The sequence below is a fragment of the Patescibacteria group bacterium genome, from assembly GCA_038065315.1.
Taxonomy (GTDB): domain Bacteria; phylum Patescibacteriota; class Minisyncoccia; order Phycocordibacterales; family JBBTRF01; genus JBBTRF01.
Genome location: JBBTRF010000001.1, coordinates 1 through 453,613, shown reverse-complemented (window position 1 = coordinate 453,613; position 453,613 = coordinate 1). Strand labels below are relative to the sequence as shown.

General features: G+C 51.3%; 462 protein-coding genes, 28 tRNA genes, 1 other RNA gene and 3 pseudogenes (1 of these 494 cut by a window edge). 314 read left to right on the top strand and 180 right to left on the bottom strand.

What is annotated here, in order from left to right:
* The 5 genes from AAB391_02470 to AAB391_02450 form a co-directional block, all read left to right on the top strand.
* A protein-coding gene (locus AAB391_02470; GenBank protein MEK7645156.1) for a hypothetical protein crosses the window boundary here: on the top strand, positions 1–126 show its end. Its footprint begins 2,634 nt before the window's first position; 126 of the gene's 2,760 nt are visible here — the last part of the coding sequence; the start codon falls outside the window, past its left edge; the stop codon is at positions 124–126.
* A gap of 38 nt (positions 127–164) precedes the next feature.
* Positions 165–788, top strand: a complete 624-nt coding sequence (locus AAB391_02465; protein ID MEK7645155.1) for a nucleoside-diphosphate kinase — start codon at positions 165–167, stop codon at positions 786–788.
* 768 nt (positions 789–1,556) lie between these two features.
* Positions 1,557–2,003, top strand: coding sequence for a class F sortase (locus AAB391_02460; GenBank protein MEK7645154.1), 447 nt, complete (start codon positions 1,557–1,559; stop codon positions 2,001–2,003).
* An 85-nt stretch (positions 2,004–2,088) separates the two neighbouring features.
* A complete protein-coding gene (locus tag AAB391_02455; GenBank protein ID MEK7645153.1) occupies positions 2,089–2,589 on the top strand; it encodes an NYN domain-containing protein in 501 nt (166 codons plus the stop codon).
* 133 nt (positions 2,590–2,722) lie between these two features.
* Positions 2,723–4,141: an MBL fold metallo-hydrolase gene (locus AAB391_02450; protein MEK7645152.1), complete on the top strand. Its 1,419-nt coding sequence runs from the start codon at positions 2,723–2,725 to the stop codon at positions 4,139–4,141.
* A gap of 50 nt (positions 4,142–4,191) precedes the next feature.
* On the opposite strand, the gene rplT is transcribed toward AAB391_02450, so the two are convergent.
* The 4 genes from rplT to AAB391_02430 all read right to left on the bottom strand — a co-directional run bounded on the left by rplT (position 4,192) and on the right by AAB391_02430 (position 6,481).
* Positions 4,192–4,536 (bottom strand): 50S ribosomal protein L20, encoded by a 345-nt coding sequence (gene rplT / locus AAB391_02445; protein MEK7645151.1) that lies wholly within the window; start codon positions 4,534–4,536, stop codon positions 4,192–4,194.
* 66 nt (positions 4,537–4,602) lie between these two features.
* Positions 4,603–4,803 carry a hypothetical protein gene (locus AAB391_02440; protein ID MEK7645150.1) on the bottom strand — a complete coding sequence of 67 codons (201 nt, stop codon included), beginning with the start codon at positions 4,801–4,803 and terminating at the stop codon, positions 4,603–4,605.
* A gap of 58 nt (positions 4,804–4,861) precedes the next feature.
* Positions 4,862–5,374 (bottom strand): translation initiation factor IF-3, encoded by a 513-nt coding sequence (gene infC / locus AAB391_02435; protein MEK7645149.1) that lies wholly within the window; start codon positions 5,372–5,374, stop codon positions 4,862–4,864.
* Positions 5,375–5,440: 66 nt separating this feature from the next.
* Positions 5,441–6,481, bottom strand: a complete 1,041-nt coding sequence (locus AAB391_02430) for a hypothetical protein (GenBank protein MEK7645148.1) — start codon at positions 6,479–6,481, stop codon at positions 5,441–5,443.
* A gap of 140 nt (positions 6,482–6,621) precedes the next feature.
* On the opposite strand from AAB391_02430, the gene AAB391_02425 reads away from it, so the two are divergent.
* From AAB391_02425 to AAB391_02410, 4 genes are read left to right on the top strand one after another with little or no spacing between them, the layout of a single operon-like run.
* Positions 6,622–8,112, top strand: coding sequence for a hypothetical protein (locus tag AAB391_02425; protein MEK7645147.1), 1,491 nt, complete (start codon positions 6,622–6,624; stop codon positions 8,110–8,112).
* Positions 8,109–8,783: a Mov34/MPN/PAD-1 family protein gene (locus AAB391_02420; protein ID MEK7645146.1), complete on the top strand. Its 675-nt coding sequence runs from the start codon at positions 8,109–8,111 to the stop codon at positions 8,781–8,783. The genes AAB391_02425 and AAB391_02420 overlap by 4 nt, the downstream gene beginning before the upstream one ends.
* 2 nt (positions 8,784–8,785) lie before the next feature.
* Positions 8,786–9,490: a ThiF family adenylyltransferase gene (locus AAB391_02415; protein MEK7645145.1), complete on the top strand. Its 705-nt coding sequence runs from the start codon at positions 8,786–8,788 to the stop codon at positions 9,488–9,490.
* Positions 9,487–9,765 (top strand): hypothetical protein, encoded by a 279-nt coding sequence (locus AAB391_02410; protein MEK7645144.1) that lies wholly within the window; start codon positions 9,487–9,489, stop codon positions 9,763–9,765. Before AAB391_02415 ends, AAB391_02410 begins: the two co-directional genes overlap by 4 nt.
* Before the next feature lie 159 nt (positions 9,766–9,924).
* Here AAB391_02410 and AAB391_02405 read toward each other — a convergent pair whose 3' ends face one another.
* The 3 genes from AAB391_02405 to AAB391_02395 form a co-directional block, all read right to left on the bottom strand.
* A complete protein-coding gene (locus AAB391_02405) occupies positions 9,925–10,071 on the bottom strand; it encodes a hypothetical protein (protein ID MEK7645143.1) in 147 nt (48 codons plus the stop codon).
* A 78-nt stretch (positions 10,072–10,149) separates the two neighbouring features.
* A complete protein-coding gene (locus AAB391_02400) occupies positions 10,150–10,596 on the bottom strand; it encodes a GNAT family N-acetyltransferase (protein ID MEK7645142.1) in 447 nt (148 codons plus the stop codon).
* Between the two features lie 152 nt (positions 10,597–10,748).
* Complete coding sequence (locus AAB391_02395; protein ID MEK7645141.1) at positions 10,749–11,123, bottom strand: hypothetical protein; 375 nt, start codon at positions 11,121–11,123, stop codon at positions 10,749–10,751.
* Between the two features lie 77 nt (positions 11,124–11,200).
* On the opposite strand from AAB391_02395, the gene AAB391_02390 reads away from it, so the two are divergent.
* The 3 genes from AAB391_02390 to AAB391_02380 all read left to right on the top strand — a co-directional run bounded on the left by AAB391_02390 (position 11,201) and on the right by AAB391_02380 (position 13,725).
* On the top strand, positions 11,201–11,338 hold the full coding sequence (locus AAB391_02390) for a hypothetical protein (GenBank protein MEK7645140.1): 138 nt from the start codon (positions 11,201–11,203) through the stop codon (positions 11,336–11,338).
* Between the two features lie 342 nt (positions 11,339–11,680).
* Entirely contained in the window at positions 11,681–13,057 is a 1,377-nt protein-coding gene (locus AAB391_02385; GenBank protein ID MEK7645139.1) for an AAA family ATPase, read from the top strand.
* Positions 13,054–13,725 (top strand): hypothetical protein, encoded by a 672-nt coding sequence (locus tag AAB391_02380; GenBank protein ID MEK7645138.1) that lies wholly within the window; start codon positions 13,054–13,056, stop codon positions 13,723–13,725. Before AAB391_02385 ends, AAB391_02380 begins: the two co-directional genes overlap by 4 nt.
* Here the strand turns inward: AAB391_02380 and AAB391_02375 are convergent.
* Positions 13,719–14,492 carry a hypothetical protein gene (locus tag AAB391_02375; GenBank protein MEK7645137.1) on the bottom strand — a complete coding sequence of 258 codons (774 nt, stop codon included), beginning with the start codon at positions 14,490–14,492 and terminating at the stop codon, positions 13,719–13,721. The genes AAB391_02380 and AAB391_02375 overlap by 7 nt on opposite strands.
* A gap of 152 nt (positions 14,493–14,644) precedes the next feature.
* On the opposite strand from AAB391_02375, the gene AAB391_02370 reads away from it, so the two are divergent.
* Entirely contained in the window at positions 14,645–15,034 is a 390-nt protein-coding gene (locus tag AAB391_02370) for a hypothetical protein (GenBank protein ID MEK7645136.1), read from the top strand.
* Between the two features lie 7 nt (positions 15,035–15,041).
* Here AAB391_02370 and AAB391_02365 read toward each other — a convergent pair.
* A tRNA-Arg gene (locus AAB391_02365) sits at positions 15,042–15,112 on the bottom strand.
* Positions 15,103–15,888, bottom strand: coding sequence for a hypothetical protein (locus AAB391_02360; GenBank protein ID MEK7645135.1), 786 nt, complete (start codon positions 15,886–15,888; stop codon positions 15,103–15,105). The genes AAB391_02365 and AAB391_02360 overlap by 10 nt, the downstream gene beginning before the upstream one ends.
* A gap of 570 nt (positions 15,889–16,458) precedes the next feature.
* On the opposite strand from AAB391_02360, the gene AAB391_02355 reads away from it, so the two are divergent.
* Positions 16,459–17,196 carry a hypothetical protein gene (locus AAB391_02355; protein MEK7645134.1) on the top strand — a complete coding sequence of 246 codons (738 nt, stop codon included), beginning with the start codon at positions 16,459–16,461 and terminating at the stop codon, positions 17,194–17,196.
* A 232-nt stretch (positions 17,197–17,428) separates the two neighbouring features.
* Complete coding sequence (locus AAB391_02350; GenBank protein ID MEK7645133.1) at positions 17,429–19,021, top strand: recombinase family protein; 1,593 nt, start codon at positions 17,429–17,431, stop codon at positions 19,019–19,021.
* On the opposite strand, the gene ssrA is transcribed toward AAB391_02350, so the two are convergent.
* Both ssrA and smpB read right to left on the bottom strand, forming a co-directional pair.
* Positions 18,978–19,367, bottom strand: a transfer-messenger RNA (tmRNA) gene (ssrA, locus tag AAB391_02345). The genes AAB391_02350 and ssrA overlap by 44 nt on opposite strands.
* Before the next feature lie 27 nt (positions 19,368–19,394).
* On the bottom strand, positions 19,395–19,838 hold the full coding sequence (gene smpB, locus AAB391_02340) for an SsrA-binding protein SmpB (GenBank protein MEK7645132.1): 444 nt from the start codon (positions 19,836–19,838) through the stop codon (positions 19,395–19,397).
* Between the two features lie 129 nt (positions 19,839–19,967).
* Between smpB and AAB391_02335 the strand changes: the two genes are divergently transcribed.
* From AAB391_02335 to AAB391_02310, 6 genes are all read left to right on the top strand, one after another.
* Positions 19,968–20,531, top strand: coding sequence for a hypothetical protein (locus AAB391_02335; GenBank protein ID MEK7645131.1), 564 nt, complete (start codon positions 19,968–19,970; stop codon positions 20,529–20,531).
* Between the two features lie 108 nt (positions 20,532–20,639).
* Positions 20,640–22,637 carry an ATP-dependent zinc metalloprotease FtsH gene (ftsH, locus tag AAB391_02330; GenBank protein MEK7645130.1) on the top strand — a complete coding sequence of 666 codons (1,998 nt, stop codon included), beginning with the start codon at positions 20,640–20,642 and terminating at the stop codon, positions 22,635–22,637.
* A gap of 55 nt (positions 22,638–22,692) precedes the next feature.
* On the top strand, positions 22,693–23,010 hold the full coding sequence (locus AAB391_02325; GenBank protein ID MEK7645129.1) for a type II toxin-antitoxin system Phd/YefM family antitoxin: 318 nt from the start codon (positions 22,693–22,695) through the stop codon (positions 23,008–23,010).
* Positions 22,961–23,227, top strand: coding sequence for a type II toxin-antitoxin system RelE/ParE family toxin (locus AAB391_02320; protein MEK7645128.1), 267 nt, complete (start codon positions 22,961–22,963; stop codon positions 23,225–23,227). The genes AAB391_02325 and AAB391_02320 overlap by 50 nt, the downstream gene beginning before the upstream one ends.
* Positions 23,228–23,580: 353 nt before the next feature.
* Positions 23,581–23,790, top strand: coding sequence for a hypothetical protein (locus AAB391_02315; GenBank protein ID MEK7645127.1), 210 nt, complete (start codon positions 23,581–23,583; stop codon positions 23,788–23,790).
* 216 nt (positions 23,791–24,006) lie between these two features.
* A tRNA-Ile gene (locus AAB391_02310) sits at positions 24,007–24,079 on the top strand.
* A 13-nt stretch (positions 24,080–24,092) separates the two neighbouring features.
* On the opposite strand, the gene AAB391_02305 is transcribed toward AAB391_02310, so the two are convergent.
* From AAB391_02305 to AAB391_02295, 3 genes are all read right to left on the bottom strand, one after another.
* Positions 24,093–25,049, bottom strand: coding sequence for a membrane dipeptidase (locus tag AAB391_02305; GenBank protein ID MEK7645126.1), 957 nt, complete (start codon positions 25,047–25,049; stop codon positions 24,093–24,095).
* 101 nt (positions 25,050–25,150) lie between these two features.
* Entirely contained in the window at positions 25,151–26,398 is a 1,248-nt protein-coding gene (locus AAB391_02300) for a hypothetical protein (protein ID MEK7645125.1), read from the bottom strand.
* A gap of 231 nt (positions 26,399–26,629) precedes the next feature.
* The gene (locus AAB391_02295) at positions 26,630–28,912 is read right to left on the bottom strand and encodes an ATP-dependent DNA helicase RecG (GenBank protein ID MEK7645124.1); all 2,283 of its coding nucleotides are present in this window, start codon (positions 28,910–28,912) and stop codon (positions 26,630–26,632) included.
* 123 nt (positions 28,913–29,035) lie between these two features.
* Between AAB391_02295 and AAB391_02290 the strand changes: the two genes are divergently transcribed.
* On the top strand, positions 29,036–29,629 hold the full coding sequence (locus AAB391_02290; GenBank protein ID MEK7645123.1) for a hypothetical protein: 594 nt from the start codon (positions 29,036–29,038) through the stop codon (positions 29,627–29,629).
* A gap of 86 nt (positions 29,630–29,715) precedes the next feature.
* On the top strand, positions 29,716–30,408 hold the full coding sequence (ung, locus tag AAB391_02285) for a uracil-DNA glycosylase (protein MEK7645122.1): 693 nt from the start codon (positions 29,716–29,718) through the stop codon (positions 30,406–30,408).
* A gap of 122 nt (positions 30,409–30,530) precedes the next feature.
* On the opposite strand, the gene AAB391_02280 is transcribed toward ung, so the two are convergent.
* Complete coding sequence (locus AAB391_02280) at positions 30,531–30,998, bottom strand: cupredoxin domain-containing protein (GenBank protein MEK7645121.1); 468 nt, start codon at positions 30,996–30,998, stop codon at positions 30,531–30,533.
* An 80-nt stretch (positions 30,999–31,078) separates the two neighbouring features.
* Here AAB391_02280 and AAB391_02275 point away from each other — a divergent pair, with 80 nt between their 5' ends.
* The 3 genes from AAB391_02275 to AAB391_02265 all read left to right on the top strand — a co-directional run bounded on the left by AAB391_02275 (position 31,079) and on the right by AAB391_02265 (position 33,054).
* Positions 31,079–31,567: a CPBP family glutamic-type intramembrane protease gene (locus AAB391_02275; GenBank protein MEK7645120.1), complete on the top strand. Its 489-nt coding sequence runs from the start codon at positions 31,079–31,081 to the stop codon at positions 31,565–31,567.
* Position 31,568: 1 nt separating this feature from the next.
* Entirely contained in the window at positions 31,569–32,147 is a 579-nt protein-coding gene (locus AAB391_02270; GenBank protein MEK7645119.1) for a VTT domain-containing protein, read from the top strand.
* A gap of 70 nt (positions 32,148–32,217) precedes the next feature.
* A complete protein-coding gene (locus AAB391_02265; protein ID MEK7645118.1) occupies positions 32,218–33,054 on the top strand; it encodes a Bro-N domain-containing protein in 837 nt (278 codons plus the stop codon).
* A gap of 119 nt (positions 33,055–33,173) precedes the next feature.
* On the opposite strand, the gene AAB391_02260 is transcribed toward AAB391_02265, so the two are convergent.
* The 4 genes from AAB391_02260 to AAB391_02245 form a co-directional block, all read right to left on the bottom strand.
* The gene (locus AAB391_02260) at positions 33,174–33,632 is read right to left on the bottom strand and encodes a hypothetical protein (GenBank protein MEK7645117.1); all 459 of its coding nucleotides are present in this window, start codon (positions 33,630–33,632) and stop codon (positions 33,174–33,176) included.
* A 65-nt stretch (positions 33,633–33,697) separates the two neighbouring features.
* Positions 33,698–33,784 (bottom strand) — tRNA-Ser (locus AAB391_02255).
* Between the two features lie 181 nt (positions 33,785–33,965).
* Positions 33,966–34,053, bottom strand: a tRNA-Ser gene (locus tag AAB391_02250).
* A 71-nt stretch (positions 34,054–34,124) separates the two neighbouring features.
* Positions 34,125–34,808, bottom strand: coding sequence for a phosphoribosyltransferase family protein (locus AAB391_02245; protein MEK7645116.1), 684 nt, complete (start codon positions 34,806–34,808; stop codon positions 34,125–34,127).
* Between the two features lie 21 nt (positions 34,809–34,829).
* Here AAB391_02245 and pilM point away from each other — a divergent pair, with 21 nt between their 5' ends.
* The 18 genes from pilM to ligA all read left to right on the top strand — a co-directional run bounded on the left by pilM (position 34,830) and on the right by ligA (position 50,740).
* Positions 34,830–35,918, top strand: coding sequence for a type IV pilus assembly protein PilM (gene pilM, locus AAB391_02240; GenBank protein ID MEK7645115.1), 1,089 nt, complete (start codon positions 34,830–34,832; stop codon positions 35,916–35,918).
* 66 nt (positions 35,919–35,984) lie between these two features.
* The gene (locus AAB391_02235; protein MEK7645114.1) at positions 35,985–36,590 is read left to right on the top strand and encodes a hypothetical protein; all 606 of its coding nucleotides are present in this window, start codon (positions 35,985–35,987) and stop codon (positions 36,588–36,590) included.
* Position 36,591: 1 nt separating this feature from the next.
* Positions 36,592–37,383 carry a type 4a pilus biogenesis protein PilO gene (gene pilO / locus AAB391_02230; GenBank protein ID MEK7645113.1) on the top strand — a complete coding sequence of 264 codons (792 nt, stop codon included), beginning with the start codon at positions 36,592–36,594 and terminating at the stop codon, positions 37,381–37,383.
* A gap of 3 nt (positions 37,384–37,386) precedes the next feature.
* The gene (locus AAB391_02225) at positions 37,387–39,114 is read left to right on the top strand and encodes a GspE/PulE family protein (GenBank protein MEK7645112.1); all 1,728 of its coding nucleotides are present in this window, start codon (positions 37,387–37,389) and stop codon (positions 39,112–39,114) included.
* Between the two features lie 33 nt (positions 39,115–39,147).
* Positions 39,148–39,543 (top strand): response regulator, encoded by a 396-nt coding sequence (locus tag AAB391_02220; protein ID MEK7645111.1) that lies wholly within the window; start codon positions 39,148–39,150, stop codon positions 39,541–39,543.
* Position 39,544: 1 nt separating this feature from the next.
* The gene (locus tag AAB391_02215; protein ID MEK7645110.1) at positions 39,545–40,612 is read left to right on the top strand and encodes a PilT/PilU family type 4a pilus ATPase; all 1,068 of its coding nucleotides are present in this window, start codon (positions 39,545–39,547) and stop codon (positions 40,610–40,612) included.
* A 12-nt stretch (positions 40,613–40,624) separates the two neighbouring features.
* Positions 40,625–41,827 (top strand): type II secretion system F family protein, encoded by a 1,203-nt coding sequence (locus tag AAB391_02210; GenBank protein ID MEK7645109.1) that lies wholly within the window; start codon positions 40,625–40,627, stop codon positions 41,825–41,827.
* A gap of 103 nt (positions 41,828–41,930) precedes the next feature.
* Positions 41,931–43,067 carry an ATP-binding protein gene (locus AAB391_02205; GenBank protein MEK7645108.1) on the top strand — a complete coding sequence of 379 codons (1,137 nt, stop codon included), beginning with the start codon at positions 41,931–41,933 and terminating at the stop codon, positions 43,065–43,067.
* Positions 43,068–43,269: 202 nt separating this feature from the next.
* Positions 43,270–43,698 (top strand): type II secretion system protein, encoded by a 429-nt coding sequence (locus AAB391_02200; GenBank protein MEK7645107.1) that lies wholly within the window; start codon positions 43,270–43,272, stop codon positions 43,696–43,698.
* A gap of 107 nt (positions 43,699–43,805) precedes the next feature.
* A complete protein-coding gene (locus tag AAB391_02195) occupies positions 43,806–44,276 on the top strand; it encodes a prepilin-type N-terminal cleavage/methylation domain-containing protein (GenBank protein MEK7645106.1) in 471 nt (156 codons plus the stop codon).
* 3 nt (positions 44,277–44,279) lie between these two features.
* Positions 44,280–44,747: a type II secretion system protein gene (locus AAB391_02190; protein ID MEK7645105.1), complete on the top strand. Its 468-nt coding sequence runs from the start codon at positions 44,280–44,282 to the stop codon at positions 44,745–44,747.
* A gap of 2 nt (positions 44,748–44,749) precedes the next feature.
* Positions 44,750–45,283 (top strand): type II secretion system protein, encoded by a 534-nt coding sequence (locus tag AAB391_02185; GenBank protein MEK7645104.1) that lies wholly within the window; start codon positions 44,750–44,752, stop codon positions 45,281–45,283.
* A gap of 1 nt (position 45,284) precedes the next feature.
* On the top strand, positions 45,285–46,178 hold the full coding sequence (locus AAB391_02180) for a prepilin peptidase (protein MEK7645103.1): 894 nt from the start codon (positions 45,285–45,287) through the stop codon (positions 46,176–46,178).
* A gap of 14 nt (positions 46,179–46,192) precedes the next feature.
* Entirely contained in the window at positions 46,193–46,900 is a 708-nt protein-coding gene (locus AAB391_02175) for a prepilin-type N-terminal cleavage/methylation domain-containing protein (GenBank protein MEK7645102.1), read from the top strand.
* Positions 46,901–46,912: 12 nt separating this feature from the next.
* On the top strand, positions 46,913–47,479 hold the full coding sequence (locus AAB391_02170; GenBank protein MEK7645101.1) for a type II secretion system protein: 567 nt from the start codon (positions 46,913–46,915) through the stop codon (positions 47,477–47,479).
* Positions 47,480–47,481: 2 nt separating this feature from the next.
* Positions 47,482–48,078 carry a hypothetical protein gene (locus AAB391_02165; protein MEK7645100.1) on the top strand — a complete coding sequence of 199 codons (597 nt, stop codon included), beginning with the start codon at positions 47,482–47,484 and terminating at the stop codon, positions 48,076–48,078.
* Entirely contained in the window at positions 48,065–48,625 is a 561-nt protein-coding gene (locus tag AAB391_02160; GenBank protein ID MEK7645099.1) for a hypothetical protein, read from the top strand. The genes AAB391_02165 and AAB391_02160 overlap by 14 nt, the downstream gene beginning before the upstream one ends.
* A 36-nt stretch (positions 48,626–48,661) precedes the next feature.
* Complete coding sequence (gene ligA, locus AAB391_02155; protein ID MEK7645098.1) at positions 48,662–50,740, top strand: NAD-dependent DNA ligase LigA; 2,079 nt, start codon at positions 48,662–48,664, stop codon at positions 50,738–50,740.
* A gap of 71 nt (positions 50,741–50,811) precedes the next feature.
* Here ligA and AAB391_02150 read toward each other — a convergent pair whose 3' ends face one another.
* Complete coding sequence (locus tag AAB391_02150; GenBank protein MEK7645097.1) at positions 50,812–51,720, bottom strand: hypothetical protein; 909 nt, start codon at positions 51,718–51,720, stop codon at positions 50,812–50,814.
* A 219-nt stretch (positions 51,721–51,939) separates the two neighbouring features.
* On the bottom strand, positions 51,940–52,176 hold the full coding sequence (locus tag AAB391_02145) for a hypothetical protein (protein ID MEK7645096.1): 237 nt from the start codon (positions 52,174–52,176) through the stop codon (positions 51,940–51,942).
* A gap of 172 nt (positions 52,177–52,348) precedes the next feature.
* Between AAB391_02145 and gatC the strand changes: the two genes are divergently transcribed.
* The 7 genes from gatC (at position 52,349) to AAB391_02110 (ending at position 57,622) form a co-directional block, all read left to right on the top strand.
* A complete protein-coding gene (gatC, locus tag AAB391_02140; protein ID MEK7645095.1) occupies positions 52,349–52,654 on the top strand; it encodes an Asp-tRNA(Asn)/Glu-tRNA(Gln) amidotransferase subunit GatC in 306 nt (101 codons plus the stop codon).
* 6 nt (positions 52,655–52,660) lie between these two features.
* Positions 52,661–54,094 (top strand): Asp-tRNA(Asn)/Glu-tRNA(Gln) amidotransferase subunit GatA, encoded by a 1,434-nt coding sequence (gatA, locus tag AAB391_02135; protein MEK7645094.1) that lies wholly within the window; start codon positions 52,661–52,663, stop codon positions 54,092–54,094.
* Between the two features lie 21 nt (positions 54,095–54,115).
* Complete coding sequence (locus AAB391_02130; GenBank protein ID MEK7645093.1) at positions 54,116–54,862, top strand: hypothetical protein; 747 nt, start codon at positions 54,116–54,118, stop codon at positions 54,860–54,862.
* Positions 54,863–55,763: 901 nt separating this feature from the next.
* Positions 55,764–55,837: transfer RNA gene (locus AAB391_02125), tRNA-Met, on the top strand.
* 205 nt (positions 55,838–56,042) lie between these two features.
* A complete protein-coding gene (locus AAB391_02120) occupies positions 56,043–56,618 on the top strand; it encodes a hypothetical protein (protein ID MEK7645092.1) in 576 nt (191 codons plus the stop codon).
* A 117-nt stretch (positions 56,619–56,735) separates the two neighbouring features.
* Positions 56,736–56,809, top strand: a tRNA-Asp gene (locus AAB391_02115).
* A 51-nt stretch (positions 56,810–56,860) separates the two neighbouring features.
* Complete coding sequence (locus tag AAB391_02110) at positions 56,861–57,622, top strand: class I SAM-dependent methyltransferase (GenBank protein ID MEK7645091.1); 762 nt, start codon at positions 56,861–56,863, stop codon at positions 57,620–57,622.
* 425 nt (positions 57,623–58,047) lie between these two features.
* On the opposite strand, the gene AAB391_02105 is transcribed toward AAB391_02110, so the two are convergent.
* Entirely contained in the window at positions 58,048–58,962 is a 915-nt protein-coding gene (locus tag AAB391_02105) for a hypothetical protein (protein MEK7645090.1), read from the bottom strand.
* A gap of 180 nt (positions 58,963–59,142) precedes the next feature.
* Here AAB391_02105 and AAB391_02100 point away from each other — a divergent pair.
* The 16 genes and pseudogenes from AAB391_02100 (at position 59,143) to AAB391_02025 (ending at position 71,047) form a co-directional block, all read left to right on the top strand.
* Positions 59,143–59,218 (top strand) — tRNA-Thr (locus tag AAB391_02100).
* 456 nt (positions 59,219–59,674) lie between these two features.
* Complete coding sequence (locus AAB391_02095; protein ID MEK7645089.1) at positions 59,675–60,625, top strand: PCRF domain-containing protein; 951 nt, start codon at positions 59,675–59,677, stop codon at positions 60,623–60,625.
* 9 nt (positions 60,626–60,634) lie between these two features.
* Positions 60,635–61,315, top strand: coding sequence for a cell division ATP-binding protein FtsE (gene ftsE / locus AAB391_02090; GenBank protein MEK7645088.1), 681 nt, complete (start codon positions 60,635–60,637; stop codon positions 61,313–61,315).
* A gap of 24 nt (positions 61,316–61,339) precedes the next feature.
* The gene (locus AAB391_02085; protein ID MEK7645087.1) at positions 61,340–62,263 is read left to right on the top strand and encodes a permease-like cell division protein FtsX; all 924 of its coding nucleotides are present in this window, start codon (positions 61,340–61,342) and stop codon (positions 62,261–62,263) included.
* 53 nt (positions 62,264–62,316) lie between these two features.
* Positions 62,317–64,068 carry a CTP synthase gene (locus AAB391_02080; protein MEK7645086.1) on the top strand — a complete coding sequence of 584 codons (1,752 nt, stop codon included), beginning with the start codon at positions 62,317–62,319 and terminating at the stop codon, positions 64,066–64,068.
* Between the two features lie 98 nt (positions 64,069–64,166).
* A complete protein-coding gene (locus tag AAB391_02075) occupies positions 64,167–64,691 on the top strand; it encodes a hypothetical protein (protein ID MEK7645085.1) in 525 nt (174 codons plus the stop codon).
* A 233-nt stretch (positions 64,692–64,924) separates the two neighbouring features.
* Positions 64,925–65,533: a CYTH domain-containing protein gene (locus AAB391_02070; protein ID MEK7645084.1), complete on the top strand. Its 609-nt coding sequence runs from the start codon at positions 64,925–64,927 to the stop codon at positions 65,531–65,533.
* Between the two features lie 114 nt (positions 65,534–65,647).
* A tRNA-Gln gene (locus tag AAB391_02065) sits at positions 65,648–65,718 on the top strand.
* A gap of 39 nt (positions 65,719–65,757) precedes the next feature.
* A complete protein-coding gene (locus AAB391_02060; protein MEK7645083.1) occupies positions 65,758–66,033 on the top strand; it encodes a YdeI/OmpD-associated family protein in 276 nt (91 codons plus the stop codon).
* A gap of 20 nt (positions 66,034–66,053) precedes the next feature.
* Positions 66,054–66,821, top strand: coding sequence for an inositol monophosphatase (locus tag AAB391_02055; GenBank protein ID MEK7645082.1), 768 nt, complete (start codon positions 66,054–66,056; stop codon positions 66,819–66,821).
* Between the two features lie 26 nt (positions 66,822–66,847).
* Positions 66,848–67,153, top strand: a complete 306-nt coding sequence (locus AAB391_02050) for a hypothetical protein (GenBank protein MEK7645081.1) — start codon at positions 66,848–66,850, stop codon at positions 67,151–67,153.
* A 30-nt stretch (positions 67,154–67,183) separates the two neighbouring features.
* A complete protein-coding gene (locus AAB391_02045; protein ID MEK7645080.1) occupies positions 67,184–67,798 on the top strand; it encodes a dihydrofolate reductase family protein in 615 nt (204 codons plus the stop codon).
* 19 nt (positions 67,799–67,817) lie between these two features.
* Positions 67,818–68,168 carry a DUF2200 domain-containing protein gene (locus tag AAB391_02040; protein MEK7645079.1) on the top strand — a complete coding sequence of 117 codons (351 nt, stop codon included), beginning with the start codon at positions 67,818–67,820 and terminating at the stop codon, positions 68,166–68,168.
* Between the two features lie 10 nt (positions 68,169–68,178).
* On the top strand, positions 68,179–69,312 hold the full coding sequence (locus AAB391_02035; GenBank protein ID MEK7645078.1) for a glycoside hydrolase family 3 N-terminal domain-containing protein: 1,134 nt from the start codon (positions 68,179–68,181) through the stop codon (positions 69,310–69,312).
* 61 nt (positions 69,313–69,373) lie between these two features.
* The gene (locus AAB391_02030) at positions 69,374–70,294 is read left to right on the top strand and encodes an META domain-containing protein (GenBank protein ID MEK7645077.1); all 921 of its coding nucleotides are present in this window, start codon (positions 69,374–69,376) and stop codon (positions 70,292–70,294) included.
* Between the two features lie 9 nt (positions 70,295–70,303).
* Positions 70,304–71,047 (top strand): annotated as a pseudogene (locus tag AAB391_02025) (endonuclease/exonuclease/phosphatase family protein).
* On the opposite strand, the gene AAB391_02020 reads toward AAB391_02025, so the two are convergent.
* A complete protein-coding gene (locus AAB391_02020) occupies positions 71,017–72,201 on the bottom strand; it encodes an NAD(P)/FAD-dependent oxidoreductase (GenBank protein ID MEK7645076.1) in 1,185 nt (394 codons plus the stop codon). The pseudogene AAB391_02025 and the gene AAB391_02020 sit on opposite strands and share 31 nt — an antisense overlap.
* A 190-nt stretch (positions 72,202–72,391) precedes the next feature.
* Here AAB391_02020 and AAB391_02015 point away from each other — a divergent pair, with 190 nt between their 5' ends.
* Genes AAB391_02015 through msrB (AAB391_01975) form a run of 9 tightly spaced genes read left to right on the top strand, consistent with a single transcriptional unit; the run spans position 72,392 to position 78,249 of the window.
* Positions 72,392–72,766, top strand: coding sequence for a Bro-N domain-containing protein (locus tag AAB391_02015; GenBank protein ID MEK7645075.1), 375 nt, complete (start codon positions 72,392–72,394; stop codon positions 72,764–72,766).
* A gap of 32 nt (positions 72,767–72,798) precedes the next feature.
* The gene (locus AAB391_02010) at positions 72,799–73,407 is read left to right on the top strand and encodes an HD domain-containing protein (GenBank protein MEK7645074.1); all 609 of its coding nucleotides are present in this window, start codon (positions 72,799–72,801) and stop codon (positions 73,405–73,407) included.
* Positions 73,408–73,409: 2 nt separating this feature from the next.
* Positions 73,410–74,876: an ATP-binding cassette domain-containing protein gene (locus tag AAB391_02005; GenBank protein ID MEK7645073.1), complete on the top strand. Its 1,467-nt coding sequence runs from the start codon at positions 73,410–73,412 to the stop codon at positions 74,874–74,876.
* A gap of 55 nt (positions 74,877–74,931) precedes the next feature.
* Positions 74,932–75,762, top strand: coding sequence for a hypothetical protein (locus tag AAB391_02000; protein MEK7645072.1), 831 nt, complete (start codon positions 74,932–74,934; stop codon positions 75,760–75,762).
* Positions 75,763–75,802: 40 nt separating this feature from the next.
* A complete protein-coding gene (locus AAB391_01995; protein MEK7645071.1) occupies positions 75,803–76,345 on the top strand; it encodes a phosphatase PAP2 family protein in 543 nt (180 codons plus the stop codon).
* Positions 76,346–76,402: 57 nt separating this feature from the next.
* On the top strand, positions 76,403–76,840 hold the full coding sequence (locus AAB391_01990; GenBank protein MEK7645070.1) for a DUF1761 domain-containing protein: 438 nt from the start codon (positions 76,403–76,405) through the stop codon (positions 76,838–76,840).
* Positions 76,841–76,853: 13 nt separating this feature from the next.
* Positions 76,854–77,243, top strand: coding sequence for a DUF2177 family protein (locus AAB391_01985; GenBank protein MEK7645069.1), 390 nt, complete (start codon positions 76,854–76,856; stop codon positions 77,241–77,243).
* On the top strand, positions 77,240–77,821 hold the full coding sequence (msrA, locus tag AAB391_01980) for a peptide-methionine (S)-S-oxide reductase MsrA (protein ID MEK7645068.1): 582 nt from the start codon (positions 77,240–77,242) through the stop codon (positions 77,819–77,821). Before AAB391_01985 ends, msrA begins: the two co-directional genes overlap by 4 nt.
* A gap of 26 nt (positions 77,822–77,847) precedes the next feature.
* On the top strand, positions 77,848–78,249 hold the full coding sequence (gene msrB, locus AAB391_01975; protein ID MEK7645067.1) for a peptide-methionine (R)-S-oxide reductase MsrB: 402 nt from the start codon (positions 77,848–77,850) through the stop codon (positions 78,247–78,249).
* A 109-nt stretch (positions 78,250–78,358) separates the two neighbouring features.
* Here msrB (AAB391_01975) and AAB391_01970 read toward each other — a convergent pair whose 3' ends face one another.
* Entirely contained in the window at positions 78,359–78,727 is a 369-nt protein-coding gene (locus AAB391_01970; protein MEK7645066.1) for a hypothetical protein, read from the bottom strand.
* A 170-nt stretch (positions 78,728–78,897) separates the two neighbouring features.
* Complete coding sequence (locus tag AAB391_01965; protein ID MEK7645065.1) at positions 78,898–79,578, bottom strand: AAA family ATPase; 681 nt, start codon at positions 79,576–79,578, stop codon at positions 78,898–78,900.
* A gap of 142 nt (positions 79,579–79,720) precedes the next feature.
* On the opposite strand from AAB391_01965, the gene AAB391_01960 reads away from it, so the two are divergent.
* The 3 genes from AAB391_01960 to AAB391_01950 are packed head-to-tail and all read left to right on the top strand — an operon-like array spanning position 79,721 to position 81,604.
* Entirely contained in the window at positions 79,721–80,149 is a 429-nt protein-coding gene (locus AAB391_01960; GenBank protein MEK7645064.1) for a transcriptional repressor, read from the top strand.
* Positions 80,133–81,338, top strand: coding sequence for a YibE/F family protein (locus AAB391_01955; GenBank protein MEK7645063.1), 1,206 nt, complete (start codon positions 80,133–80,135; stop codon positions 81,336–81,338). Before AAB391_01960 ends, AAB391_01955 begins: the two co-directional genes overlap by 17 nt.
* A gap of 32 nt (positions 81,339–81,370) precedes the next feature.
* On the top strand, positions 81,371–81,604 hold the full coding sequence (locus tag AAB391_01950) for a glutaredoxin family protein (protein MEK7645062.1): 234 nt from the start codon (positions 81,371–81,373) through the stop codon (positions 81,602–81,604).
* A 13-nt stretch (positions 81,605–81,617) separates the two neighbouring features.
* Here the strand turns inward: AAB391_01950 and AAB391_01945 are convergent, their stop codons facing one another.
* The 4 genes from AAB391_01945 to secG form a co-directional block, all read right to left on the bottom strand.
* The gene (locus AAB391_01945) at positions 81,618–82,802 is read right to left on the bottom strand and encodes an MFS transporter (protein ID MEK7645061.1); all 1,185 of its coding nucleotides are present in this window, start codon (positions 82,800–82,802) and stop codon (positions 81,618–81,620) included.
* Positions 82,803–82,974: 172 nt separating this feature from the next.
* Positions 82,975–84,963, bottom strand: a complete 1,989-nt coding sequence (locus AAB391_01940) for a ribonuclease J (protein ID MEK7645060.1) — start codon at positions 84,961–84,963, stop codon at positions 82,975–82,977.
* 52 nt (positions 84,964–85,015) lie between these two features.
* A complete protein-coding gene (locus tag AAB391_01935) occupies positions 85,016–86,752 on the bottom strand; it encodes a peptide ABC transporter substrate-binding protein (protein ID MEK7645059.1) in 1,737 nt (578 codons plus the stop codon).
* Positions 86,753–86,850: 98 nt separating this feature from the next.
* Positions 86,851–87,081: a preprotein translocase subunit SecG gene (secG, locus tag AAB391_01930; protein ID MEK7645058.1), complete on the bottom strand. Its 231-nt coding sequence runs from the start codon at positions 87,079–87,081 to the stop codon at positions 86,851–86,853.
* A gap of 100 nt (positions 87,082–87,181) precedes the next feature.
* Between secG and AAB391_01925 the strand changes: the two genes are divergently transcribed.
* The 21 genes from AAB391_01925 (at position 87,182) to AAB391_01825 (ending at position 107,649) form a co-directional block, all read left to right on the top strand.
* Complete coding sequence (locus AAB391_01925; GenBank protein ID MEK7645057.1) at positions 87,182–87,868, top strand: hypothetical protein; 687 nt, start codon at positions 87,182–87,184, stop codon at positions 87,866–87,868.
* A gap of 18 nt (positions 87,869–87,886) precedes the next feature.
* Complete coding sequence (locus tag AAB391_01920) at positions 87,887–88,441, top strand: LemA family protein (protein MEK7645056.1); 555 nt, start codon at positions 87,887–87,889, stop codon at positions 88,439–88,441.
* A gap of 7 nt (positions 88,442–88,448) precedes the next feature.
* Positions 88,449–89,357, top strand: coding sequence for a TPM domain-containing protein (locus AAB391_01915; protein MEK7645055.1), 909 nt, complete (start codon positions 88,449–88,451; stop codon positions 89,355–89,357).
* Positions 89,358–89,675: 318 nt separating this feature from the next.
* Positions 89,676–89,879, top strand: coding sequence for a DUF2283 domain-containing protein (locus AAB391_01910; GenBank protein ID MEK7645054.1), 204 nt, complete (start codon positions 89,676–89,678; stop codon positions 89,877–89,879).
* A gap of 11 nt (positions 89,880–89,890) precedes the next feature.
* Positions 89,891–89,977: transfer RNA gene (locus AAB391_01905), tRNA-Ser, on the top strand.
* A gap of 214 nt (positions 89,978–90,191) precedes the next feature.
* Positions 90,192–92,663 (top strand): hypothetical protein, encoded by a 2,472-nt coding sequence (locus AAB391_01900; protein ID MEK7645053.1) that lies wholly within the window; start codon positions 90,192–90,194, stop codon positions 92,661–92,663.
* 110 nt (positions 92,664–92,773) lie between these two features.
* Positions 92,774–93,946, top strand: a complete 1,173-nt coding sequence (locus AAB391_01895; GenBank protein ID MEK7645052.1) for a S53 family peptidase — start codon at positions 92,774–92,776, stop codon at positions 93,944–93,946.
* A gap of 284 nt (positions 93,947–94,230) precedes the next feature.
* The gene (locus AAB391_01890; GenBank protein ID MEK7645051.1) at positions 94,231–96,567 is read left to right on the top strand and encodes an ATP cone domain-containing protein; all 2,337 of its coding nucleotides are present in this window, start codon (positions 94,231–94,233) and stop codon (positions 96,565–96,567) included.
* A gap of 841 nt (positions 96,568–97,408) precedes the next feature.
* Positions 97,409–99,817 carry a tetratricopeptide repeat protein gene (locus tag AAB391_01885; protein MEK7645050.1) on the top strand — a complete coding sequence of 803 codons (2,409 nt, stop codon included), beginning with the start codon at positions 97,409–97,411 and terminating at the stop codon, positions 99,815–99,817.
* Positions 99,818–99,833: 16 nt separating this feature from the next.
* A complete protein-coding gene (locus tag AAB391_01880; protein ID MEK7645049.1) occupies positions 99,834–101,513 on the top strand; it encodes a lipid II flippase MurJ in 1,680 nt (559 codons plus the stop codon).
* 7 nt (positions 101,514–101,520) lie between these two features.
* Positions 101,521–102,117 (top strand): 3'-5' exonuclease, encoded by a 597-nt coding sequence (locus AAB391_01875; GenBank protein MEK7645048.1) that lies wholly within the window; start codon positions 101,521–101,523, stop codon positions 102,115–102,117.
* 79 nt (positions 102,118–102,196) lie between these two features.
* Positions 102,197–102,724, top strand: a complete 528-nt coding sequence (locus AAB391_01870; GenBank protein ID MEK7645047.1) for an ORF6N domain-containing protein — start codon at positions 102,197–102,199, stop codon at positions 102,722–102,724.
* 158 nt (positions 102,725–102,882) lie between these two features.
* Positions 102,883–104,802: a translation elongation factor 4 gene (lepA, locus tag AAB391_01865; GenBank protein MEK7645046.1), complete on the top strand. Its 1,920-nt coding sequence runs from the start codon at positions 102,883–102,885 to the stop codon at positions 104,800–104,802.
* A 102-nt stretch (positions 104,803–104,904) separates the two neighbouring features.
* Complete coding sequence (locus tag AAB391_01860) at positions 104,905–105,072, top strand: hypothetical protein (GenBank protein ID MEK7645045.1); 168 nt, start codon at positions 104,905–104,907, stop codon at positions 105,070–105,072.
* 232 nt (positions 105,073–105,304) lie between these two features.
* Entirely contained in the window at positions 105,305–105,691 is a 387-nt protein-coding gene (locus AAB391_01855; GenBank protein MEK7645044.1) for a septum formation initiator family protein, read from the top strand.
* 27 nt (positions 105,692–105,718) lie between these two features.
* Positions 105,719–105,792: transfer RNA gene (locus AAB391_01850), tRNA-Gly, on the top strand.
* A 201-nt stretch (positions 105,793–105,993) separates the two neighbouring features.
* Positions 105,994–106,584 (top strand): hypothetical protein, encoded by a 591-nt coding sequence (locus AAB391_01845; GenBank protein ID MEK7645043.1) that lies wholly within the window; start codon positions 105,994–105,996, stop codon positions 106,582–106,584.
* Between the two features lie 76 nt (positions 106,585–106,660).
* Positions 106,661–106,897 carry a glutaredoxin domain-containing protein gene (locus AAB391_01840; GenBank protein ID MEK7645042.1) on the top strand — a complete coding sequence of 79 codons (237 nt, stop codon included), beginning with the start codon at positions 106,661–106,663 and terminating at the stop codon, positions 106,895–106,897.
* 23 nt (positions 106,898–106,920) lie between these two features.
* Positions 106,921–106,996: transfer RNA gene (locus AAB391_01835), tRNA-Arg, on the top strand.
* 285 nt (positions 106,997–107,281) lie between these two features.
* On the top strand, positions 107,282–107,551 hold the full coding sequence (locus AAB391_01830; GenBank protein MEK7645041.1) for a hypothetical protein: 270 nt from the start codon (positions 107,282–107,284) through the stop codon (positions 107,549–107,551).
* Between the two features lie 25 nt (positions 107,552–107,576).
* Positions 107,577–107,649: transfer RNA gene (locus tag AAB391_01825), tRNA-Phe, on the top strand.
* A gap of 59 nt (positions 107,650–107,708) precedes the next feature.
* Here AAB391_01825 and AAB391_01820 read toward each other — a convergent pair.
* The 5 genes from AAB391_01820 to AAB391_01800 form a co-directional block, all read right to left on the bottom strand.
* Complete coding sequence (locus AAB391_01820) at positions 107,709–108,194, bottom strand: Hsp20/alpha crystallin family protein (GenBank protein ID MEK7645040.1); 486 nt, start codon at positions 108,192–108,194, stop codon at positions 107,709–107,711.
* Between the two features lie 27 nt (positions 108,195–108,221).
* Positions 108,222–108,911 (bottom strand): PrsW family glutamic-type intramembrane protease, encoded by a 690-nt coding sequence (locus AAB391_01815; GenBank protein ID MEK7645039.1) that lies wholly within the window; start codon positions 108,909–108,911, stop codon positions 108,222–108,224.
* 51 nt (positions 108,912–108,962) lie between these two features.
* Complete coding sequence (locus tag AAB391_01810; GenBank protein ID MEK7645038.1) at positions 108,963–111,194, bottom strand: valine--tRNA ligase; 2,232 nt, start codon at positions 111,192–111,194, stop codon at positions 108,963–108,965.
* A gap of 25 nt (positions 111,195–111,219) precedes the next feature.
* The gene (tsaD, locus tag AAB391_01805) at positions 111,220–112,869 is read right to left on the bottom strand and encodes a tRNA (adenosine(37)-N6)-threonylcarbamoyltransferase complex transferase subunit TsaD (GenBank protein MEK7645037.1); all 1,650 of its coding nucleotides are present in this window, start codon (positions 112,867–112,869) and stop codon (positions 111,220–111,222) included.
* 3 nt (positions 112,870–112,872) lie between these two features.
* A tRNA-Val gene (locus AAB391_01800) sits at positions 112,873–112,945 on the bottom strand.
* An 803-nt stretch (positions 112,946–113,748) separates the two neighbouring features.
* On the opposite strand from AAB391_01800, the gene AAB391_01795 reads away from it, so the two are divergent.
* A complete protein-coding gene (locus AAB391_01795) occupies positions 113,749–115,131 on the top strand; it encodes an FAD-binding oxidoreductase (GenBank protein ID MEK7645036.1) in 1,383 nt (460 codons plus the stop codon).
* 6 nt (positions 115,132–115,137) lie between these two features.
* Here the strand turns inward: AAB391_01795 and AAB391_01790 are convergent, their stop codons facing one another.
* The 3 genes from AAB391_01790 to AAB391_01780 form a co-directional block, all read right to left on the bottom strand.
* Positions 115,138–115,743, bottom strand: a complete 606-nt coding sequence (locus AAB391_01790) for a Type 1 glutamine amidotransferase-like domain-containing protein (GenBank protein ID MEK7645035.1) — start codon at positions 115,741–115,743, stop codon at positions 115,138–115,140.
* Between the two features lie 62 nt (positions 115,744–115,805).
* The gene (locus AAB391_01785; protein MEK7645034.1) at positions 115,806–116,306 is read right to left on the bottom strand and encodes a pyridoxamine 5'-phosphate oxidase family protein; all 501 of its coding nucleotides are present in this window, start codon (positions 116,304–116,306) and stop codon (positions 115,806–115,808) included.
* 5 nt (positions 116,307–116,311) lie between these two features.
* A tRNA-Ser gene (locus AAB391_01780) sits at positions 116,312–116,401 on the bottom strand.
* A 135-nt stretch (positions 116,402–116,536) separates the two neighbouring features.
* On the opposite strand from AAB391_01780, the gene AAB391_01775 reads away from it, so the two are divergent.
* Together AAB391_01775 and AAB391_01770 are read left to right on the top strand one after the other, a co-directional pair.
* Positions 116,537–116,608 (top strand) — tRNA-Glu (locus AAB391_01775).
* A 186-nt stretch (positions 116,609–116,794) separates the two neighbouring features.
* Positions 116,795–117,100, top strand: a complete 306-nt coding sequence (locus AAB391_01770; GenBank protein ID MEK7645033.1) for a DUF1653 domain-containing protein — start codon at positions 116,795–116,797, stop codon at positions 117,098–117,100.
* A gap of 212 nt (positions 117,101–117,312) precedes the next feature.
* Here the strand turns inward: AAB391_01770 and AAB391_01765 are convergent, their stop codons facing one another.
* The 7 genes from AAB391_01765 to lepB all read right to left on the bottom strand — a co-directional run bounded on the left by AAB391_01765 (position 117,313) and on the right by lepB (position 123,460).
* A complete protein-coding gene (locus tag AAB391_01765) occupies positions 117,313–118,239 on the bottom strand; it encodes an FAD-dependent oxidoreductase (GenBank protein ID MEK7645032.1) in 927 nt (308 codons plus the stop codon).
* A gap of 180 nt (positions 118,240–118,419) precedes the next feature.
* Positions 118,420–119,637, bottom strand: coding sequence for a cell division protein FtsZ (ftsZ, locus tag AAB391_01760; GenBank protein ID MEK7645031.1), 1,218 nt, complete (start codon positions 119,635–119,637; stop codon positions 118,420–118,422).
* 95 nt (positions 119,638–119,732) lie between these two features.
* Positions 119,733–120,905 (bottom strand): cell division protein FtsA, encoded by a 1,173-nt coding sequence (gene ftsA / locus AAB391_01755; protein ID MEK7645030.1) that lies wholly within the window; start codon positions 120,903–120,905, stop codon positions 119,733–119,735.
* Positions 120,851–121,294, bottom strand: a complete 444-nt coding sequence (gene ybeY, locus AAB391_01750) for an rRNA maturation RNase YbeY (protein ID MEK7645029.1) — start codon at positions 121,292–121,294, stop codon at positions 120,851–120,853. The genes ftsA and ybeY overlap by 55 nt, the downstream gene beginning before the upstream one ends.
* Positions 121,295–121,331: 37 nt before the next feature.
* Positions 121,332–121,589, bottom strand: a complete 258-nt coding sequence (locus AAB391_01745) for a hypothetical protein (GenBank protein MEK7645028.1) — start codon at positions 121,587–121,589, stop codon at positions 121,332–121,334.
* 20 nt (positions 121,590–121,609) lie between these two features.
* Entirely contained in the window at positions 121,610–122,854 is a 1,245-nt protein-coding gene (locus tag AAB391_01740) for a His/Gly/Thr/Pro-type tRNA ligase C-terminal domain-containing protein (protein MEK7645027.1), read from the bottom strand.
* A gap of 12 nt (positions 122,855–122,866) precedes the next feature.
* Positions 122,867–123,460, bottom strand: a complete 594-nt coding sequence (lepB, locus tag AAB391_01735; protein ID MEK7645026.1) for a signal peptidase I — start codon at positions 123,458–123,460, stop codon at positions 122,867–122,869.
* A gap of 144 nt (positions 123,461–123,604) precedes the next feature.
* Here lepB and pth point away from each other — a divergent pair, with 144 nt between their 5' ends.
* The 3 genes from pth (at position 123,605) to AAB391_01720 (ending at position 125,293) form a co-directional block, all read left to right on the top strand.
* Entirely contained in the window at positions 123,605–124,237 is a 633-nt protein-coding gene (pth, locus tag AAB391_01730) for an aminoacyl-tRNA hydrolase (protein MEK7645025.1), read from the top strand.
* On the top strand, positions 124,237–124,551 hold the full coding sequence (locus AAB391_01725) for a hypothetical protein (protein ID MEK7645024.1): 315 nt from the start codon (positions 124,237–124,239) through the stop codon (positions 124,549–124,551). Before pth ends, AAB391_01725 begins: the two co-directional genes overlap by 1 nt.
* A gap of 148 nt (positions 124,552–124,699) precedes the next feature.
* Complete coding sequence (locus AAB391_01720) at positions 124,700–125,293, top strand: hypothetical protein (GenBank protein ID MEK7645023.1); 594 nt, start codon at positions 124,700–124,702, stop codon at positions 125,291–125,293.
* Positions 125,294–125,342: 49 nt separating this feature from the next.
* Here the strand turns inward: AAB391_01720 and AAB391_01715 are convergent, their stop codons facing one another.
* The gene (locus AAB391_01715) at positions 125,343–126,089 is read right to left on the bottom strand and encodes a slipin family protein (GenBank protein ID MEK7645022.1); all 747 of its coding nucleotides are present in this window, start codon (positions 126,087–126,089) and stop codon (positions 125,343–125,345) included.
* 146 nt (positions 126,090–126,235) lie between these two features.
* Here AAB391_01715 and AAB391_01710 point away from each other — a divergent pair, with 146 nt between their 5' ends.
* Positions 126,236–127,015 (top strand): Bro-N domain-containing protein, encoded by a 780-nt coding sequence (locus tag AAB391_01710; protein ID MEK7645021.1) that lies wholly within the window; start codon positions 126,236–126,238, stop codon positions 127,013–127,015.
* A gap of 133 nt (positions 127,016–127,148) precedes the next feature.
* Here AAB391_01710 and AAB391_01705 read toward each other — a convergent pair whose 3' ends face one another.
* A complete protein-coding gene (locus AAB391_01705; protein MEK7645020.1) occupies positions 127,149–128,399 on the bottom strand; it encodes a S1 RNA-binding domain-containing protein in 1,251 nt (416 codons plus the stop codon).
* 255 nt (positions 128,400–128,654) lie between these two features.
* Between AAB391_01705 and AAB391_01700 the strand changes: the two genes are divergently transcribed.
* From AAB391_01700 to AAB391_01685, 4 genes and pseudogenes are all read left to right on the top strand, one after another.
* Positions 128,655–129,290, top strand: coding sequence for an MBL fold metallo-hydrolase (locus AAB391_01700; protein ID MEK7645019.1), 636 nt, complete (start codon positions 128,655–128,657; stop codon positions 129,288–129,290).
* Positions 129,291–129,340: 50 nt separating this feature from the next.
* The gene (locus tag AAB391_01695) at positions 129,341–129,655 is read left to right on the top strand and encodes a hypothetical protein (protein ID MEK7645018.1); all 315 of its coding nucleotides are present in this window, start codon (positions 129,341–129,343) and stop codon (positions 129,653–129,655) included.
* A gap of 180 nt (positions 129,656–129,835) precedes the next feature.
* A pseudogene (locus AAB391_01690) lies at positions 129,836–130,123 on the top strand (DNA gyrase subunit A).
* Positions 130,097–133,444 (top strand): DNA gyrase subunit A, encoded by a 3,348-nt coding sequence (locus AAB391_01685; GenBank protein ID MEK7645017.1) that lies wholly within the window; start codon positions 130,097–130,099, stop codon positions 133,442–133,444. The pseudogene AAB391_01690 and the gene AAB391_01685 overlap by 27 nt, the downstream one beginning before the upstream one ends.
* Positions 133,445–133,559: 115 nt before the next feature.
* On the opposite strand, the gene AAB391_01680 is transcribed toward AAB391_01685, so the two are convergent.
* On the bottom strand, positions 133,560–134,711 hold the full coding sequence (locus AAB391_01680) for a hypothetical protein (GenBank protein MEK7645016.1): 1,152 nt from the start codon (positions 134,709–134,711) through the stop codon (positions 133,560–133,562).
* 221 nt (positions 134,712–134,932) lie between these two features.
* Here AAB391_01680 and AAB391_01675 point away from each other — a divergent pair, with 221 nt between their 5' ends.
* The 8 genes from AAB391_01675 (at position 134,933) to AAB391_01640 (ending at position 140,934) form a co-directional block, all read left to right on the top strand.
* Entirely contained in the window at positions 134,933–137,128 is a 2,196-nt protein-coding gene (locus AAB391_01675) for a hypothetical protein (protein MEK7645015.1), read from the top strand.
* A 24-nt stretch (positions 137,129–137,152) separates the two neighbouring features.
* Positions 137,153–137,680 (top strand): methyltransferase domain-containing protein, encoded by a 528-nt coding sequence (locus AAB391_01670; protein MEK7645014.1) that lies wholly within the window; start codon positions 137,153–137,155, stop codon positions 137,678–137,680.
* Positions 137,677–138,975, top strand: coding sequence for an extracellular solute-binding protein (locus tag AAB391_01665; protein MEK7645013.1), 1,299 nt, complete (start codon positions 137,677–137,679; stop codon positions 138,973–138,975). Before AAB391_01670 ends, AAB391_01665 begins: the two co-directional genes overlap by 4 nt.
* 4 nt (positions 138,976–138,979) lie before the next feature.
* Positions 138,980–139,465, top strand: a complete 486-nt coding sequence (locus tag AAB391_01660; GenBank protein MEK7645012.1) for a pilin — start codon at positions 138,980–138,982, stop codon at positions 139,463–139,465.
* A gap of 4 nt (positions 139,466–139,469) precedes the next feature.
* Positions 139,470–139,868: a pilin gene (locus AAB391_01655; GenBank protein MEK7645011.1), complete on the top strand. Its 399-nt coding sequence runs from the start codon at positions 139,470–139,472 to the stop codon at positions 139,866–139,868.
* A 5-nt stretch (positions 139,869–139,873) separates the two neighbouring features.
* A complete protein-coding gene (locus AAB391_01650; protein ID MEK7645010.1) occupies positions 139,874–140,137 on the top strand; it encodes a hypothetical protein in 264 nt (87 codons plus the stop codon).
* Positions 140,138–140,274: 137 nt separating this feature from the next.
* Positions 140,275–140,655: a hypothetical protein gene (locus tag AAB391_01645; GenBank protein ID MEK7645009.1), complete on the top strand. Its 381-nt coding sequence runs from the start codon at positions 140,275–140,277 to the stop codon at positions 140,653–140,655.
* A 21-nt stretch (positions 140,656–140,676) separates the two neighbouring features.
* Positions 140,677–140,934 carry a hypothetical protein gene (locus AAB391_01640; GenBank protein MEK7645008.1) on the top strand — a complete coding sequence of 86 codons (258 nt, stop codon included), beginning with the start codon at positions 140,677–140,679 and terminating at the stop codon, positions 140,932–140,934.
* 110 nt (positions 140,935–141,044) lie between these two features.
* On the opposite strand, the gene AAB391_01635 is transcribed toward AAB391_01640, so the two are convergent.
* The 12 genes from AAB391_01635 to AAB391_01580 form a co-directional block, all read right to left on the bottom strand.
* Positions 141,045–141,752, bottom strand: coding sequence for a hypothetical protein (locus AAB391_01635; GenBank protein MEK7645007.1), 708 nt, complete (start codon positions 141,750–141,752; stop codon positions 141,045–141,047).
* A gap of 23 nt (positions 141,753–141,775) precedes the next feature.
* Positions 141,776–143,185, bottom strand: coding sequence for a hypothetical protein (locus AAB391_01630; protein MEK7645006.1), 1,410 nt, complete (start codon positions 143,183–143,185; stop codon positions 141,776–141,778).
* Between the two features lie 268 nt (positions 143,186–143,453).
* On the bottom strand, positions 143,454–143,831 hold the full coding sequence (locus AAB391_01625; GenBank protein ID MEK7645005.1) for a response regulator: 378 nt from the start codon (positions 143,829–143,831) through the stop codon (positions 143,454–143,456).
* Between the two features lie 226 nt (positions 143,832–144,057).
* Positions 144,058–144,141, bottom strand: a tRNA-Leu gene (locus AAB391_01620).
* A 163-nt stretch (positions 144,142–144,304) separates the two neighbouring features.
* Positions 144,305–144,377: transfer RNA gene (locus tag AAB391_01615), tRNA-Lys, on the bottom strand.
* 246 nt (positions 144,378–144,623) lie between these two features.
* Positions 144,624–145,415: a hypothetical protein gene (locus AAB391_01610; protein ID MEK7645004.1), complete on the bottom strand. Its 792-nt coding sequence runs from the start codon at positions 145,413–145,415 to the stop codon at positions 144,624–144,626.
* 51 nt (positions 145,416–145,466) lie between these two features.
* Positions 145,467–145,883 (bottom strand): VOC family protein, encoded by a 417-nt coding sequence (locus AAB391_01605; GenBank protein MEK7645003.1) that lies wholly within the window; start codon positions 145,881–145,883, stop codon positions 145,467–145,469.
* Between the two features lies 1 nt (position 145,884).
* A tRNA-Leu gene (locus AAB391_01600) sits at positions 145,885–145,967 on the bottom strand.
* Between the two features lie 206 nt (positions 145,968–146,173).
* A tRNA-Cys gene (locus tag AAB391_01595) sits at positions 146,174–146,247 on the bottom strand.
* Between the two features lie 17 nt (positions 146,248–146,264).
* Positions 146,265–146,582 (bottom strand): ribosome-binding factor A, encoded by a 318-nt coding sequence (locus AAB391_01590; protein ID MEK7645002.1) that lies wholly within the window; start codon positions 146,580–146,582, stop codon positions 146,265–146,267.
* A 25-nt stretch (positions 146,583–146,607) separates the two neighbouring features.
* On the bottom strand, positions 146,608–148,155 hold the full coding sequence (infB, locus tag AAB391_01585) for a translation initiation factor IF-2 (GenBank protein ID MEK7645001.1): 1,548 nt from the start codon (positions 148,153–148,155) through the stop codon (positions 146,608–146,610).
* A gap of 46 nt (positions 148,156–148,201) precedes the next feature.
* Entirely contained in the window at positions 148,202–148,690 is a 489-nt protein-coding gene (locus AAB391_01580) for a DUF4446 family protein (protein ID MEK7645000.1), read from the bottom strand.
* 64 nt (positions 148,691–148,754) lie between these two features.
* Between AAB391_01580 and AAB391_01575 the strand changes: the two genes are divergently transcribed.
* The 7 genes from AAB391_01575 (at position 148,755) to AAB391_01545 (ending at position 156,393) form a co-directional block, all read left to right on the top strand.
* A complete protein-coding gene (locus AAB391_01575; protein MEK7644999.1) occupies positions 148,755–150,104 on the top strand; it encodes a cysteine desulfurase family protein in 1,350 nt (449 codons plus the stop codon).
* Between the two features lie 13 nt (positions 150,105–150,117).
* Positions 150,118–150,903 carry a trypsin-like peptidase domain-containing protein gene (locus AAB391_01570; protein MEK7644998.1) on the top strand — a complete coding sequence of 262 codons (786 nt, stop codon included), beginning with the start codon at positions 150,118–150,120 and terminating at the stop codon, positions 150,901–150,903.
* A 32-nt stretch (positions 150,904–150,935) separates the two neighbouring features.
* Positions 150,936–153,662 carry an AAA family ATPase gene (locus AAB391_01565; protein MEK7644997.1) on the top strand — a complete coding sequence of 909 codons (2,727 nt, stop codon included), beginning with the start codon at positions 150,936–150,938 and terminating at the stop codon, positions 153,660–153,662.
* 62 nt (positions 153,663–153,724) lie between these two features.
* Complete coding sequence (locus AAB391_01560; protein ID MEK7644996.1) at positions 153,725–154,567, top strand: LAGLIDADG family homing endonuclease; 843 nt, start codon at positions 153,725–153,727, stop codon at positions 154,565–154,567.
* A tRNA-Tyr gene (locus AAB391_01555) sits at positions 154,530–154,614 on the top strand. Before AAB391_01560 ends, AAB391_01555 begins: the two co-directional genes overlap by 38 nt.
* 198 nt (positions 154,615–154,812) lie before the next feature.
* Entirely contained in the window at positions 154,813–155,169 is a 357-nt protein-coding gene (locus tag AAB391_01550; GenBank protein ID MEK7644995.1) for a hypothetical protein, read from the top strand.
* 51 nt (positions 155,170–155,220) lie between these two features.
* Complete coding sequence (locus AAB391_01545) at positions 155,221–156,393, top strand: hypothetical protein (protein MEK7644994.1); 1,173 nt, start codon at positions 155,221–155,223, stop codon at positions 156,391–156,393.
* Positions 156,394–156,477: 84 nt separating this feature from the next.
* On the opposite strand, the gene alr is transcribed toward AAB391_01545, so the two are convergent.
* Positions 156,478–157,686 carry an alanine racemase gene (gene alr / locus AAB391_01540; GenBank protein ID MEK7644993.1) on the bottom strand — a complete coding sequence of 403 codons (1,209 nt, stop codon included), beginning with the start codon at positions 157,684–157,686 and terminating at the stop codon, positions 156,478–156,480.
* Between the two features lie 133 nt (positions 157,687–157,819).
* On the opposite strand from alr, the gene rpmG reads away from it, so the two are divergent.
* The 7 genes from rpmG to AAB391_01505 all read left to right on the top strand — a co-directional run bounded on the left by rpmG (position 157,820) and on the right by AAB391_01505 (position 161,643).
* The gene (gene rpmG / locus AAB391_01535; GenBank protein ID MEK7644992.1) at positions 157,820–157,975 is read left to right on the top strand and encodes a 50S ribosomal protein L33; all 156 of its coding nucleotides are present in this window, start codon (positions 157,820–157,822) and stop codon (positions 157,973–157,975) included.
* 64 nt (positions 157,976–158,039) lie between these two features.
* Complete coding sequence (locus AAB391_01530) at positions 158,040–158,702, top strand: hypothetical protein (protein MEK7644991.1); 663 nt, start codon at positions 158,040–158,042, stop codon at positions 158,700–158,702.
* Between the two features lie 8 nt (positions 158,703–158,710).
* Positions 158,711–158,781: transfer RNA gene (locus tag AAB391_01525), tRNA-Trp, on the top strand.
* A gap of 4 nt (positions 158,782–158,785) precedes the next feature.
* Positions 158,786–159,217 (top strand): hypothetical protein, encoded by a 432-nt coding sequence (locus tag AAB391_01520; protein ID MEK7644990.1) that lies wholly within the window; start codon positions 158,786–158,788, stop codon positions 159,215–159,217.
* A gap of 14 nt (positions 159,218–159,231) precedes the next feature.
* Positions 159,232–159,849: a class I SAM-dependent methyltransferase gene (locus AAB391_01515; protein MEK7644989.1), complete on the top strand. Its 618-nt coding sequence runs from the start codon at positions 159,232–159,234 to the stop codon at positions 159,847–159,849.
* An 82-nt stretch (positions 159,850–159,931) separates the two neighbouring features.
* Complete coding sequence (gene pyrF / locus AAB391_01510) at positions 159,932–160,807, top strand: orotidine-5'-phosphate decarboxylase (GenBank protein ID MEK7644988.1); 876 nt, start codon at positions 159,932–159,934, stop codon at positions 160,805–160,807.
* Between the two features lie 29 nt (positions 160,808–160,836).
* Complete coding sequence (locus AAB391_01505; GenBank protein ID MEK7644987.1) at positions 160,837–161,643, top strand: hypothetical protein; 807 nt, start codon at positions 160,837–160,839, stop codon at positions 161,641–161,643.
* A gap of 59 nt (positions 161,644–161,702) precedes the next feature.
* Here the strand turns inward: AAB391_01505 and miaA are convergent, their stop codons facing one another.
* Positions 161,703–162,656: a tRNA (adenosine(37)-N6)-dimethylallyltransferase MiaA gene (gene miaA, locus AAB391_01500; protein ID MEK7644986.1), complete on the bottom strand. Its 954-nt coding sequence runs from the start codon at positions 162,654–162,656 to the stop codon at positions 161,703–161,705.
* Between the two features lie 83 nt (positions 162,657–162,739).
* Here miaA and AAB391_01495 point away from each other — a divergent pair, with 83 nt between their 5' ends.
* The gene (locus AAB391_01495; GenBank protein ID MEK7644985.1) at positions 162,740–163,138 is read left to right on the top strand and encodes a type II toxin-antitoxin system PemK/MazF family toxin; all 399 of its coding nucleotides are present in this window, start codon (positions 162,740–162,742) and stop codon (positions 163,136–163,138) included.
* Positions 163,139–163,252: 114 nt separating this feature from the next.
* Here AAB391_01495 and AAB391_01490 read toward each other — a convergent pair.
* A tRNA-Leu gene (locus AAB391_01490) sits at positions 163,253–163,336 on the bottom strand.
* Between the two features lie 153 nt (positions 163,337–163,489).
* Between AAB391_01490 and AAB391_01485 the strand changes: the two genes are divergently transcribed.
* Complete coding sequence (locus AAB391_01485) at positions 163,490–164,506, top strand: ParB/RepB/Spo0J family partition protein (protein ID MEK7644984.1); 1,017 nt, start codon at positions 163,490–163,492, stop codon at positions 164,504–164,506.
* A 55-nt stretch (positions 164,507–164,561) separates the two neighbouring features.
* Here the strand turns inward: AAB391_01485 and AAB391_01480 are convergent, their stop codons facing one another.
* Together AAB391_01480 and topA are read right to left on the bottom strand one after the other, a co-directional pair.
* Complete coding sequence (locus AAB391_01480) at positions 164,562–165,125, bottom strand: hypothetical protein (protein ID MEK7644983.1); 564 nt, start codon at positions 165,123–165,125, stop codon at positions 164,562–164,564.
* A gap of 246 nt (positions 165,126–165,371) precedes the next feature.
* On the bottom strand, positions 165,372–167,720 hold the full coding sequence (gene topA / locus AAB391_01475; protein ID MEK7644982.1) for a type I DNA topoisomerase: 2,349 nt from the start codon (positions 167,718–167,720) through the stop codon (positions 165,372–165,374).
* 80 nt (positions 167,721–167,800) lie between these two features.
* On the opposite strand from topA, the gene AAB391_01470 reads away from it, so the two are divergent.
* The 9 genes from AAB391_01470 to AAB391_01430 all read left to right on the top strand — a co-directional run bounded on the left by AAB391_01470 (position 167,801) and on the right by AAB391_01430 (position 174,944).
* The gene (locus AAB391_01470) at positions 167,801–168,271 is read left to right on the top strand and encodes a TspO/MBR family protein (protein ID MEK7644981.1); all 471 of its coding nucleotides are present in this window, start codon (positions 167,801–167,803) and stop codon (positions 168,269–168,271) included.
* Positions 168,272–168,369: 98 nt separating this feature from the next.
* Positions 168,370–169,407 carry a virulence RhuM family protein gene (locus AAB391_01465; GenBank protein ID MEK7644980.1) on the top strand — a complete coding sequence of 346 codons (1,038 nt, stop codon included), beginning with the start codon at positions 168,370–168,372 and terminating at the stop codon, positions 169,405–169,407.
* Positions 169,408–169,411: 4 nt separating this feature from the next.
* Positions 169,412–169,759 carry a nucleotide pyrophosphohydrolase gene (locus tag AAB391_01460; protein MEK7644979.1) on the top strand — a complete coding sequence of 116 codons (348 nt, stop codon included), beginning with the start codon at positions 169,412–169,414 and terminating at the stop codon, positions 169,757–169,759.
* Between the two features lie 3 nt (positions 169,760–169,762).
* A complete protein-coding gene (locus AAB391_01455) occupies positions 169,763–171,769 on the top strand; it encodes a DNA/RNA helicase domain-containing protein (protein ID MEK7644978.1) in 2,007 nt (668 codons plus the stop codon).
* A gap of 104 nt (positions 171,770–171,873) precedes the next feature.
* Positions 171,874–172,575 (top strand): helix-turn-helix domain-containing protein, encoded by a 702-nt coding sequence (locus AAB391_01450; protein ID MEK7644977.1) that lies wholly within the window; start codon positions 171,874–171,876, stop codon positions 172,573–172,575.
* Between the two features lie 7 nt (positions 172,576–172,582).
* On the top strand, positions 172,583–172,975 hold the full coding sequence (locus AAB391_01445; protein MEK7644976.1) for a hypothetical protein: 393 nt from the start codon (positions 172,583–172,585) through the stop codon (positions 172,973–172,975).
* A gap of 1 nt (position 172,976) precedes the next feature.
* A complete protein-coding gene (locus tag AAB391_01440) occupies positions 172,977–174,482 on the top strand; it encodes a DUF2779 domain-containing protein (protein MEK7644975.1) in 1,506 nt (501 codons plus the stop codon).
* Positions 174,483–174,574: 92 nt separating this feature from the next.
* Positions 174,575–174,646, top strand: a tRNA-Arg gene (locus AAB391_01435).
* Positions 174,647–174,662: 16 nt separating this feature from the next.
* On the top strand, positions 174,663–174,944 hold the full coding sequence (locus AAB391_01430; protein MEK7644974.1) for a hypothetical protein: 282 nt from the start codon (positions 174,663–174,665) through the stop codon (positions 174,942–174,944).
* Positions 174,945–175,068: 124 nt separating this feature from the next.
* Here AAB391_01430 and dprA read toward each other — a convergent pair whose 3' ends face one another.
* Positions 175,069–176,034: a DNA-processing protein DprA gene (gene dprA / locus AAB391_01425; protein MEK7644973.1), complete on the bottom strand. Its 966-nt coding sequence runs from the start codon at positions 176,032–176,034 to the stop codon at positions 175,069–175,071.
* Positions 176,035–176,096: 62 nt separating this feature from the next.
* Between dprA and serS the strand changes: the two genes are divergently transcribed.
* The 5 genes from serS to AAB391_01400 are packed head-to-tail and all read left to right on the top strand — an operon-like array spanning position 176,097 to position 182,363.
* A complete protein-coding gene (gene serS / locus AAB391_01420; protein MEK7644972.1) occupies positions 176,097–177,434 on the top strand; it encodes a serine--tRNA ligase in 1,338 nt (445 codons plus the stop codon).
* Entirely contained in the window at positions 177,434–178,309 is an 876-nt protein-coding gene (locus AAB391_01415; GenBank protein ID MEK7644971.1) for a hypothetical protein, read from the top strand. The genes serS and AAB391_01415 overlap by 1 nt, the downstream gene beginning before the upstream one ends.
* Before the next feature lie 15 nt (positions 178,310–178,324).
* Positions 178,325–178,717: a hypothetical protein gene (locus AAB391_01410; protein ID MEK7644970.1), complete on the top strand. Its 393-nt coding sequence runs from the start codon at positions 178,325–178,327 to the stop codon at positions 178,715–178,717.
* A gap of 16 nt (positions 178,718–178,733) precedes the next feature.
* A complete protein-coding gene (locus AAB391_01405) occupies positions 178,734–181,169 on the top strand; it encodes an AAA family ATPase (GenBank protein ID MEK7644969.1) in 2,436 nt (811 codons plus the stop codon).
* A gap of 15 nt (positions 181,170–181,184) precedes the next feature.
* On the top strand, positions 181,185–182,363 hold the full coding sequence (locus tag AAB391_01400; protein MEK7644968.1) for a tRNA-dihydrouridine synthase: 1,179 nt from the start codon (positions 181,185–181,187) through the stop codon (positions 182,361–182,363).
* 685 nt (positions 182,364–183,048) lie between these two features.
* Here the strand turns inward: AAB391_01400 and AAB391_01395 are convergent.
* Entirely contained in the window at positions 183,049–184,884 is a 1,836-nt protein-coding gene (locus AAB391_01395; protein MEK7644967.1) for a hypothetical protein, read from the bottom strand.
* 174 nt (positions 184,885–185,058) lie between these two features.
* Between AAB391_01395 and dnaX the strand changes: the two genes are divergently transcribed.
* The 7 genes from dnaX to AAB391_01360 all read left to right on the top strand — a co-directional run bounded on the left by dnaX (position 185,059) and on the right by AAB391_01360 (position 190,023).
* Positions 185,059–186,222 carry a DNA polymerase III subunit gamma/tau gene (dnaX, locus tag AAB391_01390; GenBank protein MEK7644966.1) on the top strand — a complete coding sequence of 388 codons (1,164 nt, stop codon included), beginning with the start codon at positions 185,059–185,061 and terminating at the stop codon, positions 186,220–186,222.
* 86 nt (positions 186,223–186,308) lie between these two features.
* The gene (locus tag AAB391_01385; protein ID MEK7644965.1) at positions 186,309–186,674 is read left to right on the top strand and encodes a hypothetical protein; all 366 of its coding nucleotides are present in this window, start codon (positions 186,309–186,311) and stop codon (positions 186,672–186,674) included.
* Between the two features lie 285 nt (positions 186,675–186,959).
* Positions 186,960–187,033: transfer RNA gene (locus AAB391_01380), tRNA-Gln, on the top strand.
* A gap of 46 nt (positions 187,034–187,079) precedes the next feature.
* Positions 187,080–187,460, top strand: a complete 381-nt coding sequence (locus AAB391_01375) for a hypothetical protein (protein ID MEK7644964.1) — start codon at positions 187,080–187,082, stop codon at positions 187,458–187,460.
* A 52-nt stretch (positions 187,461–187,512) separates the two neighbouring features.
* The gene (locus tag AAB391_01370; protein MEK7644963.1) at positions 187,513–188,022 is read left to right on the top strand and encodes an NUDIX domain-containing protein; all 510 of its coding nucleotides are present in this window, start codon (positions 187,513–187,515) and stop codon (positions 188,020–188,022) included.
* Positions 188,023–188,070: 48 nt separating this feature from the next.
* Positions 188,071–188,712: an MBL fold metallo-hydrolase gene (locus AAB391_01365; GenBank protein MEK7644962.1), complete on the top strand. Its 642-nt coding sequence runs from the start codon at positions 188,071–188,073 to the stop codon at positions 188,710–188,712.
* A gap of 60 nt (positions 188,713–188,772) precedes the next feature.
* Positions 188,773–190,023: a DNA polymerase IV gene (locus AAB391_01360; GenBank protein MEK7644961.1), complete on the top strand. Its 1,251-nt coding sequence runs from the start codon at positions 188,773–188,775 to the stop codon at positions 190,021–190,023.
* Positions 190,024–190,062: 39 nt separating this feature from the next.
* Here AAB391_01360 and AAB391_01355 read toward each other — a convergent pair whose 3' ends face one another.
* Positions 190,063–190,191 carry a hypothetical protein gene (locus AAB391_01355; protein MEK7644960.1) on the bottom strand — a complete coding sequence of 43 codons (129 nt, stop codon included), beginning with the start codon at positions 190,189–190,191 and terminating at the stop codon, positions 190,063–190,065.
* A 97-nt stretch (positions 190,192–190,288) separates the two neighbouring features.
* Here AAB391_01355 and AAB391_01350 point away from each other — a divergent pair, with 97 nt between their 5' ends.
* The 8 genes from AAB391_01350 to AAB391_01315 all read left to right on the top strand — a co-directional run bounded on the left by AAB391_01350 (position 190,289) and on the right by AAB391_01315 (position 197,315).
* Entirely contained in the window at positions 190,289–190,561 is a 273-nt protein-coding gene (locus AAB391_01350) for a metal-sensing transcriptional repressor (GenBank protein MEK7644959.1), read from the top strand.
* Position 190,562: 1 nt separating this feature from the next.
* The gene (locus tag AAB391_01345; GenBank protein MEK7644958.1) at positions 190,563–192,518 is read left to right on the top strand and encodes a copper-translocating P-type ATPase; all 1,956 of its coding nucleotides are present in this window, start codon (positions 190,563–190,565) and stop codon (positions 192,516–192,518) included.
* Positions 192,519–192,520: 2 nt separating this feature from the next.
* Entirely contained in the window at positions 192,521–194,074 is a 1,554-nt protein-coding gene (locus tag AAB391_01340; GenBank protein ID MEK7644957.1) for a multicopper oxidase family protein, read from the top strand.
* A gap of 65 nt (positions 194,075–194,139) precedes the next feature.
* On the top strand, positions 194,140–194,589 hold the full coding sequence (locus tag AAB391_01335; GenBank protein MEK7644956.1) for a DUF1761 family protein: 450 nt from the start codon (positions 194,140–194,142) through the stop codon (positions 194,587–194,589).
* Between the two features lie 121 nt (positions 194,590–194,710).
* Positions 194,711–195,577, top strand: a complete 867-nt coding sequence (locus AAB391_01330) for an alpha/beta fold hydrolase (GenBank protein MEK7644955.1) — start codon at positions 194,711–194,713, stop codon at positions 195,575–195,577.
* Between the two features lie 21 nt (positions 195,578–195,598).
* A complete protein-coding gene (locus tag AAB391_01325) occupies positions 195,599–196,384 on the top strand; it encodes a DUF817 domain-containing protein (protein MEK7644954.1) in 786 nt (261 codons plus the stop codon).
* 23 nt (positions 196,385–196,407) lie between these two features.
* Positions 196,408–196,782 carry a hypothetical protein gene (locus AAB391_01320; protein ID MEK7644953.1) on the top strand — a complete coding sequence of 125 codons (375 nt, stop codon included), beginning with the start codon at positions 196,408–196,410 and terminating at the stop codon, positions 196,780–196,782.
* A 335-nt stretch (positions 196,783–197,117) separates the two neighbouring features.
* Positions 197,118–197,315: a cold shock domain-containing protein gene (locus AAB391_01315; protein ID MEK7644952.1), complete on the top strand. Its 198-nt coding sequence runs from the start codon at positions 197,118–197,120 to the stop codon at positions 197,313–197,315.
* A gap of 156 nt (positions 197,316–197,471) precedes the next feature.
* Here the strand turns inward: AAB391_01315 and AAB391_01310 are convergent, their stop codons facing one another.
* Both AAB391_01310 and msrB (AAB391_01305) read right to left on the bottom strand, forming a co-directional pair.
* Positions 197,472–198,500 carry a TIM barrel protein gene (locus AAB391_01310; GenBank protein ID MEK7644951.1) on the bottom strand — a complete coding sequence of 343 codons (1,029 nt, stop codon included), beginning with the start codon at positions 198,498–198,500 and terminating at the stop codon, positions 197,472–197,474.
* Positions 198,501–198,712: 212 nt separating this feature from the next.
* Positions 198,713–199,906: a peptide-methionine (R)-S-oxide reductase MsrB gene (gene msrB / locus AAB391_01305; protein MEK7644950.1), complete on the bottom strand. Its 1,194-nt coding sequence runs from the start codon at positions 199,904–199,906 to the stop codon at positions 198,713–198,715.
* A gap of 32 nt (positions 199,907–199,938) precedes the next feature.
* Here msrB (AAB391_01305) and AAB391_01300 point away from each other — a divergent pair, with 32 nt between their 5' ends.
* From AAB391_01300 to AAB391_01250, 11 genes are all read left to right on the top strand, one after another.
* The gene (locus AAB391_01300; GenBank protein MEK7644949.1) at positions 199,939–200,307 is read left to right on the top strand and encodes a mercuric transporter MerT family protein; all 369 of its coding nucleotides are present in this window, start codon (positions 199,939–199,941) and stop codon (positions 200,305–200,307) included.
* 138 nt (positions 200,308–200,445) lie between these two features.
* On the top strand, positions 200,446–202,284 hold the full coding sequence (locus AAB391_01295) for a ParB N-terminal domain-containing protein (protein MEK7644948.1): 1,839 nt from the start codon (positions 200,446–200,448) through the stop codon (positions 202,282–202,284).
* A 180-nt stretch (positions 202,285–202,464) separates the two neighbouring features.
* Positions 202,465–205,251 carry an Ig-like domain-containing protein gene (locus AAB391_01290; GenBank protein ID MEK7644947.1) on the top strand — a complete coding sequence of 929 codons (2,787 nt, stop codon included), beginning with the start codon at positions 202,465–202,467 and terminating at the stop codon, positions 205,249–205,251.
* Between the two features lie 45 nt (positions 205,252–205,296).
* Positions 205,297–205,575 (top strand): SWIB/MDM2 domain-containing protein, encoded by a 279-nt coding sequence (locus AAB391_01285; protein MEK7644946.1) that lies wholly within the window; start codon positions 205,297–205,299, stop codon positions 205,573–205,575.
* A 108-nt stretch (positions 205,576–205,683) separates the two neighbouring features.
* Positions 205,684–206,538: a PD-(D/E)XK nuclease family protein gene (locus AAB391_01280; GenBank protein MEK7644945.1), complete on the top strand. Its 855-nt coding sequence runs from the start codon at positions 205,684–205,686 to the stop codon at positions 206,536–206,538.
* A 241-nt stretch (positions 206,539–206,779) separates the two neighbouring features.
* Positions 206,780–207,301: a hypothetical protein gene (locus tag AAB391_01275; protein MEK7644944.1), complete on the top strand. Its 522-nt coding sequence runs from the start codon at positions 206,780–206,782 to the stop codon at positions 207,299–207,301.
* A 110-nt stretch (positions 207,302–207,411) separates the two neighbouring features.
* A complete protein-coding gene (locus tag AAB391_01270; protein MEK7644943.1) occupies positions 207,412–208,155 on the top strand; it encodes a DNA alkylation repair protein in 744 nt (247 codons plus the stop codon).
* 47 nt (positions 208,156–208,202) lie between these two features.
* Positions 208,203–209,129 (top strand): hypothetical protein, encoded by a 927-nt coding sequence (locus tag AAB391_01265; GenBank protein MEK7644942.1) that lies wholly within the window; start codon positions 208,203–208,205, stop codon positions 209,127–209,129.
* A gap of 167 nt (positions 209,130–209,296) precedes the next feature.
* Entirely contained in the window at positions 209,297–210,160 is an 864-nt protein-coding gene (locus AAB391_01260; protein MEK7644941.1) for a hypothetical protein, read from the top strand.
* Entirely contained in the window at positions 210,157–210,645 is a 489-nt protein-coding gene (locus tag AAB391_01255) for a DUF456 domain-containing protein (GenBank protein ID MEK7644940.1), read from the top strand. Before AAB391_01260 ends, AAB391_01255 begins: the two co-directional genes overlap by 4 nt.
* A 112-nt stretch (positions 210,646–210,757) precedes the next feature.
* On the top strand, positions 210,758–211,609 hold the full coding sequence (locus AAB391_01250; GenBank protein ID MEK7644939.1) for a nucleoside monophosphate kinase: 852 nt from the start codon (positions 210,758–210,760) through the stop codon (positions 211,607–211,609).
* A 126-nt stretch (positions 211,610–211,735) separates the two neighbouring features.
* Here the strand turns inward: AAB391_01250 and AAB391_01245 are convergent, their stop codons facing one another.
* Both AAB391_01245 and AAB391_01240 read right to left on the bottom strand, forming a co-directional pair.
* Positions 211,736–212,458, bottom strand: coding sequence for a TIGR00730 family Rossman fold protein (locus AAB391_01245; protein MEK7644938.1), 723 nt, complete (start codon positions 212,456–212,458; stop codon positions 211,736–211,738).
* Between the two features lie 51 nt (positions 212,459–212,509).
* On the bottom strand, positions 212,510–213,328 hold the full coding sequence (locus tag AAB391_01240; GenBank protein MEK7644937.1) for a pseudouridine synthase: 819 nt from the start codon (positions 213,326–213,328) through the stop codon (positions 212,510–212,512).
* A 75-nt stretch (positions 213,329–213,403) separates the two neighbouring features.
* Between AAB391_01240 and tgt the strand changes: the two genes are divergently transcribed.
* The 19 genes from tgt to uvrA all read left to right on the top strand — a co-directional run bounded on the left by tgt (position 213,404) and on the right by uvrA (position 232,093).
* Positions 213,404–214,744 carry a tRNA guanosine(34) transglycosylase Tgt gene (tgt, locus tag AAB391_01235; protein ID MEK7644936.1) on the top strand — a complete coding sequence of 447 codons (1,341 nt, stop codon included), beginning with the start codon at positions 213,404–213,406 and terminating at the stop codon, positions 214,742–214,744.
* A gap of 355 nt (positions 214,745–215,099) precedes the next feature.
* Positions 215,100–215,276 (top strand): hypothetical protein, encoded by a 177-nt coding sequence (locus tag AAB391_01230; protein ID MEK7644935.1) that lies wholly within the window; start codon positions 215,100–215,102, stop codon positions 215,274–215,276.
* A gap of 200 nt (positions 215,277–215,476) precedes the next feature.
* The gene (locus AAB391_01225) at positions 215,477–215,968 is read left to right on the top strand and encodes a hypothetical protein (protein ID MEK7644934.1); all 492 of its coding nucleotides are present in this window, start codon (positions 215,477–215,479) and stop codon (positions 215,966–215,968) included.
* Between the two features lie 6 nt (positions 215,969–215,974).
* Positions 215,975–216,412 carry a hypothetical protein gene (locus AAB391_01220; GenBank protein MEK7644933.1) on the top strand — a complete coding sequence of 146 codons (438 nt, stop codon included), beginning with the start codon at positions 215,975–215,977 and terminating at the stop codon, positions 216,410–216,412.
* A gap of 275 nt (positions 216,413–216,687) precedes the next feature.
* Positions 216,688–218,943 carry an excinuclease ABC subunit UvrB gene (gene uvrB, locus AAB391_01215; GenBank protein ID MEK7644932.1) on the top strand — a complete coding sequence of 752 codons (2,256 nt, stop codon included), beginning with the start codon at positions 216,688–216,690 and terminating at the stop codon, positions 218,941–218,943.
* Positions 218,944–218,947: 4 nt separating this feature from the next.
* Positions 218,948–219,610 (top strand): HEPN domain-containing protein, encoded by a 663-nt coding sequence (locus AAB391_01210; protein ID MEK7644931.1) that lies wholly within the window; start codon positions 218,948–218,950, stop codon positions 219,608–219,610.
* A 4-nt stretch (positions 219,611–219,614) separates the two neighbouring features.
* Positions 219,615–219,842, top strand: coding sequence for a hypothetical protein (locus AAB391_01205; GenBank protein ID MEK7644930.1), 228 nt, complete (start codon positions 219,615–219,617; stop codon positions 219,840–219,842).
* A 305-nt stretch (positions 219,843–220,147) separates the two neighbouring features.
* On the top strand, positions 220,148–220,813 hold the full coding sequence (gene radC / locus AAB391_01200) for a DNA repair protein RadC (GenBank protein MEK7644929.1): 666 nt from the start codon (positions 220,148–220,150) through the stop codon (positions 220,811–220,813).
* Entirely contained in the window at positions 220,806–222,209 is a 1,404-nt protein-coding gene (locus AAB391_01195; GenBank protein MEK7644928.1) for a Sau3AI family type II restriction endonuclease, read from the top strand. The genes radC and AAB391_01195 overlap by 8 nt, the downstream gene beginning before the upstream one ends.
* A gap of 49 nt (positions 222,210–222,258) precedes the next feature.
* Positions 222,259–223,530, top strand: coding sequence for a DNA (cytosine-5-)-methyltransferase (gene dcm, locus AAB391_01190; GenBank protein ID MEK7644927.1), 1,272 nt, complete (start codon positions 222,259–222,261; stop codon positions 223,528–223,530).
* A 9-nt stretch (positions 223,531–223,539) separates the two neighbouring features.
* Entirely contained in the window at positions 223,540–224,283 is a 744-nt protein-coding gene (locus AAB391_01185; GenBank protein MEK7644926.1) for a hypothetical protein, read from the top strand.
* Positions 224,284–224,432: 149 nt separating this feature from the next.
* The gene (locus AAB391_01180) at positions 224,433–224,804 is read left to right on the top strand and encodes a hypothetical protein (protein ID MEK7644925.1); all 372 of its coding nucleotides are present in this window, start codon (positions 224,433–224,435) and stop codon (positions 224,802–224,804) included.
* A 165-nt stretch (positions 224,805–224,969) separates the two neighbouring features.
* Entirely contained in the window at positions 224,970–225,512 is a 543-nt protein-coding gene (locus AAB391_01175) for an NYN domain-containing protein (protein ID MEK7644924.1), read from the top strand.
* A gap of 503 nt (positions 225,513–226,015) precedes the next feature.
* The gene (locus tag AAB391_01170) at positions 226,016–226,243 is read left to right on the top strand and encodes a DUF5678 domain-containing protein (GenBank protein MEK7644923.1); all 228 of its coding nucleotides are present in this window, start codon (positions 226,016–226,018) and stop codon (positions 226,241–226,243) included.
* Entirely contained in the window at positions 226,227–226,640 is a 414-nt protein-coding gene (locus AAB391_01165; GenBank protein ID MEK7644922.1) for a retropepsin-like aspartic protease, read from the top strand. Before AAB391_01170 ends, AAB391_01165 begins: the two co-directional genes overlap by 17 nt.
* Positions 226,637–227,143 (top strand): M48 family metallopeptidase, encoded by a 507-nt coding sequence (locus tag AAB391_01160; GenBank protein ID MEK7644921.1) that lies wholly within the window; start codon positions 226,637–226,639, stop codon positions 227,141–227,143. The genes AAB391_01165 and AAB391_01160 overlap by 4 nt, the downstream gene beginning before the upstream one ends.
* Positions 227,144–227,580: 437 nt before the next feature.
* Complete coding sequence (locus AAB391_01155; protein MEK7644920.1) at positions 227,581–228,726, top strand: PH domain-containing protein; 1,146 nt, start codon at positions 227,581–227,583, stop codon at positions 228,724–228,726.
* The gene (locus AAB391_01150; GenBank protein MEK7644919.1) at positions 228,716–229,027 is read left to right on the top strand and encodes an MGMT family protein; all 312 of its coding nucleotides are present in this window, start codon (positions 228,716–228,718) and stop codon (positions 229,025–229,027) included. Before AAB391_01155 ends, AAB391_01150 begins: the two co-directional genes overlap by 11 nt.
* Before the next feature lie 288 nt (positions 229,028–229,315).
* Positions 229,316–232,093: an excinuclease ABC subunit UvrA gene (uvrA, locus tag AAB391_01145; protein MEK7644918.1), complete on the top strand. Its 2,778-nt coding sequence runs from the start codon at positions 229,316–229,318 to the stop codon at positions 232,091–232,093.
* 105 nt (positions 232,094–232,198) lie between these two features.
* Here the strand turns inward: uvrA and AAB391_01140 are convergent, their stop codons facing one another.
* Positions 232,199–232,510 (bottom strand): hypothetical protein, encoded by a 312-nt coding sequence (locus AAB391_01140; GenBank protein MEK7644917.1) that lies wholly within the window; start codon positions 232,508–232,510, stop codon positions 232,199–232,201.
* A gap of 107 nt (positions 232,511–232,617) precedes the next feature.
* Between AAB391_01140 and AAB391_01135 the strand changes: the two genes are divergently transcribed.
* Positions 232,618–233,562, top strand: coding sequence for an acyl-CoA desaturase (locus AAB391_01135; GenBank protein MEK7644916.1), 945 nt, complete (start codon positions 232,618–232,620; stop codon positions 233,560–233,562).
* A gap of 139 nt (positions 233,563–233,701) precedes the next feature.
* Here the strand turns inward: AAB391_01135 and AAB391_01130 are convergent, their stop codons facing one another.
* Positions 233,702–233,932 carry a hypothetical protein gene (locus AAB391_01130; protein MEK7644915.1) on the bottom strand — a complete coding sequence of 77 codons (231 nt, stop codon included), beginning with the start codon at positions 233,930–233,932 and terminating at the stop codon, positions 233,702–233,704.
* A gap of 64 nt (positions 233,933–233,996) precedes the next feature.
* Between AAB391_01130 and AAB391_01125 the strand changes: the two genes are divergently transcribed.
* The 27 genes from AAB391_01125 to ychF all read left to right on the top strand — a co-directional run bounded on the left by AAB391_01125 (position 233,997) and on the right by ychF (position 254,323).
* The gene (locus AAB391_01125) at positions 233,997–235,379 is read left to right on the top strand and encodes a hypothetical protein (GenBank protein ID MEK7644914.1); all 1,383 of its coding nucleotides are present in this window, start codon (positions 233,997–233,999) and stop codon (positions 235,377–235,379) included.
* A 15-nt stretch (positions 235,380–235,394) separates the two neighbouring features.
* Positions 235,395–236,417, top strand: a complete 1,023-nt coding sequence (locus AAB391_01120) for a D-alanine--D-alanine ligase family protein (protein ID MEK7644913.1) — start codon at positions 235,395–235,397, stop codon at positions 236,415–236,417.
* A gap of 1,079 nt (positions 236,418–237,496) precedes the next feature.
* A tRNA-Ala gene (locus AAB391_01115) sits at positions 237,497–237,572 on the top strand.
* A gap of 13 nt (positions 237,573–237,585) precedes the next feature.
* Entirely contained in the window at positions 237,586–237,798 is a 213-nt protein-coding gene (locus AAB391_01110; GenBank protein ID MEK7644912.1) for a hypothetical protein, read from the top strand.
* A gap of 1 nt (position 237,799) precedes the next feature.
* Positions 237,800–238,393, top strand: a complete 594-nt coding sequence (locus AAB391_01105; protein ID MEK7644911.1) for a hypothetical protein — start codon at positions 237,800–237,802, stop codon at positions 238,391–238,393.
* 77 nt (positions 238,394–238,470) lie between these two features.
* Positions 238,471–238,797 carry a hypothetical protein gene (locus tag AAB391_01100; GenBank protein MEK7644910.1) on the top strand — a complete coding sequence of 109 codons (327 nt, stop codon included), beginning with the start codon at positions 238,471–238,473 and terminating at the stop codon, positions 238,795–238,797.
* A gap of 173 nt (positions 238,798–238,970) precedes the next feature.
* Positions 238,971–240,161 (top strand): AAA family ATPase, encoded by a 1,191-nt coding sequence (locus AAB391_01095; GenBank protein MEK7644909.1) that lies wholly within the window; start codon positions 238,971–238,973, stop codon positions 240,159–240,161.
* 4 nt (positions 240,162–240,165) lie between these two features.
* Positions 240,166–240,684, top strand: coding sequence for a hypothetical protein (locus AAB391_01090; protein MEK7644908.1), 519 nt, complete (start codon positions 240,166–240,168; stop codon positions 240,682–240,684).
* Between the two features lie 182 nt (positions 240,685–240,866).
* Positions 240,867–241,175: a DUF6804 family protein gene (locus tag AAB391_01085; protein MEK7644907.1), complete on the top strand. Its 309-nt coding sequence runs from the start codon at positions 240,867–240,869 to the stop codon at positions 241,173–241,175.
* 1 nt (position 241,176) lies between these two features.
* On the top strand, positions 241,177–241,677 hold the full coding sequence (locus tag AAB391_01080; GenBank protein ID MEK7644906.1) for a hypothetical protein: 501 nt from the start codon (positions 241,177–241,179) through the stop codon (positions 241,675–241,677).
* Positions 241,678–241,805: 128 nt separating this feature from the next.
* Entirely contained in the window at positions 241,806–242,141 is a 336-nt protein-coding gene (locus tag AAB391_01075; protein ID MEK7644905.1) for a hypothetical protein, read from the top strand.
* 282 nt (positions 242,142–242,423) lie between these two features.
* The gene (locus tag AAB391_01070) at positions 242,424–243,023 is read left to right on the top strand and encodes a DUF2238 domain-containing protein (GenBank protein MEK7644904.1); all 600 of its coding nucleotides are present in this window, start codon (positions 242,424–242,426) and stop codon (positions 243,021–243,023) included.
* 56 nt (positions 243,024–243,079) lie between these two features.
* Positions 243,080–243,646, top strand: coding sequence for an RNA polymerase sigma factor (locus AAB391_01065; GenBank protein ID MEK7644903.1), 567 nt, complete (start codon positions 243,080–243,082; stop codon positions 243,644–243,646).
* Positions 243,630–244,388: a hypothetical protein gene (locus tag AAB391_01060; GenBank protein MEK7644902.1), complete on the top strand. Its 759-nt coding sequence runs from the start codon at positions 243,630–243,632 to the stop codon at positions 244,386–244,388. The genes AAB391_01065 and AAB391_01060 overlap by 17 nt, the downstream gene beginning before the upstream one ends.
* A 94-nt stretch (positions 244,389–244,482) precedes the next feature.
* Entirely contained in the window at positions 244,483–244,959 is a 477-nt protein-coding gene (locus AAB391_01055; protein ID MEK7644901.1) for a hypothetical protein, read from the top strand.
* Positions 244,960–245,041: 82 nt separating this feature from the next.
* A complete protein-coding gene (locus tag AAB391_01050) occupies positions 245,042–245,557 on the top strand; it encodes an 8-oxo-dGTP diphosphatase (GenBank protein MEK7644900.1) in 516 nt (171 codons plus the stop codon).
* Positions 245,554–246,225, top strand: a complete 672-nt coding sequence (locus AAB391_01045) for an HD domain-containing protein (GenBank protein MEK7644899.1) — start codon at positions 245,554–245,556, stop codon at positions 246,223–246,225. The genes AAB391_01050 and AAB391_01045 overlap by 4 nt, the downstream gene beginning before the upstream one ends.
* 111 nt (positions 246,226–246,336) lie before the next feature.
* Positions 246,337–247,041 (top strand): guanylate kinase, encoded by a 705-nt coding sequence (locus AAB391_01040; GenBank protein MEK7644898.1) that lies wholly within the window; start codon positions 246,337–246,339, stop codon positions 247,039–247,041.
* A 113-nt stretch (positions 247,042–247,154) separates the two neighbouring features.
* Positions 247,155–248,048 carry a rhodanese-related sulfurtransferase gene (locus AAB391_01035; protein MEK7644897.1) on the top strand — a complete coding sequence of 298 codons (894 nt, stop codon included), beginning with the start codon at positions 247,155–247,157 and terminating at the stop codon, positions 248,046–248,048.
* An 8-nt stretch (positions 248,049–248,056) separates the two neighbouring features.
* Positions 248,057–249,310 carry a HAMP domain-containing sensor histidine kinase gene (locus tag AAB391_01030; GenBank protein MEK7644896.1) on the top strand — a complete coding sequence of 418 codons (1,254 nt, stop codon included), beginning with the start codon at positions 248,057–248,059 and terminating at the stop codon, positions 249,308–249,310.
* 12 nt (positions 249,311–249,322) lie between these two features.
* Complete coding sequence (locus tag AAB391_01025; GenBank protein MEK7644895.1) at positions 249,323–249,715, top strand: response regulator; 393 nt, start codon at positions 249,323–249,325, stop codon at positions 249,713–249,715.
* A 9-nt stretch (positions 249,716–249,724) separates the two neighbouring features.
* Positions 249,725–250,225, top strand: coding sequence for a hypothetical protein (locus AAB391_01020; GenBank protein MEK7644894.1), 501 nt, complete (start codon positions 249,725–249,727; stop codon positions 250,223–250,225).
* Positions 250,225–250,707: a hypothetical protein gene (locus AAB391_01015; GenBank protein MEK7644893.1), complete on the top strand. Its 483-nt coding sequence runs from the start codon at positions 250,225–250,227 to the stop codon at positions 250,705–250,707. The genes AAB391_01020 and AAB391_01015 overlap by 1 nt, the downstream gene beginning before the upstream one ends.
* Before the next feature lie 8 nt (positions 250,708–250,715).
* Positions 250,716–252,098 carry a glucose-6-phosphate dehydrogenase gene (locus AAB391_01010; GenBank protein MEK7644892.1) on the top strand — a complete coding sequence of 461 codons (1,383 nt, stop codon included), beginning with the start codon at positions 250,716–250,718 and terminating at the stop codon, positions 252,096–252,098.
* Positions 252,099–252,140: 42 nt separating this feature from the next.
* Positions 252,141–252,371 (top strand): hypothetical protein, encoded by a 231-nt coding sequence (locus tag AAB391_01005; GenBank protein MEK7644891.1) that lies wholly within the window; start codon positions 252,141–252,143, stop codon positions 252,369–252,371.
* A 77-nt stretch (positions 252,372–252,448) separates the two neighbouring features.
* A complete protein-coding gene (locus AAB391_01000) occupies positions 252,449–253,027 on the top strand; it encodes an NYN domain-containing protein (protein MEK7644890.1) in 579 nt (192 codons plus the stop codon).
* Positions 253,028–253,210: 183 nt separating this feature from the next.
* Positions 253,211–254,323, top strand: a complete 1,113-nt coding sequence (ychF, locus tag AAB391_00995) for a redox-regulated ATPase YchF (protein ID MEK7644889.1) — start codon at positions 253,211–253,213, stop codon at positions 254,321–254,323.
* A 91-nt stretch (positions 254,324–254,414) separates the two neighbouring features.
* On the opposite strand, the gene AAB391_00990 is transcribed toward ychF, so the two are convergent.
* A complete protein-coding gene (locus tag AAB391_00990; protein MEK7644888.1) occupies positions 254,415–255,323 on the bottom strand; it encodes a hypothetical protein in 909 nt (302 codons plus the stop codon).
* 183 nt (positions 255,324–255,506) lie between these two features.
* Between AAB391_00990 and AAB391_00985 the strand changes: the two genes are divergently transcribed.
* The 9 genes from AAB391_00985 to AAB391_00945 all read left to right on the top strand — a co-directional run bounded on the left by AAB391_00985 (position 255,507) and on the right by AAB391_00945 (position 266,831).
* Positions 255,507–255,782, top strand: a complete 276-nt coding sequence (locus tag AAB391_00985; GenBank protein ID MEK7644887.1) for a hypothetical protein — start codon at positions 255,507–255,509, stop codon at positions 255,780–255,782.
* Positions 255,783–255,873: 91 nt separating this feature from the next.
* Positions 255,874–258,882 carry a leucine--tRNA ligase gene (gene leuS / locus AAB391_00980; GenBank protein ID MEK7644886.1) on the top strand — a complete coding sequence of 1,003 codons (3,009 nt, stop codon included), beginning with the start codon at positions 255,874–255,876 and terminating at the stop codon, positions 258,880–258,882.
* Positions 258,883–259,026: 144 nt separating this feature from the next.
* A complete protein-coding gene (locus AAB391_00975; GenBank protein ID MEK7644885.1) occupies positions 259,027–260,082 on the top strand; it encodes a sigma factor-like helix-turn-helix DNA-binding protein in 1,056 nt (351 codons plus the stop codon).
* Between the two features lie 81 nt (positions 260,083–260,163).
* The gene (locus tag AAB391_00970) at positions 260,164–261,426 is read left to right on the top strand and encodes a hypothetical protein (protein ID MEK7644884.1); all 1,263 of its coding nucleotides are present in this window, start codon (positions 260,164–260,166) and stop codon (positions 261,424–261,426) included.
* Between the two features lie 22 nt (positions 261,427–261,448).
* Positions 261,449–262,459, top strand: coding sequence for an endolytic transglycosylase MltG (gene mltG / locus AAB391_00965; GenBank protein ID MEK7644883.1), 1,011 nt, complete (start codon positions 261,449–261,451; stop codon positions 262,457–262,459).
* Complete coding sequence (gene mnmA / locus AAB391_00960; GenBank protein ID MEK7644882.1) at positions 262,456–263,586, top strand: tRNA 2-thiouridine(34) synthase MnmA; 1,131 nt, start codon at positions 262,456–262,458, stop codon at positions 263,584–263,586. The genes mltG and mnmA overlap by 4 nt, the downstream gene beginning before the upstream one ends.
* 42 nt (positions 263,587–263,628) lie before the next feature.
* Entirely contained in the window at positions 263,629–264,102 is a 474-nt protein-coding gene (locus AAB391_00955) for a hypothetical protein (GenBank protein ID MEK7644881.1), read from the top strand.
* 12 nt (positions 264,103–264,114) lie between these two features.
* Positions 264,115–264,978: an ATP cone domain-containing protein gene (locus tag AAB391_00950; protein MEK7644880.1), complete on the top strand. Its 864-nt coding sequence runs from the start codon at positions 264,115–264,117 to the stop codon at positions 264,976–264,978.
* A 41-nt stretch (positions 264,979–265,019) separates the two neighbouring features.
* Complete coding sequence (locus AAB391_00945) at positions 265,020–266,831, top strand: M3 family oligoendopeptidase (protein ID MEK7644879.1); 1,812 nt, start codon at positions 265,020–265,022, stop codon at positions 266,829–266,831.
* Between the two features lie 86 nt (positions 266,832–266,917).
* On the opposite strand, the gene AAB391_00940 is transcribed toward AAB391_00945, so the two are convergent.
* A complete protein-coding gene (locus AAB391_00940; GenBank protein MEK7644878.1) occupies positions 266,918–267,361 on the bottom strand; it encodes a hypothetical protein in 444 nt (147 codons plus the stop codon).
* Positions 267,362–267,525: 164 nt separating this feature from the next.
* Here AAB391_00940 and AAB391_00935 point away from each other — a divergent pair, with 164 nt between their 5' ends.
* From AAB391_00935 to dnaK, 17 genes are all read left to right on the top strand, one after another.
* Positions 267,526–267,711: a hypothetical protein gene (locus AAB391_00935; GenBank protein MEK7644877.1), complete on the top strand. Its 186-nt coding sequence runs from the start codon at positions 267,526–267,528 to the stop codon at positions 267,709–267,711.
* A 17-nt stretch (positions 267,712–267,728) separates the two neighbouring features.
* On the top strand, positions 267,729–269,699 hold the full coding sequence (locus tag AAB391_00930; protein ID MEK7644876.1) for an alanine--tRNA ligase-related protein: 1,971 nt from the start codon (positions 267,729–267,731) through the stop codon (positions 269,697–269,699).
* 38 nt (positions 269,700–269,737) lie between these two features.
* Positions 269,738–270,985 carry a hypothetical protein gene (locus tag AAB391_00925; protein ID MEK7644875.1) on the top strand — a complete coding sequence of 416 codons (1,248 nt, stop codon included), beginning with the start codon at positions 269,738–269,740 and terminating at the stop codon, positions 270,983–270,985.
* A gap of 76 nt (positions 270,986–271,061) precedes the next feature.
* A complete protein-coding gene (locus tag AAB391_00920) occupies positions 271,062–272,318 on the top strand; it encodes a hypothetical protein (protein MEK7644874.1) in 1,257 nt (418 codons plus the stop codon).
* A gap of 80 nt (positions 272,319–272,398) precedes the next feature.
* Positions 272,399–272,614: a translation initiation factor IF-1 gene (gene infA, locus AAB391_00915; protein ID MEK7644873.1), complete on the top strand. Its 216-nt coding sequence runs from the start codon at positions 272,399–272,401 to the stop codon at positions 272,612–272,614.
* Between the two features lie 6 nt (positions 272,615–272,620).
* Positions 272,621–272,737, top strand: a complete 117-nt coding sequence (gene rpmJ / locus AAB391_00910; protein ID MEK7644872.1) for a 50S ribosomal protein L36 — start codon at positions 272,621–272,623, stop codon at positions 272,735–272,737.
* A gap of 27 nt (positions 272,738–272,764) precedes the next feature.
* On the top strand, positions 272,765–273,145 hold the full coding sequence (rpsM, locus tag AAB391_00905) for a 30S ribosomal protein S13 (protein MEK7644871.1): 381 nt from the start codon (positions 272,765–272,767) through the stop codon (positions 273,143–273,145).
* 29 nt (positions 273,146–273,174) lie between these two features.
* Entirely contained in the window at positions 273,175–273,621 is a 447-nt protein-coding gene (gene rpsK, locus AAB391_00900) for a 30S ribosomal protein S11 (protein ID MEK7644870.1), read from the top strand.
* 21 nt (positions 273,622–273,642) lie between these two features.
* Complete coding sequence (rpsD, locus tag AAB391_00895) at positions 273,643–274,260, top strand: 30S ribosomal protein S4 (protein MEK7644869.1); 618 nt, start codon at positions 273,643–273,645, stop codon at positions 274,258–274,260.
* Positions 274,261–274,290: 30 nt separating this feature from the next.
* Positions 274,291–275,268 (top strand): DNA-directed RNA polymerase subunit alpha, encoded by a 978-nt coding sequence (locus AAB391_00890; GenBank protein MEK7644868.1) that lies wholly within the window; start codon positions 274,291–274,293, stop codon positions 275,266–275,268.
* Between the two features lie 51 nt (positions 275,269–275,319).
* Positions 275,320–275,673 carry a 50S ribosomal protein L17 gene (gene rplQ / locus AAB391_00885; GenBank protein MEK7644867.1) on the top strand — a complete coding sequence of 118 codons (354 nt, stop codon included), beginning with the start codon at positions 275,320–275,322 and terminating at the stop codon, positions 275,671–275,673.
* A gap of 21 nt (positions 275,674–275,694) precedes the next feature.
* A complete protein-coding gene (locus tag AAB391_00880; protein ID MEK7644866.1) occupies positions 275,695–276,042 on the top strand; it encodes an uL13 family ribosomal protein in 348 nt (115 codons plus the stop codon).
* A 19-nt stretch (positions 276,043–276,061) separates the two neighbouring features.
* Positions 276,062–276,472 (top strand): 30S ribosomal protein S9, encoded by a 411-nt coding sequence (gene rpsI, locus AAB391_00875; protein MEK7644865.1) that lies wholly within the window; start codon positions 276,062–276,064, stop codon positions 276,470–276,472.
* Between the two features lie 324 nt (positions 276,473–276,796).
* Complete coding sequence (locus AAB391_00870; protein MEK7644864.1) at positions 276,797–277,054, top strand: GIY-YIG nuclease family protein; 258 nt, start codon at positions 276,797–276,799, stop codon at positions 277,052–277,054.
* Positions 277,055–277,058: 4 nt separating this feature from the next.
* On the top strand, positions 277,059–277,664 hold the full coding sequence (locus AAB391_00865; protein ID MEK7644863.1) for a nucleotide exchange factor GrpE: 606 nt from the start codon (positions 277,059–277,061) through the stop codon (positions 277,662–277,664).
* 194 nt (positions 277,665–277,858) lie between these two features.
* On the top strand, positions 277,859–278,200 hold the full coding sequence (locus AAB391_00860) for a hypothetical protein (protein MEK7644862.1): 342 nt from the start codon (positions 277,859–277,861) through the stop codon (positions 278,198–278,200).
* A gap of 74 nt (positions 278,201–278,274) precedes the next feature.
* Positions 278,275–280,212: a molecular chaperone DnaK gene (gene dnaK / locus AAB391_00855; protein MEK7644861.1), complete on the top strand. Its 1,938-nt coding sequence runs from the start codon at positions 278,275–278,277 to the stop codon at positions 280,210–280,212.
* Positions 280,213–280,443: 231 nt separating this feature from the next.
* Here the strand turns inward: dnaK and AAB391_00850 are convergent, their stop codons facing one another.
* Positions 280,444–280,737, bottom strand: a complete 294-nt coding sequence (locus AAB391_00850; protein ID MEK7644860.1) for a hypothetical protein — start codon at positions 280,735–280,737, stop codon at positions 280,444–280,446.
* Positions 280,738–280,866: 129 nt separating this feature from the next.
* On the opposite strand from AAB391_00850, the gene dnaJ reads away from it, so the two are divergent.
* The 4 genes from dnaJ (at position 280,867) to AAB391_00830 (ending at position 288,375) form a co-directional block, all read left to right on the top strand.
* The gene (dnaJ, locus tag AAB391_00845) at positions 280,867–282,024 is read left to right on the top strand and encodes a molecular chaperone DnaJ (GenBank protein ID MEK7644859.1); all 1,158 of its coding nucleotides are present in this window, start codon (positions 280,867–280,869) and stop codon (positions 282,022–282,024) included.
* Between the two features lie 166 nt (positions 282,025–282,190).
* Positions 282,191–286,369, top strand: coding sequence for a hypothetical protein (locus AAB391_00840; GenBank protein ID MEK7644858.1), 4,179 nt, complete (start codon positions 282,191–282,193; stop codon positions 286,367–286,369).
* Positions 286,370–286,428: 59 nt separating this feature from the next.
* Positions 286,429–287,172 (top strand): lysophospholipid acyltransferase family protein, encoded by a 744-nt coding sequence (locus AAB391_00835; GenBank protein MEK7644857.1) that lies wholly within the window; start codon positions 286,429–286,431, stop codon positions 287,170–287,172.
* A gap of 159 nt (positions 287,173–287,331) precedes the next feature.
* Entirely contained in the window at positions 287,332–288,375 is a 1,044-nt protein-coding gene (locus tag AAB391_00830) for a phosphotransferase (GenBank protein ID MEK7644856.1), read from the top strand.
* Positions 288,376–288,419: 44 nt separating this feature from the next.
* Here AAB391_00830 and AAB391_00825 read toward each other — a convergent pair whose 3' ends face one another.
* From AAB391_00825 to AAB391_00815, 3 genes are read right to left on the bottom strand one after another with little or no spacing between them, the layout of a single operon-like run.
* The gene (locus AAB391_00825) at positions 288,420–289,196 is read right to left on the bottom strand and encodes a hypothetical protein (protein MEK7644855.1); all 777 of its coding nucleotides are present in this window, start codon (positions 289,194–289,196) and stop codon (positions 288,420–288,422) included.
* Positions 289,193–289,975, bottom strand: coding sequence for an HAD family hydrolase (locus AAB391_00820; GenBank protein MEK7644854.1), 783 nt, complete (start codon positions 289,973–289,975; stop codon positions 289,193–289,195). The genes AAB391_00825 and AAB391_00820 overlap by 4 nt, the downstream gene beginning before the upstream one ends.
* Positions 289,972–291,237, bottom strand: a complete 1,266-nt coding sequence (locus AAB391_00815) for a pyridoxal phosphate-dependent aminotransferase (protein MEK7644853.1) — start codon at positions 291,235–291,237, stop codon at positions 289,972–289,974. Before AAB391_00815 ends, AAB391_00820 begins: the two co-directional genes overlap by 4 nt.
* A 252-nt stretch (positions 291,238–291,489) precedes the next feature.
* On the opposite strand from AAB391_00815, the gene AAB391_00810 reads away from it, so the two are divergent.
* From AAB391_00810 to murG, 17 genes are all read left to right on the top strand, one after another.
* Positions 291,490–292,170 (top strand): lysophospholipid acyltransferase family protein, encoded by a 681-nt coding sequence (locus AAB391_00810; protein ID MEK7644852.1) that lies wholly within the window; start codon positions 291,490–291,492, stop codon positions 292,168–292,170.
* Positions 292,163–292,834, top strand: a complete 672-nt coding sequence (locus tag AAB391_00805; GenBank protein MEK7644851.1) for an HAD-IB family hydrolase — start codon at positions 292,163–292,165, stop codon at positions 292,832–292,834. The genes AAB391_00810 and AAB391_00805 overlap by 8 nt, the downstream gene beginning before the upstream one ends.
* Positions 292,835–292,845: 11 nt before the next feature.
* Positions 292,846–294,435 (top strand): ATP-binding protein, encoded by a 1,590-nt coding sequence (locus tag AAB391_00800; GenBank protein MEK7644850.1) that lies wholly within the window; start codon positions 292,846–292,848, stop codon positions 294,433–294,435.
* A gap of 37 nt (positions 294,436–294,472) precedes the next feature.
* Positions 294,473–295,492, top strand: coding sequence for an AAA family ATPase (locus tag AAB391_00795; GenBank protein ID MEK7644849.1), 1,020 nt, complete (start codon positions 294,473–294,475; stop codon positions 295,490–295,492).
* 24 nt (positions 295,493–295,516) lie between these two features.
* Positions 295,517–296,497 (top strand): tryptophan--tRNA ligase, encoded by a 981-nt coding sequence (gene trpS, locus AAB391_00790; protein ID MEK7644848.1) that lies wholly within the window; start codon positions 295,517–295,519, stop codon positions 296,495–296,497.
* Positions 296,498–296,573: 76 nt separating this feature from the next.
* Positions 296,574–296,825, top strand: coding sequence for a hypothetical protein (locus AAB391_00785; protein ID MEK7644847.1), 252 nt, complete (start codon positions 296,574–296,576; stop codon positions 296,823–296,825).
* Complete coding sequence (locus AAB391_00780) at positions 296,797–296,937, top strand: hypothetical protein (GenBank protein MEK7644846.1); 141 nt, start codon at positions 296,797–296,799, stop codon at positions 296,935–296,937. Before AAB391_00785 ends, AAB391_00780 begins: the two co-directional genes overlap by 29 nt.
* Positions 296,938–297,083: 146 nt before the next feature.
* Complete coding sequence (locus AAB391_00775) at positions 297,084–298,829, top strand: ABC transporter ATP-binding protein (GenBank protein MEK7644845.1); 1,746 nt, start codon at positions 297,084–297,086, stop codon at positions 298,827–298,829.
* Positions 298,830–298,857: 28 nt separating this feature from the next.
* Positions 298,858–300,279 carry an aspartate--tRNA ligase gene (gene aspS, locus AAB391_00770; GenBank protein MEK7644844.1) on the top strand — a complete coding sequence of 474 codons (1,422 nt, stop codon included), beginning with the start codon at positions 298,858–298,860 and terminating at the stop codon, positions 300,277–300,279.
* 24 nt (positions 300,280–300,303) lie between these two features.
* Entirely contained in the window at positions 300,304–301,326 is a 1,023-nt protein-coding gene (locus AAB391_00765; protein MEK7644843.1) for a DNA cytosine methyltransferase, read from the top strand.
* Positions 301,310–302,371, top strand: a complete 1,062-nt coding sequence (locus tag AAB391_00760) for a HaeII family restriction endonuclease (protein ID MEK7644842.1) — start codon at positions 301,310–301,312, stop codon at positions 302,369–302,371. The genes AAB391_00765 and AAB391_00760 overlap by 17 nt, the downstream gene beginning before the upstream one ends.
* On the top strand, positions 302,334–303,134 hold the full coding sequence (locus tag AAB391_00755) for a ScpA family protein (protein ID MEK7644841.1): 801 nt from the start codon (positions 302,334–302,336) through the stop codon (positions 303,132–303,134). The genes AAB391_00760 and AAB391_00755 overlap by 38 nt, the downstream gene beginning before the upstream one ends.
* 42 nt (positions 303,135–303,176) lie before the next feature.
* A complete protein-coding gene (locus AAB391_00750; protein ID MEK7644840.1) occupies positions 303,177–303,746 on the top strand; it encodes an SMC-Scp complex subunit ScpB in 570 nt (189 codons plus the stop codon).
* A 25-nt stretch (positions 303,747–303,771) separates the two neighbouring features.
* The gene (locus tag AAB391_00745) at positions 303,772–304,737 is read left to right on the top strand and encodes a hypothetical protein (GenBank protein ID MEK7644839.1); all 966 of its coding nucleotides are present in this window, start codon (positions 303,772–303,774) and stop codon (positions 304,735–304,737) included.
* Between the two features lie 109 nt (positions 304,738–304,846).
* Positions 304,847–305,305, top strand: a complete 459-nt coding sequence (locus AAB391_00740) for a hypothetical protein (protein ID MEK7644838.1) — start codon at positions 304,847–304,849, stop codon at positions 305,303–305,305.
* 170 nt (positions 305,306–305,475) lie between these two features.
* Entirely contained in the window at positions 305,476–306,570 is a 1,095-nt protein-coding gene (locus AAB391_00735; protein ID MEK7644837.1) for a putative peptidoglycan glycosyltransferase FtsW, read from the top strand.
* 52 nt (positions 306,571–306,622) lie between these two features.
* Positions 306,623–307,750, top strand: coding sequence for an undecaprenyldiphospho-muramoylpentapeptide beta-N-acetylglucosaminyltransferase (gene murG, locus AAB391_00730; GenBank protein ID MEK7644836.1), 1,128 nt, complete (start codon positions 306,623–306,625; stop codon positions 307,748–307,750).
* A gap of 91 nt (positions 307,751–307,841) precedes the next feature.
* Here the strand turns inward: murG and AAB391_00725 are convergent, their stop codons facing one another.
* A complete protein-coding gene (locus AAB391_00725; GenBank protein ID MEK7644835.1) occupies positions 307,842–308,546 on the bottom strand; it encodes a hypothetical protein in 705 nt (234 codons plus the stop codon).
* A gap of 170 nt (positions 308,547–308,716) precedes the next feature.
* Here AAB391_00725 and AAB391_00720 point away from each other — a divergent pair, with 170 nt between their 5' ends.
* From AAB391_00720 to AAB391_00710, 3 genes are read left to right on the top strand one after another with little or no spacing between them, the layout of a single operon-like run.
* On the top strand, positions 308,717–310,156 hold the full coding sequence (locus AAB391_00720) for a glutamate--tRNA ligase family protein (protein ID MEK7644834.1): 1,440 nt from the start codon (positions 308,717–308,719) through the stop codon (positions 310,154–310,156).
* Positions 310,128–311,459: a peptidoglycan DD-metalloendopeptidase family protein gene (locus AAB391_00715; protein MEK7644833.1), complete on the top strand. Its 1,332-nt coding sequence runs from the start codon at positions 310,128–310,130 to the stop codon at positions 311,457–311,459. Before AAB391_00720 ends, AAB391_00715 begins: the two co-directional genes overlap by 29 nt.
* A 21-nt stretch (positions 311,460–311,480) precedes the next feature.
* Complete coding sequence (locus AAB391_00710; GenBank protein ID MEK7644832.1) at positions 311,481–311,756, top strand: hypothetical protein; 276 nt, start codon at positions 311,481–311,483, stop codon at positions 311,754–311,756.
* 81 nt (positions 311,757–311,837) lie between these two features.
* On the opposite strand, the gene AAB391_00705 is transcribed toward AAB391_00710, so the two are convergent.
* A complete protein-coding gene (locus tag AAB391_00705; GenBank protein MEK7644831.1) occupies positions 311,838–312,287 on the bottom strand; it encodes a hypothetical protein in 450 nt (149 codons plus the stop codon).
* A gap of 167 nt (positions 312,288–312,454) precedes the next feature.
* Here AAB391_00705 and AAB391_00700 point away from each other — a divergent pair, with 167 nt between their 5' ends.
* The gene (locus tag AAB391_00700; protein ID MEK7644830.1) at positions 312,455–313,075 is read left to right on the top strand and encodes a hypothetical protein; all 621 of its coding nucleotides are present in this window, start codon (positions 312,455–312,457) and stop codon (positions 313,073–313,075) included.
* Between the two features lie 435 nt (positions 313,076–313,510).
* Here AAB391_00700 and AAB391_00695 read toward each other — a convergent pair whose 3' ends face one another.
* Entirely contained in the window at positions 313,511–314,020 is a 510-nt protein-coding gene (locus AAB391_00695; GenBank protein ID MEK7644829.1) for a hypothetical protein, read from the bottom strand.
* A 344-nt stretch (positions 314,021–314,364) separates the two neighbouring features.
* Between AAB391_00695 and AAB391_00690 the strand changes: the two genes are divergently transcribed.
* The 5 genes from AAB391_00690 (at position 314,365) to AAB391_00670 (ending at position 317,187) form a co-directional block, all read left to right on the top strand.
* A complete protein-coding gene (locus tag AAB391_00690) occupies positions 314,365–314,613 on the top strand; it encodes a DUF378 domain-containing protein (protein ID MEK7644828.1) in 249 nt (82 codons plus the stop codon).
* Positions 314,614–314,695: 82 nt separating this feature from the next.
* Positions 314,696–315,277 (top strand): hypothetical protein, encoded by a 582-nt coding sequence (locus AAB391_00685; protein MEK7644827.1) that lies wholly within the window; start codon positions 314,696–314,698, stop codon positions 315,275–315,277.
* A gap of 23 nt (positions 315,278–315,300) precedes the next feature.
* Positions 315,301–316,308, top strand: a complete 1,008-nt coding sequence (locus AAB391_00680; GenBank protein ID MEK7644826.1) for a DUF2157 domain-containing protein — start codon at positions 315,301–315,303, stop codon at positions 316,306–316,308.
* Between the two features lie 41 nt (positions 316,309–316,349).
* Positions 316,350–316,805 carry an EVE domain-containing protein gene (locus AAB391_00675; protein ID MEK7644825.1) on the top strand — a complete coding sequence of 152 codons (456 nt, stop codon included), beginning with the start codon at positions 316,350–316,352 and terminating at the stop codon, positions 316,803–316,805.
* 109 nt (positions 316,806–316,914) lie between these two features.
* Positions 316,915–317,187 (top strand): 50S ribosomal protein L27, encoded by a 273-nt coding sequence (locus AAB391_00670; GenBank protein ID MEK7644824.1) that lies wholly within the window; start codon positions 316,915–316,917, stop codon positions 317,185–317,187.
* Between the two features lie 171 nt (positions 317,188–317,358).
* Here the strand turns inward: AAB391_00670 and rplI are convergent, their stop codons facing one another.
* Complete coding sequence (gene rplI, locus AAB391_00665) at positions 317,359–317,799, bottom strand: 50S ribosomal protein L9 (GenBank protein MEK7644823.1); 441 nt, start codon at positions 317,797–317,799, stop codon at positions 317,359–317,361.
* 40 nt (positions 317,800–317,839) lie between these two features.
* On the bottom strand, positions 317,840–319,105 hold the full coding sequence (locus AAB391_00660) for a S41 family peptidase (GenBank protein MEK7644822.1): 1,266 nt from the start codon (positions 319,103–319,105) through the stop codon (positions 317,840–317,842).
* 66 nt (positions 319,106–319,171) lie between these two features.
* Here AAB391_00660 and AAB391_00655 point away from each other — a divergent pair, with 66 nt between their 5' ends.
* Positions 319,172–320,101: a CorA family divalent cation transporter gene (locus tag AAB391_00655; protein ID MEK7644821.1), complete on the top strand. Its 930-nt coding sequence runs from the start codon at positions 319,172–319,174 to the stop codon at positions 320,099–320,101.
* 23 nt (positions 320,102–320,124) lie between these two features.
* Positions 320,125–321,573: a cysteine--tRNA ligase gene (gene cysS, locus AAB391_00650; GenBank protein MEK7644820.1), complete on the top strand. Its 1,449-nt coding sequence runs from the start codon at positions 320,125–320,127 to the stop codon at positions 321,571–321,573.
* A gap of 179 nt (positions 321,574–321,752) precedes the next feature.
* Here the strand turns inward: cysS and AAB391_00645 are convergent, their stop codons facing one another.
* On the bottom strand, positions 321,753–322,511 hold the full coding sequence (locus tag AAB391_00645; protein MEK7644819.1) for an NYN domain-containing protein: 759 nt from the start codon (positions 322,509–322,511) through the stop codon (positions 321,753–321,755).
* 145 nt (positions 322,512–322,656) lie between these two features.
* On the opposite strand from AAB391_00645, the gene AAB391_00640 reads away from it, so the two are divergent.
* The gene (locus tag AAB391_00640; GenBank protein MEK7644818.1) at positions 322,657–325,356 is read left to right on the top strand and encodes a replicative DNA helicase; all 2,700 of its coding nucleotides are present in this window, start codon (positions 322,657–322,659) and stop codon (positions 325,354–325,356) included.
* A gap of 60 nt (positions 325,357–325,416) precedes the next feature.
* Entirely contained in the window at positions 325,417–326,100 is a 684-nt protein-coding gene (locus AAB391_00635; protein ID MEK7644817.1) for a toprim domain-containing protein, read from the top strand.
* Between the two features lie 27 nt (positions 326,101–326,127).
* Here the strand turns inward: AAB391_00635 and AAB391_00630 are convergent, their stop codons facing one another.
* A complete protein-coding gene (locus AAB391_00630; GenBank protein MEK7644816.1) occupies positions 326,128–326,661 on the bottom strand; it encodes an ORF6N domain-containing protein in 534 nt (177 codons plus the stop codon).
* Positions 326,662–326,863: 202 nt separating this feature from the next.
* On the opposite strand from AAB391_00630, the gene AAB391_00625 reads away from it, so the two are divergent.
* Entirely contained in the window at positions 326,864–327,538 is a 675-nt protein-coding gene (locus AAB391_00625; protein MEK7644815.1) for a formyltransferase family protein, read from the top strand.
* Positions 327,539–327,749: 211 nt separating this feature from the next.
* Here the strand turns inward: AAB391_00625 and rplU are convergent, their stop codons facing one another.
* Complete coding sequence (rplU, locus tag AAB391_00620) at positions 327,750–328,067, bottom strand: 50S ribosomal protein L21 (protein MEK7644814.1); 318 nt, start codon at positions 328,065–328,067, stop codon at positions 327,750–327,752.
* A 276-nt stretch (positions 328,068–328,343) separates the two neighbouring features.
* Complete coding sequence (locus AAB391_00615; GenBank protein ID MEK7644813.1) at positions 328,344–329,480, bottom strand: DNA recombination protein RmuC; 1,137 nt, start codon at positions 329,478–329,480, stop codon at positions 328,344–328,346.
* 59 nt (positions 329,481–329,539) lie between these two features.
* On the opposite strand from AAB391_00615, the gene AAB391_00610 reads away from it, so the two are divergent.
* Both AAB391_00610 and AAB391_00605 read left to right on the top strand, forming a co-directional pair.
* Positions 329,540–329,992: a GatB/YqeY domain-containing protein gene (locus AAB391_00610; protein ID MEK7644812.1), complete on the top strand. Its 453-nt coding sequence runs from the start codon at positions 329,540–329,542 to the stop codon at positions 329,990–329,992.
* 29 nt (positions 329,993–330,021) lie between these two features.
* A complete protein-coding gene (locus tag AAB391_00605; GenBank protein MEK7644811.1) occupies positions 330,022–330,366 on the top strand; it encodes a hypothetical protein in 345 nt (114 codons plus the stop codon).
* Between the two features lie 164 nt (positions 330,367–330,530).
* Here the strand turns inward: AAB391_00605 and AAB391_00600 are convergent, their stop codons facing one another.
* From AAB391_00600 to AAB391_00585, 4 genes are read right to left on the bottom strand one after another with little or no spacing between them, the layout of a single operon-like run.
* Entirely contained in the window at positions 330,531–332,828 is a 2,298-nt protein-coding gene (locus AAB391_00600; GenBank protein ID MEK7644810.1) for a hypothetical protein, read from the bottom strand.
* A gap of 23 nt (positions 332,829–332,851) precedes the next feature.
* Positions 332,852–333,394, bottom strand: a complete 543-nt coding sequence (locus AAB391_00595; protein MEK7644809.1) for a hypothetical protein — start codon at positions 333,392–333,394, stop codon at positions 332,852–332,854.
* Positions 333,384–333,887 (bottom strand): type II secretion system protein, encoded by a 504-nt coding sequence (locus AAB391_00590; protein ID MEK7644808.1) that lies wholly within the window; start codon positions 333,885–333,887, stop codon positions 333,384–333,386. Before AAB391_00590 ends, AAB391_00595 begins: the two co-directional genes overlap by 11 nt.
* 7 nt (positions 333,888–333,894) lie before the next feature.
* Positions 333,895–334,353 (bottom strand): prepilin-type N-terminal cleavage/methylation domain-containing protein, encoded by a 459-nt coding sequence (locus AAB391_00585; GenBank protein MEK7644807.1) that lies wholly within the window; start codon positions 334,351–334,353, stop codon positions 333,895–333,897.
* A gap of 179 nt (positions 334,354–334,532) precedes the next feature.
* Between AAB391_00585 and AAB391_00580 the strand changes: the two genes are divergently transcribed.
* Positions 334,533–335,159 (top strand): hypothetical protein, encoded by a 627-nt coding sequence (locus AAB391_00580; protein MEK7644806.1) that lies wholly within the window; start codon positions 334,533–334,535, stop codon positions 335,157–335,159.
* Positions 335,160–335,288: 129 nt separating this feature from the next.
* On the opposite strand, the gene AAB391_00575 is transcribed toward AAB391_00580, so the two are convergent.
* The 13 genes from AAB391_00575 to AAB391_00515 form a co-directional block, all read right to left on the bottom strand.
* The gene (locus AAB391_00575; protein ID MEK7644805.1) at positions 335,289–335,816 is read right to left on the bottom strand and encodes a hypothetical protein; all 528 of its coding nucleotides are present in this window, start codon (positions 335,814–335,816) and stop codon (positions 335,289–335,291) included.
* 123 nt (positions 335,817–335,939) lie between these two features.
* On the bottom strand, positions 335,940–336,272 hold the full coding sequence (locus tag AAB391_00570) for a DUF305 domain-containing protein (protein ID MEK7644804.1): 333 nt from the start codon (positions 336,270–336,272) through the stop codon (positions 335,940–335,942).
* 68 nt (positions 336,273–336,340) lie between these two features.
* Positions 336,341–336,979, bottom strand: coding sequence for a LysE family transporter (locus AAB391_00565; GenBank protein MEK7644803.1), 639 nt, complete (start codon positions 336,977–336,979; stop codon positions 336,341–336,343).
* Positions 336,980–337,231: 252 nt separating this feature from the next.
* Positions 337,232–337,552, bottom strand: a complete 321-nt coding sequence (locus AAB391_00560) for a hypothetical protein (GenBank protein ID MEK7644802.1) — start codon at positions 337,550–337,552, stop codon at positions 337,232–337,234.
* Positions 337,553–337,616: 64 nt separating this feature from the next.
* Positions 337,617–337,844 carry a type II toxin-antitoxin system HicA family toxin gene (locus AAB391_00555; GenBank protein ID MEK7644801.1) on the bottom strand — a complete coding sequence of 76 codons (228 nt, stop codon included), beginning with the start codon at positions 337,842–337,844 and terminating at the stop codon, positions 337,617–337,619.
* Positions 337,845–338,138, bottom strand: a complete 294-nt coding sequence (locus AAB391_00550) for a hypothetical protein (GenBank protein MEK7644800.1) — start codon at positions 338,136–338,138, stop codon at positions 337,845–337,847.
* A gap of 244 nt (positions 338,139–338,382) precedes the next feature.
* A tRNA-Glu gene (locus AAB391_00545) sits at positions 338,383–338,454 on the bottom strand.
* A 48-nt stretch (positions 338,455–338,502) separates the two neighbouring features.
* Complete coding sequence (gene murF, locus AAB391_00540) at positions 338,503–339,813, bottom strand: UDP-N-acetylmuramoyl-tripeptide--D-alanyl-D-alanine ligase (GenBank protein ID MEK7644799.1); 1,311 nt, start codon at positions 339,811–339,813, stop codon at positions 338,503–338,505.
* Positions 339,814–339,839: 26 nt separating this feature from the next.
* Positions 339,840–341,546, bottom strand: coding sequence for a penicillin-binding protein 2 (locus AAB391_00535; GenBank protein MEK7644798.1), 1,707 nt, complete (start codon positions 341,544–341,546; stop codon positions 339,840–339,842).
* A 33-nt stretch (positions 341,547–341,579) separates the two neighbouring features.
* Complete coding sequence (locus AAB391_00530; protein MEK7644797.1) at positions 341,580–341,915, bottom strand: hypothetical protein; 336 nt, start codon at positions 341,913–341,915, stop codon at positions 341,580–341,582.
* Between the two features lie 51 nt (positions 341,916–341,966).
* Positions 341,967–342,899, bottom strand: coding sequence for a 16S rRNA (cytosine(1402)-N(4))-methyltransferase RsmH (gene rsmH / locus AAB391_00525; GenBank protein MEK7644796.1), 933 nt, complete (start codon positions 342,897–342,899; stop codon positions 341,967–341,969).
* Positions 342,900–342,904: 5 nt separating this feature from the next.
* Positions 342,905–343,339 (bottom strand): division/cell wall cluster transcriptional repressor MraZ, encoded by a 435-nt coding sequence (gene mraZ, locus AAB391_00520; protein ID MEK7644795.1) that lies wholly within the window; start codon positions 343,337–343,339, stop codon positions 342,905–342,907.
* A 15-nt stretch (positions 343,340–343,354) separates the two neighbouring features.
* Positions 343,355–343,516 carry a hypothetical protein gene (locus AAB391_00515; protein MEK7644794.1) on the bottom strand — a complete coding sequence of 54 codons (162 nt, stop codon included), beginning with the start codon at positions 343,514–343,516 and terminating at the stop codon, positions 343,355–343,357.
* Between the two features lie 140 nt (positions 343,517–343,656).
* Here AAB391_00515 and AAB391_00510 point away from each other — a divergent pair, with 140 nt between their 5' ends.
* Both AAB391_00510 and AAB391_00505 read left to right on the top strand, forming a co-directional pair.
* Positions 343,657–344,178, top strand: coding sequence for a DUF192 domain-containing protein (locus AAB391_00510; protein ID MEK7644793.1), 522 nt, complete (start codon positions 343,657–343,659; stop codon positions 344,176–344,178).
* A 13-nt stretch (positions 344,179–344,191) separates the two neighbouring features.
* Positions 344,192–344,770: a septation protein IspZ gene (locus AAB391_00505; protein MEK7644792.1), complete on the top strand. Its 579-nt coding sequence runs from the start codon at positions 344,192–344,194 to the stop codon at positions 344,768–344,770.
* A gap of 92 nt (positions 344,771–344,862) precedes the next feature.
* On the opposite strand, the gene AAB391_00500 is transcribed toward AAB391_00505, so the two are convergent.
* The 8 genes from AAB391_00500 to AAB391_00465 all read right to left on the bottom strand — a co-directional run bounded on the left by AAB391_00500 (position 344,863) and on the right by AAB391_00465 (position 352,852).
* Positions 344,863–345,519 (bottom strand): hypothetical protein, encoded by a 657-nt coding sequence (locus AAB391_00500; GenBank protein ID MEK7644791.1) that lies wholly within the window; start codon positions 345,517–345,519, stop codon positions 344,863–344,865.
* 117 nt (positions 345,520–345,636) lie between these two features.
* Positions 345,637–347,127 (bottom strand): lysine--tRNA ligase, encoded by a 1,491-nt coding sequence (gene lysS, locus AAB391_00495; protein ID MEK7644790.1) that lies wholly within the window; start codon positions 347,125–347,127, stop codon positions 345,637–345,639.
* Positions 347,128–347,179: 52 nt separating this feature from the next.
* Positions 347,180–347,647, bottom strand: a complete 468-nt coding sequence (gene greA, locus AAB391_00490; GenBank protein MEK7644789.1) for a transcription elongation factor GreA — start codon at positions 347,645–347,647, stop codon at positions 347,180–347,182.
* 41 nt (positions 347,648–347,688) lie between these two features.
* Complete coding sequence (locus tag AAB391_00485) at positions 347,689–349,410, bottom strand: penicillin-binding transpeptidase domain-containing protein (protein ID MEK7644788.1); 1,722 nt, start codon at positions 349,408–349,410, stop codon at positions 347,689–347,691.
* A gap of 16 nt (positions 349,411–349,426) precedes the next feature.
* Complete coding sequence (locus AAB391_00480) at positions 349,427–349,702, bottom strand: hypothetical protein (protein ID MEK7644787.1); 276 nt, start codon at positions 349,700–349,702, stop codon at positions 349,427–349,429.
* The gene (mreC, locus tag AAB391_00475) at positions 349,683–350,495 is read right to left on the bottom strand and encodes a rod shape-determining protein MreC (GenBank protein MEK7644786.1); all 813 of its coding nucleotides are present in this window, start codon (positions 350,493–350,495) and stop codon (positions 349,683–349,685) included. Before mreC ends, AAB391_00480 begins: the two co-directional genes overlap by 20 nt.
* On the bottom strand, positions 350,473–351,534 hold the full coding sequence (locus tag AAB391_00470) for a rod shape-determining protein (protein MEK7644785.1): 1,062 nt from the start codon (positions 351,532–351,534) through the stop codon (positions 350,473–350,475). Before AAB391_00470 ends, mreC begins: the two co-directional genes overlap by 23 nt.
* Before the next feature lie 49 nt (positions 351,535–351,583).
* A complete protein-coding gene (locus AAB391_00465; GenBank protein MEK7644784.1) occupies positions 351,584–352,852 on the bottom strand; it encodes an aminoacyl--tRNA ligase-related protein in 1,269 nt (422 codons plus the stop codon).
* A gap of 172 nt (positions 352,853–353,024) precedes the next feature.
* On the opposite strand from AAB391_00465, the gene AAB391_00460 reads away from it, so the two are divergent.
* A complete protein-coding gene (locus AAB391_00460; protein MEK7644783.1) occupies positions 353,025–354,539 on the top strand; it encodes a hypothetical protein in 1,515 nt (504 codons plus the stop codon).
* Between the two features lie 61 nt (positions 354,540–354,600).
* Here the strand turns inward: AAB391_00460 and AAB391_00455 are convergent, their stop codons facing one another.
* The 7 genes from AAB391_00455 to murA all read right to left on the bottom strand — a co-directional run bounded on the left by AAB391_00455 (position 354,601) and on the right by murA (position 361,093).
* Positions 354,601–355,773 (bottom strand): site-2 protease family protein, encoded by a 1,173-nt coding sequence (locus AAB391_00455; protein MEK7644782.1) that lies wholly within the window; start codon positions 355,771–355,773, stop codon positions 354,601–354,603.
* Entirely contained in the window at positions 355,774–356,325 is a 552-nt protein-coding gene (gene frr, locus AAB391_00450) for a ribosome recycling factor (protein ID MEK7644781.1), read from the bottom strand.
* A 108-nt stretch (positions 356,326–356,433) separates the two neighbouring features.
* Positions 356,434–357,000: a hypothetical protein gene (locus AAB391_00445; GenBank protein ID MEK7644780.1), complete on the bottom strand. Its 567-nt coding sequence runs from the start codon at positions 356,998–357,000 to the stop codon at positions 356,434–356,436.
* A 299-nt stretch (positions 357,001–357,299) separates the two neighbouring features.
* The gene (locus tag AAB391_00440; GenBank protein MEK7644779.1) at positions 357,300–357,998 is read right to left on the bottom strand and encodes a hypothetical protein; all 699 of its coding nucleotides are present in this window, start codon (positions 357,996–357,998) and stop codon (positions 357,300–357,302) included.
* A 23-nt stretch (positions 357,999–358,021) separates the two neighbouring features.
* On the bottom strand, positions 358,022–359,035 hold the full coding sequence (locus tag AAB391_00435) for a rod shape-determining protein (protein MEK7644778.1): 1,014 nt from the start codon (positions 359,033–359,035) through the stop codon (positions 358,022–358,024).
* Between the two features lie 193 nt (positions 359,036–359,228).
* A complete protein-coding gene (locus tag AAB391_00430; GenBank protein MEK7644777.1) occupies positions 359,229–359,648 on the bottom strand; it encodes a type II toxin-antitoxin system PemK/MazF family toxin in 420 nt (139 codons plus the stop codon).
* Between the two features lie 92 nt (positions 359,649–359,740).
* Positions 359,741–361,093 (bottom strand): UDP-N-acetylglucosamine 1-carboxyvinyltransferase, encoded by a 1,353-nt coding sequence (gene murA / locus AAB391_00425; protein ID MEK7644776.1) that lies wholly within the window; start codon positions 361,091–361,093, stop codon positions 359,741–359,743.
* A 56-nt stretch (positions 361,094–361,149) separates the two neighbouring features.
* On the opposite strand from murA, the gene AAB391_00420 reads away from it, so the two are divergent.
* The 3 genes from AAB391_00420 to fmt all read left to right on the top strand — a co-directional run bounded on the left by AAB391_00420 (position 361,150) and on the right by fmt (position 364,825).
* Positions 361,150–363,051, top strand: coding sequence for a hypothetical protein (locus AAB391_00420; protein MEK7644775.1), 1,902 nt, complete (start codon positions 361,150–361,152; stop codon positions 363,049–363,051).
* 369 nt (positions 363,052–363,420) lie between these two features.
* Entirely contained in the window at positions 363,421–363,972 is a 552-nt protein-coding gene (gene def, locus AAB391_00415) for a peptide deformylase (protein ID MEK7644774.1), read from the top strand.
* Positions 363,962–364,825, top strand: coding sequence for a methionyl-tRNA formyltransferase (fmt, locus tag AAB391_00410; protein MEK7644773.1), 864 nt, complete (start codon positions 363,962–363,964; stop codon positions 364,823–364,825). The genes def and fmt overlap by 11 nt, the downstream gene beginning before the upstream one ends.
* A 3-nt stretch (positions 364,826–364,828) precedes the next feature.
* Here the strand turns inward: fmt and raiA are convergent, their stop codons facing one another.
* The 3 genes from raiA to AAB391_00395 form a co-directional block, all read right to left on the bottom strand.
* On the bottom strand, positions 364,829–365,206 hold the full coding sequence (gene raiA, locus AAB391_00405; GenBank protein ID MEK7644772.1) for a ribosome-associated translation inhibitor RaiA: 378 nt from the start codon (positions 365,204–365,206) through the stop codon (positions 364,829–364,831).
* A gap of 92 nt (positions 365,207–365,298) precedes the next feature.
* Positions 365,299–365,526 (bottom strand): DUF167 family protein, encoded by a 228-nt coding sequence (locus AAB391_00400; protein ID MEK7644771.1) that lies wholly within the window; start codon positions 365,524–365,526, stop codon positions 365,299–365,301.
* A 151-nt stretch (positions 365,527–365,677) separates the two neighbouring features.
* Complete coding sequence (locus AAB391_00395) at positions 365,678–366,151, bottom strand: hypothetical protein (protein MEK7644770.1); 474 nt, start codon at positions 366,149–366,151, stop codon at positions 365,678–365,680.
* 155 nt (positions 366,152–366,306) lie between these two features.
* On the opposite strand from AAB391_00395, the gene AAB391_00390 reads away from it, so the two are divergent.
* The 3 genes from AAB391_00390 (at position 366,307) to cyaB (ending at position 368,086) form a co-directional block, all read left to right on the top strand.
* A tRNA-Asn gene (locus tag AAB391_00390) sits at positions 366,307–366,378 on the top strand.
* A gap of 110 nt (positions 366,379–366,488) precedes the next feature.
* Entirely contained in the window at positions 366,489–367,331 is an 843-nt protein-coding gene (locus tag AAB391_00385) for a UbiA family prenyltransferase (protein ID MEK7644769.1), read from the top strand.
* A 164-nt stretch (positions 367,332–367,495) separates the two neighbouring features.
* The gene (cyaB, locus tag AAB391_00380) at positions 367,496–368,086 is read left to right on the top strand and encodes a class IV adenylate cyclase (protein ID MEK7644768.1); all 591 of its coding nucleotides are present in this window, start codon (positions 367,496–367,498) and stop codon (positions 368,084–368,086) included.
* 76 nt (positions 368,087–368,162) lie between these two features.
* Here the strand turns inward: cyaB and AAB391_00375 are convergent, their stop codons facing one another.
* On the bottom strand, positions 368,163–368,690 hold the full coding sequence (locus AAB391_00375; protein ID MEK7644767.1) for a hypothetical protein: 528 nt from the start codon (positions 368,688–368,690) through the stop codon (positions 368,163–368,165).
* A 205-nt stretch (positions 368,691–368,895) separates the two neighbouring features.
* On the opposite strand from AAB391_00375, the gene AAB391_00370 reads away from it, so the two are divergent.
* Both AAB391_00370 and AAB391_00365 read left to right on the top strand, forming a co-directional pair.
* Positions 368,896–369,741, top strand: a complete 846-nt coding sequence (locus AAB391_00370; GenBank protein ID MEK7644766.1) for an MOSC N-terminal beta barrel domain-containing protein — start codon at positions 368,896–368,898, stop codon at positions 369,739–369,741.
* Between the two features lie 86 nt (positions 369,742–369,827).
* A complete protein-coding gene (locus tag AAB391_00365; GenBank protein ID MEK7644765.1) occupies positions 369,828–370,691 on the top strand; it encodes a hypothetical protein in 864 nt (287 codons plus the stop codon).
* A gap of 33 nt (positions 370,692–370,724) precedes the next feature.
* Here AAB391_00365 and AAB391_00360 read toward each other — a convergent pair whose 3' ends face one another.
* Genes AAB391_00360 through AAB391_00350 form a run of 3 tightly spaced genes read right to left on the bottom strand, consistent with a single transcriptional unit; the run spans position 370,725 to position 372,187 of the window.
* The gene (locus AAB391_00360; protein MEK7644764.1) at positions 370,725–371,333 is read right to left on the bottom strand and encodes a hypothetical protein; all 609 of its coding nucleotides are present in this window, start codon (positions 371,331–371,333) and stop codon (positions 370,725–370,727) included.
* 41 nt (positions 371,334–371,374) lie between these two features.
* The gene (locus AAB391_00355) at positions 371,375–371,893 is read right to left on the bottom strand and encodes a hypothetical protein (protein ID MEK7644763.1); all 519 of its coding nucleotides are present in this window, start codon (positions 371,891–371,893) and stop codon (positions 371,375–371,377) included.
* Positions 371,894–371,923: 30 nt separating this feature from the next.
* Positions 371,924–372,187, bottom strand: coding sequence for a hypothetical protein (locus AAB391_00350; GenBank protein ID MEK7644762.1), 264 nt, complete (start codon positions 372,185–372,187; stop codon positions 371,924–371,926).
* Positions 372,188–372,463: 276 nt separating this feature from the next.
* Between AAB391_00350 and AAB391_00345 the strand changes: the two genes are divergently transcribed.
* Entirely contained in the window at positions 372,464–373,192 is a 729-nt protein-coding gene (locus AAB391_00345; GenBank protein ID MEK7644761.1) for a hypothetical protein, read from the top strand.
* A gap of 120 nt (positions 373,193–373,312) precedes the next feature.
* Here AAB391_00345 and AAB391_00340 read toward each other — a convergent pair whose 3' ends face one another.
* On the bottom strand, positions 373,313–374,416 hold the full coding sequence (locus AAB391_00340; protein ID MEK7644760.1) for a hypothetical protein: 1,104 nt from the start codon (positions 374,414–374,416) through the stop codon (positions 373,313–373,315).
* On the opposite strand from AAB391_00340, the gene AAB391_00335 reads away from it, so the two are divergent.
* Entirely contained in the window at positions 374,300–374,848 is a 549-nt protein-coding gene (locus AAB391_00335; protein ID MEK7644759.1) for a sigma-70 family RNA polymerase sigma factor, read from the top strand. The two genes, AAB391_00340 and AAB391_00335, sit on opposite strands and share 117 nt — an antisense overlap.
* Here the strand turns inward: AAB391_00335 and AAB391_00330 are convergent.
* The 4 genes from AAB391_00330 to AAB391_00315 all read right to left on the bottom strand — a co-directional run bounded on the left by AAB391_00330 (position 374,845) and on the right by AAB391_00315 (position 376,620).
* Positions 374,845–375,342 carry a class F sortase gene (locus AAB391_00330; GenBank protein MEK7644758.1) on the bottom strand — a complete coding sequence of 166 codons (498 nt, stop codon included), beginning with the start codon at positions 375,340–375,342 and terminating at the stop codon, positions 374,845–374,847. The two genes, AAB391_00335 and AAB391_00330, sit on opposite strands and share 4 nt — an antisense overlap.
* Positions 375,343–375,487: 145 nt before the next feature.
* Positions 375,488–375,736 carry a hypothetical protein gene (locus AAB391_00325; protein ID MEK7644757.1) on the bottom strand — a complete coding sequence of 83 codons (249 nt, stop codon included), beginning with the start codon at positions 375,734–375,736 and terminating at the stop codon, positions 375,488–375,490.
* A 71-nt stretch (positions 375,737–375,807) separates the two neighbouring features.
* Entirely contained in the window at positions 375,808–376,371 is a 564-nt protein-coding gene (lexA, locus tag AAB391_00320) for a transcriptional repressor LexA (GenBank protein MEK7644756.1), read from the bottom strand.
* A 24-nt stretch (positions 376,372–376,395) separates the two neighbouring features.
* Positions 376,396–376,620: a hypothetical protein gene (locus tag AAB391_00315; protein ID MEK7644755.1), complete on the bottom strand. Its 225-nt coding sequence runs from the start codon at positions 376,618–376,620 to the stop codon at positions 376,396–376,398.
* Between the two features lie 201 nt (positions 376,621–376,821).
* Here AAB391_00315 and AAB391_00310 point away from each other — a divergent pair, with 201 nt between their 5' ends.
* On the top strand, positions 376,822–377,079 hold the full coding sequence (locus tag AAB391_00310) for a hypothetical protein (protein ID MEK7644754.1): 258 nt from the start codon (positions 376,822–376,824) through the stop codon (positions 377,077–377,079).
* Positions 377,080–377,157: 78 nt separating this feature from the next.
* On the opposite strand, the gene AAB391_00305 is transcribed toward AAB391_00310, so the two are convergent.
* Positions 377,158–378,315 (bottom strand): glycosyltransferase family 4 protein, encoded by a 1,158-nt coding sequence (locus AAB391_00305; protein MEK7644753.1) that lies wholly within the window; start codon positions 378,313–378,315, stop codon positions 377,158–377,160.
* Positions 378,316–378,557: 242 nt separating this feature from the next.
* Here AAB391_00305 and AAB391_00300 point away from each other — a divergent pair, with 242 nt between their 5' ends.
* The gene (locus AAB391_00300) at positions 378,558–378,995 is read left to right on the top strand and encodes a hypothetical protein (GenBank protein ID MEK7644752.1); all 438 of its coding nucleotides are present in this window, start codon (positions 378,558–378,560) and stop codon (positions 378,993–378,995) included.
* On the opposite strand, the gene truB is transcribed toward AAB391_00300, so the two are convergent.
* Positions 378,992–379,687 carry a tRNA pseudouridine(55) synthase TruB gene (truB, locus tag AAB391_00295; GenBank protein MEK7644751.1) on the bottom strand — a complete coding sequence of 232 codons (696 nt, stop codon included), beginning with the start codon at positions 379,685–379,687 and terminating at the stop codon, positions 378,992–378,994. The genes AAB391_00300 and truB overlap by 4 nt on opposite strands.
* Positions 379,688–379,768: 81 nt before the next feature.
* Here truB and AAB391_00290 point away from each other — a divergent pair, with 81 nt between their 5' ends.
* Both AAB391_00290 and typA read left to right on the top strand, forming a co-directional pair.
* Entirely contained in the window at positions 379,769–380,095 is a 327-nt protein-coding gene (locus AAB391_00290) for a hypothetical protein (protein MEK7644750.1), read from the top strand.
* A 121-nt stretch (positions 380,096–380,216) separates the two neighbouring features.
* The gene (typA, locus tag AAB391_00285; GenBank protein ID MEK7644749.1) at positions 380,217–382,025 is read left to right on the top strand and encodes a translational GTPase TypA; all 1,809 of its coding nucleotides are present in this window, start codon (positions 380,217–380,219) and stop codon (positions 382,023–382,025) included.
* A 6-nt stretch (positions 382,026–382,031) separates the two neighbouring features.
* Here typA and AAB391_00280 read toward each other — a convergent pair whose 3' ends face one another.
* The 4 genes from AAB391_00280 to AAB391_00265 form a co-directional block, all read right to left on the bottom strand.
* Positions 382,032–382,262: a hypothetical protein gene (locus tag AAB391_00280; GenBank protein ID MEK7644748.1), complete on the bottom strand. Its 231-nt coding sequence runs from the start codon at positions 382,260–382,262 to the stop codon at positions 382,032–382,034.
* Positions 382,263–382,703: 441 nt separating this feature from the next.
* Positions 382,704–383,177 carry a DoxX family protein gene (locus AAB391_00275; protein MEK7644747.1) on the bottom strand — a complete coding sequence of 158 codons (474 nt, stop codon included), beginning with the start codon at positions 383,175–383,177 and terminating at the stop codon, positions 382,704–382,706.
* Between the two features lie 98 nt (positions 383,178–383,275).
* Positions 383,276–383,581, bottom strand: coding sequence for an RNA-binding protein (locus tag AAB391_00270; GenBank protein MEK7644746.1), 306 nt, complete (start codon positions 383,579–383,581; stop codon positions 383,276–383,278).
* A gap of 186 nt (positions 383,582–383,767) precedes the next feature.
* Positions 383,768–384,559, bottom strand: coding sequence for a hypothetical protein (locus AAB391_00265; protein ID MEK7644745.1), 792 nt, complete (start codon positions 384,557–384,559; stop codon positions 383,768–383,770).
* A 103-nt stretch (positions 384,560–384,662) separates the two neighbouring features.
* On the opposite strand from AAB391_00265, the gene AAB391_00260 reads away from it, so the two are divergent.
* Positions 384,663–385,115 carry a hypothetical protein gene (locus tag AAB391_00260; protein MEK7644744.1) on the top strand — a complete coding sequence of 151 codons (453 nt, stop codon included), beginning with the start codon at positions 384,663–384,665 and terminating at the stop codon, positions 385,113–385,115.
* A 267-nt stretch (positions 385,116–385,382) separates the two neighbouring features.
* On the opposite strand, the gene AAB391_00255 is transcribed toward AAB391_00260, so the two are convergent.
* From AAB391_00255 to AAB391_00240, 4 genes are all read right to left on the bottom strand, one after another.
* Positions 385,383–386,315, bottom strand: coding sequence for a reverse transcriptase domain-containing protein (locus AAB391_00255; GenBank protein ID MEK7644743.1), 933 nt, complete (start codon positions 386,313–386,315; stop codon positions 385,383–385,385).
* 233 nt (positions 386,316–386,548) lie between these two features.
* A complete protein-coding gene (locus AAB391_00250) occupies positions 386,549–386,719 on the bottom strand; it encodes a hypothetical protein (GenBank protein MEK7644742.1) in 171 nt (56 codons plus the stop codon).
* A gap of 38 nt (positions 386,720–386,757) precedes the next feature.
* A complete protein-coding gene (locus AAB391_00245; protein MEK7644741.1) occupies positions 386,758–387,003 on the bottom strand; it encodes a hypothetical protein in 246 nt (81 codons plus the stop codon).
* Positions 387,004–387,276: 273 nt separating this feature from the next.
* Entirely contained in the window at positions 387,277–388,104 is an 828-nt protein-coding gene (locus tag AAB391_00240; protein MEK7644740.1) for a hypothetical protein, read from the bottom strand.
* A 157-nt stretch (positions 388,105–388,261) separates the two neighbouring features.
* On the opposite strand from AAB391_00240, the gene hisS reads away from it, so the two are divergent.
* Positions 388,262–389,605 (top strand): histidine--tRNA ligase, encoded by a 1,344-nt coding sequence (gene hisS, locus AAB391_00235; GenBank protein MEK7644739.1) that lies wholly within the window; start codon positions 388,262–388,264, stop codon positions 389,603–389,605.
* 435 nt (positions 389,606–390,040) lie between these two features.
* Here the strand turns inward: hisS and AAB391_00230 are convergent, their stop codons facing one another.
* Positions 390,041–390,610 (bottom strand): hypothetical protein, encoded by a 570-nt coding sequence (locus AAB391_00230; protein MEK7644738.1) that lies wholly within the window; start codon positions 390,608–390,610, stop codon positions 390,041–390,043.
* Positions 390,611–390,793: 183 nt separating this feature from the next.
* A complete protein-coding gene (locus AAB391_00225) occupies positions 390,794–391,408 on the bottom strand; it encodes a hypothetical protein (protein MEK7644737.1) in 615 nt (204 codons plus the stop codon).
* A gap of 147 nt (positions 391,409–391,555) precedes the next feature.
* Between AAB391_00225 and AAB391_00220 the strand changes: the two genes are divergently transcribed.
* On the top strand, positions 391,556–392,131 hold the full coding sequence (locus tag AAB391_00220; protein ID MEK7644736.1) for a ribonuclease H-like domain-containing protein: 576 nt from the start codon (positions 391,556–391,558) through the stop codon (positions 392,129–392,131).
* Here AAB391_00220 and AAB391_00215 read toward each other — a convergent pair.
* Complete coding sequence (locus AAB391_00215; GenBank protein MEK7644735.1) at positions 392,128–392,871, bottom strand: ZIP family metal transporter; 744 nt, start codon at positions 392,869–392,871, stop codon at positions 392,128–392,130. The two genes, AAB391_00220 and AAB391_00215, sit on opposite strands and share 4 nt — an antisense overlap.
* 38 nt (positions 392,872–392,909) lie before the next feature.
* On the opposite strand from AAB391_00215, the gene AAB391_00210 reads away from it, so the two are divergent.
* A complete protein-coding gene (locus AAB391_00210; GenBank protein MEK7644734.1) occupies positions 392,910–393,737 on the top strand; it encodes a thioredoxin domain-containing protein in 828 nt (275 codons plus the stop codon).
* Here AAB391_00210 and AAB391_00205 read toward each other — a convergent pair.
* The 13 genes from AAB391_00205 to AAB391_00145 form a co-directional block, all read right to left on the bottom strand.
* Positions 393,730–396,753 (bottom strand): ATP-dependent DNA helicase, encoded by a 3,024-nt coding sequence (locus tag AAB391_00205; GenBank protein ID MEK7644733.1) that lies wholly within the window; start codon positions 396,751–396,753, stop codon positions 393,730–393,732. The genes AAB391_00210 and AAB391_00205 overlap by 8 nt on opposite strands.
* A gap of 19 nt (positions 396,754–396,772) precedes the next feature.
* Positions 396,773–397,810 carry a virulence RhuM family protein gene (locus AAB391_00200; GenBank protein ID MEK7644732.1) on the bottom strand — a complete coding sequence of 346 codons (1,038 nt, stop codon included), beginning with the start codon at positions 397,808–397,810 and terminating at the stop codon, positions 396,773–396,775.
* Positions 397,811–397,972: 162 nt separating this feature from the next.
* On the bottom strand, positions 397,973–399,190 hold the full coding sequence (locus tag AAB391_00195) for a sigma-70 family RNA polymerase sigma factor (GenBank protein ID MEK7644731.1): 1,218 nt from the start codon (positions 399,188–399,190) through the stop codon (positions 397,973–397,975).
* A 12-nt stretch (positions 399,191–399,202) separates the two neighbouring features.
* Positions 399,203–401,044 carry a DNA primase gene (dnaG, locus tag AAB391_00190; protein ID MEK7644730.1) on the bottom strand — a complete coding sequence of 614 codons (1,842 nt, stop codon included), beginning with the start codon at positions 401,042–401,044 and terminating at the stop codon, positions 399,203–399,205.
* 222 nt (positions 401,045–401,266) lie between these two features.
* Positions 401,267–405,019, bottom strand: coding sequence for a DNA-directed RNA polymerase subunit beta' (gene rpoC / locus AAB391_00185; GenBank protein MEK7644729.1), 3,753 nt, complete (start codon positions 405,017–405,019; stop codon positions 401,267–401,269).
* A gap of 11 nt (positions 405,020–405,030) precedes the next feature.
* The gene (locus AAB391_00180) at positions 405,031–408,264 is read right to left on the bottom strand and encodes a DNA-directed RNA polymerase subunit beta (protein MEK7644728.1); all 3,234 of its coding nucleotides are present in this window, start codon (positions 408,262–408,264) and stop codon (positions 405,031–405,033) included.
* A 404-nt stretch (positions 408,265–408,668) separates the two neighbouring features.
* Entirely contained in the window at positions 408,669–410,240 is a 1,572-nt protein-coding gene (locus tag AAB391_00175; protein MEK7644727.1) for an RNA-binding domain-containing protein, read from the bottom strand.
* Between the two features lie 182 nt (positions 410,241–410,422).
* Complete coding sequence (locus tag AAB391_00170) at positions 410,423–411,370, bottom strand: aminoglycoside phosphotransferase family protein (GenBank protein MEK7644726.1); 948 nt, start codon at positions 411,368–411,370, stop codon at positions 410,423–410,425.
* A gap of 5 nt (positions 411,371–411,375) precedes the next feature.
* The gene (locus tag AAB391_00165) at positions 411,376–412,029 is read right to left on the bottom strand and encodes a peptidylprolyl isomerase (GenBank protein MEK7644725.1); all 654 of its coding nucleotides are present in this window, start codon (positions 412,027–412,029) and stop codon (positions 411,376–411,378) included.
* A gap of 18 nt (positions 412,030–412,047) precedes the next feature.
* Positions 412,048–412,755, bottom strand: coding sequence for a tRNA (guanosine(37)-N1)-methyltransferase TrmD (locus AAB391_00160; GenBank protein MEK7644724.1), 708 nt, complete (start codon positions 412,753–412,755; stop codon positions 412,048–412,050).
* A gap of 272 nt (positions 412,756–413,027) precedes the next feature.
* The gene (locus AAB391_00155) at positions 413,028–413,342 is read right to left on the bottom strand and encodes a KH domain-containing protein (protein ID MEK7644723.1); all 315 of its coding nucleotides are present in this window, start codon (positions 413,340–413,342) and stop codon (positions 413,028–413,030) included.
* 87 nt (positions 413,343–413,429) lie between these two features.
* The gene (gene rpsP / locus AAB391_00150; GenBank protein MEK7644722.1) at positions 413,430–413,828 is read right to left on the bottom strand and encodes a 30S ribosomal protein S16; all 399 of its coding nucleotides are present in this window, start codon (positions 413,826–413,828) and stop codon (positions 413,430–413,432) included.
* Between the two features lie 104 nt (positions 413,829–413,932).
* A complete protein-coding gene (locus tag AAB391_00145; protein ID MEK7644721.1) occupies positions 413,933–415,489 on the bottom strand; it encodes a hypothetical protein in 1,557 nt (518 codons plus the stop codon).
* Between the two features lie 161 nt (positions 415,490–415,650).
* Here AAB391_00145 and rnr point away from each other — a divergent pair, with 161 nt between their 5' ends.
* A complete protein-coding gene (gene rnr / locus AAB391_00140; GenBank protein MEK7644720.1) occupies positions 415,651–417,648 on the top strand; it encodes a ribonuclease R in 1,998 nt (665 codons plus the stop codon).
* Positions 417,649–417,664: 16 nt separating this feature from the next.
* Here the strand turns inward: rnr and AAB391_00135 are convergent, their stop codons facing one another.
* The 8 genes and pseudogenes from AAB391_00135 to AAB391_00100 all read right to left on the bottom strand — a co-directional run bounded on the left by AAB391_00135 (position 417,665) and on the right by AAB391_00100 (position 424,723).
* Positions 417,665–419,953, bottom strand: a complete 2,289-nt coding sequence (locus tag AAB391_00135) for an AAA family ATPase (protein ID MEK7644719.1) — start codon at positions 419,951–419,953, stop codon at positions 417,665–417,667.
* Positions 419,954–420,049: 96 nt separating this feature from the next.
* On the bottom strand, positions 420,050–420,724 hold the full coding sequence (locus AAB391_00130) for a hypothetical protein (GenBank protein MEK7644718.1): 675 nt from the start codon (positions 420,722–420,724) through the stop codon (positions 420,050–420,052).
* Between the two features lie 85 nt (positions 420,725–420,809).
* A complete protein-coding gene (gene rnc / locus AAB391_00125; protein MEK7644717.1) occupies positions 420,810–421,496 on the bottom strand; it encodes a ribonuclease III in 687 nt (228 codons plus the stop codon).
* 39 nt (positions 421,497–421,535) lie between these two features.
* Positions 421,536–422,459: a transcription antitermination factor NusB gene (gene nusB / locus AAB391_00120; GenBank protein MEK7644716.1), complete on the bottom strand. Its 924-nt coding sequence runs from the start codon at positions 422,457–422,459 to the stop codon at positions 421,536–421,538.
* 121 nt (positions 422,460–422,580) lie between these two features.
* Positions 422,581–422,742, bottom strand: a pseudogene (gene rpmF, locus AAB391_00115) (50S ribosomal protein L32).
* A gap of 59 nt (positions 422,743–422,801) precedes the next feature.
* On the bottom strand, positions 422,802–423,440 hold the full coding sequence (locus tag AAB391_00110) for a hypothetical protein (GenBank protein MEK7644715.1): 639 nt from the start codon (positions 423,438–423,440) through the stop codon (positions 422,802–422,804).
* Positions 423,441–423,525: 85 nt separating this feature from the next.
* Positions 423,526–424,023 (bottom strand): hypothetical protein, encoded by a 498-nt coding sequence (locus tag AAB391_00105; protein ID MEK7644714.1) that lies wholly within the window; start codon positions 424,021–424,023, stop codon positions 423,526–423,528.
* A gap of 79 nt (positions 424,024–424,102) precedes the next feature.
* A complete protein-coding gene (locus AAB391_00100; GenBank protein ID MEK7644713.1) occupies positions 424,103–424,723 on the bottom strand; it encodes a ribonuclease HII in 621 nt (206 codons plus the stop codon).
* Between the two features lie 127 nt (positions 424,724–424,850).
* Between AAB391_00100 and AAB391_00095 the strand changes: the two genes are divergently transcribed.
* Both AAB391_00095 and dnaE read left to right on the top strand, forming a co-directional pair.
* Positions 424,851–425,087, top strand: coding sequence for a hypothetical protein (locus AAB391_00095; GenBank protein ID MEK7644712.1), 237 nt, complete (start codon positions 424,851–424,853; stop codon positions 425,085–425,087).
* Between the two features lie 66 nt (positions 425,088–425,153).
* Entirely contained in the window at positions 425,154–429,692 is a 4,539-nt protein-coding gene (dnaE, locus tag AAB391_00090) for a DNA polymerase III subunit alpha (protein ID MEK7644711.1), read from the top strand.
* 87 nt (positions 429,693–429,779) lie between these two features.
* On the opposite strand, the gene AAB391_00085 is transcribed toward dnaE, so the two are convergent.
* The gene (locus AAB391_00085) at positions 429,780–431,777 is read right to left on the bottom strand and encodes a DEAD/DEAH box helicase family protein (protein ID MEK7644710.1); all 1,998 of its coding nucleotides are present in this window, start codon (positions 431,775–431,777) and stop codon (positions 429,780–429,782) included.
* Between the two features lie 146 nt (positions 431,778–431,923).
* Positions 431,924–434,005, bottom strand: coding sequence for a zinc-ribbon domain-containing protein (locus tag AAB391_00080; GenBank protein MEK7644709.1), 2,082 nt, complete (start codon positions 434,003–434,005; stop codon positions 431,924–431,926).
* 165 nt (positions 434,006–434,170) lie between these two features.
* Between AAB391_00080 and AAB391_00075 the strand changes: the two genes are divergently transcribed.
* The 3 genes from AAB391_00075 (at position 434,171) to AAB391_00065 (ending at position 439,443) form a co-directional block, all read left to right on the top strand.
* Positions 434,171–436,105: a sigma-70 family RNA polymerase sigma factor gene (locus AAB391_00075; protein MEK7644708.1), complete on the top strand. Its 1,935-nt coding sequence runs from the start codon at positions 434,171–434,173 to the stop codon at positions 436,103–436,105.
* 610 nt (positions 436,106–436,715) lie between these two features.
* Positions 436,716–438,578 carry a threonine--tRNA ligase gene (gene thrS / locus AAB391_00070; protein MEK7644707.1) on the top strand — a complete coding sequence of 621 codons (1,863 nt, stop codon included), beginning with the start codon at positions 436,716–436,718 and terminating at the stop codon, positions 438,576–438,578.
* A gap of 13 nt (positions 438,579–438,591) precedes the next feature.
* The gene (locus tag AAB391_00065) at positions 438,592–439,443 is read left to right on the top strand and encodes a hypothetical protein (protein MEK7644706.1); all 852 of its coding nucleotides are present in this window, start codon (positions 438,592–438,594) and stop codon (positions 439,441–439,443) included.
* A gap of 23 nt (positions 439,444–439,466) precedes the next feature.
* Here the strand turns inward: AAB391_00065 and AAB391_00060 are convergent, their stop codons facing one another.
* Together AAB391_00060 and AAB391_00055 are read right to left on the bottom strand one after the other, a co-directional pair.
* Positions 439,467–440,753, bottom strand: a complete 1,287-nt coding sequence (locus AAB391_00060) for a hypothetical protein (GenBank protein ID MEK7644705.1) — start codon at positions 440,751–440,753, stop codon at positions 439,467–439,469.
* Between the two features lie 71 nt (positions 440,754–440,824).
* Positions 440,825–441,550 (bottom strand): class E sortase, encoded by a 726-nt coding sequence (locus AAB391_00055; protein ID MEK7644704.1) that lies wholly within the window; start codon positions 441,548–441,550, stop codon positions 440,825–440,827.
* A gap of 69 nt (positions 441,551–441,619) precedes the next feature.
* On the opposite strand from AAB391_00055, the gene AAB391_00050 reads away from it, so the two are divergent.
* The gene (locus AAB391_00050) at positions 441,620–442,696 is read left to right on the top strand and encodes a hypothetical protein (GenBank protein MEK7644703.1); all 1,077 of its coding nucleotides are present in this window, start codon (positions 441,620–441,622) and stop codon (positions 442,694–442,696) included.
* A 259-nt stretch (positions 442,697–442,955) separates the two neighbouring features.
* Here the strand turns inward: AAB391_00050 and AAB391_00045 are convergent, their stop codons facing one another.
* The 9 genes from AAB391_00045 to AAB391_00005 all read right to left on the bottom strand — a co-directional run bounded on the left by AAB391_00045 (position 442,956) and on the right by AAB391_00005 (position 453,610).
* The gene (locus AAB391_00045) at positions 442,956–443,714 is read right to left on the bottom strand and encodes a hypothetical protein (protein MEK7644702.1); all 759 of its coding nucleotides are present in this window, start codon (positions 443,712–443,714) and stop codon (positions 442,956–442,958) included.
* 300 nt (positions 443,715–444,014) lie between these two features.
* Complete coding sequence (locus tag AAB391_00040) at positions 444,015–446,195, bottom strand: DNA gyrase subunit B (GenBank protein MEK7644701.1); 2,181 nt, start codon at positions 446,193–446,195, stop codon at positions 444,015–444,017.
* Positions 446,196–446,290: 95 nt separating this feature from the next.
* The gene (locus AAB391_00035) at positions 446,291–446,617 is read right to left on the bottom strand and encodes a hypothetical protein (protein ID MEK7644700.1); all 327 of its coding nucleotides are present in this window, start codon (positions 446,615–446,617) and stop codon (positions 446,291–446,293) included.
* A 397-nt stretch (positions 446,618–447,014) separates the two neighbouring features.
* Positions 447,015–448,991: a phenylalanine--tRNA ligase subunit beta gene (locus tag AAB391_00030; GenBank protein MEK7644699.1), complete on the bottom strand. Its 1,977-nt coding sequence runs from the start codon at positions 448,989–448,991 to the stop codon at positions 447,015–447,017.
* A 7-nt stretch (positions 448,992–448,998) separates the two neighbouring features.
* Positions 448,999–449,448 carry a DUF5069 domain-containing protein gene (locus AAB391_00025; protein MEK7644698.1) on the bottom strand — a complete coding sequence of 150 codons (450 nt, stop codon included), beginning with the start codon at positions 449,446–449,448 and terminating at the stop codon, positions 448,999–449,001.
* A gap of 6 nt (positions 449,449–449,454) precedes the next feature.
* On the bottom strand, positions 449,455–450,456 hold the full coding sequence (locus tag AAB391_00020; GenBank protein ID MEK7644697.1) for a reverse transcriptase/maturase family protein: 1,002 nt from the start codon (positions 450,454–450,456) through the stop codon (positions 449,455–449,457).
* A gap of 762 nt (positions 450,457–451,218) precedes the next feature.
* Positions 451,219–451,953: a hypothetical protein gene (locus AAB391_00015; GenBank protein MEK7644696.1), complete on the bottom strand. Its 735-nt coding sequence runs from the start codon at positions 451,951–451,953 to the stop codon at positions 451,219–451,221.
* Between the two features lie 306 nt (positions 451,954–452,259).
* Complete coding sequence (pheS, locus tag AAB391_00010; protein MEK7644695.1) at positions 452,260–452,985, bottom strand: phenylalanine--tRNA ligase subunit alpha; 726 nt, start codon at positions 452,983–452,985, stop codon at positions 452,260–452,262.
* Positions 452,986–453,534: 549 nt separating this feature from the next.
* Positions 453,535–453,610: transfer RNA gene (locus AAB391_00005), tRNA-Thr, on the bottom strand.
* Positions 453,611–453,613: the final 3 nt, after the last annotated feature.

The window sequence follows — 453,613 nt, the reverse complement described above, 5'->3', positions numbered from 1 at the left end:
CCGCCGGAACCCGGCCGGCCGGACCAGATCGAAAACCTCAAGCAGCTTTCATACATGAAATTCGGCCGCAACAAGGCCGACGTCGAGGCGGAGATTTTGCTCAAGTATCAGAAAAAGAACGCATAGTACACAAAATTTATCCAGATAATCAGAAGTCTCAACCTATGCCACACACCAACATTCAGAAATACAAATACGAACGCACGCTCGTGGTCATCAAGCCAGACGGTATCCAGCGTGCCCTCATTGGTGAGATTATTCAGCGCTACGAGCGCACCGGTTTGAAAATGATCGGCCTCAAGATGCTCGTGCCGAAGCCAGATTTTATCGAGAAACATTACACCCTCGACCCTGAGTGGCGCCGTGTGACAGGAGAGAAGAATATTAAAGGATACGAGGCGAAAGGGTTAGTGCATCCGCACAAGGATGATCCGTTGAAAGTGACGGAAATTATTCTCCAGAAGCTCAAGAAGTACTTGTCGAGTGGGCCGGTGATTGCAATGGTGTGGCAGGGTGCGCACGCCGTGCAGGTGGTGCGCAAGCTCACGGGTAGCACTGAGCCGCTCATGTCGGATGTCGGTACGATCCGCGGCGACTTCGTGCTCGATTCGTATAAAATTTCCGACGACGACACGCGTGCGGTACGCAACCTCGTCCATTCGTCCGGCTCGGTGAAAGAGGCGGAAGACGAGATCGCTCATTGGTTCTCTCCGGAAGAGATCATTCGCTACAACACGGTGCAAGAAAAAATCCTCTACAACGTCGATCTGGACGGCATCTTCGACTAGTTCACAGCTTACGCACAGGTTGCACACACCTTGTGCACAGCTTGTACCCGTTTCAGGCACTTTTGTTGTTGACGCTTCTGTGTATAGGTCTACTATGGTAGATAGGATTGTGTTTATAGCTCGCATTGCTAATCAAAACAAGGAGCTCGATGTGCGAAGACTCCGGTTGAGTGCGTTCACACGCGTTCCGACGAGTCTCTCCCTCGGGCACCGATCATTATTTTTGCAAATCGTGAGCGATCATAATCCTCCGTCTAGAAGAGAACCCTGTTATGAGTGGGGTTTTCTTCCGGAAAATTTTCATACTGTGTCGTAATGTTTTTCCACAATTGCGCTCAAAAATAGGAAGCATATAATTACAGTAGGGTTATTTCCAGTATTAACTCTATAACACATATTAAGGGAGATTTAATTGTTGGACCTCGATGAGCGCTTCGGCGTTCTGACCGCTCCATCTGCGATCACCCACCTGGCTTAGGCTGGGTAAATACTGACTAATAACCCTATGAAGGACCCGTCCTTGGCACGATGCCGAGAGACGGATTTTTCATGTCCAGAATGGCGCCGGATGGCTATTTGGGATAGGATAGCGGGGTGAAAACGCCGGTCCAAAACAGCCTATTGTGTGTCCTGATTCCATTGGCGATTGGCCTCAGTTTGTTTGTGGTAAACCCATTTTTGCCCCTAGAGGCCCCGCAAAATAGCCCAGATGATGTTTCAGCGCTAGTTACCCAAAACCCCGGTACGTTGCCTGTAGACTACTCAGGGATGCCTTTACAGCTCCGAATCCCGAGGATCGAGGTGGATGCGCCCTTTGAGCCAGTAGGAGTATTGGCCGACGGTAGCATGGGTGTGCCTAAACAAGCCGAGCGAGTGGGATGGTATGCCTTTGGTCCACGGCCAGGTGAGCGCGGGCGTGCCGTGGTGGCGGGACATCGTGGGTGGAAAAATGGCATGGCCGTGTTTGATCGGTTGAGCGAGCTCCGCGTTGGCGACACGATTTTAGTGGCCGATGCGGACAATATTTGGCGCACGTTCATTGTGCGTGGCAGCAAGGTGTTTGGGCCAACAGACAATACGGAAGAAGTGTTCGGACGCGGTGCTGTGTCACGAAAAAATGGCGTCTTTCTCAACCTCATCACCTGCGAGGGTGAGTGGGATCGTTCGGCTGGACAATTCACGAAGCGGCTCGTGGTGTTTGCGGAGGGGGTGTAAAATTCATCGTAAGTTTATCGTTTCTTCACGAATTCTTTAGGGTTTCTTTGCGGTTTCTCTATCAGTGGTTTGCTAGAGTGGTTAGGTGCCACCACAAAGAGAAAATAACTACGCTTTTATAGATACCCAGAACCTCATTTGTGGCGTAGAGAGGCTTGGCTGGCTAGTGGATTTTGAAAAGTTGCACCGCTACCTTGCCGATAAATATCGAGTAACGAAGGCATTTTTGTTCATTGGCTACGTTGAAAAGTTTTCAAACTCTTACGCATTCCTAGAGAAGATAGGCTACGATGTTTGCTTCAAACCAGTCGTTATTGATGAATTTGGGAAACCGAAAGCAAATATTGATGCTGACCTAGTCCTGAAGACTGTCCTAGAGAAGGGAAATTATACAAAAGCAGTCATTGTGACTGGTGATGGAGATTTCTACTCACTCGTTGAACACTTATTGCAGGAAGAGAAGTTGGAGGTCGTCCTTTGTCCAAATATGCAGATATGCTCGAGCTTGCTGAAACGGTCGGTACCCGGCCGCATTACCGACCTCTCTAGTGCGAGGACTCAAATATCGCAAGTTCCCCGTAAATGAAAAAGCACCGCGTGGACACGCAGTACTCACGAAGGGCTTTTTCCTAGTTTCTGACATTTACAATCATATCAGCGCTGGGAAAAAGGTCAATACTGACCACAGTCCTCTGTAAAAGTTTGCTATACTTATCTCCATGAACGACCAAGCGAACAAGCCGCGCCTCACATTTTACGGCGGGGTGGGGGTGGTGACGGGTGCGAATTTTTTGCTCGAAACGTTGGAAAGTAAGCGCATTCTCGTGGATTGCGGCCTCGAGCAGGGCTCGCCGGAGTCGTCGCGCCGCAATCGCAAGGCTTTTGAATATGACCCGGCTGGCATCGACTACCTCTTTATCACGCACGCACATCTCGATCATGTTGGTCGTATTGGTAAGTTGGTGAAAGACGGTTTCCAGGGCGTCATTTATTCGACGCCGGAGACTAAGGCACTGGCAGAATTGATCATGGAAGACGCGGTTGGACTGCTCGCTCGAGAAGCGCAGCGTGATGGCGTGTTGCCGCTGTATGAAGCGAAAGATGTCGGCGCTGCGATCGGCTTGTGGAAGACAGTCGAATACCACACACAATTTCAAGTCTGCGAGGGTGTGTCCGTGTACCTGCGCGATGCCGGGCATATTTTGGGGTCGGCAATGATTGAGTTTACGATCAAAAGTGCAAGCACCGGAAAGGGTGTGGCGGGCGAGCCACGAAAAATCCTCTTCACCGGCGACCTTGGCAATTCGCCGACGCCGTTGCTGAAGGATACTGAATCGATCGCGGGTTCTGACGCCGACTACATGGTGATGGAAAGCGTGTATGGCGACCGCAACCACGAGCCGACGAGCGAGCGAAAAGAGAAGTTGAAGCGTGTGATCAACGAAACCGTCGCACGCCGCGGCGTGGTAGTGATTCCGGCGTTTTCTGTGGAGCGTACGCAGGTGATCTTGTATGAGCTCAACAACATGGTGGATTGTGGGCAGATCCCGCAGGTGCCAGTGTATGTCGATTCGCCCCTTGCGATAAAAGTCACCGATATTTACAAAAAGTCGACGCGCTTTTTCAACCAAGCCGCACAGTCCGATGCGGGGGAGGGGGATCATCAGCTCTTCAATTTTCCGCGCCTCAAATATGTGCCGACCAATGAAGGGTCACGCGCCATCGAAAATATGCCGGGTCCGAAGATCATCATTGCCGGTTCAGGGATGTCGGCTGGCGGGCGCGTGATCCATCATGAGGCGGAATATTTGCCGGACGAGAAGAACACGATTTTGCTGGTCGGATATCAGAGTATCGGCACGCTCGGACGTCAGCTCCTCGATGGTCATAAGACGGTGCGGATCAACGAACGCGATATTCGCGTGAAGGCGCACATCGAAACCATCTACGGCTATTCGTCACACAAGGATTCGGATCATTTGGTGGAATTTGTCGGTGAAGCTGCGCCGTCGCTAAAGAAGGTGTTTGTGGCAATGGGGGAGCCGAAGGCGTCACTCTTTTTGGTGCAGAAGTTGCGGGATAATGTGGGGGTTGATGCGGAGATGCCGGAGAGGGCGGTGGCGTACGAGATTAAATAGGTAAACAAAAAAACCGCCATCAGGCGGTTTTTTTGTTTCTTTCGTCTTCCTTATTTAACCTGCGCCACTACTCGCTTGAAAGTCTCCGGATGGAACTCCGCGAGGTGCGCCATGATCTTTCGGTCGACTTCGATGTTCTGCTTCTTCATTGCGCCGATGAACTTGCTGTATGAAAGGCCCATAGGGTCGAGTGCGGCGTTCATCTTCACGATCCACAAGCGTCGCATTACACCCTTTTTGTCGCGTCGGTGAGCGAAGGCGTAGGCACCAGCGTGAGAGATGGCCTCGTATGCCATGCGCTCCTTGGTGCTTCGGCCAAATCGATAACCCTTGACCTGCTTGAGGACATTTTTGCGGGTCTTGAGGGCATTTGTTGCTTTCTTTACGCGTACCATTGGGGTGTTGTTATGCTTGTGGGGATTTTAATAAAAGTTGATCGTTTCTTTATCTCGCTTTGCTCGCTATCGTCCGAGAGCGGCGTTACCTCCGAGGAAGCGCGCGCGGGTCTTGTTGGTCATGATGACGGCGCCCATGCGATTCTTCTTCATCTGGGAGCGGCGTCGCTCCTTGGCGTTGAAGTGGTTGTGGCCTTTGCCTCGAGCGAGCACTTTGCCCGACTTGGTGACTTTGAGGCGCTTGGTGTATGACTTGTTGGGTCGCATGGGATTGATATTAAAATTCGATGTTATTGTTTACGTTGTTTTTATTTCGGCGTGTCTGCTATTTCTTCTCGATGATAACGGTGAGGCCCTTCAGAGCCTTCTTCGGCGCTTCGGCGATCGTGTACTCCTCGGTGATGAGCTTGAGGATGCGTTCGAGTCGCTCTTTCAGGAAGTTGAACTCCATGTACTTCGAGCGGCCGGTGAGGAAGAGGTCGATTTTGATTCGATGTCCCTCCTTCAGCCATTCCGATGCCTTTTTCGCTTTCAATGCAAGATCGTGTTCGCCGGTGCCGATCTTCACTTGGACATTCTTCACTTCGATGACGTGGGCTTTCGCCTTGGCCGCCTTGAGCTTTTTGTTCTGATCGTACTGAAACTTTCCGTAGTCCATGATCTTCGCGATCGGCGGGACGGCGTTCGGAGAGATTTCGATGAGATCAAGACCCGCTGCCAGGGCTTTGTCGAGGGCGTCCTTGAGGGAAATGACCCCGAAGTTCTCCCCGACAGGACCGATGACGCGAAGCTCCGCGACTCGAATTTGATGATTTATCCTGTGATTTACGGTGCTCACGATGTATGAAGTAACCCAGCATTTATAGCACAATAGGCCTTTTTGTGCAATGTTTGGGCCGTTTCGTTACTTTGTGGCCAATTCAAGCCATTTCATGAGGATGCCGAAGTCCTTCTCGCGATTGTCGGAGCCGAGGAGGATAAAGACGACGCTGCGGGAGCTTTTTTGGATAGGGAGTTGGAACAGTGAAATGAGCGTTTCGCCTGCCGCAGGGGTGAAGCCGGTCTTGCCGCCGAGGAAGCGTGGGTCATTGGCGAAGAGGTTGATGTTTTGGAGGTCGCGGTAGGTGGGGGCATCTATCGCGGTATAGACGGAGGCGGCTTGGTTGCGGTATGGGTCGCTTCGTTCGCTATCCAACATCACAGTCTTCTCGTGCGTTTTGGTGATGGCGAGAATGTCTGGCGCGAGGTCTTTGATGCTTTTGGCGAGGAGCAGGAGGTCGTATGCGGTGGATTGATTTTCTGCGGATAGGCCGGAAGGGTCGGCGAAGTACGTGTGGGTCATGTCGAGGAGGGCGGCCTGGCGATTCATTTGCGAGACAAAGTAGCCAACATTGCCGAGGCCGTCGTAGACGCCAGCGATTTGGTCGGCTGCGACGTTGCTCGACTCCATGAGGAGTGGATAGAAGAGCTCTTGCACGGGTGATGGTGCACCATACCGATGTGCAGTGAGCGCGGTCACGAGCTTGGTGAGCGAGGCGATGGGGAGGGAGAGGGCGGGTTGGCGACTGATCAGCACTTGGCCGGTGTCGGCATCGGCGATGAGGAAGGCGGTGGCGGAGATGTTTTGTGGACGGGCGATTTTGGCGCTGAGCCTGATCGTCGGCTTTTCGAGCCAGGCGAGCTTGGGTTTAGCGGCGGAGTCGATGACGGAGAGGGGGGTGCGGGAGGTGTTGCCGGCGCGTCCACTCGCGAGGCGGTCGCGGATATTTTTGGTTTCTTCGGCCGTCTGCGCGTTTCGAGCATTTCGTGAATCGGTGCTCGGCGAGAAATGCGCGTAGGTGGAGCGGCCGATGAGAATGGTGATCAAAAGGAGGCCGCCCCATTTGAGAGTGAAGGCGAAGCCTTGGGTGTCGAAGGTGCGAGGGGGGACGTAGAGCGGGTCCATGGGGAGAATGATAGCATGGGGAACATCGGCAAGTCGCAACCATTGACTTATGCTCCAATAATATGGTAATACAGAGTCATAGATCGGTGCACCTGCATTGATCGTGTGCACTTTAACAATTCAAATCGAAAGGACATCCCATGCTCAGTATCCTCACGCGGATTCGGAATTGGTTTGAGCAGTCGCTCGGCCAGGGTCTGCAGTCGCTGAAGGAGGGTTTCCTTGTGTGCACTGCAGATCAGAAACAAGGGCCGATGCTGAAAAAGCTGGTCCTAGAAGTGAAGCCGGGCCGCTTCATGGGCATCTTGCCTGTGTTCGGATTCCGGCAAGTCGGCTCGATCTCGTTTTCCGATGCGATCAAGGCTCCTATTCGAACGGCCCTTGAAGCATTCGGGCGCGAATTGAAACAAGCCCCTAAAAACGTCTGCATATTAGCAGGCCGGGGACTCAAAACCGATGCCGAAAAACCGATCGGCCAAGCACAAGCTAAAGTAAATACGGAAGCAGAAAGACTCATGCGGAAATTCGATGAGCAGCACCTTTCCGGAATGGTAAAAGCCGATCGGAATGGTTTCCGTCAGAAGCTCTTGGAGGAGCTCGGCAAGCAAGCATCGCAGATCTTTGCTGTTGCCGTAAAAAAGCACCTTGTCGAGCTCGTCTTGCGAATTCGGCAAGAGGCTGTCCAGGACGATCCGTCGGATTCAGCTGATAATGGCGTGAATTCGCTTGCGCTGCCTACGGGCACGCGTTTCGTCGTTAGGAAAGGCAAGATGACGACATTCGTCATCGAACAGCCGCCACAAAAACGCACACTGAAGATTATGTATCAAGGCGGAGACCGGTCAAACATGTTTCAGTTGGCTTTGCCTTACGTCGTGTTCTTCATCGTGTTGCGCGGGCGCAAGTCCGATGGGGCATACGTGCTGTTTCGGAAGGCTCCATTGCGAGATCTGAACGACGAACTGTTCTGTCCGGCTCTTCCGAACACATTTGGAGACTTCAAGGTCTGTTTCGCGCCGTCGGCGGCTAAGGAATCCTTGGCCGTGATGGCGGAAGAATCGATCGCCAGTTTTTGGGGCGGCAGATTCATCGAAACCGAGCTAGTCACGGAAGCACATCGTCAGCTTAGTATCGATGCTTGGGCGGGCGCTTCGAGAAAGGACTCACTATTCGGCTTGTCCTACCCTTGGATTCCGGCCAAACAAACCGTCGCGAGCATGCTGAAAAAGATCAGCGCTGATTTCGCTGCTGATACGGCTGGACAGAGAAGGGAACGGACTGGCAAGGATGTCATGTCAGCGCTCGATACCGCTGTTGCTCAATTGGCAGCAAGGGTCGAGAATGAGATGAAAGAAGCTTGCTTCAAGCTCGTGCCTACCTGGCAAGTTGAACCGGCACTCCTGGCTCAGATTGCCACGGAATTCAAGCGAGCTGTCGGCGAATTGTGCGGCTTTGCAAAAACCCAGCTCGGCGACCAGATCGACGAAGTGTTATCGGACGAGGCTTTGCAAAAAGCTCTCGAAGCGGCAGTGCAACAGACAATGGTTTCGATGAAAGCAGATGCGGAGAGGTCGATAGCGGCCGCTCACGAAGCTTTCGTCGCAACCCTCAAGCCAGAGGAGGCAAAATGATACCGATCCATCTCAAGAAAGTGAAAGGTGCCGCAGCGGCGCCTGAGACGACCCACTACGTCGTGGCCAGAAATGGCCTCTTCGTTAGTAAGAAGATGGGGTGGGTAGATGCAACGGTGCCTGTGGCCGAAGCGTGCGCGCTCAGGGTGCAATACCCTTCAGCAAAATTACTCTTGCCGAAGCTGCCTGGGGAGATCATTGCGAAAGCTCTAAAGCTGGCGAAAGCCGTCTACGATGTCTCCGAAAGCGAGGTTTGTCTGCTCCTGCATCACGGAGAAAAAACAGGCTACCAGCTCACGGTCCCTGAACAACAAGTGACCCTAGTGACGGCTGACTACGACGCCTCCGGACGGCTCCCTGGAGCGCTTTGTATCGGAACGATTCATTCGCACGGCCGGCTTCACGCCTTCCATTCTGAAACTGACCACACTGACGAAGACACTGCGGATGGGGTCCATATTACCCTTGGTAACGTGGACCGGTATCCAAAGTTTTCTCTGTCGGCGGAATTAGCGATCAATGGAAACAGGTTTCCCGTAGAGACCGGCTGGTTCGAGGGTGTTACCCCAGAACGAGAAGGTTTGTATCGGATCGCTTGGCCGGACATTGATAGTTGGGAGGTTCCCAAAGAGTGGCTCGACCTCGTCAAACACAGAAAGGGATTCCTATGACCATGAAAGTGATCGGACTCGGCGGTATTGGTAGCAACCTGATATCACCCTTGTGCCGGTATCTCGATTCGCTCGCTGACCGCAACATCCAGGTCGTCGTCATTGACGGCGACTCTTACGAAGCCAGAAACGCCGACCGCCAAGAATTCTTGGATGTCGGAAACAAAGCAGAGGTCACGGCCGCGAGAATGAGGCGGGATTTCCCCGGCCTCGCTATCGAAGCAAAATCGGAATACGTGACCGAAGAAAATATCTTCTTCATGATCAACAACGGCGACACCGTGTTCCTGGGGGTGGATAACCATGCCACCCGCAAACTGGTGTCCGACCGCTGTCGGGAATTGGAGGAGGTCACACTGATCTCGGGTGGAAATGAGCTGACCGACGGAAATGTTCAGATCTATCTCCGTAACGGAGGAAAGGATCTGACGCCGCCGATCACGCATCTCCACCCCGAGATCGCGCAGCCGCAGGATCGGAATCCGGCGGAAATGAGCTGCGAAGAGCTCGCTGCGAGCGGAGTGCCTCAACTGATCTTTACCAACCTGGCCGCGGCCGTTCATATGCTCTCCGCATTTTGGATGGTCTCCGCGGTCTTGGCAGGAAAGCAAAAGTTGGTATACTCCGAGCAGTTCTTCGATGTGAGAACCGGCAACACCCAAGCCTTCCTGCGCAAGCCGGAGGGCAACCAAAGAAAGGCAACATGACAGACGACTCGACAACAGCAACTGCAACAGCAGAACCACCTGTGATCCCGAGCGCCCCTGCGGTGCAGATCCAGTGCGGTGCCAACAGCCAGAGCATCAACCTCGGCGATGGCGAGACCCTGACGGTGGGGAATGTGCGCAATCGCCTCAGCGACGTGCTCAATATCGCCCCAACCATGCTCGCCGTGATCGGCGATGAAACGGTGGACGACGAACGCGTCCTCAAGACCGGCGAGACGCTCCAGTTCATCAAGCAGTCCGGGACGAAGGGTTGACTCGTTCGCCCAAGTTCCGTGATGCAGACGAATGCAGATTCGAAAACGCGACCCGGCTCCTTTTGCAGGGAGCCGGGTTTTTTATTGGGCGATCAAAAGAAGGAAAATAAAAAACAGCAGCCAGCCACGATGTGTTGTGGGGCTGCCGTTCGTCGGCGCTTATTCAGCGCCTTTTCCGGCGGGGTTTTCGATGGGGTCGCCTGGGAAGGGTTTGGTCTCGCGCAGCTTCCAGCAGAAGATGCTTGCTTGTTCGGCACGAAATGCACGAACAGCCTGAGACCCCATCTCCCCCTTCACAATGGGCATGATTTCCTTCCTTACACGGTCGACACTCTTCTGGGTGCATGAGTAGCCTTTCTTGTGGGGTTGAACCAGGTTCGGTCTTCAGAGGATCATCCGATAACTGTTTGTCTCGCGGAGCGTGAAGCCCAATTTTTTGTAGAGAGCGTTCGCCGCGACGCGAGCTGGATTCGAGGTGAGGTCGAGATGTGCCAACGAGCCAGGATAGCGTCGGGCTTTTTCGATCAGATGATTCATCAATTCTTTTCCGATCTTTTGTCCGCGATATGCATCGTCGACGACCACGCTTTCGATCGTGCCAGAGCTATACAGCGCGGTGTGTCGATACACAAGCAATGCCATGCCGACGATCTTGCCCGAGCTGTCTGTGTCGCGAGCGACGCAAAGCGAGCCGAACATCATGGCTCGACGAAGCTGGCTCGGCGAAAATTGCCTTTGGGGTGAGAGCTGGGAGAGTAATGAGGCTATTTGCCCCGTGTCGTCCTCCTGGAGCTCGCTGAATGTTTCGATGAAGGAGTAGGTGATTTGCATAAGAAAGAGCTTTTTGTGGAGGGTGAGGCTCGCGTTTCGAGCCGCTGTATTCAAGGTACATTTTAAATGGGAGAGAGTCAATTGATGTGGAAAATAAAAAACCCGCCGACGGTGAGGTCGGGGGCATGGAGACTGTTTCGTTCGGGCTTTGGTTACACCAGCCCTTCGACCTGGGTGCGTTCGAGCTTGCTTCCGTCGGCGGGGAAGAGAATTACTGTTTCGCCGATCATAGAGCACTGAATGCAGAGGCGACTGCCTCCGCCGACTTCGCCTTCACTCGGACCGATGTCACTCACCGAGCTGATGTCGAGACTGAGCGCGTAGGTTCTTTGTTCGTCGAGAACCCATTTCTTTGGGATCGGCGGGAAGCCCTCGCCTTTGGCCATCCAGTTGAATTCCACGACGAGTTCGTTGTGCACCACCGTTAGTTTTTTGATTTCACCACGGTAGATGTAACGTTCGTTAGTGTTCTGGACTTCCAGTTGGCCGCCGATGAACGGAGTGAGGAGTTCGGTTGTGAGTTGCATAGTTTGACTGATGTGTGTGATGTTGGAAGCGATCCAACGTTTTGGAGCTGAAATTACGCTAGCATGATTAAACTGCTATGTCAATGTTCGATGAGGAATTGGTCACTGATAATTTCCTCGCCGACGCTCGGAAATTTCTGCGACCCCGCCTCGCGGTTCGGCCTGCTGGCCTCACATCCGCTCCGGCTTTCAATTCCTCCCATCTCTTCCGATAGACAAAAGAAAAATGCCAACAATGTGTTGGCATTTTTCTTTTGTTGTGGAGATGTCACGAAAGACATTGAACCGAGTAAAATCCTACCTTTCTCGGTTTTGGAGCTATTACAATTCAAGCCTAACACTGCAAAATGCCCTTGAGAATGCTTGATCTTATAGTCGGAGAGGGGACACAAGTGACGTATTGCATCCTTTGTTTGAATAGTGACCCACTCGAAATACCTCTGTGGGAGTATTTCAGAATTGATATTCGTTGATAAATAAGGCTATTTCCGTAAATTTAGGGTTTGAAATACTAAATATTATCGCATTTCGCCTCATTTTGTGATAGACTTATCGTCATGAAAATTAGAAATATTGAGATTAAGAACTTTAGGAATATTAGTAAGGCCGATATCTCCTTCGGCGATCTTAATGTTTTTACGGGCAGAAATTCAAGTGGTAAATCCAATTTTCTGTTGGCAATTAGTTCTGCACTGAAAATTAAAACTGACTACACTCAAGAGTTTGGCGGCAATAATGTTACTATCGGTCAAGGGCTTCGAACTACTTCGTTGAAGACCTCAATAGAGAATAAGAGTGCAAGAACTTGTTTTGTTGGCGGAAATCAGGTGGACGAACAGACTGATTTTTTTTGTGTCGAGACCGAGGCGATGATATTCGAAAAAGTTTTAGATAAAAATAGCTTCTCGACCTTACACAAACTCTTTTTTACTGGTAAGCAATACGTAAATAGGGATCGTGAGATAAAATGGTCAGCCTTTGCAAAAGATAACTCTCTTTTTGAAAAAGGTGCAGTAACGATGAAGGATACCCTTGTTTACGAAAAGAATTTTTCGAAGACAGAAAACATAGGTGATACTAATATCATCCAGTCGAATCCGATAAAAAACCCGCAGGGCGACAATTATTTTGCCATATTTGAACATTTACAAAACAGCGTTGTTTCCCAGTTTAGACCGAAGTTTCTTAGTGTCGATATGGGTAACATAACGACCGCTTTGTCACTTCATAAATATGTAACGGACAAAGGGAATGAGCAGATTTATCAGGAAGCTTTGAGACGACTCAAGGATGGAGGTGTTCCTTCTAACAAAACCAGCCTTGAAAACTCTGAGTTTATTTTCTTGATAAGCGATATAGAAAAAAATAAAATAATAAAAGAAAAATTTGCTAATGATCTGAACCTTTACACCAAGGGAATAGTTCGAGGAGTGTCGATTAATTCAAAGGGGTCTTTGTCTGTCTCGTCGCCAAACGGTCCTGATGGTATATGGACAATCTCCAACGGAACATCCGTTTTGGTGTTTTTTATTACCTTACTTAACTGGATTAATCTGAGATCCTTGGAAAGGAGCTATCAATTACCTCACGTCCTTCTCCTGGACGAGACTGATTCGATCGTTCATCCGACTATTCTCATAGAGTTTATTGAGGTTTTAAGAGCATTGTCGAGAAGGGTTCAAATCTTCATAACAACACACTCCCCTTATTTTTTGGATGGTTTTTCTACCGAGGAGATATTCTATATAAAGGACGCGGCTTCTATTGCCGGAGACGTTGTGGTAGAGGGTGCAAATAGATGTAATATTTATAATTACAAGACAATCATCGAAAATTTGTCACCGAAGGAGCAGAAGTACATTTCCGATAAGAAAAATTCGGAATTATTTTGCCAGGGGACAATCGAAGGAATTTTTCCAGTAAAAGAAGTATGAAAAAGGTCTGCTTGCTAATCGGAGAGGGGGATAGTGAAAGATACTTTTTGCCGAGATTGTTGGAAAGAAGGTCTTTTGAATCAAAGCTCCTTAAGGATGGCAATTCTTCGATATACAGTAAGGATGAAGTCTTTTGGTTTTTTCCTTTCCCGCCCCAGCTTGGTAGTAAGGTTGCTGGAAAGGAAAGATTAAAGAAGCCCGATACATATCAAATTGCTTCTCTTTTCATCAAGAATCACACCTATCTTTTTGGTAATGATTTTGAACTCTATCTAGTTGTCCTTTTTGATATTGACCAGAGTCAGAGTGGCGTCAGGAAAAAGTTAATTGAGGAGGCCGTGGCCAGTTCCTCCGTATCATTCAAGGAGGTCCTTATTTGTCCAGTTGAGGTGGAGATTGAAAGTTGGTATTTTGCTGGATTAGAATCGAACTTTCCAGATTTTAAAGATCAACATGATAGTGAGCTGAATAGACTGTTGTCTAGTACTACATCGAGTTGTCACTGTAAAGAGAAATTTAATTCTTTTGTTGACCTAAATAAGACGGTTGGTGCAAAAGACATCTCACAATCTGTAGGAAGCCATTTTAACGAAGAAAAAGCCATTCGCCACTCTAGTACTTACAAGGATTTTGTCGCTCTGATCAAGCGCTATGGTCTTTACTACTGAGTATCTTTTTGATCACGGATTATTTCGAATATTTGTTGGATCAGCATGTCTTGCTCCATCCTTGTGCTGAATCTAATAGTAAGCCTATCTTTTTCCATGCTCGGTATCACTCTGATGTTTTTGGGCCTGTCGATTATAAAATAGTAGTGGCAACCCGTAATGATAAATTTGCAGATTTTTATTCCGTCTGTTTCGACGCAGACTGGTGACATCGTAGGCAAGTGGGCTATGTTAAAGCCATGATGTCCCTCAGAGCTTTCCGTTACTGGCGGTAAGTGTATAAAGCAGGGGTATTCGTCCGGTTTGCCCGCATCGCCATCCTTGATCATTAGTCTTAAGATTTCTTTAGTGTCAGGCGATAGTTTCACTGCCCTAAAGAAGGGGTGGGAAGATACGCTGCTGCGCCACAGAATCGAAAGTAAGAACAGCTTAAATTTGGTGTAGTCATAGTTTGGGTCGTCTTCGAAAACGAGGCATTTTTCTCCGTCTACATACCTTGTCTGCGGTGTACTCTTGTTGGGAAATTTAGCGTGTAAGAATTTTGCCCCGTAGTCATCCAGTTTCCCAATGATTCCACCATCACAGTCTGCGCATAAAATATATTTATCGTAAGCACTGTTGTATTTAAGCTCAGGTCGCTTGGAGTTCAGGAAGACCAAAAGGCCATTTTTCCCGGCTAGGAGCTTATACAAAGATTTAGGAATAATATGCGATTCCTTGAGGAGGTCCTTGTTTTTAAGACACATTTTGCAGATCCCTTTCTTCATAACATTAGACCCAGCCTACAGATTTCGGGTAGTTATTGCAATGCGGGGAGGCGTGGCTGAAAATCAGGCACTTCCAGTGTTATAATTGCACTAATTGATGTTTCTCGTGAGGTTGGCTTGAAGTCCGTTTTATCAAAGTAATTAATTTTAAGATGACCAGCATAAACGCCAAAAGCGTAGCAGGAGAAGTGATGGAAAACCTCGGAAAAGGTCGGAAATTGAATATGGGCAAAATCCTCAAAAAGCACGGATATTCTGAGTCTGTGTCTAAAACACCGAAGATTGTCACCGGTACAAAGGCCTACAAAGAGGCAATAAGGCCCCTTGTTGAGGAGTTGGAGATACAACGTACTCTTGCCATCAAACATATGACTAAGACCGTCAGGAAGGCTAAATATCGCGATCTTGTAGATGCTTTGGATAAGCTCACGAAAAATATCCAACTCCTTAATGGAGGTGATACGGAACGAGATAGCCGCCATGATGAGACAATCAGGAATCTCAATGAAACCCTTGCTAGGCTAAAGAATCAGTCTGTTTAATTCCAAGTACTCTCGGCAGGAATTGAACCCGCATCTTGGCGTTAGAACGGCCTTGTTTTTCCGTTAAACTACGAGAGCAATATTCTCCAAAGTTGTTCGAATTGATTCCAGATGAAGATGATGAGGATCCAGATTAGAGCCACGATGACACCCTCAGCAACCTTTCTTAACTTCACGTATTTCACTATGCTTTGTCGCTTTATCTTCGGACCGTTATTTCTGAGTGCCCAGTCGTCGTAATCTTTGCGGAGTTCCGAGACAAACTTCCAAAGCTCTACTCTTGAAACCTCTAGTGTCAGGGCGGGAATAAAGCCACCGTAGGCGACATCATTTTCTTCAGGTTGCTTGATCTTACTTTCGTTGATAAGGAAGGTAAACCTAAAAAACTGGTGCGGTAATTTCTTGCCCTCAATCCTTACATCAGGCTCTAGCGGTTCGTATCTCGACTGCACTTCGTCTTCCAAGAAGCTTTCAAAGAAGGGGATCAAAGACTCTTTGCCTTCTTCATAGAAAGTGACGGGGTTTTCGGTAAGTGATTCTGGATTTAGAAAGGATTTCTTGCTGTGGAGGAACGATAAGGAATACCGAATATACCCATTGGGATAATCAATGAATTTTATCTCCACTGTAGCCCCGTTGTTACTCATTCGTGGCATGTTATCTTTTGCCTCACTCAGGACCTTTCTTAGGTTGCGTTCATATTCAGCATTTCTTTCATCGGCCTCCGCCATTGCTAAATTGGCCGCCCTTATAAACCGATCTTTTTTGGCAGCTTTTTGGTCCTCTAATTCCTCTCTCATGGCAGCAATGAGTAGCTCTTGAAGTTTCTCTTTTGATGTTGTTTTAAGATTCATTTTTTCGGTCGGTGAGCGATCCCAGTTACCTTTAGATTGTTTAGGCCAACACCCAGGAAAATTAAGGTTGCTGTTATGACAATTTCAACAAGGCCGTGCCACGAGAACATTTCGTAAAATTGGCCCAGTAAGGATCCATAGTAGGGTATGTAGGAAAACCAAATCGGCGGTGTGGGTATAGGTAGTCCGAGTAAGTCAAAATGACTTACGCCATCACTCGTAATGATGAGCATGTTCAGAAATATGAAAGCTATTCCCGAAATAATAAGCACTATACCAATTAGGTGTACTGCCAAAAATAAATGATAGCGGAGTCCGGTTTTGGTCATTGAGATGTTACTGGTCTAACTTCTAACCAAGTGTTGGGTAGCAAAAAGCCCACCACATGGGTGAGAGCTTACGCCCTCCATACAAGTTTCCCTGTACGGCCAGTAACGACAACCCCATATGATGGGTTTTTTGGTCGTTACTGGGCTTTTCGCCATGCCAACAATTGCTTGTGTGGTTTAGGCTACTCAAAACAATTCAATTGTGCTTATATACTAGCATATAATCACTTTCTTTCTACTGATGGACCCACGAAGGCTAAAATTACCAGATCTCATCCCCAGTATTTTAGATGCTGACCTGTCAGAGGGGATTGGTAAGTTGTTCGAACGGGGGATTACAATAACTGCCCATACCAACCAAGGTGTTGCCATGTCTCATGGGAAGAACAACCCCTTCTATTACCACGATGTTAGGAAAATGTATCTTCGATGGAAGGCAGCTGTTAGAAAATTTCTTGATAGGGACAAGGAGGCTTTTGAGGATGAAAGAGAGATATTTTCCGAGACGGATTCGGTTTGCTCATTCCCACTCACCTACGAAGAACCAAATTTCCCTAACTTGGAGGGGGATAAGGAGCTTTTTAATATCAACAAGGAGACCAGAGCAAAGCTAAAGGTTCTTAGGTCGGTGAGGAAGAAGATCGTGGAGCGCGACTCTTGCGATACTGGAATCGCTCCAAATGGCATCTTTTTCGACCCAGAAAAATCACTCTTGTATATAAAAGGGAACACAATTAAAATTCGCAAGTTTTCCAATCAGTATCATGTTCTAAGGGTTATCTTTGAGGATACGAAAGAGGTTGGTGAAGAATGGTTTTTCTCAGAGATCGCTGAGCGACTTGGTGGTGGAAAACAAGATGAAAAGAGGTGTTACAACGCGATTTATCAAATTAAGATAAAGTTGCTCAAATATAGCCTAGATTGGGCATTTATTACCACTAGACAGTCAGTGAGAATTCCTAAAAAGCTTTTGTCTTAGATTCGTCTTAAGTCAATCTAAATCGGTCATCGAATAACCTAAGGGCCTAACCCTCAGGTTATTTTTATGAGCCAAGAAAACAGGTGCTATGATAATAAGGAGACTACGGTCTCCACCCATGTCTACCGCGACCTTCTTGGTGATTGGGTAATTTCTGACGACAAGATATTGAAGAGGTTGCGGTATCTCGAGATGCTTTGTCGAAAGGCCGTGCGAGAGGAGATTGAAAAAAATGTTAAAAAACAAAAAGATACAACAACAAAAAAGTGTTTACGAGGACAGGGAGGGTCTCGTTTACGCACGCGTCTCAAGTAAGAGACAGGAGATTGAGGGGACAGGCTTAGTAAGTCAGGAGGGGAGATGTGTAAAAGAACTATCGACATTAGGTATTCCACACACAAAGACTTTTCCCGATAGTTATACAGGCGGAGGTGATTTTATGAATCGTCCGGCTATGCGAAAGCTCCTTGCTTACATAGACGCAAATCCCGACAAGAGATATGTTGTTGTGTTCGACGATCTCAAGCGTTTTGCTCGCGACGTGGAATTTCATTTGAAATTAAGAGCTGCTTTCAAGGTACGTAATATCGTATTAAGGTGTTTGAACTATAATTTTGATGAAAGTCCAGAGGGACGCTTCTCAGAATTAATTATGGCGGGACAAGCAGAACTTGAGAGGCACCAAAATCACAGGCAGGTTACTCAAAAGCAACGAGCGAGATTGGAATTGGGTTACTGGGCCTATGGTAGCAAGAGGGGCTATAAAATGACTAAGGATCATGCGCACGGAATGTTGTCTCTGCCCACAAAAGACGGCTTGGAACTGCTCAAGCCGGCACGCGAGCAGTTCGCTAAAGGCTTCTTGAGGAGTAGGGTCGATGTATGTCGGTTTTTGCTTAAAAAGGGATTTTGGAAAGGTAGTAATCCTGATAAGTATATAAGCCGTATCAGTGCTGTAATGAAGGATCCGTTTTATGCAGGCTATATTGAATATCCGAAGCGGGGAGTTGAAAGAAGGCTCGGTAAACACGAGGGGATAATATCAATCGAGACCTTTGAACTAATTCAGAAAAGATTGCGCAAGGAAGATTCGGGTATTCGCGTGCGATTGGACGTAAGAGACGACTTTCCGCTAAGGGGTCTTCTTTTGTGTAATGAATGCGGAAGTCATCTTACTTCCGGTTGGTCGAAAGGGCGAAACAAGAAGCATCCTTACTATCTTTGTCAAAAGAAAGATTGTTCCTTTTACAGAAAATCTCTAAAAAAGAAGGATGTTGAAGATCGTTTCAAGATTCTTCTTAAAAAGTGCGTTCTTAAGAAAGAAGTCGACGCATTATTAAAGGTTGTGTTTGATGGGGTGTGGCAAGACGAAGTCGGTAAACTCAAGAAAGAGGAAGCTGAGCGAAACACCAAGAAAAAGTCGATAGAGGAGGACATTGGAAAACTAGCAATTTCTTCGTCGAAGACAGGTGTAGAAGCCGCTAAGAGAGCTTATGAGGATCAAATTGAAATTCTTTCAACGGAGCTTGAGAATCTCGGGTCGGGTTCAGTAGGCGAGATCGATCTGACAATTCCTTATCGAACCGCTCTGGATAAAGTATCCACACTGCTTAAAAGCCCATACAAGATATGGACTTCCTTGGATGCGCGAGAAAAACAGGAGACGTTCTTCTTCATTTTCAATGAGAAATTGCATTACGACAAAAACACCGGTTATCGAACCGATAAAATACCAGCAGCCGTAAGGCTTTTTGAGGACTTTGTGGCTTCAAACTCTATGGATGTGGAGATGGGAGGAATTGAACCCCCGTGCAGAAGAGTCTAGTGAATGGGTCTACGAAGGGTAGGGCGCTTCTATGCCTTGCGGCAATTCGCGCGTGCCGTTATGAAACGACCGAAAAGCGGTACGCACTATTCCCATGATCTCGAATCGGCGGCGGGACTCCGCTGATCCTATTCCACAAATATAGCGTCAGGACCGAACGGTGTGGAAACCATCCGGCTGGCGTCGCTTAGGCTTTAGCGTAAGCGAATGCAAGGTCAGCCGCACCGAAGTACGGAGACTTTACAGATCCAAGTTTTGCACTTAGAATTTTCAGCCTTTTTAAGAGTTACTGAAGCTCTCCTTCGCACATTCAAGAGATATTCTTCCGTCGATGCCTGGCATCCCCGTATAAAAAATCTTGCGTGCTCAATTGTCAACGATCTCGGTACTCGCGAGCGACGTCGCGCGCGGACTGCTTCTTTTTCATGGATTCGCGCTTGTCGTGCTTCTTTTTGCCTTTTACGACTGCGATCTCCACCTTCAACTTTCGGCCCTTATTATACACCGAAACAGGTACTATTGTCAAACCTTGTTTCGCCTCGAGATTGGCCAATTCCTGAAGCTCTTTTTTACTCAACAGGAGCTTGCGAATACGAGCCTGGTCGAAGTCTTTTGGCGCGTTGAGGGGCTGGAAAGGCGGGATCTCGGTGTTCATGAGGAAAGCCTCGCCGCCGCGGATGGTGACGTAGCCGCCCTCGAGCTTGCCGAGCTTGGCGCGGACCGACTTCACCTCGGTGCCGAGTAGCTCAACGCCAGCCTCGTACTTCTCGAGGATTTCGTAGTCGAGACCGATTTTTTTGTGCTGCAATAGCGCCATGGGTATCATCATAGCATGGGGGAATGTGGTCGAACCCGCTTTACTTTTTACCCAAAAATGGTACAGTGTAGTTCGCTCAGTAATAGATAAAAACTCAATAAATAAACAAGGAAAAAGAAAGGGAAACCCATGAAACTGTTCCTCGCCTCCGCGTCAGTCATTTTCCTCGTCGCCACCCTCGTTGGCACGATCCTCTATCGCTTGCACAAGCGCAGGATTCGCCTCTGCAAGTGTTGTGGTCAAAGCCCGCAGCGTATCGGTCAGGTCTGGGGCCTCGCGGATCCCAACAAGGGAACCGGCAACTTGAACGAGGGAGTGAAATGGCTCGCGCTCGTGCTCACCGTCTGTCCCACCACGGGCACGGTCCACCTCGTCAAAGACGAGCAGAAATACTTCAATTGGTTCACACGGCAATGGAAGCACCAATTCGAGAAGGATGCTTTCTGGCCAGATTTTGAACTCTTGGTCCGCGCAGAAGAGACGATGCGAGTGGCACAACTGCTCGAAGTCATCGTGCTCACGAGTGGACAGCCAGGAACCGTGCTTCTCGGTGGATTGAGGCCGGACCCGGCGATTGCGGCGCATAGCCGAAAGGTGATCGAACTTCTCGAGCGGCGCCAGCGAGCTCGAGAAGGGAAGTCGCTTGTGCCCGTCCCCACCTTGCCACTTCGCTCGGTCACTGCCAGAGCGTAGGCCCGAGACTTCATTGCCCCGCCATCAATCTCTCGCGAACGCGTCTCCGTCATTGTACGGGGCCGCGTTTTTTCTTCCTTTCTCCTCGAAAATCTGTATAATCAGCGCATGAATCAGATTCCATCCAATGACCAAAAAGAGGCCATGAAGCCGGTGAAAACTCCTAAGGTGCCCAAGCTAAAGATGCCAAAAGGCGCAAAAGAGCCAAATAGCTTCCTGTCGAACCTTCTCACGGTGCTCGTGGTGCTGTTCTTGCTCACCGGCCTGTTTTCCGGACTGGTATCTTCGGGTGTGAAAAGCGAGACGATTGCACTTTCCGAATTGGCGCAAGATGTGAACAATCAGAAAGTGGCGAGTATTAGCGTGAGTGGCAGCGATTTGACGATTGAATACCAAAAGTTAAAGCCGGCTCCAGGCGCGACATCGACTGAGGAGGTTGCTGCCGTTGTAAAGAAATCGAAAAAAGAAACCGACTCTTCACTCACCGACACTCTCGCACGATACGGTGCGACGGCAGAAAAATTGAAGGTGGTGAAAATTGAGATCAAAGACCCGAGTGGCGCCCTGTATTGGATGGGGAAGTTGTTGCCAGTGATCATTCCGTTACTTGGCTTGCTCATCATTATCTGGTTCTTGTCACGACAGATGCGCGGTGCAGGCATGCAGGCGATGTCTTTCGGTCAATCGAAGGCGCGTATGATTTTGCCGACCGATGAGAAGCAGCGCGTGAAGTTCAAGGACGTGGCGGGTGCAAAAGAGGCGAAGCAGGAGCTTGCCGAGATTGTGGACTTTTTGAAAAACCCAAAGAAATTTTTTGAGATCGGCGCCGTGATTCCAAAGGGTATCATGCTGATGGGGGCCCCGGGCACCGGGAAAACGATGCTTGCCCGTGCAGTCGCGGGGGAAGCTGGCGTCGCTTTTTTCTCGATCTCCGGATCGGAATTTGTCGAAATGTTCGTCGGTGTTGGTGCATCTCGTGTGCGCGACCTCTTCAAGGTGGCGAAGGACGCTTCTCCGTCGATCATTTTCGTGGATGAGATTGACGCTGTCGGCCGTGTCCGAGGCACCGGTGTGGGCGGCGGCAACGATGAGCGTGAGCAGACCCTGAACCAGATCCTTGTGGAGATGGACGGCTTCGAGCCAACAGAAAAGGTGATTGTCATGGCGGCCACCAATCGTCCAGATGTCCTCGACCCCGCATTGCTTCGACCAGGCCGATTTGACCGACGAGTGACTATCGACTTGCCAGACCGTGGCGACCGCGAAGAGATTTTGAAGATCCATTCGGTGAAAAAGCCGTTTGCGGAAGATGTGAATTTGAAGGTGATCGCGGAACGTACCCCAGGCTTTTCGGGTGCCGACCTGTATTCACTCATGAATGAAGGTGCGATTTTGGCCGCTCGCGAAGAGCGTAAGAAAGTGGCGCAATTCGACTTGATCCGCGCGATCGAAAAGGTGATGCTTGGTCCGGAGCGCCGCAGCCATTTGCTGTCGAAGAAAGAAAAGGAGGTGACGGCGTATCACGAGGCGGGACACGCGCTCATTTCGTCAATCCTGCCGCATGCCGATCCGGTGCACAAGATCTCGATCATCTCTCGTGGTCGCGCGGCGGGATACACCCTGCATTTGCCGCTCGAAGATCGCAAGATGCAATCGAAGAAAGAATTTTTGGATGATATTGCGGTGTCGCTCGGCGGCTACGTAGTGGAGAAGATGGTGTTCGGCGATATTACCACTGGCCCGTCCAATGACCTGCAGGTCTCGACCGCTTTGGCGCGCGATATGGTGACAAAGTACGGCATGTCCGACAAGCTTGGTCCGATCGCTCTCGAAGGCAGCGGCGGCCGTGCGTTGTTTGGTCGTGGAGTAGAGGACAAGGAATATTCCGAACGAGTGAGCGCCGAGATTGATGCTGAGGTGGCACGCATCATGAGCGAGGCTCGAGCAAAGGCGGAGGAAGTGGTGACGAAGTATCGTGCTGCTCTTGACGCGATCGCGGCGCGACTTGTGGAAGTGGAGACAATCGAACGAGAGGAGTATGAGAAGCTCGTGTTGGCATTCGGGATCGTAGCGAAGAAAAAAGATATCATTACGCCGACAGCGTAGCTTGTGGTCGTGACGCTGCCTTGTTTTGTTTGAGTATGTACGCTATAATGTACATATGAATATTCCGCGCATCATTTCGATCACCGAGGCTCGCAAGAACATTTTTGCTATTGCTGAAAAGACGCAGACACCCGGCGTTCATTTTACCTTGACCGAGAATGGTCGGGCCCGAGCGGTGGTCATGTCTGCTGATGAGTTTGAGTCGTGGGCCGAGACGCTCAACGTGCTCTCCGAAGATCCGAACATCGAGAAGAAAGTATATATGGCACGCGCCCAGGCAAAGCGCGGCCGGGTCGTATCTCTCGATTCACTAAAGAAAAAGCATGGCATATCAAGTGCTGCTCGTACGAAGATCCGAGCGGGAGTTCGATAGTTTGTCCGTGTCAGTGCGACTAAAGGTGCTCAAGGTACTTGAGCTTCTTCAGACTGATCCGTTTCAGGGAAAAGCACTGAAAGGTCCGCTGCTGGGCTGTTGGACCATCCGTGCCTGGCCGTTTCGTGTCGTGTACGAGGTAGACCAAAAGAAGCGCATGGTCTATATCGTCACGATTACTCATCGGAAGGATGCCTATCGACACGTCTCGAAATAATTGCTTTGTGGGTGTTTTTGTTGTATAAAGTTCGGAGCAAAGACCTGCCTCTGTTGGCGGGCACAGCACCACAATCATATGAAGACGAAGAAGACGAGGAGACCGCCGAGGAAGAACCCCTACGGAGCGTGGGGAACCGATCAAGTGATGGATGAGGTGGAACGTCTGACGCGCCAGACTCCTAAAAGCCGGGCTGAACGCTGGCAGCAGACTTATCGCCTTCGGTTGCTTGCCGATCGCAGGTCTGAACTGCCTGAAGATGCGCGTTTCAGGCGGAGTTCGTCTTTGGCCGCCAGATCCAATCCGATGCGAGCTGGAATGGAGCCGACGCCCGAACTCGAAGGGAGGCGGGCATGAGTTTTCTTCCGAGAACGAATCCATATTTTGATTGGCCTGAGGCGCGAGTCCGTGATGAGATCGGCCGATTGAATGTTCCGCCGAAGCTGCTCAAAGCCTGGTCGGCAGGCGCCAAGCAGCGGCGCACCATCCAGCTCAAGGGTTTGAATCAGCGTCTGGAAGAGATCCTGCAAGCTTCAGCGGAAACCGCGGTTGCCCATCGGTAGCAGCTAAGGTTGCTGTCCGACATGTCTTCGCTCAAAACCCGCCGTTGCAAGACGGCGCGGTTTTTTCTTTTGTTCATGATGGTTTGCGGATAGTCCCGCGTTCCTTTATGATACGTCTAGTAGACTCGTTCGTTATTTCTCACTTGCGCCCGTATACTATACGGACGCTGCACTCGAAGCGAAAGCTCGAGCGAGCTCGATCTTTTCTTCTCACTTGCGCCCGTAGCTCAGTTGGTAGAGCAGGTGTCTTATACACACCTGGCCGGGGGTTCGACTCCCTCCGGGCGCACATCAGCATCATTTCAGAATAGGTGAGAGTGTATTACTCGCAAGGCATTTTTCCATGCCATTTTATCGCCTAGGGTTTTTGATGAGTTACTTATTTTTTCTAGAAACGTAGGCAGATCATCGACGGAATAAAGTCCATCTGGAAAACCAGAAATGATACCGCCGAAATCTGAACCAATCGCGATCGAATTTTCTCCGGCAATGTGCACGAAGTGATCAATGTGTGCTCCAACGGTCTTCATCGTCGCTCGCTTTTCACCGGACAGAAATTTCTTTGAGAAAAAGATACCGATCACCCCATTGGTCTTGGCGATATGCTCAAGTTGTCGGTCGCTATAATTTCGAACATGATCGAGCACCGCTCGGGAGTTGCCGTGGCTCACCATGATGGGCTTCGTGGTTATTTTCACCGCATCCCAGAAGGTCTTTTCGTTCATATGGGCACAGTCGAAAATGACTCCTCTTTTTTCGCACCAAGCGATGAGTTTCTTGCCAAGCGCCGTGAGCCCTCTTTCTCGGTCGAGAGTGCCGCCGCCAAAGGGATTGTTGATATTCCACATCGGGCCGATGGAGCGGAGGCCGAGGGCGTAGAAGTGCTCGAGCATTTTCCAACCGTTCTTCGCATCGAATACGTTGAGGCCTTCTATATGAAGGACGAGGCCGTACAGTCCATAGGTTGCCAGAACTTTTTTCAAATCTTTTCGATCTTTGATGATTATAAATTCAGGATGTTCCGCGCAATAGGCCGCATAAGCCTGCAAACTTTTCTCCATAAGCGTGTTTGCTGAAGGATCGAGATAATTTTCCTTTTTGGGCACGACAAATACCGAAGCGACCACTACCTTGAGACCGTTTTTCTTGATCTGCTCGAAGCTGGTTTGTTTGTGCTTGTCTTTGTATAGTTCAGGACGAGAAACATACAGCATCAGGTCCTGGTGCATGTCGATTATTTTCATTTGTTTTTTTATCATATCACTTCGTCATCTTTCCGGATTCGATTGGATATCTTCAGTCAAATCCAGGAAAATGACGGCGAGTGTGAGCTCGCCGCACCCTTGCTACACCGAAAGGATCAAGGTGTCCTCTGCTTCTGTTCGAACAATTTCCGATAGAGCTGGCGCTCCTTCTCCGGCATGGTCGCCAAGAGCGTTCTCATCGTGCTAAACGGCACGTCGAGATACCCGTCGCAGATCTGCATCTCTCCGCCCATGGCCGCGAGGTCATGTTGGGAGAAGAAGGCGTCCTTGCTCGGATCGTGGAACAGGTCCCACTTTTTTCCGTGCTCTCGGACGATTGGCAAGATGCCTCGAATCGCCGCGTCGCAGGCATCATGAATGTCTTGTGTCCCAAGACTCTTTCTTTTCACTGCCTGTATGTCACGAATCGCTTCGTGCGCGGACATCACCGCCCTGGATATTTCGCATTGTTGCGGGTATCCGAAACGGAAGAGTGTCACCGGCACGATTTTTGCCTCGATCCTTTTGGGGACCAAGTCGGGTGCATGCTTTCCGATCAGCTCCAGCACTTTCTGAATGCTCTGGATGAAGGGTGGCTTCGTGGCGTATCCGATCATGTCGGGACCGGAGAGTTCGTAGATGGTCTTGTCGCCAAACTGCCAGTGAGCCCAAAGATAGAAGCTCGCCACCACCAACTCGAAGGTGTAGAGCGTGCCGCCTTTCGGCTCGTATCCGTGCGAATCCCAAACGAGCTTTTCGAGCTCAGCCAGAGTGCCCATTGCCGAAGCGGCGAGCTCCTTCCGATTCACCCGTGCTTCATTGTGAGCACATTTTGCGGTGAAGAATGCGCCGTGGTTTTCCAGCTTCACCATGCATCCGCAGGGCAGGACATAGCGACCGAGGAGTTCTGGACGATGCGTTTGCACAATCTCGAAGACTCGTGCCAACTTGTCGCTGTGCTCGAGCAAGGCTCGGGATTGAGTGGTGACAAGATCGCCATACAACTTCTTCAGCGGAGCGACGTGGAACTGCGAGAGGGTTTGCCTCTCGCCATTCTCGCCGGTCCAATGATACGGTGTCAGGTATTTGGTCGTGTCTTCGGCACGCAGCGGGCCCAGTTGTGGAAGAAGCGGCCACTTTTCTCCACCCAACAGGCGGTGCTGAGGCTGATTGTTCACATCGCGGTGAACGCAGGTGACATCCCAGATGCAGTCAGGCAATCCGACTTGAGACATCAGGAGCTTGTAAAGGCTCCAGTTGCCGGCATGGGAGGAACGTCGCACGCAGTGGCCGGCCTGCTCAAGGGCGACGAGTTCCCGGACGGTGATATTTTCGCAGGGGACAACAGACAGATGTTCGAACATACTGATTTCCTTTCGTGTAGAGGGTTTTTAAAGAACAAAAGCAGCCTTCACTCGAAGGCTGCTGTGTATTTTGGAAACCGATGGGGGAGACTAGGAGTTCATACTTGATCCAACACACAAAGCAGCTCTCGAATGAGCCTGGGTATATCGCTTCCAGAGATGCTTTGATGTGAATGTAAGTATCACGTTGGATAGTATATGGCGAAACTGTTTCGTTTGTCAACTTTGTGGCTACTCAAAGTGAATCTTCTCTCCCGCCGTAGCGCGTTTGGCAAGCTGCGAGCGGAGGAGGGGGAAGTTGGCGAGGGAGTCGTCGGTGTCGATGAGCCGCGCGGCCTCGGCGCGCGCGGCTTCGACCATCTTGAGATTTTGCAATGCTTCCATGGCGACATCGGTGATGCCCCATTGGCGATGTCCGTACAGTTGGCCCGAACCGCGAAACTTCAGATCGTATTCGGCCAATTCAAAACCGTTCTTGGCGGTTTTCAGTGCATTGAGGCGATCCACGGTTTTCTCCGATTTGCTTTCAGCGAATACATAACAGTACGCCTGATGATTGCTGCGGATGACGCGGCCGCGTAGCTGGTGGAGTTGTGCTAGGCCAAAGCGCTCGCCGCCTTCAATGATGATTGACGTCGCATTTGGCACATTCACACCGACTTCCACCACCGAAGTGGCGCAGAGAATGTCGATCCTCTGCGCTTTGAAATCGAGCATCACTTCGTCTTTCGCTTTCGGTGTCATCTTGCTGTGCAAAATGCCGAGCGTGTATTCGCGGAACACTTTTTCTTTCAATCGCCTGGCTTCCTCTGTCACGGATTTGGCATTCACCGCAGCTTCTTTGTCGGGATCGGGTTCGTTGATACGTGGGCAGATCACATATGCTTGCCGGCCAGCTTGCAGATCGGTGCGGATTTTTTCGTACACGGCCGCGCGGCCATTCGGCAATACGATTTCAGTGATGATCGGCTTGCGGCCCATTGGCATTTGGTCGAGCAGGGTGAGGTCGAGGTCGCCATACAAAGTGAGGGCGAGCGTTCGAGGGATTGGCGTCGCGGTCATCGAGAGAAGATGTGGAGCGATGGCCGCGGCCGGTGCTGTCAGCGCGCCAATCTTGCTGACTTTGGCCGGCGCCGTCACCGCAGCGTCATTTTTCAGCGCCAATTTTTGTCGCTGAGAGGTGCCGAAGCGATGCTGTTCGTCGATGATGACGTACGCCAAATGTTTGAACTTCACCGCCTTTTGAATGAGTGCGTGTGTGCCGATGAGGATTGGGATCTCACCGCTCTCGACCCATTTCAGGAGTTGGGTGCGGGAAATGTCAGTCCAGTTTTGTCGGCCCTTGGCCTCGGCGAGGCGCGAGTTCGAAGCGACCTTCGATGGAAATTTTCGACAACCCGAGCCAGTGATGAGGCCGACTTGCAGGCCGAGGTGGGTGAAATAGTTGATGAACGACTCGAAGTGTTGTGTGGCGAGGATTTCAGTGGGGCACATGTAGGCGACCTGGAGATTGCCGAACGTTTGCAGGATGCGTTTGCCGCCTTTCAGCATGCTGGGGCGGGAGGTGACGATGGCGTAGGCGGTCGCGGCTGCCACGGCGGTTTTGCCGGAACCCACATCGCCCTCCAACAGCCGCGACATGGGTTTGCCGCTTTTGAAATCGGTGAGGATGGTCTGGATCGCGCCGTGCTGCGCCTCGGTGGCTTTGAAAGGGAAGCGGCCGATGAAGTCGGCGAGTTCAGCCTCGGTTTTTTCGATGACAAAACCGTTGAGCTTCTGATACTGCTTGCGGTCACGCTGCTTTTGGAGTTGGATGAAAAAGATCTCTTCAAACGCGAAACGTTTGCGCGCAGCAAGCGCGTCGCTCTCTTTCTGTGGCGCGTGGATCCAGATGAGCGCGGTGCGGAGCGAGGGCAGATTATATTTTTCGAGGATGACTGTCGGCAGCGGGTCGATGAGCGTTTCCAAAATGCCGGATTTGAAAATGCGTTGGATCGCATGATACATCCAATTGGATGTGATACCGCGCGATTCGGGATATACCGGATACAAAGTGTGCGCCTCACCGTCGGATCCAAAAAGGGAATCGCCGACCGCGATAGGGACTTTCGCGACCACCTCAATTTTGGGATTGCTGAGATAGAGACTTTCGCGCCGCTCGCTCACCTTTCCCTCGACGCGCACAAAAGCACCTTCGGCAGTCATCTTTGCGAGATATGGCTGGTTAAACCATACGGCTTTGATGCGGCCGGTGTCGTCCTCGATCATCCCTTCGGCCATGGCGATGTGACTGTGAAATCCTTTGCTCGTTTTGAGTCCGGTGATGCGGCCGAAGATCACCGCAGTCTCACCTTTGGCAAGATTGGCGATCGGGCGCATCTCGGACACGTCGCCGTACCGTGCGGGGAAGTGGTAGAGGAGGTCTTCGGCGGTGCGGAGGCCAAGCTTCGCGAGCGCGCGCCTTTGCGGCTCTAGTAGGCGCTGGAATTCGTTGATAGGGGTCTGCAAAAACATCCCTGTATTGTATCCGACTCCGCTGCCGGCCGCTGATTGACTTTTTACCCAAAATATGCTAGGATATGGGCCGTTTCGCTCTGATCTATTTCAGGGCATCTTGCACAAAAGTCAAAACTCCATATGTCAAAAAACCTATCCGCTCACAAGCGGCGCCGTTCCTACACGCACCAGAAGCCGCTGCTCATCGCGCTCACGATCCAGCCGGCCAGCCAAGAACTGCTTGCGATTGACAATACCGCCGTCGCGGTGGTCGCGGCCGAAGTGCTGTGTCCGAAATCACGCCCCGACTCCGCTCTGTTCTATCACTACACGACCAACGACAGCGGCTCGGCTGAGGAGGTGAGCAAGATGCTTTTGGAGTGGCTGTCTCGCCACACGCAAAGCCCCACCTGCGTCGTGGTGGATCTCGGGAAATTCGCACTTGCGAAAGCGCTCTTCCAGATCCACTTCGCTAGCAGTAGTGTCCGGTTCATCGACCTGCCGTCAATGGTCGCTGGTGGCATGCTGAATCTCAAGATGGTCAACGACGCACTCGACACCGCACATCATGCGCTGATCGGAGCCGATGGCACCCATCTCAGCGCCGAAAAGGAAGTCGAATTCATTGTTGCGGAGTTGACCACCCGTTTTCCGGCAATGCTCCCGCTGTCGTTGCGGCCGGATCGCCGTAAACAACTCAACGAACTGCAGCGACGTCAGTCCGCTGCCAACTAATTGCCGGTTTTCAGCAGATTTCGCACGCCGCCCGCGCCTTCACAGGCCGGGCGGCTTTTTCTTTGGTGACACGCTATACTATCCATATGGAAGCATCGGTTGTGCGGATAGAACCTTCGTGGAAGAGGGTGTTGGCAGGCGAATTCGCTAAGCCGTACTTCGAGACGCTTTCGCATTTTGTGCGAGAGGAATATTTGCAAAAAAAGGGCGCAATTTTTCCGCCACCGAAAGATGTGTTCCGCGCTTTCGACCTGTGTCCGTTCGGCCAAGTGAAGGTCGTGATCCTCGGACAGGATCCGTACCATGGTGCGGGGCAGGCGAATGGCTTGTGTTTTGCTGTGCACAAAGGGGTGGTGGTGCCGCCATCGTTGAAAAATGTATACAAGGAGATCCTGGCCGATCTTGGTGCTGCCACCGCGCCGGAGCTGGGTGCCTGCGGTGATATTTCTCGTTGGGCGAAGCAGGGCGTGCTATTGCTCAACGCGACACTCACTGTCCGTGCCAACACTCCTGGTTCGCATCAGGGAAAAGGTTGGGAAGAATTCACTGATGCTGCGGTGGCGGCGCTATCGCGCGAACGCGAAGGTCTGGTGTTTATGTTGTGGGGCAACTATGCCAAGAAAAAGGGTGCGGTAATCGACCGTTCGAAACATTTAGTACTCGAAGCGGCACATCCGTCGCCATTTTCCGCGTACGATGGCTTCTTCGGTTGCAAGCACTTCAGCAAAGCTAATGTGTACTTGAAGTCAAGAGGCTTGAAGGAGATTGATTGGCGCTAGAGTGGACAAAAGGAAAACCGCTTGCCGGCGAAGACCTCGCGCAGCCGTGTCGACGGCGAGCGGAGCCGAAATTTCAGAAGAAATTTACGGCGTGTCTGAGACGGAAGCGGTTTTCCTTTTGTTTATTTAGTGACGACAATCAACCCCTTTGCTGAAGGATTGTTCTTGTTGAAATACTGGTAGGTACCTGGGGTCACAAAAGTGAAGTTGTATACGCCGCCCTTGCCGACAGTGCGCTCCTGATTGAAAGACGGATATTCGCTGTGGTAAGTGTCCGGACCCGACATCACCCACATCGAGAGGGTACTATTGTTGACAAACTTTACCGACTCGCCAGCTTTAATATTGAGGGTCATCGGACTAAAAGCTCCGCCTGCATATGAGACCGTGTTCTTCGCGACTGGGACTGCGGCCTTCGCAGCCGGTTTCGAAGTCGGTGTCGCAGGAGCGGATTCAGTCGGTGGAGTGTAGGCAGATTGAGACTGTTGCTGAGTGTTCTGCTGGGTCGGTGCCTGCGCGTCATTGAAATAAAAGAAGAGGCCGACCACGACGATGACTGCGACAAGTGCGATCGATTGGTTTTTGTCCATATTGTTTATCTAGTGAGTATGGGTTTAAGTATACTCCTGGCCGATTTGTCGCGCGAGGGATATACTATACTCCTCAGACCATGTTCGTCATTATTGTAGAAATTCTCCTTTCGGCAATCAGTCTCTATCTGATAGGGAAGAATGTCTTTCACTATTTTCATTTCACCAAAAAAGCATTCTTGCTCACAATGCTTTTTTCCGTACTGTATTTTGCGGTGATTTATTTGCTGAAGGATACCTATTTGGGCCACGAAGCTTTCGGGCGGTTTATCCAAGGAAGTATCGCCCGCCCATCCATGTTGACACTCGCTCTGTACCCGATCATCATCGCTTTTTCTGAAGAACTATTCTTCCGCCTTTGTCTGAGCGAGAAAACCAACATGTGCTTGGCCGCGCTCGTCTTCACTGCGATGCATTGGCGGCCGGGTGGTTTTCCATTTCTCATGTTCCCGATATTGTTTGTTTTCGCACTTGCACAGTGGTTCCTGTTAAAAGAGTCGAAGAGTCTCTGGCCGCTGGTCATCAGTCATCTGGTTGCGACCTATGCGCTTTTAATGATCTATGCATAATATGAATCAAAAAAAGCATGTTTATGTACACGTGCTAAGAAATCTGCTCTTCTCGGTCTGGTCGGCTGCGTTGATTACCATTCTCTACACCTATTTTTTCCAGCCGGACTTCTTTCAGCACCATTTGGCGACGGTGCTTGCCGCTGGAGCTGTGAGCTATCTGAGCTACTTTACCCTCTGTTGCCTGCGTGGCTTCACATTGATCCCGGCCACCTACCTCACCATCGCTGGCATGCTCTTTTTTCCACCGCTCCCTCTTTTTATTCTCACTCTGTTGGGTATCTTATTTTCTGCGCTGTGCATCTATCATTTTTCGGACTCGTTTCATCTGTACACGTTTTTCGAACAGCGGCACAAAAAAGGTATCCAGAGGATCAAGCAGGCGGTAGACAAAAACGAATTGTTTATCGTCATCTTGTGGAATATATTGGCGATTGTTCCTGCTGACCTTATCTCCTATGTGTGCGGAATATTGAAGACGGACAGGGATCGATTTATATTGGGAACTTTGATCGGCCAAGGTGCCTACTCGGCTGTGCTGATATTTTTGCCGTCGTATGTGATGAAGTTGTTTGCGTAGTGAGTGGGGCGGAAAGTTGCCGAATGTGGCATAGTGAGTGGACGGCAGAGAATTTTGATATAATTTAGGAGTGGAGTCGACAAAAATATCACTATTCGAAGGGAAAAAGGTACGAAGGGTCATTCATGGCGATGAGTGGTGGTTTTCTGTTGTCGATGTGGTGGAGGCTTTGACTGATTCGAGTAACCCGCGTGTCTATTGGGCCGTTATGAAGGAGCGGCTCGAGAAAGATGAGAAAATTCAGTTGTTTACATTTTGTAAACAACTGAAACTGGAGTCTTCTGATGGTAAAAAATATGAGACTGATTGTGCGAACACAGAAGGCGTGTTTCGCTTGGTTCAATCCATTCCCTCGCCCAAGGCTGAGCCGTTTAAGCGCTGGTTGGCGCGTGTTGGGTACGAGCGAATTCAGGAGATTGAAAATCCTGAATTGGCACAAGATAGAATGAAAATTTTGTATGAAAAGAAAGGATATCCAAAAGGGTGGATCGATAAACGCATCCGGGGAATAGCGATTCGTCAGAATCTGACCGATGAATGGAAAGATCGAGGTGTTTCTAGTGAAAGGGATTTCGCTATTCTGACTGCGGAAATATCTACGGCGACATTTGGTATGACGCCGGCCGAATATAGGGATTTCAAACGGCTGGGGAAGGAAAATTTGCGCGATCACATGACGGACATGGAGCTCATCTTCACGATGCTTGGCGAGCGGGTGACAACTGAGATCTCTGAGATTGAGAAGCCGGAAACGTTTGATAAAAATCGGCATGTGGCTAGGCGCGGCGGTAGGGTTGCGGGGAATGCGCGGAAGCAAACAGAAAAAGAGATCGGAAAGAGTGTTGTCTCGAAGCAGAATTTTTGGGGGAAGGGTAGTGGGAAAGATCCGGGACGACTTGGTTGCTAGTTTTTAGAGCGGGCCACTCGGGTCTAGTACCAAGACATCGAGACACCATAATGGCCGTTTAGGATAATCTCAGAGGTTAAGCCGATGCTTGTGGGTCGGGTAGATATTTTAAATATGCACTATCCCAGCTCAGAATTGTTAAGCGAACTTTCAATCATGGCAATCATCCCTTTTTCTTGCTCTGAATCTTTTTCCTCTGATAAAACCGTATAAGTCACGGCGGCAATTATTTTTTCATCGCCAGTCGGGTTGATTAATTTCCAAGTGACGAGAGTAATATTTATACCACTCTCAGTGGTATCGCTATAAGTAGGCTTGGTTAAGAGATACCCTTTGAGCGTAGTCGTGCAAGACTGGTTACCAGTTAGAGATTTTATATTTTCTTCCGAAGTCTTATCTTTTGGAGGAACAGCTTTCATCACATGAAGTCGCAATGTGCTTTGGGATTTTAAATCAAAGCAAGCTTCCAGATCTCCTTTTTCGAGTTCATATTTCCAATTTGCGGGAAGTGGAATAACCAAATTTTTATATTGATGTTCGACTAGTTCAACTTGTTGTTTTTTGAATAGATTAAACATGCTTTAATTTTAGCTTAAAATGACCTTTTTGGGCACTCGGGTCTCCCGATACATTTTTCTTACTGCGGAAAGAGTGGGATTCGAACCCACGGTCCGTGTAACGGGACGACGGTTTAGTAAACCGTTGATTTAAACCACTCATCCATCTTTCCGTTTCTATGATTCGGTCCCTCACCTTCATCGAAACGATTCGGTCCCTACGGGACCTGTACAGCTTTCGCGTCGTGCTCGCTTCGCTCCGCGCGACAGGCTCAAGCTTTTCGAATCCCCCACGAAAAGTCCGAAGGGACTTTTCTCCCTTCCTTACTCAAAATCGCAAGCGATTTTTCGGTGCGGAAGGGGGGGGATTCGAACCCCCGAGGGTTGTTTAGACCCTGCCTCTTTAGCAAAGAGGTACATTCGACCGCTCTGACACCCCTCCGTGGATACTCGGCGATGATAGCATATTTTTCGGCATTTGCGCCAGTCTTTCAGTTTGTCTGGCGGAGGGATTTAGTGTGCTAGAGCAAGGCCCAGTACCTCTTTGGCACCAGCTTTCAAAAGTACCTCACGAGCCCGTCGAAGGGTGCTACCGGTAGTCATAACGTCGTCGACAATAACAACATTTTTGCCAACCACCCTTTGCGGATCCGTGACTTCGAAGCAATCATCCAAATTCTTCAAACGCTCCGCTCTCGAGAGTTTCGTCTGTGGAACAGTGTGGTGTTTACGGTGCAAAAGATCCAACTCGATGTTCCAGCGATTGCCGGCAGGTAGCTGCTCAAGAATCAATTCGATCTGGTTGTATCCGCGCTCGCGTCGCCGCTTTTCTGAGAGAGGAATTGGTATAACAAGAGAATCCCCAGCATACTTTGCCAATTCTTGGACTAGTAGCTCACCAAAAATGCTCGCTATTTTGGCACTCTTCCGATATTTCAGTTCCCACACTGCTGTTCGGACATACCGGTCGCGATAGGTGAGGATCGCACGACACCACTCCGCACATTCGGGTGGGTAGTGACCGTGAAAAAGGCGGTCTACCCCGTGCCCACCGCTGCCGTTGGCAAATTCTACAGCGGACATCTTCTCGAGCTCCTGCACCATCAAATTCTTTGGGAACAAGAGGTCGAGGAAAGTGTCTAAAAGCCGGTATGATTTTATCTGCACCCGCACGAGCCATTTCGCAAAACGTTTCATGGTACAATTATATCGCTTTCCATGGACAATCCGTTTAAAAAACTTGCCGGTCTCTTCAAAAAAGGGGAATCGAGCGTCATTGGCGTGGATATTGGACCGTCGTCGATCAAAGTGGTGCAGCTGAAAAAGCAGAATGGCAAAGCGGTGCTCGAAACATACGGCGCACTTGCACTCGGACCGTATGCAGGGATTGAAGTTGGTCGTGCGACCCGCTTGCCGCCGCAGAAGCTCGCCGAAGCGCTGCTAGACCTATTGCGTGAGGCGAGCGTCACTACGAAGAATGCTGGCCTCTCCATTCCCATGTCTTCGAGCTTGGTAAACGTCATCCAGGTCCCGGAGGTGGATCAAAAGCAGCTCGCTCAGATGATTCCGATCGAGGCGCGAAAGTATATCCCCATCTCGATCAGTGAAGTCTCGCTCGATTGGTGGGTGATCCCGAAGGACGAGACGCAGGAAAAAGACGGGAAACTCGACGTACTTTTGGTGGTGATTCATAATGACGCTTTGCAGCAAGCACGCGATGTCATAAAACTCTCGGCTCTCGATACCTCGTTTTTTGAAATCGAGATCTTCAGCACCATCCGTGCGGTGCTTGAGCATGAACCCGATCCGGCCATGATCGTAGACCTCGGTGCGGGATCGACCAAGCTATATATTGTTGACCGAGGCATTCTCCGTGTGTCACACATCGTCACTCGCGGTTCTCAGGATTTCACCATAGCACTTTCACAATCCCTAGGCATCACCATCGAGGAGGCGGAGGTGATGAAGCGCGAGAAGGGCCTGCTTGCAGGAGCTGAAAATAGCGAATTGGCTGGCGTGATGACCTCGAGTATTAACATGATCTTCTCTGAGGCCAATCGCGTGCTCCTCAACTACCAGAAGAAATTCCATAAAAATGTCGCCAAAGTGGTGCTCACTGGCGGCGGTGCGATGTTGAAAGGCTTTGCCGAGCTCGCGCAGAAGGAACTCCAGACCTCCGTGGTCTCCGCAGACCCATTCACCAAGATCCAATCACCCGCTTTCCTTGAGAAGGTGTTGAAAGACGCTGGGCCCGAATTCGCTGTGGCTGTTGGCCTCGCTTTGCGAAAGCTGCAGGAGTTCGACTAATCGTTCGTTTCGGATATACACAGTGTGCGGCAAGCGCTGGGCCGTATTTCGTACTATAATAGGGCAATGGATCCGAAGATGCAGTCCTCCTTCATTCCCAAAACGCCGATTGCGACCGACCGCGGGGTGCATTCCTCGAATACGGTCAACCTCTTTTTCCTCATTTCTGTACTGGTGCTCATTGTCACTCTCGCCATCGGCGGTTTCCTCTTTTTCTACAACGCCAATCAGCAGAAGCAGATCGATACTATTACCGCCAGCCTGATCGCTTCGGAAAAGAAGGATTTTTCCGACACCGATGTCAATGCTTGGAGCGCCCTCGACAAACGCACTCAGGCCGCGAGCGAGGTGTTGCAGCGCCACTATGCGGTTTCAAGCTTGTTCCGCCTTTTGCAAGAGCTCACCGTAAAAAATATCCGGTTCACTCGTTTTGACTTCTCGCTCAAAGATGACGGTGTAGAAAAGACTAGTCTCGACCTTTCGCTTTCCGGCGAGGGTCGCAGCTACAACGCGGTGTCATACCAATCGGATGTCATGAAGTCTTCCGAGAGTCTAGATAATGCACTGTTTTCCGATATTCGCCTGGACGAAAAGGGAAATATTCTTTTCTCAATGAAGGCTTCTGTCGATCCTGCCCTCACTTCTTACAAAAACCTTTTTCTTGCACAATAACATGTCACCAAACATCACGGCTCTCATATTGTTGATCGCCTCTGCCGGAGCGGTGTTTGGCCTGATTAACCCACAATACGCAAAATATCAGGTGCTTTCCGAAAGCAAGGCGCAGTACCAGACCGCAGCCGATCAGGCAAAGAAAGTGCGAGAAGTGCGAGAGAAGCTTATTTCGAGTGCGAGTAATATTTCCAGCTTGGAGAAGGATCGCTTGACCCGCATGCTGCCCGACACGGTAGACACAGTCCGATTGACCACAGATATTACCAGTATCGCCTCAAAATACGGTATCTTGATCAAGAGAATTGACGCCAAGCCAGAAGACAAAAAGGCTAATTCACCACTGCTCGCTGCCTCGCCCTTCGCTACCGCTCAGAAGGTTCAGAATTTCAGCGCTCTACCGATCTCCTTCATCCTTACTACCAGCTATGAGAGCTTTAGTCGTTTTCTTGTCGACCTCGAGAAGAGTCTCCGCATCATTGACGTAGTTTCCATTTCCGTGACACCGAATGCTGTCGGTCAGTATGATTTTTCTGTAGCTGCGCGGACGTATGCCTTTGTCTCGGATACCGCGCTGACACCAGCGAATCAATCTACGGGCCGTACTTCGGCGAAGGTGGGTAAAGAGGATCCGAAGGCGAAAGTCGTGGAGATGCTCAGTCGACTTTCTTCGCTCAAGCTCGAGCGGGCCTTCTTCGACAGTCCTCTGTTCAAAACACTTCAGGATTTCGGTGTTGAGGTGGTCGTGGAGCCAAAAGGTCGACCAAATCCATTTGCGCCGATCGGTCAATAGCCTATGGACATTATCGACCTCTTGGTACAAAGAAAAATCGTACATCCTGACGATGCTCAGGCTGTTCGTAGTGAGGTAAAAAAAGTGGGGAACATCAATGATGTCCTGCGCCGTCGCGGCATTGATCCAGAAGAAATCTTGAAAAGCAAGGCGGAGTATTTCAATGTGCCGACCAAGACGCTCGGCAAAAACAAAGTGCCGTTTGAGGTGCTCAAATACATTCCCGAGGAATCCGCCACCTATTATCAGTTTGTTCCAGTCGGCCTCACCGACGGTGTGCTTGAAGTGGGTATGCTCAACCCCGACAACATCGAGGCTCGAGACGCTCTCAACTTTATTTCCACCAAAGCCAATCTCCCATACAAGATTTTCCTCATCTCTCAGGAGGATTTTGATGCAATTTTGCAATCGTACAAAGGGATTGGTGGCGAGGTGGGGAAGGCGCTCACTGAATTGGGAACCGAGGACAATGGTTCGGCAAGTAGCTTGAGTTTGAACAGCGAAGAAGGTGCGCTCGGCGGCGGCGCCTTCGATGGTGATACACATATAAAAGAAGATGCACCGGTGACAAAAATCGTCACCACGATTCTGCATTACGCCACCGAGGGGAATGCCTCCGATATTCATATCGAGGCGATGGAGGATGCGGTGCGCGTGCGTTTCCGTGTGGACGGTTCGCTCGTGACCAGTCTCACTTTGCCTGGCAAGGTGCATTCCGCACTCGTAGCTCGCATCAAGATCCTCTGCAACATGAAGATCGACGAAAAACGCAAGCCGCAGGACGGTCGCTTCAGCCAGATGATCGACGGCAAGAAGATTGACTACCGTGTTTCCACTTTTCCCGCATATTACGGCGAAAAGGTGGTGATGCGAATCCTCGACTCGGCCAAAGGGGTGCGTCCGCTCGACCAGATGGGTCTCAGTGAACGCAACCTCAAGACGATCCGTGAAGCGATTGAGCGCCCGTATGGTTTGATTCTCATTTCCGGTCCGACCGGTTCCGGAAAGTCGACCACTCTGTATTCGATGCTCAACTCGCTCGACAAGGAGACACGCAATGTACTCTCACTTGAAGATCCGGTGGAGTACAACATCCCTGGCATGAGCCAGTCGCAGGTCCGTCCAGAAATTGGCTACACCTTTGCGACTGGTCTGCGCACCACGTTGCGACAAGACCCAGACATTATCATGGTGGGAGAAATTCGCGACAAAGAGACGGCCCAATTGGCTGTGCAGGCGGCACTTACAGGGCACTTGGTATTGTCCACCATTCACACCAACAATGCAGCTGGCGTGATCCCGCGCCTCATCGACATGGGTGTCGACCCATTCCTCATCGGCCCGACCTTGATCTGCGCGATCGCGCAACGCTTGGTCCGTACCCTTTGCGAGGGCGGTGGCAAGGAAGTGCCGGTGGAGGGCCATATTAAAGACCTCATCGATGGCGAATTCAAAGATCTGCCAGCCGAATTTCAAAAGGAGATTCCGAAAGGCAAGATGGTGTACGAAGCCATGGTCACCGACGATTGCCCTAAAGGCACATTGGGTCGCGCGGCGGTGATGGAGGTGCTCACGATCGACAAAGACATCGAAAAAGTCATCCTCAACAGCCCGACCGAATTGGCCCTGATGAAAGTGGCCCGCGCCAAGGGGATGCTCACGATGAAAGAGGATGCTATTATTAAGGCATTCGAGCGGAAGATCCCTTTTGAGGAAGTCACGAGTTTGTAGCAGCGATGACGGCCGTTTGTAAATAACACCAATATGGAAAACACCAACAAAAAGAAAATCCTCATCGTAGACGACGACAAGTTCCTCGTGAACATGTATTCGATCAAATTCAAGGCTGCTGGCTTTGATGTCTGTTCAGCTTTCGATGGGCAAGAAACACTCAATAAATTAAAAGATGGTCTGGTGCCCGACGTGGTGATGCTCGATATGATCATGCCGTCAATGGATGGTGTGGAGATCCTCGCGCGCATCCGCAAGGAGAATCTCGTACCGAAGGCTAAGGTGGTTATTTTGTCGAACCAAAACCAGCCGTCGGATATCGAGCGGGCGAAGGCGCTGGGTATCAGTGGCTACATCGTGAAAGCCACCACCATCCCGTCGGAAGTGGTGTCCGAGATCCAGCAGATCTTAAAGGAGTCGTTGCAATAAGATGCAAAACCAATATCAAGCACAACTCGAATCGCTGCTCGCCACGGTCCTCGCCGAAAGCGCATCTGACCTACATTTGTCGGAGGGTCGCAATCCGGTGATTCGTATCGCCGGCCAACTGCTCCCGATGGTGAAAGCGGAGTCACTCACCCCCGAGATGATCAGCGGTTTTGCCTCGGTGTTCATGACCCCGGAACGCAAGCAGCTTTTCCTGGCCAATCACGAAGTGGATTTTGCCTACGACTTTCAAGGTAAGGCGCGCTTCCGCGTGAACGGCTTTTTTCAGCAGGGGAAGATGGGATTCGCGTTGCGCTTGATCCCAAATCAGATCCGCTCTATTGAAGAGCTTGGTTTGCCGCCGATTTTGAATACCTTTACCGAAAAGCCGCAAGGCTTCTTTCTGGTGGTAGGTCCGGTCGGGCAGGGCAAATCGACGACGTTGGCAGGCATGATCGAATACATCAATCGCCAGCGCGCGGCGCACATTCTGACGATCGAGGATCCGATCGAGTATATCTATGAAGCGAAGCGCTCGATTATTAATCAGCGGGAGGTTGGGGTGGATACCAAGACATTTGCCGGCGCGCTGGCAGCGATGTTTCGCGAGGACATCAATGTTGCGCTCGTAGGGGAAATGCGCGATGCTGATACGATCTCTACGGCCGTGACCGCCGCGGAGACTGGACACTTGGTGTTGTCGACTTTGCATACCAACAACGCTGCACAGACGATCAACCGCATCATCGATAGCTTCCCGGCGAGCCAGCAGGATCAGATCCGCTCGCAGCTCGCCGCTAGCCTCACCGGTATCTTTTCGCAGCGCCTCATTCCTCGAGTGTCTGGCGGCTTGGTGCCGGCATACGAACTGCTCATCAACAATACCGCCGTCGGCAATCTCATCCGCGAGAAGCGTGTGCATGAGATCAACACTGTACTCGAGACCAGCTCCGAACAGGGGATGATCAGCATGGATCGTTCTCTCGCTGAGCTGGTGCGGGCAGGCGAAATCACGGTGGAGAACGCGTATTTGCATTCGACCAACACGAAGATCTTGGAGCGCCTTTTGTAATACGTTGCAGCTATGATATTCAACTACACCACAATCGACGCGGCAGGCACCAAAGCACAAGGCACTATTGATGCCGTGAGTGTGGATGTGGCGATCAGCTCGCTGCAGCGCCGCGGACTCACTATTGTCACGATCAAGGGAGAGCAGAAGGAGTCGGCTCTCGAAAAGCTGACATTCTTTGGCCGTGTCACCAACAAAGACGTGGTGATCCTGTCGCGCCAGATGTCGACGTTGTTTTCCGCGCAGATCTCGGCGCTCCGCGTATTTCGTCTGTTGGGTTCCGAGACGGAAAAGCCTCAGCTACGAGCCGTGCTCAACAGTGTCGCAGATGATCTTCAAGGAGGTACACAGATCTCCAAGGCGCTCTCGAAGCATCCCGAGGTCTTTTCAGATTTTTATGTCAACATGGTGCGTTCCGGTGAAGAGTCTGGCAAGCTCGACCAGATTCTGCTCTATCTCGCGGACTACCTCGACCGTTCGTTCGAAGTGACCTCAAAGGCGAAGAACGCGCTCATCTATCCAGCATTCGTGATCGCCACCTTCGTGGTGGTGATGACCCTGATGCTCACGATGGTGATCCCGAATATCAGCTCGATTTTGAAGGATTCTGGGCAGGAGGTACCGATCTACACCAAAATTGTGCTGGGCATCAGCGATATTGCGGTGAATTATGGCCTGTACGCTTTCATCATCCTCGTGGTCGGCGGCTTTTTCTTCTATCGTTTCGCTCGAACGGCTGACGGTGGCATGACGCTCAATCGCTTCCAGCTCTCGGTGCCGTATATCGGCACGTTGTACAAAAAGCTGTATCTTTCGCGCATTTCCGACAACCTCAATACGATGCTTCTGTCCGCGATTCCGATTGTAAAGTCGCTGGAAGTCACCGGCTCGGTGGTGGGTAGTGCGGTGTACCAGCAAGTGCTTGGGAAGATCCTCGAAGAGGTGAAGACCGGCAGCTCTTTGGCTGAAGCCTTTGGCCGCTACCCGGAGATCCCGACGATCATGGTGCAAATGGTGAAGGTGGGCGAGGAGACCGGTGAATTGGGCAATATTTTGCAGAATCTCTCGAAGTTTTACACTCGCGAGGTGACGAATGCCGTAGATACCTTGGTGGGCCTGATCGAGCCAGCGATGATTGTTACGCTGGGTGTGGGCGTGGCAGTGTTGCTCGCTTCGGTGCTAATTCCGATCTACAACATCTCGGCAGGGGCTTAGAGATGCCTAGAAACAGCTGTTTTTAGCCATTTTTTGATAATTATCCACAAATAAGGCTATTTTTGTTGACAATACTCCACAAATACACTAGTATTTAGAGACTATGTACAAAAGAACGCTTCTAGAAAATATCGTAAAAAGCCAAAGGGAGGGCTTCGTTACTTTGATCTACGGCGCTCGTCGAGTGGGGAAAACGATCCTGCTCCAACAGATCCGTGAGACATTTCGGAAAGAAGACGGAGAGGCAAAGATCCTCCATTTCAATGGTGATACCGAGGAGTCCGTGAAGGCCCTTTCGACCAACTCGGAAGTGGCGCTTACTCAGCTTGTGAAGAATCACGATGTGATTTTCGTCGATGAGGCGCAACGTATCCCGGGGGTCACGTTGGCTCTGAAGATTGTCACTGATCTGTTTCCCCAAAAGAGGATCTTTGTGACAGGCTCTTCATCTCTCCAGCTTTCCAGCGGGGCGAAGGAACATCTTACGGGACGAAACAATGCTTTTTCCCTGTACCCATTGAGTACGCGAGAACTTGCGCAGGACTTGTCTGAGTACAAGATCTCCGGACTGCTCGATAATCAGCTTTTGTACGGTGGATATCCATATGTGTATGCCCTCGCGACTCACGACGAGAAAAAAAGATACCTCACCCAGATTGTTGAGGACTATCTTTTCAAGGATGTGCTCATGCTCGAAAGGTTGGACTACCCAGATGTATTTCGGAAAGTTGCAACGCTCATTGCGTTTCAGATCGGCAAGGAGGTGTCGTTGAATGAGATCGCCAACTCACTCAATGTGAGCGTAAAGACGGTGGCCCGCTATCTGGATCTGTTGGAAAAGAGCTTTGTGATCTTTCATTTGGATGCTTTTTCTCGCAATCCACGGAAAGAGATCACGCAGAGCAAGAAATACTACTTCTACGATCTAGGAATACGAAATGCCCTCATTGAGCAATTTCAGCCGGCAGCAGAGCGGCCTGATATCGGCCAATTGTGGGAGAATTTCGTGGTGGTGGAGCGGATGAAAGCGAGTGAGTACAAGGGAGAGATCGTACAAAGGTTCTTCTGGAGGAGCCGAGGCGGTACGGAGATCGACCTGATTGAAGTGGTGGATGGCCGCATAGAGGCTTTTGAGTGCAAATGGAGCAAGGGAGGTGGAAAGACACCATCACAATTTGTAGCGACTTATGGCAAAGAAGTGCAGGTGGTGAATAGGGAGAACTATCCCAACTTCATATAAGCTGGCTGTGGATAACAAAAGACCCGCGCCGTACGGCGCGGGTCTTTTGTTATCCACAGCCCCATTTCCATGGCCAATCAACAGGAGTATAATAAAGGGCAAGGTTTGTATACGACCTTCAGCAACGAAGGCGGTCGAGGGGAAAACCGAAAATATTCATTCAATTACATTATTACACATTAGAAATTAATCGATTTATAATATGAAGAATTCACGAGGTTTTACACTCATCGAATTGTTGGTGGTCATCGCAATCATCGGTATCTTGTCTTCAGTCGTATTGGCGAGCTTGAACAGTGCTCGAAGCAAGGGTGCGGACGCAAATATCAAGTCAAACTTGAATAATCTTCGAACCCAGGCCGCTCTCTACTACGATACAAACAACCACTATGGTATGTCGTCTGGATCTACTACAGACACCACTGCTTGTGCAACTGGTCTCTTTGCTGATCCTACTGTCGGTCAGATGATTGCATCTATCAAGTCTACTGGCGTTGCCTTGAGCTGTGTAAGTGGACAGTACGGATATGTGGTGTCTGCGGCTCTCAAGAGTAGTGGCAACTGGTGTGTTGACTACACAGGTAGCGCAACGAGTACTACCGCCAATCTTACAAACGGAAAGTGTAACTAATTCGGTTTTTGCCGATTTACAAAAAATCCCCACGAGGGGATTTTTTGCTATGGTTTTATTAAACCAAGGGTGTATAATGTCTTCATATCACATTAGTATTTTTTTAGATGAAACATATAATAAATAAGAACGGTTTTACCTTGATGGAATTGATGGTCGTGATCGCAATAATAGGCCTACTTGTCAGTGTTGTGACGGTGAGTATTCGTTCGAGTAGGACGAAAGGTAATGATACTGGGGTAAAGCGAGGTCTTTCCGAGTTGCAGAAACAAGCAGAGATCTTTTTCTACGCAAATGACAATTCATACTTAGGCATTTGTACGGACGATAAAATAAGTGTTCAGTTGTCTAATACCGCACGAGTCAATAAAATTTCCGCGATCCAGAATAATGGAACAAATGGTAGTTGGGATAAGGCGACTTGTCACGATAGTGTAAAAGAATGGGCTGTCGAAGTTCCGCTGGCTGAATCTTCCGATTCGACTCCGATGATGTGGTGTGTCGACGGAATTGGCCGATCTGCTAAAACGACCACCTTGCTGGATATTGCGGCCACAACATGTACTGTCACTGAATAATCCATGAATCATCAAAGAAAAGGCTTCACCCTCGTCGAGCTCCTCGTTGTCATTGCAATCATCGGTATCTTGTCTTCAGTCGTATTGGCGAGCTTGAACAGTGCTCGAGCAAAGGCCCGAGATGCTCGACGTATCGCTGAGGTTGCTCAGATGGTGAAGGGAATTCAGGTCATTGATATTGACCCCGCTCCGGTTCTTGCCGGCTGCACAGGTGCATATGCTGATGCATCAACCTGTACCACGCCAAACTTCTCTCTGTATCATGATGTGTCGGGCGCAACCACTCCATGTGCCGGCGCAAGCGCTGCAAGCTGTCAGTATTCGATCTCAAAGGAAGATGGCACTGCAGGTGCAACCGCTCAGAACTTTCAGGTCTGCAGCTACTTGGAGAATGGTGCCGGCACTTTGTCTGCAGGCCCATTCAGCGCTCGAAGCAATTCCGGCGGTGGCGTGGTGGCTGGTTGCAACTAATCATGAATTCTATTCAACATAAAAATCAGCAGAAAAGCGTAGGACAGAAAGCCTTCACCCTCATCGAATTGTTGGTGGTCATTGCAATCATCGGCATTCTGTCTTCGGTAGTACTTGCCAGCTTGAATACGGCCCGTGCAAAGGGAAGAGATGCACGACGTGTCTCTGATATCAAGCAGATCCAATTGGCACTCGAACTCTATGCGGACCAGAATTTGGGGAGGTACCCGACCACGCTCTGCACTGGCACTGGCTGTGTTGCGCCGACCTATATTTCGACTTTACCAACAGATCCAAGTGCTGGGGCGAGCTACGCCTATGCTGCACTTGGTGCTACTAGTTGCACAGGCTATCATCTTGGTGCGATCCTGGAGCAGAATAATCCGACCTTGACCGGTGATGCCGATGGTGTTTCTACCACCGGTGTTTGTCCTAGCGGCGGCACCAACTTTGCTGGCCTCTCCTCAGCGTGTACTACCGCCTCGGCCGTCGCTGACAATGCAAACGATCGCTGCTTCGACGTCGTAAATCAATAACATGTTGGCGACTGCGCTTTTGATTCCGACTCCGTTTATCGTTGCTGTCTTTGTCCTCGGCATGTTGGTGGGGAGCTTTCTGAATGTAGTGGTGCTGCGGTACAACACCGGCCGCCTCCGTCAGGCGCTTTTTGGCGGCGGCCGGTCGCATTGTTTTTCTTGCGATAAAACGCTCGCGTGGTACGAGTTGGTCCCTGTGGCGAGCTTTCTCGCTCAAGGCGGACGATGCCGCGGCTGCAAGTGCCGGCTTTCATGGCAGTACCCGCTCGTCGAATTACTCACCGGCCTATTATTTGTCGTGGCATTTCTACATGAAGCAGTCGGTGCGCATTCTTTTGGACTTTTACTCGCGCTCATCATTCTCTCGCTTCTCGTGGTGATCGGCGTGTATGACCTGCGACACAAGATCATTCCCGATGCTCTGGCGTACGCCTTCGCCGCATTCGCTCTGGTGTACAGCCTGGGTCGTCTTTTCTCAGCTCCCTCCAGCCTCGAATACACCAACACGTTATTTCAAGCCATTCCTTGGCTACTCGCCGCTGGCCCGCTCCTGTTCCTGCCATTCTATTTGCTCTGGAAGGTGTCTGGGGGCCGCTGGATTGGCCTTGGCGATGGAAAGCTGGCTTTGGGCATGGGCTGGTTTCTCGGCCTTTCTGGTGGCGTTTCGGCCGTCGTTTTGGCCTTTTGGCTGGGGGCGTTGGTAGCCGTGGTCATGCTTGCGGTCCAACGTTTTGGTCAGCGCTTTGGCCAACTCTTGGGGCCAGCTCTCGGCGCTCGATTGCATATGAAAAGCGAGATCCCGTTTGCACCATTTCTCATCATCGGCACGGTGCTCGTATATGCGACGGGCGTAATGCCGACCGACATTGTCCTCTTCATTCAGAACCTTTTTTGACATACAATACAGGGATGAATCGCGGGTTCACCCTCTTTGAAATGCTCGTGTCTTTGGGCATTTTCATGCTTCTCACCACCACCTTGTTGGTGAAGAATTCTCAATTCAAAGGCAACGTCGTGATCGGCAACACGGCATACCAGCTCGCCCTCACTTTTCGCGAGGCACAGGCGTATGGCGTGAATGTGCGTGGTGTGGATCCGTCGCAATCGGGCGCGTATATCTACGTCACCCCGTATGGTGTGCATTTTGATACGGCGACGCCGACCTCGTACTTGCTCTTTGGTGATAGCTATCCGCCGGCGTCGGGTGGGTCGGCGGCGGTGGGCGATCGGCAATTTACGAGCACGCCCGCAAGCGCCGCCGACGCGTTGGTCCGCACGTATCAGATCGGCTCCGGCACCGAAGTGGTGATGTTCTGCACGATCCGCTCGGGACTCTCGCCGGTGTGCAGCAATTCCGGCACTGGCCCGCTCACGTGGCTCGACGTGAGCTTTCTCCGTCCACAGCTGAGTGCGGCGATTCGTGACTCTTCGCAGACCGATCCAACTTCAAGTATTTTGTTCGCGACCTCTGCGGTGGTGGTGGTGAAGAACGTGCAAGGTATCTGCAAGGCCGTGAAGGTGACGAGTGCTGGCCAGGTCGGAGTGGTTGAAAATCCGAAGATAGATACTGGTGATGGGTATGGTGCCGCGGTCGTTGCTGCGAATGTGTGCCCATAGCAAATACATCGAATGAAACTTTTTTTTAAAAAACGAACAAGCCAGATGAATGCCGCGCGGCGAAGCGCGCGCGGCTTCACACTCATCGAGATGATCGTATCGCTATCACTTTTCATCTCCGTAATGACGGTAGCGGCGAGCTCAATGCTGTCGATCATCGATGCTAATCGAAAATCCCAAGCCACCAACACGGCCGTCGATAATCTCAATTTCGTGATCGACGACATGTCGCGCTCCTTGCGTACGGGGAAGGCGTGGGCCGTGACGCCACTTGCTGATAATAATTCGAGGATCACGTTTGTACCTCAAGGCAAGACGGCTGCCAACAGTACCTCGTACTTTGTTGAAAATAAGCAGATAAAGATGCAGGTCGGTAGCGGCCCAATCGAAACGCTTACCGATCCGGCGCTGATCGTCGACAAGTTGTATTTTTATCTTGATCCGCAGACCGCGCTCGGCCAGCCCTCTGCACAGCCATATCTGCACTTGCTGCTGAAGGCGCATGTAAGCGACAAGACAAAATATCGTAGCAATGTGAATATTTCCACCACTATCAGCCAGCGAACATTAAATCGATGAGTATGAAACCGATATCGACACAGATCAAAAATGGATTCACTCTACTTGAGACGCTCGTCGCGGTGTCGTTGCTCATGCTGTCGATCGTCGGCCCACTTACGATCGCGCAGAAAAGTGTGAAGACTTCGACGTACACAAAGAACCGTACCACGGCGTACTATCTCGCCCAGGATGCCATGGAATTTTTGCGAAATGTGCGCGATACGAATTCACTCCAGGGCGGGACCTGGAACACGCTTGGTAACGTCTACGCTCTGTGTATTGTCGGGAAGTGCGATGTTGATACGCAATATAGTCCGAGCGAGGCAATCTCGAATACCGTGACGCGAGCTGTGACAATACTCCCGTGTTCTGTGAACTGCGATCCGCTCACTTTTCTTTCTTCCCCCCTCCTGCCTTTTAGTGGCTATTTCGGACACGCTCCGATCAGTGACGGCATCATCGAAAGCCAATTTCGCCGAGAGATCACCATTTCGCCGTTAAATGTATCGCCTGATAGCCGAGAATTGCTGATTCGTGTTGATGTGATCTGGTATGAGGGCATCCTCGGTGGGGAAAAGAAAATTTCATTATATGATGAAGTATATGATTGGCAATAACCGAAAACAAAATACACGCGGCGGTTTCACGATCCTGTATTCGCTATTGATCATTAGCTTGCTCATCTCGATCAGTCTCGGTATTTTTGATATTGCACTGCGCGACTTTGCCTTGGCGCAGTCTGCGGCGGAGTCGCAAATCGCGTTGTTTGCTGCCGACGCGGGCATGGAGTGCGCCTTGTATTATGATTTGAAATTCCGCGGCGGCAGCATCGCCTTTGCGACGAGTACGATGAATCCGCAGGTCGCGCTCAGCCCGCAATTCTTGTACGCGTGCGGCGTTCCGACGATGCCGGTCGCGACGCCTCTGTACTATGCTTCGAGCGACACGGCAATCACGACACTCACCGTGTATCTCACTGCTCGCAGCGGCGCCTCAGGGACGAATGTTGCGGACACTGACGGTCCTTGTGCGATCGTGACAGTGAGCAAGTCTACCAGGAGCGGGGATATTTTCACCAATACCGACTCTCGCGGCTACAATATTTGTACCAATTCCACCGCCTCTACTAAGCGTGTCGAGCGAGGATTGCGCGCGACCTACTAGGCTATTATTTGGCCCATTTTTCGGTATAATACGGCCATGGCAAAAGAGGCTCCAAAAGCTATCATTGAGCGCTTGGCGAAGCTAAAGGCGTCTATTGAGCGGCATCGATACAACTATCACGTCCTCGACAAGGAGGAGATTTCGGCTGAGGCGTTGGATTCGCTGAAGCGCGAGTTGTCGCAGATCGAGGAACAGTATCCCGAGCTCGTGACGCCGGATTCGCCGTCGCAGCGTGTAGCCGGCAAGCCGCTCGATGGGTTCAAGAAGGTGCAGCACAAGGTGACTCAATGGTCTTTCAATGACGCATTCACTGAGGAGGATATGGTGAAGTTTGACGAACGCGTGAAGCGTTTTTTGGCGGCTGATGCCACGGCAAAAACGCCCGCAGTATCTACGTCGCCGTCATATATTTGCGAATTGAAAATTGACGGCTTGAAATTGGTACTCGAATACGAAAAAGGCTTGCTCAAGACCGCGGCAACTCGCGGCGACGGCAAGGTGGGAGAAGATGTCACCGAAAATGTGAAGATGATCGAGTCGGTGCCGCTTCGACTAAATGAGCCCGTCGATTGTATTGTGGAAGGCGAGGTCTGGATGGCGAAAAGCACGCTCGCGGACCTGAACAAACAGCGCGAGAAGGTGGGCGAAGAGCCGTTTGCGAATCCGCGCAACCTCGCGGCAGGTTCGATGCGCCAGCTCGATCCGCAAATGGTGAAGGATCGACGGCTCAATACGTTTATCTACGACATTTCATCTTTCGGTGAAAAAATGCCCGCGCGCCAAGTCGATGAATTGCGTCGACTGCAAACCCTCGGCTTCAAAGTGAACCCGCATTTTGCGCCGTGCAAGAATATCGCCGAAGTCGTGGCCTTCTGGAAAAAGTGGCAGAAGCAGGCGCCGAAGCAGGACTATCTTATCGACGGCGTGGTGGTGAAGGTGGATGAGCGAGCGCTGCAGGAACAGCTAGGATACACCGGCAAAGCGCCGCGCTGGGGGATCGCTTTCAAGTTTCCGGCCGAGCAGGTGACGACGGTGGTGGAGGATATTGTGTTGCAGGTGGGCCGCACGGGTGTGGTGACGCCGGTAGCGCATTTGAAGGCGGTGTTGGTGGCGGGCTCTACTGTCGCGCGCGCGACGTTGCACAATGAAGACGAGATCCGACGTTTGGATGTGCGAGTTGGCGACACGGTGATCCTGCAGAAGGCCGGTGATGTGATCCCTGATATTGTGAAGGTGCTCGTCGAAATGCGCACCGGCAAAGAAAAGCCGTACGTGTTTCCAAAGTTTGTGGAAGCCTGCGGCGGCGATGGTCGCATCGAGCGGATCCCAGGCCAAGTGGCGTATCGCTGCGTGAATCCGGATTCCGACGCCCAGCTGAAGCGCAAGCTGTATCATTTTGTCGGAAAGCACGCTTTTGATATTGAGCACATGGGGCCGAAGGTGGTGGACGCGTTGCTGGAGGCCGACCTGATCTCTAGCTCCGCCGATATTTTTGATTTAAAGAAAGAAGACTTGCTCTCGCTTGAGCGTTTTGGCGAGAAATCTGCCGAACGGGTATACGAGGCGATCCAAGGTGCGCGGAAAGTGACGCTCGCTCGGTTCATTATCTCTCTGAGTATTCCACAGGTTGGTGAGGAGACCGCGCACGATATCGCGAAGCATTTTGGCACGTTAGAAAAAGTGATGGCCGCCGACGTACCGGCGCTCGAAGCGATCGAGGGAGTTGGGCCGATCGTGTCCCAGGCTGTTGTTGAGTGGTTTGGTGCGGAGAAAAGTCAATCTCTGGTCGCGCATTTGTTGAAGAATGTGGAGGTGGAGAAAGTCGCTGTTGTTGCGGTGCCAAAGGTCGCGGGTGGAAACGGTATTGGAACTAATGGTGCGGCGAACGCGCTCGCTGGCAAAACGTTCGTACTTACCGGCACCATGGCCGCGATGGATCGTGATGAGGCCAAAGACATTATCCGCTCACTTGGCGGGGACGTGTCTGGTTCAGTGTCCGCAAAAACCTCGTATGTCGTGGCCGGTGAAAATGCTGGTTCCAAACTTGCCAAGGCCGAAGATTTGGGCGTGAAAGTGCTTTCCGAGGAGGAGTTTTTGAAGATGGTGGGGAGGTAGTATTGGGGAGTAGAGAAATAAAAAGCCCGAGCACTCGCGTGCCCGGGGTTGTATCTGATGTTCAGCTCATTTCAAGTTAGTCCGCCAAGGTCGTGGTCCCAGACCGCAATGGTCCCCTTTGTGTCATCCTTTCTCGCTGAGTTGTATATGAACTTGTGTGGGTATTTTGAATCTTCTACGGGCGTGAAAGTGAGTGTTCCGCCCGTTGCTTCTGGTGTCTTTGGTTCATGCCAAGCCCCACCAACGATCGCTCCGCTTGATTCTTGGGGCTTGAAACTGCTGCGCTCGTTCATCAGAAGGTCGGTGATGAGTGCTTCGACCCAGATCGCTGCCGAGGCAGGATGATGTCGAACCTTCGCTTCCCGGTGCACCTCCCAATGCTCTTCAGGACTCAGATCCGTGGCGTTCAGGTTGAGTAGATAGTAACCAGGCTTCGGAGAACCTCCCACGAGCATGTTCTGCCAGTAGCGAAAGCATCCAGCGATGTGTGAATGGTAGAACTTTCGCATAGGGTGCCCTTCTGGCGAGCGGCCAAGGTCATTGAGGCGCACCTCCATTGCATACGGCGAGAGTCCTTGGATGTAGAACAGTCTCCAGTCGGCACCAGGCTCCCTTGTCGGGTGTGACTCTCGAAGCATGTGGCTTGAGTAGAAGAGGGCGCGATGTTTCCAGACAACATCTTCTTGAATGGCCGCGCCGCTACGATTCCAGACCTGAATCACTTCCGGTGCCAGATACATCCGGTCTTCTCCGAGAAGGTCGAAGGCCTCGCTTTCTCCGAGTGTCAACGACCATCCGCCTGAACGAAACGCTCGAGCCATCCGTAGGGCGAATTGTCGGTCTCGACCCAGTCGGGTGAAGTGGTCGACGTTTACACCGTCATCACTCAGCCGTTGAATGGCCGGGTGGAGGTAGTTTGCACCGATATTGCTCAACGGACAGTCGGCCGTTTCCGATTGATTTGGAGGTTGCCTGCGCATAGCATTAGACCTGATTTCTTTCTTGGATCCCCGCTGAACGTAGCGGTTCGCCAGTTGTTGTGTTGTATCCTTTGTCCAAAGATTGCAAAGACTAAAGAACCGTTCTGCTTCGGATACTACGCTTCTGGCTGATGATGTCAATCTGCTCGAAGGAAGAGAGCAAATAAAGAAGCGCCGCCTCAGGGGAGGCGGCGCGGTAAGAGAATTGCGGTGTGAGACTTAGCCGAGGCCGAGCTGGGCACAGGCCTTGAGGGCCTGACCAAAACCGCCGAAAAAGGGGTCCTTGTGACGGTGCTCGTCAGGGTGGGAGGTCTTCTTTTCCACGGACCGGGCTGGTGCAGCTTCTGCTGTAAGGGCCAGGATGCCCGTGACGATTCGCCAGTGGCGACGGTGGGTCGTCAACCGGCCTTTGGCTGCTGCGGTGTCGGCGTGTGCGATGTGCTTTTTTGCGCTCATGCGTGTTTCGCGATGGATTTTCGAGTTGCCCTCGGCAAACTATGCCGGGAGCGGTGCAATGGCACTAGGGTAGGATACTACAATACTTATGTACAAAGTGCAAGTCGAGGCGCCTGTGGATGGAGGCTCCAGTTAGGGCGTCGGCGAAAGAGATATGCTATGATACCCGAATATGGTGGAAATCAAGGATATCGAGAAGTTGGCGGCGCTCTCGCGCATCTCGCTGACGGAGGCGGAAAAGGCTCAAATGCGCACAGAAATCGAGGCGATTTTGGGCTATGTGGCTCAGATCCAGAAGGTCTCCGGTACCCCGAAGACAGCCGAGGAGCGTTCGCGTGAGAAGAAAGACGAAGTGCGAAATGTGCTTCGCGAGGATGGTGTTCGCATGCACACCCCTGGCGAATACTCCGAGGCATTGCTCACGAATGCGCCGAAGCGCGATGGTCGTTTTGTGAAAGTGAAGAAAATTTTGTCGTAAAAGAGTATGAAGATCGATCTCAAAACCATCACGATTCGCAGTGCGCACGACGCTTTTGTAAAAGGTGACTTTACCGCTGTGCAATTGGCGCAGGCGTATCTCGACGAAATCGCTGCGAAAAACGCCAAAATCAATGCGTACCTCGAAGTATTCAGCGATGTGCTCGATCAGGCCAAGGCGGCCGATGTGCTGATCAAAGAAGGAAAGGGCAGTTTGCTCACCGGCATTCCGATCGCGGTGAAGGACAATATTTTGATCAAGGGTCGACGTGCGGGTGCAGCGTCGAAGATTCTCGAGGGGTATGTCGCGCCGTATGATGCGACCGCAATCGCGCGTCTCAAAAAAGAAGGCGTGGTGTTTATTGGCCGCACCAACATGGATGAATTCGCGATGGGCGGCTCCAACGAAAACTCGGCATACGGTCCGGTGCACAATCCGCACGATGAGTCTCGTGTGTCCGGCGGCTCTTCTGGTGGTTCAGCGGCGGCAGTGGCGATGTTCGGGGCGCTCGCCGCTTTGGGTTCGGATACCGGCGGTTCGGTGCGCCAGCCGGCGAGCCTCTGCGGGGTGGTTGGTTTCAAACCGACCTACGGTGCGATCTCTCGATATGGTCTGATGGCGATGGGTTCGTCGCTCGATCAGATTGGTACTATCGCGAAAAATGCCGACGATGCGCAAATCCTTTTTGATGCGATGGCAGGACATGATGAGCATGACAGTACGACATTGCCTGAGAGTGCGTTCAATGGGATAAAAAGCACCGCTGTTTCTTCGGCGAAAAAACGCATTGGGATTCCCCGACATTTTATGAAGGAGGGTATCGACGCCGAGGTGTTGGCGAATTTTGAGGCAGCGGTTGCGCAATACAAAAAGCTTGGATATGAGATCGTCGAGATCGAACTGCCAAATATTGAATATTCGCTTGCGGTGTACTACGTGATCATGCCGGCCGAAGCCTCATCGAACCTCTCACGCTTCGATGGCATGAAGTACGGAGCTTTGAAAGAGGGTAACGACCTGCTCGCTGACTATCTTCGCACTCGCACGGAAGGCTTTGGCAAAGAGGTACGTCGCCGCATCATGATGGGCAACTACATCCTCTCTTCCGGCTACTACGATGCGTATTATGCGAAGGCCAATCTCGTGCGCGATATGATCAGGGTTGATTTTGCGGAAGCGTTCAAAAAAGTTGATTTTATTTTGACGCCGACTTCACCTGTACCCGCTTTCAAAATCGGCGAAAAGTCGGCTGACCCGCTACAGATGTACCTAGCCGACATTTTCACCGTCACAGCTAACCTCGTGGGCGTGCCAGCGATCTCGATTCCATCAGGCTTTGTCGAGAAAGAGGAGAAGCAGTTGCCACTTGGCATCCAGCTCATGGCACCGCACAAAGCCGACGCGACACTTTTCCACTGCGCCAAAGATTTCCTCGCCTAGGTTTGATACAATAGAGAGGAAATGAACCCTCTGTTTTCTTTTTTACAAGCCGCGGCAAGCTCGGCGAACACTGCGAGCAGCACAGACCAAATCCCAAGACTCCCGTCTCTGTCGTTTGAAGATATCTTCATTTGGATCATCAATTTCTTTTTTGATATTGCCGGTGCGGATTATCAACAAACGCTTGAGACCGCACTATTTGCGGCACGGTTTTTCTCCATCTTCCTGTCCCTCCTCTTTATTGTCGGTACCATCTATGCCAGAATGCAAGCGAAGCAGATTGAAATCCGCCGGCATCATCGGGCTGCACCGAGGAAGAAGCATGGGGCAGCCGAGGGTGCTGCGGCGCACGGTGCGAGTGCAAATCATGGCGGGCCGGCCAATTTGCCGACCGGGGTTCCCGTTGGATTGCCGATCTTTGACGAGTCTGCCGAGATTGAAAAGAAGGCACGTAATGCCGAGCGTTGGGCTGCCGTCGTGGAAAACGTCAGTTCAGCAAGCGAATCCGATTGGCGCTTGGCGATCCTCGAGGCAGATATTATTTTGGATGACATGCTAAAGGGGATGGGGACGTTTGGTGACACTGTGGCGGATCGTCTGAAGTCGGTGAATGAGCACACGATTCCGAGCGTGCAGAAAGCGTGGGAAGCGCATTTGGTGCGCAACAGGATCGCACATGATGGTGCAAATTTTGCACTGTCTCAGCATGAGGCACGGAGAATTATCGGGCTGTTTGAGACGGTGTTGAAGGAGGGGCGGTTTCTTTAGGGGTTCTTCATAATTTCTTAGACATTTCTTGATTGCGCCTTCATTCCGTGGTATGCTATCTTTTGTCCAAAGAAAATCATCGGAAGTGATTTGGATACATATCGCGGGGTAGAGAAGCAGTAACTCGCAAGGCTCAATTTTTAGGGCTCACTATCGAGTAATCGGTATTGATAACTTGTCAAATTCGGTGAAACCTCGTCTTCTCAACTTTGGGGAGGGGTGGCAATACCGAGCCAAGCCGAGCAAAATCTCGGAAGGTGTAGAGACTAGATGGCAGGCTTCCGTAACGAGACAAGAGTATCTTTCGGAAGAAGGTATAGTCCAGACCACGAAGCCAAGTCGGTGCGGCGAAAGCCGAAGTGGTAAGCATAACCTTGAGGCCCGCGTGCAATTCGCGGCCCCGCAACAAGGAAAACGAAAAACAGACGCTCGGAATGGCGCCTGTTTTTCGTTTCAAAAGCATTCTTCTTAACGGCATCATAAAAATAATATATAATATGATGACTATGCCATATCGTGATCCAGAAAAACATCGTCAAAACCACAAGAGATATATGAGAGAGGTGTGGTATCCAAAAAATAAGAAAAAGCACATTTCGTATGTAAACAGGTTGAAGCAGAAAATACTCGAGTATATTTGTGAATATAAAAAAATGAGAAGTTGTATCGATTGTGGTTTCTGCGGAGGAGAATACCCTCAGGTTTTAGAATTTGACCATGTTGGGAAGAAAAGCTTTAATTTGGCAGACTTTAAGCGGAAAACCTCAAGTTTGAACAGAATAAAGACCGAAATATCTAGATGTGAGCTTGTTTGTGCTAACTGTCACCGAATTAGGACTGTAAAAAGAACAAAAAAGATTTAATTGTCCAAAACGATATTTGTGCTATATTCTTTAGTGATGCCGGAGTAGCTCAGGTGGCTAGAGCATCTCACTCATAAAGAGAAGGTCACAGGTTCGAGTCCTGTCTCCGGCACAAAGAGTGGTGCAGCATTACAACACGTCAAAAATACGCCTCAACGAGGCCTTTTTTGCTTTTCGCGCACCATCCGATATTGCAGATTTTGCCGGCAGGTATACACTTATTCATTAGGAAAAACGAGGTCGGTTGTAGCTCGTTTCGATCCCTGAAATGTCGGTAATGCATGGTCCATGTGGTCTGTCTCGTCGGAGGAACGCCTATGAAAAAACTCGAGTCGGTCATTGTCGGGCTGACGGCCATTTGGCTGGTCGGCGTGTCGGGTGCGCGAGTGCAGGCAGAGGAGAAGCCTGGCAGCACTCTCGGAGGCTATGTGCAGTATGCCAAGCTCGACCCCGTCGCGACCAAACCGACGGTGCGGGTTGGCCCGTTCAGCTTGCCGGCAAATGCACCAGAACGGTTGCCGTATCCGGTGAAGTTGGCTTTGGCTCAGCCGAAGGTTTCGACCGCACAAACCGCCGTCGAACACTTTGGCGAAGTAATCACGGTCTTCGGCGAACGGATCGTCCCGCCGCCCAACGTGAGCAGCCTAATCCACATCCAAGAACCTACTGCTCGTTCGGCTGCCGATGCCTATCAGTGGACATTCTGGAAATTTCGCGGAGCATCCGGCAAGCCGCTTTTTGGCACGGATCTCATCGTTCAATATCGTTATCCCACCGAAGGTTCGGCGCCGCGGGGATTCCGGAGCGGGGACCTCATCGTCGGCCTCGCCTTGAACATTCCGTTGGGACGATCCCATCCTTCGACTTCAGGCACCGTATTCGCCATACGATGAGGTCTGACCTGTGTCGGCGTCGAGCACACTCCGTGGCTCGTTGGGTAGTTTTCGAGAGGGCGGTACTGCGGTGCCGCTCTTTTCTTATTGCCTCAAATATGTATAATGGGTTCCTATGCGGCCATAGCTTAGCTGGATAAAGCGCCTCCCTGTCACGGAGGAGACCGCCGGTTCGAGTCCGGTTGGCCGCGCAGATCGGTTTTCGTCAATATTCGCTGGTCGCCGCGCCCATTTTAGCCCCCATGTCTCATCATCAAGATTTTTGGAATAAGGAATACAAGAGCCCGAAGCATCTGGCGCTTTCGGAGCAGCCTTCGGAGGACCTGGAGAAGTTTGCTCGATGGGTGGCGCGTGCCTGGGAGAAGGAGCCGCAGGCGATCCTCGGCATCGATGCGAATTCCTTGGTGGTAGATATGGGCTGTGGCAACGGGCGCAACATGGTGTATTTTGCGAAGACATTTGGATGTCGGGCGATTGGCTATGATATTTCCGGCGAGGCGATTCGTCAGGCCAAATCGGTGGCGGAGAAGGTGGATGCTGAGTCGAAAGCTGAAGATGGCAATGCTTCTGTTGCCATCGCCCCGCTCCTCACTTTTGAGGCGCGTTCGATTGAGGGCACGTTTCCAGAGCTCGCTGATGAGTCGGTGGATGTGGTGCTCGACATGATGTCTTCACACTTTTTGAATGAGGCCCAGCGTGTGGTGTTTCGAGACGAGGTCGCACGGATTTTGAAGCCAGGCGGGTGGTTCTTTTTCAAGACCTTTTGTGCCGATGGTGATTTACATACCAAGCGTTTACTTCGTGACAATCCGGCAGGGGAAGCAGGCTCGTATATTCATCCGAAATTTGGCTTGGCCGAGCATGTGTGGACGGAGGAGGAGATTGATGCATTTTTTGGTGAACAATTTGAGATCAAGAAGCTCGAAAAATCTCATCGCCATATTTTGAATGGTCGTGCCTTCAAGCGCCGCACGGTGACCGCGTATTTGGAGAGGAAGTGGTAGGGTGAAAGTGATAGTTGATTAAAGAAGGTAAATATATTACTCTACCTTGGTAGCTCAGTTGCCGTTGTAGCTCAGTTGGTAGAGCACGTCATTGGTGGGTCGTCACCCCTGCCCACGATGGAAGCAATTCCGTCGCGAATCCCGAATAACGGTTAATATCCAAATACTGGACAAGACCGTGGCGCCGAACAGTTCGACGCCCGAACGACTGACAAGGGTCTCCACTTCTGGCAGGAATGCGGAAGCGGAGAAAGATACAGTCTAGTCCTCTCGCAAGATGAGGTGTAAACGAATGACGAGGTCATCAGTTCAATCCTGATCAACGGCTCATTTTTTTGACTCCAGTGCCTTCGGTGAAATAATAGAAAAGAAAAAACCGGCGGGACCTGGGGTCCCGCCGGTTCGACGTTGTGCAAATTCGACACTTACTTCGCCACCGTCAGCTTCCGGTGCCGCGCCACTCCGAGCATCCGAAGGAATTTCGCGTCCATCCGGAGGCACTTCTTGCCGTCCGTCTTGGTGGTGCAGATCGTTCCGAGCCCGAACGTCTTGATGATGAGGTCATGGAAGGTCTCGACGCCCATCACGCAGCCCTTTGGCAGGAGGTGTAGGTTCTGTGCCCAGAGGCGCATGTCGATGCCTTCTTTCAGGCGAAGCGGATGCCTGCCTATATTGGCCCACTCGAAATAGCCGGTTAGCGCAGAGAGATCGGCGAATGCGTCCATGCTCATCCCTTGCATTGCCCAGTGGCCGATATCGAGATGAAGGCCGAGATTTTCGAGCTTGCCAGTCTTAATTGCCCAAGCGATGGCGGAAAAAGGCGACCAAGTTCCGTCCTCGGTCATGTTGAGCGCTTCGCAAAGAATCTTGATGCCGAGCTTTTTCGCGAGAGCGTCGAGCTTCTTCATCCAGGGAAGAAAGGCGGTTTCGATCAGGTTGTCCGTGCCCCAGTTCGGTCGCATCGTCATGTGGCGCGTGTGCACTGGGCCACAGAGGATTGGATCGCCGACTTTGGCCTTCACCAAGGCGAGTGTGTATTGAGCCTGTCGCTCGAGTTCGAGGAGGCAGGCGTCGGCGCCTCCCATAAACGGGTCGGGGCCGGTGTTGCCGAGAAAGCCGCAAATCAAGCCGCGCATCTTCTCCCGCTTGAAGATCTGCGCCATCCGCTTCGGTGTGAGGGATTCGTGCACAAGGACAGCGACGACCACGAGGCCGTGCAGTCCGCACTCATCGCGGCAGTAGCGGAGCATCTTGACGAGCTCGGCTTCCGTGATGCTGAGGCATGGGAAGGCGAGGCAGTGACCAAAGAGTTTGGTCGGCAGACGGAGGGTTGATTTCATACGGTTCGACTGGTGTGTTTGCTTGCGTTTATGTCGGTGTGCACTCGGTATCAGGGGTCTTTTTATTCCCTAAATCGAGCTTTGGACTGGGGTGGATACTAAAGTAAAAATACTTGAATGTCAACAGAACTTTTTCTCTGTGGTTGTTTCGACGTCACATTTTTGCTACCATTCACCCACGCCAAAGTAGCTCAGTTGGTAGAGCACTACTTTCGTAAAGTAGGGGTCCCCGGTTCGATCCCGGGCTTTGGCTCCAATTGCATTTCTCACCGTATTGTCATATAGTTTCTGACGGTGTCGGTGTTGGTAAGGTTGTGATACGCTTTGCGTCTCGAATGTCCCCCGCAAGGAGCTTCGGTCTTAACAGGCCGGAGACCCGCGCGTAATCCTCTGGACAGTGTTTCAATTCATAGAGATCCTCTGCCTGTTTGGCAGTGCGCAGTGAACTTCGTCTGCAGAACGCCCACTTCCAAGTGGCCGCACCGCTCGCTGGGTGGCACCATCATCCTTCGAACCTTCGTCGGTGTTCGTCTCTGCTCCACTGCACGTATCACACCTCCTCGGTCTTTGTGCCGCCCTTTGCAGGGTTGTTTGTATCCGCGTTGTCTCGCTCTGTAATTCGTCCCTCCTGACGCGAGATGGATCCAAGCAGCCTTTCTCTGGGCGGCTTTTTCTTTTGTACAATCGACCTGGAATCGGTATACTGTGACGCATGGACGCGTCTGAACAAAAAGCCTCAAAGCCTCAAAATGCCCAAGAGGCCAAAGTGGAAGCGCGAATCGCTGAGATCGAAGCCGCGATGCTCGAGGGTGATTTTTGGGCTGACAAGACAAAGGCGCAGATGATGATGAAGGAATTGGGTGAACTGAAAGACGAGTTGAAAAGCGGCGGCCCAGGTGGAAAATATGACAAGGGCGAAGCCGTGATCACGATTTTTTCAGGTGCTGGCGGCGATGATGCGGAGGATTTTTCAGCGATGTTGTTCCGGATGTATCGAAAATATGTTGAGACAAAAGGTTGGTCGCTTGGAGTGCTGGACGACAATGAAAATAGTCATGGCGGGTACCGCAACATTACCTTCGAGATCACTGGTAAGCCGACCGGCAGCAATGGCGTGTATGGCACGCTCAAAAACGAGTCGGGCGTACATCGCTTGGTGCGTCTGTCACCGTTTAATTCAAAGCAGCTGCGCCAAACCTCTTTTTCAATGGTGGAAGTGGTGCCAAAATTTGATGCTTCGCTCTCTTCGGCGGCGCGCCTCGATATTCCGGAAAGCGATTTGGATATCTCCACCGCCCGCGCCGGAGGCGCGGGCGGTCAGAATGTCAATCGCCGCGAAACCGCAGTACGCATTGTACATATCCCGACCGGCCTCTCAGTAAACATCTCCTGCGAGCGCTCGCAACATCAAAACCGAGAGAAAGCACTCGAGATCCTCAAAGGCAAGCTGTACAAACGTATGGAGGAAGAGCGCAAGGCGAAAGAGCGCGGCATGGCGATCTCCAAAACAACGAGTATTGAATGGGGCAACCAAATTCGCTCGTACGTCATCCACCCATACAAGATGGTGAAGGATCACCGAACTGATATCGAATCGAGCAATCCCGATGCGGTACTCGAAGGCGATCTGGAGAAGTTCATCGAAGCTGAGAAAATGCTATAATAGGCGGACATGATTCATTTCGATAAGGTGTTTAAGCGGTATGCCGACCAGACTCACGCGCTGGACGATGTGTCTTTTTCCATCCAACCAAAGGAGTTTGTGTCAATTGTGGGCCATTCTGGTGCAGGAAAAACCACGTTATTGAAGATGATTCTCGCTGAGGAGCGACCTTCTGGAGGGAAGGTCTTTTTTGAGTCGGTCAATATTCACAAGCTCAACCGCAAAGAGCTCACCAAATTTCGCCAAAAGATCGGCGCAGTGTTTCAGGATTTCCGTCTCCTCCCACAGAAGACTGCCTATGAAAATATCTCTTTTGCGATGGAGGTGGCCGGTCGTACCGACGAAGATATCGCTGCGGACGTGCCGCACGTGCTCAACCTCGTAGATTTGGCCGACAAAATGCACAACTTTCCACACGAGCTATCCGGCGGGGAAAAACAACGTGTGGCTATCGCCCGAGCGATCGTAAATAATCCCGACATTATTATTGCCGATGAGCCGACTGGCAATCTAGACCCAATTAACACCTACGAAATCGTACAAATTTTGAAAAAGATCAACGACTTGGGTACGACAGTGATCCTCACGACTCACAACAAAGGGGTCGTGGATTCTGTGGGAAAGCGAGTGATCACGATGGAAAGGGGCAAGGTCGTGCGGGACGATAAATCGGGGAAGTATATTTTGTAATATAATACAGTCACACATACACACATGTTCTGGACGAATACAAAACGAGTGGTAAAAGCAGGATCGGTGTACTTTTGGCGCAACGCGTTTGTGTCGTTTTCGTCGGTGTTGGTGATGATCGTGACCTTGTCCTTCCTCACCGGTCTCATTTTTGGCAATGCCGCTCTGCAGGCGACGCTCGCGTCTTTGAAAGAGAAGGTGGACATGAATGTCTATTTTGTGCCGAACGCTGACCCGCAAGATATTTTGGCTCTGAAGGCAATTTTGGAAAAGAAGGTCGAGGTAACCTCCGTGACTTACACTTCTCGCGAGGAGGCTCTCGAGGCACTCAAGAGTCGTCATCCCGACGATGGTACCGTGGAAGCCATCAATGAGCTTGGCGACAACCCGCTCGGCGCTGTCTTGAATGTGCAGACGAAAGATCCGTCGCACTATGAGGCGCTCGCACGTTTTCTGAAGACTGACAATGCCGTGTCGCCAAACGGCGTCTCGATCATCCGCAAGGTGAATTTCTACGACCACGAGACGGCGATCAACGCGCTTTCCCGCATTATCAACGCCACCAATCGCCTCGGCTTCGTTTTGACGATTGTCTTTGTGCTGATCTCGTTGATCATTGCGTTCAACACGATCCGGCTTACGATCTACAATTCACGCGAAGAGATTTCCGTGATGAAATTGGTAGGGGCAACCAACAAATATGTTCGCGGGCCATTTATGGTGAGCGGGGTGATGTGCGGTGCGGTGGCTTCATTGCTCACGCTCATTCTCTTTTTCTTCCTCATCTATTACAGCCGTAGCTTCGCGCAGAATTTTTTCATCGGCATTGATTTCCTGAGCTACTACGTCACAAATTTTGGACAAATCTTCGGAATCGTTGTCGGCTCTGGTGTGCTCATTGGTGCCATCTCGAGCTATCTTGCGGTGCGCAGGTATCTAAAGGTATGATGAGGGTACGATAGAGAAATTATAAAAAACACTTCAACCCCGCCAACACTTCAATGGACACCCCGAACGCTCAGAAACATCCGAAACGCAAGAATCCCAAGTATGTCTTTGTCATCGGCGGTGTAATGTCTGGCGTCGGCAAAGGTATCGCCACCTCATCCATCGGAACCCTTCTCCAAGCGAAGGGTTTTTCCGTAAATTTAATGAAGGTGGATCCGTATCTCAACGTGGATGCGGGTACGATGAATCCGACGGAGCACGGGGAAGTATTCGTGCTCGACAGCGGCCTAGAGACCGACCAGGACATGGGCAACTATGAGCGCTTTTTGAATCGCAGCATGACGCATGACGACTATCTCACCAGTGGTATGGTGTACAAACATGTCATCGAGAAAGAGCGTAATCTTGGCTATCGTGGTCGCTGCGTGGAGGCGATCCCGGATATTCGCGATGAGATTGTGCATCGGTTCCGACGTGCCGCCGAAAAAAGCGGAGCGGAAGTATTGGTGGTGGAGATCGGCGGCACGGTTGGCGACTATCAGAACATCATGTTCATCGAGGCGGCGCGTGTTTTGAAGATTAGGCATCCGGAGGACGTGGCGTTTGTGATGGTGAGTTATTTGCCAATCCCAAGCAAGCTCGGCGAGATGAAGTCACGCCCGACGCAAAATGCTATCCGCCAGCTTCAGTCATACGGCGTGCAAACGGATATCATCATTGGCCGCAGCGAAGTGGCGATTGACAAGAAGCGCAAGGAGAAGATTGCGATCTCCTGCAATGTCCCCGCGGAAAACGTCATCTCCGCTCCCGACATCGAAAGCATCTATGACGTGCCGATCAATTTTGAACGCGACAAGCTCAGCAAGGTGTTGCTGAAGGTTTTACATGCGCGACCAAAGGTGAAGGAGGACGGTTTGAGCAAGTGGCGCGCGTTTGTGCATAGCATCAAGGCGGCCAAAGATGGCGACGGAGCCGGCAAGACGGGCGGAAATTCCGGTGCCAATGTCGTGAACATTGCGATCGTTGGGAAGTATTTCAATACTGGCGACTTCGTGCTCACCGATTCGTACGTCTCGATCTTGGAGGCGATCAAGTATTCGGCATACAAACTCGGTCTCAAGCCGGTGATTCATACAGTGAATGCCCTGGATTTTGAAAAGAAAAAGCCGAATTTTAAAGTGTTGCAGAAGTTTGACGGCATCCTGGTGCCAGGCGGCTTCGGCGAGACCGGTATCGAGGGGAAGCTGGCCGTGATCCGCTACGCGCGTGAGCAGGGGATTCCGTATTTTGGCATTTGCTATGGCATGCAACTCATGGTCATCGAGTACGCCCGTAATGTTTTGGGCTGGAAGGATGCTAATACTGCCGAGATCAATCCAGCAGCCTCGAAAGTCGTCATCGACATCATGCCCGACCAGAAGAAGAAGCTTGCAGAAGGACAGTACGGCGCCTCGATGCGTCTCGGCGCCTACCCGGCGCATTTGGTGAAGGGGACGATTGCACACGAGGCATACGGCGCTGAAGTGATCTCCGAGCGCCACCGACATCGATATGAGGTGAATCCAGCCTATATTGCTGATATTGTTTCGAGTGTCGCGGTGTCGAGAGGCAAGGGCCACGCGCCACTCGTTTTTTCCGGCACTTCGCCCGATGGCCGGCTGATGGAGATCGCCGAGCTGCCTCGCGCTGCGCACCCATTTTTCCTCGGCACCCAATTCCATCCAGAGTTTCTTGCGCGACCGCTTGCACCGCACCCTTTGTTCACCGAGTTTTTGAAGGCAGCGGGGAAGAGGCGGGGGAGGTAAAAAGATTGGCGGGAGATAAAGAAAACTTTATCGGAAATTAGGCATTTCTTGATACTTTCTTAGCAGTTTCTTGATCGGTGGTTTGGTATGGTTGCGTGATGTCTTCGTCAGATCATGCAAAATTCCGTCTTTCGCCAATTTCTCTCGAAAAATTAACCGACTCCCAAATCAAAAGGTTGGTCGCTTCTAGTGAGATCACTTTATTTGAGGTGCTTGGACGCTACATTATGGCGGAGACGATTGAGGAGGGCACTCGCATCGTGTCGGGATTGAAAGACAGGGTATTTTACAGCAAATCCATCAATGACCATTTTAGTATCGACGAGATAACCCTCACTCATTTATTCGGAAAGATAAGGCTCGATAAGGATTATCTTAGGCGAGCTCGTTTGTTGGCGAGCGGTATTGAAATAGCAGAAGATTCTATGAATCTTGTCGTTGTGGATGCAAAAACTGATGCCGACAAGGGAATCGTGTATTACGAAATATTAGGCAGTGACCGAGTTCGCTTTCCTGAGAAAATTATCAGAGTGAAGATTTCCGAGATGAAACCGTCAGGAAAGAAACTTTGGACCGTTGTTGACATTTCTGTCCTAAAAAACAACACCCCACCGCAGGGGTGAGATGTTGTTTTGGTTGGAGGGGCGCCGATCCCTCATCGCTCTATGGCAGCAGTGGGGCGTCTTTCTGACTTTCAACCCTTTATCTATGGAGGGCGGCGGGTCCTCATCCATCACCTCGTGAGAGGGTGTGCCAGCGAGCCTTTCTGGCGTCAAAGATGCATAAAGTGTAGCAGGATTGAATTGGACGGTCAACTTTTTGTATCGGTCCGCCACTTTTGTGTTAGACTATTTCCATGCAAGTCCCAGCGGCAAAAAAGCCAGATAATATCGAGATCGAAGCGAAATTCCTCGACATCGACCCCAAACAGATCGAGGTGAAACTGGTAGCGGCAGGCGCTCGCAAGCTTGGCGATTTTTTGTATCGCTCGAAAGCCTTCGACTTTCCCGGATTTCCACTTGATGCTCAAGTGGCCTGGGTTCGTCTGCGCGATGAGGGCGACCAAGTGATGCTCGCGTTCAAAAAACGTCTCGGCGCCGCTACACATGACGGCTCGACTTCCGACACAGGTATGCAGGAGATTGAGGTGAAAGTGAGCGATTATGACAAGACCGCACTCCTGCTTCAGAGTATTGGCATGATGGTGAAATTTGCTCAGGAGAAAAAACGTACTCGCTGGCTACTCGGCGATATTCAATTTGACCTCGATGAATGGCCACGCTTGAAGCCGTATCTGGAGATCGAATCGACGAGTTGGGAAAAGGTGGATGAAGGGGCGCGATTGGTTGGTCTAAATCCTGCCGACAAAAAGCTGTTTTCGACGACGCAAGTCTACGCGCTCAACGGCATTCGTGACAAGGACTATATCAGTATGACATTTGGCGAGTGGGTGAGGCGGGATTAGCGGAACAGGGTAGTATTCCTTGGAGAACCTGTCTGCTTGAAAAAAAGCCTGTTTTAGGGTATTTTATGGTTTCGGTAAGGGTATTGTGGGTTGTCCTTGTGTTCAGTTAAATATTGCCGATTCGTCTAATGGTAGGACACATCCCTCTGGAGGATGGTATTGGGGTTCGAGTCCCTGATCGGCAGCAATAAAGTCTTTTCCAGCAGATTTGATAAAATAATACGATGACCGAGAAAAAGATGCTTAGCGGTGTGGTGCACACGATGCCGGAAGATTTTCGGAAAGCGCTTCTCGCGGTACCTGCTGCACAAGTGACGTGGGAAGATATTACGTCGCTCGCCCGCAATGAGTGGATCTGCTGGGTGATATCAGGCAAGAAAGCGGAGACGAGAAACATCCGTATCAAGAAGGGAATCTCGAAGCTTAAAGGTGGAATGCGCCGGCCTTGTTGTTGGGCCGGTTGTACCCATCGTTTAGCGGCGAGCGCGGTATTGAAGTAAATCTGGTATACTCATTTTATATGTCAATCTACCAAAAAGAACTTGAGACAGCTGTGACTATCGCACGAGAGGCGGGGGTAATCATGCTCAAGTATTTTGATGGGGATCAGCAAGTCGAGATCAAGCAGGATAACACTCAAGTGACAATCGCTGATAAGCTCGCCAACTCTCTGGTCATCGAACGTCTATCGAAAGTATTTCCGGAGGACGGCATCATCGGCGAGGAAGAGAGTACTGCTCAGTATGGAATGGGGAGGAAGTGGCTGTGTGATCCAATCGACGGTACCGCCGCGTATGTTTGGGGTGTGCCGACCGCCATGTTCTCGTTGGCTCTCGTCGTAGATGGGAAGCCTGTCGTCGGGGTTGCTTTTGATCCTTTTCTAAACAAGATGTACACGGGTATAGTCGGAGAGAAAAGTTTGTGCAACGGGATTCCGCTCTCCGTATCCGACGCCGATTTAAAAACAGGTACGGTGGCAGTTTCAAGCAGCGTAAAAACATTCTTCTCAAGAAGCCATCTTCCTAAGATGGCGAATGATCAGATTCGCCTAGCATCTTTGAATGGCGCAGTCTATAAGAGTTGTCTCGTGGCAAGGGGAAAGTTTGTTGGATATGTTGAGCATGGGGTCAACCCTCATGACATGGCCGCGGTGCACGTTATTGTTGAATGTGCAGGAGGGAAGCTAACCTCACTTACCGGAGAGGAGTTGAACTATTCTCAGCCATTTAAGGGTGCAATTGTCTCGAATGGCATTGTGCATGAGGAGTTGGTCAGGTATTGTGCCTAATCTGAATTTTGTCCTATACTTACCCCATGACCAAAAACCCCCTCTACAACGCACTGCTCGCTTCGGGATACGTCGTGCTTGTCATCTCTTGCATTTTCGGCGCTTCTCAGCTCGTTGGCAATGAGGCGGAAAGCTTGCTATTTCCGATCGCCGGACTGTCTGTCTTTGTCCTTTCGGCAGCGGTGATGGCGTACCTTTTCTTCTATCAGCCGGTACTCATGCTCATCGACGGCGCGCGGCCTGCAGCCATGAAGCTGTTTCTCCAGACCGTGGGAATATTTGCTGCGATCACGGCGGTCATCTTTCTTGTTTCGGTCATCGTGACGAGGTAGTGTCTGGTGTTGGAGTGCTATAATTCCCTCATGCGCAAAATCATCACCACCACCTTCGTCACATTGGACGGCGTCATGCAGGCGCCGGGCGGGCCGGAGGAGGACACTTCGAACGGTTTCAAGCACGGCGGCTGGCAAGCGGCGGTGCCCATGGACGAGATGATGGATTCGGCTCTCTCGGCGGCCATGAACGCTCCGTTTGAACTCCTTCTCGGCAAGACCACCTATGACATCTTTGCCGCGTACTGGCCGACCGCGAAGGTGGACAACAAAGTGGCGGCGCCGTTTAACAGCACGAGAAAATACGTCGTGTCGCACTCGTCCTTCAAGCCTGCCTGGAACAACTCGGTCTGCATCACAGGCGACGTGGTGGCGCAGCTCGAGAAGCTCAAAAAAGAAGATGGTCCGAACTTGTGGGTCTGGGGCAGTGGCGACCTCATTCAGACATTGCTCAAGCACCACCTGATTGACCAAATGCAGGTGTGGATTTATCCGCTCACCATCGGCAGTGGCAAACGGCTTTTTGCCAACGGAACGCAGCCCGAGAAATTCACCCTCGTCGAATCCAAGATCTCCAGCACCGGCGTCATCCTCGCTACTTACGAGTCGGCGGGAGGTTTCAAGACGGGGAGGGTGGATGGGTAGCCGGACCAAAGAAACCCTCATGAAAAAACACCGCATCTACACAATGATTTTTGCTAGCGTCTATCCTTTTTATGTTGCCAAGGCAGAGAGGAAGGGTCGCACGAAAGCGGAAGTCGATGAGATCATTCGCTGGCTCACGGGGTATAGCCAGAAAAAGCTCGAAGCGCAGATGAAAAAGCAGATAACCATCGAGACCTTCATCGCCGAAGCGCCGCAACTGAATCCTTTGCGAAGGTTGGTCAAAGGGGTGGTCTGCGGCGTGCGATTGGAAGAAATCACCGATCCGCTTATGCGCGAGGTTCGCTACTTGGACAAAATGATCGACGAATTGGCAAAGGGCTGGGCGATGGAGAAGATTTTGCGGAAATAAAGACTATCACATGAACATTTTTTATAAAATTGGATCTGCTGTAATTTTCGGCATCATTATCGTCACTTCAGCTCTTTATTTTTATCAGACCAAGGAGAGCGCGTATTCAGACGTCAGACCAAATGTCCCTGAAGTGCCCGACTTGATCAAATTGCGCATCAACTCCATGACACTCGATCAAAAAGTGGGCCAGATGTTTTTGGTGGGCATATACACAGACAATAGTGTCGAGATGCTAAAGGAATTGATAACTCAAAAGTATATCGGTTCGGTTATTCTTATGGGATCAACGATAAAAAACAGGAGCGTAAGGGATGTTACTGATGAATTGCAGAACGTCGCGAGCTCTACTGGCCAGCTTCCTCTACTCGTAGGTGTCGACCAGGAGGGTGGTGTAGTTTCACGAATTCAGGATGCCGACTCAGATCTTACGGGCCAGCCGGCGATACACGACGTCGACCAGGCTTATAACGTCGCTTTCGCCCGAGGCAAAGAGCTTTCGATGAAAGGTGTGAATGTGAATTTTTCTCCAGTACTCGAATACATTACAGATCCCACATCTTTTCTCTATGCAAGAGTATTTAGAGGATCAAAGGAAGATGTCGTGTCTTTCGGCGCTCAAATGGTTCGAGGCTATCAAGATGCCGGAATAGCTTCTACAATAAAACATTTTCCAGGGCATGAAAATATTTCAGTAAATTCGCACACTGATCTGCCCATCTCAGCAATCGATAGGGAAAATTTCGCCGATCATGCTGATGTTTTCAAACAAGTTATTGAAAAAGGAGATCCTATGCTTGTTATGACCGCTCATGTGTTTTTTCCAAAGATCGATTCAACATATCCTGCGACGTTATCGCCGACATTCATTGAAATATTGCGTACTCAGGATAATTTCGAAGGCGTTATTATTACCGACGACATGAACATGGGAGCAATAACCAAAAAATTTGGTGTCGAAGAAGCCGCGGTCCAGGCAGTAAAAGCCGGAAACGACATACTGTTGTATGTTGCTCCAAGCGACACAATCAATCGTGCGTATAGCGCCGTCCTGTCCTCAGTGCGGAACGGAGATATTTCAGAACAAAGAATATATGAGAGTGTATATAGAATTTTGAAAACAAAAAGCCGCCTAGGTGAGTAGGGCGGGTTGAAGAGATCAGGGGAAGACGGCACTCCAGTGTGTTTTCTGGTATTATTATGCTATGAAACACACCAGCATCACCATCGCCGCCATTGTCGTGGCCGTAGCCTGTGTCGCCGCATTTTTTGTGCTGACGTATCGCGATGAACCCATCATGCCGATTGGGTCGACTGATTCGACTATGCCAAAACCCGCTGCAACTCCTCAAACTACCGCGTATCAGATAGAGGGTCGTTGGGTGTCGATCGGTGACACTCTCCGCTACTTCGGCAACGAGCTGGCTCTCGATCTCGATGGCGACGGCCGTGAAGATTCCGTATTCTTTGTCACGCAGCAGACCGGCGGTAGCGGCACTTTCTACTACGTCGTGGCGGCGGTGCAGACGGACGGCGGATATGTCGGATCGAACGGCATCTTTGTGGGCGATCGCATTGCGCCCCAGACGATTAACCTTGGCATCCACGCCGATCCGGCCAGTGCCGACGCCGCGCGGCCGATCATTGCCGTGAACTATGCTGACCGGAAGCCGGGCGAGAGCTTTGCTGCGCGGCCGTCTGTCGGGCAGACGCTCTGGCTGCGCTTTGATCCGGCGTCGGGTGAGTTGGTGAAGGCTGCGCCGGCACCTGAGACTACTCGAGCAAATAGTGTCATTCTCACTTCCAAAAAGTGGACATGGATGAGCACCACCTACAACGACGGCACCAAGATTGTGCCAAAAAAAGCGGGAGTATTTGTCGTCACCTTCGGCAAGAATGGTGCTTTTTCTGCGAGCACCGACTGCAACTCGATGGGCGGCCAATACGATGCCACGGAACACTTGATCACGTTCAAAAATATCATTTCGACCCTGATGTATTGCGAAGCTTCGCAAGAGGGCGATTTTCAAAAGACTCTCGGCCAAGCCGCCAGCTATTTCTTTTCGCCGAGCGGCGAGTTGGTGCTTGATCTAAAGTATGACAGTGGTTCGGCGGTGTTTAGATAAATAGAAAGAATGAAGATTGTTTCCGTAAATACGTGGGGCGGCAGAGTGATGGAGGGGTTCAGAGATTTTTTGCGACGCCACGCCGATACAGACGTCTTTTGTTTTCAAGAGGTGTATCACGAGGCTCATGGCAAAGACACTATTTGGCTCGATGGATCGAATTTTAATTTTCTCAATGACATCAAAGCGGCACTGCCGAATTACGATTGTTACTATCGGCCACATTTAGATGATTGGTGGGGGTTGGCGATGTTTGTGAAGAAGGGCATGAAGGTTATAGAAGAAGGGGAATGGTATGTGCATAAATACAAGGGCCATAACCCAGCTGTTGAGGTGCATGGTTACACGGCAAAGAATGTCCAATTTCTCAAGGTTGAGCTAAGGGGTGCGCCCTTCCACGTACTCAATTTCCATGGATTGTAGAATGGGAAAGGGAAGAGCGATACGGAAGAGCGTTTGAACCAGTCTCAGAAAATGATTGAGCGCATTCGTGCACTAAAGGCAGAATATGTGTTGCTCGGAGATTTTAACCTCACCCCTGACACGATAAGTCTGCAAATGTTTGAGAAAGAGTTGGGATGTCGTGATTTGATAAAAGAATACGGGATCACGTCGACCCGCACTCATCTGTATCCAAAGGAAAATAAGTTTGCTGACTACGCTTTTGTTTCAAGAGGGGTGAGTCTGAAAAAGTTTGAGGTGATGCCCGATGTCATTTCCGATCATTCGCCGCTTTTGGTGGAGTTGGAGTAGGATGCTGCAGCATTCCCCGCCACGAAGCCGGTCGTCCAACACAGCTGAAGGCTGTAGCCACCGGAAGGGCGGTCGATGTTGAGGATGTCGCCGACGAGGAAGAGGTTAGGGAAGCGGCGCGAGTGCATGGTTTTGAAATCCACTTCGTCGAGTAGGACACCGCCCGAGGTGACGATGGCTTTGTCGACGCCAAGTAGACCCTCCACTTCGGCTGGCAGAGCTTTGAGGATTTGCACCAGCGCGAGGCGCTGTTCGCGGGAGACTTTGTTGCACCAGATATCAGGGTCGAAGCTGCAGAGCTCAAGCACGATTGGCGACAGGGCTGCGGGGACGAGCTCGTCCAGCGTATTTTTGAGCTTCTTCTTGCCGTTTGCATCGAGCAATTCCTGGAGCTTGGCGTTGAGCTGGCCGTAGTCGTATTGAGGGAGGGTGTCGATCGAAATAGTGACCTCACCGTATTTGAGGAGTTCACTCACATCGCGGCTCATATTGAGAATGGTTGGCCCAGAGAGGCCGAAGTGGGTGAAAAGCAGGCGGCCGGATGCGGAATTTTGCTTTACGCCGTTTTGGAAGAGGGATATTTTGGCTTCCGGGAGCGTGATGCCTTGCAAGCGCTTCACCCAACCAGACGAATCCTTTACCGCGATTGGCACCAGTGAGGCGCTTGGTTCGATGACAGTGTGGCCGAGTTCCTTGAGCCAGATAAACCCATCGCCGGTCGAACCTGTCTCTGGACGCGACTTGCCGCCGGTGGCGAGGACGAAGGCGTTGGCGCGGATAGTTTTTCCCTCTATTTTTACACCCGTGATACGTCCGTCGCCGGTCTCGAAGCCAAGTACCGGCGTGTTCGACAGTACGGTGACATTGCCCTGCTTGAGATATTCGACGAGGACATCCCACACCGACTGCGCGGTATTGCTGGCAGGGAAGACGCGTTGAAGTGCTTCGACTTTGGTCGGCATCGCACGGCCATGGAAGAAGTCGAGCGTTTCCTGGACGCTCCATTGAGAGAAGGCCGAGAAGAGGTACTTGTCGCTGTCTTTGAATTTGGCCAAGAGTGCGCGGGTGTCGAGCTCGGCATTGGTGACATTGCAACGTCCGCCGCCGGTGATGAGGAGTTTTTTGCCCAGAGAGTCGTTTTTCTCGATGAGCAAGACTGGCGCGCCCAGCCGCCATCATGCCCGCCGGCCCGCCGCCGATGACGACAAGATCCCAAGTCGCCGTCTCATTCGCAATGTTTTTAGCGTCTTTTGCTGCAGGTGTGTCCATGAGGGATATCCTAGCACATTGTTTCTGTTCCGAGTCAATCTAGTCTTTTTTGGGCGGGTGATAAAATAGGGGGGAATGAACGCATCAGACGCAGAGAAAAATATCCCGGAAACCACCAGTATTGCGCTTTTCCACGGTAACCGGATCAGAAAGACGCTCCACAATGGTGAGTGGTGGTTTTCCGTCATCGATGTTATTGAGGCACTTACCGGAAGTGAGAGGTCGAGCGCCTATTGGACGGCAATGAAGGCTCGAGTGCATAGCGAGGATGGATTTCAACTGTCTACAATTTGTAGACAGTTGAAACTAGAGGCTCCAGACGGCAAGATGCGCGAAACCGACTGCGCCGATGTCGAGGGAATGTTTCGCGTCATCCAGTCGATTCCTTCACCGAAAGCCGAGCCGTTTAAGCGTTGGTTGGCCAGAGTGGTGAGCGAAAGAAGAGATTGAAGTAAGTGTTCGATATTATTTTATTTCGACACATGGAAAAAGATCAAACAAAAGAAAAAGTACCTGAACTCGCTTTCGCACATTTGGCGCCGGAAGTTTGGGATACCCTTGGGAAGCTATCTCGGACGGGCTGGGTCAATCGAGGAGTTGAAAACCCAGAGACGGTGCAGGAACACACTCTTGCCCTTGTTGAGCTCGCCACCTCATTTGATACTTTGTCGAATGAAGAGAGAGACGGTCTCGCGAAAATGCTCGAAATCCACGATTGGCCGGAGGCGATCCATGGCGACGAGGTGATTTTGACCATGGATGCCGGAAAAGAAAGGTCACTCAAGGCGATGAAATTTGAAAATGAACAAAAAGCTTTGGCTGGAATGTGTGAAAAATTGGGTGAAGTGGGGAAAGAGATAATGAGCTTGTGGCTCCGCTTCGAGACCTCTAAAGATCCGGCGGCTTCATTTGCTCGGCAGCTTGATAAGTATCAAGCGATAGAAAAATCGCTCGAATATGAGAGAGCGCAAGGTATTCCAATGTATGCAGAATTCCGCGATTACTCGAAATCGAAAGGAGAGATTACCCACCCGTTACTTCTGGCTAAGTTGTTACAGTTGGAGCTAGAGTGGAAAGGTGATAAGGTGTGACGATGTCTCGCGAAGAAACCGTACTCCGATTTGAGGAAGTATCCTTTGAATACGGCCACAACAAGCCCATTTTGAATGAGGTGAGTTTTTCGCTGCGCAAGGGTACCAAGACCACGATTATGGGCCAAAACGGGGCCGGCAAGAGCACACTCTTCCAGCTCATCACTGGCGCGCTTCAGCCGGAGGAGGGTATTGTCCATATTGGCCGAGGTACCAGTATCGCACTGTCTCGCCAGGTGATCCCGCGCGATGAGCTCGACCTCACAGTTCGCGCTTTCTTCGAGAAGCGTTTCGCGACCAAAATCTACAACATCGACCCGCGTATCGACGAGGTGCTCGAAGTGGTCAATCTCAAGGGTCACGAAAAGCTCCACGACCGCATCGTGAAGAGTTTCTCTGGTGGTCAGCAGGCGCGCTTGCTTTTGGCCTCGGCACTTATCCAGAATCCCGACGTGCTCCTCCTCGATGAGCCTACCAACAATCTCGACAAGGCCGGCATTGCGCATCTCACCGACTTTTTGAAGAAGTATGAAAAGACCTGCTTGGTGATCTCTCACGACGCGGAGTTTTTGAACTCCTTCACTGACGGCGTGCTCTATCTTGATGTGTTTACGAAAAAGATTGAGCAGTATGTCGGCAACTACCTCGACTTGCTGGAGGAGATTTCCGCGCGAATTGAAAAAGAAAATCGCAAGAACGCGCTCCTCTCGAAAGAGATCCAGGCCAACAAGGATCAGGCCAATGTGTTTGCCAACAAGGGCGGCAACATGCGCCTCGTCGCCAAGCGTATGCGCCAGAAAGCCGAGGCGCTCGAAGAAGAGAAGGTAGACGTGCGTCGCGAGGACAAGACGATCCGTAATTTTACCATCCCTTCGCAGCCGGATTTGTTGGGAGAGATCATTTCAGTTACTTCTTTTTCGATCATCAATCCCAAGACACACAAGCCCGTCGCTCGCAAAGTGAAGTTGGTGTTGAAACGTAATCAGCACTTGCTCCTGAAAGGTCCGAACGGCATCGGCAAAAGTACCCTGCTCGAGTCTTTGGCCAGCGGCACTTCCGCGGGAGCGACGATCCAGGATGGTGTGCGTGTTGGCTACTATCGCCAGGATTTTTCTACACTCAATTTTGAAGATACAGTGTACGACTCTCTCGCCAGCGTGATGGACAAGCATATTGTCGAGACCTTGCGCGCTACCGCGGCGGGCTTTTTGATCACCGAAGAAATGATTCATTCGAAAATCGGCAGCCTTTCCGAAGGTCAGAAGGGTTTGGTGGCTTTCGCTCGCCTCGTGCTCCAGCGTCCGGGTCTTTTGATCCTCGACGAGCCGACCAACCACATCAACTTCCGCCATTTACCTGTGATTGCGAAAGCGCTTCACGACTACCAAGGTGCGATGATTCTCGTGAGCCACGTGCCGGAGTTTGTCGAGCAGGTGCGGATTGATGAGACGTTGGATTTGGAGAAGTAGTCCTGTCCTGTCGCTCGTCTTTGGCGCGTCTGCCACGTGTTACAATTGAGGCATCATGATCGGTGTCATTCTCGCCAGCGCCTCGGCTTTGATGGACGAAGTTTCAGCCTCTACGGGCAAGTGGGAGATGCAACATAAGCGGGAGGGCGTGTACACGTATGGTTTTCTAAATTGTTTCTGGATCCTCGTGGTGCTTGTCGTGATTGCACTCGTGAAGGGGAGCTTTGTCTTCTCGTTGGCATCGCTACCGCTCTTTGCTCTGGCGGCGGTATTGGAAATGGCCCAGGTGTATTCGTCGATTCATGCCATCGTTGAGGCGGAGCGCAGTACGCTCGGTTTCCTCATGATTCTTACGATTCCGCTCCTCTTGGTGGCAGACTTCTTGCTTGGTTACCAGCTCACGACCTCGGCGCTCTTCGGCATCGGTCTCATTGTGGTGGCCCTGATTTTCCTCCTCATCAATCATGGCCTCGATAAGAAGGGGATCGGTTACGTGCTTTTTAGCGCAGTGAATGCGGTAGCGACTATTTCGATCTACAAGTATTTAATCACGCATTACAATTCGGTTGAAGGCCAGCAGATTCCGATGTTCGTGATTATTTTGGTGTTTCTCTATATCATGGCGCGTCGACGGACAAAACAGAATCCGTTCAAGTATTTGCTTAAGCGAGAATTTCTCGCGCAATCCGTCTCGCGCGGCTTGAGCGGGGCCTTTATTAGCTTTGCTTATCTCTACGCCCCTGCTTCGGTGATCACCAGTGCCAAGCGTGGCTTGGCCGTATTGCTGTCGATCATTTCCGGTCGAGCATATTTCCATGAGAAGCATGTGTTGATAAAAATCATGGCGTCGGCATTCGTTTTGGCTGGGCTGGTGATGTTGGTTTAGGTTTGACCATCTCGCTCCAAGCCCTTACAATTGAGCATATATGGATTTCTTACGTTCGATCGATCTCTCTGTTTTTCATTTTTTTTCTGATCTCGCCGGTCAGGCGGCTTGGTCTGATGCCGTGATTATCTTTTTCGGCCACTATCTTGCGTATCTGGTGTTGCTTGCGGTACTCATCTTTGCCTACGTTGCCTTTCGAGCAGGCCGGCAGTCTCACGGATATGCGTACCTTGTTGCGCTAGTCTCTGGACTGGTCGCGCGTTTTGTGGTCGCGGGCGGGATTCGCTTTTTCTATCATCGTCCGCGACCGTTTGCCGCTTTGAACCTCCCGCACCTTCTCACCGAGACCTCCTACGCATTTCCTTCCGGCCACGCCATCTTTTTCTTTGCTTTGGCGACCGGCGTGTTTATTCAGAATCGGCGCCTCGGCAGCTGGCTCTATGTGTTTGCATTACTAATCGGCCTTGGCCGTGTTGCTGCTGGCGTGCACTATCCTTCCGATATTTTCGGTGGGGCAGTGCTTGGTATAGCAGTCGGCTGGCTCGGATATCGACTCTGGCTACGCTTTGGGAACAAGGGGTAGTATAATGTTCTCGATCTAGGAGGTGTAGACTTTATTCAATTTTCATCAATTCTTCATATGGAAATCAATCATTGGATTGTGCTCGGTTGCGCGGTGTTGTCGATGGTCGTAGGTGGTCTTTGGTACGGGCCGTTGTTTGGCAAGCAGTGGATGGCGCTCATGGGTGGGACTGACAATTGTGTTGGTGGTAATGGGGCGATGTGGAAAAAGATGATGCCGTTGTATTTGATCCAGTTCGTTCTCACCTTATTCCAGCTTTACGTCCTTGTGTACATGGTCACGGCGGCTGAGTATGCCTTCACTACTTCTAGTGTGGCAACAGCATTGTGGCTATGGGCCGCTTTCATCATGCCGACAGTTGCTGGTGCGACGATGTGGACAGGCGACACGACCTCGGCGAAGTGGTCAAAATTTCTCATTCAGGCGGGGTATCAATTTGTGATTGCGGCATTGTTTGGCATCATTTTCGGAATGTATTATCCGGTGATTAGCTAACCCCGCATCTCGCATGATGTCCTATCTCTACACACTTCTTTCGCTCGCGGTATTGGACAGTATCTGGCTCTTCTCGATGGGTGGCCAATACAAGAGTTGGTTGAGTCACTTGTTTGCGGCCAATATCAACCTACCGCCAATTTTGGTTTTTTATCCAATCTACGCGGCTGCGGTGCTATATTTCGTCGTGATGCCGGCGCTCAAAGGTGGTTCAAGCATGCTCACGGTGCTACTCTCTGGTGCGTTGCTCGGTTTTGCAGCCTATGCGGCTTACGACCTCACCAATCAGGGCACGCTACGGGACTGGCCTCTCGTCGTGACAATTGTCGACATGGCTTGGGGCACGGTACTCACCGCTCTCGCGAGCGTCTCTGCGGTGTGGTTGACGAATTATTTCAAATGATTGTCCCAACGCCGAAAGTCGGCACTCTTTCAGTTGCGGTCTTCGGTGGCGGCTGTTTCTGGTGTACGGAGGCGGTGTTCAAGATGTTGAAGGGTGTGAGCTTGGTGCTCCCTGGCTATGCCGGCGGTACCGTGGCCAACCCGACGTATGCACAGGTCTGCGATGGCAACACTGGTCACGCTGAGTGTGTGAAAGTGGAATACGATTCGGCGCAGGTGTCGTACCGCTCCTTACTGACCGTGTTTTTTGGCAGCCACGACCCCACTACTCGCAATCGCCAAGGTGCCGATGTTGGGACACAGTATCGATCGGTGATTTTCACGACGACACCTGAGCAGGCCGCAGAAACGAAGGCATTTATTGCTGAGATCAATACCTCGAGCAAGGAGGGGAAGACTATTGTCACTGATGTCGAGCCGCTGGCTGTGGCACCGAGTCCAGCTCAATTTTGGGTCGCAGAAAACTACCATCAAGATTATTTTGCTCGCAACCCTGGCAATCCATATTGTGAGCTCGTGATCAATCCGAAGCTAGAGAAAGTGACGGCGCAATTTGCGGAATTGTTGGCGGGGAAGTAGCGTCTGAAACTTGCTATACTATATCTATGCAAAAGACCGAAGCTGAATGGAAATCCAAGCTCACGCCCGAGCAATATAAAGTACTCCGCGAAAAAGGCACCGAAGCGCCGTTCAGTGGCAAGCTGCTGCACGCCGACAAAGAAGGTGTGTATCGCTGTGCTGCCTGTGGCAACGCGCTGTATTCTTCGGATGCGAAGTTTGACTCGGGTACTGGCTGGCCGAGTTTTGATGTGGCCCTGCCTGGCGGGGTGAGAGAGGTGGCGGATGATGCTCACGGTATGCGTCGGGTGGAGACGGTATGTGCTAATTGCGGCTCGCATCTCGGGCATGTCTTCGACGACGGTCCGACCGCTACCGGCAAACGCTACTGCATGAACTCGGTGTGTTTGGATTTGGAGGAGAAGAAGGAGTATTTTGCTGCGAAGTGACCTTTTTCAAATGAAAAACCTCCGAGCCGGCAACTTGCGCGGTCATCGGAGGGTGCGCCCGAATCCGGAGATTGGGCAGTGAGGTTGTCTCGAAAACAATTTTTACCGATCAGCAATCCGGTGAAGCGATCTCGCCGTTTTGGCAATGGATTTGCACCAGCATCGGTTGGTCCGGCACTGTTCCAACCACACCCTTGCAGCAATTGAAGAAGCTGAGACGCAGGCCATGGCAGAAGTATTTCGACGCCAGTTCGCGTAAGCTGTCGCCTGCGTGGATGCGAATGAGCTGCTTGCCGATGGGAGAATTCGGGTCTTCGATCCAATCGGCTCGGCCATTGCCACTCTGTGCCTCATGAGCCTTGCGGTGCAGGAGGTCCAGAGCTGGTTTCAGGTCGCGGCGCATCGCTTCCACGAGCACTTGTTCTTGCTGTTCGAGGGTCGGCGTTGTGAGGTCGATTCCGAGTTCTCTGGCAACCACGGGGATGGAGGGGAGTGACATAGTGATAGGCGCTTTCATTTTTCTGAGTTTTCGACGAACCGGTTTTGCTAACGGTACTGAACGCAACGTGCGGTCAGTCGGTTGCGCATACGCATATGCATCCGCATTCGTCGAGTGTCGAATGCGCAACCGACTGACTACACCTTTCCTCACTCCTTGTCCATCCTCGAGAGGATTTTCTCGATGGCGTGTTTCGTATCCGTTTCCACACCATGTATTTTGTTTTCCACGATGAGGTACTCCACTTTCGCTAAATCAAGCTCATGTGTTATTTGCGCGGCCACTCGCCGGCTATTCACTGTGTGTTCCTGGACGATCACGGCCAAGTCCACACCCGAGAGAATGCCCGTGGCGACAGGGTCGCATCCTGCTCGCTCATCGATGATTACCACTTCTCCTTCTTTGAGATGCACGAGCGGGAGATATGTCTTTAGCGGTGCGGCGAGCGAGTGGCTGCAGGCCATCTGCAATCGCACCCGATCGGTATGAGGTCCCGCCACCATGAGCCGAAGGCCGTCTTCCAGCTCGACCGATGTTTGGCTAGTGAAGGCATCGGCCGGCCACAAGGTAAACTCGACACCTCGCTTTTTGCCGACCCGCGCGGCTTCGACGAAGTTGCCTGTTCGCGACGCACCGACATGCTCTTTGATACGATCGGGGTCGCTGCCAAGGAAGAGGGAAGGCGCAGCCCCCAGGTTGTATGAAAGGTCCATATTGTGGTCTGCGTCGATCGCCAATACCCGCATGCCACGAGCCCGCAGCCCCCGCACGAGCGCGGTCGCCATGGTTGATTTGCCTGAACCGCCTTTGCCGAGAAGGCCGATGATCATGGGGTGGATGTAAACAGAAAAAGAGTAATCCAAATGCGACTTTGTCGCATTTGGATATCTTACCTCAGCTTTGATTACGGCGCAAGTAAATGCGACAAAGTCGCATTTGTAATCCGTCACCGCCCGTGCTACCATTTTCTATATGAAGCAAGTACAGAATGAAGAAATGAAAGCGTTGCTCCGCAGTGTGGGGTGCAAGGCGACAGTCTCCCGCGTCGCCCTTCTTTCGACCTTGAAGCAGGCCCGTAAGCCGCTCAATATACTACAGCTTCTTCATCATCTGAAAGGGGAGAAGATTGATCGGGCGACCATCTACCGCGCGCTCAACGATCTCGGTGTGGCCGGCCTCGTCGCGAAGATAGACATTGCGCACCATCATGCCCACTACGAGCTTATCTCCGGTAGGCATCATCACCATCATTTGGTGTGCGAGGGCTGCGGCGCGGTGGAGGAGGTCGAAGAGTGTATCGGCTCGCTCGAAAAAAAGGTACTCCGCGGATCGAAGCGCTTCTCCTACATTGACCGTCACTCACTCGAATTTTTTGGAACTTGTCATGCCTGCGCTCGCTAACACTCGGTTCATTTCGCTTTTCTTTGCGTTCCTCTGTACGCTTGTCTCGGTGACATCGTTCCTTTTTCCTCTAAATGCGAACGCCCAAGAACTTGTTCAGGACGAGCATGTGGTGATGAAAGCGAAAGTCCGCGAGGTGCTATCGCAGGAAGAACGCCTCGTCCCTGGTACCGATGTGCATTCGACGTATCAAAAAATCAGCGTTGAGATCATCAGTGGCCCGGAAAAGGGCAACATCGTGACCATCGAAAACGATTATCTGAGTCTCAGCAAAGGCGAGGCCTTCTATCTAAACCGAATCACCAATGGTCTCGATGGAACAGTGCTCTACGCGGTGAAAGATCCAGACCGCCTCCCAGCACTTGCTTTTTTCGCAGCTCTATTTCTTCTCTGCACGATATTCTTTGGAGGGATGCAGGGGTTGCGCGGATTGATCAGCTTGGCTGGCAGTCTATTTCTGATTTTGTACGTCTTGCTGCCGGGTATTTTGAATGGACATTCAGCCTTATGGCTGAGTGTCGGGGTCTCTGCACTCATTATTATTCTCGGTTCCTATATTACGCACGGCTTCAACAAAACTACCAGCGCAGCGGTACTCGGCATGCTTACCACCGTTTTGTGTACTGGCGGTCTGGCGTATGTGGCGGTACATTGGGGGCGGCTTAGCGGATTTTCTTCCGATGAGTCGATCTACTTGGATATGGCGACGCGTGGATCGATCGATTTTGCAGGATTGTTGCTCGGCGGCATTCTGATCGGCTTGCTCGGAGTACTTTATGACGCGGCGATTGGCCAGGCCGTATCGGTGGAAGAATTGCATCGCGCGGCGCCTCATCTCTCGCGCCGCGCGATCTACCTCCGCGCCCTGCGCATTGGTCGCGAACATATCGGCGCCTTGGTGGATACGCTGGCTATTGCGTATGTCGGTGTCTCGCTGCCGCTCCTGCTGCTCTTTTCGAATTCCACTACCGAGACTGTTGGTATTACGTTGAATCGAGAATTGTTTGCTACCGAGATCATCCGCGCCATGATCGGTAGCATCGGTCTGATCCTTGCGGTGCCGATCACGACGGCGCTCTCCGTGATGATTTTGATAAAACCAGCGACCGGAAGCAACGCTGCTATCATTGAGGAAGAAGAAAAAGCTCTGGAGATGGGCGCTGGCAAGCACCACGGACATTCGCACTGAGCCGATCTTTTGAACGGTGATATACTTTCCGTATGAAAAACATCATTGTATACGTGAAGACCGGCTGTCCATGGTGTATCGGCGTGACGAATTTGCTCAAAGAAAAAGGGGTGAAATTTGAAGAGCGTAATGTCACCGAGAACAAGGCTTTTATGGACGAAATGGTACAGAAGAGTGGGCAAAGCAAAGCGCCAACGCTCGATATCGACGGACATATCCTTGCGGACTCGGACAAGGAGCAGGTCGCCGCGTATTTGAAGCTATAGATTTCGTCAGTTGCTACTTCGTATCCTCGAGTGCCAAGCTCCAGCGTACACCGTAGAACATGAGGATGCCGAGGACGAGGAAGATGTAGCCGAAGTCGAATCCAGAGCGGGTAAGAATCGCGAGTGTGGCTGTCGCCAACAAAGGGCCGACGACATACGACCATGGACGCATGGTGCGGTAGAGACTTATGAAATTTACGCTCGAGCCGTCGATCTTTTTGAAGAAATATGTTTCGCTGGCGATTTCCACCATTGCGGCGCCGACACGCGTCACAAACAACACGCCGGTCCACACCCAGAATGCTTTTGTGTCAATAAAGGCGAGGAGGCTAGTGGAAACCGCCATGATAATAAAGCCGATACTGAGGATCTCTTTTTCACCCCAGCGGGTATCAGCCAGCTTGCCGAGCGGCTCTTCGATGAGTACGAACGGCAACAATATGATGCTGAACATCACGCCGATTTCGGCCCACGAGAAGCCGATGTGTTGGTGTAAATAGAGCGGGCTGTAGATGACCATCCACGAAAAGAACAGCTGCATGATGAAGCTCACCATGAAGCTGCCAAAAATGTTTTTGTCTCGCCACACTTCGAGCACCGCTTCCTTGACGGGCATCTCTTTGTATTTTGGGTCACGAAAGTGTCGCAAATTGCTATTGAGGATGACCATCACTGGCAGGATTAGGAAGGCAGCTGCCACGAAGACTTGCCAATATTGACTGTCGCTCAAGATGAAGCCGGTTACTAATGGTGCAACAATCCAAGCAGTGTTGGCGCTAGTGAGGAAGATGCCGCGCACCTTGCCTACAATATTCTCGGTCGAATAATTTTCCAAGAATTCATCAAGGGTGAAGTTGGTGATTGCATTTCCGGCAAAGCTCGCAATGAAAGCAAGTAGAATCAGCCAGGTCGACTGCGCATATGCCAGGGTCAAAAAGCCACCGAGCTGCAAGGTGAGCATGATGACCGTCGCGTGATAGTTGCCAAGCTTCTCGATGACTCGCGGGATGATGGCGAATACTGCAATGGTAGCAATGGCCGCTAGCGCATACAGGAGACCAACTTTTTGTTCACCGACAAACTTACTCAGAAAGGTCGAAAAGATATACGCCGGCAACACCGCCTGAAAGGCGAACAAAAATCCCAAGATATACAATACAAATCGATGGTGCGATCTGTCTTTCGCCGTATTTTCCATACCCTTCATTATATCAATGTTTCGATAGTCTTTCTGTGATTTTGGGTATATATGGTGGACACAGCAAAATAGCATTCCAGGGGAACTGCGCAGGCCGACGGGCCGAGCTGGAGCAAAAAGTCACCAGACTTTTATGCGTATCCCCTGGAATGCTATTTTGCTGTGTCCCTCTTTAGATCCCCAAAATAACGGGAATGACGATAGGTTTCTTCGCTGTTTCCTGGAAGAGGTGTTTCGTCACGGCGTCGGTGACATTGGCCTTCACGACGTCGAAGTTGATTGGGTTCTGGCCGCGACATGAATCCTCAATAGTATCCTTCACGATGAATCGAGCGTCACGGAGCAAGTCTTGAGACTCACGCAAATACACGAAACCTCGAGAGATCAGATCCGGAGACTTTCGGAGCTTGCCGGTATTGGCATCGACAATCGCGACGATCACGAACATGCCGTCGTCGGCGAGCATTTGTCGGTCGCGGATGACCACTTCCTGTACATCGCCGACTGCGAAACCGTCCACCATCACCATGCCCGAAGGCGCCTTCTCCTTGAGTCGTACAAAAGTCTGACCCTTTTCCTGAATCTCGAGAATGCTGCCGTTGTCGGGGATGATCAAGTTGTTTGAAGGCATACCAAGCTGCATCGCCAATTCAGCATGCAGGCGGAGCATGTAGTGACATCCGTGCTGCGGCATGAAGAAACGAGGCTTGACCTTCTTGTGCAACCACTCGATCTCACCGCGATTGCCGTGTCCAGTAGAGTGGATGTACACGTCGGAGGTTCGGTAGTGGATGATCTTCGCACCTTGTCGCGCGAGGTTATCTTTGAGCTTCTGCACGGTCTTTTCGTTGCCGGGAATGATCGAAGACGAAAGCAACACAGTGTCTCGAGGGGTGAGCTTGAGATTCTTGTGTGCCTTGGTCGCCATGCGCATCAGCGCAGCGAACTCTTCGCCCTGCGCGCCAGTGGAAAGGATGATCACTCGGTCCGGCGGATACTGGTCGACATACTGAGAGTCGATGATGGTATCCTTCTTCACGGTCAACAAGCCGGCCAAAATGGCGATTTCCACGTTGGATTTCATGCTTCGGCCCTCGATGATGATCTTCTTGTTGTATTTCTCGGCAATCTGAATGATCTTGATCATGCGTTCCAACTGGGAAGAGAAGGTGCCGATGATAAGGCGGCCACGGATCTCCTTGATGATCTTGTCGAGGTTCTCATGCACGATACGCTCTGGAGTGGAGAAGCCGGGATTTTCGATGTTCGTAGAGTCGGCCATCATGAAGAGGGTCTTTTCCTTGTCGAAAAGAGCATATTCTTTCTCTTCGGCTTCGGTGGGCATGCCATCGGTGTGATCGAGCTTGTAGTCACCGGGAGTGACGAGGTTGCCGTACGGGGTTTCGATGATGATACCCATGGAGTCTGGGATCGTGTGGGTCACGGCGAAGAAGCGGACCGCGAGGTCATTGAATTTAATGCGATCAGCCTTTTCGATGATCTTGATATCAAGCGGCGGCATGTGAGGGAACTCACTGTGGCGCTTTTTCAGCATGATTGCGGTGAGGTTTCGAGTGTAGATCGGTGGGTTGCCGATGCGGTCCATCACGAAAGGCACACCTCCAATGTGGTCGAGGTGGCCGTGAGTGATGATAACTGCGCGAATCTTGTCCTTTCGGTCCTCAAGGTATTTGGTATTCGGCAAAATATAGTCGATACCCGGGGTACTCTCTTCCTTGAATTGGAAACCGATATCGATCACGACAATGTCGCGACCAAATTCGATCATCGTACAGTTCTTGCCAATTTCTTCTACGCCACCCAATGGGATGATACGGATGTTGTCGCCAATCGGTGGGATGAGGTCATCTGGGCGCTTCGGTGCGATACGGGGCTCGCCGCGGAACTTTCGATCGCGGAGCGATGCCTTTGGCTTGCGCTTTACCGGCGGGTGGATAGGGAGGGGAGCGCTCTGTGCGCCCGTGCCACCATGTCCGCCGCCGCGAGGCCCTGAGTGGCTACCGTGACCGCCTGAGCGTGGCCCACGAGCATGCTGGCTGCGCACCACAGGTACGTGGCTGCTGGTGTGGTATGAGCGCTTTTCACTTGGTGCTGGCGCCGCCGCCGCTGCGTCTACTGGTTTTGGTGTCTGATCGTTCATGGTGGTGTGGGTTAGCTGTGGATAAGATGGGTATTACTTGTGGTTAATGTGTTCATTGCTTGTTGATAACTGATGTCTTGTTGGTAAATATATTTATATCCCACACTCGCTCCGTGTTGATAAACCATCGTTCGATCTCTGCAAAACGTTCTGACGGGTCGCTGGTCTTGGTGAGCTCAACGTTCTTGACTTTGTCGGGGAGGAGATAGAGGAAGGATGGAGAGTAGAGGAAGATGGCCGGCTGATCTTTGGTGAGCTCCTGGGTGAATTGATTGATAAGCTTTGCTCGTTTCGTGCTTTCGCTTTCACTGCGGGCCTGTTCGAGGAGTTTGTCCGCCTTGGCATTGGTGTACAGTGCAATGTTCACTCCTGGGTCGTTGCGTTGTGATGAGTGCCAAAAGGCGTACAGGTCGAGATTGCGCCCAACAGCTTCTCCAAAGAGAACACTCTCATATTTGCGTGGCCGGAGAACGGTCTGTTTAAATTCTCCCTCCTCGCTTGACCTGACATCGACTTTCGCACCGATCATTTCCCACTGCTTTTTTAATAGCTGCGCCGTCTTGATCAGATCTTCGGAATTGGCGGTAGAGAGGGTGAAGGTGAGGGTTGAAGTTGTCTTTTTGACAGTCTTTTGCATTACGCCGTTGTCCCCGAGTTTCCAACCATTCTTGGCGAGCAATTTCTTGGCGTCTTCAATACGCGCCGTCGTCGATGCTGCGATCGTAGCGATAGCGGTCGAGGCACTGGAGTCATCGATCATGAAATTCGTAGGAACTGGACCGGCGAGGGGTGATCCGTAGCCGTTCAGAACGTTCGCAATGATTTCATGGCGATCTACTGCCATCTCGAGGGCGGCACGGACTTCTTTCTGTGTGAAGAGAGCATTCTGGTTTTGATTGAAAAAGACACCAAAGATGCGCGGAAGGGCGGCCTGGAGGATCGTTGACCCCGGCTTCTTCACACTGTCGGCTTTTTGAGGGGTAAGCGTGTTGAGCGCTTCGATCTCTCCAATGCCGTAGCCCTCTATTGCCGCTTCCTCCGATGGATAGAAGGTAAAATTGAGCTTTGAGATGAGAGGTGAACCGAGTGTGTATTGCTCGAATGGTATAAACGAATACTGGGTCGGCACACCGAGGTTATTTTTGTTCACGACATCAATCTTGTACGGACCGGCACCAATCGGCTGGGCATTGTATTGGCTGAAAGCGAATTGTTCAGGGTCGAGCACCTTCCATAGATGCTTTGGTAAAATACCCAGAGTGGTGCTTTCGAGAAAGGCCGCATATGGCTGGCGCAAAGTGAAGACGATCTGTTCCGGGTTCGGCACAGATACGGTGACGCCTTCCCAGTTGGCACGCTTCGGACTCTTCACTGCAGGATCTATGGCTTTGCGAATGGTGAACTCCACATCGTCTGCGGTGATCGGCTCGCCGTCATGAAAAGTAATGCCGTCTCGGAGGTTAAAAGTGTAGGTCTTGCCGTCATCGGAAATGGTGTAGCTTTTTGCTAGCTCCGGCACGAGACGACCATCTGATTCCACCTTCATGAGGCCAGCGTACACGAGAGAGACGATATCCTTATCGGCCTCGGATGTGGCGAAAAGTGGGTTTGCCAGGTGTGGGGTGCCGATGATGCCTTCGGTGAGCTCGCCTCCTGCTGCAGGGATATCCACCATGAAGAGGTCGTTGGCTCTATAGAGCAAGACGAGAGCACTTACCGCAAAGCAAGTGACAAACAGCCAAAACAGCACATTCTCTATAGGAGAAAATGCAGAAACCGCTTCGTTCATTTTGCCACTGAATGGAACCCGAAATGGTGTTTTCAAAAGAGTGAAAGAGAAAACCTACGCACTTTCCGAAGTTGCCCAATGAAGACGATGGGTCGGTACTACTTGAGTGCGATAAGTGCTGATAAACCAAAGAGAATAGCTAGGACGATTGTGCCATTGAAAAGAAACTTCTCGAGACCACGTCGAGTGTGGAAAGTGGTGCCGAAGTTGTTGCTTTCACCGAAAGCGCCGCCAATGCCTGAACCGGTCTGCTGGAGCAGAATCGCCGCGATCAAGAGCACTGACAACACGATCTGAATGTGTGGCAGGAGGGCCTTTAGCGTATCCATTGGGGACTAGTATAGCAGATACGACAATCGGAGTCAAAACCCTGCAATCCGAGGCTCGTGTGGCTTGATATTAAGGCGCTTTGCGGTATAATACTCAGCTATGGAAAACACACAAAGCATTTCACGACGATCGTTGGTTATTATTGGCGCGTTTGTTATCGTTATTTTGGCGCTCGGTTTCTATTACAAGAGCAGCATTATGCAGAAGTTCTCGATCGGCGAGACTGCCGTGGTAGCGGAGGTGAGTGACGATTCTCCGATCGCTCTGTACAAAAACCCTGCGTATGGCTATCAGTTCAGCTACGAGAAGGCAAAATTCTCTCTTGTGCAAGCGAGCATATTGCCACTCGGAGTAAAGACTGCTGTGGCTGGCGTGAAGCTTATCGATACCGCTCGTGCAGCTGATCTCGGAAAGGGCGGCTGTTCGTATGGTGAGTCTGGCAAGCAGACTACTTGTAATGCCGACATGGAGAACGGTCTCTTTTTTGGTATCGTGAAAGCCGACCTCGAGACCGCGTTGTCTACTGTAGACAACCCAAGCCTTTTGAAGGCGGTGGCGATTAACGACGTTGATGTCTATCAATATTCTATCGGTGCGGAAGGTGATGGGATGGACTATTTCTTCTGGCCGATCACCGACGAAGCAACTCTTCTTATTGCTCGAAAGTACACCGGTGCCTCTGCTCCGACCAACTTCGACACCATGCTTCTCTTGAACGCGATGACTTTCCCGGGAATGGTGAAGAATAGTCAGGCAGATGAAGCCGCTCACGCTCCAAAGAAATAATCCTGCAAATAATCACATATGAAAAAAATCCTCATCGGCATCGCGGTCGTCGTCATCCTTGGGGCGCTCTATGGCGTGTCGGTGTACAACAGTGTCGTCACCCAGGGACAGGCAGTAGACTCACAGTGGGCAAAGGTAGAATCTTCGCTCCAGCGACGCTTTGACCTCATCCCCAATCTCGTAAATTCCGTGAAGGGCACTTTGAAACAGGAACAGGCGATCTTCACTGCGATTGCTGAAGCTCGTACTCAGTATGCTGGTGCCACCACGCTTGCCGACAAGTCCGCTGCGGCATCACAGATGGAGACTGGCCTCGGTCGTTTGATCGCTATTGTCGAAAACTATCCAGTTTTGAAATCTTCCGAGGCAGTGCAGACCCTCATGACGCAGCTTGAAGGAAGCGAAAATCGCATCAATACCGAGCGAGGCCGATACAACGAATTCGTCCAGGGATACAATACCCTCGTGGTGCGTTTCCCCGGTTCGATGTTCGCAAAAATGTACGGTTTCACTGCAAAAGAATACTTCCAAGCCGACAAGGCAGCTGCGGTAGTGCCGTCGGTTAATCTCTAGTCAATAGATGCAAGGAAATCAGCAAAAGATGCGCGCTATTCAGGGCGGCATTGCGGCGGCAATACTTTTGTTGCCGCTTTTTGCTTGGGCGTACCAGAGCCCTGGTCGACCGACCGGCTTTGTGAATGATTTTGCCAAGGTGCTCACGACCGAGCAGGTGCTTGAGCTCAACAAAGAGCTCGCGGCGTATTCGCTGCAGGGTGAGCAGAATGAGATTTCGGTGGTGACGGTGCCGAATCTCGGTGGTGACGATGTTGAGAGTTACGCCGAGGCGCTTTTTAAAGAGTGGGGGATCGGCAAGGCGGAGAAGGACAACGGTGTACTACTGCTCGTGGCGATCGAGGATCGCAAAATGCGCATCGAGGTCGGCTATGGTGCTGAGGCGCTGCTCACCGATGCGCAGAGTGGGGCGATCATTCGCAATACTTTGACCCCGGCGTTTCGCGCCGGCGATTATTACGGCGGCATTAGCGCCGCGGTGCGCCAAATCGCCGGCGCATTGGGCGGGGATCCGTCTGCAATAGCGGATGTTCCGTCGGTCGAGCATTCATCAGGATTCATGGGACTTTCTTTCGACTCGATTTTGGTATTCGCATTCTTTTTCTTCAGTTTTGTCGGCAGTATTTTGGGTGCCTCGCGTTCGTGGTGGTTGGGAGGAGTGCTTGGCGGTGTCGGGGGCATTATTATTGGCTTTATCTACGGATTTCTCTACACCGGCGTCGCTTGGACGGCGATTCTGATCGTGCTCGGCCTAATCCTCGACTTTCTGCTTTCGCGTTCGTACCACCGTTCGATGCTATCGCACGGCGTTGCGCCATGGTGGTTTGGTGGTGGACGAGGCGGGTCCTCAGGCGGTGGATTCGGAGGCTTTGGCGGTGGCAGTTCAGGAGGGGGTGGGTCGAGTGGGAGTTGGTAGCGGAAATTCATAGAAACTTTATCATTTCTTAGCGCTTTCTTTATCGCTTTTTAGCAGTTTCTCTATCGCGCTTTTGCGACAATGTAGCTATTACATTTTGTTGCAAAAACATGAGGATTGTATACACTGAACATGCGAAAGAGAGAATGCGGCAGAGGGAGGTCAGCTTGTTTCGGGTATTCGAAACGGTGAGGCGACCCGAAAAGATTTCCTTTTTGCGAGTTGGCAGGAAAAAGGCTGTTCGCAGATATGGAACTAGGAGCCTCGTCGTGATTTATGTTGTCGAGTCAGTATTATATATAATTATCACCACATACCATGAAAGTAACGTATGATAAAAATATCGATGCTCTGTATCTCTCTTTTCGATCTGGTGATATCGAGCGTACCGTCGAGGTGGGAGGAGGCTTCCATGCCGACGTTGATAAGGAGGGACGCATCGTCGGCATCGAGCTGCTAAGTGCTTCAGATGTCATTTCTAAGGGCGACTTAAGTCGGCCGATTCAGATCGTGACAGTATAAAACTACATATTGGAAAGATGCCAGAGCGGTCGAATGGGCAACCCTGGAAAGGTTGTATATCCGAAAGGGTATCGAGGGTTCGAATCCCTCTCTTTCCGCAGTGAGCGGAGCGAACGGAGGAAAGAAGCAGGCACTTGAGTGCCTGCGTGAGGGATTCGAAAAGGTTCTCCCATATTTTCGAGGAGCTTTGCTCCAAGAAAATGGGAAACCCGTACTGGTCCTGCAAGGACCGAAGCTTCTAGGGTGGTCCTGTAAGGACCGAATCCCTTTACGTTCCAGAACCATTCGCGTATCATTGATAAGAATAACATCATGGATCCAAACACAATCGCGCCGCTCGGTGTGGAGAAAAGGACGTTACTCGGTCCGTCGTTGCTTGTAAAAAAAGCCTACACATTCTACAAAGAGCATTTTAAAAAATTGTGGCCGCTCTTTTTGCTCGGTGGTTTGGGAAATGTCAGTCTGCGCCTCGGTAACTTTTCAGATACCATCGATAAGGGAACTGGGGATTTGAGCATGTCTGTATCCATGATCATTCTCTCCCTTATCCTCGGTCTACTTCTTTGGCTCTTTCTCCTGCTTTCCAAGGTTGCACTTTTCAAAAGTATTGTCGATATTCGCAAAGGGCAGTTTGTCGGCATAAAAGATGCGTACAGAAAGGCAAGACCGCTATTCTGGTCACTTATTCTTATATCTATTATTTCGTCACTAGCGACTGCGGGTGCGACACTTCTTTTCATTGTTCCCGGTATTATTTTGTCCGGATATCTAGTGTTTTCTCAGTACGAGTTGTTTGAAGAAGGGCGGAAGGGTTTCCAAGCGATCTTGGGGAGCTGGAGATTGGTCCGCGGGTATTGGTGGAAAGTGTTGCTTAGAATGATCAGCACCACCCTCCTCGTCGGCCTACTCACTCTTTTGGCCACAGCTATTTTGGCGATCCCAACAGTAGTCCTTGCGATACTTTTCAAGGGCACGATTATTAGCATTATTGTATATGTTGTCGCTGGAATTATTTTTGCCGCTGGCATTTTCCTCTTTTTTGCACCACTCTCTATCCTCACGGTATTTGAAATCTACTACGATCTCCGCTCGATAAGAGCCGCAGAGATTGCACCGGATGAAGCTCTCGACAAAAAGCGAAAGAAGAAGCTCGTGGCTTCAATGGCTGTCGCCATCATTGGCCTAATCACGATTTCTTCGGTCGCCTTTTACCTCGGTTTCAAAGAGGCCATCTCAGCCAACCGCTTCAGTGAGCTAGAGCAGGTGGTGGTTCCGCACGAAACATACTTTACCTCAGAAAACGCGACAGATTTATTCACGATAGATTATCCTGTATCTTGGCGGAAGACTGGCGAGGCTCTCGCGTCGGATTCAGAGGTCTACGGTCATCAAATTATTTTCGGTCCAGATAACAAATCGATCGCATCGACTACCGCCATCGTCATCACTGTCGGTAATTTACCAGAGACAGCCAAAGATGAGGATTCATTCAGAGACTTCCTCATTTCTTCAATTAAAGAGAACCAAAAATCGAAGGTTGTCTCTATGATGGTCGCAACAAGTACGATTTCAATTTATCCATCAACAGAAATCACCTACGTGATTGAGAGACTTTCCTCAACGACTTCTAGCATCGTCGGTCCTCGAAAAGTGTTTCAAACATTCTTCCTGAGGGGCAACTTCTATTACCTACTTTCTTATGAGGCTACTCCCGCTGATTTCTCGAAATATCTTCCAGACGCGAGGTCTATGATCGCTTCCTGGTATCCATACTACACTCAGAAGACGGTGGGCGATATTAGTCGTTACATGAATCGTGATTATGGCTTTGTCCTCGAGTATCCAAGCGAATGGCTTTCAGTCGGGGGCACTCCAGAAGATGGGCACATCGCACGCTTCGTGAAGCCGGAGTATGACGTCGACGGCTTCTTAGTCGATAATCAAAGAATTCGAGTTTCTGTGAATCGCTACGCGAAAGGGTTAAAGGATTTTGTGGACACCTACATCCGCCTTAGTACGAGAGCTGCTCAGAGCTTTGTTATTGAACGAAATGAGCCTACCAAACTGTCTGGGTACGATGCAACCCTCCTGTCTTTCAGTTTTCGAGATGTTGGAGATATCGCGACATCTACGGTAACCGCTATTTTTGCGGCCCACAATGGGAAGGTGTACACCCTCGCTTTCGATGGATTCAACGGTCCAGAGATCCAGGATTCATTGATACAAAAAGTCTCGCGAACATTCACGATAACTGATACTGTCTCCTCGGTAACCGATACTGACGACAGCCTTGCGGTGTACGAAAATCGCCAATTCGGTCACACGCTTACAGTCCCGAAAGAGTGGTCAAGAAACGCTGAGCTCGACATTCCTAATCTAACCGTCGAGTCATACATGCCATTATTGGAATCAGAAGACGTGTTTCGTGGAGTGATGGGTGTTGGCGTCATCGATGCCGAACTGTATCCTAGAAAATATCCAATCGCCGACTACCGAGATGACTCAGTGATTTCCTGGAAGCAGTGGTATGGAGAGACGAAAGGATTCAAACTACTTGAGACTGGCACGACCACTGTTGATGGCAACCCTGCCGCCTACTTTGTAGGGTCATATCAAGGCGAATTTGGGACCGAAGGACAACTTCCGCCAAAGTTGAAAGTGAAGCAGGTATTTATCGATAAGGATGAAATGAAACGCTGGATTTCTTACATTGATGATGAGGCGGACTTCGAGAAAAATGTTCTCATTTTCGATCAAGCGGTGAAGTCGTTTACGTGGCGCTAGTTTCTTCATCATTTCTCTACCAAATCTTAGCGGTTTCTTGAACCTTTCTTAGCAGTTTCTCTATCGCTCTTTTTGTATGCTATGTGTATTACTCAATAACACGCATACATATGAATATATCTATCGCAGCCATCGCTCTCGGCATTATTTTTAGCCTCGCTAGCCCACAAATGGCTCAAGCTATTGGTGGTTTGGAAGATTTTGTCGCTAAGCCGGACATTAAATCGTATGGCTCGGTGAGTGCGAGTCCAAAAGGCCTCACGCCCGACCAAGTAAAGCGCATTTATCGTCTCATTGAGCGGGTGCCGCCGGTCTCCGCCTCCAGCGCGGCTTCCGCCTTTTCGACAACTGCAAGCTCGACTACTAAAAAGACCCTCGCCATCATCACGGCATATGACAATCCGACGATCGAGCAAGATCTCGCCGTGTTCAACGGGCAATTTTCATTGCCGGCTTGTACGAAAGTAAACGGTTGCTTCGAAAAGCACCTGATGGATCCAAAAATAAAGGCGAACACCACCTGGGCTCTCGAGAGCGCACTCGACGTTGAGTGGGCACACGCCATCGCTCCGAAGGCCAAAATACTTTTAGTAGTGGCGAAATCGGCGAAAGGGAAGGATTTGCTCGAGGCGATCGACTACGCACGTGGTCGCAAAGATGTATCAGCGATCTCCATGAGCTGGGGTGGTAAAGAATTTCCTGACCAGATCCATCTTGAAGATCACTTCACTTCAAAATACGGTGCCACTTTTTTCGCTTCGTCTGGTGACAGTGGCACGGGGGTGAGTTGGCCGGCAGCGTCACCGAATGTCGTCTCGGTTGGCGGCACGACACTTAATCTGAAGAAGGATGGTTCGATGCTCTCAGAAAAAGCGTGGTCGGGAAGTGGTGGTGGGGTGAGTAAGTATTCAATTCAACCCAATTTCCAGGCCGATTACGTGATCTCGAAGGCCAATGGCAAGCGAGCGGTCCCAGACGTGGCCTTTGCCGCTGACCCCAAGACCGGCTTCTCGGTATTCTCTACCTCAGCCGGGGCAAAAAAGAGTGGTTGGCATGTGCTGGGTGGTACGAGTGCTGGCGCACCGGCTTGGGCAGCGATCAAAATGATCGGCAGCAATGTCTCGCACGAATCATTTTACAAAGCGAAAGCCTCTGAGAAGAACGCGGACTTTTTTCGAGACATTGTGAGCGGAAAAAACGGCGACTGTACCTTCTACTGTTCAGCGCGCAAGCACTACGACTTCGTGACCGGTCTCGGCACACCGCTCTCGACGCACTTTTGAGGATAAGGTCGAAAACTTTTCCACAGAAGGGATGAAAAAGTCTAAAAAATCGAGAAGATAAAATTCTTCTAAAAGAAAACGCTCGTTTATCTCCCAGAAAAGCCCTCGTTTGCAAGGCATTTTCAGCATGCCATTGCCACGGGAGCTTTTTTGTATTTTCTTGCGCAAAACCGCTTGCCACTGCCTATGCGCGAGGTATGGATTGGAGTAAAATAGTCTTTACACGATAAAGAAGTAATGAATTCTTTATCAAGAAGAATTAACCATAATCCATTATCATCCACATGCCGAAAAAAGCGCCACGATCATCAGAAAAGAAAGACAAGGAAGCAAAGCAGAGCTCCCGAATGGGAGGCTTGATCAAGACCGTGAAGAAGCGCAACGGCACACTCGCGCCGTTTGATCTTTCGCGAATCTCAAACGCGATTCACAAGGCGATGTTGGATGTGACCGAGGGTTCAATGGAAGAAGCTGAGCTCGTGGCACACAAGGTGTATGCTGAATTGGTCCGGATCACCAAGAAGCACGCTGACTTTGTTCCTACCGTGGAGGGAATGCAGGATATGATCGAGCAGCAGCTCATGATGAGCGACTATGTGAAGGCAGCAAAGGCCTACATTCTCTATCGACAGGAGCGCACCAAGCTCCGCGAGAAGGGTGTGCAGGTGCCAGAGCATGTGCGCAAGCTCGCTGCGGAAAGCAAGAGCCATTTCCGCAATGCGCTCGGCGAATTTATCTACTACCGAACCTACTCTCGATGGATCGACACCGAAGGTCGTCGTGAGACTTGGGTAGAAACCGTGGATCGCTACATGTCTTTCATGCGAGAGAATCTTGGCGGCAAGCTCAAAGAGGCAGAGTACAAGGAAGTGCGCGACACTATCGCGAAGCAGGAGGCGATGCCGTCAATGCGTCTTCTTCAATTCGCTGGCCCAGCGGCGCGCAAGAGCAATGTCACTGCGTACAACTGTTCATTTATCGCTCCGGAATCGTACCAGGATTTTGCTGAGATTATGGCGCTCTCCATGTCTGGAGCCGGCGTCGGTTTCTCTGTCGAGACTCGCAACGTGCAGAAGCTCCCGATCATTAAAGAGCAGACCGGCGAAGTGGTGAAGTTTGTGATTCCAGACAGCCGAGAGGGTTGGGCGGATTCATTCGCCTTCGGTATGAAGATGTGGTTCGAAGGCAAGGATGTGCAGTTTGATTACTCGGAGCTCCGACCAGCCGGCGCACGACTGAAGACTATGGGCGGCAAGAGCTCTGGTCCAGCGCCATTGATGGAGATTCATCAGTTCACTCGAACCAAGATTCTCAGCCGACAGGGTCGACGCCTCAGCAACCTCGATGCGCACGATATTATCTGCAAGATTGGCGAAGGTGTGGTGTCTGGTGGTGTGCGACGAACCGCGCTCATCTCGCTCTCTGACCTCGACGATCTCGAGATCCGCGATTCAAAGAAGGGACAGTTCTATATGACCCAGCCACAGCGTTCTCTTGCTAACAACTCCGCGGTATACATGCAGAAGCCTTCGAACGCCGAATTTCTCGACGAGTGGACAGCACTCATGAAGTCGGGTTCTGGTGAGCGAGGTATTTTCAACCGAGGCGGCCTCAAGACCACCATGCCAGCACGACGCCTCGCGATTTCAAAGGGCTATATCGATAGCTATGGCACCAACCCTTGCGGCGAAATCATTCTTCGATCAAAGCAATTCTGCAACCTCACTGAAGTCGTTGCGCGACATGAAGACACTCTCGAATCTCTCAAGCGCAAGATCCGTGTGGCGACCATCATTGGCACCTACCAGTCCTCTCTTACCAATTTCATGTACCTTTCTCCGGAATGGAAGAAGAATTGTGAAGAGGAGCGACTCCTCGGGGTATCAATTACCGGTCAGTGGGACTCTCCGGCATCTCGAAAGCCTGAGGTAATGCGAGCATTACGAGATGAATCGATCAAGGTCAACAAACAGTTTGCTAAGCGCTTCGGCATCAATCCTTCCGCTTCGATCACTTGCACCAAGCCATCAGGAAATCTTTCTCAGACCGTGGATTGTTCGTCTGGCGTGCACCCACGATTTGCACCGTTCTATATCCGACGAGTGCGAATCGCGGCGACCGACGCACTCTTCAAGATGCTCAAGGAGCAGGGCGTGCAGTATCATCCGGAAGTAGGGCAGACCCTCGAGAATGCAACTACCTACGTCGTGGACTTCCCGGTCCGAGCGCCAAAGGGTTCTATTTTTAAGAATGACCAGACTGCGATCGACCAGCTCGAATACTGGAAGCAGGTCAAGGTCAATTTCACCGAGCACAATCCTTCGACCACCGTCTCTGTCGGCGATGACGAGTGGCTTGAGGTGGGCAACTGGGTCTACAAGAATTGGGATATCGTCGGTGGACTCTCGTTCCTCCCTCGAAGCAATCACGTGTATCGACTCGCTCCATACGAGGAGATCACCGAGGTGCAGTACAATGAGCTCGCGAAGCGCTACGAACACATCGACTTCTCGAAGATTGTGACCTACGAGCGCGCTGATGAGACCGAAGTCAAGAAAGAGCTCGCGTGTGCCGGTGGGGTATGTGAGATTGAGACGGTGCCAAGCGAATCGAAGAAGTAGGGAAAACGCAAAAGACATTCTCCTGGAGCACGGATATTTTCTTGCTAGAAAATTCCTCGAGCTCGCGCCGGTCGCGCTCGCTAGGCTCCAGTTGAATGCCTTTTGCGTTTTACCACTGTCTCGTCGGGTTTCTCGCGGTGAAAATAGTGCCTGCGGATTTTTCATACAAATTCATACAAAGTATGAGGAAGTATGAAAAATCCGCACCTACTTGAAACCACTGTGCCATCCACCCCGGCAAGGGGTGCGATGGGTATTCCGGCATTTACTTCTCATGAGAAACATGGTATTCTAAATAGGTCCCTACATTGAATGACTGCGCCAGATCGCTCGAAAGGGCCGTCTGGTGAGGAAAGTCCGAACACTCGCCGGCGCCGCAAGGCGCCGGCAGCAGGGTAGCGGGTAACGCCCGTCCGATCTGTCGGTCTTCGCAAGAGGGCGCGATAGCGAGAGGTGCGAACAGAGACGCTGGGTCCCGAAAGGGGTTCGGCATCTGCGGTCGAAAGGTCGCAGATGAATCTTCCCGGTGACGGGAGGGGTGCAACGGCAAAATCCTTACCTGTGTGCAAGGCCGTACCGTCCGGCGGCAGCAATGCCGCCGGACAGGGGTGCCGCTCGAGCCGGGGAGCGATCCTCGGCCTAGATAAATGGTCATTCAGCCGGCGAGGCGCAAACCGAGCCGGCGGACAGAATTCGGCTTATAGATGTGGGACATATGGAGAACCGCCTGAAATGGCGGTTTTTCTTTTGATGATTTTTTCCACCGCCCTCCCTTTTTTTTCTGCACCCCCTTTGCTATAATTGCCACATTATTCCTCAGTAGTTTAATTGCTTTACTCACATGGATCCAGAAGTTGCTTCAGCTGTATCGTCCGCCGAAAAGAAATCAGGAAAATGGTCAGCCCGCTTCGAGAAATGGTCATTTTTCCTACTCCTCGGCGCGACGTTCCTGTTGCCAATCTTCTTTTTTCCAAGTGTCGCTGTTATCTTCTCCAAGACGGCACTCCTAGCTACGGTAGCTGTCATCTTGGCAATCGTACTCATCTTCGATGCCCTGAGGCATTCTCAGCTACGCCTTCCGTACAACCTTTTTACACTCTCAACACTGATCATGTTGCTCGCCTTCGTCCTCAGTGCTTTCTTGTCTGGTGACGCTGGACAGTCCTTCTTCGGTACAAGATTCGAGGTGGGTACGGCTCTTTCCATACTCCTCGGAACGACACTGTTGTTCTTTACCGCTCATTTCTTCCGCACAAAGGATCGAGTTTTCGCTTTCTTCATCGCTTTCTTCTCGTCAGCCTCGCTTATCGCACTGCATCAGATTGTCCGTCTCACTTTTGGTCCAGAGGTGCTTACTTTTGGAATATCGAATGCCGCAGCCTTTACACTTATCGGTAAGTTGAATGAGCTCGGTATCTATTTTGGTCTCGTGGCCATCTTGTCTCTCGTTAGTTTGGAAATCCTCACTCTGAACAAAACCTTCAGGATCATCTGGTCCGTCGTGTTGGCGATTGCACTTTTTTTCTTGGTACTCACAAACTTCAGTTATGTCTGGATTGTTGTCGGTCTTTCGGCTGTCATTGCCTTCTCGTACCTCTTTATTAGCCGAAAGAAAGGTGAGGCTCCGGCCACGAAACGATTCTCAAAGGCTTCGCTCATTGTGTTCGTGTTTGCTCTCATTTTTATTTTCCCGAAGGGGCCGGTATGGGTGATCAATCACGCACCACAGTTTGTACAGGACGGTGCTGGCAAAGTCGCGAGTTTCTTAAATGTCAGCGATATCGAGGTGCGTCCATCTTTCACCTACACTGCCGAGATTGCAAAAGAGACGCTCAAGCATGACCCGGTCTTTGGTGTTGGTCCAAATAAATTTGTCGACCAATGGATCGCGCTCAAGCCAGCCGAGGTGAATCAGACGGTGTTCTGGGGTTCAGACTTTATCTACGGCATTGGACTTGTTCCGACCTATGCGGTGACCACGGGTATTTTGGGATTGCTCGCGACACTGTTCTTTTTGGGTATGTTTGGCTATCTCGGCTTTGTCCATGTCTTCAAAAAGGGTCGCGACCAGTTCACTCAGTACCTGATTGTCTCTTCGTATATTGGCGCTCTCTATCTCTGGATTTTCCAGGTGATATACATTCCGAGCGAGGTCTTGTTCTACACAGCCTTTCTGTTCACCGGGATTTTCATTGCCTGCTTACATCGAGATGGTGCATTTCAACACCGAGTATTCAACTATGGTTCGAATGCCCGGCTGTCTTTTGTGGCGGTATCAACACTGATCGTCGTACTGTTAGGCACTATTTCCTTTGCTTACTACCTCGTCGAGAAGGTGTATGCCTCGTACCAATTTACGCAGGCCGCTATTGCGGTCAACACCAAGGGCGACTTAGTTGCTGGGGAAGAGGCATTGAATAATGCCATCGCCGCTGACCCTCAAGATGGCTACTACCGAGGCTTGGTACAGCTTGGCGTATTAAAGATCAATGCGGTATTGAACGATGAGTCATTGAAGCAGGATCAGAAAACTGCACAAATCTCCCCATTACTCGCGACCACTTTGGATGCTGCCCAGAAGGCGATCAAGCAGGATGAGGGCAATTATCAGAATTGGATCACCCTCGGACAGCTGTACGAAGGTTTGCTACCATTCGGCTACGAAAAGGCATACGAAAGCGCGAAGCAGGCATATGAGAAGGCACAGACTTTGAACGCCAAGAATCCGTCGATTATTCTCGCACTTGCTCGATTGGAAGCGACCAACAAGGATTTGCCAAAGGCGAAAGAGGTCGTCATGCAAGCGCTTGCAATGAAGCAAAATTATTCAGAGGCGATTTATCTCCTTTCACAGATTCAGATTGCGGAAGGTAATTTGAAGGACGCGATCCAGTCTGTCTCCGCTATCGCTTTCCTCAATCAGAACGATCCGACAGTTTTCTTCCAGCTCGGTTTTCTCCAATATTCGAACAAGCAATACGCAGATGCGGTGACGGCTCTTGAGCGAGCAGTGACTTTGAATCCGCAATACTCAAACGCGCGATACTTCCTCGGCATTAGTTATTCAAAGCTTGGCCGACGGTCCGACGCAATCGTTCAGTTTGAAGAGATACAAAAACTAAATCCAGACAATCAGGAAGTGAAGGCGGCTCTTGCCAACTTGAAGGCCGGCCGGGATCCTCTAGCGACGGCAGCAAAGGAGACTCCAAAAGAAGCTACCAAGAAGCTTCCGGTAAACGAGGAAAACTAGTTCCATTGGTCGCCCCATGGTGAAGCGCTTGCTCAGTTTCTTTCATCGGGAGGTAAGCGGTCTCCATGAGGCCGCTTACCTTTTGGCGTTCTTCGCTTTCCTAGCGCAGCTGCTAGCGCTGCTGCGCGACAGACTCTTCGCCTATTTCTTCGGTGCAGGAAATGTGATCGATGTGTACTATGCGGCTTTCCGTATTCCGGATTTCATCTTTGTGTCGATTGCCACCACGGTCTCGATCTCGGTACTCGTACCATTCTTCATTGAGAAGATGGAAAGGAACAAAGAAGAGGGCAGGGCCTTCATCGATCACACATTTTCGGTATTCTTCTTTGCGATCGTGGTGGTATCGATCATTGCATTTTTCTTGATGCCATGGCTTACGCCTATCGTATTACCGGGTTTTGCGAATGATCCGGCGTTGCCACAGCTTGTCACTCTGTCGAGAATTCTCCTACTCTCGCCGCTGCTTCTCGGCTTCTCAAACTTTCTTGCGAGCATCACGCAGATCCATAATCGCTTTTTCCTTTATGCCCTCAGTCCGGTGTTGTATAACCTCGGAATTGTATTCGGCATCATCGTACTGTATCCGACAATGGGACTGTATGGTCTCGGTTGGGGGGTGATTATCGGTGCTGCACTACATCTCTGTATCCAGATTCCATATATTGTGAGTCAGAAATTATTCCCACGTGTGCTGCTAAGTATCGATTTCAAGGCGATCCGTCAGGTGGTGCTCACCTCACTACCGCGGACGCTTACGCTCTCATCAAATCAGATTGCTCTCTTCTTTCTGACAGCGTCAGCTTCGCTCATGGCTTCCGGTTCTATTGCGATTTTTAATTTCTCAAATAACCTGCAGTCGGTGCCGCTCAGTATTATCGGCGTGAGCTACGCTTCGGCAGCATTTCCGACACTGTCACGGCTCTTTTCCACCGGCGACATGAAGCGCTTTGTCGAGCAGATGGTGGCTTCCACAAAGCACATCATCTTCTGGTCTATGCCGGTGATGGTGCTGTTTATCGTGTTGCGCGCCCAAATAGTGCGAACCGTGCTTGGTACTGGCCATTTCGACTGGAGCGACACCCGCCTCACTGCGGCAGCGTTGGCGATCTTCACTCTGTCGATCATTCCGCAGAGTCTCATCACCCTCTTTGTTCGCGCTTTCTATTCTGGCGGCAAGACACTGAAGCCTTTGCTGATCAACCTATTCTCCTCAGGCCTCATTGTGGTGTTTGCCTTTGGCTTGGTTTGGGCCTTCGAACACTGGAGTGCGTTCCGTCTATTTTTTGAGACTTTGTTCAAGGTTGAGGGTCTCACCGGAACTTCGGTATTGATGCTGGCACTGGCGTATTCGCTCGGCGTGTTTGTGAACACGATTGCTCACTGGCAGGCTTTTCATAAAGAGTTTTCGGAGTTCTCTCGACCTGTGTTTCGCACGCTATTTCAGACCTTTTCGGCTTCGGTACTGATGGGTTTTGTGACCTATCGATGTCTTGGTATTTTTGATCACGTATTTCGCGTTGATACCGTTTTCGGCATTTTTATGCAGGGTTTTTGTTCGGGAATCATTGGTATCATCTTCTGTTTGTTGGTGTTGAAGGCGTTGAAAAGCGAGGAGTTGGAGCAGGTGTGGAGGACGCTGCATACAAAGATCTGGAAGGCAGATGTCTTGGTTCCTGAGCCGGAACAGCTATAATACAGGGATGATCGTCGTTGATGTTGAGACAACTGGGGTGGACCCGAACAAGCATTCGTTAGTGTCTATTGGTGCGGTGGATTTTTATCATCCGACGAATCAGTTTTATGCCGAATGCCGAGCTTGGGAGGGCGCGCATGTGGCCGAGGAGGCTCTGGCGGTGAATGGGTACACTCGGGAACAGGTTGTCGATCCGAAGAAGAAAAGTGAGAAGGAGATCGTGATTGAATTTTTGCAATGGGCGATGCAGTGTCCGGAGCGGACGATTGCGGGACAGATCCCATCTTTTGACGAGGGGTTTTTGCGCGCCGCGGCGGCGCGCTCGGGGGTGAATTGGCCACTTGCAAGGCGGACGATCGATATGCACACCGTCTGCTATTTTCACGCGTTGCGACGGGGGATCAAGCCGCCGACTTTGAACGGCCATTCTGCCTTGAATTCAGATACGATTGCCGAGTACTGTGGTGTGCCGGCAGAAGTGAAGCCGCACGTTGCAATCAACGGTGCTCGTATCGAAGCCGAAATGTTTGCTCGATTCTTTTATGATGAACCGCTGCTCGATGAGTGGAAAAAGTATCCGGTGCCGTGGGTGAAGAAAAATTGATCAAAAATTCATAAAGATTTTAGTGTTTCTTTATCTTTTTCGCATTGCAATGTATTTTGCCGGCCGATAGAATTGATAGGTGGAAAAAGATGCGATACAAAATGTCGTCGAACACAAAATTTACATCATTCGCGGCCAGCGGGTGATGGTGGACTTTGATTTGGCTGAAATATACGGCATACCCACTAAAAGTTTGAACTTGGCAGTGCGCCGAAATATTCAAAGGTTTCCAGAGGATTTTATGTTTCAATTAACAAAGGACGAGAGCCAATCTTTGAGGTTTCAAATTGAAACCTCAAAGATTGGTCGTGGAGGAAGCCGTTATCTACCCTACGTCTTCACCGAACACGGCGTGGCCATGCTCTCTGCGGTGCTGAAAAGCCAGCGAGCGGTACAGATGAGTATCTTCATTGTCCGAGCTTTTATCAAAATGCGGGAAGTACTGGCCACGCACACTGATTTGGCCCACAAGATCGAAGAAATTGAGAGAAAACAGAAAGAGCATGGTGATCAGCTTTCGAGTGTGTATTCTGTAGTGAAGCGGTTGATCAATCCGCCGGAGGGGCCGAAAAAGAAGATTGGGTTTGAGGTTGATGGTTTGGTTTGACGGCCCCGCGCAGTGTTTTTGAATAGGTGCGGATTTCTCATACTTTTCTCATACTTTCGTATGAAAAATCCGCAGGTACTATTTTCTGCTGCGAGACACCCCTCCTGCTTCGCCAAAAACTAGCCTTTTCGCCCGTTTTTGCTAGTATGATTGAGCTTATGGCCACCCCTCTCCAGCGGATCCGCAATTTCAGCATTATCGCGCACATCGACCACGGCAAGTCGACGTTGGCTGACCGCATGCTCGAAATCACCCACACCATCGAGGCCCGCAAAATGCGCGACCAGGTACTCGACAGTATGGAGCTCGAAAAGGAGCGCGGTATCACGATCAAGATGCAGCCGGTGCGTATGGAATACACCTATCAGGCGCCAAAAGGTGCCGGCGGCACTTTGGATGCGCATATTATTGGGGAGGTGGAAACGCCGGCGGATACCCGTCCGGAAACCTATATTTTGAACCTTATCGACACCCCCGGCCACGTGGACTTCTATTACGAGGTATCCCGCGCCCTAAAGGCCGTGGAAGGCTCAATTTTGCTCGTAGATGCCACTCAGGGGGTACAGGCCCAGACATTGACCACCCTTGGTATGGCACGTGAATCTGGGCTCAAAATCATCCCTGTGGTGAGCAAGGTGGATTCGCCATTGGCGCGGGTTCCAGAGGTGAAAACTGAGCTCGCCAAGCTCTTGGGGTGCAGCGAAAGCGAGGTGCTCGAATGTTCCGGTCGCACTGGCGAAGGCGTCGAGAATTTGCTCCAAGAAGTGATCAAGCGCGTGCCACCGCCAAAGGAAGAATTCCCAGCTGGAAAAATGCCAGACGGCAGCGGGCAAGTGGGCAAGGAGAGCTTCCGTGCGCTCATTTTTGATTTTCAATACTCGACGCACCGCGGAGTCATTGTGTATGTGCGCGTGACCGACGGATCGATTTCGAAGAACAGCCAACTGCTCTTCAATGCGGCCGACCAGAAATTCTTCGCGCTCGAGGTGGGCGTGTTCCAGCCGGGAGAGCTCGAAAAAGAGTCCATTGGCGCTGGAGAGATCGGCTACATCGTCACCGGTATCAAGCAACCAGGTATCGCTTCGGTGGGAGACACCATCACCCTGCAAAAGCATCCACTGCCAGCACTCGCAGGATATATGTCGCCGAAGCCGGTGGTGTGGGCATCGATCTATCCGGAAAGCCAGGATGAATTCGTCACCCTGCGCCAAGGTCTCGAGCGACTTCGACTTTCCGATTCTTCATATACCTTTGAAGAAGAAGCCTCCGGCACGTTGGGGCGCGGTTTTCGCTGCGGCTTCCTTGGCATGTTGCATTTGGAAATCATCACCGAGCGGTTGCGCCGCGAATTTCAGTTGCAGTTGGTCGTGACCATGCCAAGTATCACCTATGAGGTCACCGACAAGCAGGGTATGACCAAGATGTACTATTCGCCGTCGCTGTTTCCAGACTACGGCTTCATCGAAAAGATTCGCGAGCCGTGGGTGACGATGAATCTCATCAGTCCGTCCGAATATGTCGGCCCGGTGATGCAGCTTTTGTATGATCATGAGGCCAATGTCCTCGCGACGCACTCTTTTGGCGACAATCGCAACTCTATCGATGTGGAAATGCCGCTCCGAGAGCTGATGCGCAACTTTTTCGACGAGGTGAAGAGCGTGTCTTCAGGCTTTGCGTCAATGTCATACACGATTGGGGAATTGCGCGATGCTGATGTGGCGCGCTTGGACCTTTTGGTGGCAGGGGAGATTGTGCCGGCGTTCACGCGGGTGGTTGCTAAACGAAGAGTGGAAATAGAAGCGGAGAAAGCTGTAGAAAAGTTGCATGCCGCTTTGCCTCGCCAGCAATTTGCCACCAAAATCCAGGGCCAGGCGCTCGGCCGCATTATCTCTTCGAAAACGATCTCCGCTTTCCGCAAGGATGTGACGGGGCATCTGTACGGCGGCGACGTGAGCCGAAAGAACAAGCTGCTCGACCAACAGAAAGAGGGCAAAAAGCGCATGAAGGAGCGTGGCGAGGGGAGTGGCGTGACTATTCCGCAGGATGTGTTTATCAAGATGATGAAGACGGGGGATTAGTCTTGTCTGGCGTCTTGAAGTGGCAAAAATGAACGTTTTGTACTAGGATAAAGGAGTCCGCGGCTCTTTGTTTTCACATTCAACCCTCAACCCACATTCACTATGTCTCGTGCTTCTGCGGTATTTCGCAGCGTGACTTCGGAAAAGGAAGATCGCGCCTCTATCTGGTTCTGGCCGCTTCTCACCGCCGCCTTTCTTGTCTTCGCCGCCGCGAAGCTATTCCTCGGCTTCATTGGCCTCTTCCGCAAGTCGCCAAAGCGAGCGCCGTGAACCTTCCGATCCAGCGCCGGCGTCGTGTGTCAGAAACGAAAAACAGGGACCCTCGAGGTACCTGTTTTCTTTTTGCTGACCTATCTGATTGTTATGGCAAAAGCGACGGGATATAGAGCAGAATCATGCTCACGATAATGAGTGCGCAGAGAATGCCCCACACGATGCCGACTTTTTTCTTGTGTTTTGGATCGAATAGCATGGTATTTTTTGATATACTGCATCATATCATATGAGGGAATTTAGGCAAAAACGACAGTTTCGGGAAATGGTGTATTCGCGGCCGACTTTGCTTGTGTTGCTGATGGTTCTTTTTCTCACTGCCCGCGCCGCCTACAACGTGTACGGAAAAGAATCCGAGAGCCGCGACCGAGCGGCGCGGGCACAGACCGAATTGCAAAACCTCCAGCAGCGCAAAGTCGAGGTTGCTAAAGCGATCGAAGAGCTCAACACCAAGGAAGGCATGGAGCGCGAGATCCGCAATAGCTTTCGGGTGGCCAAACCCGGCGAACATTTGGTAGTATTGGTGGACCCGCCAAAGACGGAGGTGGACGTTCCTGAGGACAGCCTCGCTTCCGGCTTGTGGAAGAAGATCAAGGGATTGTTCGGGGCGGAGTAGTGTAGACGCGGCGTGCGCGACAAAAATGCGGGTATGGTTTAGTGGTAGAATGCGACCTTCCCAAGGTTGAGACCTGAGTTCGATTCTCAGTACCCGCACCAACGACAAACGCCCCGAAAGGGGCTTTGTTTGTGCGGGTAAGCAAGTGCCTTGAGGCACTTGCGTCTGAGAATCGAAAGGGTTCTCCCATATTTTCGAGGAGTTCTGCTCCGAGAAAATGGGAAACCCGTACTGGTCCTGTAAGGACCGATTCATCGAGTGTGTTTGAAAGATTTGTTAATCGATGGAATAATCTAATTGTTATGTACTGGTTTTTACTACTCTGCGTGCTAATTTCCCTGGCGGTATATTTTAGAGAATCGCTGCGAACACTAGTTCGTGCGCTGATACTGTCTCTGTTCAGGTTTCAGTTAAGAAGGTATGTAAAAAAAGCCGAGATCTTTAGGTTGCGCCGTGAAAAAGAGTTTAACCGAAATCAGTTAAAAGATGAAATTGAAGGTTATGTGGATGTTGCAGATGAGTGCTTATTGGAGGGAATGTACTGCATTATTCATTATTCAAAGAGTGACGAAGATTTAGCGCTCGATCAAAAATATAAGACTCCGCTCAGTTGGAGTGGACCATTTGTTAAGGGTGTAGGTGGCAGGATGAGGGGCTTTGTTTTTAGGGTATATCCACATGGTAGTGATCACGATAGACACTTCCATGTCATTGATAGGGAGCAAGGAATAGATGCAAGATTTTCATTTCCAGAAATTAAATTACAGAGTAATAAGAATATTAGAAATTTGATAGGTAAGGGGCAGGTAAAAATGGTCAAAGAATACTTAAAGGATCAGGGTAATTTTGAGCGTCTAGGAAGAGAGTTTGTAAAGATGGGCTATAGTATCTAAGATTTCTTGTGAGGGACTTTGCACATTTCCACCTCCTCTTGCTATACTTACCCTCACCAACTAACCACGTACCAGCATGAAAAACGTCACCATCTACTCAACCCCAACCTGTCATTACTGCAACCTCGCGAAAGATTTCATGAAGTCGAAGGGCATCTCGTACACCGAGCACAATGTTGCCAGCGATCTCGCGAGGCGCAAGGAGATGGTGGAGAAGAGCGGTCAGATGGGTGTGCCAGTGATCGATATCGACGGCAGCATCATGGTGGGCTTCGACAAGCCGGCTTTCGCTGCGGCTCTTGGGGTGAAATAGGCCTCGTGATATAGTGGCCATGCGCCTCCGTAGTTCAATGGATCAGAACGAGTCCGTCCTAAGGATTTGATGTCGGTTCGATTCCGGCCGGGGGCACCAGAAACTCAATAATGCCGCACGGGTTGTCGTATATATCTAATAGATATATGATATATAAATGAATACGCAAGTAATATTCAGTATCGACAAGATACTCAATGATATCAAGAAAGGTAAAAATCTTTCTCCCCGTTTTGCCACTGCTAAAGAGGCCATCGCCTATCTCAAAGACTAAACCTCATCGAAATTTCAGAAACTCTTTCGGTGCCCAAGTGTTTATGTTAAAAACGCCCTCTACGACCGCGCATTTTGCCCGTTTTTCGCATTTCTGCTATACTCTTTGGCATGAGTCCGGAGGATCGAAAATTGCTTGAAAAAACATACGATCTCGCCAAAGAGAATCACGAAATGCTGACCTCGATCCGTCGGTCTCAGCTCATTGGCCGATTTGCCAAGGTCGCGTACTGGGTGATCATCATTGGCCTCGGCGGCGTCGCTTTGCAGGCTCTCCGGCCGTACTACGAGGGTTTGCAGGATGTCGCTGGCACCGTGAAGGATATTGGTGGCGGTGCGACATCGAATTACGCCGGCCTCATCAAGCAGCTCACGAATTAATCATTAGTGCGAGGGCGCACAACATGCTTGGGTAGCTCAGTTGGTAGAGCATTCCCCTGAAGAGGGAAGGGTCACCAGTTCAAATCTGGTCCCAAGCACCGCAGCGAAAAAGCAACAGAAAAAAGCGCGACCCGATGGTCGCGCTTTTTTCTGTTGTTTAGTACCCCGACTTCACCTTCAGCTTCGTCTGGCGAGATTTATCGATCTTTGGCAGGCGGATCGTGAGTAGTCCGAGCTTCTCGCCGGCCTCGGCACCCTCCACGTCAATCTCCTGCGGCAAAAGAATGGTTCGAGAAAAAGAACCCCAGTACAATTCGCGGAAAAAGTAGTCATCCTCGGCGATCTCGCGGCTCGCTTCGCGCTTGCCCTTGATCGTCACCATGTCGCGAGTAATGGAAATGTCCAAATCATCCACTTTCGTACCTGGGATGAGCGTTTTGATGAAAATATCGGTAGGGGTCTGGTACACATCCACCGGCAACTGTCCTTCAGCGCCTTCCTCTGACCACTCTTCGCGCTTGGCCGCATCGCTTCGCGACTCAGACGCATGGGCGCCGGCCTTTCGAGGCGTTGGCTCGAGGTCGTCCTCGACGTGTACTGCGCCGGTGAGCTTCTCAAAAAATGATCGCTTTTCTTTTGCCATTGGATGTAAATAATTGATGATTATTGCCTATTCTGTCGGCTCGACACGCTTCACCTTTTCAAAAAAGAGCGCCAAGACGATGACCGAGACCCAGACCCCGAAGAAAATTCCGAAAGTGCTCATTCCGGTAGCATTCATTATAAGGAGATTGAAGGTCGAATGCAACGCCGTGGCGATGAGAATTCCGGCCACCAGGTGGAGCAGCTTGCTCGCACGACTTTTGTAGAAAGCCAAACCGAGGCTAATACCCACAGCAGAGGAGCAGACAAGGTGTACGAGGGTGGCGCCGACGAAGCGGAGGTTGGAAGTGATGAGGCCTGTGTATAAGTCTCCGACCATGGCCGGGTTGATGATGAAGAGGACATTTTCCAGTGCCGCAAAGCCGAGGGCGGCAGTGAGCATAAACATCACCGGGTCGATCGGCTCGTTGTTGACCTTTTTGGTCATGGCTGTGTAGTACCCGGCGAGGAATTTCAGTGTTTCTTCAATGAGTGCCCAGAGAATGACTACTGTCACGGCGTTGGCCACCGCTCCCTTCACAAAGCCTTGCAGTGGGATCACGAAGGGCACAGCGATCATGCCGCCGATGAAAGCAGTAAGGATGAGTCGGCGCGGTTCAGGATGCACATCTTCTTTCAGCCACAGTTTTAGCCAAATGAGCGGGGGAATGATGCCCGCAAGCAAGGTCAAAAAGAGATTGAGCGGCGGCAGATGCATGCCGCAATTATAGCACTCGTCGTCGCACCGCCTTTGTGGACTGCGCGGCGGCTACGCCGTCGGCCACTTTTCCACCATCAAGAGTTCCTGCTCGCCTGTGGCCTTTGGCAGCAAGGACCAGATCTCTTCGGTCACGAATGGGATGAAGGGGTGCATCGTCTTCAGGATAGCGCGATGGGTATGAAGCAAAAACTGCGCACGAGAAGTTTTGTCTGCAGGTGTTGCGGTGGTCGGAGCGGCACTAGGAGCGGCTGATCCGAGAATCGTCTTGCTGTCTTCGAGGATGACATCGGCGAAGCGGTGCCAGATGTAGTGGTACAGCTTTTCGGCGACGAGGTAGAATTTGTTGTCGTCCATTTCTTTCGTGATCTCGGCGACAAGGGCGTCTCTTTCCGCCGTGAGCGCTTTTTCAGCTTCAGACCAGGCAGAAAAGACGGGGTCGTAGGCAAAGGCGGTCGTCGCGCCCTGACCGGAAGTGCTCTCGAGTACGAAGCGGCTAATATTCCAGAGCTTGTTGGCAAAGTTTTTGTACCCGCGGATCTTGTCTTCGGAGAGAGCGAGGTTGGTGCCAGGCGTATTTCCGACAATCAGACCGATGCGCAGCGCGTCGGTGCCGTACTTGGCGATGAGGTCGGTTGGATTGGTGACATTGCCTTTACTCTTGCTCATCTTCTTGCCTTGAGCGTCATTTACGAGGCCGTGGAGGTATACGGTGTGGAATGGTGCCTTGCCGGTAAGGTAGAGGCCGAAGATCACCATGCGTGGGATCCATTTGAAGATCAGGTCCGAACCGGTCTCCATGACGTCGGTGGGGTAGAAAGACTTCCAATCAGCGCCCTTTGAATAGCCGAGCGAAAGCAGTGGCCACTGGCCCGAGGAGAACCAGGTGTCGAAGGTGTCGGTGTCGATGCGGAGTGGGGTTGCTGTCTTGCAGCTAGGGCAAGTAGTGAGCTTGTGCTCGAGGTCAGGTGCAGCAAAACCACAAGCGTCGCAGATCTTTGCAGGAATTGGAATGCCCCAGACAATCTGTCGGGAAATGTTCCAATCGAGGGTGTTGTTCATCCAGTAGAGGAAGATTTTGCGGTAGTTGTCTGGCTGGAAGACTACTTCACCAGCTTCCACAGCTTTGATCGCCTTCTCCGCGAGCGGCTGCATCTTCACGAACCATTGTGGGAGGATCTGCGGCTCAATCGCGGTCTCGCATTTGTAGCAGACAGGGACATTGTGTACGTATTTTTCGTCCACTTTCACGAGCAAGCCTTTGGCCCTGAGCTTCTCGACGATTTTTGGTCGAGCTTCGGCGATCTTCAGGCCCGAAAATTCGCCAGCGATAGGGAGGAGCTTGCCTCGCATGTCGATAACCTGTTCGCGGTCGAGCTTGTGTCGCTCGGCAATGCCAAAGTCCACCGCATCATGCCATGGGGTGATGGTCATCACGCCGGTACCGAACTCCATGTCGATCGCTTCGTCCTTGATGACGGTCGCAGTGATCGGGCCGTTGATCCATTCGAGGTCGATCTTCTGCCCTTGCTTGTATTCGGCGTAGCGCTTGTCCTCTGGGTGCATCACCACGTATTTGTCGCCGAATTTTGTCTCTGGTCGAGCGGTGCCGATAGTGAATGGGCCGTATTTGAAATAGTAAAATGGGTCGGTTTTTTCCTTGCTCTCGGTCTCCACGTCGGAAAGGGAGGTGGCGTGCTTGGAGCACCAATTCACAATGCGCGAGCCGCGGTACACGAGGCCGTCGTCATACATTTTCTGGAACGTGCGATGCGTTTCGGCCACGACGTCAGGATCGAGGGTGAATTTCTCGCGAGACCAATCGCAAGAAGCTCCGAGCGCGCGCACTTGAGCTTCCATGTTGCCTTTGTTTTCAAGGGTGAAGGCGAGAATCTCTTTGTAGAGGTCCTGAGGATCCATTTTGAAGCGAGAGCGTCCTTCTTTCTCGAGCTTCTTCTCGTACACGATCTGCGTCTCGAAGCCGGCATGGTCGGCGCCTGGCACCCAGAGGGTCTTGAAGCCCTGCATGCGTTTGTAGCGGATCATGATGTCCTCAAGGGCGATGGCGAGAGCGTGGCCGACGTGGAGATTGCCGTTGGCGTTTGGCGGCGGCATCACGATAGTGAAGGGCTTGGTGAAGCGTGGCACAGATCCTCCCGTTGGCATTTTGGCGCCCAACGCGGCAAGCGTGTCGGGATTAAAAAAACCGCTCTCTTGCCAGCGTGTATAGATATTCGCCTCGGTATCCTGTGGAGAATACGGCTTCAGGAACTTATCATTCATGTCGCTGTATCATAGCAAAAAGGCCCTAGAGCGACAAATTGCCCTTCACGACAGGCGCTCGCTGGCCGCTCGTGCCTTTCAGTGTGGCTGCCACGGCGATCATGACTGCGTTGTCGGTTGCAAGTGCGTTGGTTGGGAGGAAAAGGGGGATGGAATAGTGTTTGGCGAGCGTTCCAAAGGCTTCACGGAGCACCGTGTTCGCAATGACGCCGCCGCCGATGATGAGAGACTGGATATTGTGTTGCTCAATAGCTCGCGAGGTCTTTTTGGTCAACACTTCGGCGATGGCTTGCTCGGTTTCGTACGCGATTTCGGCTTTGTCGGTGTTGGTGAGGGGGTGAGTTTTTTCAATTTCTTTGGTGAGATAGAGCGCGGCGGTCTTCAGGCCGGAAAAAGAGAAATCAAGGTCCTTGGAATGGATCATTGGGCGCGGCAGGGTGTATTGGCTCGAGGTGACCGTCTTAGCAAGAGTGCTGATCTGCGGGCCGCCCGGATAAGGCAGACCGAGGATGCGCGCGACTTTGTCGAAGGCTTCGCCCACTGCGTCGTCGCGCGTCTTGCCGATGATTTCATATGAGCTGAGCGCCTGGATCAGTACGAGCTCGGTGTGGCCGCCGCTGATCAAGAGCGCCAGCGCTGGCAGCGGCGGCTTGGCGAGCTCCGCAAGACCACCGTGCGACTGGGTAGTGAGAAGGGAGGCCACAACATGACCTTCCATATGATTGATCGGGATGATCGGCACATTCCAAAGTAGTGCAAGCGCTTTTGCAAAGCCGACGCCAACCCAGAGTGCTGGCTCGAGGCCTGGGCCTTCAGTGACAGCGATGGCGTCGATGGCAGGTCGGGTGGTGTTGGATGCGGCACTGTCGGATGTCGCGGCACCAGAGGCACATCGGCGTTCAATAAATGCCTCAAAAAGCGCGAGTAATTCGGCTTCACGGGCGAGAATGACGCGAATCTCTGCGAGGATCGCTTCGCTCGGACCGGTCCACGCCACCTGCGGCAGTGCCGGATCATTCAACAGGATCTTTTCTAGGAGTGGCACAAGGTTGCGTCCGTGTTCACGCTTGGCGAGGACCGGAAAAACTCCGCCGTATGGTCGATGTACATCGATCTGCGAGATCAATTCATGTCCGAGCACCTGCACGTTGCGACCTTGTGTGCGGACGAGGCTGAGTGCGGTCTCGTCGCAGCTCGTCTCGATGCCGAGAATGATGCGTGGTGCTTTGATCGACCCAAGAAAATCGAGGATCATCTGCCGATGACCTTCGAGAAATTCGCCACTCTCGCGGATCTCCGTTTCGCTCATAAAAATGCCATATTGACCTTCGCCGATCTTCACTTGCTTTGCAAAATCCGGCGTCACTGGCAGGGCGTATTCGTGTGCGCGGACTTTGCCGATTGAGTCGGCGTAATCAAAGGTGCCGATCGGCGCCACTGCCGCGCGGTACTCGGGCTTGTCGAGGTCAATGCTCAGCTCCTCAAGAATCTCGCGATGTAGGCCCTGTTCGGGTGTTTCACCAGCTTCGATACCACCGCCAAACAAGCCAAAAACATTTGGATTGCGCTTGGCGTCTGTCGAGCGACGCTGGACGAAGACACTGTATTCATTTTTCGAGGTCGACAAAAAATACGGGATCAATCCTGCGGCATGCTTATGCGTATCTGCGGTCATGTGTGGGCGGTACAGGGCTCGAACCTGTTACCTCGTCGACGTCAACGACGCGCTCTACCAAGTGAGCTAACCGCCCAACGATTTGCTTGCACGCTATCTCGCTAAGATATACTAATTTTCGTTGTATGGCAATATTTCCACACCGCACCAAACATACCCCTTTATACTGCGGATAAGTGGGGAAGCCAATGGTGCGTTTGTCAAAATGTGGGGAGGTGAAGTTTTTGATCGGTATCCCAAGTGACTTCGACCAGTATTTCTTCATTTTTTCTCCGTCTTGGTCTGCTCGCAGGTGGAGTTCACATCGCAGTTTCTTCGCAGGTATTTCATAGACATTTCGCAGCATTGATACAAAAAATTGTAATATGAGTGGGTTACTATTCCCGATACCCGTGCTCGTAGTTTTGAAGCCCTCTCCTAAATAGAGGAAGGCGAGTAGTGTCTCAAGTACGTTCTTGTCAGTAAGGTCGATCCTTTCCAGGACATCGACGGCTGATTTTTTCGCCGCATCTATTCGGATTTGTTTCTGGGTATTATGCCAACGCACTGCTCCTATGCGCCCTTTTCTCAAGCCTTTTCGCCACTTTTTCTGAAGGCGCTCCTCATTTGAGGGACTTAATGAAACTTCTTTGCACCAACCGCTCAGTGTGGAGCGGGGTACGCCAAATTTCTCTTCTAATTCACGAAAAGATAACCCCTTCTTTCGAGATTGCAGCACTGCAGCTTTTTTGTCGTACCACTTAGAAATCATGTATAAATTATACTATCAATGGTTCATGTGTCTAGTTTTCTCCACCTTGTTTCCGTGGCAGATTTCTAGTTCGCGTGCTACTATTTTGCTATATTTAGCGCAATTTAGACTATCTTTAGAACATCTTCATGCTGAAAAACCACTCGCCTTGGATCCATCAGCTCAAGCGCACCCGACCGGCGGTGGCGTTGGATAAAGATGCGGAAACCGATGTGGTGGTGGTCGGTGGCGGTATCGCGGGTATTGCCACGGCGTATTTCCTGCTCAAGGAAACGAACAAGCGGGTACTCCTGCTCGAAGCCGACAAGATCGCGCATGGTGCGAGCGGCCACAACGCCGGCCAAATCACCTCATATTTCGAGCGGCCCATCCACGACATCGCAAAAGAATTTGGCCTTACGATGGCGATCGCCGGGCAACGCGCTGTGGAGTCGGCCTGGACCCTCATCGACCAAATGATGGCAGATGCGGGCCTGAAGACGCCGCTGTACCGCTTCACTGGCTATGCAGGGTGTACCGGTTGGGATGACCTAGAGACAGTATTGAAGAACAATGCGTGCCGACTCAAGGGCGGCCTGCCGATCGAGTCGATTCTCGTGGCGAAGGAGTTTGACCACCTGAATGACATCCCAAAAATGTACCGCGACCTGTATAGCGTCGCTCCGCAATCAGACATTTTAGGCCTGCTCGAGACCAATAATCCCGACTACATCGCGTCTTTTTCATACCAAAAGGGTTGCACGAACAGTGCGCTCTTGTGCGAGGAATTGCTGGCGTATCTCGCGAGTGCATTCAAAGACCGCTTTTCGTTTTTCGAGCAGAGTCCGGTGAAGACGGTGATCCTCCGCGATATCGGCGGCGTGGTGAAGGTGGGGGATTTCACCATCCTCTGCGAGCGCATTGTGCTGTGTACCAATGGCTTTACCCATTTCACGATCCAGAATCTGTGCGGCAGCGAGGTTGACACCAGCTTTCATCATTCGGTGCATGGCCGTATCGGCTACATGGCCGGCTATGTCGAACCGCTCGACAATCCGCCCACCGCGATTAGCTATTTTTTGAAGGAAAACGATATTTCCGGCGACCCGACCGGCGACGCATATTTCTATCTCACACGCCGTCCGCACGAACACGAGGAAAAGAAGAATATTCCGCACAACCTGATCTGCACCGGCGGTCCGGAAAAGGTGTTGCCGAATATGGCGGTCTATTCACGCGATGACGAGCTCTCTGAAGAGTATCGTGAGAAGATCGACATGTTTTTGCGGCAAAATTATCGAAAATACCCAGGCGAGCCTACCGAATACGCGTTCTCTTGGCACGGCCTGATGGGGTACACGCCCAATGGTATCCGTCGTGTCGGTGCCGAACCGTGCAACCCCGTACTCCTCTACAACCTCGGCTGTAACGGCGTCGGTATCCTGCCCTCTATCTACGGCGGCAAGCGCATCGCACAGATCGTACGGGGCGATACGCTAGAGCCGTCGATTTTTGATCCGAGGGGGAAGTAGTCTTTTTTATCGGATGATTCGGTATCCGGCTTCGTCGACAAGTACGGCTTCGTCGTCGGTCAGTTCAATTACAGGGTTATCCACTTTATTTCTAAACTCATCAACTTCACTTCTTTGGTGTGATTTGAAATGTGGGAATACGGATACGTTCGTAAGTGCAAGTCCTGCCAGGTCTTTTAATGCAATCTCATTTTTATCTCCCTCGCTACCATGGCCAGCAATCAAAATATCAGGCCCGGCGATGATACTGCCAGCACTTACTCCAAGATAGATACTCTTGCCACTTTTGACTGAGTCCGTAATAAACTTGTCGATGCCGGTTGCGCGCATTTGATCTAAGATGGCAAAGGTGTTGCCACCGCAGACATAGATCAGGTCATATTCGCATGTTTCCTCAAAAGTGCTTTCTTTTAGGTTAAAAAAGGAGATGCTGGACAGACCGAGATCGATCAATTCTTTTTTTGATTCTTTCACGTAGAATTGCTCGTTGTTGTTTTGTGCGTACGCTACCAATAATACGGAGCACTCGTTCGGTTTTTTCTGCAGCATCGAAACAAGAAGATTAGATATCTTCTTGTTGCTCAGTCCAGCTGATGTAAGTAGAAGTTTCATGTTGGTGTCAGACATTCTTTGCGGTGTTTGTTGGAAAAAGTTAAAGCTTCTTTTGGTTATATTTAAATATTTTTTAGTAAAATATTTCTTTCCAATTCCACCCTCTCGTCTCTTAATATAAAACCATTTTCATCTCTCACTGGCATATTTATCCACAAATTAGCAATTCTTGCTGACCACATTTTTTGAACACTTCCTGCTGAGTAATGATCTGAAGTAATTTTTTGTTCTCCCTCCTTTGCCCTAGAAGCGTTCGTAATCTCCAGTCCAATTTCCAATTCTTTTCCATCAAGTATGTGACCACCTTCATATTTCATAAAGACTCCACCCACTTCCATCCTATCAAATAGAACCCCAAATAACTGACCTGTTCTTAATATATTCTGAGAATGTAACGCTTCGGCATTTGAACCCCAATATATATTTTCAAGTTTGTCATCAAAGAAAAATCTTACAGGACTATTGTGAGGTGAACCGTCGGCATTTGTGGTGGCAAGTGAAACATGCTTACTTGTATAAATTAATTCTTTTGCTCTATTTATTTTTAGTTCCGGGATTTTCATGCTCATGGCGGAGAGGGAGGGATTTGAACCCTCGAGACCCTTTCAGGCCTGCCGCTTTTCGAGAGCGGTGATTTCAACCGCTCACCCACCTCTCCAAAGGCGTTATGCTGACGGTCTATTGCGGTCTCTCAGGATACCACTTTTTGCCAATTTTTCAAAAAATGCTATGATAAAACCCGCTATTGAGACGGCTCAATGGTGAGCAATTTTGGCAAAAAAGCCTAATTTGCGGCCCTATCGTCTAATGGTTAGGACAGGTGCTTTTCAAGCACTAAACCGGAGTTCGACTCTCCGTAGGGTCACCTTCAGCAATTCAGTCGACTTTTAAAACAGGATTGGTTACTATATAAGAGTATTTCTAGCGAGAAGCACTGCACAAGGTTTTGTCCTTGCGTGGTGCTTTTCTCTCATATCTCTGAGATACACTCAAAACTTAATGTTTAAAAAATTTGATATAATCCTTAACGCTCACTCATACCCTTCACCACATGCACTTGCCCACCAAAGGTTTCTACCGCCACTACAAGCACGACCCACAGGGGCCGCCTCACAACTACACCTACGAAGTGATCGGTATTGGCCGCAACACTGAAGAGGGGACGCTCACGGTGCTGTATCGGCCTCTGTACGAGAGCGCGTGGATGCCGCCGGCCAACTATCAGTCACGACCATTGGAGATGTTCATGGGTACAGTCACGAAGGATGGGAAGACCTTCTCGCGTTTTACTCGTATCACAGATCCGGAGTTGGTTGCGGAGCTTGAGGTGGTTCGCGCACAGAAATTTGGGAAATAGACGCCAATGACGGTGCAGTCGCGACAATAAAAACACCCTTATGCACGGGGCAGAAGGGCGTCACGCTGGAGCAGGACATTAACAGACGTTCGTGCGCTCGGGGAGGTGGAGGACGGGGGAGTCCCCTGAATCGAGCTTTGTAAGGCGTCTGAACCTAGAAGGTGTCCCACTCCAGCTCCAAGAATGTACAGGAAAGGGTGATTCCTGTCAAATTACTTCGCGTGCAAGTATCCGTAGATATCCTCCAGAGCCTTTACGGCGTCGCCGGCTGCAATGTTGTTTTGATGATAGAGGCCGTCGGTGCAGTCGCCAGCTGCCCAAATGCCGTCGGTCGATGAACGCTGGGTGCGCGGATCCACGACAATATTTCCGTATTCATTGAGCTTCGCCACATCTTTCACAAAAAAGGTCGTCGGCAGAGATCCGATCTCCACAAAAATGCCCGACACCGTGAGATTCGCAAGTACCCCGGTCTTCCCATCTTTGTATATGAGTCCTGACACAAACTTCTCGCCGGTCACCTCGGTGGGTACGGCACCCGTCACGATTTTCATTTTTGGATTTGCGCGCAGTTTGTCCACGGTCACCGGGTCGGCACGGAAAGTCTCGCTGCGGTTCAACAGAGTGACACTCTTGCAATAGGCCAATAGCTGGGCTGCTGATTCAAATGCCGCATTGCCGCCGCCAATCACCACCACGTCCTGGTCGGCAAAGAGCGGGCCGTCGCAGGTGGCGCAGTAGGTGAGGCCTTTGTGTTCGAAGACATCCGCACCTTTCACGCCCTCGAGTTTGCGTCGGTGGCTGCCGGTGGTCACGAGCACGGTCTTGGTCAAAAATTCGCCTGCGTCGGTCGCGACAGCGAAGCCTTCTGGGTGCTTTGCAACATTCTTCACACCAACGCCTTCTTTGATATCCACAATATTCCCCGCATACGCTCGCAGATGCGCTTCTAGGTTCTTCGACAGATCGGTGCCGGAGATCTTCACGGTGCCAATCCAATTTTCGACACCCTCCGAAACCGAGCTCTGGCCCAAGAAATCCTTGGTGATGAACACTGTCTTCAAACGCTTGCGCGACGCGTACACTCCCGCCGCCACTCCCGCCGGTCCACCGCCCAAAATCGCTAAGTCGTATATCATAGTTGGAACATTATACTACAAAGAAAAATCAAAAGGTATTTTTGAGACAATCGAACTATGTAAGAGACAGGAGAAAAGGCATTTAAAGGGAACTGCGGAGGCCGACGGGCCGAGCCGGAGCGAAAAGTCAGTAGACTTTTACGCGTGTCCCTTTAAATGCCTTTTCTCCTGTCTCCTACTTTACTTCTTCGATCGTCTCAAAAACGCCGGCACCGCGCCCCAATCATCATCCCCATCATCAGCAATACTGGTCGCGCCCACCATTGGCTTCTTGTCTTCAGGAGCTTTGCTGTTGCTGATCGCTTCTTTCACCACACTGGCAACATCACGCACTTCTGCCTCCTTCTCCTTTGGCTTGCTAACAGCCGGGGTGCTGCTCATGGTATTGAAAATCTTGCCCTTTGATTCATCGCCAAACAAGCTCTTCTTTGGAGTGCCGCCTGGTTCTGGGAAACCGGATGCAATAACAGTGATCTTGATCTCGTTCTTCTTGAGCTTTTCGTCTCGCACAGTACCGAAGATAACCTTCGCATTTGGATCGATAGATTCGGTGATGATCTTCGCCGCATCCTGAATCTCGAACATCGTGAGGTCGTCGCCGCCGGCGATAGAGAAGAGTACGCCCTTCGCGCCGTGAATCGAAAGATCGAGAAGAGGGGAGTTGATTGCCATTTTTGCTGCTTCCTCTGCACGCTTCTCGCCGCTCGCGGTACCGATACCCATGAGGGCTGAACCGGCATTGTCGAGGATAGCTCGAACATCGGCAAAGTCGACGTTGATGATACCTGGAGTAGTAATCAAATCTGAAATACCTTCCACCGCCTGCTTCAAAATCTCATCGGACATTGCAAACGCCTGTCGCGCCGTGGTGTCCTTGCTTGCAATGCTCAAGATTCGATCATTTGGGATAACAACAAGTGCGTCGACAGACTTTTTGAGCTCATCGAGACCCTGCTCCGCGTGCTTCATACGCTGCTGTCCTTCGAAGAAGAACGGCTTGGTGACCACGCCGATAGTAAGGATGCCCATTTCCTTGGCAATCTTCGCCACCACTGGCGCTGCCCCGGTACCGGTACCGCCTCCCTTGCCACAAGCGATGAAGACCATGTCTGAACCCTTGAGTGCCTCCTGGATCTCTTCTTTGGTTTCTTCCGCCGCACGCTTGCCGAGCTCTGGGTTCATGCCAGTGCCGAGGCCGCGAGTGAGGTTCTTGCCGATATGAATCTTCTTCTTCGCGAGAGAGTTCTGGAGGTCCTGAGCATCGGTGTTTACCGCGATAAATTCAACCCCGCGCACCTTGGAATTGACCATGTGGTTCACTGCGTTTTTGCCGGAACCTCCGACACCAATCACTTTGATCCGTGCGAAAGCCTCTACTTCTGGATTAATTTGGGCCATAAATAAGCGTTAGCTAAAGGGAATATGCGCTTATGATAGCAGAAAGGCTTGGAAAAAGGAAAGCCTTGACGTCCAGAGGGAAATAGTCTGTGCTTTTAGGGCCAAAACTGCTTGAGCCAGTTTTTGAAGAGATTTTTGGTTTGGCTGTGAGGCTCGGTGATGTCCTCGCCATTGGTGAAGCCCAAAATACAAAGACCGTACGCGACGGCCCAGGTAGCATCCTTGATCGGCACGCGCAAATGTGAGGTGAAATTGAAGGAGGCAATTTTCGAAGGGAGTCGCAGGCTGGCACGAGCGAAATCTTGGAGGCGGTCGAGGCCGGAACCGCCGCCGGAGATAATAATGCCGGCCGGAAGCAAGCCGTTGCGCCCAATCTTTTTCAAATGCGCTTCGATAAGTTCAAAAATATCTGAAAGTCGCGCTTCGACGATCTCGTCGAGCTTCTTCTTCGAGTGCGGCAGGTTTTGCGTGTTGCCGAGCTTGATATCTTCTGCTTCTTCAAGCGGTATTTTCAAACCAAGCGCAATGTCGTTGGTGATATCGGTGGAGCCAATAGGGAAGACTTCGATAGAGGTTGGGATATTGTTCTCATAGACGATCAGGGACACGGTCTCGGCGCCGATGTTGGCGAGTACACAGCCGGCGGTCTTCTGGATGCGGTTCAGTGTCACGAGGCTGGCAGCGATGGGTGCGGCGACAATATCTTCGATCTGGATTTCCGCTTCGTTTACAGCAGCGATGGTGTCTTGGAAATGGCGTTCGAGTGCGGTCACGAACATCGTGGTCACTTCGAGGCGGTTGCCCTTGAAGCCGACTGGTCGCCCCATCACTACTTCGCCATCCACTTTGTATTCGGTCGGGATGACATGAATAATATGCCGATTGGCCATGAAATTTTTTGGCAACGCGCTCTCGCTGGTCTGAATCACCTTCTTCACATCGAGCTCGGTGATCTCGGAGTCGGCACGTGAGATGATCGTCGTGCCTTTGGCGTACACGCTGTTGAGACCCATACCGCCGATACTCACGTATGCTTTGCGGATCTTGAAACCGCCGGCGGACTTTTCTGCTTGTTGTACCGCGAGGCGAATGCTACGGGTGACCTCGGCGGCATTGATGATATGGCCGTGACGCATGCCCTTCGACTCGGCAAAACCGACGCCCAGGATGCGCGGAACATTCCGGTCTTTTTCAAGGACAGATTCAGAGACAGCTACTTTGACTTGGTAGGTGCCGATATCGATGCCGACTTTGATGTTGCGAGCCATGGGTGGGAGATGCCAAATGCCTTGCAGTACTTGGCTTCTTCGCTCTCCATTGTACTCCCATGATCGAATCCGTTCAAATGGAGCAAACCGTGGATAAATAGGTAACCGGTGTAATTTTCGTAGGTTTGGCCGAATTCGCGAGCCTTCTTTTTTGTGCAATCGAGATTGAGATAGATCTCGCCGTTTTGTTCGTCGAGTGGAAAGGACAAAATATCGGTCGGACTATTCTTTTCGCGGTGTATGAGGTTGAGCTCCTGAATTTTTTTCTCGCTTACGATCGCCACGCTCAATTCATACTGCTCGCCGAGGATGGCGTTCTTCATTTGCACAAAAGGCCACTCGGGAAGAGTAGCCTTTGTGGAATTGATGAGTGAAAATGTCTCGCTCACGGGTGAGTGGGTCCGCCAAGGGGCGGATAGGGGTGGATTATCGGCCTGCTGGCTTGGCGCCGCGTCGCTCTGGCTGCTTGAACTTGCCGAGCTTCATGGCGAGCTCAACTTCATCTCGCTTTTCGAGTTTGTTCATCGCATGCTTCTTCACGCTCAATGGAGACTGGTTGCGGCCAGCATATCGAATCGATCGAACACGGCTCAACACTCCAGAACCCTGTACACGCTTGGTAAAGCGTCGCAAGATACTGAGACTATTCTCGTTGGCACCCTTCTCTACTTGGACATTTATCATAGTTTCAGTATCCTAACACACTAGCGAATTTTCTTCAAATATTCCTGCAGTTTGGCCAAAGGGATGGTCTCCTGGTGGCGGGTGCTCATTTCGCGGACGATCACGGAGCTTTCGCGAGCTTCTTTTTGGCCCATGATGATGGTGTAAGGGATTTTGCTGTTCTCAGCACTCTGGATTTGGCCGGAAATCTTGTCTTTGCCGATAGATTGGGCGAGCGGCACTTTGGCCTTGCGGAGCATTTCGATGACTTCGAGACTCTTCAGCTTCGCTTCGAAGCCGAGCTGGACGAAGTACACTTTCGGGTTTTTGTTGTGACGGTTGCGGTTGAACAGTGCCTCTTCTCGAGGCTTTTTGTATGAGACGGTCACGCCGACCGCACCGATCTCTTTGCGATAGCCGAGCTTCTTGGAAATACCGTTGTAGCGCATGCCGGTGGCGAGCAAGGTGTTGGTCTCCACTTCGCGGATTTCGAAGGCGGTCTGCGTCCACATGTTGCGGTCGCAGATCAGGCCGTTGTGAATCTTGTATGCAATACCAAGGCTCTCGAGATATTCGAGCACTTCACGGAAGTGTTGGCGGGACAATTCGGAGAGGAAATTAATCGGGTTCGGTGCGCTCTCGTGGACAGGGCGGCACTTTTCGTCGTCACATTCGTATACTTTGAAGATGTCCGTCTTCATCGCCTGGCGGCAGTGGTTTGAGAGTACGCTGATATGTTTGCGGTAGTGGTTGGAGAGCTCGCGGCAGAAGCGGTTCATGGAGTCGCGGTCGCCAATGCTGTTGACATGCACCATCAGTTCGCCAAATCCTTCCTCACGCAATGTCTCGACAACGCCCTTGATAAGGGTCGCTTCCGCGATGCTTTTGGTGGTACCGAGTACGTCGAGGTGAAAGGTCTTTACGCCTGGCCACTTTGCCTTGCGCGAACCTTCGTGTTGGACGAGGCCTTCGTAATACAGCATTACCGGCTGGCTCCAGGTGAACATTTCCTGTTCGTGGTACATGCGGAGGATGGCCACTTTGTCTTCTGGGTGGATGAGGAGTGGCTTTTTGATGAGAGGCTGGTCTTTTTTCGAATACGTAATACCAAGAAACTTCCGAGCGTTGTCCATGTCCACTTTTTCGAGGCGCGGTGGGTTGATCAGCTCGAAGCCGTAGTACGAGGCGATCTCCGCGGACTTGCCGGTCGCGAGCACCTTTGCCACCACGGGCGGCTTGTTGATGATCGGCTCAACCTTGGCGAATTTGTTGGAAGCGTGAGACATGGTGTTCAGAAGTTAATTGGTAAAATGCGCGACGCCCGGTAGGAAATTGATCTTGGTCGGTGGCAACAGGCGGACGAAAGGTCGACCGACGATGTATTTTTCTTCAAGCACGCCCCATGAGCGCGAATCCGAGCTTGCAGGGCGGTTGTCGCCGAGGACAAAATATTCATCCTCGCCGAGCACCTTTTTCATGCTATCGAGTGAATGGTTTGCCACGTACGACTCTTCCAATATGATTGGTTCGGCACTCGAACTATTGCGAATCGAGACTTTGCCGTATTGAATTTCGACAGTTTCACCCGGCAGGCCGATGACACGTTTGATATAGAAGCGTTTTGCCTCGGTCGGTGCCGTGTATGGGTATTGAAAGACTGCTACTTCGCCGCGTTGTGGTGTGCGGAAGTGATATGAGAGTTCGTCGACAATCAGATATTGGCCGGTCTCGAAAGTTGGATCCATCGACGGGCCATTTACGATGAATGGTTTGGCAACGAAGAGGCGGATAGGGAGGACGATGAGGAGAGTGATCAAGATAAACTTCCACAATTCAGAAAACGATCGTTTCAATGTTGATGTTTCTGTACCTTGTGTATCGAGAGTGGTCATTGCAAGCAATTTTAGCGCGACCGAGTGAGTTGACGCAAGAGCAAGACATGTGTCGCACCATTATTTTTTGTCACACGAACACATTTTTTCAGCTTGCGCATGTTTTTTGCATCGCTGCTGCTCGCGTGCTACACTTTTTCCAACATGACATACATTATCGCAGGCCTCGGCAACCCCGGAGACGAATACCTGAACACGCGGCACAATGTCGGCCGCATGGTCGTCGACGCTTTTGTGAAAAAACACGGATTGCCTGAGCTTGAGGCTGATAAAATGCTCAAGGCTCTCGCGACCGAGGGGAAGATTGAGGGTGCACATGCACTCACTGGAAAGATGAAGAAAGAAAAGGTAGTCGTGCTCGAGCCGGAGACCTTCATGAACAAGTCGGGTGAGTCGGTGGCGAAGGCGGTGAAGAGCAAGAAGGCGGCCGAGCAGCTCGTGGTCATCCACGACGACCTCGATCTACCGCTCGGCCGCTTGAAAGTATCATTCAACAAGAGCTCTGGTGGACATCGCGGTGTGGAGTCCGTCATTAAGGGCGTGAAGACTCAAGAATTCATCCGATTGCGCATTGGCATCACACCTGCGACTGCTGGTGGCAAGCTCAAGAAGCCTGAAAGTGAGGACCTCATCAACGATTTCATAGTCGCCGATTTCAAAAAGCCCGAAGCCGAGACGCTCAAGAAGGTAATCAAGACCGCAGTCGAAGCGCTCGATTGCGTCATCCTGTCCGGGCGAGATGTTGCGATGGGGAGCTTTAATTCGCTGCAAATTTAATGAAAGTAAAGATTGTTGTATTTGTTCCGGAGAGCCATGCTGATATTCTCAGGAAAGTGGTTGGTGATGCCGGGGCAGGAAAAATTGGCAATTATAGCCACTGTTCTTTTTCCTTAAAAGGGAAAGGCCGCTTTTTTCCTCTAGACGGAGCAAATCCAACCATCGGCGAAATCGGTGCTTTTGAAGAAGTTGATGAAGAGAGAATCGAGTTTGTCTGTGATAAGGAAAATGTCGAAGGGGTGATTGATGCGATAAAGAAGGTACACCCATATGAAGAGGTGGCTCTCGATGTTTACCCGCTCGAGTCATTTTGAAGTACTGATTTACAAATGGTGACACAATGTCACCATTTGGGTTTTGAAGCTGTGCATAAAAGCTAAAGTTTTCCCTACTACTTCTTAGGTAAAACTTTAGCTTTTCTTAGCAGTTTCTCTATCGGTGCCTTGCTACACTTTTTCCACTATGGGAAAAGACAAGAAAACGCAGTTTGCATCTGGGAAGATTCGAGACGTCACTTCACGAGAAGGGAAAAGTCTACGAATAGTTAATTTAGTTCTATCGAGAAAGGTCCAGGTGGGAGTTGTTGCTGTAGTCCCCGCTTTTCTCTCTCAGGATGGACAGAAAAGAGACCTTGTTTTTAGTAAAATGATTGCGGATAAGATCAGGGGAGACCACGGAGAGTTTCTTCCGGAAAATTTTGTCATAAACGCAAACGATTGGGATGGTGCGCTGGTAAATATGCGTTCTTTTAGAAATGGCATACTTGAACCGCCGAATTCCAACAGAATCAATTTGATCAAAAAGGTTCCAGATTCAAGTACCTTTCTTTTGATCGCTGCGGAGAAACAAAATGGCTTCTTTGTCCTTACTCATTTTGGGACCGTGATGAGTGGGGGAAATGAACTGAAAAGCCTCCTCGGGCGAGGAGACTTGATAGGTCCGACTGGGACTCCCCTGGGTCCAGCAGACTTTCTTGTCGCTCCCTCGCCAAAGGCGTTTCTTCGGGGGGTTTCAGGAAGCGGAGATGACAACAATATACCAAAAAGCTGTGAGTAAATCAAATAAGCGTTATCGGCATGTCCACACAGAGAAGCTCTTTTTGTTTCTAGCTATTCTTCTTCGCAAATCCCTCGAACGCTTTCAGAAGCTCCATTGGCAGGGTGAAGATGACCGTGTTCGATTCATCGGATGAAATGTCGTTTATCGACTGCAAGGTGCGCAAGTGAAGGGCGCCAGGCGATCCTGCGAGTACTTGCGCAGCTTTGGCCATGTTCTCGGATGCAGCGAGCTCGCCTTCAGAGGTGATGATGACGGCGCGCTTCTCTCGTTCAGCTTCTGCTTGCTTGGCAATAGTTCTCTCCATGTCAGGTGGAAGCGACACGTCTTTGAGTTCGACATTAGAAACCTTGAGTCCCCAAGCGGTTGATTCGGAGGAGATGACTTCTCGAATGCGGTTGGCGATGGTCTCGCGGCCTGAAAGGAGGTTGTCGAGGGTGGTTTCGCCGACGATATTTCGCATTGTAGTCTGAGCGTATTGCGACATGGCGTACATGAAATCCTCTACTTCGAGAATAGCCTTTTCAGCAGACTCGACTTTGTAGTACAAGACAGCATTCACCTTGACTGAAATATTGTCTTTTGTGATGGCATTCTGGTCCGGCACGTCGACAGCTTTTACTCGCATATCAACCTTTCGGTACGACTGAAATACTGGCACAACGATCCTCCAGCCCGGCTCCATGATCTTGCTGAAGCGGCCCATAGTGAACTTCAGTCCGCGCTCGTACTGGTTGACTTGGCGAAGGCTGGCAAGAATGATGAAAACGACGACTCCAATGATTGTGTAATACATGACGATAGTATAGCAGAGATGTGTGATGAGGACTTCTCTTCATAATTTCTTTACCTTTTCTTAGGCTTTTCTTTAACATTTTTTATATGTTTCTTGAGCACTATTTTGCTATACTAGCTTTACTGCAAGATATAAGAAATAACAGAATGTCAGAAAATCTAAATCCAATCAGTAAAATCGCCGTCTTTAAGGGCACGAAGATTCGAAAAATCATCCGCAACAATGAGTGGTGGTTTTCGGTGGTGGATGTAGTGCAGGCGCTTACCGATCAAGTCGATGATCTCACTGCGAGAAAATATTGGAATAAACTCGCGCAAAGGCTGAAAGACGAAGGGAGTCAACTGGTGACATTTTGTCACCAGTTGAAATTGCCGGCCCCTGATGGCAAGATGCGAGAAACTGACTGCGCCAACGCCGAAGGCTTGTTCCGCATTATCCAGTCAGTCCCTTCACCCAAAGCCGAACCATTTAAGCGTTGGTTGGCTACTGTAGGCTATGAACGCATAAAGGAGATCGAAGACCCTGAACTTGCCACAAAACGCACTCGCGCTCTTTATAAAGCTAAGGGCTACGATGATGCCTGGATCGAAAAGCGTATGAGGGGTATTACCATTCGTGAAGAATTGACCAACGAGTGGCAGAATCGAGGCGTCAAAGAGCAAAATGAATACGCTATTCTCACCGCCGAGATATCAAAAGCGGCTTTTGGCATGACGCCGAATGAGTATAAAACCCTAAAAGGTCTCGAGCGAGAGAATCTTCGTGATCACATGAATGACCTAGAACTCATCTTTTCAATGCTCGGTGAGGCGGCGACCACAGAAATTGCTCGAACTACTGATGCTCAAGGGTTCGTTCCAAATAAAGTTGCGGCTACGAAGGGTGGGACGATTGCTGGCGATGCTCGCAAGAAACTTGAATCCTAGAGCGGAAAAAAGATAAGTACGAAGGAGAATTATCTGAAGGAGGTGCAAAAAACAAAGAGGTTAAAAAAGTAAAAATACAAAACAAAAAGAGCTTCCTCTGGGAAGCTCTTTTTGTTTTGTATTTTTCGATTTCTTACTTCTTATCGACAAACGCGAGTGCCATCTTCTGCTCCCGCGGATCGAACAACGCGATCTTGAAGTTGTAGGTTTTGCCGAGTTCGAGCTTGGCGCGGAGCTTGTCCTCACCGCCGAATTCGCTGACGTGGACCAAGCCCGCGACGCCTTCCTCAATAGAGGCGAGGGCACCGTGTCGGTTGAACTTGATGATCACGCCGCTCACGACATCGTCCTTCTTGTACTTCTTTGCCGCTTCCTTCCAAGGGTTCTCCTTGAGTGCCTTGATAGAGAGGGAAATCTTGCCTTCCTTGATCTCGATGATCTTCACGCGGACCTTCTGACCAGTCTTGAACATGGTGCGAGGATCTTCGACGAGTGACCAGTCGATCTCAGAGATGTGGACCAAGCCTTCGAGGCCGTCTTCCACCTTTACGAAGACACCGAAGTCGACGATACCAGTGACAGTACCTTCGAGCTCATCGCCCACATTGTATTTGCCAATGATCTCCTGCTTGTCTTTCTGATCCGGATTCTTCTCAGAGAAGATGAGCTTGCCTTCCTTTGGAATCGCAGAGATGACGCAGACAGCAATGCGCTGGCCGACGAGCTTCTTCAACTCATCCAAAATACGATCCTTGTCGCCATCAGCTACGCGAGGGTAGTGCTCAGCTTTGAGCTGGGATGCTGGGAGGAAACCCATGATGCCCTGCCACTCGATGATCAAACCGCCCTTGTTGGCTTCCTTCACTGGCAATTCGTACACCTTTCGGTCGCGGATCGCGTCTTCGATCTCACTCCAAATGAGGGCCTGTCGAGCTTCCTTGAGGGAGAGTTCAACGTAGCCGTTCTCATTTTCTGCATCAACAACCTTGGCAGCAACATTGTCTCCGATGTTGATCTTCTTGATCACATCTCGTGCGGCGATGTACTCGCGGCCGTAGATGATACCAGTACCGTATGGAGGCAAGTCGATGTACACACCGGTTTTGTCGATGTTTATGACTTTACCTTCCACGACGTCGCCGACTACTGGGGTAGTCGCGGTCTGCTCAAGGAACGAGTCCATGAGGTGCGCCTTCTTTGGAGCCACTTTCTCCGCTTCAGCCTTTGCCTCTGCTTTCGCCGCTGCTTTTCCGGCTGCGCGAGGAGACTTTTTCGTCTCAGTTGCTTCCGCAACCTCAGCCTTCGCTTCGGTTTTCGCGTTTACTTTTGCTTCCTTCTCGTCTACTGGCACGGCTTTCGCCTTTTTGCCGATCTTGAACAACATGTATATAAATGTCGACTTCGTTTCCGTGCTACGCCGTGAGGCCGGCCTGGTCGCTTGCCGACACTATATATAGTGTGCGGTGGCGACTGGCTCCCTCATGCGCCTTGGTGCGCGGGGTTATCGAGGTCGAAGACAATTAAAGCTCTTGACGAGCGTTGGGATAGTATATCTAAAATGGCTGAAAAGGCAAGCGGCGCGGCTGTAGAGGTGCGTAGCGCTGGAGCCGCGCCGCGAGTATGCTATACTTTTACCGCTATGGTAATCACATATTTAGGCGGAGAGTGTTTCAAGATGCAGTTTGGCGACATGGTGATCGCTTTCAATCCGCCGGCCAAGGATTCGGAGCTCAAATCGCCCCGTTTCGGTGCGGACATTGGATTGGTGAGCTTGAATCATCCAGATTTTAGCGGCGCAGAGCAGCTGGAATTTGGCGAGAAAAAGCCGTTCATCGTGTCCGGTCCTGGGGAATACGAGGTAAAGGGTATTTTTATTAAAGGCTTCAAATCGAAGTCGCAATACGGCGGCAAGGACAAGCTCAATACCATCTACACCCTTGGTCTCGACAATATGAACATTTGTTTTCTTGGTGCGGTGAGCGAGGATCTCGATGCGGAGACCAATGAGGCGATCGACGATATCGACGTGCTCTTCGTGCCGATCGGTGGTGAAGGCGTGTTGTCTCCGGCCGCAGCATACAAGATGGCGGTGAAGCTCGAACCAAAGCTCATCATTCCAATGCACTTTGGGTCTATTGGCAGCAAAGACGCGCTCAAGGCATTTTTGAAAGAAGCGGGCGAGACCACCAAACCTGTGGACAAACTCACAATCAAAAAGAAGGATTTGGAAGGGAAGAGTGGCGATGTGGTGGTGTTGGAGCCGGCGAATGCATAGAGACGCCTGCCGCGCGGGACACGTGAACGGCGACACTATATAATAGACATATGGAACGATTCTTCTCCGAGTTGCGCAATAAGCCGTATCGATACCGAAGAAATGTCGCTCTTGGGGTGGCGGTAGTGGTGACCCTTGTCATCTTTTCTGTCTGGGCGGTCTCGACCAAGGAACGTTTCGAGGCGCGCTTGGATGGTATGGCACAGAAGGCGGCGACGAATACTGCTACGAGTACTGCTTCGGGTGCATCGAGTACGGCAGCCGTCGAGCCGGCGAGCCCATTCGAGGCGATCTCGCAGACTTTTTCTGAAGGTTTCGATACCATAGAAAAGCAGTTTGAGGAACTCTCCAAATTGGCAGAATAGTGCTAGAATAGAGGCTCATTATTACACGCGTTTCATATCACGATGTCATCTAAAGATTCAGACAAGAAGCCAAAGGGCGGCAGCGAAGGCAAAAGCGATAAGGGCGGAAAAAGTGGCGCATCAGAGGCGTCGGCTTTGCCTGCACGCGAGAACGTGGTGAGTCGCAGCATCACTACCGAAATGCGCGACTCGTATTTGGACTACGCGATGTCCGTGATCACTGCGCGAGCCCTGCCTGACGTGCGCGACGGTTTGAAGCCGGTGCACCGACGTATCTTGTATGCAATGCACGAGATGGGCCTGGTGGCGAGCGCGAAGACGCGAAAGTCTGCGGCGGTGGTGGGAGACGTGCTCGGAAAATATCACCCGCACGGCAACGTCGCGGTGTATGAATCTATGGTGAAGATGGCGCAGGATTTTTCGATTCGATACCCGCTGATCATCGGCCAGGGTAACTTCGGTTGTTTTACAAAAGATACGGAAGTTCGACTCGCTGATGGGCGCAATCTTTCTTTTGGTGAACTCATCAATGAGGACAAGAAGGGCAAGAAAAATTACACCTTCACTGTTTCAAAAGAGGGAAAGGTGGAAATTGCTCAATTGATAAAGCCGCGACTGACGATTAAGGACGCTGAGATCATGAAGGTGGTGCTCGACAATGGAAAAGAGATCAAATGTACGCTAAACCACAAATTCCTTCTGAAGAATCAGGATTATAAAGAGGCGCAATATCTAAAGCCAGGTGAATCATTGATGCCTTTGTACAGCCGTCTTTCTGAAAAAGGAGAAAGTGCACTTTCGGATATGGTTGGATACGAGATGATCTACCAACCTCTCGATAATACTTGGGAGTATGCGCATCATTTGGCCGATGCCCTCAACATTTCTATTGGTAAATATGCCAAGTCAGCCGGCAAGGTCCGACATCATGTCGATTTTAATAAAGGCAACAATAGTCCAGAAAATATCCAGCGAATGCAATGGATCGATCATTGGAGACTTCATTCCGAACTGACTGCTGGCCGACATAAAAATGATCCCGAGTACGTAAAGAAGCTTGCGGAAGGTAGAAAGGCGTTTCGTGCAAAGGCTGGCGTAAAAGAGCAGTATAGCCAGGCGATGTCGGAAAGGAATAAGCAGAATTGGCAGAATCCTGAATACCGTGCGCAGATGATCGAGACGCTCAGTCGAGTGAATCTTGAGTACATTGCAGCTCATCCAGAAAAGCGTCTGGAACTTTCGGCTCGCGCAACCAAGACCTTGAAGCGTTTGTGGCAGGATGAGGCGTATCGCCAAGAGATGCACGCGCGGATCATCAAGGGAAACAAAAATCACACCACAAACAAGACCGGGAAGAAGAAATTCGACACGGTTTGCAAGAAATTGATCGAGAAGGGTGTACCGCTTTCCAAGGAGACTTACGAAGAATTTCGTCCGAAGGTGTACCCGTACAGGTCGGCCACTTCATGGGAGGTTGGTTTCAGTAAATATTACGGTTCTAATCTCGACCGACTTACGGTTGAGCTCGTGGGAAACCACAAAGTTTCTCGCGTTGAATTCTCAGGCGAACGCGAAGATGTATACGACCTCACTGTGCCGGTAAGCCACAATTTTGCGCTGGCGGCGGGCGTATTCGTGCACAACTCAATCGACGGTGACGGCGCCGCGGCAGAACGATACACTGAGGCGAAGATGGCGCGCATCTCGACCGTGATGCTCCAGGATATTGAGAAAGACACTGTCGACTTCCGACCAAACTACGAAAACACTCGAAAAGAGCCGGGCGTGCTGCCGGCTGCTGTCCCGAATCTCCTTTTGAACGGCACCCTTGGTATCGCCGTCGGTATGGCGACCAACATTCCGCCGCACAATCTCGGCGAAGTGGTGGATGCGACCACGCATCTCATCGACAACTCCGATGCTTCTGCGGAAGACCTTTTGCAATTTGTGAAGGGTCCGGATTTCCCGACTGGCGCGATGCTGTACGCTTCTGCCGAAATGAAGCATGCGTATACCACTGGCCGCGGCGGCGTGGTGGTGCGCGGCGAAGCGGAAATCGTGGAGACTAAGAACGGCTCGTTCCAGATTATCATCACCTCGATCCCATATCGAGTGAACAAAGCCGACCTTATTTTGACCATCGCCGACCTCGTTCGCGAGAAGAAGGTCGAAGGTATCAAGGGCCTCCGAGACGAGTCTACGAAAGACATTCGCGTGGTGATCGACCTCAAGCAGGGTGCTTTCCCACAGGCCGTGCTGAACTTTTTGTATAAACACACACAGCTCGAAGATACGTTCCACTTCAACACCGTTGCCCTCGTGGACGGCGTGCCGCAGACACTCTCGCTCAAGAGCGTGCTCGAGGAATTCATTAAGCATCGACAGGTGGTGGTGCGTCGTCGCACCGAATTTGACCTCCGCAAGGCTGAAGACCGTGAGCATATTTTGCTCGGCCTCAAGAAAGCGCTCGACCATATCGACGAGATCATTAAATTGATCAAAAAGTCGAAGGACACCCCGGAGGCGCATCTCAATTTGATGAAGACCTTCAAATTCTCCGACCGCCAGGCGACTGCTATTTTGGAAATGAAGCTGTCGCGTCTCGCGGGCCTCGAACGACAGAAGATTGAAGACGAACTCAACGCTGTGCAGGCGCTCATTCGCGAGCTCAAGGATTTGCTCTCGAGCGCGAAGAAGATTTTGGCGGTGATCAAGAAAGAACTGCTCGAAGTGCGTGCAAAATATGGCGACGAGCGACGCACCAAGGTCATCCGTGGAGGTGTGAAGGAATTTAAGCCTGAGGACACCATCCCAGACGTGGACTCTGTGCTCGTGTTCACTGCGGGTGGCTACATCAAGCGTACCTTGCCAGACGAGTATCGCCGACAGAAGCGCGGCGGTGTAGGTGTGGTGGATCTCGATACGAAAGAAGAGGATTTCATCACCCATATTTTGAATGCGAACACGCATGCGGACATGCTGTTCTTCACGAACAAGGGCAAGGCGTACCAGATCAAGATGTACGAGATCCCTGAAGGCAAGCGCGCGACCAAGGGCAAGTCAATCGTAAACTTTTTGGCACTGGCCGACGACGAACGCGTCACCTCGATTCTCCCGATGCCGAAGGAGGTGAAGAAAAGCGGTCTCAGTCTCTTCATGATCACCAAAAATGGCGTGGGCAAGAAGGTGAATGCCGAAACCTTCCACGATGTTCGACGAAGTGGCCTCATCGCTATCGGTCTGGAGTCTGGCGATAGTCTCGTGTCGGTACGATTTGTCGAGAAGGGCGATGAGGTGATCCTTGCGACCAGCGAAGGTCAGTCGATCCGATTCAAGGAAACCGATATCCGCGAAATGGGCCGCGCAGCCATGGGTGTCATTGCGATGCGTCTCGAAAAGGGCGACACCGTCATTGGTGCCGATGTGGTGAAGAAGGATATGAAAAAGCCAGCACTGCTCGTGATCATGAGCAACGGCTACGGCAAGCAGACTGAGCTCTCCGAATACAAGGTGCAGAAGCGCGGCGGCTCCGGTATTTTGACCGCGAAAATCACCGACAAGACCGGCAAGGTCATCACTTCGAGCGTGGTGGATGTGGCTGCGGCTGCCAAGGAGGTGAAAGAAGGCGAGGTCGGTGATGGTGCCAACGAGCTCGTGGCCATCTCCAAAAAGAGCCAGGTCATCCGCTGCGATATCAAGGAGATTCCGGTCCTCGGCCGACAGACCCAAGGCGTACGTATTATGCGCCTGCGAGATGGTGACACATTGGCGAGCGCGGTGTGTTTGTAAGGTGTGGTGATTCTCGCGATTTTTAGAAAATAAGGCAAGAAAAAACGCCGCCTGGATTGCTCCGGGCGGCGTCTTGCGTTTTCGAAACTGACTGCAGTGGGATGCGTTTGGATCCTCATTGCTCACGCAAGCGGAGGAAGCGAAGCGGTCCCATACCTGGCCCAATGTTTGTAGGGCAGGCGTGATTGGTCATGCCGTGTTGGTCCGGGAGCGAAAAGGTCGCGCTCACGGTCCACACAGCATCCGTTCTGAGAGACGTCGCGCTCTCGAGCACCACTTGCCGACCCGGGATGCCCACGAAGCTTACTTTCGGCGCGCCGTTCACCAGGCTAATGCTGGTGAGCACCGGCGCGCCGATCGGTTGTCCGGTCGGGAGCCAATACTTTGGAAACGTGCCGTCGGCTGCTTCTAGAGCAAGAACCGTCGGAGTCCCGTTGGTGAGCAGCGAGAGGTGGATACCGATGCGGGCAATGCCGGAGAGGCGGAGGAGTCTGAACCCATCCGTGTCGAAGTAATCGGCGTAGTGCGCCGGATCCTCCTCCAGATAGTTGATGGTCGAATTCCCCCACGTCTTGCTTAGCACTTCGCTCGTGCTGCCGTCCGGGTTGCTCGTAAAAACTCGAGCACACGTCGGTCGATCGGAGAATCCGAGAAGATACCAGGTATACCAGGGTGTTGCCGGCGGTGGGCCGTCGAAATACCTCAGGTTGGGAAACGGCAGGAAGACGTATCCAGCGACATTGATCGGGATGGTCTCCGCTGTTGCGTCAGCCGGAAGTCGGAAGCCGCCAACCCCATTGGTGACCAAGGGGAAGACGACATTGACCTGCGCCATTTCCAGTGTTGTCGCGGGGATATCCGGACTTTCACTGGCGAAGACGCTCGGGATGTCGGCCTCTTTGGCGGTGGTCTTCAGCAGAAACCTTGAATTCGTTCCATCGCTATTCGCCAGAGGGTAGTTTGTTGCCAAACAGGCCATCTGGAACGCAACCTCGCGAAGCTTGTTGGTGAACGCTTCCGGCGTGAGGCCGGAGACGGACACGTTGGTGCGCGCGATGGGTTGCACGATCTCGACAGCGTAGTAGTCGTGGGGCCAGCGATAGAGGAGGGCCTCGATCGTGTTGACACCCGCAAATTGCGCGGTGCGAATCTGGCTGAGCGTGCTTGGAAGCACGTCAGCCGCTCGAACGTCTGCCGTGGACCACAAGGTCAGGCAGGCGAGGGTGCTAACAAGGGCGACCAGCGCCCGATTGAGTAGGGCATTCATAAGTCAAATCCATGGGCAGGGGGTTGTGGTTGAGCTGCACTGCAGTGAGTTGTCAAAGCTGTTTTTGATATTACCTCTAAAAGCGCAAAAAGTCAATAGTTATCCACACGTGCTTAAAATGGCTAATGCCAAGGACTTTACAATCCCCAGAAAGTGATTTTGGTTCAGATGAACAGTGGTATACTAAATGGGTACTATTATCCGTTGCATTTATTTTCATTATGAAACATATTCTCGCTTCTCTCCTTGGCGTCGCCAAAGTCGCGATTCTGATGCTGGTTGTAGGATTCGGCGTCACTAGCCTCTCGGCTCAGTCGTCTTGGACACCGGCGCCAGCCAACCCTCCGGCAAACAATGCGTCTGCTCCAATAAATATCAGCTCATTGATGCAGCGAAAGTTTGGGCCGTTATTTCTCGGGACCACGGCTGTGTTGCCGAGTCCACCGAGTCCAATAACGAGCACGTTTGATGTGCTCGGCTTGGCAAGTACCACGATGCTTTCGACTGACACTCTCCTTGTGTCGAAAGCCGTCACCTTCGTCGCCGGCTCACCGATGAAACTCCTCACCTTCGGTTCTTTAGGTCTCACTCTCGCCGACGGCACACAAGGCGCTGGTAAGGTGCTCACTTCGAATGCGAGTGGTCTCGCAAGCTGGCAGACATTGCCAGCTGCGCCGTCTACCCCTTCTGGAACTCCTGCAAACACCGCGATTCTCGGCCCACTCGCCTACAGCGCGCAAGATTTTGGAAATAATAGTGCAAATTACGTGGAGAGCACATTCACCCTCGCCGGGCCGACCGATGTGGTGATCACTTCGTCAGTGAACGTCTGCGGCGCCATCATTTTCAATGTGTACATGCGCGTTGATGGTGTCGAGAAGGACAAGAAAGCTTTCCGAGGTGAATCAAATGGTGCAGACTGCGGTACGGTAAATCTCTCGAGCCGAGTGAGTCTTGCTGCTGGAAGTCACACGGTGAAGATTCAGGGCGGCTTGTTCACGTCTTTCCCTGGATACGGCAACACCACGCGACCTGTCGACACCTTTGTGTATGTTCTCGGAGGGGTGAGTGGTGGTACCACCTCAAGTCCTGCGGTTGTCGGTTCTTGTGACGCGAATCCTTTTCAGGCAACTAACCAGAGTGGTCCAAGTATGCTGAGTGGGACCACTTACCAGAACACCAGCGGCACTCAGCTGATAGTGGTTGCCACCGCAAGCGAGACGTCATTTAGCGGTCAGAATGCCTTAGCTGGTTATATCGGCGTCTCTAGTGCATCGACTCTCGTCTCTCAAGAGATTTTTACTTCTACCAATAGAAATTCGATCACCTTCCTTGTGCCACCGGGCTATTACTACAAGGTGGTAAATGGAGCTACAAACAGTCCGACACTTAGTTCAACTGCATGGAAATTGTGCGGAGGAGGCAGTACAACATCGGGTGGCGGATCAGTATTGAAGGGTGTTCTAACTCTCGCATCCAGTCGCAACGTGGCACCTACAGGTGCGTATGTTTCCGACTCGATAACCGTTACTGGGGCAAGTGTCGGCGATTCTGTAAGCGTGAGTCTGCCTAATAATTATTATAATAATTACACTCCTATCACCGCCCCACTTCCTTGCGCTTCGATCGATGCTTCTGTGGTTAGTCCTAATATGGTAAAGGTTAGATTTAGTAATGCGTATGACGGAACCGCTTGTGCTGTTCCGGCCGGGACGTATAATGTTTTTGTGGGCTCTTCTGCTGGGGTGAACACTGTTACTGCCTCAGCGGGAGTGTCCCAGATTATTGCGGGCACTGGGGTGACGATATCTCCAGCGAGTGGGACGGGTGCGGTGACAGTAGGAATGAGCCCGGGCCAGGGCATGATGGGCGATGTGCCGGATGCGATCTTGTGTCAGTCAGCATCAGATACTTCAAAAGTGATCATGTATGCGCAAGGAGTGAACACTGTTTCTTGGGGAACTCCAGGAAGAAGAATTTACTCAAGCGATTCTGATGCCGGTCCGCATCTCACTGTGTATTTTCATCCTACCACTGGAGCCTGGATCAATGATGTAGTCGGTTTGTCTCAGTCGTATACCAACGCGATAAATGGGTGTCGGGATAGGAACTTAAGTCAGCAAACTGGCTTCAAATTTGCTGGAGTGAACAATGTTACCGCCGCTGCACCCGCAGCGGCCGCGGGCACTATCTGTGGTTCGGCGACACGCAAGGGAACCATGACCCAATTTAATACCGTCTCTCTTGCTACCGACTCGTGGGGGTGTGCAGTGGATCCTACAGGTGCAAACTTTAATGGCCCCGCTGAATCAAATGACTCACAAAGGAGGACCGTGTTAAACAATGGCACATGTACCGGTGCCAGAAAAGTTGTGGTAGATGCACTGGAAAGAAGTTTCATTTGTGTGAAGCAGTAGTTAATTCGCTGGCCACAGCCAACAATGTTCTCCCACCCGCACAAAAATACTGATCAGCTGGGGTTGATGCCTGGAATGAAGGTGGCGGATTTGGGAGCGGGCGTCGGGGCGTATGCGATCCCAGCGGCACAGGCAGTGGGCGAGAAGGGTCGGGTGTATGCGGTGGAGGTGCAGCGCGATTTAGTCGCGAAGATCAAGGCCAATGCTGAACATGCCGGCCTGAAGAATGTCGAATATCTTTGGGGTAACATCGAGCAGCGTGGCGGCACCCATATTGGCGATGAACTTGTGGATTTCGTGATTGTGGCGAACGTGCTGTTTCAAGCGGCCGACAAGGTTGGGCTGGTCGCGGAGGTGCGACGGATTGTGAAAAAAGGTGGAAAGGTCGCGGTGGTGGATTGGAAAGAATCTTTTGGCGGCATTGGTCCGGCGGTGCAGGAAGTGGTGAGTGAGACGAAGACAAAAGAGCTTTTTGTGCAAAATGGCTTTCAGCATGTGCGCGGCATTTCGGCAGGGGATCATCATTACGGGCTTATCTTCACAAAAATATGAAAAATATGACCACGTTTCAGATCGTCCTCACCGGCATATTTGCCGGAGCGGTGCTCGTGGCCTTGGTGGTGTTTGCGACATTTAAAGGTTCTTCAAGCAAAGGCTTGATGGCGATCACTTTGTGGGGTACTTTGCCGGCAGGTGATTTTGCTCAGGTGGTTTCTACGGTAAATCAAGTGTTGCCACAGCGGCTTGCTATCAATTATGTCGAAAAGAAGGAGAAAGATTTTGATCGCGAACTCACCGAGGCTCTGGCTTCTGGGGTCGGTCCGGATGCGGTGCTACTTCCACACACCAGCTTGTTTCGCCAGCAGGGGCGTATCTTGCCTATCCCGGAGGCGAGCCTGCCGCTCCGCACCTTCCGAGATACCTTTAGTGACCAGGCTCGCCTGTATGAGATGTCCGGCGGCGTCTGGGCGCTGCCTTTCGTGAGCGATCCGCTCGTGATGTATTGGAACAAAGACATCTTCAACACTGCTGGTTTAGCCAATCCGCCAAAGCATTGGGATGAATTTCTCACATTAGCACCTCAGCTCACCAAAAAAGACGCGGCGGGCAATATTACCCAAAGCGCTGTGCCGTTTGGCGAGGTGGTAAACATTTCGAATGCGAAAGACACCCTCTCAGCACTGCTGTTGCAGGCCGGAACCCCTATTACAAAGATTGACCAGAATGGTGCATTCTCTAGCACGTTGTCTGATCGCCCTAAAGGAGTCTCCGATATTCCAGCAGTCTCTGTAGTGGCTTTCTACACGCAATTTTCTAACCCTTCGAAAACGACATTTACATGGAATCGGGCCATCGGTGACGCGCAGAACTTCTTTTTGGCCGGCAATCTTGCCACCTACTTTGCCTTCGCTAGCGAGAATGAGACGTTGCTTCGCAAGAATCCAAATCTCAATTTTGATATCACCGCTTTGCCACAACCGCGCGACGTGAAGGTGCCGATGGTGTACGGCAAGCTCTATGGCTTGGCCTTGATGAAGGCGGGAAAGGATCCGGTCGGTGCTTTCCAGGTGCTCTCTATCTTGGCTGATCAGACATTTGTCAGTACGTTTGCTCAGCAGACAGGGTTCGCGCCGTCGCGTCGGGACTTGCTCGCGACGGCGCCGGCCGACCCTGCTCTCGCCGTATCGTACCGATCCTCTCTCATCGCTCGCAGCTGGATCGATCCTGAACCAGTCGCTACTGGTGCGATCTTCAAGCGCATGATCGAAAGTGTCACTTCCGGCAAATATCGCCCAAGCGAGGCCGTGAGCGCGGCCTCCCAAGAGCTCCAGGCTTTGCTACGATAAACACATGCACCCTTTTTTTAGAAAAATCGCCGCTTCAGTCGTCCTCTCGAGCTTGCTGTCCGCGCTCCTCTTTCTGTCGTTCTCTGCCATCCTTATTCCGGCACCTGTCGCAGCAGCTAGTAACGGTTTCTTCGGGCTTCAGAAGCCAAACCTCATCGTCTGTGGTGACTTTGATAACCCCGACAATACCGCCGCGGCGCACGAATGTACCTTCGCTGATGTGGTGTTGCTCGCCAAGAATGTGGTCAATTTTGCCTTCTACCTCTCCGTCCCCGCCGTTATCCTGCTCCTCTCCTATGCGGGCTACCTCTATATGACTTCCGCTGGCGATGAGGGGAAGGTCGGGCAGGCGCATACAATCTTTACCAACGTCGCTATCGGCTTCTGTATTATCTTGGCGGCGTGGCTGATTGTTACGACTTTATTGCAAGCCTTATTGAATCAGGTGAGCTACCCGATTTTGAAAGGGAACACAATTGAGATAAAATAGAGACATGAAATACTTCTCACACACGAGGCAGTTCAAACCTATCTTCAAGAAACTCATGGCGCATTGTTTGGTGGCCGGAGTACTTCTCACTGTTGCTGTACCATTGGTCCATGCGTCGGTCACAAACGAAGCTCTCAGTTTCTCCAATCCGCTCAAGGCAAACTCTATCGAAGATCTCCTTGCCGATATCCTAAAGCTGGTGAGTCGCCTCGGCGCCATCATCGCAGTGCTCTACTTCATCTACGGCGGCTTTTTGTATGTGACCGCGCAGGGTGATGAGGAAAAGGTGGGCAAGGCGCACGGCACCCTCAAGTGGGCGGCGGTGGGTACTGCTGTGCTGCTTAGTGCGGAGATCATCGCGAGGATTATTGAGAATACAGTGAAGAGCGTCAGTAATATCTAACATTCATGCTCAACGGCGTCACCGATTTCAAAGACTTCATCGATGTCTTGTACGACATTATTGGCGGTACTTTGGCACCCCTATTGTTTGCTACCGCGATTGTCGCCTTTCTCTATGGTGTACAGAAGTATATTTTGGCCGGTGCCAGTGAGGACAAAGTGAAAGAGGGCAGGGATATGATGATCTACGGCATCATCGGCTTGGCCGTGATGTTTTCCGTGTGGGGATTGGTGCGCTTGGTGATCAATACCTTTTTTGTTGGGTTCTAGCCGCCGCGGCGCTCCGGTCTGCCTGTCCACACCCTTGGTTTGTCGCCATTCTAGGGGCTGGTATAATGTCGGGAGGTAATATCTTTGCCTTTAAGAAGTGTATTACTTTATTATCAGCAGTTTATTCAATTTTACGTATGAAAAAGCTTTTTTACGGAATGTCAGCAGCAGCGGCTGCTCTCATGGCTCCGATTTCGGTGTTTGCGGCAGTGAGTACCGACTTTGAAAATACAACCCAAGGTCTTGGTGGCATTGCGCAATTATTCCGTTCATTCCTAGACTATGCAGTACCCTTTCTTATTGCTTGTGCCGTTGTGTATTTCCTCTATGGGGTACTCCAGTATGTGATCATGGGTGACGACGAGGAGAAGAAAGAAAAGGCGAAGAGCACTATCTTGTACGGTATTGTCGGAATCTTCGTGATGGTCTCTGTGTACGGACTCGTGACTTTGTTAAAAAAGACGTTTAACTTAGAAGAACAGGGTCTGACAGCACCAACCTTAGACACTCTCCAGTAATTCAGTCACTGTATATATCCCGTGTCCAGCGCCACCGACTCATTGATTTCAAAGCTCGCAGAAGCAGTGGTCAATCCGGTGCTGAAGCTGGCATACGCCGTCGCCTTCCTTGTCTTCCTCTGGGGCGTGTTCCAATACGTGAGAGGCGCTGACAATGAAGATGCGCGAGCACTCGGGGTGAGGCACATGACGTGGGGGGTTGTCGGTCTCGCGATCATGGTGACGGCCAAGGCCATTGTGAGTCTCATTGGCGCCACGGTCGGAGTCTCAGTGTTCTAGGTAGTGCGGGCCATCCCGCAAAAAATATAAAGGCAAAGAAAAAAGAGCGCAACACCAACCGGGTGTCGCGCTCTTTGCGTTGGGGTGGGGCTGTAGAGCCTCAACCACTACTATTCGATCTTCCGTTGAAGGAAGTAGCGGAAGGTGGTGCCTTCCGCAAAGATCTCCCCGGCGAACCGGTTCGGATCTCGTGGGTCGATGTCGCCCGTGAACTCGCCGCGGGTGCGATCGCCTTCGTCCTCCCAAGTGCCGGCTTTCTTTCGGCCGTCCCACTTGTAGAGGACGACGACAGGCCGGCCTTGCATGAAGCGCTCGACGCTGAACCACATGTGTGGGTGGTCGCCGCGCACTTCGTTGAGCACCCAGGCTCGGCAACGAATTTCTTCGTTCGAGCCCGACTTGTATGCCGCGAAGGTGTATGAGACCTTGGGCGGCGTTACCGATGCTCCGGAGCTGGCCACGAACTCTTGCGAGGGTGTGAGGCCATTCGCTTGCGGACGGATCCAGATGGCCCAGATGCCGAAGCCGAGGCTTGCGAGGAGTCCGATACTCCAGACCCACTTCCAGACTAGGCCGGCGGTCTTGAGTTGGATCTTTCGTAGCTCCACCCGTTGCCTGATGGCTGCTTCTGCTGCGGCCCTGATGTCGGCGGCGGTGGGTGTAGCGGGAGCGCCTGCTGTGCCGCCGGTCGCAGGATTTGCTCCGGTGGTTGGTGGGTTAGTGGCTGTAGAGGCACCACTCGGATTTGCCCACCCGATGGTCTTCCAGACGGCAATGCCGCCGGCGATGATTGCCAGTATTACAATGAGGTAGCTCATAGATTACTCCGTTTCTTTCGTTGTTATGGACGAGCCGGGGTGGGCGGCGGTGTTGGCCGTGGTGGTGTCGCAGGGACAGTCACCAGTAGCCGCTTCGCCGCTTCATCTCCGAGTGCCAGCGTGCCGATTGAGGCAACTGAATCAGCGAAGAGTCCTGCTGTAGCAGCAGGGTTTTGCGTATAGGCTTGGAGCCGATCTCTGAGCACTTGATTCTTGGCCTGGCCTTCTGCGAGGTCCGCAGCCGCTTTGTGTGTCGCGGTTATCACGGCGGCCTTGCCATTCGCGTCCGCAATCGTGCCAGCCATCATTGCTGCTGTCAGTGTCTCCCTCTGGGCGCCAATCTCGCTGCCGAGATCAACGTCTAAGACGCGAATTTCAGTGACTTCAACGCCAACGGAGGTGGTCAGTGACGGGTTGTGGGCATTACCGTTGTTGACGATATCCTTCACCCCATCAATGATTTCTCCACGAGGAGTTTTTCCCACCGTGGCTGGCGTGCAATCATGATACTTGTTGCGCAAGAGTTCGAAGTAGGTATGCATCGCTACACGCTCGCGGACGACATCCTTAATGGCTCCAGTTGCCATATCGACCCAGGTATTGCTCCCGACTCGGTATTGCATTTTGTGGATGTTTCGTGCCTGAAAGGTCACGAGGAGCACGAGCTTCGTTGGAATCACTTGATTCTCCGGTCCCGCACTTTCGAGATCGGTGAACGAAATGCCTAGCGTGCTGATGTAGAACACTGACTTCGCCTCGCCGATCTTCGGCGTTAGGTGGTAGTCGATGCCTCCCGATGCTGTTCCGGGGTCCTTCACCAATTTGTTGTAGGCGAGAGGGTATTTCCGTAGTTGGAAGAAGGGATAAATCCCGATCCACCAAGCATTGAACATTGGCATCAAAAGCCACTTCTCCAGCATTCGCATTGGCCACCAGGCGTTACCCTTGAGGTATGCTTCGTAATGTTGTTCGTAGTCCGCGGTGTCTTTTGCCCACTGTTCCCGTTCGGTGACAGTGGCTCCAGCAGGGAGTGACTTGGGAGGAATTTCTTTCACTACGCCAATGTCAGGTCCGTGCTGGACAACAAACACGCCGCGCACGCCGGAGACGAATCTCACAGGTGCGTCATCACCGTTGATGAAGGTGAAAAGTTCATTTTCACTGGCAAACTTGAAGAACTTACCTCGTTTCGCTAACCCGTAGGCTCCGAAGACGAGGAAGACGAGCCACAGTGTGGTGGCAATGGCCACCAGTGTCCACATCAGCGAACTCCAATCGGGAAGCGACCAGTTAGGTAGCTTGTCCCAAATGCTAATGTCCGGCATGTGGAACTCGGGCAGGTTTTTGAACCCGCCGAAGTGATTGATCGAAGCGAGGATGACGAAGCTCAGTCCGAAGAAGATCGTGAGCGCGCCGAGGATTTTGTGTTTCATAGTTTTGCTAGGTTGTCAGGGAAGCGGTTTTGCCGCTTCGGGCAGGGGTTTCTGGCGCTTTTTTTGAGTTGTTCGGCGCCGGTTGTTCTGGTGTGAATGATAGCATATAAAAAGGTAAAAGTCAAGTGGCGGAAGGAGTGGTAGCGGGTGTCGTGGAATGGCTTTGTTGAGGCACGGTTTTGGGTGTGCCGGTTGTTGTGCGGGCAAAAGAAAACGCCCTTTCCGGTGATGGCCGGAAAGGGCGGGAGTGAGAGGAGCGAATGTCGCCTCAGGCCTTGATCAGGGCAAGCAGTTCGCTGAGCATGAAGGGCTTGCTTAGGAAGAGAAATGGCCGAGAAATCGTTGCTCGTGCGCGCTCGATATTGTCCGCATCCGCAGCGCCGCTCATAAGGATGAGCTGAGCGCTAGGGAAGAGCTTTGCCCCGACTTGGAGGACCGCGTCGCCATTGAGGCCTCCGAGGTGGTAGTCGCTCAAGATGACGTCTGGCCAATTGGCTTTGTCGCCAGTGGCGATGACCTGCAATGTGGTAACGGCTTCGATGCCGTCAGCCTTGAGAGTCACATCAGCCCCCTCAATGGCTTTTGGCAGGAATTCAGAGAGGACTCTGGCGAGCGATAGCTCGTCTTCCGCGATGAAGATTTTCATGGTTTCAAAGACCGCAGTTTTGGTTGAGAACAAAAAGTAGCATATCAGTAATACGGTACTTCGTCAAGTGGTGCGCGGGAGAGGCTTGGCCACGAGTTCTTCTCGCTGTGCTCGAAGCCTCTCGGCCCCGCCTCAGAAAAGCTTCCCCGAAGCTTTTCTTCCGGCTTTCAAGTCCTCTCCGCTTTGGTATGAAAAAAAGCCGACAGAGAGTCGGCCATTTTTCATATGGTGCGCGGGAGAGGACTTGAACCTCCATGCCTTGCGGCACTTGCTCCTAAGGCAAGCGTGTCTGCCATTTCACCACCCGCGCATAGGGGTATCGTAGCATATTTGAGTGGTCACGGATAATTTCTTCGCCGTCGCTCAGAAATTTCCTCGACCCCGCCTCGGCTGTTTTGCCTGCTGACAAAACATGCCTCCGGCTTGCACCTGTACGAAAAAATCCGGGAATGGTCCGGATTTGTTTCGTCAGGTGCACCCAGTAGGATTCGAACCTACGACCTACCGCTTAAGAGGCGGATGCTCTACCAACTGAGCTATAGGTGCATGTCGGGAAAATATAACAGATTTCTGGGGGATTCGCAAGAAAAAAGCGCCGCCCACGTGAAACGGGGCGACGCGTGAGGGTGTCGAAGTGATGCAGTGCGAGACGTCGTGGTCAGGCTTGGCCGAGCGAGGGATTGCGAAGAGCGATCGGCACGTCCAGCTTGCCGGCATTGTGCACGGCCGAGACGGGCGCACCGCTTCGGATTTTCGAGTCTGAGTCTTGCCGAGCCTTTGCTGGCTTCTCGCTCAGCGGAACGTGAACTTCTCCGGCAGGCCCCAAGCGCCGAGCACGTAGTGTTCGTAGCCGCCAGTCATCTTCGGGCGCCGAACCGACAGTATCGGGTCTTCGTCGAAGGTCTCTAGCTCGAACTCTGCATCTGGATGCCGAGCTTCGATCTTCAGCACTGCCTGCTGGAGTTTCTCGGGGGCTTTGAGTGCTGATAGCAAGAGGAACATCTCATAGGGTTTGCATGTCCAACTCTGCCCGACCTTCCACTTGGCGTAAGCTGCGATTCTTGTGCTCGCTTCATGGCGGTAAGCCTTGGTATCCGAGGCTTCCTTGATGGCCTCTTTCAACCAGCCGCCAAAGGCATACACAGATGCCAGGCCAACCCAAGCGAACATGCTACCAAAAGCCAAGCCGAGCAGGAAGCCGAGACTCATGATGATCGCCGGAAACTTCCAGCTCATGGCGAGTTGACGAGCCAACGTCGGCGACGTCCGCACCCATTCAGCGAGGTCGGCGAAGAATTGCTGCTTCACCTGTAGCCTGTGCTGCTCCGCTTCGCTTGCGGTGAGCGGCATGAGTCCGCAGTTCTGGAGGATCGTGGCGCGCAGGGAATCGTGTCGCTGTGCCCACCGGCGTTCACGGCTGTTCTGCCGAATACCGCCGGTGTGTTTGGTGTTGTTGTGACCGCGATGACGACTGCTTGTCAGGTTCGTGTCCTGGCCAGACGTCCTTGTTGTTTCTGGTAGTGTTGCGTTCACCGTCGACCTCCTTGTGTTGAGGGTTGTTGTTTTGAAAAGAGGATTCGGCACACGCCGGTCCATTTCTAATGCTACGCTCTTTTGTTCCTGCGTCAACTCTGTCTACTGTGCTTTCGGCAACTCATAAAAACAAAGAGTGTATCCGTCTGGGTCCTGAATGCCAAATTCGATGTTGCCCCAAGGCATTTTTTCAGGTGATTCAATCGGTCTCAGCCCCTTCGCCAGCAATTCCGTGTGATAGGTCTCTGCGTTATCTACCTCGATTTGAATTAAAACACCCAGGCCTTTCTTGCTGTGATGCAAGTCGGTGGGCAAGTTTTTTCTAAAGCCAAGAGCATATTCCTCCTTTTCGTGAAAATGGATCTCGAAAGCGCCAAGTTTGAGCATCACGCCTTTGCCATCGGAGCGGATACAATCGAAACCGAGCGATTGGTAAAACGCCGCCGCCTTTTTGAGGTCGTCAGTGAGTAGTACGAGACAGTCCAAATTTTTCAGATGTTTTTCGATTTCATTTATCATGTGCCTGGGGTGGGACTCGAACCCACATTCCTTTTGGGAACACCATTTTAAGTGGTGCGCGGCTACCAATTACGCCACCCGGGCTTTTTATTAGAGTATCATATTTTTTGAATACGAGGATGAGGCGAGTGGGGGTGTCGCGGTGATTTTGAGTGCCCGCGGATTTTGCTTCCAAAAGTATGCAAAAAGGAAGCAAAATCCGCGGGTACGGGAAAATGTCAGCGGACACCGGCTTTACTGTTGAATGCCATACCATACTTCGACACTTCTGCGAGTTTTACTTCTTGAGGAGGCGTAGGCCGGGATCGAACCGGCGCATAGCAGTTTTGCAGACTGCCGCGTTGACCAACTTCGCCACTACGCCATGCGAACAGTCTAGCACTACCGCATCAACTCATCAATGCGCTGGCGGTGCTTCTCACCTTTGTCCACGGCGAAGTCGAAGAGGGGAACACGGCCGATGCGGGACTTCTCGCGGACGTAGTTTTGGAAATCGCCGCGCTTGCGGACGAGGAATTCCACCACGGCGTGCTCCTTGTCGACAGGCAACACGGTGAAATACACGGTGGCACGTCGACCCTGGTCGCCCATTTCGACGTCGGTGACAGTGACCATCGAAGAGCCGTTCGACTCACGTTGCAAAAAGTCGCCTGCCAAGGCTCGGACAATCTCGCGGGCTTTTTCGTCTTTGCGGTGCATGGGTGGGGGAGCGACGGCCGCTCGATTACTTAGTAACTAATGAATAACACTCGATCTGGTCGCCAGGCGCGATCTCGATCTTCGATTCGATCATGGTGCCAAATTCGCTGTCTTTGTTGACCTCGCTGACCTTCTCTTTCTTCTGCTGGAGCTCGCGGATCTTGCCTTTGCCGATTTCAGAGTCACGACGCATGATGCGTACATCCGCACCAATGTTTACGATACCACCGAGCACACGACCGCCCACCACTTGCTTGTCTTTGGTCTTGCTAAATATTTTAAGGATCTTCGCTGTGCCGGAGACTTCTTCGGCGGTGATCTTCGGCACATTTTTTGTCACGGTCTCCTCGATCCATTCAATGAGCTTGTAGATGATGTCGAACGAATGCATCTCGACGTTTAACCGCTCGCCCATCATCTTGGCTTGTGTATCGACGGCAACATTGAAGCCGAGGATTTTCGTGCCGGGTTGTACTACAGCCATCTTCACATCCGCTTCGGTGATCGTGCCGACACCAGACTGCACGAGCTTGATCTGCACTTTGTCATTTTTGATCTTGGCGATTTCATGCTGGATCGCTTCCATGGTACCGGAAACATCGGCTTTGATGATGAGGGTGATGGTGACACTTTCGCTTGCATCGACTGCGACAGTTGCACCGGCTCCATTTTTCGCACCACTTTTTCCGATCTTTGCCGCGCTTTTCTTCGTCACTGCTTCCGCTACCGCCGCTTCAGCGTCGCGTTTGTTGTCGAAGACACGGAAAATCTCGCCGATGGTGGGGGTGGAGTCGAATCCAAGAAGCTTTACTGGGCTAGAGAAGCGCGCCTCTTCGATGCGTGCGCCCGTGAAATCTTCGATCGCCCGTACTGGAGTGATGCTGGTGTCGCAGACGACGAACGTTCCTTTTTTCAAGGTGCCGTCTTTGATGATGAGCGTACCAGAAATGCCCTTGCGCGGATCGAGCTTGCTTTCGATGACGATACCTTCTGCTTTTTTCGAGAGGTCACCTTTGAGTTCGGCCAATTCAGCGGTGAGGAGGACGAGGTCAAGGAGTTCGGGAACACCTTCGCCGGTTTTGCCGGAGATGCCAGCCCAAGAGATCTGGCCGCCGTAGCCTTCGATGTAGATTTCGTGTTCCGCGAGGCTCTGCTTGGTGCGTTCGAGATTGGCCTTTGGCGAATCCATTTTGTTGATGCCGACGATGTAGGGGATACCGGCTTCCTTAATACAATTAAGTGCTTCGACGGTCTGTGGCTTCACGCCTTCTTCGGCCGAGACGATGAGAATGGCGATGTCAGCAACATTGGCGCCGCGGACACGAATGCCTTTGAAAGCGGCGTGGCCCGGAGTGTCGAGAAAGGTGATGAGGTTTTTCTTGGTACCGCGCGTATGACAAACTTCGTATGCCGCGATGTGTTGGGTGATGCCGCCGGCTTCCTTGGCGCAGGTGTTGGTTTTGCGAATATGGTCAAGCAAGGTGGACTTACCGTGGTCAATGTGCCCCATGACAGCGACGACCGGTGGTCGCTCAATGATCGTCGTTGAAATCGCAGGAGTTTTTTTGGACATGGTGATGAAAGTGGGGAGGTGAGGGTATCGGCGGGCCGATGTGGGATTATTGGATCGTCAGCGCGTGCTTCGCTTTTGAGATCGCCTCCTCTTCTTCCGGAGAGAGTTCGAATTCTGAGATAAAATTCTTGAGGGGCTTCGCGAAGATGCCGAGTCGCTCGCGGGCATTGAGGGTGGAGATCACAACTCCGTCGCCTTTTTCGTTGACGTAGGCTGTGGCGAAGCTCATGTTGCCACCCGCGCCGATGCCTTTGAAGGCGTTGAAACGCACGGTCTCAACGGCGCGGGTGCTTCTCGACAAGCGTCGTTCTACGAGTGTGAGGTATTTCTCCATCTCTCGCTGAAAATCTTCGCTTTCTGCAAGCCCTTTTTTGATATGGAGTACCGTGTCCTCCAGACTCTTGGCATTCTTGCCGACGAGCAACCGGTGGACGCGGACTTCCAGATGGACAATGAGCACGATGAGTATCAGGACAATGCCAGAAACTGCGTACAAAAGCAGGTTCAAAGGAATTGAACTAACATCAAAAGTCATCTCGATACTATACCTCTTTTGTTGACTTTTTGCAAAAAGCGCTGTTGTGGGATACCATCTTGGTATGTTGGATTTCCTCAATAGATTGGCCCAAAAATCACGAATATATTTGGATTACGCTGCACTGACGCCGCCGGATATTCGTGTGTCTCGAGAGATTGCGCAGACCGTGCAACGGCATTTTGCCAACCCATCGGCGATTCATGCGGATGGCGTGCACGCTCGACGTGCGCTCTCCGAAGCACGGGCTAGGGTGGCGCGCACGCTGAATGCTCACGCCGACGAAATCTTGTTTGTGGCCACTGGCACCGAAGCGAACAATCTTGCCATCTTTGGTCTATTCAAAAAACTCGTCATGCCAAAGACCCTCGGTGGGTACGGCTTGAAGCCGAGCGATCTGCACTGCCTCGTCTCAGAAATCGAGCACACTTCTGTGCTTGAATCGATGCGACACCTTAGCGAGGTTGGCGTGACAGTTGAACATCTTTCAATTGATGCAACCGGCAGCGTTGATGTTGCTGAGCTGCGCAAAAAACTTCGCCCCAATACATTTTTGGTCTCGGTGATGTCGGTAAACAACGAGATCGGCACCGTTCAACCGATCGACGAAGTGGCGAAAGCGGTGCGCAAGGCTCGAAAAGAAAATGTGCTTGCTGGAATGATCGCGAGAGATACTAACGCTCTCTCTCAGGTCTTGTTTCCGCTGTTCCATTGTGATGCGAGTCAGTCGCCGCTCTACGCAAAGCTCTCGACCACGCAACTCGGTGCAGATTTGATTACTCTCGATAGTCACAAGGTGTGTGGCCCGCGAAGCGTTGGGGTGCTGTGGGTGCGGCGTGGCATCGAACTCATGCCGATCATGTACGGCGGCGGACAAGAGCGCGGTGTGCGATCGGGGACAGAGAATGTGCCTGGAGCAGTGGGAATGGCGAAGGCGCTCGAGCTTGCCGAAGGCTTGCGAGAGCGCGAGGTGGCGCGACTCACGGAGTTGCGAAATTATTTCATCCTGCACGCGCAGGAAAAGCTCGCCAAAAAAACTCCGCATGTTCAACTGTTTTTGAACGGCTCATCTGATATTGATTCCCAGCACCAGTCTCCGCACATTGTGAGTGTTTCGTTTCAACCGACCGATGTTGGTGCGCCGCCAATTGATCACGAATTTTTACTGTTGAAATTGGATGCGCGCGGCGTCGCGTGCTCCACCAAGAGCGCTTGCCTTCGCGACGAGGACGAATCCTACGTGATCCGCGCGCTCCGCCGCGCGCAAGCCGCCGCCATTGCCGCCGGCATCCTGTCGGCCGCTTCCGTGCCTCGCACCCCGCACGCCCTCCGCTTCTCCTTTGGCCGCTGGACGACCAAGCGTGACATCGACCGCGCAATCATTGCCCTTGTTGAGTCGCTGCGTTCCATTTGATACAATACTCGGCATGGAAGAGCTCACGAAACATCAGATCGTCCTCGTGACGCTATTGGTCAGTTTTATTACTTCCGTAGCCACCGGCATTGTGACAGTCGCGCTCGTCGAGCAAGCACCGCAGGGAGTCACCCAGACCATCAACCGCGTCATCGAACGCACCGTGGAAAAAGTCGTCCCTGGCGGCACTCCAGCAACAGTGATCATTTCCCAAGACGGCAGTCATGCCAATGCCGAGGATCTTGTAGTCTCTGCGGTGGAAAAGAATGCCAAGAGCCTCGTCCGTATCAAGGGTACGGTCAATGCTGATCCGCCGACTTTCGCTGGCCTCGGTCTTGTTGTATCAAAAGATTGGATCGTCGCGGACAAGAGCATTGTCGTGGAAGGCGGCTCGTATTTGGCAGTGATGTCTGATGGAAAAATTCTCGACCTCGACCTCGTGGCACGAAATGACGCTATTAAGGTCGCCGTGTTCAAGGCGCGTCTCGATCCGAAGCTCGACTATCACTTGAAGCCGATAAAAATGGGCGATTCAAATACGGTGAAGATCGGACAAGATGTGATCGTGCTCGCTGGAGCAGACCGCAACGTTATCTCTCGCAGCACTGTCACCGGCCTCATCACCAATTCCGACGGCACTCCTTCGAACATTGAGACCGATTCACTGCTCAACTATAGTGCCGAACCCTTGATTGCTCTCAATGGCGATGTCGTAGGTATTAAGACTCGTCGAGACGGCGTCAATCCGGCAGATTTTCTGCCAATCAATAGTTTGGCGGCGATGCTGAGAGGGCTTTGACTTGCTGCCGGAAGGCGAATATAGTTACGTATATGCCTCCACTCAACCACTTCACCACCAAAGCCAAGGAAGCCATCCGTCGAGCCCACGAGCTCGCTATTGAGCGCGGGCAGAACCACGTAAACCCGATACACCTCCTCATTTCTCTTGTGTTGCAGGAGGAAAGTATGGTGATTTCGATTTTGGACAAGCTCGAGGTGGATACGGTGCTCCTCACCGACTCTCTTTTGGATGCGATCGAATCTCCGGAGGGCACTCCGGTGCTTGCGCCGTCGTATCAGCTGTACCTCACTCCAGAATTGGCTCAAGCGATAGAGGCATCGAGTAAGGTGGCTGCGGGGTTGAAGGATGATTTTGTTTCCACTGAACACTTGTTCATTGCGTTGCTCGAAGTGCAGGGGACGGTGAAGGAGATCATTGCGAAGTTCCGTATTGAGCGTGCGGCCGTATTGAAGGTGCTCGAGGAATTGAAAGCGACGAAGCCCAGTGATTCGCACGGCTCGAAAAAATTTAAATTCATTCCAAAATATACTCGTAGCCTCACCAAGCTCGCAGCAGAGAACAAGCTCGACCCAGTGATCGGTCGCGATACTGAGACCTCTCGACTCATCCAGATTTTGTCTCGACGCACGAAGAATAATCCCATTCTGATCGGCGAGGCGGGCGTGGGCAAGACCGCAATCGCCGAAGGCTTGGCTTTGCGTATGGCGAGCGGCGACGTGCCAGAGTCGCTCAAGGACAAAGAATTGGTATCGCTTGATCTCGGCTTGCTCATCGCCGGTACGAAGTATCGCGGCGAGTTTGAAGAGCGTTTGAAAAATATCATGAAGGAAGTGGAGAAGTCGGCAGGGAAGATCATTCTTTTCATCGACGAGATCCACACGATCGTCGGTGCGGGTGCTGCGGAAGGTTCGATGGATGCTTCGAACATGCTGAAGCCCGCGCTCGCTCGCGGCGAGCTTCGCGCGATCGGCGCCACCACGCTCCGCGAGTTCCAGAAGCATATTGAGAAGGATCCGGCCCTCACACGCCGCTTTCAGCCGGTGTTCGTGAGCGAGCCGAGCACGGAGGACGCCGTGGCCATCCTGCGCGGCCTGAAAGAAAAATACGAGATCTTCCACGGCGTCAAAATCAGCGACGAAGCGATTCTCGCTTCGGTCAATCTGAGTACCCGCTATATCACGGATCGATTCTTGCCGGACAAGGCAGTCGACCTCATCGATGAAGCCGCTTCGCAGCTGAAAATTTCTCTCGAAAACATGCCACCGGTCCTCGAAGAGACGCGTCGAAAAATTATGCGCCTGCAAATCGAACATGAGGCTTTGAAAAATGAGGCGAAGACCAAAAAAACCGCCAAGGCTCGCGTGAAGAAGATCGACAAAGAGATCGCCGATCTGCGCGAGACCACCTCGGAATTGGAATTGAAATGGAAGAACGAAAAAGAGATCATCACTGGTATTAAGACCGCGAAGCACGAGCTCGAAGCGTTGCGTCTCGAGGCAGAACAGGCAGAGGCGCGGGCCGACCTCGCCAAGGCTGCAGAGATTCGCTATGGCAAGATCCCCGCTGTTGAGAAAGAGCTCGATAGCAAGAACAAGCGTCTGAAGAAGTTGCAGATTGGCCGACGTATCCTGAAAGAGGAGATTACCGAGTCGGACATTGCCGATATTGTCTCGCGTTGGACAGGCATTCCGGTGAATCGCATGCTTGAAGAAGAGATGAAGAAGCTCGCGCGTATGGAGGAGTTTTTGCACAAGCGCATCATTGGCCAGAATGAGGCGGTGAAGAAAATTTCGGACACCATTAAGCGTTCGCGTGTTGGTATCGCTGATCCAAACCGTCCGATCGGCTCATTTATCTTCCTCGGCCCGACCGGGGTGGGGAAGACCGAGCTCACCAAGGCGCTCGCGGAGTTTATGTTCGACGACGAAAAGGCTTTGCTCCGCGTGGACATGTCCGAATATATGGAAAAGCACTCGGTGTCGAAGATCATTGGCGCGCCCCCGGGCTATGTTGGTCACGACGAGACGAATAGTTTTGCCGAGCAGGTGCGACATCGACCATATTCCGTCGTGTTGTTTGACGAGATTGAAAAGGCTCATCCGGATGTGTTCAATATTTTACTCCAAGTGCTCGACAACGGCCGGCTCACTGACACCAAGGGCCGCGTGATCAATTTCAAAAACACGATTATTATTATGACCTCGAACATCGGCGCGCAATTCATCGACAAGATGGAGCGCATCGGCTTTAGCGGCGGCGTGAGCGAGAAGCAGCAGTACGAAGACATGAAGGAGAAAGTGATGACGAGCCTGAAGGATTATTTCCGACCGGAATTTTTGAACCGTCTCGATGATGTGCTGGTATTCGACGTGCTCTCGCAAGCCGCGATCGCCGATATCGTGAATATTCAGGTGGAGGTGGTGCAGAAGCGATTGGCGGACAAGGAGATCAAACTAGAATTTGCGCCCGAGGTACTCGCTGCGCTCGGCAAGGAGGGCTACAATCCGCAGTACGGTGCACGTCCATTGAAGCGATTGATTCAGACCAAGATTTTGACGCCTATCGCATCGCTGATGATCGCGCACGGCATGATGAAGGGCGGGACAGTGACCGTGAAGTTGGCGGAGGGGGCGGGGAATGCTGGTGGTGCAAGCGAATTCGCTTTTGAAGTGAAGCCATCGGCTGAGAGCGCGAAGAAGGCACGGAAGAGCGGGGTGGTGGTGTCGAATGCGCCAGGTGAGAAGGCGCGGGCGTAGTACAAGATAGAGTGGTAGAGTAGTCAATTGCGAGATAGAGCCATGGAGAATATAATTTCTTCATGGCTCGCGCATGGACAACCGAAGAAGAACATAAGTATCGCCAAGAATTGAGCGTGCTCTATGAGCGTGGTAATTTATCTATCGGGCAAATTGCAAGACGTCTAGGTATTGCCCAGCAGACCGTCTTCAAACGTATTCGTCGGCTAGGTCTTGTTCCTCATCCTGAACGAAAATCAAAATATAGAAACACCCGGAATGATATTCGTATTCCTGATGAATACTCCGACGACTTGGCAGAATTTATCGGGATCATGCTCGGTGACGGACACTTGTCGCATTTTCAAGTGGTAGTGACTTTGGGCACCAAGGAGATTCCCTACACTCGCTATGTTCGCCGACTTATCACAAAGATTTTCAAGGCAAAGGCATCGATTTCGATCCGAGCTGACGGTTATCGGGATGTGTATCTTGGCTCGACCGTGGTTACAAAATGGCTCCGCACGCACGGCCTTGTTTCAAACAAGGTGCTAGGTCAGGTTGCGCCGCCCGAATGGATCTTTACGAAACCTTCTTTCAAGGCCGCTTTCGTGAGAGGCATGTTTGATACCGATGGCTCGGTGTACAGGCTGCGCTTCGGCGCCCAAGTTTCTTTTTCCAATCGGTCGATGCCACTCCTTCGGTCTTTACAATTGGCCTTAAGGCAATTACAATACACACCATCTGAGATCAGTGGGTACCAGCTGTATCTCACCAAGAATTCAGACCTCAGGCGATTTTTTACAGAGATTCGCCCGAGAAATCAGAAGCACGTTCGTCGATTCAAACTCTTCATGAAAGAGCTGAAGGTCGCAAAACGCACTAAGCGCGCAGGTACTCAAGCGGTCAACGAGGACCGGCTGTAAACCGGTTGGCTACGCCTACGGGGGTTCGAATCCCTCCCTGCGCACCATTTAGGGACATAGAAGTAGTACACACCAACATACACCAAAAAAGCCCGCATCTGAGGGCTTTTTTGGTGTATTGACTAAAATCACACAAAGTGCTATAATCCACTGCAGTTAACTCGAGAAACGGGCACAACGCCCTTTTCTGTTTCAAGAGCTTTTTGCTCCTTGAAATCGGTCGAATACGGTCAACCCTCCTGCCTATGAACGCTCAATACCCTACCGCCCCGAAGTGGTCGTGGATGATCATCCCCGGCTGCGTCCTCTTTTGCGTTGGCTTCATCGCCCTCTATTGCTACACCAGCAAGCCGCTCCCGGACAAACATCCGCGCGACGGCTCGCCCGTGACGCTCGTCCGCGAAATGCAACATGTGTTGCCGACGCCGGATAACACCGGTGACTTCGCCTCGCGATCAACCGTCGCGAACCGCGACACGGATCTGCCCGAGAGCACGAAGCAGCAACTCGCTGCGCTCGGCTTCGGCGCAGAGAACGGCAATCCCGTCAGTGTCGGTGTTAACGTCGGCGTTGCAACCAATGCCGGCAGTAAGCGCAAATAACCTCAGTAAAGAAAAAACGCAATATAGAACGCAATACAGAAATCCAGCATTATGAAAGAAATCTACCGCAATCTCCACCTCCTCGTCACCACCCTCTGCGTCGCCCTCGGGTTTGCGCTGTTCGCTCCGCCGGCCTTCGCTGGCGACGAACAGCCGCCCGATTCGGAGTTGGTGGCCAAGGCCTTCCTCACGAAGGCCAAGACGGTCCGCTACGAAGGCTACTTCGGTTTTGCGCGGCTCATCGACAACCGCAATGTCGGCCGCGTCGAAGGGCGCTACACAATGACGCCCGAAGGGATCATTACGCAGCTCAACATTGACGGGACCGAAATCGCCATCCCTCAAGGTGGCTTGAAATCGTTGCCGCCGAATGTCAAAGGACAAGCGGTGAACTACTACATCTGGGCCTACGGCTACGACGCGCAGAACGAGAACACGAGCTATGCTCGCTTCGAAACCGATGAGTTAAAGGCCGGCGATCCGATCTTGATGCTCGTCGAGCCGACAGCGGTGAAAAAGCAAGTGTCCTTCCAGGTTCCTGTCGGCGTGTCCGCAGACAACCTGGTTCTCGTGGTTGGTGGGCGGCAGTCTGCCACCTACAGCAGCTACTACGGTGGGTTCACTACGTGGATCAACCCTCTGGGCGCCGAAGGATTCGATTGGGTCATCACCGATCGCACCACCGGCAAGAACTACGGCAATGGGACATTCAACCCGTTTGGTCCCGACGCGCCGTCGAATCAAGGCTCCATGATCAGCTTCGCCAAGATTGGCGGGGTGGTCGAGGTCCAGTTCGATGCTCGTTGGAACAACGCCTACGTCTCCGGTCAGCAGCTCGACGGGCAAGTCACCCGTGGATTTGAAGAGGGCCCGCAACGCGTTCCCGCCAAAGTCTTCTACCTCGATGTGAGCGACGACTCCGGCGGCGGTTACATCGAGCTCTACCACAATGGCGGGCTGTTGACCGGTTCGTCCGTTGAAGCCTTCGACCTGAAGGAGGATGGCAGCCTCAGTCCGGTCGCCGCCCTCAAGGTTGGATACGGCGGTGACTTCGGTTACTTCATCACCCCCGGGATTCACGGGAAGATGGTGATCACAGTCACTGGCCAGGTCAATCCGAACAGCGACGGCTTCAGTTTGAGCCTCTACCGCCACTCGGGGGTGTATTACCTGCCGTCACCGTCGCCCTACACGCCGGCTCTGATCATGTTCAACGGCAACTGATCGAGGCGTCCGCAGCCTCTCGGTCTCTCGAACAACGCACAGCGCGCTCCACGGAGTGCGCTGTTTTTTCTTGCCCGCTCGCGGCTACTTCACCACCCTTCTCAACCCCTCCGGAATATGCACGAGCAATTCGTATGGCGAAGCATTGGCGCGGTCGGCCATTTGCAGAATCGAGTTGGCATCACGCGGGTCGGCGCTGATCAGCGTGACCGGTGTGCCGATTTTCATCAGATGTGCGGGGAGGTGGGAGATGTCGATGGTCGTGATGTTCATGCTCACCCGGCCGACTATGCGGCAGACAAACTGCGCGACCTTCACCGTACCTTCGTTGGAGAGACGGCGGTCGATGCCTTCATTGTATCCGGCGGGGATGGTGGCGATGGTCATGTCCTTTGGCGCTTCGAAGGTGTCGTTGTAGCCGATGAGTGCGCCGCGCGGCACTTTTTTCACTGAGCTAATGAGCGAGGTCATTTCTAGGACAGCTTTCAAACCGAGGCGGGCATCGCGCGGCGCATTCGCCGGAATGCCGTACAGCCCAAGACCAAGGCGCATCACGTTGGCCTGGATGGTGCCGGCATGGAAGAGGCCGCTTGAAGCGGAAAGATGGAAATACGCGAGATGTGCAAATGCACTCGGCGAGGCTTTTTGCTTTTCTTTCACCGACGTCGCCAGGCTGTTCCAAAGAATGATTTGTTTTTTGGTGAAATCCGTATCGTCGTTGTCACCGTCCGAGAGATGCGAACAGATGCCTTCGAGGCGGAGGAGTTGGCGGCCATCTTCGTCCTTGGTCTCGCAGGCAAGCGTGAGTGCTTCGTCGAGCTCTTTTGGGTGGATACCTTGGCGATGCATGCCGGTGTCGATTTTGATGTGGAGGGTGGTTGGGCGCGCGAGCGTCGGCGCGAGCGCGCGGAGTTGCTCCATGCTCGAAATAGTGAAGGCGACATTCTTCAGCCGATTGCGCACAATGTTTTCATTGGCAGAAAAGCCGATGATGAGTAGCGGCGTCGTGATACCTTCGTTGCGCAGGATGAGCGCTTCGTGATACGAGTCCACCACCATGAAAGGCACGGGCACGGGCGCTCCGGCCAACACTCCCGCCACTTCCAGCAAGCCGTGCCCATACGCATTGCTTTTGAGCACCGGCGCCACCGGCAGCTGGCTCGCCACACGATACGCTTCCAAGTTGTGCAAGAGATGCTTCTGGAAGATTGCCACCTCCACCAGCGGGGTATATCGATGGCGATATGAACGCACTATCTTGAGGATTGGCCGGAAGAGGTTGAGCGGATTCATGTAGGGGAATGATAGCAGAAGGGGGCAGGAGAAGCCATCTAGGAGGCTGATCGGCCCCAAAAGGTCGATTCTACGCCAATTCATTGACAAAATAGGCCCGTTTGAGCTATATTTGACGTCTAAACAACTACCCATGTCACAAGAACGATTGATCCAACTCAAGAACAAGTCCACCGGCGAGGTGTATTGGAGCCGCAAGAACAAGAAGAAAGTCGAGCGCAAGATCGAGCTTTCGAAGTACAGCAAGAAGCTCCGCAAGCACGTGGTGTTCAAGGAGGCGAAGAAATAGTTCTCGTTTCACGCTTTTTGAGAAAACCGCCGCAGGGCGGTTTTCGTTTTGATATAATTCAGTGGTGAAGAAGAAAACTGAGCAACAAAAAGCAGCGCGACTCTTGAGGGAGAAGGGCTTTTCCATGTCGGAAATCGCTACCCAGCTCAAAGTGTCCCAAGGTTCGATATCTTTGTGGACAAAGGACATCGTACTTTCTTCTGAGGCGCAAAAGAGAATTCACTCTATTGTCCTGTCGAGAAGAGATGCTGTGGCAAATACGTTAAGAAAGAAGAAAAGGAACAGACTTGAGTTGGCTGACCGTGTTGCGACCGAGGAAATGCACCTCGGAATATCTTTTTTGCGTCCGAATATGTTTTCGTTACTTGCCATGATCTATTTTTGTGAAGGGAATAAAAATGACAGTAATGTTGGCTTCACTAATTCTGATCCAGAATTGATGCGACTTTTTATTCAGTTACTGAGAAAATGTTTCTCCTTGGATGAGTCGAAGTTTAGGGCCTGTCTGCATGCTCATGATTATCACGATATTGAAAAACAGAAAAAGTTTTGGTCAGGTGTTACAGACATACCGCTACAACAGTTCACTCGAACATACAACAAGAAAAGTGCTCATGTATTCAAGAAGCTGGGATATCAAGGGTGTTTGAGAGTAAATTACTATGACGCCCACGTGGCACGGGTACTTCTGGCGTTTGCAAAAAAGCTCATGAAACACTATAGTTAATCCTCGAAGGGCGATTAGGTAAGTGGTATACCGGCGGACTCCAAACCCGCATTCGGAGGTCCGATTCCTCCATCGCCCGCAGCATGAATCCTGTCTCGAAAGAACAACTTCCCTTTAGTCCTGAATCAGTAAAGTATACTGGCTTGTTTGTAAACAGCCCTGAACATTTGTTGCGACAATTTCCACCAAGGCACGAGGTAGTGGTTGCACATCATTCTACCAATTGGTACAAGCCAACCTCGTTGAGTGAATTAGAAATTGGAAAAAAGAGCTCGCTCAAGATCATTGGGCAGGCTGCGGACGACAAGTGTTTTGCGTTGCTGGTAGAAAATCCAAAATCAAAAAATCAGTATCCGCACGTCACCATTTTTCACAGTGCGGATGTCTCGGCGGTGTATGCTAATGAACTTCTCGAAAGAGCTGTGAAAGAAGATGGACTTGAGATGTTTCCGGAACCTATTTTTGTAGATGTTACCGAAGGATATGTTGGAGTGGATGAGCAACTGGTGATGTAACGATATTTTCTAAAATGACCCCATTCTTTCTCGACTGCGCGATGAAGCGAAAAAGCTTCGAGAAGCATCGTCTTGCTGTTGCTCAGGCGGCGAGCGGTATCGTGCTGGAGATCGGCTTCGGTTCTGGACTCAATTTGCCGTATTATCGAAACGTTTCGAAATTGTTCGCGCTCGATCCATCGCGCGATTTGTTTGTTCTCGCTAAAGGAAGAGTCGAAAAAGCGGCATTCCCAGTCGACTTTCTCCAAGCCTCAGCAGAGCAGATCCCGCTCGCCGACACATCAGTCGATGCTGTCGTGTCCACTTGGAGTCTGTGCACCATCCCGCATCCGCAGCTCGCATTGAAAGAGGTGTTGCGAGTGCTGAAGCCGGGCGGAACTTTTTCTTTCATCGAACATGGAAAGTCGCCGAACCGTTTTGTCGCAGCTGTTCAGAAATGCTGCACACCGTTTTCGAAGTGTTTTGCCGGTGGCTGCCATTTGGATCGGGAAATAGAGAAGCTGATCCGCGGGTCTGGGTTCGATATCCAAAAACTAGACACATTTTCAACATGGTCAATGCCGCTGGCATATATGTACAGGGGAGTGGCCACAAAGACTGATTCATTTGCTACCAAATCCTCAAAGTGCTAGTGTTGGGACGGATGCCGTGGCTAGCCGTACTAGCTGATCATAGGACATTCACAACCCGAAACCCAGAGACAGTCTCCTTGTTATGAACTCAACCTTCCGTGAAAAGCTTGAAACCCTGTGGGCTCAAGGCAAGTCGGTGTGCGTCGGACTCGACAGCGAACTCGAAAAGATTCCGGAACACATCCGCCAAGAAAGCGTCTTCTCATCCCTCTATCGCTTCAATGCGGCGATCGTTGACGCTACCAAGGATGTGGTCTGCGCCTACAAGCCGAACAGCGCTTTCTACGAAGCACATGGAGACAGGGGTTTGGCGGCGCTTCGTGCGACGATCCAGCACATCAATGAAGTCGCTCCAAATGTCCCTGTCATCCTTGATGCCAAACGTGCCGACATCGGCAATACCAATGCCGGTTACGAGCAAGCTGCCTTCGACTATCTGAAGGCCGATGCCCTCACCGTGCACCCCTATTTGGGCAAAGAGGCGCTTGCTCCTTTCCTTGCCAGGACAGACAAAGGCATCATTATTCTCTGTCGCACCTCCAATCCAGGGGCCGGGGAGTTTCAAGACCTACAAGTCTTCACTGGCGAGATGGATACCGACCCTGTCATGGGGATTCGTCCCATTACAAAACCACTTTATCAGGTGGTCGCCGAACAAGTTGCTGGTAAGTGGAACAACAACGGCAACTGTGCCGTCGTTGTTGGGGCAACGTATCCACACGAGCTCAAAGATGTCCGTCGGATCGTCGGTGACATGCCTATCCTCATTCCCGGTATCGGAGCCCAGGGCGGCGATATCGAGAAGACGGTGAAAGCTGGCAAGCGCGTCGATGGCGGCGGCATGATCATCAACTCCTCTCGCGGCATCATCTTTGCTTCGAGCGGGACGGATTTTGCCGAAGCTGCTCGTCGTGAGACGCTCAAACTGCACGAAACCATCAACCAGTTCCGGCAATAAACGCCGGATCGCAAAACGAAAGAGAGAACATGCAAACTATTCAATTGTTCGAACCGGGTGTCACAGACAGGATTCAAAATCCACTCGACCTGCTCAGGCGTTGTGGCGGCTACTACAAGTGCCCAAAAGATCCTGGCGGGAAACGCCTCGGACCACTCGTCGGCTATGCTGGACGATACGAGGCTGAGAAATTGCAGTATGTCGGTGACGAGTATGTCAACTTCGCAAAGGCGGAGCGGCATGCGCCGATCCTGAAGCATTTGGCCGGGCAGCTTATCAGCGACATTTGGGACCGAGACCTCGGACCCACCTTAAAGGTGTCGGCTGGTTTTATCGGTGCACCGGAGGGTGGCAAGGCATTGGCCTGCGCTCTCGCTCAAGCTGCAGGGAGGATTGACGACGAGTATATGAGACAATACATCTTTCCCGAGAAGGTGATCACTGCTGTCGCCACTCCGAATTCTCGCGAAGTCTCCAAGCTCGTCTTCGATCGTCACGAACCCGAAGCGGGCGAATTCTGGTGGATCACTGAGGACGTGTGCAACAACTTCAGCACGACGGCGGAGCTCGTTGCCCTCATCGAAAGTCATGGTGCCCACGTTGCTGGCATCCTCTGCTTCCTCAATCGCTCGCTCGATGTGGAGAAGGAGTTTAGCCCTCGGGTCGGGTTGACCTTGCCGGTCATTCCGCTGGTTCGTCAGCGCATCATGCAATACCAGCAGGACGACGTGTTCGTGGCCGCTGATGTGGCTGCGAGGAATGTCGTCTGGAAGCCGAAAAAGCGCGAAGAATGGCAGAAGCTTGCCGCCGCGATGGAGGCAGCTCGCAAAGGCTGATTGTTGTCTAGTCGTGAGTCAATGGCCGCAGGGGTTACTCCTTGCGGCTTTTCTATTGGTTAAGTAGTCTTTTTTCCACCAATCTTCTCCAAAAACCCTCTGACCTTTTTTAAGATGGCCGCATCCGTCCCGCTCTCAAACCACTGAATATGTTTGTTCCTTTTGAACCACGCAAGCTGGCGTTTGGCGTAGTGCCAGATCTCGAAGCCGAGACGATCGATCATTTTTTCGCGAGTGATTTTCTGCTGAAGAAATAGCGCAAGATATCGATATTCGAGTCCGAGCTCCTCCATGCGTTTCCACGACAGGCCGCCGTCATACAGGGCACGCGCTTCGTCGACCATGCCTTGTTTGTCGATACGTTCGATGAGGCGTGTCTGTATTTTCGCACGCAGTGTCTCTGTGTCGGGATTGACGCCGATGAAGATGGGGTCGTATGGCGAGCTGTTCTCTGTATTTTCCATACTTGAAATTTTAGGCACTTTTCCGAGTGCTGTTGCAATCTCGATCGCTCGAATCACGCGTCGCAGGTTGTGTTGGTCAATTGCTTCTGCGCGCTCTGGGTCGAGCTCTTTTAGTTGTGCAAATAGCGCTGCCGGATCTTTTTTGCCGATTTTAGCGAGCTCTGCGCGAAGCTTTGGATTGGGTGGTACATCAGGAAATACGATACCATCCACGAGCGCGTCGATATAGAAGCCGGTGCCGCCGCAGATGATCGGCAGCTTGCCGCGCTTCGCGATGTCCGCGATCGCCTTTGCGGCGAGCTTCTTGTATCGCTCGACGGTGAATTTTCGCAACGGGGAAGCGACATCGAGGAGGTGGTGCCGCACGCCCTGCATTTCGACAGCCGTGATCTTGCCAGTGCCAACATCGAGACCTTTGTATACCTGACGCGAATCCGCCGAAATCACCTCGCCGTCAAGCTGCTTCGCTAGGTGCACCGCTAAATCGCTCTTGCCAGAAGCGGTCGGACCGACGATCACAAGAATCTTTATTTTTTCTAACTCAGACATTTTTAGTACTGTTGATTATACACACCACATAATTTTAAGCGAGGATAGGTGCGGACCGCTCTTCTTTTTGAGAAAATATATGTGTGAAAAAAGACTATCCGCAGTGGCATCAGAAAAAGACCATTCTCAATGATAGAAAGGATATCGATACCCTGTTTTTTCGTGAGAAAGAGGTGTGGTGGATCGCACTTGGTGCAAACATCGGCTTTGAGCAGGATGGAAAGGGTGACGAATTCCGACGACCTGTTTTAATATTAAAAAAGTTCAATAAATACCTCGTACTAATCGTGCCACTCACTACTAAAATTAAAAAGGACAATAAATACTACGTCGCTTGTTCGATATCTAATGACGACCTCGCGCGCATGGCGATTATTTCCCAAGTTCGTCCCGTGGATACGAAGCGTTTTATCGACAAGTTGGGTGTTGCAACTGACGATTCTTTTATGCAAATCAAAAACGCAATCAAAGCGATGCTCTGACTGCGTTTCCGAACTTTTCTGATCCCTTGCGGGACCGAGCCTTACGGCCATTTGTACCTATAGTATAGGTGACTTCTGTGGGGAAGTCAAATGACTATTCACTACACAATAAGTTGGTGCCGGAGGTGGGACTTGAACCCACACGTCTTGCGACACACGATTTTGAGTCGTGCATGACTGCCATTCCATCACTCCGGCATATCTTCGAAAAACCTAGCCCAGTGTAGCAATTTTGGGCAAAAAATCAATTTTCGCGAGACAAGGCCAGGTCGTAAGCGACAACGGGCGGCGCCTCGCGATATGCACACGCCTGTGCCACTCCTCTTGCCAACGCATGCTAGAATATCTCGTATGACCCCTCCCGCATCACAATTCTTCAGCGACTCCATTTTTTGGATCGATATCGACAAGGTACGCCCGAATCCTTTCCAGCCGCGCAAGGAATTCGACGAACTGCGCCTCAAAGACCTCGCTGAATCCATCCGCATGTACGGCATCCTTCAGCCGCTTGTGGTGACGCGCAAGGAAGTAGTGAAAGCTGACGGCGGTCTCTCCACCGAATACGAGCTCATTTCCGGCGAGCGCCGTCTCCGCGCTTCGAAAATCGCCGGCCTCAGCCAGGTGCCGACCCTCATCCGCGCTTCTGAAGAGAGCGACCGCGTGAAGCTTGAGCTAGCCATCATTGAAAACCTCCAGCGCGAGGACCTCAATGCTGTGGACCGTGCCCGCGCTTTCCAGCGCCTTGTCGAAGAGTTCAAGTTCAAACACGGCCAGATCGCCGAGAAGATGGGCAAGAGCCGAGAATATGTCAGCAACACACTCCGCCTGCTTTCGATGCCACCAGAATTGCTCGAAGCGCTTTCCATGGGTCGCATTTCTGAAGGTCACGCGCGTCCGCTGATGATGCTCAATGATCGTCCGGAGGAGCAATTGGTATTGTTCAAGGAGATCATTTTGAAAAAGCTCACCGTGCGTGAGGCTGAGGCGATCGCCCGACGTGTTGCCTTTGACAAGATTCGCAAGAAGGAGCGCATGATCGCGCCGGACATTATCGAAATGGAGGAGAAGCTCACCGAAACCCTCGGCACCCGTGTGCATATCGAACAGCGCGACAAAGGCGGCAAGATCACTATTGATTATTTCGGCCCGGACGATCTGCGTACACTCATGGAGCTGATCCACAAGAAGACGGCGGCTGGGGTGGTTTCCGTTGCACCGATCCAGGTGCCTGTCGTCTCAGAAATTTCTGCGGTGATAGCAGAGCCAGAAGTCGGAACAGAAGCACCTGTCGACGACCGCAGTGTTGATGAGAAGAAGGCGGATGAAAATGACGACAATTTGTACTCAGTGAATAATTTTGTGGTCTAAGAAAAACAGCGGGCCTTGCGGTCCGCTGTCGTGCTGGAGGTCGTTGTGTGGTTGTTCACAGCCTTACGAGGGAACTTTCCTCGTCTCCTGCGAGGTCTGCTTCTTCTGCCAGGACTTCCCAGAAGCCGAGTGCCTTCACATTTGCCTTGAGGGCGTGGAGGAAGATGAAGCCGTGCGGGTCGCTCACGAGAAACGTGTTCGTGGACGAGCTATGGAAGAAACGGGCGACGCCAGCGAAGACGTTTTCCGTGATCCGGATCATTGCGTCGGCCTTTTCGTAGTTTGGGCCGGAATCAACGATCAAATGCGAGCTGTTGCGGATGCCGAAGCGGACTCTGGACAAGTCCGCCTGGACCATCGCAGTTTCGCGCAGCATCATCGCCAAGTTCCTGCGCACTTCGGCGCGGTAGCTTTCGGAACCTTGCTTCCGCCACCCAGTCTCGACCATGAGGTCGTAGAGGGTGGGGAGGCTGGAGGTCATGCCGAAGGTGTTTCTCCAGGCTTCGTGGCTGCCGATAACCTTGAGGCCGTCGACCGCGCATTGGGCAACGGTGGCATTGAAGACTTGTCTGACAGCCTCGTGGGCTTGGTAGGCTTCCTCGGGCGTATAGGCACTCAAGAAGATGGGGACGTTCTCCCACTTGAACTTCGGTGCGGTCGTCGGCCCGGGCGTTTGCAGCCGAGTTGGGACGACGAGCTCAAGGTCCGCGTCTCCGCGGGCTGGTGGTAAAAGAGCGGTCATAGAGGATGTTCTGCGTGCTAAGGGTTGCGGTTGACTGCCAAGTATAATAGCATAAATTGCCACATTTCGTCAAATGTGGTGAAATCCGAGGTGTTGATAACTTTTGCGGCTAGTGGTGCGTCTCTACACCAACTTGTGCGGATTGTGATTCGGACAGGTTTTGTCGGAGCAGCGTTCTGGGATGGTCTTGGTACCGGCCATCATGAGGGCGCCGCAGGGGGTTAAACCTTTGCCATCGCCTTTGTCGCGACCATGTGAGCAGATATTGCCGGTCGGCTTGGCCTTGATCGCGTTCTTGCACTTCGGATAGTTGGAGCAACTGTAGAAAAGTCCAAAGCGACCGCGGCGTTCGGTCATCATTCCAGTGCCGCACATTGGGCAGGCGACGCCGGTGGAGTTTTGGCGCTCTAGCTCTGCGTCTTTCTTGATGAACTTGCACTTCGGATACAGGTTGCAGCAAATGAATTTGCCAAACCGGCCTTCGCGCTCGATGAGTTTGCCCTTGCCGCATTCTGGGCAAGCTTCGCCGGTTTCTTTCGGTCCTGCCAGCTCCTTGCCTTCAAATGTGCGCGCTCCAGTACAGTCCGGGAACTTCGCGCAACTCAAAAACTTGCCGGTACGTCCGAGTTTAATGATCATGTCACCGCCGCAGACAGGGCACTTGAATTCATCGGGCGCGGCACCGAGGTCGGTGGCCTTCGCGGTCTTTTCTTTGGCCTTGATATCTTTTTGAAACGGCGTATAGAAATTCTTTAGCGTTTTTTCATACTCCGCCTTTCCAAGCGCGATATCGTCGAGCTTGTCTTCCATGTCGGCGGTGAAGGTGTCGCTGATGTATTCGGCAAAATTGTTTTCCAGGAACGAGCTCACCACGTCACCTGTGTCGGTGGGCTTGAGGGCTTTTTGCTCCTTCACAACATACTCGCGTTCCTCAATAGTCTTGATGATGGACGCGTAGGTCGATGGTCGGCCGATGCCACGCTTTTCGAGCTCTTTCACGAGGCCGGCTTCGGAGTATCGGCCCGGTGGTTCGGTGGTTTTGGCGTCGGTCTTCATGGCGATGAGCGACAGCGCTTCGTCTTTTGACACTTTCGGTACTTCAACATCCTCGCCGCGAGCTTCTGGGTCGGCAGCAATCCAACCTGGGAAAAGAACACGTGAGCCATTGATGGTGAAGTCGGGAATCTCCTTTGCCCCGAGCTTCGCAAGCACTTCCGCCGTAATATTGGCGGTGACCTTGGTGCGCATAATGCGTGCGTCCGACATTTGTGAGGCGACAGTGCGCTGCCAGATCAATTCATAGAGTGCCTCCTGCTCGGGTGCGGAGCCAGCAGTGCGTTGGCCGATGTTGGTCGGACGGATCGCTTCGTGCGCCTCTTGAGCGTTCTTGCTTTTGGTCGTGAAGACACGCGGATTAAGATACTCCTTGCCCCAAGTGCTCTCGATGGTCGAGTAAATCTGCGTCAAAGCTTGCTGGCTGAGGTTAGTGCTGTCAGTACGCATGTAGCTGATGTGGCCTGCTTCGTACAGCTTCTGGGCGATACCCATGGTGCGGGAAGGAGCGTAGCCGAGTCGTGAGCTCGCGGCTTGTTGGAGAGTGGAAGTGATGAATGGCGCTTTTGGCGAACGCTTGGTGTCGGTTTCGGAAATGCCGGAGATGTACCAGCCGTTTTCTTCGCCCGCTTTGGTGCCGACGTCCACGATACGCTCCATTTCTTTCTGATCGCGCGGCTCTTCGACGCAGGTCACGGTGAAGGCCGGAGCGGTGGTGCCTTTTGAGGTGGTCGCTGGCTGTACTTCAGCACTGATCACCCAAAACGCTTCGGGGATGAAGGCGCGAATCTCGCGCTCGCGCTCCATGATGATGCGCAAGGCGGGGGATTGTACGCGACCAGCAGAAAGGCCGTATCTCACCTTCTTCCAGATGAGGCCGGAAAGGTCATATCCCACGAGTCGGTCGAGTACGCGGCGGGCTTCTTGGGCACGACGCAGATTTTCGTCGATGTCGCGCGGATGTTCCATCGCTTCTTTCACCGCATCCTTGGTGATTTCGTGGAAGACGATACGTTTTGGGTTTTTTAATTTCAACGCCTCCTTAATGTGCCAAGCAATAGCCTCGCCTTCTCGATCGGGGTCGGTGGCGAGGAGGACTTCTTCAGCGGTCTTGGCGAGCTCGGCCAATTCGGCGACGACTTTTTCTTTGCCTTTGGAAATTTCGTAGTGGGGGATAAAGCCGCCAGGGATGTCGATGGCCTTCTTGTTGTTTTTTGGGAGGTCACGCACGTGTCCAACCGACGCACGCACGGTGTACTCGCCGTCGAGATATTTAGAAATAGTCTTCGCTTTCGCCGGAGACTCGACGATGAGCAACTTTTTGCCGGTTTTTCGAGCAAAGCCGTGTGTCGCAGGCGCATCTTCCGCCATCGCCTTTATTTTTCCGGAAGATTTTTTTGTTGAACTTTTTTGTGGCATTGAAGCTAAGTATTACATTAAGGAGTGGAGCGTGGCAAGTACGAGGTGTGTTCGTGGAGCGTAGTATAATAGAAAGTGTTATGAATAATTCAATCAAACTCATCATCACGCTCATCGTTCCACAGCTCGCTGGCCTCATCGGCGCTCTATTCACTACGCCGAACATCGACGGTTGGTATGCGGGCATCGTGAAGCCGATGATCAATCCGTCGGCGTGGGTGTTTGGGCCGGTCTGGACGACACTCTTTGTACTCATGGGTATCGCCGCGTATATAGTGTGGCGGAAAGGGCTGGAGCGTAGGGAAGTGAAGATCGCTCTCGGTCTCTTTCTCGGTCAGCTCGTGCTCAATACCCTGTGGTCGATCATCTTTTTCGGCATGCAGAGCCCAGGCGCCGCTTTTGTTGAGCTCGTCTTTTTGTGGGTCGCTATCGTCGCTTCAATCGTCGCCTTCGCGAAGGTCTCGCGGCCAGCTGCTTGGCTTCTCGCCCCCTACATCCTCTGGGTGAGCTTTGCGGGGTACCTAAATTTCAGTATTTGGATGTTGAATTAGGCGGCGGTGGTGGAGAGCGCAGGATGTCGTGCTGGCGAAGGTGAAAAGTGATACGATACTCGTATTGAAGTCGACGTAGGGTAATGGGAGGCGCTGATATGCAAGACAATCCACCAAACAATGGAATAATTATTTACGAAGGCACCGAGGGCAAGCCTCGTCTTGAGGTGCGCATGCAGGGCGAGACGGTGTGGCTTAATCAGGATCAGCTTGCCGAACTATTCAATAAAGGCCGTTCAACTATCGCAGAGCACATACTTAATATCTTTAGAGAGGGTGAATTGGATGAGAGGGTGGTATGTCGGGAATTCCGACGAACCACAGAACACGGCGCTATAAAGGGAAAAACGCAAGAAGTATCAGTGAGGCACTACAATTTGGATGTCGTTATATCGGTTGGGTACCGCGTAAATTCCGTACAGGGCACACATTTTCGCCAGTGGGCCACAGCACGGCTTAGGGAGTATATCGTCAAAGGTTTTGCAATGGACGACGAACGTCTGAAGGATCTCGGTGGCGGTGGATATTGGAAAGAGCTCCTGGCTCGCATCCGCGACATTCGCAGCAGCGAGAAAGTATTTTATCGCCAAATTTTGGATATCTACGCTACGAGCATCGACTATGATGCCCGAGCCGAGACCTCTATAGAATTTTTCAAAAAGATCCAAAATAAAGTCCACTGCGCCGTGCATGGGCAGACGGCAGCGGAAGTTATTTATAGCCGAGCTGATGCCGAAAAGGATTTTATGGGCCTGACGACCTTTGCTGGCTCGAAACCGCAACTCAAGGATGTGGCGATCGCTAAGAATTATTTGAATGAGAAAGAGCTGCGCGCACTCGGGCAGATTGTTTCCGGATATCTCGACTTCGCCGAGCGTCAAGCTGAGCGGGAGATTCCGATGAAAATGGTAGACTGGGCGAAGCACCTCGATGGGATACTCGCTTCCACTGGCGAACAGTTGTTGTCCGGCGCAGGAGCGGTGAGTCATGAGCAGGCGGTGGATAAAGCCACTGTCGAGTACCGGAAATATCAACAAAAGACACTGAGCGATGTCGAAAAAGCGTACTTGGATGCTATGGTTGGCGTGCAGAAAAGGGTTGAGAAGAGGGTGGGGGAGGGGAATAATGAGAAATAAATATATGAAAAACATTATCGATCTAACAAAGAGAATAATTGCTTTTCGTGACGCAAGAGATTGGAAGCAATTCCACAATCCTAAAGATGTCGCCCTTTCTCTTGTTTTGGAGGCTGGTGAAGTAATGGAACATTTTCAGTGGAAAAATAAGGAAGAGATGGAAAAATATGTAAAAGAAAACAAAGTCGCTATAGGAGAAGAATTGGCAGACGTTTTGTACTGGGTTCTACTCATGAGTCACGATTTAAATATCGATGTACTAAATGCACTTGAAAAGAAAATTAGAGTTAATGAAGAAAAATATCCGGTTGAGAAAGCTAAAGGAAAACATACTAAGTATAATAAACTTTAGAATATGTCAGAAATAGTAAAATTTCCATTCAGTTCATCTGGCGTAGAGAAAATACGTAACTATAAGTACGGTAGTGATTGGCCAGTTGTTTATCTAATAGAAAACGGAAAAGAACTCTATGTTGGAGAAACAATTAGAGCTTATGCTAGAACGAAGCAGCATTTAGAGAATGGGGCCCGGAAGCAATTAAAGACCATTCACGTTATTTCTGACGACGAATTTAATAAATCAGCGACTCTCGACACGGAATCTTCATTGATTGAGTATTTGGTGGCCGACGGTAAGTATATTCTTCAGAACGGAAACGGAGGTTTGCAAAATCATGATTATTTTGACCGTGAACGATATCGAGGGAAGTTTGAGTTATTGTGGAAAAAACTACAAGAATTAAAGATTGCAAGGAATGACCTGCTGCAAATTCGCAATAGCGATCTTTTTAAGTATTCTCCATATAAAACTCTCACAGACGATCAATACTTGATTGCTTCAAAGCTACTAGAATATTTTAGAGGGGATAAGAGACAGTCCTATATTATTCATGGCGGGCCAGGTACTGGCAAGACTATTTTAGCTACTTACTTAGTTAAGCAGTTGGTTCAGGAAGGTAGAAAAGACATTGCGCTGGTAATTGCTATGGTTTCTTTAAGAAAGACGCTAAAGAAAGTATTTAGAAGTATTCCAGGCCTAAGTCCAAACATGGTAATTGGTCCAAACGAGGTCGCGAATCAGAAATACGACATTTTGATCGTCGATGAAACACATCGTCTACATCAAAGAAGGAATATTCCAAACTACGGGACATTTGATACAACCAATAAAAGTTTTGGCTTGGGGAATGAGGGGACAGAACTCGATTGGATACTAAAATCAGCGAGCCACGTCGTACTCTTTTATGACGAAAGACAATCTGTGAGGCCTTCTGATATTTCGATGCGGAAGGTTTTAGAATCCAATCCAATAAGTTTTGAACTTAAGACACAGATGCGTGTAAGAGGAGGACGAGAATACCTTGATTTCATCGATCACTTAATGGAAAGTAAGGTGAGCACGAGAGCTGATTTTTCGGAATATGATTTTAAAGTTTACAGTGATCTGGGGCAAATGGTAATTGATATCAAAAAACAAGAAAAAATTCACACCCTGTCTCGCTTAGTGGCAGGGTACGCATGGAAGTGGGTATCAAGAAATGATGTAAAAGTGCCAGATATTGTTATAGGAGATATTAAGTTATTTTGGAATAGTAAAATTCACGACTGGGTGAATTCTCCTAATGCCATCAATGAAGTGGGTTGCATCCATACAATTCAAGGATACGATCTAAACTACGCTGGAGTTATAATTGGCCCTGAAATGTCTTATGATCCGATCAGTAAAAAGATCGTAGTCGATAAAACTAAGTACCTAGATTCAAATGGACATAGAGGAGTAGATGATCCAGAGGAGTTAAAAAGATATGTTATTAATATTTATAAAACGTTGCTAACAAGAGGAATCCTCGGTACGTACGTTTATATTACTGACGATAATTTAAGAGATTACTTTAAAGAGCATGTTAGCTTGAGTGCAGGTGAAGGAGTACTAAAAGATAATAATACATCAATAGAATCTCCATATGTTAGTGGCTTTATAAACGTTCCTTTGTTTGATTCTGTTGGATGCGGAGAGCTTATGTTTGCTGATTCTACCGTACAAGAAATGATTCCTGTTAAAAGTGAGCTAATGTCTAAAGGTTCAAAGTATTTCGTTTTGAGAACTTCTGGTGACTCAATGAATCAAGTCGGAATTAATGATGGAGATTTAGTTCTGTGTCGAAAAAATTATCATCCAGAAGAGGGGAACAATGTGGTGGCACTTATTGGAGATGATGCAACTATAAAAGAATATCGTCGTGAGGGCGGTGTTGTGGTCTTAAAACCTCGATCGAGTAATTCAAAACACAAACCATTGAAGTTTACGAGTAATGAAGAGGTTGGGGTGCAAGGTGTGGTTGTTTGTGTCATAAAAGAATAATTATAGAGCGGTTTTATCACGTTACTGCATTCTTCGTATCAGACTTGTAAAATAACCCACCAAACCTGCTTGACTTCTTTACATCCATTGCATATACTTGATGCATGAGCAACAAGTATATGCAAAAGGTGAAGGAGTTTCGCCTCAAGAATAATCTTTCGCAAGAGCAGATGGCGAAGGCTATTGGCGTGTCGCGGCCTACCTATACGGCTATTGAGTCTGGCAAGCAAACATTGAGCGCAGAAGAAGCACAAAAGCTAGCCTCGATGCTCGGGATCACTGTCGACGAGCTTCTGTCGGGCAACATCGCGAACATTGCCAAGTACAAGCACATGATCTTGACCTACTTGAGAATGAATCTTACCAGCAAGGCCGACAATAAAATTCCTAAGACAAAGCTCGCCAAGCTGCTCTATCTCGCTGATTTCGCTTGGTACTACGATCATTCGCAAAGTATGAGCGGCATGCAGTATCGAAGGATTGAATACGGTCCGGTACCAGACACTTTTTTCCGTGCTATCGATGAGCTCGAAGAGGCAGGGAAGATCGTCGTGGAAAGAAAGACCGACAACGGCAAAGAAATGTTTTTGATCAGCGAATCGGAGAGCAATACCAATGAAAAGATCAACGACCTCTCTATCGATGAGGTGAAGCTCATGAAAGAGATCGGTAAGAAATGGAAAGATAAAAAAACGGGCGAAATTGTGAATTTCACTCACAACCAACTTCCATATGCTATCTGCCGGCCGGACGAGATTATTCCCTATGAGCTGATCACCCAGGAGGACCCGGAAATGGTTTTCTAGTACATGTATGCAGGGAAACTATTCTGTACGAATTGAACCTTTTGCGGAAAGGCACTTTATCAAAGGTTTTGAGAAGAAGTACAAAGGTCATTGGGAAGTGACTCTGAGAGCTATTATTGCTGGGCTTGAGCGTATTGATCTCCTCATCACTACCAGCAGGGCTGAGACGATCTGTGATGTCGAGGGTATTAAGATCGTGAAGACTGAATTTCGAGTCGATCGGACCAAGGAATCTGCAAGGACATCGGGTAATCGGTGTATTGTGGCGTGGCATGAAGAAAAACAATGTGTCAGCGTGCTACTCGTCTATGGCAAAACCGACATCGCCAGTCACAACGAAACGGCTGAGTGGCAGAGAATCGTGAGGGAGAATTATCGAGAATATAAGCATCTATTTTAATATGTTCCTACTCTCAAAAACCAACTTCCTCACCTGCCTTGATTGCGCTAAGAACGCCTGGCTGAAAATCCACCGACCGGATATATATAAAAAATACCCGCTCTCGGCTTTTGAGTTGAACATTATTGATACTGGCAACCAGATCGACGAGCTGGCGCGAGGGTTGTTTCCCGGCGGAGTGCTGGTCGAGTTTCGCGACGATACCGAGCTGACCAAAAAGCTCATGGCCGCCAAAACCGCCGTCATCTATCAGCCGGTGTTTGCCACGGAAAAATTCATCACTGCTTCCGACATGTTGGTATGGAATGACTCCACGAGCGCATACGACCTATATGAGGTGAAATCCTCGACATCTTCAGAAGGAGGAGGTGAGGGTCGAAAAACTGAAGAGTATCTAATCGACATTGCTTTTCAAAAAAATATCTTGGATGATCTGGGTATTAGGATGGGTACGCTCAGTCTCATCCGGCTCAACAAGGAGTACGTGCGGGCCGGAGATCTGGATCTCAAGCAGCTGTTCATTGTTGAGGATATGACAGAGCAGGTGAATGAAAAGCTTGGGGAGGTGAGACACAAGATGGATGGCGCATACGAGCGGCTCGCGAGTGAAAAAGAGCCGGCGGGGCATTGCGACTGTATTCTCAAGGGTTGGAACGCGCACTGCACCACCTCGGCATATTCCAATGCTGATCTGCCGGAGTATCCTGTCCACGCGATCGCGCGAATACGAGAGAACAAGCTTGCGGAGCTCGTGGACAACAACATTCTCAGCATTTACGACGTGCCCGAGGACTTTGAATTGTCGGATCCTCAGCGACGGCAGGTGGACACCGCACAGTCTGGTCGGGAGTATATCGACAGCGAGGGTGTTGTGGCTTTTTTGGACACCATGAAATACCCGTTCGCGTTTCTGGATTACGAAACGTATCCTTCGGCGATACCGAAATACAACCAGCACAGGCCATATCAGCAGGTCCCATTTCAGTTTTCGCTGCATGTCGTGAATGCTCACGGCGATGATATGGCGCACTATGATTTTATCTACACGGAGCAAGAGTGTCCTGATAGATATTTTGCTGAAGCGCTGCAGAAGCATCTTCCGAAGACGGGTAGCGTTGTTGTGTGGAATCAGAAATTCGAAAAAGGAATCAATACACAGCTTGGTGAACGCCTGCCGGAATACAAAGCGTTCATGGAAAGTGTGAATAGTCGCGTGGTCGACCTCATGATCCCATTTTCCGGTAAGACTGCGGTGTATGATCACCCTGCATTCAAGGGAAGTGCTTCGATCAAGTATGTGTTGCCCGCATTGGTGCCGCACTTGTCATACAAGGATATGCACATACAGGATGGTGGCGCGGCTTCCGATACGTGGAATCGTATCGTGAGCGGTGAATATTCTGAAAAAGAGAGGGAAATAAAAATTCAGGCGCTCGAAGACTACTGCCACCTCGATACGTTGGCAATGGTGGAGATCTGGAAGGTGCTGGAGAATAGGGTGAAATAATGCTATATTGAAGGCAATGATACCGGCTGTGTTTACGAGACGCAGAAGATAAAGGACCTACTGGCGCTATGGCTCAGCGCTTTATTTTTTCTGCCCTCGTAAGCTAATGGATAGACTGTCTCGATTCTAGCGAGAACGCGGAGGTTCAAATCCTCCCGAGGGTACTTAATTCTATAAAACATGACAACAATCAACAAAACAGCAGACCTAGTTGCCGCCGCTCTCAACAAAGCAGTAAGAACCTCACAATGCGGCGATAATGCTGAGCTGACGATTGATCAGATTCATTTCTTCAAGTTACTCAGAAATCATAAATCAATGCCCTACGTACATAAGGCAACTGTATCCAGGGTGCTATCTAAGAGTCCGTATAAAAAGAAGATTACTCCGCTCGGTATGACAAAGGTATTCTCTGGTAAGACTATCAACAAGTTGAATAATCGTTGGGAATATCGCGACTAGCCCCGCCAGCGTTTTCGAGTACCCTCGGATTTTTCATACTTTCCTCATACTTTCGTATGACAAATCCGTAGGCACTTTTTTGCTCCGCCACCGCCCCCCATTGAAACTTTTTGAGCATTGCCGATCATTTTTTGCGAATTTCGTTGAAACCGGCGACGATCAGTTCCTTTATTTCGAGCAGCGACAGCGTGACGTTGGTCTCCGAAGCGCTCCAGCCAAGCTCGCGAATGATCTCGTCGCGTGTCCTTGGTCGGTCGAGGATTCCGAGCAACATTTTTTCCGCGATGGTGAGGTCAGCGAGTTTTGCTGTGAGAGTATGATTTTTTGTGCCATTCGCTTTGCCTCTGCCGCGTATCTTCTCGACCGCAAACCCCAGCGCCACCAGCACATCGTGTGCACAGGTCACTGGTGTGGCGCCCTTGCCAATGAGATAGTGCGGGCCGGCCGCGTGCTCGGAAAAAATCGAGCCTGGGACGGCGAGGATGTCGCGGTTTTGGTCGGTGGCAAGCTGGCTGGTGATGAGGGTGCCGCTGGGGCGCCTTGCTTCAATCACCAGTGTCGCGTGCGACAGGCCAGACATGATGCGGTTGCGAGCCGGGAAGTGATACGGTGCTGGGCGAGTACCGGGCGGATTTTCCGAGACGAGACAGCCGCCTTCGGCCAGAATACGGCGGGCGATGTGCTGGTTGGAAGGGGGATAGATGGAGTTGTCGTCCAGTCCTGAACCAAGCACTGCGACGGTTTTTAATCCAGCTCTGAGGGCGGCTTCGTGAGCGATGCCGTCGATACCGAGCGCCAGGCCGGATACTATAGTGATGGGGTAGTCGCGAAGTCCTGCGATGATCGCTTCGCAGGCTTCGCGGCCGTATGGCGTGTATTGCCGGGAGCCAATGACGCAGAGTAGCTTGTGGCCGCGACCCCGATTTCCTCCCGCGGTGTTCGCGGCGCCTTCGACGTACCTATGCAGTAGGCTCTCGTCCCCTCTACTATAGAGTCGCTTTGGTCGGCCGGTAATCTCTGCGAGCTGGCGGGGCAGTTGGTCGACTGAAAGTTGGCGAATCGGGTATTTTTCCGGATTTTTGTGTTCCATTCCGCAATTCTACGATTTCTGATATGATAAAAACAAGTAAAAACTTCATTTTTTCTTGAACAATGCTTGATATTAAATTCATCAGAGAGAATACCGAGCTTATACAGCTTGCTGCAAAGCGGAAATCAGTACCGTTCGATGTCACTGCATTGATCAATGTTGATGACAAGCGCCGCGAGCTCATGACGGGCCTCGAAAAGAAGCGTGCCGAGCAAAATGCATACAGCGAGCGCATTGTGAAGGCGGCGACTTCGGCTGACCCAAACGAACGCGCCACCCTCATTGCACAGATGAAGACGCTCAAAGACGGCATGCAGGCTGAGGAAGAGGCTCTCAAGACGGTGATGAAAGAGTGGCAGGCGCTGATGGTGCAGGTGCCAAATATCCCTGACATGTCGGTGCCAGACGGTACCAGTGATGCAGAAAACAAAGAGGTGAAGGCGTGGGGCGAGATTCCGAAATTCGATTTTCAGCCAAAGTCCCACATCGAGCTGATGGAGGCGCTCAACCTCTGCGACTTCGATCGTGGCACGAAAGTGGCGGGCTTCCGCGGCTATGTTCTAAAGAACGACGCAGTGCTCCTTAATTTTGCCCTTTGGCAATTTGTGCTGGAAATGTTCACGAAGAAAGGGTTCTCTCCTGCCATGGTGCCTTCACTTGTGAACAAAAATTTGCTCATGGGTACCGGCTACCTCCCGCAGGGCGAGGAAGATTTGTACAAGACTCAGGACGCTTCATATCTCGCGGGTACCGGTGAGGTGGCCGCGATGGGGTATCACATGGACGAAGTGCTCGACAAGTTGCAGCTACCGGAAAAGACGCTCGCTTTTTCTCCGTGTTTCCGACGCGAAGCAGGTGCACACAGCAAAGACACCAAGGGCGTGAAGCGTGTCCATGAATTTTTCAAATTTGAGCAAGTGATCCTCTGCGAAGCGAGCCACGAGACCAGTGTCGCCCTCCACGAAGAACTCCTCGCGAATGTCGAAGAGATGATGCAGGCGCTCAATATTCCATACCATGTTGTACTCAACTGCGCTGGAGACCTCGGTCTCGGCCAGGTGAAGAAGTACGATGTCGAAGCGTGGGTGCCATCGCAAAAAGCGTGGTGCGAGACACATTCATGTTCGTATTTCCACGACTTCCAGACCCGCCGACTCAACATTCGATACAAAGACGCTGAGGGCAAGATGCGCTTTGTGCACTCGCTCAACAATACCGCGCTCGCCAGTCCGCGCATTCTTATCCCGATTCTCGAAAACAACCAGCAGGCTGATGGATCGATAAAAATTCCGCAAGTGCTTCAGAAATACATGGGCGGTCGCACGGTCATTGTGCCGGTTGTTGCGCCCGTCGCCGGCTCAAAAACAATTCCCGCTACGCCAGCTAAAGGGAACAACTAATGGCGATCGGGCGTTCATCTAACCTCACGTCTCCACAGTATGCGCGTCGACGGCGCGAGCAGCTTATTCGCCAGAGCATTGTCGCCAGCGTTTCGCTTCTCATCATTTTGGCGAGCGTCATTCTCATTGCTCGGTTGAGTATTTTTCAGATCCAATCAGTGCAGGTGGAAGGGAATTCGGTGACAGCCACAAGTGATGTTCAAGCGAAGATCGCAGAACTTACCGACGGCAATTATCTTTGGGTATTTCCGAAGAGTAACGTACTGCTGTACCCAAAGCGTGCGATCTTGTCGGCGATCAAACAACAATGGTTCCGTGTTGAGGTCGTGAGTGCGGGGTTGGATGGTCAGTGGCGTGGGGAAGCGACACTGACCATGCGTATTGGCGAACGTACTCCGGTGTATGTCTGGTGCGGTGTGCTCGCCCCTGCTGTGGTCCAAGCCGGCTCTGGCAATGAGCAGTGTCAGTACTCCGACGAGAAGGGGTATCTATACGCTGAAGCAGCTTCATTTTCCGGCACACCGTATGTGAAGCTCTATGGTGGTCTCGCTCCCGGCACATCGCCACTGGGAGCGCATTTTTTGGCTTCATCGACACCGGATGCTTTTGGTAGCGCTTTATCTTTCGTCTCTGCGATCGGTGGCGTAGACTTTTTTGGAGCCTCATTCAAGCCGATGGCCTTGATTGCGAAAGAGAACAACGAATTCGAAGTGGTGACGGCTGGTGGTACGCGAATTTTCTTCACTTTGGATCAGGATATCCAGCGGTCTATTGAGGCTTTTCGGCGGGTGGTGGATTCGGAAAACCTGACTTCTGCACGAGTGGAATATCTGGATCTCCGCTATGGGAATAAGGTGTATTACAAAAAACAGTAGCTGCGGTATACTAGTATGGTGAAAGCATTGATTCTCTCGTGGCAGTATTTGCAGTGGCATTACTCGCGGGCTTTTGCCGAAATGTTCCGCATTATTGGGCGGGCATATTGGTTCGAATATCATTTCTTCTCGGTCGGGATCTTGCTGAGGTCGTTTTTTGAGCCGTGGAAGCGCCTCGGCGAGGAGAAGGGAGAGAAATTCAAGCTCGAGCAATGGCTGCAGGCGACGGTGATCAATACGTTGATGCGGTTGATTGGTGTGACATTGCGCGCCATGATCCTCATGTTTGCCTTGGCGGTCTGTGTCCTCACCACGTTGGTCGTGGCTCTGTTTGTGGCGATGTGGTGTTTGCTGCCGTTCATTATTCTCGCGCTCTTCGTGCGAGGTGTTCAATTGGCAATACAATAACCGGGAGACAACCAACATGGACACTTCACTCATCCAAAAAAAGATTCAACCATTTCAGCCAGCGCTTGCTCTGGATACGCTGATCGGCTCAGCCAGACGCCGGACAATTCGCCAGGTGTGTGCGACGGTGTTTGTTTCGCTGCTCGTCGTGGTACTGGCCGGCAAGGGCGGCAATATTGCGCTCGGGTTGTTCTGCATTGCTTTCGCTATCGTGTTGAAAGTGTATGCTGTTGAATTTTTCTTCAATTCATATGCGCACAGCCGCAATGCCGATTGTTCATACATGCTCGCGTCGGTGCTGTATCGTTGTACCACGCTACACCCGACGGCTGTGTTTATTTTGTCGCCATTTGGCCGCTGGACACTGAACCGCTGCGGCATCAGTCGCTTGTCGGCACAAGCATTTTTGACGCAGATGACGCATTCGGCCCAGCCGTTGGAGCTAGATCTTTCAGAAGTACGAACATTTGCACAATTTGTCGAAGAGTTGCTGCATGTCGATAGCGCTTTTGCACAATTTTTGCGTGAGTCTGGCGTAGAAAAGAGTGCTTGTATTGGTGCCGCAGAGTGGTGTGAGATTCGCGAGAAGGCCCGTATCGCTGAGGCGCGCTGGTGGAGTCATGAAAATCTTGCCCGGATTCCCGGTCTCGCAAAGGATTGGGCATACGGCAAGACGTACCATCTCGATCGTTTTGGCCGTGATGTGATCGTGGAGGCACGCCGGCATTCCGCACTTTCTTCTCCCGCTGCTTCGGCCCTAAGCTTGAATCCGGATTCTTCGTTTCGTCGCACCGAAATGGTGGCTGTGGAGAAAGTGTTGGTCCGTGAATCTTCCGGAAATGTTTTGTTGGTCGGTGACAAGGCGAATGGTGTCATGGATGTGTTGCATGGTCTGGCTCGCATGATCGATCTCGGTACGGCGTATCCGGAGCTTGAACACAAGCGTTTGATCCGGCTCGACACTGCCGCGATCATGGCTTCGGCGAAAGATCGGGGTTCTTGTGAGGCGTTGCTCATCTCGATTTTCAATGAAGTGGTGAAGGCGGGGAATGTGATCGTGGTGATCGATGAGTTCGCCTTGTTTGTGCGTGACGCTGCCGCCCTCGGCATTGAGATGCAATCTTTCCTCGCGCCGTATCTGTCCTCGGGCGGCGTCCAGCTTGTGGCGGTGAGCGATGTGCATTCCTTCCACCAAACGCTCGAGCCGAAGGGTGAACTAATGCGATTTTTTGAAAAGATCATTTTGGCTCCGATTGATGCTCGGACTTTGGTCGAGCTTTTGGAATCGGAGATTGAGCGTGTCGAGCGCCGCAACGGAGTCTTCTTCACCTTCCCAGCACTCAAGGAGGTGGTGGAGAGCGCTGAACGGTACTTTTCACAAGGTTCAACTATCGACAAGGCTCATGACCTCATTGCCGAGATTGCGCCATATGTCCGTCTGCAAAAGCGGACGGTTGTCGAGCGTGCCGATGTGTTGGCGACCGTGAGTGCAAAGACCGGTATTCCTCTCGGTGAGGCGAGTGCCGGTGAAAAAGACGTGCTTTTGAAGTTGGAAACGATTTTGCATCAGCGGATTATCGGCCAGGAAGCAGGTGTCCAGGCGATTGGCAATGCGATGCGGCGAGCGAGGTCGGGCGTGAACAATCCGAAGCGACCGATGGGCTCCTTCCTTTTTCTTGGACCGACCGGTGTGGGGAAGACGGAGACGACCAAGGCTCTGGCCGATGTGTTTTTCGGGAGCGAAGATCGCATCATGCGTTTTGATATGTCGGAGTATCGAACGGTGGATGCACTGAGCCGCCTCATCGGTTCGGCAGGTGAGGGTACGACAGGTTTGCTCGCTTCACGTTTGCGCGACCAGCAATACGGCGTGCTGCTTTTGGATGAATTTGAGAAGACGAATCCGGCGGTACACGATCTATTTTTGCAGATTTTGGACGAAGGGTTTTTCACCGATGCGAGCGGCGAGCGGGTGAATGCACGCAACACGATCATCATTGCCACCTCGAATGCCGGCAGCGATGTGATTTGGAAGTTGATTGGTGAAGCGGGCGGTGCTGTCGGTGTTCGTGCCGGGGTGAGTGCGGCAATAGCGGCCAAAAAACCTGAGATCATCGACTCTATCGTCGAGCGGGCGATCTTCAAGCCGGAATTGCTCAATCGTTTTGATGATGTGGTACTGTTTCAGCCTTTGGCCGTTGCTGATATGGAGAAGGTGGGGCGATTGATGTTGGCAAAATTGAACAAGCGTTTGGATGAAAAAGGCGTGAGTGTCGAGGTGACGGACGAATTGGTGGCATATCTGGTGAAGGAGGGCAGCGATCAGAAGTTTGGCGCCCGAGCGATGAATCGCGTGATCCAGGAGAAGGTGGAGCAGGCCGTGGCGAAGGCGCTTTTGAAAGGTGAGGCAAAACCTGGTACAGTGCTGCACATCCGCCCGGAGGAGCTGTAAGTAGGGCAGATTTACATGAATTTTTTTCTGAATATTTCCGATGTAGTGACGCGCGCTTTTTCACCGCAAGTAGAGAGTGGCGATTTGTGGTACCGATTGAAACAGGCCAAATCCGGCCCATTGTTTGTGTTGGCGCCGATGGCGGATGTCACAGACGCGGCATTTCGACGGATCATCGCGAAGTACAGTCGGCCGGATGCGATGTGGACGGAGTTTGTGTCAGCGGATGGACTTGCGCGTGCACCAAAAATTGGGCGAGACAAATTGCTGCGAGACCTGTTGTATAGCGAGGGTGAGCGGCCGATTATTGCGCAGTTTTTCACTTCGAATCCGGCACACATGGAGCAGGCAGCCGAACTCGCGGTGGAGATGGGGTTTGATGGCATTGATATCAATATGGGTTGTCCAGACAAGAGTATCGAGAAGCAGGGAGCTGGAGCGGGGATGATCAAAAGTCCGCGAGTTGCGCGCCGAGTGCTGCGAGCCGCGATTCGTGGCGCCGCCAATGGTGCAAAGAAGTACGGGAAGCCGGTGCCGGCTGTGTCGGTGAAGACGCGCATTGGCTATGGCAAGAACGAGCTGGCTACTTGGCTCCCCGCTCTTCTTGCTGAGCGACCCGCGATGATCACGGTCCATGCCCGCAACCGCAAAGAGCTGTCATTGGTACCGGCGCGTTGGGAACATGTACGAGAGGCCGTGGAGATCCGCGATCGCCTTCAGGCGCATTTGCCAGCCGAAACACGCACACTCATTTTTGGCAACGGCGACGCGCGTAATCTGGCTGATGCACGCGAAAAGGCGCGAGTGAGCGGTGCGGACGGCGTAATGCTCGGCCGTGCTATTTTTGGCAACCCGTGGTTGTTTGACGAAAGCTCATCCATGCATGTCGACACAAACGCTGGCGGCAAGGGCGTCGATCAAGCGACTGGCGGCGCGGTCGGCTTTGGCGGTGGCGTGCTCGGCGTCGATCATTTTTATAACAAAGAGCAGATCGCTGAGCGCTTGCGAGTGATGGTGGAACATACGGAGCTCTTCGAAAAACTACTTGGCGATTTGAAGAATTTCTCGATCATGAAGAAGCATTACAAAGCGTATGTGCACGGTTGGGAGGGAGCGAAAGAGTTGCGTGCCTTGCTGATGCAGACCAATTCTGCCGCTGAGGTGAGAGATGTTGTGGGTGGTATCGGACAGTGAGGGGTGGCGACGAGAAAAAGAGTAGGTGCGGATTCGTCATACTTTTCTCATACTTTTGTATGAAAAATCCGCACCACCTAAAAAGTGTTGACAGGTAGCCGCCCTTGCCGATTCGCGGCTTCACTTTTTCTGAGAGGAGGTATACAATAATAAGCGGCCAGAGGTCACAACAACTCAGTCGATCGAGCTCGACCGGCTCAAAAAAGATCGATAGATACAAGACGGAAGGAAAACCAAGCGACACATGTGGAATCGCCACACCAGTAAACGCAACGGGGACCGGAGCGCTACGCCACCAGATGGCCGGAGCGGTCACGGTTCAGGTTTCCTCAACCTTGAACACGAAACTGCCTTCGAGGGGCAGTGAGAAAGGGGTGATCAATTATCTCAAGGGCTGCCGGTTCCGTACCGGTTCGGTGTAATGCCGACATCAGGTGATGTGTCCTTGTCGCTCTACGCCAGGCCGTCTTCTCGGGACGGTGGGGTCGTATGGGGTCGGTTGTCGGTGATGGTTCGCGCGATTGTTGTTTCCGCGCGGTTTGGTTGGTGGACCCAGTTGGCGAGTGCATTCGCTGGCTGGGTCTCTTTCTTTTCATATTTTTTATTTTGTAAGCAAGAAAAAACCGCAGACAGAGAGCTCGGGGCCCTGCTGTCTGCGGCGGTGATCTGCGTGTGCGATACTTCTTTACGGCGTGCGCACTTGGACGATGGTCGCCGGCATGAGGCCAGGCAATCCATATCCATTCGTCCAGTCGAAGCTCGTGCCCGGTTGAACGGGACCGAGCGTGTCTGGAGACCAGAGGATGTTCTTGTGGAAGCTGTATTGGTCCAAGAACAGCGCACTGTCCAAACTGGCGTCGATCGTCGGACCTTGTGGCCAGTAGTCGTCCGAGAGGAGTCTGGCGTAGACCACTGTTGTGGACGACTGGTTAAGCACCGAACTCCGAAGCTCGAAGTAGCGGGTCTGGCCTGCCGGGATCACGATGGCTGAGGCGGCACCTGTTGACGTCTGTGCCCGAACCTCCACGAGGCCGGCGAAGAAGTTGGTGTTGGAGACCTTGCCGCCAGCACCCACTCCGCTCACGGGGATCGAGTAGCTCGAGTCCTCGTAGGCATACAAGTTCATGTTCCACATCGATGCACCAATCGCTTCGACGAAGAACGAGAGCTTGTGGAGACTCGCGCTACCCGCTGTGTCCGCGGTGACTTTGAAGCGCAAGAGCCGTTCGTCAGCCACTCCCGTTCCCGGAAGCTGGTCGATGGCGAAGCTCGGGTGGGATTTGAAGATCCTCACTCCGGCCACGGCGGTTGTGCCAGACGCAGTGATGGTTTGTCCGGATTCCACACCCGTCCCCACAGTCCGCTGCAGATTCGAGTCGTCGTAATCGATGGCGATGAGGTGTCCTGAAGGACCGACGACTCCATAGCCGCCGATAAACAGGATGTTTTCGACATCTGCCTTGATCGTCAGAGTCCGCTCTCCATCCTTGGGGATGAGGAGCGGGCTCGCGAACGTGCAGACCGCGTAGACATTGCCACCGACAAAGACGGTCGAACCGATCTGGTTTGTGCCATCCCACACCGTCACTTGTCCAAGGTCGCTTGCGCTGCCTTGTGTGAGTCGGAGGCCGATCCTGTCCAGATTGACCGCCTCGTATTCGGTGCGAACGGTATAGGCCGCCATCGTCACATTGGTCGCACCACCCGACGCTATTTTGTAGCGGGGACTGGTGGAACTTGTGGAGATGGCGAGCCGGCTCGGCCACTCGGTGACAGCTTTGTAGAACTGCCGCTGTGCGTCCGGAAAATCCCAGAGAACAAATTGTCCGCTAGCTCCGAATGTGAGCGAGGCGCGCCTTGTCCAGTTGACCAAATCACTCGATGCATAGATTGCGAAGGGCAATCCGGCGACACCATTCACCTGATAGATGACGGCGATTCCGCCAAGCTGTGGGGTGAACGAGGTGATCGCCGGATGAGTCCCCAGACTGCCATACATTGTCGTCGACAGGTTTGCGGCCGTATCGATGGAAATGCTGGCGAGCTGAGAACTTGTGATACCTGTCGCGATTAGCCCCGAACCGAGGCTCCAGCGAAAGGTGCCGGCCGCGGAGGAGGAGACTGAACCTTTGAGGAGCAGCGTCTTCGTCGTTCCTTTCGGGATGACGAGAGACTGATCAAAGGTTGTGGTGTTGGTCCCAGTGGATGCAGGGTTCAACGTATTTGCGCCAGTGTTCAGTGCCACCGTGCCATCCCACAGTCTCATGTTGCTGAGCTGTGTCGGCATCGCACTGTTGGCGACGGTCAACATGAGCGGTAGAGCAGACATGCGAACGTCTTCTTCCGCTGATGCGCTGAGGGTCACTGCCAGGTAGGTTCCTTGCGGAGAACCCGGGACGAAGGTCTGATACGCCGGGCCAGTCGTGCTCACGGAGAGCGTTGCACCGCAGACGGACTGTGTCAGCGGCGTGTGGGCGAAGCAGGCGAGGAATGCCGCTGTGAACAAGAGAAACGTTCTCATTTTGTTGGTTCCGAGGTGTGTGGCTTTTTGTACATGCGAAACGGTCGCACATAGTCATTGCTGAGTTGTCAAAAAGCCAAGTTGTGCTGGAGTGTATTATATCATAAATTGTATTAAAAATCAATAGCCAGGCCGCGGCTCTGTACAAGCCTCTTTTTCTGCTATACTTTCCGCATGAAAGCCGAGGAAAAGACGAAGAAAGATGGCCAGAAAGCGGCCAATGCTGCGATCGCGACCACGCGCATCGCTTCCCACAGCGCTTTGTACCGCAAATACCGCCCGGCGAGCTTTGCCGACGTGCTCGGGCAGGAGCAGGTGGTAAAGGCGCTGGAGGGGGCGATTGGCGCGGCTGGGAAGGCCGGCGCTTCGTCCGGCGCCCGCCCGAACATCTCCCACGCCTACCTCTTCTCCGGCTCACGTGGCACGGGCAAGACCTCGGTGGCGCGCATTTTCGCACAAACCATCGGCACCTCGGCCAACGACCTCTACGAGATCGACGCGGCATCGAATCGTGGCATCGACGACGTGCGTGAGCTTCGTGAGGCGGTGAACACGTTGCCTTTTGAGTCGCCATACAAGGTGTACATTATCGACGAGGTGCACATGCTCACCAAGGAGGCCTTCAATGCGCTCCTGAAGACGCTCGAGGAGCCGCCGGCGCATGTTGTGTTTATTTTGGCGACGACGGATTCGGAAAAGCTCCCGCAGACGGTGGTGTCGCGTTGTCAGACCTTTGTGTTCAAGAAGCCGGGGACGGAGTTGCTCAAGGAGAGTGTGCTGCGCGTGTCGAAGGCTGAAGGGTTCAAGGTGGCTGCGGAAGCGGCGGAGCTCATTGCCCTGCTTGGCGACAGTTCGTATCGCGACACGCTTGGTGTGCTGCAGAAAGTGTTGGGGGCGGTGGGAGAAAAATCCGTAACGCTCGAAGACGTGGAGCGTGTTACTTCCGCGCCGCGTGCGAAGCTGGTGCAAGATTTCATTCTCGGTCTCGGCGAGGGGTCGGCGGGTGGTGCTGAAAAAGCGCTGGCGGTGATTCGACAGATGCAGGAACATGGCGTAGACATGCGCGTGTTTGTGACGCTCGTGCTGCAGAAGGTCCGCTTCATTTTGCTCATGCGTATGTCTGCAGAGATGGAGAAGATTGCAAAGGAGCAATTTTCCGAAGCAGAGTTCGCGTTTTTGAAGAAGTGCGCGGGGGATGCGGCGGGTGCAAAAATTAATTCAAAGGTTGTGCTCGAATTGCTCACTGCACTTGAGCAGACGGGCAGCTCGCCGATTCCTCAGTTGCCGTTGGAGCTTGCGGTTTTGCGGTTGGTGGGGGAAGGTGGTGAGAAGAAGTAGATTTTAGATTTTCTTTAACAAAAATTAGTACTTTCTTGAGTACTTTTTAGCAATTTCTCTATCGGTCATCTTCTATACTGTACGGTATGGAGATCAATCCAATCTATTTTAATGAAAGAAGACATAGGGCAAGAGAAATATATCTTGCGAGAAGGGAAATATATAGTCCGTATTTTAAAACAAAGGTCATACTAAACTCCGATGGCTTTTCTCATTTGCAGTTTTCCGGCCGAATGCCTAGGGAGCAAAAAGAACAGTTGTTTAAATTCAGCCTCCTTCCTCTTGGTCTGGAAATTATCGAAAAGTCTGGCACTATTCAAGAGTATCGAAAAGTTCTGTCACCAATTGGGAAAAAATCCGCCACTGACGGCGCTATTCCGATGAAGGAAATTGAGTATTGGGGAATGGTCGCTATTATCGGTGAAAAAAGACACGCGTTAAGACGATTCTGAGGAGGGTCGGTGACGGAAATATTACCTTTTGGAGCGTAATGCTTTATTCAAAGATGAAAAATGGAAAACAGAAAATCTTTACCGAAGGCATAGAAGACGAATAACGCCAAAAACAAAAACACCGCCCAAAGGCGGTAGTTTTGTTATGCCTGCTATCGGCTTAGGGAATCCCGTAGCTGAGTAGGGGCTTTCGCCCACAGGCACGAGTAAATAATACTAAAGATATAAAAATCTGCAACTTGTGTCGAAGCGTTCTTCGGGTTACAGTAATGGCGTAGAAAGCATTGCGGGATCGTCTAATGGTAGGACACATGCCTTTGGCGCATGGTATCTTGGTTCGAGCCCAAGTCCCGCAGCCAACTTGAGATAGGTTCTGACTTCGAGGCGTACAATAATCCCACAAATATGAATGATTCACAAAAACCAGCAGGAAGAACGGTCGCTTTCGATTTTGATGGAGTTATTGCAACTTACTCGGGCTTTAAGGGTAAAGATCACGTCGAAGAACCAATTTTAGAAACCATCAAAGCAATCAAGATGCTTAAAGAAAAGGGATTCAAAATTCTTCTTCATTCAACATGTGGGAATGAGTTTCTTCGCAGTTATTGCTCGCAATACGACATTCCATTTGACTACATTAATCGAAGGCCAGACAAGGAAGGAGATAATCCCGGAAAGCCTGTGGCATATGTGTATGTAGACGATCGATCTGTCTGCTTTAAGGGCCAGAAGGCAGAAGAATTGGTTGATCAGATAGATAATTTTAAGGCTTACTGGGAGAAATAGTTAGTGTTCCGAGGTTCGTTAAGACGCTATGAAATAAGATATACTTACCCCAATGAAACAGCTCGCCTTTATCAATCATGAAAATGTTTCCTCGGAAGAAGTGAAAACGTATCGCGTACGTAAAGCGGCACGGGCAGTCGTGTTCGATAAAGATGGAAACGTCGCACTCCTTCATGCGAGGAAGTACGATTATTACAAGCTCCCCGGCGGTGGTCTCGATGACGATACCGACAAGATTGTGGCGTTGAAACGCGAGTGTCGCGAAGAGATCGGTTGTGATGTTGAGGTATTGGCAGAGCTTGGACAGACAGAGGAGTGGCGCAAGTTCTGCACTCTTCATCAGATCTCGTATTGCTATGTGGCGAAAGTAGTCGGGGAGAAAGGCGTGCCGGCATTCACTGATAAAGAGGCTGAAGAAGATTTTAAGGAGGTTTGGTTCCCCTATGGTGAGGCGTTGCGCAGGCTCAAGGGAAGCAAGACTGAGCTGATCGAAGCGATGGGCTATATGGTACCAAGAGACATTGCGATTCTTGAGGCGGCGAGAGATGTAAACGTTATTTAGAGGAACAGATTTTGCGGAAGTAGAAGGTGCGCTATACTACTCAATACTATGAATATCAAAAAACTCGGCCACTGCTGCTTGTTGATCAAAGAGGGCGGATTGACCGTCCTTACCGACCCGGGCGCGTATTCTACGTCTCAAAATCAGCTCACGGGCATTGATGTTATTTTGATCACTCACGAGCATGCCGACCATCTCCATATCGGCTCGCTCAAGGCGGTTTTGGTGAATAATCCCCAAGCTGAAGTGATCACGAATTCCGGCGTCGGCGTGATATTGGCCAAAGAGGGCATCGCACACACCATCGTGGCCGAAGGTCAAAGAGTGGAAAGAAAAGGTGTCGAGATCTCAGGCTTCGGCAAGGATCATTGGAAAATGTACAAGACCGTGAATCCTGTCGAGAACACCGCGTACTTCATCGGCAAGAAGCTCTTTTATCCAGGCGATTCGTTCTCGACTCCGGACCAAAGCGTCGACGTGCTCGCGCTACCAGTCGCCGGCCCTTGGGCGACGCTCTCCGAATGCATCGATTATGCTTTGGCGATGAAACCGCGAGCCGCTTTCCCGGTGCACGACGGCATGTTGATCGCGGATCGTCTTGGTCCGGCACACCGCTTGCCTCAGCAAGAATTGACCAAGGTTGGTATTGATTTTGTCGTGATGAATGAAGGCGACGAGAAGACGTTTTAGATTGGAAGTTTGGCTAGATACTCCTTGTTAAGTGAACTATCGTTCACCTATAATAGATGAGTGAACCAGCCGAGCAAAAACGCCGCGGAAAAAACCCTCCTCCACATCGATGGTGATGCTTTTTTCGTGGGCGTTGAGGTGGCGAAGAATCCGAAGCTCAAGGGCCTGCCGGTGGTGACGGGCGAGGAGCGCGGGATTGTGTCGGCGCTGTCGTACGAGGCGAAGGCACTTGGGGTCATCCGCGGTATGCCGATTTTCAGGCTCAAAAAAGAATTCCCGCAGGTCATCATCCTGCCCGGCGACTACGCGTCGTATGTGAGGTATTCGCAGCTGATGTTTGATATTGTTCGCCGCTACGCCGACGATGTGGAGGAGTACAGTATCGACGAGTGCTTCGCCGACCTCACCGGCCTGGATCGGCCGCTGAAAATGACCTACTTGCAGATCGCGAAGCGAATCAAAAAAGAAATCACCGAAGAGCTTGGTTTGTCCGTCTCTATCGGCCTCGCACCCACCAAAGTACTCGCGAAAGTTGCCTCGAAATGGATGAAGCCCAACGGTCTCACTGTCATCGACCTTGCCGCCATCTTCGACTTTCTCGAAAACACGTCGATCGAAAAGATCTGGGGAATCGGGCCGCGGACATCCGAGCTTTTGCGGCGCAAGGGGATCGCTACGGCCGGAGATTTCGCTCGCAAGGACCTCTCGTGGCTCCAGGCGCATTTGTCGAAGCCGTACCTCACGATCTGGCAGGAGCTGAACGGCACTTCCGTCGTGCCCATTGACCCGGAGAAAAAGACCACGTATTCATCGATGCAAAGAACGCGGTCATTTCATCCGAGTACCAACGACGCGACTTTTCTCATGTCACAGCTCTCCAAGCATATCGAGGATGTCTGTGCGAAGGCGCGATACTTCAAGCTCGCTCCGAAAAAAGTGTCGTTTTTCCTCAAGACAAAAGATTTTGTGTATGCCAACACCACCGTGACGCTCGCTTCACCGACGAATGCACCAGAGATCATCATGTCTCTGGCGCTGAAGGAGTTTCCGAAAATCTACGCCAAGCGCACCCTGTATCGCACTACGGGGGTGACGCTGCACGACTTGGTACCGTCGGGCACACATCAGGCGGACTTGTTTGGCGGCGGGGAGGCGGCCGGCAAGCTTGAAGCTGTGCACGACCGAATCGATCTCCTCGAAGGCAAATTCGGCAAACGGACAGTGTACCTGGCCTCAACTCATCATGCCCTCCAACAGGAAGAAAAGGGTACTGACGCGGAGGATTTGGATAGGGATTTGCTGTTTTTGTAGGTTCGGTTGCTGAGCTGAATTGAGTGGACGGTACCTTCGCTACTTCTTCGCAACCTGCTGCCAAAGCCAGACGCCGAGGAGGACGAGGTCGACGACAACCACAAGCCAAATGAGTCCACCGAGCAATCCCGCTCCGCCCATCATGCCGCTGTATCCATATGTCATCATAAAAGTGTTGTATTAAAATGAGTAATACTGCCACCGACTGCTCATAGTATACACCTATTCATTTGCCACGTATACCCATGGGGGGTATACTGTAGAGATGAAAGCTGAAATCAAAAAGAAAGTGGCGCGGCGTCTGAATATCGTGCAGGGGCAATTGAGAGGACTGGTGAACATGGTGGCGAAAGAGAAGTATTGCGTTGATATCATCACCCAAGCGAGCGCGATCAAGGAGGCTTTGGCCGGCGTCGAAGACCTGATCTTGCAGAATCACCTGGAGACTCACGTGTTGCATCAGATGAAAACAGGCCGAGAGAGACGGGCGACGGCAGAGATCCTGAAAATTTACAAGCTTGCTCAGAAGAAAAAATAATATGGAACACCAACACAAACATCAGTGCACGCACGAACACCCGAGCGCGCACGAGCACCATCACGAGCACGCGGAATCGCACGATAAGCATGCTGGCCACCATACGGCTGATTTCTTGAAGAAGTTTTGGATTTCTTTGATCATCACGCTTCCAATCTTTTTCTATTCTGAGATGGCAAAAGAGGTATTCAACGTCAGGGGTCCAGAGTTTTTTGGCTGGCAGTATGTCCTCTTGCTTCTCGGTTCAGTCATGTATTTCTATTGCGGCTGGGTATTTCTCCAGAGCGCCTATGCCGAGCTCAAGGCGCGGCTGCCGGGTATGATGACGCTCATTGCCATCGCCGTCACCGCCGCCTACGGCTACAGTGTCTTCTCGATCCTTTCGGGCGGGATGCACGATCTGATGTTTGAGTTGGCCTCGCTGATAGCGATCATGTTGCTCGGGCATTGGATCGAAATGAAGTCGGTCATGGGTGCACAAGGAGCGTTGAAAGAGCTCTCGAAACTCTTGCCAGATACAGCAGAAGTGGTCCGCGGAAATCTCACGGAGACCTTGCCGCTTACAGATTTGAGAGTTGGCGACATCGTATTGATCAAGCCAGGGTCAAAGATCCCCGCCGACGGCAGAGTTATTGAAGGCCAATCAAATGTGAACGAGTCAATCCTCACGGGCGAGTCAAAGCCGGTACAGAAACATGCGGGAAATGAAGTAATTGCCGGCTCTATCAATGGCGAGGGTAGTCTCAAGGTGGAGGTCAGCACTATTGGAGAGAAAACATTTTTGGCAGGTGTGATGCGATTGGTCGCCGATGCGCAGTCTTCGAAATCTCGACTACAAATGCTTTCTGATCGAGCCGCATTCTACCTGACCATCGTCGCCATCGTTGGAGGTGGCATCACTTTTGTCGCTTGGCTCCTCGCTGGCGCGGGAACACTCACCGCCATGGAGCGAATGGTGGCTGTATTGGTGATCACCTGTCCTCACGCACTCGGTCTCGCAGTGCCACTGGTGGCGGCCATCTCCACGACCATGGCAGCACGAAATGGCTTGTTGATCCGTGAGCGCGTCGCTCTCGAGGGTGCGAGAAAAATCGACACTGTACTATTCGACAAAACAGGAACGCTCACTAAAGGCGAATTCGGCGTCGTGTCGGTAACTTCCGATGAGGTGCTTGCGCTTGCTGCTGCCGTCGAAACGCATTCTGAACATCCTATCGGCAAGGCAATTCTGAAGGAGGCTCAGAAGAGACGTCTCAAGATCGGCGAAGTGCGAGATTTCAACACAATTGCCGGTACGGGCGCAGAGGCCAAGGTTGACGGCGTGAGTGTATTTGTCGGTCATCGTGGTGGCAAAGATATTGTGGTCGAAAAAAGCGGAGTGCAGATCGGCACGATCGTCATTGCCGATATCGTTCGTCCTGAGGCGAAGGAGGCCGTGGCAAAGCTCAAGCAAGCAGGCATCGCCGTCGCGATGATCACGGGAGATTCAGAAGAAGTGGCGAAAGAGGTCGCGAAAGAGCTTGGTATCGAAGAATATTTTGCCCGCGTCCGTCCGGCAGAAAAGTCCGAGAAGGTGAAACTGCTCCAAAGCAAGGGTCGGATCGTGGCGATGGTGGGTGATGGGGTGAATGACGCTCCGGCTCTGGCTCAGGCCAACCTCGGGATCGCGATCGGCGCAGGCACGAATGTAGCGATCGAATCTGCCGGGATCATTTTGGTGAAAAATGATCCAAGAGATATTTTGAAGATCTTCAATCTCTCGAGACTTACCTACAACAAAATGATCCAGAATCTTTTCTGGGCGACTGGGTACAACGTGGTCGCAATACCCCTGGCTGCAGGTGTGCTTGCGTCGAAAGGGATTATCCTTCAGCCGTGGCTCGCTGCGGTGTTCATGTCTGCAAGTACGGTGATCGTCGCCATCAATGCCGTGTTGCTTAAAAATAAACATATATAAACATGAAACACAAAACAATTCTTGCTGTTGTTGTGGCGGTCGCCGTCCTTGCCGGAGGATATGCGCTGTTGGCGAATAAATACAGTGTTCCAACACAAGCGGTAGCGGCGAGCACTGTCGTTGAGCTCAAAAATGGCGATACATACGACCTCATCGCAAGCTATGTCACCAAAGTGCTCGCTGGCAAGGAGCAAAAGATGTTGGCGTACAACGGTTCGATCCCTGGTCCGACGATCAGGGTCGCACAAGGTGCAGAAGTGACCATCAATTTTAAAAACGGCACTGACCTGCCAGCTCTGCTCCATTCTCACGGTGTGCGCATGGAAAATGCCTTTGATGGTTCGCAAACACAGCAGCGGGAAATGAAATCGGGAGAGACGTTTTCATACAAACTGAAATTCCCGGATGCTGGAGTATTTTGGTATCATCCGCATGTGCAGGAAGTCTATGGCCAGGCACTGGGACTCTATGGCGCGTTCATCGTGACTCCGACAGATACCTCGTATTTTCCACCTGTGAACAGGGAACTGCCGCTTTTCCTTTCCGATTTGCCGCTTGAAAATGGCAGGATCCAAATCGAGAAAGGCGACAACACTCACTCGCTCATGGGACATTATGGGAACATATTGCTGGTGAATGGGCAGGAGAAGGTGAATCTTCAGGCAAAGACGGGGGAAGTCGTGCGCCTGTATGTGATAAATGCGGCGAATGCGCGACCGTTTCGCTTTGCGATCAGTGGCTTGAAGCTCAAGCTTGTCGGTGGCGACAGCGGCGCGTATGAAAAAACGACGCTCGTTGATAGCGTAGTGCTTGGACCATCGGAACGCGCGATCGTGGACGTACTATTTCCGAGTGCGGGCGCATATAGCATCCAAAATGACACTCCCGAGAGGCGGTATTCAATGGGCGCGTTCGTTGTTGGCTCAGAAAAAGTCAGTCAGTCATATCAAAAAGAGTTTGACCGTCTTCAGGTGAATCGCACGGTAACTGAAAGCATCGAGCCGTTCCGTGCATTTTTCGATACCGTGCCGCAAAAGCGAATCGCACTGACACTCGATATGGGCGGCGGCATGATGAATATGCAAGGAATGGGCCATGGTGCGCACATGATGCCGGACGGCACTATGATGGGCGGATCGATGATGTCCGGAAGTTCGGATGGTATTGAGTGGAATGACACGAATTCAATGATGAACGAGATGTCGAACAAGGATTCGATAAAGTGGAAGATTGTCGATCAGGATACCGGCAGGGAAAATATGGATATTGACTGGTCATTCAAAAATGGCCAGCCTGTGAAGATTCGGATTTTCAACGACTCGAACTCTATGCATCCGATGCAGCATCCGATCCATTTCCATGGTCAGCGATTCTTGGTGGTGTCTCGTGACGGCGTGAAGCAGAGCAATCTTGTCTGGAAAGACACTGTTTTAGTGAAGTCGGGCGAGACGGTAGATATTGTGCTTGACCCATCGAATCCTGGCGCGTGGATGGCCCACTGCCACATCTCGGAGCATTTAGAAGCAGGAATGATGTTTGAATTTAAGGTGGAGTAGAGAATGTTGGCCCGTGCTATAATCTCCCCTAAGCATAATTCACCCATACACATAACCATCACCCCATGACCACCATCATCTTACTCTCCCTCGCCGGAGCCGTGATCGCAGCTGTTGTCGGCACCTTTTGGTATTCAGGCAGCACACCAATGGGGAAGCTCCACATGCGCGCACTCGGCTGTGGCGACCTGTCGGAAGAAGAGATGAAACGCAAAATGGAAGAAGGGAAGGCCATGATGCCAAAGATGTACGCTGGGCAGCTTGCCTTGTCTTTTCTCACTGCTTTCGCAACCGTCTTTATCGTGACTACGAGCCTAAAGAACGGCCTCACTCTCTGGATGGCCCTCGGCTTCGTGGCACTGAACTGGCTGTGCTTTATTGTGCCGACCATCGGTTCCGGCATCCTCTGGAGCAATGGCGATCGGGCGATCGCTTGGCCACGCTTCTTCTCGGACATTGGTTCCAACCTGCTGACCGTGATGCTGATCGCGCTGTTGGCGAGCTTGTTCGCGTAGGTTTTTGCCTACGGACGAATTCCTCATCTAATGAGGTTAGTCATTGTTTAGTCAGGATTACTGATGGGGGGGATTGTGATTGGAATACGGAATGGATGATTTGGTTTGCTATAATAAAGTCATGAAAACAGAATTTATAAGATTTACAACTGAAGATCAGTTGATTCTGCAAGGTTTGGTTTATAGTCCAGATGTATTGAGCCGAAAAGCTTTCTTGCATATACATGGCATGGGCGGTAACTTCTATGAGAATAGATTCATTGATGTCATGGCCGAGCACATTACACAGGCACAGCAGACTTTTTTAAGTATAAATACCCGAGGTCATGACATCGTTGCCGATTTCCCAATTCCGGGTTCAGAAGAAAAATATCGAAGAATTGGAAATGCATACGAAAAATTTGAGGAATGCATATTTGATATTAAATCTGCAGTTGATTATCTCCAGAAAAGTGGATATGAAGAAATAACCCTGTGTGGACATAGTTTAGGGGCCGTGAAGGTTGTGTATTACGCAGCCAAAACGCAGGATCAAAGAATTAAAAAATTAATTTTAATGTCCCCACCAGACATGGTTGGTTTGGCAGAAAAGGAAAGTAATCACAAGGACCTACTTTCTCAGGCTGAGAAGATGATTTTGGGTGGGAAGGGTGGAGAATTATTGCCTGTCAAAATTTGGGATTACTATTATTTATCTGCATATACATATGTAGATTTGAATACCCGAGACAAGCCGGTTGATATTTTTAATACATATGACAAAACTAAGCCCTCCTTAATCGCGGAAATAAAAGTTCCAACTCTAGCTTTTTTGGGCGAAAAAGACGATGCGGCCATCCTTCCTCAACAAGAGGCTCTGGAACTCATAAAAAATAAAGCAATAAATGCTCCAAATTTTGAAATTGATATTATCGAGGGCGCATCCCATAGTTATTTTGGAAGAGAGCAGTTAATGGCGGAAAGAGTTGTTAAGTGGTTACTTAAATAGATTTTTATAGAAGCTAGGCATATGCACGAATTCCTCCTCTTCGGCCTCAAACAAGCCCGCGCCTGCGTCTTTGCGGGTTCGTTCTTTCTGTTGCTTTTTCTGTCCAACCACATTCCGCTTTTCGGCATTGCGCGATACGATTTTCTCTTTGTTGCTGCGGTGCTGATCCAAGCCATCCTCTATTTCACCAAACTCGAGACCAAGGACGAGGTGAAGGTTATCTTCCTCTTTCACATCATCGGCCTCGTTCTCGAGCTGTACAAAACTAGTCCGGGGATCGGCTCCTGGAGCTATCCCGAGGCGGCATTCTTCAAGATCGCGACTGTGCCACTCTACAGCGGCTTCATGTATGCGGCAGTGGGCAGCTACATCAGCCAATCGTGGAAGATTATGAAATTGCACCTGACCAACTACGAGCACTATGCTGCGAGCGCCGTGCTTTGCCTCCTCATCTATCTCAACTTTTTCACCAATCACTACATCTACGATTTCCGCTACTTTCTGATCGCCGTGGTGTTCGCTTTTTTCTGGAAGACGCGTGTGTATTTCACCGTCGCCACAAAAGTGCGCTGGATGCACATGAATGTCGGCTTCCTCCTCGTCGCTTTTTTCATCTGGATAGCCGAGAATATCTCCACCTACCTCGGCGCCTGGCAATATCCCGACCAAGTCCATGTGTGGAACATGGTGTCCACCGGCAAAATAACATCCTGGTTTTTGATGGTCATTATCAGCTTCATCTTGGTGGCGTATCTGAAGCATTTCAAGAGGGAGTTGGGACGTAGCAAGGAGGTGCAGGTTATTTGATTGAGATGTGCTAATATTTGTGCATGCAACCAAACTTCGAGAGTCCTGAATCGTTGGTACCGCCGGAGGAAACCGCAACTGCGCCTGAACAAGTGGCTGAAAACATTCTCACACCAGAGCAGGTGACAGAAGTCCTCGCGCGTTTTGCGGAGGGCGCAGATTTTTTGAGAGAATTGTCTGACCAGCAAGGTATCTATTTGCGAGAAGTGTTTGTGCCTGGAAAAGACGGCGAGACTCGCGTGTATACGTATCAGCGAGCCGGCACGTTTCCGGGGATGAGTTCAGCTGAGACGGCCGTGAATTTTGTCGACCTAGATGCGGAAGGTGAAGAGTCGTTTGCTGGGAATATTGCAAGACGTGATTCTGAGACTGGCGAGTGGGTGGATTTATCAAAGTAGAGGTGATTTTTAAGTCAGATTTCACAGAAGCCATATCTTTTTCAGATTTTTTTCTGTATAATATGCAAACAAGCCTTTATTTCATTTTCAACACACATTCACATGGCAAAACGAGCAGCACAGGATATCAAGAACAAGACCTCACGCTCACGCAAGACTGCGAAGCGTCGAGCGGTGAAGAGTGCAAAGCGAGCAGCACGAAACAAGTAGCAAAAAGGCCGCCAGACAAGGCGGCTTTTTTTGCCGCTCGCTATTTTCCCCGATCTGGTGTATACTATCTGGGAAACCGAGTCGAGTTTTGCAGCTAATAGAAAAACAAAAAACAACACAAAATGATGAAAGGAACAATCAAGACCCTCACCGACCGAGGATTTGGTTTCATTGCTCGCGAAGGCGAGACAAAGGACCTCTTCTTCCACTCAAAGGAGTTGGTAGGAGTCATGTTTGATCAGTTGAAGGTGGGAGATGTTCTCACTTTCGAGGTGGTACAGGGAGACAAGGGTCCTTCTGCAACACAGGTATCTCGAGCGTAAGCTTGAGTCTCTGAAAGACAACAAAAAATCGCCAACCGAAAGGAAGGCGATTTTTTGTTTGCGGTATGCTTTTTGCAATAAAAAAACCGCCAGACTGACTCATCCGGCGATTCGTGATTTTCGATGGCTTTGCGTAGTTCGCGTAGTCATCAGCTGCTACCAGCCGTGGGTTTCGCGCACAGCAATCATCTTGGTAAGGATCTTGTTGTAGGTTTCCTGCTTCAGGAGAACCTCGTTGGGGAACAGACAGCCGTCCCAGCAGATGTGGCCAAAGGACTGGACTGGGTAGCCTTCGCCGTTGCGCATCCAGTAGCCGGCGTGGCGGACGATGTCCAGTTTGCCGTTCTGATCATCCACAGGGCAGTGCTTGCCCGTATTATCGTGATTGCCGCCACCTTTCACAGTGCCATCGTTCTGAGCGACGTGGAAGTCGATCGTCCATGGACGGAGTGACCGGGTCATGACACGAAGCGCCTCGTCGAGCTGCCCAGGATCAGTCCAGTTATAGCCAAGCGGGAGGAGCCGGTGTTCCGGGGCATTGTGGCCCAGGGCATAGAGGAGGGTGTGGGCCATGTCGGCTTGGAAACCGACGAGTCCTGGCCGGTCGGTTTCCTCGAGCAGGTCCACCATGTGTCTCCACGAATGCATGCCGCCCCAGCAAATCTCACCCTCGGCAGCGAGACGTTCGCCGTATTCGGCGGCAACAGCCCCGCCTTCCTGGAACGTTTTGGCAATGAGCTTTGTGTTGCCGGCAGGATCCTTGCTCCAGTCTTCCGGATTGCAGGCCGAGTCGATGCGGACGATGCCGCAGGGACGTGCGCCGATTTCGCGGAGCTTGTGAGCGATGCGGCAGGTTTTCCTGACTGCGGTGACCCAGCCGGCGCGCTTATCGGAGCCGCCCATGGCGTTGCCGTCAAACCAAACAGGTGCGACGATGGAGCCGATCATGAGGTTCTTCGCCCTGATCTTGTCAGCGAGAGCCTTAATGCCATCGTCACTGATGTCGATGTCGATGTGCGGATTGTAGGCGAACAGGTCAACGCCATCGAATTTCACGCCGTTCACTTCCGCGTTGGCGGTGAGGTCGAGCATGGTGTCGAGGTCAATGAACGGCTCGGCACCGGGGCTGCCTTTTCCGACGAGGCCCGGCCATACGGCGTTGTGGATCTTGAGGGTGTCTTGCATTACTGTCGTTGCTTCGGAGAGAAAATTTCTCTCACTGGGCGCTCCTTATGCCCGGTTGTGTTGTTTCCGACAACCACTGTTTCAAAGACCGCTGAGACGATCCTGAAACACGGTTGGACAAAATGGGTCCAACCACCTCTTTTTTCAAGAGGGTAGTCCAGGAATTTCTTCCTGGACAGTTTTTACCATTTTTACGGTGGTAATGTCAATTTTTAGAACAGCTTCAGGTATTCCCCCAAGCCCTCTTTTGCCAAATCTTCCTTGGGTACAAAACGCAGCGCGGCGGAGTTCATGCAGTAGCGGAGGCCGGTTGGGGCGGGTCCGTCCTCGAAGACGTGGCCGAGATGCGAGTCGGCATAGCGGGAGCGGACCTCGGTGCGCCTGGTGAACCAGCCGTTGACTTCGTGCAAGGTCACAGCCTCGGGAGAAATCGGCTTGGAGAATGACGGCCAGCCAGTGCCAGATTCGTATTTGTCGAGCGAAGAGTAGAGAGGCTCACCGGAGACAATGTCGACGTAGATGCCGTCGCGCTTGTTGCTATCGTATTCGTTTTGAAATGGCTTTTCAGTGCCAGCCTGCTGGGTCACTTCGTATTGGAGTGGGGTCAGTCTGGCGCGGAGATCTGTGTCGTCGGGTTTTGTGAATGAGGTCCAACCATTTGCTGGCGACGTCGCCACGGCGTCAAACAAATGATCGTATTTCCCGCTGCCCCAAATTGATGCATAGAAGGCGTCGCGGCCGGAGGCTTGGCGATAGTGTTCGTAGCGAGTGGTGTTTTTCTTGTAGAAATCTTGATGATAGTCTTCGGCGATCCAGAATTCGCTGACGGGTTCGATGGCTGTCACAACTGGTTTCGAAAATATTTTTAGTTGAGCCACCTTTGCGATTACCTCTTCGGCGGCCTGTTTTTCAACATCGGTTTGGTAGTACACGGCCGAAGTGTACTGGTGGCCGCGATCGTAGAAGGAACCCGTCGCATCGGTCGGGTCGCTGTGACGCAAGAGCCAAAATACCAGCTGAGCATAGGTCAGTCTTTGTGGATCATATTCCACCTTCACGCTTTCGCGATGGCCGGTCGCACCCCTCGAGACCTCGGAGTAGGTCGGACCGTCTATGCCTGTGGTGCCGCCCGTGTAGCCCGATACCACCTCCACGACCCCGGGCAGCTTTTCGAAATCACTCTCGACACACCAAAAACAACCGCCGGCGAAATAGACGAGAGCAGTGGTCGTCGTCGCTGGTAATGGTGAAGTGCTGAAGGTTGGCCCAGTCGATTTAGCCGATGTATCGAGCACACTCGGTGCAAAACGACCTTGGTACCACCCGTAGCCCCACTGGGCTGCTGCGCCGATGGTAGCGATAGTCGCGACTGCACCAACAATTGTCCAGATGCGCTGTTTGTTCATGGGTCTATTCTATCATCTGTTATAATAGGCGAGTGAAAGCGAAAGATCTCTTGAAGCTCACGGGTCTGCCGGTGCTGGCAGCGTCTTTGTGCTGCTTGAGTCCGCTCATCCTTGTTGCCTTCGGCTTGTCGACGGCGGCTTTTGCCTCCTCCCTCGCAGATACCTTTTATGGCGACTACCGCTGGGCCTTTCGTATTGTTGGCTTAATCCTCCTCGCATGGAGCCTCGTGCTGTATTTTCGTCAACAGAAGGGGATCTGCACACTCGATGAAGTAAAAAAGCGCCGACAGGAGATCGTGAACACGACGCTCATCGCACTCATCGTGGCGATTGTTGGCTACAGCATCTTTCTCTACGTCGTGGTGCATTATGCTGGGCTGCCATTTGGAATCTGGGAGTAGTCTTGAAATTTTTCTGAAACATACCGCTTCGTCGGTCAAGTGGTATGTTGTCGCTCGCTCGTGTATCATTTCGCCAGGCTTGACAATACAACCAACAAGCTCTTCTCTCACCGAGAACAACACGAAAGTGAGGTAGTTATGAAGTCGAAAAACCAACAGCAGGGTGGGAAAGCCACCTCTGCATCTGCGGTGCAAACGGTTGAACTCCGCGTCCTCGCTATCAGCAATGATGCGGGTGAGCGAGGGAAGGTCCTGTCTCAGAGTGCAGGATTCGTGGGAGCCAGCGGCTTCCCGACAGACGGCATGTTTGTCTTCCGTCACGAAGTCGTTTCCTCAGGTGAGTCACTTCGTCGGAGGCCATTTCAAGTCATTTCTTGCAACGGTCCTGAACGTGAGGTTCAGAAGGGAGAGATCGTCGATACGGACACACTCCGTGCCGACAGATCGCTCACCTATTTCCTGGTGTCTTCCGGACATGTCATGTGGCTTTATGTCTGCGACAGACATCCGCGAGTTGAAGTGACGAAGCTCGGGTTGCTCAAAGGCATTGGCTGCGAGCCGCCCGTTTTCTCTCCTCGATTCGTCTTGCAGGCAAATCAGATGCCGCATGCGATGGCCGTCCCGGATCCGGCGGTAGTTGGGCTCGGTGCCTACACGCCCGATGCCGTCAAGAAGCCGACCGAACGTGGTGTTTGGAGGCCGGAGCTGACTGTCACTGGGGCAGAAGAAGTTGATGTTACAGACAGAAGCGTAGGCTCGGATGGTCGCAGTTCTTCGGGTGAACCTGACGAAGTGGTAGTGCCGATCAGGCCCGCCCCGCGTCTCGCTCCACCGATTGCCACAGCGGCCGCCGTTCCGCCGCCGCGCAAACCCGCAGTGCCAGCTCCCATGCCGGCACCTGTCGCTACACCTCCTCCAGAAACCAAACCGGTTGTCGAAAAGGCACCGCCAAACGCGATGATGGAGAAGGCGCCACGCAAGTATCGAAAGAGGCGGATCAAGCGGGCTGCCGTCGAAGAGGCTGATACCTCTGTGCCGCCACCGCCAGACGTCACTGAAGCATTGGTGGTGCCGGTGGGGAAGGTTCGGCCGTTTGCCCCGTCGAACGACCCTCGTTTTCCGGGCCAGCCGCGGGTCTGGTTTGATCCCGATAAGCTGAAGAAGCTTGGATTGAGCATCCGGAAGCATGGTCAGCGGACACCGTGCATGGTCAAGCGCCTCACGCCGCCTGAAGATGGGTTCGATTTCGAACTCATCGACGGCGAACGTCGCTGGCGCGCCCTTGAGATGATTGGCGCGACGCATATTGCCATCACGGTTTCTCGTCCAAAGTCGAAGGCAGACCAGCATATGGGTTCCTTGATCCAGAACTTCTGCCGCGAAGGCCACACGCACGTGGAGATCTCGAACGCGATCGCGTCCCAGGTCGAAGTTGGCGTGTCCCTCACCAACATCGCTGCGGCTATCGGCCAAAGCGTGGTGACGGTCTGCAATCTGCACTCGTTGCAGCGTCTCGTCCCAGAGCTGAAACCGCTCCTTGACCCGCCGACTCCGAAGTCCGACCGCATCCGTCTAGCGGAAGCTGTCGAGCTCTCTCGGATCGACCCGGCAAGGCAGTTGGAAATCTGGGAAAAGGCGAAACAGCAGCCCACCAGAGGCCTCATCAGAGCGACGATCAAGATGCTCGGCAAAGAATTCGTCGTCCACAAGCGGACACGGAAGGTCAAGCCGAGCGATTACTCCGCTGCTCTTGAGCGGAGGATGATGGCGTTGCGTCTAGCAGCGACCAACCTGCGACAGATGCCTCAGGAAGAAGTCCGCATCGCTGTGGAGTCACTGAACGGTCAGTGCAAGGCGCAGATTGCTATCCTCACCGAGCTCATCAAGAGTCTCGACGAAGAAAAGCGGCTCCTCTACCGATTGGGCACTGCGGCGAGGAAAGCGGCTCCGACCGCCTCCGCCTCCGCCCCCGCCTAAGCGGTCTGTTGGTCCAGTGTTCGCGAAGCGCCGCCCCGAGGGACGGCGCTTTTTTCTTTTCCCGCACGAGCTTTTTGTGCATTGTCGCCGTTTCATCAGATGATACAATATCTCGACATGGCCTGGAGTATGCAAAGTCGCGCTCGTAGCGTTCTGTTCGCCAGTATTTTTTTACTCTGCATGTTTCTTTTCCCGGCGGCGGCCTCTGCGGCAACCTACTACGTCAACAGCTCGACCGGCAACGATACGACGGGTGACGGCTCTTCCGGTACGCCCTACGCGACTTTCCACAAAGGGTACACCGTGGCGGCAGCTTCTGGGGACACTCTCAATCTCTCGGGTACTTTCGATTGGACCAGTGCCGGTGAGACGGGTGATGCTTCCGGCACCGGCTACACGCTAGGGAAAAGCCTCACAATTCAAGGGCAGGGAGCGGGCGTCACTTTTATCCAGGCAGCGAGTTCGGAGAATACGGCTGACCGAGGCGTGTTTACAGTGAGCTCTGGCAAGACTGTGGTTATTAAAGACGTCACCATCCGCTACGGCGTGAGTACGGCCACGGAGACGGCTGGTGGCATCACTACGAGCGGTACGCTTACGGTGCAAAATTCGACCATTTCGTACAATTGGTACAACTCCACCACCAATTATTACGGTGCCGGCGCGATCACTTTGAAACACGACGCCAGCGGCACTCTCAATCTTTCGACTTCGACGATCGCAAACAACACCTTCAACGGAAAATATTACGGTTCCGGCGGTATTTATTCAGGCCAGAGCAACACGATCAATATCACCGCATCCACTTTTTCAGCCAATGTTGCGAGTAGTAGTAATCCAACGACTTTTGCTTACAGCTATGCCGAGCCGTCTGGAGCGCTTGGCGTCTTTCGGTTTGTGACAACAAAGATCACCAACTCCACCTTTTCCGGCAACAGCACCAATTCCTACGCCGGCGCTTTGCAGGTGTATTATCCAAACTCATTTACGGTCACAAACAGCACTATCGCCAACAATACGGCCACAGCCGGCGCCGGCGGCGTGATGTTCGAGTCGGTTACCGACGGCTACAATTTCATTTTGAAAAACACCATCCTTGCCAACAACACCGGGAACAGTACAGCGAACGACTTCTATGTCGTGTCCGGCTCGGCGGGACGCATCACCGACAACGGCTACAACGTGGTCGAGTACAGTACCAACAAGACCTGGAGCGGTACTGGTAACCTCACTGGCGATCAATCGACTCTCAGCCTCAGCGCTTCTTTGGCCGACAATAGCACATCCAATGGTGTGCAGACCTTGGCCTTGTCGAGCGATTCGGTGGCGATCGATGCCGGCAACACTTCGGCCAATGGCACAGTGTCTATTCCCGGCACCGACCAGCGTGGCGGCACGAGGAGCGGCAGTACGGATATTGGTGCGTATGAATACGGTGCTGGCGGTATTGCTGATGTTACGGCTCCTAGCGTGTCTCTGACGGCACCTTCGGCTGCTGCTACCGTGGGCGGCAGTGCAGTATCTCTTACTGCGACGGCGAGCGACAACATTGCCCTCGCTGGCGTCTCCTTCTACGTGGACGGTACCCTGCAAGGGAGCGAGGATGCCACTTCGACCTACGGGATTACTTGGAATTCCACCGCCACTACAAGCGGCGCGCACAGCGCTTTTGCGGTCGCGCGTGATACATCGAGCAATTACGCCACCTCGAGCACCGTTTCTTTCACGGTCGACAATGCTGCCCCAGTATTGACCTCAGTCGCTACTTCGACCGCCACAACTACCGCCACCATCACTTGGACCACCGACGAGGCGGCTTCTTCGATGGTGAACTTTGGTCCGTCTTCGAGCTACGGCACTTCGACGGTCGAGACGGACACGTCGCCGCGAGTGACGAGCCATTCTGTCAGTCTTGCTAGCCTGACAGCCTGCACGCAGTATCATTTTCAAGCATCCAGCACTGATGCCGTCGGGAATATCGGGACTTCTACAGATGACACCTTCTACACCACTGGCTGTACCTCTAGTGCCTCTATCACCGCCAGTGAATCACAGGCTATCACCACTGCCGCCGGCGGCACCGTGACAGAAGGAGTCCTGTCTCTTACTGTGCCGACTTCCTTTAGTGGCACGACGACCTCGGCCGTCTTCCAGGCTCATGAGCTCGATAGTACGGCGTTCTTTTTGAACGTCTCCGTGCCCTCTGGCAAGAATCGTGTTGGTGACAAGGTTTTTAATTTGAAAGCCTTGATCGATGCGACCACTACGCTCTCGACTTTCTCTGAGGCGCTCACGGTTTCGCTTTCGTATTCTGCTTCCGATGTATCGAGTCTTGATGATTCCACTCTGGTCATTTATCGATATGACGGCTCCGATTGGCATGCGCTGTCTGGATGTTCCACCAATACCACTTCTCGAGTGGTGACCTGCAGCACGACCGCTTTTTCCGACTTTGCGATCTTTGGCTCGACGGCTTCTGCGGCAGCTTCCAGCTCTTCCGGTGCGGCGAATGGTCCGATCTTCACCGGCTCGGTTTCCGCGCTGTTGGGATATGTCGCACCGCGGGCACAGACGGTGTATCCGGACGGCAGGGTGGTATATCATGATCAGACACCTCTTGCCACGGCCGCTGTTTCAAAATCCGTTCGGGAGACACCTTTGCTGACCTCACAAGCAGTATTTTCCGGCTTCAGTCGTACCCTTCGCCTGGGGGCGACTGGTCCTGACGTGCTCGAACTGCAGCGTTTGTTGAATCGCCAAGGCTTTCTTTTGGCGACCGAGGGCCCAGGTTCGTCGGGGAATGAGTCGGAATATTTCGGCGCCAGGACTCAGCGTGCACTGATCCGTTTCCAGGAGGCGCATACTGATGAGGTGTTGAAGCCGTTCGGATTGTCGAAAGGGAGCGGCATCTTTGCAGCTCGTTCGAGGGAAGTAGCCAACCGATTGGCTAGGGTGGCGGCCCACTAGAGGATATGATATAATGGTGTCCATTAAGCAATTAATATAATCAATATGCCAAAAGCAGCAAAACCAGCAGCGAAGAAAGCCAATTCAGCATTCATGAAGCCAATGACCATCAGCTCAGAGCTGGCTACTGTCGTAGGAAAGGGACCGATGCCTCGATCTGAGGTCGTGAAGGCTCTCTGGGCATATATCAAGAAGAACAATCTCCAGGATCCAAAGAACAAGCGAAATATCAATGCTGATGTTTCTCTCAAGGTGGTGTTTGGCGGCAAGGGCGTGGTCAACATGTTTGAAATGACTAGCTTGGTTTCGAAGCATCTCTCATAATTTTCCGTTTCGGAGCAGCAAACAAATCAACAAAAAAGTCGGCCCGATGGCCGGCTTTTTTGTTTGGCGTGCAGTCTGCGTTGTCCGATATGGTAAAATAGTCGGATAATGGCGAAAGACAAATACAGCGCAGTTTGGGTGTCGCATTCCTCGATGGGGGATTTTTTGAAATGTCCGCGCGCGTACTATCTGCACAATATGTACAAGGATCCGAAGACCCGCCGCAAGATGAGTGTCGTTGGGCCGGCTTTGTCTCTCGGAACTGCGGTGCACGGTGTGGTGGAGGGGTTGGCGGATTTCAAGGCCGAAGAGCGATTTTCTGGACGCGATTTATTGGCGGAATACGAAAAGCAGTGGGCGAAGGTGTCGGGCGAGAAAGGCGGTTTCAAAAGTGCCGATGAGGAAGCCGAATGGAAGGCGCGGGGCAAGGTGATGATTGAGCGGGTGATCGCGCATCCGGGGCCATTGGTGAAGAAGGCGTTGAAGCTGAAAGGTGGGAAGGATGACATGTTGCCGAATTTCTTTTTGTCTGAGGAGGAAAATATTATTTTGTGCGGAAAGATTGATTGGCTCGAATTTGTACCGACAGACGACAGCGTGCGAGTGTTGGATTTCAAGACGGGGAAGCGGGATGAGGATGGCGAGTCGCTGCAGCTCCCGATTTATTTGCTGCTGTTGAATGAATTGCAGAAGCGAAAAGTGTCGGGTGCGAGCTATTGGTATCTCGATCGGGAGGATGAGCCGAAGTCGGTGGAACTGCCCTCGTTGGACGTCGCGCGAGAAAAAGTGCTCGCCGTGGCTCGGGCAGTGAAGGCCGCCCGCGAGAAAGGTGAATTTGCATGTCCACGGGTGATCGCGGGCGGCTCCCCATGCTTCGCCTGCGCGCCATACGAAGCTATCTTGCGTGGCGAAGCGAGATATCTCGGTGTTGGGGAATACAATCAGGACCTTTTTCTCGTCTAGAGCAGGTGGAGCAGGGGTGGTGCGGCGGAAAACAGTAGGTGCGGATTTTTCATACTTCTTCATACTTTGTATGAATTTGTATGAAAAATCCGCACCTACTCAAAAAAGTCGGCGGACCCACCCACTTGTTCACATCGTCCGGATATTTTCTTGACAAAGTGACCGTGTCGCGGTTTAATTATTCCATTCGCGTTGTTTGAAAACCAGTCGGAACACCGACATCACATCCCTGGAGTTACTTATGCTAAGTCTCACTCGTCCCATCCATAGCAGCCTCGTCTGCTACGTTGATCCAAAAGGCGACGCAAGGACCAATGCCTTCATCGCCGAACAGCTCGCACAGGCGGTGACCACGCAAGAATGTCTCGATTTCACTTGTTGCGACATTGTCGGTCAGCCCTGTCGCCGCAATGTGTGGGCTTGTCCCAATTGGCTGGTGGACGAATTGCTTGCCAACCGCATCCGCTTGTCTCTTGGCTTTGATCTGTATGTCAAAGACATCAACAGCGATGATCCGCCACATTTTGCGCTGTCCCTCGAGGATGGGCAAAAGCCTGAAGAAGCACTGAGGGCGGCGCTCGATAGTATGGCCATCCAGCTGCCGTCCCCCTTCGACCTGGGTGAAGTCCCGCTCAAGCCTTCGGATTTTGCCATCCTGCTACCCTCGACTCGCGCTCGGTCCCAAACGCCGCCATCCGACAGCATGCGTCATAGCCAACCGGGTGTGCCGCCGCGTTATCGTCGCGACAGACGGAAGTGGTAGGCCGTTTCGCCGATCACTTCGCCCGATCACTTCGCCGGCCCTCGCTTCATCGCCTGGGTCGGTTTTTCTTGCCTAAGCGTTCTCTGTTATACTGTCTGACACTGACCATCATGAAGAAAAATCTCAAAGACCTCGTGCGCGAGCTGAAAGCAAACGCCAACGCCAAGAAATCTGCCACGCTCGCCAAGTATTTCAAGACGGGCACGGGTGAATATGGCGCGGGCGATCGTTTCCTTGGTCTGACGGTGCCACAACAGCGCACGATCGCCCGCGCGTATGCCCACTTGTCTTTCTCCGACCTTGCCACACTCGCCAAAAGTCCAATTCACGAGCATCGCTTCACCTGCACGGAAATCTTGCAATTGAAATATGCCTTAGCAAAGAAATCGCCGACCCCACAAGACTCCCTCGCCGAACAAGAACGCCTCGCCAAGTGGTATCTAGAGCATGCTCGCTGTTTTAACAATTGGGACCTCGTCGACAACTCCGCTCGCGACATCCTCGGGGCATACCTCTACCAAAAAGGGAACACTGCCATCCTCGACCGCCTCGCACGTTCGGCTAATCTGTGGGAGCGGCGCATCGCTATCATTTCAACCTATTTTTTCATCCAACAAGGTGAATTCACTGACACTATTCGTATCTGCGAGATCCTCATTTCCGACGAGCACGACCTTATCCACAAAGCCTGCGGTTGGATGCTTCGCGAGATAGGGAAACGCTCCCCAATAGGTCTAAAAACCCTCAGGAGCTTTCTGGATACGCATGCTGTGTCCATGCCGAGGACGATGCTCCGATATGCCATTGAGCGATTTTCGGCCTCCCAGCGGGCCAAATACCTTAGGATGGCTTAATTTGGCCAAAGATGGCCAAATATGCTGTTTTGTGGTAGTGTTCTGGGATGAAAAAAGCGATCAATGCCTTGGTCATCTTTGGCCTTTCGACCGGTATTTTGGGCGGTTTTGCTCAAATGGCGCAGGCTCAAGTGCTCGCACCCAACTACGATCCGCGGCCCTTCGGCTCCACCCTCGAGGTGCATGTGAATGATAATGGCAGCGTCTCTATCCAGGGTGCTCGTGTGGAGCAGGTTTCGGGTACGACCCTTTTCTGCAAGGTGTATTGGGGAGTTTCCTTCATCCGTGTCACTGTCCGTACCAGCGACAAGACCGCTTTCGAAAAACGCTTCGGTCAGGCTATTACCGTGAAGGAAATTTCTGTCGGCGACTTTATTTCAGTCACCGGTGACTTGTTTGAAGGCTCGAACTCTCTCGATGTGGTGGCGAAGAAGGTGAAGAATTGGTCTCTACAAACATTGGAGGAAGGTTTTTCCGGTAGTATCTCCGAGCTCGGTACCAGTACGCCGACCGCATTGGCGTATATTCTCAACTCAAAGACCCGCGGCAAGATCACGCTGCTCGTAGCCTCATCGACGCCGGTGAACAAGGGCACTTTGGTGTTGAGCACGAATACACTCGGTGTCGGCACGAAGATCACTTCTGCCACCGGCGTGTACAACAATCTCAAAAAGACGCTTGAGGCGCAGACAATTCGTATCTATCAGGACATGTCGATTTTCAAGCCACGTAATTTTGAAGGGGTGATCAAAAGTATTGATGGCAATACATTGCCGCTCAACATGGTTGTCACTGTAGGCGGGGTGGATTACACGCTGCCGCTCGCTGATGGAGTGAGTATTTTGAACAACAAAAGACAGGTGTTTTCGATCGCTCGATTCATCAAGGGCGACAAGGTGCGCTTCTATGGTGCGATTCGCGAAGCACAGCCGAACATTGTGGATGCGACTGTCTTGCGAAACTTGTCTCTGTAAAAATGGTCCGCCCGATTCTTGATTTTGTTTTTACCTCTCCTTCATTTTTTCTTTAGAACTTTTTCACGATTTCTTTATCGGAAATTAGTCTTTTCTTGAACACTTTTTAGCAGTTTCTCTATCACTGGTTTGCTTTACTTATGGGTATTACTCATAAGCATATTCGCATGCCAACACAACATATTATCGATTCAGTTCGTCGCAACCTCCTCTTTCTCGGTGCCAGACAAATGGGGGTTGAGCAATCAACCGTGCATTTCGAAGGTACTGGTTTTGCGGTAGACGGACAGTTTGCCGTGACGTCACTCAGTGTTTTCAAGGCGATGGAGAAGGCGGCCGGGCAGTATTTTGCGGGAGTGTATCAAAAGACCGAGGCCGGGGTCGATGTATACCAGACCGCCGACCTCATGCTCATCGACACCGATACCGTACGAGGGCTGGCTGTATTTGGATTCGAGCAACGCCAGGAAGTCGGCTTTTCGATGGATGATCTCGAAACCAACGAGGACTGTCTCACCGCTGGGGTGGAGGCGTTTACGCTCAGCTTCCCAGCAACAAGGTGTCGGAATGGGGTGGATGAGGCTGATATGAAGCGAGTCGCTGCAGGGCAGCCGAAAGTCTTTACACACCTTTGCTCGATCGGTGCGGTCCAGAAAGACAAAAATGGCGTGCCAGAACTGCTCGAGATAGACGGCGCACCTTGGCTTGCCGATGGCGGCGCGCCGCTGATCGACGTCGATTCTTGCAAGATACTTGGTGTCGTCGTGGGCGCGTTGGATGTGTTTGTGCAGGGAAGCCAGCCCGTGTGTTTGTCTCATCGGATCCCCGTAGCCTGTCCCTCAAATATTCTGTATGACGTGCTCGACGAAGTGTCTATTGTTGTTCCCGGGCCATCTTCTGACCCGTATGATGATGAAGATGCAGAGACGGCCTCATTGGCGAAGGATGTTGCCGTATTGCACGACCAGATCGACGAGGAGGATGAATACGAATATGGATACGGCAGCGGCTATGGTAAAATGAAGAAATGATTGAACACCCAATTCTTCTCGCGGTTGCAGCGATATTCATGGCGCTGGGTATTCCGGCAGTGCTCGTGCCGTTTCTGCCGGCGATCTCGTACATGTTTCTTATTGCATTGCTTTTTGCGATTTCCGATCGCTTCGTACACATCACCTGGGAGAATCTTGCGGTACTTGGCGGTATTCTCATCGTATCTTTCTTCATCGATTACTTCGCCGGCATACTTGGCGCACGATATGGTGGGGCAGATCGACGCTCGATTCTTTTCGGATTCCTCGGACTCATTGTTGGTCTCATCGCCTTTCCGCCACTCGGGGGCATCGTTGGTTTGTTCGTCGGCATCTTTGCGGGAGAAGTAGTGGCACGCAAAAGTAACGCAGCAGCCCTCAAAGCCGCTACTGCCGGACTCATCGGCTCAGCGACGGGCGCGTTGGTGAATTGTAGTTTGGCCGTGCTCATGTTCGGACTCTTCCTCTACTTCGTGTTGGTCTAGGTTTCGTTGACGCTCGGCTGTTTTTCTGATATAAAGCCCTCTGGCTCTGTTCTTCACATTGTGAAAGAAACACTCGGAGCTACCACAAAAACCCCTTACCTAAGGAGGCGTCGTGACACAGCACATCGAAGGATTGATACTGCAAATTTCCCGCTACAGCAATTTCCACCTCTTTCTTCTCCTGGCCGGCATGGGTGCGGGCAAGGACTTTGTCGGCAAACTGTTGCAGGAGTATGGCTCAGTGTCATTTCATCACCTGAGCTGCAGTGCCGCCATCCGCCGCCGCGCCAAAGAATCTGGCCCAGTCGGCGATGCGTGCGCGGCGGCGGAAGAAAAGATGAAATGCGCCGAGATGGTCGAAGACGAGCTCGCCACTGTCGTCGTGTTGGAATGGATCCTGCAGCGGCTTCAGGCCGGTGTCAGAACCTTCCTGCTCGATGGGTTTCCGCGGAACGATCTTCAGTTTGCCGTCCTGCGTCGCCTGGAAGAATTGAAGGGCACTCACGTCATTGCGCGTTCAATTCTTTTGTGCCAGCCATTCGGCATCTGCCTCGCACAAGTTTTGGGGCAGCGCCGGAAGGAATTGTGCCGTGCGGATGACAACATTACCACCTTCCTGCACCGTTGGCATCACCAGTTTCTGGGCGAGACCGTCCCGATGATCAAAGCGATCCGCAACTGGGACCCGAAACGCTTTGCGGTGGTGCAGCAGACTGATCTAGAAAAGGTCCTGGAAGTCGCTCGGATCGTCGGGTATCAGGGTGTGCAGATGGAGCGATTGAAGGCTTCACTCATCCACCTTCGATCCTTTCAGCGTCTGCCGTTCGAGAGCGATCCGGCGGCGACCGTGGCTTTTGTGGAAAAGCTCACTCCAGCCCCTACGCGCGACCAGCTCGAACACGTTGCCAGCTTGGCACGTTCTGATGGGCTCGATTATTTCCGTCACCTCCCGAAGGTGGCATGAAAATCGTGTCCACGCCGATCGTTCCTCGGATGTATTTCTCTCACACAGCGAAAAACGCGGCCCCTTTTCAGGCGGCCGCGTTTTCTTTTGATTGCTTTTGCCACTCTTGCTGCGGCCCATATCGTACTACTCCTGAAAGTGCTTCCACCAATTGGTAACGGGGGTCTTGCGGATGATCTCGACGATTTCTTTACTGTCTTCGGTGATATGGTACAGCTTCATGTCGTCTGGGTTGATCGCTTTGTGAGCGACAAGCATCTGCGCTTTGATGAAGGCGTCGAGCGGCTCCCAATAGTCACGGCCGACGAGAATGATTGGCACTTTCGGGATCTTGCCAGTCTGCACGAGAGTCAGCACATCGAAAAATTCGTCCAAGGTGCCGAAGCCGCCAGGGAAGAAGATGAAAGCTTCGGCTTCAAAAGTGAGGAGCGTCTTGCGGCTGAAAAAGTATTTGAAATCGGCGCTTTCAGTGATGTACGGATTGTCGCGCTGTTCGTGGGGGAGGCGAATGGTCATGCCGATCGAGACGCCGCCGGCGTCTTTCGCTCCGCGCGCGCCGGCTTCCATAATGCCCGGCCCGCCGCCAGTCACCACAGCATAGCCGAGCTCCTTCACGATCTTGCCTGCCAATTCTTGAGCTTGCTTGTAATGTTCATGTTCCGAAGTGAAGCGGGCTGAACCAAAGAAGCTCACCGTCTTCGGATATTTTTTGATGAGGTCGAAGCCACGCTTGAATTCGTCATGAATATCTTTCAATTCGTACCGCTCATCTTTTTGGATGTCACCAATCGAAAGAAAGCCGTCATTGGTGTGAGGCTTCGTGTTGCGCTTGAACCATTTGTGTATCATTCGCCTATTTTACTACATTCTGCACCACAACCCAACTGGCCAAGATTCCAACTAGAGACCGAGCGAACGGAGAAATGCTTCGCGTTCTTTCTCTGTCACCTCGCGGACAGCACCTGGCTTGAGGTTGCCTAGGCCGATGTTGAGGATGGCAATGCGCTGGCTCTCCACAATGGTGAAGCCAAGTTCAGCACAGATGTGTTCGAGGTGGGCGTTGCCGGTGTTGTTGAGGGTGACTTTGAAATGGAGTTGGTCTACGGTTTCAGCAGCGTTCTCCGGACCGGCCTGCAAGTTGAGGAGTCGATCAGACAAAATGCGAATGAAGCTCGCGGAATGCACCTTGTTGAGGGTGCAGAAAAAAGTTTTCGGATGCGCGTATACGGGATTGAGCAGGCGATCGGTGATGCGACCGTCGTTAGTGAGGATCATGATGCCACTCGACTCTTTGTCGAGTCGGCCGATGGGGAAGAGTTTCTTGCCGACGAGGTACGCATACTTTTTTTGGCTTTTGAGTTGGTCAATGACAGCCTCGATCTCGTTGTCGCTCGCGCTCATGCCGACCGGCTTGTGGAAGATGAAGTACACGCGATCCGCTGCGGTGGTGCCATGAACGTTTCCCGAGCCGGTTCCGGGAGCTTTTTTACCGGTCGAATTACCCTCAGCTTTGTTCTGGGCTTGCAAGACCTCCACGACATCTGTTTCCTTCACCTTGTCTCCGAGGACGGCTACACGACCATTGAGGAGTACTTTTTGAGCGGTGACCAGCTCGTCGGCGCCGCGGCGCGTCGAATATCCCTTGTGGGCGAGATATTTGTTGATGCGCATTGGCCATGCCGCTGCGAGGAGTATGACCTTTTTTGGTGCCGGTTTCATGGCTATTACTATACGTTATTTTCCAAAATGCACAAGAAATGCACAATTTGGTCAAATCTGGTATGCTCGTGAGACATGAAGAATGATATGGCCGATATCAACAGTGCGAAGTCGCATCTTACCCCACAAAATCCACTTTCATTTGTGGTGGAGAAGCGCCTCACGAAGCCTGACGACACCCCGACCCTCGGCCGTGTCGGACTTTTGACGACTCCGCATGGTGTGGTGCATACCCCGGCGTTTGTGGCGGTGGGGACGAAAGCCACAGTGAAGTCGCTCACGCCCGACCACGTGAAAGACCTCGGCGCTCAGGTGGCCCTGGCGAATACGTATCATTTGTATCTGCAGCCGGGTGAGAAGATCATCGCGAAGGCTGGCGGCTTGGGCAAAATGATGAATTGGCACGGTCCGACCATGACCGACTCTGGCGGCTTCCAGGTGTTTTCGCTCGGCGTGGCGTTTGGGAAGGGGATTAATAAGTTTTCTAAGGGAGCAGATAAGGGAGCGACAGCGACACTTACATCTGCGACACTTATGCCGAAGTCTTCTTCGGCGAAGCCCTCCCTCGCCGAAAGCGGCACCGACGCGACAGAGGATGTGGCGGCGCGTCTCGCGCGTGTCGACGAAGAGGGCGTCACATTCAAGTCCGTCATCGACGGCAGTACGCATCGCTTCACGCCGGAACGTTCGATCGAGATCCAGGAGCAGATTGGTGCGGACATGATCTTTGCGTTCGATGAATGCACCTCGCCGCACGCGCCAAAAGAATATCAGCAGGAGGCGATGGCACGCACGCATCGCTGGGCGGAGCGTTGTTTGAAGGCGCATAAAAAAGTGACGGCCAACGGCACACCCCAGGCGCTGTTCGGCATCGTGCAGGGTGGGCGTCACGAGGACTTGCGCAAGGAAAGTGCGCGTATCATCGGCGCGATGCCTTTCGACGGCTTCGGTATTGGTGGGTCATTTGACAAAGAAGATATGGGCAAGGCGGTGCGTTGGGTGAATGAGCTCTTGCCGGAAAACAAACCACGCCACCTGCTCGGCATCGGCGACCCTGTAGATATTTTTGAGGCAGTGGAGAATGGTTGCGACACCTTCGACTGCGTTGCGCCGACTCGCCTTGGACGCAATGGCACTATTTATACGAAGCATGGACGCGTGCATATCGAGAATGCGCAGTATCGCGAGGATATGCGCCCAATCGAAGAAGATTGCGCTTGCTATGCTTGCGCACACTACACCCGCGCCTACATTGCGCACCTGTTTCGCGCTGACGAAATGCTCGCCGGCACCCTTGCCTCGACCCACAACCTCCATTTCATCGTGAATCTTGTTGATCGCATGCGAAAGGGAATTGAGGACGGCACCTTCTTTGAATTGAAGCGTGAATTCTTGTCCACGTATCTAGCGAAGTAGTTGGGGATAGCAAAACCCGCGAGCCGTCTGAGGTGAGGTATAATAAATGGGTATCGGCTCGCCTGTGGAGCTCGCTCTTTGTTGGGTTGGTCAACCTTCAGTGTAGCTGTTTTCTATGCACGAAACTTCTCCTCTCGGTATTCCCACGAGTATGTCTGGTTCGCGGGGGTCTGACAGCAACGGTCGTCTCCGACTTGCTCGGAGTGACGACGAATTCGTTTCCAACGTGTTTGGTTCGTCGGAGGGTCCGACACACCCTCCCGTGAAGTTTCCGTCTGAACGGCCTTCATGGCTTGAGCAACAACGCCTCGCGCTTGCCAATCTGCCAAAAGTAGGGCTATAATGCCTGGCAGCTATGAATACCGTGACTGTTGCAGAAGCGGCACCTCAGCCGCCGGCACATCATCCGGAGCTTGAGCTCGGTTCGCAGCCAGGGGTGGTTCCTGGGCGCGGACAGCTTGAGTTCGGGGAAGTCAAAACCGATCGCGGCGATGTCGCCATGGTTCACACGAGCAGCCACACTGGCAGCTAATGCCCATTTGGGTTGATGTTGGTTGATTGCACAAGCCCCGGAGCGCGACGCGTCGCGCTCCGGGGCCCTTTTTTAAATACGTTTCGAAGTTTGACAACTCCCTTGAAAACGGGTACTTTAGTGTCAACTGCGGTCATTGAAAACTCATGTCGGTCAACCAGTCACAATCAACCATCAAAAACGGTCTACTACCACTGCGTATGAAAAAAAGCACGGCGGTCCTCAATGTCTTCCTGTTTGGCGCAGCCTTACTCGCTGTCCACACCTTTATCCCTATCGGCTTCAGTGTGAATTGGGAGGGAACACTGCACATTCTGTGGTCGCTCATGTGCATCTTCGCGCCGATCTGCGGCGTTGGTTACTTTGGCGCAAGATTGGTCGAGGCCCTTCAGGCGGCCGGCCGACCTATCATGGCTTCGGCGCTTGAGCCAGAAGTGCTCTACATCGTGGAGAGTGCCATTGTCGAGCGCGGAGCCGGCACCTATATTGCGAGCTTGGCCGTGCTCAAGAAGGCGGTCCTCGCAGACGGTGAGACGGACAGGCAGACAAATCGTCTCCTGGTGTTCTTTCCGGGAAAGGAGCTGCGCGAAGGCGGCCGAGTGATGGGGGTCACCACCAAATGGTTCGAGGCTTTTTCCAAGACTGGCGCCACCTCCGAAACCACGCTCGTGCTAGTCGGCTCCCAAGCTTGAAATCTTATGAAGCTCCTCAAACAGCATCCCAAGCCGCAGCCTCCGCATCCCTGCCTGACTGCCCTAAGGCAGGCCATCATCAACCTGAAAAATGCCCGCAACTACTATTGTCGGCACCCTATCCGGCCAAAGATCGAGCGCCTCAATCGTGCCAGCCGGGCGGTGAGCGACGTCCTTGACTTCATCGTCAATGTTTACGACGGCCATCTTACTCGCACCCTCTTGAAGCGTGCCGTGGTTGCGCTCGACGAGGCTGCGAAGATCCTGGAGAAACGTCGGCCCATCCGTCGCGGACTCAAGATGAAATGGTTCGTTGCGGTGAAGCAGGCGCTGAAAAGCCGCTACGAACAGTTCATGGTGTTGCTCGGCGAAGGTCGGGCGATTTACCGGAGGACGATGACGGACCTCGCGCTTGGGCACCATGATTTGGTCCCGATGATGTGACCTCTGTCGCCGCTATTGCGCGGCCGCTACTCACTGCCTTGTCGATTCTCCCGTGTGGAGGGTTGGCGAGGCGGTTTTTTCTTGTCGCGGAGAGAGGTGCTCGTCTGGGTGGGGTGGCGCAGCGAAAAATAGTAGGTGCGGATTTTTCATACTTTCTCATATTTTGTATGAAAAAGTATGAAAAATCCGTAGGTACTCAAAAATATCGCGGCACCTCAGCCGATCGCGCCAGGTTTATTTACGAACCTCGAAAAATACGTTATAATCCATTTTCAATGAAAGCCGCGTCAAAAAACGAAAATTCGGCCGCAAATTCACCCTTCAAACTCAAAACCGGTGGCCACACGCCGGCGGGCGATCAGCCGAAGGCGATCAAGATGCTCGTCGAGGGCGTGCGCAAGGGGATGAAACATCAGACCCTGCTTGGTGTGACCGGTTCGGGCAAGACATTCACCGCGGCCAATGTCATCGAACAGATTGGCAAGCCGACGCTCGTCATTGCTCACAACAAAACGCTCGCGGCGCAGCTCGCGCAGGAATATCGAGAGTTTTTCCCGGACAACGCGGTGCATTATTTCGTCTCCTACTACGACTACTACCAGCCCGAGGCGTACATGCCCGTCACCGACACCTATATCGAAAAAGAGGCGATGATCAACGAAGAGATCGAACGCTTGCGCCACGCGTCGACCCAGGCCCTGCTCACGCGCAAGGATGTCATCATCGTCGCTACCGTCTCTTGTATCTATGGTCTGGGTTCGCCTGTTGAATACGAGAAGGTCAACATGAAGATCGCGCGCGGCATGAAGGGCAATCGTGCCGACATGATGCGCCGTTTCATCGACATACACTATGAGCGCACCAACGCTGATTTGACGCCAGGTACCTTCCGCGCGCTGGGCAACTCGATCGAGATCATGCCGGTGAACGAGCGCGCGCTGTTTCGGATTGGGTTCGAGACGAAAATGGAAAAAGCGGGCAAAGGCGCCGAAGTGCCGGTGGAAGTGGTCGGCGAAATCATGAAGATCGACGCGACCACTCGCCGCATCATCGGCGACGTTGACGCGTTCTTTTTGTTCCCGGCTAAACATTTCATTACGACGGACGAAGGGCAGAAGCGGGCTTTGCAGACGATTAAGGCCGAGCTGGATGTGCGGCTCAAAGAGCTCGCAGCGGCGGGAAAGAATCTCGAGGCGGAGCGTTTGAAACGCCGCACCAACTATGATTTGGCACTGATCCGCGAAGTCGGCTACTGCAACGGCATCGAGAACTACTCGCGCCACTTCAGCGGGATGCCTGCGGGCGCACCGCCGGATACGCTCATTTCGTATTTTCCGCATAAGGCGGTGAAGAAGGGTGCTCCAAGCGCGGTTGGCAATCTCGGCGAGCCGGATTTCCTCACCATCATCGACGAGTCACACGTGACGATTCCGCAGTTGGGCGGTATGTTTGCTGGCGATGCATCACGTAAGCAGTCGCTCGTGGAGTATGGTTTCCGATTACCAAGCGCACGCGACAATCGGCCGCTCAAATTCGACGAGATCGAAGAACGCCTCGGCCAGCGCATCTACACTACCGCCACGCCGGGCAAGTATGAGCTCGAGCGTAGCGTTAAGGGCGGTCCTGATGGCGATGGGCAGATCGCGGAGCAGGTGATTCGACCGACTGGCCTCCTTGATCCAGAAGTGGAGATTCGCCCAATCATTGAGAAAAAGGGTTCTTATTCCAGTCAAGTTTTCGACTTCATTGCCGAAACCCAAAAAGAAGTGAAAAAGGGTGGGCGAGTTATCGCGACGACCCTCACCAAGAAAATGGCGGAGGACCTGTCGGAATATTTGAAGGAGAAGGGGATCAAGGCCGAATATTTGCATAGCGAAATCAAGACCATCGATCGTATTCAGATTCTCACAGAGTTTCGTCGCGGCAAATTCGACTGTCTCGTGGGCGTGAACCTCTTGCGCGAAGGCCTCGACCTGCCGGAGGTGACGTTCATTGGTATTCTCGATGCAGACAAGGAGGGCTTCCTGCGCTCGGAGATGGCGCTCATTCAGACGATTGGTCGTGCGGCGCGAAATACGGCTGGCCGCGTGATTTTGTATGCCGACGAGGTCACCGGTTCGATGGAGCGGGCGATGAAGGAGACGGCGCGTCGTCGTGCCCTGCAGATAGAATACAACACCAGGCACGGCATCACGCCGCAGACGATTATCAAGGCGATCAAAGACATCACCGACCAGATCCAGACCGACCATGCCAAGGCGGTGAAGGGCTTGCTCGCGGTGGACGAGGCGGAGTTTGCTGGTGTGACCGATGCTGCGGAGGCCGAAAAGCTGATTCGCAAGGTGATCAAGCGCAAAGAAGCCGAAATGGAGGAGTCCGTGAAGGTGTTGGATTTCGAAACGGCCGCTATTTTGCGCGACGAAGTGAAGGCACTGGAGGAGCGGATTGGGGCTGTGGTGAAGGGCGACCGAAAGGAGCGCGCCGCCGCAGCGAAACGGGTGACGGAGGTGAGGAGGAAGAAGAGGGCTTAAAACTATGAGAGCTATTGAATTTTTCATTCTCAATATACAGCGTTCCGAAGAGCTGCTAAAGCTTCATGAGGAAAAGTTTCCAATTGGAAGACCTGCCTCCAAGGGGGTGACTGCTGATTTGCTTCGAGCCGTAATTGTTTTTACCGTCGCCGCTTTGGATGCGTATATCCATAAACGTACCATCGAGATTATTACCAAGATAATTCATCATAAAAAACGAGTTCCGGAAAGGTGCGTGGAAAGAATAAGGGGTAAATTTAAAGATAAGGATGGTTACAAGGAATTGACCAATCTGATTATTCAGAAAGATCCGACCAAAAGATTGATAAATTTTTTAGAAGAGTCTCTTGGTTCTGTTACCTTTCAAAAACCTGAGTCAATTCAAATGGCCTTTTCAATGATGGAAATTAATGATGGTTGGAAACAGGTTAATAAGTTTCTTTCAATAAAGCCGGGTAGGAAAAAGAAGGGTAGAAGGGCGGATGTTAGAGGGATAGTTGCCACTATGGCAGAACGCCGAGACTCAATTGTTCACAGAAATGATGTATACTATGGCAATAAGCATCACGGCAAGGTTAGACCAATAACAAGAAAGGAAGTGCGAGATAATCTTGAAACGTTCAGAGCTGTCGTCTATGCCATAGAACATATTTCCGAGAAAATATAAAAACATGTCTGACAAAAAAACACGTTGTGAGGAATTGTATAAAGAGTACCTGGAACTTGACCAGAAAACCAGAATTATAGTTGGGAATTATGTGTCTGGGAAAAAGATGACCCCTCAGCATATTGACCCGGAAGAATTGCTTAAACGAGAAGAGCTACGTATGCAACTTTTGGATTGTCGAGGGGTACTTGATTTAAGTGATGACCAGCTATTCGAATTAGAGAATGGTTAGCTGTTATTGTCGTCTTCGTCCATGGCTGTTTCTGGTATGCGTGTTCGAGGTTTAAATTACCGCTGCCTAAACATAACCAAGCATTTTGGAGGAAAAAGTTCGAGAGGAACATAAAGAGAGATAAACGAAATATCCAGGCACTGAGACGACTCGGGTGGAGGGTTTTCGCAATGCGGGAGTGCTATTTTTCGAGTAAAAGATTGTCGGGAAAGCTAGAGAAAATAAGGCTTGTTTAAAAATCGATAAAATCTTAATAAAGATTTCGCTTCTTTTTTCGTATCGGAAGTGACATACTTTCTGAACGTATGAAAATGATGTCACTACCAAAGGTCGACCTTCCTCGTGAGAAATTGCAGAAGTATGGCGTCAAAAGACTCACCGATCAAGAGCTTCTTGCTGTAGTTCTCGGTTCCGGTATCCAAGGTTCGAATGTCTTGCAGCTTTCAAAAAAGATACTGGAGCTTATCTCCGAGATCGGTAAGCAAAAGATTGGCCTCGAGCATCTTTTATCGATTAGGGGATTGGGTAAGGCGAAGGCGGCTCAGGTTTTATCCATCCTTGAACTAACGGACCGTTTTACCGTTCAGAAAACGGAAGTACTATCTCCTACTGATGTCTGGAAACTCTGTTCGGACATAAAAGATTCGAAAAAGGAACATTTCGTCGCTTTCTATCTCGACACACAGGACTGTCTAATAGAGAGACAGGTCATCTCGATTGGTACGCTCAACGCAAGCCTTGCTCACCCCCGTGAATTATTTGAACCAGCCATCACTTTACGTGCCGCGAGTGTTATCGTGGCTCACAACCATCCCTCCGGAGTCACGCAGCCTTCCGGAGAAGACATTGAAATGACCAAGAAGCTTGTTCATGCTGGCAAAATACTTGATATTCATCTCACTGATCATGTTATTGTGACCAAAAATGCATATTTGAGCATAATAAAGTATCATATAAACCAAGATGAATAATACAGAATTCAAGACCAAGGAAGAGGTGTTTGCGGCCGCACAGAAGATACTCAAGAAGAATCTACGTTCCATTATTCCTAAGAATGAGATAGGTTCTGTCGAGGCGGAAGTGAGTAGGTATGGTTCAAAGATGAAGGGGTTGCTCGGTATTTACATTCAACGTTATGTCTTTGGTAAAGAGCCGGACAATAAGAACGAGGCTGATTTTTACCTTGCCGGCGTCGAGCTAAAGACCAATCCTCTTAAGAAACACCCAACCAGAAAATACACTTCGAAGGAGAGACTCGTTTTTTCAATGATTGATTATGACGAGGTGATAAAAGAGGTCTGGCGGAGCAGTTCTTTTCTAGAGAAAAACAAGTTCTTACTCCTGATGTTCTATCTTCATATGCAAGGACAGAGTATCGTTGATCACGAGTTCAAGTTCATTAAACAACTCGACTTGTTGAATGTGAACGATATTTCCGCTGACGATATCTTGCAAATCCAGAGGGATTGGGAGTTCATTGTCGCAAAGATAAAAGCCGGTGAAGCCCACTTACTTTCAGAGGGGGATACGTACTATCTCGGGGCTTGTACTAAGGCACAGAATAGCCGTATCCTTCGAGATCAGCCGACTTCACGTATTCCAGCGAAGCCAAGAGCTTTTTCTTTCAAGCAACAATATCTAAATTACCTAATTCAACGAGATCTCCTGGGGAACAAAACGGAGGCGGACTCACTGTTGGAGAAGGCACGAGCAAAAAAAGTTAAAGCGAAGACAATCGAAGCTGTGGTTCATGAGGAATTCGCACCCTTTATCGGTAAGACCGATAAAGAAATAGCAGCAGTATTAGGTTGGAAGTCTGTTGGCGAATCAAAGAATTACAAGCGAATCTTGGTGAACCGGATTTTTGGTGTTGAGTCAAATAAAATCGAGGAACTCGAAAAGGCGAACGTGACTCTCAAGGTGCTAACGCTTGAACATACAGGAACTCTCCGTGAGTCTATTTCATTCCCCGCATTCGACTATAAGGACCTGGTCACTCAGGTTTGGCAGGATGATGACACAGAGGAGATGGCTGACCTGCACGCTCTTCTAGAAACGCAAAAGTTTCTCTTCGTTGTATTTCAGAAGGTGAAAGACTCTGACGATATCATTTTGCGAAAGACTATGTTCTGGAACTTCCCGATGAAAGACTTGTCAGAGGCAGAGAGGGTGTGGCAGAAGACTATTGATGCAATAAATGAGGGGCGATACGAGGACCTGCCAAAAATGAAGGATAGCTCCATTGTTCACGTCCGCCCGCACGGCAAGGATTCTTCCGATACTGTCGAAACTCCTCAGGGAACCAAGGAGATGAAGAAATGTTTCTGGCTCAACGCAAAATACATCGAAAAAGCGATAGAAAATTAGGAAACAAAAACGACTTGATCGATTTACTGGCTCTTGCTATAATCACGGAATGAAAAAACTAAAGGTCGTCGAGCTGTTTGCGGGTGTGGGTGGATTCCGGCTTGGCTTGGAAGCCGTAAAGGGTGGCAATGCCTACGGAATGGTCTGGAGTAGCCAATGGGAGCCTGGAGCGAGCACGCAGCACGCCTCGGATATCTACATCCATAAGTTCGGCAAGGAGGGCCACTCTTGTGAAGATATACAACAAGTCATTGCGAACGACTTCAAGCAGATTCCTGACCACGACCTACTTGTTGGTGGTTTTCCTTGCCAGGATTATTCCGTTGCTACCACGTTGCAACAGTCGAAAGGTCTGTATGGAAAGAAGGGTGTCCTATGGTGGTCCATCTTTAACATCTTGAAGAACAAGGGAAAGAAGGCCCCGAACTTTTTGATGCTCGAAAATGTGGACCGACTCCTGAAGTCACCAGCTTCTCAACGAGGTCGAGATTTTGCTGTCATGCTTGCTTCGCTTGCTGACCTTGGATACATCGTCGAATGGAGAGTCGTCAATGCTGCTGACTACGGCATGCCTCAGAGGAGAAGAAGAGTGTTTATCTTGGGATATAAGAAGGGAACCGTGCCTTACTCAGCGATAAAGAAGGAAAAGTCCATCAAGAACTGGATTCTAAAGAGTGGAACTATTGCTAGAGCTTTTCCGATTACGGAAAAGACCGTTTCTGAGCTTGAGCAATTTTCTATTGAGGGCGACCTGAAGAAGGTCTCAGAGAATTTTTCTGCCGAAAAACCATCAGCAAGCCCGTTTGAAAATTCTGGCGTAATGATTGATCGAGAGGTTTATACGGTAAAGACGGCACCGGATTACAAAGGTAAGAGGATTTTATTAAAAGATGTTGTTGAGCACGATGAGGCTAAGATTCCGGCTGAGTTCTATATCAAGGATTCTGATTTGAAGCAGTGGAAATATTTGAAGGGCGGAAAGAAAGAGGAGAGAAAGTCGAAGAGTGGTTACGAGTATCATTACTCGGAGGGCCCAATGGTCTTTCCTGACCCGCTGGAGAAGCCTTCTCGTACTATTGTGACCGGCGAAGGCGGAAGTTCACCGTCTCGTTTCAAGCATGTCATCAAGACCAAGTCTGGACGATTGCGTCGCTTGATGCCGGTAGAGCTTGAACGCCTGAACATGTTTCCAGATAACCACACTAAGGTTATGGTGGGGGGTACGGTGGCACCTGACACGAAGCGAGCCTTTATCATGGGAAACGCATTGGTGGTGGGGGTGATTAAGAGGTTGGGAGAGTCGCTCCATTCATTCGTCTAAAATAATTGAATGAAAGAATTTGAAGGAAAATACGAAGGAATTGTTCCGTCAAAGATTCTCGATAAAGACAATCAAACTGAGTTGGATAACTTTTTTCTAATGCTTGGTGTGATTTTTAACGACTTAAAAGGTTTATTATTTTTCTCCAACTTACTCAAAAATACCTACCGACCTTTGTCGAAGGAAGAGTCTGTTGGTCAGACAACCTCAGCTCATCTTGGTGAGTTCAGTGGATTAAATCTACAGATTAGCAGATTGATAATTGGATTAATAAGTGAGTTCATCTTATTTTTAAGAGAAAATGAAAAAGTCCTGAATCATCCAAGATTTAAATTGTTCGAAAAGCAGCTCGATAAAAAGATGAAGAAGCCGTGGTCTGAAATATTAACTATAACTTTTAGTAAAGATACTTCGAGCCAAGACTTTTTATCAAAAGTCGCTAGAGTTCGAGGTAATATTGTATTTCACTATTCTAAATCGAGAAAAGAAATCCCCGCGTCTTTTTTGAAAAAGTTTAATGAAGAAAAAAAGACATCCGCCAATCAAAAAGCCTACTATTCTATTGGCAGTAGAATGGAAGATACACGCTTTTATTATTGTGATGCTGCTGTGCAAGAATATTTAAAAGAGCATCTCACGATTGATCCCGGACAAAGCCATTTTAGCGACATTGTCGCAATTGTTGAGAATATGAACCAGGCCATTGCAGGTTTACTGCATCAATATATTTCTTATAAAAAACAATTAAAATAAAATTATTCTTTTTTGTTGAAATGACCCCCTTCTCCTCCCGTGCCCTCTCGCTCGCGCCACTCCAACGTCATCCCATTTCACCGCACCTTCTATGTCGAGGTAATGGTCAATAGCTTGACACCCTCTCCATTCCGATCAAAGATCGGGGAATGGAAATCAGTCGTGAATTGGCGACAAAAATACTGAAGTATCTCAATACTCACCGGAGTTGGTATTTTCCGTTTCGGGTGATGGGCCGGGCAGGGGAAGATGGGCATGTTCACTCCTTCTTTCTCCAAGAAAACCTACAACATCTCGACACGGACACGACACGTCTGCTCGCGAAGGGTTTTATTGAGAAAATCACCGGTGAGTCCCTCGAGGAATACATCGCTGGGCAGGCCAAGGTGTATCGCGCGTATTGGAAGGAAGGGCTGTGGGAGAGCGAGGATATTGAGGAGTTTGGCTTCAACGAATTCATCGGCGGCAAGGCCGAGGCGTATGAGGATTGTCTGGAGATGGTGAGGAGGTTGGGGGTGTAGGAGGGGGATGGGTCTGTACAGGATGGCTAAGAGTCGACCGTGACGAAATGAGTGTCGAATTTTGGCGCGCTGCGGCCTGCCTGAAGCCTCGTTTCAAAACCGATGAAATCTTTCTAAAGATTTTGCTTGTTTTTGACCACTCCTGCTCTGTATAATCGACGGTGCATGTCGCCAGAAAATACACAGAAACCAAATAATGCCGCATTTATCGATGGTGCAAATCTTCGCAAGGGAGCTGATCATCTCGGCTGGGAACTTGATTATGGTCGTCTGAGAATCTGGCTTCGCGAGAAGTACTCCGTTCAAAATGCGTATCTTTTTCTCGGTCTTATCCCCAAATACTCCAATCTATACAGGGATCTTCAGGAGAAAGGGTACATTCTCGTCTTCAAGGAGGTCGTTTACGATATTGATGGAAGAGTAAAGGGTAACTGTGATGCTGACCTTGTGGTTCAGACGATGCGAGGCGCATACGAAGGCCTTTTTGATAAAGCTGTTCTGATTTCGAGTGATGGCGATTATGCAGGCCTCATTTCTTTCCTGTTGGAAAAGGAAAAGATGCTAGCCGTACTGTCTCCTTATGGTGCCGGAAGATGCTCTATTCTAATCAAAAGAACCGGGGTGTCGATCGCCTATCTTTCGGACCAGAAAAATATCTTGGAGCCTGCCATAAATAAAAAAGCCCCCGATGCGGACGGAACCGCATAAGGGTCTTTTTCGTAGGAATGTATTATTTATAGCAAATTGCGATTTTAAAGTCAACCTTTTGAACGCTGAGTTAATGCCCTAAGAAAAGTTGTCTACAGGCATCTGAACGCGAGTATAAAAAGCTCATTCTCATGCAACTTTTCGTGACGTTTTACTCCTCTTTCGTGAACTGGTGTAGCGACCGTTTGGAAACCGATAAAATAATTATGAAGATTTTGCTTGCGATCTGCTTGCACATTTTCGTATACTTATCGGTACATGATGATCGTCGAACATCATGCTGAGATCGTCCCTTGCGTGCCGCAGTGGTTGAATAAAGGCCTTTGTTGAGGACCTTAAGGCGTGGGTGAAAGCTCGGAGGAGTAAGTAGTCCGGCAAGCGAGCGCAAATTACTAACAAATTGCTCAACACTCGCATAGAAGGGTTCATCCTAGGTAACAATTTACCCTTCTCTGCGGCACATAGGGGATGATCGGAAATTATTTGGTAATTAATTGAAGAATATGTCATATTTTGCTACTATGTTGAGTATGGATTGGACTCGCCTCTACAAAAAATACGCTGGTCTGTGGGTGGCCTTGAAAGACGATGAAAAGACCGTCGTTGGCTCTGGCGCAACCCTTAAGCAGGCTCTTGCTGGTGCAGAAAAGAAAGGATATCAGCATCCCATTGTGCATCGCGTGCCTGCAAAATTAGAAGCTTTTGTCGGCATCAATGAAGTTTCGCTATAAGGAAGTTGCCCTTGGTGTGTTTAGACCGATTATTCGAGTTGCGATTAAAAATCCAAAGGATACCGGAAGACACATCGAGTGCCACGCACTGATTGATTCGGGTGCGGATATGAATTTGTTCTCAAGCGATATTGCCGAAGCGATTGGTCTCGACTTAGAATCCGGTAAGAAAGGAACCGTGAGCGGGATTACAGCAGGGGAAAGCCAGGCAACGTATACGATACCAGTGATTTTGTCGGTGGGAGGGTGGGAGTACCGTGTCGACATGTCTTTCATGAAAACATTGTCTCGGAATGGACACGGCTTGCTCGGACAGAAAGGGTTCTTTGATTTATTCCACTCGATCACCTTTGACTATCCCAAGCAAGAGGTCATAATAAAGGCCATCACGGCGTGACTTTTCTAAAAATCATCTTCAAGAATAGGCGAGTCGGTATACTGCGAAGGGTGCGTCGACATGTTGGTCTGCGTCGTCGCTTTCGCCGTACCCGCCGCCCAGCTTCTCTTACCAGTCGCCGCGCTTTCGCACTGCACAAAGAAGCCGCTCGGGGCATCGCGCATGCACGGCTCGAACATTTTGCACGTTTCTATGCCGCACTCACTCCGCCGCACATCTTCACCTACTGCCGCGTCAGCATTCGCAACCAACGCACTCGCTGGGGGAGTTGCTCGCGCAAGGGCAATCTCAACTTTAGCTACAAGCTCGCGCTCCTGCCGCCACGGCTCGCCGACTATCTCATCGTGCACGAGCTCTGTCATCTCGGGCAATTCAACCATTCGCCGGCGTTTTGGGCTTTGGTGGCACTGGCAATCCCGGACTACCGCACCCGCCGAGAAGAGCTGAAACACTGGCAGGAGTCGAAACAACATGCTACGCTACATACTAGCGTCTCGGTGTAGCAGACAGGGCTGGAAAGCTCCGAAGCGTAGATATCGAGACTGAGGATTCGCCGCAAGGCCGCCTCAAATCGCCGGATTAGATACCCGGCTGAGAATCCGGCAAAGGACAGCGCACACCGCGGGAGAACCGACCCCTAGTCCGAATCGCGGTTCGGACCGGGTCATCGTCGGCCGTAACTATAACGGTCCCAGCTCCCATCGGCCCCACGGTTTCCGTGGCACGGCCCGTCACATGCGGTGTTAGCGCCCCGTCCTCATTGCCGCGAAACAAGTCGATCATCGCAATCGCGCCTGCAACAGCACTGCGCTGATCGGCAGCCGGAGTTCCTTCGAGGAGCTCCGGCGTTTTATTTTTGCTGAGGCCCGTCTCGTTGCCAGAAAGGCTCATTGCGTGGTATTATTTTGTTCATATTCAATCAAACACAACCAACATACGCATGAATCCATCAAGTCTGCAGACTCAATTTCCGCTGAGCGCCTCAAAGAAGTTTATGAAGAAAATGTTGGAGAAGGCGATCTCTGTCTTTCTTCTCAGTGTCCTCTTCAGTGCGGTTGTGGGAGTGGTCCTTTTTGTCATCGCTTCCTCTGGAGATGGGGTATCGGATAATGCTTGGATCGGCTCTGTGGCTATTGCTGTCGGATTTTTCCTTTTGTTCTTTCTTGTTGTAATGGGCCTCTATGCTTGGTATTTCAAAACCTACATCAAGCGATATTATTACTCTGCCGACAAAGATTTCTTGACGATTAAGAAAAATGTCTTCACCCCAACCGAAATCCATGTGCAATATCAGAAGATTCAAGATGTGTATGTTGATCAGGACCTTCTCGATCGTTTCATTGGTTTGTATGATGTGCATATTGCAAGTGCGACTGTCTCTTCTGGTATTGAGGCACATATTGATGGTGTAGAAAAAGCAGCAGCAGAAGGTCTAAAAACATTCTTACTCAATTCTATTCGTGGCGGTGCTGTCGGCAGCACATCTTCAGCTACGGCGCAGACCGGCACTATGGCAGCAGCGGCTCAGCCGGCTACGAAAAAACTAACTCTCTCGGAAAAGATCTCGAATGAGCAGTATCCTCTCACGACCAAGTGGTATTGGGTATCGATGCTCGGCATCGTGCTCAGCAACATCTTCATGTCGGTGATTTTCGGATTGTGGTGGGGCGGAAAGAACACGGAATTGACCGTGGTGAACCTGTATCTCGGCATCGGCATTTTTGTTGTCCTCACTATCTGGCGTCTCATCACGTTGGCTATTTGGAAAGGCAATTATCGGTTTGATTTTTTGGAAGACTATATTTACTACAAGGACGGCGTCTTTAGTCTGAATGAACGACACATGCCGTATACGTCGGTGCAGGATGTGAGCGTGAGTCAGGGCATCATCAATCGTATATTCGGTCTTGCCAACGTGACGATCCTCGATGCGACTCAAGTCGTGATCGCGAATTCCAAAGGCCAAGAAACTGCACCGATGGGGATCACTATCCAAGGTCTTTCGATCGAGGACGCTCGAAAAATTGCCAATGTGGTGAAGACTTCGATTCTCGGTATCAGTACTCGTGGTGCAAATGGTCTCTAGTTTTAGCAAAAAAGTTTTAAAAGTCGTTCGAGCCATCCCAAAGGGTCGGATCCTCTCGTATCAAATGGTCGCGCGCAAGGCGGGGAAGCCGAATGCCGCTCGCGCTGTCGGCAGCATCATGAAGCGCAATTATGATCCGGCAATTCCGTGTCATCGTGTCGTGCCGAGCTCGGCATTTGTGCTGGGCACCAACAAACTCGTTTCCGCTGATTCGAAAGTGATCGCCCGCAAGCTCGGCCACTACAACCGCGGCCACGAAAGGAAAGTGGCGCTGCTCATCGCCGAAGGGGCGATCAAGTAGGGGTCGGCAGTGTCCGAATTGACCGAAGGCAGGCTGAGGGGAGGTGTCCGCCGCCAATTTCGAGTACCTGCGGATTTTTCATACTTTGTATGAAGATGTATGAAAAAGTATGAAAAATCCGCCCTACTCTTTTTTGCTTCGCCACCCACCCTCGCCGTCGCTTCTTTGGGGCTCTCTTTGCGCACCTATTCTCACATTTCTTGCCACCGCGCCTGCCTGCGTGATATAGTGTGGCGGTCGTACCAACCCCCATGGCCAGACCACGGGGCAATTGGCGCATACGTTTATATGAAAAAAGACGAAAAAATTGAGGCAGGGAAAGGCGCCAAGGGCCTCACTCACGTGCCGCTTCCGGCATCTCCAACCACTTCCCGCGGTGATCTCGCGATCATCGTGAAGGGCGCGCGTACTCACAATCTGAAAAATATCACGGTAGAGATGCCACGCAACAAAATGGTTGTTTTTACCGGTCTCTCTGGCTCGGGAAAATCATCGCTCGCATTCGATACTATTTTCGCCGAAGGACAGCGCCGCTATGTTGAGTCGCTCTCCGCATACGCCCGTCAATTTCTCCACACCATGCAGAAGCCCGATGTCGACGAGATCGTTGGTCTTTCGCCAGCCATTTCTATTGACCAAAAGTCACGCTCGAACAATCCGCGCTCGACCGTGGCCACTATCACCGAAATCTACGACTATCTCCGTATCTTGTACGCACGTATCGGCAAGCCGCACTGCCCGGAATGCAGCCGTGAGATCAAAAAGCTATCGCATGAAGAGATCGTGAAGACCATCGTCGAACATGTCGAGACTGTCGACCTCTCCAAGGCGACCAAAAAAGTGATGGGCGTGGCCGTGAATAATCTGAAAGTGAAAATCTACGCGCCCGTCGTCGTCGGTCGCAAGGGCGAATATTATCAGATGCTCTACGATCTCCTCGGCAAAGGGTACAGCGAGGTGAAGATCGACGGTGTCGTCAAAAAACTCCGCGAGCAGATCGTCCTCGATAAAAACAAGAAGCACGATATCGACGTCCTTGTCGACGAATTTTTCGTGAGCGAATTTGGGAAATCAACAGGCAAAACTGAAAAGGGGGAGGTGAAAGAGATCTGGCACGAGCGCCTTTCAGAGTCTGTTGAGCGTGCACTTGCAGAAGCCAATGGCCTGCTTAAAATCGAGCTGCCAAACCCTGAGGCGAAGGCAGGTGAGCGTGGACCATCGGGCACTGTTATCCTCCAGGACGGTATCGAAGAGCGCCTCATCTCGGCGAAATTCCTCTGTCCATACGACGGCTTCTCATATCCCGAGATCGAGCCACGCATGTTTTCTTTCAACTCGCCATATGGCGCGTGTCCGGAATGTAACGGCCTCGGCACCAAGGAATTTTTCGGTGAAGAGACCTGTACCAAGTGCAACGGCGCGCGTCTGCGCGAAGAGGCTTTGCATATTTTGCTCGGCGGGGAACTCGACAAAAATGGCGTGCGACACGGTGGCAAAAACATCGTCGATATCGTCGCAATGTCGATCACCGATTGCGACCTCTTTTTCAGACGATTCACCAAGACTCTCACGGCAAATGAAAAAAGCATTTGCAAAGTGATCGTGAAGGAGATCGACGCGCGTCTGCAATTTATGATCAACGTGGGTATCGAATATCTTTCGCTCGACCGACGCGCCCATACGCTGTCTGGTGGTGAGGCGCAGCGTATTCGTCTCGCGTCGCAGCTGGGTTCCGGTCTGGTCGGCGCTATGTACGTGCTCGACGAGCCGACCATTGGTTTGCATTCACGTGACAACGATCGCCTCATCAAAACCCTGCTCCATCTGCGCGATATCGGCAACACTATCATCGTGGTGGAGCATGACGAAGACACGATTTATTCCTCCGATTACATTGTGGACATCGGGCCAAAGGCTGGCGTGCATGGCGGCGAAGTCGTGGTGTCGGGATATCTCGACGAGCTTCTCACTGCGAAGAAAAATACGAGCGGCTCGGTGACCCTCGATTATCTCCGTGGCGACGTGGCGATTGAGATTCCTGAAGAACGGCGTACCCAGGACAAGGGCATGCTGAAGATCCGCAATGCGAACATTTTCAATATCAAAGGTATGGACGTGGATGTGCCACTCAGCCGATTGGTGACGGTGACTGGCGTGTCGGGTTCCGGAAAGTCGTCACTCATGTATGAGGTCATCCACAAAAATCTCCAGGCGCGTTTTGAGCGAAAGTACCGCAGCAACGAAACATACAATTGCTCGTCCTTCACCGGCACTGAATATATCGGCCGCACCATTCTCATCGACCAATCGCCAATCGGTCGCACCCCGCGTTCGAATCCTGCGACGTACACCGGCGCCTTCACTTTCATCCGCGACCTTTTCGCCGCGAGCACGGAAGCCCGTGCTCGCGGCTGGAAAGCCAACCGTTTTTCTTTCAACGTGAAGGGCGGTCGCTGCGAAGTCTGTCAGGGCAACGGCGAAATCGCCGTGGAAATGCACTTCCTCCCGACCGTCTACGTCCCCTGCGATGTCTGCAACGGCAAGCGTTTCATGAAAGAAACCCTCGAGGTCAAATACAAAAAGAAGTCGATCTACGACGTGCTCACTATGACTATCGACGAGGCTCTAGAGTTTTTTCACGACATCCCTTCGATCGCGGATCGTCTCGAAACGTTGCAAGAAGTGGGGCTCGGATATCTCCAGCTCGGTCAATCGGCCACCACTCTTTCCGGCGGTGAAGCGCAGCGCGTGAAGATTTCTTCCGAGCTCTATCGTCCGCACATGCAGAAGACTATTTACTTGCTCGACGAACCGTCCATCGGTCTGCACTACGAAGATGTGAAGAAGCTCATCGAGATTCTTCAGAAGCTCGTCGTGAAAGGGAACACCGTCATGGTCATCGAACACAATCTCGATATTATTAAATCTTCCGACTACGTCATCGACATCGGCCCTGAAGGCGGCTCTGGCGGCGGCAAGCTTGTCGCCAAAGGTACTCCCGAAGAAGTGGCGAATAACGCGAAGTCGTACACAGGCAAGTATTTGAAGAAGATGTTGAATAAGTAAGAGTGCGCGAACGGCGCGAATACGCGACGCGGAGAAAATAAAAAACGGCAGTCGTCGAGGACGAGTGCCGACTGGGTGTTCCAGAACTAGAGTTGATCCGATGCGTCACAGAAAGCCACCCTCCAAGCGTTCTTCTGGTCTCTCCATGTCCTCACTGATCCAATCGAGGTATGCGGTGACGATTGCGCAGACGACCGCGACGATGCCGAATGTCCACTTGGCGACGATCAGCACGGTCGTGCCCGACAAGAGGTGGGGCAGGAAGAGCATTGCGATGGCGGTAAGGCCGCCGATGACGCAGGAGAAAATTGCGCTCACCACGGCCACGATTACCAACCAGATTACGAGGCCACCGAAGACCTCGACTCCATTCCACAGGTGACGAAGGGGCGCACTGGCCGATTTAATGAACTTCATTTGAACCTCCAAGGTTAAGGGTTGACCGACTGCTGATAATGCTACAACTTTCGGGATTTTCGTCAACTGCGTGCTATAATCGACACCGGTTTTGCCCTTTTCCACCTATGAACACTGAAATCTCGACCACTCCGCCCGTCTACAAAAGCGCCGACAAAGCCACGATTATCGTCTTTTGGTTGGCGCCATTCATCGGTCTACTCGGCGCTATCGCCTTTCAGGTCTGGCAAGGCAGCTTCGACTGGTTCTACGCTTGGCTCTTTCTCGGCTGTTACGTGGTGACCGGTCTCGGCACCACTGTCTGGTATCACCGCTATTTCACGCACGCTTCGTTTGAAGTGCAGCGCTTTATGAAATACTTTGGCGGTATCACCGGTGCGATGGCTGCTCAAGGGCAGATTGTCACCTGGTGTTCGATACACCAACATCATCACGCGCACAGCGACGAAGATGGCGATCCGCATTCCCCATGGAAATATTGCCTCGATCCAGAAGGGAAGCTGACCAAGATCTCCTTCGTCAATCTGTGGAAGGGCTTTTGGCACGCACAATTCGGCTGGATGTTGAAAGGGCTTCCGATCCCGCAGAACGCTGCCTTCAAGCGCCTCACGGCTGATCCGGTCGTGTCCTTCGTGGATCGACACATCGCCCTGTGGATTCTGCTCGGTCTCCTCATTCCCGCCGGCCTCGGCTTTTGGCACGAGGGCACGTGGAAAGGGGCGCTGCTCGGCTTTTTGTGGGGTGGTGCGATCCGATTGTTCATTCATCAGCATGTCACCTCGATGGTGAATAGCTACTGCCATTTATGGGGTAGTCGCGCGGTGAATACCAGCGATCGGTCCCAGAATAGCTGGCTGATCGGTTTCCTCGCTCTTGGCGAGGGTTGGCACAACTACCACCACGGCTTCCCGAACTCGTCGCTGCATGGCATGGACTATCCTTGGCTCGACGCGAGCTACGTCTTCATCAGGCTGATGGAGCTCTCTGGACTCGCTTGGGACAGCAAAAAAGGAATTCCGAGTGCCGATCGAAAGTTGCAGCGGTCGCTGTGATCGACGACATTGTCCTATCCGCATTACTCAAGACGTCTCCGGCTCCGGTCGGTGGCGTTTTCTTTTTTATGCAAAAAATAAGCCCCGCAGTGTGAGTGCGGGGGTGAAGGGAAGCGCCGGAGCGCGGGGGTTGCAGTGCTCAGCGCAGTGCAAACCAGTCGTGCCGGTGGCTGCCGGTTGTGCCGGTAGCCAAAGCCTGGGAGATCGTGCTCTGGCGGGGCGCCGAGGAAGTGCCACGACGAGTGCGGAACTGGGCCCAGATTTCCGTGGCGGCCAGGATGGCGATCGCGAGGGTGATCATGGGTTGGCCGAGCACGTAGCTGACCACGGCGACGGTGAGCCACAATGTGGCGAAGAGCAGGTTTTTCATGGGTGCGGGTGAGGAAACAGACGTTGCGGTTGTTTTTGCTACCTAATATAGTACTATACAAGCCATGACCAGTCAAGGAGAGCTGTGGAAGGCCTTGCCAGATGCTCCGGGCGTCTATTTTTTTGTTGGTCCAAAATCCGTCAAAACCCTGAAAAATGGCCAAAATGAGTCCGGAAAAGAGACGGAAATCCTCTATATCGGCCGTGCCACCTCGCTTCGCGACCGCGTGCGCAGCTATTTTAACGATGACGTTATCCACACCCGAGGCCCACTCGTCGTGGACATGGTCTTTCATGCAGACAAGGTGGATTTTGTGCAAACCGATTCAGTGCTTGAAGCCATCCTGCTCGAAGCCAATCTCATCAAGCAGCATCAGCCGCGATACAACACAAAGGAGAAGTCGGATAAAAGTTTCAACTGCATTGTCGTCACTCGCGAGGCGTTTCCGCGTGTGCTCATTATGCGCAGCAAGGATGTGGAAAAAAACGCGGGAAAAAAGAGCATCGGGCTTGAAGCCGTCTTCGGTCCGTATGCGAATGGTGCAGTGCTCCGAGAGGGATTGAAAATCATTCGCAAAATTTTCCCATTTCGTGACCGATGCCTTCCGTGCGCAAATGTAACCAACAATACTCCGTGTCGACCCTGCTTCAACCGACAGCTTGGTCTTTGCCCCGGCGTCTGTACCGGCGAGATCTCTTCTATCGAATACAAAAAGACGATTGCTCGATTGAAATTGTTTTTGGAAGGCAAGAAAGGGCTGCTCGTTGGCCGACTCGAAAGAGAAATGCTTGCCTTGGCGAAAGAGCGGCGGTTTGAAGAGGCGGGCGGCATCAAGCGGACACTGTTTGCGTTGAATCATATTCAGGATATCGCGCTTGTGAAGGAACAGGATACGCCAGTCGTCCAGGATGAACCTTTGGCCGTCACCGCACACGGTGGTCCGAAAGCACAAGAGGCTTTGTTTCGGATCGAGGCATATGATGTTGCTCACATGTCTGGCAAAAATACGGTTGGCGTGATGACCGTGCTGGAGGATCGGGAGCTGAAGCGTAGTGATTATCGAATGTTCAAGATCAAGCAGGCGGCGCCGGCGCATACAGCGGCAGGCGCAGTGAAGGTGCCGGGTGGCAATGACGACATCGCCTCGCTGCGGGAGATCTTGTCGCGCCGCCTCACGCATGCGGAATGGACGTTTCCAAATCTCATTGTGGTGGATGGTTCAACTGCACAAAAGCGTGCCGCAGAAAAAGTGCTGCGTGAAGCCGGCTTTGATATCGCGGTGGTGGCGGTGGTGAAGAACGACAAGCACAAGCCAGAGCGGATCCTGGCCGCGCCACGACATCAATTTTTGATAAAGAAGTTCTCAAAGGAGATTTTGCTGCTCAACAGCGAGGCGCATCGTTTTGCGATTAAATACCACCGAAAGGTACGCGGGCGCTTGCGATAGTGATATACTATTTGCATGTCAGCAGGCTCGCATGCACAAGCTTCAAAGATTCGTGTCGGCGTTGTTCGCGGCGGCACCTCTTCTGAGTATCCGGTGTCGCTCAAGACGGGCGGTTCGGTGATCAAGCATCTGCCAGCCTCGAAATATCGCGTGCACGATATTCTCATCACTCGCGACGGCAAATGGCATTTTGACGGCGTCGAAAAAAAGCCGGAGCAGATCCTGAAGCATGTTGATGTGATTTTCAACGCGCTACACGGCGAGTTCGGTGAGGACGGCAAGATTCAGACATTGCTCGATACATACAAGGCCGCTTACACCGGCTCGGGAGCGCTGGCTTCCGCGATGGCGATGAACAAAGTGCTCACGAAGAAGCATCTGGCGCATCATGCGACCCAACACGCTGGTTCGAAGATCAAAACCGCGGTGCATCTGGTGTTGCGAAAAGAAGAAATACAAAATATTTCAAAAAGAGCAGCCGAGATTTTCAAAACGTTTCCTCATCCTGCTGTGGTAAAGCCGGCCAGTGCGGGTTCATCGATTGGTGTGTCGATCGTCTCAACGCTCAAGCAGTTGGAGAAGGCGATTCATTCGGCATTTGAGCACGGTGATACGGTGTTAATCGAAGAATACATCGCTGGCAAAGAGGCGACTTGCGGGGTGATCGACCATTTCCGTGGCGAGAAGCATTATGTCTTGCCGCCGGTGGAGATTCGGAAAGGCGGCGCGTCCGCTTTCTTCGACTACGAAGCCAAATACGGCGGTGCGTCCGAGGAGATCTGTCCCGGTAATTTCACTGCGGCCGAGAGTGCCGAGATTCAGCGCATGGCTCGTGAAGTACATCGTTCGCTCGGCCTGAAGCATTATTCCCGCTCGGATTTCATTGTGCACCCGCGCCGCGGCGTGTATTTTTTGGAAGTGAATACGCTTCCCGGCCTCACCGAACATTCGCTGTTTCCCAGGGCGATGCAGGCGGTGGGCTCTGGGCTGACTGAGCTCGTCGAGCATTTGGTGGGGTTGGCGAGGGGGAAGTATTGAACTAGTGGTTGTATGCGTAGCCAATGCAATAGGAATATTGATTATCAGAAAGACCGACGCATGTACGATTGGTTAAATAATAATTTTTTCCAATAAGCTCATCATTTTGATATTGTGGTTTGGCTACGATTGCTACGCAGGTACTCTTTGAATTATTCCAATCATATCCACCCTGACAAGCGCAATTTATTAGTCCTGTGGCTGTCTTTGTACCGTCCCAATTACTGTATGCGCCGTATGAATTTATACAGGTTTGGTTATTCAAAGCATTATTTGGCAGAACGCAGGCTGTCCTTGTTGAATTGACTTGATATCCGGAATTACAGTCACATTTTGTCGGTTCAGTTAGTGATGTGTGTGAATTTGCTGGACAAGCGTAAGATGATGCTCCGGAATATCCAGAGGAACTCGAATAGCTTGTACTTTTATAAGCACAGCTCGACCCATTGTATTCATAGCCGCTCATACACTCACATCTACTTAACAAGCTATTATACTGAGACATTATCCCAAGCTGACCTGAGCAATAATTATTAGCATTAACACAACTTCCTCCGTTCACAATATAGCCATAATTGCACTTACAGGAAGATACTCCGTCGTAATATGAATTCGTCGGACAGGTGGGTGTGGTCGGGTATTGATAATAGCTTCCGTAATTATTATTCCCAGATTCATACAACGACTTTCCTTGATAGTAGCTAGGATCCGTTATGTAGGTTGGGGTGTCCCATTCCGCACCTCTCGTGCCGTACGTTTTATTATACGCACCCTGGCTCGGAGTATAACTGTAGTTGTCAGATTTCAAGCCATTTGGACTACTGCGTACGTGGGGTGCAACATAAGTGCCGTTACTTTTGTAGTAGCCTTTAACAGAAACATAGGCATACAGAGGATTTACTACGGAAAATAAAAATAATAAAGTTGACAAACCGACGAATACAAATAGTAATTTTTTCATTTATATATCAACCATACAACTTTTTGAAATGTTTGTATAGTGTCCCCCTAGGAAATATTTTAATTCCACTGGTTGTTTTTTTAGGTTCTTTTTGGTATGATGCGACGGTTGGAAAGACGGGCCCTTAGCTCATCTGGTAGAGCACCTCATTTGCAATGAGGGGGTGGCAGGTTCGAGTCCTGTAGGGTCCACCAAAGAAACATCGGCATGGAATATAAAAAATTCATAAAAGACCTTGATAAAAAAATATGGAAGTGGAATTACGCAATTCCTCTAGGAATTGTAGCCTATGTCATATCTAACCTACTGGGAGGGGCTTCAACTACGATAGGCGCCGCTGTCGGTATATTTAATCTCTTGATTATTATTGGCCTAATTACGGGAACTGCAGATTTAATAAAGTATTTTAGGAAGAAATAATATGGAAAAAGAAAACATTAATAATATTGAGAAAAAAGAAGATTTTAATCTTTCTCCCATTTTCGGGGCAATTCTAGTTGTCGGCTTACTATATTTTGTATTTGGACATTTAAATAGTACTAGTACTCAACAAAATATAAATAACTATTGGATTGCATATAGTTCACCGAGTGCAGATTTTAACGTGTCGCTTCCTTCCGAGCCTGAACACAAGAATTACAATTTTCCAGTTCCTGATAGTAACATGAGTTACACCCAAGATATGTACACCTCCAAAATTTCGGGGTATGCTTTCCTGATTTCTAAAATTATTTATTCCTCTCCCATTGATGTATCTAACCCGGATAATCTTCTAAAAGGATCACTAAGTAATATGCTGAAGACGGATAGCGGAAATAGTCTGATTTCTTCTGACTCTGGAAATTTCAAAGGTAATCATTCCCTTGATTTTTCAATGGAGACAAAAAGCTTCGGAACATTTATAAAAGGAAAAATAATTTTAAATGGCCAAACGATATATTTGCTAAGTGTTGAAAGTGAAAATGCTACTCCAGCAAATTATGATAAATTCGTTGATTCTTTTGAAATTAGGTAAATGATAAAATCAAAGATTTTTTAGATGATATTAAATAATCACAATTTGTGAAAAATACTAAGCAATACAAATATATAATGTTAGCGATAGTCTTACTAGTCTGCCTTGGAGCAGTATTTTTTTTAAAACTCAAACCGGCAGAAAAATCAGTGTCTTCCGACAAGATTAATCCTCTATATTTTTACTCCTCAGCGTACGAAGATAAAAACGGATTATATGCCAATCAATGTCCGCAGACAAATGGTATTGATTGGCAACTTGCTATCTATACCTTAAGTGCGTACATGCAATTTGAGGCACTGAGAGAAGAAATCGGACCAGCAGAAATTCAGCGTAATTTTGACGAAAACTGCAAACGTAATATGCAGATCTACGAGACTGTTGATGCTCGAATCAGAAACTAGGTGGATGTGCCTCAGCACATCCACCTTATCGCTCCCGAACAAAGATCTTATCTAGCCAAAAATGCCTTAAAATAGGATGTTTTAAACTATTTTAAACAATATTTTGTATAAAAGCTTGCAAAGTGTGCTTAAATCTGCTAGGATAACAATGTAATTAATGTACTAACAAACACATGATCCACAAACTATCATTCAAAAACTTCTACTCCTTTATGGAGGGTGCCGAGATTGATCTGGTGGTCAACAAAAATGCACCTGACACGGATGCATATTTTACTGATGAGTTTGGGAATAAGCTCACTAAATTTATGGCATTTGTTGGACCAAATGCTTCGGGTAAAACTAATCTTCTAAAAAGTTTGGCTTTTATGAAGTGGTTTGTGGTAGATTCATTCTCTGCTCTTACCCCCGATAAAGACATCGCATTCAAACCCTTCTTGTTCTGTGCTGACTCAGATAAAAGATCAAGCTTCTTTGATATTGAGTTTGAAACAAACAAAAAGATATATAAATACGAACTTGAATTAAACACCAAGAAAATTATCAATGAGAAGTTAAGTATCAAAGAGGAAAAGAGGTTCAAGATTCTCTTCGATAGGTCATGGAATAAGGAAAAGAATGAATACGACTTCAACTTTAAAAGGTTTGATGTTCCAGCAAACTTTGCCCAAATTACTCGTAGTAACGCTTCAATTATTTCTACAGCACGCCAGATAAATCATAAGCACAGTATTGAAATTACCAACTACCTCAGTGCTATACAGACAAACATTTTTGAGGGCGGTAAAGTCCCAATGGAACGCCTCGCCGATGCAATAAAATACTATCAGGAAAATCCCGAAATTAAAGCAAAAGCAGAAGAAATACTAAGCAAGTTTGATCTAGGTTTAGCAAAAATAAATATTCAGAAGGTCGAGACATCAGACAAAAGGGTTATCTATGTTCCAACAGGATCTCACAAGTACATCGATGGAAGTAAGGAGTACTCTCTCTCTTTCCAGTATGAATCTAGGGGAACTCAGAACCTTCTCTTCTTGCTTAGAACCATCTTGGTTGTATTGCAAAGTGGTGGAGTTGCCGTCCTAGATGAAATGGATAATGATCTTCACCCACTAATGATTCCAGAAATCATCAATTTGTTCTCTTCAGAGACCTACAATCCAAATAAAGCACAGCTTTTGTTCAGCACTCACAGTGTGCAGATACTAAACAAATTAGATAAACAGCAGATCATTTTGGTCGAAAAGAATGATAAGGGTATCAGTGAGGCTTGGAACTTGGCTGATGTAAAAGGTGTCAGAGCAGACGACAACTTCTACGCTAAGTATATGGCTGGGGCTTACGGGGCTATTCCTAAGGTTTAAAATTATGGCAAGAACTCTTAGGGCACAGAAAACCACAGTGTTTGCTTTTGGAGAGGGAGAAGCTGAAAGAATCTTCCTAAAGCACATTCGATCGCTGTATGCGGTAAACAAAACCAGCGTAAGAGTAGATTATGCTGGAGGAAAAGATGTGTCATACATTCTGGAAAAAGCGCTACGTGTAAAAGGTAATCTGAAATATAACCACTCTTTCATATTGCTAGATACAGATCGTGAATGGACAAGTCCTGTAAAAAATAAAGCAAAAGTTAAGGGTTTTGAATTGGTTGGAAGCAGTCCTTGTATTGAAGGACTGCTTTTGACCGTTCTCGAACCAGCCACAAATCACGCAAACCGATCTTCATCAGACTGTAAACGGTCCTTTCAGAGTAACCACCTGAACGGAAGAAGGAGTCTAACTGATGGGGACTGTAAGAGACTTTTTTCAAGGAGTGTTCTTGATGCTGTCATTCCAAACATGCCAATACTAAAAAGAATAATAAAGATAATGGAAGGCAATTTTTAAATATATGAATGATGTATGGACAAAAGAAAAAATTAAGGAAGGATTTGAGCGATTCAAACTTTCAAAAGTTGCGGGATTTATTGCAGAACGTAGCTTCGTAAGCAGATTTTTTGTTGCATAATTTAATCTTGATTGTATGGTTATGGTTTGTGGAGTAAAATTAGCATAAATATAACTTTTATATGAAGAACTCTCTCAAAGGAAATTGGTTTAAGATAATCGCATTTGGGACATTGCTTGGGGCATTAGGAGACCACCCATACTCCTACTATCAGCTAACTCGTTGGTTAACAACAATCTGCAGTGCCTATCTTGCTTTTAGTTACTTTGAAAATCATAAGACCGTTTTTATGTGGCTGTTTATTGCTCTAGCGATACTATTTAACCCCATATTCCCATTTTATTTCTCAAAAGATATGTGGCAGATTTTCGATGTAACCGGGGCGGTTTTGTTCTTTGTGTCCTTATTTATTAAAACTAATAAAAAATAATATGAGTAAAATAAAAGAATGGTCTTCGGGTTTGTTGGGAGTAGTTATAATTGTTGCATTCGGTCTCATTATCGGTCTAGTTTTCAAGGGGGCAATTTGGTTTACCGCAACAGTCTTACCCATAGTACAAATAATCTCTGGCTTTCTTTTCTTCGTAAACTTACTCGTTCTTCTGCCCCTTTGTTTTGTTAGAAAAACTCGTGGATATTCAGGACTAGGAATGTATATATCTTCTTATATTTTTGGTTTGGAACTCTGGTTAAGGGCACTGTTGTTTACATACATCATTTGGGGAGGTTTTTGGGTTGTAGTAGGTTTATTGTTTGCAGGAATAGGAATACTACCTTTGTCATTACTGGCCACAGCATTTGACGGATCTTGGACCGTCCTCTTCTGGTTATGTGTAGGAATGATAACAACGTACGGAAGTAGAATACTTGGACAGTATTTTGTTAATAAAGATGAAGAAGAACAGGACCATAAACAACAAACTGCCGTATAATTAAACTAAATGTATAAAATTACCCCCGAATACTCTCAGAGGATCTGATACTGATAGGCTAACAACGTTAGATAAGTCTAGTTATGAAAAATGTTTAAGAGGGCATGTATTAAATAACTAAAATTCCTATGAATAAATTAAATAAACTACCAGTATCTTGGAGAATTATAATTGCAGCATGTATATTGGGTGGTTTCTATTATTCTACAGAAGTTAGTAAACAAAAATATATGATTGAAAAGCAAGATGGTGAAAATCTAGTGAATTTAAAACTTACTCTTCAGAAAGAATGCAGAGAGGAAAAGGAGGAGGATATCAAATTTTTCGATAAGTCTACTTTATCACCAGAATTAATTATGATCGGTCTTAAGAATAAAGGCTATGTGGATGATAGTGGTAATTTCATTAATGATGATATATGGATTAGGGATTGTGTAGAAAGAAAATTAGAAATAATAAAATGAAAAACTCAAAGACCCCGTGCTGTAATTATGCGGTGATGTATTCTCTTACAGTTATTTCGCCAATATTGACCTATCTGTTGGGTTGGGTATTAATATGGTTGGGATTTCGGTTGGATCATAGTCCAGAATTTGCTGCTCTAGTCATATTTCTGATTTTCTTCCTACTTACATTTTTTGGCAAAATGAAAGACGCGGGTTATATAAACTAGTATAAAATCAAATATCGTGATGTCCAAAAAAGAAATCCGCGAAAGCAGATTTTTTTTGTTGTATAATGTATCTATGCTCAAAAAATACCTCCCACATACTCTCCTCGCCGCCTACACCATCGAATTCATCGTCGCTGGTATCCACCCATACTCCCGTGCCGTCTGGTATGTTGAAAACGGGCCGATCCTCGCACTCGTCATCTTCATCACGGTTCTCTATATCAGAAACATCCGCTTCTCCAGCACCGCCTACGTCCTGATGTTCATCCTGCCGTTCTGGCACACGATCGGTGGGCACTACACCTTTGAACTCGTGCCGTTCGACTGGTTCAACGATTTTTTTGGCTACGAGCGCAATATGTTCGATCGGATCGGCCACTTTGTTGTGGGCTTCTACGCGCTACCGATCATTGAATATCTCGTGATGCGTGGCTTGGTGGCAAAACAGTGGCTCGCCAACACCTACGCCGTATTCGCCATCGCTTTTGTCGCCGTCTTCTATGAATGGATCGAGTGGGGCTATGCGGCGATTTATGGTGGTGAGGCCGGTGCCGCCTTTCTCGGCTCGCAGGGAGATATTTGGGATGCGCAGAAAGATATGCTGATGGATGTATCTGGGGCGGTGTTGGTGGTGGTTGTGCGCAGTGTTTGCGGGCTGTTTCCTGGGAAATAAAATCGACTGACATTTGTATTACATAATGTATCGGTTCAGCCGACTACTTTTGCTGTATGGAACCTACCGATGAACAAATTGTAGGGAAGGTTCAAGCCGGCGACGCTGAGGCTTTTGGCGTGCTGATGTCGCGTTATGAAAAGAAAATTTTGCGCTACGGCCGAAAATTTCTGCAGGATACGGAAGATATCAAAGACCTTGTGCAGGAAGTGTTTGTGAAAACGTACATGAATATTCGCAGCTTTGACACGAGTAAACGTTTCTCGCCGTGGATCTATCGCATCGCGCACAATGAGTTTGTGAACGCACTGAAGAAAAATCGTTTCAAGTTCTTTCCATTCTTCGATTTTGATAAAGATATATTGTTCCCGCATCCCATCGCCGAAGAGACGGCAGATACGGAAGCGGAAGGGAGGATCAACAAAGAATTGCTCGACAAATGCCTTCACGAGCTTGATGCGAAATACCAGGAGGTGCTCATCCTCTCGTATTATGAAGAGTTGGGGTATCAGGAGATCGCCGAAGTGCTCCAGATCCCAATGTCGACGGTCGGCGTGAGACTCCGGCGGGCGAAAGCGCAGTTAAAAAAGATCTATGAACACACCTATGGAACACAATCATAACAACACACTACAAGAGACATTGCTCGCCAAGATCAAGGAGGGGCAGATGGTGATGCGTCCGCGTTGGCATTTCGTATTGAAGGCTGTTTTAGGTATTCTGGGCATGATTATTTTGGCCATGGCGGCGCTGTATCTGATCAGCTTCATTTTGTTCGCTTTGCGCGAGGCGGGTCTGCTCTTTATCCCCGGCTTCGGTTTTCATGGTGTCGGCGTGTTTCTTTTTTCATTGCCTTGGATACTGATTCTCGTGTCGCTGATATTTATCTTTCTCCTTGAATTGCTCGTGAAGCGCTACGCTTTCGGGTATCGCAAGCCGCTCTTGTATTCATTATTCGGTGTATTGGGATTGGTAGTGCTGGGCAGCGCGCTACTCTTCCGTATCGACTTCCATGGACAGGTATTCAAATTTGTCGAACGGCAGGGGATGCCGGTGATGGATCCATTTTACCGCGGCTACGTGTTGCCGCGCGGCGACGGTGTGCATCGCGGCAGTATTTCAGCCTTTACTGAGGGAGGTCTGATGCTCACCACGCGGCGCGGTGACGTATTCGAAGTGAACATTGCTTCTGAGACGGAATTTCCATTCGGTCTCGATCTTCAGCTTGGCGATGAGATCGTGGTGTTGGGCGAGCGGGCAAGTAGCACTATCGAAGCAGTTGGCATTCGACGTATCGATGATCGTGTGCGTCCGCCAGTACCTCACGGCATGATGTGGGGTCGACGCGGGCAGGAGGCGAAATAGTGAAATATGTTGTATCCGAAATTGTATTAATAGGTGCCGGCAGAGGTTCGCCGGTGCGCGCGGATTATTCGATAATATACAACAAAGAAAACATATGAAACAAACCAAAACGAAACTCGCATTATACGCAATTTTGCCGGTCCTCGGACTCGGCTTGCTGGCGGGAACGACCACCGCTTCGGCTCATGGCTTTCCGATGGCGAATCTCACTCCGCAGGAGATTGCGACCAAGCAATCGACCATGTTCGAAGCTCAGGCGACACTCATTGGTGCCACAGTGGCCGAAGTGAAGGCGGCGTGGGCTCAAGGTAAGTCTCTTGAGCAGTTGGCCGCTGAGAAAGGCGTCACGAAAGAAGTCTTGAAGACCAAGATGGAAGCTCAGCGCAAGGCTCAGCTCACCAGCCAACTTCAGGCACTCGTGTCACAGGGTGTGATCACGCAGGCCCAGGCTGATCAGCGTCTCAGCTTTGTTACTACTCAGGCCGCTACGAATGCCGGAAAAGCCAAAGGCAAGGGCCACGGCATGAAGGGCGAGCGTGGCATGGGTGGTTTCGGTCGATTTGGGTTCTAGGTGTAAGAGGCTGAATGTAATTGAACACCGAAAATCCCCGGCGACGGGGATTTTCGGTGCATTGTTTGCTACTATTATCTTCATGAGAAAGCTATTCACCCCTTGTGTCGTCCATCAAGGTCCGAAGATCCTTCTCGGCATGAAAAAGGTTGGCCTCGGTGCTGGCCGCTGGAATGGGTTTGGCGGGAAAGTTGAACCTGGCGAGGCGATTGATGTTGCAGCGGTCCGTGAGCTTCGGGAAGAGGTATGTATCGAGACTTTGGATATTCGGCAGAAAGGTATCCTCGAATTCAGTTTCGAAAACAATCCGAAAATACTCGAGGTGCATGTGTTTGAGGCTACGAAATTCAGCGGCACACCCGCGGAGACCGAGGAGATGACACCGTGTTGGTTCGACCTTGCGAAGATCCCCTACGAGCAGATGTGGTCCGACGATATTCACTGGCTGCCGTTGCTGCTTGCGGGCAAGACCTTCCACGGCAAATTCCATTTTGACCAGCCTTCCACGGCCAATTATTCGGCAAAGATTTTGTCGCAGGAGTTGCGGGAGGTGTCAACGTTGTGGCTTTCCTGTCATTTTTATATACTGTCCTCATGAAAGCTAGATCGAACAAGAAAGTTGCTACTGCAGAAAAGGTGCCGATTCAGCGAGACCTCACCCGCGATACCGAACTTCTCTACGAGATTGGCTGTTTTCGGCACGTCCAGCGCACATGGAAGCGATTTCACAATCCTGACGTGGCAAATGCTTCGGAGCACACGTTTCGTGTGATGTGGACGGCCTTGATGCTCGCGAAGCATGAAAGGGAGATGGGTGGCGCGACCAAGAAAATGAGCGAAGAAAAGATCCTGAAGATCGCCATGGCACACGACCTCGCTGAGAGCCGCACGGGTGATGTTGACTATATTTCTCGCCAATACACTCAGCGCGATGAGGAAAAGGGTGCACACGATATGTTTAACGGGACTGTTTTTGCTGCCGAGGTCTTGCCACTACTTGCCGAATACGAAAAGCGTCAATCGCTAGAGGCGAAGATCGTGAAAGATGCCGACACTCTAGACGTGGAATTAGAGCTGATGGAAGAACACTCGCGCGGCAATGAATTAGGTGGCAAACTGCTCGAGTCTCGCAAGGTCGTCGTCTACAACAAGCTGTTCACTGAAAGCGCGCGGCAATTTTGGCACAAGATCCACGGTACCCATCCGCACAGCTGGCACATGAACGCGAGCGGCAACCGTTTCAATAGTGGGGATTGGAAGAAGTAGACAGGCGAAATGTCTATTGCCACTTTATGATATTTAGGGTATAACTCTATCACCTCCGGATGTCGGGGGTGGGATCTTTGATACCCAAATTTTGGAAAATTAGCTAAGCCTATGGCAAGTTCCAGTCCTGGTCAAAAACACAGCCCACAAAACGGTAGGTTCACCTGCCTTGTTGGTCCGACAGCAGTCGGGAAAACGACCTTTGTGGACATGTTGGTGAAGGGAGGGTATGGTCGTCGGCAGATCACCTGCACGACACGCGCTCCACGTCCCGATGAAGAAGATGGGAAGGATTACTACTTCTTTACTCGTGAAGTGTTCATGAAACGTCAGCAGGAGGGACTATTCCTCGAATATGCTGAGGTGCACGGTAATCTCTATGGCACACCCAAAGCGCCGATCCTGGAAAGTCTCGCTGCCGGTGAGGATGTGGTCTGCGCGATTGATATTCAAGGCTTGCGGCAGATCAAGGCGCATGATGATGAGTTGATCCGTCACGGCCTGTTGGCGATCTTCATCTACGCTTCAATGGCAACCGTGGAACGGCACTTGCGGGTTCGTGCATTGGCGCAAGGAAAGCCCATCTCCGAAGAGGAGGTTGCTGCACGTCTCGCATCAGCTAAAAAGGAGCTGGGGTGCGTTTCAGAATGTCAGGCTACCGTCGTCAATGATCTCGATGGGCCGGAACACATCGCCGCCGCTTTTTCGGCACTGCGTCGCGCGATTGATCTGCGTGGTCGTTTGGCGAGTGCTAAGAGCCAGTTGCGGCCATGGCACCAGCATCCGTGGGTTCCTCGATCTGCCGCTGCGGCATGATGTCCGCTTTCCAACTATTCGGGTTTTTGTCCGCCCGTCGCGCACCTTGTGTCGCGGCGGGCGTTTTCTTTTTGTCGGCATCGTGATATACAATAGAGGCACAAAAATCATTCATGTACACCATCCTCATTTATTACAAATACGTCCATGTTGCTGATCCAAGGGCCCTCATGTTGGCCCAAAAAGCCCTTTGCGAGAAGCTGGGCTTGAAAGGTCGCATCATCGTTGCCGAAGAAGGAATCAACGGTACTTTCGAGGGTCTCAGCGAGAATGTCGAGGCCTATGTCATGGAAATGAAGCAGGACCCGCGCTTTGCTGATATTCACTGGAAGCGCAGCGCCGGTACTGCCGACGGTACAGCTTTCCCGCGTCTCTCCGTAAAAGCTCGCAAGGAGATCGTGAGTGCTCACCTCGATGACCTCGACCCTCAGACAGGCGATGTAAATCCGACGGAACTCACTGCAACTCACCTGAAGCCGGAAACCTTGCGTGAATGGTTTGAGCAGGGAAAACAATTTTCTATCGTCGACATGCGCAACAACTACGAGCACTCTGTCGGTCAGTTTAAAGGCGCGCATATTCCAAAGATGAGTAATTTTCGAGACTTGCCGAAAGTAGCAGAAGAGATTGCTGATTTGAAAGAAAAACCAATCCTCACTGTCTGCACTGCCGGCGTACGTTGCGAAAAGGCTTCGGGGTATTTGCTCAAAAAAGGGTTCAAGGACGTGTACCAGCTCGATGGTGGTATTGTCACGTATATGGAAAAGTTTCCAGGAAAAGATTTTGAGGGTAGCTTGTATGTCTTCGATGGCCGCGTCACGATGAATTTTAATGATCCGAAGACCCACAAGGTGGTCGGCCGCTGCGGACGCTGCGAGACGCCATCGGAACGGTATGTCAACTGCAAGAATCTCGCCTGCCACGACCACCTCATCATTTGCGAAGGCTGTTCCGAGGCGGATGGCGCGGCGTTTTGCCTAGCGTGCGCGAAAACGGCTGTGGTATAATTTGCTTCATGAATTCAGATATTCCTCCGCGCCTCGCCCATGAGTTTGGCGATGCGGTGGTCGCTCTCGCGGCGAATCAGATCGGCGCCCGCCGAGTGTCTGAAGTGCTCTCTCGTTTCTATACTGAAGATGATCTTTCTGTCGACCGAAAAGGGCGGCTCACTTGCAACCTGCCCGCCCCGCACGATCAGCATGTCGGTATTTTTGTTCGCGCGCTTGTCGGACAGTTGGAAGACAGTATTGGTCGCAAGAAAGTGACGCAACATCTCCTACGAATTTTTACCGACCTTGAGAAACTGCATCCGGACGGACAGGGAATGTCCAGCGTGGTGACACTTCTGCCGAATGGCTATCTCGAAGAAGAGCGCCTGAGGCTGCTTTCGAGGGTTGACCTCGCTCGACGCGTGAAAGATCAGACTTGGGAGCTCGAAAAGATGAACGACGAGCTTGAATTCCGCGTCGCTCAACGTACCGAGAGTCTGCAGAAGCTGCTCGACGAAAAAGTAAAGACCGAGAAAGTGCTCAAGGCGCAGAGCGAGGAGTTGCAGAAAGCAAACACGGAACTCCGTGGCCTCGACCAGGCAAAGTCCGACTTTATTTCTGTCGTTGCGCATCAGCTCCGTACACCACTTTCGGCTTTGAAGTGGACGTTGAGCCTTTTTAATTCCGGTGATGTCGGCGAGCTTTCCGACGAGCAGAAGCAGTACATGAAGAAGATGGGTGAAACGAATGATCACATGATCAAGCTCGTAAACGATCTTTTGGATGCCAACAGTGTGGAGGTGGGCCAACTCAGCTATTCTTTTGGTCCGGTGCAGGTGGAAGAAGTGATTGAAGATGCGATCGAAGAGCTTGCCGCTTTTGCCAAAAAGAGGGAGGTGTCTCTGGCGTATACGAAGCAGCCGCTACCGACCGTAAGGGCCGATGCGGAACGGCTGCATTCGGCATTGCAAAATCTCATCGACAACGCGATCAAATACAGTCGTGCCGGCGGCGCCATTGCCGTGACGGCTGAGATTGCCGGACAGATGCTGCGTGTGAATGTTGCTGATCAAGGCATCGGCATTCCCGAGGAGCAAAAAGCTCATGTTTTTGAGCGTTTCTTCAGAGCACGCAACGCGATCAAGGCAGAAAATGGCGGTACCGGCCTCGGTTTGTTTATTGTGAAAAAAATCATCGAGGACCACGGTGGTACGATTCGATTTGTCACGCGAGAAAACGCCGGGAGTACGTTTACAGTTGAATTACCGTTGAAAAAGTAATACAATAGGCTGATGAAAGAAAAGGCACTCGCTGGCAAGAAGATTTTGTGGGTGGAGGACGATATGTTTTTGAGCGATTTGATGACGAAGAAGCTTGCGAAGTATGCGCCAACGCTGTTCCATGCGAAGAATGGTGACGAGGTGTTTTCCGTGTTGGAGAAAGAGAAGCCAGATCTCATTGTGCTCGATGTACTGTTGCCCGGGCTCAACGGATTCGAGATTTTGAAGAAGGTAAAATCCGACGCCGCGACAAAGGCGATTCCTGTCGTGCTTCTTTCCAATTTGAATCAGAAGAGTGATATTGAGAAAGGTGCGGAGCTTGGCGCGAAGAAGTTTTTGGTGAAGGCTCTCCTCACCCCGGATGATATTTTGGAGGAAGTAGGGAAGGTGCTCGGGGTGCTATAGGCAAACAATATGGTTGAATACGAAACATACGACGAGAATAAGTGGACACTGGGCTCGAGACACCGAGATGAGATTCCGCATTACTTCGGCCACACGATCCGCCGCTTCTTCTTCTTTGTGGCTTTTGTGATGCTGGCGACATTGCCGTTTTTCAAGAATGAGCTCGCCATCCCTGTGACGTTTTCTGTTTTTGCGATTATTGCGGTGACATTTGCGGCTGGCTACACCAATCCGCATTCGCGGTGGATTCTCATTTTCGACGTCCTTGTGGCAGGCTTTGGTTTGCTGGTGTTCGGCTTTCATTCGATTGCCGGTTACTCTACGTACGGTATGCAAGGTGTGCGCGAGGTGTTGTTTTATACCAACCAAGTGCTCGCACTGTCTTTTCTCGCCGCCTTTTATTTTAGTGTGAAGTCACTGCGTGGTTTCGCTGAGCGATTGATCGAGAGCCCGGACGAGTCTGTCGATGAAGACCCGCCAAAAGACCCACAGACTCCTACCAAGCCATAATGACCTTATCGACTCACGCTGTTGTTGGCGCGGCCGTCGCGGCCGCGCTTCCGAACCACCCGATCCTGGGTGGTCTTTTCGCCTTCGGCAGCCACTTTTTGCTCGATGCGCTACCTCATTGGGATTACAAAATTCTTTCCGCTTCGGCAAACCCTGATGTGCCAACGAAGTTAACGTTCGACCGTCTTTTTATGCTTGATCTCGTCCGTATCGGCGGCGATGCGCTGCTTGGTCTGGTGGTCGCTGGAGTATTTTTTTGGCACCCTATAGGAAACTACTTCTGGCTCATCGGAGCGCTTGCAGCAATCCTTCCCGATTTCCTCCAATTCGTGTATAGTAAGTACCCAAAAGGGCCGATAGCGCAGCTTCAGGCGTTTCATCGGTGGATTCACACCTCGCATCGTCTTGAAGGTAAAACACTCCTCGGCATCGCTAGCCAGCTTGCGTTGGTTGTCCTCGTTCTTCTCGTTTCGTCTCGATAATATCATCAATGGAACACAATACCCCTGTCACTATTGTCATTTTCGGCGCCACTGGCGATTTGGCGGAGAAGAAACTCTTCCCGTCGCTATTCCGCATGTTCCTCAACGGCTATCTCCACGAAGATCGTTTTTGTATTGTCGGTTTCGCTCGACGCCCTTTTAGTGACGAAGCTTTCGGTGCGATGGTGGAAGAGTGGTGTTCGTCAGTCGGTGCAGATGGCCAGCATGATTTCGAAGAAGTGAAGTCAAAGTTGTCGCAGTTTATTTCGCATGTTCGATACCATCAAGGATATTTTGATCAGCTCGATGCCTACGAGCGCCTCATGCCAATACTCGCGGAGATCGATGAGCGCCTCGGCGAATGCAGCCACAAGCTTTTTCACCTCGCACTCTCACCCTTTTTCTACGAGCCCGTCCTCGAGAATATGCACAAGGCTGGTCTACACCTTTCTTGCGCTGATGGACCAGGGAAAACACGAGTATTACTCGAGAAGCCAATTGGTATCGACGCCAAGAGTGCAAAAAAGATCAATGCACTCCTCGCTCGCATTTTTTCTGAAGAGCAAATCTTCCGCATCGACCACTATCTCATGAAGATGCCGCTTTGGGACTTGCTCACCATGCATTTCACCGAGCCGAGTTTGAAAGATGTTTGGAATCATGAGTTTATTGACCACATTGAATTCCATTTGTTTGAGAAGATCGATATTCAAGGTCGCGGTTCTTTATATGATCATGTCGGTGCACTTCGCGATGTCGGACAAAATCATTTGCTCCAAATGCTCGCCCTCGTTGCAATGGAGAAGCCGAAGACCGATGACAGTGAAGCCTTCCGTGAAGAGCGTCGGAAGGTGATCTCGAAACTTTCGTTACCAAAGTTAAATCGAAAGCTGCCGCGCCTCATCCGTGGACAATATGAGGGGTATGAACACGAAGAGGGTGTGGAGGCTGGATCGCAGACGGAAACTTTTTTCTCTTGCGAGACCTCTATTGACATGCCGCGCTGGAAAGGGGTGAGTTTTATTCTGTCTGCAGGCAAAGGTCTCGATGCCTCGGTGACCGAAGTGGTGGTGTATTTCAAAAATGGCGACCGTATTGAATTTCGCATTCAGCCAGATCCGCAGGTCACCTTCCATATTGGTGGACGAGAGGATATGATGTCGTGGCGGGTGATTCAAGATCATTTGGGTCACACGCACAATGCGCCGGACGGATATGAAAAGGTCTACCACGACGCTCTCCACGACGAACAGACAGGCTTTGTGTCAAAGGGCGAGATTGAGGCGAGTTGGAAGTGCGTGGATGCCTTGCGAAAATTGTGGACAGCACTGCCGCTCGTGCACTATCCGAAAGGCTCGAAGCCGCTTCACTTTGGCGAAAAGATGAAGTAGAATGGGGCGACGAAACAAACGGCGCCAAACGCCACAACACATATGATCAAAGAATTTTTCATGAAGAAGATGCTGGAGAAGCAGCTCAAAGCATTGCCAGCGGCGCAGCGCGAGCAGATTATTGCCGTAGTCACCAAGCACCCTGCTTTTTTCGAAAAAATCGCAAAGGAGGTGGATGCGAAGGTCAAGGCGGGCAAAGACAAGAACCTCGCTTCGATGGAGGTGATGCGTGTACATCAGTCGGAGCTCCAGAAGTTGATGATGCAGGGGTAGTCTGCCACACTCCCAAAATTCTTTTTCAGGAAGTTGAGAGGCGGAGGGGTAGATGCTCATGATATAATTCTAGAACAATGCCGAATTCCATCGAGGATGCAGAAAATGATACACACAACATTGCCTTCATTGACGGGCAGAATCTTCACTTTGGAACCAAAGAAACTGGCTGGTCGATAGACCACAAGCGTTTTCGAACATACTTACTCGAAAAATATCACATTACCGAGGCCTACTATTTCCTTGGATTTATTTCGGATAATGTCGGAGATTTGTATGACAGCTTGCAGAAAGCCGGGTTTATTTTATCGTTCAGAGAGCACTCGGCCGCTTTGAAGGGGAGTAAAAAAGGCAACGTCGACACGGACATTGTTTTTAGCGTCATGAAGCAATTGGTTGAGAATGAACCGGTCAAGCAGATATTCATTGTGTCTGGAGACGGCGACTACATCAAGCTTGTCGATTACCTTATCGGCAAAAAGCGATTCGGAAAGATGTTGTTTCCAAACAGGAAGTTTGCTTCGTCGCTTTACAAGAAATTTGGCGGCGAGTTTTTCGACTACTTGGAAGAGCCAGATGTGAGGGCAAAGATCGCTTACGACCAAAAACAGAAGTTAGAGAAAGGCGGAGAAGGAGAAATAAAAAAGGCCCCTTAGGCACTGACACCGTTCGGGTCCTTTTTCGTATTGATACAGTGTTAGTATACACAAACCCTGTGGAATAGCAAGGATTCTGAGGGGGCTGAGTTAGGTCATGTCGAAGTGTACACTGACCATGATTTTGTTGCCAAAATGACAATTACCTTTCAAAAAACCAATAAATAAGCTATATTTTACTCCATGTCGCTATCCATAGGAATTGTCGGTCTCCCAAACGTCGGCAAATCGACGCTGTTTAATGCGCTCACGCTGAAGTCCGTGCCAGCGGAAAACTATCCATTCTGCACCATCGATCCTTCAGTGGGCGTGGTTGCCGTGCCTGACGAACGGCTGTGGAAGCTGTCGGATTTTTCCAAGACACAAAAAACCGTCCCGGCCATCGTGGAATTCGTGGACATTGCGGGGCTTGTGAAGGGTGCGTCTGAAGGCGAAGGTCTCGGCAATAAATTTCTCACCAACATCCGGGAAACCGACGCCATCCTAGAAGTGGTCCGTATTTTTGAGGACGACAAGATCATCCATGTGCACGGCAAGGTGGATCCAAAGGGCGATATTGAGACGATCAATCTCGAGCTCATCATGGCCGACCAGGAGACAGTGAAGAAACGCCTCGTGAACCTCGTGCGCGACGTGAAGCGTGGTGACAAAGCGGCGGTGGCTGAAGCGGCCGTGCTCGAGCGGATCAAAGCGGCACTTGACCAGAGCAAGCTTGCCAATTCGCTGCAGTTCAGAGACGACGAAATGCCTTTTGCGAAGGGTATGCACCTGCTCACAATGAAGCCGATTCTCTATTGTTTGAATAAGAAGGCGGGCGGGAAGAATCTCGACGAGCTCGAAGGCGGCAAGGATGCGCGCTTCGCGTCGCTGCTCGCGCATCTCGCGGAGCAGAAAGCTCAGTATGTCGTGGTGGACGCCGGTGTGGAGCACGAGCTCAAAGAAATGAAAGGCGAGGAGAAGGAAATGTTTCGCAAGGAGCTCGGCGGCAACGATGACGGCATCGACAATCTTATCCGCGCTAGCTACGACCTCCTTGGCTTGATGACGTATTTCACGACGGGCGAAATAGAGACGCGCGCTTGGACTATTCGCAAAGGCTCAACTGCGCCGATCGCTGGCACCGCCATTCACAACGACTTTAAGGACCGATTTGTAAAGGCCGAAGTGATCCATTGGGACACGCTGCTTGAGGCTGGTTCTTTCGCCGTTGCGCGCGAGAAGGGACTGCTCCGCACAGAAGGGAAGGAATATGTCGTGGTGGATGGGGATGTTTTGGAATTCAAGGTGGGGGCGTAGATCTTGCAGGTCGCGTAGCCCATTTTTGTGAATAAAAAAAGACCACAGGGGTTGCCTGTGGCTTGCTTAAGAGATGACACGCTTGTCCGGGCTACTCGATCTTGACCAAGTTCCCAATTCCGTAGATCTTGTCCTTCGACCATTTGAAACGCTTCCGATTTTCCGGATTCAGCTGCTCGAGCAGTCTTTCGGCCACTGGAGCTCCACGAATGATCACAAGATAGGCGTTGTGGTCTTCATGTTCGACACTAGCTACGGTCCCGCTCTCGCCGGGGACTGGAGCCCAGTCCATTGTGACATGGTGCGTGTTGCCACGAACTTTCACTGAGAATAGGCCCTCAATAGTTTTTTCCGGGTAGGTGCCAAAATGAATCTTCGCTGGCCATGTCTCGCCGGAGTATTGGCGTTTCGCGTCCTCGGAATCGTAGCCGAACACGTTTGTTGATAGTGTTGCAGTGAGGTGGGGGAAGACCAGTCCATCCGGGTTGATCGTGCAGATGATTGAGTCGTCCACCTGTAGTGTTGGCGGGAGCGAGAGAATGGGGAAGATGGGTTCTTTGCCCGTAAACTCGTTTGTTCCGATTTTCCGACAACCGTATTGACCAGAACGACCCTCGAAGACGTGGTAGGCGGTGAGCACCCAGTTGGTGTATTTCCCGCCGAGTCTTGCGCCGGTGCCGGTGAGTTCCCATGAATCATGATTATCTTTGCGGAACATGATGTGCACAGGTATCTCCCCGTTTCTTCCAGGGATCTGAGGGTGTTCACTGACCCATACGTGGCGCTCCTCTACTTCCTGCGGGGCTCCGAAGAGTCCGAGGGCGAGCGCCTTTTTGTGGATCGCCCCTCGTTGCGATTTGCGATGAGTGTTGAATGCTAAGAAGCCAATAATGGCCAACAACACGATGATCAAGGTCGTCCACAAGATGTTGGGACGACGGGCTGCCTTCGCGGCTGTCACCAGGCGCGGCGCTACACTACGGAAACGTTGCTTCTTCATAGGTTGTTAAACAGCTCTAAGTTCGAACATATTTATAACATTTTTACTATCAAAAGTCAATGTTCGGTTCCGCGAATACTTTGACCTAAGGCTGCTTTTGAGGTATACTCCTCGTCGGTCCGTTTTTGCACAACTTAGTCGGTCTTGGTCGGTCAACCTGCTCTTCAACCCCTTGATTCCTGCATGAAAACCAACTCCTCGTTCCGCTCGCTCTGTCAGATGCTTGTTACCATCATCTTGGGCCTCCTGTTCGGTCTCTTGGCCCTTGGCGCCGCCTGCTTCAGTGTCGGCGACCATACGGCGGTCAGACATATTGCGATCTGCGCTTCGAGCTTCCTCGCCATCGGTATCCCTTGGTGGCGCTGCTACGGCAGCCCGGTGCTTAAAGCTAAAGAGGAAGACGAACGTCGTCTCAAAGACACTCTGCGCCGCGTCCAGGACCAGACTCAGGTAGAATAGTTCCTGCACCGCCTTCTCTTTGCCACTCTTCCCGAGCCGACACACGTTGTCGGCTTTTTCATTTTCGTCTTTTGTTGTATAGTTTACTCCTATGAAACCGCAGAAATTGCTGCCGCCGTACGACCATCTCGCCATCGAGCCGAAGTGGCAGAAGCAGTGGGCGAAGAAAAAAATCTACGCGACCAAGGAGTCGCAAGCCAAGAAAGGCGTGGTTGCGAACGGTACCGCCGCTGCGAAGAAATTCTACGCCCTCGATATGTTCCCGTATCCGTCGGGCGAAGGTCTCCATGTGGGTCATCCAAAGGGCTACATCGCTACCGACGTCGTGTCGCGTATGAAGCGTATGCAAGGTCATTCGGTGTTGCATCCGATGGGTTTCGATGCTTTTGGATTGCCCGCGGAGAACTACGCGATCAAAATGAAGACGAACCCGGCTATCGCCGTGGAGAAAAATGTGCAGCGCTACAAAGAGCAGCTCGAGATGTTTGGCTTCGACTACGATTGGTCCCGCGAGATCAACACCACCGACCCTGCCTACTACAAATGGACACAGTGGATCTTTTTGAAATTACTTGAGAAGGGTCTCGCGTATCAGTCGCATGAGCCGATCAACTGGTGTCCATCCTGCAAGACCGGCTTGGCCAACGAAGATCTCGAGGACGGCAAGTGCGAGCGCTGCGGCAGTGTCGTCGAGAAAAAGCCGATTCGTCAGTGGGTGTTGAAGATCACGGATTACGCGGAGCGATTGCTCGCGGATTTGGATGCGACAGAGCGCGCGGTGCCGCTCATGATCCGCGATACGGGTCCCGATGCGGTGCGTGCGGATATGCCACTCGAAGAGCGCGATGCTGTAGTTTGTGTGGTGAAGCATTGGTCCGAAGATAAGTTTCTCTGTCTCCGTTGGAAGAGCAATGACTGGCACGGCCTCGTGGTGGGTGGTGTCGAGAAGAACGAACAGCTCGCCGAAGCAGCGGTGCGCGAAGTACAAGAAGAGACCGGATATCAGAATGTTCGCTTTGTTCGCGAATTCGCCAAGCTCGACTCGCAGTTTTATCAAGCGATCAAAAAGGTGAATCGCTTCGCGCATTTCACCGGCGTATACCTCGAGCTCACCGATGATGCCTGGAAAGAAATCGACGAGCAAGAAAAAGCTTTGCATGAAGTGGTGTGGTTGTCGTGCGCGGAAGTCGCCGGCTTTTTGAATCGTCCAGACATGAATTATTTGTGGGATGTATTCACTGGCAAAGAAAAAAATATCGCAAAGCCCGCACTCGATTGGCCGACTTCTATCAAAGAGCTCCAACGAAATTGGATTGGAAAGAGCGACGGCATGATTTTCACTGCACCGGTCAAAGATACGAATCTCACTATCCAGACCTTCTCAGCTCACTTTGAAGCCTGCTACGCCGATACATTTGTTGTTATTGCGCCAGATCATCCATTCTTGCAGACGTTGCTTGAAGGAACAAAAGACAAGCAGAAAGTTTTGGATTTTTGCGCAGCACTCGTCGCAAAACGTGCTCAGCAGGGATTTGCTGAAGAGAAGGAATCCGAGGGAATTTTCACGGGCCGATATATTGTCGACCCACTCGGCAACGGTGACCTACCTATCTGGGTGGCGAGCTTTGCTTTGGCCGACTACGGAACTGGTATCGTGAAGTGTTCGGCTCATGACGACCGCGACTTTGTTTTTGCAAAAAAGTACGGCATCAAACTGAAGACCGTTTTGTATCCAAAAGATGCTGCTCTGGCTGAGAAAGTGCGAGCGCAGGAGGTGTGCTTTGCTGATGCTCAGGCTGGTGTGTTGACTGAGCCAAAGGAATTCGCCGACGAGAATGCGCGAAGTGTCCGAAAGGAAATCATTGCTCATCTTGAGTCAAAAAATCTCGCCAAGAAGAAGACGACCTTCCGTCTCCGCGACTGGGTGTTCTCACGTCAGCGATATTGGGGAGAGCCGATCCCTGTGGTGCATTGTGAGAAGTGTGGAGTCGTGCCTGTACCTGAAAAGGAACTGCCTGTGAAGCTTCCAAAAGTGAAGTCATACGAGCCGACTGGCACTGGTGAGTCGCCTTTGGCGGCGATTGAGAAGTGGGTAAACACGAAGTGTCCGAAGTGTCGTGGTAAGGCCAAGCGCGAAACCAACACCATGCCTCAATGGGCAGGTTCGAGTTGGTATTACTTGCGATACATGGATGCGCAGAACAAAAAAGCGCTCGTGGATCCGCGCAAGGAGCAATATTGGGCGCCTGTAGACCTGTATGTCGGCGGGGCCGAGCATGCAACGCGCCACCTTATCTACGCGCGCTTCTGGCACAAGTTTCTGTATGACATTGGGGTGGTCTCGACCACCGAGCCGTTCAAAAAGCTGCAGCACGTCGGCCTCATCATGGCCGAAGATGGACGCAAGATGTCGAAGCGCTGGGGTAATGTCGTGAACCCTGATGAGATTATCGCTACCTATGGCGCGGACACTCTGCGTGTGTACGAAATGTTCATGGGACCATTCGACCAGCAGATCGCTTGGAATACCAACAGCATGATCGGCTCGCGTCGCTTCCTGGAACGCATCTGGAAGCTCGCAGGGAAGGTACAAAATGCGCCGGCTATTGGTGGCGATGCGAATGTGTCAGTCGAGATCGAATCTTTGATGCATAAAAGCGTGAAAAAGGTGACTTCCGATATTTCGGAGATGAAATTCAACACCGCGGTGAGTACCTTGATGGTGTTGCTCAACGCGATGGATGAGCAGGCGAGTGTTTCTCGTGAGCAATACGAGACATTGCTAAAACTGCTCGCGCCATTTGCACCGCACATGACCGAAGAGCTGTGGACGAAGCTCGGCAATAAGACCAGCATCCATCTCGCGTCGTGGCCGGTCTGTGATGAGGCAAAAATCCAAGAGGCTGGCCGCAAGATTGGCGTGCAGGTGAACGGCAAGATTCGCGCAGAATTTGCCGCACCGGCAGGGGCTTCTGATGCAGATCTCGAGAAGACCGCACTCGCCTTGCCGGAAGTGAAGAGGTGGATTGAGGGCAAAAAGATTGTGAAGGTGATCGTGGTGAAAGGGAAGTTGGTGAATGTCGTAGTCGCGGAAGAGTAGCGTAGGAGAAGAGTGGTGGTGTGGTGTAATAATACCCATGAGGAAGGGCAAAATGGGTGAAAATCCGCTCCACACTTGACTTTTTGACAAAGCTTGACTATTATGACTATCAATGATAATTTAGGTTAATCAATATTACGACACATGAGCACTATTAGCTTCAAACCAAAACAAGTAACCAAGCGGCTGATCGCCGTTTTGCCTGACCGTGCTCAGGAAGTGATCACCGCTCGATACGGTCTTGGAAAAGAAGCGAAGCGTCTCACGCTCGAAGCGATTGGCAAGAAGTACGGCATCACTCGAGAGCGTGTACGACAGATCGAAAACTACGCGATCGCAAACATTCGCAAGTCTGATGCATACGGCAAGGAGAAGGCGATTTTTGCCGATCTTGAGCAGGTACTTCACTCTCTCGGCGGAGTTGTAGTGGAAGACGATCTTCTCGCACATATTTCAAAGGATGTCTCTCTCCAGAATCACCTCAATTTTCTGTTGGTGCTCGGTGATACATTTGAGCGACAGAAAGAAGACGAACATTTCAATCATCGATGGCATGTAAATGAAGAGCTTGCAAGGCAGGTGGAAGCATCTCTCCAGAAGCTGTACAAGAGCATCTCAAACGACGATCTCCTTTCTGAATCAGAGATGGTGAACAAGTTTCTCGAGCACCTCAAGGACGTATCTGAAAAGCACAAGAATGAAGAGGTGGTTCGACGATGGCTCAAGCTCTCAAAGAAAGTTGCTAAGAACCCACTCGGTGAATGGGGCCTCGCTGATTCTCCAAATATCAAGACCAAGGGCATGCGTGACTACGCTTTCCTTGTCATCCGCAAGCATGGTTCGCCGATTCACTTCACACAGGTGGCAAAGAATATCGAGAAGATCTTCAATATCAAGGCGCATGTTGCGACCTGCCATAATGAATTGATCAAAGATCCTCGTTTCGTCCTTGTCGGTCGCGGTCTCTACGCGCTCGCAGAATGGGGTTATATGAGTGGTGTCGTGAAGGATGTGATCAAGAAGATCATCGAGAGGAGCGGTCCACTCAGCAAGAGCGAGATTATCGAGAAGGTGCTCAAAGAGCGATATGTGAAAGAAAACACCATCATGGTGAACCTCCAGAACCCGAAGCATTTCAAGAAAGACAAAGAAGGAAAGTATTCGGTAGTCATCAGCTTGGTGCCAACAGCGAAGGCTTAAGAGACGGAGCGGCACGGGCCGCACAAACAAAAAAGTGCTGTCCCTTGAGTGGGACAGCACTTTTTTGTTATTATTACCTTCATGGACCCAGCTCTCGGCGCTGATTTTAGTGGTTTGTTATACCAAAGCATCTCGACGTTCTTGTCGATGTATCCGATCTGGCTACCCTTTTTCTGCGGATACATTTTCTTTTATACCTGGTTTCATTATGTGCGCAGTGAGTTTGTGGAGAAACAGGGTGGCACGCTCCTCGAGATACGACTGCCGAAGGAGGTTACCAAGTCGCCATTGGCAATGGAAATTTTTCTCGCTTCTATCTGGCAGAAAGGTTCGGCGAGCTGGATCGATACGTACATCAATGGCAAGATCCGCAACTGGTTCTCTCTGGAGATCGCCTCGATCGGTGGCAAGGTACATTTCTATATTTGGACGCATACTAAATACAAGGATCTCATTGAGGCACAGCTCTATGCGTATTATCCCGGCATCGTGATTGAAGAGGTACCGGACTACACCGACCAGGTCTTCACTCATCCGGAAGAAATGCCGATGTGGGGCACGTATTTTAAACATTCGAAGAAGGGCAAGACTCCCGGTTCGCAGGATATGTATCAGATCAAGAGTTATGTGGATTTTGGCTTGGACAAGGCTTCGGAAAAGGAAGAATTCAAGATCGATCCAATAAACTCGATGCTCGAATGGATGGGTTCGTTGCAAACTGGAGAGCAGGCCTGGTTCCAGATCCTCATCCAGGCGCACAAAAAGCTTGGATTGCAAGAAGGACATTTGAAGAAGGTGGACGATTGGCTCAAGTCGTGTGAGACGGAGATTGCAAATATCAAAAAGGCAGCCACGCCGGAGACTGACTCTGAATATCCCGGTTTCCCAAATCTTACCAAGGGTCAGGCTGAAGCGATCGCCGCCATTGAGCGTAATGCGCACAAGCTTCCGTTCGATACCGCTATTCGCGGTATGTATATTGCAACAAAGGCAGCCAACAAACTGCCGGTGCGCGTGCCTGGCTTGATCGGCGCCTTCCGACAGTATGGTGGCAATTACAACTATTTGAACAATCTCGGGCTCGGCTTCTTTACCGATTTCGACTATCCGTGGCAAGATTTTGGGCGTATGCGCCGTACGTATTATGAAAAGGCATTTTTGGATGCTTTCAAACACCGCTCGTTCTTTACCTATCCCTACAAGCATTGGAAGTCTAAGTCGTTTGTCATGACCACCGAATCTTTGGCGACCATTTTCCATCTTCCTGGTGCGACTGCGACTACGCCTTCTCTGGATCGTATCGAGTCACGCCGATCAGAGGCCCCAAGCAATTTGCCGATCTAATCCCGATCTAATCAAAGCGATAATGGATACCTACACGGATATGGCACCGGAATCAGGATTGGAGATCTCGCGGCCGCCATTTAGGGCGCTGATTCTGGCCTGCTGCGCCACTGTGGTTGCCTGTCTTTTTGTGTGGCTTGTCGTGTGGTTGGCATTTGTTCGGCCGCCGGCGGAATTTCCTGTGAAGTCGTTTTTTAGCGTGGAGAAGGGAACGTCACTCAGCGCGCTTTCCTCGCAGCTCGAGGCGGCTGGGTTGGTTCGCTCTGCATCATTTTTTACCTTCTCGGCGTATATCTCGGGCAATCAGGGACAAATCTTGTCGGGAGAATATTTTGTGAAAACCCCCATCTCTTCTATTGAGCTCTTGAAGCGCATCGCGAAAGGTGAATTCGGAGTTGAATACAAGGAGGTGACTTTTCCGGAGGGTTCAAGCGTCAAGCAAATTGGTGAGATCATGAAGAAAACCTTTCCCGATTTCGATGCCAAGCATTTCGTGACAATCGCCGCACCATTTGAGGGGTACTTGTTCCCGGATACATACCGCTTTGTGGCACGCACCACTCCCGAACAGGTGATGCAATTGATGCAGCAGACATTCGACCAGAAGCTTTCCACTCTGCAGTCAGAAATCACCAAATTTGGCAAACCACTTTCGGATGTGGTGAAGATGGCTTCGATCGTCGAGGAAGAGGGTCGTACGACGATCACTCGACGCACGATTGCGGGCATTTTGTGGAAACGTCTTTCACTCGGCATGCCGTTGCAAGTGGATGCATCATTCTTGTATATCAATGGCAAAAATACCTACACGCTTACCACCGCCGACCTTGCCATCGAGTCGCCATACAATAGCTATCTGCACAAAGGCTTGCCGCCGACCCCGATCACCAACCCTGGTCTTGACTCTATTTCCGCTACCATCTCGCCGATTTCCACACCATATTTATATTTCCTCACAGACAAAAAAGGTGTCATGCACTACGGCCGGACATTTGACGAACACCTAGCAAACAAGGCACAATTCCTGAAATGATTCAGGATCGACAAAAAGAGGGGCAGAAACCCTTAGGCAAGAAGCTCTTCGTCGGCATGTCTGGTGGAGTGGACAGCTCCGTGTCAGCGGCTTTGCTCAAAGAGGCCGGGTACCACGTGACAGGGGTATTTTTGAAGGTGTGGCAACCGGATTTTTTGCCGTGCAATTGGAAAGAGGAGCGGCTCGATGCGATGCGAGTGGCAGCCGTGCTGGATATTCCGTTTGTGACCATTGACCTCGAAAAAGAGTACAAAGAAGAGGTGGTGGACTATATGATCGCAGAATATCGCCGCGGCCGCACGCCGAATCCAGACGTGATGTGCAACAAGGAGATTAAATTCGGTGCTTTTTTGAAAAAGGCGCTGGCGATGGGTGCAGACGCTGTGGCGACAGGGCATTACGCACAAAATATGTTCAATCCCGCAGCGGGCACTGTCGGCTTGTGGGAAATGCGCGAATCTGCCGACACGGACAAAGACCAGACATACTTCTTGTGGACGCTCACGCAGGAGCGACTTTCGAAAATACTATTTCCGATAGGCCATCTCACGAAGCCTGAAGTGCGGAAGCTCGCTCAGAAATTTGGGCTGCCGACCGCCGAGAAGAAAGATAGCCAAGGTCTCTGTTTTATCGGCAAGGTGGATATGAAGGATTTTCTCGCACACTATATTCCAAAAAATGCGGGCAAGGTGTTGGATGAGGCAGGGAAGACGATCGGCTCACATGATGGCGCGACATTCTTCACACTCGGACAGCGTCACGGCTTCATGGTCACCGAAAAGACGATTGCGGACAAGCCATTGTATGTTTTCGCGAAGGATGTTGAGGCAAATATCATTACAGTATCGCAACGTGATGTTGAAGCGTCCCCACTCACGACCTCGACTGTCATCATCGGGAGCATCAGTTGGACTGGACAAGCGGTGAAAAACGGTGCTGAATGTGCTGCGCGGATTCGCTATCGACAGCCACTCGAGCGATGCACGATCACGGCCATATCCGGTAAAAGTGCCCAATATCAGCTTCATTTTGCCGCACCACAATTTGCTGCGGCCGCTGGACAGTCGGTGGTTTTGTATCAAAACGGCGTCTGTGTCGGTGGCGGGATCATCGAGAAGGGAGTATAATACAGGTATTATTCACTCGGGCATATTCACCATCACATTCACATGGAATCAAATAGCAACATGAAGAGCTGGGTTATCGGCGTAGTCGTCATTGTTTTGTTGGCACTCGGCATCTATTGGCTCTCGACGCCAAGTACTCCTGATGTGGGTGATACCACACAGACACCGGTTGCTCAGGATGAATATGTTCAGATGGTGAATGTGAAGCATCAGTACAAGGATGGCCGACACATCTATGTAGGTGAGATCGACCTACCGACCCCATGTCACTCTCTCGCAAGTGCATACAACAAAGACGCCAACAACACCACTGGATACACTCTCGTGTTTACCTCGACTTCAACCTCTGAGATGTGTGCCCAGGTCATCACCTCAAAGCCCTTCAAGCTATCTTTCGAGGCAGTGAAGGATATTCTCCTCTCAGCGACTCTCAATGGCAAGAAGCTCCGTTTGAATTTGTTTGAAGTGCCAGACAATCAAGATCTCGACAGTTTTAACGTCAATATCAAGGGCTAGTAGGGAGCAGGAATGAATTCCTCAGTACATATTTTAAAGGCTGATGGTAGTAAACAAGCTTTCCGTCCGGAGAAGCTTGTTTATTCGTTGAAGCGTGTTGGAGCAGACGATGCCGTCATCGAGAAGATTGTTGCGCACATTCAAGGTGAATTGGTGGAAGGAGTGACGACGAACGATATCTATCATCACGCATTCAATCTGTTGCGGCAGCACCAGAAGCCGGTAGCGGCGAAGTATTCTCTTCGCCGCGCCCTCGCCGGCCTCGGCCCCACCGGCTTTCCCTTCGAGAAATTTATCGCCGAAGTATTCCGTGCAAAAGGCTACACTGCCCTCACCGACCAGACAGTGCGGGGTGCCTGTGTACCGCATGAAGTGGACGTGGTGGCGTACAAAGACGGCGCGACCGAGACGGCTGTCCTCGCTGGCCCAGACCTCATCATGTGCGAATTGAAATTCCACAACGAGCTCGGATTTAAGACCGACCTGAAGGTTGCCCTTTATGTGAAGGCACGATTTGATGACCTACGCTCGCAGAGTTTTGATTACGGCGGCAAGAAGCGTCCATTTGGCGAGGGCTGGCTGGTGACGAATACAAAATTTACTCAGACCGCTATCGATTATGGCAAATGTGCCGGCCTAAAAATGATCGGCTGGAACTATCCAGAAAAAGAAAACCTCGAACAGTGGATCGAGGAGTCTGGCCTGCATCCGCTCACCTGCATCAGCACGCTCAGCGACAGTCACCGACAGGAACTCTTTCGTCGAGGCATCGTACTGTGCAAGGCACTCAATGCCGATCCGTCTGTACTGACCTCGATAGGCCTCTCGTCCAGCAAAATCGCCGAAGTGAAAGAGGAGTTGGCGAGCGTGTGCTAGCCCGTTTTGCGCCGCCGCCTTTTTGACGTATAGTGTAGGGCATGAAAAAGACTGCAAAAAAGCCGGCATATTGTACTGAGTGGAATCTGGGTATGTTCTACTCTTCCCACGAGGATCCGCGTATCGAGGCGGATGTGAAGAAGCTCGAGGCGGCGAATGACTCTTTTGAAAAAAAGTACAAGCCTCAGGGGGTAGCTACTCCGGCATACATGACGGACGAAGATGCGTTACTTGTGGCGCTCACCGATTGGCAGAAACTCTGCGAGATCGGTGCGGGTTTCAAGCCAGCTTTTTATCTCGGCATGGTGCGCGAGATCAATTCAGCCGATACGGTGGCCGAAGCGAAAAGCACAGCGCTCTCGGCACGGTTGGCAAAGACAGGCAACAAAATTGTCTTCTTCCCGTTGATGCTCGGCAAGATTGCTCCTGAGGCACAGGCGCGTTTCCTCAAGAGCAAAAAGCTCGAACAATTTCGATACTACTTGAAGCATATTTTTGACACGAGTAAGTACGATCTTTCCGAGGCTGAGGAGAAAATTCTCAATCTGAAGTCGCTCCCGTCCTATTCGCTCTGGGTAGATGGTCATGCCAAACTGCTTGCGGCGCAGACGGTGAAGCTCGCAGGGAAGACTATTCCAATTGCAGAGGCGATCAACAAGATTCCAAGCTTGCCACTGAAGACCCGACGGAAACTTTGGGCGGATGTACGAACGAAGCTGAAGGATATCGGCGCTTTTGCTGAGGCGGAGATGAATGCGATCTGCACCGACAAGAAAATTAATGATGAACTTCGCGGCTTGAAGGAGCCGTACACCGCGACCTTGCTCGGGTACCAAAACGACGAGGCGACTGTCTTGAATCTCGTGAACACGACGACCAGGGCCTTTCCGGTGGCGCACCGTTTCCACAAGCTGAAGGCGAAATTGCTCAAGGTGCCGAAGCTCGAATTTGCCGATCGTGGTGCGGATGTCGGGAAGGTGTCGCGAAAGGTGAATTTTGATGAGGCGGTGCAGATCACGACGCGAGCCTTCGAAAAGGTTGGTCCACAGTATGTCGAAATCTTCGAGCGATTTTTGAAGAATGGACAGATCGATGTGTTTCCTCGCAAAGGGAAGCGAGGCGGCGGTTTCTGCACGTGCGGTACCGTGTTGCCATCATTCATTTTGCTCAATCATTCGGGCACTATGGATGGCGTGATGACTTTGGCGCATGAGATGGGGCATGCAATTCATAGCGAGCTCAGCAATGCACGCCAGCCTATACTGTCGCGCGGTTTCTCGACCTCGGTAGCCGAGACGGCGAGCACCTTGTTTGAAAACTTTGCTTTCGAAGAGGTGTTTGCGACATTGACTGAAAAAGAAAAGATCATTGCGCTCCATGACCGTATCAACGACGCCATCATGACCGTGTTTACCCAAGTAGCTTGCTTCAACTTTGAGCTGGCGTTGCATCGTGCGATTCGCGAGAAGGGTGCATTGTCGGGTGTTGAGATCGCTGCGCTCTTGAACAAAGAAATGGCCGCCTACCTCGGGCCAAATGTGAAGCTGCATCCGGACGACGGCTACCGCTTTGTCTGGTGGGTGCATATTCGCTATTTCTTCTATACATACACTTATGCGTACGGCTTTTTGATCTCGCGCGCGCTGTATCAGCGATACAAGCAGGACAAGAGCTATCTGAAAAAGATCGAGCAGTTTTTGAGCGCCGGCAGCAGCAAGTCGCCAGAGGATATTTTCAAGGACATCGGTATCGACGTCACCAAACCCGAATTCTTCGCCGACGGCATTCGCGCTATTGAGGACGACATCGCACGTCTCGAGAAGCTGGCCAAAGGGGCGGGGATGATTAAGTAGGGAAACAAAAAACCGCAACAAGTGTTGCAGTTGTTCCGACAATTTCTCTTGCGAGAGGTAGTCGGCGTACCTTTGGTTTTCGTTGGCTACTTCTTCTCGGCGACCTGGTTGGTGTCGAGCTTGGCAGCGAGCCAGACGGTGTAGTTTTGGCTGAGTTGGTTGTGCGGCGCGTGCCAATACTTCCTGACATGGACTTTCTCGCCCACCCGCATCGTCTCGTCGCCGATGGCAAAGAAGATTGCGTTTGCGACGTTGTTGATGACCTCGCTGCCGGGTCGCACGGACGACTGCCGTATGCCGAGCATCACGACCTTGCTTTTCGTCGGCGTTACCACCTTGATAATCTCACCGGTGAAGCCGTCATCTGAGTTCATGGCTGGCATGATGCCGTCGCTGTAGAGGGTTTCCACCACGATCTTGTTCTCGCCAGAGAGCTTGAGCATTGGATATGCAATGATGCCAACGGGGATTACTGCCATTACGGCGATCGCACAAAGAGCTGCGCGCCATTTTTCGAGGAACTTTTTCATGTTTTTCTGCTTGAGCTGTTGGTTTACTCAGCCCGTCCTTTCCTGAAATGTATTATAGCACAATAAGTAGTAAAAAGTCAATACCCCTCGAAAATGGCCGATTTTCGGCCTTTTTGCTATACTGTTTTCTACAGATTCGACCACGCTAAATACCTCGAATACACATGGAAACTTCATCGCAACCAAACCCAGAGGGCAGTCAGTCTTTTACTGAAGTGGAGCGACGTGAACTCAAGGAACTGCTTCTCAAGGAAGAAGGCGGCTTTGATCTCATTTTTGACCACTGCGCCGCACAAGACCCGGAGTGGATGCGAAGAACGTTGAATACATTAAAGAAAGCTACCAATTAAACCGAGTATTGTTTTCAATGAAATCCCACGACATCCGCAGCCGGTATCTGAAATTCTTTGAGAAGCGGGGCCATGCCATTGTTCCGTCGGCGCCGCTCGTGCCTGAGAACGACCCAACAACTCTCTTCACCGGTTCCGGCATGCAGCCAATGGTGCCGTACCTGCTCGGCGAAGCGCATCCGCTCGGTACACGTATTGCGGATTCGCAGAAGTCTTTCCGCACCGTTGATATTGATGAAGTCGGCGACAATCGCCACACCACTTTTTTTGAGATGCTCGGCAATTGGTCGCTCGGCGATTATTTCAAGAAAGATCAGATCGAATGGATGTTTCAATTCCTCACAGAAGAGATCGGCATCGATCCGAACAAGCTCTATGTGACCGCTTTCATCGGCGACGAGAAAAACCACATCCCGAAAGACACCGAAGCCGCGGCTCTGTGGAAAAAACTCTTTGCGCAAAAAGGGATTGAGACAAAAGAAGTCGAGATCGGCAGCGAAGAAAATGGCTACCAAGTAGGCATGCAGGGCGGTCGCATCTTTTACTATGACGCCAAGAAGAATTGGTGGAGCCGCGCTGGCGTGCCAGAGAAGATGCCGGCAGGCGAGCCAGGTGGTGCTGACTCCGAAATGTTTTTTGAATTTTCCGACGTCGCTCACGACACAAAGTTTGGTCCGCACTGTCACCCAAACTGCGACTGCGGCCGCTTCCTTGAGATTGGCAACAACGTGTTCATGGAGTACAAGAAGAATGTCGACGGCACATTTTCAAAACTTCCAAAAAGCAATGTCGACTTCGGTGGCGGCTTGGAGCGGCTCGCGATGGCGACTGCCGATTGTGCCGATATCATCGAAGTGAATCACCGTCCGATCCTCGACTATATCGAAAGCGTCTCCGGGAAGAAGTATGGTGTTGATGCGGCTCAGACAAAAGCTTTCCGAATCATCGCCGACCACATGAAGGCATCGGTCTTTTTGATCGCGGATGGCGTGCTTCCCTCGAATACCGATCAGGGATACTACGTGCGTCGCCTGTTGCGACGAGCGGTGCGGTTCAGTGATTCACTCGGTGTCACGAAAAGTGTTCTCTCCGGCCTCGTCGAAGTGGTTGTTTCAATGTATCAGGAGGCGTATCCAGAACTTGTGGCGAAGACTGAGTCCGTCAGGAAAGAAATCGAAGCTGAGGAAGAACGCTTTAGAAAGACTCTTAAAGACGGTCTGAAAGTATTTGACGAGTTTATAAGAATAAAGTCTGGGATCGTCAGTACGCAAGAACAAAAGAATGAATTTTTCAAGCAGCCGTATAATAATGTTCTGACTTCGGAACAAGTGTTTAAATTAATTACTACTTACGGTTTCCCTAAGGAGTTAATTAAGGAAGAAGTGAGTTTAAGAAAAATCACAGTCGATAGTTGGGATGAAGTAGATGGTCTACTCGAAGCACACAGAGCACTTTCCCGTGCAGGCGCTGCACAAAAGTTCAAAAGCGGTCTTGCTGATGCCGATGAGATGTCGGTGAAGTATCACACTGCGACGCACTTGCTTCATCAGGCACTGCGCGACGTGCTTGGTACGCATGTACAGCAGAAGGGTAGCAACATCACTGCAGAGCGACTGCGTTTCGATTTTGCTCATGGCACCAAGATGACCGACGACGAAAAGAAGCGTGTCGAGGCGATTATCAATGAGAAGATCTCAGCAGCACTCCCGATGCAAGTGATCGAGCTTCCGAAAGCTGAAGCTGAGAAGTTGGGCGCCCTGCATTTCTTTGGTGACAAATATGGTGACAAGGTGACCGTCTACTTTATCGGCGGGCAGGGCTCCGGTATTGATGCTGTGCAGACCGCCTACTCAAAAGAATTCTGCGGTGGCCCTCACGTGAAAAATACCAAGGAGCTCGCCGGGCCGGCAGGCGCGTGGAGGTTTAAGATCGCCAAAGAAGAAGCCGTGTCTGCCGGCGTGCGACGGATCAAGGCCGTGTTGGCTTAGTGACAACTGGACGATTTGATTCGTGATACAATATTGGCATGAGTCTGCTGTCTTTTGGTACGCATTCGAGGAAGGAAAAAGAACCGGTCGTCCTGATCCATATCGAGGGCGAGAGAGTCTCCGGTGCATTGGCACTGCGAGATTGCGGCGACATGCATTCACCGTCGGGTCTGTGTCATGCTCCAAAGATCCTCTTTTCTTGCGACGAGACTTTTCCCTTACATCGTCCGAATGAGGATATGAATGAGGCAATCGTACTGGTGTTGAAAAAGGTGATAGAGCGGATCGAAAAAGAAGGCCTCCCTCACCTCACTTTTACAAAGATAGGCTCATTGAGAGCAGATGCCGTGCTCTCGGTCCACTGCACCTTCGCCTCGCCATGGTTTCTGTCGCAGACAAAGATCATCCGTGAAGTGAAAGATACCCCGGAGCCTTTTTCGGAGAAGTCGCTCGATGAATTGGTGCTGCGTGAAGCACATACGTTCTGCGACGCCTTTGCGACGAGCGAATTCGGTGAACGCTTTCATGAGGAGCTTGAGCTTGTCGAGAAGCATATTGTCGGAATTTCCTTAAACGGCTACGAGACCGCTCAGCCAAAAGGGAAGAAGTACAAAGAAATGGACGTTGCTCTGTATTTCAGTATTGTTGGTAGTGAGCTATTGAAACAAGTGCGAGCACAGGTGCAGGGGGTATTTCGCCGAGCAGTGATTGATTTCCATACGTTTCCGCTCGTCACTGTTTCAGTGGTGCGCAATGTGCCATCCATCCCGCAGCATTTTTTGTTGGTGGATGTTGATGGTGAGGTGTCGGATTTTACTATTGTGAAGAAGGGTGTGGCGATGCAGACGATCACCGTGCCGATGGGAGCGGAGCATTTTCTCCGTGCTCTGAAAAAAGGCGCGGGTATTTCTCCAGAGACGGCCCTTTCGGTTCTTTCTCTACACGGCCTTGATGCTTTGTCGGATGAAACAAAGGCGAAAGTCGCTCCGCTTCTTAAAAAAGCTTCGAGCGAGTGGCAAAGCTCGGTCTCGGAGTCTATCGGCCTGTTGTCTGAAGAGTGTTTTGTGCCAGGCACGATGATTGTTGTCGCTGAAGACCGACTACAATCCTTTTTTGCGGAACTCGTCTCTGATCATTCGCTCGGTCACGGTGCCTCAGACGGTACGCCATTCTCGGTGATCTCTCTTGATCGGGCTTTTCTCAAGAAACACTACGAAGTGGATGCGCCAGAAGTACACGCGGTGAACTTGCTCATTAGCGCACTATTTATTTCAAAGATCGGATAAGGTGACCTGAGGTTTAATACCCTTTATCAACAGTTTTTCACGGGTACAACGCGTGAAAATTTGCTATACTACCGATATGTCGAGGCCTATTATCAATGATGTGCGACCTTCAGAACGACGAAGTATTCGGATTATCCCTGCTTCACTCCGCTCACCGTCTGCGCGCGGAGGTGGAAACGATACTGGCCATGATTCGCATGCAAAAATCCGTCGCAGTATTCTTTGGGCACTGGTCGTCGTCTGTATCGGCGTGCTTTTCTATGTTGTCTCCACGTTTTTTATTGGTGCCACTATCACCGTCCTTCCACTTAGTCAGAAAGTGGCGGTAAATACCACGCTGTTGGCCAGCAAGACTGCTTCAGTGAAGGGTTCCGATCTGCAATATCAGCTTGTCACACTCTCAGATCAACTCCAAAAAGAAGTGCTTGCACAGGGTACGCGCATGGAGGAGAAAAAAGCATCGGGTCAGATAGTGATCTACAATAATGACAGTGCATCCACCCAGCGCCTCATTCGTAATACCCGTTTCCAAACACCAGAAGGATTGATCTACCGAATCTCTGAGCCGGTCACTGTTCCAGGAAAGAAGGGAACAGTGCCCGGAAGTATTGAGGTCACGGTCTATGCCGACACTGCAGGTTCCGATTACAACATCGGCCTCACAGACTTTACTATTCCAGGATTTAAAACCAGTCCGACCAAGTATAAAAATATCTACGCGCGTTCAAAAACAGCTATGACCGGAGGTAGCAAGGGGGTAGTTCGGGTGGTGAAGCCTGCCGATGAAAAGGCGGCTCGTGATTCGATGATTGCTGACCTCAAGGCTCGTCTCCTAACATCTGCTGCAGCGCAGACTCCCGCTGGCTATGCTTTCTTCGATCGAGCGACACTGTTTAATGTCGAGCAGCTGCCGAATCAGAACAAAGATACCGATACTGTTATTTTGACGCAGAAGGTAGTGCTTACTGGACTGGTGATGGAACGAAAGGCGCTCGCCATGGCTGTCGCGACGAAGCAATTGAATGGCTACGATGAAAAACCAATTGACCTATCGACGCTTGAAGGTCTTGAAATCGTCCCGCAGAACATGTCGATAGGGGTCTTCGATCGTGACCCGGTGAAATTGGCGGTTTCTGGCACGGCGAGCTTCGTGTGGCTCTATAATGCTGCTAACATCTCAGCCGCTCTGGTATCTCAGAAAACGGCTCAGTTCAAGGAAATCATGGCGAATTTCAGCGAAGTCACCCCGATGAAGGCGGTAGTTCGACCATTCTGGCGGAGCACGTTCCCAGATGACGTCGCCCGTATTACCGTCGTAGAACCAGAGCTGTAGCGCCAATCCACAGCCAGACACTTGACTTTTGTGGCCTATTTTTGTTATGATGCTATTCACTGTTTTTACAGGATTTATATATGGAGAAAAAACCAGATACAGGCGTTTTAGGAGTCGTCACCGAGGCGCTTCCGAATACCTTGTTTAAGGTGAGACTCGATGGCCAAGAGACGGAAATGATGGCCTATCTCGCGGGCAAGATGAGAATGAATCACATTCGAGTCCTGATCGGAGACAAGGTGAAAGTGGAGGTTGATCCGTACGGCGGCAAAGGACGAATTACTAAACGATTGTAAACACCAATGAGAGTAAAAGCTTCAGTAAAAAAAGTGTGTGCTCAATGCAAGACCGTCCGACGAAAGGGCTATGTGTACGTGGTGTGCTCGTCTAACCCTCGTCACAAGCAGCGCCAAGGTTAATTATTCATCATCCTTACTGTATATCCAATGCGTATCTCAGGTATCACCATTCCAGACGACAAGCGAATCGAGATTGCTCTCACGGCAGTCTTCGGCATTGGCCGTCCACTCGCTCACACTATTTTGACCCGAGCGAATGTTGATTTTGCCAAGAAGGCGAAAGACCTTACTGTAGACGAAGAGAATGAGATCCGCAAGATGATCGAGGATTACAAGATCGAAGGAGACCTCAAGCGAGAGGTCGCGGGCAACGTAAAGCGCTTGAAGGACATCAAGGCGTACCGAGGCATCCGACACCTCCGCCGACTCCCAGTGCACGGCCAGCGCACCAAGACCAACTCTCGAACTGTTCGAGGCAACGTTCGCAAGACCATGGGTTCCGGACGAAAGGCCGTTGAGAAGAAGTAATCCTAAAGAAATAACCGACATACATTTATATGGCAACCCCAAAGAACACAGAAGTAAAGAAGACCGACAAGGCCGCCGCTCCAGCGGAGAAGGTAGTCGCGGCGGCACCTTCAAAGGCCTCGAAGCTCAAGCTCGACAGCGGCATTTTGTACGTGCAGTCTACCTACAACAACACCAAAGTGGTGTTTGCTGATCCAAAGGGTAACGCCGTATTTTGGTCATCAGCGGGATCTCTCGGTTTCAAGGGTGCAAAGAAGGGCACTCCTTTTGCTGCAGCAAAAGTGGGCGAGACCTTGGCTGCAAAGGCAGCTCTCCTTGGTCTCAAGGAAGTGGCAGTCATCGTGAAGGGCGTTGGTTCTGGCCGAGAATCAGCCGTTCGAGGATTTGTATCAAAGGGTTTCACCATCACCTCTATTAAAGACGTGACTCCGGTGCCTCACAACGGTCCGAAGCCAAAGAAACCACGACGCGTTTAATATTAATCATCACGTACTCACATGAAAATTGGTCCAAAGTACAAGATTGCACGACGACTGGGAGCCGCAGTGTTCGACAAAACACAGACGGCTAAATTTGCTGCATCTGTCGCCCGACGAAGTGGTGGCAAGGACGGCAAAAAGAAGCCTCGCCCAAAGAGCGAGTTCGGTACCCAGCTCATCGAGAAGCAGAAGGCCCGATTTACCTACGGCGTGATGGAGAAGCAGTTCCGCAACTACGTCCGAAAGGCGATTGCACAGACCAAGCTCCACCCAGACGAAGCACTCTTCCGGGCGCTCGAAACTCGTCTCGACAATGTCGTGTACCGCCTTGGCTTGGCCAACTCTCGACTCCTCGCGCGACAGATGGTTTCTCACGGCCACATTTTGGTGAACGGCACCCGGGTCACCATCCCTTCGTACACCATCTCTGAGAAGGATGCGATCACCATCCGTGATGGTAGCCAAAAGAAGAAGCTGTTCGAGCAGGCAGCGGAGAAGATGAAGAATGCGCCGGCGGTCAATTGGATCAAGAGCGAGTCGGAGAAGAAACGAGCCGAGATCGTTGGAATGCCGAAGTTTGCAGTTGGCGAGACACAGTTCGATATCGGAGCCATCCTGGAATTCTACAAGCGATAATTATCAATCATTTTATATAACAACAATCACATGACTGATCAGACTATCGTACTTCCATCAAAGCCTCGAATCATCAAAGAAGATGGTTCTGTTGGCATCTACGAAATTGATGGATTGTACCCAGGATACGGACATACTCTCGGCAACTCACTTCGACGCATCATCTTGTCGTCTCTTCCAGGTGCAGCGATCACTTCAGTGAAGATCACTGGCGTTTCTCACGAGTTTTCAACTATCGAAGGAGTGAAAGAGGACGTCATCACTATTCTCTTGAACCTCAAGAAGATTCGCATCCAGCTTTTGAGCGATGAGCCTCAGACCATGACCCTCCGCGTGAAGGGTGTGAAGAATGCGACGGGCGCCGACATCGAGGCTCCGGGCCAGGTGGTCATCGTGAACAAAGATCAGCACATTGCATCTGTCACCGACAAGAACACCACTTTGGAAATTGAGATCACTGCCCAGAAGGGTCTTGGTTACGTCCCAAAGGAAGTTATCCAGAAGGAGCGCGTAGACATAGGTGCTATCGCTCTGGATGCCATTTTCACCCCAATCAAGCGTGCGAACTACGAAGTGGAGAACATGCGAGTCGGCAACCGTACTGATTTCAACCGAATCAAGCTCTTTATTGAGACCGATGGTACCGTCACCCCTCACGAGGCGCTTGAACAGTCTATTGTGACCATGATCGAGCAGCTCAAGGCGATTGTCGGATTCAAGGAAGAGGAGATTGCACCAGCAGAGGAGCGAGCAGCGAAGGCTGACGCTGAGGAGGCCTCAGAGAAGTCTTCAAAGAAGGAGATTGATCCAGAGCTTTTGAAGACCCGCATCGAGACTCTCGACCTTTCACCTCGAACCCTCAATGCGCTCACCAGTGCAAATGTTCGAACCCTCGGCGGCTTGGTTCGCAAGAAGGAGGAGGACATTCTCGATATCGACGGCCTTGGCAGCAAGGGCGTACAGGAGATCAAGAAGTTCTTGAACAAGTACGGCATTTCATTAAAATAATCTGAACGCCGAAAAGACCCAAACAGACACGAGCGTCATTAATCAAACACCATGAGACACCATAATAAAAATCGAGTATTCGGACGAGAAACAGGACAGCGAAGCGCCTTGCTCAAGTCGCTCGCACTCGCATTGGTGAACCATGGCCAGATCATGACTACCGAGGCTAAGGCCAAGGAGATCCGACCCTTCATCGAACCGATGGTGACTCGAGCGAAGACCGACACCGTCTTCAACCGACGATTGGTGATGGCGCGCATCGGTTCCGCTTCAGCGGTGAAGAAGCTTTTCACCGAAATCGGCCCATCGTTTAAGACCCGAAACGGTGGCTACACCCGAGTGATCAAGCTCCCAGCACGAAAGAGCGACTCTGCTCGCATGGCCGTCATCCAGTTTGTAAAATAATCAAGCACCCAACACACTTCCATGAAACACACTCTTGACGCAAAAGACCAGAAGCTCGGACGACTCGCTACCAAGGCGGCCTCTCTCCTCATGGGCAAGAATTTGACTTCGTTTGTCCGCAATGCGGCTCCGACCGATGTTACTGTTGAGATCATCAACGCTTCAAAGGCATCGATCGCTACCAACAAGATGAAGCAGACCACCTATGCTCGATACAGCGGGTTCCCAGGCGGTTTGAAGACTCCAAACATGGTGGACATCGTGGCGAAGAAGGGCTACAGCGAGCTTTTCCGCCTCGCGATCCAGGGCATGATCCCAAACAACCGCCTCCGCCCAGGCATGATGAAGCGTTTGACCATCAGCGAGTAATCGGCTATTGTATATCTCCATGACATCCAACACTTCAACTTCAGACAAAAAGTACACCCAGGGCATCGGCCGACGCAAGACCTCTATTGCGAGCGTCCGCATCACTCCTTCAGCGAAGACCTCTTTCACTTTGAACGAGAAGGATTTGAATACGTATTTCCCGACCGCTGAGCTCCAGCAGATCGCCATGGACGCTTTGGCAAAGTCAGCCGAGAAGTTCAAGGTCACTGCGATGTTGAGCGGCGGCGGTATCCACTCTCAGGCCGAGGCACTCCGACACGGCATTGCACGAGCGTTGATTCAGCACGATATCGCACTCCGTGGTTCTCTCAAGAAGGAAGGCTTTTTGAAGCGAGATCCTCGAGCGAAGGAGCGACGAAAGTTCGGTTTGAAGAAGGCACGAAAGTCTCCGGCTTGGAGCAAGCGATAGTTATAAGCAGGCAAAACAAAAACGCATTCTGAGGGATACGCATAAAAGCTCGCTAGCTTTTCGCTCCGGCTCGGCCCGACGGCCTCCGCAGTTCCCTCAGAATGCTGTTTTGTTTTGCCTACATATTTCGTTCGATTCCTCCACGCCGAAAGACTTCCTTGCGGTGTTTTCTAGAGATCCTTCAGGGCTAATTTACCGCTCGAATAGCCGACCCTTTTTAGGGCTTGCTTCACCTGATTGTCCCAACGCCGACGAAGTTTCTTGTCCATTTGTATAAGTATATATGTATGAGTCTGTCTTATCAATTGCTATACTGTACCTGCCGTGGCTTACTACATATACATCTTGAAATGCGCGGATGGAACGTTGTATACGGGTTCGACGAATGATGTGGAGAGGCGAGTGGTGGCGCACAATGAGTCGAAGACGGGCGCGAAGTACACGAAGTCGCGGCGGCCGGTGGTGTTGGCGTATGCGGAGAAGTGCCGGACGAAAAGTCGTGCACTGAAAAGGGAGTGGGAGATCAAGGGATTGACCCGCGTACAGAAATTGGCGATAATACAGCCCTATGGACGACACTAAAAATATGAAAAACGATCAGGATGATGTAACTTTTGAGCCGACGGCTGCTGGCAAGGCAGACGCAAATTCTGGCGATACAGATGATGTAGTGGACACCAACGAAGAAGGCATCGAGAAGGGCTCCCAGGCCAAGCTGAAAGACTTGCGCGACAAGCTCAAGAAGTGTGAAGCCGAGAAGCTCGACTATCTCACTGGCTGGCAGCGCACCAAGGCCGACATGGTAAATGCGCGCAAGCGCGACGAGGAGCGCCAGAAGGAGCTCGTGAAGTACGCGAACGAGGAGCTCATCCTCGACATCTTGCCAGTGCTCGACAGCTTCGACATGGCTCGTGCCAACAAAGAGGCTTGGGAAAAGGTGGACAAGAATTGGCGCATGGGCGTCGAGCATATTCAGGCGCAGATCCTAGGTATCTTGCAGAAAAACGGCCTCTCCGAACTCAACCCCCTCGGCGCCGACTACAGCCCGCTCGAGCAGGAGGCGATAGAGATGGTGGAGGTAGACGAAAAATCACAGGATGGCAAAGTTGTCGCTGTCATCAACAAAGGATACAAGCTCGGCGACCGCGTGGTCCGTCCGCCGAAGGTGAAGGTGGGGGAGGTGAAGAAGTAATCTCTTGTCACAAAGGTGTAGTTCGTAGTGCGAGGGGTGGGGTGTCCGTCAGTGTTTTTGAGTAGGTGCGGATTTTTCATACTTTCTCATACTTTGTATGAAAAATCCGAAGGTACTCTTTTCCGCTGCACCACCAACCTTCTGTTCAGTCGAATATGTTGACTCCTCCATATTTCTGGTATAATAGCAGTCCGATGTTGACCCTCGCTCCACAGCAAAATATCATCGAAAAAGTCCTGAAAACACGGGCTGGCGGCTTTGTTCGTGCCCGATTTTTGGTGGTGGAGTATCAGGGTCAGGTACGCGTAAAACTCCTTTCTGCCACCCCGATCGAGGCAGCTGAAGCCTTTGCCTTTGGTGATGTTGTTTCCGGTGCGTCAAATACAGCTGCTGTCCAAGCACTCCCAGCACCTGTCGAGCTTGCTGTCTTTGAATTTGTAAAATCTCTCCAGCTCGAGTCTGTCGTCTATCCACATCTCGCCATCAAGGCGATCCTCAAAAGCCAACCGACCCGCGCGCCGTCCTTTGCGTTTTAAGCTGAATTCGATTTCACACCCCGTTCATTCGGATTTTAGAAATCCTTTATCACGTTTTTAACGCAAATTAACCCATGTCAAAAATCATCGGTATCGACCTCGGTACCACCAACTCAGCAGTCGCGGTGATGGAAGCGGGCAGCCCGAAGATCCTCGAAAATGCCGAGGGTGCGCGCACCACTCCATCTATTGTCGCTCAATCAAAGACCGGCGACCGACTCGTCGGCCTCCTTGCGCGGCGACAAGCTGTCACCAACCCAAAGAACACCGTCTTCCAGATCAAGCGCTTCATCGGACACACATTTGACGAAGACGCGGTGCAAAAAGACAAGGCATCGGTGCCTTTTGAAGTGCAGAAGTCTGCGAACGGTGGTGTGGAAGTGAAAATGGCCGACAAATGGCTCCGACCGGAGGAGATCTCGGCCATGATCCTCACCAAACTCAAGACCGACGCGGAAGCGCGACTCGGCGAGAAGGTGACTCAGGCCGTCATCACCGTCCCGGCATACTTCAACGACGCACAGCGACAGGCCACCAAGGACGCAGGCAAGATCGCCGGCCTCGAAGTGATGCGTATCATCAACGAGCCGACCGCAGCCGCCCTCGCATACGGCTTCAACAAAAAGAAGGATGAAAAGATCGTCGTCTTCGACTTCGGAGGCGGTACCTTCGACATCTCCGTGCTCGAAGTGGGCGCCGACCTCGTGGAGGTGAAGTCCACCGACGGTGACGCGCACTTGGGCGGAAAAGACATCGACCAGAAGATCATCAAATGGCTCGCGGATGATTTCAAGAAGGAAAACGGTATCGACCTCATGAGGGATCCCTTGGCAGTGCAGCGACTCGACGAGGCCGCAGAAAAGGCCAAGATCGAGCTCTCCACCGCGGTGCAGACCGAGATCAACATTCCGTTCATCTCATCTGGCAGTGACGGCCCGAAGCACCTCGTGAAGACTATGACCCGATCAACGCTCGAGGTTCTCACTCGAGAATTCATCGATCGAGCAATGATGATCACCAAGCGTGCGATGGAAGCATCGCCGTTCAAGGTGGCCGATATCAACGAAGTGGTGATGGTGGGTGGGCAGACTCGTATGCCAGCCATGCTCGCAGCGGTGAAGGCCTTCTTCGGAAAGGAGCTCCACATGGGAGTGAACCCAGACGAAGTCGTGGCGATCGGTGCCGCTATTCAGGGCGGTATTCTCGCCGGCGACGTGAAGGACGTGCTCTTGCTCGACGTGATCCCACTTTCATTCGGCATTGAAACTATGGGTGGCGTCGCGACGAAGCTCATCGAGAAGAACACTACTATCCCGACACAGAAGTCTCAGGTGTTCTCGACCGCGGCGGACAATCAAACCTCTGTGGAAATCCACATCACTCAGGGCGAGCGTGCTATGGCGGCGGACAACAAGTCGCTCGGCAAGTTCACTCTCGACGGTATTCCACCGGCTCCTCGCGGTATGCCGCAGGTGGAGGTGTCTTTTGACATCGATGCCAATGGTATCTTGAATGTGACTGCCAAGGACAAGACCACCGGCAAGTCGAACTCGATCAAGATTACCGCAAGCTCCGGCCTGAGCAAGGAAGAGGTCGCGAAGATGCAGAAGGATGCGGAAATGCACAGTGCTGACGACCAGAAGAAGCGTGAGGCAGTCGAGGCAAAAAATGTCGCCGAGCAGATGATCTACACCAGCGAGAAGGCGCTCAAGGATGCGGGCGATAAAGTGCCTGCTGATGTCCGCAAGGGTGTCGAGGACAAGACCGCTGACCTCAAGCAGGTGAAAGATGGTGCTGATCTTGCGAAGATCAGGAGCGCAACCGAAGCTCTCTCGACCGAGCTCTCCAAAGTTGGCGAGGCGATGAGCAAGGCTGGTGCGGGCGCGGCAGGCGCCGGAGCAAACGGCGAGGCCTCAAGGGCCGACACTGCGCAGGGCGACAAGAAAGATGCTGACGGCCCAGTCCGCGATGCGGAGTTCAAGGAAGGCGGTAAAGATGGGGAGAAGAAATAGCTGAAGCAGCCGGGGTGGCGCAGCGAAAAAGAGTAGTATCGGATTTTTCATACGAAAGTATGAGAAAAGTATGATAAATCCGCACCTACTCAAAAATGGCCGCAGACACCTCTCCACTAGGCTCCTGAAAATCAGAAAATAAAAAAACCCCCCTCTTCCTACTCTCCATGACCTAGTACAAAGACTGAGTCGTGGAGATAATGGAGGAGGGGAGTGAGGTAGATAACGCGATCAGGTCTTAGGTGCGGCGTCCGTTCGCCTTATGGTAAAAAGAGCCTTCGTGATTCCGAGGATGATTATCGGGGTGCCAAACAGCACGATGAATTGCATCTCATGCTTGAGCCCCAACAGGTCTTCGGCAGGCGTGCTGATTGTGTAAACGAGCAGAATCAGCAGGCAGAACAGGAACCAAGCGCCAAAGGTTATCGCAAAATACCTCGGCTCGAGATATGCGCTCAGCATGATTGCAATTGAGACGAGGCACTGGATGGCGAAAAGTCTCCGGTCTTTCAAGATGACGATCATGATTAACGATGCTAGGTGTATTGTTCGGGACACCACGGCTTCCTTTCTGAAGCCAACCCTCTAAAACAACTGACTGAATAGAATAGTTACACACCGTATGGTATAGTGTCAAGGTTCAAAAAATCTAAAATGTCAAAAGACTATTACAAAACACTCGGAGTCGAAAAGAGTGCCTCGAAAGACGAGATCAAGCAGGCGTTCCGTAAGCTCGCGCATGAACATCACCCAGACAAGAAGGGTGGCAACGAGGCGCGCTTCAAAGAAGCAAATGAGGCGTATTCGACCTTGTCGGACGATGCGAAGCGTGCACAATACGACCGATTTGGTTCGTCGGGCCCAGGTTTTGGTGGAGGCTCCGGCGGAGGAGGTAATCCCTTCAGTGGCCAAGCCGGTGGTTTCGATGGCTTTGATTTTTCGCAATTCACCCAAGGCTTCGGTGGCTCGCAGAACATCGAATTCGACATTGGCGATATCTTTGGCGATATTTTCGGCACTGGCGGTTCAAGCGGGCGCGGGGCAGGAGGCGCACGAGGTGGCCGCGGTCGCAGTCAGAAGGGCCGCGATATGTCGATCGATATCGAAATTCCGTTCAAGGATGCTGTCTTCGGCTCTATTCGTGAGCTACGTTTTAGTCGCACTGCGGCATGCGACCATTGCAATGGCACAGGGGGCGAGCCGGGAACAAAAATCGAGACCTGTGACACCTGCAAAGGACGCGGCAAGGTACAAGAGGTGCGCCGCACCTTCCTCGGCAATGTGAGTACCACAGCCACTTGCCCAACCTGTGCTGGGAAAGGTACGATACCAAAGGAAAAATGCAAGATCTGCCGCGGTGCAGGCGTGTACGACAGGCAGGAGAATCTCGAGGTAGTCATTCCGGCTGGCATCAACGACGGCGAGATGCTCCGCATGGCCGGCAAGGGCGAAACACTGGCTGGCGGCGGCACCGGCTCTTCTGGCGATCTCTACGTGAAGATCCACGTCGTGCCGCACCCGCTTTTTGAGCGCGATGGCGCCGACTTACATGCCTCGCTCGGTATTAAGCTTTCCGAAGCACTTCTCGGTGCAGTGAAAACATTTACCACGCTCGATGGCGATATCCAACTCAGCATCCCGGCCGGTATCACTCACAGCGAACAACTTCGTGTAAAGGGGCGCGGCGTGCCGATCGGCGGGAGCAAAAACCGCCGCGGTGATCTTTTTGTGAAGATCTCCATCGAAATGCCGAAACACCTCTCGAAGGCGGCCAAGAAAGCGATCGAAGAATTGAAAAAAGAGGGGATGTAGAGCACACTATCCACAGTCTCGGCCGTTGCTGTGCTGTATAATTCACTGTATGCGACTATGGAAACTCTGTGGCGTTGGTGGGATTTTTCTTTTTATTGGCGTAATTTTTTTCGGGTCGTCTCTATTTGCGCAAAGTCCAACGCCTGCAAACACTACTCTTGTTGATGTGTATGTAAAAGTAGCGGGCGCCGCCTTTACCGATCCTTCCGTCTTTGGTGGAGATGGTAGTGTTGGTAATCCATACGGCGCGCCGATGGGAAGCATTGATTATGTCATGTCCAACATATTGGGCGTGAATAGTGCAAATTATGCCCTTAAGGACAAGCCGTCAGATACAAAATTGGTAATACATTTGAAAAATGGCACGTACCTTACGGCTGGTTTTTCTACCAACAACACCTGTGGCACTTCGAACGGCTGCCTCCCTCAGTGGACTTTGCCAAGCAACGCATCTATCGTGGGAGAATCTCGGGACGGGACGATTATCAAGCTCGATGACGCGAGATTTACTGCAAGCAGCAAAATGAGATTGGCAGATATTTCGGTGATTGTGGGTGATGGATACAAATGGGTTGGTGGCGTGAGGGCGGTTCCAAGTGCGGAGGGTATCAAGAATCTGACCATCGATGCCAATTACTCGACTCTGGTTGAGAAGTTTAACTCGGCTCCGTTCAATAAAGCTGTGCCTGAAAACAGGACGAGGATACACGGTGTTCAGTTGTTCGGAGAAGGAAATTTTGCAGATGGTATTAGATTAAAAAATATTGGCAATTATTATGGAACCGGCGGGACAGAATCTTTTGGAATCTTGCTGCTCCTTTCTGAACATGGCGTCGCTGATCCAAATGTGAGATACAATGCCTCCTGTACTGGAGATACGACCGACGTTCACTGTTCTCGAATTGTCAACTCTGTTTATGAGGAGAGCAACCTACATTCCTCATTGAGGAATAGGCAAGGTCTGTCAACTGTTTTTAACATTACCGGCTCTTGGAATTCTAATGGTACGAACGATGATCCTGCGCACACGTCGCGCAAGGACGTCTTTATGAATCGCTCGGTTATTGCGAACAACACTATTCGCTTTACTGGCGTAAATGGCGAAGATAGCGCTTTCCAAGGATATTCGGTACACCACACATATGGTGGAAAAGTGTTTAATAATATTGGCGAAAATATTGCTGCGGGATATTACTCTGACTGGTGGCAGGATTATAATCTCGAAATATACAATAATCACTTTTTAGGTGTGTCTCGTGGTATAGATATTTTTGTAGATCGATTGCCAAATTTCAAAAAGATTGGCTATAACATTCACAATAATGAGATAACTCTCGTTCCTGTGAATGAAGGTGCACGAGCAGGTATTCGAATTATCCGTAACCTGTTTAATCCGAGCGATTCTTTGTATTACCCGCCAAGTACGTATGCACGAGAATTGAAGAATTTTCGTGTCGCCAATAATGATATTAGGTTTATCTCAAGTCCGATAGGGGAATTTCAAAATTCTGCACTATTGATTACAGAGGTTGAGGGGCTAGAAATTTCTGACAATATTTTTGATAGTCGTTTCAATCAATCAACAAATCTACTACAAGAAAGTTATCGTTATTTTTCTATGCGAAAGGTGATTTTGACTTCTGGTGCTGAATATAAAAATTCCGGGGTATCTGTCACTGGAAACATGGATACTTTGGGGAAAAGTGTAGATTGCCTTTTGAATACAGCGGATGTATTTTTATCAGCAACCACTACTCATCAAAACAAATGTTCCGGTGCCCCAATTCGCACCCTAGTCACTCCGAACGTGACCCCTGTATTGCTCCCTGCGGGTACCATCAATGCGAATCTTTCCATTACAACCAATGATGTGGCGACTTGTAGATATGCCGCAGGAGTCGACACTACTTATTCGGCGATGAACAATAACTTCACAGCGTGGGACACAGGAATGACCCATTCTGCTACCATCACGGGCCTTGTCGATGGCACGAGTCGTTCGTACTCAATTCGCTGTCGCGACACGAACGGAAACGTCAATCTCTCCGATCTAACGGTTACGTTTACCGTTTCGATGCCGTCGACATTCAATGTCTCCAAAACCGACTCCTATAATGTCTCCGTGGTGAAGGGGGAGAGTGTCAATACTCAGATCTTTATCACCAACAACTCGGGTGCGCCGAGCGTGCCGGTGACCTTCACCGCTGCGCCCGGGATGCAGCTACCGGTTGGCATTAGTTACTCATTCTCTCCAACATCCTGTACTCCGAATCCGACCTGCAATGTTTCTCTTGTCATTACCGCTACACCCTCAGCACCGACCGTGACCGGTGTTGGAACACCGCTCGCCTTTGCTCTGTATGACAACGGCAGAGCACTTGGTGCGATCCAGGTGTTGCTCACGGTCAATCCGCCAGCCCCAGTTATTCCGCCGCCAAATCCTACCCCAAACCCAAATACACCACCAAATCCGAACGTTGATGCCAATACTCCGACCTTCGCTAACCCGACTTCACTCTCTGGCTGGGCGTGGTCTTCGACGATCGGCTGGTTGAGCTTCAGTAGCACTAATGAAGCCGCACCAAGTGGTGATTACGGAGTGAATCGCGACATTTATGGGAACCTCACCGGCTATGTCTGGGCATCGAATGTTGGTTGGATCAAATTTGGTGGGCTGAACACAGCGTCAATGCCGAATTCGACTGTCGCGCCAGGTACCACACAGACCAATGCGAAAGTGGACCCTCTCAGTGGCCGCATGACCGGTTGGGCGCGTGTCTGTTCTGGCGCACAGAATCCAAGTACCTGCTCCGACACCGGCGGAGCGACCTATACTGCATCGAACCCGGATCCAAAGGGTGGTTTTAGCGGCTGGATCAGTCTGGGCGGCATTACGGCGGCTGGTCCATATGGAGCGCAGATCATTACAGAGCTCGACGGTAGTCGTCATTATACTGGCTACGCTTGGGGTTCCACAGTACTCGGCTGGATCCACTTCGGTATTCTCGTTCCTTCAGATCCGACACCGCAGCCAAATATCGTAGCGACCTGCGTCGCGCCGACCTCGCCGATGGTTGGCGCAATCGCTACTTGGCGTACAACCAATGTCGCCGGAGGTAACGGAGCATATACCTACACATGGTCTGGTTCTGATGTTGAAGGTCCGAAGGGGAATGCTTCCACAGCATCGAACAAGTATACGACTCCCGGTATTAAATACGGAGACGTGTCGGTTTCTTCCGGCGGCCGAACACTTGTTGTTATCTGTCCAGAGATCAGTGTTGCTCCAGAACCTGATCCACTGCCACCTGACCTAGCTGTTGCAGTCACAGCTAGCCCGGCAACTGCATATGTTAACGAAGCAATCTCATGGGCATCTGTCGTGGATGGTTGTAGCGATGCGAGATACACCCCATGTACCTATGCGTGGTCTGGTGATGGCAGTATCTCGGGCTCCGATACCAACACCAGCACTAGTTATCCTACGGCAGGAACAAAGACCGGCACACTCACCGTCACTTCGGGATCGCGCACCGCATCGGCAAGTGCTACGGTCACGATTTTGCCAATCGGCGGCAGCGGTGGTGCCAATAATATAGTCATCGGCGGTGGCGCCTCGTGTATTGGCGTCTGCGAAACCTCGAGTATTCTTGGTCTGACTTGCGCGGCACCGACACGTGCCGGTAGCGACTGGACATGGACAGCGACTCTGGATGGTACGTTTAAGGGCAACCAACCATACAAGTTTAATTGGATTCGATCTACAGGTACCGACTCCGAGCTCCATTCTCCTATCTCCCAGACGACCAATTCATATACCTGGACAGGTACCCCTCCGACACAAGCAGCACAGCCTGGCCAGTTCGTCACTGTCTCAGTTTCCGATGCTTCGTTGGCAGTGAACAGCTCGCAACTCATCAGCTGTCCAGCCGTGCCTCAGGAAAACACCGATTCAAATGTGAATTTCGGCGCGGCACCAATCGCGACAAATAATTCGGCCGCGCCTTCGGATGCGAGTGCCTATAAATCTTCCGTCACAACACAGAAAGGCCGAGCGGTGGCGATGCGTTACGGTATCTCCGGTGGCAACACAGACGATGTCTACTTCATCACTCAGAGCGGTCCAGCAGGCTCTGGTGTTTCCGGAAACGCACTCTCACAGCAGACCTACAGCTCTATTGTTCCACCGACTATTTTGATCCGCGGTCCGCTCAACACCGAGGGCGTCTACAAGTACACCCTCAAGATCTTCACCAAGGGAGTCAACGTACTCACAGGTTCTCCAAAATCGGTATCTGAAATCACCGTGACCGTTCGTACCAATCCGGACCTCAACGAGTTCTAGAAAAGCTATTACTCGAGTGCCGGCGCTCGATTGAGACATGATATAATATTCAGTGCTGTATGAGAAAACGCTTCTTTTCCGTCATCCCTGTCCTTTTGCAGGCCATCATCTACGTATTCGCCCTTGTCGTATTCAAGTTGTTTTGCCGCATTCGATACGAAGGCGTCGAGCAGCTCCTGGCCTTCCAGAAGGCCCAAAAGGCGGCAGGCAAGACGGTCGCATTGATCTTCGCACCCAACCATTCTAGCGAGTGGGATGGGCCCCTGGTACGCGTCGGTCTGCCATTCTTTTGGCGGTTCTCACCGATGTACTACGTGTCACAAAAGAAGGATTTCTATGATGCCTCCGGCTGGCGGCGGTATTTGTACGGCGGCATTTTGTTCAACCTTGCAGGAGCGTATCCAGTGTATTCAGGTCATCACGATTACGCGTATTCGCTACAAAACTTCATCGCACTGGCCCAGCGTGGCCGTTGCGTCTGTATTTTCCCTGAGGGCATCCGCACTGCCAATGGCAAGATTGGCCCAGCACGCGGTGGCGTCGCCTTCTTGTCCCACGCCGCTCAAGCGCCAGTCGTACCAGTGGCGATGAAAGGCTTGGTCAATCTCACTGCCGCTGACTTTTTTCTACGTCGTCGCACTGTCGTGATCCGCTACGGCACGCCAATGCTCCCAAAGGAAGTCGTAAGCCCCGTCAGCCCGACTCAGGCACCACAGCTCGGCAAAGGCTCCGTTGGTCCCACTGTCGACGACTTCCACGCAGGAGCGAACAAGGTGATGGGGAGGGTGGGGGAGATGCTGTAATTTGCACTATTACCTAGGCCGACAAGACCGAGCTGCACAATCTGGTCAATACCCTTGAGTAGATACAAGCTATTCAACCATCATGGGCCCTTGACATTTTTATTATAGGTATGTATTATTTTCTCAGTTTTGAAAATACAACCTACGAAAGGACTAACCGTGAATAAAACACAACGACAGTTTGTCTCAATTGTGAGCAAATACTTCGTCGGCTTGCTCAAAAGGAACGGGGTTTTTGTCCGCAACCTGCGAATGGTGGATTCTAGTCACGTAAATTACGTCTTCACATGCTCTTTTAATGGCAGAGAGGCAATTTTGAAGGCAGGGCTTTTTGGAAGAAGCATGCTATTCGCCTACGAAAAGTTTTTAGCAGCTGGACCGAGCGTTTTTTCTAAGACACTTGACGGTGGCAACATGCCATGCAGCAACGACATCGTCATAGAGGTTCGGTCGCTCAGATTTCTTTGGGATAGAGCGTTTCGGGTCCCAAGAATTCTAGAGTTTGTTGGACCAAATGTTGTCATACTCGAAAAAATCCCGGGGAAGTGCATTGATCCAGGTGCTTTTGACAAGTCGTTCGCTGAAGGATTGGCAAAATGTATTGCTCGCCTCCATCAAACTGAGGCACCGGACAATCTCAAGCCTAGACAGATAAGCGCGACCTCAGACTCACTCATTATTGAGGACTTGAATTTCCAGCAACCAATGATTGCGAGAGGGCTTCATTCGAATATAGTCGAGCTTGTCTCAGCACATTTGACTATGAGGAATCTCCTGCACGGTGACTGTAAGGACGGTAACATTATCCGCGACGGCCAGTCGGTTTGTCTTCTTGATCCGAAGCTGTGCGTAGGTATTCCACATGTAGACTTAGGTAAGTTCATGTTGAGGCTACTCCTGTCAGCTAATCGGAACGGGCTACAAAAGCTGACAGAGGGTCTTGTCGCATTTGCTGATCAGTATTCGCAAATAGTGGGTTTAAGATCAGTAGAGCTTCAAAAAACTTCGGTGGCTCTAGGACTCATCGAGCTTGAGCATCTACTGTCGGGGCCACCGAGAGCAAACATTGAAATACTCGGCCCCGAGATGCCAATGCTCTACCGTCAGAAAAACATCATACAGCAAATCTCTCATCGCATCTTAAGAGAGGGTAGGGCGTTGACTGTTTCCCAACTCGCTTCCTCATTAGCGAATCGATTTTAATCTATCGTCCAACCATACGCGCCCTAGTAGTTTGGGCGCGTATTTTAAATAACACGAATTCTCTTGAGGTGTCTTTTCTGGGACTGCTTTTGTTCGGTCCTACCATGAAAACTTTTTTTATTATCGAAGATATATAGGTACCCAGGACGCCATACTAGGGCACGGATGTTGGCATGCCTTCCAAGAACTTCACCGATTTTATTAGCGACTAGGGAAACATCCAGTGCATTCAAGGTGGGATCATCCTTAACGTGCCAATCCTTACCATATTGTCCTAAATCTCTGTACGAGAAAAATTCAAACCCTCTTCTTCGGTCATAACTCAAGATTGGATTCACAGAAATAATTTTTCTGTCCATTGAGACTGGATACATCTTTCTCATCAACATCAATTCATTCGCACTAAAGCACTTGACGAAGTCACTCATTCTATAAATAAGCGTCTGCCCTCCATTTTCATCCACTGGACAAACCTTGCACAGCAGGGCAATAAAGTTTGGTTGTACAGTCTGATTAGCAAAGGCTCTTTCAACATGCATTCTTAGCCCGTCGATGGAGAAGGGCTCGTTTTCCATCGAGATATTCGAATCAATGTCGGTTCTGACATTTAAAATAAAGAGGTCTTCAACATATGCAGCGTCCACGTTCGACTCTTTGAGTGGTGTGCCGATTTTGCACATTAGTTCCAGAAAACTTTTATTGGAAAAGCTTTCACCGACATTCAGCAGGACAACCCCGTCCCTTTCCAAGACCGAGACAAGGTCGTCTTTTGGTTCTAGGGGTAGCATTTTTAGAGATGGAAAAACATGGTTGTATCTCATATGAGTTTCAGTATCGTTGAATCAATTCTTTCACCAACTTCTAACACCAAATCCGCTTTGTTCTTAAGCTCAGGAATTGCATCACTAGCGGCAATTTTAAATACATCTAGCATAAAGGCAGGTAGATCATTAACTCCGTCACCAATCACAGCCGCTTCTTTTTCGGTCCATCCGCCTCTGTCTAGTACTTTTTTTATCGCGCAAGCCTTATTACTCGTTCGGTTGTGAATCATTAAACTTCTACTATTACGACGACTAGCGAATGAGTACATTTCTAGGTCGAAGTGATCTGCAAGGTCCTTGATGGTGGTCACCAGTGACTCCTGGATATCTCGAACATACACCTGGTACACTCCCTCATGATCCAGAGTTTTATTCCAAAACTTAAAGAGTGATGAGTCTTTCGAAAGTAAATTGTGTTCAGAGAAAAGTCCGGTTGCTTTATTCAGGTATGTATTTTGAGTGATAGCTGTCAGTTTTTCGAGTAGACCACCAACAATCTCCGCACTCATAATATTAGAGTGCAGTATATCTCCAGTGAAAGGATTCAATACTAAGGCTCCGTCGTGAAGAATGAAATAACCATCGAGCAAACGGGGCTTATTGGCCAATAGGTCATATATAAAATATAGCCCTTTTCCTGTTGAAATAACTGGCACGGCACCCGCCTTTTTCAGTGAATCAATAAGCTCGTCAGGCTTTTCAGTCAATTCGTTTGTTGCCTGGTTTGTAAGTGTTCCGTCAAAATCTATGAACACAACCTTGATGTCCCTTTTCATTCTTTAGTATTCTCTCTAATAATTTTTGATAAACGCTCGAGAGCTTCTTCTTGGTCACCCTTCTGCTCTAGAAGGGTGACTCTGAATAAGGTATCAGACGTATCACCGAGGCACTTGCCTGGAAGTACGGATACATTGTACCCTCGAATTGCCCTCAAGAAAAGCTCGTGACACGAGCAGGAAATATCGGGTTTAAATAGTATATTGATACCCCCAAAGTCAAAAATTTGCTCGAATAAATTCGAATTTTTTCTGTACCAGTCACGAACGGCCTGCAGGTTTTCGGAAAAGTGTCTTTCGTTCAATTCGACCACCGATTTATAATCACTAAACAATGCCGCAATCTCATCCTCAGAAAGAGAGTACTTTCTCGAAAGCTCCCTAAATTCATTTTCTGCATCGCCCCCCGATTTAAGTATGTATTCAAAAAGATACAGAAACTCACTTAGAAGGAATAATAAACTAGATGGTCCACCATAGTTCGTCGACGCGGATTCATAGAAATTTTCCATGAAAACTTTATCGGCTAGGATGAAGCCGAATTTCATTCCAGGAACCCCGTATTTCTTTGAAACACTCACGATTCTTACTACATTTTCCTGGTTAATTTCCCTCGGATAATTTGTTTCTGTAAAAGCAAGGCCTTCGTCAATGATCAAAAATAGATTGAACTCCTTGGAAATCTGCAAAATTTCTTTCCAGTATCTTTCTGAAAAGATTCTACCTTCCACACCAATGAAATTCGTGAGAAATAGAATCTTTACTCGATTGTCCAGAACAGATTTTCTTATTTCCGCAATTATGTCATTCTCCTCTCCTAATGAGGAAATGAAAACAGTGTCCGGGAAATGATTGTGAATTGACCTCAGGATCGGTGGGTAGTATGGAGTTAGTGTGAGTACTTTTGCTCCAACTAATTGTCTAGACAGTTGTTGAAAGACGATTCCGATCGTGACGCTGTTGCCAAGAGTCAGAGCGATCTGATCTTCCGAGTAATTACAATGCGAGGACAGGAGCTTTCGTAGGGCAGATACTGCATAGCGATGTCCAAGCGAGTCAGAATAGCCCGTCCAGTGTTTTTCTAGCGATATGTCGATGCATGTTTTAAAGAACTTCGGAAATCGTATGGAATTTTCATTCCAAGAACCACGACTGAGAATTAAATTGACTTCACTCTTGAATGTGCCGTAAAGTTCTTTTTTGAAGAACTGATTAAAGTACTTTTTCGCGCTAGTAACTGAATCCTGAGAGGTGTCGGACATTGTTTTTTGACGTTTAAAAACCTTTTAGTCGCTGTTGCATATCAACAGATACAGCAAACGACCGACAAAATATACAAGACTGTGCGACTTCTGTCAACTTGCCCCCTGTCGGGTTTCGTAAGAAAACCCTAGAAGACAGTTTGTGCTAAAATACAGGCACCCCTAACTGTCATGCTCAGCCAAGAAGCAATCCGACGGTAACCTTGCGGATAATTGGAATCTCACGCCCCAGGGCGTATACTTATACTCGCAATGGGCTCTAGATCTGTTTCCGATAAAATTCACGACTTCCTATATTGGTGCATTCGAAAGTCTGTCGGATTCGTTGTCAAAGCTATATGGATAAAAAAGGTGGTCGGAATTGATAATATACCGAAAGCTGGCCCAGTGATTGTTGCTTTTAATCACCAGAGTTATTTCGACTTCCTTTGTTTCGTGAGCGTTTCAAATAGAAACGTACACTTTCTTTCGGCTGAAAAGTTTTTCGATCATTTATTCTGGTCGCCAATCATGAAGATTACTCGCCAGATTCGAGTGGACAGAAAAGTGCACGATAAGAGAGTCCTGCATAATCGCATATTTGAGCATCTTCGTGAGGCAAAAATGATTGGTATTTTCCCAGAAGGTACCCGGTCACCGGACAAGGAAAACATGCTCCCTGCCTTCACTGGCGTCGCACGCTATGCTGTTCGTGGTCACGTTCCCGTAGTGCCAATAGGCATTAGAGGAGCTCACGAAGTCATGTCGAGAAAAGATACCTTTCCTAAATTTTGCAAGACAGTTGAAATGCACGTAGGAAAACCAATTTCCTTTGAGAACTACTCTCACACCAAGCTTGGTCGAAGGGCATTTAGAGTTCTAACAAATCAGATCATGTTAGAGATAGCCGAGTTGTCCACAAAAAAATATCGGCATTTACAACACAATGACTAATGAACCAAAAGTTGTTTTTTTTGACGTTGACGAGACGTTATTGAAGGGGCAGAGCCAGCAAGCCTTACTCCATTTTCTTTTTCTCAAGAATAAAATCCCACTATCGTTCTTTCTAAAAATCTGTGCATGGTTCTTTCTTTATGGGCTTGGGTTGGTGAAAAGTACTGAAAAGATCCGCATGGTGGCAGTTTCTTTTCTAAAAAATTGGCCGATCGCCACGTTTCAGAGTGAACTCAAGATTTTTTTCGATGCTAACTTAAAAGATCGGATATACGAGGGAGCACTTGAAAAAATTCGCCAGCATTTACAGAATAATGATTCGGTGGTGCTTCTTTCAAGCGCTATCGAGCCACTCGTTGCAATCATTGCCGAGGAAATAGGTGTGCACGATGCTTTGGGAAGCCGCCTAGAGACACGAAATTTTGCCTATACCGGCAATTTTGCCGATGAGCCATTGTACGGAAAAAATAAATTACAAGCGGCACAGAAATATCTTGCGGTAAACAACCTCCTTAATAAAAAAGTTGTGGCGTATGCCGACCACCTCACAGATACGGACCTGCTAGACTTTGCGGACTTTCGTTTTGTGGTAAATCCAAAGAAAAAAATGCGCTCACTGGCTTTGAGGGAGGGTTGGGAGGTGTTACAATTCAAGAAACATTAACTCTTCTTCGTATGAACCTCTTTGGAATTACCAGTTTAATGATTTTCTTCAGCAGTATAGGTCTTGCTCTATCTCTGTATTCAGGAAATACCAAATCCCGAGTAAACCAGGCATGGCTCATTGCCTCTATCGCTATCGCTTTGTGGGGCCTCTCCCTCTATGGTGTCACTTCGAGTCTCACTGAAAACGTTGCATTTCGGTGGCAGTATCTTCTCGATGTCTCCGCAATTTTTATTCCTGTTCTGTATTTCAACTTCATCTCGATACTTACGGGAGAAAAAAATAGGCGGATGCGTCAGATTTCTTGGGGCTTAGCAACTTGTCTTGCCATCTTTAGCTTTAGTCCACTTTTTAAGACGGGGGTGATATCAAGATATGGAACATTCTGGATAAACCCCGGACAATACTACGATGTCTTTCCTATTTTCTTCAGCATGTATACCGTCCTGGCACTTTTTGTCCTCATACGATCTTATCGACGAAGCAATGATCACTTGTTTAGGGCACAGATACGCAACACTCTGATTGCCGGCATGATCGGTTTTGGTGGAGGGATTACCAACTTTTTCCCACAACTATTTAATGTGTATCCTTTCGGTAATTACTTCGTGTTGCTCTACACGCTTTTCATGAGTTACGGGGTCTTAAAGTACAAACTAATGAGCGCAAAGATTATCTCAGCCCAGCTCTTTTCCGGTGCGCTTGTTCTCGTCTTTCTTTTCAACCTTCTTCAGCCCAGTGGACTAAGTGACTGGATCATTAAGTTTCTACTATTTGGCCTCGTCCTCTCTTTCAGTATTTTGCTTGTCAAAGATATGTACAAGGAAGTCGCCACTCGCGAGCGCATCGAAAGCTTGGCGAAAGATTTGGCAAAGGCGAATGACCGCCTGAAGGAGCTCGATGGTCTGAAGTCGGAATTTTTGTCGATTGCGTCGCACCAGATTCGCGCGCCGATCACGGCAATTAAGGGGTACGCTTCGCTCATCATGGAAGAAAACTTTGGCAAGGTGTCGCCTGAGCTAAGGAGTGCAGTTGAAGTGATCTTCGAATCGAGCAAGAGTATGGCCATCATGGTGGACGACTTTTTGAATATCTCGCGCATCGAACAAGGTCGAATGAAGTATGATCTCACCGTCACCGACCTCAGCGCGCTGGCGACCCAGGTGGTGGATGAGCTCAAACCGACCGTGGAGAAGAAGGGTTTGACCATTTCGCTCACTTTCGACAAAAAGGCCAATTATGATGCCCGCATCGACGCCGGCAAGATCAAGCAGGCGGTGACCAATCTCGTGGATAACGCCGTAAAATACACACCAAAAGGCTCTATAAGCGTCAATTTGGCCCGTAGCGGTGGCAAGATCGACTTAGCGGTCAAAGACACAGGTATGGGTATTTCCGCCGAAAATATCCCGAAATTGTTCCAGAAATTCAGCCGCTCCAAGGACGCCATCACCACTAATGTGGGCGGTACCGGCCTCGGTCTCTATGTCGTGAAGCAAATGGTGGAAGGCCACGAAGGCGGCAAGGTCTGCGTAGAGTCGCCAGGTGAGCACAAGGGTTCGACGTTCCATATTGAGGTCGAGGCGTTTGAGAAGAGCTAGTTTCCGCTCCGCGCGTCTTTTTGGTATACTTATTCCCATGAAGTTTCCTCGTACCAAAAAGCTGCTCTTTGCCAACAACAAAGGGGGTGTGGGCAAGACAACCCTTGCTTTCAATTGCGCGATGTCCTTTGCCAAAGCAGGCTACAAAACGGCTCTTATTGACCTTGATCCGCAGTGCAATCTTTCCCGACTTGCTCTGGGCGACAATCACTATACTGACACGCTGTTCTCATCGACTTTCAAAGATATCTACACCGTTCTAAAAGGGGTCGTGGAAGGAGGTGCTGATATCGATATATCAGTACCGATGATTCCTGTTTCAAATAGCAACCACAATCTGTTTCTTCTGAAGGGGAGTGTAAATTTGTCGCTGTACGAGAACCTTCTTGTCTCAGCTTATGGTCAGGCAGCTTCTGGCCAGCAAAATGGCTACTTCGTGACAAGCGCGATCGATCGTTTTCTGCGAGCACGAGGTTTGAGTGACGAAATCGACATCTTTGTTATTGATACTTCTCCGAGCCTCTCACTTCTCAATCAAGTCATCTTCCTAGGCGGTGACTATTTTGTTGTACCCATGATGCCCGACGCTTTTAGTGTCCAAGGAATAGAAAATCTCGGGACAGTGTATGAGAAATGGAAGCAGAATTGGAAAGTGACAGGCAAAGCTTTGTCGGGTAACACAGAGGGCAAGTTCGTTCTCTCTGGCGACGGTCTTTTTGTGGGGTATATCGTGAATTCGTATAATGTATATGGAAAGCAGCCGATCAAAGACCACCGTCACTGGATTGAGGAAATACCCAAGAAGGTCAAATTTTTTCTCTCAGAAAAGCACGGGAGGAATGGTCTGGTGGAAAAAAGCTGGAAAGATCCGCTAGCCGTAATACAGGATTACGGAAGAATTCCCGCAAAATGCCAGGAGCTCGGAGTGGCGATCTTTGATCTTGATCCAGCCCTCATCGAGGATCGACAGGAAGGGACGAAGCAAAATATCGAGAAATCCAAGGAAGAATTTGCAAATCTCTCGAAGGAATTACTGCAGGTCTTGGCTGCATACTAGCTCATCATATATACTGATACAGATATGTTCCAATTTCACACAAGAAACGCAGGCAACACTGACCGGAAGATCCTCCTCTCCGGCATCAAGCCTACCGGCCGCCCGCACATCGGCAACTATTTTGGTGCGATGAAGCAGTACGTCGAGTTGCAGGATAGTCATGAGTCGTACATTTTCATTGCCGACTTTCACGCTCTCACGAGCGTCCAAAATGCTGCGGAGCTCTCCCAAGCCACCTACGACCTCGTCCTCGACTACCTCGCCATCGGCCTGGATCCGAAGAAGGTGACCTTGTTCAAACAGTCCGACACACCACAGGTGACCGAGCTCGGCTGGATCTTCAACTGTCTCACCACCATGCCGTATCTGATGCGCGCGCACGCTTTCAAGGATGCAGAGGCGAAGAACAAGGAGATCAACGTCGGCCTTTTTGACTATCCAATCCTCATGGCCGCAGATATCCTCATTCAAGACGCTGCCGTGGTGCCGGTGGGACAGGATCAGAAGCAACACGTGGAATACGCCCGCGACACCGCGGAGAAATTCAACCGTATCTTCGGCGATACTTTCAAGTTGCCTGAGCCGCTCATTCTCGACTCCGTGAAGACCGTGCCTGGTATCGACGGCCAGAAGATGAGCAAGAGCTACAACAACCACATCCCACTCTTCTCGACCGATGATGAGCTTCGCAAGCTGGTGATGTCGATCGTCACCGATTCTTCCGGCGGCGTGCCGGCGAATGTCCGCGCGATCCACGAGCTGTTCCGCGACAAAGCGTATCTCGACGCGCTTTACACCGAAAAAGCAGGGAAGTACAAGGACTTGAAAGAGGCGTTGTTGGCGGACCTCATCGCTTTTGTGACCCCTTTGCGCGAGCGACGTGCCGAACTCGCTAAAGATCGCACCCGTGTCCTGAAAATCCTCGCCGAAGGCGGCAAAAAAGCCCGCGCTCGCTCCGAAGCGAAGATGACGGAAGTGCGGAAGAAGACGGGGCTGTTGATTTAAAATGTCTGGGGCAGAAAGGTAGCAGTGCGCATAGCATTTCTCTGCGGCAAGCCGCGGGGCTGGTTGATTAAAACCCATGCAAACACCCAATTCCCAAATCGTCATCTACAAAGATAAAAATGGAAACATCAAGATAGATGTTCGCTTTGATGGCAACACGGTATGGCTGACACAAGACACTATCGCAACCCTCTACGACAAAGGTCGCTCAACAGTAACCGAACATATCAAAAATGTCTTCCAAGAAGGTGAATTGGAGGAAAATTCAGTATGTCGGGAATTCCGACGAACTGGTGCTGATGAAAGAAATCGCAGAGAAAAAGTTTGAGGAACATAAACAAGTGGCGGCAAAACAGGATGTTGATTTTGATGAGGTGGCGTTAAAAGCGATTGAAGGCGCAAAGTTGAGTAGGGGGAAAGTGAAAGGTAGCGATGAATAAAAACGAGAAAGAGGGCATCGGCCCTCTTTGTTCATGAGTCAATTATAGCACATCCGCCTTTAGAAACAACGGTGACAACGCGCCGAATGTTTGACATATTGCAAAAGGTGTAGACAAGTATGTTGACACTCTGTTACACTGGCTAGATGTTCAAAAAATTATTGATGTTGCTGCGGCCGTTTTGGAGCACCTTCGGGGTGCTCATTGTTCTTGTCTTCGCGAGAAAAGCCTTCGAGCTCGTCCAGCCATATTATTGGGGCAAGCTTGTCGACGCTTTCTATCACCCGATAGCGAGCGACATTTGGCGCCTCGTGACCATCATCGGTTTCATGATGTTGGGCGACCTGATCATTGACTTCATCCACACCAACGTGGAGAACCAGAAATTCATCTTCCGCATCAACAAGACCATCGACATGAATACGGTGAAAAAGGCATCGTCGCTCTCCCTTGGTCAGATCACCGGCCAAAACTCTGGCTTCCGACAAAAGGTGGCGACCCAGGGAGCCAATGCATCCGCTCAGATGGCCCAAATATCCATGTACGATATTCTGCCAGGCATCGCGACGATCGTTTTTGCCTTCGGTTTTCTCTTCGTCAGCAATCATCTCCTGGGTGCGATCGTGGGTGTCACCGTACTCATCTCATTGTCAATCTCCATACCGGCAAACATCAAAATGGCTCGGACCATCCGTGAATATCGCAAGATCGACGACGTGGTCGGCCAGCAGTATTCGGAAGTGTTGCGATCATTACCTCTCGTGATGCTCTCCGGACAAGAGACCGAAACCATTTCGCGATTGGCCACGGAATACCACAAAGCCACGGCCTTCGGCGAAAAAATGTGGTTGAAATATCACATGACCATCGGACTATTCAGAGACGTGAGTAGCCGGGTAGGCAACCTTGCCGTCATCGCCACTGGTGCATACCTCGTACTGCAGGGATCGCTCACGGCGGGTGCCCTCATGGCCACCATCGCTTGGGCTCGTATGGTGTTTAATCAATCCGACCAATTGGCCCGCCTCTCCCGTCGACTCATCGTGGTGTCGGTAGATGCGCTCCGCTACTTCGAAATCATCGACCTAAAGCCAAGTATCGTTTCGCCTGAGAATGGCATCATGTTCAATCCACTGAAGGGTGCGGTGACCTTCAGAAACGTCTCCTTTGCGTATCCGGAAGCAAAGACCGAGGTGGATGCACTCCACAATGTGTCTTTTTCGATCGCGCCAGGCGAAGTGGCGGCCATCGTTGGACATTCGGGAGCGGGGAAGTCCACTATCGTGAACCTGCTGTTGCGCGGTTTTGACCCAGTCTCCGGCGAGATCGATATCGACGGCGTCGACTTGAAACAAGTGGATTTGGGTTCGTTCCGTTCCTCGATCGGATACGTCGAACAACAGGTGCGCCTCTGGGATGACACGCTTCGATACAACCTGCTCTTCGGGATCAAGGATCAGAGCAAGGTCACTGAAGCGCGGCTCAAAGAGATCGCCGAGCTGTCGAAGATCAGCTCATTCTTCGACCGTCTCCCCGAAGGCTTCGATACCAAGATCGGCGAAAACGGCGTGAAGCTCTCCGGTGGCGAGCGGCAGCGTGTGGCCATCGCCCGGGCATTGCTCAAAGATCCGAGCCTGCTCATCCTGGACGAAGCGACCAACAGCCTCGACACCATCAACGACGCCCACATCCAGCAGGCAATGCGCGACGCCATGAAAGGGCGCACCGGCATCATTATTGCACACCGCCTTTCTACCATCCGCCATGCGGACAAGATCATCGTAATGGAGAAGGGTCGAGTCGCCGGCATGGGCACTCATGCAGAGCTCATTGTCTCTTGTCCTGAATACAAAAATCTCGTGGAGAAGGAGGGGCAGGTGATCGTGGCGTAAAAGAGCGGTTTCTGCTATGATTTCGCCTATGGAACGAACGTATATCCGCGACCTCGCGGGCAAAAAAGGGCAGGAAGTGAGCATCTCCGGCTGGGTGGACATCCGCCGCGACCAGGGCAAGCTCATTTTCTTTGATTTTCGCGATGTCACCGGCAAAGTGCAAGGCGTCATTCTCCCCGGCGCCAAAGACGCACATGCAGTCGGCAGCGCCCTTCGACCTGAATGGGTGGTGGAGGTCACCGGCAAAGTGAACCCGCGTCCGGAGAAAAATGTGCAAAAGGACAAGCAGAACGGGGATATTGAACTGGAGATTCTTGGTATCAAGGTCCTCAACCAGGCCAACACGCCACCCATCGACGTGCGCGGCGACGGTCACGAGATCGGCGAAGAGGCACGCCTCACGCACCGCTACCTCGACCTGCGTCGTCCGCGCCTGCAGACCAACATCCGCGTTCGCCACGAGGTGAACCTGTTCATCCGTAACTATCTTTCGAAGCAGGGCTTCACCGAGATCGAAACTCCGCTCCTCACCAAGTCGACCCCAGAGGGTTCTCGCGACTACCTCGTGCCATCTCGTCTCGACAAGGGCAAGTTTTATGCGCTTCCGCAGTCGCCCCAGCAGTACAAACAGCTCCTAATGGTGGCCGGCTTTGAGAAATATTTCCAGCTCGCTCGCTGCATGCGCGACGAAGATACCCGCGGCGACCGCCAGCCGGAATTCACCCAGCTCGACATGGAGATGAGCTTTGTGGTCCGTGAAGATGTCATGGCGCTCAACGAGGCCCTGCTCATCGAGCTCGTGAAGACCGTCACTCCGCACAAGAAGATTCAACAAGTGCCATTTCCACGCATGTCATACAAGGAAGCGATGGAAAAGTACGGCAACGACAAGCCGGATATTCGCACCGACAAGAACGATCCAAACCTCCTCGCATTTTGCTGGGTGATTGATTTTCCATTCTTCGAAAAGACCGACGAGAAGACTGCCGACGGCAAGCATGGTTGGACTTTCACCCACAATCCGTTCTCTGCACCAAAGCCGGAGCATTTCGAGTGGTTGATGAAGAAGGAAAATATCGGCGATATTTTGACCACGCAGTATGACGTCGCCCTCAACGGCTTCGAGATCGGCGGCGGTAGCATCCGCAACCACATGCCAGAGGCACTGAAGGCCGTACTCCAGATCATGGGCCACAGCGACGAGAACATTCAGAAGAATTTCGGCCACATGCTCGATGCGTTTGGTTTTGGTGCGCCACCACATGGCGGTATTGCGTGGGGTCTCGACCGCCTGCTCGCTATTTTGCAGAACGAGCCAAACATCCGCGAAGTCATCGCCTTTGCCAAGACCGGTGAGGGTCGCGACCTCATGATGCAGGCGCCTTCGGAAGTTTCTCCTGAGCAGATTCGCGAGTTGGGGTTGGAGATCAAGAAGGAGAAGAAGGGGTAGGAAAAATCTGATATAATTGTCTTAATGAAAAAGACCCAGAAATACAAATTCATAGATTTGTTTGCCGGCATTGGCGGTATCAGACTCGCTTTTGAACGAAATGGTTGTGAGTGTGTATTTTCTTCAGAATGGGATACTGCTAGTCAGAAAACATACGAGGCAAATTTTGGTGAAAAACCCTTTGGGGATATTACCAAAATTAAGGCTTCGGATATACCAGCCCATGATATTTTGACTGGAGGGTTTCCTTGTCAGGCCTTTAGTATTATCGGGGATAGAAAGGGTTTTTCTGATACGAGAGGGACACTATTCTTTGACATAGAGAGAATACTCAGAGAGAAGACCCCTCGTGCTTTTTTGCTTGAGAACGTGAAGCAACTCGTTGGCCATGACGAAGGGAAGACATTCGAAGTTATCTTACAAAAACTACGGAACCTAGGATATTTTGTGCACTACAAAGTTTTGAACGGACTTAATTTTGGAGTACCTCAAAAGAGAGAACGTATCATGATTGTTGGCTTCAAGGAAAATTATCCTTTTAATTTCCCAGTGAAAAGTGATAAACCTAATAAAACCCTCGAGGATGTGCTTGAGGACGATAGGGATGTCGACAAGAAACACTTTGTCTCTGAGCATGTAAAAAATAAATTGGCAAAAAAAGTGACTTTGGAGAAACAGTTTTTTCCATCAATTTGGCATGAAAATAAGGGTGGTAATATTGGCGTTAATTCTTTTTCATGCGCACTAAGGGCAAATGCTTCGTATAACTATCTGTTAGTTAATGGAAAGCGACGGCTAACACCTAGGGAAATGTTAAGGCTCCAAGGCTTCCCGGATAGCTTTAAAATTACGGTTCCGGATACCCAACTTCGGAAGCAAGCTGGGAATAGCGTTGTCGTCCCACAAATTCAGGCTGTCGCCAAGGCGATGGTCGAAGCTATGAGTAAAAAACCATCACCAACCACCGCCACCGAAATAACCTCGATTGAAAGAAATGTTTCATTAAAGGTTAATCATGTGAGAAAAAATCATGTTACAGAACACTAAAAAATCAAGGGCTGCTCTCGACTCCTTGATCAAAAAATCTCGAGTTCATCTTTACAAGCCTATTCAAATTGCTGAAATACTTTTTTACAGCAGAACAAAAGAATCTATCGACCTCAAGGATCTTGAGTCTTATAGAAATGTGTCCAAGAAATGGCGAGACATTGTGTCTGTAAGGTTAGTTGGCCGAAAGAGTACCTCTAGTCAAAAATATCAGGATAACATTTTTGAGGCGAATGCAATGCCACCAGAGGCGCTCTATGTTTTAGAAATAACAAATCGAAATTCCAAAGGTCTTGTTGAGGCCTACATATACAAATCTTTAGAAAAAAGATTAGATTCTGTTCGGGAAGTCGAAAAATACATTAAGAATACAGCCCCAGATAACTTTTCTCTTAAGTATTTGATATCTCTCTTTATCGAAAATCCGGGCTTAAGAAGAAGTGTGGATAAGATGTACGAAATAACGGTGTACGCCCTTTTCTCCAGCATTATCCGAGTATTAGGACTGCAAATTAGTCTCGAGATACAAAATAAGGACACAAAGATTCTCGCTGACTTTGAAGATTTTATAAAAACCGTTATCGGTTCAAACGCTCAAAAAAGTAAAATAGTCTTGCCTGCGGCACTATTTAGGGTCGGTGTAACGAATGCTGCCGACCGCGGTCTGGATATGTGGTCAAACTTTGGGCCAGCAATACAAGTTAAGCACCTAACTTTGAACCCTGATTTGGTAGAAGAAATTGCTGATAGTATTACCGCTGACAAAATTGTCGTGGTCTGTATATCTTCTGAGAAACAACTGATAGAGGCCTTACTTAAGCAAGTCGGTTGGGGCAGTAGAATACAGGGTATTGTAACCCTAGAAGATCTCGATAGGTGGTATAAACTATGTCTTGAACACGAGAAATATGAAATGTCGAAAAACATCTTGAAGGACTTACAGAGAGAATTCGAGGCGGAATTTCCTTCAAGTTCTGAACTGGCTCCTTTTTTGAAAGAGCGCGGTTATGACAAGATCACGTTTCCAAACGAGTGGAAAGTGTAACTTGGCTCTAGTGGATACTTTTTGTATTAAAACCCAATTCTTCGAAGGCCCGCTCGACCTGTTGTTGAGCCTGATTGAGAAGCGCAAACTGCTCGTGAACGATATTTCGCTCGCGCAAGTGACCGACGACTATATTGCGTACCTACAAGCCCGCGGAACGGGCACGAGTGGTGCTGGCGAAGCTTTCCCCATGGCCGAAAGTGCGAACTTCATCCTCATCGCGTCGACGCTGCTGCTCATTAAATCCAAATCGTTGCTGCCGACCTTGTCGCTCACTGAAGAAGAAAAAGGTAGTATCGAAGACCTCGAAGCGCGTCTGAAGACGTATCAAAAGATCAAAGAGCTCTCGCTGCATGTGAAAGAACGCTTCGGCGCCACACCAATCTTTGCCAAGACCGAATCGAAGACGGTTTTACCAGTATTTTCGCCTGAGCCGGAGATCACGCCTGCTGGTGTCTTGGCCGCGATTAAAGAAGTGATCCGCAACCTGCCGAAAAAAGAATTCATCCCGAAGGCGGTGGTGCGCAAAGTGATGAGCCTCGAGGAGATGATCGTCAACCTCACCGCACGCATCCAGTCGAGCATCAAAATGAGCTTCGAAGATTTTGCCGGGGTGGGGAAGCAGGAGCGGGTGCATGTCATCGTGAGCTTCCTCGCCATGCTCGAGCTAGTGAAGCAGGGCATCGTCGATGTCACGCAAGATGCGCATTTTCAAGATATCACCATCGAGACGCAGGCGGTCGGCGTTCCGAGGTATAATTAGCGAACAAAACGCCGCACGCAACAACTGCTACATTTCACCCACATGAACCTTCCTTTATCCGCACAACTCGAAGCGCTCCTTTTTTGGAAAGGCGAACCCGTCACGCACAAGCGTATTGCGGAGATTTTGAAGACGACGAATCCGGGTCTCACCGCTGAGGCTCTGAATCTGGCGGTTACTGAGCTCGAAACAGTACTCGCTAGTCGTGGTGGCGGCCTCGTGTTGGTCCAAAAAGACGACGAACTCATGCTCGGCACTGCACCGGCATCCGCACCCCTCATCGAACAGCTCACTCGTGAAGAGCTCACACGCGACCTCGGCAAGGCGGGCCTCGAAACCCTCTCGATCGTCCTGTACAAAGGTCCAATCAGCCGCCGCGAGATCGACAGCATCCGTGGGGTCAATTCGACCTTCATCCTTCGCAATCTACTCATTCGCGGTCTCGTAGAAAAGGTCAACTCGCCCGAAGACCAGCGCGCCTTTTTGTACAAGCCGACGATGCAGCTCATCACTTTTATGGGCCTCACCAAGCCGGAAGAACTTCCCGAATACGAATCGATGCGGCAGAGCGCTGTGGTCGCGCCTATTGCGGAAGAGGCGGCGGCAGAGTAGGATAAATTGACGCGTTTAAACACACATGATCCGCACCGGAAAAATCGAGTCTTTTGCCTTCGGCACGCTCCTGGTAGCCGGCAGCTTGCTTTCGGTACATGCATTTTTCCCGACTTTTTCGCCGGAGACATCGCTCGCTTCACTCGTGGCGATATTTCAACCAAAAAAACCGGTTGAACCCGTCATTGCAAAAATCCCTTTCCAGGTGCCGCTCGTCATGGAAGCTAAGGCGGCCTACGTTATCGACACGGTCACTGGTGAAATACTATACTCACAAAACGCCACCACCAGTCTGCCACTCGCTTCGGTGACCAAACTCATGACCGCTCTCACGGCATATGAACAGCTGCCGCCTTCGACTGTGGCGGCTATTCGCCTGAGTGACATTGCGCAGGAAGGGGATAGTGGTCTGCTCGCGAACGAACATTGGCGACTGAAAGATCTCCTAGATTTCACCTTGCTCGTGTCTTCGAACGACGGTGCCAGTGCTCTCGCTTCGGCCAGCATGGCCTTCAGCACCAGCTCGCAGGATGCAGAGGTGCAAAAAAGCGAGTTCGTGACACTCATGAATCAAAAGGCACAGCGACTCAGTCTTACCCACACCTATTTCACCAATGAAAGCGGGCTCGACATCAGCTCCACCACGGCCGGTGCATACGGCTCGGCCAAAGACGTGAGTGCACTTTTTGCGTACATTTTGCACAATCATCCGGAAATGATCGAGGCCACACAGTATGAAAAAGTGAATTTTATTTCCATCGATGACTTCCGCCATCCAGCCAAAAATACCAACGAGGCCGTAAATGCTATCCCAGGACTCATCGGGTCAAAGACAGGGCTCACCGATCTCGCCGGCGGCAACCTCGTGGTGGGTATGGATATCGGTTTTGGTCATCCAGTTGTGATCGCGGTGCTCGGTTCATCCGAAAAGGGTCGCTTTAGCGACGTCGAGGCGCTCGCCAGCTCGACCTTGGCGTATTTTCGGCAGTAACACTGCCCAATAGTCCTGTTCCAGTCTAGCGAGATACTTTATCAAAAATTAGCGAATTCTCTATCTTTTCTTAGCAATTTCTCTATCACTGTCCTGCTATGCTAGTTGCGTGCATGCCGAAGAAGAAAAATTTGAACGGCTGAAGGAACGTGTCAGACTTGCGTATCAAAATATCGGCAGGGTATTTTGTCCATTTCTACAGAAAGTTATTGTTTTCAATCATGTCGGATTCAACCACTTCTTTTTTAAGGGAAATAATCGCCGTCGGCCGATCAGTGACTCGCATCAGAGACTTTCGATATTTCGATTTGTGTCCAGAATACTCAACGACTCACATACAATTCAGGACATGCGAGTCCTCAATCGGTTTGAAAACATGAAATCAGGCTCTCGCCGGGAGTTGCAGCTTTCTTCCGTGCGCTATTTTGAGTTCGTGGCACTGATGGATGGCTACCGAGTTAAAATAGTTCTAAAGCAGATCAAGGATGGACCGGTTTGCTTCCTAAGCGTCATACCAGCATGGAAAAGATCTTTTGATAGCGACGATGATCCTTTGGCGTTTACTTAAAACAAAAAGCACCGCGGCCGCGGTGCTTTTTGTTCCTCCTTGGTTACAGCTTAGTGGCCGTGACAGGGCATGCCCTCCAAGTTCATCTATTATATTACTTCAGCAACGCGTAGTCAAACGGCTTGGAATCGGTGTCGGCGACGAGACTCGTAATGTGATATTATATCGGCATGAGAAGCGGGAAGATTGACAAGCTGTTTTTGTGGACTTCGATCCTTTTGGTTGCGGTCGGCATCACGATCTTTATCTCTGCCTCACTCGGCCTTTTGAGCCGCTCCGGCAGCCTGTATTCAGCCGTCGTTTTCAATCATCTTTTCTTCGGGCTTGGCCTCGGCAGCGTGGCCTTTATTGCAACTTCGCGCATCCACTATCGCAAGTGGCGCACGTACTCGTTTCACATTTTTGCGGCGACCCTACTACTCACTCTGCTCGTCTTCGTCCCTGGTATCGGCTTCAAACACGGCGGAGCGAGTCGTTGGATTGACCTCGGCTTCACTTCGCTGCAGCCGTCCGAGCTCTTGAAAATGGGTTACCTCTTCTATCTTGCCGCCTGGCTTTCGGGCGCCAAAGAGAAAGTGGCGACGGTGAAGAAGGGGTTGCTGCCGTTTGTGATCATCACGAGCATTGTCGGCGCCATCATGCTCCTCCAGCCAGACACGGCCACTTTCGGCGTGATGGTGTTCGCCGGTCTGGCGATGTATATCGTGGCAGGAGGGAAATTCAAACATTTGGCAGCCTTGGGGATCGGTGGCGCCATTATCCTCGCCTTGCTCGTGGCGCAGCGGCCATACCTCATGCAACGCGTACAGACCTTCATGAATCCGTCGACCGACGCCACTGGATCGGGCTATCAGATCCAGCAGTCGCTCATCGCCATCGGCTCAGGTCAACTCACCGGTCGCGGCTTCGGCCAGAGTATTCAAAAGTTCAATTTTTTGCCAGAACCGATCGGCGACTCGATTTTTGCTGTAGCTAGCGAAGAATTCGGGTTTGTGGGCAGTGTGACACTCCTTTTAATCATTTGTTTTTTCGCCTTGCAAGTCTTCAAGATCGCCACTCGCGCACCCGACCCCTTCGGTGGACTGTTGGCGGTAGGTATTGGTATACTGATGGTGTCGCAGTCGTTCCTGAATATCGCCTCGATGCTCGGCGTGTTTCCTTTATCCGGACTACCGCTCGTGTTTGTGAGTCACGGCGGCACGGCGCTCTTCTGCTCGCTCGCCGAGCTGGGCATCCTCTGCAATATTTCGAAATATCGGACATAGCGAACAGCGCGAAGCATAATCAAAAGACTGCATAGCCAATCTATAATCCATCATGAAAATCGTTTTTACCGGCGGGGGATCAGGCGGACATTTCTATCCGATTATTGCCGTGGCTGAAGAGGTGATCTCGCTGAGCAAGGAGCGCAAGCTGCTCGACCCTGAGCTCATCTACATGGCCGACAAGCCGTACAACGAGAACCTGCTTTTTTCAAAGGGGATTCGCTTTGTCGCGACTCCGGCGGGCAAAGTACGTCGCTATTTTTCGCTGCTCAATATCACCGATGCCGTTAAAACTGCGTGGGGTGTCTGCCTCACGCTAGTGAAGCTGTTTCAGATTTACCCCGACGTCGTCTTTGGCAAGGGCGGGTACGTGAGCTTTCCGACGTTGTTCGCGGCGCGGCTGTTGCGGATTCCGGTGATCATTCACGAGTCGGATAGTCGCCCAGGACGTGTCAACGCCTGGGCGGGGAAGTTCGCAAAGCGCATCGCTTTGTCGTACCCACAATCCGCGGAATTTTTCCCGGCAGACAAGACCGCCTACACCGGCAACCCGATTCGACAAGAAATCCGTGAGCCCCTCACCAACGGCGCCTACGAATATTTTGGCTTCCAAAAAGCCGTGCCGACCATCCTCATTTTGGGCGGTTCACAGGGTGCGACAACAATCAACGAAAACCTAATGGACATTCTCCCTGACCTTGTCGAAAAATATCAGATCATTCACCAGACCGGCAAGGCGAACCTCGAAGCAGTGCAACGTACTGCCGAAGTTGTCCTCGGCGACAGCAAGCACAAAGATCGCTACAAAGCCCTCGACTATTTGAACGACCTCAACATGCGCATGTCGGCTGGCATCGCGAACCTCGTGATTTCCCGCGCCGGCTCCACTATTTTTGAAATTGCGGCTTGGGGGATTCCAAGTATTATCATCCCAATCAACGAAACCGTCTCACACGACCAGGTCCACAACGCCTTCAACTATGCTCATGCCGGTGGCTGCATCGTGATCGAAGAGGGGAATCTGTCTCCACATGTGCTCCAGACGGAGATTGACCGACTTTTTGATACGCCGGAACTGCTGCCAACCATGTCCGCTGCCGCAAAAAAATTCAGCCGTCTCGACTCCGCGCGCCTCATTGCCGAAGAGGTAGTCGGTATTGCATTGCAGCACGAGAGATAGTCTTTCACCGAACGCCGCACGTACCGTTTTTTGCAAGAAAAAACCACCACCCTGGAATTGGACCAGGGTGGTGGCGTAAACGAAAACTGACTTAGCTTCTGATGTTGGCTTCCGGATTGATGAATTGGATGGAGCCGACCTTTCGGCTCGCTGGATCAGAAGCATCGTAGCTGAACATGAGCCCCTGACCAGGTCCCAGAGCAAACTCCGTCGCTGCGTAGCAGAGGTCGCCGGCCTCGATGGGGTATGACGGCAAATGAGCCGCTGGACACAGTTTGAAACCCACAAAGATCATCTCGCTCACCCAGTCGAGGGCCAAGCTGCTCAGGACGTGGCCATGGCGCGAACAGATGATGATCTGCTGATGTTGATCCGGAGAGACATGCTTCCGAATCTCCCTCAGTGCGAGCCTGCTCTGGGAGAGCAGCGCCCGGTATCCCGGTTGACCAGCGTAGGTCGAAAGCGGCAAATTCGGATACTGCGTGATCAATCCCGCGATTTCCTTGTTGCGCGGCAGGGAAGTGTCAGAAATCGACAGCTCCCTCAAAGTCTGAACGTCTGGCCCCGAACGGCCCCGAAAAGCTTCTTTCAAGAAATACGCAGTGGTCCATGAGTCTGCTTCGTAGGCCGCAGTGCGGAAACAGTCGGGCTGAAAACCTTTCACCCCCAATGTTTCGGCAAGGGATTCAACCTGCAGCTCGCCGAGCGGAGTGAGACTCTTCGAGACTTTGTCGAACTCCACAGACCGCACCAGCAGGACTTTCGTCTTCATCATTCCGTTATCTCCGGGTTCCATACATGACCTTTCACAATGCGCGAACGTGGGATCGCGCGGGCTTTGGTTGACCGACATTGAGGCTATTCAATTGGAAACGATCCAACTACAGCAGCCTGTATTATATCACCTTATGGGGGAATAGTCAATACTCTAGAACCGGCCATTTTGCACTATAATATAAGGACTTTATGAATGCTCTTGTGCCCAAAAACCCGACCGCGCCAAGCCAGAACATCGTCACTCGCTTCGCCCCATCGCCGACCGGCCTCTTCCATGTGGGCAGCTATCGCACCGCACTCTTCAGCTATCTGTACGCGCGACAGCATGGAGGTAAATTCATCCTACGAATCGAGGACACTGACAAGCTCCGTTCGAAGCCGGAATACGAAGCCAACATCATCGACAGCCTCGCTTGGATGGGGCTCGAATACGACGAGAAGTATCGCCAATCCGAACAAGCGCCGACACATCGCAAATATCTCGAGCAGATGATTGCGGAAGGGAAGGCGTACGTGTCCCGCGAGCCGGCCAAGGACAAGGAGGGCAACCCCGTGCTCGACCCGGCGAGCGGGCAGCAAAAAATAAATGACCTCATCCGTTTCAAAAATCCGGGCACCAAAGTAGCGTTCACCGATCTCATTCGTGGCACTATCGAAATGGAGACGGCCGATCTAAAGGATTTTGTCATTGCGAAAAATCTTGACACACCGCTCTTCCATTTAGCGGTAGTCGTCGACGACTTCACCGAAGGCGTCACTCATATCATCCGCGGTGAAGACCACATCTCCAACACGCCGCGCCAGATCCTCATACAGCGGGCCATCGGCGCACCGGAGCCGATCTACGCACACCTCCCATTAGTCCTCGGCGAGGACCGATCAAAGCTATCGAAGCGCAAAGGCGCGCTCGCCGTTACCGAATATCGCGACCAAGGTTTTCTTCCCGAGGCTCTCATCAACGGCATGGCACTGCTTGGATGGAACCCTGGCACTGATCAGGAGATCCTCTCGAAAGACGACCTCCTCAAACTCTTCGACCTATCCAAAATCCAAAAAGGCGGCGCCATCTTTGACCAGAAAAAGCTCCGTTGGATCAACAAGGAATATTTGAAACAGCAGCCGATCGCCAAGATCGAATCGGCCATCGCCACAAGCGTGCACGCGATGCTCGGCGGCACAGACTCAGCAAACGCCGCGGACAATTCAGCACTCATCAAAAAGCTCGCACCGGTTGTACTTGAACGCATCGACACTGTTGGCGATATTAAAACGCTTTTTGCCGCTGGAGAATTTGTCTATTTTTTCAGTAAACCAACCTTCACGGACGAATCAACAAAACAGCTGCTCTGGAAAGATGAGCCTAGCAAAGAAAAAACCGTCGAGCGACTTGCTCATGCGAAAGAGCTCTTGAAAGCCCTTGCTACTAGTGATTTTGCCGACCAAGAAAAAGTGAGGCAAGCTGTCTGGAAATATGCGGAAGAGCAGGGAAGGGGCTGCGTACTTTGGCCGATGCGCTTTGCTCTTTCCGGCGTTGCAAAATCCCCCGACCCATTCACCCTCGCCTCTTTGCTAGGAAAAGACGAAACACTCGCTCGCCTCAATGATGCGATCACTCTACTCAGCGCGTAAATTAGGCGTCGATGTTGGTATTGCCGGACTTGGGATTGCCTGCATGCTCGCTTTCGGCTATTTTTTCGCATCAAAAAACAACATACCGATTGTATCGGCTGCCTCGGTTGAAGAATTGCAATCAAAAATCGATGAGCGCAACCAGAGTATCAAACAGCTCGAGGCCGAGATTGCTCAATACAAAACCCAGCTCGATACGGTAGGCAAGCAGAAGACGACCCTACAGAACACGATCAAAGGACTCGACCTCACTCAGAAAAAACTTGCTGCGGATATTCTGTTGACCGGCAAAAAGATTGAAGCGACAAATCTCGTCATCGAGCAACTCGACAAAGATATTGCACAAAAGGAAAAGCAGATCGGTGTTAGTACGGATGTTGTCCACGAAAGTATCGTGACGCTAAATGAAAAAGAACAGATCAGCTTACTCGAGACCCTACTGAGCTCGCCAAAGACTTCCGCAGTATGGGACGAGGCGGAGCGTATTGTTGAGCTTCGCAACGGCATTCGGATTCATTTGAATGATCTCAAGGAGTTGCGCACTGCGCTCCAAGACAAGCGCACTGAAAACGCCGCCCAACAGAAACGCCTACTTGCTTTGAAACGCGACCTTTCTGACCAAAAAGTGATTATAGAAGCCAATCGCAAAGACAAAGCGAACCTACTCACGGCGACCAAAAATCAAGAGGCGACCTACGCCAAGATCCTCGCGCAGAAAGAAGCGCTGCAGAAAGCCTTCGCTGACGAACTCATCGCGTTTGAAGCGCAACTCAAATTTGCCATTGATCTCAGTAAACTGCCCACGGTCGGCAAAGGCGTCCTCGGTTGGCCGATGGAAACGGTCTTCGTGACACAATATTTCGGCCAAACCGAATTTTCTAAAACAGCCGCTGGGGCAGTGTACAACGGCAACGGCCACAACGGCATCGACTTGCGCGGCGCCGTCGGCACACCAGTGAAAGCTGCAGAAAGTGGCGTCGTGGTGGGTGCTGGCGACACCGATCTCGTCTGCAAAGGCGCTTCCTATGGCAAATGGATCCTCATTCGTCACGACAACGGCCTCTCCACTATCTACGGACACAACTCCGTGATTCGCGTGGCGGCAAATCAGCGTGTTGCAAAAGGGGAGACCATTTCGCTGTCGGGCGCTACCGGCTACGCCTTTGGCGCGCATTTGCATTTTTCGGTACTCGCCAGCGACGGTGTTCAGGTCGTCCAACGCAAAAGCAAGGTCTGTGCCGGCACCTACACCATGCCCGTGGCCGACCTGCGCGCGTATTTGAATCCGTTGCTTTATTTATAAGGAGTTTGTTACAATATCGGTATGAAAGGCTCGAATCGCGGTTTTCTCAAAATGATCATCTTGGTTATCATTGCCATTTTAATCCTCAGCTACTTTGGCTTCAATTTGAAAGATATTGCGGAGTCTGACACCTCAAAGTCCAATTTCTCATACATCTGGAACTTCCTGAGCTACGTCTGGAATACGTTTTTGGTGACGCCTGCAAGCTTTGTTTGGAATGTCATTGTCGTCGGAATCTTTTGGGACAAGCTAGTACTGCCGATGATTGCGCTACTAGAGACTGTCGCGAGGAACTAGCTAAGCAAAGAAAAAGGGCAGAGGTTCTCTCTGCCCTTTAGTTTTGGCCCTACGCGATTGGCGAGGGGATTGGGGTCTTAATCAATGCTTCGGCGCAAGTCCGAACAATGCGATCGAGGCGGCACCGAGGATCAAGCCACCGATTTCGTAGGCACTGATCGAGCCGAGCTTGTCGGCCCGATACAGGCGCACAAAGTCGTAGATGAGCGTGATCGAGACCCCGACGACTTCAATAGTCAAGAGGACGTATGCGGTGACCGGAGCCTTCGGGACTGCGTTGAAGCGGAGGATGTTCTCCATCCAGAAGAAAGCGCCCGCGAGGACCGCAAAAACGACGACCATCTTGCCGATATGCAGAGGCTCCTGGCGCATGTAGGCCAGGCCCCCTGAACCAGCCGCCCAGACCAGGCCGAGGATGCCGACAAAAATATAGGACGGCATACCGGAGGCGCCCGTGCGGGCGAGAATCATACCAACACCCATGAGGAGGCCGGCGACAAGTGACAGCGGAAACCAGTGCATTGTTTGCATAGATGTGCGTGTTTTTCTGCGTGGGAAGGAACTGTTGAGGTGTATTGAGCGAACACTACTATTTCATATTTATACAGATATGTCAAGTGACAGGACTACCGTTTTTAACTATCATCTGTAAGGTCCTTTGAAACGTCCTCAAACCGCTGGAAACGAAAGGCTTTTGCTTGAAACCCAATATTACACCCGCAAATCTCGCCTTGGTCGGCATCGGATTCGTCCTCCTGCTGACCGGCTTGCTTCGGATTGTGCCGCTCACCATTGACCGCCGCTTTTGGATCCAAAACGGCCCCCTCATGCTGATGCTCGCAATCATTTTCGCACTCGTCGGCTGCTTCGGCGAGAAAAAAGATTTCGTCCAGTGGGGAAGTCGGTCGCTGATCTTCTGGAGCAGCTTCATGCCGCTGCTAGTCCTCCTGTTTGTCGTGATGGCCGGCGGGGGAGTCATCACTACCCTCTTCGGGAAAGAAATTCAAGGGTTCCTTGAAAGGCATCATGTCCTGACCCCATTGATTGGCTCGCTCATCGCGCCGACCACCAACTCTGTCTCCGCCATCGTGGAAAAGGCTTGGGAGATTGTGTCGTTGCGGCCGATGCTCGTGTTCTTTCTGCAAGCCTCCGCAATGATGAGCATTCCACTGTTCAATATGCGAGCCCTAGGCTACGTGAACAGCGAAGTGTCCGCGAAGATGTATCTCAGCGGCCTAGTCCTATCCAGCATGGCATTTGTCTTCAACCGGCAGATCTACTGGCTGGTCGACCTGATGTATCAGCGCTGGTGGAAGTGATCCATGCACAGTGCAGAAAAATCCGCGCTCGATTTTCTCAGGCTTAAATGCCAGGGAAGTATCGAGCGCTTTTTTATTTGATTTCATGGATCATGAAGTCGCCACACAGCCGCTCCTCGGCCCCTCCAGGGCCTATGTCGGAAAAGATATATTGTGCGACATAGTCTATATCGGTCCCCCTCTAGAACAGCCTCAAAAAACTTTAGAATTTCTTTATTGAAAATTAGTGCTTTCTTGAACCTTTCTTAGCAGTTTCTCTATCGCCTCTTTTCTATACTTGTACTGTTATCAGCTAACTGTCCACAAATATGACTTAGAGCATTTTGTCCAATTTTACACACATCGATCGAATCTTTTGCTTTCCAAAACAAAACCACCTCAACGGGTGGTTTTGTGGAGGTTCGAGAGTAAGGAGTTGCCTACCCTACCAGCCCCTTAGATCTTCTTGGCAGCAAGGAGACCTGGGGTCGGCTTCTTCCAACACTTCGACGAAGCATTCCATGGTTCGGAGCCGTACTTCTCGTACAGGTGACGAGCGTATTCCATGTTGCCGTTCAAAGAGGTAATGTCGAGATCAAGCTTCTTCGCGCTGTCGCCGTGATAGTACTCATTGATCTGCATCACACCGAGGTCGTCGGAGGTGATGGTACCACGGAGAAGATTACCACTCTTGTCGGTATGGCGGAACTGCGACTCGCAACGTGCGACCTCGATCAGAACCGGAATATCGGAAAAATAGGCTCGCACCTTGAGCTCTGTATCAGACTGCTTAGCAGACTGAGGAATTTCGAGTTGCATAGCGCTCACTAGAGTGATCTCCTTTGCCAGACCGCTGGTCGTAGAGGTATTTTGCTGAGCGAGTGCGAAGCTAGAACTAGAAATATTCGCACCCTGGATAGAGGCCGCGGTGAGGAGGGATACGATGATTGTGGAAAGTTGAAACATAGTTTTGAGGGGGAAACAAAAAACCAGAAGCTTTTCTGATTCCCTATAATACTAGCACATTTGGATATACTTTGTCAAGAGCAGACAACGGATAATCGGTGCTGTCAAACCTCAAAGTATGGCTTAAAATAAGGGTTTTTTACTTGACCGCGACCAAAATTGACGGTCTGATTTCAGCCTTGTTTTGAGCCATAATTGAGTGCTTTTTCGATCTGGGCACCTTTTTCGCCCTACCGTTCCGTTTTCCCCAGTTTTGCCTTGCCAAAAAACCGCCGCACCAGCAAAAATGCTATACTTTGCCTAGGAAAAGGTCGTATTTTATTCACTTTTTATCATACAAACATATGAATTCAGGATGTTCAGTAACCAAGGTAGCCTATGTGCTCGTGATCATCGGTGCCCTCAACTGGGGTCTCGTCGGTCTCGGTATGCTTTTTGGCTCAAGCGGAGACGCTTGGAACGTAGTGAAGATGCTCTTGGGCAAGTGGGAAACCGTAGAAGCGATCGTCTACGTACTTGTTGGCGTCGCAGCAGTCGTCAAGCTCGTAAAGTGCAAGTGCTCAACTTGCAAGGCAGACGCTCCAGCAGCGTAAGCCGCTTGGCAGCAATCGACAAAGGCGCCCAAAAGGGCGTTTTTGTTTTGCCGTGGCCGCCCTTTAGGCGTATACTGTGTCAATGAACAACCAAACCAAGATCGTCATCGCGGGTGCCCTCCCGGTACTCATCCTTTTATTCATCATCGGTTCAGTGCTTCTCCCTCGCCTCTTTTTTACTCCTAAGTACGACTTCATCTACACTATCGAATCCGGCTGCAACTATTACTGCAATGGTTGGGTTCCCTATTCTTTGGCCGATGCTTCACCCAACACCTTTGGCGTCCTGAAGAAAAATCCCCTCCCTACCCCTCCGGTAGATGTAAAAACGGCCGATCCACACTACCCGAAGCTCTACCTCTACCAAGCAGCGTCCGACACCTTTAGCGAGATCAGTTTTGAGCGGGCAAACTCTCTTGGCAAGCTCACCGGCGACGGTTCAGCTCCAGATGGCACGAGCGTCTCGAACAACTACGGCGGCCACGGCGGCCTCTTCGGCGAACTCTTCGGCGGTGGCTATCGCTACAACTACAACAGTCTGTACTTGAAGAATGGCACGTGGAACAAAGAGATCACTATCCGCAATTCAGCTTCACCAAACACCTACTACGATTACGCCAATGGGTTCCGATTGATCAGCTGGGTAGAATACCTCAGATTATAATTTTTTATTATACGTACACTTTTATGGACAAACAATCGCTTCTAGACCTCATTTCTCGACAAATCGCGGCGGGTACCGTATCAGCAAGCGAAATCCAGGCCGTGCTCCAGGCGCAAACGGGTAATGCGACTGACTTATCGGCATCGAGCGGCCACCGCATCACTGCCACCTCGATCCTCTACGGCATTGGGGCTCTGGTGCTCATCGCCGGCATTGGCTCATTTGTCTTCCGATTCTGGGACGATCTCAACGGTGCGGTTCGTATCGCAATCACTCTTGGCCTAGCAGCTGCAGCCTACATCGCAGGCGCGTTGCTCCGCGGCGATGCTGACCACGGGAAGATTAGCCGTATCCTCTTCTTTGTAAGTGGTATTTTGGCGCCGATCGGCATGTTTGTATCGCTTGATACGGCCGGGATCGACTACGCCACCTTCGGCTGGTCGACCACCATCTGCCTACTACTCACCGCCATCTACGGCGCTTCCCTCTTCATTTTCCGTGGGGTAGAATTTGCCTTCTTCACACTCGTCTTCGCAACCTGCACTATCTACGCGGCAGTGGGCTACTTTTTGGACATCTCTGGTAGTGCCAACCTATTCGAAGATACCTACGAATACGTCACCATCGCTCTCGGTACAGCGTACCTGTTAATCCAATCGACACTGAGCGGCCGACGCGGCACCGAAACTGTTGAAGCGCGCGACGAGCGAGCCTTCGACCGCTTCCTCACCTTCTTCGGCGCCGCTGGCATTCTAGGTGCACTAATTGCGTTGAGCGGCTGGAGTCCAGAACAGAGCTTCCTTTGGGAGTTCGTGAGCGTGCTCGCGGTCCTCGGCGGCCTCTATTTGGCAAGCCGAAGTGGCAACCGCACCCTGCTCAAAACCAGCGCGCTTTTTGTCTTCATCCTCATCATCCGATTTACCAGTGAATACTTTGTCGATAGTCTTGGCTGGCCAATCGCCCTCATCTTTGCCGGCATCGCGCTGCTCGCAGCGGGATATGGCTTGGTGGCATTGGGAAAAAGAAAATAGCTCGTAGCCAACAGCAAAGCCCCTGCCTCAGACACGCCACAATGCAATACTGGTTAATCAAAAGCGAGCCGACATGCTACTCGATCGAGGACTTGCGGCGCGACAAAAAGACGGGTTGGAGCGGCATTCGCAACTATCAGGCACGTAACTTCATGCGCGACAGCATGCAAGTGGACGACCTCGTGATCTTCTATCACTCAAGTACCAATCCCCCATCAGCGGTGGGTGTAGCGCATGTGGCGAGCACTCCATATGCCGACTCAACAGCCCTTGACCCAAAAGACGATCACTACGACCCGAAGGCGAGCGCCGAAAGTCCGATCTGGATGCAGGTGGATATGGCCTTTGTTGAGAAATTCGCCCAGCCGGTGCCGATTGGCGCGATCAAGGCCAATCCCAAGCTCAAAGGCATTCCTTTGACCCAGGTGGGCAGTCGGCTCTCTATGCAGCCGCTTTTGGCGAAGCATTTCGAGGAGATCTGCCGGATGGGGCGATAAAACGGCCGAAAAGTGCTCGTAATTCGCCCTTCCCCACCCCATTCCTTGCCTTTTTCGGCTTCTTTCGGTATACTCACAATCTAAATTACATAACAAATTATAAGCTACTATGGCAACCAAAAAGGCCGCGGGATCGGCCAAAAACCTCAGAGATTCGAACCCAAAATACCTCGGTATTAAGCTTTTTGCTGGTGAAAAGGCTTCAGTGGGCTCGATCATCGTACGACAGCGCGGCACCCGCATCCTCGCGGGCAAGGGCACCGAAACTGGCAAGGACCACACTATTTTCGCAATCAAGGAAGGCAAGGTAGCTTTTTCAAGCAAGCGAAAGATCAACTTTGACGGCAGCAATGCGGTTAAAAAAGTCGTTAACGTAATTTAAGATAACGGAGCAGACACAAAAAACAGCCTCTCAAAATGAGGCTGTTTTTTGTTGCAACTGGCGGCGCGCTGTTTTTTTGTAGATGCGGATTTGTCATACAAAAGTATGAGGAAAGTATGACAAATCCGCACTATGCTTTTTTCTCCGCAGGATACCTCTAGCGAGGCAATCTTACGCCGCCACAATCACCAGCTTGCACTTCGCAGACTTGCCTCCTGCCACAATCTCGATGGTGTGTTCACCCACTTCCTTAATCGGCTTGTCGAGAGAGATGAATTCAGCGTCGATAGCGATACCCGCCTTGCGGATCTCTGCGGCGATCTCGGCCTTGTGAATCGATGAGAACAGGTGACCCTTTGGATTGGCTTTCGCAACAATCTGCAGTTGGAGAGCCTTCACGGCGTCGAGATTCTTCACAAGCTCAGCTTCTTCTTTCTTGCGCTTGTCGGCGATGACGGCCTTCTCCGCCTCGGAACGCTTCACCACTGCATCAGTCGCAACCGCCACCAAACCTTGAGGAATGAGGCTGTTGAGCGCGTGGCCGTCGGCCACATTCTTGATTTCGAACTTCTTGCCGAGTTTCGGCACATCTTTCAGGAGTACAACTTTCATACGGATGTTAGATTATTTTTATAAATACTTGAGACTTTCTCTATTTCTTCGCGGTCGGCGCACCAGCCTTGCCGAAGAGCACCTGCACCGCCTTGTCCATTTGAGGATCCCTTTGATTATTCACGTCCTCTTCGGTTAAGTCAACTACATAGTCTGGCGAGATGCCTTTCTCTGAAATCGACACGCCGTTCGGGGTATACCACTTCGCAATTGTCACCTTCAAATTGGTGTCGCTGGTGAGCTTGATCAATTCCTGTACCGATCCCTTGCCGAAAGTCTGCGTACCCACCAATTTTGCCACGCCATGCTCGCTGAGAGCGCCTGCCAAAATTTCTGAGGCTGAAGCCGAGCCGCCATTCACCAAAATCACCATTTTAATCGGTTTATCGGCAAACACATCATATCCAGAGCTGCGCAGCGTATCCTCCACCTGCTTCTCGCCATAGTTTTCACGCACGATCAATGTTCCTTTTGGCAAAAACCAGCTCGCCATGTCTGCTGCAGCATCGAGATAGCCGCCGGGGTTGCCACGCAAGTCGAGGATAAGCTTATTGAGACCGGAATCGACAAACTCCTGCAACGCTTCCCGAAATAGATTGGCCGACGGTGCGGAGAAGTTGTAGAGACGGATGACAAATATCCCATCGGCTCGCTTCTCGGTATCGATAGTCGGAATCTGGATGACTGCGCGGGTGATCTCCACCTCAAAAGGCAGCTTGCGACCCTGTCGGAATACGAGGAGCTTCGCCAGAGTGCCCACTTCGCCGCGGATCAAATGCACCGCATCTTCAGTGGACATCCCCGAAGTGATCTTACCGTTGATCTCGAGCACTTTATCCCCACTTCGCATCCCCGCCTTCTCCGCCGGAGATCCTTTGAGTGGTGTGATGACAGTGACAATGTTGTCTTTCAGACCAATCTCCATACCAACCCCACCAAAAACGCCGCTCACCTGACTGTCAAAGTCTTTCGCCTCTACTGGTGGCATAAAGACGGTGTATGGATCCTTAAAAGCGCTCGCGAGTCCCTCGATAGCACCCCAGACCTTCTCCTGAGGCAAAATTTCTTTTGAGGATACGTGTTTTTCGTTCAAAATCCGCCACGCCCGCCAAAATGTCTCGAAGTCTGCAGTATCCGAGATCTCATTTTCTCGATTGAGCAAGCCAGTGAGCTTGGACACTTCTGGTCGATTGGCATAGCCCGCCAATGTGCCGAGACCAAATACCGCCACCAGCACGAGGGCAATATAGATACCGAGCGCGACTCGACTTTTCGCGAAGGCTGCCACTGTTTTGTATGTTTTCATGTCGAGACATTATCGCAAATGCGCTACCCGTGGTCAACGAATAGAAGGCGCGGTATAATGTCCGAAATGATCAACACCTATACCTACAAAAAACTCACTTGGATCGACCTCGAGTCGCCCACTCGAGATGAAGTGAAGAAAGTGATGGAGGAATATCGGCTTGACCCACTTGTGGCACAAGAATTGCTCAGCCCGAACCTCAAGCCACGCATCGAGAAGTTTCCCGAATTCCTCTACCTTGTTCTCAACTTCCCCGCCATCACTCAACGGACCAAGAAAAGGGGGCTTACCAAGGGTCGCGTCCAGGAGATCGACTTTCTCATCGGGAAAGATGTCATCATCACTGCCCGATACGACACCATCGACCCGTTGCACCATTTTGCGAAGGTCTTTGAGGTCAATTCCGTGCTCGACAAGGGCGAAATGGGTGAACACGCTGGCTACATCTTCTTCTATATGATGGAGCGCATCTACAAATCCCTACGCGATGAGCTCGACGCGATGGACGACCAACTCATCCGCATTGAGGAAGATATTTTTGCCGAGCGTGAGAAGGAAATGGTATTCGAACTCTCCACCGTGAGCCGTTCGCTGCTTGATCTCAAAAAAACGCTCGGCCACCACCGCAGCATCCTCACCACATATGGCGCGATGAGCGAGGCTTTTTTCGGCCAAGGATACGAGTCCCATGTCCGTCGCCTTATCGACGAGTACGGCAAGATCGAAGAAGTCATTCGCGGCCAATTCGAGCTGCTCGAAGAGCTCCGCTCGACCAACGACTCCCTCTTGAGTACCAAACAGAACGAGGTGATGAAATTCTTCACCGTCATCACGTCGATCATCTTCTCCGTCGATCTCATCATCGCTGTCCTCACGCTGGACCTCGCCTCCAACCCCTTCCTCGCCGCGGCTGGCAACTATGCGATCACTTTGACTGTTATCATCGCCTGCTCGCTTGGCCTCCTCGGCTTCTTTAAATACAAGAGGTGGCTGTAAGAGCTGCACAAACCAGCAAAACCATGTCCGAAATTCGCCTGTACAATACACTCACCAAACAGAAAGAGGTCTTCACACCGTCGCGCAAAGGTGTACTCGGCTTTTTGGGCATCCCCAACAAGACCGTCACCATGTACAACTGCGGGCCAACCGTGTACCAATCGCTCCACATCGGCAATTACCGCGCGTACGTTTTTGCCGATATTTTGAAACGTACCCTTGAGCATGGTGGGTATCGCGTACAACAAGTGATCAACATCACCGATGTCGGCCACCTTGTCGGCGACGGCGACGAAGGCGAAGACAAGATGCAGGTAACAGCACAGAAGCAGCAGCGCTCGTCGAAGGAGATTTCGGAGGACTACACGAAGGAATTTTTTGGCGGACTTGCGGCGCTAAATATTGAATTTGCATCGGGACAATCTCCGGCCACCGAGTTTCCTCGCGCCACCAGCTATATTCCCGAACAGATCGCTCTCATCGAGCAGCTCGAGCGCACAGGCTTCACTTACAAAATCTCCGACGGCATCTATTTTGATACCTCAAAGTTTCCGCAGTATGGCAAGCTTGGGAATATCGACATCGCCGGCCTCTCCGAAGGTCATCGTATCGCCGTCAACAGTGAAAAGCGACATTCGACCGACTTTGCGTTGTGGAAGTTTTCTAATACGAAGCGCGACCAGGAATGGCCATCGCCGTGGGGCGTCGGTTTTCCAGGCTGGCATATCGAATGTTCGGCGATGGCCATGAAGCTACTGGGCACGACCATCGACATTCACACCGGCGGCATCGACCACATCCCGACCCATCACAACAATGAGATCGCGCAATCCGAAGCCTCGACAGGTAAAGCCTTTGTCCGATTTTGGCTGCACGGCGCACATCTACTCATTGACGGACAAAAAATTTCGAAGTCGCTCGGCAACACTATCTATCTAAAAGACCTCGCTGCCCACGGCGTGACCCCGCTTGGCTTTCGCTACTGGCTCCTCACCGCCTCCTATCGCACGCAAATGAATTTCACCTGGGAGGCCGTGAAGGGTGCGCAGACGGCGTATGAGCGGCTGCTCGAGCAAGTGCGCGGGCTTCCGAAAGGATCCGTTTCTGACAAAACGCACGCTAGATACAGAAAAGTTCTTGACTCAGCGATTAATGACGACCTCAATACTTCGAAGGTCCTGGCAACCATCTGGGACATGCTGAAAGATGGTTCAGTGAGTAGCGAGGAGAAAATGAGTACACTCATGGAGTTCGACAAAGTGCTCGGTCTGAAACAAAATACTTCAGTCGGCGTGCTTTCGTATGTTTTTGCCCCAGAAATTGTCGCCCTCAAAGATGCCCGTGACCTCGCTCGACAAAATAGAGACTTCAAAAAGTCCGACGAACTACGCGCAGCAATTAAAGAAAAAGGATACGATATCGTGGATACAGCAAAAGGCAGTACTTTGGTGAAAAATAGTCTGTTACCATAGAGCATTACGACGAAAAGGGTTCCAAACGGCTAATTACCTATGGAGCCCCTTTCATTACTGCTGTGGATAACTTTGACTTTAGGTCTGTTTTTTGCTACATTATCCTTGATCGAAAGATCAATAAATCTATCGCTTAGGGGCTCCGCAAGGAGTCCCTTTGGCTTTTTACACTACTACCTCTATCGATCGATTTTATCCTTGATACTGTGCGGTATTTCCTTTGGCCAACAAATGAATTCTTTAATTTTTTTGATATCAAAAATAGGGACCCTTATCTCATTCAGCTCATAAGAAACGGCTCTCGACGTAGCGAACAGGAACACTTTCTTATTGTCTTTCACCAACTGATTGATTGGATCGACAAAATCGCCATCGCCGCTCCACAAAATGAATGTGCTCAGATCAGCCCCGTCAAAGTCTTGGAGCATGTCTCTGCCAATCTCTACATCAAAATTACATTTCATATCCTCGATGAACGTAACTCCCTGCTTATTAAATTCAGCCAGCTTCTCATTGAGTAATTCAATCGTTTCCAGACTCAGCTTGGACAACAGACATTTTTTAATAAAATTCTCTAGCAAAGCCGGCGAATTTGGGGCGATACTGGAAGTATTAATGGACATTTTCATCACCTTCACCGGTTTTGTCTTTACTTGGTATCCGAGGTTCTCTGCATCCACAATCGCCTGTTCCGACTTTTCGTTACCTAGAAGCGTACCTGTATAAAAACGGATGATTTTCACATGGGAAAATGAATCGAGTAGCTGTTTCAGCCTACCGAGGTGAATATGAAATCCTAACCTTTCTTGCCAATGGATCACGTTCGCCCAATCAATATAGACGTTGGCACTATCGGCAAAAATGACCTCCAGTTCCCTCACGACATCTGGAAATAGCCTCGCAAGCTCGGCTATTCTCTTGGTTTTTGGAATAAACACGATATGACAATTTTACCATAATCGTGGGTGGCACTAGCAAAAAAGTGACGGACGAGACCCTATCCCCACCCTCTCCACACCTTATTCCCTTTTCGCCCGCGCGAAGGCATTGCCCGCGGGCAGGCGCAAAAGGTAGAATAGCCGAATGGCCACCAATCTGCGAATTCCACCCCAAAACCTCGACGCTGAAAAAGCGTTGCTCGGTTCGATCATGCTGCGCTCGGACGCGATCAACGAGATCAACGACTCGATCAACGACCGAGTTTTCTATTCCGAAAAGCATCGCATCATCTTCCGCTCGATGATGGAGCTCTTCACCAAGAGTACGCCGATCGACATGCTCACCCTCACCACCCGCCTCCGCGAGAACAACCAGCTCGACCAGATCGGCGGCGCCAGCTACATCGCCGAGCTTGCGAACGCCGTCCCCTCTTCGGCTAACATCGTCCACTATGGCACGACGGTGAAGAACAAATTCATGATGCGCCAACTCATCGACGCGTCGGAATTCATCTCCGGCCTCGGATACGACGAATCGGCAGAAATAAATGAACTCCTCGACAAAGCCGAGAAGCGCGTCTTCGAGGTGACCAGCTTCGACAATGGCCACAAGGTGGTGGAAATCAAAGACACGCTCAACGAAGCCTGGGAGCGTTTCGACAAACTCTCGCAAAACAAAGGCGAACTCCGCGGTGTACCGACCGGCTTTCGAGAGCTCGACAACAAGCTCTCCGGCTTTCAGGAATCCGACCTCATCATCCTCGCGGCACGACCTTCGATGGGTAAGACATCGCTCGCGCTCGACTTTGCTCGCAAAACCGCGATCAATCACAACACACCCGTCGCCATCTTCTCTTTGGAAATGTCAGCACAGTCACTGGTGGACCGCATGCTTTCTGCTGAATCCCAGATCGACTCTTGGAGTTTGCGCAACGGCAAGGTCGCCGCGGAGGAAGATTTCGTGAAGCTCCGCGGCGCCATGGACCGCCTCTCACGCGCGCCAATCTTTATCGACGACCAAGCCGGCAACAACATCCTCAAGATGCGCTCTGTCGCCCGCCGACTCAAAAAAGACAAGGGACTCGGTCTCATCATCGTCGACTACCTCCAGCTCATGACCCCCACCCAGACCAAGGGCAGCGACAACCTCGTACAACAGACCACCGAAATTTCACGTTCTCTCAAGCAGCTCGCCAAGGAGCTCAAGGTGCCCGTGATCGCCCTCTCCCAACTCTCCCGAGCCGTGGAGCAGCGCGGTGGGGAGCCTCGCCTCTCCGACCTGCGAGATTCTGGTTGCCTAGCTGGCGACACCCTCATCACCCGCGCCGACACTGGCGAACGCGTGACCATAAAGTCATTGGTCGGCCAGACAAACATTCCCGTCTTTTCATTGAACAAGGAAAACAAAGTACAGATCAAACACGCCACCAAGGTATTCTCGAGCGGCGTGAAAAAGCTGTTTGAACTGAAGACGCGCTCTGGCCGCACGATCAAAGCCTCCGGCAACCATCCATTCATGACCGTGGCTGGCTGGCACCGCCTCGACGAACTTGGCCTCCACACCCACATCGCCACTCCGAGGCAGCTCGACACCGTCACCGGCATGGCGCCTGTCCACGGCCTCATTTTGAGCCAGCACGAGCTTATTCTCCTCGCCCACCTGCTTGGCGACGGCTGCGTATTGCCTCGCCAGCCCATCCATTACACTAGCGCCGACCCGGCGAACCTCGCGGTCGTAGCTGAAGCTGCAAAAGCCCTGTTTGGCATCACCCCGCGGCAAGTGGCACAGGAAAATTGGTGGCACCTGTACTTGCCATCCCCATATCATCTTGGTCATCACAAAAAGCATCCGATCACTCTCTGGTATCAAAAGCTCGGTATCGCATCGGAGCGTTCGTACAAGAAAGTCATTCCGAATGCACTCTTCCAATCCTCGCAGATCGACATCGCCTTCTTTTTGAAGCACCTCTGGGCGACCGATGGCAATATTTCGTTCATTCACCCTTCGCACGCCGCGCCGTTCTCCGGCCGAAAAACAGCCGGTGCCATCTACTACGCCTCCACCAGCAAGACCCTCGCCGAACAGGTGCAGCACCTTTTGCTTCGCCTCGGCATTTTGAGCACGCTCCGCGAGGTCGCCCAGCACAAGGCCGGCAAAACCTATCGACCGAATTATCACGTCTCCATCCAGGGCAGCATTATGCAGATCCACTTCCTCGAGATCGTTGGTTGCTACGGCAAGCGCGGCGAGATTATTTCGGAGATGCTGGTAGCCTTGCGACAGATCGAAGCGAATCCGAACGTGGATATCATCCCGAAGGATATCTGGCATTCATACATTAAGCAGGCCAAGCTCGAAGCCGACATCAGCTGGCGTGGCGTGTCGGAAAAAATGGAGGTCTCGTACAATGGCACCGCCCTCTTCAAGGCCGGCCTTTCTCGCGCACGTCTGATGAAGATCGCCGACATTCTCACCAGCCAATCTCTCGCCTCGCTCGCCCAGTCGGACATCTTCTGGGACGAAGTGGTCTCCGTGACCCCGCTCGGCGAAGAAGAAGTCTTCGACGCCACCGTACCCGGCACGCACAATTTCATCGCCAATGACATGATCGTGCACAACAGTATCGAGCAGGATGCGGACATCGTGCTCTTCATCCACCGTGAGGACAAATACAACAAGGAGTCTGGCCGCCCAAACATCGCGAAGATCATGATCGAGAAGCACCGCAACGGTCCGACCGGTGTGGTGGAGCTGTATTTTGACGAAAAGAAGACCACCTTCCAAAGCATCGAGAAGTCCGACTTCGGAGACTTTGGCGGCGCCATCGGTGGCGGAGAGTTTTAGGGTATAATCGAGCGATAAGCGGCGCGGCGGGAGTCGCCTGAGCGCCGCGGACGATTTCAAATGGACACCATCAGCAAACTCATCGAGCAGTTCCGACAGTTTCCCGGCATCGGCCCGCGCCAAGCGAAGCGTTTTGTGTATTTTCTGCTGGGCCAGAGCGAAGCATATCGCTCGCAGCTCGCCGCGCTCGTACTTGAACTCAAAAAACAAATCCGCGTCTGTTCATCCTGCCAACGCTTCTTCCCTCTCAGCGCCAAAACCTCCGACCTCTGCGTGATCTGTGCCGACCCGCGTCGCTCCGAAGAAACCTTGCTCGTGGTCTGCCGCGACGTGGATTTTGAAAACATCGAAAAGAGCCACACGTACGACGGCAAATACTTCATTCTCGGCGGTTCGGTTCCGATTTTGGAGAAAAATCCTGAACAACGCGTGCGCTCTCGTGAGCTCGCCAGCCTCGTCGAAAAGATGGCCAACAAGCCGAAATACGACCCGCTCGACCCCGACAATTCGTCCACCATGCCCGAAGCCTCAAAAAGCCTCAAGGAGGTGATTTTGGCCTTCAACCTCACACCTGAGGGCGAACACACCCAGCACTATATACAGGGCATTTTGGGGCCTTTGGTGGCCAAATATGGCCTCACCGTGAGCACCCTTGGCCGCGGCCTCTCCACCGGCCTCGAACTCGAATATTCCGACAGCGAAACCGTGAAAAATGCCCTTCGCGGGAGGCAGAGGAGCGAGTAGTACAACTTGAAGTCGCAAATTGCGACCTCAAGTTTTGTGGCCATCCTCAGGTGCAAATCCAATTTTCTTTTTCGGCCCCTCTGGCGGATCCATCAACCGCTTCACCACCGAATATACTGCCGAAAGCTGGTCGCCGTGTTCTTTCTGCTTTCTCTCAATCTCGGCAATCTTCAGCGCTAGATCGGCATGCGTCGCCAACATTTCGCGCATTTTGATGAAGGCTCGGACGATGAAGATACTCATTTGTGCTGCTCGTTGGCTTCTTAGTACAGAAGCGAGCATAGCAACACCGTGTTCGGTGAAGACGTATGGCAAATAACGGCTTCCGCCATGGCCCAAACTTGAGATCACAATTTGTGATCTCAAGTTTGCAAATTCTTCACGGGTGAGCTGGAAGGTAAAATCTTCCGGAAAACGAACGAGATTTCTCTTCACCGACTGCACCAAAATTCGGGTCTCCACACTGTACAATTTTGCCAAATCAAAATCCACCATCACTCGCTGGCCACGGATAATATAGATTTTGTGCTCTACCACGTTTTGGATTTCATCTTTTTCCACCCCTTAATTCTACCGACCCGCAAAATCCGTTGCAATGCGAAAAAGATAAAGAAAGAATAAAGGAAATTTTATCTCCACCCTGAAGTTGTTTCGGAGAGCGAAGTCAAAATGTTGACAATTAATTTTATACTCAGTAATGTAAGCTTGGTCTAGACAAAGATTTCTCTGGTAGTGATTGAAAACTCAGTGGAAGGAATACCAAATGAACAAACCGAACATCCTCGTCTTTGCAACAGGCAACCCAGAAAATGGCGGTGGGTCGGGCTTCGAAAAGCTCGTCCTCGCCTCTCGAGTAGGAGTCCTTGATGCGAACATCCAAGCAGTGGTCTCGAATCACCCGGGCGGCGGAGTGCGGATGCGGGCCGACAAGCTAGGTGTCCCGTTCATCCACTTTCCAAAGCCCTGGAATGCCGAGGCATACCAGCGGATAGCCGACCAATCGGGTGCTGATCTTTTTGCACTCTCCGGCTGGCTCAAGCTCGTCACCGGTCTTGATCTGAAGACCCGCTTTAATCCGCGGACAGTCATCAATATCCATCCGGGGCCACTTCCTGCATTTGGCGGGCCTGGTCTTTACGGACATCACGTGCACGAAGCGGTGATCGCTGCCTTCAGGCAACGCAGCGTCACGCACTCTGCGGTCTCCATGCATTTCGTCACGAAAGAATACGACCGCGGCCCGGTCTTCTTTCGGGGCCTTGTGAAGATCAATGAAGACGATACCCCTGACACCCTCGCTACGCGGGTCAATCAGCAAGAGCATCTCCATCAACCGCGCATCACCAGCTTGGTGGCAAACGGACTAATCAAGTGGGATGGGGTCAATCCTACTTCGCTCGAGGTTCCCGCAGGATACTCGGCCAGGATTTGGGCCTGAGACCATTCAACACTTCACCAAGCCGCAGGATACGTCCTGCGGCTTTCTTTTTTGCAAAGAAAACCCCTGTGAGGACTAGCCTCACAGGGGTGGCAAATTCGAACCCGTCGCGCAGCCATGCGGACGGGTTTTCTTTTTGACATTATTCTCCACAAACAAAAAACGCCTTGCGGCGTTTTTTGTTTTCTTTTCGCGCATTCCGCGCGCTTCTTTACTTCACCGCCTCAATCTTCACGGTCACAAACGGCTGTCGGTGACCATTCTTCTTGAAATATCGGCTCTTCTGCTTGTAGTGGATGACGTCGATCTTCTTTGCTCGGCCTTCTGAGGCGAGAGTGCCGGTGACCTTGGCGCCAGCGATAAAAGGGGCACCCACGATGGTCTCCTTGCCGTTGTCGGTAAGCAACACCTTGTCGAAAGTGACCTTGTCGCCCACCTTTACGGCGTCGAGCTTCTCAATAGAAACAACGTCTCCGACAGAGACCTTGTACTGCTTGCCGCCCGTCTGGATTACTGCAAATTCGTTCATAGTCCCACTATTCTACATAAAAGCGAAATAAAGGCAAGTCCTGCAAGACGGCCAGTAAAAAGACCTCGCGCGCAACTCGGTGGGTTACAGAGTGCGTGCGAGGCTTGTTGCGGATTCCTACATTTCTATGGTTCCAGACCGCAATGTCTGTAGCGGCCCAGATCGGTTTTTTTGAAGCCTCTGAGGCATGTGGAAACGGAGCCTCTGTTCAAAAAGCACCTCCCTGCCGATCCTTTTGGAATCCTACTGACAACCGAAGAATCAGCTCGAACACCACTATACCTCATCCGAGTCCGGCTTGTCGAGCACCAACGCCTCGATACCCACAGACGCGCCTGTGATGCGCATCACATCTTTGTCGATTTTCTTAAATTCCTTGCCGGCATTGTTGAAATGGTTCACTACGGTAGTGAGAGAATTACCAAGCTTGCCGTGATACTCCTCATACGTCTTCAAATGCTTGCCGAGCTCCGAGACACGCTTCACGATGTCTTTGGCCTGCTCCTCGATCTGCATCGCCTTGAGGCCCTGTAGGACGGTCTGCAAGTACGCCAGGAAAGACGTCGGCGAGACAATAATCACCTTGTACTTCCCTGCCGCCCGCTGGATGAGATTTTCGTCGCCATCGGCACCGCCGGCACCACCACCAATCGTATTCACCAGCAGGTCATAGTAGATAGCCTCATGCGGGATGAACATGAAAGCAAAATCCATCGTACCCTCGTTTGGCCGAATGTATTTTGAGGTTTCCTGAATACGCAATTTCAGATCGTTCTCAAATAGCTTCTTCAAACGATCCTTCTCGGCAGCGTCGCGGCTCTCCACCATACGGTTGTAATTTTCAAGGGAAAACTTGGAGTCAATCGGGATCACTTTGTCTTTCACAAACACGGCCGCGTCTACTATCTCACCATTCGCAAAAGCATATTGCATCTGGTACTGGCCGGGCGGCAACACATTTTTGAGTAACGTCTCCAAATAATATTCACCGAGGATGCCGCGCTGCTTCGGATTTTTCAAAATATCCTGCAAGCCCTGAAGCTGGTCAGCAAAAGACACCACTTGGCGATTTCCCTCTTCCATTTTGGTAAGTCCTTCGGTCACTTCTTTGAGTAGTTTTTGCGACACATCAAATTGACCGCGAATGGTGTCGTTCATATGCCGCGCGCTTTCGTTCATCTTCGAATCCACCACTTTCGAAAATTCGCCCATTTGGCGGACATTGTCGCCGAGCTTGTTGTCCACCACTCGCGAGAGCTCGTTCATCTGCTGGAGAATGAGTTTCAGGCCCGTGTCTTCTTTTGGTTCCTCCGCTTCAGACTTCCCTTTCAACAATTTCCAGATCAAAAAACCGTTTCCCGCAAGAAGGAGTGCCCCGATGGCGACAAGGAGTGAGATGGTGGTCTGCGACATGCGAATAGTATACCAAATCTCGTGCCAAAATGGGGCCTTTGCGGTATACTAAATTCACTATGCTACTACACGAAACCATCCAGACGAAAATGAAGGAGGCGATGATCAAGAAAGACGCAGTCCGCCTCTCGGTACTTCGCGGACTACTGGCTTCATTCATGAACGAGCTCGTAGCGAAGAAAATCACTGGCCCGCACCTCTCCGATGACGATGCTCTCGCCCTCATCAAGCGTGCCGTGAAGCAGCGCAAGGACTCGATCGACCAATTCGGCAAGGGTGGCCGGCAGGACCTCGTGGATGCCGAGAAAGCCGAGCTCACCATCCTCGAAGCCTTCCTCCCTCAGATGATGAGCTACGAGGAAGTGTTGAAGATCGCTAAAGTCCGTCAAGCCGAGCTCGGCATGAAAGACAAAACCGCGGTCGGCAAATTCACCGGCATGCTGATGAAAGAATTCAAGGGCAAGGCCGATGGTATGGTGGTGAAGGAGGCCGTCGAGAGCTTGTTTAAGTAACCGGTAACCCCAAGACCAACAACACCCCCATGTCATTCGAACAGATTCCCCTTTTTGAAGAAAGCCGGCAACCGGGAAAGGCGGTGTTGATCGAGACGTCAGAAGAGAAAACAGCGCGTGAGTCCGCAGAGACAAAGGCGGCCTTCGCCCGTATACAAGAAGTCGTGAAGAATACGCCGTCATGGGAGGATTTGAAAAGGAACGCACCTATGGATGACGGCCGAAGTCGCCACACGCGAAAGCTTGGCGAAGGAGCCAATAAAATTAGTAATGATACCAGCGGAAGCTGGATGAGGGAGCATGAGGCGCGACAAGATGAGCGTGCTGAGCAATTCAGCTCAGAAGCCGATCGCCCCGATTTGGCGAGTAAGTAGGTTTTCTGCGCAGCTTTCCGGTGTGTTAGTTACGAAGCTCCAACAATGACAATGGGCTCCTGAGGTTATTTGAAAAGGCCTCTCGCAGCCACGACGGTGGCGAGAGGAGCCAATATTTCAGCAGAAATATATGGCGTGCCTTTTCAAATAACCTCAGGAGCCTCTTATTGCACCTCTTGCCAGCTATCGATCTGATATCCGCCCGACGGACCAGAAGTGAACAGTAGGTTCGCCAACCCGGACTCATAGGTTACTGAGGCACTATTCTTCAGTCGCAATTTCCAGCCCGTCGCTTCTTTCAAGCTGGCGCTATTTTCAATTTCAATCATCCCACTCGGAGCATACACAAGAAGCTTTCCTGAGATAGAATTACCGACTTTTATGGCGAATTCCCCACCGCCAAGCGAGGCACTCTTGTTGCGCGACACAACCATTACATAGGAATTGTTCCCCGACCCAAGAAACGTAGAGGTGTTGGTCAACTCAACCTTGCTGCTGGAAGTGCGGTTTGTTGGATTGTCAGCAATGACAGCGGCTGTCCGCCCTGATATAGATGGACTAATATTGATCGTCGCACTATTTTTGATGAACACATTTCCCTTTACCCACACCATGCCGGATAAGTTCAGTATACCGTTGTTACTAAGCTCCAAGTCGCAATTAATCTTCACCGGACCGAGCGTGACCGTAGAGGTGATCTTGTACGGACACGGTGTAGTCAGCACCCCTCCCGCCGCAGCGTCAGTTTCCCACTGATCAATAGTAGCCTCAGAAATCGGCATGCTCGAGGTTGCTTGATTGGCACTGCCCGGATACGAGACTCCGCCGACGCTAGAGCCGGTAATGGTTTGATAGTACGCGTCTTTGGTGACTACTGAATCGGTGATTGTTTTTGCGTACATCGATCCCGCAGTACCCGCCGCATTGATTCGCGTCACGCTCCCTGTCGAACCAGCCGACACAACAGTACCAGTGATCGTATTGCCACCAGAACCCATCGCGCCGTACGACTGGAAGGCGCTCGAAGCATTATTTGCGCCGTTCAATACAAAAACGGCACCATTCTTCACCTTCACTGTGTTTGGTCCACCGTTGCTAGAAATATTTGTCGTCGAAACCTTTACCGGCAAGGCCGGATTAGCCAGGCTCCACACATCGAGGGATCTCTGGCTGGTGTTGTGAGTATTAAATACACCGACATAGAGGTACCCTGCGCCACCATCTATGGACTGCGGCTCGAGAATACTGTTTGCCGCAGTCGCATACACCACCGTCGGCACGGCGGGATTGGATAAACTCAACACGTACATGCCGCTCAAAATATAGGACATGACGTACATATACTGTCCGGCAATGTACGGCGTATACGTGCGACTATACATCGTACCCGCGGGCATCACACCGACATAGGTCGGGCTGGCAGGATTCCCGAGAGTGTAGGAGTAGATGCTGCCGTAGTTGCCATTGAGATCGTGTCCAATGTACAGATAGTTTCCGTTGATCGTCACCCAGACTGGGTTCGCGACGGTACTGATCGTGCCCACTACCGCGGCCTGCGTAGGATTCGAAATATTCACAATCTTTGTGACTGTACTGTTGAAAAGTGGGATATACAGGTAGCCATTTGCAATACGCCCGTTCTTTCCCGATCCGCCAAGAGCCAATTGCATCACGAGTGTCGGGCTAGTTGGCGAGGTGATATTGTAGATGTCTAGATTGCTGGAGTTGAGCGAGGTGATGTACAGATAATTCCCAGAGGTAACGAGCGTGTTGTGATACGGATTCGAGCCGTAGTTGGTGGTCACCGAACCCACCACGGTTGGCGTTGTCGGGTTGTTGAGGTCGACAATCTGAAAGCTGTTCGAACTCAAGACGTACGCATATCTGCCGTCGGCGGAAAAATCGAAGCTTGCGGCACCGCCAGCTGACGCGCTCGAGACCGTGGCTGAGCCGGAAAGTCCGGGGCTAGCAGCGTTGCTGTTATTCACCGCAGCGGACCCGGTGACCGGTCCGTTGGAGTATACGTTGCCGAGAATAGAAGATGAGTTCTGCAACTCAATACCCCCTTCGCCCGCCTGTACGCCGTAATTGAAAGACACCCCCATGCCGGTAGTCACCATTGAACTGACCTTTTTGATATAGCTGTCGCGGTCGCCGGTACTGGTGACCTGCTTGCCGCCAGAAACATCGGTGACGGTAGTCGAGGCAGTATAGCCATTGAGTGTGAGATTTTCTGTTGCACTGACATTCATACCGTTTTGGAGACGGTAGAGCACGTCCTCATGAAGTGCTTCCGCCACGGCATAGCTTTCTCGAGACTTCACGACATTTTGGCTTCCCTGCAGATCGCGAAGCGTGGTCTGTGACACACCGGTGAGAATGGCCAGACCAATACCAAGGAAGAAGATCACTGAGGCGATCATTACCTGGCCGGACTGAAGATTTCTTGATTTCAATTTCATAAAGGATCGTATTACCATAATCATCACATATTACGAGTGACTGCGGTAGTGTAGAACGTCTCGGTGCGAGTCTTCACACCGAAGCTACTTTGGACGGTGAGCGTAATGCGCACGCCGTTGGAGACGCTGTTTTGGAGCAAAGCTAGGGTGAAGTTGGTCACCGACGCGCCGGAGAGCGTGAGTGGGCCTTCGTCTATGCCGCTACGACTCACACGAAGCACCCCATTGCTCACCGTGAACGCTATGGTCGTGGTTGCACCACTTGCGTTTTCACTCACCAGGCTGAGCACACCAGGATTCGCTCCAAAAGTACTGCCAGCGAGATTGATCGAGCTCGCCTGTCGAGTCTCATAGATAATGCGCTGCAAGGCTGCACTCGCCGAGGACGATACTGCCTTGGCGAGGCGAATATCAGCATAACTTTTCGTGAGTGCGGAGATACCATTCACCAAAAAGACCGTCACCGAGGTGAGAAGGGCGAGATAGATGAGCATCTCCACCATCGAAAAGCCACAGGCGGCGCGGCGACGTGAGCCGCTTTTGTTTTTAGATGGGCTAATTTCCATACAGGTTCGTGATATAGCTGGAAATCTGCTTCATGGTGGTAGACAGTGCAGTGTTGTCGTCCGGCCAAGCCACCGCCACAGTGAAGCCGCGAGTATTCGGGTCGAGCGTTCCAGTAGCGGCAATGCGGTTGTTGCTGTCGCGATACACTGTAGTGAACACCACGGTGCGTGCATACCGCACATCGATCATCTGCGGAGTGGTGGTGAATTGCCAGGCCGAACCAGTCCAATTCAAATACTGGGTAGTGCTCGCCGTGACCGGTGCGATATATGAGGTCCAGCTCGTATCGCGGAGCAGGCGCACCACTTCGAGTCCCTCTTCCATCAGAAAGGCCGCTTTCACCGCTTTGACATTGTTCAATTCTGCACGTAAATAGGCGGTATACACATTAAAAATGGAGACCGAGGTGATCGCAATGATCGCCACCGCGACAAGCACCTCCACCAGGCCAAAACCTTGTTTCCTGTTTTTCACAATTTTCAATAATGTCATGTTCATATTATTGCGCCTCAGCGATGCCAGTAGCATACACCGTGACGGTTCGATAGCTCGTCGGTGTCGCAGTGAGGGTCACGCGAAAGGTACCGCTCTGAGTAGTGGTGCCGGTGAGTTTGTTGAACAAAACATCCTGCCCTGCCCCATTGAGAGAAATGTTTGAGAGGGAGAGCCGCGGGTCGAGGACGAGGGGTTTGTTTGTGCTAGCGTTGGCATCGTATATGGAGCCGACGAATAGCACTGGGCCAGTGGAGAGGAGACGGACACCATAAGCCACTGCACCTTTCGCCGACACAGTGAGTGAGCGGGCCTGATCCAACACTGCCACCACTGCATCAGTACTTTTGTCGAGAGATTGGCGAGCCGTGACCGTACTGAAAGACACCGTAGCTAAGGCGGCGATCATGGCAACAATAGCCACGACAACCACCATTTCCACCAGAGTAAGACCGGCTTGCTTCATTGCTGTATTGTATCGGAGATTTGACCCTTTTCGTAGGGAAAATGGGTATAGAACAAGCATTGACATATATATATTGCGTGTGCTAATGTTCTCCTTGAACCGTATTCCCCGAGTGGGGCATACATGAACCTGACCGCCGACCAGGAGTCGGCTCAACAAAAATACAGACACCGCAACGTATGAGCACTGCAACCACCGCCCTCAAGATCCGCAAGAAAAACCGGATCACGACCAGCACTCCCCCTCCGCCGACCGCTGGCGGACAGGCGCCGGGCACCTTCCGCGAGGACACCCGATCGCCGTGGCAGCTAGCCTCGCTCGACTTCACGGAGGAGGTCGCCCGGATTTATGCGGGCAAGATCTCCCCGAGCGAGAGCATGTTTCATCCCCTCGAGCCCATCAACGTGCTCGGTGAAGAGTGCGTCCACCAGATCGGTTCACCGCGGGCGAAGGAATTCTTCCGCCTCGCCAACGAACTTATCGGGCGTGCTGAATGTGTTCCGAACCCGAAGACCCCCAGTGAGGTCGAGATCGTGAAATACCAAAAGGACCACTTGCTGGACCTTTCCCAGACCGCGATGAAGCTGTTCTGGGCCCAAGTCGAAGCCGAGATCGGCACGAAGCTCGACACCAGGACCCTCGGTCTGCGCGCTGACTGGCACGTCACCGTGGCGCGCGAACGTGGTGATGACAACCCACTGAGGATGTTCTTCGGCGGCGACCAGCCGGACTCACTCCTGAAGTTCCTCCAGCAGAGCGTGGCTCGTCAGCGCCAGCGTCAGCGCGGCGGCAATAACGGCGAGTAATCAGCAGCGCGACTCGACTCACATGGTGCGACAGGCAACTGTCGCACCATTTTTCATTTCTTGGATTTTGATAATAAAAAACTGCCGACCGGTTGAGGCCGACAGCTACTGCAAACGAGTCGATGTTTCCTACTTCCCGCCTTTGATGCGGCGCTCCAGTTCTGGACCGGAAATGCGACCGAACATGACACGGTTGTCCCGGAAAGGAATCTTCCCGATATTCACGTAGGCGAAGAACGTGCTCCCTCGCTCCGGCGAGAAGGATACTTCGACATGCTCGACCATCTCGATCTCCGGAGTTCCTGGCTGGCCCCCTGGAATGATCGATGACTTCCGGGTGATGAGACGGAAGGACTTGTTTTGGAGGCTTGAGTCTTGTAGGATCTCGAGTATGATCGGCGCCGGCGAAGGCAGTTGCGCGGGATACGAGACCACGAACACGCCGCAGCGGTTCGTTTGGACGTTCTTCACGACGTAGGCGACGTCGTTGGTGACAAGCGGGCCGAGGATTGCGGCGGAGCATGTCCACTCCACTTTGTTGGTGGGAATAAGGAACGTATCGGGGACATTCGCCAGATCGTTGGTTGCCCCATCGACCGACTGGATAGAGGCGCAAAAGGTGGCGAGAGCGAACAAGACCGACAGGAGGGTTTTCATAGGCAGGTCAAGGTGCGGGCTTCCGGACTCTTGCGTGAGTGCAAGCTGATCCGAGACTGTATTTACTATGCCAGATTTTAGATATCTGTCAATGTCTGCCTGATTGAAATCAACCCTACTCTCCTACTTGAACCAGGTCTTAAGCCACTCTTTCATCATCGCAATCTCACCTGTCTGGGCGGTGACGATGTCGTTGCCGAGCTTCACCAACTCTGGTCGCTTGGTACCTGCAAGCAAGGTCTGTGCCATTACCACTGCCCCTTCATGGTGCACGATCATTTCTTCAAGAAACGCTTTCTCGAGATCCCCACCTGTCTTCCCTTCCAATTCGCTCATCATGCCACCCATTGCACCATGCATGTTTGAAGAAACGTCCGGGGTGTTGAGCCAATAACCGAGAATGAGACCGACAAGGAGCGCAACGAGACCAGCAAGAAACGTGTTTTGATTTTGCATGAGATTGGGTGATTAGCTGTTATGGGGTAATTGTAGCACTTCAAGACAGCTTCTCCGCGCGCTCTTTGTTATTTCTGACTCGCGAGTGCGACCTTAATACCGAGAACGATCAGCACGATCCCAGTGACGCGTTCTATGTGGTGTTGGACCTTGGCGATCTTCGATTTGATCAAGCTGTTCGAGAATACCGTTGAGAGAAAGGCGAACCAGACAAACGTGATGACCATGGTTTCGAGGCCAAAGAAGAGCTGGATGAGCTTTGGCGTCACTGGGTCGATAATCTGAGTGAAGAGTGCGAGAAAGAACATTGTCGCTTTCGGATTGAGTACGTTGGTGAGAAAACCGGTTTTGACGGCGGACCAATTTGAGATATCTTTTTTCTCTGGAAGCATCGAGGTCGAAGCGGTTTCCAAAGACGACTGCGGATTGGCACGGAGCGAAAGATATCCGATGTAGATGAGGTAACCAGCGCCAAGGTATTTGATGATGCTGAAGAGCACGACTGACTGAGAGATGATGAGCCCGATACCGAGTAGCGAGTACGCGACGTGCACGAGAATGCCGAGGGCAATACCAAGAGAGGTGTAAATACCAGTCTTCCGTGAATGGACAAGACTATTTTTGGTAACCACGGCAAAATCCGGTCCGGGGCTCATGACCGCGAACAAGTGAACGATAGCGACGGTGAGGAATTGAGTGAGGAACATGGGTGGGGTTAATTCAGCCAATCTTCTCTTGCGATGCCAGACTGGCGTATGATACTTGCCACTGTTTTGGGGTTTATTGCCTTCCTGCCATGAAAAGGCACGGAAACCTGTCTCGATACGCCTCCTTTCGAGCCAATATAAAAGTAATGACTTCCTTTTGTGTAGTTGTAAACAAAATTATGTTTTTTGAGAAAGACCACTACATCATCGAACGTCCAATTCATGATTCCGTTCGGCATGATTTTTTATATTTTATGCAGGGAGAACGAATCTGCCAAAAGAGTGCACTTGATACGGTGAAGGAATGACTTTGTTGGCCTCAAGTGTCTTCCAGAGATTTTCATACTCAGGATCCACCGACTGATTCAATATTGCCTCAGTTCTCAAACCACCGACCTTACTATGTCGGAGGGACTCAAGGTAACCAGAAATGGCTTCGTGGAGACTGAATGCGGCAATTTCAGGAGTATCACCTTCTGTTACGATATTAAACTCAAGCGCAACTCCATACCAAACATTGTCTTCTTTGAAAATGATGTTGCGAATCAAGCCTTTTTTAAGGGTATTTTTCATGTTTTCAATGATATCATCCGGACTGGCAAATTACAATTTCGTTAAAGCGAGGAATCTTTACCTGCTAGAGTTTTACAATAATCTTCAGATAGGCTTCTCGTGAAATACCGAGTGTACGAAGATTGTTGAGAATTACAAATTGCGGTAGCTCTGACCCTCTCGGAATGATGACTGGACGTAAAATACCCGGCTTCCGATACTTTCGATGATCACCTTCTTCAGAGGCAAACTCACAACCAACCGACAAGAGGAATTTTTCAAACTTCTTCCAGTGAATTCTTCCTAAACGCATTTATGCCATCATAGGAACTGGTAAAACTTCTGACGTTACCACGGGTGGAACCCATTGAGATGGTCGATTGCGGACTGCGACTTTTGTCCAACCAAGCTCCGTAAGCACTTCATCCTTAACATTACGCTCGGTGATGTCCTTAAGAAAAATCGCGACAAGCTCCTGGAATCGTTCTTTGGCCTGCTTCTCAGTCTTTCCTACAGTAGAAATATCGAGTGCCGGGGCATAGGCAACGACTTGCTTGCCTTCTTTGATGAAATTAACGGTGAGTTTTAGTGAATAAGGACGAATCATGAGAATATCATAGCATAAGGGTCATTCTGGAGACAATCTACGGCCTACAATGCCCAGCGGCCGCTTATTACTTCTAGCAAATGGTGACCCTACGGGGAATCGGTCACGAGTCCTCGCCTGTTGGCTCGGCTCTCGACCCCGCCTCGCTCGCCTGCGCGAGCTCCGGCTTTCGATTCTGCCACACAGGGCATCATAATGCGAAACAAAAAGAGACATCTTGACAGATGTCTCTTTTTGTTTCGCATGACCCTACGGGGAATCGAACCCCGATTTAAGCCTTGAGAAGGCTCCGTCCTAACCGTTAGACGATAGGGCCGTAAAAATGTTGCCGCACGGTGCGGCGCCCTCAATATATACCACACAATTACCGCTTCTGCCACTCTTCGTCTTGGCGTACGAGCAGCTCTGCTCGGCGCTCGGGTTCTGCCATGAACTCCTGTACGGCGCGCTCCATACGGATAGACTGCGAACCTTTCGCGAGGACGACATCCCCTTCGCCAAGCATCTGCTCGACGTACTTCCCCGCCTCTTGAGCGCTGTCAAATTGAAAAATCTTGTCATCAGCCAGTCCAGCATCGAGAGCGCCCTCAGCGATCTGCCGAGCGCGTACACCAACAGTCACCAACACATCCACGACGGTACCCGCAAGCAAGCCGGCCTTGCGATGTGCTTCGGCGGAGAGCTTGCCAAGCTCCATCATGTCGCCCAGCAACGCGATCTTCTTGCCACACTTCAAACCACCAAGAGTGTGGAGCGCTTCGGTCATCGCCACCGGCGAGGCGTTGTAAGTGTCGTCGATGACGGTCGCGCCCTTCACGGCTGGAAGCAAACGCATGCGGCCGGGAGTATTGAGCTCACGGGAAAGACCTTCGATGGCTTTCTCCGGTGCGATACCTTGTGTCACCGCCACAGCAAAAGCAAACAAGGCCGGATACAAGTGATGACTACCGGCGATGCCGCGCCGCACAACCTCATACGTCTTCTCGCCGTGATGGATCGCGAAACGGATACCGGCTGGGTGCTGAGAGCCGTCTTTGCCGGATTCGTAGAACAGCTCGGGCGCGGTCGCACGGAAATCAGCGCCCTCTTTTTGGCTCACTGTCATCACCTTCGCCTTTGAGAGCGGTCGAAACCCAGCAACATCTGCGTCATCAATATTCAGAAGCAGCAAGCCACCCTCTGCTTCGGCCCTCACCGCGCGTGGCAATTGGCTTTTCTCGAACACGAGCTCGGCGCGATCCTTGAAAAATTCCACGTGTACTGGCACCTCACCAATACGAGTCACCACACCGATATCTGGCTTCACCCACTCCATGATCTGGGCAATATCTTTCGGTCGATCAGCACCCACCTCGAGGACAAGCCAGGCCGGATACGGATGCGTGGTGATGACCGCCATGAAGCCCTTGCAAATGTTTTCAAGCCACAAAAACGGATTGGACCTCGCGTTCTGGAGACCGAGGATGGTGAGGGGTACGCCGATGTCGCCATTGAAGCTTTTCTGGCTTTTGCGTACAAAAAACGACGAGGCGAGGGCGGAATAGATAGCGTCTTTCGTAGATGTCTTGCCAACGCTGCCGGTGATGGCGACGATTTTCGGTTGGTACTTCTTCAGCACCAACTTGGCTTCCCACTGAAGGATGGCGACGACGATCGTTTTAAAAAAGGATTTCATGTGTATTTCCGGATGCTGCGCGATTTTTATCTATCGGGCGGGACTTCGTAATAGTGTAGCAGAAAATTGGTCAAATCAAAGAATGGGTCAGTGAGTGTTTCTGATGCAAAATCGACATTCTTTGGGTACACGGTGTACAAGAAGACGATGAAACGCGGGTTGTATGCCGGAAAATATCCGAAGAAGGAGTGGAGGTAACGATCGGCATAGTACCCCTTCGTACCTCCTTGAGAGATCTGGGCCGTACCAGTTTTCGCCGCCACACTATAGTGCTCAAGCTTCACCTTGCCATTCCTCAGCGCTGTGTCGACGAGCTCGACCAGCATGCGCGAGACTTCTTCTGAAGTCTCTGGCTTCAACACCCGTCGTCCGTCTGGGTAGCTCAGCTTTTTGGTAACGCCAATTTTGTAGTTGATCTCCTTCACCACGTGCGGATTCGGCAGGTAGCCACCGTTTCCAAGGGCAGAGAGGGCGCGGACGGTAGCGATTGGTGACAAGGCGATACCCTGGCCAAAGGAGGCGGTGTAGGATTCGATGTCGCGCGGGCTCTCGACTAGCGTCTTCAGGAGCCCGCGCGACTCGTTTGGTACATCGATCCCTGTCTCTTCATCAAATCCAAAACGCAGCAAATACTCCTTGAACGCCTGTTTCCCCATCTTCTGCACCACGAAGGAGGCGCCGGTGTTGAGTGACTTGTTCAACACCTCCTGCATCGTCGTGACACCGCGATGCTTCTTATCTGAATTGTACAAGGTCTTGCTGTCTGCCGTGACAAAGCCAGTATCAACATACGTTGTCTCCGCAGTCACCGCACCGGCGTCAATCCCTGCCGCCATCGTGATCGGCTTGATGATCGAACCCATTTCATACACATTTTCTATAAGCGGATTGCTGTACACCCGAAGATCCTTCACTGTCTGAAAATGGTTCGGGTCAAAAGATGGTGTCGCGCCCATGGCGTAAATCTCGCCAGTCTTCGGATCCATGATGATACCAGCGGTGAGATCGGACGACCAATGTTTTTGCACCTCGCCCAGCACCTGCTCTAGACGCATCTGCACACTCGGTTCGATCGTGGTCACCAAGTCACCCTCCAGATCCTCTTCCTCACTTACCACCTTCCCGAGGTCAGAGAAGACTTCGGCAAAAAAATTGACGTATGCCTTGTCGGTATCACGACGCAACGTCTCTTGGTAGAAACGTTCGAGACCGTAGCGACCGTCAAGAATGTCGCCGTTGTATCCAACAAATCCGATGGTCTGCGCCGCAATATCCCCGCCCGGATACACTCGCCACTGATCGCGCACGAGACTCACGCCAGGAATCTTCAGTGCGCTGATCTGGGCACCAAGTTCTTTATCTACCCGCTTCGCGATCTCTTCATATTGATCATCTTTTCGAGCCTTTGCAAAGAAAATGTCGCGATCGATCGGCCACAACGTATGGATCTGCCGGTACGCCTCATCGACAGAGGCAATCTTCTTGGGATTGATCACCAAGGTAAAACCGGAATTGATCGTGGCCGCGCCATACGAGCTACCATCTTTATTTTGGAAATAAATAGAGCCGCGATCGAACAGGTGCTGGGTCGGGCTCACATATTGCCGCTCGGCCTTTTCTGCATACGAACCGCCGCGTACGACTTGCACTAAATACAATCTGCCAATGAGCACCAGCGCCACGAGGAGCACAGTGCTAGCGACAAGACGAATTCTCCAGGGGTGCTCCTTCATGAATGATGAATCGCCCGCTGCCGCCACACACCACTATCGAGGCGTGTTGAGAGAGAGGCTTTGCGATTGATTATACGACACAAAATGCGGATCAGCCACGTCTACAAAACCGAGTTGGACCGCCAGCGATGGGCCGATATTATTTTTGAGCTGCAAATGGGTAGTTTCGAGAGTAGCGAGCTCCGCGCTGAGCTTTGTAATCGACGATTGCGCCTTCTGTCGAGCCACCACGTTGCCGATCGTGGCGTTGATCATATACCCATACGAAAGAGCTGAGCAGAAAATGAGGGCGAGTACAGCAATACAAACCCTTTGAATGAAGAGTTCGTTCTTGGTGAGCTGATTGGTATGGTAGATGATGGCGTTCATGGGTTTTTTATATGATGTTTAGGACTTTTTGAGGATTTCTCGATCGCCTCTTTATTTTTTCTTAAGGACTCTGAGTTTTGCACTCCGCGACCGCCGGTTTTCCTGCATTTCCTCGTCGCTCGGAACAATGGGTTTCTTGGTGATTAGCTCCGCCTCCCCTTGGTCCGCCTTCTCTTTGAAATACCGCTTCACGATTCGATCTTCGAGACTATGAAAAGAGATCACGGCCATTCGTCCGCCGGGGGCCAATGAGTCGAAGCCTTTCCAGAGGCCTTCTTTGAGCGCAGAAAGCTCGTCATTTACGGCGATCCGCAAGGCCTGGAAGGTACGAGTAGCAAAATGGGTCTTCCCTTTTTTATAAAAGAATGGTACCGCACGGCCGATGACATTCACGAGCTCGAGTGTGGTTTCTATCGGCTTCTGGGCGCGCGCCTCGCAGATGGCGCGCGCAATCCGTCGCGAATATCGCTCCTCACCATACGCGTAAATCACATCAGCAATGTTCTGTTCCTCCCAACTGTTCACAATGTCTCGCGCAGTGAAGCGCGGAAGCGCATTTGCCACAACACTTGCCTTCACACCGACTGCCGGAGCCGGAGTCTCAGTTTGCGAGAACATCATCTTCAGCGGTCCATCTTTTTGAAAACTAAACCCGCGCTCAGCCGCCTCAAATTGGTCGGCATTCCATCCAAGATCAAACAATTCGCCATCTGCCTTCTGCCCCGCCAAGGCCAGATCGATATTTCGAAAGCTGCCGCAATAGTATTGAATATTACCCGCCTCCAATCGTTTCATTGCCAAATCAATCGCCGCCTGATCTAGGTCGATCGCCACAATCTTCACCTCCTTGCCAAATCGCGCTATCACCTCCGCGCTGTGTCCGCCACCACCCAATGTTGCATCCACAAACACTCCACCCGCGCGCAACTCCAAAGAATCGAGCGATTCTTTCAGAAGTACAGATTTGTGTAGGGTGGGTGTCATGTTTTTTATAGCACGCCGATCTGCCCGAGCTTTTCGGCGAGGCTGTTTGCTTCCTTTTCGACCTTGGCTTTGTACTCCATCCAGAGCGTGTCATTCCAGATTTCCACACGGTTCTGCACACCGATCAAAACGACTTCTTTTTTCAATTGCGCTTTTTCTTTCAAAAAATCTGGCACCAACACGCGACCGATCGAGTCTACATCCGCCTCCACTGCCCCACCGAGCATGTATCGATTGAAGCTTCGTGTGTCAGCTTGCAACATCGATGAACCGCCGAGCTTCTCCGAGATCGTCTCCCACTGCGTCGGCGTAAACACGAAGAGACAACCATCGAGGCCAGGAGTGATGATCACCCGCTTCCCCATTTCCTTACGAAACTTTACAGGCAAAGAGAGTCTGTTCTTGTCGTCTATGGTGTGCGTGTATTGGCCGATAAACATAGACGCGATGGGTGTTTATGAGTCGAGCGAATTATCCAATTTCATTTCCGAGAGAATCACCTTTTCTTTTTTCGCAATGAGGACTTTTTCGCGAGGCTTCACCGACAGAGTAGTAGAGAGGAAAGCGTACGAACTCTGGCCCGATCGAACCACAAAGATGTTTTTGTTGAGTTTCATGTTGTTTTTATTAATTTACCACTTTTTCCCACATGTATAGTATTTTATACCACTTCATCCCACTCTACAACAAAGTTATCCCCATGGCAGGTCGAAAAAGTCCTCTTTGCGGCACTCGGGGCTGTGTCATACTTATAGCCATGGACATCCGACACAAGTCCTTTGCTTGGAAGGCGACGGTTTGCTCGATTATCGCCCTCATTATGGTCATTTCCGCTGGTTGGGCTGTGTTGCGACAGGCTTCCACCGACTACAAGGACCGCGCCACCCTCTATGACGTCAAAGTCGGCGACCTCATTATCCCCGTAGAGATCGCCGATACTCCGGAAACCCTTGAAAAAGGCCTTTCCGGACGTTTTCACCTCCCAAAGAGGCAAGGGCTGCTCTTTTTGTTCCCCACTGCTGAAAAATACGCCTTCTGGATGCCGGACATGAATTTTCCGATTGACCTACTCTGGATCGACGCGGACAAGCGCATCGTGGGGATTGAAGAGTCGATGAAACCCGAAAAAAATCTGCAGGATCCCCGCTACTACACTCCGCCCGAGGCGGTGGGTTACGTGATCGAGCTGAATGCGGGCTTCGTAAAAAAACATGGTATCACGGTCGGACAAGAGGTGATTATCCCTGAAATTTCCACAGGTCACCGGGCTCTTTTCTGATATACTATCCTTCATGTTACGCAAATTGGTCGTCGGTCTCGGAGTCGAGTTCGGCCCGATCATTGTCTTCTTCCTGATAGCCGAGCAAGTGAGTTTCCTTCGTGCCACCTTGATTTTCGTGGTGCTCACGGTCATTTCTCTGGTCGTCGGCCTCTATGAACAAAAACGCATCGCTTGGTTTCCTCTCATTGCCGGCGGCTCGGTGGTCATCTTCGGCACGCTGACCCTCATTTTCGACAATCCATTCTTTTTGATCGCCAAGGACACCCTGTACAATGCCGCCTTCGCCATCGCCCTCTTCATTGGCCTCGCGCACGGCAAAGGCTGGCTGAAACCGATGTTCCAAAAGCTCATCGCCATGAATGACCGTGGCTGGCGCACTCTTTCCTGGCGTTGGGCGATCTTCTTTACTATTCTCGCTGTCACCAACGAACTTGCCCGCCTCAACCTCCCCACCGCCGGCTGGATCGTGTTCAAAGAGATCGCCACCAGCGCAACCATTATTTTTTCTATCTATCAATTCACGTTGTCAAAAAAAGAGCGGTTGCCAGATGCCACGCCGTGGGGGCTACGCAAAACCGAGAGTCGGTAGAAGCAAGCTGAACAAATTTTGTATAGAAAAATCCCCGACTACACAAAGTGCAGCCGAGGGTGTCAAGAAAGGAAACCGAAGAGAGCAAGGGATTAAGGAATCCGGAGTGGGCATTCAACCGTCTCGCGACCACCGATGCCAGTGATACGACGACCAGCGCGGGCCCGGGAGAAGCAGAACTCCGTGCAACCACGATTCCAGCCACCGTCAGCAACTTTGCCGTCGGGGAGCCTCGAGGCCGGAAAACGAGTGCCAGTTTTTTGTTCGAGGAAGCCCCCAGTGACTTTGTGATACGTGCCGAAGCCGATGATGTAGCCGCGCTGGTCGAGTAGAGTGCGCTTCGTAGCGACCATTTCGTCCGCAGACAGGTCCATCAGATCAGCCGTGGGTGTTTCGGAACGTGCGACGAAGCGGAGGGTAGGCTTCCCGGAAGCATTCGCATCCTCGTAGTCCATGAGATTCTCCTCTTCATACACCCTCTTGAGCTTAGGCTGGGATTTGAGGGCTTGCTCCACTGCTTGGCGATTGGAGATGGTGCCGGGGTCATAGACCGCGATGACCTCTTTCTCTTCCCACGGGAACGTCTCGGGCATCACAAACTGTGTGCGCAAGTCGGGACGATGGCCGAAGTATTGCTCGGCAAAATCTTCAGCTTCCTTGATAGCCGCGAGGGCGTTGGTGTCGGTGAAGGGGAAGGAGGGACGAGGCGGAGGTTGGGCAGGAATTGCTGGCAAGAATGCACCTTTCACGGTGTTTCCTTTTTGTTCTGATTTTTAAAGAACAGTCTGGATCTTGGCAACGTGCCGCAATCTCTGTTCGAGAAATACTATACTGTATTTTTACAAGGATGTAAATAGACTGACGCCTTACTCCCCTTTTGGCTTCAAGGTCGGAAACAAAATAACTTCCTTAATATTTTTCATCCCGGTGAGAAGCATCGTGAGTCGATCAATACCAACACCGACACCGCCGGCCGGAGGCATACCGTATTCCATAGCCTCGAGATATTCTTCGTCATTCGGCTGCGCCTCATCATCCCCCGCCTTCGCGTTCTTCTCCTGATCCATAAAACGAGACTTCTGGTCGATCGGGTCGTTGAGCTCAGAAAAAGCCTTCACAAGCTCCATACCGCCCGCCACGAGCTGAAAAGCATTCACCAATGCCGGATTCTCCTCTGAACGCTTCGCGAGTGGCAGAAAGGCCACTGGGTAGTCGACGATAAAGGTCGGCTGGACGATCTTCGGTCGGCAAGCTTTTTTATAAATATTGTCGATGATTTTCTCGAGAGGGTCCTTTGGATCTACCTTCACTTTGCATTCTGCAGCCTTGGCCCGAGCTTGCTCGAGAGTGAGAGTCTCTGGGTGTGCAATGCCTGCATATTTTCCAAGAAGATCGGCGTACGACATGCGCGCGAATGGCTTCGCAAAATCGATAGTTTCTTCATCAAAGACCACCGACAAACTACCACATGCCTTCTCCACTACATTTCGAAGCAAAGATTCAGCAAATACCATCTGCTGGGACGCATCGCTGTACGCCTCGTAGTATTCGAGCATGGTGAACTCTGGGTTGTGGGTAGTGTCGATGCCTTCATTGCGAAAATTTCGGCCAATCTCGTACACTTTCGGAAAGCCACCAACGAGCAACTTCTTCAAATACAACTCTGGTGCAATACGCAAAAAGAGGTCAGTGTCCAAAGCCTTGTGATGCGTGACGAAGGGAGTAGCGTTGGTGCCGCCGGCGAGGGGCTGCAACGCAGGAGTCTCCACTTCCAAATAGCCGGCGGCATCGAGCGAGCGTCGGATCTCAGAAACAATCTTGGCACGAGCAACAAAACGGGCACGGACCGATTCGTCCATCAAGGTGTCGAGATAGCGATGACGAAAACGCTCATCAATGTCCTGCAAACCATGCCACTTTTCTGGCAAAGGTCTTAAACTCTTCGAGAGCATACGCCAGCTAGCCACGGCCACAGTTTTTTCTCCGCGCTTGGTCACAAACAAACCGCCGGCTAGCTCGATGAAGTCGCCAATGTCGACAGTCTGACCAAACAAATCAAACACCTCAGCACTCACAGTACCCGCTTCAGCAACCTCGGCAGCCTTTTTGATCAGCCCCTGAAACTTTCCCGTGCCATCATTGAGTGTGATAAACACCAACGCGCCCTGCGGACGCAGAGACATTACGCGACCAGCGACAGAAACCGCCGGCTTCTTTGCCAATTCATCAAATTGAGAAACCGCTTCAGCAAGCGTCGCATCACGCTTGGTTGAAATCGGGTACGGATTCAGTCCTTTCTCACGCAAGAGTGCGAGTTTCTGCAGACGAACAGCGCGGATTTCTTCTTGAGATGCCATGGGCGAATTGTATCATGTGCCGCGCTGTCGATATAGGCAGCGCGTGGACAGCTTACGCGATATCAACAATCTTGTACGTCATCTTGCCCTTTGGAGAGAGGAAAGAAAAAGCTTCACCCTTGCGCTTGCCAGCCATGGCTTCGCCAATCGGCGAGTGGAGAGAGATCTTGCCGAGACCGATGTTGGCCTCCTCAGAACCCACCACCTGAAACTTGTGCCCACCCTTCGTGCCTTCCTGCTGCACGGTGACGGTCGAACCAATACCAACCGCTTCGGTGTGGTGAAGCTCGACAATCTCTGCATGACCAATGATCGCCTCGAGACGGTTGATACGATCTTCTACGGCCGCTTGGTTGTCGCGCGCTTCGTGGTATTCAGCATTTTCCGAGAGATCACCGAGCGCTTTGGCATATTCCAAATCCTCCGCGACTTCCTTGCGCTTCACCTTCTTCAAGTGGTCGAGCTCCTTCACGAGCTCTTCGTACCGCTCTTTCGACAAATACTCTTTTTGATCAGTCATGTGGTGAAAAAATAAATAAGTGACACAATCTTACGCTTTTATCATTCCGAAGTCAAAGAGGTCATTTCCGGCCTTGTTGCGCCTAGCCATTGGAGAAAGTGGTAGGCCGCCGAAGTGGCGCCGACCGTGTTGGTGCGCGGACCACGCTCCATCACAAAGACCACGGCATAACGAGGCTCTTTGTATGGAAAAAAGCCTGTAAACCAAGAATTGGTGAACTTTTTCTGAGTACCGATTTCCGCACTACCAGTCTTCCCTGCCACCTGCACGTCTGGGAAGTTCAGCGAGGTTGCCGTGCCCACAGTCACCGTCATGCGCATCCCTTCTTTCACAATGCGAAAGACATCTTTAGGGACATCGAGATGCTTGAAGGTGTTGTTGCCGGCCGTGCCATCCTTAAGCAACGTAACGTTGGGCACCACACCATCATTGGCGATGGTCGCTACGCCCACCAGCATCTGTAGCGGGGTGACGAGAGTGCCGTACTGGCCAATAGAGGTGTGATAGGTATTACCGATCGTCCACTCTTCTTCATTGAAATTCTCACGTTTCCATTCCGGATTCGGCACGACACCTTTCTTGCCCAATAGCAAGCCGTCGCCAGTGGTATCGCCGAAGCCGAACAGGCGCAGGTACTTCTCGATCTTGGTGATACCCAGCCCCTTCTGTTCTTTGTAGCCGCCGCCAACTTCGTAGAAATAAATATCGGAAGATAAAGCAATGGCCATACGCATATCGGTCCAGCCGTTAGCGCGCCAGTCTTTGAAGACAGTTTGCTGGGAAGAGTCGTAAATATTCTGCAGAGAGATTGAGCCGGTACTCAGGATCTGGGTACTAGGATCGATGATCTTCTCCTGCAAAGCGGCGATGGCCAGAAATGGCTTTACTGTAGAGCCGGGCGCATAGAGACCGTCGGTAAAGCGATCAAGGAATGGGTTGTCTGTGTCTGCAAAAAGCGCGTTGATCTGCTTCACATCCTTGCCCTCAGTGAGGACGTTGCTACCATAAGAAGGATAGCTCGTCATCGCAACAATCTCGCCGGTCTTCACGTCGAGCAGACCCGCAGCACCTCCCTTGTAGTCGGCAGTTTCCACCACAGACCTTACCGCTTCGTACATATGTTGCTGAATACCTGCATCGATCGATAGTGCCAACGGTAGGCCGGCCCGTGGCAGCTGGATCGTGTTTTCTGATTGCACTTTTCCCAACGCATCGGTCTCGCTCAATTTTACGCCGTTCTCGCCAGAAAGGAGGTCATCGTAATGGGCCTCAACCCCATCCTTGGCATCATACCGTTTTGAATAATAGTAGCCACTCGCATCCTTCGACGGGTATTTCACGTAGCCAAGTACGTGCGAGAAAGCCGGGGAATCGATGTATTGGCGGAGGGCGAAATCGGTGTTGCTTGGATTCGAGGCATTCCAGGCGAGCGCGACACCGTCTCGATCGGTAATAGCGCCACGCTCGGCAAACACAGTGGTCTTGCGGAGACGGTTATTCTCGCTTTTCGCCAAATAAGCAGCACCTTGCGACACCTGTAGCTGATACGCCCGTGCCGTATACCCAATCCCAAAAAGCACGAACATACTTGCTAAAAAAATGAGTGTACCGACTGGAATCGGGTGTTCAATGCGACCTTCGAATTGCTGTGTATCAAGCTCTGAGAGATTTTTTGAGTCAAGAAAAATCTCGTCGGGAAACACTTCCCGGCCCTGAGAGATGCGCCGCGCCATGCGGCGTTGCTTCGTAAACAACCTGAACATGCCAACCATTGTACCATTATCGCAACTGCCGTTTCACCAATGAAAGTATGATAAACAATCCGATGCTGAATAAAAAGTATGTGTATGAAGATACGGAGAACGTCTGGTGTGAAGCATAAAGAGTATCGATCATGAGGCCGACAAGAATCAGTTCTACAAATTCGGAAAATGAAAAAAATGCCACTGTGGCAAGGATCAGCGAGGCCCACCATGGAAACCAGCAGATTGCTGCGACAAGGCAGACATCAAAAGCAAGGCGTTGCCAGAGTGTGTTATTTTTCTCTTTGGACATAGAGGAAATGGGTTTGAGAGGCGTTATACGGACTTCGTACGCGCGCGATCTGGAGCGATTTGGCAACATCTGTCTCAATGGTACCCACCAGACCAAGCACAAGGGCTGGAGTCCCGGGCACCATGATCAGATCGCCCTCTTTCACTCCGCTCTCGTGCGGCAATTTCACGATGAAATTGCCGCCACCCTGCCCTGTCGCTTTGGTGAAAAAACGCTTTTCACCGGTATATACCGTGACCTCTTCATTTGGATGCGAATACAGCTGGACCAAGGCTGTCGATAGATACACCTCTGAAATGTAGCCAGCGGCCGTGGTTGAGGAAAAATATACTAATGCATTTCGCTTCACTCCGAGATCAACCCCGGCATCGATGATCACTGTATCGTACGCCGATACACCTGGAGCACTCAATGTGGCGACGAGGAGTACATCGCGCTGATTATCTCGTCCGAAAGCGGTTTTTAACTCATCATTTTCTGCCTGGAGCGTTCGATTCAAAAGGATTGCCTCAGCCTGCTCTTGCACTTTTTGGTTGAGTTGAGCATTTTCGTTTAGCAGATCAGTCTTCGAGCGCATATTCGTGAGGGCAGAATCTGCTGTACCCATCACGTACTCTTGAACATACCAAAATGGCCGAGCGAGCAGAGTGAGAAAGTCCTTGAAGGGTGTCTTGGAAAAGGTCGCCGACAACGCAACAACAAAAAGGAACGCAGCAACAATACCGAACAGACGTTTCGGCCCAGGTCGAAAATGTCGGCCACTACCGAGACTAGTTTTGCGGAGGAAGCTCATCTTCGTTTTGGATCAACACTCCTTCGTAGAGTGCGAGGTTCTCTAGGATAATACCCGTACCGCGCGCCACGGCCGTAAGCGGATCTTCGGCGATGTGTACCGGAATGTTGATGTGCTGATGGATGAGTTCTCCGATGCCTCGAAGGAGCGCGCCGCCACCTACCACATGCACACCCCGATGCATGACATCGGAAACTATTTCCGGCGGAGTGGTCTCGAGCACCTCTTTCACCGACTCTACGAGGTTGTCGATAGACTGTGAAATCGCTTCACGCACATCACCATCGGTAATCACCACTTCGCGCGGCAAGCCGGTCACCAGGTCTCGACCTTTTACCGAAGACTCAAGCGGTGCATCTCCTGGGATCACCGAGCCGATCTGGATCTTGATCTGCTCCGCCGTCTTTTCGCCAATCAAAATTTTGAATTCGCCGCGGATGTAGCTAATGATGTCATTGTTGAGTTTGTCGCCTGCAATCTTCAGGGTCTTCGCGCGCACGATACCCCCAAGCGAAATCACGGCGATGTCGGTGGTGCCGCCGCCGATGTCGATGATCATGCTGCCGACAGGGTCATTCACCGGCAGACGAATACCGATCGCCGCCGCCATTGGCTCCTCCACGATATACACCTCGCGCGCGCCGCTGTTCTTGGTAGCGTCGCGCACGGCCCGCGTTTCCACGTTGGTGATGCCATACGGCACACCCACCACCACACGCGGGCCGAGGAGCTTTTTCTTTGACTGTTGAGCTTTGTTGATAAGATACGAAATCATCTCCTCTGTCACTTCGAAATCCGAGACCACGCCATCTACGAGCGGCTTCACGGCCTTGATATGCGCGGGAGTGCGACCGAGCATTTGTTTGGCCTGCGTACCTACTGCCACCACCTGGCCGGTCTTTTCATTCACCGCGACCACCGAAGGCTCGTTGATGATAATCCCCTGCCCGCTCATATACACGAGCGTGTTGGCAGTACCGAGATCGATGCCGATATCGTGCGAGAGGAAATGATTCAGTTTTTTAACAATTTTTTTCATTCTTTCTTTAGGTTCGGTCGGTGTGTCGAGTCTGGCTTCAGGAATTCCGTTATTTTGCTAGACGTTTCAGGAGTTCGGCTTGCGCGATCTTCTCTACCGGACGCTCACCGGCGGCGTTGGCTCGGCGCGGTTTGTATTCGACGACGCCTTCCGCCAAGGTCTTCTCGCTGATGACCACTCGATGCGGCAAACCCAGCAGGTCTGAATCGGCAAATTTCTCTCCCGGTCGTGCGTCGCGATCGTCATACAAAACGTCAATCCCTTTTTCGGTGAGCGCATTGTACAGCTTTGTCGCTTCGTCCGCCACTCTTCCCGCCTTGTCGGCGATCGCGATGAGATGCACGCGGAACGGCGCCACAGAGTCTGGCCACACAATACCGTCGGCGTCAGCGAGGACTTCTACGATGGTGCCCATCAGTCGTGTTGGGCCAATACCATAGCTTCCCATCACCACATTTTGCTTCTCGCCTTTCTCATTCAAAAAGCGGAGCTCGAGTGGCTCAGAGAAACGCGTACCGAGATTAAAAATATTCCCCACCTCTACTGCTTTTTTCTCGACAAGCACCTCGCGCTTCAGACCAAGATCAGCGAGCACCTCATCGGTGAGTACTTCTTTGTTCACCGCAATGCCCGACTTCTCATCGACATAGATAAAATCCTCGCCCGCATCAGTCACAGTCTGGAACTCGTGCGAATATTTTGCGAAGGAGCCGCCGGAAGCAAATGTGAGGAAGGTACGCTCACCGAGACCCATACGTCGAAACACATTCGTGTATGCCTGCTTCGTTTTTTCATAGAAAGCGGTGTGCTCTTTTTCATCTCGAGAGAATGAATATAGATCCTTCATCAAAAACTCACGGCCGCGCATAATGCCGCTCTTTGCACGGATTTCATTACGAAACTTGGTCTGTATTTGATATGGATACACTGGCAAGTCACGGAATGACTGCACAAAATTTTTCATCAACATGGTGAGCGGCTCTTCGTGAGTGAAACCGAGACCAAGCTCGGTGTCGTTCTTCAATTTCGTCTTGAACCAAATATCCACCACTTTGTCGTCCCAACGATTCGTCTTTTGCCACAATCCTTTTTCCTGCAGCGTCGAAAGGAGCACTTCCTGGCCACCGATCGCGTTCATTTCTTCACGGATAATCTGGTTGATACGGCCGAGTGTCAAAACACCGAGCGGGAGCAGCGAATATACCCCGGCAAGCTCTTTATTGATGTACCCCGCACGGATCAACAGCTGCGCATTACGCGAAACCTCGTCTTTTGGGGCTTCTTTGCGCGTTTTCGAGAAGAGTTGTGATTGCTTCATGTCCTGAATAATACAGGAAATACGCCGTGTCTGCGAGCTTGACTTTACATTATATATATGCTACTATGCTAGGCAAACGTCAGTAAGGGGGTACCGTGTACCGCACCCGTTGACATCGGTCAAATACCAACAAAACCGCGGCTAGAAACCGCACTGCAGAAAGACAACCGTTATGATCCTCGAATTCCTCCTCGGTGTGGCCGCCTTCGGCCTCTTCGTCGGCAGCATTGCCGCCTTCGTCGTCTTCATCAAGATCGGCAAGAAGGCCAAGACCGCCGGCGTGATCTCCACCCCACTCATCATGGGTGGCCAAGTTATCGGCATCGCTATCCTGGTGATGCTGAACTTCCTCCTGATCAGCAAGATCACGGACCGCACTGAAACGCGCCGCGATTTCGCCGCCGTCGGCCACGAGGTGAATAGCCTCAAGGCCGACAACACGGCGATCAGGGCGGAGCAAGAAACGTTGAAGCCCTTGGCCACCAACGCCGCCGCCCTGCTCAACATGGGCACCCGTGTGGAGCTCGCTGATGCCAAGGCCGACAGGGCATTGGAACAGCTCAGTAACCTCAGCGACGCATACGTCGCTGGACTGAACAAGCTGTCCACGAACATCAGCGACCGAATCGACCAGCGCCTCATGGCGTTGCGTATCGCGCTCCAACGCGAGCACGCCGCGTCGATGACGCAGCCGACACTGAACGACGGCCGGATTATCAACCCGAACTTCGTGCCACAGCTACCTCCGCCTCCTGCACCCACCGCCGTCGCGCCCCAACCGCCCCAGCCCTACGTGGCTGCCGGCGTCACGGTGCCCCCCGGCTACTCTGTCCAGCGAGACGATTCGTCGGAGCTGGCAAAAGTGGAGCGTCGCCTGGCCCAGCTTGAAAAGGCCCGCCAGGATGCGAAGCAGGCGCAAAAGAGCGCGAAGGCAACCCAAAAGGTTGCCGCGGCGGCCGCCGACAAAGGCAGCCAAGCCGAACAAGTCGCACTCCTCGCGATGAAGCAGGTCACCGAGCTCAACACCCGTCAAGGCAAAATGGACGATCGGCTCTCAGACATATCCAAGGCGATCGACAAGCTCTTGGTGTTCATGATCTCGACGAACGTCTCCTTGCCCGCCTTGACGGACACCAATCCGCCGGCGGCGCAAGTGCAGCCTGCACAGCCCGCGGTGCCGGCACCAACGGCGCAGACCCCGCCTCTCGCTCCCGCCTTGGCGCCCCAACCGGCGCCAGCAGTGAGCGCAGTGCAGCCGCCGACGAACAACCTGGTCTCCTTCACGCTGACCAACGCGTTCGCTATCGGTCGCAGCTTGTTCCAAGTCCAACGCTGGCCTTGGGAAAAGGGTGGGATGATCGTCTATGAAGTCACCGGGTGGATCAAACCCAGCGACAACATGGTGACGGCCCGCCAGATCGTCCAAGCGACGACCGAGCGGTTCCATAACAAGAACGGCGTGTGGTTCGCAGGTAAGGACTCGGGCAATGCCGAGATCAACAACAAGTTCGTGTTCGAGTTCGGCGAAGCCCTCAAGGCTGTCCGCAAGGGCAACCAGGGCTGGGACCATCTCGACATCGACCCCGTCTTTCGGACCAATCCGAACGGCGGCGCGATCAGCACGAACAGCGTGACTCGCACCAACACACGGCAGGCCAAGGTCAACACCTCCCTGCCAGCGCCCTGAACGGCGACATCAACGCAAAACACAACTCCCCTGGACGCTCACGCGGCCGGGGGATTCTTTTTTATCCCACTACCAATTTCACAATATCGTTGTACGCGATGACAATCATCAACAGGATCAGAAGGACGAAGCCGAGGCCGTTGAGCCAATTGGCAATGATCGGCTTGATTGGCCGGCGGATGATCGCCTCGATGCAGACAAACAAAATACGACCACCATCAAGCGCCGGAAACGGCACGAGATTGAGCAAGGCGAGATTAATCGAGATAAATGCAGTGAAGGACAGTACGTACGCAAATCCCAGAGTGCGCGCCTCGCCGACTTGGCTGGCAATCCCCACCGGCCCACTCACCTGATCCATATCAGCTTGACCGGTGAACACCTGTCCCAAGAAATGCACGATCTGCTGTGCAGTCACGACAACAATGTCTTTGGTGAAAAACAAACCCTCCCACAGCGCACGATGCCATGGCAATTTCAATACTCCGACTTCGTCCATCACGATGCCGATGGCGGCGCGCCCCTGATCAGCGGAGGTATGAGGCGTCACTTCGAGAAACGCGTTCCCTGTGGAAGTCTGAGTTTGTCCAAGACGCTTCACGAGTACAGAAATCGGCTCGTCCGGATGTTGGGCGATCATACGCCGCACACTCGTCGGTGTCACGCCGCTACCGCGCAAAATCTCCTTTGGTGTGTGACCGTCAATGCCGACGACATTGCCCGGGACTTCCGGATTTACCTCAAGGTACACGAGGACATCTTCGGGTAAGAAGCCGGCCGCGGCGGCCGGCGACCCAGGTGCCACCTCGCGAACGACCACCTCCTGGTCGCGTACTGCATCGGCATACCGATCTCCCACAGATACCGGCAAGCCGATCATGAACCCGCCAGAGATGAGTAGCCACGCAAATACAATGTTGGAAGCGATACCTGCAATAAGCACCAGCACCTGCGCGTACTTTGGCTTGCTCACCAAGCTGCGTTTTTTCTCCGGACCTTTCAGCGAGGCCTCATCGGGATTCTCGCCAAAGATTTTCACGTAGCCTCCAAGCGGCAGCAAGTTGAGCGAATACGTGGTCTCGGAGTTTTTCGGCTTCCATTTAAACAAGCGCGGCGGAAAGCCAAGAGCAAATTCATCCACACGAATTCCAAAGGCCTTGGCCATGAGAAAATGCCCCAACTCGTGCACAAACACCAGCGCTCCGAGGATGAGAATGAAAATAATGATCGTCATTTAGCTCTGAATTTCTGCCTCCTTTTTCGCGCGGATCTCGTCGAATTTCTTGTTGGCTTCGTCGACAAGCTTCTGCACCTCTTTTAACATACGCTTCGCCTCATCCTCCTGCATCGTGCCAGCCTTCTGCTGCCCCTCGAGATCCTTCACCACTGGCTCGCGCTCTTTACGCAAAGAAATTCGCGCCTCTTCGAGCTTCTCTTTCGCCAATTTAATAAGGGCAGTACGACGCTCTTCGGTGAGAGCCGGGAACGATGCTCGCACACCCTTCTCATCGGTACGGATCGACAAGCCCAAGCCGGAAGCGACCAATGCCTTCTCGATCTCTTTAATGAGCGATGCGTCCCACGGCGCGACTCGCAGCGACTTCGAATCCTCGATCGCAATGCTCGCCACTTGCGAAACCGGCATCATTGAGCCATATGATTCCACCATCACATTGTCGAGCACAGCAGGGCTCGCCTGACCAGTACGGATAGCAGTGTATTCCTTGCGAAGCCAATCTTCGGTGTGCTTGATCTTGTCTTTAAACGGAGCGAAATTGTATGCCATAGTGGAGCAATCATAACAAAATTTAAACGGTCGCGCAAAAAGAAAAGCCCGAGCAACACGTGGTCGCTGGGGCTTGAGTGAGACTTCCTTCTCACGGAGGATGGAGAGTTACTTCCAGTCAGGTGGGTAGCCGGGGTTGCCCGCGGAGCGCCATCGCTGAAGGTCACCGACGGGATCTCGACGATTATCTGTCGTCGATGACTGCGGGGTGGGAGGCTGATTCAGTGGAGTGAGTTCGAGTCGCACGCTATGCTCGTCGAGCTGCTTGAGCCCGCCCGTGCTGGCCTCGACGACAAACGACGCCATCTTGACCACCCCAAACAAATTGTCCAGGAACTGAACACCTGTGCGGCGCCAATTGACGCGCGAGGTGACCGTGGCGTTCTTGTCGTGGAAGCCAATCTTCCGCGCCGTGAGCCGGTAGGGCCCGCCGCGCTTCGAGAGCCTGATCGCGGCGTATGAATTCGGCGAGAGAAGAACGTCGTTGAGGTAGATCCTCGCGTTCTTTTCGTCCACCGACACATAGAGAGTTTCGCTGCCGCCCTCGGACATCGTGACGCAGCCGGTGAAGGGTGCGACGACGAAGGCGAGGAGGATGAGAGCGAGGAACCCGCGGCGAAAGAGGCCGCGGCCGATACCGACAAGGTTCAATTTCATAATTACAAAGTGCCACACACAACCGCCACAGAGAGCCGACCGAACAACGGCCGATTAGGTGAAACCCCCTGTTTTAGGCTGAGCCGCCAAGATTTCAAGGTTTGGCGAACTTGCTTTATTCTCGCACAAATGAAGCTATTTGTCAATAGCTTGGCCATGCCGCCGGATGTGGGCAGATGAACAACAAAAAAGCCCTCTGTTGAGGCTCTTTTGAGTACGTGCGGATTTTTCATACTTTTCTCATACTTTCGTATGACAAATCCGCACGTATGAAACTTCACTGTCAGACACCCTGCCAATTCGACTGGCCACCTTGATCACTTCAAGGTCAGAGCGAGATATTCGAGAATCATCTTCACGCTCGCCGAACGATCATTGAGGTACCCACGCATCTCGAGCAAAGCCTCAAGATCCTTGCGGTGCACCTGCGTCTCTTGAGTACTTTTTGAGAGGTTCTTTAGAAGTGCGTCAACGAGGGCCCGCGCACCGCGTTTGTCTTTTTCTTCGGCAATCGTCTTCACTAGTGCCATCCGCTTCCCTTTTGATGAGGCAAGGAATTGTTCCGCAATTTTTACTGCGTCTTTCTCTTCGGTCGACCCGTCGGCATCAACCCTGTGCGAACCGGCAGGCATGATCACGAGTCGCGAACGCAACGTCGGCAACAACACCTCAACAGATGGCATCAGCAGAAAAAAGTGTGTATCGGGTGTCGGCTCCTCAAGCACTTTGAGCAACGCATTCTGCGCTTCATGTGTGATCGTGTCAGTGTAGATTACGAACACTTTCTTCGCACCAACATTAGCTGCGGAGCGCTGTTGCATCTCTTTGATCGTGCGAGCTTCATCAATTCCTAGCGACTCAAATTGTCCATGCCAAAAATCTGGGTTGCCGTGGGTCGGAATATTCAGATGCTCTTCAAGGAAAATAAAAAAACGTGCAAGATCATTCGAGCCATGAAGGCAGTAGGCGTGATGAAGCGTCTCGAGGTGGATGTGAGCGAGGAGATACTGGCTCATGTATGTATAAAAATTAGCGCAGATTACCGCTTTGTAATAATCGATTTCTTGTAGGTGTCGAGGTGTTCGAGGGCGATGCCGGTGCCTTTCGCCACACAGTACAAAGCATCTTTCGCAAGCACAGCTTTCACACCGGTGCGGCGATACACGAGCTCGGGGAAATTGCGGAGCATGCTCGAGCCGCCGGTCATCGTGATGCCGTTGTCGATGATGTCGGCCGAAAGCTCCGGCGGGGTCTCCTGCAATACATCTTTGATCGCCTTGATCATGTCGCGGAGTTCCTTGCCAATCGCTTTCACGATCTCGTTCGTCTTCACCTCGGCAGTGCGCGGCAGACCAGTAATAAAATCACGGCCCTTCACCACCATCACCAGCTCTTCATCGAGAGGCACCGCTGAACCAATATTGATTTTGATATCTTCGGACATTTTGTCGCCGATCGAAAGGTTGAAGGTCTTCTTCACATAGTCGGCGATAGCGGCGTCGATACGATTACCTGCACACTTCACTGAAGTCGAAGACACGATGCCGCCAAGCGAGATCACTGCCACGTCGGTGGTACCACCTCCAATATCCACCACCATATGCCCGCGAGCTTCATAAATAGGAATGCCGGCGCCAATCGCCGCGAGGATCGGCTCCTTCACGACGTACGCATTTTTGGCGCCGGCCTTGATCGCCGCTTCGATCACCGCTCGCCGTTCAGTCGAGGTCACGCCCGCCGGCACGGAGATCATCACTTCCGGTTTGAGCAGATTCCACTTCCCCAACGCTTTGTTCATGTAGTAGCGCAGCATCGCCTCGGTCACGCGATAGTCCGCGATCACGCCGTCCTTCATCGGACGATACGCGATGATATTGTCGGGTGTGCGACCGATCATCGCCTTCGCTTCGAGACCCACCGCGAGAATGCGATTGTCCTGCTCGGACACGGCCACCACCGAGGGCTCATTCAACACAATTCCCTTCCCAGGCAAAAAAACGAGCGTGTTCGCCGTGCCAAGGTCAATACCGATTTTCTTCGTGAAAAGCGCCATAATGTGCCGTTATCATACGCCGAGCAGCCGTATTCGGCAACTTGACGCTTTTTTGTCGTAGGATATGATTGCAAGTGACAGAACCTGCTCGAAGGAGCGTTTCGCTGTCATTTCAAATATGCCTTGGCCACCTTCAAGTGAGGGTGTGCCCCCTCCGCTGAAATAACTGTGCGGAGCCAAATCCGAAAACGCCTCAGAGCAAATCTCTGAGGCGTTTTCGTATCGCCTCGACCTCTTCCGCAGCCAATTGGAACAACTTCTTTTTGAGACGACGGGAGTCGACCGAACGGAGGTGTTCAAATACGACAAAACTAGGCGGCTCACCGACACGTGTAATTTCGTGATGCGTTAGATATTTTGGACGTTGGCGTGTAAGTGGCAGTATCCAACACAACCTTTGATTGCATCTTTTGATAATCAGAACTGGACGTAGAAAAGCTGGGGGTGGTCCATCTTGCTCACGGCCGATGTTCACACCGAGATAGGCCAACCACACCTCACCCTGAACAAACGCATTCCCCTTGAAATCAGAGTGAATTCGTATCTGCAGCGCATTCCATGCGTCGAAATCTTTCTTGTATCCTATTTCAGTATGTTTCCGATCGTTTTCCACCCAATAAGCCTAGCAAAAGGGTGATAGAGAAACTGCTAAAAAGTGCTAAAGGAACAATCAAAAAAGAATCAAGAAAAAATGAAGACGTGGGACTATTTCTCCCGTCGAATAGTGGCGCCGAGCGCAGCGAGGCGCTCTTCGAGCTTCTCGTACCCGCGATCGATGTAGTAAGCATTCTGGATTACCGAAGTGCCTTTCGCCACCAAAGCCGCCATCACCACCGCAAAGCCGGCGCGAATGTCGTGTGCCTGTAACGGTTCATCTTTGCCGAGCGCAAGCAGCATTTTTGTTTCGCCATTTTTTTGAGTCGCATCTTCGCCACCAAACCCTCGCACCAACACCTCTCGCGGATTCATTTCGGTGATATCGGCGCCCATACGGATGAGGTCCTGCACATATTTAAATCGTCCTTCATAGATCGTCTCAAACATAATCCCCTCGCCTGCCGTGTGCGCAAGAAACGCCACCATCTGCGGCTGTAGGTCGGTCGGAAACCCTGGATACTCATGAGTCCGCACACTGAAGCTGGAAACATTGGCCCATTTCGTCTTCGCATTAGCTGTAATATAAATTGAGTCTTTGCCGATCACCAGAAGCACGCCGGCATTCTGCAAAGCCGAAGTGACCGACTCAAGATGAAGCGGGTTGCAACGCTCGATGAGCAAATCATCTGCACACAGCGCACCAAGCAACAAGAAACTTCCCGCCTCAATGCGATCAGGGATCGTGTGATACTTTTTGCCATCGGCATTCAAAAGACCTACGCCAACAATGGTCATGGTCGGCGAACCAATTCCCGAAATCTTCGCACCGCACTGCACCAAAAATTCAGCGAGACTCACGATCTCCGGCTCCATCGCACAATTTTTCAAAACGGTCGTACCTTTCGCCAATACCGAGGCCATCATCAAAGTTTCAGTGCCACCCACGGTCTGCAACGCAAAGAAGATCTCCGCGCCGACAAGATTTTTCTCTTGACCGACATCGATTGTGTAATGATCACCGCTCACCACCACCTTCGCGCCGAGCTTTTTGTAGGCATCAATATACAGGTCGATCGGCCGCGCACCGATCACGCAACCGCCAGGAACATTGAAAGATACCTTGCCGAAACGTGCGAGCAGCGGGCCAGTGAGCATCACCGAGCCTCGCATTGCTTTGGTAGTCTCGTGGTCAAGATCGGTGGAAACAATCGTCGAAGCATTGATGCGAATTTCTTTTTTTGCCGCGTCCATCGACACCTCTGCACCGGCCAAGTGCAACAAATGTGCGAGTTTTTTCACATCCTCGGTATCCGGCGCGTTCGCAATCACCAATTCATCGGCAAACAGCACACTCGCCGCCATGGCCTTGAGTACGGCATTTTTGGCGCCATTAATCTGCACCTTCCCTTTCAGCGACTTTTTTCCTGCCAATCCCTCGATAATCAAGCAATCTCTATGCATCACACGATTGTAAGGCGGAACTTCCTTTTTGTCGATGCAACAGCTACTATAGGTATGTGCAGATCATCCATGTTATCCCCTTCGCCAAAGGCCTTGGCCGAGAGACGCTTTCCTATTTCAGCGCAGAGCCAATCGTCCTCGGCTCGATCGTCACGGTGCCGATCAACAAACGTGCCGTCTCTGGTATGGTCGTCTCCTGCGAGAGCGCCGAACATTTAAAATCGGAGATCAAATCCGCCTCTTTTGAGTTGAAAAAACTCTCCTCGACCAAAAGTGCACCCTTCTTCCTCCCGGAATTCATCGAAGCTGCCAAACGTGCGGGAACCTATTTCGCCACTACTACCGGCGCCGTCCTCAGCGCCACCATTCCAAAGGCACTTACCGAAAACCCCTCTGACTTCCCCGTCACACACACCGACCGTCGTCAGCAGCCGCTCCACGAAGCCTTCATCTTGCAGACTGACGAGGAAGAACGTTTCGGCCATTACAAGAGCCTGATTCGCGAGACCTTCGCACGCAAAGGCTCGGTCTTTTTCTGCCTGCCCACCATCCACGACATTCACGCTGTCGCCAAAAAGCTCGAAAAAGGTATCGAGGAATACACGTTCATTCTCCACGGCTCTCTCAGCAAAAAAGAGTTGGTGCAACGCTGCAAAGCTCTGCTCGCCATCGATCACCCGGTACTGATCATCGCCACCGGGCCATTTTTATCGCTTCCACGCAAAGATATTGGTGCCATCATCGTGGAGAAAGAGAGTTCACGTTCATATAAAACCCAACAGCGGCCATACCTCGATATCCGTACCTTTGCGGAATACGTCGCCAAGCAGCTGCGTTCGAAAATCATCTTTGGCGATATCTTTTTGCAGACCGAGACTGTCCACCGCTACCAAAACGGCGAATTCCAAGAATTATATCCAATCAAATTTCGCTCCCTCACTACCAGCGAATATTTCGTCGCCGACCTCCGCCGATACAAAACCGAAGTGCCAGCCAATGGTGTTGCGAAAAAATATCAGATCATTAGCGATGAATTTGCCGAGCTCGTGCGCGCCAACCAGCGCAACAACGAACACCTCTTCGTCTTCGTCGCCCGCAAAGGTCTGTCACCCACCACCATCTGCGGCGACTGCGGCACTATCGTGGTGTGTCGTGAGTGCCGGAGCCCTGTGGTCTTGCACGCTTCGAAAAATGGCCCGTTCTTTTTGTGCCACAAATGCGGCGAGCGACGTTCAGCCGAGGAGCGTTGCACCAATTGCGATAGCTGGAAGCTGGTGACGCTCGGTGCGGGAACAGAAAAAATCGAGGAGGAGATACGCAAGATCGTCCCTGACGCGCACATTTTCTCACTCAATCGGGATTCCATCACCACGCACAAGCAAGGCGCGAAGGTGGTCGCCGCGTTTTACGACACCCCTGGTAGCATTTTGATCGGCACGGAGATGGCGCTCTTGTATTTGGATGCTCCCGTCGAAAATAGCGCCATCGCTTCCATCGACTCTCTCTTCTCTATCCCCGATTTCAAGATCAGCGAAAAAGTGCTCAGCATTTTGCTTCACATTCGCTCTTGCACGCAGAAGATGCTCCTGCTGCAGACCCGTAACCCCGACCAACCACTCTTCGGCTACGCATTGAAAGGCAACATCCTCGACTTCTACCGCGAAGAGATCGCCTTGCGAAAAACATTTCACTACCCGCCCTTCAGCACGCTCATCAAGCTGTCGATCGAAGGCAAGAAGGACGACATTGTCGCCGAGATGAGCAGAGCGAAGACTGTGTTTGCCGATCAAGAAATGGACGTGTTTCCATCTTTTGTGAAGGGCAAGAATGGCACATCAATCCTTCATGCACTCATCAAGGTGCCAAAAAAAGAGTGGCCTAAACCGCAGCTCATCGAGCGTCTTCAGAGCCTGTCGCCACGTTGGACGATCAAGGTTGATCCGGATAGCTTGCTCTAGGAGGTACCAGGGAATGGCTCAGTTAGGGTAGTTTTTTGCCATCTACAACCTATTGACACCCTTGGATGGTGTGCTATACTAACACTGGCCCCGACAAAAACAGCCCCGGTTCCTCCCACAGCGTCTCTCGCCCACCCCGAGAGAAAGTGCCAAACGAGAAAACCGTCGTCCCAAGGTCTTTGACCAGCCTTGGACCAAGGTTGGACGGGGAGCTGGGCATCCCGCTCTCTCCCCGTCCCGCCCCAGCTGTCACTGCTCTTTCCGCAACAGGTACGCTGATCACTCTTCCCGACTGATCGCATACCACCCCCAGCGCACACCCTTGAGGTTGCGCTGGTTTTTTTTGACAAAATCGGCTAGTATGTGGCAATGAAGCCGATACTCCAAAAGGAGGCTCCTGTCCTCCGCCAACATGCCAAACCGGTGCCTCTGAAGGACATCGGCGGTGCTCGTCTGAACGCGATCCTGAAGGACATGCGCGAGGCTCTCGCCAAAGAAGCCGATGGCGTGGGTCTCGCCGCCCCGCAGATCGGAGTGCCGCTGCGCATGTTCGTTATCTCCGAACTCGTGTTCTCCTCACTCCGCGAGAAAGGAGGTACCGATGAAAAAGGAGATACCGGGGCCGCTCGACAGCTTGTATATATCAATCCGGAGATTATCGCGACCTCGAAAGACAAAAAGCAAATGGAGGAAGGGTGCTTGAGCGTTCGGCCGTTGTTTGGCAAGGTGCGCCGCGCGTCAAAGGCCACGATCCGAGCATACGACGAGCACGGCAACGCCTTTGAGCGCGGCGCCAGCGGACTTTTGGCCCAGATCTTCCAACACGAAGTCGACCATCTCGATGGCATCCTTTTCATCGACAAAGCGAAAGACATCCGAGAAATGCCCGTACCGGAGCAGATCCAGACACATGAGCACTGATCCAAAATTGCATATCGCTTTTTTCGGTACGCCAGAATTCGCCGTCGATATTTTGAATGAATTAGAAAAAGTCGGGCTCTCGCCGGCACTCGTGGTCACCAACCCAGACAAACCAAAAGGCCGCAAGCTTGTCCTCACTCCCCCGCCTACGAAAGTGTGGGCCGAGAAGCGTGGCGTCAGGGTCGCTCAGCCCGACACCCTGCGAGATGGCAAGCTGCTTCAAGAATTACGTAAAGAGCGATGGGACCTTTTCATCGTTGCTGCATACGGCAAGATCATCCCAAAGGAATACGTCGACCTGCCGCTTCATCGCACGTTGAACGTACATCCGTCGCTATTACCAAAATTCCGTGGTGCTTCACCGATCCAATCAGCCGTGATCGCGGACGAAAGGCATACCGGTGTGTCTATTATGATGCTCGATGAGGAGATGGACCATGGGCCAATCCTCGGCCAAGAAGAACATGTTGTGAAGGAATGGCCAAAAGTGGATGAACTCGAACGCGCGCTCGCGCAAAAGGGCGGAGCCCTGCTCGCGCGCCTCATCCCGCAATGGATCGACCGCACCATCGAAGCCGTACCCCAGGAGCACCATCTTGCAACCTATACCAAAAAGATTTCAAAGATCGACGGCCTGATCAACCTCGAAACTATCGCCGCCGACCCCTTCGCCGCCTTTCGAAAAATCCAAGCCTATGCCGGCTGGCCAGGTGCGTATTTTATGGAACCCGAAAACAAGCGTGTCATTATCAGTGACGCGACTTTTGAAAACAACGAGCTCACCATCCACAAAGTGATCCCCGAGGGCAAAAAGGAAATGACGTACGCGACCTATCGAACGCAAAAAGCCTAGCGACTAACCTCGCCAAGGAAAACCCTTAAGCATATCCTTGATCTTCTGTCCGCCACGTCGCAATCGGCTCTGTTGCTTTCCCTTCTTTGAGACGATACTGCGAGTGATTTCGTCTTTCACTGCATCAATCGCCGCGTACAGATCCGCGTGTAATTCTTCTGCGCGCAAATGCATGTCGCCGGCGTGAAGATTTACTTCAGCGCGAAACTGCGACTCACCCGCCTTGTGGTGATGGGTAGTGACTTCAATTTCAACATCCGCCCGCGCCGCATCTCGGTGCGCTTCATCGATAAGCTTTTCCACATTACCTATCTTCTTCTCGACGTATTGGAGGATGGCCGGAGTGAGCGTGGTGTTCGTCGCTTTGGTAGTGATACGCATGTGGGTGTGTGGTTAGTGAGTATGGCCGACGTTGTACTGCAGGGCTCTTACCTCTCTATTTTAGCAGATTCGGCAACGCGACTCAATCTCTTTCAATCACCAACATCGACACTCAAGATTTTTGAGGGCGAATGATGTCCAGAGATGATCCTGACCTTCCCTACCGGCAACTTGAAATGTCGGGCGACTAGCTCGAGCACTCGGCCATTCGCCAAGTTACGCTCCGCCGCCTCGCGCACCGAAATCTCAAAATGATCGCGGGTCTTCCGCATAAACCTCTCCTCTTTGGCGCTGGCTTTTACCCGGATTTTTACATACATCGCCTTCCCATTTTATCATTTTCTTGACCAAAAGCGTGCTTTCAAATATACTTATCCCAGCGTTTGGAGGGTTCGCCCTCTCACGGCACTAAGCTGTAACCAAACGCGAACAAAGGACACCGCCAAAATGCGGTGTTTTTTGTTTTCATACTTAAAGGTCTTTTAGCAAATCCTTATCGTGCAACGCGCGCTCTTTCGTATTCGAGTTGGTACCCCAGACAGGAATGATGCTCCAGAAAAACTTTTCTCCATCTTCCACCTGCTTCACCAATATCTTTATCCTGAATTGTTCAATGATTGCAATGAATTCGTAATAACTCACCAACTTAAGAACCGTGTCGGTCCTGCTGTGAATTTTCACCCTCTCAAATACATTAGTGCGCAAAAGACCCTGGAGCGTACCGGATGCTCCGAGTATTTTAGGGACAAACGCAATGAGTTTAAAGCGCATGTACTGATCCTCAAGACTCCGAGCTTTGCCTCTTTGCTTAAATTTCAAGTGCCCGATACCCTGAGCATTGAAAGAGACCTTCTCCTTGAAGTACGGACAGTACACCTGCCCTATGTTTTGATAGAACAACTCTCCTTTCTCTTTGACCGATTCGAATTTGGACACATCGACCATGGGAGACAATTGTATCGAAGTGGAATGGCAAAAAGCCAGCATTTTCTTTAGAACTTTTTTATCCCGCCCTCGACAGAACGACCACTTCACTTTTCCACGGTTTCTGATAAGATAGCTCGCAGAAGGTCTTTTTGATGCACTCAGTAGCGCGATATTCCGGGATAGCTCAGCGGTAGAGCAATCGCCTGTTAAGCGATTGGTCGTTGGTTCGATCCCAACTCCCGGAGCATTTTAAAAGCCATGAATTTCAAGAGGTGTTTGACGTACATAGAACTTGTTGCGAACTTTTGAGACGACTTTGACAGAATCCTTATCCCAAAATGCTATACTTTTTAACATGCTAGATTTTCTTAAGCACCTCAGATTGAATTATCAGTTTTTTATTCTCTCAGGGCCATTTTTGCTGGGCGGCTTATTTTCCCCTAGAACAACCATTTTGCAATTTTTGATCCAGTTCATCTCAATCCACGGACTCTTATTTGGAGGCGTCACTGCATATAATTCCTACTACGACAAGGATACTGGCCCAATCGGAGGATTGGAACACCCACCGATAATGAAAAAGTGGATGCTCTATGCATCTTGGGGACTTCAAGGCGCTGGTCTTCTTATTGCTTTGGTGAGTGGCTGGGTATTTAGCATTCTTTATGTAATCAGTGTCCTATTTTTCTGGCTATACAGCAGCCCACATACCCGCTGGAAAGGCAGCCCCACTATGAGTTTCGTAGCCATCGGAATAGCAACGGTAGTATGTTCTTTTGGTTTTGGGTATATTTCTTTTGGTGGTCAGATTTTTAACTACAACCTACTAATAGCAGCATTCGGTGCCACCTGTCTTGTCCTAAGTATGTATCCGTTATCACAGCTATATCAGATCGAGGCAGACAAAAAACGTGGGGATACCACATTTGCTGTTAAATACGGCCTGAAAGGGGTTAGGACTTCTTTTATTGCGTTTTTTGATTTAGGCGGATTACTTTTGTCATACTCTTTTTTAAAAATTTCAAATTCTGTTAGTGTGATTTCTCTTTTAGTGGAAGTCTGCGTTGGGTTATATGTATATACCGTATTAAAGAAGGTGTCTTCAGACGAGAGTGCTTATAAAAAAATTATGAAGACAAAATACATCAGTGGAATGGCCTTCTCGATAATGATCTTGACACTTTTCTTTTTCACATAAATAGACTCAGAGACCTTGGCGAGACGTTAACATGTGCACTCTGTGAACATATAGGCAGGTACACAGAGGTTCAACTATCCCGAACCACCTCTGCGCCACCAAAAAATGACCTGCCTTAAAATCGCCTACCCCTCGCCAGCTCATTGCGCTATACTTCTTTCATCATGCGCGAGATTGAGATTAAGCTGCGAGTGCCTGACCTCGAGCCCATAGAGGCTAAGCTGAGGGCACTTGGCTGTGCCATCTCTGCCCCACTCACCCAGACCGACATCAATTTTATTCATCGGGATGATGTGAGGTGGTTCGAGCCATTAGACAGCGAATGGGTGTATCCACGTCTCCGTATCCAAAGCCAAACAGACACAAATGGAAACAAGGAAACCGAGACGCTCATATTCACGATCAAAAAACCTCTCAGGAACGAGAGCGACTGCCGTGAACACGAGCTTCACGTGGATGACCCTGAGGAAGTACGTGGAATGATGGATATGTTTGGTTACAAAGAGGGTGTCACCGTAAAGAAGGTTCGTCGTACCACCTCACTCCAAGACTACGCTTTTACTCTCGACGCCGTCGAAAAGCTCGGAAACTTCATTGAGATAGAGCGAGTCATCACCGACCAGGAAGCCGCGCAGCAGGGCGCCGAGAAAATTCAAGAGGAAATGACGGCCTTTGCTGAAAAAATGTTTGGGCTCAAGCGCATCCAAGTCGTCCTTCAAGGTTACGATATCCAGATGTATTACGCGCAGAAATAATTTTATAGAAAAAACCGGCCGACAATGACGTCGGACGGTGTTGCGCCTGCAATTTTGCAGACACAACGAGTGCGACTCAGGCTGTGACGCCTTCACGCGCCTCTGTGGCGGGTGCAAGCAACTTCTCCAGCTCATCGAGCTTCTTGCGAAGGAAGCCGGCAGTCTGGCGAAGCTGTTTGGTGACAGCGATGTCCACCAAGATTTTCAAGGCCGCCACCGACAGCAGTCCCTGCATGGCCATCTGGACGACCTGATGAGTGTTGTTGTGCACCCGGAGACCAATGATGGCTACCTGGTCAATCTCGAACTGGGCCAAGGGCCGCCCTGCCATATGCGAAGCGTGAAGCGCCAAGTCATACGACCCGCTTTCGACGCGAGTCGCGAGCATCTGTTCAAGCTCGCTGGCCGTAAAATCACGCTGGAAGACGTCGAGCACCTTCCGAGCATCCACATAGTCGGTGCGGAGGAGTGAGGCCACCAAGACGAAGTTGAGTTCTTCGTAGGTCAGCTGACGGTTTTGGCCGGCGGCCAAGGCGGTCGCCAAGTCGTAGGTGCAGCGTTCGCAGGTGGCAGACACGGGGTGTCCGCAAGGGTTTTGGTTCATGGGGTGTTCTTTCCGAATTGGTGCCAGAATGCCGTCTGGGCCGGAGAAGCTTGTTTCAAGGTTCCGGCGTCAAACTACACTATAACGTGGGTTGCTGTCAATAGTCACGTGGCGAATTCACCTTTACACAACTTGACCTCGCCAAGCAAAAACGCTAGTCTGAACCAAGCGTAGTCAGCCAAACCACCAAACGAAAGGCCCACCGATGAACCTCACAGTTGCAAGTCTCCGCCTCTACCCAATCAAGTCCTGTCAGGGCGTATTGACCGACTTTCTCAACCTTGGACTTTCTGGCCCTTTCATGGACCGAAGCTATGTCCTAACGGATGAGAACGGGCTATTCCTCTCCCAGCGAACAGTGCCGGAAATGGCCATGATTCGTGCATCTGTCGGCCGCAGTCCGGAAAGCGGTTTCGCTCTTCAAGTCTCGGCGCCTAACATGTGTCGCTACTTCATCCCTGTTTCGCATGGAGAATCCGTCTTGCTTCCCGAATTCAAAAGGCGCACCGTCACGATCCACAAGGATCAATGCGAGGCAGTGGACCTGGGAGACACCCACGCACGATGGTTCTCGACCTTCCTCGGTCGATCATGCCGCCTAGTGAGACAAAATTCCAAGCAACCACGTCTTCGCACGCCGAGTTCGGTCGGACACGAGATTCAGGTCAGCTTCGCCGACGGCTATCCGCTCCTCGTCACCACAGTCGCCTCGCTCGCAGACCTCAATCGCCGCATTCATGAGAGAGGTGCCGAGCCAGTGCCGATGGACCGCTTCCGTCCCAATATTGTTTTGGATGGTTGTGATGCCTACGACGAAGATCTTTGGCCCAGGCTGAGGATCGGCGATGTTGTGCTCACAGCGGCAAACAAGTGCGTGCGCTGTGTTGTGACCACAGCAGACCAGCTCACCGGCAAGCGCGGCCACGAACCACTTCGAACTCTCGCCACCTACCGCAAGGGCACTGACGGAGGGGTGGAATTCGGCCGCAACTTCATTGTGACAAAGCCTGGCATGGTCAATGTCGGCCAAAGCGCTGAAGTGCTCACTTGACCCAATGACTTGCAACAACAGTTCACCGCCGCAGGAGAGGCTCCTGCGGCGGTTTTTATATCCCTGATGTTTGCTATACTTCCCTTATGAAAACACCTCAATCTGCTGGACTGCTATTTAGTGTGACCTGCCTCTTCATCCTCCTCGCCGGCACCAACGCCGCACATGCCACCGTCGGCGGACCAACTTTCGTCTACGACTTCACCTACAACCCGGCAAACGAATCGGTGTACTACGTAAAAAATTCCGAAAGTGGCCGAGGCTGCCCACCGGAGTTATTGAAAATATCTTTGGCTACAGGCAATTCGCAAGTCGCCTATTCCTGCGACGAAGGCGAGAGGCTCATTGTGCCTGCAAACGGCTACAGCATCTCCCCCGTCAACGCCAAGATCGCCTCGCTCACCAACGGCTTCAAGCCACTCACACCGATACACCTGAAGAAAAATGATCTTTCTGTCGACGTCCGTTTTGTGAATTACGAAAACATCAGTCCGGAGGTGAGCGAGATTCTGAAGGCCAATTTTATCGCTTCGGTCTCTCAGGCCGGCAAGAAGCTTGTCGAATTCCCCATCGTCGGTTGCAAGGAAACACAGCCATTCACTCTCGCTGGCTACGCAATCCCTGGTTTTGAGAAAAAGATCGTCCTCCTCCTTTCTGCGAAGGGCGATTGTTGGGAAGGCGGCTATATTAACGAAAACCTCCATGTTGTCGGCGGAGTCACAGTACTCGACAGAGCATCGGTCGTGGATTTCGCCAAAGACAACTCACCACTGATCGCGGCCAATGGTACCATTGAGGTGTTTGCGGCTGACAACAAAGTCGTTGCGTCCACAACGACAAATACCGCTTCTCAAAACGCCGGAAGCGCACTCAATTTTGGCATACTCCTCGTAGGTGCTGTCATCATTGGCCTCGTAGTCGGTGTCATCTTGGGAAAGATTCGTAAATAACCAGAAACACTAGGAACCTGGGAGCCGGAGCGGCTATTTCTGCCGGACGATTCGCCACATCTTCACCAGCAGGATCAATACGAGTTGAATCGCAATATTCGCCACGATCAAGCTGAGTGCGGCCAGGCCAATGTTCATCAGAAAGTTGGATTGCACAAAGAAAAGCAGTATGAGCAGTGGCCATATATTTTTGATATCTTGCGGCGACGGCCCAAGCATTGCTCCCGCATTGAGGCACAGCAGGATCATCACCCAGCTCTGCCAATGGAATGGATTGAGTTGCGTCAGTTGGGCGAAGACGTCTCCCGTTGCTATAAAATATCCGTCGAGCAAAAAGTGATTTATCGCATAGAGGAAAGCAAGCCCGCCAGCGATCGGCGCGGCCGAGATGAGCAACGCTCCCAGTATCGGCAGTCTTGACGGCCGATGGATGACATGCGGCTGATACGAAAACACCTTGAACTCCTCGATCTTCGCCCCCGTCGCCAGGCACAGGAGCGCATGTGACGACTCGTGCACAAACGCACCAATATAGTACAAAGCGTGGGTGAGGCGATAATTCAAAAACTGCCAATTCAGCCAATTACTCGCGTAGCCGAGTACGACAATGAGGACGATGACTAGGCCAAGGCTAAGTGACATATGTAATAAGGATAGCACGCATCTTTTATTTCTCCTGTTCCCTACTGCGTGACCCGAACAGTATCCGCCTTCACCACCAATTCGCTCTGCCCTGCTTCAAACATGCCATTCACCGCCACCACATCGCCCACCTGAATATCTCCGATCGCGAGCCGGCTACCCTTTTGATCCAAAAAGCTAGTGCCGAAGTGGCGAGGGCCGTAATAGGTTTCATTTGTGCGGATCGTCCACGACATTTTCACGGTATTCCAGGAGGTGCTTATTTTGATGTTTGTGCCGGAGACAGATTCGACGTGGGCGCCCTGAATATACACCATGCCGTTGTTGGCAACGTGGATTTCCAAAATTGGAGCTTTCTTGACCTGAGATACCCGTGCCGGCTGTACAGTGACCTGATCTGTCTCCAATCCCTGAGCCTGCGCGATTTCGACGCGTGGTGGCACCAGGCTGAAAGAAAGCGAGAGAATACCGATCGCAAAGACCGAAAAAGAGACGCTCAAGAGGGTTTTGAGGTACGGTCGAGCATTCAACAATGAATGTATTTCGCTCTGGGGTTTCATACCCATACAGACGCTGGGGCGAGGAGAATATTACAGTGAGTAAAGACTCACTGGTTTATCGGAATTTGCATTATGCATTTTTTGCATATTGCTTTTTTCTTCAATCTCACCATCCTTGAAAAGGTTATTGATATGCCTAGATACTACAGACTGATCAATGTTAAATAGCCTGACGATTTGCGCCTGCGTCGCCCAGACCGTCTCATGGGGAAAATCGCCACGCAGCTCGATGGCCCCGTCTTTCGCCTGGTAGATGAGTGCTTTCTGATTTTCTTTTGTATTTTTTGATATCATCTTTGTTGCAATAGTATACAAGAGCCAATTGTTAAAACGCAAGCAAAAAACTCATACGGATTTTATCTCAAAGCGATATGCGCCGTATTTTTCGATAGAAATTTCATCAAAATTGAGTGGGCGGGCACTGACGACGAGGCCCGAAACCTGTGCAATAAAAACCTTGCAAAACCTCTGTTTTTGAGTAGTATGAAAGTCGGCAGCATCCTGTTGATGCTTTGCTTTTTGCCACAACGGCAGCCAAGAAACGCGACCTTGAGAAAGGAACCTCCCCCTATGGCACTCGGAACACTTGGTGAGATCATAGAAAGTGGTCTGCAACGAAAACTGAACGGTCGCTGGCAATCGAGAGACCAGGCCCCCTGGAGATCCCTGAGGTATGTCGGGGTGGAAGACGGGAACGGCCAGACAAACGGTCATGGCCTGAAAAATGGCCGGCCTCAGGAAAAAGATCCTTTGAAGAAACTGCTCGAGAGCCTCGACCAAGAAGAACGTGCTGTTCTGTTTGACATCTGCAGAGGAGAGGTCCACCCGGCGATCAGGAATACCGACCGGAAAAGTCCTCCGATCGTGGAAACGCAATGCGCGAGCCTCAACCGGAAGATCCGGAAGCTCGTGCCAAACTTTCCTGGCACGACAGGTAGGCTGATCCGCATTGGTCTCGCACTCGGTGTGACAAGGGTCCGCACGATCACCGCTCGCGGGGGTGCACGACTGACCCCCGTTGTCCAATTGAGTGACGGGGAATTCCAACTCCTCTTGCTCGTCGGCCGAGGTTCCGACAACAAGGAAATTGCGGAGGCGCTGAACATCCCCATCGGCAGGGTCGAAGACCGGAGAAAGAAATTGACACGGCGGCTTTCTCGCGAGGCTTTCGAAAAAATCGACGGGCTCGAACGAGATGTCGTCATGGATACGACGGAGATCATTCACCTCTGTCTGCATGAACGACTGGTCAAACCCTTCACCTTCGACCCTTGGCTGAAGGCGCAAACTGGCCGATAGCCGAAGTCGGTGCATTGCGCTGCACTGCACGGCAATCCCTCCCATCACCGCACGAGTCTGGCACACTGCTGGACCACGGCGGTTTTTTATTCAACTATCTGAACACATGTTCACCGTTGATCAATCGAGGAGTGAATGTGAAATCGAATCCATGGTATCACCTGGCGCTGGGCTGAATGTTACAGAAGTGATTCCTGGAAACTGGAGCAAGGTCTTTTCTACCAACGGTTTAATTTTCGCAAGACTCACAGATACGCCGGCCCATCCATCGAGGTCCATTCCAAGTAATATGTATGCTGTACCATTCACCAATTTAAAGTAAACAACTCGCGACCCTTGAAAACCTCCCTGTGTATCTATTACCTCGGCAACAGCCTGTACACTCGCCTTCATTATATCTGTATCCTTTGGAACAGTGACAGTGACCTGCTTTTTAACAAAGGGCCACGAACCTGAGGGATTGGGCTTGCCGTCGAAGATATACTCATTCATCGCCTTTTCATACGCATCCATATCCCTGGGAACCATAATATTCACACTCATTTCAGTCGTCGTTTTAGTGGAAGGATGGCTCAATTTAAAGGTAGAAACAATGTCCTTTAAATCAACCTTTGGCTTCGCTGGTCTCGGATCTGATACTGGATTCATTTCATATGTGTACAGAACTTCGATGACCAAGTCCGCAGTTTCATTTACAAAGAAGTAACCATAGGAACCAACATCTGGATATGTTTTATTTTCAACATAACACCATTCCGTACCATTTATTTTGATCGAATCCTTATTCACCAGGTTTGCCTCAGTCCCTTTGGTATAAGTAACGCATTTATTTGAACTGATATCATACGCATACACTTTTTTATCACCCGATGCAAAAGAGTATTTATCGAGATTATAGACACCGATAGTTACACTTAGAGCGTGGCCACTTTCTTCAGGCAACATGACTCCCGAGACTCGTGCACTGTACAGTGCACCTTGTGCGGTCCGATCTGCAAATTCTCCGAAAAAAGAAGGGATCTTTAGCTCAAAGCCATACTTCTCATTTCTGTACGTTTTCCAATCTGCGGTTGTGCTTGGCAATATTGGAGTCGCGATCAATTTCCCTTGAGTATCGAGTGTGTAACTGACGGTGACAGGCTCACTCGCGTTTTGCTGAACACCTGGCGCGTTACGAAGTGCATCTGGCACCACCACGACTTTGAGAAAGGCCTTAATTCGCATGCATACTTTAAAGTCCACGACCGTGAGATCGGAGCAGACCTAGTACAGGACACATTTTTGAAAACATGGAAGTATCTCGCCAAGGGGGGCAAGATCGATGTCATGAAGTCTTTCCTCTATCACGTTCTCAACCACCTCATTATCGACCAGTATCGAAAAAATAAAGCCTCGTCACTCGACGATCTTCTCGAAAAAGGTTTTGAGCCCGCAGCACCCGACTCTGAGCGTCTCATCAACACATTGGACGGCAAGCGAGCGATCGCCTTGATCCAGCTTTTGCCGGTGAAATACCAGAAAATCATGCGCATGCGCTTTGTGCAAGATTTGTCACTCGAAGAAATGGCGACTCTCACCGGACAATCGAGAAATGCCATGGCCGTGCAGGTGCATCGCGGAATCGAAAAGATGAAAATCCTCCATAGCGGCGCCTAGATTTTTCGTTCGGCAAACACAACAAGTCGCTGAGAATATGTCTGCTTCAAGACATCCCAAACTCCTGTACAAGTGATGAGATTGAGGTGCGCTTTTCCGTCATCTGAGACAAACACCTCGGGGATAGTCTCGTCCGAGCCATAGATTCGAATTGAGCGCACAACAAACTCCGTCATTCGACCATTTCCGTCTTCGGTAGAAATGAGGTCACCTTTTTGCATGAGAGACAGGTTATCAAACACTGCCGGCAGATTATTATTCCAGCCAAAATGTCCGGTGATGACTGCACTTCCCTTTTCTCCTGGGCGAGGACCGAGTTTGTGCCAAGCGACATTCGCTGAATCTTTTGGAATGCCCAGTGCACTTCCAGAAGTGAGGCCGACAGCTTCGATGGGAGCATCAACATGTATACTTGGTATTTTGATTTGAACGGGAATTCCGATAGACACATCAGAATAAGCGGCAGCTCGAGGGGCTGTCTCGAAAAAACTCATGAAGAAAGGTGTCCAAAGAATGCTAGATACGAGAAACAAACCAAACAATGTGTATGGGATCAGTTGCACAGAGGAGACAGAAATGGTGTTCGTATCTTGCACACCACTGAAGCCGAATGCCGTACTCCTCTATTACAGTTCGAAACTAGTTCTTTGGACCCACGCCTGCCGCAGGAAGGGTTGGGGTGTTCACTGTTGAGTCCACAGCACCAGGAGTCGTGACTACGTCTGAATCTGTCATATCAATGACATTTTCATCACTCACTATAGGGGTGGTAGACGCGGTCTCCATTGAAGTGTCGCTCTTTGACTTTGAGCTGGTTGCCCAGATAAGGCCAAGAACAACGATAATAACGACGAAAATCCAGATAGCGTTTTTGTTTGTGTCTTGCATAATGGGATGATTATACGCCTCAAAAAGCATCCCGTATAGTTCACGCCTGCCTGGTTTCGTTCTGTAGTATTTTAGTACTTTCGCACCACTCCGCGCACAATAGCAGCCACCTTGAGGTCGTATTCTGGATACATCGCCTTCATGGTGCGATTGGCTGGCTCAAGATATGTTTTACCACCGCGCTTGCGAAAATATTTCATCGTCCAACCACCATCGATCTCGGCGATCACAATATCACCATCCTTCGGCTCACCACGTCGCTCGACGATTACTAGATCGCCCTCTTTAATCCCCTCTTCGATCATTGAATCGCCTTTCACTTCCAAAACAAAGGTCTTGCTGCGTTCACCGACCAGATAATCATCGAGACTCATGGTATCTGAAAGCGTGTCTGCGTTGGTTGGAATACCAGCCTCCACCAATCCAAGAAACGGCACCTCACTGAAGAGACTGTTCGGCACGAGGCGGCCGGTAGCATCCTTCTGCACGATCCCCTCCTCCACCAGACGATTCACCAATTTATACACCGCGTTCTTCGATTTGAAACCGACAAGTGCCATGATCTCGGCATAGGCCGGCATGCGCTTGTGGCGTTCGTAGAAGGCGATGATCTTTTGTTTGTACTGCGGATACATGGTAGTCGCAATTGCAATACCCAATTATAGTACAAAACTGGTAACCGTTCGCATCGATCGGGAGAGCCAGCCCCATTGAGACCCCGCGAGCTGCGTACGTTCAAGGCGAGTGAGCTGAGCGAGCAGCTGGCGGTGACGGAGCGATTCTCGGCGGTAGGATCGACCGTAGACAATCTTCTGGTCGATAATAGCGTTGAGGAGGCCGATCTCTGAGCGGATCATCTTTTGCGCTTGTTTGTTGGTGGTCATGGGGGTGTGTTTGGATATTGATATGTTTGATAAAGTCTCTTCGTTGGTATGGATATAGTATAGGTGAACATCCGTTCACCTGTCAAAGCCCTCGCTGTGGATAACTCCATTTCTCGTCGAGAAAACCTCTCTTTATTGACACTTTGTCATCATAGGAATACTCTTACCTGCGGCAGACAACCCTCAACCTAAAGGAGTCTCATGACCCCCGAACTGACGGAAGGAAACTGGGCCGTGGAGTTGGCAGAATTGAAACGGCAAGGAAAGATTTCGGCCTTCGCCCAAGCTCAGCTGACTGAGCTGATTCACACCGGCGGGAAAAATGGCATCTCCATGCCGGAAGATGTCTTCAAGAAACTGACGGCCGAAGTATTCACGATCAAGTTCCCTGCCGTTCGAAGGAAGTTCATCCTTACTTACAAAGCTGGCCGGGCCTACTTTTCGGAAACCGAGTGGTAGGCAAAACCGACTCAACCCCACGACAACACTTGCATACAAGTGAGGGGATGAGTCGGTTCTTTTTTTCCAACAATTCAGCTACTTCGAGTTCGAAGCCTTGAGTGAACTGAGCACGATCTGCAACTCCCTCAGCATCTTCTCGTCACTAAATTCCGCTACCCGCGACTTCCCGGCCGTTGAAAGCTGTCGAGCGAGATGGTCATCCTTCAAAACTCTCTCAATCGTATCCGCGAGTGAGCGCACATCGCCTTGTGGCACAAACAATCCATTCTTGCCATCGGCGATAAGCTCAACATTACCCCCGACTGGAGTCGTAATGATCGGTACACCCATCGCCATCGCCTCAAGTAACAAATGCGAGAAACCTTCATAGGCCGTGTTGAGAGCGAAGACGTTTGCTGAAGCGAGATATTGCAAAACCGTCCCGTGATCCACCTTGCCCAAAAACGTGACGGGTGCTTTCAGCTCCGACGCCCTTTGTGCCAATGTCGCACGGTCCGGACCATCGCCGAGAATGTAGAGACGCAGGTCCGAATACGACTTCTGCCCGGATGTCGTAATGTGTCCTGCGAGATTGGCGACAGCCTCGATCAGCGTATCAAACCCTTTCCATGGCACGAGGCGGCCAACACTCACTACAGAGTGAGCGCCGAGATTTAGTTGCTTCGCCGGAACCTTTGCCACACTCGACAATTCGAAACCATTGTAAATCACGGTGATTTTTTCTGCCGGCACACCCCACGCAGAGACGATGCGTTTCAAATATTCGCTTGGCACGATGATTTTGTCGGCGGCAAGCGCAACTCCCAATTGAATCTGCTTGAGCTTGCGGACAGCAAGCGGATAATCCGAACCGAGCGAGAAATGATCGAGCGTATCAGTTACACCATACCGCTGGCTGCCTTGCTCCCACGCGTAGTCGCCGACGATTTTGAGTAAAAACGGTTTTCGAAGCAGGTGTGCCACCCATTTAGCCGGCAACCCAACCGAAACCGGGTCCTGAGCATAGATAACATCGGCCTGCAGTGCGGCCGTGAATAGCTTCGCGAAATACAACGCATGTCGAACACCCTTCGGCCAATGCAAGACCGAACCAAAATTGACTACCTTTACCGTGTGACCGAAATCGGGCAGACGATCGGCCAACAACTTCGAATACGTCGCCGGGCCGCCGGATTGTGGCGGAAAAATGCCGGTCGCGATCACCACATGAAGTCCCCCATCCTTTGCTTCCATGTTCGGTAGTATAGCATTTTGTCCACAGTCTAGGCCACATTTCCCTTGGCAAAGCGGTGATTTTACCCTATGATTCTTTTCTGTGAATAAAGTCATCTTCATCCTTCTCGCGCCGATCTATATCCCTATGGCACTTTTGATGCACCACACCTTTGAGTGGTGGGGCGGTCTGTGGTCGTAATATTCTCAAAACCTTCTCGCAATCCACAGCGCGCGAGCGGCGAGCGCGCTATACTAGCTTAATGAATCCAAAACACATCCATCTCTCATCACTTATCGGACGACTCGCACTTTTTATCGTCTACTTCTGGTTCGGTGCCCTCAAGCTGTTTGACCTCAGTCCCGCCAATCCGCTGGTCGCCGGTCTGCTCCACGCCACAATGCCGTTCTGGTCTTTTGATAATTTTATTATTTGGTTTGCCCTCTTTGAAATGCTCATCGGCCTCCTCTTTTTGATTCCGCGTTGCGAAAAAATCGCCTTCTGGCTTTTTGTAATTCATATGGCCACCACCGTGATGCCACTCTTCTTTATTCCAGCGATGACCTGGCAGGGCTTTCTCACGCCAACACTCGAAGGCCAATACATCATCAAAAATGTTGTTCTTGTTGCTCTCGCTCTCTTTGTCTACTCGGCCAATGAATACGGACCGACCCACAAACTAAAAGGACTCCGCGACTAGATTTTCCGCGCGTCTCTCACTGAAAATTCGCCAATACTCGTGCGCCGCAGTGCACTCATCGTCACCAGCGCGCCAATGCGCCGGCCAAACTCCTCTCCTAGTGAGCGGATATAGGTACCACTAGACACACCGAGCTCCACTCGCACTCGCGGACCATTGGCGGTATTTTCCCATCCCAAAAATCGTACGGACTCGACCGTCATTTCTTTCATCGGTGGCTTGATCTCTTCTGCCGTCTGCCCCGCGCGAGCCAATTCGTACAACTTTTTCCCACCGCGCTTAATCGCCGAGTAGATCGGTACCGGCAAGTGCAGCGCGCCCTTCATCCCAACCAACACCGCCTCGATATGCTCTGCCGTAATGCCAGCACCAAATGTCGCCACCTGCTCGGTCGACCACTGCTCCAATACCCGCCCGTCCGTATCTCCGCTATCGGTCCGCATACCGACCACGAATTCTGCTTCGTACACTTTCGACAGCCCGAGCAGTTCCGCCAAACGCTTCGTCCCACCATCAATACCAATGATCATCAACCCTGTCGCCAAAGGATCGAGAGTACCGGCATGCCCCATTTTTCGGCCAGCGTAGGCGGATTCTCTCTGCAATCGGCGAATCACGTCAAAAGAGCTGATACCGGCTGGCTTGTCGACCAACATTAGCTCCGCCGGAGGATTTTTCGGTGCTTCTCCCATATGCTTGGCATTCTATGTAATAATAGAAGGAAACTCAACAGCTCTTTGTCTATTTGAGTTTCTTGGAAAGGACCTTACCTCATGAGCACTCCGACCGACACCCCGTATCAGGTGGTGGAGATGGAGCGGACGCGTGGCCAAGGTCCGGGAGAAGTCATTCTCTTTGGGCTTTTGGCACCGACGACCACACCACCCACCACGCACGAAACAACACAGCCCAGCACCACCCAGACACCCACGCCAATCTTCTGCCTCTGTTTCCGAAAAACTGGCTGGGATTTCATCATGGATGGCCACTACAAGGCAGAAACCATCCATAAAGTCGCCAGCAACGGCGCACAGATGGGCCTGCGAGATCTGATCAGGCTCGCCAAAGCACACGCCTCCGCCAAATACCCCAATGGATAATTGGGACAGCTCGCCTCGTCCGACCACGGCTTCCACAGCCCAGTTTGACAAAAGCGAGCTTTTTTGTTAAAAATAAGCCTCATCCGGCCCCGCCTAGCCTATTGGGGCCCTTTTTAATCAAATGGAAATTCGCAACATCGCCATCATCGCCCACGTGGACCATGGTAAGACCACCCTCACCGACGCTCTATTGAAACAAAATGGAGCGGCTGAAGAAGGTGCCAGCATGGACTCCAACGCTCTCGAACTAGAGCGCGGCATTACTATTTACGCGAAAAACACTTCCCTCTACTACAAGGACACCAAGATCAACATCGTGGACACCCCGGGTCACGCCGACTTCGGTTCCGAAGTGGAGCGTGTGTTGCGATCCATCGACACGGTGCTGCTCGTGGTAGACGCGCAGGAAGGTCCAATGCCGCAGACTCGTTTCGTACTCAAGAAGTCTCTCGAATTGGGACTCAAGCCGATCGTCGTGCTCAACAAGATCGACAAGCCGGCCGCTCGACCCGCAGAAGCGCACGAAGAAATCCTCGAGCTCTTCATGGAGCTCGGCGCCAACGACCAGCAGCTCGATTTCACCACCGTCTACGCGATCGGCCGCCAGGGTATCGCGAAAATGAAGCTCACCGACGAAAGTGCCGACCTCACCCCGCTTTTGGATACTATTTTGAAGCTTGTCCCTTCAGCCAACGGCACCGACCAGGCCACTCACGACGCGCTCGAAGCCAAGCCACTCCGCATGCAGGCGTTTAACCTCGCATACGACAACTTTCTCGGACGTATGGCGATCGGCCGCATCCAGGAAGGTAGCGTGAAGATGGCGCAGCAGGTGTTCATTAAGAAGGACGGGGCGGAAACCGTCACTGGAAAGATCACCAAGATTTTCACCTTCGAAGGTACCGCTCGAAAGGAGGTGCAAGAGGCATTCGCAGGCGACATCGCGATGATCGCCGGTCTTCCTTCGATCTACATCGGCGAGACCATCTGCGGTGCGGCTGATGCCACCCCGTTGCCGACCATCAAGATCGACGAACCGACTATTTCCCTCAATTTTTTGGTCAACGACTCACCTTTCGCCGGCCGCGAAGGCAAATTTGTCACCAGCCGACAGATCCGTGAGCGACTCGAAAAAGAGCTCGAAGTGAACGTCGGTCTCAAGGTGGATTTCGCCGCCAACGACTTTTTCAAGGTGTACGGCCGAGGCGAGCTTCACATTTCTATTTTGCTTGAAAATATGCGACGCGAAGGCTACGAAGTGCAGATCTCTCAGCCGCAGGTCATTGTGAAGGAAGAGGGTGGCAAGAAGCTCGAGCCGTTTGAGGAAGTGATCATCGATGTGAAGCCGGAAGTGACGGGTGCGATCATTAAGACACTTTCGGAGCGACGTGGCATGATGACACAGATGAAGGAAGGCGATGGCACGACTCGTATCGTCTTCGAAATGCCGACTCGAGGTCTGCTTGGCTATCGCGGACAGTTTGTGGTGGACACTCGAGGCGAAGGTATTATGTCTTCCCGATTCTTGGAGTTCCGACCATGGGCCGGCGAAGTGCAGCGCACTTCTTTTGGCTCAATGGTGTCTATGGAAAACGGCAAGGCGATCGCCTATTCTCTCGAAAAATTGCAGGAACGTGGTTCGCTATACATCGAACCGGGCGACGAGCTGTACGAGGGTATGGTCGTGGGTAATGTCACCAAGGGTGAGGACATGGCGGTGAATCCTGTGAAAGCCAAGCAGCTCACCAACATGCGACAGAAGAGTTCCGACGGCTTGGTGTTGCTCACGCCGCCCCTGAAACTCAATATTGAACGCGGCATGGAAATCATGGCCGAGGACGACTATCTCGAGATCACCCCTACCAAAACCCGCCTCCGCAAGCGCTTCTTGAAAGAAGGCGATCGGTTGAAGTCGCAGAAGCAGGGGTAGTGTCGGTCAAAAACCGCGAGGAGGCGGCGGTTTTTGTTTCGCATAATAGTTACGCCAAAATCCAACTCCTTCGTCTTCATCGTGACCTGGATCATCCGGCCCGTCGCCGATATACCACTCGGGGTGTTCTTTCATTTCTCGAGCAAATGACTCAGAAAAAGCTCTGTTCGTCTTTTTCTTTTCAACAGTTTTGAGTTTCCGCGCGTGGTCCCACACAACGATAATGTTTTCGAACATTGCGCTCATTGTAGTTGAAATTTCTCGCTCGTCTTTGGCAACACGAACCTTTTCTAGCAAATTATTCGACAGGGATAGTGTGATTCTTTTTCTCATAGTATTTGAACTAGACAGCCGAAAAGTAGCGGTTGAGATTAGTAATAAAACATCCGAGAGGGTGTCTGCCGATGTTTTTTAGTAGATGCGGATTTCTCATACTTTCTCATACAAATTCATACAAAGTATGAGAAATCCGCATCTACTGTTTTTTGCCTCACCACCCCCGCTGAACCCATACTCTAGCAAAGCATCGGTAGAGAAACTGCTAAGAAAGGTTCAAGAAATGCCTAATTTTTGTTAAAGAGATACTCAATTTTTGTTCAATTTTGTATGAAGATGTGCCCAAACAAAAAACCGCCCGTCTTGTCTGGGCGGTTTTTTGTTTCTCAAGAAAAAAGTATGCTACTTCGTCTCGTCACAACCGCAGGTGCTAGCACAACCAGCACAACACTTCGCTTCAAGCTTCGCCAACGGAGCTGGAACATACTTGCCAGCGCCAGTGAAAGCCACCGCCAACGCTGTCAACAAAAGAGTGAGCTGGTACTCGTAGCCACCGGTCATTGCTGAATATCCGCTCTTTGCGTGGACAGTCGCAATTGCTACCACCATCACCACAGTTAGGAGGACCCCCGCTGTTCGCACGAAAATGCCGAGCAAGACCACAATGCCGCCAACAAACTCAACCAAGCCAACAAACCAGGCCATGAAAGCTGGAGCAAAGATGCCCATGCTCGCAAATGCCTGCACATACATACCATGATCGGCAAGCTTGGCATATCCGTGAACAATAAACGGAATCGCCACCGCCACTCGGAGCACGAGGAGGCCCGCGTCCTCATTTCGAAACCACACTGCGACTTTTGAGATAAAATTCATATCGATTTTATTTTGCTGATATTCGCTGATAACAGGAGTAGTATCCCACACTTGCGCCAAACAAAAAAGCCCCCTTGCGGGAGCTTTTTTGTCTCTTGTTAGAAGCTTCGTCGATCGCCGCCGCCGAATGATCGCATTGGGCGATCAGTTCGAGGAGCCATCGGACGTGCCTCATTGACGGTGAGAGTTCGACCGTCGAGCTGCTGGCCGTGGAACATGTTGATCGCCGCATCCGCTTCCGCGTCATTTGGCATTTCAACGAATCCAAAACCTCGGCTCTTTCCGGTCATTTTGTCGATGATGATCGTAGTAGAGCTCACCATGCCAGCCTTAGAGAATGCCTCTTTGAGACCGTCCTGGGTAGTTCCGTACGAAAGACCACCGATGTACAACTTCTTTGCCATTGGGTACTTTTGAATGAAATCTAATACGTGTAGACGACCTTCCCAAAAGCTCCAAAATGCGCGTTGCGCTTGAAAACACTGAGAAATCTACAACAAAAGAAGTATAGCACAGGCGAGTCGGAAAGTCAAGTTTTACGATAAAAACGATGCGGCGTCAAGGGTTTTGGAGAGGTGAAACGGGTCTGGCTACGCCGATAGCAAAAAATCACCCACCTGCGTGCGTTTGATCGAAAAAGCGATGGCGCCAGTGCCAAGACGTTTCCCTATTTCCTGCGCCAGTGAGCGGATATAGGTGCCGCTTGAACAGTGGATACGGAGCGATAACACCTGAAAATTTCGATCATGATTCGTCTGGAAAAACTGCCGCCACCTTACTGCGATCTCCGGCTGCCGAAAATCGCCCTTCACGAGCGCGATCCTTTCGAGGATCTGCTGCTCTAGCTCGTCGGCTGTCACGATGCGTTCACCCAGCACCTCGATCTGATAGATCTCGACCTCCCTGCTCGGCATCTCACCTTCAGTTGGCAACTCGCCAGCACGCGCCAGCTCGAACAACGGCCGACCCTTGTGCGGCTTCGAAGAATACGCCGGGTACACCTGTATGCGTTTACCTAAAAATGTTCTCAAGACCGTCTCAAATTGTTCTAAAGAAGTGTTCGAGGACTGTTGAGAGGTTGCGGCCAGCGCGGAATCCTGCACCATTCCCAACACATCATGCGTATCCGTCTCCACTCCGAGCAAAAATTCTGTCTCATACACTTTGTCCAAACCAAGATATTTTTCCTTCTGTTTACACTCTTCGCCCGCGAGCACCACGAGCAGGCCTTCAGCCATTGGATCAAGTCGGCCAGCGTAGGTAAATGGCATAGAGCGAGCATCGGCAAAAGCAACCTTGCCCACAGCAGCTCTTTCAGCGCAAAAACGCTCGAGACATTTGAGCGGCGTTTCGCCGAGCTTTTTGTTGATGAGGAAAGGCATGTGCGTTCTGCGACTTTGTTGACAAAACTCCAAAAATGTTTAGTGTTGATGCTGGCTCAGAAAATTGCTCGGACTACAACGGTTCGTCAACCCAATATAGCACATGAAAACCTACCTCTGGCTCTCCCTCATCGCCTCTGTCCTCTACGGCATCGCCAATCCCCTCATGGGTATCGGCCAGCGCCTCGGCCTCACCACCAGTAGCACCATTTTCAGTAGCTCGCTCGGTGGCCTAATCATCGGCATCGTCTACTGGTGGAACCACCGCGACGTGCCCCTGCCGTCTCTGCAAGCCTGCTCCGTTGGAGTCATGGTCGGCGCGATCTGGACTATCGCGATGCTGCTCTGGACCCGCGCACTTGCCCCCGACATGCAGTCTACGGCTTCCACGATCTTCCTCATCGTCGGCACCAACCCTTTCATCGCCGTGCTCATCAGCGCCACGATCTTCAAGGAATGGGACAAGGTGGTGCTGTGGAAATTCTGCGCTGGTGGCGGCCTCATCGCTGCGGGGCTCTACCTCATCACTACCTGCAAGAAGGTCTCGGCGAGCTGATCATTGCCACAAACTGAGTCACTCAAAAACCTCCCGACAAATTCAAATGCCGCGCCTGAAAGGACGCGGCATTTCTCTTTTGCCAATCTTCTTTTCTAAGCTTGCAAAAATCTCCCCGATTATTTATACTTTAGGGGTAAAGAAGGGTCATCTGAAGACTGGAAAATCTCTCCCCAGCGCTCTCTTCACTGAGAGGCACGCATGCGAGGACCGGGAGTCTCGCCAGAACTAAAAACAGTTGGAAACTTGTGTTCCAGCTTTTTTAGTTCATCGGGGTTGGTCAGCGGTACCAAGTAGCGTGCCGAGTTCCGCCAACACCTTCTTACTTTTGCAATGTCTCAACATGCCGAGATAGGAAGCGAGTGAATTGCAAAAACGATCCTCAGAAATCTTTCCACTCTTCACCTCAGCCGCGAGTCCAACGATCTTTTTGAACATCCTGTTTCTGGTTTTCGTCCGCAACACGCGATAGCGCGGCAAGCTCACATACCCGAGAAAATCCGTTCCCTGGAGCAGCTTGCGTATCGTGACCTTGTTCGGATGCAATGAAAGTTTCAGATGCTCCTGCAAAAATTGGCCGATTTCCCGAGTCCAACCCTCGAGCTCCTCGCGCGACGACGATAGCAATACAAAATCGTCGCAGTATCGTATATAGTATTGCGCGCGCAGGAAATGCTTCACAAATTGATCGAGTTTGTTGAGGTAGATATTCGCAAAAATCTGGCTCGTGACATTTCCGAGCGGCAGCCCTTTGCCAGGTGAAGCCTCAAAAGAGCGGATGATCTTTTCGAGAAGTCTGAGCAGGTGTGGAGTGCCCGACGCGCGGCCGCCAAGCTTCCGCCCCAGCAGTTCCAACAAAATGTCGTGATCAATGGAGTCGAAAAATTTCCGCACGTCACACTTCAACACAAAAGCTGCATGGCAATGATTGGCACTTACTTTTTTCGCAAACACCCCAAACCGCTCGACACCCCGATGCGTACCTTTCAGATCGCGAGAGGCGTATGAATCATGGATAAAATGCTTGTCGAACAGCGGATACAGCGTCTGATACACAGCTTGATACAGCACCCTGTCGCCGACGCTCGCCTTATGGATTCGTCGGAGCTTCGGATCCTGCACCAAAAAAGCCTGATACGGGTCAGGACGCCACTCTCCCGAGACCAGCCGACGATGCAGAGAAAAGAGATTGTCTTCCAAATGGAGCTCAAATAGGGTAACATCCTTCTTTGACCGCTTCCCTTTTGAAAACCGGCGCCAAGCCGAAAAAAGACTTCTTAGCGATACGATGTCGTCAAATATTACATCACGAAAATCAAAACCATGAATACCCCCCCCCCGCTACTACCAAAACCGCTCCCAGTGATACCACTTTGCCCATCATCCGTGCTATTCGCCTGTTGCATAAGGACTTGTATTGTAGCGCAGAAAAATTATCGAAGCGAGACAAACTCGGTATCCATGCACAGATAGAAAAGCAGTCTCTCGCCTGCCTTGCGCTCGCTGTAGAAGCGGCTTTCCGGCCGCGGCAAGAAAAACAAAGCGCGCTGGAGGAGCTGCGATTGCAAGTCGAGATATTGAAACACCTTGTCCGAACTGAACATGAACTGCAAATCATCCCCGAGAAAACGTATTTTCGATTCTACGAGCAACTCATCGAGATTTCGAAAATGACCAACGGCTGGCTGACATATGCGATCCAAACAGGCGCACTGCCGAGCCAGACACAAAAAGAGCCTAGTGGCTCTTTGTTGTGAGAAACTTCCTCGCGACCACCGATGTTGGAGTTGCGATTGTCGGCGTTGTTCCAGTTGAAGTTGACCTTCGAGTTGTCCGGATTCCAGTTGCCATTCGCCACCTTGCCGTCGGGGAGCCTTATTGCCCACATTCGTCCGTATCACCGGAGTCCTTTTGCAAAAACTCCTGAGTTGAGAATGCGTGCGGCAGAGCATGCGTAATATAAACGTGAGCAAGCAGTTTCTATTGTTAGGCAAATTGTTGTCAGACATTTTTCACAGATTGAAAATATCGGACCAATTTAACAGCCTGCAAAAAGTATAGCGTAAACGAGCTGCTTTTGTCACATTGTCGCATAGAAAAACCCCCGACCTGCCATAGCAAGCCGAGGGGTGAAGAGGAGAAGTCGAAGGAAACAAGGGGCTCAAGGAGTTGCAAGGGCACAATTGACTGCCTCGCGACCACCGATGTCGGAGCCGCGATAGCCGGCGTAGTCCCAGTCGAAGCGGACCTTCGAGTAGCCCGGAAACCAGTAGCCACTCGCCACCCCGCCGTCGGGGAGCCTCGATGTTGGGAACCGGGTCCACGTCTTCGGGTCGAGGAAGTGGCCGGTCACCTTGTGATACATGCCGAAGGCGATGATGTAACCGCGCAGATCGAGGAAGACGCGCCCTGTGGCCACCATCTCGTCTGCGGTGAGATTCATCGTGTCCGGTGTCGGCTGCGTCGAGCGTTCAACGAAGCGAAGAGTGGGCTTGCCGGAAGCTTTCGCGTCCTTGTAGTCCATCAGGTCCCGCTCCTCATACACACTCTTAAGCTTGGGCTGGGCCTTGAGGGCCTGCTCCACTGCTTGGCGATGGGTCAAAGTGCCGGGATCATAGACCGCGATCACAATTTTCCAGGGCAAAACCTTCGGCATCGTGAACTGCTTGCGCAAGTCGGGGCGATGGCCGAAGTGTTTCTCGGCAAAGTCCTCGGCTTCCTCGATCGCCTTGAGGGCGTTCGTGTCAGCAAAGGCGAAGGAGGGACGCGGGGGAGGTTCTGTCTGAGTCGCACCTTCTTGGGTGGCTGTCGCGGTAAAGCGAGAGCCGTTCCGGAGAATCCCGGGAAGCTCATCAAGATTGGCTTCGTAATGCTCAAGCTCTCTGAGCGTGAACACTTTCGGCAGATTGAGTGCCAATTTCATACCGAGAGCGATGGCGCGCACTGTGAGCGCGACATCATTTGCATCCGACAAGGGTGTACCTTTCACGGTGTTTCCTTTTTGTTCTGATTTCCAAAGAACAGTCTAGATTTTGGCGACATGCCGCAATCCCTGTTCGAGATGTATTATATCACCTTATAGTACTATGTGTCAATGCTCCAGAAAACTTCGTAAAATAAGGCTGATTTGCTACAATATCCTCACTATGTCTACACCGAAAAAACCTCTGTCCACCGACCCATACAAGGGCGTCCGCGACTTCTATCCGGCCGAGATGGCGGTGCAGAATCATATCTTCGGCACCATGCGCCGCGTAGTGGAGCGTTTCGGCTACACTGAATACGGCGCATCTGTCCTCGAACCGGCCGAGCTCTACAAAGCCAAGTCCGGCGAGGAGATCGTCAACGAGCAGACCTACACTTTCATCGACCGCGGCGAACGCGAGGTCACTCTCCGCCCTGAAATGACTCCGACCGTGGCCCGCATGATCGCCGCCGAGCGCAAAGTGCTCAGCTTCCCGCTCCGTTGGTATTCGATCCCCAATCTTTTTCGATACGAACAGCCACAGAAGGGCCGTCTCCGCGAACACTGGCAGCTCAACGTCGATATTTTTGGCGTAAAAACCGTGCAAGCCGAAGTCGAGGTAATCTCGATCGCCTCTGCCCTGCTCCGCGAATTCGGCTTGAAGGATGTTGATTTTGAAATTTTGATCAACAGCCGCAAAGTGATGAACTACATTCTCAGCGACGTCTTTGGTCTCGACGCGGAGACCGCTCGCGCCGTCTCCAAACTCATCGACCGCAAGGAGAAAATGCCGGCCAGCGATTTTGCTGCGAAGATTGAAGCTTTGATCGGAATCAAACACGATCACGAGAAGACTCAAAAGTTTTTGGCCTTGCTCAATTCGCAGAATTTTGACGAATTTATCTCGCACCTGCCGGAAAGCGCGCGGGCCGCGGCCAAGGGACACGAGGCTTTCATCGAAATACAAACACTGCTCGGAAAGCTCGAGTTGCTCGGTATCACCAATGCCCGCTTCAGCCAGACGTTGATGCGCGGCTTCGACTATTACACCGGCATCGTATTTGAAGTATTCGATACCAGCCCAGAGAATCGCCGATCCGTCTTCGGCGGCGGTCGCTACGACGACCTCCTTGATATTTTTGGCGCCGAAAAAGTGGCTGCTTTCGGCTTTGGTGCCGGCGATGTCGTGCTCCGCGACCTTCTCGAATCTCGCAACTTGCTCCCGGGTGCCGCAAAAAGTGCAGATTTGTATTTGGCGGTGATGGGCGTCACCGGCACCGCCTCGCTCGACGACAGCGCGCAAGAGATCGCCCAGGAGCTCCGCGCGGCGGGTGTGAGCGTGGCCGTCGACTATTCCGGCCGCAAAATTGGTGACCAGATCAAGTATGCCGACAAGCAAAACATTCCTTTTGTGATCGTGATTGGCGAGGAGGAAATAAAGACCGGCGTGTTCAAGCTCAAAAATCTGAAGAGTGGTGAGGAGAAGACGGTGAAGATCGAAGAGATTTCGAAGTTGGTAAAATAGCCTTGTTTTTCAACGTATTTTGTCAGTACCCGCTGAGGGTATTGACATTTTATGTAATAGGTGCTATAGTATACAGGTCAGTGCAGTTCTTCCCAACAAAGCAATCCCCCGTCACCCCACTTTCGGGATGACAGAAAGGACTTATGAACGTCCAGAAGAGCTCATCGAAAGCGTTCCCGCTAGTAGATGAAAGCGTCTGGAGCTAGTACACCAACAGCACCGGCTAAGCTGTCTGTTCCAAAAAACAGGCAGCGAACGGGAGAGAAAACCCGTCGGATATCCCCGGGTATCCAAACAGCGCGCCACCTTCACCGGAGGCGCGCTTTTTTCTTTTCTATCTTGTTTTGCAATTTGAGGCAACAAAAAACCAGCCCCTTGCGAGACCAGTCTTGAATTGAAGGTGCTGTTGCACCTATGCACCGAAACGGGCTGAGCTCACCGCCGGCGGCGTGCCATGGATCGGCGAACCGTTTCGAAATCATGATCGCGAATCTGCCGAAGCAGGCGCTCATGTGCGAAAGTTCCGTGGAGAAGCTTTGCGGCGATTTCCCTGCCGTATTCGGCAAAACCCGTCTCTCTGGTGATCTTCGCCCGAGTGAGGATCACCATTGGGATCGGCGAAGATTCCGCAGCGCGCCGTTTTTTAGCGAGTTTGTATGGATACTCCTCGACGGTGAGATCAACACCGACACGTTTCATGCCATTCACCAAGAAGGCACAGTCCGCGTGATGTCGGCGATCAAAAGCGAGGCCGACGGCGACATACAGCTCCAACGCGTTGCGCCAAGCCTCGTTTGGCAGCTCCGCAGCCACCGCCTGAAACAGCGCCTGTCCAGCAAGTGTCTTCGGTTTTTTGGTATCCCAATCAAAGCGCGACACTTGCACACGTAGCACCTCTTGCCATGCCGGCTCAAAAGGAATGTCCGGGATTGGACCGCCCAAATCAACCGCCTTGTCTCCAAGGAGGAATTGTTCGAATTTCCTCCCGCTCCGAATCCTTGCCATTTCAGCCACGACCTCTTTTGTCAAACAACTATCCAGACACGCCATTTGATGCCCTTTCGTTTGTTGGTTTACCGCTGGGAATAAGCGTACTCTCTTATGTCCGAAAAGCAAGGCGCCAAAATGAAAAGCAGCCGGACGCTAGGTCCGGCTGCAGGGGGGGGTACATGGTGAAAGATTGGGTTCCTAGGAAGCCCCAGCCAAGCTTCTTGCCGTATACCAGCACTTCTGGGGCGGTGATGGTGGCGACAACGAGAGTTCGTGCTTCATCCTTTCAGCGATCCTTTCGCTAAATGCGTTGAAGCCTCCGACAACGGCAATCTCATTTCTCGGGATCAATACGATCGGCAATTGGCACCGAGCGATTATTGCATCCTTCAGATCGAGCTTGTCTACTCGCCACTCAGTGGTGATGTCTAACCCCACGAAACGACGCCCGCAAGCAAACACTGCGTCCATGTGATGATGCCAATCGAGACTAATGCCCGTAGCAACGTAGAGTCTCAACCGCTTCTTATCCCGCATGCGGTCAAAGTGTTTGGCGACAGAATGGAACAGGATACGACTCGCAAGAGGCACAGGCGATGACGCATTCCAACCAAATCTGGTTTCTTGCGCCTGTAACATTTCAAAGAAGGCCTCTAGCAGTGGAAGTTTTTTTGGTTCACTACTGCCCACCTTTGCGGCATCTCCAAAAAAGAAAGTTTCCAATTCGCGGCCACCGTGGATGCCCAACAAAACATCGACCAGTAGCTTCTCTTGATCAGGGGTCATTACCTCCGTCGTGAACTCAGTCGTCATAATGAATTTTCCGCTTGAAATTGTTGAACCACCGAATGCAGCAAGGACAATCGTCAAAGAACGATTTCATCAAAAAGTATCATATCACGATATGATGCCTTATGTCAATTCTATCGCTCGCCTCACTCCCCTGTTAGAATTACCCTCATGCGCAAAATTATTTTTGATATTGAAACGAAAGATACGTTCCTGGAAGTCGGCAGCAATGACCCCACCGCGCTCCACATTTCCGTCGTCGGCGTGTACGATTCCGAGACTGATACCTACACCGCATATCTCGAAGAGGATTTGAAAAAACTCTGGCCGGTCATCGAAAAAGCCGACATGCTCATCGGCTTCAATTCCGACCATTTCGACATTCCCCTGCTCAACAAATATTATTCCGGCGATCTCGGAAAAATAAAAAGCCTCGACCTCATGGCCGAGGTTAAGATCGCGCTCGGCCGCCGCATCAAGCTCGACACATTGGCGGAAGCATCGCTCGGCAAAAAGAAGATCGGCCACGGTCTCGAGGCTATAGAATGGTGGCGCAAGGGGGAGAAGGACAAGGTGATCAAATACTGTCTCGAAGACGTGAAGATCACCAAGGAGCTCTACGAATACATGCTCAAAAACGGTGGCGTAAAATATCTCGAGGGCAAAGAGGTGAAAGGCATCAAAATCGACACCTCAAAATGGAACTCGCTCGAAGCGAGTGGTATGACCCATACGTTGCCGTTCTAGATCCCTGCAAGAGTCACGGCTCCATACAACACAGCAATACCGAGGACGCTCATGAAGGTTGTCCACTTGGTCGGATGTGCATGGTGACTTTCCGGTAGAAGGTCGCTGGCGCCGATATACAAAAAGAAGCCGCAGAAGAGCGCGAGAACGAGGCCGAGTGTCGAGCTTTCGAGGGTGAAAAAGCTCGCAGCAATAATACCGAGCACCGGCGCGGACGCGTCGAGCGCCAACCATTTGAACGCTTGCGCTTTGGTACCGCCGTTTTTCAAAATAAGACCTACAGTGTTGATACCATCGGAGAAATCGTGGACGAGAACGGCGATGGCGACCACCAAGCCCGCGGCTGCGGACACTTGGAAAGCGAGGCCGATCGCGATGCCGTCAAGAAAGCTGTGGAAAGACAAACTCCCTGCCCCCAGCCAGCCGCGGGCGACTTTCGCTGCCGGCGCGTGCTCTTCATTGGCACAATGATCATCTTCAACATGCACATGTGGCACGATCAATCGGTCGAGGAGCATATACAGCACGAAGCCTATGGCAACTGCAGTGGTGACGGTCGATGCGGAAAAAGGTGCTGCCAGTTCCAGCGCCTCCGGCAGAAGATCGAAGAAAGCCACACCAATCACCGCGCCCGCGCTGAAGCCGAGCACCAAATGCAGCGTGTCCCGAAAGCGCAGGGCAAACAAGCCGCCAAGAAACGTCGCGGCGAAAGCGCCGATTGCAATGAAAATAAGTATCATGGGAATATCGTAGCATGGCATATGGTATAATCCCAGCCATGCAATCAAACAACACCCCACTCACTGTCCCATTAGCCATCATTATTGCTGGAGCCATCATCGCTGGCGGCATCATTGCCTCACGATATGTTTCGCCAGCCATCGCGCCTGCCGCCGGCACCCAAGCCCAGACGACGACCGTCACCCTGCCAGCCGTCTCTGCCGCAGACCACATCATCGGCCAGACCAATGCCGACATTGTCCTTGTCGAATATTCCGACACCGAGTGTCCATTCTGCAAGGTCTTCCACGGCACCATGCACACTTTGATCAGCGAATATGGACCGAAAAATCAGCTCGCTTGGGTGTATCGACATCTGCCTTTGTACAGACCAGATGCGCAAGGTCGCGCCCTCCACTCGAAAGCCGGCAAAGAATCAGAGGCGACCGAATGTGCTTTTGACCAAGGTGGCAACGACGCCTTCTGGAAATTTATCGATGTGTTGTACCAAAAGACAAAATCCAACAATACCCTCGACCTGGCACAGCTCCCTGTCATGGCAAAAAGCGTCGGCTTGAATGTTGCAGAGTTCAATTCCTGCCTCTCTTCTGGTAAATATACTGAGGCGATCTCCAAAAGCTACGACGAAGCCTTCATCGCCGGCGCCCAAGGCACCCCGTACAACATCCTCATCTTGAAAAAACCACTCAGCGAGAAGGCTCGACAGCAGGTGCTCAACGACATCGTGAAAACGGTGGCGAAGCAGTCTCCAGGCAGCACCATCCCTGCTGACCTCGTGGGCTTTTCAGACGACGGCACAAAAATTACTTTCAGCGGCGCGCTACCTCTAGAAATGATGCGGGTGCTAATCGAAGCAATTATCTAACCATCCTCGCCAATCGGCACCACTCGCAGTCCTCACTTTCACATCGAGCATTCACGAGAGCGCCGGATTGAACCGATTCCACAAGCTTCGCAATTTCTCCTTTCACTCGCGCGACATCGCCCACACCAATTGGCAAAGTCACCGTCTGACATCGACCCTTATCGTCGGGTTTGATAAACACGAGTGCTGGCTCGATCCGTTTGCCATGGTACTTGCTCTGGGCCGACAAGAGAATGTAATAGAAGACAAGTTGGCGGAAATAGTTGCCGCTACTGTCGGATTTCGTCTCGCCCTTAATCGCCGCCTCACTTTTCGCTTGGCTCGTTTTGTAGTCGAAGACGCGCACGACATCGCCCTCAGCAGAACCACTCATATCGATGACAGCATCCATTTTTCCGTGCAGTCGGATACCTGCCTCTTGCGCCTCAAACCACGTCTCAGTGAACACTTCGCCACGCAAGGCAAAATGTGGCGCCAGTGCGACCGCCACTTCCGGCGCGGTTTCTTTCAACTCCTCACGAATCGCCTCTTTTTCAAATGACGGCAAGAGCGACTGGTCCAAATACTCGCCGGTCGCCAAGAGAATTTCAGCCTCGATTTTTTTGGTCGAAACTCCTCCGGACACGGCACTCGCGCCATCGCCCTCTTCTCGATTTTTCGCCCGCACCAAATGCCACACGCGATCCATCGCCAAATGCATCGCACTCCCCCCTTCAGACTTTGCCGACGGTGGCTCCGGCACCTTGATGATGCTCTTGTACAAAAATTGCTGAGGACACTCCAAAAAGTGGTTGAGGGCGGTCACTGATAAACCCTTTTCGAACAAAATCGTCTTTGCGTATGCGGCAAGCTCTTCATTGCGTCGTTCTTTGCCGCGAGTTTTTGCGAGCACAAAAGCGTCGTCCGAAATCGCAGGGATCTCAGTGCGAGAAACGTTTGTGCTTTCTGGCCCATCCACCAACTCCTCTACAAAACCCAATGGCGTGAAAGCCTTGCCGGAGCCATCTTCGAGCGGCGTAATAATAGTGACACGCTTGCGAGCGCGCGTGAGTGCCACATAGAAAAGGCGGCGGGCATCGCGGAGTTCGTCGCCCTCGTTTTTCACTTGGCCTGGCAGTAAGAAAGACGCCGAGCGCAGACGCGTGAGCCACGATTCATTCACCGCATACGGCAAAAATACTTCATCATATTCCAAACCCTTCGAACCATGCGCGGTCATGATGCGCACCGGCGCATCGGGCGTGCCGGAAAGGATCTTCACGCTGCGCGTCTCCGCAGTGGCGCGATATGAAAGCAACGCCTCGATGAGCCTGCGTGGGTCATCGGCATAGGCACGATCGCGAGCTGCCAGCTCAGTCGCCAAAGCAACAATTCCCCGCCACACTTCTGTATTGGCCGGACTCTTTGCTATCACCGGCAGCAGACCGCTTTGTCCTGTCGCGTACACCAAAAACGCCAGTCCGCCACGTTGGGTCATTTCTTCCCGCACGGTCGCCACGAGCGGTAGCGCACTAAGCACTTCGGCCGTCTTGCCGCTTTTCACCAAGCGAATCATCTCAGATGCACGTGCAAATTCCATGCCCCACAAGCCTGAAGCCAGAGTCACGGCCAAGGCCTCCGTCTGCGACGGGTCATGCAAAAAATGAATCAGATCAAAAAAGAGCGCACCGATCGGGTGCAAGAAAATATTGATCCCGCGCTCCGATGCCGCATGCACACCATGCGCTTCGCACAATGTCGCCAACCGCTCCACATCACGATTGCGTCGCACGATGATGGCTGCGGTTTTTTCGTCACAGTCTTTCGCGCTTATCGCGACAAATTCCTTGAGCCTCTCCACCAGTGCCATGTCGGCCGCCGTCGAATTCCCTGCCGTCACTACTTCGATCGGCCGCGCAGCTTCTTCACCGCCGGCGCGCAACTTCACTCGCAGCAACGGATGCTCCCCGTCGGCATAGTTGTTTTCGATGAGGGAAAAGCTCGCGTCCAAAATATGCTGGTGTGAACGATAGTTTTCCTCGAGCGAAATCACCTGCATGTTTTTCCACGCATTTTGAAATTGCAGGAAATTTTGCACCGACGCGCCCTGGAAACGATAGATCGCCTGCTTCTCATCGCCCACCACAAAGAGATTCGGCGAATCGAAAAAGTCGGCAATGGCGCGGATGATCGCGTTCTGCGAGTCGTTGGTGTCTTGATGCTCGTCCACCAACAGATACAAGTATTTTTCCTGGATCAGCGATCGGAGCAGTTCGTCGGTGCGGATCGCCTGGAGCAACTCAAAGATGAGGTCATCGAAGTCGATCTTTCGCGCCGCTGCCGCACCACTATTTCCGGCAGCCCGCTTTTTCGCCTCGTACGCTTCGTACACATCGGCGAGCAATAGGGTTTTTTCCGCCTTCTCGATCTGCTTTCGAGCATCGGCTTTGAGTTGGCCCTTGGTTGCACCACGAGTCGAAAGCGAGTCGGGGTCAGCCGCGATTCGCTCCGCTTCACTTCGCGCAAAATCCCGCACCATCTCCGGTGTCAGTGCCTCACGCTTCGCATCGCTGATCGCCTTCAAAATGCCACCCACGTAGTGGTCCGGCTCGCCAAGTGGACGAATCAACTTGTATTTTTTATCTTTCAAAATACCGCGCACGAGTTCTTGTGCTTCGATATCGGTCATCTGCTGCGCGCGGGCGATGTGTACGAAATGCTCCTGGAACTCTGCGATGACTGCCGCGGCAAACCCGTGAAAGGTGTAGATGCGCACCTCGTCGGCGCGCGTGCCGATCACTTCGCGCAATTTGAGCCGCATCGCCTTCACGCCGGCGTCGGTGAAGGTAATAGCCAAAATCCCCGACGCCGGCGTATCTGTGAGCCGCAAAATATTCGCGATACGCAGCGTCAAAATAGTGGTCTTGCCGGTACCCGGCCCCGCAATCACCATTACTGGCCCATCGATCGTATCCACCGCCTTCTTCTGCGCCGGGTTCAGGTTCTTGTATTTTGTATGAAATAATTCTTCTGACATGCAATGTGTTTATTTACGTCTATTTCTTCTTTTTATCCAAAATCTTCTTCATCTCCTTATCAAAATCGCTTTCATACAGCCTATCTTGGACGATCCTATATTTTTCAAATTCTTCTTCAGCTAAAGCCGCGGCGATCTTGTGGCTCACGACGCCATTGTCAAGCAATATTTCTCTTTCATTGAACTGCAGAAAGGCGTTGAGTTTTTCTACCCAATCTCTCATGTGCATTGCTACTCCTCTTTTCGCTTGCGACTCGGCATAATCAAGATACATTGTCACAATACGATTGAGCCCATCCAATTCTGTATGGTCGAGATAGTTTTTTGCAACAATCACGTCCATCTTCCGAATCGGACCAGTCGGACCATGTTTCCATGCGGTTAAACCAAGATGCGGTTTTGTGCTATCTACCCTTTCATGAACAATCTCTGCGGCCGTCTTTCCGTTTATGGCAAAATGGAGCTTGTTCTGCACCGTAGCGAAAAATTTCCTCGTACATTCTTCGTTCGGATCATAATCAATAGCAGTCGCATAAATATCAGAAATCTTTTGATAGAACCTACGTTCACTAGAACGAATATCTCGAATGCGAGCAAGTTGATCTTCGAAATAATCGCCACCGAAAGTAGCGTCTGGATTTTTGAGCCTATGATCATCCATCACAAACCCCTTGATCATATACTCCTTGAGTATACTCGTTGCCCACATACGAAAATGGGTCGCTCTTTTACTGTTCACCCGATAGCCGACAGCGATGATGGCGTCGAGGTTGTAGTGTTTCGTCTTGTACTTTTTACCATCACTGGCAGTTATCGAGAATTCCTCGATAACTGCCTCGGGGAAAAGTTCTCCGTCATCAAAGATATTTTTTAAATGCAGTGAAACATTGTCCACGGAACAATCAAAAATCTCCGACAGCGTCTTCTGTGTTAGCCAGATAGTCTCATTGTGCAGGAATATCTCCACGCTCACCTTGCCATTTGGCGCCGTGTACAATAAGAATTCTGCGTGACCAGACTTCTGGGTCACCTTTGGTTGTCCAAGTTTCTTTTTCATCCCTCCCATTATACCATTTTCGGAAGAGGGCAATTGCAAGGAAAAATGCAAGCAAAACAAAAACACTTTTTTGAGACATCGCGCAGGCCGACGGGCCGAGCGCGAAGCAAAATCCCAGCAGGGATTTATGCTGTTCTCAAAAAAGTGTTTTTGTTTTGCTCTTTAGTAATTCTTCAACTGATTGATCTTCTCGTGCTGTCGAATCTTCTCATGCGCCTTCGCCTCGATCTGTCGGATACGCTCGCGAGTGACGCCGAACTTCTGGCCCACCTCCTCGAGGGTGTGAGTAATACCGTCCACCAAGCCGTGTCGCATTTCCAAAATCTCGCGCTCCTTTTCAGACAAATCGCTCAAAATCTCTTTCACCTGGTCGGACAAAATACGTCGTGAAGACTCTTCGGCTGGCGAGAGGATCTTGTCATCCGGCAAAAAGTCGCCAAGCACAGACTTCTCATCACCGTCATCACCAACAGGGCTTTCAAGCGAAACAGTGTCCTGGTCAATCTTCTCGATCTGATACACCTTCTCGACATCGAGTCCCATTTCTACGGCAATCTCCTCTGGCAATGGATCACGTCCAAGGTCCTGAGACAATCGTCGCACCACCTGCTTGTATTTCGCGATCGTCTCCACCATGTGCACCGGCACGCGGATAGTACGAGACTGGTCGGCGAGCGCACGAGTGATCGCCTGACGGATCCACCAGGTTGCGTATGTTGAAAACTTGTATCCCTTGGTCCAATCAAACTTGTCGACAGCCTTGAAGAGACCGAGGTTGCCTTCCTGGATAAGGTCGAGCAAAGTGAGGTCCGGAGAACGGCCGACATACTTCTTCGCAATAGAAACCACCAATCGGAGGTTCGCACGTGCGAGCAAATTCTTCGCTTCAATGTCGCCCTTCTCGATGCGTCGCGCGAGCTCTTTCTCTTCGGTCGCCGGAATGAGCGGGTACTGGCCGATCTCCTTCAAATACATTTGAATCGAGTCGTATGAAGACTCCGACTTGCCGCCGTAGCTATGCTTCTTCTCGACGATCAAATCTTCGTTCTTGATATCGAGCATGCCGCCACCTTCGAGCACGTCGATGCCGGAAGTGCTGAGCTTGCCATACAATTCATCGAGAAAAGTGATGTCGTCTTCGATATGTGGAAACTCCTTCAAAATCTCGTCATAGGTCACGAAACCGCGATCCTTGCCCTTGGCCATGAGCCGAAGGGTACGAATCTCGAAATCTTGGGCCTTTTTGGCCCCACGGAGCTTTGGAGCGGGCTTGGCCGTGACTTTGACCGCTTTCTTGGAAACAACCTTCTTAGGGGCCTTTTTAGGCGTTTTTGATGCCTTTTTGAGCTTCTTTTGATTGGTTTTTGATTGTTTCTTCATAGGGTGTTGATTTTATCTCACTTTTTTAAGCTTGGCAAGCACGCCCACCAGCTGGTCTACTTTCGGCCCGTCACCATCCCGTTGGGCCTTATGAAGCTCGGAGAGCAGCTTCGCACAGAGCTCGTTGCTGCACTCTGTTACAAAATTCTCGAGCAATTCTTTCACTTCCTCAGCCAATTTCTCCGATTTGTCATACGAAAGCTCCGCCTCGACGATCAATTCCTCTGTCTCTTTTTGAAATTCCGCCATAACAGCGGCGAGTATCTTTTCCGCATCCAGACCATTATCAGGAACAGCCGATTGAATCGTCTGGAGTGCACTTGAGAGTTTCTTGATCATTTCTTCATTTCCAAACACTCTCGCCGGCAAAGTATTCTGCCACAGTACAATACTCGCGAGTCGACGCTCGATGTGTTTTCGGCGTGTCGCATTCTGCACGAAGTCGGCATAGGTGCTACCAGTGGTCGATGAACCAGATGTTGCGGATGAAGCAGCCGAAGCGCCTGCACTTTTTTGCGCAGTCTGGGTGGCGGAGACGGACACTGACACCGGCAACACTTTTTCCAATCGCTTCAGGTCTTCCCAGATCGCCTCTTCCTTGATGCCTGTTTTTTTGTAGATCATCGACACGAAATGCGAACGCTCCATCGAGCTCTGCATGCGGACGATGAACGGCAGCACTTTGGCGCCGACTTCTTTGGCAAGGGCACGTGGGTCGAGCTGCTGCGAAAGCAGATGATTGGTGACAAACTCCACAACATGGATCGCCTTCTTCTCCACCGTCTCGCGCCACTGCTCTGGATGGTTCAAAATGAAAAGGGCCGGATCCTCCCCCTTTGGCAATTCCGCCACGCGCACTTCCATGCCAAGGCCAATCGCCATCTCGGCGCCGCGCAGTGCGGCACGCACGCCGGCGCCGTCCGGATCGAAACTCATCACCACCCGTTCCGACAATCGCCGCAACATCTCCAAATGCTGCAACGTGAGCGCTGTCCCCGACACCGCCACCGTATTCGTAAATCCCACCTGTTGCGACATCAACATATCCATCTGCCCTTCCACCAAAATCGAATACCCCTTCTCGCGAATCCCCTGCTTCGCCTTGTGAAAACCGTACAACATTTCCGACTTTTTGAAGAGTTCAGTTTCTGGACTGTTCAAATACTTCGCACTCTTCCCATCGTCGGGACCAAAGATACGTCCAGAAAAACCGATCACTCGCCCCGAGCTATCAAACAGCGGAAACATGATGCGCCCGCGGAAACGGTCATAGTGGCCAGTGCCGCCCACCGATCCATCTTTCGGCTCTCGCGCCTTAGTCAATCCAACCTTCTCCATATCTTGCTCGGTGAAGCGCTTCGACTTTAGATAATCCGATAGAATCTGCCACGCATCCGGAGCGTAGCCGATACGCCACTCTTTTATCGTATCTTTAGTGAGTCCGCGGCCAGTGAGATACTCCACCACAGCCTTGTATTGTGCGTTCTCGTACAGCGTACGCTGGAAAAAGATCGTCGCCGACTCCAAACACAGAAAGAGTCGCTGCCGCTCGCTGCGCATTTTTGGGTCCTCCTTCGTGAGCTCCACACCTGCCTTCTGCGCGAGCACTTTCAACGCACCGACAAAATCCAACCCCTCAAACTCCTGTACGAAGGTGAAGATGTCACCCTTTGCCCCGCAACCGAAGCAGTAGTAGCTGCTGCGCGCCGGCGAGAGGAAAAACGACGGTGTTTTTTCATTATGAAAAGGACAGCGGGCCTTGTAATTGCCGCCAGCCTTCTCCAATTTGAGATACGCCCCGACCACATCGGCGATGCCGAGGCGCTCCTTGATCTGCTCTACCTGTGAAGACATTAGGGGTATTCTATCATGAAGTAAAAGTGTCGGTATTTCGAGACCTATACGTGACTATTACGACGAGCGAGGAGCGCGTGGATGTTTCCGAACATACACAGCGTCCGAGTCGAAGTCGTAACAAAGGGTAGATACTTCACGGCAAAGCCGTGCGCAAAAGAACACACCCAAAAAGGTGTGTTCTTTTGCGTCAGCGCGCATGCGCTGAAAGTATAATACCCTTTATTTCTCCTCCACCTCCGCCTCGCTCTTCACCGTCACCGCGACAGCGGCTGGGGCGATGGTGTCCACCTGGTACACCGGAGTCGCGTCGGCTGCCGCCTTGGCAGTGATCGCCGCCTTTGGGCTGGCTGCAAAGCCAGAACCCGCAGGGATCAATCGGCCGATGATAACATTCTCCTTCAAACCAGCGAGATGGTCTTCTGTACCACGGATCGCTGAGTTGATGAGTACTCGAGTAGTGTGCTGGAAGGAAGCGGCTGAAAGGAAGCTTCGTCGGGTCAATGAAATCTCAGTGATACCCATGACAACCGCCTCGCCCTTCGCCTCATCCTTGCCCGCCGCCTTCACGCGAGTATTCTCTTCTGCGAAGTATGCTGAGCTGACCACATCTCCTGAAGAGAGCTTGGTGTCGCCGCCGTGCTTCACCTTTCGGCGAGAGAACATCTGGCGCACGATCACTTCGATGTGCTTTCGAGAGACTGGCTCACCCTGCAATTCGTACAACTTTGAAACTTCATTGATGATGTACTGCTCGGTCTTCTCGTGGCCGGCATACTTGAAGAGCTCGTCAATATCCGCAGAACCGTCGGTGAGGAGCTGACCCTTCACCACCTTGTCGCCCACCTTCACCAACGGGGTTCGTCGGAAGCTTGCGACATATTCGTTTTCCGCCTTCTTCTTGGTCTTCGATTTGTCGTGTATTTCAGGAATGACCGTGAAAACCTTTTCCTTGCCCAAATCCTTGATCTCAGTGACCATGCCGTCTACACGGTTCACCACCGCAGGATTCTTTGGAGAACGCTTCTCGAAGATTTCCTCGACTCGAGGCAAACCGGCAGTGATGTCTCCGCCTGCTGATGCGGCTCCTCCGGCGTGGAAGGTACGCATCGTGAGCTGAGTACCAGGCTCACCGATCGCCTGCGCTGCCACAGTACCGACAGCTTCACCGAGCTGTACGAGCTCGCCTCGGCCGACGTCGTTACCATAACACTGCGCACAGACACCGTAGAGCGCCTTGCAAGCCAAAGGTGAACGAACCTTCACTTCAGTGATACCAGAAGCTTCCATCTTGTCGGCATCTTCTTTGTTCAAAAGATGACCGCGCTTGAAGAGTACTTTCCCAGTAGCATTCAATACATCTTCTGCCAACACTCGGCCCTTGGTGCTCTTCGCGAGAGCGACTTCCATACCAGACGCAGTCTCTTTCCTGATCACCATGCCTTCCTTTGATCCGCAATCTGCTTCTGCCACAATGACATCCTGAGATACATCGAAGAGCTTTCGAGTGAGGTATCCGGCCTTCGCAGTGTTCAATGCGGTGTCAGTGAGACCCTTTCGAGAACCGTGAGTGGTGATGAAGTATTCTACTGGAGAGAGACCCTGCTTGTTCGAGCTCAAAATCGGGAACTCAATGGTCGCACCGGATGCACTCTGAATGAGACCCTTCATACCTGCCATCTGCGTGATCTGACCAAGAGAACCTCGGGCACCGGAGTTCACCATGTCGTGAACAGAACCGTCCTTTGGCAAGCTCGCTGGGATGAGCTTTTCCACTTCGATCTTCGCACCAAGCCACACCTCGATGATCTTTTCGGTCTTCTCTTCTTTCGACAAGAAGCCCATATCGTAATTCTTCTGCACTTCATCGGCGAGCAGCTTTGAAGCGTCAATGATCGCATGCTTGCCTTCTGGTTCCTGCACATCGTCGATACCCCAAGTAACACCTGAATAGGTCGCGTACTTGAATCCGAACGTCTTCACTGCGTCGAGGATCGGTGCGACATTCTTCATGCCGTACTTGTTGATCAAATCATCGCCGATAGTGGCCATGAACTTTCGAGTGATCTCCTTGTTGATGAATGCGTAATCCGCTGGGAGCACTTCGTTGAAAAGCACTCGGCCGACAGTCGTCTCAAACATTTTGCCCTCGAGCTTCGCGTACTTTGCGTTTTCTGGCGCGATAAGCTTGATCTTCGCTCGCAAGTCGAGCTCGCCGAAGTCGTGAGCAGTGATCGCTTCTGCAGGAGTGCCGAAGTAGCTACCCTCACCCTTGGCCCCCTTGATCTCTTTGGTGATCCAGAAACAGCCGAGAATAATATCGAGGAGCTTTGCAGTCACGGTCGGCTCACCAGAACCTGGCTTGAGAATATTTTTATCAGAAGCCATGATCTCTCGTGCTTCTGCCTGCGCTTCTTCACCGAGCGGTACGTGGACCGCCATCTGGTCTCCGTCGAAGTCCGCGTTGAAAGCGGTACACACGAGTGGATGCACCTGGATCGCATTGCCCTCGATGAGGATTGGCATAAAGGCCTGAATACCGAGTCGGTGCAAGGTTGGAGCACGATTCAAAAGAACGTACTTACCCTTGATCACCTCTTCGAGGATCGCCCAGACTTCTGGAATATCTTCGTCGATGAGTCGTCCCGCACCGCGGATGTTGTATGCCAACTCGCGTTCGAGGAGCTTCGAAATCACAAATGGTCGGAAGAGTTCCAATGCCATGTGCTTTGGGAGTCCGCACTGACTAAGCTTGAGGTCTGGACCGACAACGATCACCGATCGTCCTGAATAGTCCACGCGCTTTCCGAGGAGGTTTGCACGGAAGAGACCTCGCTTACCCTTCAAATTGTCGGCGAGAGACTTGAGCGGTCGTCGCTGTGCCTGTGTGAGCGCACCAGCACTCGCACTACCGTGTCGGATCGAGCTATCGATCAGAGCGTCCACAGCCTCCTGCAAAATACGCTTTTCGTTTCGCAAGATCACATCCGGAGCATTGATCTCGATGAGCTTCTTGAGACGATTGTTTCGGTTGATGACGCGTCGATAGAGGTCGTTCACATCAGAAGTCGCGTATCGTCCGCCGTCCAATGGGACCATCGGTCGAAGTGCTGGAGGGATCACCGGGATGGTAGTAAGGAACATCCACTCAGGTCGAATACCCGAAGAGATCATCGCCTTCACGGTGCTGAGTCGCTTGCTGATCTTCTCCTTGTCGAGAGAGCTTGCCTTCTCGAGCGCGGTTTCGAGCTTGACCTGGAGCTTTTGAAGGTCGAGAGTCTTGAGGATTTCGTAGATCGCTTCGGCGCCAATCTTCGCCTCGAAGAGCGTGCCGTACTTCACTGAATAGTTGTGGTATGACACTTCGTCGAGCACGACACCAGCCTGCACGTTTTCGATCTCCTTCTTCGCGTTGGTCAACAGTTCCTTTATCGCCTCCTTTGACTTCTCATCCTGAAGATTCTTCACCTTCGACTTGTATTCTGAGTCGAGATCTTTGAGCAGGTTTGATCGCTCATCTTCGTTCACCGAAGTAATAATGTAGCCAGCGAAGTAGATGACCTTTTCGAGATCTGCTGTCGGCATACCCATGAGCAAGCCAATGCGAGACGGCATGCTGCGAAGGAACCAAATGTGTGATACTGGCGACGCAAGCTCAATGTGGCCCATGCGCTCTCGTCGTACGATGCTGCGGGTGATTTCCACTCCGCACTTCTCACAGACAATGCCCTTGTAGCGAATACCTCGATACTTTCCACAGTAACACTCGTAGTCCTTGTCTGGTCCGAAGATTTTTTCATCAAAGAGTCCACTCTTTTCTGAACGCTGAGTTCGGTAGTTGATGGTCTCTGGCTTGGTGACTTCACCGTATGACCACTCGCGGATGCGGTCTGGGGATGCAACCTTCAAGACGATCGAGCTGAAGTCGTTGAACGCTGCCTTTGCCTTGTTGTTTGTTGGTGTAAATTCTTTCATGGTGATGTGAGTTATTTAGTATCCCCATTAAGGCCATCGCCCCGTTTCATGTCGACATCCAGTGCCAAACCTCGAAGGTTGTTCAAGAGCACGTTAAATGAAGCCGGTACGTTGGTCTGCTGAATACGCTGACCCTTCACAATAGCGTCGAAGGCTGCGGATCGGCCGACAATGTCGTCGGACTTGATCGTCAATACTTCTCGCAATGTGTGAGCGGCACCATGACCAAGGAGCGCCCAGACTTCCATTTCTCCAAATCGCTGTCCGCCGGCCTGAGCCTTTCCACCCAATGGCTGCTGAGTGATGAGCGAGTAGGGTCCGATAGATCGCATGTGGATCTTGTCTTCCACCATGTGGTGCAACTTCAAGATGTACATGTAGCCGACTGCGACATTCTGCTGGAACGCTTCGCCGGTGCGGCCATCAAACAGCTTCATCTTGCCGTCTGCCGCGAAGCCTGCCTTCACGAGCTCATTCTTGATCTCCGCGTCGGTCGCGCCTGCAAAAGGAGGCACGATCGCCTGGTAGTTCAAAGTGTTTGCTGCGAGACCCAAGTGCAACTCGAGAATCTGTCCGAGGTTCATACGAGAAGGCACACCGAGCGGTGTCAAAATAATATCGATTGGGGTACCGTCTGCCATGTATGGCATATCCTCTACTGGGAGCACCTTTGAGATAACACCCTTGTTACCGTGTCGTCCCGCGAGCTTGTCGCCCACTGATACGGCTCGGAGCTGTGCGATCTCTACATGGATTCGCTTGATGATGCCAGACTCGAGCTTGTCGCCCTTCTCTCGTGAGAAGATCTTTACGGAAATAATACGACCTCGCTTGCCGCCTTCCATTCGCTTCGATGTATCCTTCACATCTCGTGCCTTCTCGCCGAAGAGGCTCTTGAGGAGTCGCTCTTCTGGAGTAAGCTGGGTTTCACCCTTTGGGGTGATCTTGCCGACGAGAATGTCGCCAGATCGCACTTCCGCACCGATGCGGACAATACCGTCTTCATCGAGGTTTTTGAGCTTCGCCTCGCCGACGTTTGGAATATCCGGAGTGGTCACTTCGGGTCCGAGCTTGGTGTCGCGTACGTTGATGACAAACTCTTCGATATGGATCGAGGTAAACTTGCTGTCCTTCACCAATCGCTCAGAGAGAATGATCGCGTCTTCGTAGTTTGAACCAGACCAAGAGAGGAAGCCGACGAGGATGTTCTGTCCGAGCGCCACCTGGCCATTATCGGAAGAAGACGTATCCGCGAGGACATCGCCCTTCTTCACTTTCTGTCCGAGGTTCACGATTGGTCGCTGGTGGAAAGCAGTGAAGCCGTTGGTTCGTGAAAAGGCCACGAGGTTCCAGGTCTTCTCCTTGCCCTTTGCATTCTTGAGAGAGATTTTAGTTGAATCAACTGCGGTGATAGTACCGTCTTCATCAGCAATGATGAGTCGGCCAGAGTCTCGCGCTGCCACCTCTTCAATACCCGTCGCTACGAGCGGCGCATCTGGTACCAAACAAGGCACGGCCTGCTTCTGCATGTTCGAACCCATGAGTGCACGGTTCGCGTCGTCATGGTTGACGAACGGAATCATCGAGGTCGCGATCGAGAACGGCTGTCCAGTGCCGACGTCCACGAAGTGCACGTTGTTCTTTGGCACGAAGCTTGGGATACCGTTGTTGCGAACCTCCACCACGTCGTCGGTGATGCTACCCTGCGCGTCATAGTTGATCGCGGCGTGAGAAATGTTGTAGTTCTCTTCTTCGAGCGCGTTGAGGTATCGCACTTCTTTGGTGATCTTGCCGTTCTTCACCACTGCATACGGTGCTTCGATCATACCGAAGTCGTTGATGCGCGCGTAGGTTGAGAGGCGCAAGATAAGACCGATGTTGGGACCTTCAGGAGTGTGGATCGGACAGAGTCGGCCATAGTGAGAAGGATGCACGTCTCGCACTTCGAAGCCGGCTCGCTCTCGGGTGAGACCGCCGGGTCCGAGCGCAGACAAGGTGCGCAAGTGTTCGAGCTCCTGGAGCACGTTTTCCTGCTGCATAAACTGTGACAGCTGGTTGGTCGTGAAAAATTCCTTGATTCGAGCCTGAAGCGGCTTCGGAGAAATGAAGTTCAAAGGCTGAGTGATGTCTGGCTCAACAGTCGACATTCGGTCCTGAATGTTGCGCTTGATCTGGGACATACCAACTCGGATCTTCTGCTGAATGAGCTCGCCAACATAGCGCACTCGTCGTGAACCGAGGTGATCGATGTCATCGGCGGTTGCGTTCGGGGTGTTGTTCAAATAGATGACATGCTTGATGATTGTCACGACATCGTCCAAGTTGATAGTGCGTCGCTCGAGAGCCTTGTCTTCCATGCTCTTCTCGAAGCGCTTGTTGAATCGGAAACGGCCCACCTTGTGGAGGTCGTATCGCTCTGCGCTAAAAATAGACTTGATGAATTCCTTCGCGTTGTCGACAGTACCCATGTCGCCATCTCGGAGCTTCTTGTGGATCTCCACGTACGCTTCATCCATAGTCTTCGCATGATCCTTCGCCAAAGACACGTCAATATGCTGCTTTGAGAAAGCGGTACCCGCAAAGAGCGCCTGGATATCGCCGTCGGTCTGCGCGCCGAGCACTCGCAAGAGAGATGCGACGCCGAACTTGCGCTTTCGATCGATGCGGACATAGAGAGAACCGTCTGCATCAGTTTCGATTTCAATCCACGCACCTCGTGCAGGGATAATCTTTGCGCCGAAGAGTGTCTTCCCCTTCACTTCCTGATCAGTGAAGAACACGCCGAACGAACGCGCCAGCTGTGGCACGATGACTCGCTCGATACCTCCAATGATGAAGGTACCGTGATTGGTCATGATCGGAAAATCCGCCATGAAGATCTCCTGCTCCTTTACAGAGCCGAGCATTTTGTTCTTGAGACGAACGGTCGCCTTCAAGGTCGCTTCGTACGACAGCTTGTTGTGCTTTGCGTAGTGCTCGTCGTACTTTGGCTCAGCGAGGCTGAAACCGGTGAAGTCGAGCTCAAACTTTTTGTTCGCGTAATCCTTGATCGATGAAAACTCGCCGAAAACTTCCTTGAGGCCGTTCTCCACAAGCCACTGAAAGGACTTGGTCTGCGCCTCTACGAGACTCGGAACCGCGATGAGCGATTCGCGATATTTTGAGAAGTGCTTCTTCTCGCGCTTGCCCACCGACATCTTTGCCGCCGGGTCTTCAATGCGTGGTGCCTCTGTGTGTACTGACATCGTATGAAAATGCTAGTCGCGTTAATAATGGTTCATCAATCATCGAATACCACGATGCGCACGCCCCTCTCGACAAAAACAAAACGCAAAAAGACCTCGGATGAGGCTTCTCTCTGTTTTCTTTATCGATAGAATGTATGCAAGCTGGGATTCAATGATTAACCTCTCTAAACCCCCTAAACGAGCCGTAACTCACTCTTGCGTTAGGTAAAGGGTACCTTACAGTACCTCGGAAAAGAAGTCAAGGCTGGACCAGTGACCTGTCATACGGGCATGTTCAACCTAAAATTAGATTGTATTGTGGATAACTTCAACTATATTCAAAATACCGTTATTGTTAGCTGTTTTTAAAATTCGCCACAATACATAGCCTGATAAAAAGTTATTACCTTGTATCGTCCCAACTAAGCGACCGTATAGACGCCCCTTTTGACCCTTCTTAAAAACCCCGCCGTAATCATTTCCATTAATGCAACCCTGACCCACACTTTTGATTTTCCGCTCAAAATCCCGTAAATTTCTTGGGTAGTGAATTCCAGATTCTTTTTCGCATAGTCTAATATGATGTCCTTTGAGGTGTCTACGCTTGCGTGGGTGCTTGAGAAATTACTTATATATTTATTTGATTTTCGAAGTAAGTGTTCTTTTATTTTTAAGAAAATTCCGCCGCGACCAGTTTTAGTGATCAAATTTTGCACCAAGAAATATTCCTCGTTGGAAACATCTCTTAATAAGATGTTTTTTCCTGAGTTTATTTTATCTAGAATAACGACCTGCTCTTGTGTCAAATCCTTTGCAGTAAACATAAAGCGGGCAAAAGCCGCGTCCGATACTTTTCCGCTCAACAAAAAATCTACTCGTGGATTCGCACTAGCATTATCGGAACGCAGTTTTATACTTAGACCTTTTTTGATTTGTATACCAAAGGCCTTCCTTAATCCACCACCCTCTTTTTCCATTAGATGCATTTTTTTCAGAAAGTCAGCCAAAGCCGGATTAAGATACTCGGGCCTTCTATTTTCTGATAAAACCTTATTAAGATCTGCTCTAAATTTCCCAGGATTTCTGACCTCGAGACTGACCGGAGTTTGCAACACCTCTACCCATAGGCCAATACCCCAATCTCTATGAGCCACAGCATTCACAACGATTTCTTCAATAACTTTAGGATCGTACTGGGAGACGTCATTTCTGAACAAATCCACATCTTGAAGAGTTGTATTAAAAATATTTATCTTGTTTAAAATATTTTGGATACCAAAAATGAGCGGCAGATTTTCGTCTTCAATAGGCAACCTCTGTTCAATACCATTAAGATCATCTTTATACATCCACGTTATTTTGTCTCTGCCACCAAAGACTCTTCTACGAACGTCCTCTTTTCCTATAAACAAAAGACATGTATGGTTGGGAACACTATCATCTCCTAAAAGAGACAGACTGTTTAAAAAACGTATGTCATCTAATGTTTTGTGAGCATTCCCTTTCAAGTCGAAATACTTTTCTTTTAAAAAGCCTAGCGCTTTCTTATCAATCCAATCAAGCGAAGAGTCTTCTGGTACCTGGGCACTCCAGTCGTATCGGGCTGAGTAGTTGTATCTCTCGGCTATTTCTTTTGAAGATAGCTTCTGATTAGAACTGCCCTGACGCACATAACAAACACCTTTGTAGGTGTGACAGTGATAACTGCTTTTTCTGACGACTATCTTTATTATAGAAAAGCCACCGACATCTTCTTTTTGGACGGAGAAGCAGTCGTGGAGACGCGGATCAAAAGCCTGATTGAGATCACTTATCTTTCTAAAAGAAGAGTCTGCTATGTCTATTTTACGCAAAGAGCCGTCATCTCCAACGCCTATACATATGCAACCGCCCTTAGTATTGGCGAATGCGACAATAGTCTTCGCGATATCTTCGATATCTCCAAGTGTTTCCTTGTATTCAACTGTCTCGGATTCCGGAATATTCAGGTTCACATGCCTATTTTAGCACAATCAATTTGTTGGGGTATTTATAAAATATTTTATGCCTAAAAGAAAAAGCCCCCGATGCAGGCGTACCTGCACAAGGGTCTTTTTCATAGTTACATCAGTATTATAGCACTTTACGAAAAGATTGCAATTTCATGAATAAACCCTCTCTCTTTGGTATTTAACTCTTACAGATTACTCATCTTTCTCAAAATCTCAACTCTCTTAATGGCCGCTTCCTTGCCATACGTATCTTTCATGTAGTGAATCGCGCCTAGACTGAGAAAAACCGCCATTTTATGTATCTTTGCTACGGAAAAATGGTACTCCTCATCGGGTAGATGTGCCAGCATCGGCTCAACAAATTCCTTACCGAGCCAAAAATAGGGCCTCACCAAATCGAAAAGCGGATCACCGATTTGCATTTCTCCCCAATCGATAACACCCGATACCCTTCTTTTTGTTTCATCAAAACGCAGATTGGAACGATTCACGTCCCCATGAAGAAAGGTCTTCTCGTAGATGAAGTTTCTTTCATCAGCAAGAAAATCGTCTACTACTTTCTCAAAATAACGAACTTCGTCCTGAGTAAATAAATCAGCTATTGCAGGCAGAGCCTTTTTCCTCACTCTCTCTACCCTTTTTCGGCTATCAACATCTCGCACCCCGGCTTCCAACGCAAGTTCGATTGGGATGGAATGAACCTCGTCAAAAAATTCTTTCAAATCCGCCTGGACACCGGCCAGCTCTTCTGAAGTCAGCGACGCAATGACTCGACGCGAAAAACCTCCTCCTTGAATACATTTATATCCGGAGAATCCGAGACCTTTCATATCGAGTGCTACATATTCAAAATCGGGTATTGGCAACGTGACATATTCCTTCAGAATAGGGAGCATTACCATTTCCCTCTTTAAATTTTCTGCTGCCACCGGTGTCTGAGCAAAGCGAAATACGTATTCATCGTTCACCAAAAACGTCCAGCTGTGGGTACCCTCGCCGAGCGGTACAATATTTTCCGTTTTAATATTCGGAAAATATTCATTGATTGATACGGCAACCTGTTTCAAATCGACTCGCTCAAAAGCGCTTTTCTCCTCATCGAGAACCGCCGGCTGCTGAGGAGCAGTTTCCATGGCGGTTATTTAACCGTCACCTTCCTCATCACCACCGCGTCGACAGGCTTGTCATTGGCGCCTACTTGAACCTTGCCAATAGCATCGACAACATCCTGTCCGGAGATCACGCGGCCGAAGATAGTGTAGCTGTGAGGGAGCTGAGTGTCCTTGAGCATGATGAAGAACTGACTGCCGTTCGTGTTTGGACCGGCGTTTGCCATCGCCACCATACCCTTCTGATAGCCGAGTTTGTATGAAGGGGTGCTTGGATTGAGCTCGTCTGCAAATTGGTAACCCGGACCACCCATACCAGTGCCAGTCGGATCGCCGCCCTGGATCATGAAACCGTCGATGACTCGGTGGAAGATGACGCCATCATAAAAGCCCTTCTGTGCGAGTGTCGCAAAATTCTCGACAGTCTTTGGCGCGTCCGAAGGAAACATCTCAAAGACAATGGTGCCCTTGTTGGTTTCGATAGTGACGGTTTTTGCTGAAGTCGGAGTGGTCGCTGAAGTTGGCATAGTGTTGGTGGTTACGGTTGAAGTGGCTTGAGTGTTTTGAGTAATAGGCGTCGGCACGGTCGGTGCCTTGTTTGGCGCAAGAGTCAAATAAGCGATGAGGACTGCCACGAGAGCGACCGCAATCGCAACATTGGTGTTTGTATTTCGGTTTTCCATGCCGAAAAGTATATCATACTAAGCCCGGCGCTTGGCAAGCTGCGCTTTCTTCCACTCCTCGATCTTCGCCTGATGGCCCGAAAGCAATACCGGCGGCACTTGATACTTTTTCTTTTTGTAAGTAAAAACTTCCGGTCGGGTGTACACGTCTGGGCTAGCGTTGCGGGCTTCTTCGCGCGAGTCAAAGTTGCCGAGCACGCCGGGCACCTGGCGTGCGATACAGTCAATGAGAATCATTGCTGGCAATTCCCCACCGGTGAGTACAAATGGTCCGACAGAGATTTCCTGAAACGGAAATACTTCCTGCACGCGAGCATCGATGCCTTCGTAACGGCCACAGACGATGACGATGTCTCTAGCAGTGACTGAAATATCATGAGCGACCTCCGTAGTGAATTGAGCACCAGACGGAGTGAGCCAAATGAAGGCAGGCTTTGTCGCCCCCTTCATCTTTCGTCCAATAGCTTTATCGATCGCCTTGATCACCGGCAACGCCTCGATCACCATACCCGGTCCGCCGCCATATGGCTTGTCGTCCACGCGGCGTTCGGCGTAGGTCTGCTTGCGATTCTTTGGTTGCACGGCGAAATCACGCGGATTGTAGAATTTCACCACGATCTTTTTGTCTTCAATCGCACGCTTCAAAATCGACTCGGCGAGATACGAGTCGAAAGCCTGCGGGAAGAGAGTAACGATGTGGAATGTGACAGAGGTTTTCGTGGTCATGACGTTTCTTGAGGATGTTCCTCAGTGAGGATTGATTAAAACACATTTTTCTGCAGAAAACAAGTATGGCAAGGACTCGAGGTGGGCTTGCTAATGATTTCGGGTAGGTGCGGATTTGTCATACGAAAGTATGAGGAAAGTATGAGAAATCCGCAGGTACTCAAAAACGTCGCGGCGCCCCTCTCCCTCGGACATTCTTTGGACAAAAACAAAAACCACCCCTTCGGCGGTTTTTGTTTTCTCATTTCCTGTCTTTTTCGCGCGTTCGCAACTTAAATCTTCAAATCCGCCATTGCCTCATCGACGGTCTTCGATGGTCGCTCGGAGCGCATGCCACCTTCCGGTTCGTTGATCTTCAAATTTACGCGGGCGTTATTCTTCATACCGACGACTCGCAACAAAGTACGAATCGCCTTTGCGGTGTTGCCCATGCGGCCGATAATCTTGCCCATATCCGCTGGGTTTACGGTGAGAGTCAGGAGAACACCCATTTCGTCTACGGTTCGCACTATCTTTACATCGTTCGGATTGTCTACCAGCGCCTTGATCGAATACTCGAGAAATTGCGCATCATGTTCTACTTGCATAGTTCGGAATGTTAGGAGTAACGACTTCTATTGTAGTATGCACAAAAAGATGCGTCAAACGCACCTGTGTACGAGAAAACGGCTCTATTACGCCTTTGGAGCTTCTGCTACAGGAGCAGCTGTCTCAACTGGAGCCGCGGCTGCTGCTGGCGCCTCCTTTACTGCGGCTGCCGGGGCAGCCTTCGCCTCTGCCTTCGGCTCTTCCTTCTTCACGACTTTGACCGGGTTGACGTTCTTCTTCTTGCCGGTGAGGATCTTTTTGCCGATGAGGTAGTTGTGCACATTGTCAGTGACCTGCGCGCCCTTTGAGATCCAGTGCTTTACGCGCTCTGCATCAATGGTGTCGGCGCCGCCCTTTCGGTAGTCGAAAGAACCAAGCACTTCCAAAAACTTGCCGCTGCGGGTGGCATTCTGAGAATCGGTGACGACGAATCGGAATGATGGATTGTTGACTCGTCCCACGCGCTGCATTCGTATTTTTAGCATGTCGGCCATTCTAACAGAAGTCCACAGAATGGTCAAATACGGCCGCGGCGGCACAGTGAAAAGAAAAAGGCGCCGGGGATTTCCCAGCGCCTTGTGTAATTGACTCAATGGCGGAGCTTCACCTTCGGCCACACGCGCGGGGGGATGCCAAGCTCTGGCAGGTCGAGGATCGCGACGGAGACCACTTGGTCCCCACGGAGTAAAGCTTCGAGCTCTGCAGTCTGCCGAGTGAAGGCTTCGGAGAATTTCTTCACTTTGCCACCCTCGACGACCCGGAAACGGTTCGCACCGGTCTTGGTGACCGGAGTCATTTTGTCCACCACCACTGTCTTGGACGAATCGTCGTTGAAGGCCCTCGCTCTGATGAGGGCAGCCTCCAGCGTCGAATACTGTTCGAAGGTGATGCCGAACGGAAACGGCTCGAGATCCTCGAGCAGGCCCGGACGGAAGCGCGGACGACGTTCGAGGAATTCATCAAACTGGAGTGACAGCCAGCGGTCGTCGTGCGACCACAGTTGTTCCCTGGTGACGAAACCCGAAACATACATCGGGCGAAGAAACGACTCAGCGAGAGCGTGTTCCCAGGCCAGGCAGATCGGGTTGCAATACAACCAGCGGAACAAGAGCATGCGGAGGCGGAGGAAGGCCGCGAGACCAGCCGAATCTTCGAAGACCAACTGACCCTCGCGAATCCGGGCAGACTCCCAAATCCGGCAGACCTCAGGATGTTTAATGATCATCCCCTCGATAGCCAGGAAGCCATCCGGATACCAGAGCGGCAAGTTTTCTCTCACCGCAGCTAGGTAGTGATCGGCATCGAGCCCGACGTAACCGAGCTTGTCGGCAGCATCGTTCATGTCGCCAAGCACACCCTGTCCGGCCACCGTCGAGACAATGAGCTCGCCGGGAAGATTCCAACATTTGAGGAATATCTGGAAATCGGGCCTTTGGAGAAGTCTCGCGAAGTGCAGATCCTCGTCGAATGCTTCACGATCCAGAGCGTGCGTCATGTCGCCACCAGCAGCGGTCAGAGTGTCGTGGCCGACAGCAGAAACCGTCGCCGGAGCAACCTGCTCATGGAGAAGGTTGGACGCCATGAGCGTCATGAAGCCTGCCACGCGCCGGCAGTGTGCGACTCGGGTGTGCGAGAAGCGCTTGCGCATCGGCTGAGCCTGGGCACTGGGAGACGGGATGCTCGAGACCGGGACACGCAGAGTCGAGAGCTGGGCAATACCGCCGAGGCGTCTGAAATCAAAGACTTCTTCGGATGCGGCGAACAAAGATCCGTGGGGAACGCAGAAGCGGACGCCACCAGCACCAGAGTGCTCGATGACGGTCTCTTCCGAACCGTTAATGGCGTGCCGACGGCGGATCTCTTGGACCACCGTTGGCGGAATCTTTCTCACCCAAGCCGGTTCGCGGTGATGTTGGCCGTGGATGTGGCCATAATGACTGAGGAGTCCACCGAACAAAACATCGGGTGAACGGTCGCCTTTCAGTTGGGCGTGGGCAGTGACTTCAGCAAACCATTCTGAACTGCAGGCGTCCGGCAATGCACGCATACCACGCATCAGAAACTGGTGCGGTGGCGGGAGGCAAATCATGCTTCCCACCGGCGTCGGCCGTTTGGCCGACGAGAGGCTTTCAGCTGTGAGTAGCATATTCTTCGTATGGGGGTTGAGGGTTGGTCTCCAAAACGTGGGTTGTGGAGAACTGTGCTGACCTAAAAATGCCACTTTCGAGGCGGAATGTCAAACTCCTGGAGACCAGCGCAAAGTGGCCAATCTCTATTTTTTCTGCTATATTCATTGAACATTCCTCTATGAAATCTTCAACAACTCCTGCCGACCTCTATCGCGGCACCGTCTCTGTCAGCTCGAAGGGCGTCGGATATCTCTCGGTCGAGGGTGCACCCGAAGACGCCGACGATATCGAAATCCAGCCAGACCGCCTCCACACCGCCATGCACGGCGATGAGGTGGAAGTGAAGTCTGCAGCGAAAGACCCGCGCTCCCCTCGCCCACAAGGTGAAGTCACAAAGATTGTTCAGCGAGCGAAGACTCGTTTTGTTGGCGTGGTGGAAATCGAAAAGGGCAAACATTTTTTGATCCCAGACGATCGGCGCATGTATCGAGATTTTGAAATTGTGGAAGGAAAATCCGGCACAAAAAACGTCGCCTTGAAAGACCTCGCAGCAGACATGAAAGTGATGGTGGAAATGACTGAATGGACTGAGGGTAAAAATCCGCAGGCCGTGGCGTTGAGCGTCATCGGCAAGAAAGGCAACAACGACGCCGAAATGTATTCGATCGTGCTGGAAAAAGGTTTTGACACTGTGTTTCCGAAAGAAGTCGAGGCCGAGGCAGACGAGATTGAGCGCACGCAGAAGCCGATCCCGCCGGCCGAAATTGCCAAGCGCCGCGACATGTGTGATACCCTCACCTTCACCATCGACCCGCACGATGCGAAGGACTTCGACGACGCCATCTCTTTCAAAAAAGTTGCTGCGCAAAACGGCGAAGAACTCTTTGAGATCGGTGTACACATCGCCGACGTCTCGCACTATGTCCGACCTGGTAGCGCACTCGACAAAGAGGCCACGAAGCGTGCTTGTTCTGTATACATGGTGGACCGCACTATTCCAATGCTCCCCGAAGTGCTGTCGAACGATCTCTGTAGTTTGAATGCACACGAAGACAAGGCAGCCTTTTCATCGATATTTGTGATGAACGCCACCGGCAAAGTGCAGGAGCGCTGGTTCGGCCGCACTGTGATCAATTCAAATCATCGATACACCTACGAGAGTGCTCAGACGGTGATAGTGGGAGAGAAGGGTCCAGGCGATCAGTACGCAAAAGAACTCACGACCCTCAACGGCATCGCGAAGAAGCTCAACGCCCAGCGCTTTGCGGACGGCTCAATTGATTTTGAAAAAGACGAAGTGAAATTCGAGCTCGAGCCGGGCACCGGCAAACCACTCCGCGTCATTCTAAAAAAGCGTTTTGATGCACACAAGCTCGTCGAGGAATTCATGTTGCTTGCCAATCGCGAGGTCGCGCTTTTTGTACACACTATCGACAGCAAAAAAGAAACCAAGCGCCCTACTCTTTTGTACCGCATCCACGACCTGCCAGATCCGGAAAAGCTTGCCGATCTTGCGGAATTTATCAAGGCACTCGGCTACGAGCTCGAGTCGCATGATGGCCGGATCACTTCCAAGGCGATCAAGAAAATGCTCAATTCCGTGACCGGTACGCCGCACGAGTCACTCATTCGTACCGCCACCATCCGCTCAATGGCGAAGGCAATCTACTCGACCCAGAATATTGGACATTTCGGTCTCGCCTTTAAACACTATGCGCATTTCACCTCGCCGATCCGTCGATACCCGGACGTGTTGGTGCATCGCGTGCTTCAGCATTATCTCGATGGACACATGATCCCTGAACACGAGATCGCCACCTACGAGCGTGCCGCAGCAAAGTCTAGTGAACGCGAAGTGATCGCAGCAGAAGCTGAGCGTTCTTCGATCAAATACAAGCAGGTGGAATACATGCAAGACAAGGTTGGCCAGACGTTTGATGGCACAATCACCGGTGTCACTGAATGGGGTATCTATATCGAGGAAAATACGACCAAATGCGAAGGCATGGCCAAAATCCGCGACCTCGGCGACGACTTCTATTCGTTGGACAAGAAAAACTACCGGCTCGTTGGCGACAAGACCAAGAAGATGTACACTCTCGGCGATATCGTGAAGTTCAAGATCATTGCTGCTGATATGGAGCGGAAGGCGCTTGACTACGTGATTGTGAAGTAGCCTTTTCTAATCTCAATTACTTCGCCACCTTCACCGCTTCTTCAAAGGCAATAGAGAGGAGCTTAGAAATACCGTCGCTGCCCATAGTGACGCCGTACACGACGCCGGCGCGGGACATGGTCTCACGATTGTGAGTGATGAGGATGAGCTGAGAATATTTTGAAAGATTTTCGATCATGTCTCCGTACTTGCGGGAGTTGGCTTCGTCGAGTGCGGCGTCGGTTTCGTCGAGGATGATAAATGGCGGCGGGTTGACCTGAGACATCGCGAAGAGGAGCGCGATCGAAGTGAGCGCTCGTTCCCCGCCGGAGAGCATCATGAGGCCTTTGGTCTTTTTGTGCGGTAGGCTCACCTGGATCTCAATTCCCTCTTTCAGCTTTTCCGGTTCGCCATCTTCGGTCGCACCCATTTCAGATTCAGACATTTCGTCCCCGCCATCGTCGCCTGTGAGCAAGCTGAGCGCGGAGCGGCGCTTTTTCTTCTCCTCTTTCACGAGTGCAAGCGAAGCAGTGCCGCCGCCAAACATGAGCGCAAAGAAATTTTGGAATTGCGTATTGATCTTGTCGATACCAGTGCGGAATTCGCTGTTGAGTTTTTCATCCAGCTCTTTGATGAGTGTCGTGAGCGAAGCCGCAGACTTGTGCAGGTCTTCGATCTCGCGAGCTAGGAAAGCGTCGCGCTCCTCGGACTCGCGAAATTCTTTCATCACTTCGTCGCCACCCGCACCGCCGGATTCCTCCAGGCGAATCTTGATCTTTTCGATGGCCCGGCGGCGCTCCACCTGCATGGTACGAACCTCGCCAAGCGCGGCCGCGATCTCTTCCGTAGTCGAGAGCAGCGCGGCGTAATCGATTGCAGCGCGGCCCACCAACATACCAGCCTCGCCCATTTCCCGCTTCAAGTCTTCAGCCTCGATGAGTACACGCTCCTCCACTGCACGGAGACTCGACAATTTGCCATTGAGCTCACTCTGTCGAGCCATGATCTTCAAGATGGTCTTCTCAGCCTCAAGGCCACCTTCTTTTTCTTTTTCGATCTCGCTCTTCAGGCGGAGATATTCATCGTTCAGGGCATGCTCGGCATCGCGCGCCGCCGCGGCGCGCTTCTCGACATCGGACTTTTCCATACGCAATCGTGCAAGCTCTTTCTGCAATTCCTCCTTCTGTGATTCACCCACATCGCCACGATTGCTGGAAATGAAGCCTGCAAACACTTCGCGGATCTTCGCCAACACCGCACGGAAATTTCCCTCATTCACCTGAGCAATTTCGGTCTCGATACTCTGCACGAGCGTGCGCACATCGCGCAGATATACCGTCTTGTTTTCCTCCACGGCCGAAGCCTGGTCAATGCGGCGGATAGCGCGCTCGACGCCGGCGATCTCGCCTTCCAATCGGCCGAGCTCGCGATTCAACACCTCACGCTGTGCGCGTTCGCCTTTCAGCTTCGCCTCCACATCCAACAGTTCGCCACTGCGGCCACTTTCTTTCTGTGAAGCTTCGAGGGTCTTCTTGGCATGCGCCAATTCAGCTTCAAGCGTCTTCATCTCCGCCAACGGCGCGTGCCGCTCCTTCTCCAACAACTCCTTCTGGTGCTTCACATACGATTCCTCGCGCTTGAAATATTCCTTGTACAATTGCACCAATGACAACTTCATCTCACGCGCTTTCTCGAGCTTCTCCACCTGCTTGCGCAAAAATTTCAGATGCGGCGCGATCTCTCGGCGCAAAGACTCCACCGATTTGATATTCTCTTCGGTCTTCTCCAACTTGCGGAGCGACTCCTGCTTCTTGTATTGATATATTTTGAGACCAAGCGCATCCTCGATCATCTCGCGTCGCTCAAACATGTTGGTGTTGAGCACGCGATCCGCCTCGCCTTGAGAAATGATGTGATGCCCGGTGGCGCCTACATGTGCAGTGGCGAGAAGCTCGATGACGTCGCGGAGACGCACGAGCGAACCGTTGATGAAATATTCGTTCGAAGAGTCGCGGTGCACCACGCGCTCAATGGTCACCTCGTCGAAGTCGAGATTCATCGCGCGGCGAGTATTGTCGAACACTACCTTCACTGAGCCGCGATTCAGCTTTGACGCCTTGTTGGAACCATTGAAAATGAGGTCCTCGCCGCGCTTCCCGCGTAGCGACTTTATCGACTGCTCGCCCAGCACAAAACGAAACGCCTCGGCCACGTTGGACTTGCCCGACCCATTCGGCCCTACGATCGCCGTGATCGGCGTATTAAAATGCAAGTCGCTCTTCTTCGCGAACGACTTGAACCCCGCAATCTCCAGACCTTTCAGCATACCCAACATCATATCATTTTGGATTAAGCGGCAAAAGGCAGTAAAAAACCGCAGCTCCAGACCCCTGGAAACTGCGGCGCGAACCGAGCGCGACGCTTAGCCGCGAAATGCGCATTTCATCATGACGCCCCCAGCCAAGACCTCGACGCGTTCGAAATGCTTGCACACGAACTTGATTTCGTTTGCGGCGTGCTGAATCATGTGCGGAAAGAACCGACAGACCAGGACCCAGCCGAGATCTGGGAAGCGCTTGACCACCTTCGTCAACCCGGCCTGGGTCAACCCCTGCATGTGCAAACGCTCCCCACCGCCGTGCGGATTTACCGGTGCGAGCTGCTCAACGAAAGTAAATGTTCCGTCGTGACCGAAGACCAGACAAGCAATCGGCGAAAAACTCTCGGCTCCATGATGATAGCCGTCATGAGCGGGGATCAAAACTTCCATCCCAGTCAGCGGATCATCGGCGTGGAATAAATCCGTTGACTGAGCCAGCGAGGGAAATCTTTTCAACAAGATGTGGCTCACTTTCGGAGTCCGGGCTGGCAGCATCGGCTGAAAACGGTCGAACTGCAGCGAGAACTCGCGGGCCAGCTCGAAAGCAACCTTGGCCACGGTCTTCGGACTCAGTTTCATGACTGGCACCTGTTTCGCGCCGAGCAGGTAGTCGGCGGTGGACGGCTGCAGGACGGGTGTGGTCCTGTCAATGATGTCCTTCGCCACCGCCTTCGTCAAACGAAAGGGTTTCGATGTGTCAACGACTTTTTTCTTCATGTTGTTTCTGGGTAGATGGTTTTCCGACTCTGGCAAAACCTTACCACGCAGATAACACTTATGTCAAAGTAGGCAAGGACCTGAGCTACCACCCCCTCACCTTCACCCCCTCCTTCGCGGCTTCTTGCTCGGCTTCCTGCTTGGACTTCCCTTCGCCTTGTGCGATCTTTTTGTCGCGGATGAACAAGCCAACAGTGAAAGACTTGTCGTGGTCTGGACCGTCCTCGCGGATCACTTTGTACAGCGGGGTCACACCATCCACCTCCTGCGCCTTCTCTTGGAACAAACTCTTCGCGTCAATCCACGCCTTCTTTTCAACAATGTCGTCGATCAAATACAAAACGTTCTTAGACAAAAATTTCTCAGTCACTTCGTACCCTTGGTCGAGATAAATCGCGCCGATGAGCGCTTCGATGGTATTGGCCAAAATATACTGGCGCGCCTTACCCTTGTCCTTGCTCTCGCCATGTGACAACAGCAAAAACTTCTCCATCTGGAGCTTCGCGGCAACATCGGCGAGATTGATCGCATTCACAAGTGATGAACGATATGCAGTGAGCTCGCCTTCGTTGCTCTGCGGATACTTTTTATACAAATACACGGTGGAGATGAGCTCGAGCACGGCGTCGCCTAAAAATTCGAGGCGCTCATTGTGCTCGGACTGCGACCCCTTGTTCTCATTGATGAAAGAACGATGCACAAAAGCCTGGCGCAGAAGCGCTTTGTCTGTAAAAGTGACGCCAATGATGTGTTCAAATACGGAGAAGTCCATTTTAGTAAAAATTGCGTTTAGTGTTCCTTGATCGTTTCTTTATTTCGTCTTCACTTCCTCTTTCGTCGCACCGGCGCCGATCAGCAAATTCACCCCCTTGGTGACAATCGGCAAAATATCATTGTACAAATTGAGATCAAGAATCTCGGAGAGATGGAACCATCGCGCATCGTCGAGACCGCCAGACTTCGCGAGCTTCACGGGCACAAACGGCGACTCAGCCATGAAGTACAGTACCTGTTTGCGAAGCTTGCCCTTCTCTGGATCGGAAGCGATGTATTCGTTGCGACCCAATTCCTGCTGAATCTCCACTTCGAGCGTCATTTCCTCCATCGCCACACGCTTGATCGCCTGCTGGTCGGTCTCGCCTTCTTTGTAATGACCCTTCGAGAGGGTCCAGCGGCCGAAGATGTCGTGCACCATGGCGAGATAGATCTCGTCACCTTTACGCGCATACACTACTGCACCGCCAAGCTTCTCAATTGGGTAATCCTTTGGGTCAACAACCTTCTTCTTGGCCTTTGGCGCGCTATCTTTGCCGGGCTCGCCGAGCTCCTTGTATACCGAACCGAGCACGCCGTTGATGAATTTGCCGCTATTCTCGCCGCCGAAAGTTTTCGCGAGTTCGATCGACTCGTTGATCGCCACTTTCGCCGGCACTTCCTCGCGGTCCGCAAACAAAAGCTCATAGAGGCCGAGACGAAGAATGTTTCGGTCGACTATGGAAATCTTGTCTATTGGCCACTCGGGCGCAGCTTTCTGAATAATATCGTCAAGCTCGGGACGCTTCTTGAGAATACTCTCCGCGAGCGCGGTGAGAAAGGAATAGTCAGTCAAACCAGGGGCAAACTCTTTGGCATCGCGGACGAGAATGTCCTTAATCTCAGCGTCAGGGCGATGAGCAAAATCCCATTCAAAGAGGGCTTGCATCACTACCGATCGAGCTAGATGTCTGTTTGCCATTTGTGTGCTTGGTTTGTGTTAAGAGCTGAACCGACGACCTCCCTATTGTACCCTATTTCTTGGCTGGAAGCTGCTTCGCCTGAACCTTCTTTGCCTGCTTTACCGCGGTACCCGCAACGTCGAGGATCTGCATCCCTCGGTAATTGCCGGTTTCGAGACACACTCGGTGTCGCTGATGAGGAATACCGGTCTTTGCATCAATAGAAATCCGCGGTCCCGTGAGGGCGTGATGGGATCGGCGATTGCCGGTGTGAGACCGATTGGCGCGCATTCGTACTACCATAGTGCCTAATAGTATACACGATATGGGTATTTTGGCAACTACCTAGCTGACAATCGGGACTATCGAGTACCTGAAATGCCGAAACCGAGCCGAGAGGCGCGTTCGGTATCCTTCTTTGAGGCATGTCCAGCAGAAAAGAGTACGGACCCGTCGGAATAGACAAAATATCGATTGAATCCGTGAGCACCGTATATCGTAAAGAGTGATACTGGGGCGCCTTCTCCTGTCTTTCCTTTACTCCAAGACTCAATTGCTTTCAGCGCAGAAGCTGCAGTCTGACCTTCCGCCTTCTCGCCCAAAAGCCAACCTTCGCCTTCGAGATAGCTCATCGCCCTGAGGGTATCTTCATAGTGCGTAAGAAGATTTTTCGGAATTTTGCTTTCCATTTTCTCCTGCTGCCTCTCGATTTCATCCGCGGCCTTCTTTTTCCGCTCTCTCAACAATTCCTCTTCAAGATCTTCAATCTCTGAACTACCGCCTGGAGATTCTCGACGTAACCATGCCAACTTACATTCACTATCCCCCTCCATCTTATGCTGACGCTCTCGGTCAAGCCTCAACCATTCGTCATATCCAAGCGAAACATCTCCAGAATGAAGAGTTGCGAATGTTTCCTCTGCCCACTGCTTCGCTTCGGGAGAAACTTCGTATCGAGCGTCAGGGGTGGAATTCGAGCGGAGAGATTCGTTTGGTTGCATGATAATAAGTATATAACAAAAAAGAAGGCCCTCACTAGCACATGGCGAGCGAGGGCTTGGGAACAGAGACGGAAGAGGTGACGACTCAGCAGCGGGGCTTCACCGGCTCCATGAGGTAAACGCCCTTGCCGGGTTCCCAGCCGAGGGCGGTTATGAGAGCCTTCAGTTTCGGGATCTCGCCAGAGTTCAGGCAGGTGAGTTCTGGTGTTGAACCCCGCATCGTCCTGCCATTGAAGTAGATCACCGGCCTCATGACACCTAGACCTCGAAGTCTGAATCTTGGCTTGATGCAGAGATCACCGACAGGAACCAAATCTCCATGGATATTACCGATCTCGAAACCGAGAGAAAGTTCGTGATTACAAATCTCACGGCCGCCACTGACACAGAACCGGACAGCGAAGTCATACACTCGAGCAGTCGTCTTTACCGGAAGGGATTTCAGTTCAAGCAAATCAATCTGATTGATGCGAGGGCGAGTAGTGAAATTCACCAGGGAACGGAGCGTAAATTCGACGGTCCGAAGAGCGGCGAGGTCGTAAGCGTCAAAGACGAGTTTGACTTTTTTGAAAGAGGTGGTCATGTCTAAGGTCTTTCTATATATCCGAGGGATCATTCCCTCGAATCGTCGCTTTTCCAAGCGACTACTGGAGACAATCTAATCACGAAAGAGTGAGCTTTGTCAAGAAGGCGCGTCGATGCAGTGGACAGGGGCCGTACTTGCGGATGACAGCCCGGTGCTTGGTGGTACCGTAACCCTTGTGGACATCGAAGCCGTAGAGGGGGTATTTTTTGTGGAGTGCGATCATCTTTTGGTCGCGGAGATGCTTTGCGACGATAGAGGCGAGGCCGATCGAGACTTCGGAAGTATCGCCCTTGATGATCGTTTTTTGGCGCGTGAAGTTGGCGGGCGCTTTCAGTCCTCCATCAAGACGGATGTCGCATTGGGCGGGCGCGAGCTTGGCTGTGCGAACCACTGCACGTAGCGATGTGTCGAGCGCCTTGCGGATAGCAAAAGAAAGTCCTTTGGTATCAATGATTTTTTCGCTCACGAACGTTACTTTGAAATCGAGGTGACCGCTTTTTTGCGCCGCGCGGATGCGAGCGTACCATATCGCCCGTTCGGAGGGCTTTATCTGCTTGGAGTCGAAGGTTTTGCGGCGAAATTCTTTTGGTAGCGTTTTTTTTAGCACGAGCGCACCCACCGCCACCGGCCCAGCCAGCGGTCCACGACCAACTTCGTCGATGCCGATGACGTAGCGATTGTTCGCACGAGGCTTCATACCTACTACTATACCTTTATTTTGCAAGGGGTTTAAGCTAATGACAAATTTTATTTAATCTTTAACGGAAATTAGCTCTTTCTTTATCGTTTTTTAGCAGTTTCTCTATCACCACTTTTGTACAATTATGAGCGAACATGAATTGGTACTTCATGTCGTGGGCCTGCTGGTGGTTCCAGGTATCGCAACCTTACCAATTGCGCACGCGGGTTCGATCCCCGTCAGGTCCATCAAAATCTGCCCAGAGGGGCACTTGACCGAAATCGGTAAAATCGTTTATCATTACTGTATTGGTAAGGTTGCGGTTCCCAAGGACGCCCGTTCGGGGCGTTTTTGTTTTGACGTTTTTGTTTTGGCTTTTTGAACGACGCGGGTATATAATGACGGTACAATCAAACAGCGACCCTGCGCTCCCCACCAGGCAATTCATATGTCCACCCAGCCAAATAATTTTGTCCACCTAAACGTCCACAGCCACTATTCCCTATTGGCGGCGCTGCCAAAAATTCCGGACCTCATCGAGGCAGCCAAGGAAGACGGTATGACGGCGATCGCCCTCACCGACAATGGCAGCTTGTATGGTGCCATCGAATTTTACAAAGATTGCAAAAAGGCCGGCATCAAGCCGATCATCGGAGTGCACGCGTACATTGCGGCGCGCTCGCGCAAAGACAAGCAGGCCGGCGTGGACAATCGACGCACCCGCCTAATACTCCTGGCGAAGGACCACGCCGGCTACAAGAGCCTGGTGAAGCTGGTGACTATCTCCCACTTTGACGGCTTCTATTACAAGCCGCGGCTCGATCGCGAGCTCATCTCACAATACCCCGCCGGGCTGGTGTGTATCATCCCGTCCCTCGGAGGCGAAGTGGCGGCGGCATTGCGCGGCGCGGCGGGTCCAGAAGCACCGGAGGCACAGGAAAAAGCTCGCGAGATTATCGCTTTCTACAAAACCACCTACGGCGCAGAAAATGTCTTCCTCGAAATCACTCACCACACCGGTATTGAAGGACACGAGGCACTGATGGAACACATCATCGCCATCGCCAAAGCGACCAACACCCCACTCGTGGCCGCACACGATATTTATTATATCTCTCCCGACGACAAACAGGCGCGCAACACTTTGATGATGGTAAACAGTTCCGGTGACGGTGGCGATCGCGGTGGCAATGGCGGCCTCGGCGCCGACGACACCGACTTCTCTTTCATGACGACCAAGAAGATGGAGAAGTTGTTCAAAAAAGATGCTGCGATTGGCGCCGAAGCGCTCGCCAACACCGCCAAGATCGCAGCAATGTGCAACCTCGACCTCACCCTCGGCAAATGGCTGTTCCCGAACTACATCGTGGAGAGCGGGCGCTCATACGACGATGAGCTCAGGTTCCTTGCCTACGAAGGCATTAAGACACGCGACATCGCTGAGACACCAGAGATGTTCCAACGTCTCGAATACGAACTCAAGGTCATCAAGGACAAAGGCTACGCACAATATTTCCTCGTGGTGTCCGATCTGCTCCGTTTTGCGCATGAAAACAATATTCTCACCACGATTCGAGGTTCGGTTGCAGGATCACTCGTGACCTATCTCGCACACATCACAAATGTAGATCCGCTCGAATACAAGCTCCCCTTCGAACGATTCCTCAACCCTGAGCGACCCTCCGCGCCCGATATCGATATGGACTACGCCGACAACCGTCGCGACGAGGTGATCGAATATGCCCGCAAAAAATACGGTAAAGATCACGTCGCACAGATCGGCACATTCGGTACAATGATGGCGCGCGGAGCAGTACGAGATGTCGCCCGTGCGATGGGTTTCGGCTATGAAGTCGGCGACAAGATTTCCAAACTCATCCCGATGGGCGCCCAAGGCTTCCCAATGACCATCGACCGCGCACTCGACGAAGTGCCCGAGCTCAAAAAGCTGTACAAAGAAGACGATGACACGAAGCAGATTATCGAGATGGCGAAAAAGATCGAAGGCTGTGCCCGCCACATCTCCGTACATGCTGCTGGCGTGGTGATCGGCCCGCAACCCCTCACTGAATACGTACCCCTCCAGTACGATACCAAGGGCGAAGACAAAATCATCACTCAATACGACATGCATGGCGTCGGCGAAGATGGTATGGGCCTGCTTAAATTCGACTTCCTCGGTATCAAAAACCTTTCCATCCTCGCCGATGCGGTGGATCGTGTGAAAAAAATCGAAGGCGTCACTGTCGACATTGAGAACGTCGACGTCACTAACAAAAAAACATTTGAAATGCTCGCCCGCGGCGAGACCATCGGCCTCTTCCAGCTCAACGGCTCCGGCATGACGCGCTTCCTCAAAGATCTAAAGCCTTCGACCATCCACGACATCAATGCGATGGTGGCTTTGTACCGACCGGGTCCGATGGAAAAAATTCCAGACTATATCGAGCGCAAACACGACCATTCAAAGATTCGATACCTTGACCCGCGCCTAAAAGATATTTTGGACCGCTCGTACGGTGTGATCACCTACCAGGACGACGTCATGCTCACAGCGATCAAGCTCGGTGGCTACTCGTGGCTCGAGGCCGATAAGCTCCGAAAGGCGATGGGCAAAAAGATTCCGAAAGAAATGGAGGAGCAGAAGGGGAAACTCATCGCGGGTTTGGTAAAAAACGGGATGAAAGAGGACACAGCAAAGGAGCTCTGGACCCTCATTGAACCATTCGCCGCCTACGGTTTCAACAAATGCGTGACAGGCGACACACGAATTACCGACGCAAAAAGTGGTGCGATGTTCACCGTGAAAGAATTATATGAGAGCGACAAACACATCTCGCTCCATTCTTTGAATGAAACCAAAAAACTGGTACCTCAAAAAATATCAGCAGTGCTACAGAACGGTGTCAAAAATATATTCGAACTCAAGACCCGCACTGGCCGCAGCATTCGCGCAACCGACAACCACCCATTTTTGACATTTAATGGATGGAAAAATCTAGGAACACTAGAGATTGGCGAGCGAATTGCGATACCTAGGAAACTATCAGTTAAAAGTGGCTTAGAGATCCCAGCTTACCGAGCGGCGACGCTTGGCTATCTTATCGCTGAAGGAAATCTTTGTCATCCGCATGGACCTTACTACTACTCAACGCAGGAAGATGAAATCAGCGATTTTATTTTTCATGCACAACAGTTCGAGAACAGCAAGTTCACGATTGACCGAAGCAAACCGGCAGCATCTGTGTACTGTGGGCAGAAGAATCAGAGACTGGGGAACTCTCTTCAAAAATGGCTTATCCGCCTCGAGCTGACTGGGAAAAAAGCTACCGAAAAGTCAATTCCCAGAGAAGTCTTCCGGTGGAAAAAGGAAACTCAAGCACTCCTGCTTGGCAAAATGTGGCAGGGAGATGGCTGTGTGAGCCCACAAAACCAGCAAGTATTTTATTCCACCAGCTCAATTCAACTTGCCCGAGACGTGCAGCATCTTCTTGTTCGTTTTGAGATAACGAGCACTATTCATCGAAAAAAGTTCAACTATCGAGGCGGAATTAAAATAGGTTATAACGTAACAATCTGTCATCGAGAAAACCTGGCACGCTTTGGAGAAACGATCGGCACACATTTGATAGACAAGAAGAAACGACTGCTTATCGACCTGCTTCGTCAATGCAATTTGATCGCAACCATTGCTGCACGCGGAACGAAAGATGTCATCCCGGCCGCAGTGATGAATCTAGTAAGGTCTGTCATGTGTGAACAAAAGATAACTGTTCGTGAAGCGGCTTATCAGACAGGGCTTGCAGAGAGGTTATTTTCATATGATGCAAAAAAGATCGGCTACCAACGTGAAGTGTTGACACGGATGGGTAACGTACTAGCCTCTCCGGATATACTGAACCACTCGCAATCGGATATCTACTGGGACGAGGTCGTGTCGATCCTTCCTGCCGGAAAAGAAATGACGTACGACATCAGTATGCCCGTCCATCACAATTTTGTGGCGAACGATATCATCGTACACAACTCGCACGCAGCGTCATACGGCCGTGTCGCATACCAAACGGCATACATGAAGGCCAATTTCCCCGCCATCTATATGTCGGCCGTGCTCACCGCCGACTCCGGCGACGTTGAAAAAATCGGCGAAACGATCACCGAATGCAAACGTATGGGCATCCCTGTGTTGCCGCCGTCGGTGAATGAAAGCTTCAGCCAATTCACCATTGTGAAAGGTGCAGAGAAAAGCGAAAAAGATCGCATCCGTTTCGGGTTGGTGACGATCAAAAATTTCGGCCAAGGCGCGGCGACCGCGATCATCGAGGAGCGGAAGCGTGCCGGCCGATTCACTTCGCTCAGCAATTTTTTGGAGCGTGTGAAGGACAAAAATGTGAACAAGAAAACGCTCGAAGCGCTGATCAAGGCCGGAGCACTCGACGAGCTCGGCGAACGCGGCGTAATGCTCGCCAACATTGAGACCTTGCTCATGTACAACAAAGAATTGGCGAAAGCGTCGGCAAACCAAGACTCTCTGTTTGGCGGCCTTTCGGGTGCTGCGGCCGGCAGCGGTGCCACTCTGAAGCTCGCGCCCGTGCCGGCCGCTCCCATGACCGACCGCCTCGCGTGGGAAAAAGAGCTTCTCGGTCTCTACGTCTCCGGCCACCCGCTCGACAAATATCGCGACATCCTCGAGAAGCGCGATGTGAATGTGAAAAAGATTCGCGAGGAAGGCAAAGAAGGCACGATCGTGGTGGTCGCGGGCATCATCGAAGAGATGCGCCCTATCGCCACGAAGAAGGGCGAGCAAATGGTGTTCATGAAGATCGCCGACCTGTCCGGCTCGATGGAGGCGGTGGTGTTTCCCCGAACGCTCATCGAATTCAAATCCCTCATCGTGCTCGAAAAATGCATCGCGATCAAAGGAAAAGTCTCTCACCGCAACGGCGAAGTGAGCTTGCTAGTGGAGAAGGTGAAGGCCCTCGTATAGATCTCCGCAAAAAAATATAAAAAAACAGCTTGGCATGTCACCTGCCAAGCTGTATCGAGCTGTCTTCTTCAGAACAATGCGGTGTCATCAACCATCGGCCTGAGCAAGCCTTATAAGCGCCTCAGTGAAGGAGCCGAAGCGTCCACAGAAGGCCCCTACGCTTGCCGACAACTGACCCTGTTTGCGTAAGCGCTCAATGTCGCCGCAAGAAGGCCGTCGTCCCAAGATCATCTTAGCCTTCTGGAGCTGGCTGATAAGGTCGGCTTCCGAATACCGTTTCGGTTTTTTAGCCTTCTCTACCAGACCAGCTGCAAGGAGCGCATGACTCCAAGAACCAAAGGCTTGGCGAAAGACGTTAGGGCTGGCTGTTTTGTGGTCCGCGGACGCTTGTATAACATCGTCTACGGATGGAGTTCTTCCATTCTCAGTGTGCAAGGCTTGAAGCTGTTTAATGAGTGCAGGCTTCCCTAAACCGACATACTTTGTTGGCTTTGCATCAATCTTCTCAAGTGCGGCCCCTAGGGAACCGAAATGACTCCGGAACACCGGTTCGCACGAACACCTACCGGCCTTTGAACCAGCAGCGATATCCTTTTGAGTCGGCGATCGGCCGAGCTCGTCTCTCAAGACTCGTAATTGCTCAAGAAGGATTTCGTCGGACACGTTGAGCATCTGATTTACGGCAAGTCCCGCGGCCAGAAGTGCATTAGAGAAATTACCGAATTCGTTACTCAACGCAGCACCGCTCGGCATTTCTTTGTTGCCCTGCACTTCAACCTGTGTCGGCGAGCGGCCGAGCTTCGCAGCGAAACCCTTGAGCAGTGCGACCATCTCGTCTCGTGTGTATCCTTCAGTAATTCGACGAACAAGCTCGGTAATCTGAACTGCTTTTTCCTGGAAGTGAACATGGTCCACATTCAACAGAAACGGTTCGGTCTGCCTTCTCACTGCTAGCTTCTCGGCTTTTGGACCGGTCGGCGGCCTTGCCAAGAAGTGTTGACGTCTAGTCGCAACATCCTGCCAAAGGGTGTAGATGGTCTTCACTCGTTCGCAGTTGCCGACGAAGTCGAGCACCAGCACACCTGTCTTTCCCTCGCTGAGCCGCAAGCCACGGCCGAGTTGTTGAAACAGCACAATCGGCGATGACGTAGAGCGCAGGAACACAAGGACATTCGCTTTCGGAATATCGATGCCCTCGTTAAACACATCAACGACCAATAATGTCGGAATCACTCCTTGACGAAACATCTCGAGACGAATGACTCGCTCTCTGAAAGACACCTTCGAATGGATCGCTATACTGTTCGGCATGAGCCGGGACAAGCGGTCGCAATACTCGATGGACTCACAGAAGACAATCGATCTTGGATCGATGACTGCTCGGATATGTTTCTGAATCAGCGAAATGATCTCTTCGTCACGTTTAGCGACAAAGACCTTTCGGTTGAGCATTGCCAAACTGAGGCGGTGGCCGGGTGCTTCGATGACCCGCTTGAGCTGAATCTCGTCCGTCAGAAGTCGGTAATCGACTGGAGCGAGCAATCCCTGAGCGAGCGCCTCTTCAAGAGGTAAGTAGAAGACTTCCCGGCCAAACACTTTTCGAATATCCTGGCCGTCGGTGCGATTGGGTGTCGCTGTCATTCCGAGTAGGAATTTCGGCTTCCAATACTCAACGACGTCCAGATACGTGTCGGCACTGGTCCGATGACTTTCATCAATGATGACGTAATCGAACTCATCAGGACGAAAGCTCTTTCTCTGCTTCCGCATCGTCTGTAGTGAAGCGAAAAGGAAATCGACTTTGTCGAGGTCTTTTTTCGTCCCATGATAGAAACCAAAGGAGCATTCGTTACCGTGAATCACCTCGAAAGTGGTTCGAGCCTGCTGAAGAATGTTGTTCTGATGGCAGAGGTAGAGCACCCTGGCCTTAGGATGCATCTTCCGAAAGCGGAGACAATCGAATGCTCCTGTGACAGTTTTACCGAGACCGCTGGCCATGACCACGAGGGCTGCCACAGCGCCTTTTTGTCGAGCGCGCTGGATGGCTTTGAGGCCATCTTCCTGATACCAATAGGGCTGGATCATAGGGACTCTCTTGGGTTGAGGGTTGATTGAGTTGGCTGAAATGTTAAATAGCTGAACCAAATTCGATAGTAAAATAAAAAATGTATAATGTCAATGTTTGTGGCAATAAAGAACCCCTTGCGGCACGAAGCCGCAAGGGGTTGGAGTTACACGATTACTTCCACCTCAACAGAGGTGGTCGGATGACAAAGGACGCAGCGAGCACCTTCGAGGCGTTGTCGGACACTGGCTTGCCAGTAGCGGCCGCAATCAAAACAAAGCCACCACAACGGATCTGGCGATCTTACCAAAGCTTCTTCGACCGGAATACGGTTGCGAGAGGCATACTCTTCTGCCAAATGAGGATGTTCGATGATGATGTTTGTTTGCGGTGCTGAAGGTTTTTGACCTTGACCAACCGAGACGATCTTAGGCACACAGTTTGCACACCTTAGGCCGTACCGTGTTCGCATGTCAGCACTTGTCTGCCAGCTTTTCCCGCAAGATCCACAGATCCACCACCGAAGCGGACGACTGTGACAACCGACGTGTTCAGGCGACAACATGTTGACGTCGGAATATTCGGCAGCGATCTCAGGAAACTTCAGTGCCAGATTGTTCTGGTATTGCGGCATTTGTCCTGCGCAAGCAGGGCAACCATCACCACGATGCACACGACTACGGGCTCTGCCCCGCCATTCAAACTGGCAGGTCCGACACTGCCACCAGAATACTTCCGGCGAAGTTGCCTTTATCTGCCAGGAAGCAAGTGGGTTCTTTATGGAATACTCTCTAGCAAGTGCCGGCTGCAACACCAGCAAACTATTGTCTTCCGTGACTCGGTCTGCACAGGCGGGGCAACTCTTACCAGACAGACGCAATGCTGCGCTCATCTTGTATTCGTGTTTGCAGACATCGCAGACCCACCACACTTCTCGCCAGGTCTTGGCAGAGAGATGGGATGCGGCCAACGCGTTGCGAGGCGAATATTCGTTGAATAAGAGTTCGTTGTCCGAGATCCGGTTTGGACGGACACGCTTCACGATATCGAGAACCTCGAGAGTCTTCTCGTCGAAGGAGATCCCGAGACCACCGAAGTTCGTCTTTTCGACACCTGCAATGTCCTTGACCGATCGCGGACCCAACGGCTTAGACAGCCGGGTCCTCTCACGTCTTTGAGTGACATCTGATAATTCCTTGAGCATCATGATCCGTTTGCAGTTGCCGACGAAATCAAGCACCCTGACTTTTTCCTTGCCCTCGTAGCGGCGAAGTCCCCTTCCCAGTTGCTGGAAGAAAATCGTGAGCGATGCCGTCGAGCGCAAGAAGACGATCAGATTTGCCTGTGGAATATCGACACCCTCGTTGAAGCAGTCGACAGTGACCACAGTCTGAACCAAACCAAGACGGAAGAGCTCGAGACGCACCATTCGTTCCTTGGCAGACACCTTCGAGTGGATGGTTACGCTTTCAGGCAGCAGTTTGGAGATCCTGTCGGCGTGGGCTATCGAGTTTGCAAAGACGATCGTCCTCGGTTCCGTAAGTTCCTTCGCGTGACGAAGAATGACGGAAGCGACTTCCCTATCCTGTTTGGGAACGAATACCTGCTCGTCGAGATCGTCGACAGTCAATCCGTCCCTGGTCTTTACGTCTCCGACAGAAATATCATCCGTCACAAGTCGATAATCGACCGGGGTGAGCAAGCCTCTGCTAAGCGCCTCTTCCAAAGGGAGGTAATAGACCTCGTTACCATAGACACTTCGAATACTTAATCCGTCACGGCGATCTGGCGTTGCTGTCAGACCCAAGAGAAATTTTGGCGTGAAGAACTGGACAGCACTGAGATAGGTCGGCGCAGGAGTATGATGGCTCTCATCGACGACTACGTAATCGAACTCATTGGGCCTGAACACATCCCTGCCATGCTTTAGAACTGTCCGAAGCGATGCAAAGACACAGTCTGCCTGATGAATCCTCTTTTCATGACCATTGAAGAGACCGAAGCGATAGTCTGGACCGAGGACACTTTGAAATGTCGCACTCGCCTGATGAAGAATCTCGTTTTGATGACAGAGATATAACAAGCGACCGCGTCCCTGATCGGCAAACCATTTTTGGACATCGAATGCCGAGGTTACAGTCTTACCGAGACCGCTTGCCATTACCACGAGAGCTTTGTTGGCCCCCGCAGCGCGTGCTTCGGAAATCTTTCCGCAACACTCCGCCTGATACTCGAACGGCGAGAACATAGAGGGTTCCTTTCTGGTTGGAGCTTCTGATGATGTGGCTGAAATTTACAAAAAGCTCTGCTCACTTTTTAGCACATTATGGCAATGCATGTCAAATATTAGACAATATAAAATTATTGTGGTAATTTGAAAAAAGTACAACAGCGACCTTTACCAATTGAACATATGGCAACACCCAACGAAACCGTGTCCCCTTTCTTGAGGGGTGGCACTTTGCAAGATTGTCAATTCAGCTCCGGAGCACAGCAGACGCTTCGTGAGGCTTCTCAGCGAGGTTCAATCTCGCCTTCCGAAATCGCTTCCTTATTCCCGGTTGCCTTCCTTAGGAATCGGGATAAATTCACACAGGCCTTCGCGGCACTCATTGAGATCCTCAAGAGCGCCGATATCAAGGTGGAAGTCTCAGTAACCCACACCCACGTGCACCAACATGTGCACACCCACATCCATGAGGGACAAAATCCCGACTCACTGCTCTCAAAGCTAGGCTTGAAACTGCCGGCAGACATTAGCGGCGACATGCCAGTCAAAAAACGGAAAACCCGTTCGAATGATATGGTTCTCCGACCGACGCACGGAAAAAACGAGGAATTTGGCAACCTTCCCACAGAAAACGCTGAGCTGGAGAGAGAAGAGGAGATAGACCAGGAACCCGACGGTGCTGTCTTGGATGAGGTCGAAGAGTCTGAAATGGATGGTGACGAAGAGGCTGTCCCGATCAAGGGCGTCAAAGATGAACGAAACTCCTACTACAGAGCCGTTGAATCTTACCCGCTCATCCCCCATCAGGAGATGCTGGAATTCGCTCGAAAATTCCAGGAGGAGAAAGACCAAGGTGCCTTTGAAATCATGGTCTGCCACAACATGAGACTTGTTCTCAAGATTGCCTCGCACTACCAAGGACGAGGGGTCGACTTCGACGATCTCGTGCAAGCCGGCAATATCGGCCTAATGAGGGCCGTCGAGAAATTCGACTACCGTCGCGGCAACCACTTCTCTACCTATGCTACGTGGTGGATACGGAACTACATAACGAGAGTCACCACGGAGACAGCTCCGATGATCAGACTACCGCAACATGTGGTGGACGGTAGAGTAAAAGTATGGAAAGCGATCGAGGCATTGACCGCGGAACTGCACCGCACCCCAACCATCGAGGAGATCGCGGAGAAGTCCGGCCTAGCTCCGAAACACGTCCAGAAACTTGTCAGCGCCGGCACCTCGGCGATCGCCTCACTTGAAAGTGTCGTGGGTAATTCTGCAAGAGGCGGAAGGGAAATAGTGTTTGGCGACATTCTCAAAAACGAAAGCGCCGTTCCTCCGGACATGTTTCTGGAGATGAAGGAGTCGCGAGAAGAAGCGCAAGCTTCAATTCAGCGGCTGTTTACAGCACTCGACCAACTCCCTTTGTCGATACGAGATCGAGAGTCTTTCATAGCCTACTATGGTCTCGACGGCACATCGGAAGGCGTGACCTTGGAGGACCTCGGCCAGCGATACGGCGTCAGCAGAGAAAGGATTCGCTTTAGGATCGCCGAGACAATAAAGGCGCTCCGAGAAGTTGGAATTGAGGCGAGAGATGAACAGATCATGGCCGCAGTGAGTCGAGTCGACGAATTCGACAAGCTCGTCGGCGAACAAATGCCCCTCAATAGCCTGGCCGACCTACCTGCACTAGCCACATGGCAGGCTCACGAAGAAGCAACCAAACCTCTTGGCCCCGAAGAAGTCGAGTCTGTCGAAATGGAGACGAACATCCCTCGGGCGATAATCCAAAAAGCAGAAGTCCTGTTGCCGATAGAGAGGATGGAAAAGATCCTCGCGGTAGTCAGTAAGGCTTACGGAACAACCCCAGAGAAGATAAGAGCCGAGGGGAGGGGGAAAGCTACGATCGCCTGGGCTCGTCACATCGCCGCCTACCTGCTCAGGGAAGATCTGAAAATGCACTGGACAGAAATCGGAGCCTTCCTTGGCGGAAGAGACCATACGACGATCATCAATAGCCATAAGGTGATCACGCTACACGTCACCAGGGGTGGAAACATCCTTACAGACCTCGCTTCGATTCGAACCCTGATCGAGGTTCCGACCAAAGGCTGACCCGAGGTCAGCCGCACCAAAAACAACGCACCGCGCCGGAGACATCTCCGGCGCGGTTTTTATTTGTCAGCATCAAAAGTAGTTGACTAAACAGCCCAAAATATCTTATAGTAGCTAGCGAAGGGCATCAAGCAACCGCAAGGCACACTTCATGCCTGGGTCTCTCTTTGCAGAGGCCATGGTCAGCTCAGAGGGTGTCGCCACCTTCCTTTTGACCGGAAGACAGCGACGCTTCGCGCTTGCCGCGAGCCATGAAGGAGTCTGAGTCCGTCGAGTACGGACAAAGACGGGAGGGACACTCGCAAGGGTGCCCTCTTTTTTCATTGATTTTGCCAACAACGAATGGGTGTAGTATACTTTCACCCATAGAGATTGTTGCGGCTACCAACCGCAATTGCCCAAAAGCAAGGCATGCAGCCCTAATCTGTCGGCCCAAAAGCCAGAGTGCCTGTGCAAACGCAAGTAAAGCGCAGGAAGCCCGGTGGAACCACGAGGAAAACGCACGGCGTATAAGCCAGTTTCCCCGCCCGAGCAAATGAATGATTTTTTCGTTCATTTGCTCGGGCGTTTTCCGTTCCGCGTCATCGTTTAACCACTTAATCATTTCTTTATGAAAACCTCCCTCGAACACAAGCGCCACACGATCGCCCACCTGCTCGCCGCGGCAGTGGAGCAGCTCTACCCGGGTACCAAAAACACCATTGGCCCCGCAGTCGACAACGGATTCTATTACGACTTCGAGTTTGGAAAGATTCCAGAACACGCGAAGGCGAATGCCGGTGAGGGAGCGCCAGCGACACTCATCCATAAGGACAAGTCTGTCGTCTCCGAAAAAGATCTGCCGAAGATCGAAAAAAAGATGCGCGAAATCCTCGGACATTGGGAAGCCTTCACCCATATCGAAGTCTCCCCCGCCGACGCACGAAAAGTGTTTGCCAATAATCCGTACAAACTCGAGCTCATCGAGGAGATTGTCGCCAAGAAAGAAAAGATCACCCTCTATACCTGCGGCCCGAAGGATGCCATCGGCGGCGAGAGCGGCAATGATGACGAACACGGCAAATACGTGTTCACCGACCTCTGTCGCGGCGGCCATGCGGAAGATCCGTCGAAAGAAATTCCGGTAAATAGCTTCCGACTCACACACCTCGCCGGCGCCTATTGGCGAGGGAGCGAGAAGAACACTATGCTCACCCGTATCTATGGCTACGCTTTTGATACCAAAGAAGCCCTTGATCACTACGAAACCATGCTCGAGGAAGCGAAGAAGCGTGACCACAAGAAGCTTGGCAAGGAGCTCGACCTTTTCACTTTTTCCGATCTTGTCGGCGCCGGCCTGCCTCTTTGGACACCAAAAGGTACGATGCTCCGCGACACACTCGACAATTTCGTCTGGGAACTCCGCAGCAAATATGGTTACGAGCGTGTCGATATTCCACACATCACTAAAAAAGATTTGTATGAAAAAAGCGGCCATTGGGCAAAATTCAAAGATGAGCTGTTCAAAATAGACACTCGTGAGCACCATGAATTTGTGATGAAGCCGATGAACTGTCCGCATCATACCCAGATCTACGCCCGCAAATCCTGGAGCTATCGCGAGCTCCCTCAGCGATACGCCTCGACAACGAAAGTGTACCGCGATGAACAATCCGGTGAACTTTCTGGCCTCTCTCGCGTGCGTTGCATCACTCAGGACGACGCACACGTGTTCTGCCAAGGCTCGCAAGTGAAGCAGGAAATGGGCAATATTTGGGATATCATTCAGACCTTCTACGGAGCGGTCGGCTTCGTACTCACGCCTCGCCTGTCCCTCCACGACCCGAAACAGATGGAGAAATATCTCGGCACCGCAGCAACATGGGCAAAGACGGAAAACGAACTACGCGACCTCGTGAAGCAAAAAGGTGCAACTGCATACGAAGCACTCGGGGAAGCCGCTTTCTACGGACCAAAGGTGGACTTCATGGCCAAAGATTCTCTGGGACGCGAGTGGCAGGTGGCCACGATCCAGCTCGACATGAACATGCCGGAGCGTTTTGAACTCGAATGTACCAACGAAAAAGGTGAGCGCGAACAGATCGTGATGATCCATGCCGCGATCATGGGCTCGATCGAACGATATCTCTCCGTACTCATCGAACACTTCGCCGGCAGCTTCCCTCTTTGGCTTTCGCCAACACAGGTGAAAGTGATCCCGATCGGCGATGGGCACCATGCCGCAGCAGCCGAAACACACGCAGCGCTCGTAGCTGCAGGCATCCGTTCCGACCTCGCGCTGGGCAATGAAGGTTTCGGTAAAAAGGTGCGTCAAGCCAAGACTGAGCGCGTGCCGTATTTCATCATCATCGGCGACAAGGACCTTGCCGCAGGCGCCGTGACGATCGAAAGCCGCGACAAAGGCAATCTCGGTCAGATGAAAACCGCCGATGTTGTGAAGAAATTGGCGGAGGAGATTAAGAGGAAAGCCTAACGCACAAAAATATATGAGTCAATTTGAAAGATTCGACGGTGAAGAGTTGATGAGTCCGCGAGAGATTGAATTGGCGTATCAACAAGCCCTGAAAGTACTATCTTCGCCTATTCAGCTCCGGGATTTCCCCAACTACCGAGATTGGGAAAAAGATCAAGCACACGTAGAGTACCTGAAAAAGCAATTCGAGGTAGCGAATAGAAACATGACAGCGGCAGAGCGAGAAGCACAGCATCTTGGAAAGATTTTCGAGGCGATTCTGTTCGAGCAGATCGAGCAAAGTAATTGGCTTGGAGAAAATGCTACGACAATTCAACCCGCAGACTATGACGACTTTGTGAACGGCGTAGACTGCATCGTAGAAATTGAAGAGAGTGAGACCGCCACTTCCCACCTAGCGCTCGCCATGGACGTCACGGTAAGCGGACGCTTTGGCGATAAGTTTAAGGATATCAAAGGATCGATCGATGCGGGGGAGCTTACAAAAATAAAATACTTCGCCACAGACGCCGGCAACTTCAAGGGCGAAAAGAGTCTTGTTCCGCATGTCGTAGTCGCAGTAGATCGTCCGACCTTGTTCAGCATGATCAAGGCGTGGACAAAAAAGGATCGGAAGGCTCTGGCAGAACATCCGGCTCAGGTGAAGATTTTGGAGGAAATTCGTCTCCAACTCAAGGCGTACGGAGAGTATGCAGCGTCTGTCGGGCAACAAAAATTAGCCGACGTGTATGGACACTCTCTTGCTATTGCCGAGAAGATTATTGCCGAAAAAAATATTACCGCAGACCAGCTAAGAGAAGCACATCGGGACGACTTCCTCGATGCGATTCAGTTTAATGCACAACACCTAAAAGACCGGAGATAGTCCTTTTGTGACGCGATCGAGAATTAGTTTGCCTTCCGAAACACGAAATACCACGAACCGCCAAAAGATACGGCGACGAGGCCAAGCAAGAAGAGGATAGAGGCAATGTAGTCCTCGATGCCAGTATATGGCACCTGATTCAAGTATACAAAAGCAGCGGAAGCAAGGGTCGAGGACGGCACCTGTCGGGTATCAGACAAGACGACTGTTGGAGGATTCGCACCACCGCCGCAACCGCCGCTACATCCGCCTCCCCCGCCGCCAGTGGTGACTGGAGTACTAGTGATAGTCGCAGTCGTACTCACCGTCACGGTCTGCGCACCGGAGGTGACGATCACCGTACCAGTAACAGTGCCTGGAGTGTAGTAGGTATGAGAAACGGTCTGAGTGGTGCCGGACAAGCTGTCGGTACCGGACCATGAATAGACGTAGCCGCCGACGCCGCCAGCTGGAGTGACGGTCCATGAAATAGTGCCGCCGATACCGGTGCTCGAAGGATTCGCGGCGATAGTCGCGGTCAAAGCAACTGGGCTTGGGTTGTTGGCCACAGTCGTTGCCGCACAAGCGACGGTGAGTGTCTGTGCACCAGAAGTGACAGTGACCGATGCGGCTTTTGAGCCGACGATCGAGTAGACCATAGAAGCCGTCGCGCCAGTGCCAGTGAGGCCGTCGGTGCCGGTCCATGCATAGGTGTACGCGCCAGTGCCACCAGTCGGAGCTGCACTCATAGACCAAGTGACAGTATTGCCGGTGAGTGGTGATGCGGGAGCAGAAGCACAAGAGCCGAGAACGAGCGGTGTCGGACCGCCAGCAGGCACGACGACAGGCGCCGCGAGCGTGGTGAAGCTGTTGATTGGTCCGCGTTCAGTAAAAATAGAATTCTTGCCGACGGTTCGGTAGTAGTAAGTGGTGCTTGGAGTAAGATTCACCAAAGTAAAATCAGTATCAGAAGGCACAGGTATCGCCAAGGTACCGGTGGTAAAACCAAGACCAGCAGTTGGGCCCCATTCGAAAAATGACCACGTCTCAGGAGAACCGTTTGGGTTCACGTAGCCGTGAATATGTGCAGACTCATGGGTAATGTCGCTTGAACCCTTGGTCTCGACGACTGGGTCCATTGGGATGTTTACAAAAATATCGATTGGATCTGGAAAGGTCGGCACACCAAAGCCGGATGGATTGAAAAAATCAACCACATTATCGAACCCGAAGGCCTGCGCTTTTGTTGGCGAAGCTGAAAAAACGAGGATGGCCAGCATAGCCACGAGAAAAGCGCTAAAAAGGGTGCGGGGTGTTCGGAGAGTATTCATATGATTGATAGCCGTTGGTTTCATCACAATATTTCGTATTTCAGTATCCTACCACGAATACTATATCTTGTCTAGTCTAGCGGCGGAAGTGCCATTTTCTTGATAAATCGCGCCTGCACCACCACTCGATCGTCCTTTGTACCAAAAGCGTTGCAGGTCGCGAGGGTGAGCATGCGGACATCACTCTCGAGATCGATGTACGCTTCGGAATCTTTCAGGAAGGAGACGCGCACGACTTTGTAGACATAGCGCGCGTCGGTGCTGTCGACATACACCTCGTCCCCTTCTACCAATTTCTCTACGCCATCGAAGGTATGGTACGCACGATTCTTGATCACTCGCGAATACGCGCTGTGACCCATCAAAAAGACATTTTTCGACTCACCAAGCAGGCCCGAGGTCGGATACCGCACTGCGCCCTCCATGAGCGCCGAGTCGAGGACGGCTACATTGGTGCTCGTCGGATTTTTCACCACCACACTCACACCAATTTTGGGGATCGACACATGCAGCGGCGTCTCTTTCACGACACCACGGTCGTACTGGACCGCCGGCTCCTCTTTTGTCACCAGTGCTGCCTCGACAGGCACAGAAGTGATCGGGGACGTACTCAAAGTAGTACTTGTCGAAAATGAAAATAGGCTGTTGATAGCGATCGGATTCGGCTGTACGGCCTGCTGGATATCGTGCGGCAATAGGCCAAAAACGCCCAAGATAGAGCCGAAAATGAAGAAAAAGAGAATAGCCACGCTGATCGCGAGATAGTGCTTGCCGACAGAGATCTGTTCTTTTGCCATAGCCCGACCATTCTAGCGCACATCGAGATACTTGACAAGTAGCAAGCTATGATATATAATGCCCCCACTATGGAAAACAAGGAAATTCACCCGAAAATCGCGAAGATCAAGCAGATCCACGAGTCTTCTATGAAGAGCTTGTCGATCATTGGCCTCATCGCGATTTTGGCAGTCATCAGCTTCGGTCTCGTGAAAGCGACCCCGGCGATTATCCGCGGTATCGCAGCAGCGGCCGTCTCTCTTTCATCTGTCTTCATCCCTGCAGAGAAGCTCGTCGCAGTGAGCGATGTCTACACAATTGACTCTGGTGACACCTTTACTCTCAAGTGGGCACTCGAGACCTCAAACACTGCTTCTGTCGGCGGCTCATACACCATCAGCTACCCTTGTGTTGACGGCGTCCACCTCGAAGCCGTAGGCCGTGGCTCCAACGATATTATTTTCTGTAACACTGTTTTCCATTTCCTCAACAACGACAACTCTCTCGCACTCATTGGCTTTTCGACCAAGGGCGCGACCGTCAACCTCCCTATCACCGTCTATTTCACTCGCAACGAAGAGTCTTCTCCTTCGACTCGCGCAAACGTGACGATCACCATCACCGGTGAGACGAGTGCAGACGCCATCAAGCCTCCAGTACAGCCAATTGCGGAAACACCAGTCAACACCAATGTACCGAGTGGTGCAAGCAATCTCGGCGGCTCACAGGTCGTCCAGATCCCAGGCACCGGCGGCATCGCACAGAATGGCGTGAGCAACCCAAACGGCAACATCGACTTGACCGCGACTATTTTGGAAACCGGTTACATCAACACCACGACTCTCGCTTTCGTCGCAGCCAAAGAAGTGAAGCCCGACCAACGAGCCGCGATTCGATTTGAAATCGTTAACCTCGGCAGCAAGCGCGCATCCGATTGGACCTTCGCCGCTGTCCTCCCTACCTTCCCCGGCTACATCTTCCAGTCCAACACGCAGCAGGCTTTGAACCCTGGCGACCGTGTGCAGTTCACTCTTGGCTTCGACAGTATTTTGAAGAAGGCCGAAAACGAATTCATCATCAACGTCGACCCAATCGGCAGCGTGCAGGAAACCAACAAGACGAACAATATCATCAAGGGGAAGATTTACGTGAATTTGAGCAACTAACAGGTAAGCAGAAGAAAACCACTCATCGTTTTTCAGGACACGGGATAAATCTCTTCTGAGATTTTCCCTCCTGCTCGACCTCTACAGGTCTGCGCAGAGGTCCTTCAAAACGATGAGTGGTTTTCTTTTGTATACATCTTGTTAACTCAGATTTAACCCTCATTTCTATACAAAAAGAATCCCCCAACACCGTAGTGCCAGGGGAAGCGTGAGGGAACCGAGGATCTTAAAGTCCGAATAGTCGAAGTGTCCAAGGGCCCTAGGGCGAGTTGCGGAGGAGGAGCCTGTCGTCGGTATGCCACTTGCGGTCGTTGTCGAGCCCGTGGACGCCAGCAACCCACTGGCCGTCGCTGCTGCGGTCGGCGCAGAGCACGACAACCTCGTCGTATTTCTGTTTATTTTCATCTTTAAGCTTCTTGCCAGTCCGTGCGAAGGCAAAGCTGGCGTAGCCGTTCACGAGGAGGATGTCTTTGCCGTTCTGGGTCGCAATGATCTGATCGTTCCACTGAGCTGGATTGATGTCAAGGTTCTGGGCGACGATGGCTCGGGAGAGGTCGTGGATGGACTCGGTAGCGTTCCCTGTCACCCACTGCGCCATTTGCTTGGACGTCATGACCCTGGGGGTCGCGACAGTGCGGGCGGTATCGCCGGGACACCTTGATGAGTATGCAGTGAAGCAGCGGTCGAAATCACCATCACGGTGACCGTATTTCACACCACGGCCGTCAATGAAGAGGTCCGCTATCCGATGAGGTTCATGTTCGCCGAGCGGGATGTCGGAGTGGAGGGTGCAGTCAGTAACAGAAGGTAAGACTGATCGATCAGTCACCTCTTTTGCTCCCTCAACAATCCCCCACCCTTCCGAAACCCACTGGAGACTCTTGTTCACACGGCCAGGGTTGAGCGAACCTTCCTTCAACCTTCGCTGCAAATCAGCGAGCCGACTCAAGAATGTCAATGCCTCTTCCAGACTCGGCACACCTTTCGTATTCGACTTTTTGACAACAAGCGTCGTCATAACATTTGTCTTTCGTTTGTGTCCGTCTCAACCCAGATACCGATCGGGCCGACAGACTGTTTGCATACCGCACCTAAGCCGTGTTCATTGCTCGCCATAAAATGGTCCGCCACAGCTCCTGTTTTTAATACTGCCACAAATACTCGTAATTCGTCAAATCCGCGGAGTGCGACATTGGTAGCAGGAAGAGCACGCGAGGCCATTTTTCAGAACACGCCATAAATCTTTGCTAAGATTTTGGCTCCTCTCGCCACCGTCGTGGCTGCGAGAGGTTCTTCGAAATGGCCTCGCGTGCTCTTGCTAAATATCGATATTCGCCGACCGCGCGTTCGACTGAATAAACGACTTTCGTGCCGGCACATCGGTACCCATCAACATATCAAACACCTTGTCCGCCTCGGAGGCGTCTTCGATGCGCACCTGCTTCAAAATACGTCGAGCAGGATCCATGGTGGTCTCCCAGAGCTCGTCGGAGTTCATTTCTCCGAGACCCTTGTATCGCTGGATGGTGATCTTTGGGCCCTTTGGTTTGTCGCCCGCTGCACCTGCCTTTCCGCCGTTCGCAGCCACCTCAGCAGCTTCCGCCGCCTCGGCCTCAGCAATCCCCTCAGGCGATTCGTCGTTGCCGTCGAGCGACTGCAATTCCTCGACATTTTCCTTGCCGATCACTTTCGCTTTTTCCTGATCGCTGTACGCGTAGAAAATCTCCTTGCCTTTCTTGATCTTGTAGAGCGGCGGTTGAGCGATGTAAATATAGCCACCATCGAGCAACGGTTTGAAGTATCGATAGAGCAAAGTCAAAATGAGTGTGCGGATGTGTGCACCGTCCACGTCGGCATCAGTGGCGATGATGACCTTGTGATAACGGAGCTTGGTGATATCAAAGGTGTCGCCGATCGCGGTACCCATGGCCACGACGAGATTTTTGATCTGCTCGGAGCCGAGCATGCGGTCGAGACGTGCGCGTTCGATGTTCAAAATCTTGCCTCGCAACGGCAACACCGCCTGAGTACGGCGGTCGCGACCCATCTTCGCCGTACCGCCCGCGGAATCTCCCTCCACAATGAAGATTTCGGAGTCTTCGGCACTGGTACCACTCTGACAGTCGGCGAGCTTGCCCGGAAGAGTCATACCATCCAAAGCACCCTTACGGAGAATGGAATCCTTGGCTGCCTTGGCGGCTTTTCGCGCTCTGAGGGCCAAAATCACCTTCTGGACGATCGATCGGGCATCATCAGGATTTTCCTCGAGGAAGGCACCGAACGCCTCGCCAAACACGCTTTCGACGGCCCCGCGGGCCTCCACGCTGCCCAATTTGCCCTTGGTCTGGCCTTCAAATTGGATCTCTCGCATCTTCACGGAGATCACGGCAGTGAGACCTTCGATGACGTCTTCGCCAGTGAAGTTGTCCTCGCTTTCTTTGATCAAATTGTTCTTGCGGCCGTAGGTGTTGAGCGAGCGGGTGAGCGCAGTCTTGAAACCTGTAATATGCGTACCGCCCTCGGCGTTGTAGATGTTGTTGGCAAACGGCATAATGCGCGATGAGATATCGTCGACATACTGCAATGCCACTTCCACCGACTCCACACCTTCCGCGCGCTTTTCTTTTTCAACATAAAATACATTTCGATGAATCGGCTTCTGGAGCTGGTTCGAAAACTTCACCAGCGACATGAGGCCGCCTTCGAAATAGAAGGTCTGGGATGGCGCGTCGAGACCAAGCTCACGGACATAGAAAGCGGAGTCGAGTGCTTCGTCGAGAACATCTGAATCCGGATGGTTGCGGGCGTCGATGACGCAGATGCGCAAGCCGCGTACAAGGTACGCCTGCTGACGCATGTGGCCAATGATTCGGCTGACATCGAAGGCCTGCTCGCCGAAGATGATCGGGTCCGGCTGGAAAGTGACAATAGTGCCGTGGAGCTTTGAGCTCGCGACCTTCTTCACCGCGCCTTTTTTCTTGCCCTGCGAATACTCCTGCATGAATTTGCCACCATCCTGATGTACCTCCACGCGGCACATCACGGAAAGCGCATTCACCACGGAAGCTCCCACGCCGTGCAGACCGCCGGAGACTTTGTAGCCGCCTTCGCCGCCGAATTTACCACCGGCATGGAGCACTGTCATGACGGTTTCAAGTGCCGACACTTTGGTCGCCTTGTGAATGCCGGTCGGAATGCCTCGACCGTTGTCTACCACGCGCACACGCTCGAGACCGAGCTTTTCGCCGTTCTTGCCTTTTGGCGCTGGCAGAAGGGCGACTTCGATGTCATTGGCAAAACCACCCATCGCTTCGTCGCGAGAGTTGTCGAAGATTTCCGTGATGAGATGGTGAAAACCGTCCGGCCCAGTAGTGCCGATATACATGCCCGGGCGCTTTCGTACCGGTTCGAGCCCTTCGAGGACGGTAATAGAATCCGCCCCGTACTCAGCCTCTTTTGCTCCCTTGGCCGCCTTTTTCTCTTCTGGATCTTTAGCCATAATGTTGTTGTTTGTACTATGTATTATATCAAATCGGAGCGCCAAAAACTAGCCAAAAAACGCCCGAAAGTGTGGTCTTCTGTGGATAAATAGCCTTATTTTCCAAGGGTTTTTGTGCCCTTGCTTCCATCTTTATTATTTGCTATATTTGAAGCCTCGGGTTTGACGCCAGAAAGCATCGCGCCTACCGGCTGGCTTGCAGCTCCTTCGGGAGAAGTTGCAAATGAAGGCATTTGGGCCCTTCCATTCCTATCTAAAAAATCTCCTTTTTCAAGGAGGTTTTTTAGTTTTTGACTCTTCCCTCCAATATTCTCGTAGTGGGTCACTATATAGAAGCCATTGTCACGATTGGCAGCAATTCTCAGAAAGCCCTCGTCTGTGGTCGGGTAGATGAGATTGATCTTGTCTCGGTTGCCCCTCACATTCCGCATCACATACCGCCAATCATTCGCGTTAATGAGCAAATTTTCTGGCAAAAATGTTCCGTGGTCTTTAATAATCTTATTTGCAATATCGTGACTAAAGAGAGCGAACGAGGCTTTTGGTCAACCGAGACAAAACTAGGGACCACAGCGATACTTTCCACTCGACTCTTCCCTTTTAGAACATCATCGATGTTTTTCAACAACATTCTCTCTCGTGGAACCAACTTTCTCAGAAGAACGTTTTTGAACGAACTCTTTCCGGTCGTATTTTCCTGCTTGGGTATATCTTTGGACATGTTGCCCTAAATATACAAAACCAGCGATAGAGAAACTACTAAAAAAGGTTCAAGAAATGCCTAATTTTCGGTAAAGAAATAATGAAGAAGTTCTAAAATTACCGCACCGTCCACCCATTCGCCTTCACCGCTTCGTGGAGCGCGGTCATGTGCGCGTTCACTTCTTCATCGGAGAGCGTCTTTTCGTATGACTGGAAGATCATGCGGTACGCGAGCGAGAGTTTGCCGTCTTTTTCGAATCGATCGAAGCAGTCAGGGCCTTTCACCACGAGGTTACCAGCGATCTTCTTGAGCAAGTCGGCGATGGCGGTGCGAACAGCCGCCTCATCCGTACCAGCCGGAACAAACAGTGCGATATCGCGTGTGATGAACGGATACGCTGAGAACGGCTTGTATTTAGTGTCGATAGCGCGAGTAAAGCCGAGGTCGGTGTAGGAGGCTGGCGCAGGGAGTGTCGTGATGAGCGAGGTGAGATTCAGCTCGAGCAGCGCACCGCCAGTAGCAGCCACCTGGACTTTGGCCGCAGGGAGCGTGATACTGAGCCCACCAGCAATCGCCTCAAGCGCATTATTCAAAACATCCTCGCTCTTCTTCCCTTTCACTTTCTTCACCATTTGTGCGGCGAGGCCGAGAGAGGTGGTTTCAGCGGCGGCGCTAAAAACAGTGCCGATTTCGAAAATAGCAACTGTCTCGAGGCCAAGCAAGTCGGCGTTGCGAACATTCATCTCAAGCGACTTCGCCATGCCGTCGGCGAGATTGGTGCGAAGCTTGCCTTTATCAGCAGCCAGCGACTTTGCCACCTCAAAATCACCCTTGGCGGCCAGAGCATAGCCGTACACCTCAGAGAAGCCTTGGGCGATGAGTACATTCTTTATCTTTTCGCAATAATAAAAAGTCTTGTTGGCAGTTGCGAGCGGACGCTTCGCTGGCGCGGTGTACGGAATCTTGTCGTAGCCGTAGAGGCGGCCGACTTCTTCGGCGATATCGGCAGGAATCCGCAAGTCGAGACGTTCATACGGGATGGTGAGGGTGAATGTGTCACCTTTTACGCCTTTCGCGCCGCCAGAAATCACAGCGTTGAGTTCAAGCCGATTGAGCAAGTCGACGACTATGCCTGTAGGAATGGCAACGCCAAACATCGCATTGATCTGTTCGACCGAAACCTCCATTTTGACCAGCTCGGGAAGCTCACCGTGAATGTCGGTCACCGGTCCGACTTTTGCACTCTTTGACTGTTCCAAAATGAGCGCGGTGAGCCAATACATGGCGTCGGCTGCGAGGTGCGGTGTGATCTCATTTTCAAAACGTCTCGAAGATTCATTGCGGATGCCGATCTTGGTGCTGGTCTTGCGCACGGACACAGGATCAAAACACGCTGCCTCGAGGATGAGGTTCTTTGTCTCGCTGGTGACAGCGGCTCGCGAACCGCCTTTCACTCCAGCCACCGCCAGCACACCGGCATCATCGGCGATCACGAGCATCTCCGGAGACAATTCAATCTCCTTCCCCGCCCCGGCACTGCCGTCGAGTGTGGTCATTTTTTCGTTGGCCTTGGCAAGACGAATCGTGATCGGACCCTTCACTTTGTCGGCATCAAAAGCGTGGAGCGGCTGGCCCATGTCGAACATCACCGTGTTGGTCGCATCGACGACGGTGTTAATGGAGCGCTGGCCGATCGCTTCGAGCCAGAATCGTGGCCAGTCGGGCGTCTTGCCGACAGTGATATTTTCGACGTAGCGGGTGACATATCGAGCGCAGAGCTTCGACTCGAGATTCTTTACCTCAACTTTCCGAGTCGAAGTTTCGGCAAATGGCTGCCTGTTGAGCGGCTTGCGCGCCAAGCCGGCAAGCGCAGAAACTTCGCCCGAGGCCCCTCGATGACAGAGTGCGTAATGAGCTCGGTCGGGCAAGACTTTTACGTCGATGACGGTGTCGGTGAGCTTTCCCTGCGCATCAAGCACTTTCTCAATCCCCTCCACCTCAAAAGCGCCGAACGTGAACAGCTCAGCAAGCTTTTCCGCTGTCGGAAGCGGCTTTTCGAAATAGCATTGGAGCCAGTTGTGGGAGACTTTCATTGACATATTATTTCTTAAAACTTACCTTATCATCCGCATCAAGGTGGTCAAAAAGGACTGAGGTCTCCTTCGGGAGATTGAGGCGGGCAAACTGCTCCTCGAGCCACTCGCGATTTTCCGGATTGTCGAGGTAGGCATTGATGCTCGCCCGCCCTGACCACTGCATGATCTCGGCGTCGCTTTTTGAACCACCGTTGGCGCGAACCCAGGCTTCGATCTCGTCGTCGGAATGTCCTTCAGCAATGTAGGCTTTGAGCTGGTCGCCAGTAATCCCCTTCCAGTCGAGGAGCGATCGGTCGAGCTCGCAATCAAACTCGTATTCGCCGGCCTTCCCTGCGAGCGTCGCACGACACTTGTCGATACAACGCGCCAAAATGACAAAATGTCCGAGCCGTACGCGCGGGCTGCGGGGCGGTTCTTTCGTGAGGTCGAGGTCGATTTTATACGAGGTGGTCATTGGGGGTCATTTTAGCATATTCCGCTCATACTGTGCGACTTTTTCGCACAGGTAGTAAGTGTTGCCATGGCTCAACAGTCCCAAGTACGACCGAACTGTCGCCAATGAATCTGCTGCGGCCAGGCGCTTGAACATCCTCCGTTTTGTCACCGAACGCAAAACTCTGTGGTGCGGAAAATGCACCCAACCCAGAAAATCGACACCTGACGCAAGTGTTTTGATTGAAACCTTGCCTGGATGAAGCGAAAGCTTTAGTTCATGTTCCAAAAAATCAGACATGTCCCGCAACTGGCGCTCAAGCACTTTTTTCTGTTCGTGAAAGATGACGAAATCATCCGCATATCGAATGTAATACTTTACCTTGAGTCGATGCTTCACAAATTGATCAAATTCATTCATATAAATATTCACCAGAAGCTGCGAGGTGAGATTGCCGAGCGGCAGCCCCTTGCCTGGCGCAGTACTCTGAAAACCATCGACCACTCTTTCGATCAACCAGACAACATCCGGGTCGGCAATATACTTTTTTAGTATATCAATAAGGATGAAATGATCGATGGAAGCGAAGAATTTCCGAACATCGCATTTCAACACCCAGCAGGTGCGAGTATGGTTGAGTGAGACTTTTCTTCCAAAAGTCCGAAATTGGTCTAATGCCAGATGAACGCCTTTCATAATTCGACAAGAATACGAATCGCTGATAAACGTTCGATCAAAAAATGGGTAGAGTTTTCGACACAGAGCGTGGTGCAACAAGCGATCTCGCACCAACGCCTTATGAATACTGCGCGGCTTCGGGTCGGTAATAGCGAATGCCTTGTAGGGAGAGTGAACGTATGTTTTGGCAACCAACTCTGCCCGAAGGTTCAAGATATTTTCCATCAGTTGAAGAGAGAAAAGCTGCACGTCTCTCTTCTGTTTTTTATCCCTCGAAAATTCGCGCCAGGCAAGGAGCAGATTTTCGAGGGATGTGATATCTTCGTAGGCATGAACCAACTGAATGCGCATACTAGAAAGTCTACCCCCCCCGACAATTTTGCCAGTGCTACAACACCTAAAAGAGAGTTATTTTCTGTGGTTTTCCTATAGCAGTAATCTTCCGAAGCCTGTTCGACTGGGCATCGGAGCAAAGATAGAAGATTCCTTTACCGAGGCCTTGAAATCGATTTATCGAGCCACTTACGCTCATGGGGAAGAAAAAATCCGCTGGATACTCATGGCTCAAGAACACCTGGATCTTATAAAATTCTTTTTATATATCGGATGGGAAATGAAAATTATCGAGGACAAGAAATTTATCGTGCTCAATGAAAAGTTGGTCGCGGAGAGCCAGATGCTGTACGGCTGGATCTGTTCCGTGAAACAAAAACTCCCGCGGTAAGCGGGAGAAAAGGAAGAATAGCGAAGGAGCAGCCTATTACCGGCATTCCACTCGTTGTCGTTGTCGAGCCTGTTGACGTTGGCATTCCACTGGCCGTTGTCGTTGCGGTTGGCGTAGAGCATCTGTACCTCGCCCCATCCATGACACTGCCCATTGAATGCTCTCCGGGCTGAATTGTATGCCGAGACGATTTCTCGCCAGAGCGAGGCACCAACTATTTCTTTTTTTGAATGTTGCAGAATTCGCCACACCAAGCTTGCGCCGAGCATGCCAGCAAATTCTTGATGATAAGTATATAAAAGAAGGATAAAAATGTAAAAAAGAATCCCCTAACACCGTAGTGCCAGGGGAAGCGTGAAAGAACCGAAGGGACAAAGTGTCCGAGGGTCCTAGGGCGAGTTGCGAAGGAGCAGCCCAGCACCGGCATTCCACCCGTCGTCGTTGTAGAGCCTGTAGACGTTGGCAACCCACCGGCCGCTGCCGTCGCGGCCGGCGTAGAGCATCACCACCTCGTCGTATTCCTTGCCTTTCTCATCCTTTAACTTTTTCCCGCTTCTCGCGAAAGCGAAGTTAGCTCGGCCATCGGTGAGGAGGACGTCCTCGCCCTTCTGGGAAGCAGCGATGGCGTCATCCCATTGGGCTGGAGTGATGTCGAGCTTCTTCGCGGTGATGGCACGGGTGAGATCGGGAATGGACTCGGTAGCGAGACCAGTAGCCAATTGGGTCATCTGCCTGAACTTCATGACACAGGAAGTCTCGACGAGTTCGGCAGTGCCGGCTGAACACTCCGGAGAGTTCTCGGCAAACCAGTTATCGAAATCGCCATCGCGGTAGTAGAAGATGACGCCGTCACGGTTCCGGAACAACTTCGACATCGGTCGGGCCTTGTGGTTGCCGAGGGGGATGCCTTTGCGGACAGAGATGAGGGTGGCAGATTGTTCGGCAGGCACCACCTTCGGAGTAGCGACCGGGTAGTTGTTCACGAACTCGCAGAAACAAGCAGCGAGACCGTCGGTATCCTTGATGGCAACCTGGATGCGCTCGTGACTCAATTGGGCCGGCTTGACGGTAGTCAGCAACTGGGCCAGAAGTTGGTTCAGCTGCTTTTGGGTCGATGTCTTCATGTGTATTTGCGCGGTTACAGCGTCTTCCCATATCAATAGTGTCCTACCGTACCAGATCCAAACGGATCTGTAATACGGAAGGGATCGCTCGACAAGAAGTCGGTTCGCCACAGCGGAGAAAGGCTCAGTGGTCGTGTCCGCTGGCCGGACGTACACTGAAGCCGCTCTTTGCTGTGGCGAAACTCGCAATTTCGTGTCAAAGACCGAGATTCGGCACTTGATATATTATACACCATTTTAGGCTATTTTGTCAATAGCAAAAAGACCCCTATTTAGGGCCTTCCTTAGCCATACTGGGTGCGATATCTAGAACTGATTCACAAGCCGCAAATCCGCCGTGTACAGTGCGCGGATATCGTCGATACCGTAGCGGAGCATGACGAGGCGGTCGATGCCGCCGCCGAAAGCGAAGCCCGACCATTGCTGCGGGTCGATGCCGGCGGCGGTCAACACATTCGGGTGCAGGAGGCCCGCCCCCATCACCTCGAGCCACTTGTCCTTCCAGCGAATATCGATCTCCACGCCCGGCTCGACGAACGGAAAGAAGCTCGGACGGAAGCGTAGCTCGACATCTTCGCCAAGCAGGCGCTTGAAGAAATACGTCAGCGTGTTTTTGAGATCAGCCAGCGACACCTGCTTGTCCACCATCACGCCATCGAGCTGAAAGAATTGCGCTTCGTGGGTGACATCGGTAGCTTCGTTGCGAAATACCTTACCCGGAGCGATAAGGCGCAGCGGTGCAACTTTCGCCAGGTCGTCTTTGTGCTGCTCGAGCATGCGGAGCGTCACCGAGGTCGCGTGGGTACGCAAAAGCAAGCGCTCGCCGCTCGCACTTTTCTGCTTCAGCCAAAAGGTATCCTGCATGTCGCGCGCCGGATGATCTTTCGGCACATTGAGTGCGTCAAAGTTGTAGAACTCAGTCTCAAGCTCCGGCCCCACCGCCACATCAAAACCAATCTCCGCGAAGATTGTCTGGATCTCGCGAATCACCTGGGTGAGCGGATGGAGGTGGCCTTTTTGTTGTTCTTTCACGGACGTTTTTACACTTTCAGACATTGTTCGGTAATTCTAGCCTGAAAAAGAGGTCGACACAACTTTTTGAAAATCGCTGATCGGCAGTGAGGGTGGTGGCGTGGCTTTTTGAGTACCCACGGATTTTTCATACTTTTCTCATACTTTTGTATGAAGAATCCGCAGATACTCTTTTTTACGGCAACACCCACCGCACGTAGCAGCACTCGCCCGCCCACTACATCTCCTCCCCAAACGAAATAAGTGCAATGGCAACGATGCCGACAATCACGCCGGCGATCTGTACAGAATTGAGCTTTTCACCATACATCACCAACCCAACCAATGTCGCAGCAACAGCTGAGCCGACCGAAAAAAGGATCGCCCCGCGTGTAAGACCTGACCCATTATTAATCGCGGACAGCCAAAATATATTGGCAACCATATATGAAACAAGTGCAAGCGACCAAAATAGTGCGGTTTGTTTGAGCGAATATTCCTTCGCAAAGATGTCTGCGACGACCTCAAAAGCAATGAGCAGACTGATACCAATGATCCAGTGCATATGTGTGGAGCCACCTGTCAGATTTGAACTGACGCGATCCCGTTTACAAAACGGGTGCTCTACCAACTGAGCTAAGGTGGCGTT

Excerpts from the sequence above, each read along its gene's own strand:
- murA (MEK7644776.1), bottom strand. The coding sequence starts at position 361,093 with ATGCATAGAGATTGCTTGATTATCGAGGGATTGGCAGGAAAAAAGTCG.
- AAB391_01105 (MEK7644911.1), top strand. The coding sequence starts at position 237,800 with ATGGAAAAAGAAAACATTAATAATATTGAGAAAAAAGAAGATTTTAAT.
- AAB391_00205 (MEK7644733.1), bottom strand. The coding sequence starts at position 396,753 with ATGTCAGAAGAATTATTTCATACAAAATACAAGAACCTGAACCCGGCG.
- AAB391_01135 (MEK7644916.1), top strand. The coding sequence starts at position 232,618 with ATGAACACTGAAATCTCGACCACTCCGCCCGTCTACAAAAGCGCCGAC.
- AAB391_01910 (MEK7645054.1), top strand. The coding sequence starts at position 89,676 with ATGAAAGTAACGTATGATAAAAATATCGATGCTCTGTATCTCTCTTTT.
- AAB391_00780 (MEK7644846.1), top strand. The coding sequence starts at position 296,797 with ATGAAAGAAATCGCAGAGAAAAAGTTTGAGGAACATAAACAAGTGGCG.
- AAB391_00270 (MEK7644746.1), bottom strand. The coding sequence starts at position 383,581 with ATGGCAAAGAAGTTGTACATCGGTGGTCTTTCGTACGGAACTACCCAG.
- AAB391_02360 (MEK7645135.1), bottom strand. The coding sequence starts at position 15,888 with ATGAATCTTAAAACAACATCAAAAGAGAAACTTCAAGAGCTACTCATT.
- AAB391_00945 (MEK7644879.1), top strand. The coding sequence starts at position 265,020 with ATGAAAAAGACTGCAAAAAAGCCGGCATATTGTACTGAGTGGAATCTG.
- AAB391_02160 (MEK7645099.1), top strand. The coding sequence starts at position 48,065 with ATGATTGGCAATAACCGAAAACAAAATACACGCGGCGGTTTCACGATC.
- tsaD (MEK7645037.1), bottom strand. The coding sequence starts at position 112,869 with ATGACCGCAGATACGCATAAGCATGCCGCAGGATTGATCCCGTATTTT.
- AAB391_01700 (MEK7645019.1), top strand. The coding sequence starts at position 128,655 with ATGGTAATCACATATTTAGGCGGAGAGTGTTTCAAGATGCAGTTTGGC.
- AAB391_02430 (MEK7645148.1), bottom strand. The coding sequence starts at position 6,481 with ATGGACCCGCTCTACGTCCCCCCTCGCACCTTCGACACCCAAGGCTTC.
- AAB391_00045 (MEK7644702.1), bottom strand. The coding sequence starts at position 443,714 with ATGACGACGCTTGTTGTCAAAAAGTCGAATACGAAAGGTGTGCCGAGT.
- AAB391_00350 (MEK7644762.1), bottom strand. The coding sequence starts at position 372,187 with ATGATATCAAAAAATACAAAAGAAAATCAGAAAGCACTCATCTACCAG.
- AAB391_01185 (MEK7644926.1), top strand. The coding sequence starts at position 223,540 with ATGAAAGAATTTGAAGGAAAATACGAAGGAATTGTTCCGTCAAAGATT.
- AAB391_00330 (MEK7644758.1), bottom strand. The coding sequence starts at position 375,342 with ATGAGTTTTTTCGAGACAGCCCCTCGAGCTGCCGCTTATTCTGATGTG.
- AAB391_02040 (MEK7645079.1), top strand. The coding sequence starts at position 67,818 with ATGAAAAAACACCGCATCTACACAATGATTTTTGCTAGCGTCTATCCT.
- AAB391_00800 (MEK7644850.1), top strand. The coding sequence starts at position 292,846 with ATGAACCTCTTTGGAATTACCAGTTTAATGATTTTCTTCAGCAGTATA.
- AAB391_00375 (MEK7644767.1), bottom strand. The coding sequence starts at position 368,690 with ATGAACCAAAACCCTTGCGGACACCCCGTGTCTGCCACCTGCGAACGC.
- AAB391_00625 (MEK7644815.1), top strand. The coding sequence starts at position 326,864 with ATGAACAAACCGAACATCCTCGTCTTTGCAACAGGCAACCCAGAAAAT.
- AAB391_02075 (MEK7645085.1), top strand. The coding sequence starts at position 64,167 with ATGTCTTCGTCAGATCATGCAAAATTCCGTCTTTCGCCAATTTCTCTC.
- AAB391_02185 (MEK7645104.1), top strand. The coding sequence starts at position 44,750 with ATGAATTCTATTCAACATAAAAATCAGCAGAAAAGCGTAGGACAGAAA.
- AAB391_00290 (MEK7644750.1), top strand. The coding sequence starts at position 379,769 with ATGAGCACTCCGACCGACACCCCGTATCAGGTGGTGGAGATGGAGCGG.
- AAB391_01720 (MEK7645023.1), top strand. The coding sequence starts at position 124,700 with ATGGGAAAAGACAAGAAAACGCAGTTTGCATCTGGGAAGATTCGAGAC.
- AAB391_02420 (MEK7645146.1), top strand. The coding sequence starts at position 8,109 with ATGATACCGATCCATCTCAAGAAAGTGAAAGGTGCCGCAGCGGCGCCT.
- AAB391_00590 (MEK7644808.1), bottom strand. The coding sequence starts at position 333,887 with ATGACATTATTGAAAATTGTGAAAAACAGGAAACAAGGTTTTGGCCTG.
- AAB391_00670 (MEK7644824.1), top strand. The coding sequence starts at position 316,915 with ATGGCAACCAAAAAGGCCGCGGGATCGGCCAAAAACCTCAGAGATTCG.
- AAB391_00395 (MEK7644770.1), bottom strand. The coding sequence starts at position 366,151 with ATGGTCGATGTGTCCAAATTCGAATCGGTCAAAGAGAAAGGAGAGTTG.
- AAB391_00160 (MEK7644724.1), bottom strand. The coding sequence starts at position 412,755 with ATGACCACGAAAACCTCTGTCACATTCCACATCGTTACTCTCTTCCCG.
- AAB391_02085 (MEK7645087.1), top strand. The coding sequence starts at position 61,340 with ATGTTCTGGACGAATACAAAACGAGTGGTAAAAGCAGGATCGGTGTAC.
- AAB391_00080 (MEK7644709.1), bottom strand. The coding sequence starts at position 434,005 with ATGTTCTCGCCGTTCGAGTATCAGGCGGAGTGTTGCGGAAAGATTTCC.
- AAB391_01345 (MEK7644958.1), top strand. The coding sequence starts at position 190,563 with ATGGAACACCAACACAAACATCAGTGCACGCACGAACACCCGAGCGCG.
- rpsD (MEK7644869.1), top strand. The coding sequence starts at position 273,643 with ATGAAAATTGGTCCAAAGTACAAGATTGCACGACGACTGGGAGCCGCA.
- AAB391_02180 (MEK7645103.1), top strand. The coding sequence starts at position 45,285 with ATGTTGGCGACTGCGCTTTTGATTCCGACTCCGTTTATCGTTGCTGTC.
- AAB391_01840 (MEK7645042.1), top strand. The coding sequence starts at position 106,661 with ATGAAAAACGTCACCATCTACTCAACCCCAACCTGTCATTACTGCAAC.
- dcm (MEK7644927.1), top strand. The coding sequence starts at position 222,259 with ATGAAAAAACTAAAGGTCGTCGAGCTGTTTGCGGGTGTGGGTGGATTC.
- murG (MEK7644836.1), top strand. The coding sequence starts at position 306,623 with ATGAAAATCGTTTTTACCGGCGGGGGATCAGGCGGACATTTCTATCCG.
- AAB391_02055 (MEK7645082.1), top strand. The coding sequence starts at position 66,054 with ATGTCAATCTACCAAAAAGAACTTGAGACAGCTGTGACTATCGCACGA.
- AAB391_02150 (MEK7645097.1), bottom strand. The coding sequence starts at position 51,720 with ATGCGCAGGCAACCTCCAAATCAATCGGAAACGGCCGACTGTCCGTTG.
- pth (MEK7645025.1), top strand. The coding sequence starts at position 123,605 with ATGACATACATTATCGCAGGCCTCGGCAACCCCGGAGACGAATACCTG.
- rplU (MEK7644814.1), bottom strand. The coding sequence starts at position 328,067 with ATGAACGAATTTGCAGTAATCCAGACGGGCGGCAAGCAGTACAAGGTC.
- AAB391_01240 (MEK7644937.1), bottom strand. The coding sequence starts at position 213,328 with ATGAAACCGGCACCAAAAAAGGTCATACTCCTCGCAGCGGCATGGCCA.
- AAB391_02335 (MEK7645131.1), top strand. The coding sequence starts at position 19,968 with ATGAAACTGTTCCTCGCCTCCGCGTCAGTCATTTTCCTCGTCGCCACC.
- AAB391_01000 (MEK7644890.1), top strand. The coding sequence starts at position 252,449 with ATGCCGAATTCCATCGAGGATGCAGAAAATGATACACACAACATTGCC.
- AAB391_00195 (MEK7644731.1), bottom strand. The coding sequence starts at position 399,190 with ATGAAGAAACAATCAAAAACCAATCAAAAGAAGCTCAAAAAGGCATCA.
- AAB391_01225 (MEK7644934.1), top strand. The coding sequence starts at position 215,477 with ATGAAAAAAAGCACGGCGGTCCTCAATGTCTTCCTGTTTGGCGCAGCC.
- AAB391_02210 (MEK7645109.1), top strand. The coding sequence starts at position 40,625 with ATGATATTCAACTACACCACAATCGACGCGGCAGGCACCAAAGCACAA.
- AAB391_00610 (MEK7644812.1), top strand. The coding sequence starts at position 329,540 with ATGCTACTACACGAAACCATCCAGACGAAAATGAAGGAGGCGATGATC.
- serS (MEK7644972.1), top strand. The coding sequence starts at position 176,097 with ATGCTTGATATTAAATTCATCAGAGAGAATACCGAGCTTATACAGCTT.
- AAB391_00940 (MEK7644878.1), bottom strand. The coding sequence starts at position 267,361 with ATGAAAAAGTTCCTCGAAAAATGGCGCGCAGCTCTTTGTGCGATCGCC.
- AAB391_00990 (MEK7644888.1), bottom strand. The coding sequence starts at position 255,323 with ATGAAGAAGCAACGTTTCCGTAGTGTAGCGCCGCGCCTGGTGACAGCC.
- AAB391_00710 (MEK7644832.1), top strand. The coding sequence starts at position 311,481 with ATGAAAGGCTCGAATCGCGGTTTTCTCAAAATGATCATCTTGGTTATC.
- AAB391_01325 (MEK7644954.1), top strand. The coding sequence starts at position 195,599 with ATGCACGAATTCCTCCTCTTCGGCCTCAAACAAGCCCGCGCCTGCGTC.
- AAB391_01660 (MEK7645012.1), top strand. The coding sequence starts at position 138,980 with ATGCACCCTTTTTTTAGAAAAATCGCCGCTTCAGTCGTCCTCTCGAGC.
- AAB391_02270 (MEK7645119.1), top strand. The coding sequence starts at position 31,569 with ATGAATCAAAAAAAGCATGTTTATGTACACGTGCTAAGAAATCTGCTC.
- dnaG (MEK7644730.1), bottom strand. The coding sequence starts at position 401,044 with ATGTCTTCACAGGTAGAGCAGATCAAGGAGCGCCTCGGCATCGCCGAT.
- AAB391_00930 (MEK7644876.1), top strand. The coding sequence starts at position 267,729 with ATGAAATCCCACGACATCCGCAGCCGGTATCTGAAATTCTTTGAGAAG.
- AAB391_00165 (MEK7644725.1), bottom strand. The coding sequence starts at position 412,029 with ATGGAAAACCGAAATACAAACACCAATGTTGCGATTGCGGTCGCTCTC.
- AAB391_01260 (MEK7644941.1), top strand. The coding sequence starts at position 209,297 with ATGCCAACACAACATATTATCGATTCAGTTCGTCGCAACCTCCTCTTT.
- AAB391_00890 (MEK7644868.1), top strand. The coding sequence starts at position 274,291 with ATGACTGATCAGACTATCGTACTTCCATCAAAGCCTCGAATCATCAAA.
- AAB391_02015 (MEK7645075.1), top strand. The coding sequence starts at position 72,392 with ATGAACGCATCAGACGCAGAGAAAAATATCCCGGAAACCACCAGTATT.
- AAB391_02295 (MEK7645124.1), bottom strand. The coding sequence starts at position 28,912 with ATGTTTTTGCAGACCCCTATCAACGAATTCCAGCGCCTACTAGAGCCG.
- AAB391_00690 (MEK7644828.1), top strand. The coding sequence starts at position 314,365 with ATGAATTCAGGATGTTCAGTAACCAAGGTAGCCTATGTGCTCGTGATC.
- AAB391_02315 (MEK7645127.1), top strand. The coding sequence starts at position 23,581 with ATGAGTTTTCTTCCGAGAACGAATCCATATTTTGATTGGCCTGAGGCG.
- alr (MEK7644993.1), bottom strand. The coding sequence starts at position 157,686 with ATGAATCCGCTCAACCTCTTCCGGCCAATCCTCAAGATAGTGCGTTCA.
- AAB391_01830 (MEK7645041.1), top strand. The coding sequence starts at position 107,282 with ATGAGTCCGGAGGATCGAAAATTGCTTGAAAAAACATACGATCTCGCC.
- AAB391_01015 (MEK7644893.1), top strand. The coding sequence starts at position 250,225 with ATGACCTTATCGACTCACGCTGTTGTTGGCGCGGCCGTCGCGGCCGCG.
- AAB391_00470 (MEK7644785.1), bottom strand. The coding sequence starts at position 351,534 with ATGAAAAAAATTGTTAAAAAACTGAATCATTTCCTCTCGCACGATATC.
- AAB391_01590 (MEK7645002.1), bottom strand. The coding sequence starts at position 146,582 with ATGCACCGCAAAGACGAAAAAGCCCGCGAGATTGTCCGAGCCTTGGCA.
- AAB391_01355 (MEK7644960.1), bottom strand. The coding sequence starts at position 190,191 with ATGATGACATATGGATACAGCGGCATGATGGGCGGAGCGGGATTGCTC.
- AAB391_01955 (MEK7645063.1), top strand. The coding sequence starts at position 80,133 with ATGCCTGCGCTCGCTAACACTCGGTTCATTTCGCTTTTCTTTGCGTTC.
- AAB391_01995 (MEK7645071.1), top strand. The coding sequence starts at position 75,803 with ATGGATTTCTTACGTTCGATCGATCTCTCTGTTTTTCATTTTTTTTCT.
- AAB391_01100 (MEK7644910.1), top strand. The coding sequence starts at position 238,471 with ATGTTAGCGATAGTCTTACTAGTCTGCCTTGGAGCAGTATTTTTTTTA.
- AAB391_01245 (MEK7644938.1), bottom strand. The coding sequence starts at position 212,458 with ATGATACACAAATGGTTCAAGCGCAACACGAAGCCTCACACCAATGAC.
- AAB391_00355 (MEK7644763.1), bottom strand. The coding sequence starts at position 371,893 with ATGAAACCCCAGAGCGAAATACATTCATTGTTGAATGCTCGACCGTAC.
- AAB391_01060 (MEK7644902.1), top strand. The coding sequence starts at position 243,630 with ATGGAACACAATCATAACAACACACTACAAGAGACATTGCTCGCCAAG.
- AAB391_00765 (MEK7644843.1), top strand. The coding sequence starts at position 300,304 with ATGAAAAAGACCCAGAAATACAAATTCATAGATTTGTTTGCCGGCATT.
- AAB391_02320 (MEK7645128.1), top strand. The coding sequence starts at position 22,961 with ATGGCATATCAAGTGCTGCTCGTACGAAGATCCGAGCGGGAGTTCGAT.
- truB (MEK7644751.1), bottom strand. The coding sequence starts at position 379,687 with ATGGGAGAAGCACCGAAAAATCCTCCGGCGGAGCTAATGTTGGTCGAC.
- AAB391_00880 (MEK7644866.1), top strand. The coding sequence starts at position 275,695 with ATGAAACACACTCTTGACGCAAAAGACCAGAAGCTCGGACGACTCGCT.
- AAB391_00260 (MEK7644744.1), top strand. The coding sequence starts at position 384,663 with ATGAAAACCTACCTCTGGCTCTCCCTCATCGCCTCTGTCCTCTACGGC.
- topA (MEK7644982.1), bottom strand. The coding sequence starts at position 167,720 with ATGCCACAAAAAAGTTCAACAAAAAAATCTTCCGGAAAAATAAAGGCG.
- AAB391_02380 (MEK7645138.1), top strand. The coding sequence starts at position 13,054 with ATGAAAAAGGTCTGCTTGCTAATCGGAGAGGGGGATAGTGAAAGATAC.
- AAB391_02035 (MEK7645078.1), top strand. The coding sequence starts at position 68,179 with ATGAACATTTTTTATAAAATTGGATCTGCTGTAATTTTCGGCATCATT.
- AAB391_01745 (MEK7645028.1), bottom strand. The coding sequence starts at position 121,589 with ATGATAAATGTCCAAGTAGAGAAGGGTGCCAACGAGAATAGTCTCAGT.
- AAB391_01170 (MEK7644923.1), top strand. The coding sequence starts at position 226,016 with ATGTCATATTTTGCTACTATGTTGAGTATGGATTGGACTCGCCTCTAC.
- AAB391_01785 (MEK7645034.1), bottom strand. The coding sequence starts at position 116,306 with ATGAAAATCCCGGAACTAAAAATAAATAGAGCAAAAGAATTAATTTAT.
- AAB391_00655 (MEK7644821.1), top strand. The coding sequence starts at position 319,172 with ATGATCAACACCTATACCTACAAAAAACTCACTTGGATCGACCTCGAG.
- AAB391_01680 (MEK7645016.1), bottom strand. The coding sequence starts at position 134,711 with ATGAATGCCCTACTCAATCGGGCGCTGGTCGCCCTTGTTAGCACCCTC.
- AAB391_02045 (MEK7645080.1), top strand. The coding sequence starts at position 67,184 with ATGCGCAAAATCATCACCACCACCTTCGTCACATTGGACGGCGTCATG.
- AAB391_01090 (MEK7644908.1), top strand. The coding sequence starts at position 240,166 with ATGGCAAGAACTCTTAGGGCACAGAAAACCACAGTGTTTGCTTTTGGA.
- AAB391_02415 (MEK7645145.1), top strand. The coding sequence starts at position 8,786 with ATGAAAGTGATCGGACTCGGCGGTATTGGTAGCAACCTGATATCACCC.
- AAB391_00920 (MEK7644874.1), top strand. The coding sequence starts at position 271,062 with ATGTCGAGGCCTATTATCAATGATGTGCGACCTTCAGAACGACGAAGT.
- AAB391_02010 (MEK7645074.1), top strand. The coding sequence starts at position 72,799 with ATGGAAAAAGATCAAACAAAAGAAAAAGTACCTGAACTCGCTTTCGCA.
- AAB391_02260 (MEK7645117.1), bottom strand. The coding sequence starts at position 33,632 with ATGTTTAATCTATTCAAAAAACAACAAGTTGAACTAGTCGAACATCAA.
- AAB391_01340 (MEK7644957.1), top strand. The coding sequence starts at position 192,521 with ATGAAACACAAAACAATTCTTGCTGTTGTTGTGGCGGTCGCCGTCCTT.
- hisS (MEK7644739.1), top strand. The coding sequence starts at position 388,262 with ATGTCTACACCGAAAAAACCTCTGTCCACCGACCCATACAAGGGCGTC.
- AAB391_00385 (MEK7644769.1), top strand. The coding sequence starts at position 366,489 with ATGCTAGATTTTCTTAAGCACCTCAGATTGAATTATCAGTTTTTTATT.
- rsmH (MEK7644796.1), bottom strand. The coding sequence starts at position 342,899 with ATGACACCCACCCTACACAAATCTGTACTTCTGAAAGAATCGCTCGAT.
- ftsA (MEK7645030.1), bottom strand. The coding sequence starts at position 120,905 with ATGGCTCGCAACATCAAAGTCGGCATCGATATCGGCACCTACCAAGTC.
- AAB391_02030 (MEK7645077.1), top strand. The coding sequence starts at position 69,374 with ATGAAACACACCAGCATCACCATCGCCGCCATTGTCGTGGCCGTAGCC.
- AAB391_01195 (MEK7644928.1), top strand. The coding sequence starts at position 220,806 with ATGAATAATACAGAATTCAAGACCAAGGAAGAGGTGTTTGCGGCCGCA.
- AAB391_01550 (MEK7644995.1), top strand. The coding sequence starts at position 154,813 with ATGAACGCTCAATACCCTACCGCCCCGAAGTGGTCGTGGATGATCATC.
- AAB391_00515 (MEK7644794.1), bottom strand. The coding sequence starts at position 343,516 with ATGAAACTCAACAAAAACATCTTTGTGGTTCGATCGGGCCAGAGTTCG.
- AAB391_01330 (MEK7644955.1), top strand. The coding sequence starts at position 194,711 with ATGAAAACAGAATTTATAAGATTTACAACTGAAGATCAGTTGATTCTG.
- AAB391_01005 (MEK7644891.1), top strand. The coding sequence starts at position 252,141 with ATGATCAAAGAATTTTTCATGAAGAAGATGCTGGAGAAGCAGCTCAAA.
- AAB391_01875 (MEK7645048.1), top strand. The coding sequence starts at position 101,521 with ATGATCGTCGTTGATGTTGAGACAACTGGGGTGGACCCGAACAAGCAT.
- AAB391_00575 (MEK7644805.1), bottom strand. The coding sequence starts at position 335,816 with ATGAAAACCCTCCTGTCGGTCTTGTTCGCTCTCGCCACCTTTTGCGCC.
- tgt (MEK7644936.1), top strand. The coding sequence starts at position 213,404 with ATGAAGAATGATATGGCCGATATCAACAGTGCGAAGTCGCATCTTACC.
- AAB391_01650 (MEK7645010.1), top strand. The coding sequence starts at position 139,874 with ATGCTCAACGGCGTCACCGATTTCAAAGACTTCATCGATGTCTTGTAC.
- AAB391_01520 (MEK7644990.1), top strand. The coding sequence starts at position 158,786 with ATGAATCCTGTCTCGAAAGAACAACTTCCCTTTAGTCCTGAATCAGTA.
- AAB391_01055 (MEK7644901.1), top strand. The coding sequence starts at position 244,483 with ATGAAACAAACCAAAACGAAACTCGCATTATACGCAATTTTGCCGGTC.
- murF (MEK7644799.1), bottom strand. The coding sequence starts at position 339,813 with ATGAAATCCTTTTTTAAAACGATCGTCGTCGCCATCCTTCAGTGGGAA.
- raiA (MEK7644772.1), bottom strand. The coding sequence starts at position 365,206 with ATGCGTATCACTACCAAAGCGACGAACACCACGCTCACTCCGGCCATC.
- AAB391_01505 (MEK7644987.1), top strand. The coding sequence starts at position 160,837 with ATGCAAACTATTCAATTGTTCGAACCGGGTGTCACAGACAGGATTCAA.
- AAB391_02390 (MEK7645140.1), top strand. The coding sequence starts at position 11,201 with ATGTCAATGTTCGATGAGGAATTGGTCACTGATAATTTCCTCGCCGAC.
- ligA (MEK7645098.1), top strand. The coding sequence starts at position 48,662 with ATGGCAAAAGAGGCTCCAAAAGCTATCATTGAGCGCTTGGCGAAGCTA.
- AAB391_01020 (MEK7644894.1), top strand. The coding sequence starts at position 249,725 with ATGGTTGAATACGAAACATACGACGAGAATAAGTGGACACTGGGCTCG.
- AAB391_01370 (MEK7644963.1), top strand. The coding sequence starts at position 187,513 with ATGAAACAGCTCGCCTTTATCAATCATGAAAATGTTTCCTCGGAAGAA.
- AAB391_01665 (MEK7645013.1), top strand. The coding sequence starts at position 137,677 with ATGAAAAATATGACCACGTTTCAGATCGTCCTCACCGGCATATTTGCC.
- AAB391_00300 (MEK7644752.1), top strand. The coding sequence starts at position 378,558 with ATGAATCCAAAACACATCCATCTCTCATCACTTATCGGACGACTCGCA.
- AAB391_00970 (MEK7644884.1), top strand. The coding sequence starts at position 260,164 with ATGGACCCAGCTCTCGGCGCTGATTTTAGTGGTTTGTTATACCAAAGC.
- rplT (MEK7645151.1), bottom strand. The coding sequence starts at position 4,536 with ATGGTACGCGTAAAGAAAGCAACAAATGCCCTCAAGACCCGCAAAAAT.
- AAB391_01350 (MEK7644959.1), top strand. The coding sequence starts at position 190,289 with ATGAAAGCTGAAATCAAAAAGAAAGTGGCGCGGCGTCTGAATATCGTG.
- AAB391_00695 (MEK7644829.1), bottom strand. The coding sequence starts at position 314,020 with ATGTTTCAACTTTCCACAATCATCGTATCCCTCCTCACCGCGGCCTCT.
- AAB391_02385 (MEK7645139.1), top strand. The coding sequence starts at position 11,681 with ATGAAAATTAGAAATATTGAGATTAAGAACTTTAGGAATATTAGTAAG.
- ung (MEK7645122.1), top strand. The coding sequence starts at position 29,716 with ATGGAAGCATCGGTTGTGCGGATAGAACCTTCGTGGAAGAGGGTGTTG.
- AAB391_01655 (MEK7645011.1), top strand. The coding sequence starts at position 139,470 with ATGAAATACTTCTCACACACGAGGCAGTTCAAACCTATCTTCAAGAAA.
- AAB391_01960 (MEK7645064.1), top strand. The coding sequence starts at position 79,721 with ATGAAGCAAGTACAGAATGAAGAAATGAAAGCGTTGCTCCGCAGTGTG.
- AAB391_00100 (MEK7644713.1), bottom strand. The coding sequence starts at position 424,723 with ATGAAGCCTCGTGCGAACAATCGCTACGTCATCGGCATCGACGAAGTT.
- AAB391_00400 (MEK7644771.1), bottom strand. The coding sequence starts at position 365,526 with ATGTATGTAAAAATCCGGGTAAAAGCCAGCGCCAAAGAGGAGAGGTTT.
- rpoC (MEK7644729.1), bottom strand. The coding sequence starts at position 405,019 with ATGAAAGAATTTACACCAACAAACAACAAGGCAAAGGCAGCGTTCAAC.
- AAB391_02460 (MEK7645154.1), top strand. The coding sequence starts at position 1,557 with ATGCCTTTACAGCTCCGAATCCCGAGGATCGAGGTGGATGCGCCCTTT.
- thrS (MEK7644707.1), top strand. The coding sequence starts at position 436,716 with ATGAAAACCTCCCTCGAACACAAGCGCCACACGATCGCCCACCTGCTC.
- miaA (MEK7644986.1), bottom strand. The coding sequence starts at position 162,656 with ATGTCTGAGTTAGAAAAAATAAAGATTCTTGTGATCGTCGGTCCGACC.
- AAB391_00555 (MEK7644801.1), bottom strand. The coding sequence starts at position 337,844 with ATGCGTTTAGGAAGAATTCACTGGAAGAAGTTTGAAAAATTCCTCTTG.
- AAB391_02355 (MEK7645134.1), top strand. The coding sequence starts at position 16,459 with ATGGACCCACGAAGGCTAAAATTACCAGATCTCATCCCCAGTATTTTA.
- AAB391_01705 (MEK7645020.1), bottom strand. The coding sequence starts at position 128,399 with ATGTTGTTCAAGATCGGCAAAAAGGCGAAAGCCGTGCCAGTAGACGAG.
- AAB391_02200 (MEK7645107.1), top strand. The coding sequence starts at position 43,270 with ATGAAGAATTCACGAGGTTTTACACTCATCGAATTGTTGGTGGTCATC.
- rpmG (MEK7644992.1), top strand. The coding sequence starts at position 157,820 with ATGTCACAAGAACGATTGATCCAACTCAAGAACAAGTCCACCGGCGAG.
- AAB391_00250 (MEK7644742.1), bottom strand. The coding sequence starts at position 386,719 with ATGTTCAGTTCGGACAAGGTGTTTCAATATCTCGACTTGCAATCGCAG.
- AAB391_01140 (MEK7644917.1), bottom strand. The coding sequence starts at position 232,510 with ATGAAGTTCATTAAATCGGCCAGTGCGCCCCTTCGTCACCTGTGGAAT.
- AAB391_01315 (MEK7644952.1), top strand. The coding sequence starts at position 197,118 with ATGAAAGGAACAATCAAGACCCTCACCGACCGAGGATTTGGTTTCATT.
- AAB391_02005 (MEK7645073.1), top strand. The coding sequence starts at position 73,410 with ATGTCTCGCGAAGAAACCGTACTCCGATTTGAGGAAGTATCCTTTGAA.
- mraZ (MEK7644795.1), bottom strand. The coding sequence starts at position 343,339 with ATGTTTATCGGCCAATACACGCACACCATAGACGACAAGAACAGACTC.
- AAB391_00675 (MEK7644825.1), top strand. The coding sequence starts at position 316,350 with ATGCAATACTGGTTAATCAAAAGCGAGCCGACATGCTACTCGATCGAG.
- msrB (MEK7645067.1), top strand. The coding sequence starts at position 77,848 with ATGCAAAAGACCGAAGCTGAATGGAAATCCAAGCTCACGCCCGAGCAA.
- AAB391_01175 (MEK7644924.1), top strand. The coding sequence starts at position 224,970 with ATGTCGCCAGAAAATACACAGAAACCAAATAATGCCGCATTTATCGAT.
- AAB391_02350 (MEK7645133.1), top strand. The coding sequence starts at position 17,429 with ATGTTAAAAAACAAAAAGATACAACAACAAAAAAGTGTTTACGAGGAC.
- AAB391_00060 (MEK7644705.1), bottom strand. The coding sequence starts at position 440,753 with ATGAATACTCTCCGAACACCCCGCACCCTTTTTAGCGCTTTTCTCGTG.
- AAB391_01630 (MEK7645006.1), bottom strand. The coding sequence starts at position 143,185 with ATGAAACACAAAATCCTCGGCGCGCTCACGATCTTCTTCGGACTGAGC.
- AAB391_01085 (MEK7644907.1), top strand. The coding sequence starts at position 240,867 with ATGAAGAACTCTCTCAAAGGAAATTGGTTTAAGATAATCGCATTTGGG.
- AAB391_00560 (MEK7644802.1), bottom strand. The coding sequence starts at position 337,552 with ATGAAAAATACCCTTAAAAAAGGCTTGATTCGCAACATCATTTTCAAA.
- AAB391_01395 (MEK7644967.1), bottom strand. The coding sequence starts at position 184,884 with ATGAGAACGTTTCTCTTGTTCACAGCGGCATTCCTCGCCTGCTTCGCC.
- AAB391_02235 (MEK7645114.1), top strand. The coding sequence starts at position 35,985 with ATGGATCCGAAGATGCAGTCCTCCTTCATTCCCAAAACGCCGATTGCG.
- AAB391_00795 (MEK7644849.1), top strand. The coding sequence starts at position 294,473 with ATGAAGTTTCCTCGTACCAAAAAGCTGCTCTTTGCCAACAACAAAGGG.
- AAB391_01290 (MEK7644947.1), top strand. The coding sequence starts at position 202,465 with ATGTTTCTTTTCCCGGCGGCGGCCTCTGCGGCAACCTACTACGTCAAC.
- AAB391_01770 (MEK7645033.1), top strand. The coding sequence starts at position 116,795 with ATGCACTTGCCCACCAAAGGTTTCTACCGCCACTACAAGCACGACCCA.
- AAB391_01710 (MEK7645021.1), top strand. The coding sequence starts at position 126,236 with ATGTCAGAAAATCTAAATCCAATCAGTAAAATCGCCGTCTTTAAGGGC.
- AAB391_02300 (MEK7645125.1), bottom strand. The coding sequence starts at position 26,398 with ATGTTCGAACATCTGTCTGTTGTCCCCTGCGAAAATATCACCGTCCGG.
- AAB391_02215 (MEK7645110.1), top strand. The coding sequence starts at position 39,545 with ATGCAAAACCAATATCAAGCACAACTCGAATCGCTGCTCGCCACGGTC.
- AAB391_01065 (MEK7644903.1), top strand. The coding sequence starts at position 243,080 with ATGGAACCTACCGATGAACAAATTGTAGGGAAGGTTCAAGCCGGCGAC.
- AAB391_00370 (MEK7644766.1), top strand. The coding sequence starts at position 368,896 with ATGAACCTCACAGTTGCAAGTCTCCGCCTCTACCCAATCAAGTCCTGT.
- AAB391_01855 (MEK7645044.1), top strand. The coding sequence starts at position 105,305 with ATGAGGGAATTTAGGCAAAAACGACAGTTTCGGGAAATGGTGTATTCG.
- AAB391_02410 (MEK7645144.1), top strand. The coding sequence starts at position 9,487 with ATGACAGACGACTCGACAACAGCAACTGCAACAGCAGAACCACCTGTG.
- rpsK (MEK7644870.1), top strand. The coding sequence starts at position 273,175 with ATGGCAACCCCAAAGAACACAGAAGTAAAGAAGACCGACAAGGCCGCC.
- AAB391_00465 (MEK7644784.1), bottom strand. The coding sequence starts at position 352,852 with ATGAAGCAATCACAACTCTTCTCGAAAACGCGCAAAGAAGCCCCAAAA.
- typA (MEK7644749.1), top strand. The coding sequence starts at position 380,217 with ATGGAAATTCGCAACATCGCCATCATCGCCCACGTGGACCATGGTAAG.
- AAB391_02070 (MEK7645084.1), top strand. The coding sequence starts at position 64,925 with ATGCAAGTCCCAGCGGCAAAAAAGCCAGATAATATCGAGATCGAAGCG.
- AAB391_02465 (MEK7645155.1), top strand. The coding sequence starts at position 165 with ATGCCACACACCAACATTCAGAAATACAAATACGAACGCACGCTCGTG.
- AAB391_01450 (MEK7644977.1), top strand. The coding sequence starts at position 171,874 with ATGAGCAACAAGTATATGCAAAAGGTGAAGGAGTTTCGCCTCAAGAAT.
- AAB391_02440 (MEK7645150.1), bottom strand. The coding sequence starts at position 4,803 with ATGCGACCCAACAAGTCATACACCAAGCGCCTCAAAGTCACCAAGTCG.
- AAB391_00055 (MEK7644704.1), bottom strand. The coding sequence starts at position 441,550 with ATGGCAAAAGAACAGATCTCTGTCGGCAAGCACTATCTCGCGATCAGC.
- AAB391_01410 (MEK7644970.1), top strand. The coding sequence starts at position 178,325 with ATGGTGAAAGCATTGATTCTCTCGTGGCAGTATTTGCAGTGGCATTAC.
- AAB391_01465 (MEK7644980.1), top strand. The coding sequence starts at position 168,370 with ATGCAAGACAATCCACCAAACAATGGAATAATTATTTACGAAGGCACC.
- AAB391_01900 (MEK7645053.1), top strand. The coding sequence starts at position 90,192 with ATGGATCCAAACACAATCGCGCCGCTCGGTGTGGAGAAAAGGACGTTA.
- AAB391_02145 (MEK7645096.1), bottom strand. The coding sequence starts at position 52,176 with ATGAGCGCAAAAAAGCACATCGCACACGCCGACACCGCAGCAGCCAAA.
- rpsP (MEK7644722.1), bottom strand. The coding sequence starts at position 413,828 with ATGCTAAAAATACGAATGCAGCGCGTGGGACGAGTCAACAATCCATCA.
- AAB391_00210 (MEK7644734.1), top strand. The coding sequence starts at position 392,910 with ATGCAATCAAACAACACCCCACTCACTGTCCCATTAGCCATCATTATT.
- AAB391_01110 (MEK7644912.1), top strand. The coding sequence starts at position 237,586 with ATGGAATATAAAAAATTCATAAAAGACCTTGATAAAAAAATATGGAAG.
- AAB391_01025 (MEK7644895.1), top strand. The coding sequence starts at position 249,323 with ATGAAAGAAAAGGCACTCGCTGGCAAGAAGATTTTGTGGGTGGAGGAC.
- AAB391_01130 (MEK7644915.1), bottom strand. The coding sequence starts at position 233,932 with ATGAAAAACCTGCTCTTCGCCACATTGTGGCTCACCGTCGCCGTGGTC.
- AAB391_02280 (MEK7645121.1), bottom strand. The coding sequence starts at position 30,998 with ATGGACAAAAACCAATCGATCGCACTTGTCGCAGTCATCGTCGTGGTC.
- AAB391_00825 (MEK7644855.1), bottom strand. The coding sequence starts at position 289,196 with ATGAGATACAACCATGTTTTTCCATCTCTAAAAATGCTACCCCTAGAA.
- AAB391_01385 (MEK7644965.1), top strand. The coding sequence starts at position 186,309 with ATGGAGATCAATCCAATCTATTTTAATGAAAGAAGACATAGGGCAAGA.
- dnaK (MEK7644861.1), top strand. The coding sequence starts at position 278,275 with ATGTCAAAAATCATCGGTATCGACCTCGGTACCACCAACTCAGCAGTC.
- AAB391_00315 (MEK7644755.1), bottom strand. The coding sequence starts at position 376,620 with ATGACCACCAACAAACAAGCGCAAAAGATGATCCGCTCAGAGATCGGC.
- AAB391_00550 (MEK7644800.1), bottom strand. The coding sequence starts at position 338,138 with ATGATTCGTCCTTATTCACTAAAACTCACCGTTAATTTCATCAAAGAA.
- AAB391_01045 (MEK7644899.1), top strand. The coding sequence starts at position 245,554 with ATGAAAGCTAGATCGAACAAGAAAGTTGCTACTGCAGAAAAGGTGCCG.
- frr (MEK7644781.1), bottom strand. The coding sequence starts at position 356,325 with ATGGCATACAATTTCGCTCCGTTTAAAGACAAGATCAAGCACACCGAA.
- fmt (MEK7644773.1), top strand. The coding sequence starts at position 363,962 with ATGAGCACTGATCCAAAATTGCATATCGCTTTTTTCGGTACGCCAGAA.
- AAB391_01075 (MEK7644905.1), top strand. The coding sequence starts at position 241,806 with ATGAATAAATTAAATAAACTACCAGTATCTTGGAGAATTATAATTGCA.
- AAB391_01740 (MEK7645027.1), bottom strand. The coding sequence starts at position 122,854 with ATGTCTCACGCTTCCAACAAATTCGCCAAGGTTGAGCCGATCATCAAC.
- AAB391_02060 (MEK7645083.1), top strand. The coding sequence starts at position 65,758 with ATGACCGAGAAAAAGATGCTTAGCGGTGTGGTGCACACGATGCCGGAA.
- AAB391_00925 (MEK7644875.1), top strand. The coding sequence starts at position 269,738 with ATGAGTCTGCTGTCTTTTGGTACGCATTCGAGGAAGGAAAAAGAACCG.
- AAB391_00030 (MEK7644699.1), bottom strand. The coding sequence starts at position 448,991 with ATGAAAGTCTCCCACAACTGGCTCCAATGCTATTTCGAAAAGCCGCTT.
- lexA (MEK7644756.1), bottom strand. The coding sequence starts at position 376,371 with ATGTATCCGCAGTACAAACAAAAGATCATCGCCTTCTACGAACGCCAC.
- AAB391_01265 (MEK7644942.1), top strand. The coding sequence starts at position 208,203 with ATGAAAAAAGCGATCAATGCCTTGGTCATCTTTGGCCTTTCGACCGGT.
- AAB391_00805 (MEK7644851.1), top strand. The coding sequence starts at position 292,163 with ATGACTAATGAACCAAAAGTTGTTTTTTTTGACGTTGACGAGACGTTA.
- AAB391_00075 (MEK7644708.1), top strand. The coding sequence starts at position 434,171 with ATGGCAACACCCAACGAAACCGTGTCCCCTTTCTTGAGGGGTGGCACT.
- AAB391_01695 (MEK7645018.1), top strand. The coding sequence starts at position 129,341 with ATGGAACGATTCTTCTCCGAGTTGCGCAATAAGCCGTATCGATACCGA.
- AAB391_01795 (MEK7645036.1), top strand. The coding sequence starts at position 113,749 with ATGCTGAAAAACCACTCGCCTTGGATCCATCAGCTCAAGCGCACCCGA.
- AAB391_01455 (MEK7644978.1), top strand. The coding sequence starts at position 169,763 with ATGTCAGAAATAGTAAAATTTCCATTCAGTTCATCTGGCGTAGAGAAA.
- mltG (MEK7644883.1), top strand. The coding sequence starts at position 261,449 with ATGGATACCTACACGGATATGGCACCGGAATCAGGATTGGAGATCTCG.
- AAB391_00225 (MEK7644737.1), bottom strand. The coding sequence starts at position 391,408 with ATGACGACTGAGTTCACGACGGAGGTAATGACCCCTGATCAAGAGAAG.
- mnmA (MEK7644882.1), top strand. The coding sequence starts at position 262,456 with ATGATTCAGGATCGACAAAAAGAGGGGCAGAAACCCTTAGGCAAGAAG.
- AAB391_00815 (MEK7644853.1), bottom strand. The coding sequence starts at position 291,237 with ATGTCCGACACCTCTCAGGATTCAGTTACTAGCGCGAAAAAGTACTTT.
- AAB391_00955 (MEK7644881.1), top strand. The coding sequence starts at position 263,629 with ATGGAATCAAATAGCAACATGAAGAGCTGGGTTATCGGCGTAGTCGTC.
- AAB391_00640 (MEK7644818.1), top strand. The coding sequence starts at position 322,657 with ATGGCCACCAATCTGCGAATTCCACCCCAAAACCTCGACGCTGAAAAA.
- AAB391_02080 (MEK7645086.1), top strand. The coding sequence starts at position 62,317 with ATGGACACCCCGAACGCTCAGAAACATCCGAAACGCAAGAATCCCAAG.
- AAB391_00345 (MEK7644761.1), top strand. The coding sequence starts at position 372,464 with ATGGCACTCGGAACACTTGGTGAGATCATAGAAAGTGGTCTGCAACGA.
- AAB391_00215 (MEK7644735.1), bottom strand. The coding sequence starts at position 392,871 with ATGATACTTATTTTCATTGCAATCGGCGCTTTCGCCGCGACGTTTCTT.
- cyaB (MEK7644768.1), top strand. The coding sequence starts at position 367,496 with ATGCGCGAGATTGAGATTAAGCTGCGAGTGCCTGACCTCGAGCCCATA.
- AAB391_00365 (MEK7644765.1), top strand. The coding sequence starts at position 369,828 with ATGAAAACACCTCAATCTGCTGGACTGCTATTTAGTGTGACCTGCCTC.
- AAB391_02425 (MEK7645147.1), top strand. The coding sequence starts at position 6,622 with ATGCTCAGTATCCTCACGCGGATTCGGAATTGGTTTGAGCAGTCGCTC.
- AAB391_00570 (MEK7644804.1), bottom strand. The coding sequence starts at position 336,272 with ATGCAAAATCAAAACACGTTTCTTGCTGGTCTCGTTGCGCTCCTTGTC.
- AAB391_01605 (MEK7645003.1), bottom strand. The coding sequence starts at position 145,883 with ATGATAAATGAAATCGAAAAACATCTGAAAAATTTGGACTGTCTCGTA.
- rpsM (MEK7644871.1), top strand. The coding sequence starts at position 272,765 with ATGCGTATCTCAGGTATCACCATTCCAGACGACAAGCGAATCGAGATT.
- AAB391_01120 (MEK7644913.1), top strand. The coding sequence starts at position 235,395 with ATGTCAGCAGGCTCGCATGCACAAGCTTCAAAGATTCGTGTCGGCGTT.
- AAB391_00065 (MEK7644706.1), top strand. The coding sequence starts at position 438,592 with ATGAGTCAATTTGAAAGATTCGACGGTGAAGAGTTGATGAGTCCGCGA.
- AAB391_01860 (MEK7645045.1), top strand. The coding sequence starts at position 104,905 with ATGTCTCGTGCTTCTGCGGTATTTCGCAGCGTGACTTCGGAAAAGGAA.
- AAB391_01180 (MEK7644925.1), top strand. The coding sequence starts at position 224,433 with ATGGAAATCAGTCGTGAATTGGCGACAAAAATACTGAAGTATCTCAAT.
- AAB391_01310 (MEK7644951.1), bottom strand. The coding sequence starts at position 198,500 with ATGCAAGACACCCTCAAGATCCACAACGCCGTATGGCCGGGCCTCGTC.
- AAB391_00050 (MEK7644703.1), top strand. The coding sequence starts at position 441,620 with ATGGAAAACAAGGAAATTCACCCGAAAATCGCGAAGATCAAGCAGATC.
- gatC (MEK7645095.1), top strand. The coding sequence starts at position 52,349 with ATGGTGGAAATCAAGGATATCGAGAAGTTGGCGGCGCTCTCGCGCATC.
- AAB391_00275 (MEK7644747.1), bottom strand. The coding sequence starts at position 383,177 with ATGAATTTTATCTCAAAAGTCGCAGTGTGGTTTCGAAATGAGGACGCG.
- secG (MEK7645058.1), bottom strand. The coding sequence starts at position 87,081 with ATGGATACGCTAAAGGCCCTCCTGCCACACATTCAGATCGTGTTGTCA.
- AAB391_01920 (MEK7645056.1), top strand. The coding sequence starts at position 87,887 with ATGAAAAAAATCCTCATCGGCATCGCGGTCGTCGTCATCCTTGGGGCG.
- AAB391_01030 (MEK7644896.1), top strand. The coding sequence starts at position 248,057 with ATGAATTCAGATATTCCTCCGCGCCTCGCCCATGAGTTTGGCGATGCG.
- AAB391_01645 (MEK7645009.1), top strand. The coding sequence starts at position 140,275 with ATGAAAAAGCTTTTTTACGGAATGTCAGCAGCAGCGGCTGCTCTCATG.
- infB (MEK7645001.1), bottom strand. The coding sequence starts at position 148,155 with ATGTCCAAAAAAACTCCTGCGATTTCAACGACGATCATTGAGCGACCA.
- AAB391_02290 (MEK7645123.1), top strand. The coding sequence starts at position 29,036 with ATGTCAAAAAACCTATCCGCTCACAAGCGGCGCCGTTCCTACACGCAC.
- leuS (MEK7644886.1), top strand. The coding sequence starts at position 255,874 with ATGAAACCGCAGAAATTGCTGCCGCCGTACGACCATCTCGCCATCGAG.
- AAB391_01570 (MEK7644998.1), top strand. The coding sequence starts at position 150,118 with ATGGAAGAGCTCACGAAACATCAGATCGTCCTCGTGACGCTATTGGTC.
- AAB391_00985 (MEK7644887.1), top strand. The coding sequence starts at position 255,507 with ATGAAAACCAACTCCTCGTTCCGCTCGCTCTGTCAGATGCTTGTTACC.
- lepB (MEK7645026.1), bottom strand. The coding sequence starts at position 123,460 with ATGACCACTCTCGATACACAAGGTACAGAAACATCAACATTGAAACGA.
- AAB391_01485 (MEK7644984.1), top strand. The coding sequence starts at position 163,490 with ATGACCCCTCCCGCATCACAATTCTTCAGCGACTCCATTTTTTGGATC.
- uvrA (MEK7644918.1), top strand. The coding sequence starts at position 229,316 with ATGAAAAAAGACGAAAAAATTGAGGCAGGGAAAGGCGCCAAGGGCCTC.
- AAB391_01815 (MEK7645039.1), bottom strand. The coding sequence starts at position 108,911 with ATGCATCTGCCGCCGCTCAATCTCTTTTTGACCTTGCTTGCGGGCATC.
- AAB391_01165 (MEK7644922.1), top strand. The coding sequence starts at position 226,227 with ATGAAGTTTCGCTATAAGGAAGTTGCCCTTGGTGTGTTTAGACCGATT.
- AAB391_01990 (MEK7645070.1), top strand. The coding sequence starts at position 76,403 with ATGGAAATCAATCATTGGATTGTGCTCGGTTGCGCGGTGTTGTCGATG.
- AAB391_01935 (MEK7645059.1), bottom strand. The coding sequence starts at position 86,752 with ATGAACGAAGCGGTTTCTGCATTTTCTCCTATAGAGAATGTGCTGTTT.
- AAB391_00015 (MEK7644696.1), bottom strand. The coding sequence starts at position 451,953 with ATGAAGACATCGACCCAAAAGCAGCTGAACCAACTTCTGGCCCAGTTG.
- AAB391_00595 (MEK7644809.1), bottom strand. The coding sequence starts at position 333,394 with ATGGAAATTAGCCCATCTAAAAACAAAAGCGGCTCACGTCGCCGCGCC.
- AAB391_00735 (MEK7644837.1), top strand. The coding sequence starts at position 305,476 with ATGAGAAGCGGGAAGATTGACAAGCTGTTTTTGTGGACTTCGATCCTT.
- AAB391_00340 (MEK7644760.1), bottom strand. The coding sequence starts at position 374,416 with ATGCGAATTAAGGCCTTTCTCAAAGTCGTGGTGGTGCCAGATGCACTT.
- AAB391_01255 (MEK7644940.1), top strand. The coding sequence starts at position 210,157 with ATGATTGAACACCCAATTCTTCTCGCGGTTGCAGCGATATTCATGGCG.
- AAB391_00265 (MEK7644745.1), bottom strand. The coding sequence starts at position 384,559 with ATGCCTTTCCTCATCAACAAAAAGCTCGGCGAAACGCCGCTCAAATGT.
- AAB391_01560 (MEK7644996.1), top strand. The coding sequence starts at position 153,725 with ATGGCTCGCGCATGGACAACCGAAGAAGAACATAAGTATCGCCAAGAA.
- AAB391_00305 (MEK7644753.1), bottom strand. The coding sequence starts at position 378,315 with ATGGAAGCAAAGGATGGGGGACTTCATGTGGTGATCGCGACCGGCATT.
- AAB391_00460 (MEK7644783.1), top strand. The coding sequence starts at position 353,025 with ATGATCCTCGAATTCCTCCTCGGTGTGGCCGCCTTCGGCCTCTTCGTC.
- AAB391_01205 (MEK7644930.1), top strand. The coding sequence starts at position 219,615 with ATGTCTGACAAAAAAACACGTTGTGAGGAATTGTATAAAGAGTACCTG.
- AAB391_02175 (MEK7645102.1), top strand. The coding sequence starts at position 46,193 with ATGAATCGCGGGTTCACCCTCTTTGAAATGCTCGTGTCTTTGGGCATT.
- AAB391_00480 (MEK7644787.1), bottom strand. The coding sequence starts at position 349,702 with ATGTCCAAAGAGAAAAATAACACACTCTGGCAACGCCTTGCTTTTGAT.
- AAB391_00325 (MEK7644757.1), bottom strand. The coding sequence starts at position 375,736 with ATGCAAGACACAAACAAAAACGCTATCTGGATTTTCGTCGTTATTATC.
- AAB391_00105 (MEK7644714.1), bottom strand. The coding sequence starts at position 424,023 with ATGACCACCTCTTTCAAAAAAGTCAAACTCGTCTTTGACGCTTACGAC.
- rplI (MEK7644823.1), bottom strand. The coding sequence starts at position 317,799 with ATGAAAGTTGTACTCCTGAAAGATGTGCCGAAACTCGGCAAGAAGTTC.
- AAB391_01285 (MEK7644946.1), top strand. The coding sequence starts at position 205,297 with ATGCCAAAAGCAGCAAAACCAGCAGCGAAGAAAGCCAATTCAGCATTC.
- AAB391_01965 (MEK7645065.1), bottom strand. The coding sequence starts at position 79,578 with ATGATCATCGGCCTTCTCGGCAAAGGCGGTTCAGGCAAATCAACCATG.
- AAB391_01280 (MEK7644945.1), top strand. The coding sequence starts at position 205,684 with ATGGCGAAAGACAAATACAGCGCAGTTTGGGTGTCGCATTCCTCGATG.
- AAB391_01845 (MEK7645043.1), top strand. The coding sequence starts at position 105,994 with ATGTACTGGTTTTTACTACTCTGCGTGCTAATTTCCCTGGCGGTATAT.
- AAB391_02130 (MEK7645093.1), top strand. The coding sequence starts at position 54,116 with ATGAACCCTCTGTTTTCTTTTTTACAAGCCGCGGCAAGCTCGGCGAAC.
- AAB391_01895 (MEK7645052.1), top strand. The coding sequence starts at position 92,774 with ATGAATATATCTATCGCAGCCATCGCTCTCGGCATTATTTTTAGCCTC.
- AAB391_01010 (MEK7644892.1), top strand. The coding sequence starts at position 250,716 with ATGGAACACAATACCCCTGTCACTATTGTCATTTTCGGCGCCACTGGC.
- dprA (MEK7644973.1), bottom strand. The coding sequence starts at position 176,034 with ATGGAACACAAAAATCCGGAAAAATACCCGATTCGCCAACTTTCAGTC.
- AAB391_01625 (MEK7645005.1), bottom strand. The coding sequence starts at position 143,831 with ATGAAAATCTTCATCGCGGAAGACGAGCTATCGCTCGCCAGAGTCCTC.
- rnc (MEK7644717.1), bottom strand. The coding sequence starts at position 421,496 with ATGGACTTCTCCGTATTTGAACACATCATTGGCGTCACTTTTACAGAC.
- rplQ (MEK7644867.1), top strand. The coding sequence starts at position 275,320 with ATGAGACACCATAATAAAAATCGAGTATTCGGACGAGAAACAGGACAG.
- AAB391_01945 (MEK7645061.1), bottom strand. The coding sequence starts at position 82,802 with ATGGAAAATACGGCGAAAGACAGATCGCACCATCGATTTGTATTGTAT.
- AAB391_02170 (MEK7645101.1), top strand. The coding sequence starts at position 46,913 with ATGAAACTTTTTTTTAAAAAACGAACAAGCCAGATGAATGCCGCGCGG.
- AAB391_02190 (MEK7645105.1), top strand. The coding sequence starts at position 44,280 with ATGAATCATCAAAGAAAAGGCTTCACCCTCGTCGAGCTCCTCGTTGTC.
- AAB391_00720 (MEK7644834.1), top strand. The coding sequence starts at position 308,717 with ATGAATGCTCTTGTGCCCAAAAACCCGACCGCGCCAAGCCAGAACATC.
- AAB391_00535 (MEK7644798.1), bottom strand. The coding sequence starts at position 341,546 with ATGAAGGAGCACCCCTGGAGAATTCGTCTTGTCGCTAGCACTGTGCTC.
- AAB391_02245 (MEK7645116.1), bottom strand. The coding sequence starts at position 34,808 with ATGAAACGTTTTGCGAAATGGCTCGTGCGGGTGCAGATAAAATCATAC.
- AAB391_01810 (MEK7645038.1), bottom strand. The coding sequence starts at position 111,194 with ATGAATGATAAGTTCCTGAAGCCGTATTCTCCACAGGATACCGAGGCG.
- AAB391_01070 (MEK7644904.1), top strand. The coding sequence starts at position 242,424 with ATGCTCAAAAAATACCTCCCACATACTCTCCTCGCCGCCTACACCATC.
- AAB391_00530 (MEK7644797.1), bottom strand. The coding sequence starts at position 341,915 with ATGAACGCCATCATCTACCATACCAATCAGCTCACCAAGAACGAACTC.
- AAB391_01095 (MEK7644909.1), top strand. The coding sequence starts at position 238,971 with ATGATCCACAAACTATCATTCAAAAACTTCTACTCCTTTATGGAGGGT.
- AAB391_01880 (MEK7645049.1), top strand. The coding sequence starts at position 99,834 with ATGGTGAAGCGCTTGCTCAGTTTCTTTCATCGGGAGGTAAGCGGTCTC.
- AAB391_02000 (MEK7645072.1), top strand. The coding sequence starts at position 74,932 with ATGATCGGTGTCATTCTCGCCAGCGCCTCGGCTTTGATGGACGAAGTT.
- AAB391_02195 (MEK7645106.1), top strand. The coding sequence starts at position 43,806 with ATGAAACATATAATAAATAAGAACGGTTTTACCTTGATGGAATTGATG.
- dnaX (MEK7644966.1), top strand. The coding sequence starts at position 185,059 with ATGAAAGCCGAGGAAAAGACGAAGAAAGATGGCCAGAAAGCGGCCAAT.
- AAB391_02050 (MEK7645081.1), top strand. The coding sequence starts at position 66,848 with ATGACCAAAAACCCCCTCTACAACGCACTGCTCGCTTCGGGATACGTC.
- cysS (MEK7644820.1), top strand. The coding sequence starts at position 320,125 with ATGTCCGAAATTCGCCTGTACAATACACTCACCAAACAGAAAGAGGTC.
- AAB391_01405 (MEK7644969.1), top strand. The coding sequence starts at position 178,734 with ATGGACACTTCACTCATCCAAAAAAAGATTCAACCATTTCAGCCAGCG.
- AAB391_00635 (MEK7644817.1), top strand. The coding sequence starts at position 325,417 with ATGGACACCATCAGCAAACTCATCGAGCAGTTCCGACAGTTTCCCGGC.
- dnaJ (MEK7644859.1), top strand. The coding sequence starts at position 280,867 with ATGTCAAAAGACTATTACAAAACACTCGGAGTCGAAAAGAGTGCCTCG.
- AAB391_01460 (MEK7644979.1), top strand. The coding sequence starts at position 169,412 with ATGAAAAACATTATCGATCTAACAAAGAGAATAATTGCTTTTCGTGAC.
- AAB391_01295 (MEK7644948.1), top strand. The coding sequence starts at position 200,446 with ATGAAGTCGAAAAACCAACAGCAGGGTGGGAAAGCCACCTCTGCATCT.
- ychF (MEK7644889.1), top strand. The coding sequence starts at position 253,211 with ATGTCGCTATCCATAGGAATTGTCGGTCTCCCAAACGTCGGCAAATCG.
- AAB391_00095 (MEK7644712.1), top strand. The coding sequence starts at position 424,851 with ATGAGCGAACATGAATTGGTACTTCATGTCGTGGGCCTGCTGGTGGTT.
- AAB391_02205 (MEK7645108.1), top strand. The coding sequence starts at position 41,931 with ATGTACAAAAGAACGCTTCTAGAAAATATCGTAAAAAGCCAAAGGGAG.
- AAB391_00580 (MEK7644806.1), top strand. The coding sequence starts at position 334,533 with ATGAGCACTGCAACCACCGCCCTCAAGATCCGCAAGAAAAACCGGATC.
- AAB391_01400 (MEK7644968.1), top strand. The coding sequence starts at position 181,185 with ATGAATTTTTTTCTGAATATTTCCGATGTAGTGACGCGCGCTTTTTCA.
- AAB391_00755 (MEK7644841.1), top strand. The coding sequence starts at position 302,334 with ATGACAAGATCACGTTTCCAAACGAGTGGAAAGTGTAACTTGGCTCTA.
- AAB391_00975 (MEK7644885.1), top strand. The coding sequence starts at position 259,027 with ATGAGCACTATTAGCTTCAAACCAAAACAAGTAACCAAGCGGCTGATC.
- AAB391_00685 (MEK7644827.1), top strand. The coding sequence starts at position 314,696 with ATGAACAACCAAACCAAGATCGTCATCGCGGGTGCCCTCCCGGTACTC.
- AAB391_01515 (MEK7644989.1), top strand. The coding sequence starts at position 159,232 with ATGACCCCATTCTTTCTCGACTGCGCGATGAAGCGAAAAAGCTTCGAG.
- AAB391_00600 (MEK7644810.1), bottom strand. The coding sequence starts at position 332,828 with ATGAAATTGAAATCAAGAAATCTTCAGTCCGGCCAGGTAATGATCGCC.
- AAB391_00725 (MEK7644835.1), bottom strand. The coding sequence starts at position 308,546 with ATGGAACCCGGAGATAACGGAATGATGAAGACGAAAGTCCTGCTGGTG.
- AAB391_01335 (MEK7644956.1), top strand. The coding sequence starts at position 194,140 with ATGACCACCATCATCTTACTCTCCCTCGCCGGAGCCGTGATCGCAGCT.
- AAB391_00485 (MEK7644788.1), bottom strand. The coding sequence starts at position 349,410 with ATGTTCAGGTTGTTTACGAAGCAACGCCGCATGGCGCGGCGCATCTCT.
- AAB391_00130 (MEK7644718.1), bottom strand. The coding sequence starts at position 420,724 with ATGAAGAAAAAAGTCGTTGACACATCGAAACCCTTTCGTTTGACGAAG.
- AAB391_01670 (MEK7645014.1), top strand. The coding sequence starts at position 137,153 with ATGTTCTCCCACCCGCACAAAAATACTGATCAGCTGGGGTTGATGCCT.
- mreC (MEK7644786.1), bottom strand. The coding sequence starts at position 350,495 with ATGAGCTTCCTCCGCAAAACTAGTCTCGGTAGTGGCCGACATTTTCGA.
- AAB391_01890 (MEK7645051.1), top strand. The coding sequence starts at position 94,231 with ATGCCGAAAAAAGCGCCACGATCATCAGAAAAGAAAGACAAGGAAGCA.
- lysS (MEK7644790.1), bottom strand. The coding sequence starts at position 347,127 with ATGGCATCTCAAGAAGAAATCCGCGCTGTTCGTCTGCAGAAACTCGCA.
- AAB391_02305 (MEK7645126.1), bottom strand. The coding sequence starts at position 25,049 with ATGATAAAAAAACAAATGAAAATAATCGACATGCACCAGGACCTGATG.
- AAB391_00775 (MEK7644845.1), top strand. The coding sequence starts at position 297,084 with ATGTTCAAAAAATTATTGATGTTGCTGCGGCCGTTTTGGAGCACCTTC.
- msrB (MEK7644950.1), bottom strand. The coding sequence starts at position 199,906 with ATGAACAAACAGCGCATCTGGACAATTGTTGGTGCAGTCGCGACTATC.
- AAB391_01230 (MEK7644935.1), top strand. The coding sequence starts at position 215,100 with ATGAATACCGTGACTGTTGCAGAAGCGGCACCTCAGCCGCCGGCACAT.
- AAB391_01125 (MEK7644914.1), top strand. The coding sequence starts at position 233,997 with ATGACCAGTCAAGGAGAGCTGTGGAAGGCCTTGCCAGATGCTCCGGGC.
- AAB391_01635 (MEK7645007.1), bottom strand. The coding sequence starts at position 141,752 with ATGAGCTACCTCATTGTAATACTGGCAATCATCGCCGGCGGCATTGCC.
- AAB391_00760 (MEK7644842.1), top strand. The coding sequence starts at position 301,310 with ATGTTACAGAACACTAAAAAATCAAGGGCTGCTCTCGACTCCTTGATC.
- AAB391_00865 (MEK7644863.1), top strand. The coding sequence starts at position 277,059 with ATGAAAAACGATCAGGATGATGTAACTTTTGAGCCGACGGCTGCTGGC.
- greA (MEK7644789.1), bottom strand. The coding sequence starts at position 347,647 with ATGACTGATCAAAAAGAGTATTTGTCGAAAGAGCGGTACGAAGAGCTC.
- AAB391_01050 (MEK7644900.1), top strand. The coding sequence starts at position 245,042 with ATGAGAAAGCTATTCACCCCTTGTGTCGTCCATCAAGGTCCGAAGATC.
- trpS (MEK7644848.1), top strand. The coding sequence starts at position 295,517 with ATGTTCCAATTTCACACAAGAAACGCAGGCAACACTGACCGGAAGATC.
- AAB391_01320 (MEK7644953.1), top strand. The coding sequence starts at position 196,408 with ATGCAACCAAACTTCGAGAGTCCTGAATCGTTGGTACCGCCGGAGGAA.
- AAB391_00040 (MEK7644701.1), bottom strand. The coding sequence starts at position 446,195 with ATGGCTAAAGATCCAGAAGAGAAAAAGGCGGCCAAGGGAGCAAAAGAG.
- AAB391_00750 (MEK7644840.1), top strand. The coding sequence starts at position 303,177 with ATGAACCTTCCTTTATCCGCACAACTCGAAGCGCTCCTTTTTTGGAAA.
- AAB391_00680 (MEK7644826.1), top strand. The coding sequence starts at position 315,301 with ATGGACAAACAATCGCTTCTAGACCTCATTTCTCGACAAATCGCGGCG.
- AAB391_02165 (MEK7645100.1), top strand. The coding sequence starts at position 47,482 with ATGAAACCGATATCGACACAGATCAAAAATGGATTCACTCTACTTGAG.
- AAB391_00230 (MEK7644738.1), bottom strand. The coding sequence starts at position 390,610 with ATGGCAAGGATTCGGAGCGGGAGGAAATTCGAACAATTCCTCCTTGGA.
- AAB391_01445 (MEK7644976.1), top strand. The coding sequence starts at position 172,583 with ATGCAGGGAAACTATTCTGTACGAATTGAACCTTTTGCGGAAAGGCAC.
- AAB391_01275 (MEK7644944.1), top strand. The coding sequence starts at position 206,780 with ATGCTAAGTCTCACTCGTCCCATCCATAGCAGCCTCGTCTGCTACGTT.
- def (MEK7644774.1), top strand. The coding sequence starts at position 363,421 with ATGAAGCCGATACTCCAAAAGGAGGCTCCTGTCCTCCGCCAACATGCC.
- AAB391_02325 (MEK7645129.1), top strand. The coding sequence starts at position 22,693 with ATGAATATTCCGCGCATCATTTCGATCACCGAGGCTCGCAAGAACATT.
- AAB391_01040 (MEK7644898.1), top strand. The coding sequence starts at position 246,337 with ATGGCAAGTTCCAGTCCTGGTCAAAAACACAGCCCACAAAACGGTAGG.
- smpB (MEK7645132.1), bottom strand. The coding sequence starts at position 19,838 with ATGGCGCTATTGCAGCACAAAAAAATCGGTCTCGACTACGAAATCCTC.
- AAB391_01950 (MEK7645062.1), top strand. The coding sequence starts at position 81,371 with ATGAAAAACATCATTGTATACGTGAAGACCGGCTGTCCATGGTGTATC.
- AAB391_00510 (MEK7644793.1), top strand. The coding sequence starts at position 343,657 with ATGGACATCCGACACAAGTCCTTTGCTTGGAAGGCGACGGTTTGCTCG.
- pilM (MEK7645115.1), top strand. The coding sequence starts at position 34,830 with ATGGACAATCCGTTTAAAAAACTTGCCGGTCTCTTCAAAAAAGGGGAA.
- AAB391_01220 (MEK7644933.1), top strand. The coding sequence starts at position 215,975 with ATGAAGCTCCTCAAACAGCATCCCAAGCCGCAGCCTCCGCATCCCTGC.
- AAB391_00585 (MEK7644807.1), bottom strand. The coding sequence starts at position 334,353 with ATGAAGCAAGCCGGTCTTACTCTGGTGGAAATGGTGGTTGTCGTGGCT.
- AAB391_01375 (MEK7644964.1), top strand. The coding sequence starts at position 187,080 with ATGAATGATTCACAAAAACCAGCAGGAAGAACGGTCGCTTTCGATTTT.
- radC (MEK7644929.1), top strand. The coding sequence starts at position 220,148 with ATGAAAATGATGTCACTACCAAAGGTCGACCTTCCTCGTGAGAAATTG.
- lepA (MEK7645046.1), top strand. The coding sequence starts at position 102,883 with ATGGCCACCCCTCTCCAGCGGATCCGCAATTTCAGCATTATCGCGCAC.
- AAB391_00605 (MEK7644811.1), top strand. The coding sequence starts at position 330,022 with ATGTCATTCGAACAGATTCCCCTTTTTGAAGAAAGCCGGCAACCGGGA.
- AAB391_01790 (MEK7645035.1), bottom strand. The coding sequence starts at position 115,743 with ATGAAACTTCTACTTACATCAGCTGGACTGAGCAACAAGAAGATATCT.
- AAB391_00820 (MEK7644854.1), bottom strand. The coding sequence starts at position 289,975 with ATGAAAAGGGACATCAAGGTTGTGTTCATAGATTTTGACGGAACACTT.
- infA (MEK7644873.1), top strand. The coding sequence starts at position 272,399 with ATGGAGAAAAAACCAGATACAGGCGTTTTAGGAGTCGTCACCGAGGCG.
- AAB391_00020 (MEK7644697.1), bottom strand. The coding sequence starts at position 450,456 with ATGCGCATTCAGTTGGTTCATGCCTACGAAGATATCACATCCCTCGAA.
- AAB391_01150 (MEK7644919.1), top strand. The coding sequence starts at position 228,716 with ATGGTCTCTAGTTTTAGCAAAAAAGTTTTAAAAGTCGTTCGAGCCATC.
- AAB391_00145 (MEK7644721.1), bottom strand. The coding sequence starts at position 415,489 with ATGCTACTCACAGCTGAAAGCCTCTCGTCGGCCAAACGGCCGACGCCG.
- AAB391_02225 (MEK7645112.1), top strand. The coding sequence starts at position 37,387 with ATGGACATTATCGACCTCTTGGTACAAAGAAAAATCGTACATCCTGAC.
- AAB391_01035 (MEK7644897.1), top strand. The coding sequence starts at position 247,155 with ATGTACACCATCCTCATTTATTACAAATACGTCCATGTTGCTGATCCA.
- AAB391_02095 (MEK7645089.1), top strand. The coding sequence starts at position 59,675 with ATGGACGCGTCTGAACAAAAAGCCTCAAAGCCTCAAAATGCCCAAGAG.
- AAB391_01820 (MEK7645040.1), bottom strand. The coding sequence starts at position 108,194 with ATGGCAAAAGAAAAGCGATCATTTTTTGAGAAGCTCACCGGCGCAGTA.
- AAB391_01415 (MEK7644971.1), top strand. The coding sequence starts at position 177,434 with ATGGCGATCGGGCGTTCATCTAACCTCACGTCTCCACAGTATGCGCGT.
- ftsH (MEK7645130.1), top strand. The coding sequence starts at position 20,640 with ATGAATCAGATTCCATCCAATGACCAAAAAGAGGCCATGAAGCCGGTG.
- AAB391_00085 (MEK7644710.1), bottom strand. The coding sequence starts at position 431,777 with ATGATCCAGCCCTATTGGTATCAGGAAGATGGCCTCAAAGCCATCCAG.
- dnaE (MEK7644711.1), top strand. The coding sequence starts at position 425,154 with ATGTCCACCCAGCCAAATAATTTTGTCCACCTAAACGTCCACAGCCAC.
- AAB391_00660 (MEK7644822.1), bottom strand. The coding sequence starts at position 319,105 with ATGAAAACATACAAAACAGTGGCAGCCTTCGCGAAAAGTCGAGTCGCG.
- AAB391_01470 (MEK7644981.1), top strand. The coding sequence starts at position 167,801 with ATGAATAATTCAATCAAACTCATCATCACGCTCATCGTTCCACAGCTC.
- AAB391_00860 (MEK7644862.1), top strand. The coding sequence starts at position 277,859 with ATGTTGACCCTCGCTCCACAGCAAAATATCATCGAAAAAGTCCTGAAA.
- AAB391_01270 (MEK7644943.1), top strand. The coding sequence starts at position 207,412 with ATGAAGAAAAATCTCAAAGACCTCGTGCGCGAGCTGAAAGCAAACGCC.
- AAB391_01985 (MEK7645069.1), top strand. The coding sequence starts at position 76,854 with ATGATGTCCTATCTCTACACACTTCTTTCGCTCGCGGTATTGGACAGT.
- AAB391_00135 (MEK7644719.1), bottom strand. The coding sequence starts at position 419,953 with ATGCTGAAAGGTCTGGAGATTGCGGGGTTCAAGTCGTTCGCGAAGAAG.
- AAB391_00835 (MEK7644857.1), top strand. The coding sequence starts at position 286,429 with ATGAGAAAACGCTTCTTTTCCGTCATCCCTGTCCTTTTGCAGGCCATC.
- AAB391_01940 (MEK7645060.1), bottom strand. The coding sequence starts at position 84,963 with ATGAACGATCAGACACCAAAACCAGTAGACGCAGCGGCGGCGGCGCCA.
- AAB391_00850 (MEK7644860.1), bottom strand. The coding sequence starts at position 280,737 with ATGATCGTCATCTTGAAAGACCGGAGACTTTTCGCCATCCAGTGCCTC.
- rpsI (MEK7644865.1), top strand. The coding sequence starts at position 276,062 with ATGACATCCAACACTTCAACTTCAGACAAAAAGTACACCCAGGGCATC.
- pyrF (MEK7644988.1), top strand. The coding sequence starts at position 159,932 with ATGAACTCAACCTTCCGTGAAAAGCTTGAAACCCTGTGGGCTCAAGGC.
- AAB391_01925 (MEK7645057.1), top strand. The coding sequence starts at position 87,182 with ATGGAAAACACACAAAGCATTTCACGACGATCGTTGGTTATTATTGGC.
- AAB391_00745 (MEK7644839.1), top strand. The coding sequence starts at position 303,772 with ATGATCCGCACCGGAAAAATCGAGTCTTTTGCCTTCGGCACGCTCCTG.
- AAB391_01575 (MEK7644999.1), top strand. The coding sequence starts at position 148,755 with ATGTTGGATTTCCTCAATAGATTGGCCCAAAAATCACGAATATATTTG.
- nusB (MEK7644716.1), bottom strand. The coding sequence starts at position 422,459 with ATGGCAAACAGACATCTAGCTCGATCGGTAGTGATGCAAGCCCTCTTT.
- AAB391_00715 (MEK7644833.1), top strand. The coding sequence starts at position 310,128 with ATGATGCGATCACTCTACTCAGCGCGTAAATTAGGCGTCGATGTTGGT.
- AAB391_02375 (MEK7645137.1), bottom strand. The coding sequence starts at position 14,492 with ATGAAGAAAGGGATCTGCAAAATGTGTCTTAAAAACAAGGACCTCCTC.
- AAB391_02395 (MEK7645141.1), bottom strand. The coding sequence starts at position 11,123 with ATGCAACTCACAACCGAACTCCTCACTCCGTTCATCGGCGGCCAACTG.
- AAB391_00025 (MEK7644698.1), bottom strand. The coding sequence starts at position 449,448 with ATGACCACCTCGTATAAAATCGACCTCGACCTCACGAAAGAACCGCCC.
- AAB391_01440 (MEK7644975.1), top strand. The coding sequence starts at position 172,977 with ATGTTCCTACTCTCAAAAACCAACTTCCTCACCTGCCTTGATTGCGCT.
- msrA (MEK7645068.1), top strand. The coding sequence starts at position 77,240 with ATGATTGTCCCAACGCCGAAAGTCGGCACTCTTTCAGTTGCGGTCTTC.
- AAB391_00180 (MEK7644728.1), bottom strand. The coding sequence starts at position 408,264 with ATGTCAGTACACACAGAGGCACCACGCATTGAAGACCCGGCGGCAAAG.
- AAB391_00785 (MEK7644847.1), top strand. The coding sequence starts at position 296,574 with ATGCAAACACCCAATTCCCAAATCGTCATCTACAAAGATAAAAATGGA.
- AAB391_00245 (MEK7644741.1), bottom strand. The coding sequence starts at position 387,003 with ATGTGGGCAATAAGGCTCCCCGACGGCAAGGTGGCGAATGGCAACTGG.
- AAB391_00200 (MEK7644732.1), bottom strand. The coding sequence starts at position 397,810 with ATGAAAAAGAAACTTGGACAACCAAAGGTGACCCAGAAGTCTGGTCAC.
- AAB391_02110 (MEK7645091.1), top strand. The coding sequence starts at position 56,861 with ATGTCTCATCATCAAGATTTTTGGAATAAGGAATACAAGAGCCCGAAG.
- AAB391_01675 (MEK7645015.1), top strand. The coding sequence starts at position 134,933 with ATGAAACATATTCTCGCTTCTCTCCTTGGCGTCGCCAAAGTCGCGATT.
- AAB391_01885 (MEK7645050.1), top strand. The coding sequence starts at position 97,409 with ATGGATCCAGAAGTTGCTTCAGCTGTATCGTCCGCCGAAAAGAAATCA.
- rpmJ (MEK7644872.1), top strand. The coding sequence starts at position 272,621 with ATGAGAGTAAAAGCTTCAGTAAAAAAAGTGTGTGCTCAATGCAAGACC.
- AAB391_00360 (MEK7644764.1), bottom strand. The coding sequence starts at position 371,333 with ATGTCACTTAGCCTTGGCCTAGTCATCGTCCTCATTGTCGTACTCGGC.
- AAB391_00310 (MEK7644754.1), top strand. The coding sequence starts at position 376,822 with ATGACCCCCGAACTGACGGAAGGAAACTGGGCCGTGGAGTTGGCAGAA.
- AAB391_01565 (MEK7644997.1), top strand. The coding sequence starts at position 150,936 with ATGCCTCCACTCAACCACTTCACCACCAAAGCCAAGGAAGCCATCCGT.
- AAB391_01210 (MEK7644931.1), top strand. The coding sequence starts at position 218,948 with ATGAGAGCTATTGAATTTTTCATTCTCAATATACAGCGTTCCGAAGAG.
- AAB391_00705 (MEK7644831.1), bottom strand. The coding sequence starts at position 312,287 with ATGCAAACAATGCACTGGTTTCCGCTGTCACTTGTCGCCGGCCTCCTC.
- AAB391_01430 (MEK7644974.1), top strand. The coding sequence starts at position 174,663 with ATGACAACAATCAACAAAACAGCAGACCTAGTTGCCGCCGCTCTCAAC.
- AAB391_02400 (MEK7645142.1), bottom strand. The coding sequence starts at position 10,596 with ATGCAAATCACCTACTCCTTCATCGAAACATTCAGCGAGCTCCAGGAG.
- AAB391_02370 (MEK7645136.1), top strand. The coding sequence starts at position 14,645 with ATGACCAGCATAAACGCCAAAAGCGTAGCAGGAGAAGTGATGGAAAAC.
- AAB391_00440 (MEK7644779.1), bottom strand. The coding sequence starts at position 357,998 with ATGAGCCAGTATCTCCTCGCTCACATCCACCTCGAGACGCTTCATCAC.
- AAB391_01725 (MEK7645024.1), top strand. The coding sequence starts at position 124,237 with ATGAAAGTAAAGATTGTTGTATTTGTTCCGGAGAGCCATGCTGATATT.
- AAB391_00170 (MEK7644726.1), bottom strand. The coding sequence starts at position 411,370 with ATGGAAACTGCTCCTCAGCAGCCGGCGGTTCTCGATGAGGAGAAAAGC.
- AAB391_01715 (MEK7645022.1), bottom strand. The coding sequence starts at position 126,089 with ATGTATTACACAATCATTGGAGTCGTCGTTTTCATCATTCTTGCCAGC.
- AAB391_00110 (MEK7644715.1), bottom strand. The coding sequence starts at position 423,440 with ATGCAACCAAACGAATCTCTCCGCTCGAATTCCACCCCTGACGCTCGA.
- AAB391_00935 (MEK7644877.1), top strand. The coding sequence starts at position 267,526 with ATGGAAACTTCATCGCAACCAAACCCAGAGGGCAGTCAGTCTTTTACT.
- ftsE (MEK7645088.1), top strand. The coding sequence starts at position 60,635 with ATGATTCATTTCGATAAGGTGTTTAAGCGGTATGCCGACCAGACTCAC.
- AAB391_00615 (MEK7644813.1), bottom strand. The coding sequence starts at position 329,480 with ATGTCGCAGACCACCATCTCACTCCTTGTCGCCATCGGGGCACTCCTT.
- aspS (MEK7644844.1), top strand. The coding sequence starts at position 298,858 with ATGGAACGAACGTATATCCGCGACCTCGCGGGCAAAAAAGGGCAGGAA.
- rnr (MEK7644720.1), top strand. The coding sequence starts at position 415,651 with ATGAAATCTTCAACAACTCCTGCCGACCTCTATCGCGGCACCGTCTCT.
- AAB391_00220 (MEK7644736.1), top strand. The coding sequence starts at position 391,556 with ATGCGCAAAATTATTTTTGATATTGAAACGAAAGATACGTTCCTGGAA.
- AAB391_00950 (MEK7644880.1), top strand. The coding sequence starts at position 264,115 with ATGAATTCCTCAGTACATATTTTAAAGGCTGATGGTAGTAAACAAGCT.
- AAB391_02220 (MEK7645111.1), top strand. The coding sequence starts at position 39,148 with ATGGAAAACACCAACAAAAAGAAAATCCTCATCGTAGACGACGACAAG.
- AAB391_02120 (MEK7645092.1), top strand. The coding sequence starts at position 56,043 with ATGAAAAAACTCGAGTCGGTCATTGTCGGGCTGACGGCCATTTGGCTG.
- AAB391_01580 (MEK7645000.1), bottom strand. The coding sequence starts at position 148,690 with ATGACTTTTGATGTTAGTTCAATTCCTTTGAACCTGCTTTTGTACGCA.
- AAB391_00505 (MEK7644792.1), top strand. The coding sequence starts at position 344,192 with ATGTTACGCAAATTGGTCGTCGGTCTCGGAGTCGAGTTCGGCCCGATC.
- AAB391_02405 (MEK7645143.1), bottom strand. The coding sequence starts at position 10,071 with ATGCCCATTGTGAAGGGGGAGATGGGGTCTCAGGCTGTTCGTGCATTT.
- AAB391_00455 (MEK7644782.1), bottom strand. The coding sequence starts at position 355,773 with ATGACGATCATTATTTTCATTCTCATCCTCGGAGCGCTGGTGTTTGTG.
- uvrB (MEK7644932.1), top strand. The coding sequence starts at position 216,688 with ATGAAAGCCGCGTCAAAAAACGAAAATTCGGCCGCAAATTCACCCTTC.
- AAB391_01765 (MEK7645032.1), bottom strand. The coding sequence starts at position 118,239 with ATGATATACGACTTAGCGATTTTGGGCGGTGGACCGGCGGGAGTGGCG.
- AAB391_00810 (MEK7644852.1), top strand. The coding sequence starts at position 291,490 with ATGGGCTCTAGATCTGTTTCCGATAAAATTCACGACTTCCTATATTGG.
- AAB391_02105 (MEK7645090.1), bottom strand. The coding sequence starts at position 58,962 with ATGAAATCAACCCTCCGTCTGCCGACCAAACTCTTTGGTCACTGCCTC.
- gatA (MEK7645094.1), top strand. The coding sequence starts at position 52,661 with ATGAAGATCGATCTCAAAACCATCACGATTCGCAGTGCGCACGACGCT.
- AAB391_02275 (MEK7645120.1), top strand. The coding sequence starts at position 31,079 with ATGTTCGTCATTATTGTAGAAATTCTCCTTTCGGCAATCAGTCTCTAT.
- AAB391_00280 (MEK7644748.1), bottom strand. The coding sequence starts at position 382,262 with ATGTTCGAAAACATTATCGTTGTGTGGGACCACGCGCGGAAACTCAAA.
- AAB391_02450 (MEK7645152.1), top strand. The coding sequence starts at position 2,723 with ATGAACGACCAAGCGAACAAGCCGCGCCTCACATTTTACGGCGGGGTG.
- AAB391_00155 (MEK7644723.1), bottom strand. The coding sequence starts at position 413,342 with ATGCAAGTAGAACATGATGCGCAATTTCTCGAGTATTCGATCAAGGCG.
- AAB391_00565 (MEK7644803.1), bottom strand. The coding sequence starts at position 336,979 with ATGTTCCTCACTCAATTCCTCACCGTCGCTATCGTTCACTTGTTCGCG.
- AAB391_01365 (MEK7644962.1), top strand. The coding sequence starts at position 188,071 with ATGAATATCAAAAAACTCGGCCACTGCTGCTTGTTGATCAAAGAGGGC.
- pilO (MEK7645113.1), top strand. The coding sequence starts at position 36,592 with ATGTCACCAAACATCACGGCTCTCATATTGTTGATCGCCTCTGCCGGA.
- ftsZ (MEK7645031.1), bottom strand. The coding sequence starts at position 119,637 with ATGGCCCAAATTAATCCAGAAGTAGAGGCTTTCGCACGGATCAAAGTG.
- AAB391_01915 (MEK7645055.1), top strand. The coding sequence starts at position 88,449 with ATGCAAGGAAATCAGCAAAAGATGCGCGCTATTCAGGGCGGCATTGCG.
- AAB391_01545 (MEK7644994.1), top strand. The coding sequence starts at position 155,221 with ATGAAAGAAATCTACCGCAATCTCCACCTCCTCGTCACCACCCTCTGC.
- AAB391_00435 (MEK7644778.1), bottom strand. The coding sequence starts at position 359,035 with ATGGCGCTTTTCACGAAGAAAATCGGTATTGACCTTGGCACGGCGAAC.
- AAB391_01080 (MEK7644906.1), top strand. The coding sequence starts at position 241,177 with ATGAGTAAAATAAAAGAATGGTCTTCGGGTTTGTTGGGAGTAGTTATA.
- AAB391_01155 (MEK7644920.1), top strand. The coding sequence starts at position 227,581 with ATGAATCCATCAAGTCTGCAGACTCAATTTCCGCTGAGCGCCTCAAAG.